The following is a 461,373-nucleotide window of genomic DNA, read 5'->3' on the forward strand; positions in this document are numbered from 1 at the left end:
AATCAACAGCTTGTGGTGGTATTTTGCCTTTCTCAAGGTTTATAATAGTAGATTTGTCGATCTTACGACCAACAAAAGGTTTTGTGTTCTCCATAATGCGAAAGTATACAATTAACCTTTAGTTAACGTGAAAAACATAGATTTCGATGTTCACAGTTGACTAACAATTGACTGTTAATAAATTACGATTTTCTGTTGATAACATAAAAAAACCGAGGAATAAAATCCTCGGTATATTTTTTTGAAGCCTAAAATACAGATTAGCCGTTGAAAACACCCATTTGGGCATATTTTTCCATACGCTGATTTACCAATTCTTTTGGTGATAACTTTTGCAATTCTTCAAAATGGGCAGAAATTTTATTTTTTACCGTATCAAAAGTTTTTTCTCTATTGGCATGCGCCCCACCTGCAGGTTCGCGAATAATTTCATCAATTAGCTTTAATTTTTTCATATCGGTAGCAGTCAATTTCAACGCTTCTGCAGCTCTTTCCTTATACTCCCAACTTCTCCATAAAATAGAAGAGCAAGACTCTGGTGAAATTACCGAATACCAAGTATTCTCTAACATTAACACCTTATCTCCAACACCAATTCCCAAAGCTCCACCAGATGCACCTTCACCGATAATAACAACTATAACTGGCACTTTTAAACGTGTCATTTCAAGTATATTTCTTGCAATGGCTTCACCTTGTCCTCTTTCTTCTGCCTCAATACCAGGGTATGCACCCGGAGTATCTACCAAACAAACCACAGGAACCTGAAATTTTTCAGCAGATTTCATTAAACGCAATGCCTTTCTATACCCTTCCGGGTTGGCCATACCAAAATTTCTGTATTGACGAGTTTTGGTATTATACCCTTTTTGCTGACCAACGAACATATAACTCTGATCACCAATTTTACCTAAACCACCGATCATGGCCTTATCATCTTTTACGGTACGGTCACCGTGCAGCTCTAAGAAGGTATCGCCACATATAGCTTTGATATAATCTAAAGTGTAAGGTCTATTTGGGTGTCTTGACAACTGTACGCGCTGCCAAGCAGTTAAGTTCTTATAAATCTCCTTTCTGGTATCAGAAAGTTTTTTTTCTATCTGCTTACAGGTCTCAGTAACATCTACATCACTTTCTTCACCAATTACCATGCACTTGTCCAATTGCTCTTCCAATTCTTTAATAGGAAGTTCAAAATCCAAATATTCCATATTTCAATAAAGTTTCTTTAGTTGCGGCTCAAAGATAAAACTTTAATACCTAAATCTTGGGTACCCTTTTTTTAATATTTGCTCTTTGTTTCAAAATACCGTTCGCAATGACGGTACTGAGTATAATTAAAGCTCCCACATAAAACATAGGTTTCATTTTTTCTTCTGAGCCAAATATAAACCATGCTAGCAAAATACCGTACACAGGTTCTAAATTTGTGGTAAGCATAACTGTATATGGGGTTAAAATCTTCATCACCTTGACCGAAGCTATGAAAGCATAGGCAGTACATACTACAGCTAAAATGGACAAATAGATCCAATCTGAAGTAGGTAAAACAACCAAGGACATATTCCAATCTCCTTTAGCAATTAAAACAATGGACAAAAATAAAACTCCTACACCCAATTCATAAAATGAAATAACAGAGGGTCTATGGTTCTGAACCAATTTACCATTGATCAAGGAAAACACTGCTGCCAAAAAAGCAGATATCAATGCTATGGTCATACCAAATACATATTGCGCCTCAACTTTAAATATTAAATAAAGCCCTACTACCACCAACAGCCCGAAAAAAATTTCGTACCCTATAATTTTACGTTTATACCAAAAGGGCTCCATTAATGCCGTAAAAAAAGCACCTGTAGACATCATGGCAAGAGCAACCGATACCGTAGAAACCTTTATTGCCAAAAAGAAAGTTACCCAATGTAATGCTACCACAACGCCACCACCCAGCAACCACCAAAATGTTTTTCTTGAAATTTTTATACTAAACTTTGCAAACAATAAATAAATCGCAATAAAAAGTGTTGCCAACCCCATTCTGATCCAAACCAATGGTAAAGAATCAATTGTAATCAACTTACCTAAAATAGCGGTAAAGCCCCAAATAAAGACAATGAAATGTAAATGCAGTAGATTTAATATTCTATCTTTTTGCATTTTGAAGTAGATAAAAAGCCAAACATCCAAATACTACATTAGGGATTATTACGGCGAGCAAAGGAGAAAAACCAGACTGCTCTGCCAAAGTCCCAAATACCTTATCAAAAAAGATAAATATAAAAGCAATTAAAATACCAAAGGCTAAATTTGCTCCCATACCACCACGTCTTTTTACAGATGAAACCGATACGGCTATTATAGTTAAAATAAAAGCAGTTAAAGGCAATGCCCATCTTTTATATTTAACCAGTACATATGTATTTATATTAGAAGCCCCTTTTCTTCTCTGATCCTTGATAAAAGTATCCAGCTCAAAAAGATTTTTTGTCTCGGCCACATAAGAAACAGGCGTAAGGTCGCCTATATCAAAAGCAAATATGGTATCTAACCTACGTTTACTTTCTATAATTGCCGTATCACCTAAAACAGTTCGTTTTTTGTACGATGTTAAGCGGTAGCTAGAATCTTTGTCTACCCAACGAATATTGGCTGCAGAAATCTTAAAATCCAGTTCATTATTCTCCTTAAAGCGCTCAAAAGTAAAGTTGTGTCCCAATTGACGTGCCGGATCAAAACTACTCACATATATAAAATCCGTTTCGTTCAACTGATTAAATATGTTGTTGGTTACCCTATCTTGTTTTCCCTTCTTTAAGTATTTGTATTTAAATTCATTGAAACCTACGCTGGCATTGGGTACAATGAACATGGTCATAAAGAACATGAGTACCGCAATCATAGAAGCCCCTATAATATAAGGTCTTAAAAACCGACCGTAAGATACCCCAGAACTTAATATGGCAACAATTTCTGTATTATTAGCAAGTTTAGAAGTAAAAAATATAACCGAAAGAAACAGGAAAATAGGGAATAATAGATTGCCTATGTAAATGGTAAAGTTCACATAGTACATAACAATTTCATCCAGCGGGGCTTCATTATCGATCATTTTACCGATCTGCTCTGCCAAATTCACCATTATACCAATGGGAATGAACAACAAAAGCATCAACGAAAAAGTTGCCAGATACCGCTTTAGAATGTATTTATCTATTATTGATAGCATTATAGCCTTTTATCCATTTGTTTTACCATCATATCTTTCCAAGTTCTAAAATCACCTGCTATGATATGTTTACGAGCTTCGCGCACCAACCACATATAAAACCCTAAGTTATGAATTGTTGCTATTTGCTTACCTAAATACTCATTGGCGGCAAACAAATGTCTTAAATATGCCTTAGAATACTCATGATCCACAAATGTAGTGCCCATTTCATCAATTGGGGAGAAGTCATCTTCCCACTTTTTGTTCTTTATGTTCATCGTACCATGCGCTGTGAACAACATTCCGTTTCTAGCGTTTCTTGTAGGCATTACACAATCGAACATATCTATACCCAAGGCAATATTCTCCAATATATTAATAGGGGTACCTACTCCCATTAGATACCTTGGTTTGTCTTCTGGTAAAATTTCACAGACTACCTCTGTCATACCATACATTTCCTCCGCTGGTTCACCAACGGACAGTCCTCCAATTGCATTACCCTCAGCGCCTGCATTTGCAATATATTCAGCAGATTGTCTTCTAAGGTCTTTATAAGTTGACCCTTGCACAATAGGAAAAAAGGTTTGCGCATAATCATATTCAAATGGAGTTTTCTCCAAATGGTTTATACATCTATCTAGCCACCTATGCGTCATGTGCATAGAACGCTTGGCATAATTATACTCACAAGGATAAGGTGTACATTCATCAAAAGCCATGATAATATCTGCACCTATCACTCGCTGAATTTCCATGACATTCTCAGGTGTAAACAAATGCATAGATCCATCTATATGCGATTTAAATTTTACGCCTTCCTCCTTTATCTTTCTATTGCCTGATAAAGAATATACTTGATACCCTCCGCTATCGGTAAGAATATTTCTATCCCAGCCCATAAATTTATGTAATCCGCCCGCTTTTTTTAAAATCTCTGTTTTAGGACGAAGAAATAAATGATAGGTGTTGCCCAAAATAATATCTGGGTTTATTTCTTCCTTCAATTCTTTTTGGTGCACACCTTTAACCGAGGCAACCGTACCCACAGGCATAAAAATTGGGGTTTCAATTACGCCATGATCAGTAACGACAGTTCCTGCCCTAGCTTTTGATTGTGTATCTGTAGTGTGTAATGTAAATTTCAAACTTTCTAATTCTAGCTGCAAATATAATGAACTGTTGGTGGTAAAAACTTAATAAAAAGCAAAGATGTTCATCAACAAATTAAATTACATTACCCTCATTTTTGCTTTAAATGAATTGAAATTGACCCAATTGAATAGCAAAACAATAAAGATATTTTACCTCCGTTCTCATGGTATAACGAGAAATGAAACTTCTGGTATTGTATTTGATACGAGTTTCACATAAAACAACAACGATATGAAAAAAACAATTTTAGCAGCTTTTTTAGCTCTTTCTGGATTTTATGGGATTGCCCAAAGCGATTCTGGATTTGGAATTAAAGGAGGATTAAATTACAGTGCGAACGGAGATTATTTTGAATCTGTTGGAGATGCAGCAAGAAACCCGGATAGAAACATAGGATACCATCTTGGTGTTTTTGGGAAAATTGGAGCATCAAAAGTATACTTGAGACCAGAATTGGTATATACCAAAACTAAATCTGATTATGATGGAGCAGATTTTGACATGAGCAAATTAGATGTTCCGGTACTTTTAGGAATTAACGTTGTAGGACCTTTACACGTTTTTGCCGGACCAGCTTTTCAGTACATCTTAGACACTGAATTTGACGGAATAACCATTGATGATGTAGAAAACGATTTTTCAGTTGGAATGAATATTGGTGCTGGGGTAAGTTTAGGAAAACTTGGAATTGATTTACGGTATGAAAGAGGGTTTAACGATAACGAAGCTTCCTTTATCAATACAAATATTACAAATGTAGGTCCAAGTAGAATAGACACCAGACCAGACCAGCTAATTTTGAGTTTGTCTTTAATGTTATAAAGAAAACAATAAATAACAAAAAACCTCTTAAGTACACTTAAGAGGTTTTTTTTATGTTTTAAATGATTTTTCTACAAATCATTATCCAGGTGATCAGGAATACCATCACCATCCGTATCTAGGAAGCCAACAAAATTACCATCGGCATCCAACTCAATTTCATCAATAGTCAATATACCATCACCGTCATCATCAACATCATTATGGTTAGCTGATCTGGCAAAAATTGACTCTAAATCAATATCTGTATTATCATCATTAAGGTTCCCATTTCCATTTAAATCCTCTAGGATCGAAGGAATACCATCACCATCTAAATCTGAATCTGGTTCATAAGAAAAGGCATCTACCTTAAAAATCAATGGTGAATATGTTGGCACGTCTGAATTTGGAGACGAATCAAAATAAGCCAATGCCGCAGGCATAAAAATAGCACCTATACCATAGCCTTCATAACTTACCGTGCCATCACCGTTTTCAATTGGACCATTTCCTGTCTGAAAATTTTTCATTCCATTACCAAAACCTTGCACAACCGAAGAAAGGTTAAAACGAATAGGTTGATTTGTAGAGGCGTCAAAAAGAGTACCATCTAGCAAAAGCCCCTCATATCTTAAAACAGAAAAATCACCAATGGTGGGTTTCCCTTCCACAACACCTTGTCTAGCTACTAACGTATACAGTGTTTGATCAATAATTTCATTATCATCTTCTCTTCCCAAGTCTTCAGAATCAACCGTAATTGTTTGTGTAATTAAATTGGGACTATCATAAATTGATCGTTTAGTGCTATTTTCACCAGCAATAGTATCAAACCTTATTTTAAAATCGAATCCTTCAGGTGGAGTCTCAAACTCATCTTCATTGTAGAAATGCGTTTTTAAAAACTCAATTATCTCGGCATCATCCTCTTCGGTAACCTCACTTAATAACCTTGGCGGTACAATTTCACCAATAGCATCATCATCATTTTTACATGACCCCAGTATTAGCAAACCAGCTATTAACAAATAAGCATTTCTCAATTTCATCAATAATTTATTTTAAACGCGCAAGATACAATTTTCCCTTATTTTTGTTTGGAAGTTAACAAAGAAATGCCGGTCATAATGCGCATAGACAAATTCTTGTGGAGTACACGCTATTTTAAAACTAGAAACATTGCCACCAATGCCTGTAAGAAAGGTCACGTAAAAATTAATGGTATTACCGCCAAACCAGGTAGGGAAGTTTATCCAATGGATGAAATTGTAGCACGAAAAAATCAAATTGACTACAAATTAACGGTACTTGACATTCCGCCCAGTCGTGTAGGTGCTAAATTGGTGAATATTTATAGAAAAGATACCACACCAAAAGAAGCCTTTGAACATAATGAGCTTTTGCAATATTCTAAAGATTATTATCGTAAAAAAGGTATTGGAAGACCTACAAAAAAAGACCGTCGTGATATTGACGACTTTTTAGACACTCCCTCAAACGAAAATAAAGAAGAAAACCAATCGCCCGATAATTCAAGTAAAGAATCTCACGATTAGCAAATACTTTTAAAAACATAACTATCTTTATTGTTTTAAGAAAAACCCATGCAACAAAATATACTTTCACATCAACAGATTCAACATAAAATTGAACGTATAGCCTATCAAATTTATGAAGCCAACGTTTATGAAGAAGAAATTATAATAGCGGGTATAGAAGGTGGCGGACTGCAGTTTGCAAAAAAAATCGTGGCAAAACTTAAGAAGATTACTGAAGCAAAAATTGTACTTTGCAAGTTGTCAATGGATAAAAAAGACCCCCTAACAAGCGGTGTACGTACCTCAATTGCCGAAGAAGAATTCGTGAATAAATCCGTTGTATTAGTAGATGATGTCCTCAATTCTGGTACAACATTGATATATGGAGTTCATCATTTTCTTAAAACACCTTTAAAACAGCTTAAAACTGCAGTCTTGGTAAATAGAAACCATAAAAAATACCCTGTAAAAGCGGATTATAAAGGAATTTCACTATCCACCTCATTACAGGAGCATGTAAACGTTCATTTTGAAACCAAAAATGATAGAGTGTATTTAGACTAATTTATTTACGATCATCTCCGCGATTTCTGTTGGGGTATTCCTATTACTTTTAATTTTATGGTGCGCTTTGTTATAAAAGAAGCTTCTTTCAAATAAGTGCATGCCAATAAACTCAGTTAACTTGTCATCTTCTAAATGAGAAATCATAGGTCTATGCTCTTTTTCCTTTACCAAACGCTCTTCAAGCTCATTTATGCCAACGTTTAAATAAAAAGAATTAGGTGTCTTACTATTTATGAACTCCATATTATTTCCAAAACAAGGCGTACCTCCACCTAAAGACAGCACAAAACTCTCATCTTTTAAAAAAACTTTATTGAGATATTCTATTTCTTTTTTTCTGAAATAAACCTCTCCTTTTTCTTTAAAAATAGATGCTATGCTCATTTTCTCACCTTCCTCTATAAAAGCATCTAAATCTAAAAAATTAACATTCAAATGGTTAGCAACGATTCTACCCACAGTGGTTTTACCACTTCCCATGTAACCTACCAAAACTATTTTCACTTCTTTCATTTGTACAAAATTGGACTAAATAATAGGGTTTTCAAAAAAAAATAAATTTATCTCTAAAATGACTTGCAAAATAAAGTTATCGACGTATATTTGCACCCGCATTGAGGGAAACAAATTTCTAAAATGACTTATTGACCTGGTAGCTCAGTTGGTAGAGCATCTCCCTTTTAAGGAGAGGGTCCTGGGTTCGAGCCCCAGCCAGGTCACAACTAAATATTAGCCTCTTCAAAAAAAAGAGGCTTTTTTATTTAAACCTTTGAGTTGATTTAATCTCTCATTGACCTAGTACGTTCTTTTTAAATTTTGACCTGGTAGCTCAGTTGGTAGAGCATCTCCCTTTTAAGGAGAGGGTCCTGGGTTCGAGCCCCAGCCAGGTCACAAAAAACCTTCCAATAGTAATTGGAAGGTTTTTTTGTTTTTAAGGATATTCTTAAAGAGTTTAGAATTGAATTTGTAATAACTACCTAGTAAAATATAAGATTGATTTACTGCTTATTTACTTACCAATTTTTGCCTCTAGTCTACGAAGTCTTTCTTCTAAATTTGATATTTTTTCTGTCTGTTCTTCTATTATAAATTGTTGCTCTTGAATGGCGCGCAACGCTACCACACTAAAACCCGAGTAATTAACTCCGAGCATACCATCATCATTACTTTTACTGACTAGCTCAGGAAATAATGGCTGTACATCTTGAGCTACAAGTCCTAAAGTTTTTGTTCTTGTATCTGACTTGTAGACATACGTTGATGGCTTAAGAAGAGAAACTTTATCTAAAACGCCTGGCAAAGGCTTAATATCCGTTTTAAGTCGTCTATCGGAACTAACAGTGTAAACCCCTGTACTTGCATTTATAAAAGCTTTTAATGTGCCTCCATAATGAAACCTTAAGCCATAACCATGAGTAATATGCCAATCTTCATTAAGACTACCATCACTAAAACTCAGACCATTTCCTACAGCTTGACCATCTTGATAAATAGTCAATCTTGCTGATGGATTACTAGTATTAATGCCTACCCTGCCATCCCCTGTAATTGTCATTCTATTTCCAGCTCCTTGATCGTTATTAAAATAAAAATTAACTTTACTATTTCGTTCACCACCAAATCCATTTTCTCCTACAGCTGCCATATGCCAAAATGCATCGCTTTCGGTATTTTTAAATTCCAATCTTGCGTAATCATTTCCTTCCTCTTCCAGTTTTAATAATGGCTTGTTTAGATTTGAATTCCCAATTAAATGTAAATTGGCCGTTGGATTAATCGTGCCAATACCTACATTACCATTAGGAATTAATGTTAACTTAGGAGAAGCACCAGTAACAAGATTAACCTTACCCGTAGTATTTCCACCACCTGTACCAAAGTCCATGTCATTATCGCCATTATAAATACCTGCATAGCCAATATAGCCATTGGAATTTTCAAAACTTAACCAATTATCAGAAGCTGAAGTTTCTAGAATTAAAGGATTAGTGGAGGTACTGGAAATGTGTAAATCTGCAATAGGGCTGGCTGTACCCAAACCTACATAACCCTCTTTTGTAATAATTAAACGATTTGTTCCATTAGTTCCTAATATAAGTGGGCCGTCTTCTTGATTGGAAATAGTTGCCGTAAATCCTAAACCTAAATCATTTACCAAGCCTACATACATACCATCATTTGAGGCATTTCCAGTATCATCTGTGGTATAAAGAGAGTTACTCTGATAACTATCCGCATGAACATGATGTATTGCATTAGGGTCTGTCAGGCCAACACCTACTTTACCACTATCAAAATAAATATCACTCTCGTTTTCAGACCACAAGGAACTTCCTCCCCCTCCACCAACTTCATCGGTACCGGCAACCCATTTATTTGTTGCTCCATCCCATTTAGCTACTTGACCATCTCCCGTACCTTCAAGTCCGCTTATATTCGTGCCATCACCTAAAAGTAATCCGCTTTCACCTGTAACATCAACATAATCATTTAAATCCACCGAGCCTGTACCATCTTCAATACTCAACACATCCCCAGTCATAACAAGAGCTTGATCATCCGTATCTACCAAACCACCAGCCGCCAATTCTGTTATTGCAGCTTGTGTGTCCGCTGCCGCAAGACCCGTTCCTGTATTGTCAAAGGGAACTTCGGATGCTTCTTGGTCATCTGTTCCTCCCGGGGGGATAATAGTAGAAAGATCTACACTAGACCCATCTGTAATTTGTAAGGTTGTACCTGATAGCGATAAATCCTGATCATCCGTATCTACCAAACCGCCAGCTGCCAGTTCAGCTATCGCCGCCTGTGTGTCCGCTGCCGCAAGACCCGTTCCCGTATTGTCAAAAAGAACTTCGGAAGCATTTTGGTCATCCGTTCCTCCCGGGGGGATAATAGTAGAAAGATCTACACTAGCACCATCTGTAATTTGAAGGGTAGTACCCGAAAGTGATAAATCTTGATCATCCGTATCAACTAATCCGTCGGCCGCCAGTTCTGCTATTGCCGCCTGTGTATCCGCTGCCGCAAGACCCGTTCCCGTATTGTCGAAGGGCACTTCGAAAGCATTTTGATCATCCGTTCCTCCTGGGGGAATTATTGAAGATAAATTTATCGTAGATCCATCTGAAATACTTAAATCAGTTCCTGAAAGACTGATATCTTGTAACTCGTTTGTGGAATCCGTATCATCATCAGCATCTCCTATTCCAGCGATAACAAGTTCATCTAAAGCATCTTGAACATTTATTGCGGTTAGCCCTGATACCAAATTATTAAACGGTACTTCTTGTGCATTTTGGGATTCTCCACCACCAACAATCCTACTATCAACATAGGTCTTCACAGCTTTTTGTGTTGGTAAAATAGTACTACTGTTATCTAATAACGTTCCATCATCAGATATTTCATTCACGGCATTACTATCGTTTAATGTAAACTCGCCAAAAACTTGTAAGTCTTCAGTAATACGCACTTCACCTATATTCTTATTCGCTATGGCATTACCGTCAACTATCCACTGATCACTACCTGAAGTTATCGCGTATGGCACCGCCATTAATTCGGTCGTGCCCAATTCTGAACCATTAAAAGAAACCGTTACAAACGAGGCTTCATCCCATGGTAAATTCTCATAATTACCACTAATGTTAATTCCACTACCAATTTGCAGACTAAAAACACCATTTATATCTGTTGAAATAAAATGACTTTCTTTATATTGAATAGGTGCGTTGGCAGCTCCAAATTTTAAAGCTATACCGATTTCAACGGATTCTTCTACCAATAATTCATTATCGGCATCTCGTACCACCCCTTGATAATTGATGTAATTTTTCTGCTGTGCATTTAGTATAAAAGAGCCACACATCATGGCAACTATTACCAGTACTGAAACGTAATTTCTTTTCATAGTTCTATTTTTTAATCAGTTTATATTCTTTGATTTCCGTTCTTTCTGCTATGTATAATCTTAATACGTAGACCCCATCGGCATGTATAGTCATGTCAATTTCATTTTCGGTAGTTCCAGTATCAAATAACTGCGATGATACTTTTTGTCCGTTTATGGCAAAGAGCTCCATACCGTCAATACTATGTTCAGGAGAAGTAACCGTAACACTTTCAATAACAGGGTTGGGGTATACCAGTATTTCTATATCATCTTCTTCAAGACTTAACGGTATAATCAAAAGACCATAACCTGTCCAAAATCCTTGATCGATAGCACCATCCCCAGCTATTAAACCAACTAAAGGTTCACCTACTGTAAACCCTAAAGAAATATCATCATTACCTAAGGTATTTCCTTGACTTGCAACCACACTTCGGTCTATAGATTGCGCAATGGAGCATATACTGTAGAACGAGCATGTAAATAGAAGTAGTTGTCTTTTCATTTTAGTTCAGTTTTAGATTAATGTTTCAAAACCGTGAAAGGTTAACATTGTTCAGAACTATTTTTATGAATACAACACAATCACCCTGATCGAAAATTAAAACACAAAAAAAGTGGATAGAAGCATTGCTTCTATCCACTTTCCATATATGAGATTTATATATTCTATTCTACAACTATAAACTCTGATCGCCTATTTAATTGGTGGCTTTCTTTGCTACAAGGCACATTGTTGCTACAGTCGTTTACCAACGCTGTCTCACCATATCCTTCATACGTAATACGGTCACTGGATATGCCTTTTTTAATTAAATAATCTGCAGTTGCCTTAGCCCTCTTTGCTGAAAGGTTTTTATTGTACACATCATTCGCACGAGAATCTGTATGTGAGCGTACCTGTACCTTAACAGATGGAAATTCATTTAAATAAACCAATACCTTATTAATACTGACACTTGCATCTTCTCGTATAAAATACTCGTCAAAGTCGAAGTAAATTGGATCTATGTTCAAGTATTTAGCAAGGTCTGTGCCCACTGGTGCAGATTTGTCAATCTGCGTTAAAATAATTTCTATATCATTGAAATCTTTACCTTTTACCGTAACTACGATTTTTTCGCCTTCTTCGTAATCTTTTTTGAAAGCCAAAATCTTATAGTTGCCTTTTGCACAATTGCCTTCAGTGGTAAACATTCCAGTACCATTGGTATTTGAACTAGATACTAATTCATTCTTACTATTGTATACCTTAATATCCGCATCTTTTAAAGGTTCACCTGTTTTTCCATCTCTAACCACCCCTGTAAGTTCTGTACTACATTGTAGATCTAAAGGTCTTGTTTCTGTAAAACTATAGATATCATCACTACCAACACCACCCTCTCTACTAGATGCAAAATATCCTTTTTTTAACATTTGGTCCATAATGAATGAAAAATCATCTTGCACACTATTTACAGGTTCCCCAACATTTAAAATATATAAAGCATCCATATCATCAATTTTGGTGGCAAATATATCTAGACCACCTAGTCCTGGATGCCCGTCAGACGCAAAATATAGTACCTCATCTTCGGTAATAAAGGGGAATGTTTCTCGACTTTCTGTATTTATTTCATTCCCTAAATTTTTGGGTGTTCCAAAAGTGCCGTCCTCGTTGATATCAACAACAAAAATATCCGATTGCCCATAAGTTCCTGGCATATCACTAGCAAAGTAAAGTTTTTTCTCATCATTGCTTAAAGTGGGGTGTGCTACCGAATAATTCTCGCTATTGAAAGGAAGTTCCATAATATCTTCCCATTCGTCATCATTTAAAGTTGCCCTATAGATCTTTAATCTACTTAGACCTTCTTTATCCCTAAGAAAATTTCCATTTTTAGAATTGTTTCTTGTAAAGTAAACAGTTGAACCATCTTTTGTAAAAGCAGTAGAACTCTCATGGGTCTTTTTATTCAATTTTTTGGACAACCTTTCAGCAACACTAAATTCACCATTCTCGGTTACTTTGGTAGTATACAAATTTGTAAATGGCTTATTATTCCATTTATGAACACTTTTTAAAATTCTACCGGTATCTCTCGCCGTAGAAAAAATTAATTGTTCTCCGAAAAAGGACGGGGCAAAATCAGCAGAAGCAGAATTCACGGGAATATTCTTTATATCATATCTTTGACTATTTTCCTTTATTTTATCTAAATAGTCTTTATTTTCCTGGAATTTAAAAGCTCTTATATCTCCTTTTTTTTGTTCTGCGAACTTTTGCATCCAAACGTGAGATAGTTCGTAGTTCCCACTTGATTTTAAGGTCTGAGCATATTTATACAAATATTCAGTATCCACATTTATCTGTGGCTCTGCAAATAATTGCTCATACCAATATGCTGAGGCATTATAATCTCCTTTTTGATAATACGCATCTCCCAAATTCTTATGAATCTCTTCTGAAGTATAACCTTCTTTTACCAATTCCTCGTAAGATTCAATGGCTTCTGCATAAGCATAACTATTAAAATCTGCTTTGGCCCTTTTTGTTTTCTTATCCTGTGCATTAAGCATACTGCCAAATGATAATGCTATGACTAGTAAACACTTTATATTATTTATTCTATACTTCATAATTAATAGGTTTAAAAGAATCTTGGTGCCAATATATTTTTATAGCGGGTTAAAAATTCAAATCTTAGAAAGATTTCAAATGACCCATCGTTAAACGATGTACTTCCCAATTCGGTAATTTCACGGTCATATGCAAGACCTAACATTAATTTTTCGTTCAACTGAAATCCTACAAGTGCACTCATGGCTGCATCCCATCTATATGCCGCACCCAAGGAGAATGTATCATTAAGTAAAACGGTTGCAGAAAGATCAGCTTGCAATGGCGCACCTTCTACAGCCTTAAAAAGTAATGCCGGTTTTAATTTTAAATCAGGATTAATATCAAAAACATAGCCTGTTATCAAATACCAATTCATTCTTTCTTGAGCTATATAAGAATTACTATTTCCACCAGAATCAAAATGCTCCGTTTCTAGAAAATTGGGTATTGAAAGTCCTGCATAAAACTGTTCCGTATGGTAATAAACTCCGGCTCCAAAGTTAGGTGAGAACTTGTTATCTATATTGGTTTGCCCAACGGCCGCATTAGATGGATCATAATTTCTTAGTCTATTAAAGTCTATGTTCAAAAAATGACCGCCCGCCTTTAACCCAAAAGATAGTTTACCTTCTTCGGATGTAGGTACGGTATAAGAAAATACCGCATCAAAATATGTATCTTGGTTTGTACCGTTTCCTATTTCATCGTTTACGATAGACAGCCCAAGTCCTACCCTATCAGAAATAGGGCTATTTATATTCAAGGTCTGCGTTGTTGGTGCACCGTCTAACCCTACCCATTGTGATCGATGTAAGGCTGCAATACTAAGAACTCCTCTTGACCCTGCATATGCCGGGTTCACAGCAACGGTATTATACATGTACTGTGTATATTGGGCATCTTGTTGCCCCCTTATCGTCCAAAAGGATGCTACAAGTAAAAATAAAGTTATAAATAGATTCTTCATAGTTAATTTATTGTTGGGGGTTCTTTCTTTTATCTGTTAATATATAAGTAACCGTTCATTGATTTAGACTGTTGGTCATTGGCGTAATCAATTATATAGTAGTATACACCAACTGGTAATTCATCATTCTTTTTCACCGTTACCCTACCATTGGAAATACCTCTAAATGCATTACCATTGTTATCATATCCGTTAGTTTCAAAAACCAGCACACCCCATCTATTATATATTCTCACTGTATTATTTGGGAATGATTCTATATTATTGATTGTAAAGACACCACCGTTAGTGTTTGGATTCACAAGGTCACTTTCAATGCTAATATCACACGCCGTACCTTGTGGTGGAGTACCGCCAATAGAGCTACACCCATCAAGTGGATCGGTACTGTCCTCTATTTCTTGGCCATCATTGATGCCATCACCATCAGTATCCTCATTTTCAGGATCAGTACCCAAAGAATTTTCTTCATCGGTAGTCAATCCATCATTATCACAATCAGAAGTTCCAATAGGGGTTCCATTTATAGAATCGCAAGCATCTAAAGGATCTGTATTATCCAAAACTTCTTGACCATCAGTAATTCCATCACCATCGGTATCGGGATTGTTTGGATCTGTACCCAAGTCTACTTCCTCACCATCGGTTAAACCATCATTATCAGTATCAGGGTTATTAGGATTGGTTCCTAATGTCACTTCCTCTTCTGTGGTCAATCCGTCATTATCACAATCACTTGTTCCCAAAGGCATACCATCAACATGGTCACAATCATTTAAAGGATCGGTATTATCAACCAAAACTTCTTCTCCATCAACAATACCATCACCATCAGAGTCAGGATTATTAGGATCTGTTCCCAAATCACTTTCCTCGTTATTGGTAAGTCCGTCATTATCAGAATCCTCAGATATGGTAACCGTACCATTACCAGAATTACCAGAAGCATCGGTAATAATTATTTCTATAACATCCTCATCAGTAAGAACAGGGAAATTACCAGATGTAGGGGTTGCCATACCCGTATCTAAACTCCATTCGCCATTAGCATCCGCAATTATGCTATAGGTTACATCCGTTAATCCATCACCATCCGTATCTAGTTCAATTTTAAGAGATTCATTGGCACTTGCATTACCTGTCAATACCGGATCAATATCGAATGTACTAAAGCTATCAGCTATTGGTGCGGTGTTATCAAGAATTACAGTTTCGGAATCAACAGCATTATTGCCCGGTATGTCAGACACTTCTGCATTTACTAAAATAGATCCATTTGTCAATGTCGAAATATCTGCATCGCTAGCAGTCCATACTCCAGATATTACAGTTGCGGTTGATGTAACTGTATTTACACCGTCACTAAAAGTAATTGTAACAATCTGATTATCTTCAACACCGGTGGTTGTACCTGTTATAACCACATCATTATCTTCAAATGCATTAACAATATCATCTATTTCTATAGGTGTATCAATATCGATTCCAATTACTACATCATGAACGATGTCTCTAGTAACCGCCACTGCAGGATTACCAGCTAGGTCACTCACATTGGCTGTAATAGTCTCATTTACATTCAAGGCCTGTGCATCTGTTGCCGGAATATCCAAGCTCCAAGTTCCTCCTGTTACGACTGCGGTGTACGACTGTCCGTTCAAGGATACTGTTACGACCTGTCCGTCTTCCGCATCCGTAGTACCGCTGATCGTCACATCGCTATCATCTTCAACCGCATTTATGATGTCATCGTTAGATACTACATCTATAGTAATGGTAGGTGCCGTAACATCATGCGTTATTTCACGTGTAGCTTGCGGTGCAGGGTTACCTGCTATATTAAATACATCAGCAGTAATGGTTTCATTTACATCCAATGCCTGGGCATCTGCTGCAGGTAGATCAAAACTCCAGGTACCTCCTGTTACAATTGCAGTGTACGACTGTCCGTTCAAGGTCATTGTAGCGATCTGCCCGTCCTCGGCATCCGTAGTACCACTGATCATTACATCGGTATCATCTTCAACCGCATTGATAATATCATCGGTAGATACCACATTTATAGTAATGGTAGGTGCCGTTACATCATGTTCAATGTCCCTTGTTGCCTGTGTGGCAGGGTTACCTGCTACATCACTTACATCTGCAGTGATCGTTTCGGTTGGATCTAAAGCCAGAGCATCAGCAGCTGGTAGATCAAAGGTCCATGTACCTCCAGTTACACTTGCTGTGTAGGTCTGTCCGTTCAACACTACTGTCACAATTTGCCCGTCCTCTGCTCCAGTGGTCGTACCATTTATAGTAACGTCACTATCATCTTCCACTGCATTGATAATATCATCGGTAGAAACCACATCTATGGTTATCGTCGGTGCAGTTATGTCATGTTCGATATCCCTAGATGCCTGAGTGGCAGGGTTACCGGCTAAATCGCTTACATCTGCAGTGATCGTTTCGGTTGGATCCAATGCCTGAGCGTCTGTTGCAGGTAGATCAAAACTCCAAGTACCGCCAATTACACTTGCTGTGTAGGTCTGACCGTTTAAGATTACAGTCACAATTTGACCGTCCTCTGCATCGGTAGTACCACTGATCATTACATCACTATCATCCTCTACCGCATTGATGATATCATCAGTAGATACCACATCTATGGTAATGATCGGTGCAATAACATCATGTTGAATTTCCCTAGTTGCCTGTGTGGCAGGGTTACCAGCAACATCAATTACGTCAGCAGTAATGATTTCCGTTGGGTCCAATGCCTGAACATCTACAACTGGTACATTCAGACTCCAAGTACCACCCGTTACCGTGGTCGTATATGTCTGTCCGTTCAAGGTTACCGTCACGGTCTGTCCGTCTTCCGCATCTGTAGTTCCGTTAATCGTTACATCACTATTCTCTTCGAATGCATTTATGATGTCATCCGTAGACACTACATTTATAGCTATTGTAGGTGGAGCCACGTCGTGCTCGATATCCCTTGTTGCCTGTGTGGCAGGGTTACCTGCTACATCGCTTACATCTGCCGTAATGGTTTCGGTTGGATCCAATGCCTGAGCATCCGCCGCAGGTAAATCAAAGCTCCAAGTACCGCTAGTCACGACAGCAGTATAGGTTTGTCCGTTCAACACTACTGTCACAATTTGCCCGTCCTCGGCTCCGGTGGTAGTACCACTAATAGTAACGTCACTATCATCTTCTACAGCATTGATAATATCATCGGTAGATACTACATCTATAGTAATTGTAGGTGCAGTTACATCATGTTCGATATCCCTAGTTGCCTGTGTGGCAGGATTACCTGCTACATCACTTACATCTGCCGTAATGGTTTCGGTTGGATCTAAAGCCTGAGCGTCTGCTACAGGTAGATCAAAACTCCAAGTACCGCCAGTTACACTTGCTGTGTATGTCTGACCGTTCAACACTATTGTAACAATTTGTCCGTCCTCGGCATCCGTAGTTCCACTAATGGTCACATCGCTATCATCTTCAGCAGCATTTATGATGTCATCTGTAGAAACCACATCTATAGCAATGGTAGGTGCAGTTACGTCATGTTCTATATCTCTAGTTGCCTGAGTGGCAGGGTTGCCCCCTACATCGTTTACATCCGCAGTGATCGTTTCGGTTGGGTCTAAAGCCTGAGCGTCTGCCGCAGGAAGATCAAAGCTCCAAGTACCGCCAGTTACACTTGCTGTGTATGTCTGACCGTTCAAGGTTACCGTCACAGTTTGCCCGTCCTCTGCATCTGTAGTACCACTGATCGTTACATCGCTATCATCTTCAACCGCATTGATGATATCATCGGTAGATACCACATCTATAGCAATGGTAGGTGCAGTTACATCATGTTCAATATCCCTAGTTGCCTGATTGGCAGGGTTGCCCGCTACATCGCTTACATCTGCAGTGATCGTTTCATTAGCTCCCAATGCCTGTGCATCTGTAGCAGGAAGATCAAAGCTCCATGCACCGCCCGAGACAACGGCTGTATAGGTTTGTCCGTTCAAAGTTACTGTTACCGTCTGGCCATCCTCGGCCCCTGTAGTTGTACCACTAATGGTTACGTCACTATCATCTTCCAATGCATTGATGATATCATCGGTAGATACCACATCTATGGTAATGGTCGGTGCAATTACATCATGCTCTATATCCCTAGTTGCCTGTGTGGCAGGGTTACCTGCTACATCGCTTACATCTGCAGTTATCGTTTCGGTTGGATCCAATGCCTGGGCATCGGCTGCAGGTAGATCAAAGCTCCAAGTACCTCCTGTAACAGTAGACGTATAGGTTTGTCCGTTCAAAATTACGGTTACTGTCTGACCATTTTCGGCACCAGTAGTCGTACCACTTATAGTCACGTCACTATCATCTTCTACAGCATTGATAATATCATCGTTAGATACTACATCTATAGTAATGGTCGGCGCTGTAACATCATGCTCGATATCCCTAGTTGCCTGTGTGGCAGGGTTACCTGCTACATCGCTTACATCTGCAGTTATCGTTTCGGCTGGATCCAATGCCTGAGCATCGGCCGCAGGTAGATCAAAGCTCCATGTTCCACTAGTTACACTTGCCGTGTATGTCTGACCGTTCAAGGTTACCGTTACGATCTGCCCATCCTCGGCACCTGTAGTAGTTCCACTGATCGTTACATCACTGTCATCCTCTACCGCATTGATAATATCATCTGCAGAAACAACATTTATAGCTATAGTTGGGGCAATGGCATCATGCTCAATATCCCTGGTCGCCTGTATGGCAGGGTTACCAGCATCGTTGCTCACATCAGCCGTTATTGTATGTGTAGTACCCAATGCTTGAATATCCGCAGCAGGCACATCTAATGTCCAAACACCACCAGTTACCGTAGTTGTATATGTTTGCCCGTTCAGCACTACAGTTACTGTCTGCCCGTCTTCAACATCTGTTGTTGTTCCGTTTATGGTAACATCATTATCATCTTCAACTGCATTTATGATGTCATCTACAGCTACAACATTAATTGTTATCGTTGGTATCGTAACATCATGTTCAATATCTCTTGTTGCCTGTGTAGCCGGATTACCCGCAACATCATTTACATCTGCCGTAATGGTTTCCGTAGGATCCAATGCCTGTGCATCTGCCGCAGGCACATCTAAAGTCCATGTTCCACTAATTACGGTAGTGGTATATGTTTCTCCGTTCAATATTACTGTAACGGTTTGCCCGTCCTCGGCAGTTGTTGTACCGTTTATTGTTACATCGGTATCATCTTCCAAAGCATTAATAACATCATCATTAGCCACTACACCAATTGTAATGGTTGGCGGCGTAACATCATGAATAATATCATGATTAGCCTGAGTTGCCGCATTACCAGCAAAATCACTTACATCTGCAGTAATGGTTTCTGTAGGATCCAGTGCTTGTGCATCAGTTGCAGGCACGTCTAAAGACCATACACCACCAGTTACCGTAGTTGTATACGTTTCTCCGTTCAATACTACTGTTACCGTTTGGCCATCCTCAGCTCCAGTAGTCGTTCCACTTATAGTAACATCACTATCATCTTCAAGAGCATTAATGATATCATCGTTAGATACCACGTCTATGGTTATTGTAGGTGCGGTATCATCATGCTCAATATCTCTTGTTGCCTGTGTTGCCGGGTTTCCTGCCAGATCACTAACATCTGCAGTGATTGTTTCCGTAGCATCTAAAGACTGTGCATCAACTGCCGGAATATCCAGCGACCACACACCACCCGTTACCGTGGTTGTATATGTTTGTCCGTTCAAGGTTACTGTTACCGTCTGACCGTCTTCAGCCCCTGTGGTTGTTCCACTAATGGTAACGTCACTATCATCTTCAACCGCATTGATAATATCATCGGTAGAAACTACATCTATTGTAATAGTCGGTGCAGTTACATCAATAGTCAGTAAAGCAACATCAGACGTTAACGGAGAACATACAAAGGTTAAATCTGTAATTATCACCCTATACTCAAATCCGTCTTGAGCTACGGTAGCTCCGGTCAAGGTTAATGTCTCCGTTGTACTACCCGTGTAAATATCTGTTCCATTTGCATCATCTATAGCTTCAAAACCTCCACCTGATTGATCATCTACCTCCCATTGATATGCCAAGGAAATTCCAGATGCCGTTACGGTAAATGTTTCTGGAGAACTGCCATTGGTTAAAACATCTTGTGGTTGTTCAGCACTTGATGCAATTGTAGGCATCTCCCCTGGTTGTTGAAAGTCGAAATCAGTATTAGTAGCACTATCCACATTATTTGGCGTAGTATATCCGTCAACCACATTGGTTCCGGTCACAACCCCATCAGTATCTACCACAAGCGCACCATCTCCTAAAACTCCGTCTGAATCATCATCTGTAAAACCTGCCTCTATAACATCATTACATAAATCTCCATCCGCATCCAACTCTAAGTAATCAGCAATACCATCTGGTGTTGCCTCAGAATCCAGCACTGTATAATTCACTGAACCACTATTTTGTTGACCACTAGCCTGAACAGAATTTGGAACACCATCCGTACCCACAGCTCCGTCTAACCTTCCACTGGTAAAGGGTTGACCACTGCCAGATTCTACCACATCATAAATACCATCATTATCAGCATCCAAATCAAAATGGTTTGGAACACCGTCACCGTCGGTATCAAAACTATCAATAATACCGTCTCCATTATCATCTACACCTAAATCAGGATCAAGATAATTGAGTACCCCATCTGCATCTGCATCTGCACTTGGATCTAAACCGGACGGACTTTCTTCCGTATCCAGTATACCATCATTATCATCATCTAAATCAACAGAATCCGCAATGCCATCCAAATCATTATCATCTATACCGTCTTCTCTGTAATCTACTTCTGAAGTGGTAATCACCGCGTTGTTCGGTAGATCAGATGCCCCATTGTCTTGATCATCATTAGAATCGAACGGTAAACCTGTAGTATCTACATCATCATATTCATCAAACAAACCATCATGATCATTATCCAAATTGTTGGACGCCGTTGTAAAACCAGCTTCTTCAGTATCCGAAAGTCCGTCGCCATCGGTATCCAAATCCAGATAATCCGGAATTCCGTCACCGTCTGTATCTACCGGGGAAACACCTTCATCCCCTGCTCCTTCATATTCGTCACCTAAACCATCGCCATCAGTATCATCATTACCATTGCCATCAGTATTTGCATTTCTTGCTACGTAACCACTTGTAGTTTGTGCTTCTACATTATCTGGAATACCATCGTTATCAGAGTCAATATCCAAATGATCTTCTATACCATCATGATCACTATCTATACCTTCATTTATAGTATATACCGGTGCAGACCCAGGACCCGATTGCGTTCCGGAAGGAGAACCGGCAGAGTTAGCAGCCGAAGTACTATTCGATGAAGTGAACAAACCGTTGATATCACAAGTTTGAAACAAAATAGAACCTAAATAATCATTTGATGAAAATCCTGGTTGTAGTTCACCCGAAAATGTTACTGTGAAATTGGTAGTTTCATAATAATTGAAATATACAGCCAATCTTGGTCCAAAATCTACACCTGACCATGTTTGTGGAGGTCCTTCAAATGTTGTGGTACCCGTTGCCAAATTCTCAGAAATATTCAACAAAGTATTACCATCAACAGCATATAAACCAGGTCTTGCAAGTGTAACGCTTTCTTCGGTATTAGCTCCATCAATATCATAAATAACACCTCCGAAACGAATAAGGTTTACCTGAAAATCCGTGCCCGTAGCCACCAACCTAATATTAAAGGTCATACTACCAACATCACCGACACCACCACCTACATCAAAACTAGGTTGCCAAGCGTCATTGCTGCCAAAACCACCATTATCAATAGAAGTTAAGGTTGCATTGTCAATATCGGTTATAGCTACAATTGCATCTAACACCCCAAGAGATGAAGTTACCACTGTAGAGAAACGATACTCTGCACCAACTGTACCCGGACCACTACCGGTAGAAGATATATAAGAACCACCTACAAAGGAACCGGGGGGAATACCACAATCATCTCCTTTGGTATCCGTAGGTTCAAAACCTAAAGACTCCACATAATCTAAAATACCATCATTGTCATTATCCTTATCTACACTATTATTAACACCGTCACCATCCGTATCTATAGGAGTCAAGTGCACATTGGCATCCCTAAAATCTACTTCACTCGTAAAAGGATCTTGATCATTAGGAAAATCATTAACATTTTGGTTGTTATTTGTTGCCCCGTTAGTATCTTCAATACCATTTGATCCCGTAATAACCAAATCAAAAGCATCATCTAGACCATCATTATCAGCATCTGTTCCTGAAGGTGTAGTATCCGCAATATTATCTCCATCTATATCATATGCTTCAACCGTATCACTAACACCATCATTATCTGAATCAGTATCCCTAAAATCCGGACTACCTTGACCATCGGAATTTTCAGGTTCATTAATGGATTGTCCAGAACCGGCTGGCGGAACTTCATAATTATCAGCTAAACCATTTCCGTCTGAATCTGTACCAGGTGATTGGTAACCAGACGTGGATTGCCATTCAATATTATCTATAATACCATCATTATCACTATCCAAATCTAAATAATCCAGATGTACATCTCCATCTGTGTTTACCGGTGAATTGGTAAAACTTCCTCCTTGATCAACATCAAATGCATCATCAATACCATCATTATCCGTATCATCACCGGAAGCTTGAACCAAACCAGCATCGGGCTGTGATTCTACTAAATCTTTTATACCATCATTATCTGAATCTATATCCAAAAAGTTTGGACCGCCTTGATTATCGCTATTCAAAGGAGTGGCAGAAACACCTGCTCCATCCGTACCACCATCTTCAGCAACATCTGGAATACCATTAGAACCATGATTACTTTCACCAGGATCTATAGACCCGTTTCCATCAAGATCTAGACTACCATTGCCTGTTTCCACAACGTCAGGTATACCATCATTGTCACTATCCAGGTCTTCATTATTAGGAATACCATCACCATCAAAATCACCAGTACCTTCTACAGCATCAAGTATACCGTCATTATCATCATCTTCATCGTTACTGTTACATATTCCGTCTCCATCAGTATCAATACCGTCATTTGCCGGATCAAAATTAGCTCCTGCAGAAAAATCATTGCTTGCCGTTGCCCCACAATCATCACAACCGTCACCATCCAAATCTTGACAAACCGAAGGATCTAATGGATCGGTGTCCGAGCCATCAAGAACCCCATCATTATCATCGTCGGTATCACCAGAATCACACAAACCATCACCATCAGTATCTACACCATCATTTGCAGGGTCAAAATTAGCACCCGCAGAAAAATCATTACTTGCGGTAGCGGAACAATCATCACAACCATCGTTATCCAAATCTTGACAAATTGATGGGTTTAATGGTGCATCATCATTAACATCTAAAACACCATCATTATCATCATCGTCATCACCAGAATCACATAAGCCATCACCATCTGTATCCATACCATCATTGGCAGGGTCAAAATTATTACCTGCAGCAAAATCATTACTTGCAGTAGCTGAACAATCATCGCAACCATCGTTGTCCAAATCTTGACAGATCGATGGGTTTAATGGTGCAGTATCTGAACCATCTGCCACACCGTCATTATCATCGTCTAAATCCGAAGAATCACAAATACCATCGCCATCAGTATCTACACCATCATTAGCAGGGTCAAAATTATTACCTGCAGCAAAATCATTACTTGCGGTAGCTGAACAATCATCGCAACCATCGCTGTCCAAATCTTGACAAATAGAAGGATCAAGAGGTGCAGTATCTGAACCATCTTCTACACCGTCATTATCATCATCAGGGTCACTAGAGTCACAAATTCCGTCACCATCAGTATCTACACCATCATTGGCAGGGTCAAAGTTTGCTCCTGCAGTAAAATCATTGTTTGCCGTTGCAGAACAATCATCACAACCATCACCGTCCAAATCTTGACAACTGCTTGGATCTAACGGTGCATTATCATCACCATCTAGAACACCATCATTGTCATCATCAGTATCACCAGAATTACAAATTCCGTCACCATCGGTATCTATACCGTCATTTGATGGATCAAAATTATTGCCCACAGAAAAATCATTACTTGCCGTTGCCGAACAATCATCACAACCGTCACCGTCCAAATCTTGACAACTACTTGGATCTAAAGGTGCATTGTCATTTACATCAAGTACGCCATCATTATCATCATCGTCATCACCAGAATCACAAATTCCATCTCCATCAGTATCGGTACCGTCATTGGCGGGATCAAAATTAGGTCCTGCAGAAAAATTGTTGTTTGCCGTGGCAGAACAATCATCACAACCATCGTTATCCAAATCTTGACAACTACTAGGATCTAATGGTGCATTATCATTTACATCAAGAACACCATCATTATCATCATCGTCATCACCAGAATCACAAGTACCATCTCCATCGGTATCGGTACCGTCATTGGCAGGATCAAAATTAGCACCTGCAGTAAAATCAGTGCTTGCCGTAGCCGAACAATCATCGCAACCATCGTTATCCAAGTCTTGACAACTACTAGGATTTAAAGGTGCATTATCAGCTCCGTCCAAAACGCCATCGTTATCATCATCATCATCACCAGAGTCACAAATTCCGTCACCATCAGTATCTATACCATCATTGGATGGATCAAAATTATTACCTACGGAAAAATCGGTATTTGATGTAGCGGAACAATCATCACAACCATCTCCGTCTGCATCTTGACAAACACTTGGGTCTAAAGGTGCATTATCAGCTCCATCTAAAACACCGTCATTGTCATCATCTGTATCACCAGTATCACAAATTCCGTCACCATCGGTATCAAGTCCATCGTTTGCAGGGTCAAAATTAGCACCTGCAGAAAAGTCAGTACTTGACGTAGCGGAACAATCATCACAACCATCGCCGTCTGCATCTTGACAACTACTTGGGTCTAAGGGCGCATTATCATTTACATCTAAAACTCCGTCATTATCATCATCAGTATCACCAGTATCACAAATTCCGTCACCATCGGTATCAAGTCCATCGTTTGCAGGGTCAAAATTAGCACCGGTAGAAAAATCGGTATTAGCCGTTGCCGAACAATCATCACAACCATCACCATCCGCATCTTGACAACTACTAGGATCTAAAGGTGCATTATCATTTACATCTAAAACTCCGTCATTATCATCATCTGTATCACCGCTATCACACAATCCGTCACCATCGGTATCCGTTCCGTCATTGACCGGATCAAAATTATTACCCGCAGAAAAATCCGTACTTGCGGTAGCGGAACAATCATCGCAGCCATCGCTGTCCAAATCTTGACAACTACTTGGATCTAACGGTGCATTATCATCACCATCTAAAACTCCGTCATTATCATCATCTGGATCACCAGCATCACATAATCCATCACCATCCGTATCCGTACCGTCATTTGCAGGATCAAAGTTAGCACCTACAGAAAAATCATTATTAGCTGTAGCAGAACAATCATCACAACCATCGTTATCCAAATCTTGACAGCTACTTGGATCAAAAGGTGCATTATCATCACCATCTAGGACACCATCGTTATCATCATCGTCATCACTAGAATCTGGCGTACCATCACCATCGGTATCCGGATCATTGGTTACCGTAATATTAACCGTTGCGGTTTCACAAACATCTGGGTCCGGATCGGTATTACAGACCTCGTAAATTACTGTCACCGTTGATCCATTCTCTGTCAATAAAGGGGTATATGCCAATTCTCCCGTAAAAGGATCTAAAATTGCTGTTCCGCCTGCAGTACCACCAACTCTGGTTATTGCAGTTGTACCTTGATTATTAGCGTCATTATTTGGCAAATAATCATCATTACTTAAAATATTAATATTTGTAGCTACACCTAAAGTGGCATTGGCACTTTCATCTTGAGCTGTTGGTGCATACGGATTTGGATCTGTGGCATCTAAATGACCATCACCATCACTATCCGTATCCAAATGATTGGGTAAACCATCATTATCCACATCGTAAGCATCTGGAACTCCATTGCCATCAGCATCGGTATAATTAGTACTCGTACCATCGCCCGTTCCACCTACATCTTGTCTAACATCTTTGAAATTTAAAATACCATCACCATCTTCATCGCCAAAAGGATCAATACCGGTATATTCATCTACATCTAAAATGGTATCATTATCATCATCCGTATCATTGTTATCCGTTGTACCATCACCATCACTATCTCTTGGGTCTCTCCAATCTCTTTCTCCACCAGCTGGGTCATCATCTGGAAAAGTATTTGGAGTTTGGTTATTGTTCGTTGCTGCATCTGGGTCATCTATTCCACCAGCATTCTGATCAAAATTATCATCAATACCATCTAAATCTGTATCATTACCTGACAATGTTATCTCCGGAATATCATCTCCATTGGTATCATATGCCTCTACCGTATCTGGTATTCCGTCATTATCACTATCTGGATCTAAAAAATCTGGAACATTATCTGATGTTACAAAAGCAGCATCCGTATTAACAGGTAGTAAGCCTTGGTTACCTGTTCCCTCATAATTATCATCTAATCCATCGCCATCGGAATCGTTACCAGACGGTGCTACATAAGAACCCGTAGCCTGAGCTTCAATATTATCTGGAATACCATCATCGTCAGAATCCAAATCTAAATGATTTGGAAAGCTATCATTATCTTGGCTGGCCTCATAAACGTCCGGTACACCATCTGAATTTGCATCTGTATAGTTGGTAACACTACCATCGGCATTTGCATTATATGTAGGAACCCCATCCCCAGAATTATCTAAAACATCTTGGTAATTGGGTAGACCGTCACCATCAGCATCTCCATTGGGATCATTACCATTAGATTCAACAATATCCAAAATTCCGTCATTATCATCATCAATATCAACATTATCAAACACACCATCACCGTCAGAATCACCAACACAAACAGAGTATAAAAATGTATTGATCTGATATTCACTTTGATTAAGATCAAATTCTTTTACAAAACCTGGATTAGCATAGATATCGAATTCAATAAAATTTACATCATTGAACTCGAACATTAAATTACTTTCAGGACCGTTTGACTCAGATTCCGTACCTGCCGACAAAAGTGTTGGCGGCGTTGTGTCTATTGCAATATTTGTGGGAATATCAGTAGCCGTAAAACGTACGGAATTACTACAGTCTGTACCCACCGCTTCATTTTCTATAGGTACATTAGGATCAGCAGGTGCCGGTGTACCATCTATATCATTTATAATTATTCTAAAATCATTTACTGGTATCAAAGTCGTCTGATCCGCTTGTAAAAAACTAATTCTTATCCTTGAAGGTGCATTTGATCCACTATCACTAGGGTTAAAATAAAAGAAATTGTCAACAGTATTATTATATCCAACTCGACCATTATTAGGTGCACCTCCAATTTTTTGAACCCTTACAAAAGCCAATGCCGGTATAGTAGGTGAAGTAGCATTAAAATAGGCATCTTCAACGGTACCACTTGAAACACCCGTTATAGATACGCTTTCAAAATTCTGTCCATTGGCATCAATTGCAAAAAACAGCACAAATGCAACCAGACAAGATTGTATGTATGCAGGGCTTTTATATTTAGAATATGTATTTGTCTTCAGCAGATTAGCACATAGACTTAAAAGTTTAATAAACAAAATATTAAATCTGTTCATTTTCGTCTGGTGTGACTTCCTCTGTCTTGTGAAGTAAGCGTGCATTAATTTCATATTCCGCGAATTCTATACTTAAAAGATTAATGTTTTTAATTTTTACATGAACAAGTGTTCATTAAAAAATTAATAGTAAAACAAAAATACCAATGGTTCTGTAAGGGGATTATTTTTTGTTGTCAAATAGCCCTTTCTGTATGTGAATCTAAGATATAATGTATTTTCCTACAAAAGGATACGGATATTAATTATTGTTTTAGTGATCGTTTCGCATGTAATAGTTAAAAAACAAATAAATTCTTACATATTTAAATGTTAAAATGAAATAAAATTATATTTACACTGTTAATTAAAAGAATAACATCTGTTAATTACTATTATAATGTTTGTACTATGATGGCGAAGAGTGTGAAAAAGGATTTATTTTTCAAGGAAACATTGAAATTGATTCATGAAAAAGGATTTAGAGCCACCACCATGAGAGATATTGCGGAACGCATGAACTTTGAGGTAGCTAATATTTATAATTATATAGACTCTAAAGATGCCCTCTTAGAAAATTATGTGATTGGGATTACCAAAGAATTTCAAACCTATATGGATAATATTATAGATTCAACTTTTTCACCAAAGGATAAGCTGAGAATGGTAATTTCCAAACACATACAGTTCACATTTGAAAAACCATACCAGCTGGCACTTATGGCAAATGAATGGAGAAATTTAAAGGAGCCTGCACTTAGTGAATATGTAGCCAAAAGATCAGACTATATTTCTAAAATTGCCTCTATTTTGGAAGACGGTGTAGAGAAAGGAGAATTTAGACCTATGAACATTGAAATTGCCACAAATAGTATAGTATCATCATTGAGATGGTCTTATAACAAGTATGTAGACAATAGCAATACAAGTATTAACCCTATTGAACTTGAAAAGCAATTTATGGATTTCATTTTTAATGGTGTAAAAGCCTCATAAACCTTCACAGATCTTTTAAAATTTTTAAATATCCAGTTTACCCTAATTTGAATGTAAATAGCATAGTTTAACCTATTGCACATTTCATTTCTGCCAAATATTGTTGACCTTTATAAAGCAAATTGAACAACAATAGTTATGACATCGGCAGAGGCAAAATTAAAGGAACGCGTAAAAGAACTAACCTGTTTATATGAGGTAACTTCTATTATCGTAAATGCAGATTATGATCAAATTGATGCATCTTTAGAAGCCATTGTTTATTGCTTAAAACGGGCATGGCAATTTGAGCAAGTAACCGAAGTTTTTCTAAAAGTTGGTGAATACACTGTACAAACAGATGACTTTAAGCCAAATATGGTCTGTTTATCTTCAAAAATAAAAGTCTTTAATAAGTTAGAAGGCGAGGTAATGGTTGGCTATCCTTCAGAAAAATATAGCATTGATGACTTTTTAATAGAGGAACAAACGTTGTTGAACAACGTTGCCTTAGATGTTGGCAATCTTATAGAACGTAAACAAATTCGTGACAGTGAAGCTCTTACAAGACGAAAAATGGAGCGAACCGATCGTTTGCACATATTAGGTGAGATTACAGCTGGCATAGCTCACGAATTAAATACCCCATTGGCCAATATACTTGGCTTTGCCGAACTTCTTACCGATAAAATGACGGATAAGCAGTCTGTAAGAGATCTTGAAAAAATCATGGACAGTGCCATTTTTAGTAGAGAAATCGTTAAAAAACTTATGTTCTTTGCTTGCGAAATGCCGCAGGAAATGAAAAGGGTTCAATTAATTCCTATTGTAACAAGCGTTATAAAATTACTAGCACCATCATTACGTGATAAAAAAATTAAACTAGTAACAACTTATGAAAATGAAGATCTGGTTTTACAGGCAGATACAGTACAATTGACCCAAGTATTGTTCAACCTAATTATGAACGCCATTTATTATTCCCCAGAAAATGGTATTATTTCAGTAAAGGTCCTAGATACAGAAAATCATATTCTTTTAAAAATTGCCGATCAAGGAGAAGGTATACCAAAAGAATTGGAAGATAAGGTTTTTGAACCCTTTTTCACTACCAAACCTATTGGTGAAGGTACTGGTTTAGGCCTTAGTGTAGTTCATGGTATAATTACGAGCCATAAAGGTACCATAGAGCATGAACAGAATACGCCTAAAGGAACTATTTTTACGGTCAACTTTCCTAAATTGTAATTATGGATTTGCGCAAAGAGAACATACTCATAGTAGATGATGATATAGATATTCTAGAGCTTTTGCAAAGGCATTTACAAGCTATGGGATACCATACTTATAAGGCGGTGTCAGTTAAAGAGGCCCTGTTTATTTTGAAGGATACTTTTATAGATCTTATTATTACTGATATTCAAATGCCAGAAATTGATGGATTACAATTACTGAAGTTTGCAAATGAACATTACCCAGAGATTCCAAAATTGGTGGTAACCGGCTACCCTTCTGTAGAAGACTCCTTAGAAGTCATAAAATCTGGTGCTACAGACTATTTGACCAAACCTTTTACCAAATCCGAACTTAAAGACGCTATAGAGAAAGCATTTGAACAAAATGCCCATAGAAAAAACAGCAAAGTTGCCACGGCCTCCCCTAACCTATATTCAGATATGGTAGGAGAATCAGTCGCTTTTAAAAAAGTGACGAATATTATAGAAAGGGTCAAAGACAACAAAGCTACCATTATAATTACCGGTGAAAGCGGAACCGGAAAAGAACTGGTTGCAAGGGCCATACATTATTCTGGTAAATTCTCAAGAGAACCTTTCATTGCAGTAAACTGTGGGGCTATTCCAGAAAACTTACAAGAAGCGGAACTGTTTGGATACATAAAAGGTGCCTTCACCGGTGCAAATGAAAATAGAAACGGATTTTTTCAAGCGGCCAAGGGCGGCACACTCTTTTTAGACGAAATAGGCACTGCTTCACTGGCAGTACAGACCAAGTTATTACGTGCCTTACAGGAAAAGGAAATTACACGGGTAGGATCTCAAAAAGTTGAAAAAGTAGATATAAGGATTATTGCCGCTACGAATGCCAATTTAAAAGATGAAATAAAAAACGGCTCATTTAGAGAAGACCTTTACTATAGGTTAACCGTTGTAGAAATCAACGTGCCACCACTTAGGGAAAGAAAATCCGATATTTCTATTTTAGCCGATAAGTTTATACGAAAATATGGCATAGAATTTAAGGACCGCCTTCTGCGTATTGCCCCTGAAGCGCTTCAAATTCTTGAAAGATATAATTGGCCCGGTAATATAAGGGAGCTTGAAAATATTATTCAACGCGCCGTAATAATGTCCGATGGTATTATTAAAGTAAAAGATTTGCCAGAAGCCTTAAAATATCAAATTGATTTTCCTGATAATGGGTTACGGCCACTTTATGAAATGGAAAAAGAATACATACAACGCGTATTGGTTCATACGAAAGGAAACAAAACCAAAGCCGCCCAAATTCTTCAAATCGATCGTAAAACTTTACGCGAAAAACTAAAATAAAACATCTCAAGGTATGCCCATGAGGCATTCATAAGGAAACAAACTTTTAAATCGAGACAAGCCTCAGAATATTATACCCTTTGGCGGTGCCAATAAATCGGGGAAATTCTACCCAATCGGGTAAATACTCCCCACTTCAGGTTTCATCAAAAATTATTTTTAAAATTATAGACTATTGATTGTTAGTAATTTACATTACATGTTTTCAAAAAATCACTTTTAGGGCATACCCTTTGCATTTTCTATTGCGAACAATAAAGCTACTACCACTAGTTTGGTAATACGTAGTACAATTAAAAATGCAGTAGATGAAATACGGTAGTCTAGTTTTGGAAGAGAGCGAATTCATCGCTATTAAAAATCATCTAGAGAATAATCTTTCTATTGAAGATTATGCGCATAAAAACGCGTTAGAACTTCTAGCTCAAAATATGGGTATTGCCATGGTTTTGAATACTGCAGATATCCCTTTTGACATAGTAACTATTAATTCAACCATAAAAGTTACTGGAGCATCGGGCGTACATCAAACTTTTACCATAGTACCACCTGAGCAAAGCAATGCTAAACACCACAAAGTTTCAGTAATCAGCAGTTTAGGTGCATCGGTAATAGGTCGCGCCGTCGGTGATAGAATTTCATTTGGGCTACCAGGTGAAATGATGTCCCTGGTCATAGAAAAAGTTATCCAACCAAACCAAGCCAACAAAATCACTCCTAAAGTTTCAACCATTTAAAAACAAATATTAATTAATTCTAAAATTATTCAGTTATGATAAAATATGCAATTGCCCTGTTATTTTCAGTAAGTATGTTAACCGCTCAAGACAACACTTCTACACAACCAGAGGTTCGTGTTGGTGATGTTTTTGAAATAGGAAAACCCGAATCGCACAAGTATAAACACATAGATTTTCCAAGAGAAAATTTTATAATCAAACGTGGTGGTATTGCCAATTATAGGCAGGCCCATGGCGAGAAAGTTGTAGTTACCTCAGTTAAGGAAAAAAAGGACGGTACTACACAAATTAAAATTAAGAGAAATGATGGTGGTCGTTTTTTTGGTAGTCATACAGTAGTAACTGCAGACTACAAAGACGCTATCAACTCAGGCGAATTACAAGTCCTTTAATTTTTTTTAGTTGGTTGATGTAATCCACTTGGCTTCTATAAATAGGTTGGCTGATTTATTAAGAAAACACCAAGTGGATTCCTATTAACGCAAAATGTACAATCATAATTTAATCTCTATAACACTTATGTTCTCAAAATTAAAAACACAGCAAAGAATGCATGCCATCTTTATTTTAGGCATCACTTTTTTGTTGGTTTTGGGTTCAAATAGATTGTACCAAAGACATTTTACTACGTTGCAAACAACGGTAAATACCGTGTATGAAGATAGGGTTAAGGTTCAAGATTTTATTTATCAGTTAAATAACATTTTCCATGAAAAAGAACTAAGACTTACAGCTCATGATTTTATTTTAAACCAAGAAGAAAATAAAAAAGTAGAAAATCTATTGAATGAAGTGGCACTTACAGAACTGACCGCTACCGAATATAATACCTTAAATACCCTGACCGACAAATTTAAAAAGCTAAGAATATTGGAAGATAAAGAGCTACAATCCAATAACGATATTCAAAGCAGCATAAGGTCAACCTCATTAAAAACTCTTTCCGAAATAGATGATAATTTAAATATACTAGCAAAAATACAATTAGAAGAAAGCAAACAACTCACTCAACTTTCCAATAAAACTTTAGACAACAATATTCTAATGTCCAAACTGGCATTTGCCCTATTAGTACTTATTGGCATTACCCTTTTGGCGTTAATTTTTTATCCTTTTAAACCTCAGACGGTTTTAGAATAACAAACAACAGTAAGAACACTTTAATACATCATAATATGAGCTCGATGAAAAATTATATGCGCAGCATATGCTCCACTTGTACGCACCATTCTTATTGTTCGATCACAAAAGATAAATATAACATTCATTCGTGCAGTGAATATGTTCATTTTATGGATTTCACCAACAAACCCATTACCGTGATATCCAATGAAATGTCTAGCAGTGAATTAAATAATGAATTAGTATTAAACTACATATAATGATAGCAAAAGTAGCTCCAAAAAAAGCACCTAAACAAGGTATGCTAGAAAATGTAATGCGACAGTTTGATAATGCCGCAGACATTATTGACCTTAATAAGAACATTAGAAAAATTCTTGAGGTTACCAACAATGAATTTGTTGTTCATTTTCCTGTACGAATGGACAATGGTGAAGTTGAGATCTTTACCGGTTACCGAGTGCAACATAACAACTCTCTTGGCCCATACAAAGGTGGGCTACGTTACCACCCAACTGTAGATATAGATGCTGCCAAGGCTTTAGCAATGTGGATGACCTGGAAAACTTCTCTAGCAGGTTTGCCCTATGGTGGAGCCAAAGGAGGAATACAGTTAGACCCCACGAAATACACAGATTCCGAATTGGAACGGATTACCAGAAGATTCACCTATGCCTTGGGCGACAATATTGGACCTGAGTTAGATATTCCTGCTCCAGACGTGAATACCAATTCGCAAACCATGGCATGGATACTTGATACCTACATGTCTACCAAATCACCGGCGGAACGCTCCACCAATATGCATGTAGTTACCGGTAAGCCAATTGGTGCAGGCGGTTCTAAAGGAAGGGATAGAGCTACGGGCTACGGTGTTTTTCTAACTATAAAATTCTGGGCAAAAAATAACAATATTGACCTAAAGGACAAAAAATTCATTGTTCAAGGTTTTGGTAACGTAGGGTACTGGGCTGCGTATTTCTTAGAAAAAGAAGGCGCTATCTTAACTGCCGTACAAGATGCATATGGCTGTATTACCAATGAAGAAGGTATAAATGTAGACCAATTGCTGGCCTATAGCCAAGGTAACAAGGGAAGTATTTTAGGTTTCTCTAAAGCAAGAACCATTGATAGCGCAGACTTTTTCTCGTTAGATTGTGATATATGTATTCCTGCCGCATTGGGCAACCAGATAACGGCAAAGAACGCCAACAAGATTAAAGCGTATTTAATTGCTGAAGGTGCAAATGGACCGACCGATGTAGACGCCGAAAATATACTACTAAAAAAAGGGATTGAAATTATACCCGATATACTTTGCAATTCTGGTGGTGTAATAGGTAGTTATTTTGAGTGGCTACAGAACCGTAATGGCGAAATATGGTCGTTAGATGAGGTTATGGAGAAATTAGAAAAGAAAATGTCAGCCTCTTTCACCACGGTTGTCGAGACCTCTAAAAAGCGAAATGTGGATATGCGTACCGCCGCATTCATCATTGCTATTGAAAGATTGGAAGAAGCTTATGTACAACGAGGTATTTTTCCTTGATATACATAGTTGATCAACAAACAATAAAAAATTTTAATACGTAATACTGCCACAACGAGCGTGGTCGAAATTATTTGAAATAAGCTAGCCAATGTTCTCGGCTGCGCTTAGAATGGCAATGGACAAGCTATTAAAATTAAATGTACAACCATAAAACACAGCATATGAAGTACGGAAATCTGGTTATAGAAAAAAAAGAATTTGTAGTACTTAAAAGATTAATGAACCTATCTGGGTATTACAAAGATGACACCTTACGTAAATCTGTTAAAAAGCTGGCATCAGAACTAGAAACTGCTATTATTTTAGACGCTAACGATATGCACGAAGATGTAATACGGTTAAATACCCTGGTCACCATAGTTTCTGATAGCGGTTGGCACAAAAAGTTTAAACTGGTAATGCCTACGGACAGCGATATTAAGAACAATAAAATCTCAATTCTTACACCAATGGGTGCAGCAGTTATGGGATATAGTGAAGGTGATACCGTTCAATGGGAATTTCCGGTCGGGGAACAAAAACTTACTATTGAAAAAGTGGAGCAAGAAAACGAACATATTAACCTGAATATGGCATTATAACTACAACAAACCATTTTATGTTGATAAACAAAATTTAAACATTATGATTGCCTAAGACAAGTATACTAATCATGTATTGAATTAAATAAAAGAATATTAACAATAACTAAAACGTACAGTATGGAAAGCAGTATATTAATACCCACAGATTTCTCAAAAAATTCATGGAATGCCATGCTTTACGCTATAAAGCTGTTTGAAGATAGAAAGTGTAGCTTTTACATATTGCATGCCTATGCCAAAGAAACATATGGTCTTGATAGTTTAAGCCTTCTTGATCCAGATGAAGCGTTCAATAAAACATCAGAAAACAATTCTAAAAAAGGTTTAAGAGAAACCATTGCCAGATTACATAGCTTAAACAAAAATACTAAGCATAGTTTCTATGCCGTATCTGAGTCTATGTCACTTTTAAGTGCAGTCAAAAACCTGAACAAGAAGATACAATTTGATTTACTTGTATTGGGAGCTAAAGGCTCGGCAAATAAAAACGAAGCAGCATATGGTCAACATACCTTGGAAATTTTAAAGAACGTAAAGGAAAATCCAATATTAATTGTTCCCGGCAATGTAGATTTCAATCAACCCAAAGAAATTGTATTGACCACTAATTTTAATACGAACATTAAAAAATCTGAAATTGAATATTTGGTTACTATTGCCAAACTAAGCAACGCAAGCATACAAGTACTTAGTTTAGAACAGCCGAGCAACCTAAGTTTTGGTCAAAAAAGGAACAAAGTAAAATTACGTAATCAGCTAAAAGACGTAGCCCATAGCTTTAACACCTTGCGCAATGTCAAAATGGCCATTGCATTAAATTGTTTTGTAGCTATAAGGCATTCAAATATGATCAGTTATGTAGACAAAAAACCGTCATTTTGGGAAAGATTTGGTTTTGGGAGACTATCATTGAACAACCTGGGCTATTATGCAGAGGTACCCGTACTGGCCATACATAGTAAATAATAAAATTACCTTAACAGTTTAACTTGTTGCTTTCACAAATAGTACCTTTGTAAGGTTGAAAGAACATGATAAATGAACGACGATTTTCATAAAATACTCTTTAATTATCTTACAGAAGCTGGACTTAGTACTACTGCCGCATCATATCTTAATTTAGCCATATTATTAATTGTTGCATTAGTGTTGGCTTGGTTCTTGGATCTTTTGATCTGGAAAGTTCTACGTTCAGTTTCACTAAGGCTAGCAAGAAAATCAAAAACCAATTTCGATAATTTTTTGGTAGCCAACAGGGTGCCCAGATATTTGGCTCATATTGTTCCGTTAAGCATATTAATAGAATTTGTACCCTTTGCCTTTATTGGCTTTGACTATGCCGCAGAAATTGTTTTAAAGTTTTTACATGTACTTTTTGTAGTGCTTGCATTATATGTAGTCAAAAGTGTTTTTACCAGTATTAATGATTATTTAAAGACCAAGCCAAGGTTTAGAGATAAACCTATGGGCAGTTACATACAGGTGTTTATGATCTTTGCCTGGATCGTAGGTATCTTCACTATTTTCGCCATTATCACCGAAATTCAAGTTTGGAAGTTCTTTACCGCACTGGGTGCCGGCTCTGCCGTTATTCTACTTATTTTCAAAGATTCTATACTTGGGTTGGTGGCTAGTATACAAGTAAGTATCAATGATATGGTGCGTATTGGCGACTGGATCAGTTTTGATAAGTTTGGTGCAGATGGCGATGTTATAGAAATATCATTGGCGACGGTAAAGGTTCAGAATTTTGATAAGACAATTACGACCATTCCTACCTATGCCTTAATATCAGATTCTTTCAAGAACTGGCGTGGTATGCAAGATTCTGGCGGAAGACGAATTAAGCGCGCATTGATCTTAAGTCAAAAAAGTATACGTTTTCTTTCTGAAACAGATTTGGAGGAATTTGAAAAAATACAATTAATTGCGCCATACCTTAAAACCAGAAACGAGCAGATCAATTCTTACAACACCTCTAACAACATCAATAAAGACCTTGCCATTAACGGTAGAAATTTGACCAATATAGGAGTGTTCAGGAAATATGTGAACGATTATTTAGAAACCCACTCTGCCATAAATAAGGGAATGACCTTAATGGTTCGTCAATTACCACCTACGCCACAAGGCATACCCTTAGAAATATATGCATTTAGCTCAGATAAACGTTGGGAAAACTATGAGTATGTTATGGCAGATATCTTTGACCATTTACTGGCCGCACTACCCTATTTTCATTTACAGGTTTATGAAATTCCCGTTTCTATTTCTGCCGTTGAAAATTAATTTTCGCTGATCCATAGCTTCGTACTTTTATCTCACCTATACTATTGATTTTCAAAGATTATAGTATCTTTCTTACCAGATTAATTATTGAAATCTCGGTGTTATAGAGTAGATTAAAAGCAATAGAGGATAAACTTAGGATGGCTGTAACTAATCAATCGTTCTTTCTTTTTCCTAAAACTTCTCAAAACAAATAATAGCTAGCAATGAATCCTAATATATTTGAACCACAACAGAATTTAAAGGAATGGGTTCAATGTTACTGGACATTGGAAAGTGCTATTGAAGACACTCCTGTAAAAAATACTATAATACCCGATGGTACAATGAAACTAATTTTTCATTACGGAGATACCTATAGACATCACCCAAATTCAAAAGAAAGTTTCATATTACCTAAGTGTTTTTTAATTGGGCAATTAACACAACCGTATATTGTAGAACCACTAGGTGTTACCGGTACTTTTGTAGTTAGATTTCAGCCAAACGGATTTTTCCCTTTTGCAGACATCAATATTAAAGAAATACAAAATACTGCAGTGCCGTTAAATGTATTGTTTGACAAGGAAGGCGAAATACTTGGAAACCAAATTCTAGAAGCCCACTCTACTGCAGAACGAATAGCGCTAATAGAAACCTTTTTACTTGCCCGATTAATAGATAAAAAAAATATTGACCATATTGTAAAATCTACTATTGAGACCATTTTAGAGGCCAATGGACAATTTTCTGTGAATGAACTTTCAAAACAAAATAACATTCATAGAAGACAGCTGGTCAGAAAATTTTCATCCACTATTGGGTTGAGTCCCAAGCAACTTTCCAAAACTATTAGAATTCAGAATACTTTAAAAAAATTATTAACTGAAGAAGTTACGAGTCTTACCGATTTGGCTTATGAAAACGAATATTTTGACCAAGCACATTTCATTAAAGATTTTAAAGAATTTACAGGGCTTACTCCTAAAGAGTTTTATGTGGATGATTTAAAAATGTCCATGATTTTTGACAACAAAAAGTAAGCTTGTCCCATTTTTACAATTTTATATTTTAAAGTAAAGGCACTTTTGTTGTGCAATAAAGCAACAAAATATAAAAGAAAATAAAATGACAAACGTAAATCCTGTAAACTGGTTTGATATCCATGTTTCAAACTTACAAAGTGCCAAAGAGTTCTATGAAACAGTTTTTAATATTAAACTTATTGATTTTCCTATTGAATTTGGCAAGCAATCTGGTTTTCCATTTGACCCAAAAGGTTTAAATATTACTGGGGCATTGGTAGAAAAAGAAGATTTTATAGCAAACAGTAACAATACTGTGGTCTATTTTGAATCCAAAGACTGTACTACTGAAGAGAATTTAGTAGGACAAGCAGGCGGAAAAATTATAAGACCAAAGATGTCTATTGGCGAATTTGGTTTTGTAGCCATTTTAATGGATAGAGATGGTAATACTATAGGGTTGCACTCCATGAAATAATTCAAAGGGCATAAAGACAAACTTTTGAAAATTAGAATAGCAGTTTCTACAATCTGCTATTCTATTAAACTTTCCTTTTTTCAAATGAATGTAAATCTCCTAAAAAACCTATTCTAAGGTCGTTTAGATAGAGCATGTATACCCATAATGATCAAACAGAAAAGAAATTTGCATAAAACACACTCATAAAAAACTAGACAGGTATCTAAAACCCAATGTTTACACTTACTTCATAAGGTGAAAATTCATATTATTACTATTTAACAATAACAGAAAAGAGATAGTTTTTCTCGTATTATCTAAACCTGTTTTTTGCTTTGAACAATCTCATTTTTTTTTATAAGATGTGCAGCTAATTGTCAAAATTTTGCTTTTCGCTAATCAATTATACTAAAAAAGATAAATGCGATTTAAAATATCAAAACAACTTAAGATCAACTCAACCATTTAACGCAAAATGAAAAGAAGAAAGTTTTTTGAAAAATCTGTAAAAGCAACTCTAGGCGCAAGTGTTATACCATTAACCGGATATTCAAACGACCCAGAAAAAGCAAATAGTACAGACCTAACATCAGAAAAGCCTTTTGGCAATACGGACCCCAATCAATGGCACCAAATGGGTACCGGCAAAAAGCCAAGACCGGACAGACGAAAAACAGAAACCTATGACGTTGCCGTTATTGGTGGCGGAGCTGCAGGCATGTGTGCCGCCATAGCTGCTGCAAGAAATGGTTCTAAAGTAGTTTTAATTCAAGACCGCCCTGTATTAGGCGGTAACTCTTCAAGCGAAATCCGTGTTCACCTCAACGGGGTAAATCATTTAAGAAACGGTTTGCCAGAACGAGAAACCGGTATCATTGAAGAAATACTATTACACAATCGCTTTCATAACCCACAAGACTCCTACCCTGTTTGGGACCATATTTTGTATGACTTTATCACCAAGGAAGAAAACCTTGATCTAAAACTGAATACCACGGCAATTAGAGCCATAATGTCAGACGACGGTAAAATTGAAGCCGCTTATTGTTGGCAATTGACCACTGAAACTGAATTTACCATAGAGGCATCTATCTTTATAGATTGCTCAGGTGATGGCTTATTGGGTGCTACCGCTGGCGCACTATACAGAACCGGTAGGGAAGCCTCTTCTGAATTTAATGAGAAATATGCGCCCAAAGAGGCAGATGGTTGGCAAATGGGCTCTACCGTGCTTTTAGGTTCAAAAGACATGGGTAGACCTATGCCTTTTGAACCGCCACATTTCACCCTTAAATATGACGCGGAAAAATCTCACAAAGGAAGACAGTTAAAACCTTTTGAATTAGGTTTTTGGTGGGTAGAGTTAGGTAGTGATGAAGATATTATTGGTGAATTCGAAGATAATAAACATAAACTTTTAGGATATGCCTACGGCGTTTGGGACTATATGAAAAACTCAGGTAAATTTCCCGAAACAGAAAACTATGCTTTAGATTGGGTTTCTTCATTACCCGGCAAAAGAGAAAGCCGCAGATTTATTGGCGATTATATTCTTAGCGAACCAGATTTATTAAAGAACAAACAATTTGAAGATGCAGTGGCATTTGGCGGTTGGTCCTTAGATGAACACAACCCTGGCGGAATTGAGAACCTTAACGAACCGCCCAGTTATTTTCACGCAGATTTTGAAGAGCCGTACCAAATACCATTTCGTTCCCTGTATTCTAAAAATGTACCTAATCTTTTATTTGCAGGTAGAAATATAAGTCAGACACATATAGCCTTATCATCTTCCCGTATAATGGCTACATGTGCGCTTGAAGGGCAAGCAATAGGTACGGCGGCTGCCTTGTGTGTAAAAAAGAAAGTTTTACCACGTAAATTGGGAAAAACATATATTGAAGAATTGCAAGAACAATTAATTAGGGACGATGCATTTATTCCAAACAAACCTGCAAATGACAGCACAGATCTGGTTAAACGAGCAGCATTGATATTTGGCTCTAGTACATCTTCTGGCGATGCAAAATTATTGAACGATGGTTGGTCAAAAGATTACAATGACAATCCACATCATTGGCAATCTGACGGACTACCGGCGCATGTTCAAATTGAATGGGATGACCGTATAAATATCTCTCAGCTTGAATTAAAATGTGATACCAATGTAAAACGAAACTTGATGCTACGCAGAGATAGTTTAGAAAATGATGTGTATACCACAAAAGTTCCTAAGGAACTATTACAATCCTTGGATATAGAAGCTCGCATGGATGGCAATTGGGTTAAAATAGGCAGTATAGATAAAAACAAAACCCGCTTGATCAAATTTAATTTTGAAACCATAGAAACCACTGCGGTACGTATTAATTTAAAAAGTACCTATGGCGCAGATCATGCCAAATTATTTGAAGTAAGATGTTATAGTTAACTTGGATATAACATATGAAGCACATCATCTATTTCGCCTTATCTTTTTGCCTTTTTCCATGGGTCAGCTTTATTTCTACAGATGAAATAAAGCATACATTACATGTTATACATAAAGGCATCAGTTTAACCGAACCGGTAGCCTGCACATTGGTGAAAATAACTAATGAAAAGGCATTACCTCATGAGTTTTACATGGATGTAGAATCTGTAGTATGTGGCGATAATCAATGTAAGATAGATGTGGTTCGCATTTATTGGGATGAATTAGGACACTTTAACAAGCTTGTGTTACCTAATGACGTTGCATTGGAAAAATCAGAAGGAAAAAGCTTCACCAATGCCGATTATAAAAAACTACATGAAATATTAAAGAATGAGAACTCTGCCCTAAAAAATGTATATAAAGATGAAATTGTAGGTACGGTGGGCAGTGAGGGCGTAGATGCAATGTCTGGTGAGACTATTTTACTAGAAAAATCGACTTATGTAAAAGGAGCGGTCTGGACCTGCTATTCCCTATGGCATTGGGCACACGGAGATGTAAAGCAGCACATTAGGGATATTACCGGAAATTCATATTCAAAAAGCGAATTGCAGTCTTTCTTACAAAAAGACAATTATCAACTATTTGCACTAGAACAATTAATCAGAAAGAAAGATTTTTCAAAGAAAACGGTCAACGCCATAATAAATGCCATTAAAACAAACCCTGAGCTATTGAGAACCAGTATGCGGTATTGGAATAGTGCTCCCGGCGATATTTATCAATACGGTGCCCAACAATTATTACCTGCTGTTAACTCTGCTAATCGTGTCTTATACCTAACCGATATTTTGCAAACTGAACAAAAATTAAACACTGCTTTTATAAATGTAACAAACCCTTTGATTGCCAAATTCAGCTATCAAGAAATTGATATATTCTTGAACATACTAAAAGAAAAAAAACTAACTACACCCAATACCATTTCTCAATTAACAGCACTTTTGAGAGCAGATGATTTTTTAATTTCCCGTAGGGTGTATTACTTTTTAAAGACACAAGAATTGTCCGCAGATGATAAATTAAAAATTGAAGACTATTATCAACAATGGAAGCATAAACTTTAAAAAAGTAATTTTAAAGGTCTGTTTAGAACAAACTAAGACACTAAATAATAACAAGTTACATTTAACTTAATATTTTCATTTAATAATTAACGTCGTTTTATATTTATAGCAAACCAGACCATTGCCTAAATATATATTCATTTTAATTGCTATTTCCCTAATTTCTTTCTCCGGATATGGACAGGATAATACTGTAATTTTAAAAGGAACGGTGTCCAATGCCAAAAACGATGTATCTAATGTACTTATCGTTAATTTAAACACCCAACAATCAACCATTACCGACTCTTTTGGCCTTTTCAGCATTGAAGTTAGATTAAAAGATTCACTGCGTATTTCTGCCGTACAATATCTTCCCAAAGAAATTATCATCAATGAATCTTACCTAAATAGCAGTTTTGTAACTATTCACCTAATTGAAAATATAATAGACCTTAAAGAAGTTACGGTTACACCCTATAATTTAACGGGCGAATTGGATCGTGATATAGATAGACTTGACATAAAGCCTACAACTACATCATACACTTTAGGATTACAAAATGCAGATTTCACCAAAATGACCCAAAGTGAAAGGTTATTGCAAGAGGCCGATAGAGGAAAATATGTAAAACTAGCAACAACGGACGAATACGGCAAAGTCTTTGAAATTCTTGGATATGCAGCATTAACCGTTGTCATAAACACCCATAAGATTGCGAACAGGGTTTCTGGCAGAACAAAGTCATTGGAAAAAATGGTGGAACGTGATGAAAAAAAGCAACTGGAAAAGGAAATCATTGATAAATTCTCAAAACAGACCATGAGTGAAAATTTTAAGATTCCCGTAAGCTATATTGACGGCTTTCTTACCTATTGCCTTTCCCAAGATGATTTTATAGCGCTAAAAAACGCAGGTAACACCATTGAAATATGGGAATACTTAAAGACTAAAAGCATTGATTATAAAACTACAGAAGAATTCGAAAATTAAATTCTGCGTTAAAAAACAATGAATTTTCTGCTAGAAAAATGCTATAGTAATCTTAAGTATCATTCTATTATTCTAAAAATACCGATAACTTTAAACAAGTTAAAATAACCAACACATTAAAAATGAATATCAATCCTTTTAAAACTATCTTACCTTTTCTAGTTTTATTTTTAGTTTATAGTTGTGGAGAAAATAAACCAAAAAACAAAACCGATGAAAGCACAACCGTTTTAACGGCGAAAGCATATACGGGCACAGCAAGCATTACCCAAGGTATTGCCACTAACCTGCTAGAAGATATTTACGAATGTGATCGTGGTAGAAAAACAGATGTTGGTGAAATTACTTCTATAGATGGAAAAAAATGGACCGTGCCAGCAGAAACCAACTACACTAATGAAAATTTTCCGTTTGCCGTAGATCTATACAACGCGTGCGAAGGAAAAAATTATAATACTGTTCAAGAAGCTATGACTTATTACAATGATTTGGATATTGTTGAAATAGATAATGATGGGGAGGTTTTTACCGCATATATCTTTGCAGACAATTATTTTGAAATGTATGTCAATGGTAAACCCGTAGGCAAGGATAAAGTTCCGTTCACGCAATTCAATTCAAGCGTTATTAAATTTAAAGTACTTAGACCATTTACCATTGCCATGAAATTGGTAGATTGGGAAGAGCACCTTGGTATTGGTTGTGAAGAAAATAGGGGAAAATCCTTTCATGCAGGTGATGGCGGTATGGTGGCTGTCATTAAAAATAAAAAAGAAGAAACAATTGCCATTACGAACAAAGACTGGAAAGCACAAACATTTTATACGGCTCCTATCATAGATTTAAATTGTACTTCTGAAGATGGCGGATATAGATATTCTAAAAACTGTGATACCAATGGCGGAAATGACGGCAGCAAATTTTACGCCTTACATTGGCAAATACCAGAAGGATGGATGCATACCAATTTCGATGACTCTGATTGGCAAGATGCATCAACATACACAAATGAGACCATTGGTGTGGACAATAAACCTTCGTATACTAATTTCACCACGCTATTTGACGACCCTAATAAGGATGCCCAATTTATTTGGACTACCAATGTCATTTTAGATAATGAAGTTCTTGTTAGACATACCGTAGAATAAACATTTTATTACTTAAAATAACCAATATCTTGCAGTTCAATATCTCATTGAGCAAAAACTATACTATGCGAAAAGAACTTAATATCCATGAATGGTCTAGAAAAGAACACTTTAATTTTTTTTCAAAATTCAGTGAACCGTTCTATGGCATTACCGCTAAAATAGATTGTTCAACTGCCTACAAAAATTCAAAAGAAAACGGATACTCCTTTTTCATGTACTATTTGCATAAATCATTAAAAGCCGCAAATAATATTACAGCATTTAAATACCGTATTGAGGGTTATAAGGTTTATGAATACGATGTAATAAATGCATCGCCCACTATTAACAGATCAAATGGAACTTTTGGATTTTCCTACCTTGATTATCATGAAGATTTTAATACTTTTTGCGAGCTGGCAGCACCTAGAATTGAAGAAGTAAAAAACTCCAAAAGTTTAATGCCAGCTTTATCAGGTGAAAATGTAATTCATTTTTCATCATTACCTTGGATAGATTTCACATCACTTTCCCATGCTAGGCATTTTGATTTTCCGGACAGCTGCCCAAAAATTAGTTTTGGTAAAATGACTACTGTAGATGGCATTCAAAAAATGCCCGTATCGGTTCATGTTCATCATGGTTTGGCAGATGGTCTACATGTTGGGCAATTCTTTGAAAAACTACAGGAATTTATGGACTTTGATGATTAATATAAAAACCTATTTCCTAAATACACTGTTTATAAACTAGAGGTCAATTTCATCATATTGACACTTAAAGAATACAACCATCGTAACTGTTCCCAAATCAGTTGTTCTTCTTGATGGTTTCTTTTGTATTTATGTGAATCGTCTGCACTTAAATTCACCTCTTCAGATTGAAATTTGGGCAGTTGTTTCTCAAACGATATTACCTCATCTAAATTTATAACTTGTTTATCCGCAGCATCAATAGATAACATTTTCAATACCGATTCTAAGTTCTCATCGATCTTAGTAATAATATTGTTTAAACGTTCAGAAGCCTCTGTAGTTGTATGGTGCTGTATATAAATACTCCATGATGCCAAAGAGGATAAGAAATTATGGTTTAGCTCTACCAATTGATAAATTTCATTTAAGTTCTTCTGCTTGGAATGCGGTTCTTGCGTCATTCTTTGAAAAGCAGAACTAAGATTGGAAGTCTCTAAAAATGCATTTTTTCGTGCCAATCTATAACTTGTAGGTACATTGCCTTTATGAATATAAAAATTTGCAATCTCAGACAGATATGTTCTATTCGCCTCCACACTTTTGACAACATCTTTACGTATCTCTTGAAAACTCCAACTAGGCCATAAAAACAAAAAACCTAGGTACGAGAGCACAGCCCCCAAAAGGGTATCTAAAATACGGTATTGTATTACGGTCATTACATCTGGTTGAAGAATACCGTAAATAAAAACAATGCTGAGCGTTACGTATATTGCCGATGCCTTATAATTCTTTTGAAGCATAGATAACGCTATTACAAAAGAGATGAGCGCCAAAATCGCATATGCATAAACATCTTGTACCAAAAAAACAATGACAGTGGCTATGAGTCCGCCAATGATAGTTCCTACAGTTCTATCTTTGGAGCGTGCTTTGGTTAAACCGTAATTAGGTCTCATTATTAAAATAATGGTCAATAAAATCCAATACGCATTTTGAAAAGAAAATAGGTTACCCAAAACAAAACCGATCATTAAGGTAATTGCCATACGCAACGAATGCCTAAAAATGGTAGATCTAAAACTTAGGTTACGCAACAAAATACGCGGACTATAATCTTGGGAAATTAAAAAGTGTTTTAAAATTTCTTTATCTATAAACTCTTCAGACGCAACATCATGATCACTTAACAACCACTTGATTCTTTTAATTTTATCGAACTGTTTTTCTTGGTACTCCAGAAAATTCTGAAACATGATAAAAGCTTCATAGGCCTGTGCATCTTTTATGCCCCCTAATTCTTGAATCTTGCTATCCAAGTCATTAAACAGAATTTTCAGTTTATTGTGCTTGGGTATTTTTGTTGGCTTATTTCCAATAACAGCAATCATCTGTAACTGTTCTGCCATTTCTGAAATAATATGTTGAAACAGTTTTGCAAACTCAGGATAACCTTGAAATTGCTCATCCATTTTTAAATAATTAACAGGGTTTGCACCAGCATTTTCCAACATTTCTATCAATTGAGCCAAAACCAAAACCCGCTTTCCATTATATACCGATATACCAGAATTCTTACGTGAAAGAATAAGTATTTCACGTAAAGTGTTGTGCTGTTCGGTTAATTCGCTCTGTAGTAAAAAAAGACTTTTTTTGAGTTTTTTCCTATTGGCTTTTTTACCTATTAATTTACCTCTCTTTTTTAATAGCTTACCGGTATTCCCAATAGTTTCATATAAAACTTCCTCGGTCTGCCCTTTTGGGTTTATCTTATACCATAAAAGGGACAGGGCCAGATACCACATACCTCCAAGACCAACCAATAAAGAGAATTCATAAATTTTTAACTGGTCTGGAGTATGCGCAAAACTGATGACCAATGCCAATAGACCGGAAAAACTAATAAGAGAAGCCCTAAATCCGTAGGCGGAAATCATGGAAATTGCAAAGCTGACCACACCTAAGATTACTACTGACAACCATGGAGAATAATGCAAGTAACCCCCTATAAAACTAACGACCATAACCAAAGCGGCAGAAAATAAAATGCCATATACCTTGTGTTTTAAACTGCCATGAACATCACTTGGGTTACACCAAAAAGCACCAAAACAAATAGCCACACCTATTTCTGAATACCCCGTAGAAATACCTATACCCAGTGGTGTAATTACGGCAATTACAGTCAATACCGACTTGGTAAAATGAGTGCTACCCAAAAATTGGAATAGCTTTTTAAATGTATCTAAAATAAAAACTTGAATCTTGCTCAACACCTATTAAATCAAGTACAAAGATAGACTATGAAAAGAAGTTTCTTTCAAAAACACCTTTAAGAAATACACATTTGGACATTGGTGATCATATTAAATATCATCACAACGATTAAGCTCATTATACAATCATGTAAGTATTATATTACTAATATTTTGAATTATCGCTTTCCAATGTAATCTTCATCTGCTATATTTAGTACTTTTAATTGACTTTGATGCTTATATAAACTTTGGAGAAAAAAACCAACACCCTCTTAATATTGGCTTTAATCGTAGGGCTAGCTTTTCATGGTTCTGCCATTTTTTTTACTCTAGAGTCTACCTACGATGCATTGATCCACCTATTTTTTGCTGACCATTATGCCAATAGCTGGTTTGATCCTTGGGAGTATAGATGGTATACCGGTTTTACAGTACAATCTTACCCACCGTTAGTACATCAATTAATTGGAATTCTCTCATACATTGGCGGACTCAAATTTGGTATGTATGCTGTGGCACTCATAGCCATTGTGCTCTTTATTACCGGTGCCTATAGGTATACCCTTCTTATGACAGGGAGCAGAAGAATTGCCGGCTACGGTGCCGTAATGGCCGTATTTTCATCAACATTTGTAGAAACCTTGCACATTTTTGGACAACTGCCAAGCGTTTCTGCATTGTCGATATTATTACATGCAATGACCGAAATTTACCTTTGGATAAAAACGGGTAAAACAAGATATTTTATAACCTCGGCCACCATGCTTGCGGTTACGGTGACCTCACATCATGTTACCCCTTTGTTCGGCATGGTATTCTTTATAGCTCCATTAATGGGTATGGCTGTTATGGATGCTGCAAGGGAAAAAGTAAACTCTTATAAAGCGCTTACCTTTAAAGTCTTTTGGGGAACCACTTTACAGCATTTTTGGCGTATAGCCAAGTTTGGCGGTACCGCAATTTTTTTACTGGTTTTCTGTATTTTCCCCTATTGGTACAACTCTAAAAGAAACCCCATTACCCAAGTTGCCATACCACATGGATCTAGGGATAACTTTCTGGAAGTAACCTCATCTGGACTAGTATTTTTTATTATTCCTTGGGGTGTATTTCTATTTATACTCCCTTATTTCTTTTACAGATATTTTAGTAAAAGATATGTGTTCTTCGGTTTGTCATTTGCCCTTTTGACCATTTTGGGAACCGGCGGTACTACGCCTATTCCGTTAATGATGTTAGGTGAAACTGCATTTAATATTCTTACCCTAGATAGATTTACTTTATGGGCTACCATTATGGCATTGCCCATATTTGCAGAATTTGCATACCGTATGGTAGAAGGAGACCTTAAGGTACTTATACAATCTAAATTTGGCGGTGTATACCATAGGGTCTTAGGCGGTCTCATTGCAGGCGGAATGCTATTCATGGTGCTCTTTACCATGACCTTGGGGTATTTTAGACCATCGCAACCCGCTAAAATTAAAATGTTGCCCATTGTCAACTTTTTGGGTGCAGATTCGCATGACTCATGGCGATATCTACCACTGGGCTTTGGTGATCAAATGGCATGGTTATCTGCCCAGAGCCGAGCCATGACGGTAGATGGCAACTACCATTCCGCAAGGCGATTGCCCGAATTGACTACAAGGGCCATTGAAAGAATTGAGAACTCTAAATTTAGAGGTGTAGAAGGTATAGGTTCTTTACAACAGTTTTTGACCGTACCCGAGAAATACAACTTAAAGTATATTTTCTCCAATGATAAGTTCTATGACCCTATTCTCTATTATTGCGGTTGGCAGCGCTTGCAACAATTAGAAAATGGAATCATGGTTTGGGAAAAACTTAATGTTGCACCCATACCCCAAATTATGCCCAAACAAGATGTACCTACAATTATGAAGATCATGTGGGGCGTAATACCGTTGACCACCGTGCTCATTGCCATATTTGTAAACATCCAAATGATATGGGTTAGACTGTTAAAATCCCGAAAGACACCGGTACATTCTTTCATGAAATTAGAATTGCCGTACAACAGATTTCCTCCTAAATTATTAACCTTTTCTCATTGGTGGGCATTGCTGATACTTATCTGCTTAGGATATGGTATGTATATATTCTACGTGAAAAATGTTGCTCAGTTGTCACCTACTAACGTAGTAGAATCCTATTATGATGCATTGGACTTTAAAGAATTCTCTACGGCACACTCTTATATTGACCCAGAAGACCATATTGATATAGCTCAGTATATGCTAGAAGTTTCGGTTACCGATGGTATACTAAGTTCTTATGCAAAACTGGATTCCTTAGGTATTGAAATTTACGATGAGACTGAAAATAGTGCAAAGGCCAAAGTAGCTACAAGATGGATTACCCCTTTGGAAAATGTCTTTAATAATGATTATCATGAACTCATAAAGCGTAAAAACAAATGGTACATTAAAGCTAAAAAGGTAGATAATGATATACCTCCAGACCAATTATTTACAGCTAACGGCACAACTTATTACAATCATGGTAGACGAAAGATCACCACACAAGAAACCTACCATGAAGATGTTCTAAAACAACCCGTATTAGAAATTTTATCTGCCAAATTGGTAAAATACAAGGGGCAATACAGTGTAATTGGAGAGCTACAAAATGTAGATAATACACCTGCAGATGTAGTAATAAAAGCAACATTGTACAATGATAATGATAAAGAACTGGCTAATTATAACGCCAAACATCAAATTAAGCATAAGCTAATGCCCAAAGAAACTACTACCTTTAAAATTAACTTTGAGGGTATAGCATGGTCATCTACAAAAGACACCTTACCCCCTACTTTTGATCCAGACCAATTTACGCCGGTCAGTTTTGAAGAACAACCTACCAAGTTTAATTTACAGTCTGCCGGTAATACCGCAAATACCGATTTATATAAACACGTTGCATTACAAGATTTAAAATATACGGATCAAGGTTTTGAGGGTGTTTTGTTCAACTCCGGTGTACAAGAAGTTACTATACCACAATTGATCATTTCTTATTATGATGAAAATAACGAGTTACTTTGGGTAGATCATAAATTTATAACAGAAGGGGTACGTATTCAACGTAAACAATTCTTTAATTACAAACCCTTGGCATTAGATAGTTTAGAAGTTATAAGTAGCAGTTTAGAAAATTGTTTTGTCAATGGGTTGCCCAATAAAGCTATTGCAGATAAAATTTTTCCGGACAGAAAATTGATTCATGGCAAACAGCAGAGCCAACCTTTTAAAGGCAAAGGTTACGATTATGTGAAATTTGAGATTAACAGTTATATAGGTAATCCAAAATAGTATGCGCAGTACAGCCTTATACATATTAGCACTTATATTACTTGGTTGTTCAGGTAAAAAAGAAGAACACCTTACTGCATTCTCGCAACCTACCGTTGAAATAGTTTCTAATGTTACTCATAGCGTTGCGGGTGATGCTATTTCATTAGTGTTCAAAGCAGAAATAGACATTGATAATTTTAAACTACACATTAAAAATGCCTTTGGCAGTGTGCTTTTGTCCCCCGAGTTATCCGAAAAAGAAAACATGGTGTTTCATATTCCTAAAAACTATTCCAGAGTTGCCGGTCCGTGTAGATGGGAACTTCTAATGGACGGACATATGATAAAAAAGGGAAAATTTGATATTGCCACGAACGCCCCAAAAGCCACTTATATAGAATCGTATTTTGGTCCTCGCAGCGTTACAGCTGGCTACAATGATTACTCTATGTTGACCGTTGCCCCCACAGACGCTTTTGACAACCCATTAGACGATGGCACTAAGGTCACCGTAAAATACCAGTTCCAGGATAATATCGATGCAGTTGAAATTGAAACTGAGAGTTTTTTCGCATTTTATAATGTTAGGTCAACCTTAAAATCAGGCAGAATATTAGTTACGGCCGAGTGTAACGGTACAACCTCTAAAGAACTTGCCACAATAGTTTACCCAAATAATGCTACTAATTTTTCCATTAGCAGTACTAGCGCACATAATTATGCAGATGGAAACCAGATCATCACTTTTACATCGGACATTATTAAAGATGAATATGGCAACATAGTAACCAATGGTACATTGGTAACCTTTGTAATAAAAACTGATCAAGATGCCTACCTGTATACTATAGGCACAACCATAAACGGAATTGCAGAAGCAAAAACATTACACCCGGATAAAGCAGCCGAGTGGGAAATACAAGCATTTGTAACCGGAGCAGCAGAAAGTAACACCACCAGCTTTACCTTTAACGCTGCCATTAAAGACTATCCTGTTCACTTTTCAAAAGGAAATAGAAATATAGATATTGGACCATTTGAAAGTTTTATGAAGCAGTTAATACCAGATGGTTTGCTAGTGCAATTAGACATCTATGATATGGATGATGTTTTTATTTCCTCTAAAAAAACCACTACCAAAAATGGTGTATGTAACATTTTTCTTGGTGAATATTTTTTAGCGGAAGGTAAATACAAACTTAAAATTAACGCTGCAGGTATAACCAAAGAATTTATAAAAAATATAGATGGCGATACAGTTGAATAAAACATTGTACAGAACAGTACTCATAATTACTTTTTTAGCTATCAACGGACTAGTTCTTTATGGTATTGGCGCTGCATGGGCATTTATGAATACGGGTGCAGATAAGACTTCCATGTTACATTTAGAAGTTCCCATGGAGGATGTCTACAAACCAAATCTTGATTGGGTCAGTTTAGACAATCCCGGTAGACCTATGGAAAAACAAGCTCTGGCAGAAATCACCAATGACTATATGAACGCATGGCACGTGAGAAACATAGCCTATAAGAAAAATGACCGATACGGAATAGAGGATTTTTATACCGATAGCGCAAGGGTAAGGCTTTATGATAATATAGACCTCAACAAAAAAAACAATCATTGGTACAAGCGCACTACACTAAACCACAACTCTGCTTTAGACTTTTATACGGCAGATGGTACCATGGTCGTTTTTAAAGATTATAACGTTGAAGAATACCAAGAAATCTATGAAGGAGAAACTTTATTGTTGACCGAAAGAGATACCACCAGCTATCAAGTAATGATGCTTTTGGAGGATGGCTTTTGGCGCATAAGACATTTAAAGGAAATTCCCTCACCGGTTGATACAATGCCTACTGAGCCAAGAAACATTGATGACCAATTAAAGAAAATCCACCAGATCAAAGGAATCAACTACTACCCTAAAGATTCGCCCTGGGATACGTTTGGCAAGAAGTTCAATGATACAATTATAGAGCAAGATTTTAAGATCATACAAAATATGGGGCTCAACACCATTCGTATATTCATACAGTATGAAGACTTTGGCAAAAATAAAGTTGATCATAAAAAACTGCAGCTGTTAAAGACACTTTTAGACAGCGCCGAAGCCTACAATTTAGACGTTCTAATCACTTTATTCGATTTCTATGGGGATTATGATGTTTCTAACTGGACTTTAACACACAGGCACGCCCAGCAAATAGTCAATGCCGTTAAAGACCACCCTGCAGTATTAGGTTGGGATATTAAAAACGAACCAGACCTGGATTTTGAATCCCGCGGACGTTTACGGGTTCTAAACTGGTTAGAGCAAATGATCGCAAATATCAAAAAATGGGACAAAAAACATCCGGTCACTATAGGTTGGTCTACCCCAGAAGCCGGTATAGAACTTGCCGACAAAGTAGATTTTGTATCCTTTCATTATTATAAGGATATCGAAGATTTCAAAACAGCTTATGACACCTTGAATTCAGCTGTGCCCAACAAACCTAAATTACTTCAAGAGTATGGGATATCATCATACAAAGGTGCGTGGAATTTTTATAGAGGTGCAGACCAAGAAGGACAAAAAGAATACTATAGTCAAATGCAACAGGTATTGAAAGAAAACGAAGTCCCATATATGTTTTGGACATTATATGATTTTGAAAAAGTACCAAGTGCCGTGGCAGGAAGCTTACCCTGGAAAACAAAAAAACAGCACTATTTTGGCTGTTTAGATACATTGGGCAATAAAAAACCTTCGTATTTTGAATTGGTGGAACAGATTAAAAAGGAGTAATTATCTATTTCATTCTACACGATCATTTTCAGGTAAATGAAAACATAAAAAAAGGGCTGGTGACTAGTCAGCCCTTATAACACTAACCATATCGATTCTAATGAACCAATTTCTTCTCCATAGTCGAAATATCAATATTAAATCCGGTTTCCTTAGACTTCTGTATCGCCTTAAAGTAATCTACATACATTTGTGTAATATCGGACATCGGTAATGAGCATGCCGCTCTATAATTTTGTTTTGCCAATTGAATTCTATAACTATCATCGGTAATGATCTTTTCAATTGCATTGGCTAAAGATGATGTATCGTGCGCATCAAAAAACTCGCCTACATAACCTTCTTCTTTTACCAAAACACTTAAATCTCCTAAATCTGGTAAAGCAACGGCATTACCATAACTACCAGCCTGGTGTAAAACACCTGAACTCCCTGTAGTAGATGTGTAAGGAAAAACGGTAACCGCACTTTCCCCAAATATTTTAGGCACGTCTTCTTCCGCTACATAACCAGTAAACCTGATCTGCGGCACGTGGCTATATTTTTGTTTCATTTCATCAAGATAACCTGGTGTATTAGGACTATCCGTTCCTGCAATTACAATTTCAATATCGGCATTGCTTCTAGCTCGGATTTCTTCAACCGCCTCTATAAGAATCTCTACTTTTTTATATGTTCCAAACTTACCAAAAGCCATAACCTGTTTTGGTCCTTCAGGAAGTTTAAAATCCGGCTCTGGCGGAGTTTCAAAAGCACCATGTGGAATTAAGGCCACATTCTTAACCTTGTATTTTTGCTCTAAGGTTGTTACATATTTACTTATGGTTACCGCAAGAATATCTGAAGCCAATACAAATTTGGTCAACGTAGTGCCAATAAAGTTGTATATACTTTGTAATAATTTATTTTTAGTAAAACCTGCATTCTCCAAATCTACTTGCTCAAGAATATTGTGTAACAATGATATGGTAGGAATTCCTTTAGATTTACAAATGAAGGGTAGCATTAACCCTAGTGCAGCAGGTATTTTTTTATCCCCGAACTTTAAAAATTGCAGATTAAAAAGAACGGCATCTGGCTTTGTTTGTGATATGGTCTTACTAATGCGAAATATGTTGTTATAGTTATTAAAACTCCAACATTCTTTAACCGTAATCTTACAACCATCACCTTCAAAATTCAAGTCTTTTGGTTCATTGGTACGATCGGTAATCAGTATCAACTCGGTTACTTCTTTTTGAAGTCTAAAGTGTTTCACTAAATAATAACCATACTCTGTTAAGGTTACTTTACTGGGCGGATATGCCGTTACAATTGCTAATTTCATTGTGGTTAATTTTAATAAACTAGGTTATATAAAGTGACATGAGGTATATGAAAACCTTGTTTTTTATTTCGTTATAATTTTTATTTCAGTTTTGTTCTTAATGATGAAAAATAATAGTTGCGCAACCAATAATATGACCATTGCTATAATCTGCATATGTACCACAGTTTCAAGTCTACCATGGTAAAGCATGATCAATGCTACTTGTGAAAAGCCCAATAAGCCCGATAATATTACCGGCGAGTATTGGTTAAGTGATAAAAAGTAATAAGCAAAAATATTAGAGACGGCAAACAACGAAGTTGCCAACGCATATTTCCAAAGTAGCGGAGCAATACTTAAATAGGCATCTCCAAACATTAAAGTGATGATCAAATTGGGCAGCAAATAACATACCGCCACAATGAATGCAGATAATGTTCCAATAAAAAATACATATTTAAAAAGTACGGGTGCCGTTGGTTCTCCATCTTTTTGTTTTTGAATTACCGTAGGCATTAACAGCATTACAAACATCCAGGCAACAAAGTACACTACCCTACCAATTAAGGCTAGTGATGAATATAGACCAGCTTGTTTATCATCAAAATAATGCTTCACCAATAAGATGTCGCTATTGTTAATAATGATTTGAGTAAGTTCATAACCAGCGGTCAAACCAATAAAAATCCATACTTGTTTTAAATCCACTGCAGGTAATCTATCTTTTGAGAAAACCTTAACTCCTTTAAAATCTGAAGGAAAAAGTCCAAATACAAAAGAAAGGGAAATACCAACTGCAATTAAAATTCCAGATTCCAAGGGTACCAATAATAGTAAGGCGAACGTTAGTAATAACCTGCTCCACATTTCTGTTTGATATGTACCCGCCAATTTTCCAAAATCATGACCACCTTGAAATCTACCCCTGTTTACGCTCATAACAAAGTATAAGGGTATGGCAACGGCAAAAATCATGAACATATAATGGTTCTGCGTATTGAACAATGCTTGCAGATGTTTTGAGAAAATTAGTACTAGAATACCGGTAAACACCCCAAAAACAAGTGCATATCTATACATGGTATTCTTAAAGGCAACCCATGTTTGATCGGTAAATAAAACTGCAAATTTGGTGGTAGCCAATTGGAAGGTCATACCTACAAAAGACAAAACCAAGAGTAATGTCACCAATAAAGCCGCATCGGCAAAAGCTTCTGGACCTAATAACCTACCTAATAGCAAATTATAAAGATAATTACCGCCATTTACCAGCAAAGCACTAACCATAAACAATTGTTTAGGGGAAATTCGCTTAAATGCTAACTTTATTGTTGACATAATGATAGGGTGGTTTAAGAGGGATTTGTGATATAGGTATTATCTGTAAACGATAGCTATTTTTGCCAATTGGCCAACAATTTTTACAGAATCTTTCATAGAAAGTTTAGAACCATCTGCATGGATCCAACGTTTTAATGGCTGCTCACAAATAAGTTTTTTAGCCTCTACCTTACCGTAATGCTTACGCATACGTATGAACATTTCAACATCAAACAACCATTTGGTAATAAACGGTTTATTAAAAAGTAATGGCACTACAGAGCGATCCATAACTTTAGCCCCACATTGGGTATCGTTAAAAGGCATTCTTAAAATAGTTCTGATAATAAGGTTGATGGTCATACTAATAACCTTACGTGCAGATTCCTTGGTAATATCTGCACCCATTCTGCTCATTCTAGAACCACTAACTATTTTGAAATTGGATTTATCCAGGGTTTCCACCAAATCATCAAAATCCCTAAAATCTGTAGATAGGTCGGCATCTAAAAAGCCTATATAGTCTAATTGCGGATCTTTGGCCATATGAAGCATTCCCAAACGTACCGCTTCTGCCTTACCGCCATTTTTCTCACAATCGTAGATACTGATATTACTCTCGTTCCCTTTTCTGAGTTCCTCTAAAACTTTTAAGGTATTATCCGTACTACCGTCATTAACAAAACAAAGGTGATAGCCAAGGTTGCTATGTGCAAAATCTTTAAACTCGGTGCCAGAAAGACGTTCTTCTTCATTATAACAAGGAATAACAACACCAACACAGTTTTTTTGCAGCATTCTACCGCCAGTAGAAATTTCAGTTTTTAGTTCAACAACCGGTGCTCCAATAAGTCTTTTAATACGTGCAGACATTTCTGACAAGCTCACTGGCTTTTTCATATAGTCATCTATGCCCAGCGTAAAGCCATCCATAATAATAGCTTCTTCCGTGTTGCCCGACATTACTAAAACAGGCGTAGCATTTCTTTCGCCCCCTTTAATATGTTTCACAACTTCTAAACCAGAAATATCTGGCATGTTTATATCAACAAGGACCAAATCTGGTTGAAAAGAGTCATACAACTCAATTCCCTTCTGGCCAGAATCAGCAGTCATCACATCATAGCCAAGTTCAGTTAGTCTTTTTTCAACAGATAAGAGTATCAACTGTTGATCATCTATGGTTAGTATTTTCATGATTTAAAAAGTAAGATTTAACCTACATATAACGCAGTATTTTTAAAAAATTGTAAGTATTTAAGAAAGTTTTAGTATTTAAAAAAAATCATACACCAGCTAAATCACTGGTTTTAAGTTGTAAGCGTTTCTTACTTAATAGTCATTTAAGTAAGAATCTAATTGATCTTGATTATTTAATTTCAACCATTGTAGTCCCTATTAATAAAAAGGAGTAGCTAACCACACTACTCCTCTTTGCACTTAACCTAACCAAAAAGTTTAAAACACTATATTCTTTTCTACCAACGGAACATCTAAGGTGAAACCTTTAGACTTGGCCACTTGTATTACCTTAAAGTATTCTATATACATTTTTGCCACTTTTGACATGGGTATAGCGCTTGCCGCTCTGTAATTAGCTTTGGCTAAATACTCGCGATAAGAATCATGGACCAATATATTTTCTATGGCATCTGCCAATGATGATACACTATTTGAATTAAAAAATTCACCCTTATACCCTTCTTCTTTAATCAACGTACTTAAATCTCCAAGCTCAGGTAAAACAACAGCTTTACCATAACTACCTGCCTGATGTAGTACACCGGAGCTACCTGTGGTAGAAGTATATGGAAATACCACAACTGCACTTTCTTCAAATATTGTAGGCACATTGCCTTCTTCTACATAACCGGTAAAGCATAATTGATCTACATGTGCATACTTCTTTTTAACGCTTTCTAAATACCCAGGAGTATTAGGGCTATCTGTACCAGCTATGACAATCTCCAAATTTTGATTAGTACGCCTTCTGATCAACTCTATGGCATCGATCATTATTTCCAACTTTTTATATGTACCAAATTTTCCAAAAGCCAATATCTTCTTTGGTCCGGCAGGTAAACTAAAATCAGGTTCTTCTGGTGTTTCAAAAGAGCCGTGAGGAATTAAGGCCACGTTTCTAGATTGATATTTGTTTTCCAGAATAGTTTGATATTTACCCATAGTTACTGCAACAACATCTGAAGTCAGCACCAGTTTTGTTAATAGATTACCTATACCGCTATAAATTTTTTGAAAAAATTTATTTGAAATAATACCTACATTATTTAAATCTACCTGCTCTATAATATTATGCATTAATGATATGGTAGGTATACCTTTCATCTTACACAATAACGGTAACATTAAGCCTAACGCTGCCGGTATTTTTTTATCTCCGAACTTTAAAAATTGGAGGTTAAAAAGTACAGCATCCGGTTTGGTAGAAGCAATGACTTTATTAACCTTAAATACATTGGTGTAGTCATTAAAATTCCAGCATTCTTTAACTGTGACTTTACATCCTTTTTCTTCAAAATTCAAATCTTTTTCACCTTTGGTCTTATCGGTAATCAGAATAATTTCTGTGACCTCTTTTTGTAATCTAAAGTGTTTTACCAAGTGATATCCATACTCGGTCAAGGTTACTTTACTAGGGGGGTATGCGGTTACAATAGCAAGTTTCATAAGGTTAAGTTTTAAAATCTATTGGGTTATTTCTGGTACAAATATCCAGTAAATACAAAGCTTTTAAGATGGATTTTAGGTGGATGAAGCTTTACTGTAGACGAACGGGAGCTATTATAGGTTAAGCAAAAACTCAGAACACAAACAACACAAAATCAATACGTTAAAAACAATCTGCAATCACTACAACAAACTAACTGAGCCATATAAGCAGGAACTAAAGAGCTATTTGCCCACTTCTAAAAGCTAAATTTCAACTAACCTTTTTTAGTATTAGATTATGGCTTACATAAAGAAGTTGTGCAACAAGAAGCGCTACCATGGCTATAACATAAACTTGAATTATAACTACCAAGCTGTTATGAAAAAATGCCAATAATATAATCTGTGAAAGACCTACCACACCCGATATTATTACGGGAAGATACTTACCCAATGATAAATAGTAATAGGTAAGCACACTAGAGATAGCAAACAATAGTGTAGCCAAAACATATTGAAATAACAATGGTGAAAAGTCAACAATATTTAAAAGAGTTTCTGAAAATGAAACGCATACCATTGCAATAATGGAACTGACCATTACAGCATACAAAGAATATTTTAAGGCTTTTGAAATGGTAATCTTAAACTTTCTATCGTTTTCGGTTACATTGGAAATCAAAATTACCGCGACTACCCAAAAAACGAAATAAACAAAATGTCCGATCAAAGCCATTGATGCATACACCTTTGCTTCTATAACACCTAAGTAGTGCTTAACTAAAAATAAATGTATATAACTGATTGTTACATGTACGAGCTCATAACATGCTATCAACACTATAAAGTTTTTAAATCTATTAAATGCCATAGCGTTATTGACACCAATAGTTGAATCTTTTGATATTATTTGGTGATACGAAAAGCCAAACAAAACCAACATCAGTACTAAGCTTATGAGCAGAAAGGGCATACCATATGCCGTACCTGTTAAAAACCTACTTAAAAATTGATTGGCAATATAATTACCCCCAATGACAAAGACAGATACGCTCGTCATTAATAATTGTTCTGGAGATAATTCTGTAAGTACTACTTTATTTGTTCCCATTATTATCCTTTTAGTGTCTGTGTAAATAATTTCATTTGACATCAAATTTCTGAACAACTGCCCTTTATTTTGTGGTAGTTTAGGTGGTTTACACATTACTGTAGACCAATGGCAATTATCTTACTTCTAGAATAATAGGAGACCTTTTAACTTTACAATATTCTTCTAAACAAATAAATCGCAATAATTACCGTTAGGTATTTGTAGTATTAATCTGACTTTTAAATGATCCGAAAAATAATATTCCTATTTCTGGTAACCACATCTGTGCTAACCGCGCAATCTGATATGACCAAAGGCTTTGGTTTACTTGAGCAAGGTAACTTTCAAGAGGCCGAACTATTTTTTGGAGAATACCTTAAAGAAGATCCTAACAATAAAACTGCAAAGCTATGTTATGGCAGGGCCGTTGGCCTAAGCGGTGAGCCTAAAAAAGCCACAAATTTGTTCTCTGAGCTATTAAAAGAATACCCGGGCGACTTTGAAATTTTAATCAATTATAATGAGTCCTTTCTATGGGCAAAAGAATATGAACAGGCCAAGCCGTTATATGCTGACTTAGTGGAAAAATTTCCTGAAAAATTTGGTGCCGTTTTGGGTTATGCAAATACGTTAAGTAACTTAAAAGAGTACAAATCAGCTTTAAGTTGGGTAGAAAAAGCTATTGCCCTTCAGCCAGAAAATGAAAGTGCCAAAATTTCCAGAAAGTATATGAGACTGGGCTATGCCAATAGTTTTGTAAACAATCAACAATATAAAAAGGGAGAACAAACGCTCAAAAAAATCTTTGAAGATTTTCCTAATGATAAAGATGTATTACTTAATCTAGCCAATCTTTATTTAATAATAAAACAAGGAGAAAAGGCTAAGAACATGTACGCACGTTACGCAACAAATCAAAAAGATTCTATTACCGCTTTAAATGGCATTGCTTTGGCAGAACATATAAATGAGAACGATAAAGAAGCTTTAAGAATCTCAAAAACTGCAACGGTTAAGGTAGATCAAATTGATGATGTTCCCTTAACAGAAAGTACTTATGACCGATATGTACAAGCTTTGATCTGGAATAGAAAATTCATGACGGCAAAGAAAAAAATAGATAGCTTAGAAGTGCATTATCAAAACAGAAATTGGATACATGCGTTGAGGGCAACCTTAGGTTTATATACCGGTGATGCAAAATCTAGCGTTAAAAGCTACGACAGGATCTTGGCCAATGACAGTGCGTCATTTGATGGTAACTTAGGTAAGGCAAATGCGCTTTTTGCATCTGACAGAATTATTCCTGCATACAAAATGGCCAATCAAACTTTAAAGTTTTATAAGAATCAAAAAGATGCTAAAGGCTTTATAGAAAAGCTGAATTTGATGCACACCCCCACCGTAGAAGAACATGCCGCCTACACTTTTGATAATGGTAACAATACCGCTTTCTTTACCAATACCACTGTAGACGTCCCTTTTTCAACCAAGTTTAAAACAACATTATCATATCTTTATAGAACTACCGAAAATACTGTAACGGTAAATAAGGCAAACTCTCATGTGGTAGTAGCCGGGCTTCATTACAAATTGTTTCCAAAGGGACTCTTAAAAGCTAATGTAGGTATCAACAACTCTAGATTTTTAGATGATTCTTACACCCAACCCGTAATTGATATAAAGTTAGACCTACAGCCGTTTAAAATGCAGAACCTAACTTTAGGATATCAACGTGAAGTGCAAAACTTTAATGCCGAACTAATTGAGCGTGAAATTATTCAGAACCATTATGGGATGAATTACAACCTTGGTACCAATGTTAATTTTGGGTGGTACACACAATTAATGCATACCCAGCAAAGCGATGAAAATGTAAGAAATCTTCTATTTACCTCATTATATTACAATGTGCTTAGAAAACCTGCTTTGAAAATGGGATTAAATTATCAATATATCACCTTTAAAGATCAGGTGCCAACTATTTATTTTAGTCCAGAAAAATACCAAGCAGTAGAAATATTTGCAGATGTTAGAGGAAAGATTTCGGAGAAAACCACCTATGCTGTTAGTGCCGCAACAGGGATACAAAAAGTAGAGGAAGACCCAAATACTAATATCTTTAGAGCAGAAGCCTCTGTTAAACATCAATTTTCAAAAAGATTTAGTTTAAGTATATATGCCAAATACAGTAATATTGCATCTGCTACAGCCGCTGGTTTTGAGTTTACAGAAATTGGCTTAAAAGCGAAATGGTTGTTTCTTAAAAAACCACTATTCCATAAAAAACTAAACTTTGACTAGTTCTCCTATATATCAAATAAATTTCGCATTTGAACATTTCATTTAAAAGCAAAATAGACATAATTGTAGGGTTCTAAAATTACTTTCCTTTTTTCCTACAAAATACATTGCCAATCCATTAAAAAATCAACATTATTTTTGAAATACGATAATAATATAGTAATAAATGTAAGAATTTTATTTACTTTAGCGTAAGATACACATACACTTCCCTAGCCAAGAATTACTAATTAAAATGAAACTCTAATTGATATTTTATGTGGAAGAGAGTTTTAAAAATGTTTTTAGGATTATACCTACCGTTGTTGGCCCTTACGCTATATGTCTTTTACGCTCAAAAAGAAAAACAGATTGCAGGATTATCTGAATACCAAAAGCGCGATGCTAAAATAAAAAAAGAGTACTTTCTTGAGCAATGTAATACATTACTTCACGATACCAAGTATTGGTCCAACTTAGCATACCCCGTTAATTTTGACCCCATGAACAAGCACACTGCATTCATGGATCGTTATATAGAACTAATAAAAGAAATTACCGATTATGACCAATTTCGTTTCATTGATTTAAACGGAAAAGAGTTTTTTAGAGCTGTAAGAAATGGTGCAGACTCCGTTACCATTGGTAATCTACAGAACAAAGAAAATCATTTATACGTAAAAGAAGGGCTGGCACTACAAAAGAATCAGCTATACCTTTCACATATTAGTCTTAACAGAGAAAATGGTGCAATTGAGAAACCACATAAACCCGTCATTAGAGCGGTAGCACCCATATTTGACACCACTGAAACTAAAATAGGCTTGGTAGTCATCAACTTTAAAATGAAAAGGGTTCTTGACCAACTTAAAAACAAAATAGCCGATACCGAACTATACCTCTTAGATGAAAGCCAACGTGTAATTAGTAGTAGCTTACACAAAGAAGACTTACCCTATGAATCTGGTAAAGTAGATGATCTTTTACCTAAAAATCTAATATCCATAGCTGTAGGTACTACCCGTGACAGTACTATAATAGAAAAAGAACACATTTGGCGCTTACAGCCCATTATACTGAATGGAACGTCCAATTCTTTTGGATCAGCAACCAATATAGCATCTGAAATAGTAACGCCTACCAATTGGTTTATGATTGTAGAAATTCCTCCAAGGCTGATAGCTGCAAATACAAAACCTTTATACGACAGCCTAATAACGTTTAATGCAATTTCAATTGTAAGTCTATTGACATTGTGTTATGTTTTTCAAAAAAAGAAATCAGAGAAAGAACTTTTTTACAAAGAGCTAGAAAGCAAAAATATATTGTTGACCAGAAATAAAAATAAATTAGAAGAAAACAATATCAAGGTCATCAAAATGAACAATAGGTTAGAAATTAGAAACAAGCAGCTAAGCGATTTTAACTATTTAATTTCCCATAACCTGCGTTCTCCTGTTACCAGTATGTCTGTTATTGTTGAAATGATACAGAAAGAAAAAAATCCAGAAATACTAAATCAATTACTACCAAAGTTAGATCAAGTTGCAAAAAGCATTACCAACTTAACCAAAGACATTAACGAATATGTGTCTATTTTGGATAATAAAGAAATTAAACAGTCAAATATTGACCTGACGGAACTTATTGAAGAAGTAAAACATGAGTTTACCGAAACGCTATTAGATGATAGCGATTTTAATGTATTGGTGAAATTAGATGCGTGGAACCATATAACCTTTTCAAAATTCTATTTGCAGAGTATTATACAAAATTTAGTTTCCAATGCCATTAAATATAAGAGAGACAATGTTGCTTCACATATTGAATTTGAATCGGCTATAGAAAATAAACATAATGTGTTATATGTACGTGATAACGGTATGGGTCTAAATCTGGAAAAACATGGTGAAAATGTATTTAAATTATATAAGAGATTTCATAGAAACATATCTGGAAAAGGTATGGGTCTCTTTTTAATAAAATCTCAATTAGAAGCTTTACATGCAACAATAACTATTGACAGTAAAGTTGGAGAAGGAACAACGTTCAAAATAAAATTTTAAAATTATGGATACAAAGCCAAACATATTACTAATAGATGATGATGAGCTTTACTTATATTTAATGGAGAAAACAATTCAACAATTATCAAAAGAATTGATTGTATCTACTTTTACAGATGGTGAACAAGCCGTTGAATACATTGCTGAATGTACCAATCAAAAACTGGAACTCCCCGAAGTGATATTTTTGGATATCAATATGCCATTTTTAGATGGTTGGGGCTTTTTAAATGAATTTAAAAAGCTAAAACCAAAAATTTTAAATGACATTAACATCTATATGGTGAGCTCATCTATGCGAGATAGCGATATAAAAAGAGCATCACATTTTGAGGAGCTAACCGGCTATGTTGTAAAACCGGTAAACAAACTACAATTAGCAGAAATATTCAAAAAGATTTACCACGAAAATTGGTAAAAACCCTATCCAGCTATCATATCTTATAGCAAGTTTAATCTGCGCATTAATTCGGGGCGGTTAGAACGGCTTATAGGTACAACGTTCTTGGCTATCAATACACTATTATCCTCAATATCAATAATTTTAGTGAAATTTATAATATAGGAACGGTGAATTTGCAAAAACAGCCTTTCAGGTAATTTTTCTTTTATTTTCTTTAATGTAGTGTGAACCCTGTAATCTTCCTTCTCTGTTTTAACGTCAATATAATCACCCTTAGCTTCAATGACTAAAATCTCGTTCAATTTTAATTTAATAAGTCTTCTATCTATATTAATATAAAGATCTTCGCCCTCTTCCTTTTCTTTACCTGGTGCTACTGTCTGCATAGGTTTATGAGCTGGAAGGCTTGAAATCTTATCAATACACTTTTCAAACCTCTCTTGGGTAATTGGTTTAACTAAATAATCAACAATACTTTCATATTCGTAGGCAGCAATAGCAAAATCGGTATCAGAGGTAGTTAATACTATTTTTGGTGGATCTTTTAAGGTCTGTACAAAGTCAACACCACTAAAGCCAGGCATGTGTATATCTAAAAATATAACATCTATAGTTTGTTGGTTTAAAAACTTAATGGCCGATATGGCATTATCAAACTCTTCAATAACATCTAAATCCGGAATCTTTGAACACAATTGTCTAACAATTGCCCTTGCCATAGCTTCGTCATCAATAATAATACAGTTCATTTATATTGTTTTAATATATTCATCAATAGTTTGGAGAACTTTTATGAATTTTGACTTACTATCTTCTTTTCCTTCTAACAATTCCATTTCATAGGCTACTGCAAGTTTGTATGAATCTTGCATTCCTAAAATATTGAACTTGTGCTTTAACTTATGTACAATTTCTGCTGTTTCCTTAAATCTAGTATTGGTTACATGACCAAAATACTCTTCTTTCTCTAATGGAAACTCTGTTTTTATAATATCTATGAACTGACCTCTAAAGGCAACATCATCACCTGCAAGTTCATCAACATAATTTAGGTTTGGTTGCTCTATCATGTATTCTTTTTTAAAGTTATAAAAAATGTGGTACCCACATTTTCTTCTGACTCTAACCAAACACTACCTTCATAAAGAACTGTAATTTTCTTAACAATTGCAAGTCCAATACCCGTAGCATTATTGGTAGTTTCTAATTTTTTAAACATTTGAAAAATTCCTTCTTGGTGATTAGTTGGAATTCCTTTTCCGTTGTCACTAACACTAAATTTCCAAAACAAATCATCTGGCTCATAACCAACTTCAATAATCCCATTTTCCAGATGTTCCGTTGCCGTAATCGCGTTTAGAAATAGGTTCATGAACAATTGTTCTAACCGCTCTCTTTCAAACTCCATCTTAGGCAAATCATTTGCATATTTGAACGTAACGTTTTCTGGAACATAGATAGTCTTCTCTATATCCCTTAAACTTTCTTCTAGGCTAAAGAGAACTCTATGCTCCTTGGTCTCACCCATTGTAGCATGGTTTAGAATACCAGTAACCAGCTTATCCATTTTTATAAGATTCTCAGATACCAATGAGCAGTTATCTTTACTGGTCTGTGAGAAATTATCTTTCTCATCTTCCATTATCCAGTTCATTAATGCACTAATATTTCTTATCGGTGATCTTAGATCATGAGAAACCATATGCGCATAATTGTTCAAAGACTCGTTCTGGTTTTCTAAATGTGCCACCAATTTATCTTTCTCCAAGGTCATATTAGACACCTTAGATGCCAAATTACTTATATATGATGCCAAGTGTTCCGCGTTGAATTCGTTCTGAATATCAAAATCAAATTCTTGTTCATCGTTTAAATTCTCTCTTAAACTTGCTATGGCCTTTTCCAATGAAACAAGAATGTTCTTTTGTTGTAATGCCTCTTTCTGTAATTTTTTATTTGCCTCAAAAAGTTCATCTGAACTAATAGTAGACGCTCTATGGAGCATAGAAAATTTATCGTCAAAATTTTCATATGACTTGCCAATGGCTTCCAAAAAGCTCTCCATTTCTGGGTGCGCTTTTAATTCGTCCGGTAGATATTTTCGTATTTGTCTTTTTAAGAGAGAATGCATTATTCACTAAATAAAGTTAGGGTCATGGTCTGGTTGTGCAATTTACAACTATCTTGACCACTAAATGGCGCCATTTCCCCATAAGAGTAAAACCCACTTATAACTGTATTATCTCCAATTACCGCTTTCACCTCTTCAATTTCCTCTTCGGTACGTTGGTCCATAACCAGTTTTCTTCCAATACAACTGATCAATAAAGCCAACTCAGGAGAACTTTTTCTATTTTCCATTGCCAACTCTGCTGCGTGAAAAGCCCCATTTGCTATATCATCTACAGATGACATCATTAATTGTACCCTGGCACCTTCTGGAATGTCACCTGCAAGGGTCATTGTATTTTCAACCTCATCTATATTTAAAATTGTACGTACCAAAGGTTCTGAATTTTCAGTGGTCTTAACACTCAACGGATATAATAATGCCGACTTTGGCAATTCTTTGGCTTTTTCACCTAAATATGTTTTATAAAGATCCAAAGCAGGTTTACCATCAAGTTCATAAAGTATATTACCTTGAGATTTTGTTATGATTCTTTCAGGACCAAAGGTTGTCCACCCTCCATAATTTGCGCTTGAAATCTCTAAAGTATCACCATAAAAACCAATAGCAACTATCTCTCCTTCTTTTGGGCTTTCATTATAAGAAGCCAAAGTTTTTTCAAAACGGTCATCATCTCCACATAAGCCTCCAGAAAGACCACAACCATTATTGTTTAAATGCTCAATGCCTTCAATTAAAGCACTGCCGTTTACACTACTACCTTCAGAAATAACGAACAAATGCTTTAAATGCTCTTTAGGAAATTGGGCAGCCAATTTCGTTCCCATTTTCTTGTCATCATGTTGATAGTCCTTTACGTTACATCTTTTCACCAAGATTTTACTCTTTTCAAACTCTATGGCCGTTAAAACTACCGTACCCTCTAAAACCTTATCATCTATGATTTCGCCTGAGGTGGTACCAAAAACAATATGTCCTTCTGGGAAAAGAGCTCTAACCTCATTAAATATATGCTCACTTTCCAACATATACCTGTTACCGAACACCAAAACCAAAGGTTCCTTTAATTGATTTGAATTTTGAAAAACAAAAGGCTCATCGCCCTTTTTTATCGCTTGAACTATTTTCATAATTTCCTTATTCGTTATGGTCTTTCTTTATTGTAAAATGAAACTGGGTACCCTCGCCTACTACACTGTCTACCCAGACTTTTCCTTGGTAACGATCAATTATTTTTTTAACGATCGATAAACCTATACCCGTTGACCTTTCATTATTACCTATAGATTGAAAGATGTCGAATATTTTCTTGTGATACTCTTCTGGAATTCCTACCCCATTATCACTGATGGTAAATTGCCAGTAATCTCCAGTATCTTCATAAAGTACTTCTACTAAACCAACTTCTCTTTCAATATGAACTACCGCATTACCAATTATATTTTGAAAAACCTGATGAACTTTAATTCGATCTGCCATTATGGTAGGCAATGATTTTGGCACTTTCAATTGAACGTGATCAGGTATATAAATAGTTTCGCCGATATCTGCTATAACACTGTTCAAGTCTACTTTAGAATTATCCAAGGCAGAGCTGTTTGCCGTAGAATACTCTAGTATGCCATGGATTAACTTATCCATAGAAGCTACTTTCTCTTGCATAAGTTCTAAATTCTGCTTACCACCTTCATCTAAAACATCTTTGTAATCATCGCTTAGCCAAGTTGCAAGAGCACTAATACTCCTAAGAGGCGATTTAAGGTCATGAGAAACAATATGTGCGTATTCTTGTAAACCTTGGTTACTGTTCTCAAGATCCTTTACCAATTTCTCTTTTTGAAGTTCTAATTCTTTTTGTTTGGTTACATCTAAAGAAATACCAATAGAACCAATTACTTCATGGTGTTTATTGTATCTCGGTGCCACACTCGCCAACCAATGCCTTTTTTCGCCACATTTGGTAACAACCTCTAATTCATAAGAATCAGATTTACCAGATTTACGTGTTTCAATTTTATCTGAGACCTTACTTTTATCATCAAAACTTACAATATTCTTGGCATCAATACCAAGCAATTCATTTTCTTCATAACCGATCATTTCACAAAAGCTCTGGTTTACCAACTGTATTACACCCTGCTTGTTGGCCTCTATTAAACCAAGGTTCATGTTGGCGATAATACTGCTATACTTTTCCCTTTCAGATTTTAAACGCTCTTCTGCTTCTAATTGTTGGGTAATATCTTCAACCATCATTACGATATAGCTGATTTCCCTATATATATTTCTTACCGCGTTGACAGATAATTTAACTTGTAATTTTTCTCCATCGCTCTTTATGAACTTCTGATGAATGGTATAATTATCAATTTCACCATTGTTCAGTTTAGTGGAGAATTCATTGGCTAGTTCTATACTTTCTTTATCCGTAAAATCCTTAACATTCATTTTCATGAAGCTATTAAGAGTATAACCTAATAAGGAGGTCATTGTATAATTAACCTTTAAAATTTTATTGGAATCTGCAAGAATAATACCTAGCGGTGAGCTATTTACAATTACATCTAATTGCCTTTTCTGTTCTGACAACAACTCCCTCACCTCCATTTCTTGGGTAATATCCCTTACAATACCTTGAGCTGCAACAGGTTGTTTTTCCTTGTTGAATACTAAGCTAGCATTGATTTCCACCCATTTTTCAACGTTGTCCTTCACCAATATTTTAGCTCTATAATTTTTAAGCTGCCCAACTTCTTTTAAACTACTAAAAGATTCTATGGTATACTCCATGTAATCTTTATGTACCATTTTCCAGAGGTTGATCTCCTCTTTATTATGATCGTAGCCCAAAAAGTTTTTTGCAGATTGATTCATGCTTACCACATTGAAGGATAAGTCCATAACAACATAAGGATCTATGATGTTAATGAATACGCCATCTAGTTCAGACGTTTTTTCGCTCAATAAATTTTCAAGCTTGGCATTAGACTCCCTTAAATGACTTGCCACTTCATAAAGCTCATTAGATTTTTCCTCTAAAATCCTTTCAGCTTGTTGACGGGCTTTCTTTTGTCTTTCAAGGGCCTTCTTTAAAAGAACAACTTCTTTACTATCCATGTTGTACTACGTCAAATTTTACTTCTGTACCATCATCTTTTAAAAGTTCGTAGGTGATATTGGCCTTACCATTAAAATGCTCAAATGCTTTTTCAATTAAGCCATGAGCCAGCCTATACAATCCTCTAGAAGAACTATAGATCATAGAAATGGAATTATCCGTTTTTTCAAGAATTTTGAATGTAGGTAATTCCGCTTCCGGATATAATTTTTTAACGTGTACATGTATATGGTCTTCTATAGAGTACAAAAGACCAATGGGAGACAAATAACTTTGTATTACCTCTGGATGAGCATTTTTTAAACTTGAGAATAAATAAAGTCCAAATGCGTATATTAAGTCACCAGCAGGTAGATCTACCTCTTCACTTAACTGTGTAACTAAAGCTACCATCTCATTAAATTCGTAGGTAGCTACAGAGGTATATATGCCTTGAGAAGGCAAATCTGCTTTTTCTATAATATTATCAACGGTCTCTAATCCAAATTCAGATTCGACCATTTCTAAAAACTCGGTAAATACAATTCCCTTCATTTCCTATTTTTAATAACGTTCCTCAAACGTAGGAAAATTAATACGAAAATGCAGGAAAATGTTGTGAAATGAGCTTTTTTGTTAGCCTTTCACTAGTTGGTTAACACTCCAGTACTCTAAAACAGCATTAAGTTTGTACTCATAATCCTCATATTTCAGTGGTTTTATAACATAACCGGCTATACCAACTTCGTAGCATTTTAATAAATCTGCTCTATTTTCTGAAGTAGTTAAAATTATGGTAGGTAAGTATCTTAGATGCTCATCTTCTTTTAAAATGGATAAGAACTCTATACCATTCATTCTTGGCATGTTCAAATCCAATAGAATGATATCTGGAAGTTTTTCTCCAGATCTTAAATACGTTAGAGCAGATTCTCCATTTTTTGCCTCAACGATTGAATGCTTTAAATTAAGTTTAGAAACAGTTCGTTTCAACTTCATTACTTCTATTAAATCGTCTTCTATTAGTAAAATATCCATTGTTGTTCATTTTGATACTACAAATGTCAGAGATAAGTCACAAATAAATTGACCAGTGTAGGTGAATGACGCTTAAGTGTCGGTGAATGGTATTTATCTAACGTTAAACTTTTTAAGCAATCATGTAAAACTACGTTGTATATCAAAGGAAGAAATGTCCATAGAAGTCTTATTACCAGACAGTAACTCGGTTATTAACTTACCAGTAGCAGGTCCCAAACTCCACCCCATCATGGCATGACCAGTACCAATTGTTAAGTTCTTAATACTTGCCGATCTGCCTATATATGGCAACCCATCTGGAGAAACTGGTCGTAGACCTGTTTTAACACTTTTAATTTCGGCCTCATTGATCTTCAGGTCAGGGTAAAAAGAACTTGCCCCATTAGCTATTGCCGCAACCCTTTCTTTCCTTATAATATTATTGTTCCCTGAAAACTCCATAGTACCCGCAAATCTTGTAAAACCGCTCATTGGTGTTACTGCCATTTTAGATTCCATTAATATGGCCGGAACAGAAATACCCGTTTCCCTAGCTACATTAATACTGTAGCCTTTACCTCCTTGTAAAGACAACTTTAAATGTAAACGCTTTGCAAGATCACCGCTCCATGAGCCTGCCGCCAATACTACCTCATCAGGTGTATAAGATTGTTTATTGGTAATAATTTCTTTTATTCTATTATCTGATGTCTTTAGATCAATAACCTCTTCTTGAGTTTTTATGATTACACCACTTTGCTTTAAATACGCCAATAGTTTAGGCATTATCTCATCTGGTGTGGTATGAGCGTCACACTCATAATGTATAGCTCCTTCTGCATCGATATTTACATGAGGCTCAATAATTCTTAATTCGTCTTTGTTTAAGTCGGTAACCTCTAAACCTTCTTGTGCCACTCTATAGGCCACCTTTTTTTCGTGAAGATAACTCTCTTCCGTTTTGTATAACATTAATAGCCCTTTTCGCTCTAACTGAAAATTGCCAAGATCACCTGAATTCTTAATATCCGTAAATAATTCCCTGCTTAATAAATTAATATCCTTAATTACCCCTATAGCCTTTTCAACCTTTGCCTCAGTAGAAGATTTATGAAAATACCATGACCATTTTAAAAAATCTACATCTAACCTAGGTTTCATATAAAAAGGGCTCGCAGAATTGAACATCATTTTAATTCCCTTTGAAATCATACCAGGGGATGCTAATGGAATAATATGACTTGGAGTTATGTAACCTGCATTTACAAATGAAGCACCAGAGCTAATATTGCCTTTATCTATTACTGTAACCTCATAACCTTCTTTGTTCAAATAGTAAGCTGTACTTAAACCAACAATGCCACCGCCAATTATTATTACATTCTTCATCTACTATTTTCTATAATTTATATGACCTGAAATCCGTGAGCATAGGGATCATCATCATCTATGGTAATGGTATTCTTTCCGTAAATTTTTGCCCAACCTTTTATGCTGGGTATAATCGCAAGCTTGCCGGCTAGGGTGGTCTCCTCTTCTACTCTACCAATAAATTGTGAGCCTATATAACTTTCATGAACAAAATCTTCACCCACATTTAATTTCCCCTTTGCATGCCATTGTGCCATTCTAGCAGAAGTACCTGTACCGCAAGGCGACCTATCTATTGCTTTATCACCGTAAAATACCGCATTTCTGGCGTTAGCCTTTTCAGAGATAGTATTTCCCGTCCATAACATATGGGTTACATTCTTTATGGTAGCATCTTCTGGGTGAATAAACATTTGGGGATATTTAACATTTATGTTTTCCCTGAGTTCTTGACTATATTGAATTAACTGGCTTGCGGAAAAATCTTGTATTCCACTAAAATTCTTTTGCGGATCCACAATAGCATAAAAATTACCCCCATAACTAACATCAAAAGTCAATTCACCCAGGTATGAAGATTCTATAGTCAAATCTGTAGCAGCTAAATATGATTTTACATTGGTCAGCTTTACCCAGTCTACTTTAGTACCATTTTGCTTGTATGTTATATGTACCAATCCTGCAGGAGTCTCCATACGGACAATACCAGGTGTTTTTGGCACAATTAGCCCTTCTTCAATACCTATAGTAATTGCCCCGATGGTCCCGTGCCCGCACATGGGTAGACAACCACTGGTTTCGATAAACAAAATACCAAAATCATTATTGGGATTACTTGGAGGGTAAAATATACTACCACTCATCATATCATGACCGCGCGGTTCATACATTAGCCCTTTTCTGATCCAATCATATTCTTTTAAAAAGTGCTGTCGCTTTTCGCTCATTGTAGCACCCACCAAATTTGGTCCGCCATGTTTTATCACCCGAACGGGGTTACCACAGGTGTGGGCATCAATACAAACAAAAGTACTACTGGCCATAATAACTAAAATCTTAAACTACATTTAGCTGAACCTAAATTTCCGTATTTGTATAAACACCTTCAACAAGACGCGTTATACCTAGGGGATTTTCATTTTTCAGTGCATCTGGCAAAAGTCTATTAGGCCAATCTTGATATGACACCGGGCGTACCCATCTTCGTATGGCAGATGTACCAACCGATGTAAAACGAGAATCTGTAGAAGCTGGGTATGGTCCGCCATGTACCATAGAAGAATTTACCTCTACACCTGTGGGTACACCATTAAACAGTATGCGACCTACTCTGCCCTTTAATGCATCTACAACTCCAGCGTTCAATTCCAGTTCTTCTTCACTGCCCAAAATTGTTCCCGTTAATTGACCTTCCAAATGGTTGATGATATCTTCCATCTCAGCGCCATCTTTACACATGACCACTATAGAGAAAGGTCCAAATACCTCTCTATGCAATTTTGTATTCGCTAAAAAATCCGAACCACTTACTTTTAAAATTAAAGGCTGACCACTATTAACCTTGACATCTTTCTTATACTCTGCAGTTATTACCACTCCATCTTGTTCAGAAAGTTCCTTTTTACCTTCCACATATTTAGCATATATATTAGGATGGAGCATGGTTGTTGGCTCCAATTTTAGAATCTCCTTAGACAAAGTATCTATGAATTCATTAAGATGTTCTCCTTGTACTCCTAAAATCAATCCCGGATTTGTACAAAACTGACCCGCACCTAAAGTAATTGACGAAGCGTATTTAGTTGCCCAAGTATCACCTTCTTGTTCTAATGCAGATGGCAGCAAAACCACTGGGTTTATACTTCCCATTTCTGCAAATACCGGTATTGGCTCATCTCTTTCGTTAGCCAATTTATAAAGTGCGGTTCCACCATGTATACTTCCGGTAAAACCTACGGCCTTTACTTTTGGGTGTTTTACCAACTGCTGGCCAACTTCAATACCACCGCTATTTAAATTAGAAAATACACCATTGGGCATACCTGTCCTCTTCGCCGCTTTAATGATCGCCGAAGAAACCAGTTCACCTGTACCAGCATGCATAGGGTGACTTTTTACGATTACGGGACATCCTGCGGCTAGAGCACTTGCCGTGTCTCCACCCGCCGTAGAAAATGCCAAAGGAAAATTACTGGCACCAAATACCACTACTGGACCCAACGGAAATAGCATTTTTCTTATGTCAGATTTTGGCAATGGCTCTCTATCTGGCTGTGCTTTTTCAATAACGGCTTCTACCCATGACCCTTGTTTAATCAAGGTTGCAAAAGCTCGCAATTGTCCCATAGTTCTGCCACGCTCGCCCACCGCTCTTCCTTGAGGCAGCCCAGACTCTCTACAATACGTGTTTATCAGCTCATCCCCTAAAGCTTCTATTTCATCTGCAATAGCTTCTAAAAACTCAGCTTTTTTTTCTCCTGAATAATCTTTAAAAACTGTATAGGCATCCGTTGCCAAAGCAACTGCTTCATTGATTTCATTAATTGTAGCCTCATAGAATGTCCATTCCGTGTTCTCATTGTTTTTAGGATCAAAAGTCTTGAACGTTTTCTCACCTTGTTTAGAAGCTTTATTCCCTATTGCATTTGTACCGCTGATCATTTTTTATTTTTATCGTGTTACCCAAAAGTAAAGAAAGTACCCGTAACAAATTTCTACATTCTGTTTACATTTCACTAAAGTTTCAGGCGCAACATATTTTAGTATGAGTTTTAAAATTTAAGCCAAGTTCTTATAATCTGGTAATGTAGGCCTTTTAGCTATACCCTGTTTTATTATAGCGGCTACTCTTTCTCTTTCTGCTCCTACTAAAGGTAACCTAGGTGCCCTAACATTTTCTGTGCCTATACCCGTAGCAACTTCTGCCATTTTAATGTTCTGTACCAATTGCGGACTTATATCCAACTCTAACAATGGCAAAAACCATCGGTAAATTTCCAATGCCTCTTTTATACGACCTGCCTTTGCCAATTCAAATACGGCACAAGTCTCGGCAGGAAATGCACAAACCAATCCGGCAACCCAACCATCGGCACCCATCAATGTGCTTTCCAACCCAAGCGTATCAACCCCGGTCAGTACATTTAACCTATCCCCAAATTTTGTCTTTATACGGGTAATATTTGAAATATCTCTTGTTGATTCTTTAACAGCCTGTATATTACTGCATACCATTAACTCGTCCAACATTTCCAATGTGACCATTATACCGTAATCTACAGGATTGTTATAGATCATAATGGGCAATTTTGTACTATTTGCCGTTTCCTTAAAATACGTTACCGTTTCATAATCATTAGCTTTATACCGCATTGGTGGCAACATCATTAATCCAGTAGCACCGCATTCTTCTGCTACCTCTGCCGCATGTTTGGCATCTTTAGTAGTTTGCTCTGCAATATTGATAATAACCGGCACCTTACCATCTACCAACTGCACGGTTTCTTTCATTAAAACCTTTTTTTCATCATACGTAAGTGTGCTTGCTTCTCCCAAAGTACCTCCAAGTATTATTCCACTCACTCCTGCCTCTAACTGAGCTTTTATATTGACCGAAAACATGTCTAGATCCAATTCATCCTTATCGGTAAATTTTGTTGTTACTGCCGGCATAACGCCTGTCCATGATATACTCATTTTATATTCTTTTGATGATACCCAAAAATAAGATGGGCTTTACCAATCAAGTGTATTCATATTACCTAAACCTGATACTATACTACCATGTAATTATTCCATATAAAATATATAATGTTAACTTAGATGCACATGAAAGTGTATCCCTTTAAAATACCAAAACCTATAAATGAACATTTAATCGTTCAAGTCGATAAAGAGCCTATTTTCTATAATAAACTTCATCAACATGAAGAAATTCAAATAAGTCATATTATAAATGGTAGTGGTAAGTTATTGGTAGGCGATAGTGTCCATCAATTTTCAAAAGGAGATATTTTCGTAATAGGCGGTAACTTACCTCACGTATTTAAAAGTGTTCTCAATGAACAAGACGCGCATATGATTACCGTGTTCTTTACTTCCCGGTCTTTTGGTGCAGATTTTTTTGAACTCCCCTATTTTAATGAGTTTAAAACCTTTTTTAGTAATGCCACTGCAGGATTTAAAGTAGAAACAAACCAAAAGAAAATTGCTCAGCAACTTGTAAAATTGAGCTCTCAAAATAAACTTAAGCGCTTTATTTTATTTTTAGAATTATTAGATGAACTAGGGCGAGCAAATAAGCAAACATTGAGTCGGTTTGTTTATTCCAAGTCATTAAGTAGTAATGAAGGTGAACGTTTACAGATTGTGTTCGATTTTGTGTTGAAGAACTTCCATCAGCCTATTTCGTTAGAGCAAATTGCTAAAATGGCCTATATGACACCAAATGCATTTTGCCGCTTTTTTAAACAACGTACTAACAAAACATTTTTTCAATACCTGATCGAGTTACGTGTAGCACATGCTTGTCAACTGCTAGGTTCAAACAAAGAATTGAACATTAATGAGGTAGCAGACCTTTCTGGCTTCAATTCCATATCTAACTTTAATAAAAAATTCAAAAAAATTAAAGGTGTTACACCAACCCATTACCAACAGTCTCATTCATTTTAAAACTATTAGCATATTAATTATGGTTAATATATTTTAAATTGAACTATAGGTTTCTATATTTGCCATCCAACAAACTTCACATTTGCCCACGTGGTGAAATTGGTAGACACGCTACCTTGAGGGGGTAGTGTTCGCAAGGACGTGCTAGTTCGAATCTAGTCGTGGGCACAAAAGGTTAGACCAAGGTCTAACCTTTTTTTATTTTGATAATTTTAACTTTTTGGTACTGCTAGGCGTTTTAATAAATTGTAGATTTGTTTAATCCTTTTTCGAAAAACATGAACAATGTAAAAAAACAATTTAGTATTAGAGACTTGGAGAACCTCTCTGGTATTAAGGCACACACCATTAGAATTTGGGAAAAAAGATATAATCTTTTATCTCCTGAACGCACAGATACTAATATTAGAACGTATAGTCTAGCAAGCTTACAGAAGTTGCTCAATGTGACGTTACTTTACAACAATGGTCACAAAATATCTAAAATTGCTAAAATTTCAGATAAAGAAATACCATATGTTGTTCGTGAAATTGTAGCAAAACATAGTCACAAAAGCCAAGCGATAAACGCATTTAAATTAGCCATGGTCAATTTTGACCAAACCATGTTTTTCAATACTTATAATGCCCTTCTAAGTGAAAATTCCTTTAGGGAAATATTCAAGGAAACCTTTGTACCTCTGTTAAACGAACTTGGTCTTTTATGGCAGACAGATACGATCAGTCCTGCTCATGAGCATTTTATGAGCAGTCTTATCAAACAAAAGATACTACTGAATATTGAAAAATTACAACACTTGGAACCAACAAAGACAGATAAGGTTTTTGTAGCTTTCTTACCAGAAAACGAAATTCATGATATTGGATTGCTCTATATTAACTATGAAATTATATTGAAAGGTTATAAGTGTATTTACTTGGGCCCCACGATACCTTTAGAAAATTTAGAAGATGTACTTAAGTATTTTGATGACATTTATTTTGTCTCATACTTTACCATTTTCCCAGAAAAGGATCGTGTAAATAAATATCTGGAAGAATTCAGCAAGTTGGTTGCGGACTATCAAAATCCAAATTTCTGGATTTTGGGCAGACAGATCAATTTTATTGACGACGCCGTTAAGCCAAATTTCTGTAGAACTTTTACCTCTATAGATAGCTTGGTCAGTAATTTATAATCTGTAGAATAATGAAAAAAAGTTGTGTAGTAATAGGTTCGGGATTTTCATCTTTATCTGCAGCTTGCTATTTAGCAAAAAATGGATGGAATGTTTCCATTTTTGAAAAAAATGAATCTGTTGGCGGTAGGGCTTCACAGTTTGTAAAAGACGGATTTACTTTTGATATGGGTCCAAGTTGGTATTGGATGCCCGATATTTTTGATAAATTTTTTGCCGATTTCAATAAACAAACCTCGGATTATTATCAACTAGACAAACTTAGTCCTGCCTATAAAATTTTCTTCAGTGACGATGTAATTACCATTGGTGATTCTATGTCTAAAATTTGTGATGAATTTGAACGAATAGAGCCGGGAAGCTCAAAAGCACTAAAAAAATTCATTGATAAAGCACAGGAAAATTATGACATTGCCATTAACAAAGTAGTTCTAAGACCAGGTCTTTCACCGTTAGAATTGGTTACTAAAGAAACTATTCTAAAAATTGATCAATTTTTTAAAACCATTAGCTCACAAGTTCGTAAGTCTTTTAAAAATCCGAAATTGGTTTCTACTTTAGAATTTCCTGTTTTGTTTCTTGGTGCAAAGCCAAGCAATACGCCTTCTTTCTACAATTTTATGAATTTTGCTGATTTTGGCTTAGGTACTTGGCATCCAAAAGGTGGTATGTACGAAGTTATAAAAGCAATGAAAAATTTGGCAGAAGAATTAGGAGTCGTTATACACACCAATGCAACGGTAGAACAAATACAAGTAACTAATGGCAAGGCCACCGGTATTATTTGTAAGGGCAAAGTTCATCACGCAGACAAAGTACTGAGCGGTGCAGATTATCAACACTCTGAAAGTTTGCTAGAAGACAAATATCAGCAGTATAGTAAGACGTACTGGGAGAAAAAGGTTTTCGCACCATCTTCTTTACTATTTTATATAGGGTTCAATACAAAATTGAAAAATGTAGAACATCACAATCTGTTTTTTGATACCGATTTTGAACTGCATGCCAAAGAAATATATGACAAACCACAATGGCCTACAAATCCTTTGTTCTATGCAAATTTCCCATCGGTAACAGATGGCAGCATGGCCCCAGAGGGTTACGAAACAGGTTTTTTTCTAGTTCCTATTGCGACTGACCTAGAAGATACCGAGGCTTTAAGAAATCAGTATTTTGATTTAATTATGGATCGTTTTGAAAAAAGAACAGGCCAAGACATTAGAAATAATATTATATTCAAGGAAACTTTCTGTGTCAATGATTTTATTGATCGGTACAATTCTTATAAAGGTAATGCCTACGGCATGGCAAATACCTTGACCCAAACGGCATTTTTAAGACCTAATCTTAGAAGTAAAAAAGTAGGTGATTTATATTTTACAGGACAACTGACTGTACCTGGACCAGGAGTACCCCCAGCCTTAATCTCCGGTAAACTAGTGTCAGAATTAATTATAAAGGATAATTAGTAATTTATGAAAGATACTTTTGACCAAGTTTCGTACCAATGTAGTAAAATCGTAACCAAACGATATAGTACCTCTTTTGCTCTCGCCACAAAGATGCTACACCCTTCTATACGCAGTCATATCTATAATATATATGGCTTTGTACGTTTTGCAGATGAAATAGTGGACACTTTTCATGACTACGATAAAGAAGTCCTATTTAATAAATTTGAGCAAGAATTGGAGGCGTCTTTACAAGACAGAATTAGTCTCAACCCAATTTTAAACTCATTTCAACATACGTACCATACATATAATATTCCCAAGCACCTTGTAGATTCTTTCATGAAAAGTATGCGTATGGATCTTTTTAAGAATGTATACCGAACAGATGCTGAATACAAAGAATATATTTATGGGTCGGCAGATGTTGTAGGTCTCATGTGCCTGCAAGTTTTTGTTAAAGGTGATGTAGAAGCTTATAACAAGTTAAAAGAATCTGCCATGGCTTTAGGTTCAGCTTTTCAAAAAGTGAATTTCTTAAGGGATGTAAAAGCCGACTTCGAAGAATTGAACAGATCCTATTTTCCTAATACCAATTTGAAGGAATTGGACGAAGCCTCTAAAAAACGCATTGTTGAAGAAATAAAAGAAGACTTTAAATTAGGATACCAAGGTATTGTAGGGCTGCCAGCTGAAGCAAAATTTGGTGTTTATACCGCTTACAAATATTATTTTAAGCTACTCAAAAAACTACAGGGCACTCCCTCTCTAGAAATAAAGAATGCACGTATTAGGGTGCCTAATTACCAGAAATTTGGACTATTGGCCCGTTCATACGTTAAATTTAAAATGAACTTAGTGTAATGGATATTGTGATTTGGATATTGATTTTTTTAGGCACTTTTCTATTTATGGAATTCATGGCGTGGTTTACCCACAAATATGTAATGCACGGATTTCTTTGGAGTTTACATAAAGATCATCATAAAAAAGATCACGACTCTTGGTTCGAGAGAAATGATCTGTTCTTTATTTTCTATGCCATTGTAAGTATGTCATTGTTTTATTCAGGCACTACAGGTTTTTGGTATGGCTACCCGTTGGGGTTTGGAATTCTGGCCTATGGTATTGCTTACTTTTTAGTGCATGACATTTTTATCCATCAACGTTTTAAGTTGTTTAGAAATGCCAATAACTGGTACAGTAGAGGTGTTAGAAGAGCACATAAAATGCATCATAAACACTTAGGCAAAGGTGATGGTGAATGTTTTGGAATGCTATTTGTTCCCTTTAAGTACTTTAAAAAGTAATTGGTTATTCCTCAATTAACTTAGTTAATAGCTTATCTATCTTATTATTATCCCAATCTGCAATTGCATTTTGATGTATTACAATAGCTCCATTTTTATCAATTAGATATGACCCGGGTGGCTTTAATAAGCCTATAGGACTAGGCTCACCAATAATTTGGTAGGTTACCGGAAATGTATAACCTTGTTCTTCCATAAATAAATCTACAGGGGCTCTTTCCTCATTCGTAATCACGTAGAATTTCATCTTGTCACCATACATATCGTACAAGTATTGCACATCTTTTAATTGTGCTTGAGAAGGCATGTGCCACGATGTCCAGAATGTTATAAATACTACTTTTCCTTTTGCCTCATCAAAATTAAAAAACTTCCAATTTTCATCTTTAAGCTTCCAGTCATAATCAGTAATCTTACCTCTTTTTTCTGGTTTAATTATGGTTGGTGAAGTGGCAAAAAACCTGTTGAGCATAATTTTGCTATAATCACCCAAGGGTGTCACAAAAAAAGAAAGCACGAATGCAATGATCAATAAGGTAAAAACCGTTTGTCTCTTCATAAAAGTAAGCTAGGGGTCAAAACTAAAAAACTCCTGAATAATATCAGGAGTTTTCCTTATAAATTTTAAAAGGTTGTATTAAGATGCGTTTTCTCTCTTAATCACATTTAAAGCTGAACCCTCTCTATACCAACCAATCTGTGCGGCATTATACGTATGGTTTACTTTAATTACATCTTTACTACCATCAGCATGCACTATTTCTACTGTTAAAGGCTTATCTGGCGCAAAATCCGCAATATCAATAAAATTGAAAGTATCGTCTTCTTGAATTAGGTCGTAATCATTTTCATTTGCAAATGTTAAGCCTAGCATACCTTGTTTTTTAAGGTTTGTTTCATGAATACGTGCAAATGATTTCACGATTACCGCAGCTACACCTAAATGACGAGGCTCCATAGCAGCGTGTTCACGTGAAGATCCTTCTCCATAGTTATGATCACCAACTACAATACTTCTTACACCTGCCGCTTTGTATGCACGTGCCGTATCTGGAACACCTCCATACTCACCGGTCAATTGATTTTTGACCATATTGGTTTTCTTTCCAAACGCGTTAACGGCACCAATTAAACAGTTGTTAGAGATATTATCTAAATGACCACGGAAACGTAGCCACGGTCCAGCCATAGATATATGATCTGTAGTACATTTCCCAAAAGCTTTGATCAACAATTTTGCACCCATTAAGCTTTCATCCTTAATAGGAGTAAACGGTTCCAATAATTGCAATCTTTCTGAATCTGAAGCTACTTTTACGGTAACACTAGATCCATCTTCTTTTGGAGCCAGATAACCAGCGTCCTCTACCTCAAAACCTTTTGGAGGAAGTTCCCAACCAGTTGGCTCATCGAACATGACCACTTCACCTTTTTCGTTGATCAACTTATCGGTCATTGGATTAAAATCCAACCTACCGGAAATAGCTATTGCAGCAGTTACCTCAGGCGATGCAACAAAGGCATGCGTGTTAGGGTTACCATCCGCTCTTTTGGCAAAGTTTCTATTAAATGAGTGTACAATACTGTTCTTAGGTGCATTTTTAGGATCGCTATAACGCGCCCACTGTCCAATACATGGTCCACAAGCGTTCGTGAAAATTTTAGCATCCAATTTCTCGAAAATTCCAAGAATACCATCTCTATCTGCCGTATATCTTACTTGCTCAGAACCAGGATTGATCCCTAATTCCGCTTTCATTTTTAATCCTTTATCAATAGCTTGTTGCGCAATTGAAGAAGCTCTAGACAAATCTTCATAAGAGGAGTTTGTACAAGAACCAATAAGCCCCCACTCCACAGCCAACGGCCATTCATTAGATGTAGCCTTTTCTGTCATATCACTACCCACTTTTGTAGAAAGATCGGGTGTAAATGGTCCATTCAATAACGGAGTCAATTCAGAAAGGTTAATTTCGATTACCTCGTCAAAATATTGTTCTGGATCAGCATACACCTCAGCATCTGCAGTTAAATGTTCTTTAACCTTATTAGCGGCATCTGCAATATCAGCTCTATCCGTAGCCCTTAAATAGCGCTCCATAGACTCATCATAGCCAAAAGTAGACGTCGTAGCACCTATTTCAGCCCCCATATTACAAATGGTACCTTTACCGGTACAGGAAAGATTTTTGGCTCCTTCACCAAAATATTCAACTATAGCACCGGTACCACCTTTTACGGTTAGTATTTCGGCAACCTTTAAAATAACATCTTTAGGAGCGGTCCAACCAGAAATATTACCGGTCAATTTTACTCCGATCAATTTTGGAAATTTAAGTTCCCAAGCCATACCCGCCATAACGTCAACAGCATCTGCTCCACCTACACCAATAGCGACCATACCTAAACCACCTGCGTTCACAGTGTGAGAATCGGTACCAATCATCATCCCTCCAGGGAAAGCATAATTTTCCAATACCACTTGGTGAATAATACCTGCACCTGGTTTCCAGAAACCTATTCCATATTTATTTGAAACAGACTCAAGAAAGTCAAAAACTTCGGCACTTGTGGAATTTGCAGATTTTAAATCTGCAGTTGCCCCACTTTTAGCCTGGATCAAGTGATCACAATGAACTGTAGTAGGTACTGCAACTTTTGGCTTCCCAGCTTGCATAAATTGCAATAACGCCATTTGTGCCGTAGCATCTTGACAAGCAATACGATCAGGAGCAAAATCTACATAGTCCTTTCCTCTGGTAAATGCTTCAGTAGGGCTACCATCCCATAAATGAGAATACAAAATCTTTTCTGAAAGAGTAAGTGGTTTTCCCACTACCTCTCTTGCTTTGTCTACACGTTCCGCCATGGAAGCATAAACCTTCTTAATCATATCTATGTCAAAAGCCATAAAATTTATTTATAAAATTGTTAATCTATCTTATCCGTACAAGATACGAAATGTACGTTGAATTTAAGAGCGCATATGAAATTAAGAATGATTATAAAAAATGGAAGAAAAAAAGCCCGAGCAAACATGCCCGGGCTTTCCATTATGCTATATACAATGTATTATCTCACCAACTGTTTTGTTGATGGCTTAAACTTCGTTAAAACAATACCGTCTACTGCTGCTTCATATTCTGCCATAGTTGGCGTTCTTCCTAAAATGGTAGATAGCACCACTACAGGGGTAGAAGACAATAAAGATTCTCCTTTTTTCTCACCAGAATCTTTTACGACCCTTCCTTGGAACAAACGAGTTGATGTTGCCATAACCGTGTCTCCTGGCTCTGCTTTTTCTTGGTTACCCATACAAAGGTTACAGCCTGGTCTTTCTAGATAAAGCATGTTTTCATACTTAGTACGTGCCAATCCTTTTGGTGCACTATCATCAAATTCAAATCCTGAATACTTTTGAAGTACTTCCCAATCACCTTCTTCTTTTAACTCGTCTACAATATTATATGTTGGTGGTGCTACAACTAATGGCGCCTGGAAGGTTACTTTGCCTTGTTGTGCCTCAATATTTTTCAACATTTGAGCCAAAATTTTCATATCGCCTTTATGCACCATACAAGACCCTACGAAACCTAGGTCCACCTTTTTGGTTCCACCATAGTAAGATAAAGGTCTAATAGTATCATGCGTATAACGCTTGGAAACATCTTCGTTATTTACATCTGGATCAGCGATCATTGGTTCAGCTATCTCATCTAAATCGATAATAACTTCTGCATGATATTTAGCATTGGCATCTGGTCTTAAAGATGGTCTAATACCGGTTTTAAGCTCAGTAATTCTGGTTTCTGCTTTTTCTACAAGTCCCTTTAAAACTTGCTTGGCGTTATCCATGCCTTTATCAATCATTATCTGAATACGGCCTTTAGCAATTTCAAGAGATTCTATCAATGTCTCATCCTCAGAGATGCAGATAGATGCCTTAGCCTTCATCTCTGCTGTCCAATCAGTAAAGGTAAACGCTTGATCAGCTGTTAAAGTACCAATATGAACCTCGATTACACGACCTTGAAATACGTTTTCACCACCAAACTGCTTTAACATTTGTTGTTGTGTCGCATGAACTACATCACGAAAATCCATGTAAGACTTCATTTGCCCTTTAAAGGTAACTTTTACCGACTCAGGAATAGGCATAGAAGCCTCACCTGTAGCCAATGCCAAAGCAACGGTACCAGAATCAGCACCAAAGGCTACACCTTTAGACATACGGGTGTGAGAATCTCCACCAATAATAATATCCCAATCACCCACGGTGATATCATTTAATACTTTATGAATTACATCCGTCATTGGAAAATACACCCCTTTTGGATCACGACCTGTAATTAAACCAAAGTCGTTCATAAACTTCATAAGCCTAGGAATGTTGGCTTTTGATTTATCATCCCAAACAGATGCCGTATGGCAACCTGATTGATATGCACCATCAACAATTGGAGAGATTACCGTGGCAGCCATCATTTCCAATTCTTGCGATGTCATTAAACCAGTGGTATCTTGAGAACCTACGATATTTACTTCTGCACGAACATATGATCCCGCATGCAAAGTAGCTCCAGAAGTACCCACTGCATTCTTATTGAATATTTTCTCTACCGCGGTCAATCCTTGTCCTTCAATAGAAACCTCTTTTGAAGGTGCATATACTTGAGGTACATCTATACCCAATACCTTACAGGCAAAAGTTTGTAGTTTCTTTCCAAAAACTACAGCATAAGAACCACCTGCTTTCATGAACTCCATTTTCTGTGGTGTAAATGCTGCGGAAATATCCTTCAACTCAACTTTACCATGATACAATTTTTTCTCTTTTGTATTTATGGTCAAGACAGTACCCGTGGCAACAGAATACATCTGTTTTAAAATTGGTTCACCGTCTTCATCAACAATAGTGTTACCATTTTCATCTTTTTGCTGTACCCAGTTTTTAAGATCTAATCCTATACCTCCGGTTACACCAACGGTTGTTAAGAAAATTGGAGCAATACCATTAGTTCCCGCAATTACCGGGGCAATATTGATAAATGGTACATATGGGCTAGAGGAAATACCGGTCCACAATGCAACATTGTTTACACCGGACATTCTTGAAGAACCAACACCCATTGTTCCTTTTTCGGCAATAAGCATTACACGCTTGTCAGGGTGCTTTTCTTTTAGTTCAAGCACCTCTTTTTGCATTTCTTTGTTATGCTCAAAAATACATTGACCATGCAATTCTCGATCAGATCTTGAATGTGCATCACCCCCTGGAGAAAGTAAATCGGTTGAAATATCACCAACACCGGCAATGTAGGTCACCACCTCTATTTCTTCTTCAATCTCCGGTAGTTTCGTAAAAAACTCGGCTTGTGCATAGCTTTCAATAATATCTTTAGCTATTTCACTTCCGTTTTTAAGTGCTTCTTCTAGACGATCTGTATCCGCCTCATATAAAAACACCTGTGTCTTTAAAACCTTTGCGGCTTGCAACGCCAATTCTTTGTTATCACCTAAAGCAACATCTAACAATACCTTAATAGACGGACCGCCTTTCATATGCGACAACTGCTCCAATGCAAAAGCCGGTGTAATTTCCTTCACGACAGACTCACCAACGACAATCTCTTTAAGAAATTCTGCCTTTACACCTGCAGCACTAGTGGTACCAGGTAACACATTATAAATAAAGAAATTTAGAGAATCTTCTCTATACTCATTATCTACATCTTTAATTTGTTCAATAATCTTGCTAAGTAAATCAGCGCCATCTATCGGCTTTGGATGAAGACCTTGACTTTTACGTTCTTCAATCTCCTTAAGGTAATCTTTATAAATGCTCATTAATAAGTGATTTGTATATTTAATTGGATATAATAGTGAAATAGCGACTTCATAATTTTCTCTGAAGATTTGTGGAAAATAAGAACACTATTACTACAAATGGACAGATTAATTGATTGTTGAATGTTTTATTCGATTAGAATATTACTTGGTCTTCTAATGGTATCAAAATCAAATGTCATCTGTTAGTTCATTTAAGTTAACGCAATTTCGTAAAATTACGTAATAAAGAACGCATTTAAAACTAAATAAGTATGATTACCTACTTTTTCTCAAATCCTTTAAAAAGTAGATAGATATCAAACATTTTTCCTATCAAAAATGTTCATATCCTTGAAAAAGTGCAGAAAAAGGTGGTATTTTTTTAAAGCAGTTTATCAATAATATCCTCTTCAGTGATACCTTCTGCCTCTGCTTTATAATTTTTAATGATACGATGGCGTAAAATTCCTTTAACAACGGCATGCACATCTTCTATATCTGGTGAGAATTTACCATGAATGGCCGCATTGGCCTTAGCTCCAAGAATAAGGTTTTGAGAGGCTCTTGGCCCTGCACCCCAATCTAAATATTGTTTTACATATTCTGATGCTGTTTCCAGATTAGGCCTTGTACTATTTACCAACTTTACAGCATATTCCACAACATTATCCGCAACAGGAATTCTACGTACCAATTCTTGAATAGCAATGATATCTTTAGCGTTAAAAAGCGCATTGATCACCTGCTTGGTGTTCGAAGTAGTATTTTTTACCACTTTAATTTCCTCTGCTATAGAAGGGTATTTTAATTCTATCGCGAACATAAAACGGTCTAGCTGTGCTTCCGGCAAAGGGTAGGTACCTTCTTGTTCAATTGGGTTTTGCGTAGCTAAAACAAAATATGGCAGTTCCAATTTATGCTGATGACCGGCAATGGTCACAGCTCTCTCTTGCATTGCCTCTAAAAGTGCTGCTTGGGTCTTTGGTGGAGTTCTGTTGATTTCATCCGCCAAAATAATATTGGAAAAAATAGGGCCTTTAAGAAATTTAAAACTTCTGTTTTGATCCAGAACCTCGCTACCAAGAATGTCACTTGGCATTAAATCTGGCGTAAATTGTATTCTTTTAAAGTCTAGTCCTAATGCTTGGGCAATGGTATTCACCATTAAAGTTTTGGCCAGCCCTGGCACTCCTATCAGCAATGAATGCCCTCCTGTGTAAATTGAAAGCAGAATTTGTTCAATAACCTCATCTTGACCAATAATGACCTTGGCTATTTCTTTTTTAAGCTCAGCATGTTTTACTACTAGGCGTTCAATTGCTGCAACGTCTGACATATATTACTTTTTTACCCAATTATTAGCGAAATCACAATCTTTGTTCTCGTCATTAACGCTGATGTAGGTATCTTTAATATGCTCGTCCATCCATTTTTTAATGGCATTGTACTTTTTCTCGGTAAGTGCCAGCTCTTGAATCTTTGTATAATCCTTTGAGAAATCCGCTACGTGCTCATCAAACCTATTGGTAATCTTTAAGATTTTATATTTAGGTGCACCTCCTCTTGGATCTTCTTCCAATACCGGATACGTTATTTCATTATCCTTTAAATTTTGAACCTGATTGTACAAGGTAGGATCCATTTTTGTAAGCTCAAACTTAGAATCGAAATTTACAGGATTACGTAAAAGTCCGCCATCAAATTTTGTTTCCTTTTCGTCAGAAAAATTCAATGCAGCTTCAGCAAATGTAAATTCCCCATCCATAATCTTTTTACGAATAGTGTCTAATTCAGCCTTAGCTTCATCCAACACATTTTGAGATATTTCTGGCTGGATCAATATATGTCTCAAATCCAATTCTTGACCTCTAATTTTTTCTATGTAAATAATATGATAGCCAAAAACCGTTTCAAAAGGCTCAGAAACTTCACCTTCTTTTAAACTAAAGGCCACATCCTTAAACTTCTTATCAAAACCGGTATCTTTTGTAATACTATAGAAACCACCTTTTGATTTAGATCCTGGATCTTGAGAATATAGAATAGCTTTTACACTAAAGCTAGCATCATTATCCTCCACATCTGCCTTAATCTGGTTTAGCTTATCAACCACCTTTTGCTTCTCTTCCTCAGAAGGCTCTGGCTCTTTGGTAATTTGTGCAATTTCTAACTCAGCGCCAAACACAGGTCGTTCATCTTCAGGAATTTTATTAAAGAATTGACGAACCTCTTCCGGTGTAATTTCAATTTCCTTAATGATATCTTGCTGCATACGCTCAGATAACATACGCAACTTATTGATCTTATAAAGCTCTTCCCTAAAACTAGCCTCGTCCGTTTTCTTGTAGTATTTCAACACCTTGTCCATAGATCCGATCTGCTGCACCAACGACTGTAATTGGCGGTCGCCAGTAGCATTTACTTCATCATCAGAGACCAGAATACTATCTTGAACGGCTTGGTTGGCATACAACCTATCTTCCATTAACTTACCTAAAAGCCCGCAGTGTGTAATATCTTCAGTGGAAGCACCTTGACTTTTAAGATCGATCAGCGTTTTTTCAATATCAGAATCCAATATTACATAGTCACCCACAACAGCGGCAATACCATCTAATTTAATTCTCTTAAAATTGTTAGATGAATCTTTTTTTACTGTAACGGCTTCCTCAGCAGCTTCCATTGCTTGGGCTTGATCTGCCTCTGCATTTGGTATTGAATCTTGCGCGATAGCAAAACCGGAAAGCAGCAATGCCCCTATGTAAATACTATTTTTTGTTTTCGAAAACTTCAAATTCATTATCCTTGATTGCTTCATCTAATAATTCAGTTTCTAGTTTGCGTAGGTAGTCCATCTTTCTACGGCTTAATAAAACTTGTTCTATGGTAGGCTTAATAAATGACAACGGAGCAATTTCATTAATATCCTTTGTCTCTACTATTTTTCCCAAATATACCCCGATTGAATCCTCTAATTCAAAAAATTGTGAATTTTTTAAGTACCTATTGGCATTCTCTGCGGTAATTGGAGGTATTTCTTCGAATATTCTTGTATTTCTAACCCAAATTGAATCGTTAAAATTCAGTTTATTGAACTGAACCCCAATAGAATCTAAATAACGTAGGTCATCTTCTTTAAATCTTTTTAAACGCTTACCAACTTCATCTTTGTCCAAAAATCCTTTCGGCAAGGCTACAAATCTAATTCTGGCAATAGGTTCCTTTAGTTTAAAATTCTCTTTGGCGCGCTCGTAAAAAGCTTGAAGTTGTTCCGATGTTATTAGTGAATCCGTTGCTTGGGCCACCAAAGCTTCTTTATACACACTAGTATAGAGCTCCGTTCTATAATCATCTACCAGAGCATTGTATTGTGCAAGTTTTTCTTCGGATAAATTTATTTTGGCCTTGGACAGCAGTAATTGTTTAGACGCCCAATTATTAATATAGTTTGTAGCGAATGATGCGCTATCTGCCTTTGACATATTTTCCGTAATCAGTGGAGCAAGGTCTTCTTTATATAAAAAGGACTCGCCTACTCTAGCAATAGCCTTTCTTTCTTCCTCTTTTTTAAACATACCTTCACATGAGGTATAGACAATAGCAATAAGACCTATACCAAGTAAAAGGTAAAACCTGCTGAACAATAATTTAGATTTCTTAGAAAACATCGAGCAAAAATAGCAATTACCCAATCGTGTGCAAGTGCTTAATGATTTACTTAACACCTTTTTTTGGGAGTTACAATATAAACAAATACCTAATAATCAATAAGCACAGCTATTTTTAAAAATTGCAATCAACCTTTAAATAGTAAACGGGCTAAGGTTTTTTCGGTAAATTTGCTTACTTATTTTATAAACCAATACAAGACATTTTTGAACCGACAAATAAAACTAATTTGGGATTTCAGAGGTCCTACGGCACTTAAGACCGCAGAGCACCATGTTAAGCACCTCAATGAATTTATAGCACTAGAAAAAACCGCACTTAACATTACCGGTTTTAACGAAATCAATGACATGTACAGCACAGCCTTCATGGTCGTTGAAGAAAACGAAATGATCAAGGTAAGAGATTTATTAAAACCGCACAGAGGTGAAGTCTACACACCTTAATCTGACACCTATTACATGAAACATTGTTTACTTTTCATTTGCTGCTTCATATTAGTTTCTTGCACCGCCGAGCAACAAAATCCAAACTTTCTTGAGACGGCCTTAGCTACAAAAGACATTAGTATTAAAAGGGTGATGGACAGTATTGAGAAATATCAGGTTCAAATTAGGTACACCCAAATTGATAGAAGAAATGACAGTGTGCTATTTACGGATTATGATTTTCAGGTAAGTGATAGTGTATACTTTTATCCGGCCAGTACGGTAAAATTTCCAACCGCGGTTTTGGCAATGGAAAAAATAAATCAGACCGACACCCTTACCATACACACCAAATATTACATAGAAGGTGATACTATTGAAAGTACCGTTGCAGATGATGTCAATGAGATATTTGCCGTCAGTGATAATTTAGCCAATAATAGATTAATAGAATTTTTAGGTTTTGAAACCATCAACCAAAGTTTAAAAAATAAAGGCATAGCTCCTGTTAGGCTCTCACATAGACTTGGTTTTCATTCAGAAGATTTAAGAACAAAACCCATCATTATTTACCTTAATGATTCTACCACCGGTATAACACAACCCATTTTAAACAAAACGCCAAAACCTTTAGCATTGTTTGAAATAGAAAAGGGAAAAGGATATTATGAAAATGATGAATATATTAACGAGCCATTTAGCTTTAAGCAAAAAAACTATTATCCCTTATCTGCTCAGCATAACCTATTAAAGCGAATTATTTTTCCAGAGAATTTTAATTTAAATGAACAATTTCATTTAAACAAAGAGCAGCGCGATCACCTGTTAAATGCTATGCACACAGTACCAAAAGAAATGGGTTATGACAAAAAAGAATATTACGATAGCTACTGTAAGTTTTTTCTTTTTGGCGACTCTAAAGATGATATACCAGAACATATCAAAATATATAACAAAGTTGGGTTTGCCTATGGAACATTAACTGATTGCGCTTACATTAAGGACACAAAAAATAATATAGATTTTCTATTGACAGCCACTATATTGGTCAATAAAGATGGTATATTCAATGATGATGTATATGAGTATGATGAAATAGGCATTCCATTTTTAGCACAATTAGGGCGCGAAATATATCAACAAGAACTACAGAGAAAAAAATAATAGAAACAAGAAGTTGACTATGCAAGATAATGCCGGTAAAACAAGAATTAACAAATACTTAAGTGAAGCGGGTTTTTGTTCACGAAGGGCTGCAGATAAACTTATAGAACAAGGTAGGGTAACCATTAACGGTCAAGTACCGGAAATGGGAACCAAAATTTCTGCTGGAGATATCGTAAAAGTAGATGGGGAACTGATCAAGGAACCCAAAGGCAAGTCAACCTATTTAGCATTCAACAAACCTGTAGGTATTGTTTGCACTACCGACACCGGTGTAGAAAAGGACAACATAATTGATTTTATAAATTACCCTAAGCGTATATTCCCAATAGGTAGATTGGACAAACCCAGTGAAGGACTTATTTTTCTAACCGATGACGGCGACATTGTAAATAAGATTTTACGTGCTCGTAACAATCACGAAAAAGAGTATTTGGTAACGGTAGACAAACCGATAACGATCGATTTTCTGAACAGAATGCGAAAAGGCATTCCTATTCTTGACCAAGTAACCAGAGAGTGTGAGGTGTATGAAGTTAGCACTTATCAATTCAGGATCATATTGACCCAAGGTCTTAATAGACAAATTAGGCGTATGTGCGAATATTTGGATTATCGGGTAAAAAAGCTAAAACGTATTAGGATCATGAATGTTCAACTAGATGTACCCGTTGGAAAGTGGAGAGATTTAACCGAAGAAGAATTAAGAGAGATCAATAGATTGGTAAGCACTTCTTCAAAAACGTTTGATGGAGAAAAATAAAGTCTGTTCCCTATAACACTCCAAAAATTCCACATCAACAAAATGAATAATGGTTAAATAATTAGCTTAATTCACTAAAAATCATTATTTTAAGTAAAAAATTTGCACCATGTCAACTTACAACTTCAATATTAAAAAGCCCCTTAGCGTTTACTATGTTTTAATTCTTTTATGCTGCTTGGGATTAGGAACGCAATCAATGGCGGCCCAAAACACTAATTTCACTGAGTATACAGGAGAAGTCTTAGACGCTGACAGCAAGAAAGCCCTGGTATTTGCCACCCTAACGGTTGACAATACCAATGTCACCACCATTACAAATTCAGAGGGTCAATTTTCTTTAAAAGTACCCAATGAATTTAAAGGAAACAGCTTAACTATTGCCTTCTTAGGTTACAAGACCAAGCAATTGAATATAGCCGATCTACAACCGGAGAAGAACAAAATCTTTATGGAAGAATTTGTTATGGCATTATCCGAAGCGCAAATAGATGCCCCTAACGATGCCGAAGCTTTAGTAAAAGAGACCTTAGATAAAAAAGGAAGCAATTACTTAGATGAAAATACGGTGATGACAGCTTTCTATAGGGAAACCATAAAAAAGAGAAGAACAAATGTAAGTCTTTCAGAAGCTGTTGTAAACGTTTACAAAACACCATACTCCTCTAATAGAACAGATGCCCTTGAATTATACAAGGCTCGTAAAAGCACTGATTATTCAAAACTTGATACCGTTGCCTTAAAATTACAAGGCGGACCGTTCAATACTTTGTTCGTGGACATGGTAAAATACCCTAAATATATATTTACCCCAGAAACATTAAACTATTATGATTTCTCTTTTGATACTTCTACGCGAGTAAACGACCAACTTATTTATGTAATAGACTTTAAGCAAAAGCCAGAAATTATAGATCCGTTATATGAAGGAAAATTATATATAGATGCTCAAAATAAAATTCTAACCAGTGCCATTTACTCTTTGAATATTACCGATAAGCGCCTTGCTTCTCAAATGTTTGTTCGCAAGAAACCAAAAAATGCAGAGGTCTGGCCAACAGAAGTATCTTACCGTGTAGATTACAGGGAAAAGAATGGAAAATGGTATTATGGTTACAGCAATGTTCTTCTTGAATTTAAAGTTAATTGGGATAAAAGACTATTCAATTCAGTATATAGTATGAGCTGTGAAATGGCCGTGACGGACTGGGAACAAAACTTGACCAACGCCATACCCAGGTCAAAGGATAGAATGAAATCTTCTATCATATTAAGTGACGAAGCACTAGGTTTTGCCGATCCAGACTTTTGGGGCGAATACAATATTATAGAACCAGAAAAATCTATTGAGTCTGCCATTAGAAAAATACAACGACAATTACGTAGAGGAAAAATAGACAACGGCGCGGCTGCCGCCCGTTAAAAGTTGTTTCAAGTGAGTTTGAAAAAAATTCCCTTTGGTTTTTCAATAAAGAAAATCAAAGGGAATTTTAATTTTATAAGCGCCAATTACATTAATTAGCCACCTCACTTATAAATTTTAATCTATACAAACGTAATTCTTCTTCCTCATACTCGCCATCAAACTCTGTCATAGCTTCTTCAAGGTTATCACTATCGGCCTCTAAGAAATAATCATGTATTTCTTCTTGTTGATCTTCGTCTAAAATCTCATCGATCCAATAGTTTAAATTCAACTTTGTTCCGCTATAGACGATCTGCTCCATTTCCTTGATCAACTCAGGTATTTCAAGTCCTTTTGCCGATGCAATATCTGATAAAGGCAATTTTCTATCAACATTCTGTATCACATACAATTTTAGAGCAGAATTTGCACCGGTACTCTTTACCACAAGATCATCTGGCCTTATAATTTCATTTTCAGAAACGTATGTATTTATAAAAGCGATAAAAGGCTTTCCATATTTTTTGGCCTTACCTTCACCTACACCATGAACATTAAGCAACTCTTCATGGGAAATAGGATATTTAAGAGCCATATCTTCTAGAGAAGGATCTTGAAAGACCACAAATGGCGGTACTCCCAATTTCTTTGCTTGACCTTTTCTAAGATCTTTTAATTGTTTTAGAAGTTTCTCATCTGCAATTCCGCCAGATTTAGCAGCTCCTACAATAGCATTATCATTCTCGGCATTGTACACATGATCTTTGGTCATCATGAAAGAAGAAGGTTTCTTTAAAAACTCCTTACCACTATCAGTTACATGAAGTACACCGTATTGCTCTATTTCTTTTCTCAAAAGTCCCGCAACCAATGTTTGGCGTATTAAGGCCATCCAATACCCCTTATCTCTATCAGAACCAATACCAAAAAATTCCTTTTCATTGGTTTTGTGAGATGATATTATTGCATTGGTCTTACCCCTTAAGGTATTTACAATTTCCTTTGATTTAAATTTTTCACTAGTTCCGGTCACCACTTTTAATAGCTTTTCTACACCATCCTTAGCCTCTTCCTTTTCTTTTGGGTTTCTGGTGTTATCATCCATATCTGCCCCTTCACCGTTAACCTCGTCGAATTCCTCACCAAAATAATGAAGCATAAACTTACGTCTAGACATTGAGGTTTCTGCATAGGCTACAACTTCTTGCAACAGCGCATTTCCTATCTCTTGTTCTGCCACCGGTTTACCGGACATAAATTTCTCAAGTTTCTCTATATCCTTATAAGAGTAATATGCCAAACAATGACCTTCGCCACCATCACGGCCTGCCCTACCCGTTTCTTGGTAATAACTCTCTATACTTTTAGGAATATCATGATGTATAACAAAACGAACATCTGGCTTGTCTATACCCATACCAAAAGCAATAGTGGCCACAACCACATCTACATCTTCCATCAAGAACATATCTTGGTATTTAGATCTAGTTTTAGCATCAAAACCGGCGTGATACGGCACGGCACTTACGCCATTTACCTGTAAAACCTGGGCCAATTCTTCTACCTTTTTTCGGCTTAAACAATATATAATACCAGATTTACCTGAATTTTGTTTTACAAAACGGATGATATCCGCCTCAATATTCTCCGTTTTGGTACGTACCTCATAAAACAAATTGGGTCTATTAAATGATGCCTTGAACAAAGTGGCTCCACCAATTCCTAAATTCTTTATGATGTCTTCCTGCACTTTAGGTGTAGCCGTTGCGGTAAGTCCTATAATAGGAATATTATCGCCCAAACGTTCAACAATAGATTTTAGGTTTCTATACTCAGGTCTAAAATCATGCCCCCATTCAGAGATACAATGCGCTTCGTCTACCGCTACAAAAGAAATAGTAACCGAGCGCAAAAACTCTACATTCTCTTCTTTTGTCAATGACTCTGGAGCAACATATAAAAGTTTGGTAACGCCGTTGGTGATATCTTGCTTTACCTGTTTTATTTCACCTTTGTTCAATGATGAGTTGAGCACATGTGCTATTCCGTTCTCAGAAGATACACCACGTATGGCATCTACTTGATTCTTCATTAAAGCAATAAGTGGAGATACAATAATTGCGGTACCTTCTTGCATTAACGCAGGTAATTGGTAGCAAAGCGATTTACCACCGCCGGTAGGCATAATTACAAACGTATTATTCTGTCTTAAAACATTTTTAATTACCTCTTCTTGAAGTCCTTTAAACTGAGAAAACCCAAAATATTTTTTTAATGAGGAATGTAAATCGATATTGTCAAATTCTTTACTGTCTGTCACATTTTACATTTAAGGGGACACTACTTACTTTAAAAATCTATAAGCGAACAAAATTAATCTTTTGCCAAGCTTGGCGTTTCTAAATTATTATGCGATAATCGGCATTTAAAATTAAGTTTGTTTAATTTTGTCATCTTAAAGATAATACATTCTTTTAGGAATACAATCCATAATTTGAATAATAGATTGATTGCAACGGACACCATTATTGGCTTAGCGAAAAAAACCATTGAAACTGAGCGTGATGCTATAGCACAACTTTCATCTCTTTTGACCGACGATTTTGCCAGTATCGTAAACTGCATTATCCAGGCAAAAGGCCGTGTTATAATCTCTGGTATTGGCAAGAGTGCCATCATTGCCACTAAAATTGTAGCTACCTTGAATTCTACAGGTACTCCCGCAATTTTTATGCATGCTGGCGACGCCATTCATGGAGATTTGGGAACCGTACAGGATAATGACGTGGTCATCTGCATTTCTAACAGTGGAAATACGCCCGAAATTAAGATGTTGGTACCGCTCATAAAAAGAGGTACAAACAAATTAATTGCAATGACCGGTAATACCGATTCTTTTTTAGCAAAGCAGGCAGACTATATCTTAAATACCCATGTAGAAAAAGAGGCTTGCCCAAATGGTTTGGCTCCTACAACAAGTACTACCGCACAATTGGTAATGGGAGATGCCTTGGCCATTGTTCTACTGGAAATTAAAGGGTTTACCAGTTCTGACTTTGCAAAATATCACCCTGGCGGATCATTGGGAAAAAGACTTTATCTAAGAGTTTCTGACCTTGTGAGCAAAAACCAAGTGCCAAGCGTACAACAAGACGAAGAGGTAAAAAAGGTTATTGTTGAAATTTCTAAAAAAATGTTAGGGGTCACTGCCGTACTTGATAGAGAAAAAGTTGTTGGTATTGTTACCGATGGCGACATAAGACGAATGCTAAATAAGCATGATAATATAAAAGGATTGACCGCCAAAGATATCATGACCACCAACCCTAAAACAATATCTGCCAATACTTTAGCCATAAAAGCATTAGAGCAAATGCAGAAAAAGGGAATCTCACAACTGTTGGCCATGGATAATGATACCTACATTGGTGTTATACATTTACATAATTTAATAAACGAAGGTATTTTATAATGAGTTCCAAAGCTACTACCTCTCCTAACGAGATGTCATTTCTAGACCATTTAGAAGAATTAAGATGGCATTTAATAAGATCAGTTTTGGCAGTTGTCATTATTGGAAGTGTTGCCTTTTTAATGAAAGATTTCATTTTTGACACGGTTATTTTCGGACCTAAAAAAATGGATTTCCCCACCTACAAATTATTTTGTGATATCGCAACATATTTTGGATTCGACTCGGCTTTTTGTGCCGATAAACTTCCATTTACCATACAAAGTAGATTAATGTCCGGGCAATTTTCCGCACATATTTGGACATCGATCTGGGCCGGTTTCATAATTGGCTTTCCCTATGTTCTTTATGAAATGTGGAAATTCATTAGTCCTGGACTTTACGAAAAAGAACGAAGAAATTCTAGAGGCTTTATTTTCATAGCATCTTTCTTATTTTTTCTAGGTGTATTGTTCGGGTATTATGTGGTATCACCATTATCCATTAACTTTTTAGGCACCTACCAAGTAAGTTCAGAGGTTACCAATGAGTTTGACCTTGCGTCTTACATATCTACCGTTAGAGCATCTGTAATTGCCTGTGGTGTTTTATTTGAACTACCTATCATTATTTTCTTTTTGACCAAAATAGGCCTGGTAACCCCAGAAATAATGAGAAAATACAGGAAAATAGCATTGGTGGTCGTATTGATCTTATCTGCCGTAATAACTCCGCCAGACGTTGCCAGCCAAATTATAGTGGCCATACCGGTATTGATCTTATATCAAGTAAGTATCTATATTTCTGCTATGGTATTGAGAAAAGAAAGAAGAAAAGCTGAAAAAGAAAAAAAAGCAAATAGAAATGTCAAATCAAATTGAAGAATTTAACGCGTATCGTTCTAAGATGAACGATAAGTTATTGGCCGATAATAATAAAATAGTAAAACGTATATTCAATTTAGACACCAATGCTTTTGCCGCTGGTGCCTTAGATGTGAAAACCAAAGAGTTATTAGGTCTTGTGGCTTCTACAGTGTTACGATGCGATGATTGTGTAAAATATCATTTAGAAAGTTCATACAACGAAGGTGTATCTAAAGAAGAGGTCATGGAAACTTTAAGTATAGCTACTTTGGTAGGCGGTACTATTGTTATACCACACTTAAGAAGAGCTTATGAATACTGGGAAGAATTAGAAAACCAAGAAGGTTAAAAAATCCCTAATTACTTTTCTAGCAGACCAATAACCAATAGATTTGAAAACATGAAGTTACGTGCCGACAATATTATGAAATCCTACAGAGGCCGTAGGGTGGTTAAAGGAATTTCCCTTGAGGTAAACCAAGGAGAGATCGTAGGGCTACTTGGACCAAACGGTGCGGGTAAAACCACATCCTTTTACATGATTGTTGGCCTTATAAAACCTAACGGCGGAAGTATCTATTTAGACGACATGGAGATTACCAAATTCCCCATGTACAAAAGAGCACAAAACGGTATTGGGTACTTGGCACAAGAAGCGTCGGTATTTAGAAAACTAAGTATAGAAAAGAACATTCTCAGCGTACTACAACTAACCAAATTAAGCAAGAAAGAGCAGCACATGAAAATGGAATCGCTCATTGAGGAATTTGGTCTGGGGCATATTCGAAAAAACCGTGGGGATTTGTTATCTGGTGGGGAGCGAAGAAGAACTGAGATTGCAAGAGCTTTGGCTACCGATCCAAAGTTTATTCTTCTTGACGAGCCTTTTGCAGGAGTAGACCCCGTGGCCGTAGAAGACATACAACGTATTGTAGCGCAACTAAAGAACAAAAACATCGGTATACTCATTACCGATCACAATGTTCAGGAAACACTTGCCATTACAGAACGTTCTTACCTAATGTTCGAAGGCGGAATTTTAAAATCCGGTATTCCAGAAGATCTAGCTGCAGATGAAATGGTACGTAAAGTATATCTAGGGCAGAATTTTGAGCTACGTAAAAAGAAGCTAGATTTTTAAAAACAAGAACTATTCCTTATACTTTTTAAGGTTATATAATCCCCAGCCAAAGAACAACAATTCTAATACTAATGCGGGAGTAAACAAAGGGGATACACCGTCAAACAATGTACTTACTATTCTACCAAATGATATTCCTCCCATAAAAAGCACATTGCAGACCGTTGCCCCATACCAAAATTTGGGATTTAAAGCACCAAATAACCAATATAGGCCAACTCCCATATAAATTCCCATTACGGCACGCAACATGTTCTTCAATTCTAAATCTACCACCTGAAAACCCAAAAGTTCTGGCATAACATAGGTAGGATAGGCGCCATACACCAAGCCTGCAATAATGACGATTACAGCTGAAAGTAAAAGATTAAGATTCTTAGAAATTACCATAAAACCGTTTACCATAAAGTTGCAAATATCTAAAAGCTGCCAATCCGCCCACAAAAGAAAATACAGCCAACATCCAAAATACATGTTGATGCCCTTTTAAACCCGGTGATGCATCTAATAAGTACCCCATTGCGGGTCCGGCAAAAATATCTGGAGTATAGCCTACCAATGAAATAATACCCACAGCGGTACCCGTTAAAACCAAAGGGATTCTACCACTTTGCATAACCGCGAAATACAATGAACGTATGGCGTAAACACCAAGCGCCACAATCATAATCGAAAATATGAACATAGCATAAGAAACATTTTCAACTACTCCTAGAGCAAAAATCAAAGAACCAAAGAAGGCTATTACAAAACCTATGAACAAAAACAAACTAGGTCTAGATCGATCTGCAACAATACCGATCAACACCCCTACTACCGGTCTTGCAAACAACAAAACAGTACCAACTTCCGCTGAGGCAACTTCATTAAGCAACATTACATCTTGAGCATACAGCGAAAAAATATCCGTAATCTTGTAGCCAACATAGGCACATAAAATAATGACCATTAACAATTGAACCGATGGCAACCGCAGCACCTCTTTAATCTGCGAAGCTGTAATACGATCAATGACAATTTCTTTTTCCTGATCTGCAGGTAATTTCATGAACAACCATACCAAAACACCCACTACGGCTACAATACCTGCAGAAGTTAAAATAACATATCTAAAAGCAAAACGGCTCTCTTCCAAACTAGCGACTTCCAAATCCGTCGTCATAAAATAAGAAAACACCACTACCCCAAGTGTACCGAACAAGGCTCCTACCAAGCCCCTACCACCATCTAAAAACCCGAATGCCCTGCCTTGAGAATTTATACCGCCCCAAACACGGGTAGCTTTTATCATGGGAGACCAAAAGAGAAATATGGTAGTAAAGCCCCAAAATCCGTAAAGAACCTGTAATGTAGCATAATTAGGAAAAGTAGCGAATACCAAACCGCCAATTGCAGTCATCCAAAGTGCAATGGCTATTAACTTTCTTGGTTGATATTTATCTGCTAACGGACCACCAAGCACATATGAGACCAACGCTACAAAACCGTATACCGAAAAGCACAAACCTAAAGAAACATTATCGAGTTCAAAAACCTTTAAAACAGTAGGTCTAAAAACACGTTGTAGCACAAACGGCAAAATAAAGACACTTTCCCCAGCCAATATCAATAATAAGAGATAGTACCAGGGTGCTTTTTCAGGTTGTTTCATTTTGCTTTTATAGGAATCCAAACTTCTTCTTCTGAGTTGGGATCGTTGTTTTTATATTTTGCTCCAAGCACTTCAAAATGTGGGCGACCATCTAATTGATATTCTGAGTTAGGAATCCATTCCCCATAAATATATTGAAAGAAAGTAGGTGCGTTTTGTGCACTGCCTGTATAATGAAATACAGCATATAAGCCAGTTTCCAATAGCAACATATTCATGCCTTCGGGAATATTATCCACTTCATCAACCTCAACACAAGCCCACTTTACAAATTCGCTACCAGCGCTAAATCGTTCAAAATAATGGCTAGGATATTGTTGCAGTGATATAAAATCTTCAGACGCCCTATGATCCACTTCCTTACTAAGTTGCCTAAACGTTTTCCAAAGTTGAGGGGTTTTATTATCCAACAAACTCATTTCAGCAGATAAGCCTATCAACTTTTTTTCTTTCAGGGTAATGATTTTAGGGGTCATATTTCTAAAGCTATGCTCCAAACTTAAGAAATTCATATAGAACGGCTATAAAACCAACTGACCTTAGGCCATTATTGTTACCGATAGTTTCAATAACACAAACATAAAGTTGAACTAACATAGATTGATCGGAATTAAAACAATTTTGAGGAAACTAATTTACCAGATGAAAAAGACGAAAAACACCAGAAGAAATTTTATTCAAAAAACCTTAATGGCTTCCGGGGGAATAATTTTAGCCCCAAACATTATAAGCTGTAGCGAAGATGACAATGTACAAGTTGAATATGACGAATCTCAATTAACTGTACAAAACTTTAGTTACGGGGTTGCCAGTTTTGACCCAAGTAATTCTGGTGTAATCATATGGACACGTTATACCACGGCAAATGTTGAAATTATCTGGGAAGTTTCTACGCAATCGGATTTTAGTAGCATATTAAGAACCGGAAAAATAACAACTGAAACCTCTAGGGACAATACTTTGGCCATTGAATTGACCGAGCTGGAAGCTGATCAAAAATTATATTATAGATTCATAAGTACTTCTAATAATTCCATTTCCGTGGTTGGTGAAACCATTACACTACCAACCGATGCTACGCAAGCCAAGTTAGCAGTTTGTTCATGTTCTAACTACCAAGCAGGTTTGTTTAATGCGTACGATGCAATGGCAAATTCCGATGCAGATATCATTGTTCATTTAGGAGACTACTTTTATGAGTATGGTGCCGGAGGATATGGCTCAACAGCAGAAAATGCATTTTTAAATCGTTCTCATGAACCAGAGGGAGAAATCATTTCATTGGATGACTACCGCACCCGATACAAACAATATAGATCGGATACATCCTTACAATTGGCGCACCAAAAAAAGCCTTTTATCTGTGTTTGGGACGATCACGAAATTGCCAATGACACCTATAAAGAAGGTGCTGAAAACCATGATGAAGCTACCGAAGGTAGTTTTGAAGTAAGAAAGCAAAATGCCTTACAAGCGTACAGCGAGTTTTTACCATTCTCAAGAATTTCTGCAGATGATAATAGCCTTATCTACAGATCTGTAAATATTGGAAATCTGGTAAATCTGGTGTTGATGGATACTCGTTTAATTGGCAGGGACAAACAATTAAGCATCACAGATTATTTTACTGCAACCGGTTTTGACGCTGTTGCATTCCAAACAGCATTATCAGACCCCAACCGCTCTATTTTAGGTACGGAACAAAGAGATTGGGTCATTTCAGAAATCGGTAACAGTTCTGCAAGATGGCAGGTACTGGGGCAACAAGTGCTTATGGGTAAAATGAACGTGCCGGCAGAATTACTTACCGCCTTTGGCTCACCCAATTTTGCCGCTATCCTTACAGAACTAGTGACCATAAAACTTAGGCATCTTAATAACGACCCAACATTGACACCGGAAGAAATAGCAAGGGTAACATCTGTTATTCCATATAACTTAGATGCTTGGGACGGCTACCCAGTAGACCGTGAAATCATATACGGAGCGTTGAACGGCAAAAAAATTGTTACACTTGCCGGCGATACCCACAACGCTTGGCAAAATACACTGATTGCCGCAGATGGTTCTGAAGTAGGCATTGAATTGGCAACTTCTTCCGTTAGCTCACCTGGTTTTGAAACTTACCTGGGTGCAACCGTCACCCCAGAATTAATAGCAGGTTTTCAAGAAGCAATGACAACCTTAATAGACAACCTAAATTATTTTGATGCTTCTAGAAGAGGATTTATGATGACCACTTTCACTACTACTGAAGTAACTTCTGAATGGATTTTTGTAGACACTCTTTTATCAACGTCCTATAGTACAGAGGTAGGTTATACGTATAGCTATTCGTAATTTAACTTTTATGGATAAAAAGCCACTTTGTTATTCATTGTGGCTTTTTTATAATACCAAAAGCCCGTGTTCCTGTAATCCCAGTATAGGTTTAGAATACCAGAACAATTCAAAATCCTCAAATTGTATTTCAAAATCTTTCTTTAATTGGGCAAAAGTAATTGGTTTATTGGTTGGACTTATTTTCTCTAAATTATCCAAAAGCCACTCACCCTGTTCTTTATCGACCGTAATTTCGTATACATCCGTGGTGGAATGGAAATATAACTGTAATTGCTCCCATGACCTACCCTTTTTCTTTTTCACCTGTTCTTGCACTAGTGGCATTTGTCCAATAAAAACAATCTTAGCGGTAGGTTTTGTTTTTAAGACCACTTCTTGCTGCAGGCAATCATAAATGTAATCGGGTGATATGGTAGACTGCGGAATATCAAAATCGAACCATTCTTGTAAGCTCATATCAAAACCGATACCGTGCATAAAATTAAAGAGCGATTTCTTTAACCCGAAGCTGAATAAACCGTGATCTATTCCGGTTTTATCCTTAAAATCTATATCGTTGTTCGCAAAACTGATATCTTTTAATTTTGGCATTACCCCATATTCTTCAGGATCTAAACCAACCGGACTGTGCGCCGTTAATGCAAATTGATGCCAAAAGCCAGATTGTATAATTCCCAACTCAAACAACTGCCTTACCATTTCTAAACTATCTACCGTTTCTTGAACGGTCTGCGTTGGATAGCCGTACATTAAATACGAATGTACCATGATATTCGCTTCCGTGAAATTTCTAGTAACCTGTGCTACTTGCGCTACCGTTACGCCTTTATCTATCAGTTTTAAAAGTCGGTCAGATGCAACTTCCAAACCACCAGAGACCGCAATACAACCCGATGCTTTTAATAAATAACATAAATCTTGGGTAAAATTCTTTTCAAAACGAATATTCGTCCACCAAGTGATAGTCAAATTTCGTTTTAACACCTCTAAGGCAAAAGCCTTCATTAACGAAGGTGGTGCCGCTTCATCAACAAAGTGAAAACCAGATTCACCAGTTTGGGCAATTAAAGTTTCTACACGATCTACAAGCATACTTGCGGCAACCGGCTCGTAGATTTTTATATAATCTAAAGAAATATCGCAAAAGGTACATTTCCCCCAATAACAACCATGAGCCATGGTAAGCTTATTCCATCGTCCATCGCTCCACAGACTATGCATTGGGTTGGCAATTTCAATGACCGAAATGTAATTCTCTAATTGCAGATCAGCATAATCTGGAGTACCCACATCTTGTTGCTTATAATCTTGCCTTAAACTATCATTCTTATAAACAACTTTACCATCCTCTAAGACAAAAGCACGCTTTAACTCCTCTTCTCCATGAACTATATATTGATGTACCAATTCTAACGGGAGTTCACCATCATCCAAGGTTATAAAATCAAAGAATTCAAACACCCGAACATCGGTAAGGCTGCGCAATTCTGTATTTGGAAATCCGCCACCCATGGCAATTTTTAAATCAGGATAATTAGCCTTTATAAATTGGGCACAACGAAAGGCGCTATATAAATTCCCTGGAAAGGGTACCGAAAAACAAACCAATTTGGGTGTGTGTTCCTCTAATTGCTTTTTTAATATATTGAGGGTTAATTCATCAATAAAGGTTGGCTTTTTATTCAAGTGATCATATAGCTCATCAAAAGAATTGGCGCTGCGCCCAAGCCTTTCTGCATATCTACTAAAGCCAAAATTGGGATCTATACATTCTACTATAAAATCTGAAAGATCCTCCAGATACAGAGTTGCCAAATGCTTGGCTTTATCTTGCATACCCATATTCCCAAATGCCCATGCCAAATCATCCAATTGTTGAAATCTAGAGGCTTTTGGCAAAAAACTATCGGTACATAACTGCCTTGCCAAAGTATCATTTTTACCTTGTAGAAATAGAATAACCGCATCTAAGGTTTTTAAATATTCATGACGAAGAGCATATATTCTTTGGGTATTCTCAGTTACAATGGCATCTGCCTCATAAGCCATTGCAAACAGCTGCCGAAATGTATTTTTATTGAAGAGTGATAAAATAACCTCAATCCCTAAATCTGACTGGTAAGAAGAAATATCCTTTGTGTTCAAAAAACCCTTTATGTATGCCGTTGCCGGATACGGAGTATTTAATTGAGTAAAGGGCGGTGTTATTAAAAGAAGGTCTTTCACTAGCGATTTTTAGAACAAGGTAGCAAAGATAATGGTTACGCTACTCATTATTCAATATCTCGCGCACCGCTTGTTGGTATGCTCTGGGTTTGCTGGCTACTTTTTACAATCCTTTGTATAGTTCGGTAATTATCTGCACGATCAGGCAAAAAGGAAAAAAACTTTTTCTCAATGCTAACTATAATAGCATCTGACGTTCTTTGTACCGTTAGAATTGAATCTGAATATCTTCGTTCTATTTGGAACTTCAGCTTAACATTTGTTTTTTCTATAATTTCTGATTCTACTAAAGGATTTTCAATTAATTCATTAAGTTGACGCCAGTTTTCTTCGCTATTTTCCAAACATAAACTATGCTTAGATTCAAGAAAATCTTCATATGAAATCTCACTATATTTTTCATAATCAAATAGTTGCCAAAAAGTTATACCAAATGCCCCAACAAACCCTACAATAATTTGAAATTCCCAGTCATTAAAATCAAACTTATCAAACCATAGCATTACTCCAAAACAAATTGGAAAAAACATTACTACTTTTAATAAAAACTTGGTGGTTTTATTTTTCATAATAAGTTATTTGCAATATCTTACAATATAAGAAAAATCTCACTCGTTATTCAATATCTCACGCACCGCTTGTTGATAAGCCCTAGGATTGTTAGCTTTTTTTATTTTTTTAAAAGCTTTATGCGGATTAGAAGTAGACAGTGCAAAATACTCCCAAAACCCCCTCATTTTCATTTTTATAGGTGTTGGTCCCGATAAAGCTTCATCATATTGCTGATATATTGTATCGTGAAATTCCGAAAAAATCTTCCAACGGTCTTTTGGGTATTCGGTGGTATTGTTCTTGATCATACTAGGTAGAAATGGGTCGGCGATCAGCCCTCTGCCCATCATAAAATGGTCTATGCTAGGAAAGCGCTCTTTCATTTCTTCAAACTTAGCTACAGTGGTAATATCTCCATTATAGTAGAGTTTGTGTTTGGTACCGTCTATACATTTCTGAAAAGCATCTAAATCTACACCGCCTTTATACAGCTGCTTTCCTATACGCGCATGAATGGCAATATTTTTTAACGGATACTTATCTAGAATTGGAAAAACATCTAAAATTTCTTCTGCGTGCTCATAGCCCATTCTCATTTTCATGGAAACCACTACATCTGTTTCTTCATGCGCACGTTTTAAAATATGGTCAATTTTCTCAGGATTACAAATGAGTCCGCTTCCCATACCTTGCTTTGTTACCATTGGATAAGGGCAACCTAAGTTCCAGTTGAGTTCCTTGTAACCTAAACTTTGAATATACTTAATCACAAATAAAAACTCATCGGCATCGCCCGTCATAACCTGCGGTATTACCTCTAGAGTAGTGTTATTATCAGGTTGTAAATCTTTCTGATACGAATTTTTTATAACCATTTTACCGTTCAGTCTAATGTATGGCGCATAAAAAGTATCTATACCTCCAAAATATTTATGAAACGCATTTCGGAATCTAAAATCGGTAAAGCCTTGTAACGGCGAAGATAGTAAGGTGACTGACATTTATAATTGGCTACTTGTTGTGCAGTTTCTTGAGTTTTGCAACAACAGATTCAGCTGCAAAAATAGCGCCTTCCATGTAGCCTGAGTGATGTTTTGAAGTTTCTGCACCAGAAATAAACAATTTATTACCATTTAGAGGTTTAGAAAATACAGCGTGACCTCCATTTTGATGTGGAAACAAATGGTCTGCCTGCATGTCCGATTTTGTAAATTCTTCATTAAACCAAGCCGTTTCATGATACGCCTCATAATGTAAAGCATCATCACCAAAAACCATTTTTAATTGCGCTTCAATTTTTTCTATACGTTGTTCTTTAGTAAAACGGGCACAACTACCCGATGCAAAACCAACCAGGGCAAATGAATTGTTTTCTACATTAGACTGATCATAAAACTCAGTCAAAGGACCAACATTACTAAATATAGTGCCCGATTTCCCCTGCGCTCTCCAAAATGGTATTTTATAGGTCAACGCTACTTTAATGGAATCTTGCATCCATGTATGTGTGTGCTCTGCAACGGCTAGCAACTCATTTGGCAATGACGGAGAAAAATCAATTTGATCAATTAAAACTGCAGGGGGCAATGTTGAAATAACGACATCGGTAACCAACGTATGAGATTTAGTTACCACTTTGGCTTTATCTTTCTCAAAAATAACCTTATCTACTTTTTCGTTCAACAAAACCGTTTCTGGCGCAAGTTTAGAGAAAATTGCATTTATTAAATCTACCGTACCATTCTTAAAACGATAACTAGGGCTATCACTAGGGACAGCAATTTCTTGAGGTGGCACATTTGAAAATGTTTGAAAATAAGATATACCGGTCATGAATTGTTCAAAATAGGGAACATTGAACTCTTCTATAACATCCAATAAATGATAATGGCCGTCATTAAACCAAGTGGCACCCATTTCAACTTTGGTTTTATTGGATTCCACGGTATGTATTCTTCCTCCAATACGACTTCTAGCTTCTAATACCTTTACATTAAAACCAAGTTCTTGTAGACGGTATGCTGTTAACAAACCAGATAATCCTGCGCCGATAATTACTATCGTTGTATTCATGCTAATAAAAAATGGAAATTAAAAGTTTATGAAATATCGGCTTGTAATGCACTTACAGTAACCAATAACTGACCAATATGTCTTTGGCTATGCTCCGCTGCATGAAACAATAAACCTATAACGGTTGTCGGTAATTTTTTTCTACCAACAGTTCTTTCTTCGGTAAGTGAATTTTCTGGAACGGTTTTAAAATACCCAATAGCCTCTTCTACTTTAGCAGAAAATTGCTCTTGCAAATAGATTACCTCTGTATTAAGATTAAAAGTCCCTTCTTGTTTCAAAAAAGTAAATTGTTCATCTGATAACGATTCACCTTTAGCGTAGGTCAACATGCGATCTAATACTCCCGTCACATGGTTCATATGAAAACCTACGGAAGCCCTACCTTCCGTTTTAGCCCATAATAATTCTTTAGGGAAATCAGCAGTATACTTTTTTAACTCTCGTTCTGATTGTAAAAGTGCATGTGCGGCAGGCTGTAACAAATCTGGCACACCTTCAATTGGTCCACTTAACCAAAACTCATATTCTTCATTCTCCATAGTTATCTTTCCTAAATGTACAGTATTAAAGTCTCTCTTGTATTACTGAACTTACTACATAGAATATAATAATTAAAGGGATGGCCATAAATTTCATGGTTACAATAAGCACCAGGCTAATAATTAAAAAGATATAACGCATGGCATTATCCTTAAAACTGGTATTCTTAAATTTTAATGCGAACAAGGGCAAATTGGCATTCAACAAATAGGCGCTTACCAATGTCAAAATTATTAAGAACCATTGATTGAGAATAATACCGTTTAACAATTCATTGTTTTGATACATTAATATAAGCGGTAACGAAAGAATTAACAAAGCATTGGCCGGAGTAGGCAAACCAATAAAGGAAGAGGTCTGGTTTTCATCAATATTGAACTTAGCCAATCTATAACCTGAAGCCATTGTAATTACAAATCCGAAAAAAGGCAATAGATGCTGTAATGTAATGGCACCACTTTCAAGAAAAAAGTGAGAACCATCTCCCCAACCACTTGTCTGCGACATTGCCAACAACTGAAACATTACAATACCCGGTACCAAACCACTTGTGATCATATCGGCTAAAGAATCTAACTGAAGGCCTAATTCACTTTTTACATCGAGAACACGTGCTGCCAATCCGTCAAAAAAATCGAAGAATATACCCAGAGCCACAAAAATTGCGGCAATTTCCAATTTATTCAAAACGGCAAAAACCGATGCCACACAACCGCAGAAAACGTTTAAAAGAGTAATAAAATTTGGAATATGTCTTTTCATAATATTTCGCCTAAGGTCAAAAAAGGGGCAAGATAGGTATGCCCCTTTAACAATATTTGCTCTAAAATAATATAATTAAATGGTGGTAAAGATTTTCAACATAAAAATACTATAGCAACAACAGTATTCTTTGTTTTCACTAAACCTAAAACCAGTTCAAATCAACACCTAAATAACTGTTTTACTTTTATTTACACCCACCCCATCAGAATAAAAACTAACTTTCACTATAACATATCACAAAATAATAGGGATATGAAAAATATTATGCACGCATAGTATTGTTTAGTTAAGATATTAAGTTTAAATTATGACCAATGTAACAATAATCAACAAAAAATAGATTTTTATAACAAGAATACATCATAACACTAACCATAAAAATATTGTCAAAAAATGAAAATTAAAAAGGTTTTAGTAGCTAACCGAAGTGAGATAGCCATACGTGTATTACGTGCCTGTACCGAGCTGAACATTAAAACGGTTGCCATTTACACTTATGAAGACCGCTATTCTCAACACCGCAACAAAGCCGATGAATCTTACCAAATTGGTGAAGATAATCAGCCATTAAAACCTTATTTGGACATTCCTCAAATTATAGCATTGGCAAAGGCTAAAAATGTAGATGCCATACACCCAGGCTACGGATTCCTTTCTGAAAACTCTGAATTTGCAAGACAATGTGCTGCCAATGACATCATCTTTATAGGTCCTGACCCAAAAGTGATGGATGCCTTGGGCGATAAGATTACTGCCAAGAAAGTAGCCGTAAAATGTAACGTTCCTATCATTGAAAGCAATAAAGAGAAATTGACTTCTTTAAAAATTGCCTTGTCAGAAGCCGCTACTATTGGCTACCCTGTTATGCTTAAGGCTGCATCTGGTGGTGGCGGTCGTGGTATGCGCATTATTAGAAAAGATGAAGATCTAGAAATGAATTTTGATTCTGCCAGAAATGAAGCTCTCAATGCATTTGGAGACGACACCATGTTTCTTGAGAAATATGTGGAAGACCCTAAACATATAGAGGTACAGATCGTAGCAGATAACCATGGAAATATTCGCCACTTACATGAACGCGATTGTTCCGTTCAACGCCGTCACCAAAAAGTGGTAGAGATCGCACCTTCCCATAACGTTAGCGAAGAAGTAAAACAAAACCTTTATAAATATGCCGTTGACATTGCCAAAGAAGTTAACTATAACAATATTGGAACCGTAGAGTTTTTGGTAGATCCCAATGACAATATCTATTTTATTGAGGTAAACCCTAGAATTCAGGTAGAACATACGGTTACAGAAATGGTAACCGGTATAGATTTGGTAAAAACACAAATTTTCGTTGCCGGCAATTATAAATTAGATAGTCAGCAAATCAAAATATACGGTCAAGAAACCATTGCCACTTATGGCTTTGCCTTACAGTGTAGATTGACCACCGAAGATCCGGGCAACAATTTTACCCCAGATTATGGTACGGTAACCACGTACCGTAGTGCCTCTGGTATGGGAATTCGTTTAGATGCCGGTAGTATTTATCAAGGATATCAAGTGAGTCCATTTTTTGATTCCATGCTGGTGAAAGTTTCCTCGCACGGCAGAACACTTGACGGTGCTACCCGTAAAATGGTTCGTGCGTTAAAAGAATTTAGAATTAGAGGCGTAGAGACCAACATACATTTCCTTCAGAATGTAATACAGCATCCTACTTTCAAAGAAGGTAAGGTAACCGTTAATTTTATACAGAACACTCCTGCCCTATTCGATATTAAACTACCACAGGATAGAACCTCAAAGGTGGTGAACTTTTTGGCGGAAGTTATTGTGAACGGTAATTCTGATGTAAAGTATATAGATGAGAACAAGGTCTTTAGAAATGCAAAGGTTCCAAAATTCAATCCGTTAGAAGCGCCTCCAAAGGGAACAAAAGATATGCTGACCGAAATGGGTCCCGAAAAATTTTGTGCTTGGTTAATGGATGAAAAGAAAATTCATTATACGGATACCACTATGCGCGATGCGCATCAATCACTATTGGCAACTAGAATGCGTACGTATGACATGTTGCGCGTTGCCGAGAGTTATGCAAAGAACCACCCAAACACCTTTAGTATGGAAGTTTGGGGCGGTGCAACTTTTGATGTTAGTATGCGATTTTTACATGAGAGTCCGTGGACACGATTACGAGAGCTACGCAAAGCTGTACCCAATATTTTATTTCAAATGCTTCTTAGAGGATCAAACGGAGTAGGTTATAAAGCATACCCAGATAATTTAATAGAAAAATTCGTAGAGAAATCTTGGGAAAACGGAGTTGATATTTTCCGAATATTCGATTCGCTCAATTGGGTAAAGGCCATGGAGCCAAGTATTAATTATGTTCGTAATAAAACCGGTGGTATTGCCGAGGCCGCATTGAGTTATACGGGTGATATTTTAGATGTCAACGAAACCAAGTACAACCTAAAATATTACACACAGCTGGCAAAAGACCTGGAAAATGCCGGTGCGCATATGATCGCCATCAAGGATATGGCGGGTCTTTTAAAACCCTATGCCGCTACAGAATTGGTAACCGCGTTAAAAGACACTGTAAACGTGCCTATTCATTTACATACCCACGATACTTCTTCATTACAGACAACAACGTACTTAAAAGCGATTGAAGCTGGCGTAGATGTGATCGATGTTGCGTTGGGCGGTCTCTCTGGATTAACATCTCAGCCCAACTTTAATTCGGTAGTTGAAATGATGAAAAATCAGCCAAGGGCTCATGAATTCGATATGCCGAAGCTGAACCAGTTTTCTAATTATTGGGAAGATACAAGAGAATTGTATTACCCGTTTGAATCTGGACTAAAATCTGGTACTGCAGAAGTATACGGTCATGAAATTCCAGGTGGTCAATACTCAAACTTACGTCCACAGGCAACAGCATTAGGATTAGGTGACAGATTTGATGAAGTAAAGAAAATGTACGCTGATGTCAATAAACTCTTTGGGAACCTAATCAAAGTAACACCTAGCTCAAAAGTTGTGGGCGACATGGCCATTTTTATGGTAACCAATGAGCTTACTACTGAAGATGTAATGACGCGGGGCGAAGAAATATCTTTCCCAGATTCTGTTATCAGTTTCTTTATGGGAGATCTAGGTCAGCCCGTTGGCGGATTCCCTAAAAAGCTTCAAAAGATTATTCTGAAAAACAAAAAGCCATACACGAACAGACCAAATGCCCATTTGGCGCCAACGGATTTTGATAAAGAATTCAAAGCCTTTAAGAAGAAGTTTCAAAAAGGTTTTACAAGAGCCATAGAAATGGAGGATTTTCTATCGTACACCCTATATCCAAAAGTGTTTGAAAAAGCACATGAGAACTACAAGCTGTATGGCAACCTAGCATTGGTACCTACAAAGCATTTCTTCTATGGTATGAAATTGCGTGAAGAAACATTGATAGAATTAGAGCCGGGCAAAACTGTAATTATTAGATTATTATCTGTAGGTATACCAAACGAGTTAGGTATGAGAACCGTGTTCTTTCAAGTAAACGGTGAAAATAGGTTCGTAGATGTTTTAGACACCTCTTTAAATCTTAAAATTGAAGAAAACGAAAAGATAGATCCGGCAAACGATGACCAAATTGGTGCGCCGTTACAAGGTTCTTTATATAAAGTATTGGTTAAAAAAGGTCAAGAAGTAAAAGAGAACGATCCCCTATTCGTTATTGAAGCTATGAAAATGGAAACTACGGTTACCGCATTTAAATCTGGCAAAGTACAATCAGTAAGCTTAAAAGAAGGCAGTATGGTGAAGCAAGATGATCTGGTCGTTACCATTTCTTAATCGCCAACTGAATATAATTAAAGTAAAAGCCACCCCATTGAGGTGGCTTTTATGCATTACAATCTTAAAACCTGTATACAGATAATTTTACAAAAAATTATAAAAAAGCAATATCTGCGAAGTCTGTTATTATTCGCATCTTTGTAAACGCTATGTACCAATAGGGTTATGTTCAAAAAAATCGTTTTATTTCTCTTTTTATGTATTGTTGCTTTTTGGGGTCAAGCTCAAGATGCCCAGTTATCGCCTTTATCTAAAATTAGCCTATTAACAGTGGGCACGGGTGAAGATTTAGCCGCTAAATTTGGACATAGTGCCATTCGTTTACAAGATCCTACTTTGGGTATAGATGAAGTATATGGTTACGGCACCTATGATTTTGAGGATCCAAATTTCTATTTAAATTTCACCCGCGGTAAATTATCCTATACCATTTCACGAATACCGTTTAAGTATTTTAAATACAGCTATCAACAAGAAAAACGTTGGGTTAAGGAGCAAGTATTAGATGTTGACCTTGAACAACGAAACGCTATTGTATCCTTCTTGGAACATAACTTGCTACCACAAAACAAAAAATACAAATATGACTTTTTGTTTGACAACTGTGCCACCAGAATACCAATGGTGTTTGAAAAAACTTTGGGCAACACATTTAAATTCGATTACAATCATCTAAAAGAACAACTAACATTTAGGGAGCTGATACGTTTAAAATTGAACCCTAATTCGTGGTCAAATTTTGGTATTGACCTAGCTTTAGGTTCTGTAATTGACAGAGCAGCGACACCTTACGAGCATTTGTTTCTTCCTATATATGTGTATGAGCAAATGAAGCATACTACCTTAAACGGTAAACCTATAGTTAAAAAAGAATCAATACTACTAGACATACCAGAGCAAGAAGATAAATCGCTATTCATTGCAACCCCTTTATTTTGGCTTTGCGTTCTTTTGGTAATCGTAGGTTATTTTACGTACCGTGATTATAAAAACCTACGCCGAAATAGATGGTTAGACTTTACATTATTTACAATTACAGGTTTAGCGGGCGTACTTATACTGTTCCTTTGGTTTGCTACAGACCACTTGGCTACCAAAGCAAATTTTAATTCACTTTGGGCATTTGCTCCTAACCTTTTTATTTCATTTATTCTTTTAAGGAAAACAGTTCCCAAGTGGGTATTTACCTACTCCGTTTTCTTGACAATACTTTTAGGCATTACCAGTATTTTATGGTTATTTAAAATTCAGGTATTCTCTATACTATTAATAATAGTTTTGTTGACATTGGCAATTCGCTATCTATATTTGATCTATTATTTTAAGACCAAGCAATTACGCAAAAAATAAAATTCAGTTACCCTTTTATGAATCTACTTACCGTTGAAAATATTTCAAAATCCTATGGCGAATTGGTGCTTTTTGACAATCTCTCATTTGGGATCAACAAAGACCAAAAAATAGCCCTAATCGCTAAAAACGGTACAGGAAAAACATCTATACTTAATATTCTTTCAGGAGCGGACACTCCAGATAGTGGTCAAGTGAACTATCGTAAATCTACCCGTGTATCTTTTCTTGCTCAGGAACCCAATATGGACCCGAACTTGACCATTGAGGAAACCATTTTTGCTTCTGACAACGAAGTTCTTGAAGTCATTAAAAATTATGAAAAGGCGCTTCAAAACCCAGAAGATGCAGATGCATACCAAAAAGCATTTGAAGCAATGGACCGTTTTGAAGCTTGGGATTTTGAAACTCAGTATAAGCAGATTCTATCAAAACTGAAGTTAGATGACCTAAGTGCCAAGGTCGATAAATTATCGGGTGGGCAAAAAAAACGATTGGCTTTGGCCAACGCCTTGATCAACAAGCCAGATCTTTTGGTTTTGGATGAACCTACCAACCACCTAGATTTAGAAATGATCGAGTGGCTAGAAGAGTTTTTTGCCAAAGAAAACATGACTTTGTTCATGGTAACACACGACCGGTACTTTTTAGAACGTGTTTGCAATGAAATCATAGAGCTCGAAAATGGAAAGTTATATCCCTACAAAGGAAACTATTCCTATTATTTAGAGAAAAAAGAGGCCCGTATAGAGCAAGAAGCGGTAGAGCATCACAAAACAGAACTCCTTTTTAAAAAGGAACTTGCATGGATGCGTAGACAACCTAAAGCACGTACAACAAAATCGAAATCCAGAATAGATGATTTTGCTGTAATTAAAGATAAAGCAAGTCAAAGAAGAAAAGACCATCAAATTCAATTAGAACTGAACATGGAGCGTATGGGAAGTAAAATTCTTGAGCTTCATAAGATTTCTAAATCTTTTCCTAACAAACCTATTTTAGATAAGTTTGAATATGTTTTCCAAAAGGGAGAGCGTATTGGTATTATAGGTAAAAACGGTACTGGCAAATCTACCTTTTTAAATATTCTAAGTGGGCGCGATCAACCAGACAGCGGTAAAGTAGTAGTAGGTGACACTATAAAGTTTGGTTACTACACCCAAAAAGGGATAAAAATAAAAGAAGGCCAAAAGGTTATAGACGTCATTCGTGAATTTGGTGACTACATACCTTTAATGAAGGGAAAACAAATTTCTGCGCAGCAGTTATTGGAACGCTTTCTGTTCGACAGGAAAAAGCAATATGATTTTGTAGATAAACTAAGTGGTGGCGAACGTAAGCGCTTGTACTTATGTACCATATTGATACAAAACCCTAATTTTCTAATTTTAGATGAGCCAACCAACGATTTGGATATTGTTACCTTGAACGTACTGGAAAGTTTCTTAATGGATTTTCAAGGCTGTTTAATGGTAGTATCTCACGATCGTTACTTTATGGATAAAATCGTAGATCATTTATTTGTATTTAGGGGCGATGCTGTCATAGAGGATTTCCCTGGCAACTATTCTGACTATCGTGCATACGAAGACAGTCAAATACAAGAAAAAAGGGAGCAGAAAGAATCACAGCCTACCAATAAGACCAATTGGAAAGAAGCCGATACAGGTACAAAAATCTCATATGCTGAACAGCAAGAATTTAAAAAGCTAGAAAGAGAGATTCAGAAATTGGAAAAATCTAAAGTAGCGCTTCAAGAAAAATTCACCGATGGATCATTGAGTGGTGATGACATTAAGAACTTATCTATTGAGTTGAACGACATTACCGATGCCATAGACAGTAAGACCGAAAGATGGTTTGAGCTTTCTGCACTAATGGAAGGCTAACCTTTGTTTTAGCAATAAAACCCACATTTATTTTATTGATTAAAATAATAGACGAATGGTAAAAACCATTCGTCTATAGTTAAATGTCGCCCAACTATGAGCGGCAAAATATGTTTGTGCTTGCCTGTACTTTAGCAGTGTAAAACAAATATTATGAAATCAATTATTCTTTTAACCGCTCTTTTTTTCACATGTTTCTTCGCTCAGGCTCAAGCTAACAATGAGAATGTTTCTTTGGAAATTGAAACTGCACAAGTAGAGATGGTTCAAACAATTGAAATCAATGATATTACCGTACCAACTATTGAAACTGAAAACACGATTGAAGTTGCAAGATTGTACAAGAATAAAAACAACAGAGTAATCAAGGCTTTGAAATTCACTACTAAATTGAACAGAGCTAAACTTTCTTAATACATCATTAATTTTCCTTTTCGCCCCAATCTTATACCTACCCCATTTCTTACCAAAACCTACTTTTTAAATACGAACTCAAGTTCAAGTCTCAAAATCAAACTCAAACTCAAACTCAAACTCAAATAAACATTCAACTGTATATCATACCTTCTATCAATAACTAGCTTTTTTAAAAACTAAAGCTATCAACACCAATACCTACGGTTATTGAGGATATTACAACACCTGATTTCCAATTGAATTTTCATCTTGTCCAAAAATAATAAACGAAGCCAATTTACCATTCGTCTATAGTTAAATGGTAACCGACGACGAGCGGCAAAATATGTTTGTGCTTGCCTGTACTTTAGCAGTGTAAAACAAATATTATGAAATCAATTATTCTTTTAACCGCTCTTTTTTTCACATGTTTCTTCGCTCAGGCTCAAGCTAACAATGAGAATGTTTCTTTGGAAATCGAAACTGCACAAATAGAGATGGTTCAAACAATTGAAATTAATGATATTACCGTACCAACTATTGAAACTGAAAACACGATTGAAGTTGCAAGATTGTACAAGAACAAAAACAACAGAGTAATCAAGGCTTTGAAATTCACTACTAAATTGAACAGAGCTAAACTTTCTTAATACATCATTAATTTTCCTTTTCGCCCCGATCTTATACCTACCCTATTTCTTACCATAACCTACTTTCAACACATATTATTCTTACCGTATAAATTATAAGTTGCATCACTATTCTTACTTTTGGCAAAATTGTAAAAGTAATACGTGTACCGCTTAATTTCTTATTTAAAGTTTCTTTGTTCTGCTACCAATCAGCATGGTGTGCATTCTCCATTTGTATATAATTATGTCACCAAATGTCTGTACAAGAAAACAAAAATCAAACTTCCCATTACACTAAAAGTATTAGTTAAAAGTGTTCACTATTTTGATTATAGAACTATTCATTTATTGAACACCAGTAAATCATCCGAAGAAAAAATAATTACGAATTGTCCAAATATATCTATTGTTGATAGCAATGCAGCTGTTGTCTTTGGCGATATAACCGATATAAATAAGCCCAATTTTAAAGTGAATGACCTTTCTAATGATACCATGCTACTTTTAGACGGAATTCATAAAAACCCACAAAATTTAAAAAAGTGGAAACAACTCAAAGAAATGGAGCATGTTCGCGTTACACTAGACCTCTTTTATTGTGGCATTGTTTTCTTTAGAAAGGAACAAGTAAAGGAACATTTTAAAATACGGATTTAAACAAGTAATTTTAAACTAAAGTAAATTTCAATGCAAAGTAATACCATATATATAGTTTTAGGAGTTGTATTTGCTATTTATATAGCCATACGTATAACTAACAAAGGCAAATCTAGCGCCCGTAAGTCAAGAAAATTTATGGGAGATTATGAGCGTAAAACCAAAAAAGAAGAATAGCTAACTAATCTTAAACCCTTTGCTTAATCTTAGCTTACAAATTAACTCATCTATACCCTAATTCCATAAACTACAAAATGAAAGTATATACTAAAACAGGTGATGACGGTACTACGGGTCTTTTTGGTGGTACTCGTGTACCAAAGCACCACATTAGAATTGACAGTTATGGTACGGTAGATGAACTAAACTCATGGCTTGGACTCATTAGAGATCAACAAATAGATGAAGTTCACCAGCAGCAACTAATAATCATACAAGAACATTTATTCACCGTAGGTGCCATTTTAGCCACTGATCCAGAAAAAGAATTGCTTAAAAACGGAGAAGAAAGATTAAAAATCACCAAAGTTGGGCACACTGAAATCAATTATTTAGAACAAGCTATTGATGAAATGGATGGGCAACTTCCACAAATGACACATTTTATTCTTCCTGGCGGCCATACAACAGTGTCATACTGTCATATAGCAAGAACCGTTTGTAGAAGAGCTGAAAGAATAGCTACATTATTATTTCAAACAGAACCATTTGATATCAATGTGCTGTCATTTTTAAATAGACTTTCTGATTATCTATTTGTATTGGCACGAAAATTGTCGTATAATCTACAGGCGAATGAAATAAAATGGATCCCAAATAAAAAGGACTAATAATTCCGTAATTTATTCGTTATCAATAAACAAATGCGAAAAAAATATTGCGATTACTTGAAATTTACACGTAATTTCTTTGCTGTCTCAATTTAAAAATTACTTTTGCAAAAAATTAAAATCAAACAATTACTATGTATTGGACATTAGAATTAGCATCTTATTTAAGTGATGCACCTTGGCCGGCAAGTAAAGATGAGTTAATAGATTACTCCATCAGAACTGGAGCCCCATTAGAAGTCGTAGAAAATTTACAATCTATGGAAGAAGAAGGTGGCGAGATATACGAATCTATAGAAGAAATTTGGCCGGACTATCCTACGGAAGAAGACTACCTCTGGAACGAGGACGAATATTAATATTCGATATCATAATTACTACTAAAAAGTCTCCTTGGAGGCTTTTTTTTTATGTAATTTTGACATGTTTTTAGGTAAATCCGTTCAAAAATCAAGACTGGAATACCTTTTGTTCTTTTATAGTGTCGAAAATATTTATCGGCTCTAAAACATTTTGAAATATATTCTTGCTTAATAACAAGTAAGAAAGTTTCAATTCTAATAGTTTAAAATATATGAGTTTCATTAATTCCATCCTAAAGGCTTTTGTAGGTGATAAATCACAGAAAGACGTAAAAGAATTACAGCCTTTAGTAGATAAGATAAAATCATTTGAATCGCAGCTTGAAAATCTTAGTCATGATGAGCTAAGGCAAAAAACCATAGAGTTCAAAAGGGCCATTCAAGATGCCATCAAAGAAAAGACAGATCAAATCAGCACTTTAGAGGAAGAGGTTAAAAACTCTACCGATATCGATAAAAATGAAGATATCTATACTGAAATAGATAAGTTAAAAGAAGAAGCTTACACTATTTCAGAAGAAACACTCAATAAAATATTACCAGAAGCCTTTGCCGTGGTTAAAGAGACCGCAAAGCGTTTTGCCAATAACGAAACCTTAAAGGTAACCGCTTCTGAATATGACAGAACCCTGTCAGGCTCCAAAGATTATGTTACTCTTGACGGCACAGATGCTATTTGGAAAAATTCATGGGATGCCGCCGGAAAAGAGGTAACCTGGGACATGGTTCATTATGATGTTCAATTAATTGGCGGTATTGCCATGCACCAAGGAAAAATTGCAGAAATGCAAACAGGTGAAGGTAAAACCTTGGTTGCAACACTACCTTTATATTTAAATGCATTAAGCGGTAACGGTGCCCACTTGGTTACCGTAAACGATTATTTGGCAAAAAGGGATAGTGCTTGGATGGCGCCCATATTTCAGTTTCACGGGTTATCGGTAGACTGTATTGATCACCACAGACCAAATTCAGATGGTAGACGTGCAGCTTATAATGCAGATATTACCTATGGAACAAATAATGAATTTGGATTTGATTACCTAAGGGATAACATGGCGCATACACCAAAAGATTTGGTACAGCGCCCACATAATTATGCCATTGTAGATGAGGTAGATTCAGTTTTGGTAGATGATGCACGTACACCACTTATTATATCTGGTCCAGTACCAGAAGGTGACCGTCATGAATTCAATGAGCTGAAACCAAAGGTAGATGAGATCGTAAGAAAACAACGTCAGCATTTAACCGGTGTTTTGGCAGAAGCTAAAAAGTTGATTGCCGAAGGTGATACCAAAGAAGGGGGCTTCCTTTTATTAAGGGTTTACCGTGGACTTCCAAAAAACAAGGCTTTAATAAAATTCTTAAGTGAAGAAGGAGTAAAACAATTACTTCAAAAAACCGAGAATTACTACATGCAAGATAACAATAGGGAAATGCCTGTTGTTGATGAAGACCTACTTTTTGTTATAGATGAAAAGAACAACCAGATAGAATTGACCGATAAAGGGGTTAATTATATTTCTGGCGAGCAGGATAAAGATTTCTTCGTAATGCCGGACATAGGTGCAGAAATAGCGAAGATTGAAAATCAAAATCTTGAAATTGAAAAAGAAGCCGAACTAAAAGAAGAGCTTTTTAAAGATTTCACCGTAAAGAGCGAGCGTATACATACCATGAGCCAATTATTAAAGGCATATACCCTATTTGAAAAAGATACGGAATACGTAGTAATGGACAACAAGGTTATGATCGTAGATGAACAGACTGGTCGTATTATGGACGGTCGTAGATATTCGGACGGATTACACCAAGCAATTGAAGCCAAGGAAAATGTAAAGATTGAAGCGCTAACACAAACCTTTGCTACCGTTACGTTACAGAACTATTTTAGAATGTACAGCAAATTATCTGGTATGACAGGTACCGCTGTAACAGAAGCTGGCGAATTCTGGGAAATCTATAAGTTGGATGTTATGGAAATACCAACAAACAGACCAATTGCCAGACAAGATAAAAATGATCTTATTTATAAGACCAAAAGAGAAAAGTATAACGCTATTATAGAAGAAGTAACCAAAATAAGTAAAGCAGGTAGACCTGTCTTGATCGGTACAACTTCTGTAGAGATATCAGAATTATTATCTAAGTTATTGAGTGTACGTAAAGTACCGCACAACGTTTTGAACGCTAAACTTCATAAAAAAGAAGCTGATGTTGTCGCCGAAGCAGGTAATGCCGGTGTGGTAACCATAGCAACGAATATGGCTGGTCGTGGTACCGATATTAAATTGTCAGATGCGGTTAAGAAAGCCGGTGGTCTAGCAATTATTGGTACGGAAAGACATGATTCTCGTCGTGTAGATAGACAGTTACGTGGTAGATCTGGTCGTCAAGGAGATCCTGGAAGTTCTCAATTCTATGTTTCTTTAGAAGACAACTTAATGCGTTTGTTCGGTTCGGACAGGGTTGCTAAAATGATGGATAAAATGGGCTTGGAAGATGGCGAAGTAATTCAGCATAGTATGATGACCAAGTCTATTGAAAGAGCTCAGAAAAAAGTTGAGGAAAATAACTTTGGTGTACGTAAACGTCTTTTGGAATATGATGATGTAATGAACGCCCAACGTGAAGTTGTTTATAAGAGACGCCGTCACGCCCTACAAGGAGAGCGATTAAAATTGGATATCGCCAATATGGTGTATGATACCTGTGAGGTGATCGTAGAGAGCAACAAGGCTGCCAACGACTATAAAAATTTAGAGTTTGAGCTGATCAAATATTTCTCTATGACAGCTCCTGTAGATGAAGCTGAATTTGGAAAATTATCTGCTCAGGAGATAACCGGAAAAATTTATAAAGCAGCATACGACCATTATAATGATAAGATGGAGCGTAATGCCGCTGCGGCTTTCCCTGTGATCAAAAAAGTTCATGAAGATAATGCCAATAATTTTGAGCGAATTGTAGTTCCATTTACAGACGGTATCAAAAGCTTAAATGTTGTCACCAATCTTCAAGATGCTTATGATAGTAACGGTAAGCAGTTGATCACAGATTTTGAAAAGAACATTTCCTTGGCTATTATAGATGATTCATGGAAAACGCACCTTCGTAAGATGGATGAGTTGAAACAATCTGTACAATTAGCCGTTCATGAGCAAAAAGATCCTTTATTGATTTATAAATTTGAAGCTTTTGAGCTTTTTAAATCTATGATCGAAAAAGTGAACAAAGAAGTGGTTTCTTTCCTTTTCAAAGGTGAATTACCTTCTGAAAATGCAAATGCTATTCAAGAAGAAAGAAACATTAGAAAAAAAGAAAACCTACAGACTACAAAAGAAGAAATACCGAATAGCGATGAGTTAGCGGCACGTAGTAGAGCTGTTAGTCAAAATCAAGGTCAACGCCCAGCAATTACCGAGACCATTACAAGAGAACAGCCAAAAATTGGCCGTAATGAGCGTGTTACCATTAAAAATGTAATGAGCGGGGAAAGTAAAACGGTAAAATTTAAACAGGCAGAGCCACTTTTGCAAAATGGATCATGGGTTTTAACCCAAGATTAATTTAAATAGAAATCAATATCTAAAAAAGGCATCCCATTATGGATGCCTTTTTTAATACCCCGGTTTAACTCACTTAAAATAAACTACATATACCTCAATCAACTTTATAATTCATTTTTTGGATTCTAAAATGAAATCAGCCATTAACAGTTTATTTCATATTTTTAACCATTATTTAGACAAAAAAAATGCGTTATTCAGAATAATATTCGTCGTTTTAACTATACTAAACACGAAAATACTAGTATAATGATAAAAACATAATTAGATTTACATTACGTAATTCGTATGTTTTCTAGTACATAAATAATATCTATGCCCGGATTTACCATTGACAAAGAACGTCTACAGGATAAAACCAAACTATTTTTAAGGGTAAATTATACCACAAGCATTATCTCCTTTCTATTTGGGGTATTATGCTATTTCTTTTTAAATATTACCCAAATCATCCCTTTTGTATTTATTGGCTTTTCAATATTGAATAGTATCAATCTACTATATTTTAGGTCTCATAAGGTTATTCTACCTACATTCAATTTTTCATCTATAATCGGGTTAATTGCGGCAGTCGTCATTACCTTATATAGCGGCGGAATTTTTAGTCCGTTTATATTCATGATACCTTTAATAGCTTTTGGAGGTTTTATATATAGTACAAGATATGGTAGAATCTATCTTAATATCATTATTATACTCATTCTTCTGGTTTTTACACAGACCATACCAGAACTGAGCATTACCCAGAATATGGTACCTGAAGCATCTAGACCTATATTTAGCTTGGTATCCATCTTATTTTCTGTTTTTATTTTAGGCAACACCTTGGGCAAAACTTTGCTAAAGACCTACAATACCATGTACAGTTCTAAAAAAGCATTGTATTTACAGGTGCATGAAAAGGAAAATCTATTAAAAGAGGTACACCATAGGGTAAAGAATAATTTACAAACCGTTTCCAGTCTTTTAAGCTTGCAATCAAGAAACATAGAAACCGGACCTATGAAAGGGCTTTTAAAAGGAACACAGAATAGGGTCATAGCCATGGCCATGGTTCATGAAATGTTGTATATGCGTAATGACATTAGCCATATTGAGTATAAATCTTATGTTCAGGAATTGGGTGAATACCTTATAAGATCTATTAAAGGCAATGACAACCATGTAGATTTAAAAATAGATATTCCAGACATTAAATTAGGAATTGATACCGCCATACCACTAGGATTATTGATCAACGAAGCTTTGACCAATGCATTAAAGTATGGTATTGAAGGGGACAAAGAAGGTATTATCAGTATAAAACTCCAACAAGATACTAACGAGAAGAGTTGTTACATTCTAGAAATTGGTGACAACGGTATTGGTTTCCCGGAAACCATTAATTATAAGACTACAAAATCTTTAGGATTAAAATTAATCCATAATCTTACCCGACAATTAAAGGGTACTATTACTAGGGATATGTCTAAGAAAGGAACCAACTACATTATTAAATTTCAAGAAATAAAGCAGCAATTATCACCTGTTGCTTAATCTTATAGGATATAAATATCAATTCCATTTTTTATTTGTAAAGTTGACATACGGTCACTGTTCTTTCTGCTGCTTTCTCTATATTTAAGGAAACTAACACAAACAACCACCCTATGTTACGTAAACAACTGCTCCTAACGGCTATATTCATATCCGTTTTGCTCACCATGCATGCACAATCTCTTGAGGGAGACGGACCGCACGATCAATTGATCATTAGAGGCGTAATGCTCATTAACGGTAACGGGGCACCACCACAAGGACCTATTGATATTGTTGTAGAGAACAACAGGATTACAAATGTAAAGGTCGTGGGATACCCTGGTGTGGCAATTGATGACGCCAAAAGACCAAAATTAAAAGCAGGTGGTAAAGAATTGGATTGTACCGACATGTATCTAATGCCTGGCTTTATTGACATGCATACCCATATTGGTGGCGATGCACAAGGTGCAGACCCTGACTATGTTTTTAAACTTTGGATGGCACATGGCGTCACTACCGTTCGTGAGGTTGCAGGTAGAGGAATAGATATTGCTTTAGATTTAAAACGTAAAAGTGAAAATAATGAAATTATTGCACCTCGTATTATTTCCTATACCGCATTTGGACAGACCAGTAAAGCATTCAATCCTTTAAACGATGTGCCAATATCAACTCCGGCACAGGCACGTGAATGGGTACGTGCAAATGCAAAAAAAGGTGCAGATGGCATTAAGTTTTTTGGTGCAGAACCAGAAATTATGGCCGCGGCATTAGATGAAAATAAAAAACTAGGATTAGGTTCTGCCTGCCATCATGCACAAATGAGCGTAGCCCGTTGGAACGTTTTACATTCTGCAAGAGCAGGATTAACCTCAATGGAGCATTGGTATGGACTACCTGAGGCACTTTTTGATGATCGTACGGTACAAGATTTTCCGTTAGATTATAATTACCAAAATGAACAAGATCGCTTTGAAAATGCCGGTAAACTATGGGCACAAGCGGCAAAACCGTATTCAGAACATTGGAACCATGTAATGAACGAACTCTTGGAGCTTGATTTTACCATGGATCCTACTTTCAATATTTATGAAGCTAGCAGAGATTTGCAACGCGCAAGAAGAGCTGAATGGCACGAAGAATATACACTACCCTCTTTATGGGAATTTTATCAGCCTAGTAAAGTCTCACATGGTTCATATTGGCATGATTGGGGCACCGAGCAAGAAGTAGCTTGGAAAAATAACTATAAACTTTGGATGACCTTTATCAATGAATACAAGAATAGAGGTGGTAGAGTTACTACCGGTTCAGATTCCGGTTTCATCTTTCAACTTTATGGATTTGCCTATATAAGAGAATTAGAATTATTGCGTGAAGCAGGTTTTCACCCATTGGAAATTATAAAATCTGCTACCTTAAATGGTGCGGAAGCATTGGGTATGGATGACAAAATAGGTTCCGTAGCCATAGGTAAGTTGGCAGATTTTGTCATTGTTGAAGAAAATCCTCTTCAAAATTTTAAAGTTTTATACGGCACAGGAGCTGTAAAACTTACCGAAGATAACGAGGTGGTTCGTGTTGGTGGTGTAAAATATACTGTAAAAGATGGAATTGTGTATGATTCCAAAGCTCTACTCGCAGATGTAAAACGCCAAGTAGATGAGGCTAAAGCTAAAAGTAACTATACTATAAAGCAGCCCGGTACTAAAAATTAAGACTTACGCTTATTCACGGGAACCTTAATAGCACGTAATTTCGTTTTGTTGTTGTTAGATAATGATATTGCCGCAACAATTATTAAAGCCGGAATTAAAAAAGTAAATAACATCATAATTAAATTCTTTAAAAGGGTGCTTCATTGCACCTTTTTATATAGGGCAAATATTATGCCAACTTACCATAAGTTTTATTGGTAATAAATGCCAATTCTTTGTTAACCCTTGCATTCTTATATCTGTACAAGCGAGCTACAGATGTTTCGTTAGAGTCAACAGTCTTTTTCTCAGCGTTAATATCATTAAGGCTATCAACCATAACAATACCCATTTCAGTAGTGTGAACTTTATCATCTGCTTGGGGTGTTTGCGCCAATGCTAATGCTCCGGCGAAAATTAAAACTAGTAAGGTAAAAAATGCTTTCATATCGTATTATTGAACAATATAAAAGTACCGTCAGCAAAGCGAACAAGCCGGTTGACCTCGCTAAACTGTAATAATTTTCGGCTAGTGAAGAGTTTTAAGGTGAATAGACAAAAAGTGTCGACGAACGGTTTTTGGTCTAAAAACAGCATACCGATAGGGTATGCATTTCATCGATCAATACTTTCAGAAAAATGGGTTAATTGGAATATAAAACCAATTTTGAAATCATAAAATTATTTTTTATTTCTTCCACGTTTACCGTAGTTTTTGTCGCCTCGGGTTTTGGGTTTAGAGTATTTCTTTTTAATAATACGCTTATAGGAACCGCCTTGATTTTCCTTCTTGTTCTTTTCAGACTTCTCATGAAAACTTGAGCCACGTTCATCTTCGTTGATATTCAATGGATTATCGCGCTCTCTATGTTTTGGTTGTTCATCAAAAGTTAACTGTGTTGCAATTTCCACATCATCGGGCAATGGTAATTGCTCAACTTGGTGAGACATTAATTCTTCAATGGCATTTTTTGCCTCTTCCTCTTGTGGTGTAAATAATAAAATAGATGTTCCTTGTTTTTCTGCCCTACCCGTTCTACCTATACGGTGCATGTAATTTTCAGGATATGTGGGAGTATCAAAATTTATAACATGAGATATCTCTTGCAGGTCTAACCCACGTGCCATAACATCAGTAGTAACCAAAATTCGATTCTTACCTTCATCGAACTGATTTATGGAACGCAGTCTATAGTTTTGGGTTTTATTGGAGTGTATAATACATATCTCTTCGCTAAAAAATTCAGACAATTCCTTAAACAGCAAATCTGCGCTTCGCTTGCTGGAAACAAACACTAAAACTTTATTATACGTTTCTTCATTTTGCAATAAGCTCACCAAAAGGTTCACCTTGGTATAAAAATTTGGTGTCGCATACCTAAATTGGGTAATATTTTCTAAAGGAGTACCACTTACAGCAACAGCAATTTTTTGAACACCTGTAAAGAAATCCGTAATAAACAGTTCAATATCATCTGTCATGGTGGCAGAGAACATAATATTCTGCCTTCTTTGCGGCAATAATTCAAAAATATTGACCAATTGAAACCTAAAGCCTAAATCTAACATAACATCGACCTCATCAATAACCAGTTTCTTAACCTGTTTTAATTGAACAGCCTTGGATAATATCAAATCATAAAGACGAGCAGGTGTGGCAACCAAAATGTCTGTCCCCAATGCCAATGCCTCTTTTTGCTTTAGCATACTTTTTCCTCCAAACACCCCTAATACTCTTGTTCCTGAATATTTTGCCAATTTTTCTACCTCTTCCACTACTTGTACTACCAACTCACGTGTAGGCACCAATACAATAATTTTTGGATGAATATCCTTTGAAAATTTTAAAGTATTTAAAATAGGAAGTAAATAGGCGAACGTTTTACCGGTACCTGTTTGTGCTATACCTACAACATCACTACCACTCATTACAATGGGAAAAGCTTTCTCTTGAATAGGAGTAGTATTTTCAAAACCTAGATCTTCAAGTGCTTTTTCTAAGTTTCTAGATATTTTTAATTCGGTAAATAACGGCATAACAATCACTTTTGTATTTCAGGTGCAAAGCTATGCTGATTAGTTGACAATTCACGTATAGTGAGTAATTTATCCGTAATTAAGTCATAAGCGGCTATGGAAAACGGAAAATAATAAAAAGGGATTTTAGATTATGCCTTTAGCATACGTCTACTTTTCCCTGTGGATAAATATAGAAGCGAACCTAAAATTGGAAGAAAAAATACAATTAGCAACCATGTAATTTTACCGTCATTCTTGAATTCATGGCGTACAATATCAACTAAGCAATACACCCAAACAAAAAGCGCTACAATTACTAAAGATTGCCAAATACCTAATGTAAATGAAAAAATTGCCGGTAAATTCATAATTGTATAATTTATAAAAGTTATGTATTCCTTAAAGTTATAGAAATTAATACCATATAAAGTACTAAATTTCAACTAGAACAGAATATCCTTACTTAATGAAATTACACACGTATCTATACCTATTTGTTTTCTTTTTATCTTTTAATGAATCTGCCGCCCAAACAAATAATGTGACATATGATGAAGCTATTAACATAGCCGTTGAAAAAGAGTATCCTGAGTACTTCTCAGCACTTTTAAAGACATTAGATGATTTTGAGCAAGAGTTAATTGTAAAAAGTGTAATTACAGATGGTATCTATAAAAATTACACCAACCTTTTAAAAGAAATAAGCAAGGATAGTACTTATGCAATAGTGAGTGATTATGCTTTGGGAGATTCTTTAAAGTCAATTGCTAAGCGCCATAATTATGAACTCGCAAAAACTTTGAAAACATTACCATTAATACATTTTAGAAATAAAGCTCAACCAAAAAGTATACTATTTAATCAACGAGCATCTGAAATTACTGCTAAAAAAGGAGGTTTTTCTCGTTCAGATTATGCATCACTTTTATTAGAGGTGTATGATGAAGAAGACTATCAACAACCAACAATACGAACGCAGCTGTTTCGATTTCTAGACCCGAATACGGATTACCTATTATATTTCTATGTTGGCAAACCCACATCAACAAATAATTAAGCCAAAACTATTATAAGGGCAATATCTTTTTGCATCATCCTTCTTTTCGCAACACTTGCAATGGCGGACTATTTAACACTCCCTTACTATTAAATAAACCGATGGCTAAGACCAACAATGTTATACCCGGCAATACCACCAAAAATGGCACCCACGACGGAATAAATGGAGTATCAAAAATAAAATAAGCCAGTAAAAAACTACTTAGTAAAGAAAGTAACACTCCCACACCACTTCCTAAAACACCTAAAAATAGGTACTCCAATGCATTAATTTTCAATATCTGTTTACTCTGTGCACCAAGGGTTCTTAACAATACACTTTCTCTAATACGTTGGTATTTACTATTACGAACCGATCCTATTAAAACAATGATACCAGTTAGAATACTGAAAAAAGCCATAAAGGTGATGACCCATGAAATTTTATCCAATATATTTTCAACCAATGTTACCACCTGTCGTAAATCTATGATGGATATATTCGGGAATTTCTTTACCAATTCCCTTTGTAAATTGGCAGATGAAGCTTTGTCCGGCGCATTGGTCGTTACCACATGAAACTGGGGAGCTTTTTCCAATACCCCGGTTGGGAAAACAATTGAAAAATTAAGCTGCATACGTGCCCAGTCTACCTGCCTAATATTACCTACAACGGTAGTCATCATTTTACCCTGTACATTGAACAACAACGTATCTCCTAATTTTACAAGGGCGTCATTGGCAACATTATCCGCTAGGGAAATAGGAATAACTTCGGTATTAGGAGGAACAGACGGCAACCACTCCCCTTCTAATAACTTTTCAGAACCGATCATAGAATCTCTATACGTAGTTCTAAATTCATGATTCAATATCCATTTATTCACCCTAGTGGTGGTGTCTAACCTAATGTCATTCACATCCCGATCCTTAATACGCTCCATGCGCATGGTAACTATAGGAATATTATCTATAACCGGTAAACCTTTTGGTGTTATCGTATTTTCAACGTCATTACGTTGTTCTGTCTGTACATCAAAAAGTATAAGGTTTGGACTTTCAGCATTTGCCTCAAAAGTTGTTTTGGCAAGTAAAAAATCTTTGGTGAAATACAAAGTGCTAATTAAGAATGTGCCAATACCAATAGCTAAAATTAAAACTACGGTCTGGTTATTTGGCCTGTACAAATTTAAAAGACTTTGGCGTGCAGCAAAGCTCCATGATTTTGGAAAGTACTTTTTAATGAGCCTCATGAAACCTATTGAGACACCTGCCAAAATAGAGAACGTTACTAATATACCAACCACAAAGCTCAAGGCAAACTCCCATCTACCCAATAACCACAAGGCAAATAAAAGCACAAAAAATACAATAGCCACCACTACCCAGATTTGATATGGACGTGATTTTTTACCTGTATCTTCTTGCACGCGCAACACTTGTAACGGAGAAACGAACCAAGTATGTACCAAAGGAGATAAAGCAAAAAGCACCGACATAGAAACGCCTAATAACAAACCAACGAATATGGCTGGGTATGAAGTTGATATTTCAACGGTAAAAGGTAAAAACTCTTGTAATATGAGTGGAAAAGTCTGTTGCAACAATAGTCCTATTGCCGTACCTATTATACCGCCCAACAAGCCCATTCCGGCAATTTGCAGTAGAAATATTAAAAATGTTTGTTTTCGCGTTGCACCTAAACACTTTAGTACCGCCACCGCTTTTAGTTTTTCTTTGATATAAATATGAACAGAACTTGCTATACCAACGCACCCTAGAAGAAGCGCTATAAACGCAACTAAGTTTAAAAACCTACCTACATTCTCATACCTACGCCCCAAACGCTCACTGGTATCTGTATGCGTATCCATATCTGCATTTTCTGCATCTAATAACGGATCCACCTTATCATTAAGTAATTCTAAATCAACTTTGTCATCCTCAAAATAGTAATTATAACCTAACCTACTACCCCGTTGCAGCAACCCACTCTCTTCCATAAAACGAAAAGGTACCACAATGGGCGGTGCGGCAGTTGCACCTATACCTGTACTGCCCGGCGCAGTAATCAAAGCGCCTAGAATAGGAAAGGTAGTGGTGCCCAATTTTACACTATCCCCAGGCTTTAGGTCAAACTGTAACATTACGGTGGCATCAACTAATGCTCCACCCTTATCTTGATAATCAAAAGCCGAAGTTTTGGGTTCCGTTTCCAATTCGCCATAAAAAGGATAATTACCTTCAATGGCCCTTACCTGAACCAATTTTGTAGATAGACTTTTAGGAAAGGCTGCCATAGACGCAAACTTCACCTCACGTGCCTTATAGCCGCCCAAAGAATCCATTAACTCCACTACCCTTTCATTTGCAGGCTGATTACTATCAATCAAGAAATCTGCTCCCATTAGGGCCTTAGACTGTAGTCCAATATTATTTTTAAGGTTATTACTAAAAGATTGTATGGAAACCACCGCGGCAATTCCTAATATTATGGATGCCATAAACAATAGCAACCTTTTACCGCTTGCCTTGCCATCTCGCCAAGCCATTTTCAACAACCAATTAAATTTTGCCTTAGATGTTCTTTGAAATTCGCTCAAGATATGGATGTAGTTTCGTTGATGACTATTTTGCCCCCTTTAAGTCGTAAGACACGTTTATTTAAATTAGCTAATTCAAGATCATGGGTTACAATGACCAGAGTGGTACCCATTTCCTTATTCAGGTCAAATAATAGTTTAATTACCTTCTCACCGGTTTCTTCATCTAAATTACCGGTAGGTTCATCTGCAAATAAAATAGATGGTTTATTTGAAAAAGCCCTGGCAAGAGCTACCCGTTGTTGCTCACCACCAGAAAGCTGTGATGGATAATGATCATGCCTACCTGCCAAACCAACTTTAGCCAAAAGATCCATAGCATCTTTACTTGCGTTTTTTTCTCCTTGTAATTCTAAAGGAACGCTCACGTTCTCCAAAGCTGTTAACGTGGGTAGTAGTTGAAAATCCTGAAATATGAAACCAACTTTTTCATTGCGCAACAAAGCTCGCTGATCTTCATTTAAAGCACTTAGGTCTTGTCCGCAAAGTTCTATTGTACCCTCATTAATTTCATCTAACCCAGCACATAAACCTAGCAAAGTTGTTTTTCCACTTCCCGACGGACCTACAATTGCAAAAGTATCCCCTTCATCAATTGAAAAGGAAATGTCATCAATAACCGTCAAATTTCTTGATCCGCTGTTATACGTTTTCTTTAGATTACGTACGTTTAATATCTTTGTCATAAATCATTTTGGTACAAGAGAGCAAAATAACAAATGATTTGGAATCTAATAAGTTAAGACTATGTTGAAAGTATTAAAGTTTCGTTATTTTTTAGTGCTACTGTTGTTCGTTGGATGCGGAGAAACTACCGAAAAAAAGCCATCTGAAACGCAAGCAGAGGTAGAAAATACGGATAAAGAGGAAGATGTTTCTACCGATGACAAAGTCATTTTGTTTTATGGAAATAGCCTTACCGCAGCTTATGGTTTGGATGTAAAGGAGGGGTTTCCCAATAGAATACAGCAAAAATTAGATTCATTAGGTTTAGACTACCAGGTCATTAACTCTGGCTTAAGTGGAGAAACCACATCCGGCGGTTTAAACAGGTTAGACTGGGTATTGAACCAGCCTGTAGACATTTTTGTTCTTGAACTAGGTGCTAACGACGGTTTGCGCGGAATACCCATTGCCGAGACCATGAACAATCTTCAAGAAATGATCGATATGGTAAAAGATAGAAATCCTGATACCAAGATTGTATTGGCGGGCATGCAGATACCACCAAATATGGGAACTGACTATGCTTCTCAATTTAAAGCTATGTATCCGGCATTAGCAGAATCTAACAATATTTACTTAATTCCGTTTTTGTTAGAAGGAGTAGCTGGCGACCCAAGCTTAAATCTAGAGGACGGAATTCATCCTACTGCTGAAGGTCAAAGAATAGTTGCAAATAATGTTTGGAAAATTTTAAAAACCATTGTACTACCTGCAAGTGTAGCAGAGGTAACCAAAGATGCTGCAGTCGAAGAATTAAATTAGGCAAAAGACATTGTTCTTACCCTTGGTTTAAAAAGTAAGGCTTGCTTAACTCTGGCATTCTTCACTTTAAAAAACCTTGCTGCTGTTTGAAAACCCTGAGTGTTTACATCAGACTTTACTGTTATATCTGCCATGGGCATAACAATAGTCTGCACTTTTGTGTTTGGTGACTTCTCTTGTGCTTGGGACTGGGTTCCCAAACAGATAACAAGGAATAAAAAAATAATAGTACGCATAATAAAGTAGGTAAATTTGGTCTATTGATAACCCACTACCCCTAAGTAAACGTATTTCCCATTCGACAAGAGGTACAGTTTTTACGATGAAAGGGCACTTATTCGATGTATCACCATTTTTTGTAGTCCTTTTTCCTACAAAATTTTAAACAGATAATCGCCAAATTTGTGCAGTTTATCGATTTAATAGGTTTTTTCTTACAATTTTTAATCTATTTCTATTCTTGTATTACAAAAATGCTACATATAAGACCATGTGAGCTTGTTTTAAAAGGAGTAAAGAATGTTCTTTTAAGAACTACCTTTTATTTTCAATAAATAATTGGGGTTTGGACAATTGAATTTATAGTGTTGTAAGTTTTCCAATGCGCAAACGCCAGGGTAATCACCTTCATTACCTTCTAAATCTTTTATTATTTGAAAATGAAGGTGAGGTGCATAATTCACATTAATATCAGGTGTTCCCAACTTTGCCAAGGTTTCACCTGCCTTAAATACTTTTCCTTTAAACAAACCGGTTAAAGATTCTATAGATAAATGACCATATAATGTATAAAAAGTAATGTGATGTAAGGTATGCTCCAATATTATGGTAGGTCCATAATCACCGACTACATTATTGTTCTTAAAACTATGCACCTTGCCATCTATGGGAGCTAAGACCTTAGTATCTGCATTGGTCCAAAAATCTATTCCCAAATGTATATTGCGCTTGGGTTTATGAGCTGCAGAGAACCCATCTTTATCCGCATAAAGATTTCGTTCTTCTAAATAACCCCCATAGGCAACAATACCATCCTTACTCTTTACCACAGTATCAATATATGATTGACAGGTAACAGGATTTGTAATGTCCACATCTAGCAACGTTTCGTTAGATTTGGATAGATCCAGAGGTATATATTTATTCATTGGTATTGTGCTATCCAATATACCTATATTATGTAAAGAATAAGAATCAAGTACCTTTTGCAGTTCGTTCATTTTTCAAAAATATGCCATCTTAGTATCTCGTTAACATATTTTAACCGTTTACCTCGTAAGTACTTTGTAAATTATGCAACAAATTGCAAAAGAAAAAGAAATATGAAATTATTACAAATCGTTTTATTGGCCGGTGCAAGCTTAATTGCTACTAGTTGCCAGTCCAAGAATAAAAAAAATACAATTTCCGAAAACACACCTGCCAAAGAGACGCAGCAGGAAGAAATGTATGAAGAGGTTAAATTGAGTCCGCAACAATTAAGTAAATACGAAACCGCCTATTTTGCAAGTGGTTGTTTTTGGTGTGTAGAGGCTATTTTTGAAAGTGTAAAAGGTGTAAAGGAAGTTGTATCTGGATACGCCGGCGGAGAACAGAAAAACCCAACGTATGAAGAAGTTGGCTATGGCAAAACGGACCATGCCGAAGCTGTCGAAGTATACTACGACCCAAAGGTAATTTCATTCACTCAATTGGTACAGGTGTTCTTTGGATCTCATGATCCCACACAGTTGAACAGACAGGGACCAGATCGTGGAAGACAATACCGCTCTATTGCCTTTTATAAAAATGAAGACGAAAAGAAAATTATTGAAAGCTACATTCAGGCCCTAGTAGACAATAAAGTATATGATAATGATCCTATAACCACAGAGGTAACACCATATACCGTTTTCTACAAAGCAGAATCGTATCACCAAGATTATGAAAAGAATAATCCTAACAATTCTTACATCAGAAATGTTTCTATACCTAGATTAAATAGGTTTAAAGCTAACTTTGGAGATTATCTAAAGGAGAATACACATTAAGAACTATGTTCACCACGAATAGATTAGCGCTCCATTAGGGGCGCTTTTTTATTTGGTAACAAACAATAAAAATCTAATACTGTAAGAGTTAACATTGTAAACAATTAGGTTCGTTTAATTTTATTTTATCTTGCCCCAGATATTGAAGTACTATTAATCTTACAATAATTAAGAGAATAGTGTGTTTAAATTATAGATTCCAAACCAGTATTATGAAATGGACTATTTATTTTTTACTTCTACTATGCATTACTTCGTGTTCTGATAGCAAAAGCAAAAAAAACACTCAAATAACTCCCGTCTCCTATATTAAAGAAGCTCCAACACTAGACGGTAGACCTATAGAGAATTATTGGAATTTGTTAGAATGGCAACCTATAGACCAAAATTGGATCGGCGGTCCTTTTGACCATGATGATTATAACGGTAAATATAAAATGGCCTGGAACGAAGACGGACTTTATATTTTACTGGAGATAGTGGATGATACCTTATTAGAGCAAACCGAAGACCCTTTAAAATTATGGTGGAATGATGATTGCGTAATTGTGTATGTTGATGAAGACAATTCAGGTGGTCAACATAGATTTAATCATAATGCATTTACCTATCATGTTGCCTTGGATGGTAATGTGGTAGACTTAGGTGTAAATGAAAAACCAACGCTTTATAATGATCATGTAATCTCTAAGCACCAAACAGAAGGTAATACCACATATTGGGAAATGCTCGTAAAGGTATACCCTAGCATATTTAATGATAAGCCTACTGTAAAACCGGTTGTTTTGAGCGAAGGAAAAAGAATAGGTTTTGCTATTGCCTATGCCGATAACGATAATAGCAAAAAACGAGAAAATTTAATAGGATCTGTCTTTGTACCTGGAGAGAATAAAAATGCAGGTTGGATTGATGCCAATGTATTTGGCACATTGGAATTATTAAAATAACTACTGTAACACTACTTCACTATAATCAGATGTAATTAGTATAGAGCGACCACTATTGTTTTTTAAGTGATACCCCTTATTTACTACTGTAGATCCATTTTTAGTTTCTACTACGTTTACATGCGAAGGCAATTTTAGCGTTGACGAATTACCTTTTACATAAATGTTAGTGGCTACTTTAGGTAACTTAACGTTAAGTTCTCCGTTTTTCACACTAATATCAAGCTCTTCCAAATCATTGCTTAGTTCAAGGATATGTATTGCTCCAAAATTGTTTTTAATAAACGCATTGTTCATCAACTTATCTATCGTTACTTCAGATGATGTTGCTTGCAATTGTAATTGTACAACCTCTGACAGTGAAATCTCCTCAGAATAGGATGTATTCAATTGGCCAACATTCCATTTTTTTACATAAACCGGTGTATAGGCAGCAGAAACGGAAGTGTCTTCACCATCAATTGTTACTGCCCAAAGGCTTGAATGCGAAAGGTTCGCATTCAAGTTTTTGGTATTCTCAGCTAATTTCACCTCACCATGACGTACATCCATTTTTATTCTGGTAGACTTTGGTAAACTGATCTTAATGGTCTTTTTAATCTTAAAATTCTTTTGTTTCCCTTCGGATGAATAATAGAATATATTTGGAGAACCTTCACCTGAATTGATCAACATTCTACGTTCTTCTTTTTCTTCTTGCATTTTTTCTCGTCTCTCTTCCATTTTTTCTCGCCTCTCTTCCATTTTCTCTTGTCTCTCTTGCAAAACTTCTTCTCTCTTTTCCATCAATTCCTCACGCCTTTGATTGTATTCCTCCATTCTTTTATCCATTGCCTCACTTTTCTCCTCCATGCGCTCAGCCCACTCTTCCAACCGCTTTTGATGTTTTTTATCAAAACTTTTCTCAAAGTTCTTTTGCCATTTTTTCATGTACTTTTCACCATCTTCTTGATATGCTTCATAATCGAATATAAAAGCTTCGGTCTGTGGTAAAGGTGGCATTTCTGGAAAAGGTGCAATTTGTGGCACACTAACTACAAATGATGCAATTTCGGGCACCTCTATGTGCATATCATTATGGTCAAAAAAGGTCTTTGAATCAAAACTTGCAAAAAAATCATTGTTTTTGGACTTTGAGGAAATTTTAACCTCTTTGCTGTTGCCCAAAATTTCAATAGGGCTGTTTTCAAAATAGTCTTTCGCTTCTTCTGTAGTAGCACCTTCCAAGGTAATGGTGGCCGTGATGGCCACCTCATCCTTGTCCCAAGTTTCAAATTCAATATCAGCATAGCTGGTATTGATATTTACCACAGCATCTTCTGCTACGATAAATCTTTCTTGAAAAGTTTTACTTTCTGCTTGCGAAAAAGAGCCGGCAGAGGTTAAAAGACCTAATGCAATGATGAGTTGCTTAGATACTAGTGTCATTGATCTGTTCATTTTTTGATAATTTTAATTCGTTCAACTTTCTTTTTAATTTCTGTAATAATTGTAAGCGTAACTGTAAATTCTCTATAAGCGCCGTAATGGTTTGATCATTAGGACCCAATTCTTTTAATTCATTATTTAAGGTTTTATATTCTAGGTTCAAATTATTTAGCTGCTCCATAAAACTATCAATAAGACCTTTGGTATCTGGAGAAACCTCTAGCTTAGCCAATTCCAAATTTATGTTCGCCACATAATAATTCTCTACTTTTTTTAAATCTGGAGATAGATCACCAAATGTGAATTCGGTTTTCTGCTTTTCCTCTTTATCATTTTGCACAACCGTTACTGTATTTTCATCATTTCCGCTTAAAAACCAGAAGCCCAATGACAAACTAACCAGTACAACAACAGATGCCGCAATGTGCAACCAACCCCATTTTGTTGTTTTATTTGATGGAATAGATTCTTCCAATTTCTTTAAAAACCGTTCTTCATGACCTGGTTTTATGGCATGTTTTTTCTTCTCCCTATCTTTTTTGAACATTTCCCTAAGATCCTGTTCCATAATTCTTTTCTTTTAATAATTCCTTTAATTGATTTTTTCCCCTTGACAATCTTGTTCTGCAAGCAGAGGATGAAATATTCAATACTTCTGCAATTTCTTGATGATCATACCCTTCAACCAAGAACATGAGTAATACGTATTTATATTTTTCTTGTAATTGATCAATAGCCAACCTTACCTCATCAATACTAATTACAGCAGATACGTTCCAATTATCATCTTCTGCAACTACCTGCATATCCTGTTCATCAATGGAGACCTTATCTTTTTTTGATTTTAAAAAGTCTATACTTTTATTTACCACTATTCTTTTTAACCAAGCGCCAAAAGTTACCTCACCTTTATATTGATGTATTTTTTGAAATGCCTTAATAAAAGATTCCTGTAAGACATCTTCAGCATCATCCGCGTTCTTTACAAAGCGGTTTGCTACCACAAACATACCGTCACAATATTTTCTATATAATTGCAACTGGGCAGCCCGGTCGTTCGCTTTACATTTCTCTACGACATTGCTTTGAAACATCGGTTAATTAGATTGGTTTTTGGTTGTTGTTATATTAAGGACGATATAAAAAATAGAATGTGGCAAAAATTTTTATTTTTACACTACACTATTAAAATTTTCCTTTGAAACAAGTTACAATTTCCAATGCCTATTTGACCCTAATGGTTTTAGATTATGGCGCAACCATTCAAAAATTACTTGTTAAAGGAGATGATGGCGAATTCACCAATGTAGTTGTAGGCTACAACCATCCAAGCAGATATAGATTAGATGATCATGTGTTAGGTGCCAGCGTTGGGCGTTACGCAGGTAGAATTTCTAATGGTGGTTTTGTAATAGACCGAGCAAGATATGACCTGTATCAAGAAGACGGTGTACACTTACATGGAGGTAAAGAAGGGTTTCATCAAAAATATTGGAACATAGAGGAAGTGGACCATAGCGATAAACCATTTGTAAAATTTACCTATAACAGCAAGCATTTAGAAGAAGGCTACCCAGGTAATTTAACCGTTAGTGTTACCTATAAACTTATGAATAATGCCTTGCAAGTCATTTATGAGGGAATGACGGATAGAAGTACGGTTATAAACCTTACCAATCATTCCTATTTTAAATTAGATAAAAATCCGTACATAGATGAGTACGAACTACAGCTCAATTGTCCTTATAGATTAGAAACACAAGAGAATTTGCTACCAACAGGAAATATTGTTCCAGTTCGTAAAACCGAGTACGATTTTCTTTTACCTAAAAAAATAGGTCTACAAAGGTTTGATACTATTTATGTGAAAGATATTGGTAATGAAAAGGTAGCAGAACTACATTCTAAAAGTTCGGGCATTACCATGAAGGTATACACCAATCAGCCAGCTTTGGTGGTCTATACTCCAGATGATTTCCCTGGTATATGTTTTGAGACACAAAACTACCCAGATGCACCAAATCAACCAGATTTTCCTAAAAGCCTCTTAAGGCCTGGTGATCTATACAACAACATTTCTATCTTTAAGTTTGATTTAGGTAAGAAAAGTTAAATTTCGTGTATAGTATTACTGGTAATAAATGAAGCTAATAAAGAGAATTTTCATTGTTATAGCCCTTATTGTGGCACTTGTTTATTTGGTAATCATACCTTACATACACCAAGAGACTAAAAAGTTTAGCCCCGCTAAAACCGCACAACTAGAATTAAAAGGCAGTTCTTTAGAGGTTGAATATTCCAGCCCGTCCAAAAAAGTACGAATTATTTTTGGAGACCTAGTACCGTTTGGTAAAGTTTGGCGAACCGGGGCAAATGAACCTACCACCTTTTCTACTAGCCAAAACATTAAAATAATTGATAAAATATTACCTGCGGGTAAATATTCATTATGGACGGTACCTAACCGGAATAGTTGGAAAGTTATATTCAATACTCAAATACCAGATTGGGGAGTAACCCGTGTAGATGGTAACCAAACCACACATGACCCACGATTTGATTATTTAACGGTTGAAGTCCCGGTAAAAACATTAGAAAATCCAGTAGAGAATTTCTCCATTGATTTTGAGCATTTGAAAGAAGGGATACAGCAGCAAGATTATTTGGACTTAGCCTGGGATACTACCAAAATCATGATTCCCATTTACAAATAGTACATTTACGTTACAATTACACAATAGAAGCCGTTGCCATGAATTTAGCCAACCTTACGACATCTGAAATTCTTGAAGGTATCTATGCAAATAATGTTGCCATAGTTAGTAAGGCTATTACTATTGTAGAAAGCACAAAGCCTCAACATCGTTTAATTGCAAATGCGATAATTAGCGGGTGTATATCAAAAAAACAAGATTCCATAAGAATTGGTATTACCGGTGTACCTGGCGCCGGTAAAAGCACATTTATTGAGCAATTTGGAGATCTGATTACCTCCACGGGTAAAAAAGTTGCCGTATTGACCATAGACCCGTCAAGCAGAAGAACCAAAGGAAGCATTCTTGGAGATAAAACACGTATGCAAGAATTGGTTAAAAATCCCAATGCGTATATAAGACCATCTGCATCTGGTTCATCATTAGGCGGTGTCACAAGAAAGACCAGGGAAAGTATCGTAATACTTGAAGCCGCTGGATACGACTGTATTTTAATAGAAACCATTGGAGTAGGACAAAGCGAAACGGCAGTTCATGACATGGTAGATTTCTTTTTATTATTAAAAATAGCTGGTGCGGGTGATGAACTACAGGGTATAAAAAGAGGAATTATTGAAATGGCCGATGCCATAGTAATTACAAAAGCCGACGGAGACAACATACAACGTGCAAAAATGGCAAAAATGGAATTTACAAGGGCGCTACATATGTTTCCACCTAAAGAAAATGGCTGGTCTCCAGAAGTATTGACCTGTTCTGCCATTGAACTTAAAGGCTTACATGAAATTTGGGAATTAATAGTTACCTATTGTAATACCATGAAAGCATCTGGTCACTTTCTAAACAACCGTAGGAGACAAAATGAAAATTGGCTCATTCAGTATTTGGAACAAGAATTATTATCAGAGTTTTATCGTCACCCAAAGACTATGGAATTACTGCCACAATTAAAAAATGAAGTCATTAACGGAAATTCATCACCCTTCTTAGCTGCAGAAAAGCTCTTAAAGGCTTTAAAATCCCATTAAATTCCCTAAATCGTTACTGGTGTTACAGTAGACCTTCTTTAGTTTAAAAAACATAACTTTGCATTGATTTCAAAAACAACCCAATGCAGCCTGTTACCACTTCTCTACTTTCGGTAGTTGTTCCTTTATACAATGAGGAAGATAATGTTACTCTTTTAACCCAAAAAATTCACGAAAGTTTGGTAGGTTATGACTATCAAATCATTTACGTTGATGATTTTTCAAAAGACAAAACCAAGAAAGTAGTAAAAGATTTAAAAGATGACAAGGTGCATCTTATAGAACTAAAGAAAAATTACGGACAAAGTTTGGCGTTGGCAGCAGGCATAGATTATGCCGAAGGAGAATATATCATTACTATGGATGGGGATTTGCAAAATGACCCTTCTGATATTCCCCAAATGCTAACCTATGCCGTAAGTGGCGAGTATGATGTTGTTACCGGTATTCGTCAAAAGAGAAAAGACTCTCTAGTTAAGAAGATACCCTCTAAAATTGCCAATTTCTTGGTTCGGCGTGTTACCAAACTAGATATCAAGGACAATGGTTGTGCCTTGAAGGTTTTTACAAGTGATATTGCCAAGGATTTAAATCTTTATGGAGAAATGCACAGGTTTATAACCCTATTGGCATTTCTTGAAGGAGGACAGATAAAGCAAGTACCCGTAAAACACCATGCACGTAATGCAGGGGTTTCTAAATATGGGTTGGAACGTGTATTTAAAGTAGTTGCAGATATGATGCTGTTACTATTTATTCGCAAATACTTTCAACGTCCAATTCACCTATTCGGTATTTCTGGTTCATTAATGATTATTATTGGTATTTTCATTAATATATATCTATTGATCGTTAAGTTCGGCTTGGGCGAAGATATCGGTACAAGACCTTTATTGACAGTAGGTATGATGTTCATTTTTGCAGGTATTCAATTGTTTACAATAGGTATTGTTATGGAATTATTGATCAGAACCTATTATGAATCTCAGAACAAAAGACCGTACCGCATTAAAAAAGTAAGCGTAGGTGGCCAAGTTAAATAAGAAAGTAACTACCGTATTAAAAGTACTGATCAGTGCCGTTTTAATCTATTTTATTTTCACTAAAATCAATGTAAGTGAAATAAAAAGTATTCTGTCCACCAGTAATTTAATTTACTTATTACTGGGCTTACTATTCTTTGTCATCTCTAAGCTTGTAGCCGCAGTAAGATTAAATCTTTACTTTCATCGCTTGCAAATTATGCTTACCCATAAGAGCAACTTTAAGCTGTATCTATTAGGTATGTTCTATAACCTATTTTTACCTGGTGGCATAGGTGGTGATGCATACAAAGGGTATATCCTAAAAAAAACATTTGAAGTTAAGACCAAAAGAATCGTAAGCGTACTTGTACTAGACCGTCTTGGAGGCTTACTACTATTATTCATCTATGCATGTTTGCTGCTTGGTTTTCTGGATAACAAACTATTAACAGGTTATCATTGGATATTCTTTACTGCCATACCATTTTCTGTTGTTATTTTTTGGCTTCTAAATAAAAAATTCTTCAATTATGTACTACCAATATTTTGGAAATCAACAGTATTATCAGCGCTGGTACAACTTGCACAATTAATAAGTATTTGGTGTATTCTTTTAGCTCTTCATATTGATATCGATCAAATATCATATCTCATAATTTTCTTGATTTCGTCTATCGTAGCGGTAGTACCATTAACCTTAGGTGGTATTGGCAGTAGAGAAGTGACCTTTTTTTACGGAGCTAAGTTCTTAGAGCTTGATCAAAATGTATCTGTAAGTGTTAGTGTTCTTTTCTTTTTAATTACCGCCTTGGTATCTTTAATTGGAGTATGGTATCACTTCAAAAAAATTAAATTGCGAGTAATAGAATCACCTAAACAACAAACAAAAGAGGTTTAGTAAATATGTAACAAGTGCATTTTACGTGTGACCTTTTTACGCGTATTAGGATTTAAGAATTTACCTTGCAAACGAGTAATTCTAAACTGATCTACAGAAAGTTGCGAATCCCAATCAAAACCTTGTTCCTGTAAGTTGGCCATTTCCTCATCATTTACGTAGACCCATATGTCTTTTTTGTTCTTCAACATTTCTGGAGACGTAATTTGAACAGGATAACGATTGTAAAAATCTAATGACCACGTATGATCCTTACCTACCTTAAAAATTCGATCTACAGGAATATCCTTTTCCGCTATAATTTTTGACATTGATGAACCTGCTTGATAGTCTAATAAATTAGGATAGAAATGCAAGTTTAAAACGGCATTCAGCAATAACGAAGCGCATACTGAAATGGTAACCAGTTTCATAAAAACACCTTCTCTTTTAAGGGCATAGTACACAATAATAATTACCGCAACCAGTAAAAAGAAATAAGCCACCATACTACGTAACTTAAACACATAGAAGCAAATTAAAGCCGAAGCAATAAAGACAATACTTAGAACAAAATATTGCCCGATCATTAAATATTTTACAGTCTTTGTATTACTAACAGTATATAGTTTATTAATGTATGCCGCGGTAATTACAGCGAATAACGGGATTGTAATATTTAAATAATGAGGTAGTTTAAACTGGGCAAAACTGATGATTATGAATATTAAGGTTATACCACCTATGGTTAAAAATTCCGACCCATTTGCATACTTAAATTTTTGACCGATAAATGTTCTTATTTTACTATAAAAGGCAACAATACCCAAAATAGTCCATGGTAGAAACACCCATAAAAATGTGTGAAAAAAGAAAAAGTAATCACTGCTATTCTTTCCAATGCCTTCACCGCTTAACCTTTCAAAACTCTGTTCCCAAAAAATAAAGAATATGCCACTTCGGTTAGCCTTACCACGAATAACTTTTTCCGGATGCAAATCGAACTGAAGATAGTAAGCATACAACATTGGAGTTATAGTCACTGCAAAAACCAATAGCGCCACTAATACCTTATAGCTTATAAAAGCCTTCCATTTCCCTGTGTAAAACAAATGACATAAGATGGGCAGACCAATAACCAATAACGCTATTTGACCTTTGGTAGAGAAGGCAATACCGGCTGCAAACGCTCCAATAATAATAGCCCTTACGCTACCTTTCTCTATATATGTAGCTAGTTGCCATATAGCTAGAATACTAAAGCCCGTTAAAACTGCATCGGTACGCACGTCAATTGCCCCAAGTACGATCGTCTGTGCAGTCATAAATATCAAAGCAGAAAGTTTACCTACATTTTTATTGTATAGTAAACTCCCTAAACCATAACAACTATAGGCTGCCAATAAGGTGGCCAATATTCCAGGAATTCTGTAAGACCACTCATGTATACCAAAGATCTTATAGGAAAGAGCTGCCAACCAGTAATGCATGTGCGGTTTATCCAAATACTCTTCCGGTCCTTTAAAAAGGCTAAAAAAATCACTTTCCTGCACCATTCTCATGGCCATTACAGAAAATTGGGCGGAATCATTTTCAAATAACGTTACAAACATACCTGCAACGTATACCAAAAAAACTAAAACAATTAAAAACCAGTACCTTAGATTAGATATCATAGGGAGAATTTGCGAAGTGCAAATATAAATAACTTTACAAACAACCAGCCGAACAAAGAGCCTATAAAAGCCCCTGTCAAAATATCCAAAGGAAAATGAACGCCAATGTATACACGGCTATACGCGACCAAAGCAGCCCACAACACCAAAAACACACCCAAATACCTTACACTTGACTTAAGAATACTACCAAAAAAAACTGCTAGAGCAAAAGAGTTAGCGGCATGAGCCGAAAAATACCCGAATTTGCCACCACAATAACTCTTTACCAGTCTCATGTAAGGAGCTATCTCCGGATCATGGCAAGGTCTTAGCCTTGCCACCCCATACTTAAAGAAGTTACCCAATTGATCAGTAACCGTAATTAAAAGGGCCACAGTAAACAAAAGCACCAAAGTCTTCTTGGTCCCATATTTCTGAAAGGAAAGAATGAGCAAAAAAAGGTAAAGTGATATAGCACTGAATTTGTTGGAAACAAACTGAAAAAAATTGTCCCAATTCTTAGTACCTAGTCCGTTGAGGTATAAAAAGAAATCTTGATCTAACTGTAAAAGCTCTTCAAGCATAGTAGTTAATCTTCGTACCTTGAAACTTCGCGATCGTAAAAAGCAGTTGCGGCCTCAATTAAATTTTCGGCTTCATCTTCCAACTCTTTTTCATCTTCCTTGGAGAATTCTTCAAGCCATTCTACCTCATCATTTTCAAGATTGATTATAAATCGAGGAAACTCGGTATGCACAACAAAAATTGCCGATGGATAATCAGTATTATCGCCCAATAAAAATTTTGGAAATTCCATAAAAATCTGGTCTATAAGTTGAATATAAACTGCTACAGATTAAAAATACGTTCTTAAGCAGCAATTAGTTTTTTAGTTAAATAATTAAATCGAAGATACAACATAATAGCTGATGCCGTAAGCCCTGTGAGCAATCCTACCCAAATTCCCGTACTTCTTAAATCAGTATGAAGACATAGATAATAACTCACCGGAAAGCCAATAATCCAATAAGATATAAATGTAATCAATGTAGGGACCTTTACATCTTGCAAACCACGTAAAGCACCTAAAACTACCACTTGTACCCCATCTGAAATTTGAAAGAAAGCAGCTACCAATAACAACTCTGCCGCAATGATCAATACTTCTGTATTATCCGCAAAATTGGTCATATCATCAATATCTAAATATAATGATGGAAACCAGTGTCTACCTATCAAGAACAATGCGGCAAATACAATTTCCAGCAAAAATGTCAATAAGAAAATAGATTGGGCAATACGTCGTAATTCTTTAAAATTAGCCAAACCCTTTTGATTACCAACCCTGATCATTGCAGTTACCCCAAGCCCCATTCCAAACATAAAGGTCATGCTGCTTAAATTAAGTGCAATTTGGTTTGCCGCTTGGGCATTTTTACCCAAAACCCCACTTAACCAAATAGCAGAGGTAAATATACCTACCTCAAAAAACATTTGTAAGGCAGATGGAAAACCTAATTCTACAATTTTTTGCATTACCGTCTTCTCCAAACTGGCAAAATTGAATTTAGTGACGTAATACTTGAACTTTTCTTTTGTTTTTAGGATGAACCATAAGTAGAGAACCATAAAGAATCTTGATACCAAAGTGCCTACGGCAGCACCAACAATTCCCATTTCTGGAAATCCAAAATTGCCAAAAATCAATAGGTAGTTCAAAACTATATTTATGACATTGGCAATAATAGTAGCATACATTGGGTATTTAGTTTGAGAAAGCCCCTCTGAAAACTGCTTAAATGCTTGGAAAATAATTAGGGGTACCAAAGAAAATGCTACTAAATTTAAATAGGGCAATGCCAACTCAACCACTTCCAATGGTTGTTTCATGGCATACATAATTGGTTTTGACAATAGAATTAAACCAAACAATGACAACCCCAAAACAGTGCATAAAACAAGACCATGTTTTAGAGCGCTTTTGGCATTTTCTTTATTACCTGCTCCATCTGCTTCAGCAACTAAAGGTGTAATTGCGGTTGAAAAACCAATACCTAATGACATGGCAATAAAAACAAAACTATTACCCAAAGATACCGCAGCCAATTCCGCTGTGCCCAATTGACCAACCATAATATTGTCTGCCAACTGTACAAAGGTGTGACCCAACATTCCTAAAATTACCGGAACAGAAAGCTTAATGTTATATCGAAATTCCTTAGTGTAGTTCTTTAACAAAACTGAATCTAATTTTTAACAAAGGTACCGCTAATTGAACAATATTTTTTTGCTTTCAGCCAGTTAAAATCATTGAATTTTACAGCACTAGTTGCTCTAATTCATCAGCATACAAGATGGTAGATAACAAATAAATTTTACAATAAGTTAAAATTAAATTAACCATTCAAAAGTTAGAATAAAATATTATAAAACACTCAAAATCATTAATTTAAATTAAAAAATTGATTAAAAATCCTACTAGGGAAATAAGTTAAAATTTGACCAATTAGCTATTCAACCAACACAAAAGATACTATTATGCATTAGCGATTCGTTATATACACCTAACACACCAATTACCATTAATTATGTCCCAAGACCCATTAATTTGGATTATAGACGATGACGATATATCTAAATATGTAATGAAACGTTATTTAAAACAATTATCTGCAAGTAGAATTGTTGACTTTCCAGATTCTTTACAGCCCTTAAAATTTATACAGGATAACGTCAATGCCATTGAAGATTTACCCGATGTAATTTTTCTTGACCTTCACATGCCTATTTTAAACGGTTTCGATTTTATTAGGGACTTTCAACAAGTAACGTCCAAAATAAATAAGAAAATTAAAATTGTCATGTTAACCTCATCTATAAACGCAGAAGATGTAGAAATAGCAAAGAGCTTTCCTGAAATCTCAAATTATTTCATAAAACCTATAAAACATAGAGATCTAGAGAAAATCATGGACGTTGAACTTAATAACTAAAAATTACTCATAGGTCTTAGCTTTATTCCAATAGATATCCATTTCCTCTAAGGTCATATCTTTCATATCCTTGCCTATTTCCTTTGCGCTATTTTCTAAATATTGAAAACGCTTAATAAATTTCTTATTGGTTCTTTCCAGCGCATTTTCTGGATTAACCCCCAAAAATCTAGCGTAATTGATCATTGAAAAAAGTACGTCACCAAATTCAGCTTCAATCTTTTCAATATCACCTTTTTGCACCTCTTCTTGAAGTTCGCCTAATTCTTCCTGTACCTTTTCAAAAACTTGTTGTGGTTCTTCCCAATCAAACCCTACTCCCGCTACCTTGTCTTGTATTCTATTTGCTTTCACTAGAGCCGGCAAACTCCTTGGAACCCCTTCCAATACACTTTTCTTACCTTCTTTTAACTTGATCTGCTCCCAATTTCTTTTTACGTCATCTTCATTTAACACCTTAACGTCTTCGTAAATGTGTGGGTGTCTATTCACCAATTTATCGCAAATGGCATTAGCTACATCAGCTATATCAAAATCATTGGTTTCAGACCCAATTTTTGAATAGAATATAATATGCAAAAGTACATCCCCCAATTCCATTTTCACCTCATTAAGGTCATTATCTAAAATGGCATCACCCAACTCGTAGGTTTCCTCTATGGTCAAATGTCTAAGGGATTGCATGGTCTGCTTTTTATCCCAAGGGCATTGCTCCCGTAATTCGTCCATGATAGTCAATAATCGATCAAGTGCCTGTAATTGTTCCTTTCTATTGTTCATGAATGTGGTTTTCACAAAAGTAAGCAACCATAGATTCTCTCGCTAAAAATCCTGTTTTGTTTTCGTACATTTAAAATCATAAGTAGTTATCATCATTTGCACTACTCATGCAACCATTACAAATGAAATTACAATTGCTAAAACAACAACTAACAACAATAGATTATCACACCTATGAAAACACGCAGAAATTTTCTTAAACGGGCAGGTCTGTTCAGTGCCGCTACCCTTTTAACGCCTCAGCTTAATTTAGCATTTCCTAAAAATTCAATATACGGCGTACAGCTTTATTCATTTAGAGAAGCCATGTTGAAAAATCCTAAAAAAGCCTTGGAAACAATTGCAAGCTTAGGTTTTAAGGAAATTGAAAGTGCAGGGTCAAATAAAGGCTATTACTATGGTTTATCACCTGTGGAAATGGGTGAAACCTGTAAAGCATTAGGCATGACACTTACCAGTGGTCATGTACATTTAGATGATAAATTTGAACGGACTATAGCACATGCAGTAGCATCTGGACAGGAATATTTGATTTGTTCGTCGTTACCTTCTAAAGGACAAACTATAGATAATTACAAAAGGGTTGCTGAAAAGTTCAATATCGCTGGTGAAGCATGTAAAAGGCAAGGTTTAAAATTTGGCTATCATAATCATGAATATGAATTTGAATCTGAAAAAGGAGAGATTCTTTATGATGTTCTTATGGATAATACCCAAAAGGATCTAGTGCATATGGAACTTGATTTGGGTTGGGTGGTTGTTGCCGGTAAAGACCCCTTACATTATTTTAAAAAATACCCGGGCAGGTTTCCGTTATGGCATTTGAAGGATATGAATATGCATGAAAAAGTAAGTACTGAATTTGGTAAAGGGGTGCTTGACATACCTTTAATGATTGAGTTAAAAGAATTATCTGGTGTTGAACATATTTACATTGAACAAGAAGAATATAGTAGCACACCTATAGAAAGCATGCAGTATAACATGAATTATTTAATGAATCTATAAGCTTAACACATGAAAACCAAGTATACCATAATCAGTTCTCTTGCCTTAGGCATTCTTGTATTCTCTTGTAAAGCCCAACATTCATCTATAATAGCAGACGATACGTTGCTAGTTAAAGTAGATAGTACATACAGTTTTACAGAGGGTCCGGCCTCAGATAAAGATGGCAATGTTTATTTTACCGATCAACCAAATGATAAAATAATTAAGTGGCATGCAAATGACAATTCGCTAAGTATATTCAAAGAACCTTCGGGTAGGGCAAACGGTCTATATTTTGACCATGACGGAAATTTATTGGCCGCTGCAGACGAGAATAATGAACTATGGAGAATTGACAGTAACGGAAATGTTGATACCCTATTAACTTCTTTTGAAGATAAAAAACTTAATGGTCCTAATGATATTTGGGTAGATTTAAAAGGTGGTATCTATTTTACCGACCCCTATTACCAAAGAGAATACTGGACAAGAACTAAGGCAGAAATTTCAGAAAAGAATGTGTATTACATATCTCCAGATGGAAAAGAGGTATCTATTATAGCTTCTGGTTTTGTTCAGCCCAATGGTATCATAGGTACTCCAGACGGTAAAACACTTTACGTTGCTGATATTGGGGATAAAAAAACATATGCTTACACCATACAACCTAATGGAACCCTAAAAGGTAAAAAACTTTTCACCAATATGGGTTCAGATGGCATGACCATTGACAATAAAGGCAATATATATCTTACAGGTGATGGTGTTACTGTTTTTAACAAGAAAGGCGAACAAATACATCATATTCCTATAAACGAAAACTGGACGGCCAATATCACTTTTGGAGGTAAGGACCAAAACATACTATTCATTACGGCAATGGGTGCTATTTACACTCTAAAAATGAATGTGAAAGGTGTTAGGTACTAGCTGAATACGGCTATTGAAACATATAAGCTGCAATAATTCTAAAAGGAGGGATTACATTTGATTATTTGCCCATAACCTAATTAAATAAATCAAACACATTGATCAGCAATTAAAGGTCTCATGTAAAAAACGCATTTACAATGATCTTATATTATCATATATTCAATAAAAGGATTTAAAAATTTATAATTCCTCGATTTTAATTATCTTAAACGACTTAAAATCCAACCAAACTATGATAACATATATTTTTGAATTTATTGGAACCGCATTACTCATTTTAATAGGAAATGGTATTGTTGCCAATTTAGTTTTAAAAGGTACCAAAGGAAGCGATTCTGGCTGGACAGGAATATCCCTAGCTTGGGGTATAGCCGTTTTTATTGGTGTTTTTGTTTCCGCAGATACCAGCGGTGCCCATTTAAACCCAGCTGTCACCATTGGTTTGGCCGTAGCCGGTAAATTTTCATGGTCATTGGCACCTGGCTATATCCTAGCTCAAATTTTAGGGGCAATGATGGGAAATTTTTTGGTATGGCTCAATTATAAAAAACAATATGAAGAAACGGAAGATACAAGTGCTATTTTAGCCACCTTTTCTACATCACCCGCCATTAGAAGTCCGTTTTGGAATATGGTTACAGAAATCATAGGTGCATTCGCCTTAGTATTCGGTGTATTTTATATTGCCGGGGGCACTATGGGAGATAGTCCTGTTTCTTTAGGTTCATTAGATGCCCTACCAGTAGCCTTATTGGTGATGGGTATAGGTTTTGGTTTAGGAGGCCCTACGGGATATGCTATAAATCCTGCACGTGATTTTGGACCAAGATTATTACATTCCATTTTGCCCATTAAAAATAAAGGAAAAAGTGATTGGGGCTATGCATGGGTACCTATTGTAGGTCCTATAATTGGCGGAGTACTAGCCGCATTACTATTCATGCTTATAGAAACATTGCAATAAAAAAGATATTATGAAGAAAATTATTTTAGTTACCTGTATTTTTATCTCCATGAATGTACTTGCACAAAAGATGGTAGATCTGCCCTTTGAAAAAAATGCCGATGTAACCTGGTCAACGGCAGAAAGAGAATACTATTCTGATATTTGGGAAAACGAAGTGGTCACCAATGTTTCCGTACCACGATTAGAGGTATTTGAAGCTGACCAACCAAACGGCACCAGTGTCATTGTTGCACCAGGTGGCGGACTTTACGGCCTAAGTATTGAAAGCGAAGGTAGACAAGTTGCAAAGTGGTTGAATAAAAAAGGTATCACCGCTTTTGTTTTAAAATATAGGTTAGTACCTACCGGTATTGATGGTATAAAAGAGATTACCGATGAAGGAGCAACCAACCCGGCTAAAATAGGTGAAAGGGTAACGCCCGTTTTACCTTTATCTATTGCGGATGGGCTTTCTGCCATTACATATGTAAGAACCAATGCAAGTAATATGAAATTGGACCCCAATAAAATTGGCTTTATGGGTTTTTCCGCTGGCGGGGCCGTTACCATGGGAGTTACATTTAATGCAACGGAAAACAACAGACCAAACTTCATAGTACCAGTTTATCCTTGGATGACAGTTTTAGGGGAATATAGTGTACCGCAAGATGCGCCGCCTATGTTGGTGATTTGTGCATCTGATGACCCTTTAGGTTTGGCAAAACCAAGTGCCGACTTATATTCCGCATGGTTAACAAATGGCAAAAATACCGCTATGCACATGTATTCTAAAGGCGGACATGGATTTGGGATGAAAACCCAAAATTTAGCATCGGATAATTGGATATCACAGGTTTACAAATGGGCACTAACTGAAAAATTCACAGAAACCATTAATAAATAAAAGTATGTCTCAACAACAACTCAACCTTAAAACCATAAAAAAAATAAGAACACTTACTGTTCTTATTTTTTTTGTTTCCTTAACCAGTTTTGGGCAAGTAGAAAATGTATTTACAAAAGAGGTAAAAGATATCACCGCCAAGTATGACAGTATTTGGGATTCCAGTAAAGAGACCATTGTATTCACAGGTAGTTCAAGCGTACGCCTATGGAGAAAATTACAAGAGGAGTTTCCCGATCATCAAATCATCAATAGTGGTTTTGGAGGATCACAAGCATCTGACCTTTTATACTTTATAGATGAACTGATATTATCTTACAACCCTAAAAAGGTATTTATATATGAAGGTGATAATGATTTGTGGGCTAAAAAAAGACCTGCTGATGTTCTTGATACTACCGCAGATATCATCCGTCGAATAAAAGCAAAAAATACCTCAACACAAGTTATATTAATATCGGCAAAACCAAGTATTAGCCGTTGGAAAATTCGAGGAAAATATAAAAGGTTAAATAGAAAAATGGAACGTTTTACCCAAGACGACCCAAATTTGTTCTATGTAGATGTATGGAAACCTATGTTGAACAAGCGAAAACTAAAAACCGATATTTTTATTGAAGACGGTTTACATATGAACCAAAAAGGTTATGATATTTGGTATGCAGCCATGAAAGATTTAGTAAACCAACCTTAATTATTCAACAAAATGAAAACCTTTTGTATTCGAAGTCTATTTTTCACAAGTTTAATGCTATTATGCCTTGCTTGTGCAGAGAAGAAGAAAGAACGAATTGCAATGCCTAGCACTGATTTATCTAAAGTTAGTCTAATACCCAAACCTTTAAAAACCATACCTACAAATTCTGCATTTGCATTAGATCAATTTACGGCAATATACACTTCTAAAAATGCAACTGGCTTTGAAGAGGTTGGTACGTTCTTAGCTACTAAATTAAAAGACAAAATTAACCTAAGTATACCCGTAAATAGTGAAGGTTCTAACACAATAGAACGTGTAATCTACATCAACCAAAGTGACAGTACCGATTTAGAAACACCAGAAGCCTACCAATTATATATTAACCAAGATTCTATCATCATAAACTCCAATACGGCAGAAGGTGCGTTTAGAGGTATACAAACACTAAGACAATTGGTGCCGCTTAAAAGTAATGACACTTTGGCTCCACAGAAAATATGGCCAGTACCATCGGGTAAAATAATTGATAACCCAAATTTTGCCTACCGAGGTTCTATGTTAGATGTTGCAAGACATTTTTTTAGTGTAGATGATGTAAAGAAATATATAGACCTATTATCATATTACAAGATAAACGTTCTTCACTTACACCTTAGTGATGACCAAGGTTGGCGTATAGAAATAAAATCTTGGCCCAAGCTTATAGAAATTGGCGGAAGCACTGAAGTTGGTGGCGAAGCAGGAGGATTTTATACTCAAGAAGATTATAAGGAAATCGTGCGTTATGCAGCGGAAAGGTATATGACCATTATACCAGAGATTGATATGCCGGGCCATACCAATGCCGCTTCGGTTTCATATCCTTTTTTAAACGGAAACGGAAAAACACCTAAACTGTACGAAGGTATGCGTGTTGGTTTTAGCACGTTTGACACAAGAAAAGATACCGTATATGCATTTATAGATGATGTAGTAGAAGAAATTGCTGCCATTACGCCTGGTCCATATTTTCATGTAGGTGGAGATGAAAGCCATGTAACTAAAAAGAAAGATTACATACACTTTATAAATAAGGTAGAAAAAATAGTTCAAAAACATGGCAAACGAATGATCGGATGGGATGAAGTTGCCATTGCAGATGTAGATTCAACCTCAATTTCACAATGGTGGGCCAGTGAGGAAAATGCCAAAAAAGCGGTTGACAAAGGCATGCAAATTATAGTGTCCCCTGCAAAGAAAGCATACTTGGATATGGAGTATGATACCCTTTCTAAATTCGGGTTGCACTGGGCAGCATATATACCGGTAGATACCGCATACATTTGGACACCAGAAGAATATGGTATTCCGTTAGAAAATATTTTAGGTGTAGAAGCGCCGCTTTGGTCAGAAACCATTAGTAATATTGATGAGCTAGAGTATTTAGCTTTTCCTAGAATTATTGGCTATTCTGAACTTAGTTGGAGTATTAAGGAAAACAGAAACTGGGAAGACTATAGAGTAAGACTGGCAGACCAAGCTCCATTTTTAGATCGTATGGACGTTAAGTACTATCCTTCTGCTCTAATTGATTGGAAGAAAAGTGAATATACCTATGAAACCATAGAAAAAGACTAAAGATTAATAGTCCATTAAAAAAGCCTTGATCGTTGTGACCAAGGCTTTTTTTATTTATTATTACAATATAAAGGTTATTTCTCCTCAGAAGCTTCTTCGCTGGCAACCTCTTCGCTTGAAAAATCGGTGATTTTATTATCTACCAATATATTGTACCATTGGATTACCTTTTTAATGTCACTAACATAAACGCGATCCTCATCGTAGTTAGGTAATACTTCAAAGAAGTATTCTTCTAATTTGATCTTCTCTTCTTTATGCCCAATAGATGTTTTACCACCATCTTCTTTTTCTTGTATTTTTTTGAATACATCTCTTAAAGGCACTTCCTCTTCAAGTGTATAAATGGCAATTTCAGACAAAACACTAACGCTGCTACGTAAGCTTACCGTAATTCTTTTTCCATCTAACAAGGACTCCGCCACAAACCCTGTTCTAGTTTGGGTAATTAATTTATATAAACCTGGTTTTCCTGCAACGGATAAAATCTTCTCTAACCCCATATACTCTTTTAAAATTTTAGTCGACAAATATTATACTTTTCTATTAATTATGATATGATTTTAACGTCCTTTTTTTAATGACGGAAATTTCATTCTATATTCAACACTGATTTTTCCTTTTGAAATATTGGCCAATCTGCCCTTAATCATTCTTTTCTTTAAAGAAGACAATTTATCAGTAAACAGTACTCCTTCAATATGATCATACTCATGTTGAATTACACGTGCCAAAAGACCACTATACGTTTCTACATGTTCTTTAAAATTTTCGTCTAAATAACTGATCTTAATAGTTTCCTTTCTGCGAACATCTTCACGAACATCCGGTATACTTAAACAACCTTCGTTAAAAGCCCATTCTTCACCAGTTTCTTCTTCAATAGTCGCATTTATGAATACGCGCTTGAATCCGTCCAATTGCTTTTGTTCTTCCGGTGTTAAATCCTCATCGCCACTAAATGGTGTTGAATCTACCAAGAATATACGTATTGGAAGCCCAATTTGAGGAGCCGCAAGACCTACGCCACTAGCATTGTACATGGTGTCCCACATGTTGGCAATCAATTCATTCAGTTTTGGATAATCTTTATCTATATCATCCGCAACTTTTCTTAGTACGGGATCACCGTAGGCAATAATGGGTAATATCATTTAAACTGTTTTTAAAAAGTCTTGTAATATAATGGTTGCACTGATCTCATCTATCAATGCTTTGTTCTTTCTTTGTTTTTTCCTTAATCCGCTATCCAACATGGTCTGAAAAGCCATTTTAGAGGTAAAGCGCTCATCATGTCTTTTAATGGCCACCTTAGGAAATTTCTCTGCCAACTTCACTAAAAAAGGAGCAATATGCACTTCAGATTCAGAAGCGGTATTATCCATTTGTTTAGGTTCGCCCACAACTATGGTATCTACATTTTCATTAGGTATATAGTCAGCTAAATATTCAAATATTTTAGGAGTAGCAATAGTAGTTAAACCAAAAGCTATCATTTTCATATCATCGGTAACTGCCAGCCCAATACGTTTTTCTCCGTAATCAATTGCAAGGATCTTTCCCAAACTAAATTTTTGGCAAAAATAAAGGATAATTTGTTATATGTGCCCTTGACCATGGGTAATTACTGTACTTCAACTTATATTTGAGAAAATTTTATGAAAATGACAGAATTAAGAGCTCAAATAGAAAAAGCATGGGAAAATAGAGACCTTTTGAAGGAGTCTGCTACCCAAGATAGTATTAGAGAGGTTGTAAATCTTTTAGATTTAGGAAAATTGAGATGTGCCGAGCCTACTGAAGATGGATGGCAGATCAATGAATGGGTCAAGAAAGCAGTAGTTATGTATTTCCCTATTCAAAAAATGGAAACTTTAGAAGCTGGTATTTTTGAGTACCATGATAAAATGCCATTAAAAAAAGGGTACAAAGAAAAAGGAATTCGTGTAGTACCAAATGCCGTTGCAAGACATGGAGCATATATTTCAGCAGGTACCATTTTAATGCCTAGCTATGTAAATATTGGCGCTTATGTTGATGAAGGAACCATGGTAGATACCTGGGCAACAGTAGGTAGCTGTGCTCAAATAGGTAAAAATGTACATCTAAGTGGCGGTGTTGGTATTGGTGGTGTTTTAGAACCTTTACAAGCTTCGCCGGTCATCATAGAAGACGGTGCCTTTATTGGTTCCCGTTGTATTGTTGTAGAAGGTGTTAGAGTTGAAAAAGAAGCCGTTTTAGGTGCAAATGTTGTTTTGACCATGAGTACTAAAATAATTGATGTTACAGGTGAAACTCCGGTAGAGACCAAAGGTGTTGTTCCTGCTCGTTCAGTAGTTATACCTGGCAGTTACACCAAAAAATTCCCTGCTGGTGAATTTCAAGTACCATGTGCATTAATTATTGGTAAGCGTAAGGAAAGCACCAATAAAAAAACATCATTGAACGATGCACTTAGAGAGTATGATGTAGCGGTTTAAATTTTAAACCAATGCCACTACTTTGTTGATAGCATGAGAAAGGTAATAACCGGAAGACACCTTCACCTTTACCTTTTCTACGTTAGAAACCATAGTAGCATAGTCTTTAGAATCAAGGTTAGCTAAAACAGTATCAAGTTCGTCTAAAGAATTTAAGGTAATACCTATTTGTTCTTTTTCAATGAATTTAGCGATAGCTGCTTTTTTCCAGACAATTACAGGTAATCCGCACAAGAGATATAAAGATGTCTTGTGCGGATTATTATATAACAAGTATTTACCAAAATCCCCTGAACATTCGGTCAAAGCATTACCGTTCCAAATTAACCCGAACGAACCGTTTATTTCATCAATTACCTGTTCCGGTGAAAAAACACCTTGATAATCGAGAATAGAATTAGTTTGCTCAGCATCAGCGGCATTGAAACCATTACCATATAATTTCAATTTATAATTTAAAGGGCTAAGGTTGTCCATACTATATAGAAACTCGCTTTTTTCCTTTCCTACCCCCCCTGCGAAGACTACATCGTAAGGAGTATTGAGCGTGGCATGCTTATTACTGGAATGAATATAATCGAACAATTCTAAGCTGACCAACTGTGCAGTACAGCCATTATCCTGAAACCACTTTTTCATAGATTCGTTATGAACTATGATAAAATCAGCTTTATTAAACTTCGCCATTTCACCATTTAAATCTTTTGACTTCCCCATTAAAAATTTTACATCATGAATGATAATAATTAGTGTACATTTTTTTAAAGCAACGACATTGGTGATATACCCAAAAAACTTACTCAATGGATATTGCATGCAAAAAACCGACTTTCTTGGCAAGCGAATTAACCCTTTTGTGATTCCGAAAAAACTAATAACCGCACCTATCGCCGAACTGCGGTAATTACTTTGTTTAAAACCTAAATTTTTAAATCCGTTTTTTTCAAGAACTATCTCGCAGTCCATTTTTGGTTTAGAAGCCGCATTCTTTGAAAATTTATAATTCCTAGAAATAAAAAAAAGATTATTTGAAGTCATGAAGGTATTAATTAAGCCATTTTTGCCATGCAATTATACCATTTTAAAATAAAGTTTTTAAGTTAAGTCTTAAACAATTGTAAATATTTTCATGTTAATAAATTTAGATTTCAAACTGTATCTTTGAGCATTAAATTTTAAAAAATGGCATCCACAAAAAAGTATGATTTCCTTATTGTAGGCGCAGGTCTATACGGGGCAGTTTTTGCCCATGAAGCAAAAAAAAGAGGTAAAACATGTTTAGTAGTAGATAAAAGGGAACATATAGGAGGTAATACATTTTGTAAAAAAATAGAAGATATCAATGTGCATGCCTACGGAGCACACATTTTCCATACCAACGACAAAAAAATTTGGGACTATGTAAACGACTTTGTGCCTTTTAATAGATATACAAATTCACCAGTTGCCAATTATAAAGGTTCATTGTTCAATTTGCCTTTTAACATGAATACTTTCCATCAGCTTTGGGGAGTAAAAACTCCTTCAGAAGCTAAAAACATAATAGAAGAGCAAAGCAAAAAACACCAAACAAAAAAACCTCAAAACTTAGAAGAGCAAGCGCTCTCATTGGTTGGTGAAGATATTTATTACAAACTGATCAAAGGGTATACAGAAAAGCAATGGGGAAGAAAAGCCACAGAATTACCTGCATTTATAATAAAACGTCTACCGGTAAGATTTACATTCGACAACAATTATTTTAATGATAGCTACCAAGGCATTCCAATAGGTGGATATAACGAACTTACTGGAGGGTTACTTGAAGGTATAGATGTACAGCTTGGCGTCAATTACTTTAAAGATAAAATTGCCCTAGATGGGATGGCACACAAAACGGTCTTTACAGGTAAAATTGATGAGTACTACGGTTATGAATTTGGCAAACTAGAATACCGAGGTTTACGTTTTGCCAATGAAGTTTTAGATATCGAAAACTTTCAAGGCAATGCAGTTATTAATTATACAGCAGTAGAAATACCATATACTAGAATTTTAGAACACAAACATTTTGAATTTGGGCAACAAAAGAAAACGGTCATAACAAAAGAATTTCCATTAGAGGCATCAACTGAATTAGAACCCTATTACCCCATTAACGACGATAAGAATAACAGTAGGTATTTAAAATATAAAAATAAGGCTTCCAAAGACTTAGTCATTTTTGGAGGTAGGCTAGCTGAATATAAATACTATGATATGCACCAGGTTATTGGAGCTGCGTTAGCAAAAACTAAAAAACTTTTTGATAATTGAACGCAACCATTCTAAAATATACCCTCTTATAAACTGAACCAAGTTATAATACTGGATTTTAAACCTGTAAGAATTTTACTTCTTGACACAATTTTTTAATTCTTTTTTTGTTATAACTTTGTTCGCTCCGATTAGAGCAAACCTATCAAATTGGATTGTATGATTACAAAAAAAGAACAACTTACCGCATTAGTAATTACGTATAATGAAATTGGTTTCATTGAAAAATGTGTAGAATCTGTTTCTTTTGCTGACGAAATTATTGTAGTTGACTCTTTTAGTACTGACGGAACCTATGAATATTTAAAGGAACACCCTAAAGTAAAAGTCATTCAAAATCCGTTCGAAAACTTTACCGCTCAAAAATCTTTTGCTTTAAAACAGGCTAAAAACGACTGGGTTTTATTTTTAGATGCTGATGAGATTGTTTCAGATGCTTTGCAAAATGAAATAGAAGAAACAATATCAAGTGGTACCGAAATTGCTGCTTTTTGGTTTTATCGACAGTTCATGTTCAAAAATGAAAAATTAAATTTCAGTGGATGGCAAACAGATAAAAACTACCGCCTTTTTAGAAAAAGTAAAGCTGTATTTTCCGATTGCAAAATTGTTCATGAAACATTGGACGTGGATGGTGATTCTGGTATTTTAAAAGAAAAACTAACACATTACTGTTATAAGAGTCACGAAGACTACAAAGGTAAAATGCTCAAATATGGTCGTTTAAAAGCTATTGAATCTTTTTACAAGGAAAAAAAATTCAGTTATATAATGATGGTCTTAAAAACTAGCTGGAAATTTTTTAACCACTATATATTAAGACTTGGTATACTTGACGGCAAAAAAGGCTTTACCATTTGTTATTTGAATTCTTTGGGCGTACTTGAACGCTATAGAGAGCTTAAAAGGTTAGAACAGAAAAATGAGCTTGCGTATTATTTGGTAATGCCATAGTGTGTCCACACACTTTTTTCCTTTTTGGTGGCATTTCTAATTCCAACATTTTTTGCAATAGACTCTGGTGTTTTGTAACCTCTTTTGTGGTCCAAATGAACACAAACAGCACTGTAACGTAATTGCTTTGATTTTATACCAAAATTGAATAACCTTTCGCCCAATTCCCTGTCTTGTCCACCGTATTGCATACGCTCATCAAAACCGTTCACATTTTCAATATCTTTCTTCCAACCAGAAGAGTTATGACCGTTCCAACTAGCGTTGGTAGGTGTTACCCAGTTAAGGATTTTTGAAATGATCCCCCGAGCCGTCAACTTATTATTCTTGAATGTCTGCGGAATTCCTTTTTCTTTTAACCACTGAATATTAAAACAACGCTGCTTTTCAACATCCTCTAAAGTAATTAATTTAGAGATATTCATTGGTAGCATGTAATATCCACCAGAAATAAAATAACCAGGTTCTTTATTTATGTAGTGAACTTGAACAAAATCTTCTCGCGGTATACAATCACCATCGGTCATGATAATATAATCTGCAGAACAAGCCGTAACCGCTTTATTAAGTATCCTAGATTTTTGAAATCCGTCATCTTCTTGCCAAACATGAACTATGGGGTAATGAACCTTTTTTGCCATTTCTTCAAGAAGAATTTTGGTAGGTTCCTTTGAGCCGTCATCGGCAATAACCACTTCAAAGTCTTTGAAAATTTGTTGCTCAAAGCCCCAAAGTACCTTCTTCAACCACTCTTCGGCATTATATGTACTTACAATGATACTTATTTTAGGAATCTCCATGCTACGTTTCAAATTACTGCAAAAATATAAAACTCTTATCTATCTTTGACCAAGAAAAGATGCTCTATTAATAATAGATCAAAATACAGCAATGTAAAATGAAGCTAAAAGAAATACCGGTATCAATTTATAACGCTGCCAAACTTTTATCAATATCTTCTAAAAGTATGGTTAACGTACAGAAAGAAGAAATTCCTGTAATTGTTTCATTAACCTCCATTCCTTCAAGGTTGCATACGCTGCACTTGACCATAAGAAGTATCCTTAATCAAGAAGTAAGGCCTACAAAAATAGTATTATGGTTACATCACTCCTTAAAGGATGAAATTCCAGAAAAATTGGTATCATTAGAGTCTGATTTGTTTTCAATTTTATATTCTGATTTAACCTGCTCACATAGAAAATTGGTTCATAGTTTAGAGCTTTACCCCAACGATATTATAATTACATGTGATGATGATATGATGTACAGAAAAAATTGGCTTCATTTATTATATCAAGAGCATAAAGCCAATTTAGACAAGGTAATAGCTAATCAAACTAGGTATATAAGTTATAGCTCAGCTGGAGAATTACTTTCTTACAAAAGTTGGATCAAGGATAAAAACACCAAGAATAATGAAGACGCAATTATTGCAATTGGTGCAGAAGGGGTACTTTACCCTCCTAACTGTTTATCAAAAGAGGTAACAAATGCCGATCTATTTTTAGAATTAGCACCAAAAGCCGACGATTTGTGGTTTAAGGCTATGGCATATTTGCAGGGAACAAAAACAATATTAGCAGCGCATAGAGCAAAAACACCAATACCTATCATTGGGTCTCAAAAACAATCTTTGAAAAAATCGAACATAGGTGGGGATAAAAACAAAACTCAATGGCAAGCTATAACACAACATTATAATATAACACCAGATAAATTTCTTTAATTATACCCTATCAAAGATGACTGAGGAAATCAACAAATGCATAGAAGTTTTAGAAAATGGCGGACTCATACTCTACCCTACCGATACCGTTTGGGGAATAGGTTGTGATGCCACCAATGAAGAAGCGGTTCAAAAAGTATTTCGATTAAAACAACGAGAAGACAGTAAAGCATTAATTTGTTTGGTCGCCAATGACGCAATGCTTGAGAAGCACATAGAAAAAGTTCCTGACCTGGCCTATGACCTTATGGACCTTTCTACAAAACCAACCACTATAATTTACGATAATCCACGTGGTATAGCCAAAAACCTAATTGCAGCGGACAATACCCTGGCCATTAGAGTAGCTTCTGACAAATTTTGCAGTTACCTAATTGGTAAGTTTAAAAAACCAATTGTATCAACATCTGCCAATATATCAGGAAACAACACTCCAAATTCTTTCCAAAATATAGATCAAGCCATTTTAAAAGGTGTAGACTATGTGGTAAATTTGCACAGAGAGAAACAGAATAGCTCCGCCTCATCAATTATTAGACTTTCTAATGACAATACGGTGAAGGTTATTCGAGAATAACAACATGCAAGAGAGCCATATAGACGCTTTAAACAACCCTATTTTCAAAACTATTTCAGAAGCTGCAGAAGAACTTTCTGTAGACTGCTATGTTATTGGTGGTTTTGTCAGAGATTATTTTTTAAAGAGATCCATTCCTAAAGATATAGATGTCGTTGCTATTGGCAGTGGCATAGCACTTGCCGAGAAAGTAGCTTCAAAATTAAAGGGAAAACCTCAAGTTTCTGTTTTTAAGAATTTTGGTACCGCCATGATCAAAAGTGATGGCATTGAGCTAGAATTTGTTGGCGCACGTAAAGAAAGTTATACCAGGGATAGCCGTAAACCAATTGTTGAAAACGGCACCTTGGAAGATGATCAAAAAAGAAGGGATTTTACTATAAATGCATTAGCACTTTCTTTAAATTCATCTAACTATGGTGAGTTATTGGACCCCTTTAACGGTATAACGGATCTTGAGAACAAAATAATCAAAACTCCTTTAGAACCAGGGGTAACCTATTCAGATGATCCCTTACGCATGATGAGGGCTATACGATTTGCAACACAATTAGATTTTCATATTGCACTACCCTCCTTACAAGCTATTACCGAAAATAAAGACCGTTTAAAAATTGTATCCAACGAGCGAATATTGGACGAGCTCAATAAAATTATGTTGTGCAAAAAACCGTCCGTAGGGTTTTCACTGCTTCATAAAACAGAACTTTTAGCTTTAATTCTACCAGAGCTTACTGCGTTACAGGGCATTGAAGAAATAGAAGGGCAAAAACATAAAGACAATTTTTGGCATACGCTAGAAGTGGTCGATAATATATCTGAAGCTACAGACAGTCTTTGGTTACGTTGGGCAGCGTTATTACATGATATTGGAAAAGCACCAACCAAAAGATTCCATAAAAAAATAGGTTGGACATTTCATGGGCACGAATTTGTGGGGTCTAAAATGGTCTATAAGCTGTTCAAAAGGTTACGCATGCCATTGAACGATAAAATGAAATATGTACAAAAGCTCGTACTTATGAGTTCTAGACCTATAGTTTTATCAGAAGATTTTGTGACAGATTCTGCCGTACGAAGGTTAATATTTGATGCAGGTGACCATGTAGAAGATTTAATGACCTTATGTGAAGCGGATATCACTACAAAGAACCCTAAAAAACAGCGAAGGTATCATCAAAATTTCAAAATTGTTCGCCAAAAGATTGAGGAAGTAGAAGCTCGCGATCATGTTAGAAATTTTCAACCACCTATTAGTGGAGAAGAAATTATGGAAACATTTTCCCTAAAACCGTCTAAAGAAATCGGGATTATCAAAGAAGCGATCAAAGAGGCTATTTTAGAAGGAGAAATTCCAAATGAATATAAAGCTGCACAAGAATTTATGTATCTTAAAGGTGCAGAACTAGGCTTACAGACTACTAAATAGAATGGATACTTTTTATGGATATTACATTTAGAAAAATTGCCAAAATATCGTTAGTCTTAGTTTACTTGGTAATTGTTGCCGGTGCAGTAGTAAGAATGACAGGCAGTGGCATGGGATGCCCAGACTGGCCCAAATGCTTTGGTTATTATATTCCACCAACAGATGTTACGGAAATTAAGTGGCAAGCAGACAGAACGTTTGAAAAAGGACAAGTGATTATTTGGAACGAAACCTTACAAGTTTCAAAAGAAACATTTACCACTACAAATTCATTTAATGAAGAAAACTGGGAAATGTATACCAAGCATGACTACGCCGAATTCAACCCTTGGCATACTTGGATCGAATATATTAATAGATTGTTTGGCGCCCTAGCTGGGTTGGCTACACTTTTGCTAGCCATTATATCATTAAAATTTTGGAAAAAGAAAAAGCGTATTCCTATATTATCATGGTTAGTGGTAGTAGGTATGGTTTTTCAAGCATGGTTAGGCGCTACGGTAGTATACTCAGTTCTAGAACCTGCCAAAATTACCATACACATGCTCATGGCATTGGTCATTGTTGCCATGCTCTTGTACATCATTTATTTGGCCAATAAAGAAAACAAAAGTATAAGGTATGACAGAACGGTACTGCATTTTAGTCTAATAGCATTAGTGTTAACCTTAGTACAAATTGGTATGGGCACACAGGTTCGTCAATTTGTAGACGAGCAAATAGATATATTTGGTTATGACGCTAAAAGTCTATGGCTACAAAATCCTGAGGTTTTATTCTATATACATCGATCTTTTTCAATCATCGTACTTTTGATCAATGTATACTTGGTTTACCGGATCACCAAACTAAACTTAGGACATTTTAAAATTTACTGGGTCTTGTTTTTATTGGCAGTAGAGGTAATTACAGGTATAGCCATGAACTATTTAGATTTTCCTTTTGCAAGTCAGCCGTTACACTTGGTATTGGCTTCAATTCTATTTGGAGTTCAATTCTACATACTTTTAGATGCATTAAAGCCTAGGAAAAACATCAAAACTTCGTAACTTTGCCCTCCCGCAAAATTTAAGGTATGATTTATAAAATTCGTGTGATTCTAGACGCCGAAGAAGATATTTTTAGAGATTTAGAAATTGAAGCTCATAACTCTTTAGAGGACTTTCATAATACTATTACCCAGGCATTTGGCTTTTTAGGCAATGAAATGGCATCTTTTTACACCTGCGATGAAGAGTGGAAACAAGACGAAGAAATTGCACTTTTTGATATGAGCGAATCTGGTTCTGACGTTCGTTTAATGAACGAAACTTTTTTAGAGGACATCATGACCGAAAACAACCCAAAGTTGATTTACGTTTATGATTTCATGAACATGTGGACCTTCTTTGTAGAACTGGCGGATATACAACCAAAAGAAGATGGTCGTGCTTACCCTAATGTACTATTCACATTTGGCGAATTACCTGAGACACCACCAGAAAAAAACTTTGAGGCAGAGAACAGTGCCTTTGATTTTGATGATACCTTTGATAATTATGATGACTTGGATTTTGATGAGAACTGGAATTAATTTACCAGTTACCAAATGAACCAAAGTCACGTATAACCATTTAATTTATAACATTTTATGATCAACCTATATGCTACCCAAATAGAAAGTATCTCTATCCACAGAGTTGGTAACAAAAATAAAAATGAAGGTATATTTCTTTCTGAAGAACCATTTAGACTTAATGACGAAACTACTGGTCTATTAAAAGAATACTTCTTTAAGCCTTTTAGGGAAAAGGAAGAAAATTATTATAAACTGGCCAATGAAGTTGATGTGGAATTCAACGAATTGTTCAAAATTGTCAGTGAAGTTTTTGAGGACCCTTCTAAAGCACATTTAAACTCTAAAAAGGTAGCTTCTTTATTATTTGAACAATCTAATCACCCGCATATTAAAAGTGGTGAGGTATACGTAGCTTACCTATCCGGTCTATTGTTGGACAATAAAAAAGTAGATGCCATAGGTATCTTTAAAAGTGAGCTCAAGCATGATTTTATTCAGTTTGAAGAAAAAGGGAGCAATTTGGATATTGTTATTCAACAGGGTATAAACATTAACAAGCTTGACAAAGGTTGTTTAATATTCAATGTTGATAAAGAAGAAGGTTACAAAGTACTTTCAGTAGATAGCAATAAATATGACACCAAATATTGGTTAGAAAATTTCTTGGGTGTAGACCCGCTTTCAGATGATAATTTCAAGACCAAAAACTATTTAAAGTTCTGTCAGAATTTTGCAAAGGACGTGGTTTTACCAGCGGAAGATAAACAACAAGAGGTTCTTTTTATGAACCGAGCGGTTAACCATTTTGCAAAAAACGATTCTTTTGAAGAGTCTTCTTTCTTAAATGAAGTAATGGAAAACCCAGAATTGATTCCTGAGTTCAAACATTACAAAACGGAAAAAGGACCTAAGTTCAGCATTGAAGATGTATCCAATTTTGACATTGCCAATAAAGCGGTATCAGATGCTCGTAAAAAAATTAAGAACGTTATTAATCTTGACACCAACATACAGATCAAAATGGATTTCATAAATCCTGAATCTGCTGAAAAATTTGTAGAAAAAGGCTGGGACGAAGAAAGACAAATGTACTATTACCTAGTGTATTTCAACAAAGAACAGAAAAGCTAGCCTTGTCTAACTTTAGTATTAAAAAAGCCATTTTTCATCACACGAAAAATGGCTTTTTTAATACTATGACTACCATAATATATACTAGCTGTTTATTTTAATATTATGCTCAATAATCTGCTTTACACTGACATCTTCATAATTTCTACGAACAAAGTTCAAAGCTAGGTCTAGCACCTCTCCCATTGTCTTACAGTTCTGAAAATCCATATCCATGGTCAATACCTCAATTTGTTCCCTTAACATGGCAATATTATCTGGTGTAGATATTTCATCGGTCTTACAAATAGCACGTAACTTCTTTATTCTATTACCAGAACTTAAAATACGCTTAGCTACCATAGAACGTTCTTCCAGTTTATATTGATCAACAGAATCATGGGTAAGCTTACTTCTAACCAATTCTACCATTTGATAGTTCTCCTTAAAGAACTGAGGTCTATACACCTTTAATTTTCCTTCAAAACACTGTTGATCAAAATCAATGGCACGTATTTTATACACTACGTGATCAAAATCATGTGTAGGCACAATGACATAATTATATGATCGCATATCTCCCAAAAGCCTAATCATACAACGCTCATTGAACTTAACAAATTCCTTCGCCAATTGCGCCTTTTCTCGTGGAGTACACTTAGGTAAATTATTCTTGATAAATTCATCTCCGGGAATACCGGCAATATGTTCTTCAATCAAGGTATCCTTATAAACCAAAAAGTTAAGGTTGTAAGGAGAAAGCATATGCTCCAATTCCAACCCATAAATACGAGATGCATCGGTCTTTTTTATATAGAAATAAGTAAAGTTATCGTTTAGAATATTTCGAATTTTTATCCGAAATGGTTTTGAATTCCCAAACGTGCAAAAATCCACCGCATCAACATTTAAATATTGATGAATATTATCACTACCATCAGATAATAAAATGGAATATACTTTCTTTAAACTATCATCTATTTCCTTTCTATCGAATTCAGAATAATATGCGCGTACCCAAAGCGTATCTTCATCATTTTTATCATAGACAACGACCGACCCTGAAAACCGTAGTAAATCGTCGTAAAATATAGGAATTTCAATTTTTCTACTGTAATGTTCCAGGTAGCCATCTAAAGCTTCGCTTACGGGGTAAGCCGGCTTTTTTTTCGACATTAATTTTTCTTCTGACATAGCACGAATTTACTAACAAAATACACAATTCATTCCAATAATTTTTTTCATGCATATAGAATTTGGCCATACATTGACATAATACGCGGTTATACAACAATTTTTTACAAAGCAGGTAAAAGGTATCGTTATTTGTTTTAAGAACTACTTGAAACCAAACTGATGATTACTCCGATTAAACACCTTTTCAAATCCTATTTATTTTTTCTGCTTGCTTTCAGTTCTTTTTTGGGAACTGCCCAGTTGAGCGACTTGCATTATTTACCACCAATGAAGCAAGGTCAAAATAATGCAGGTATTCAAAACCAGGCAATTTATTTATCTACTCCAGAAACTACGCCTTTCAACGTATACGTGTACAGAGGTACATCTAACACCATTGAAAGGACTATTACCATAGACAATCTAAACCCTGGTGTTTGGACTTTGGGTAATGGAGACAATAATATCACCCTTGTAGACAACAACAATACCGGAGTAGTATTGACCAATAGCGGGTTGCGCTTTGTATCAGCCGGTGGAGAAAAGTTTTATGTGAACTATAGAGGTAAATCTGGTTCACAGGCAGCATCGTTAACCGCCAAAGGTAGACAAGCAATGGGAACCAACTTTAAATGGGGCGGTGTTCCAAACAAAGGTACCCATTCATCAAAATCGAATACATTGGGTATTATGGCCACGGAAGATAATACAACCGTTGTATTATCCGGTTATGATCCTGGTTGTGAATTTAGGGTAGGCGGCAACAGAGCTGGTATAACTGCCAACTCGCATACTATAACATTGAACGCCAATGAATCTTTCGTGTATGAAACATATATTGGCAATACACATACACAGGCACATGAAGACGGTTGGATAGGTGCCTCTATCGTATCTACCAAAGATATTGTAATAAGTAATGGTTCTATAAACTTTGGAAGTCAAGACGGACAAAGCCATAGAGATGCCGGCATTGATCAACCTGTACCGATCAATAAACTTGGTAAGGAATATGTATTTATACGAGGAAACGGTAACACCAATGGTCTTACGGAGTTTCCTTTAGTTATTGCCACTGCAGACAACACTCATGTATACGTGAATGGAAGCACAACACCTTTAGCAACTATTGATAATGGAGAATTCTTTAAAATTCCTAGCAGTTATTACTCTTCTAATTCAGTAGGTGCTAACATGTTCGTTCAAACCTCAAAAGACGTCTATGCCTACCAATCTATGGCGGGATCTAGTAATTTATATACGCAAGGTTTAAATTTCGTTGCTCCGGTCAACTGTCTTTTACCAGATGTAATGGACAACATTCCAGATATTAGGAACATAGCAGGTACTACGGTTACAGGCGGGTTAACTATTATTGCTTCGGTTAATACAGCGGATTCTAATGTTAAGGTGTTTGAAGACGGCGTTGAAATTTCAAAACCTGCCTCTGATCCTGTTGCCGGTTCTGATGATTGGAAAACTTTTTACATCCCTAACTTAGATGGTGATATCAGTGTAACCTCAACCGGACCAATGGCTATTGGCTTTTTTGGTTATAACGGTGCACAAGGTGTTGCCGGCTATTTTTCAGGATTTGATACCGTACCAGAAGTAGTATTAAGAATTAATGGCGGTGTTGAAGGCGAGTGTTTTTCTGGTTCAAGTATATTTGAGGCGTCAGATGACAATTTTGATGCATATCAATGGTATTTTGATGGTGAGATCATACCTGGAGCTAATTCTTTTGAATATGCCGCTACTATTGCAGGTGATTACTACGTTAGAGGTACTAAAGGTCCTTGTACCTATGATTCACAAACCATTAAAATTTTCTATTGTGAACCAGACGTACTTATAGAAAAAACAGTGGACAAACCTGAAATAGTTGAAGGGGAAACCGCAACTTTTACCATTAGGGCAGAGAATTTATACTTTAATGATATCACCAACTTACAGGTTTCGGATAATATTCCCGCTGGTCTTTCATTAGTACAAGCGACAACAATAACAGGTACGTTTAATGGCAGTGTGTGGAATATTGGAACGCTGGCTCCCGGTGAAGTAGCATTTTTAACTTTAGAAGTAATTGCAGACGAAATAGACATTTTACCTTTACTGAACCTCGTCAATACAGCAACCAATACTCAAGACCAAACAGACGCAAATCTTACAAGAGATGAGCCTTCTGCACGAATTATAGTTCATAATGATTTCGATAATGACGGGGTTGTAGATAGTGTTGATTTAGATGATGACAATGATGGAATTTATGATGCTGTTGAACAAATGTGTATTATATCCAGTGAAGTTAATTTCAGTTCACCGTCCAGCACTGTTCAAGGTGGTACTGCGGTAACAGAAATTTTCTCTAACTACTCCGGTTTTTGGCGAAGTTCTACAACATCAAGAAATCCGGTTTTACCAAACTTATCACATGAATTATTGGCATTCACGTCCGGTGGAACTACTTTCTCCACAGGGGTTGCAGACGATAATCTTTTTGATACTGACGGTAATGGTTTATTAGATGGAATAGACTCCAACAATGATGGATTTTCAGATATTTCAGCTACAGAATCTAGCTGGATGGCCTTAACCCCTTCAAATAATATTTATGGCGAAGCAACATTTGAAGCGAATTTAAATGACGGGAACAACGATAATGCTTTAGGGTTGACCATTATTAACGACCCTACCACAGACCCATTAAATCCTTTATTGACTCACGGACAAAATGGGTTAGATCTTGGTTCCGGTATTGTTAATATTGGTGACACATGGACTTATGAAATAGATCCTATAGTAGCTACCAATGTTGGTGATGGCATACCAGATATATTACTGACCCAAGTGGCAGACCCAAGTGGTGTTGGTCACGTTGTTAGTCTTTATGATGCAACAGGTGCACCCTTAGGAAATGCAGTACGTGTTCAAGCTTATAGTGGCGGCGCACTTGCAAATGTAGTTGGTTCTTACAGATTGGATATTTACCATTCTAATGGTAGCATTTTTTATAATAATACCACTAGAGATTACCGCTTGGCAACTGTAGAATTATCAGAATTTGGCATACCTACCGCCAATTTAGCTGACGTTGCTTATCTAAGATTACAACTTAGTTCAAATGCAGACGTTGCCTTTTTATCCTATAATACAGCGTCCTTTTCCGGATTTTGTGCAAATCTAGATACCGATTTGGATGGCTACCCAGATCACTTAGACTTAGATAGTGATGGCGACGGTTGTAGCGATGCCAACGAATATTACAAAGATGATGCTGCCGACGGTGGTGATGGTGGTGAATATGGCACAGGAGTTCCTGCAGTAGACCCTACGGATGGTACAGTAAATGCGGCATCTTACACTCAAGTATTTGCACCGGTAATTGTTTTAGGCAATACCTCAGAATTATTAGGTGGTACTGACATCAACGGTGAAAATGTAGACTTAGGTGACACATTCAATTATGTCATACGTTTTCAGAATACCGGTGATGATGATGCTACCAATTTTACGATTAAAAATGTTTTACCGGATAACGTTAGCTTAGATGATATTAACATTGATGATGCCCCGGGAGTAACCAACAGTTACGACGAAAGCACCAGAACAATAACCTTTACCATACCGGACGGTCTGGTTCAAATTGACGACCCTGAGTATAAAATAAAGATAACGGTATCTGTTGCTGGGGACTGTTCTGAGTTTGTTGCGGCCTGTGCCTCACAACTAGAAAACCATGCCTATGCCAATTACACGGGTACATTGAACACCAATACATTTTCTGATGAAGATGGTAGTAATCCGGCAGGTGCTTGTACCACTACTTTAGAAGTTGCAGCCAACAATGTTTCAGATGCCTTGGCAAATTGTAACGTAGCCCGTACCGTTCAACTTTGTGGTGCAAGCGGCACGCTTTCCGCAGGTCTAGGTTTTGATACGTATACTTGGGCAATCGACAATAACAATAATGGTGTTATAGATTCTGGAGATACTATTTTAGTTGATGGTACATCTAACACTCTAACCGTAACTACTATAGGTAACTATATTGTTGAAAAAACAGCAACATCAGGGTGTGCAAACCATACAGAATTAATTACGGTTGAGCGTTATGGAGAAACACAGACCAACCCAATCATAAGCTATTTAAATCAAGTAAATAGTGACAGTAATCCAGATAATGACATTCAAGGTGAGACGGTAACTTGTTCTAATGACAACAGTTCCATGCCACATATCTTTCTATGTGGTGATTTGGATAGTGCATTTATACAATTGGGCATTACCGATGCTTTGAGCATTACCTGGGAAAAACTTGACGAAACAAGTTGTGACACCGCTACTTGTGGCGATGTAAGCGACAACTGTGCCAATACAGATGGAAATTGGACATGGGAAGAGGAATCCGATGAAAATAATTTTACCGTTACCGAAAGTGGTAAATATCGTGTAGTCATTGGTTATGAAGGTGGATGTTTCAGTAGGTTCTATTTCAATGCATACCAAAATACATTGGATATTCCTGAACCGGATTCATCTGATATCATCTGTGATACAGAAGGTTCTATTCGTGTAATAGACTTAGGTAGCGGTTATGGTTATCAGTTATATGACGTTGAGAACAATACTATCGCAGTACCATTCAGTGCTGGTCAAGGTCCTAATTTTGCTATCGCAACTAGCGGTACTTACAAAGTACAGATTACACAATTAAATCCTTCAACAGGTGAGCCTATTGAAAACAGTTGTGTATTTGAAACGGAAGAAATAGGTATTGCAGAAAGAATTTTTGAGACAACATTAAGTTCAACTCCATTCGATTGTACAGAAGCAGGAACAATTTCAATACAAGCATTGAACGTTTCACCAGAATATAGCTATGAGCTTTACTTCGATAACGGTAGTGGTGGAAAAGGAGATTTGGTAGCCAATAATTTACTTTCTTCTGACAACACGTATACATTTCCTGGTCTTTCAGCAGATGATTATGTTGTGGTAACTACTACAACAGATGGTTGTATTGACGAAAAAACGATAACCGTAGATGAAATTCCTGAACTGAGGCTAACAGCAACAAATCAAGATAATATTACGTGTTCTGCAGGGGTAATTAATTTAACGGCAACTGGTGGAACAACAGGTTATGAATATGCCATTTATAGTAAAGATGGTGTAGCTCCGTATGCTGATGAAACAACTATTCCAGATTCGGAATTCACCTCTAACCCAACATTCCTTTTCGGTTATGAAGGTTCGCCTTCTACCTATATTCCAAATGAAGATGGTGATTATGTTTTTGTAATTAGGGATGATAACGGATGTTATGGGTTATCCAATATCGTATCAATGGAAGATTTAGGTACCATAAGCATTTCGGCATCGAACACAGATATTACCTGTGCGGATTCAGCTACATCTGTTTTGACGATTACTGCATCTGGTGGCAATGCTCCTTATCAATACAGTTTAGATGGCGGAGCAACGTATCAGACAGAAAACTTCTTTAATAATATAGCCGCCGGAGTGTATACCATTACCGTAATGGATACTAACAGTAACCCAGGTAATGCTTGTACGGAAACCTTAAAATATGAAGTTACCCAACCGTTCATTCTTACAGCATCACCTTCTATAATAGAAGATGCTTCTTGTGATACCTCTGGGGCCGCAACACCAACCGCAGTAGTAAAAATTTTAAATGCTAGTGGTGGTCAAGCACCATATACCTACAGTTTTGATGGTGGTAGTACATTCTCCAGCGTTGATGAGCAACGTTTGGCTCCCGGCAACTATCAATTAGCCATCAAAGATGCCCTAGGTTGTGAAACACCTTTAGAAATTACGGTACCAAGCTCTGCTATAGCTCCTACGTTCACCAATGCTATTACTTATGAGTGTGATGGAGACGGCATAGTGACGATCACGCCTTCTAACACTACCGACTTTACCTATACCTATAAATTAAACGGTACTGATAATGCCCCAATAGATAACAATATTTTCAACAATGTGGCTTCTGGTACCCAAACGATAACTGTTGGGTATACCAGTACTGTTGCTCCGGAGCAAAGTACCTTATTTTTAGAGAATTTTGGTGCTGGGGTTACTACACAAATTGCAGAAATAGGACCAGGATATTGCTACGAACCACAAGATGGAACTGAAACGGATTGTAACTTAGGTCCTGCAGGAATACTTGTAAATGCGGAATATGCAGTAACGAACAGAATTACCAACCCTAACACATCTTGGAGAAGTCCTAATGACCATACGGGCATAACAGATGGCAGGTTTATGGCAATTGGCGTTAGTACGTCTGCAGGAAATAACAATGTATTATGGTCTAGAACCGGATTGGAAGCTCTTGCCGATCAAGATATCACCATATCATTCTACGCTTACAATATTTTGGTGGACAATGCCTCTGGCAACGACCCAGAAGTATTGGTAGAATTGGTAGACGGTTCTGGAAATGTTATCAGCAGTCAAGCTACAGCTGCTATTCCACAAAATAATAATGCCGATGATTGGCACTTAAGAACCGTTACATTCAATCCAGGTGCAAATACTGCAGTAGGAGTGGTTCTACGTACCAATCTTGATAGCGACAACGGTAATTTCTTGGTGCTAGATGATATCCAGGCATCTCAAACTCCGGAAATATGTGAAAAAACTGAAGACATTACAGTAATCGTAGAATCTGGCAAAACTTTTGAAGTTGCCATTTTAGGTAGCACCGATCCTACATGTAACGGTAGTGATAATGGTAGCATACGTTTTGAAGTATCTAACTTTGACCCAACTTTTGGTTACCGGTATTCTGTTGATAATGGTGCAACTTGGACAACGGAAACTACATCACCTATTACAACCCCTGCAACATTAGCAGATGGTACGTACACTGTAATGGTAGAAAAAATAGATGACAATTCATGTACCGCAACCTCAGCAACATCTGCAACGTTGACGTCGCCAAACGTTTTAACGGCAGATCTTCAACAAACTGCTGAATTTACTTGCTTTAATACTGGGGCAACTTTGCAAGCATCTGCAAATGAAGGCACACCAGGTTATGAATATCAGTTAGAATTAACAGATAATACCGTAATAAGGACCTACGCTACCTCAACACAGTTCTTGAACGTACCGGCAGGTACCTACCATGTAAGAGTAAGGGATGATAATAATTGTGAAGCAGTTTCAACGGCTACCGTAACCGTAACTCAACCGGAGACTATTGCTTTTGGTTTAACGGCAACACAATGTTATGACGGTCAAAACAATGGTACTGTTACAGCCACGGTAACCGATGGTAACGGTAGTTACTCATTTAGAATTAACGGCGGAGCATGGCAAACACCTTCTCCAATAACCGACGTTACCTATACATTCAGCAACTTATCCGAAGGTACTTATGAAGTAGAGGTAAATGATGAATATGGCTGTGTTTCAGCCATACAATCCATTACCATTGCACCTACAATTTCCCTTAGTGTAGTACCGGTAAATGCAAGTGTATGTGCCAACGGAAGCTTGACGGCAACGGCATCAGGCGGAGATAGCAATTTCATGTATGCTTTTGTTCCTTCTGGCAATACAGTTACCAATGCCGATTTCTCTACTAGTAATACTACAACAATTGCCTTGGCAGATATTGGAGCTTATGATATTTATGTAAGGGATAAAGCAAATGGTACGGATGCTTGCCAAACTATGGTAACCGAAACCATATCGGCAAATCCGGTATTGGACATTACTGCTGTAGCAACTGACCCAGAATGTCATGACGGCACAGGTAATATTGAAGTTACTATTAATGACGGATTATCTCCTTTCGATTACCGATTAGTGGATAATAGCAACGGCACACCAGACCAAGTACAAACCAATGTTGTTGGTTCTACTAAAACCTATTATAATCTTGCACCAGGTGATTACGATGTAATAATTACCGATGAAGCAGGATGTTCTGAAACGGAATCTGTAACAATCACAGCACCAGCTGAACTTACAGCAGATATTGTATTAGCCTATGCAAGTGATTGTAGCGGAGCGGATACTGATTTTGGTTTCGATTTCACCAACGTTACTACTGGTTTGCCAGGTACAATAGAATATAGTCAAGACGGCGGTAGCACATGGCAAACAGGCACTAGTTTTAGAACTGGGTTGTCTTCTGGTGATGAAGTGTTCCCGTCCATTAGAACAATTGACGGTAGCGGCAATTTAATTTGTCAAACAGATTTACCAAGAGAAATCATTCCTTACCCATTAGATGATTTAGATATTACGACTACATCCGTAGTTGAAAATTGTGATGAATTAAAAGTAAAAGTACAAGGTGGCGAAGGAGTTCCAGGATACGAATATACTTTTTCAAGTGACCCTGCAAATTTTGATGAAAGTACCGCTACGTGGTACCCAGGTGGCACTACTGCCTTAGACGGTAGTACAGTACCTGCAGGACATGGTATGTATGAGTTTACAAATTTGATACCTGGTAGAACCTATGTTTTCTATGTTAGAGATAACAATACACCAGTGACATGTATTAGACAAAGTACAGTAAATGTTAACGAAATTGCCGGAGGTCTACCAATGACCATTACTCCAGAAATTAATCCTTCTTGTAATTTATCCAACAATGGAGAAATAACATATACTATAGTTGACGAAGACGGTTTTACCGAACCAAGTATGCAATGGACATTATTTGATACTGACAATAATGTAATTGATCAAAGTGCAGGTATAGTAACCTATAGCAATACCATTACAATTACTGGTCTTTCACCAAACGAATATTATATAGAAGTAACCCAAATAGATGGTAGTGGTGTCCAACAATGTATCAGTGCCAGTGAAAATGCCATTCTAGATGAATTGGATATTATTACTGGAAACCCACAATCTATTCAAGATATTTCGTGTGAAAACCCCGGGTTGATCTTAATAGACAATGTACAAGGTGGTGGCGGCACTTATTCATACACCATTACAGGACCTTCACCTTTTACCACTATTACGGCTACAGGTGATAACCCTATTGAGATTGCAGCTGGATCACCAGCAGGCATTTATACCGTTACGGTAGAAGATCAATATGGTTGCTCTTACCCACTTAATGATGTTACCATGAGCTTTACGGCCGCGCCGACTATTGACAGCATAGATATTTCAAATTGTAGTACAAATGCATCTGTGAATATCACTGCATCAGGTTCCGGTACAATCCTATACTCCATTGATGGTGGTTCTACCTATCAAAATAATGGAGGTGTCTATAACACGGTACCAGCAGGTAGTTATAGTGTATTCATTAAAGATGCTACAGGTTGTACCGAAGACACAAATATTGTGGTACACCCTACCCTACAAGCCTCTGCAAGTTTAGATAAGCAATTAGGTTGTGGTGCAGGTTATGAAGCTGAAATAGCTATAGAAGGTATTTCTGGCTCAGGTAATTATGAGTTCGAAATTTTAGATAGTGTATCTTCAAATGTGGAAGCAAGACAAACTCTTACGGGCGGTGCCATGAACGTACCGGTAAGCGTTCCAGACAATACTACAGATACCATTTATACGGTAAATGTATATGATATAGGTACTGCATCACCAAATTGCTTTAGAACTTTTGATGTCACCATTCCTGCGGCCGTTCGCCCGGATTTTACACCAACTCCAATTGAAGTTAGTTGTGCAGGAGCTGAAGATGGAAAAATTGAAATGGTTCAAGTTAACAATGGAAATAATCCGCTTTCATATACCCTAACCCCTATGCCCGCTGGTGCATCATGGGATGCCGGCACACAATCTTTTATAAATTTACCAGGTGGTTCTTATGACGTAACCGCTACGGGACAAAATAACTGTACCACAGTAAAGACTGTTGTTGTAGACGAAAATACAGCAATAACATTTACCGCACCGGTACCTAATCAATTTGGATGTGCTACAGGAAATGATTCCGACAATGCAACTATCAGCATCAATGCAAGTTCTATTGGTGGCGGTAGTGGAACCTACAACCGCTTTGAGTTTATAGATGACGCAACTGCTACCGTATTACAAAACAGTAGTAGTTTAACCTATACCCATACAGACGCGGCAGGTGGTGATATCATTGTTCGTGTTTATGACGATGAAGGTTGTTCTGCCGAACATATTGTAACCATTGACCCGTATGACACTTTCATAGATGCTACCATTATAGTGGATAGAGATTTAGACTGTGTAAACAGCGGAGAAAACATTACTATAAATGTAAATAGCACCGTTACAAATACAACTACAAACCTAGGTAATTACGAATTTAGAATTTTACCATCCGCAACCTATCAAACAGGTGATAATACCTTTGTAAATCTTGCAATTGGCACGTACACCATAGGAATAAGGAATGTGACCACTGGTTGTGAAATTACTAGAACCCATATCGTTGAAAACCCAAATACGTTCGATATTGAAGTAAATAAACTTTCAGATGTGGTATGTTTTGGAACAGACGGGGCTATAGAAGTAACATTTACAGATGCCACGTATACCGGAGATTTCAATTGGGAGGTTTTACATGCCAATGGCACATCTACCACAAGAACGGATGATACTGGAATTTTCAACGGAACAGGAACTACAGCTACCATACCGGTTGCTGCCGGAAGTTATATATTGAGAGCATCACAAGTGGGCACTCCAGAATGTGTACAAGAAAGGTCGTTTACGATTACCTCTCCTAGCGCACCTATAACGTTAGCTACTATTGCCACTACAGATGTGGGCTGTAGCAATGATATGGGCAGTGCCAACATTACACCAAATGGTGGTAAAGGGCCGTTCAATATTGTATTAACACATGTTAGCACAAATACTAATTATACTGCCAACCAAGTAAATAGCAATTTATTTACGGGATTAAGCGACGGTCAATATACTGTAGAAGTAACCGATAGTTTAGGTTGTACAGAAACTTTCACCAATGCATTTACATTAACTCCCCCAGAACCAATAATAGCTAATATTCAAGCTGTTAAAGGTTTAGAGTGCGAGGGTGATGCAGATGGGGAAATAACAGCCGGGTTTACACCTAGGTCGGTTTCCACTAACTATAGGTATGTTCTTAACACCTATGATGGCGACGGACCGGGAGCAACCCTATTGCAAACAACAAGCACCCAGACTACTGCTACTTTCACCAATTTAAGATCAGGGTATTACAGTATTACCGTTCTAGACGATTTAAATTGTTCTGACGAAACTGCAATTGTTCAGATCGTAGAGCCTATTGAGGTTAAGGGTCAACTAGTAACTGCACAAAGAGCAACATGTTTAAACGATGCCGAATTGTTACTGACAGCTTCTGGTGGTACAGGTCCATATATGTGGAATGAAGATGGCTCATCTACATTCTATGCAATGAACGAAACCAATGGACCCAACACCCATTTATTTACAGGTGTTCAACCAGGCACTTATGTTTATTACATTCAAGATAATCTTGGTTGTGTATCCGTATTAAGCAATAGTATTACGATCAACCCGATCATACCTTTAACGGTCAACCTTGAAAACGATAACCCAACAATTAGTTGTTATGGTGATAATACCGGAGTAATCGATGCAGAGGCACAAGGCGGGTTGGGTAATTACCAATATGCTTTATTTTCGGACGCTGGTCTAACTGTAGAAGTACGCGCTAATCAATCCACTGGTTTGTTCACAAACTTGATGGCCGGTACCTACTACGTTAGAGTACAGAGCGATGATTGTGAAGTATCTTCGGCAATGATCAATATTACAGAACCAGATGAACTTTTAATTGACACCAACAATACCAATATTGTAGATGTTACTTGTAACGGAGCTAATGATGGTAGCATTACTGTCAATATGCTTGGTGGTTCGGGCTCTTATCAATATGCTATTTCACCTAACTTAGATCGCTTTAGTGATGATAATACATTCGATGAATTGGCACCTGGTGATTATACCATTATTGCTCAAGATTCTAATGGCTGTTTTGAATTGATTGAGGCAACTATCACCGAACCGGAAATTCTTGAAGTGACCATTGCCAGTACACCCGAGATTTGCGTGGGCGAAGAAGATGGTACAATTGACTTGACTATTATTGGCGGTACCGCACCTTACAGTACACGTTTGGAAAGCGAAACAGATTTTGTACAGGATAGATTGAGTTTTACAGACTTGGCAGCGGGTGATTATATCATCTTTATTGAAGACGCGCAAGGCTGCGATGAAACGATTATAGTTACTATTGATCCGGGGGTTGACTTAAGCGCAACGGTTGAACCGGTATATGGTTGTAACGGTAACTTCCCAAGTAATTATGTAAATATTGTACTTAACGACCCAAGTATAGAAAATGATGTACTGTTTGGATTAGACACCGTTGATCCTTTGGAGATGCAACTGAACCCAATGTTCAGAGAGTTGACACCAGGTAGCCACTATATCAGTATTTCCCATGCTAACGGCTGTTTAACTACTTATGAAGTGGAAATAGAAGCTTTTGAACCTCTAGAGATTAGTGTTGAAGAAAGTAATATTAACCAAATAACCGCAACTGTTACCGGAGGTAGAGAAAACTATACGTTCTATTTAGGCGATAGGGATATGGGTTCTGAAAATGTATTTTACATTACCGAAACCAATACATACGATGTAACCGTGGTAGATGAAAACGGATGCGAATCTACTGCAAGTATATTTATAGAATTCATTGATATAGAAATCCCAAATTTCTTTACACCAAATGGTGATGGAGAAAACGATATTTGGATGCCATTGAACATAGAGATATACCCTGAAATCTTTGTTTCGATCTATGATAGATACGGTAGAACCGTTTATACCTTTAAGGATAATGAAGATGGCTGGGATGGTTTTTATCAAAACAATGAATTGCCAACCGGAGACTATTGGTACATCATTAAATTAAATGGTGAAGCTGACACAAGGGAAATGGTAGGTAATTTCACCCTTTACAGATAAAAATAAAGACAGTTGTTAAGCAACTGTCTTTATTTACTTTAATATAAAACCAATTTTATACACCAAGAATTTAGTATGAATTTGTAACAAACTGTCAAGTAAGTCGTCAAGTAAGCATAATCAATCAAAAAACACTTGACGTGAGTACTATTCTATCAGTCAATCATCTTACTAAAAAATTTGGGTATCTAACTGCGGTAAAAGATCTTTCGTTCACAATTGAAAAAGGAAATGTCTACGGTATTCTAGGTCCCAACGGCAGCGGAAAATCCACAACATTGGGCATTGTTTTAAATGTTGTCAATAAATCAAGTGGAGCTTTTGCTTGGTTCGGTGGGGGCACTTCTACACATGAAGCCTTGAAAAAAGTTGGAGCTATTATTGAGCGTCCAAATTTTTACCCGTACATGACCGCTTTACAAAACTTGAAATTGGTTTGTAAAATTAAAGAAGTACCTGAAGATAAAATTGAAGAAAAGCTTGAACTTGTTGGTTTACTGGATAGAAAAAACAGCAAATTCAAAACATATTCCTTAGGGATGAAGCAACGTTTAGCCATTGCCTCTGCCCTACTGAACGATCCTGAAATCTTAATCCTGGATGAACCTACCAATGGACTAGATCCACAAGGAATTCATCAAATCAGGGAGATTATTAAGACTATCGCAGCAAAGGGTACAACTATACTATTGGCATCGCATTTATTGGACGAAGTTGAAAAAGTTTGCTCTCATGTAGTTATTTTAAGAAAAGGAGAAAAATTGTATTCTGGCAGAGTAGACAGTTTACAAGCAAGTTTTGGCTTTTTTGAACTTAAATCTTCAGATACGGACAAGCTTTTTGCCTACTTAAACAACAATGAACATTTTGGTAACATAAAAGAAGAAAATGGTCTGGTCACAGCTTTTTTAACTTCTGAGTTAGATGCCCAAACTTTAAACAAACTTCTTTTTGACAATGGCATAATTGCTTCGCACCTAGTGAAAAGAAAAGAAAGTCTAGAAGAGCAATTCTTGGCACTAACCAAAAATGTTAACGCTTAATACCCCTTGCAAATGATACGATTACTTCAAATAGAATTTATAAAATTGTGGAATAACAGGGCTAGCAAAGTGCTGATCATTTCTTACTTCGCTTTATTAACATCAATCGCTTTGGTAGCGGCAATTAAATTTGATATAGGTCCCATAAAATTTCATTTGGCAGACCAAGGGATATTCAACTTTCCCTATATATGGCATTTCAACACATTTATAACCGCGTTCTTTAAATTGTTCTTGGCTATAGTGATCGTTTCAATGATGTCTAATGAATACAGCAATAAAACGATAAAACAGAACCTAATAGACGGACTCTCAAAAAGAGAGTTTATACTTTCTAAATTTTTGACCGTAATTACATTTTCCTTAGTATCCACAATATTCGTGTTTATAGTTTCGCTCATTTTGGGATTGTTTTATTCCGATTTCAATGAATTATCTATCATTTTTACCGATTTAGAGTTTCTATTGGCATTTTTTGTTAAACTAACGGGTTTCTTTTCCTTCTGTCTTTTTTTAGGAGTATTGGTTAAACGATCCGCATTTGCTTTAGGTTTTTTAATCCTTTGGCAAGTTTTTGAAGGTATATTTAGAGGCATCTTACGTTGGAAGTTTTTTGACGGGGAAACCACAGATTCCATTATGAATTTGTTTCCACTACAATCCATGTTCAATCTCATTAAAGAACCATTTTCCAGGTTAGGCGCTGTACAATCAGTAGCTAATCAAATGGGAGAAAAATTAGCTTTGAACTATCACGTTCATTGGTACGAAGTCATCATAGTATTATTTTGGACAGCTATTTTCATTTACGGCTCATACAAAATATTAAAAAGGCGTGACCTCTAATTTAATTCATCTACCAGATGCAACACATGGTCCTATTTAACAAGGATAACCAACCATAAATTTTCATTTTATAGTATATTGTATTGTTTACAAAAATGCTATGAAAGAAATATGGGACATACGATTACCCCAGCTATTGGCTTTGCCCATACTTTTTGTAGCTTTATTTTTCACCAGTTTAAAATCAATTGCACAAGAATGTCCCTCATTGTTAAACCCTACTGATGGAGCGATCTCAGTTCCTGTTAATTCGCCTATAACTTGGGAATCTGTAACCGGTGTACCTGGATATATTATTTCACTTGGAACAACCGCTGGTGGTAATGACATTGTAAACGAAAGAAATGTAGGAACATCTACCAGCTTTAGTCCACCCACCGGGCTACCGGAGAATACCAAAATATTCGTAACCATCACATTATTCTTTTTTAACCAACCAAATATTGTTTGTGATATCCAAAGTTTTACCACGGCAGCTTTAACCGAAGTGCCAGATTGTGTACCATCTACATTGCCTTCAAACAATGCCAACAATATAAATACAAGCACCAATATTTCATGGAGCGCAGCCTCAGGTGCTTCCGGTTATATTTTATCTATTGGAACTACCTTGAACGGTAGTGAGATTCTCAACAATTTAGATATTGGCAACAATCTTTCTTATAATCCGCCCACAGACTTACCTTCAGAAGCTAATATTTTTGTAAACATAATACCTTACAATAGCATAGGAATGGCAACGGGTTGCAATACGATAATTTTTACGACAGCTGAGGCAGCTATATTACCCCAATGCACAAGTATGATCACTCCCTTTGATGGGGAAACCAATGTACCTTTAGACAAATTTCTGGAATGGAACCCAGTACCAAACGCAACGGGTTACAGAGTATCTATAGGCACATCGCCCTTTGAGACCAATATTTTGGAGAATGCCATACTATTTAAAAATTCGACCGTAATTATTGACCTAGAGCCTAATCGCACATTTTTTATTTCTATTATTCCCTTTAATGAAGCAGGTGAAGCCATTGGGTGTAGTCAAGAAACGTTCTCCACCATATTGGGTTGCGGTCCCTATTTTGATCCAATAAGCGGAGATTTAATCGTTTTAAACCCCCAGTTAACATTTCCAGATACAATTTCTATTTGCGATGGAAATGAATTAAACAGAATTACCGCAACTGATGAAGCGGATGGTTATAGATGGTACCAACTGGATGAAAGAGGAAACGAATCTCTATTATCCTCAAGCTCAGAAGTATTCATTGATACCGAAGGAAAGTATATTTATGAAGCTTATGTAATATTAGAAGATTCCCGCAGTACGTTTGAATGTTCCTCTTTTAAAATGTTTGAAGTCACCATATCAGAAGCTCCAAAAATAGAAGAAGTATCTGTTGACATAGGCGCCAACTCACTAAACTACATCATCAATACCACTACACCAGGTAATTATGAATTTGCCTTGGACAATGAAAACGGACCCTATCAAGATAGCAATAGATTCAACAACATATCACTTGAAAATCACACTGTCTATGTGCGTGATAAAGAAGGTTGTGGAACAGCGCAATGGCAGGTAGAGCAAGATTTAACCGTTAATGGTTTTCCAAAATTCTTTACTCCTAATGGAGATGGTGTTAACGATTTTTGGAGATTCATACCTCCCATAGAAACAGGAGAAAACAATTTTTCGGTGATTTTTATTTATGATAGATTCGGTTCACTTTTGGCACAATTATCACCGGACACAAAAGGTTGGAACGGTATTTTTAACGGTAGACCACTACCTGAATCTGATTATTGGTTTAAAGCGGTAACAATTTCAAATAAGGAAGTTAAGGGTCATTTTACATTGAAACGATAGATGTAACGATTCTTTTTATTGAACCCCTTTTAATCATACTTCTTTCGTAATTTTATAGCATGAAATTCAAAGTAGTATCCGAGTTCAAACCCACTGGTGACCAGCCAAATGCCATAAAAGAATTAGTAAAGGGCATAAATGAAAAGGAAAAATACCAAACTTTATTAGGTGTTACAGGGTCAGGTAAAACCTTTACAGTAGCCAACGTTATTGAAAACGTTCAGAAACCAACTCTTCTATTGGCTCACAATAAAACCTTGGCCGCACAGCTTTATTCTGAATTTAAGCAGTTTTTCCCTGATAATGCCGTGGAGTATTTTGTGTCCTATTATGATTACTACCAACCAGAAGCATATATACCCACTAGTGGTGTATATATTGAAAAGGATCTGTCTATAAACGAGGACATAGAAAAGTTACGTTTAAGCGCTACATCATCCTTATTATCTGGGAGAAGAGATGTTATCGTTATCGCATCCGTATCCTGTCTATACGGTATTGGTAATCCCATTGAATTTCAGAAAAACGTTATTTCCATTAAAAAAGATCAAGTAATAGCTAGAACTAAGTTAATGCATCAATTGGTGCAATCTCTTTACTCAAGAACTATGGCAGATTTTAAAAATGGAAACTTTAGGGTAAAAGGAGATGTAGTGGATGTTTTCCCTAGTTATGCCGATCATGCTTTTAGAATACATTTCTTTGGGGATGAGATAGAGGAAATTGAGGCGTTTGATCCGTTTAACAATACCATTATAGAAGTTTATGAAAATTTGAACATATATCCTGCTAACATGTTCGTAACCTCTAAAGATGTGTTACAGAATGCCATTCATAACATACAGGATGACCTAGTTAAGCAAATAGATTATTTCAAGGACATTGCAAAACCCTTAGAAGCTAAAAGACTTGAAGAGCGAACCAATTTTGATTTAGAAATGATTCGTGAATTGGGTTATTGTTCAGGTATTGAGAATTATTCAAGATATTTAGATGGTAGGGAACCCGGTACAAGACCCTTCTGTTTATTAGATTACTTTCCAGATGATTATTTAATGGTGATCGATGAAAGCCATGTGACCATACCACAAGTACATGCCATGTATGGTGGTGACCGTTCACGAAAAGTCAATTTAGTGGAATATGGTTTTCGCTTACCCGCCGCAATGGATAACAGACCTTTAAAATTTGAAGAATTTGAAGCATTGCAAAATCAGGTATTGTATGTGAGTGCAACTCCGGCGGATTATGAGTTGCAATTGAGTCAAGGTGTTTATGTAGAACAAGTAATTAGACCAACCGGACTTTTAGATCCTATTATAGAAGTAAGACCTAGTTTAAACCAGATCGATGATTTGGTTGAAGAGATACAGGTACGGGTAGAAAAAGACGAGCGAACTTTGGTTACTACCTTAACCAAAAGAATGGCAGAAGAATTGGCAAAATACCTAGATAGAATTAACATTAGATGTAGATATATTCATAGTGATGTTGATACTTTAGAACGTGTTGAAATCATGCAAGATTTACGAAAAGGTATCTTTGATGTACTGATTGGGGTGAATTTATTACGTGAAGGACTGGACTTACCAGAGGTATCTTTGGTCGTAATATTGGATGCCGACAAAGAAGGATTTTTAAGAAGTAACCGATCGTTAACACAGACTGTTGGTAGAGCTGCAAGAAACCTAAATGGCAAGGCGATCATGTACGCAGATAAGATAACGGAAAGCATGCAAAAAACTATTGACGAGACAGCTTATCGTAGGGAAAAACAGATCAAATACAACACCGATAATAACGTAACTCCAAAAGCATTAAATAAAAGCTTGGACAATGTGCTGTCTAAAAATTCCGTGTCTACTTATCACTTCATAAAAGAGGAGTTAAGAGCAGCCGAACCTGATATGGATTATCTAACAAAAGAGCAAATTGAAAAGTTGATCAAGGACAAAAGAAAGGCAATGGAAAAAGCTGCAAAAGAACTTGATTTTATGCAAGCAGCAAAGTTAAGAGATGAAATAAAGTCCCTACAAGACCAAGAATAACTCAGAAAAAACCTGTTTTAAGCAAAATTAAAAAAATTAACACTAACACTTTAATTAAAAGAATATAAATTACTGGAAAACAAATTTATACATAATACTTTTAGACAAGACTAAAACAGTTATTTTTGACTATGAAAGGTAAATTAGGGTCAAATTTCAACAAGTTTTCAATCTCTCTCCAGTGAGCTTAACTTCAAGAATATAAATTCTGATTTCGCCTATAACAAGACAACTTTGTCTCGTAAATCCAAGTGTTAATATTACGATTTTATGTTTAGTTTTCAAACTTTAAATTCAACCATTCTTCGCTTTCCAAAAACTAAAGATTCAACATTAAATATGTATCTAATTCCAAAAACCACTTCTTAAAAATACAGTTTAACATTCAAGCTAACCGCCTACCCTTTCAACATAAAATTTTAAAAAATATTAAGATGTTGGAAACAACATTTACAGTTTAAAAAGAGATGGTAAATTTCATGTTCAAAAAACCTTATATGAGATAATCTGTATGTTACAAAAAATAAAAACTCCAACGCATCAATCACTGAATTTGTAGCTCAAAATTTTAAATAATTTTATGAATAGAGCGTATAAAAAAGTGCTTTGATTTCTCAAAGCACTCAACTAAACAACTCAAACCAACCTAAAAAACTATTTTAATTCGATCATTCTTTTTGGCTTTGGTAAAGCCTCTTCTTTTTTAGGAAGATTGAATTTTAAAATTCCCCCTTCGTAATTTGCATCGATCTTATCGGTTGCAATTGTATCTGGTAATGTAAACGATCTTTTGAAAGATGAAATACTAAATTCTTTTCTAGTATAATTATCATTCACCTCTTCATTCTCTTTTTTAATTTCAGATGAAATGGTCAACACAGCTTCATCAATTTCAATGGTAAAATCTTCTTTACTTCTACCGGGTACAAAAAGCTCCAAATAATACTCCTTCTCGTTCTCCTTGATATTTACGGCAGGTACAGAATTTCTATTATTCTCTATACCTCCAAACCAATCTGGCTTAAATATTTCGTTCATAAAAGCTGGGAACAAAACGTCATTTCTTTTTACTAAACTCATAACTATATTTTTTTAAATTAATAGATTTTTAAATTCTCTTAGTAATAGACAAAATACATACCAACAGCAAAATACTGTCATTTTGTCTTATTTAATAATATTAATAATGACATTTTGGCATTTTTTTAAGTAAAGGAGTCTGTAATTTCTTCAAATCAGTTCAGTTTTAAATACCGTTTAAACTAGCTTTATGACATATTTTTGACTATGAACAGACTTCTGAATATTTTTAAACAAATACGCTCTAAAATTGCCTTCTACCCTTCTTTAATAGCCTTAGGCGGTCTTGCTTTGGCATTTCTGTTGATTTATTTGGAATCCATCAAAATTTCTTCCTTTCTAATTGATGTTGCTCCCTTTTTGGTTATTGATGACACAGACACCGCAAAAACGATTTTAAGTACTTTAATTGGCGGTTTAATATCTCTAACCGTTTTTAGTTTTTCCATGGTAATGGTACTGCTCAATCAAGCTTCAAGCAATTTCTCACCAAGAGTGCTACCAGGTATAATCTCTGATCAAAAACACCAAATAGTGCTTGGACTTTATATTGGCACCATTCTATACAATATTTTTATTTTGATTTCCATAGAACCCACCGAAAATGAATACCAAACACCAGGGTTCTCTGTACTTATCGGCATTATACTAACAGTTTTATGTTTAGCCGCCTTCATTTATTTTATTCACCATATTTCCCAAGCCATACAAGTAGGAAACATACTAACTGCAATTCATTCTAGAACTAAAAAAGAGTTAGCGATCATTATAGAAAATCAAGAAGATAAAAATCAAGATTTTCCAAGCACCGATCATTGGGAAAAACATAAAATTACCCAGAGAGGATACTTTTACGGAATACTTAAAGATGACCTAATAGAGCTTTGCCAAGAGAATAACTTAAAAGCAATGATTTCACTACATAAAGGGCAGTTTATAATAGATGGAACCGTAGGTTTCTTAACAGAAAAACCGGTTGAAGACGAACTAAAGAAAAAAATTGAAAAAACTTTACTGTTCAGCCATACAGAACTTATTGGTGAAAATTTTATTTATGGTTTTAGACAAATTTCAGAAATAGGCATTAAAGCCATGTCACCGGGTATTAATGATCCTGGCACCGCTTTGAATACCATAGACTACCTTTCCTCATTATTTATTGATTTGTTGCTAAAAAAAGACCATGAATTTCTAACGGACAAAAACGGTGTTAATTGGGTAAGTTTGAACTGTCCAGAATTTTCAGAAATACTATTTAATGTAATGGCTACTTATCGTCAGTACTGCAAACATGATATTACGGTCATGCGAAAATTAATGCATAAACTAAAAACGTTAAAACTACATGTAGTACATTCTGATCAATTGAAAATAATTGAGGCAGAAATTGATCAATTAAGACAAGACGCCATAACTAATATCATGAACAAGAGAGATCTTGAACAATTAGAAGCAGATTACTTCTCTTGGTCTTAGTTGTAGTGTGATTTAAAAATAGCAATCAAAATCTCAGGTGGCACAACCTTATTAGGATACTTATGCATTATGGTCAAAACTTGTTGAATTGCCCCTGGCGGCAATCCCATTTTTAAACCAATATCATAAATTTTGCTCACCTCTTCATCATCTTGCTTATCATCAACATTCATTAATAATACCAACCTATGAAACTGCAGAAGCCTATCTGATTGAGATTTGGGTATAACATGCTCCACATTCGTAGTAAAAAGCTTGTCAAACGTTTTCTTAGCAACATTCAATTGCTGCGCTACCGAAAACAAGAAATCATATTCAGATTCCTTTATTTCATTGTTCACTTTAGCGAATGAAATCATTTCTGACAATATACTAAGCTTCTCTTTCTCAGTAGGCATACGAATACTTAATAAATTATATATTAATACTATAACTCAAATTTTAGAGTAAAAGTATAAGCCTCACTCATATACCATATAACTTTATAAATAAACCTGATAATTTAAACAAAGGCACCAACTTTGTTGGCTGTTCAATTGACACTTTTCCACCCACTATCATACGAATAACAACATAAGTATATATCAGGTCACAATTTTATGATAACTTGCAGTCCTTAAATTTGCAATATGACAAATAATGATATTTTTAAAAAACTAAGAGTTGCCTTAAAATTCAGAGATGACGATATTGTTGAAATTTTACAACTAGTAGACTTTAAAATTTCTAAAAGCGAATTAGGTGCTTTCTTTAGAAAAGAAGATCACCCTAATTACATGGAGTGTGGTGATCAAGTATTACGTAATTTTTTAAATGGATTGGTTATTCATTTACGTGGCACTAAAGATAACCCTAAGATTCCTGGTGAGGTTTTACTAGGTATGGCGACCGCAACATCAAAACCCGCTACAAAGAATACCGAGAAAAGGGATTTCAAATCCAAGCAAATGAAAAAGGTAGATACCGCAATTAGCAATGTAAAATATAAAAACAAAAAAAGATCTTGACACACCTCTATATATCAAGATCTTTTTAAAGCAATACCCCTAAAGGTTATGCCTGAATACGCACAGGAATAGTGTATACTTTACCTTCCTCTACATTTGCCAAATTAACTTTTTGATAGTTTAATCTAGCTTTGACAAAACCTTCCATATTGTCAAATTCTGTTTGTACAGATAACACAACGATTTCCCCGTCTGCATTCAATGTAAATCGAACCTGGGCTGTTAAATCGTCATGCTCAACAGAAAAATCGTTTTCCGAAAGCATTTCTGAAATCTGTACAGATAATTTTTTTGTAGGGTTTTCATTTACTACATCATTAGCTAATACATTACCTGTTGCAAGTAGCATTGCAGCTACGACTACTAAACTTAATTTTCTCATGACTTTTTGTTTTTTACTTCAGATTTCCTGAAGCTTGATTAATAATTGATTGATGATGAATTACTAAAAAGACGATGGTAAAATGATAATGTTACAATTAAACCCACTTTTAACATCTCTTTAATACTAATTTCATAATTACACCCCAAAATTAGAAATTCAAACCAATGAAAAAACAAGTAATTAGAGTCTTAACTATTATTTCATTCCAATAACCTAAACTACAGATTTAGTCCTTTATTGATTACAATAAATTAAAACTGTAAAGACAATAAATATAAAAGCAGCAGTTCATCTACAAAACTTGAAACAAAAAAAAGACCATTCAAAATGAATGGTCTTTTAAAACTTATAAATAAGTTACTTTAAGCCAATACAGCTTTTACCCTATCTGCAGCTTCTTGGAATTGTACAGCAGATTCTACCGCCAACCCTGAGTTATCAATAATTTCTTTTGCCAATTCAGCATTTGTACCTTGTAATCTTACAATAATTGGCACTTGCATGGCATCACCCATATTCTTGTATGCATCTACAACACCTTGAGCTACACGATCACAACGAACGATACCACCGAATATGTTGATAAGAATTGCTTTTACATTAGGATCTTTTAAAATAATTCTAAAAGCTTCTTCCACTCTTTTAGCATCAGCAGTACCACCAACATCTAAAAAGTTAGCTGGCTCACCACCTGCCATTTTAATCAAATCCATTGTAGCCATCGCGAGACCTGCACCGTTTACCATACAACCAACATTACCGTCAAGGTCAACATAGTTTAGTCCTACTTCTCTTGCTTCTACTTCAATAGGATTCTCTTCTCTAAGATCGCGCATTTCCGCATATTGCTTTCTACGGTATAGAGCGTTATCATCAATAGAAACTTTAGCATCAACAGCCATGATCAAATCATCCGATGTCTTTAATACTGGATTGATCTCGAACATGCTAGAATCACTTTCAACATATGCCTTATATAAAGAAGCCACAAATTTTGTCATTTCCTTGAAAGCAGTACCGGACAAACCTAGGTTAAAAGCAATTTTCCTTGCTTGAAATCCTAAAAGACCCGTTGCTGGATCAATTTCCTCTGTAAATATTAAATGTGGAGTACTTTCTGCAACCTCTTCAATATCCATACCCCCTTCGGTAGAATACATAATCATATTCTTACCAGTAGCTCTATTTAATAAAACTGACATATAGAACTCGCTAGTTTCACTCTCGCCTGGGTAATAGACATCTTCAGCAATCAATACTTGATGTACTTTTTTACCTTCTGCAGAAGTTTGCGGAGTAATCAAGTTCATACCAATGATCTGGTTTGCTATCTCTTCTACCTCTTTAAGGTTTTTGGCTAATTTTACACCACCACCTTTACCACGACCACCTGCGTGTACTTGTGCTTTAATAACGTGCCATCCAGTTCCGGTTTCAGCAGTCAATTGCTTTGCAGCCTCAACAGCCTCTTTTGCATTATGGGCAACTATCCCTCTTTGGATGCGCACCCCAAAACTTGCTAATATCTCTTTTCCTTGATATTCGTGAAGGTTCATATATATGGTGAATTTTAATTGTTAAGCAAAAATAGGAAACAGTAGGTAATAATCTAAAAATAGTTGAGATTAATTGAAAGGTTACTTATATAAATGAGGCTTTAAGCTCATAATTTATTTAAAATGTGATTAAAACCCAGTATAAATTGACAACTACATCTCTATATCCTTAAAATCTAAAGGATCAAAATTCTTAAAATGACCATTTAGTTCTATTATTTTTCTTGTTCTTTCAACTTCTGACAATACCGTAATGGTAGATGTCAAATGCAAGCCTATGAAATTTAGTCGATCATTTTCAGTGGGTATTTGCAGTAATTGATACTCCTGATCAAATGACAATCCTATTTTATGCGCCAATGTAAAGCTATTGAATTCTTGCACATTAATAGGTGTATAAGGCACTTCCATAATTTCATATAACTGCTTTATACCATTTATAATGGTCTGCTTTTTTTCATCTGTGGCAACGTAATCGTATTCTATAAGTTTAACAATACCACCAGCGTAAAGTTTATCATCCATAATATTATCAAATGCCAACAACCTAAACACTTGCCTAGCCACACAAACCACGTCCATTTCACCACTTTCATAGGTATTTACAACTTCAACCAACTGCACTTCAACGCCATATTCCATCTTGTTATTAATAAAAACGGGGATACCAAATGTAATAGCCTCATCTCTACAATCATTGATCAATTGCTTATAGCGATCTTCAAAAATATGTAGTGGAACGGTTTCTCCCGGAAAAAAAATGGACTGTAATGGTAATAATGGTAGTTTCATATGGCTAAAAGTACAAAGGTCTTTACGTTGCTCCAAAAGATATAACGCCAATATAATGTTGTAAATATCACAATTTGTTATTTTTAATGTTTTTATGTTATTATTTTTGTACTTATACATCTAGAAAAGTAAATTCGCATAAAAACAGATAGTATGAGAAATGAGGATTTATTGCAGATTGCAAAAACCTATGGTGATCCGGTGTATGTTTATGACTCGGAAAAAATAGTTTCACAATTCAATAGATTGACCAAGGCATTTGGTTCAGTAAAAAAACTGAAGCTTAATTATGCCGCCAAAGCACTATCTAACATTACTATATTAAGATTAATGAACAGTCTTGGTAGTGGCTTAGATACTGTATCTATACAAGAAGTACAACTAGGATTATTAGCTGGTTTTAAACCAGAATCCATCATATTTACCCCAAATGGAGTTTCTCTAGAAGAGATAGAAGAGGCAGCAAAACTAGGTGTTAGAATAAACATTGACAACCTTTCAATTTTAGAACAGTTTGGTAGCAAACATCCAAATATTCCTGTTTGTATTAGAATTAACCCACATGTTATGGCAGGTGGTAATTCCAATATTTCTGTTGGACACATAGATTCAAAGTTCGGTATCAGTATTCATCAAATTCCGCATTTACTTCGAATAGTGGAATTAACGAAAATGAATATTAACGGTATTCACATGCATACCGGTAGTGACATTTTAGATATTGACGTATTCTTATATGCTTCTGAAATTCTATTTGAAACCGCACGAAATTTCAAAAATTTAGATTTCATTGATTTCGGTAGCGGATTTAAAGTACCTTATAAAGAAGGTGATATTGAGACCAATGTTGAAGAACTTGGTAAAAAATTAAGCAAACGCTTTAATGAATTCTGTAAAGAATACGGTAAAGATTTAACCCTTGCTTTTGAGCCTGGCAAGTTTTTGGTGAGTGAAGCAGGTGTTTTCCTTGCTAAAGTAAACGTGGTTAAACAAACTACCTCAACAGTATTTGCAAGCATAGATTCCGGTTTCAATCACTTGATCAGACCAATGCTTTATGGTGCAACACATACCATTAAAAACATATCTAACCCCAAGGGAAGAGAACGCTACTATTCTGTCGTAGGATATATTTGTGAGACAGATACTTTTGCCAGTAACAAAAGAATAAATGAAATTACTGAAGGTGATATTCTATGCTTTAAAAATGCAGGTGCATATTGCTTTACTATGGCAAGTAACTATAACTCTAGATTTAGACCACCAGAAGTTCTTTGGCACAAGGGCAAAGCAATTCTAATACGAGAAAGGGAGAATTTTGATGATTTAATTAGAAACCAAGTAGATGTAAAAGATTTGTTCGCTGTTAAAGAAACGGCAAAAGTGAAATAAAGCAATTATAAATACGTTAGCTTTGGTATAATAGTTGGACTAATCCAATAAAAAAATATGAAAGCGTCTTTTTTATATACTATGAAATCATTTTTGTTCTTAGCCCTTGCCTTTGTTGTAACCATTAGTAATGCACAAGATGTTAAATGGATTACTTGGGATGAAGCAGCCCAGCTGACCGCTACGGAAGAAAACCCAAAGAAAGTATTCATTGATGTGTACACAGATTGGTGTGGGTGGTGTAAAAAAATGGACAAAGACACCTTTCAAAACCCAGAAGTTGCTGCGTACATGCAGGAAAACTACTATATGGTAAAATTCGATGGAGAAGGAAAAGAACCTATTGAGTATAAAGGTAAGACGTACAAATTTGTACCATCTGGAAGAAAAGGATATCATGAGTTTGCCGCAGCATTAATGCAGGGTCGTCTTAGTTATCCAACAACCATTTTCTTGGATGAAGAATTGAATATGCTTTCACCAGTACCAGGATACCAGAAACCTGAGCCATTTATGGAAATAGCTCGTTATTTTGGTGATGACATATATAAAGAAAAGGATTGGAAAGTATACGCCGGCCAAGCCGGAAAGTAATTTTACTTTTGGTGTAAACAGTACACGTATTTAATCTATTTTTCAATAAAATAATTCTCAATTAGCGTTATACGTTGTTTAAAAATTGGAAAGCATTTTCCATTAAAGTATTTTCACAACAACATATAACGCTATTTCATGAGAACCCTTATTTACCTTGGTCTTGTACTATCTATACTTTGTTCATGTAAAAATGAGCAACATTCCACAACCACTCTAAAAGCTGGTGTACCTGAGGAGATGGCAATGTATAGGTCCTCTCAAATCTCAGATGTTCATTACAATTTAAGTTTTAACATTCCTGCTGAGCTAAAAGAGCCCATACCTTCTCAACTTGAATTAAATTTTAACGTAGAACAACTTCAAGAGCCGGTAATTTTAGACTTCAAAGAAGAAACCTCAAAAATAAAATCCATTTCCATAAACGGCAAAAATGCCACAATTCTTCACAAACAGGAGCACATTATACTACCCAAAGAGCATTTAATTACTGGTAAAAACACGGTTACCATTGCGTTTATAGCAGGTGAACTTTCATTAAATAGAAACGAAGATTATCTATACACCCTTCTAGTTCCAGATCGCGCTAGAACATTATTTCCATGTTTTGATCAACCCAATATTAAAGCTAGATATACCTTAAATATAACCGCGCCAAAAGATTGGCAGGTTCTATGTGGCACAAAAGAAATCAATAGCACCTCAAAGGGTGATTATATTGAGCATAAATTTGACACATCAGATCAAATGAGCACGTATTTATTTTCGTTCGTAGCAGGTAAATTTAAATCGGTGAGTAAGAAACCTGACAATATGGAAATGTCCATGTTGTATAGAGAAACCGATACCACTAAAATTCAATACAGTCTAGATTCCATTTTTGATTTACATCAGCAGTCATTATCCTTTTTAGAGGATTACACCTCATACCCTTTTCCTTTTCAAAAAATGGATTACGCGGCAATTCCAGGATTTCAATATGGAGGTATGGAGCATGTAGGAGCTATACAATATAGAGAAAGTTCATTATTCTTGGATGAAGGCGTCACAGCCAATAAAAAATTGAGCAGAGCCAAATTGATCGCCCATGAGACATCTCACATGTGGTTTGGAGATTTAGTCACAATGAACTGGTTTAATGATGTATGGATGAAAGAGGTGTTTGCAAATTTCATGTCAGATAAAATAATGAACCCCGCTTTTCCAAATATAGACCATCAGTTGGCTTTTATGATTACCCATTACCCAAATGCATATGGCGAGGATAGAACTTTAGGTACAAATCCTATTCGGCAAAAATTAGATAATCTTAATAACGCCGGCTCTCTGTACGGAAGCATCATATATAATAAAGCCCCCATAATGATGCGCCAATTAGAAACCGTATTAGGCAAAGATGCGTTTAAAGAAGGAATACAGGAGTATATAGAAACTTTTGCTTTTAAAAATGCCGAATGGGGCGAACTAATTGAAATTCTTGATAAAAAATCGTCAACAGATATTATAGCTTGGAGTTCTATTTGGGTAAATAATTCCAGTAGACCAATATTCAACGAGGAAATTACCTACGATGATAATGACAAAATAACCTCATTCACTCTGACACAAGCAGCAGAAGACAGTTCTGAACATGTATGGTCACAAGCTTTTGATATATTATTTATATATCCCGACAGCTCTAAAACCCTTAGCGTACAAATGACCGATGCCACATATCAAATAAAGGAAGCGATTGGCTTACCCAAGCCAATTTCGATTGTCTACAACTCAAATGCCGAAGGGTATGGTGTTTTCCCACTGCAAGAGAAAGATCTTGACCTTATACCTATATTAGATAATCAAGTTGCCCGTGGCTATTCCTATATTAATGTTTATGAAAACATGTTGAATGGCACAATTAATCCAAGCGCAGCTATACAACTATTTTCAAAAGGACTGAACACCGAAAAAAATGAGTTGCTCATTAATCTTATTTCCAGATATACAACTTCTGTTTTTTGGAAGTATCTTACAGAAGAACAACGTGCTTTTTACCAAGATAAAATTACTGATGATATATGGTCAAAATTACATGAAGAATTACCTGCCAGTATTAAAAAAACACTGTATTCAACCTATGTATCCATGGGTTACACCAATACATCTTTAGAAAATTTATTCAAAATATGGAGTAAAGAACTAACCATCAAAAATTTAAAGCTCAATGATGATGATTATACTGAATTAGCTATGGACCTAGCTTTATACAATCATCCAAAAAATGAGCAAATCCTTAAAACAGCAGAAGAAGCAATAACCAACAACGACAAACTTAATAGATTTAAGTTTCTACTTCCTTCTATCTCGAATAATTACGAAACAAAAAAGGAATTTTTCGAATCGCTTAAACAAGAAAAAAATAGAGCAAAAGAATCGTGGGTTACAAATGCCATGAATAACTTAAACCATCCGTTACATCAAAAGGAATCTTTACAATATTTAAGGAACAGCCTTGACCTATTGGATGAAATTCAAAAAACCGGCGATATTTTCTTTCCAAAGAGATGGCTAAGCAGTACCATTGGCAATTATACTTCTTTAGAGGCATATGAAATTTTACAAGACTATTTAGATGCCAATCCAAAGTTAAAACCTTCCTTAAAATCAAAAGTGCTGCAAGCCTCAGATGATTTAAGAAGAGTTCAACTTCTAGAAAAGAATTAGAAATTTCTAACGCCTAAATATAAAAGCAAAAAAAAGAGGTCTATATGACCTCTTTTTTTTGCTTTTATTTCTTGGAAATCCCTATCTACTATAGTTAGGACTCTCTTTAGTAATGGTTACATCATGTGGGTGGCTTTCATTAATACCACTAGCCGTAATTTTTACGAATCTACCCGTGTCTTGTAATGTTGCTATGTCTTTTGCACCACAGTACCCCATACCTGCACGTAATCCGCCAACAAATTGATGTATACTTTCATAAAGCTCTCCTTTATAAGGTACACGCCCTACAATACCTTCCGGCACCAATTTTTTAATATCGTCTTCCACATCTTGAAAGTATCGATCTTTACTACCTTGTTTCATGGCCTCAACAGAACCCATACCACGGTAAGACTTGAACTTTCTACCTTCATAGATAATGGTTTCACCCGGTGATTCTTTGGTACCTGCTAAAAGCGATCCTAGCATCACCGTATCCGCACCGGCAGCAATAGCCTTTGGAATATCACCTGTATAACGAATACCACCGTCAGCAATGACCGGAACTCCAGAACCTTTAATAGCGGCAGATACTTCTAATACCGCAGAAAATTGAGGAAAACCAACACCTGCAACTACCCTAGTAGTACAAATAGAACCTGGTCCTATACCTACCTTTACGGCATCTGCACCGGCTTCAACCAAATACTTGGCAGCCTCACCTGTTGCTATATTACCTACAATAACATCTAACTTTGGAAACTTCTTCTTTACCGCTTTCAATACTTCAACCACCCCCTTGGTATGACCGTGTGCCGTATCTATAATGACCGCATCTACACCTGCATTTACCAAAGCTTCTGCCCTATCAACAGCATCGCCAGTAACTCCTAATGCCGCAGCTACACGTAAACGACCATATTGATCTTTATTGGCGATTGGTTTTTGAGTCAACTTTGTAATATCCCTAAAAGTAATTAGCCCTAATAGGGTATTATCTTTTGATACTACAGGTAACTTTTCAATTTTATGTTGTTGCAAAATATCTTCCGCTTCGGATAAAGAGGTACCCTCATCTGCGGTAACCAAATTCTTTGAAGTCATAACCTCAGAAATTGGTCTGTCGTTATTTTTTTCGAAACGTAAATCTCTATTGGTAACAATACCCAAAAGTTTTCCATCTGCATCCACAATGGGAATACCACCTATGCTAAACTCTTTCATACTTGCCTTGGCATCTTTCACCGTAGAATCTAATGGCAAGGTAACAGGATCCAAGATCATACCACTCTCAGCTCTCTTAACCTTTCTTACCTTCATGGCTTGTTGCTCAATAGTCATATTCTTGTGCAAAACACCAATACCACCTTCTTGAGCCATGGCAATTGCCATTCTAGATTCGGTAACCGTATCCATCGCAGCAGAGATGATAGGTACATTGATCGTAATGTTTCGAGTAAATTTTGTCTGAATACTTACTTCTCTTGGAAGCACTTCAGAATAAGCAGGTACTAATAATACGTCATCGTATGTTAGACCTTCTCCTAGAATTTTGTTTTGGTGGGCTTGCATAGCAATTAAGGATTTAATTGCGTGCAAATATAGTGAATAAAGTTGGGATATCTATCTTACACAATACCTTAACAATCACTTCATATTCAGACCCTCTTTTAGTCCGATAAAAAATGGATGCCCCATGTCAATCATTAATTGAATTATAGCTTAAATTGTAAGGTTGCATAAAAGGTTCTAGGCTCTGAAGGTATGATACCCGGACCCGGATAACCAGTTGCCCTTCTGGTAAAATAACTATTGTCCAAAACATTATTTATACCGGTTTCCAACTTCCAATTTTTATAGACATATGATAGAGAAAAATCTAAAATATCATACGCCGGAATTTCCCCTTCTATACCACGTTGATTGTCGTTAACATCTTGCAAAGCATTGGTAGCATCTGTAAACTGACTTGACAAATAGGTATATTGTAAACTACCCAATATATTACCATAGCCAAAATTAAGACCGGTCTTTAAATTTACATCTGGTATAAATTCCACTTTGTTACCTTCTACATTGGTTTCTTCCGAAGACAAATACTCAGAATTGGTCAAGGCCAAATTCATGAAATAATTCAGTTTTAACTTATCACTAGCCGAAAAGAAAGTTTCTTTTACGCTCCAATTGGCAAAACTTTCCAAACCAAACATAAAAGCGGTACCAATATTACCCCTGAACCGAACTATACTACCCGTTTCTACTTCTTCTCCCAAGGCATTGGTTTGTGTATCACTTTTTAAAATCTCACCTAATCTATTATCATATAACAAGCTGAACGCACTTACGTCATAAGACAATACATTTTTATGTCTACCGCGAAAACCTATATCTGCCGTAAAGCCATCTTCATCAGAGATATTTTCATCTACTTGAAAAGAAGGGTTGACCACCCTGATATCGCTAAATGTTACCGACCTATAGTTTTGAGAAAAATTGCCGTAGAACTCAACACTAGAATTCAATTTATAAGTAGCACCCAATCCTAACAACAAGAAAGTTCTATCAAATTCCCTGTTATCTTCCACTTCCTCATTTAAGAGTGGATTACCAGCCAAATCAAGTACAATATTCTTATAACTACCAATACTTTCCGTTTTAATATGCTCTAACCTAAAACCAGGTGTTAAAGTTAATTTAGGACTTATATTAAAGATATTTTCTCCAAAAAAAGCCAAATTAGAATTGGGAAAATTAAATTGAGATTGTCTTTCATAATTGGGAAACTCATCATCTGCAAAGTTAAAATCTGCATTCGCCGCCGATGTCCCCGGACCTTGCCTTTGATCATTGTCCGTACTATAGATTTTTGACCCGATCAATAATGTAGATTCAGTATCACCTAACTTATATCTTGTTAATAATCTTGCCTCTGCACCCCAGTTTTGAAAATTATCGATCAATAATTCCCTTGGCTCCTCAGGGTCATCTGGTTGTGATACTCTGTTAGTTCGAAAACCAAGTGCACTTCTAGAAGCATCCAATCCAAAAACATTTAAACTAAAATCCGTTTTTGAAGAGAATTTATGATCTAGACGAACTGAAAATAATTTCCAATCTACATCAAACCAGTTTCTTTCCCTATTACTAAACGTTGGGTCCTCAATAAATTGAGCATCTGTAAGACCGCCAGGTTGTTTGGCTAAATAATTTAAAAAAGTGGTTTCTACAGTTACCTTGGTTTTGTCCGAAAATTGATAGCCCACATGCGCAAAATAATTTCTACTGTTATAATCTGAATTTGGTCTAAAACTATTTCCCTCCTTATAATTGAAATAGGTGTAATAACTGAACTTACCAACTGTACCACTTAAACTATTGAAAGATGTTTTTAGATTGTAAGACCCTAAAGTCTGTCTACTGGTCCACTCTATTTTCTTACTGGAATTTGGCTGCTTAAATTTAAAATTGACCAAGCCGCCAAATTGCGTTCCATACTGTAAAGAAGCTGCCCCCCTAACCACTTGAATTTCTTCTAAAGCTTCTGCAGGTGGTGTATAATAACTTTCTGGGTACCCTAAAACATCTGCACTAATATCATAGCCGTTCTGTCTTGTATTAAAATTTGCCGTTCTATTGGGATCAAGACCTCTACCTCCAATATTAAGTTGTAACCCTGCATCTCCATTATCGTATATATTTAAACCTACGACTTGACTATAAATTTGTCTGGGATTATTGGCCGCCAAATTACCCGTAATACCGTCTAATAAAACAACCTCATTTTTTTTACCGGCGTATATGGCAGTACCATCTACTTTCTTCAACTGTTTTAGGGCAAAAATTTCTTGGCGTTTTTGGGTTATTACCACCTCTGATAAGTTCTGAACCTTCAAAGGATTCATGACAGGGTTGAATTCGGTATTGCCATTGATAGTTACATCTTGTTCTATAATTTCAAACTCGTAAGCGAAAACTACAATAGTATAGGTTCCTGCCGTTAAGTTCTCTATTAAAAACGCACCTTCATTATTGGTGATTTCCAAGCGCTCTAATTCTTTGATATACATTTCGGCATCTGGAACAGGATTCCCTTCTACATCTGTTACTTGACCAGAAATAGTGAGTTGACCAAATACCGGAAATGATACTAATAATAAAAGTAAATAACTAAATTCCTTTAATTTCATCTTTAAATGGTGTTATCCAATGCTTATGTAAAAAAGACTCTTTTTGTTTTGCCAAATCTATGGTAGGATCAATAAACTCTGTACTTAACCTCCCATTGAGACTAACTTGGCAATTTACGAATACCTGCACATTCTTATGGCCATCTTTCTCAAAATGGTTTTTTAGAAAATGCGCGTATTCCAATATAAAATCTGGCTGAAATGCCATTTGTTTTTCTTGAAACGGAGTAATAAAATCAGTGTTATCTACATAAAACCACCGACCAGATTCTTGGTCCACAATTTTAAATTGGGCGTAGCCAGATTTTTCCATTAGCATAACACGCCATGAAAAACGGTAGCCTTCTTCTGTCCAAAATAATTCTCCCGGATAAAATAGATACCTAAAAGGTATGGCCAGTTGAAGCATAAAAAAAAGAACAACTACCATATGCTTCAATCTAAGCTTAAATGATGACCGTTCATTAAAAACTGTTTGATTATTGAATCTAGCACCGTTTATTTTGAATACTTTAAATAAAAGCCTCAATATCTTAAGATGGACTTTTGCATCAAAAAATATTAAAGCAGAAACGATCATAACATATGGGAACATACCAATAGGGAACAATACCCTAGTTAGTACGTGAAAAATGACCACCATTACAAATGCATATGGTCTAGTTCTCTTATATAGCAGTAAAAAAGGGATAGATAGATCGTAAATTGCGCCAGACCAGCTAAATAGAAATTGCACCCATTCTTCTCCCAAAAAACTTCCTATAAAAGGGGTATCGAACTTGGCGGGCAACCAGATTTTTAAGGGCATAGCATTCAACAACCAATCTGAATTTAATTTCGCCAGTCCGGCGTAGAAATAAACAATACCTAAGAGCAACTTAATACTATTGACTGTCCAGCTGGGAACATATTGAAAGCACTTTTTGGGATTTAAATAAGCATCTAGGGAATAGTTAGCGTTAGCTGGCAAAAATATCATTAAAAAGCTCAGAATACTAATAAAGTAATAATGGTTTAAGTATGTTGTTTTATCCATAAGCTCTATATACGTAAAGCTCAAAAAGAAAATGATAATATTTAATTTATAACGATAACCAAGAGCTACCAAAACTGCCGATAAGCCACAAATTACAAAAATAAGGTAGGTATAAACACCTAATGGTTTTACCCATTCAAACCCGTAATAAGAAAAAAAGAATTTTGGTTTAATATAAAGTTTATCGATCCAGCCATAGCTCCAAAACCTAACAATACTAAAAAGCATCATCAGACCAAATAAAATACGAAAGACCGCCAAAGGGGCGGTCTCTATTGGAGCTTTTATATATTTAGCTATTAATGATTCCATTAATCACCATCGGCATCAACAAAATCAATACTAATACTCATTGCTGAAACCATATCTACCTTTAACATAGGTACGGCCTTTTGTACTTCATCATAAGCCAATAACATGGAGGTTGGCGGATTGCTGTTCTCTATTTCAGCTCTAAACGCAGAAAGATCAAGCACCATACTTTTTGCCGTATTAAATTGATCATTGATCAACGTAGACAAATCCTCTCCATTTTTTAGCGTGTTCAATGCATCCAGATAAGATGCCAAACTTTCACCTTGAGTACTTGAATTAAAATGATTACCGTTAAAAAAGTCTTGAACAGCAGATAAACCTTCTAAAAACAATTCGTTAGAAATAGTAGCTTCATAATAAGCCTCAACATTTCTAGGTAAGGTACTACCTGAAAAAACCCCTAAAGGAATTCCCATTTTACCAGCTCTTAAATACTTCTCGTAATAAAAAATATAGTCGTTCACCATACGATCAACAGATGCCGTAGATGATGCTCCGTCATTGGCAACAAATGTATCCCTGTAACCATTTGTCCAATCAGACACCACAGTTTCTGTCAAAGACTGCATATCCATCAAAACATCTTCGGTATATTGTAGGTAAGCCTCTTTGTTATCCCCACTATAGAAAGCAAGTATATCCGCATCGGTATCACCCAAGCCGTTCAATAAGTAATCTAAAGCAGGAAATCCTTTAGCGCTTCTGTTAGAGGATAAGGACAAGTCATAACTTCCATTTACAATAAATCCATCAATCTTCTCATTATCCGTTGGATATATATTCATGTTCAATTGAAACCCTACAGATTCGGCAGGACCAATTTCAAACATCTCTACATGTTGCCAAGATTTGTATGCGTTCAACCATGATGCACGCAAAGCAATTAAATTACCTTCATTGACATCTGCTTTAAACGTATTGAACGTATTCAATAAATCATCCATATCCGCAGTAAAAGCTTGATATGAAGGGATAATAATATTATCTGCCCAATTGACCAACATAGTACTGCGCTCAAAAGAAACCTCCTCTACCGGATCAACAATTACGCTATCATCGGTTTCACTATCATTGGAACATGCCCATACTAAGGCCAGAACACAAAGAATCCCAATAATCTTTTTCATCTATTATTTTTATTTATTCTAATTAAATGCAAAAATAAAAAAAGCAATTCATTCTAAATAAGATTGAATTGCTTTTTTTATCGACTTTAAACCAAATTATTCTGCAGCCTGCTCTAAGGTAAAATTAAACTTAGCCGCAATGTCAGCAGAAATAGCATCTAATGTAGTTGCTTCCACATCCCAAAGTCCGTTTTCTCCGTCATTCATTAAATCTACAAGAAACGCATCAACTTCTTCTTTTGTAAAATAAGGTTCACTAGAATTGGTTTTTCTTGTAAACTGAAGACTGTATACAAAACCGTAACCTTCAGATAAATCATGAAAAGCCCCACCATAATCAGGTGTTTCTTGATCTAAACTATTTTTACCTTGTTGTAAATAGTAAACAGCTCTAATACCGATAACTTCAGAAAGTTTCTCCCTAATTATTTCGGCTTGTGCATCTCTAACATCATATTGCTTAGCAACAATTGCAGCCCTACCTAATTTAAATGCTTGAAAAATTTCATCGGCAATGCCCGCAAAATCGTCATCTCCTTCTACTCTCCCAATATATTTATTTAAAAAGCTATCTGCACCTAAATCATCATTAGGATTTGCGGCATCTGCATTTAAACCATACACGTAACCGTAAGCCTCATCCCACTTATGTTCCATATTGGTATAAACTTCACCTTCAACTACTACATTAGCATCATTATCAGCAACGTTATCACCTTCATCCAACACGGCAGTACTTAAGTAATTATTTACTACTTGATCAATGGTAAGCGCTCCAATCAAACCTTTATTAAAAACTTGGTTATATTCCAACCCTTGCGCATTAATGTATCTAGTAGAAGAACCGTCTGCTATTTGCCCTGCCGTACCTGCTGCTGCTGCAACTTCCCAGTTTGGGAATACCTCATCTACTTGAGCAGAGATCCAACCATCAAAATCCGCTCTGATCACAGCTTGATCGGTAGCATTAGTTGCAAAGAAATCTGCAGAGGCAGCTGTTTTACTTCTCACACTTTTATCAGATGCATTTAAATCTGCATCTTCAAAATCGTTAGCGCCTTCTTCATGGGCATACATACTTAATATTTGCTCGGAAGTTGAAGTTACATCTGTAAATGCGCTCAAAATTTCGTCACCCATTTTTAATCTCGTAGTCTGACCACCAAAGCTAACAGTACTTTCATTATCCCTTGTAAATGTATAAGAATCTGGATTATCTATTGTAGATTCAATAGGGTCACAATCACCATCAACACATTCTGACAATTCTAATCCGTCATCATCGGAACTACATGAAATAAATATTAAACTAGCAATAGACGATAACAATAATAGGTTCTTTTTCATTTCTCTTTTATTAAGACTTATTTTAAATAATGCGCAAAACTATAACATGTTTTAACATTACACAACCTTATCTATATTAAATCTAAATAAATTTAACTTTTTAATAATGTAGCCAGAAGAAATACAACAAGTAATTAGTGATATTGGGAAAAAAGCTCGGTAGCTTTGTTATATGCCGCTTCAAAAGTCATGGCATTAACGCCGGTAACAACTTTTTGAGAGGTAAAATACGATAACATTTTCTCCGTAGGCATGTTACCGGTTAAATCGTCTTTGGCCATAGGACAGCCACCAAAACCTTGGATAGCACCATCAAACCGCTTACAGCCAGATTCATATGCCGCGGCAACTTTTTCATGCCATTTTGAGGGTGTGGTATGCAAGTGCGCACCAAACTCAATATTTGGGTATTTAGGGATTAAGTTGGAAAACAAATAAGAAATAGTTTCTGGATCAGATGACCCCACGGTATCTGACAACGATAATATTTTGGCACCCATTTTCGCCAGTCTTTCGGTCCATTCACCAACTATTTCAACATTCCAAGGATCACCATAAGGGTTACCAAAACCCATGGATATGTACGTTACCACTTCCTTATTCGCCGCATCGGCAATATTAAATATCTCTTGTAACGTTTCTACAGATTGAGCAATGGTTTTATGGGTATTTCTCATTTGAAAATTCTCGGAGATAGAAAAAGGAAAGCCCAAATAATCAACTTCAGCATGGGTAACAGCGTCTTCTGCACCACGAACATTTGCCACTATGGAAAGTAACTTAGATTTGGTTTTCGACAAATCCAATTTAGACAGAACCTCTGCAGTGTCCACCATTTGCGGAATTGCCTTTGGCGAAACAAAACTCCCAAAATCCAACGTATCAAAACCACAACCTAGTAAAGATTGTAAATACCTCACCTTTTCATCGGTAGGTATAAACTTCTTAATACCCTGCATAGCATCTCTAGGGCACTCTACTATTTTGATCTTTGAATTAAACATTATGTAAAAATACGAACTCTAAATAAGTAAATCCTATTAATATTTTAATAAAACTAACCTAAAACTAAATAAATCGCAATACCCATAAAAACAATTATCTGAATCCATTTTAAAACAAACCCTGTACGCTTATTGTTGGTTAAGAAGCTAGATATTTGACCAGCCAAAATGGCTATAGCGCCAAACACAAAAGATGAAACCAAAATAAAAAGAACACCCAGTGTATAAAACTGAATTACGTTATTTAAACTATCCGAAAAGAGAAAACCTGGAAAAAAGGCAAGAAAAAAAATGGTCACTTTTGGGTTTAGAACGTTCATTATAAAACCCTGTTTGAATAATGATAGCTTACTTTTCTTTTTTTCTTCTCCCACAATAGAAATAACATCACCGCCTTTATAGACCATAAAAGCCAAGTAGACTAAGTAAGCCGCCCCAAAAAATTTAATTATTGTAAAAAGAGTGGTGCTATTCTTAATAATTGCCGATACCCCAAATGCTAACAGCGTAGCATGTACCAAACAGCCTGTCATTAAACCTGCAACAACTGCCAAACCATATTTTTTACCATTACTAATACTCTGTATCAAAACAAATATATTATCCGGTCCTGGTGATAAAGCCAAAAAAAAAGTAGCCACAGAAAAGGCCATTAAAATTTCGTAGTTCAATATAATAGTGCCTTGGTTGATATGAAAATACAAATTACCATTATTTACAGCTATTTTTAATAACTTGTTTTAAAATAAAATACTATGAAAATTAAAGTACTTCTCTTACTAGTTTGTTTTACATTGGCATTTAATACATATGCCGATACCGAAGAAAACAATATAACCAACACCATGATTAAAAATGACAGCCTTTTAAGACATGCCGTATTCTTCAAATTCAAAGAAGGCACTACCGCTGAAGAGATAAAAAAGGTAGAAGATGCTTTTAGCGCCCTACCGTCAAAAATTGAACAGATCAAAGGTTACGAATGGGGACTCAACAACAGTCCAGAGGGATTAAACAAAGGGTTTACGCATGCATTTTTCCTAACTTTCAAAAGTGAAGAAGATCGTGCTATTTATTTGCCCCACCCAGACCATAAAGCTTTTGGAGCAATACTGACCCCATATTTAGATGATGTCTTTGTACTTGATTATTGGGTAAAATAACATACAACCAAGCTAAAAAAGAAAAGCCCTTGCACACAATGTACAAGGGCTTTTCATTTTTCAAGAGTTTATTACACCCTTTCTAAAATTGCCTCGTTTATAGCTTTTACCAAAGCAGGCCCTTCATATACAAAACCAGTCCACAATTGAATTAAATCTGCACCTGCATCTAACTTTTCTATAGCGTCATCTGCTGAATGTATACCACCTACACCGATAATAGGGAATGCTTTATTGCTTTTTTCTGCAAGAAAACGAATTACCTCTGTACTTCTATCTTTCAAAGGCGCACCACTGAGTCCGCCAGCTTCTTCCGTTATTAACGCATGAGATTTTAAATTTTCCCTAGAAATGGTAGTGTTTGTTGCAATAACACCATCAATACTGGTATCACTCACAATATCAATAATATCCAGCAATTGGCTATCGGTTAAATCTGGCGCTATCTTTAATAGAATTGGTTTACGTGCAACATCTTTACGTTTACTTTGCCTAGCGTTCTCCAATTGCAATTCATTGAGCAAAGCCGTTAATGGCTCTTTATCTTGTAATTCCCGTAAACCAGGTGTATTGGGAGAGCTCACGTTAACTACGAAATAGTCTACATGGTCAAAAAGGGCATCAAAACAAATGAGATAATCCTTTATAGCCTCATTATTGGGTGTCACCTTATTTTTACCAATATTACCACCTATAAGAACTTTATGGTTTTTCTTTAAATTTTCGACCGCTTCAAAAACACCATGGTTATTAAATCCCATTCTGTTGATAATTGCTTTATCCGCTTTTAATCGAAATAATCTTTTTTTAGGATTTCCTTCTTGTGGTTTAGGAGTCAATGTACCTATTTCTACAAAGCCAAATCCAAAATCCGATAATTCATTATAAAGCACCGCATTTTTATCAAAACCTGCCGCCAACCCCACAGGGTTCTTAAATTTCAATCCAAACAGTTCACGCTCCAAACGATTGTCCTCTACCGCGAACATGGATTTTATTACGCCCGATAAGCCGATTTTAGAAAAAAACTTAATGCTTGAAAAACTAAGGTAATGAACTTTTTCTGGGTCTAACAGAAACAAAAGAGGTCTAATAAAAAGCCTGTACATGTATATATTTTAGAAGCCGCAAAAATACAAACTGTAAATGAGAAAGTTAAGTAATAGTTTATCAGTTTTTGTCAACAATGCTATCGGTATATACCATTGGAACAACTACATAAGGTGAACGGTATGCCTGTTTACACAAAGATTGGTACAATTCATATTGTTTGGAGTTGAACAATGTCAACATCCGTTTATCTATCATAGCCTGTACCCTACCCATGCTATCCATTACACTTTTATATTTATCTGCAAGCTGTCTTAATTCTGTTTCGCTACTTTGTGGATGCCTCTCTTTAACATTTTGTAATTCATTATTCAAAACATCGTTTCTATACTTTAATTCTGCACTAAAACTTACCAGTTTTTCATGTTGCATTTCGTTTAACTGAAATATTTCAGAAATAATTGAATCATTGGTAACACCAACCCCTAAAACGCAATCTGCCTGTGAATGTACCCTAGCACTTATCAAAATAATTACGGACCATATTATATACCTAAATCTTTTCATGATTACCACTATAGAATCTAACGTTTACCAATTTACAATTTATAAGCTTATTTTTGATAAAACCATTTTACAATGCAGCATATAATTGACCGTTTTATTAGCTATGTCACTATAGATACGCAAAGCGATTCTTCATCTAATACCACACCAAGCACAAAAAAACAATGGAATCTGGCAAACAAATTAGTTGATGAGCTACGTGCAATAGGATTAACCGATGTCACAATTGATGACAATGCATATATTATGGCAACCCTGCCATCTAATGTAGACCACCAGGTACCTACCATAGGTTTTATTGCGCATTTTGACACATCACCAGACTTTTCTGGCTCCAATGTAAAGCCACAGGTAATTGAAAATTATGACGGAAAGGATATTATCTTAAATAAGGAAAAAGATATTGTGCTCTCTTCATCATATTTTGATGATCTCTTACAATACATAGGGCAAACCATTATTACCACAGGTGGCACTACACTTTTAGGTGCAGATGATAAAGCAGGTATTACTGAAATAGTAACTGCAATGGAGTATTTGATAAACAATCCGGATATTAAACACGGTCCAATTAGAATAGGATTTACTCCGGATGAAGAAATAGGTAGAGGCGCACACAAATTCGATGTTGAAAAATTTGGTGCAGAATGGGCCTATACAATGGATGGAAGCCAAATTGGCGAATTGGAGTATGAAAACTTTAATGCTGCGGGTGCTAAAATTACCGTTAGTGGCAAAAGTGTGCACCCTGGCTACGCAAAAGGAAAAATGGTTAATGCCCTACTCATTGCAAATTATATTATAAGTGAATTTCCAAAACATGAAATACCACAAGAAACAGACGGCAGAGATGGCTTTTTCCATATACATCATATAAACGGTGAAATTGAGCATGCAACTGTAGAGCTTATCATTAGAGACCATGATCTAAAGCGATTTAATGAGCGTAAGCAGTTAGTGCAAGATATTGTTAAAAGGTATAACAATGAATATGATAATTGTATTGAACTAGAATTGAAGGATCAATATTTTAATATGAAAGAAAAGGTAGAGCCTGTTTTTCATATTGTAGAAACCGCGAAAAAAGCTATGGAAGATATAGGCATAAAACCTATAATTAAACCAATAAGGGGCGGTACAGATGGATCACAACTAAGTTACATGGGTTTACCATGCCCTAATATTTTTGCTGGCGGACATAACTTCCATGGAAAATATGAGTACGTACCCGTAGAAAGCATGCAAAAAGCAGTGGAAGTCATTGTGCGTATTTGCCAATTAACAGCAAATCAATAACAGTATGGACAGGCAAGAAAAAATAGATAATTTCTACAATGAAGAACATCAATATAAAACTGGTGTAGCTATTTTAAGAAAGCTTGCTTTAGCTTGTAAATTAAAAGAAACATATAAGTGGAGCTTCCCTACGTATACAACACAAGACAAAAATGTTATTGCCATTTGTAAATTTAAGTCGCATTTTGGTATATGGTTCTTTAACGGCGTGTTTTTAAAGGACTCACACAAAGTATTGGAAAATGCACAAGAAGGAAAAACCAAGGCAATGCGGCATTGGAAGTTTTCTTCAACGTCTGAAATTGACCATAACGTTGTTGCAGCTTACATTCAAGAAGCTATAGTAAATCAAAAAAAGGGACTGGCATTAAAAGTGGAAAGAAAGCCCAAAACAAAAATTGTAATTCCTACCCACCTAGCTATTGCCATTGAACATAATGATGACTTAAAGACTGCCTTTAACAAATTAACCTATTCCAAACAAAAGGATTACGCCGAATATATTGCAACTGCAAAACAAGAAAAAACGAAACTATCTAGATTAGAAAAGATAGTTCCGTTGATATTAAATGGTTTAGGCCTTAATGATAAATACCGTAGATAGTTCTTTTTATAATTTAGGTAGGTTCCAACCATTATGATAGTTAGCCTTTAAAAACTGGTTTGCTTCTTCATTTTTAAATTTACCGGCCATTGGATCCCAGTAAATTCTATTACCGGTTTTAAAGGCCACATTACCCATATGTGAAACCAAAGCGGCATCATAACCCACTTTAATTGGTGCATTTAGTTTAGCGTTATCCCTACTTTTTACCGCTTCTATAAAATTCTGGGTATGCAGATCCAACCCATTGAATTCACCTTTGGTATGTGAAACCGCTTCTAGCTTAGGAATACCATCTTTACCCCAGCCCTGAAATTCAGTTTCAGGTATTACTTCCCAGCCACCTCTATCAACAACCAGAGTACCATTATTACCTATAAATGCTATTCCATGATTTCTACCATAGTTACCACCGTCAATGCCCGTGGCATGCTCCCAAAGAATAGAGAAACCATCATATTCATATACCGTTTGTAAAGTATCTGGTGTTTCAGAGGCATCATTGGGATAAGCAAACTTACCGCCCAAGGCCATCACAGATTTTGGTGTACCGGCTTTCATACCATACAACGCATAATCCATAAGATGTACGCCCCAATCTGTCATTAAACCACCGGCATAATCCCAAAACCACCTGAAATCGAAATGAAATCTATTTTTATTAAATGCCCTATCGGGAGCCGGACCCAACCACATTTTATAATCTACCCCTTTAGGAACTGGAGCATCGGCTACTACGGGAACAGGTTTCATCCAACCTTGGTATGCCCATGCTTTTGCCAAGCGTATTTCTCCTAACGCACCAGAATGCACATATTTAATGGCATCTACAAAATGCGGTTGACTACGCTGCCATTGGCCTATTTGCACCATTCTATCCCTAGACTCCACAAAGTCCAACATAATATTGGCTTCTTCAACAGAATTAGCAATTGGCTTCTCACAATAAACATCTTTACCCGCTTGTAATGCATCTGTTAACTGTAGGCAATGCCAATGATCTGGCGTACCAATAATAACGACATCTATATCTTTATTCTCATATAACTTTCTATAATCACTATACCATTTTGGTTTTTTGATTCCCGCCTTTTCAAGATCAGCTGTTCTTTCCCTTAATACATTTTCATCTACATCACACAATGCTATGACATTAATATCACTCATTTTCAAAAAAGAGCTTAAGTCAGAGAAACCCATACCCTTACAGCCTACCAAACCAACATTGATAGTGTCGTTGGCGCCCACCTTCCTACACATCATTGATAACATCTCCATAGGGAACATAAATGATGCTCCTGTCATTACCAATCCTGCGGTGCCTTTTCTAATAAAATTTCTTCTGTTGTGTAGCATGTTGTTGTTTTAAGTGTAATTAAATATACCACATTTAGGCAAAAAAAAACACCGATGTTTCCATCGGTGTTTTTTATGTGAATTCAGAAATTATTATTTTTTTTCTGGAGCATTTAATTTATTGCTCATTTCCATGGATATGGCAGACCTATCAAATTTTAACTTTCCGGCCATTGTTTCCAAAACACAAGAGAAATCCTTATCATTTAAATCCACTACTTTTCCGTGCAGACCACTTTTGGTAATAACACGATCACCACGTTTTAACTCTGCCGAAAATTTCTTTTCATCCTTTTGTCTTTTCATTTGAGGTCTGATCATAAAAAAATATGCGACCACAAAAATCAAAATCATCGGAAGAAACTGCCCTATATCACCCATCTTTGGTATATCTGTAATTTATAATTATTTAACAGGTCCTAATGGAGCTGCTCCTTTTGGATTAACAAAAGCCTTTATTCTCAAAAGCTCAGAACCTTTTTCTGTGTTAGCCGTAACGGTAATAGTTTTAGTAACCTGGTTTTGACCAGATCCGTTAAAGTTCACTTTTAATTCACCTGATTCACCTGGAGCAATTGGCTCTTTTGGAGGATTAGGAACTGTACAACCACAACTACTTTTAGCATCTGTGATAATTAATGGAGCGTTACCTGTATTAGTAAATTTAAAAACTGTTTCCTGTGCCGCACCTTGTTCAATTGTACCAAAATCATGCTCTGATTTCTCAAAAGACATTACCGGTACCGCTTTAGCTGCTTCATCTCTTACCGCTGCTTCCGCTACATTATCTGTTTTAATTTTACTTGAAGCATTGTCTTTGCAAGAAGTAAAAGCTACCATTGATACAAGACCAACAATTAGAACTATTTTTTTCATACTATATTAGATTTATCAATTAACTGTAAAATTATAAAATATTTTTATAATAGACCCCTACCCATTTTGTTAAGCTTTCCTTCAGATTTGTATTCTTTAGTAAGCTTATCTAGTATTCCGTTTATGAAAATGCTACTTTTTGGAGTCGAGTATTCTTTGGCAATCTCCAAATACTCATTAATGGTTACTCTTTCCGGGATTGAAGGAAAATGTAACAATTCACAAATTGCCATTTTCAAAAGTATACTATCTATGCCTGCAATACGATCTTTATCCCAGTTTGGTGTTTTACCATCTATCTCTTTTTCCAATGCATCATTTTTCAACAACGTTCTAGACAATAACTGCATAGCGTAGGTCATGTCTTCATCATCCTTTAAAAGACTCGGCAAAAAGTATGAATCAGGATGAACTTGTTTTACCTTCTTCAAGTGTTTTAACAAAAACGTATTAACAATAGGAATGTCATCTACCCAAGTTAACTTATCATCTTCGAAGTAATCATAAATTTTTTCGTTGGGGGCAATGATATTTTTGAACAAGGTCAATATCAATTCTTTGTCCGCAGCATAATCGCTTTCTGGTGTAGACATGTATTCCTTATACGTTTCGCTCTCTATAATATCTTTATAAATAAGCTTAACGTACTCTTCATTAAGGTACCAATTATCTAATTTCCTATTTGAAATTTCTTCCTCAAGTGTTTTGTTCTCAAGAATTTGCACCAATAATCTGTTCTTAACAAACTTCTTAGGATTTGGAAATTCCTGCTTACCGTCACTAATATATTTTTTTGCGGAAAGAGAAATTTGTTCTGCCGCCCTTTTTTGTATTTCTACAAAAAGACTTAACCATAACAAGTAGAGCGTATAGGTATTCTCTATGCTTACTTTTAAAAACTTCTCTTGTCTCTGTAATGAATCATCTTTTGATTGAACGAGCGCATATATGCTCTGCATTACCTTAACTCTAATGTGCCTTCTTGTAAGCATTTTAAAGAACTTTTTTAATAAATTGATATTTAAAGCCGCAAAGGTAAGTATCTATTTAAAGGGTCACAACAGCAATCGTATTTATCTTAGCTTATTTATAACATATGGTTTTAGGTCAAAAAACTATCTTTGACCAAAGAAAACGATAATCTTCTTTTTTTAGCATTGTATGAAAGAACTTAAACACCTAAATAAATACTTTAAAAAATACTGGTTTAAGCTTTTTCTCGGAATAATCATAACCATTATAGCCAGGCTTTTTCAATTGATCATGCCTTCTTACGTGAACAACTCTATTACGGTAGTTGAGCAGTATATTAAAACGGAAATTGATAAATCTACCGCACAAGAACTATTAATGGAATATATTCTAATTATCGTAGGTGCTGCAATACTATCTGGTTTCTTCACTTTTTTAATGCGCCAATTGATCATTAACATTTCTAGATATATTGAGTATGATCTTAAAAACGAAATATTTGACCATTACCAAAAGCTAAGTCTCAATTTTTATAAGAAAAATAGAACAGGCGATTTAATGAACAGGATCAGTGAAGATGTTAATGAAGTACGTATGTATGCAGGTCCAGCAATTATGTATGGCATACAGACCTTAACATTGTTTGCTTGTCTGATACCGTTAATGTTTATAAAAGCACCCACTTTAGCTGCATATACACTATTGCCATTACCTTTTCTTTCGGTCCTAATTTATCAAATAAGTAAAGTAATTCATAAGCGAAGTACCATTGTACAACAATACCTTTCTACCTTATCTACCTTTACACAAGAAATTTTTTCAGGAGTTTCCGTTATAAAAGCCTACGCATTAGAGCCACAGACCAATAGTGATCTTACTAAACTTGCCATTGAAGGCAAAGAGAAAAGTGTAAGTCTTGCTAAAGTGAATGCATGGTTTTTTCCATTAATGATACTTTTAATAGGTATTAGTAACATTTTGGTCATTTATATAGGAGGTAAACAATACTTGGCCGGCGAAATTGAAGTAGGACTAATTGCTGAATTTATTTTATACGTAAATATGCTTACTTGGCCAGTGGCCATTGTTGGTTGGTTAACTTCAATAGTGCAAAGGGCAGCCGCAAGTCAAAAGAGGATAAATGAATTTCTAAACCAAGAGTCAGAAATAAAAAATAATCCTACCAACACCCTTACGATCAAAGGCAAAATTGAATTTAAAAATGCTGATTTCACATACCAAGACACCAATATTAATGCCATAAAAGACCTGTCGTTCACCATTAACGAGGGTGAAACCACAGCTATTATTGGTAAAACCGGTTCTGGTAAATCTACCATACTTGATTTGGTAGCCCGCTTATATGACACATCTTCCGGAGAGATATTAATAGACGACGAACCTATTAAAAATGTAGACCTTACCAATTTACGAGAATCTATTGGTGCCGTACCCCAAGACGCATTCCTATTTTCAGATAGCATTAAGAACAACATTAAATTTGGTAAGGAGAATGCTACAGACGAGGAAATCATTGACATAGCAAAAGATGCCGTGGTACATGAAAACATAATGGGTTTCTCTAAAAAATATGATACTATCTTAGGTGAAAGAGGTATAACATTAAGTGGCGGACAAAAACAAAGGGTTTCAATTGCCAGGGCATTAATTAAAAAACCTCAGATTTATTTATTTGATGATTGCTTGTCTGCCGTAGATACGGAAACGGAAGAAGAAATATTGAATAACCTAAAAAAAGCATCTAAGAATAGAACTACATTAATTGTAAGTCATAGAGTTTCTTCTGCCAAAAACGCGGATAAAATTTTAGTTTTAGATGACGGAAGACTTATTCAAGAGGGCACACATGATGAATTAAATTCACAAGAAGGCTATTATAAAGACCTCTACCACAAACAGCTCTCAGAGAAAGAAAGTTAGAAAATTGTTGTCGGATAGCGTTTTTTTTTTCATTTTTGATAGTATAACGACACTAAACATTAGAAATGAGCGAAAGAGATTTATCAGATCAAGAAGAAATTCACTCCAAAGTTTTACGCGCAGGTAGAAGAACTTACTTTTTCGATGTAAGAAGTACAAAGGCTGGGGATTATTATTTAACGATTACAGAAAGTAAGAAATTTACGCATGACGATGGTTCATTCCATTACAAAAAACATAAAATATATTTATACAAAGAAGACTTTGACGCTTTTAAAGAGAACGTTGAAGAGATGATGGATTTTATAATCAACGAAAAAGGATCTGAAGTAATTTCTGAAAGACACCAAAAAGATTTCAAAAAGGAAGAAATAGAAGGGCCCGTAGAAAAGACAACTACCAATACTTCTAGCTTTACAGATGTAAGTTTTGAAGATATCTAGGTAAAACAAACCTTAAAAAACAAAACGGTCCTTATGTATAAGGGCCGTTTTTAGTTTATAGTTATAAAATTCAGTTTAGCCCTTTTTTAACGAACCATAAATTCAATAATACCAAAACTACCAAAGCCGTTAACGCCACTTTAATAGAAAGTACCATAGACAACCCTACAAATAACAATAAAAGGTAAAGTGGGTATACTAACAAGATAAATGCAAACCTGAACGTACCCATAAACTCCTTCTCCGGAACCTTTGGCATTAACCATTTATGCCACATTATAATCATCGGAAAATTTAATACGTTAAAAACACTTCTTAACACCGATTTCCCTTTAGCAGTATTGGTTAAATCGCTTGAATTGGAAACTTCATTGGTATAATGCCTAATTTTATTGTTCACCTCTGTAGGATTTAAAAAGTCTACATTTTCTGTATTAAGAAGATTTACCATAGTATCATAATCTTGCTCTATTGGTATATGGGTAGTCAATTGTTTCAATTGTAAAGAAACTGCATTTTTTAAATTACGGCTGGTCATATTTAAATCATTGGCAACGTACATGCTTTTGGCAGATATTGCCTTACCATAATTGATAGCCACTTGATCAGGAAACTGATCGGCATGTTTATAATTCAATCCTACAGGAATTAGCATGATATCAACATCTGGGTATAGCTCAAAAGTTCTTATAAGTATTCTTGTGAAGCCTTTACTTAAAGGTCTCACTCTTCGTTGTAAATTATGATTTGCTTCCGGAAACAAAAGCAGTGCCTCTCCTCTACTCAAAATATCGGCACAAGAGTTGAAAATAGCATCATTGTTAGAAAGCGTATCTCTACCGTCTCGCATTCTATAAATAGGCAGCATTTGAAAATATGAGAAAATACCCTTTAATAGTTTACCCTTAAACACATCGGAACGCGTTAAAAAGTATGGTTTTCGATTACAGTCGGTAGCAATTAATAATACATCAATCAATGCACTTTGATGATTGGGCAAAAACATCACCGGCTTATCCTTAGGGATATGCTCCAACCCGTATACCACTATTTTTTTATGATATCCATATAGTCCGGTTTTAATCACGGACTTTACCATTGAATAAATAAATCCGCTCAAGCTATTGTTTCTTTAGCAACCGATTTTCTATTCCAAAAAGCGGCTAATATTAAACCTGAGACTATATGCCAAATACCCCAAAAAGCAGCAAGAAGTGCCATACCACCTAGACCGTCAAAAAAAGTAAATATCAACAAAAGTCCTAGACCAGAGTTTTGAATTCCCGTTTCTATAGTTATAGAACGTATACTATCCACAGGTAATTTAAAAAGTTTACCTATACCATAACCTGTTGTAAAAGCCAATAGATTATGGGCTAGAACTATCCAAAATACATATAGAATATAATCCATAAAAATAATCCTGTTATTATATAGCGCAATGAAAACCAGACCTATAAAAAACACCAACGAAACAATCTTTAACTTTTTTGCGATTTTCAATGCTAATTCAGGCATTTTGTAATTGATTAACATACCCAGTACAAGGGGCAAGCCCAACAATAAAAAGACCAATTTGAACATTTCTATAGATGAAATAGAAATTTCATTAATTAGACTTGAACTTGGCTCATATAACATGGACCAAAAATGAAAGTTAAGCGGAGTCATAATTATGGCAAACATAGTAGCCATAGCCGTTAAACTTACAGATAAAGCCGTATTGGCATTAGATAGATATGATATAAAATTAGAAATATTACCACCTGGGCATGCTGCCACCATAAACATACCTAAAGCTATACTGGGCAAAGGTTCTATTGCCAAGACCAACAAGAAGGTTATTGCCGGTAATACTAAAAACTGACTGATCAGCCCAGCAATTAAAGCTTTTGGCCTTAACCATAAAGGTTTAAAATCTGATACGGATATTTCTAAAGCAACACCGAACATGACCAAACCTAGAACGATGTTCATTACCCATAGTGAGCCTGAATCAAAGTTAATATGTATGTTATCTAATATATTCTCAGTCAAAAATTTAGGAAATTTTCAATCCGTTAGGTACTGTCATTTGAGGTTGCAGCAACACTACCGAACTGTTCTCTACAGCACCCAATATAAGACATTCGCTCATAAAATTAGCTATTTGCTTTTTTGGAAAGTTGACAACAGCTATGACCTGAAGCCCTACGATATCTTCCTTATCATATTTTTCGGTAATTTGAGCCGATGTTTTTTTAACCCCTATTTCAGGTCCAAAATCAATGTCTAATTTGAAAGACGGGTTTCTAGCTTCCGGAAAATCATAGACCGCCGTTACAGTTCCGGTTCGCATATCAATTTTACTGAAATCTTCCCACGAGATTGTTGTTTCCATTAAGTAAGTCTAAGTTTTTCAATTAAATCTTTGGGCACATTACCTGCATACATACCGTAAGCATCTACCAATAACCCTTTTTCACCAGTACTGGTTTCAATCACATACAATATAGTATTATCATCTGGATTACTCATACCCTCAAAACGATAAAATTTCACCACATCTAGCTCAGTAGCTTTATGAATTTTCTTTTTGCTCTTATTTTCTATACCTGCATCGCACAGATTAAAATCTTCTGTATAACCTTCAGCCTGTAAAGCTTCTATTGCAACAGATAATGATACATATGACTTTTCCATGATATTAAAATTTTAAGGATTATGAATTATATAAAGTAAATACAAGCTCCATTAATTTGTTAACTTAGTACATTAAAATTTTAGTTGGTATGGCAAGAACAGAAAGTAATATGTTGGCATTGGGAACCGTAGCGCCAGAATTTAGTTTAATGGACACGGTTAGCGAAAAAACCATGAACCTTCATGCCATGAACGGTGAAGTTGGCACTCTAATAATGTTTATTTGTAATCATTGCCCATTTGTTATCCATGTAAACCCTGAAATAGTTAAAATGGCTAAAGAGTTCCAAAGCAAGGGTATTCAATTTATTGCCATTTCTAGTAATGATGTTGAAAAATATCCAGAGGATGCGCCTCACTTTATGCGAATTAAGGCTAAAGCTGAAAATTATACCTTTCCATATCTTTATGACGAAGATCAGACAGTGGCAAAAGCTTACGATGCCGCTTGTACTCCAGATTTTTTTCTTTTTGACAATGAATTAAAATTGGTCTATAGAGGTCAGTTAGACGACTCTAGACCAGGTAATGGCTCACCACTAACCGGCATTGATTTGAGAAATGCAATGGAAAATCTCATTCACGGAAGAGAAATAAGTGCTATTCAAAAGCCAAGTATAGGCTGTAATATTAAATGGAAATAGGACAAGCTTAATCTTATACATCTATACCGTTGATGAATATCGATATAACATTTCAAGAGTTGACCCCTGCATTGCATGATATTTATATAAAAACAGGTATAACCTCTTACAATCAACACTATAGACACTTATGGCCAAATGGGGATACCACCACCTACATTGAACATAGTTTTACCAAAACAATTTTAGAAGAGGAAGACAACAATAAAAATAGCGCTCTATATTTAATAAAATCAGGTATAGATTACGTAGGTCTTTTAAAGATTACTTTTCATAAAAACATTAAAGGTTTAGAAGCTAAAGATGCGCTTTACCTAGATAAAATTTATATTCTTAAAGAATTTGCCGGTAAAGGTGTAGGTAACAAAAGCCTTAATTTTGTTGAAAGCATAGCCAAAAAGCTATCTAAAAAAGCGATCTTTTTGGAATCAATGCAGAAGGGACCTGCCTTACCATTCTATCTTAAGAATGATTTTGATATTGTTGCTGAAAGCACGGTACCCTTCAAAAATGTCATAGAGGAAGAAAAGCCAATGTTTCTTCTAAAAAAGATGATTTAATCCGCTACCACCCCATTCTGTCGGCTAAACTTTTAATATGCGCAAAGTGATGGTTACTATGCCAAGCATATTTTCCAATATTCTCCGCTACAGATACATTTACATTACCATCTGGATGAATATAGCTATTCTCCATATCTTCAGGCGTTAACCTCTTTAACAGGTACACCAACTTAGCATGAAGGGCCGTTAAATAGGAAAGAGATAAAGCAATAGGGGCAGTTCTGGCATCGATCAAATTACTCCATTCCTTTTCCTGATATACTTTGATCAAAGGTCTGTTCTCCGTTAAGGCCCATTTAAAACGTGTGTAGCTATGATGATGACTATCTGCCATATGGTGTACTACTTGACGAACTGTCCACCCCCCTTCTCGGTAGGGAGTATCCAATTGTGTTTCAGAAAAATTATCTACTAGTGCAGACAGACGTTTTGGCAAGGTTTCCAATACCTCTATCCATTTACTTAAATCTTCATTTGTGATATTCTCCGGACACTCAAAGCGCCCGATGGGGTATTTTAATTTATCAAGTTCTTCCATACCCTAAAAGTAAAAATTTTAATAGACTTTTAACCCGAAAACTTTAGCCAAGGACATTTAATCTACTAATTTTATAGGATAAATTTAAACATCTAAAAATATACCATTATGGCAACAATACGTTTAGGCGATAAAGCTCCAAATTTCACGGCAGATAGTTCTATGGGAACAATTAATTTATATGACTACCTTGGTGACAGTTGGGGTATTTTATTTTCACACCCTGCAGATTTCACCCCAGTTTGTACTACCGAATTGGGCACTGCTGCTAAATTCAAAGATGAATTCGACAAAAGGAACGTTAAAATGATCGCGCTTAGTGTTGATGGTGCTGCATCTCATGCTGAATGGATCAAGGACATTAACGAAGTACAGAACACTGTGGTGAATTTCCCAATAATTGCAGATGAGGACAAAAAAGTTTCTGATCTATATGATATGATACACCCAAATGCGGATAACAATCTTACCGTACGCTCTGTATTCATCATTGCACCGGACAAGACCGTAAAATTAACGTTGACCTACCCAGCATCAACTGGTCGTAACTTTTATGAACTTTTAAGGGTAATAGATTCATTGCAACTAACAGCGTACCACAAGGTAGCAACACCAGCAAACTGGGAACAAGGTAAAGAGGTAGTTGTAAGTCCGGCTATAAGTACTGCAGATGCAAAAGATATATTTTCAAAGGGAGTAACAGAGGTCAAACCCTATTTAAGAATGACTCCAGACCCTACTGCATAGGCATAAAAACAAGTTCATTCTCAATACATTAGACGTCAATTATTAACCTTAAGATAACCTGTAAGAATTTAAGTAGTTAAACAAAAAAAAACTATCTTCGCACTTTAATTAATATTTAATTTTTCTATTATGAGTAAAGGAACAGTAAAATTCTTCAATGATTCCAAAGGTTACGGATTTATCACTGAAGATGGTTCAAACGAAGATCATTTTGTACACATTTCTGGCTTAATCGATGAAGTTCGAGAAGGTGATGTTGTGGAATTTGAACTACAACAAGGTAAAAAAGGATTAAACGCCGTTAATGTGAAAGTAATTGACTAGGTAACGATTTAACTTTTTTATAGTATGAAACCCGAACTTATTAGTTCGGGTTTTTTTTATTCTTTTTTTTTTAGATCCTACGCAACCTTTTAGGTAAATACATATCTATTGAATAAACAAGTCTGGTTCCCCTACCTTATACATGTATTTATGACCACATTTTTGACCGTATTTTTAGTTCTGATGATTATTAACATCATTTTACTTTTAGGTAGTTTCGTTACTAGAAAAAAGTAGATTACTAGAACAAAAAAAACACCCATAATTTAAAATTATAGGTGTTTCATTATTTTTTTAAGTATTAGGTAATTAACCTACCTTCATTAACTCTACATCAAAAATCAATGTAGCATTAGGAGGTATTACCCCACCTGCACCGGCAGAACCATATGCCAAGTCTGAAGGAATAACAAATCGTGCCTTATCACCCACTTGTAATAAGGAGATACCCTCATCCCAGCCTGGTATTACCTGACCAATTCCTAATTGAAAATCAATTGGGGAATTACGCTTATAAGAAGAATCGAAAACTTGACCGTTTAAAAGTGATCCTTCATAATGTACAGACACTTTTTCTCCTTTTTCCGCTTTGGCGCCATCACCTTTCTGAATCATTTTATAACGAAGACCGGATGCCGTAGATTCAAAACCTGCAGCAACCTTATCTAGTTCAGCTTCTTGTTTTGCCTTTTCTGCTGCCAATCTTGCTTCACCAGATGCATTGAAATCTTCAAAGGCCTTTAATGCATTCCACTTTTCAGCTTCATCACCTACCCTAACAATTTCTAAAGATTCAATTACATCATTTTGAGCAATTGCATCCACTACTTCTTGCCCAGCTGCTACATGACCAAATACAGTATGCTTATTATCTAACCAAGGTGTTGGTACATGAGTAATAAAAAACTGGCTTCCATTGGTTCCAGGACCTGCATTAGCCATAGAAAGCACCCCTGGAGTGTCATGTTTTAATTCTGGATGGAACTCATCATCAAATTTATATCCTGCATCACCGGTACCGGTACCTTGAGGACAACCACCCTGAATCATAAAATCTGGAATAACCCTATGAAATTTTAAACCGTTGTAGTATGGCTCACCTTTAGCTTTAGCACTATTTTCTTTATCACCTTCTGCCAAAGCAACAAAATTACCTACGGTACCAGGTGTTTTATCATAAGTTAACTTAACTAGTATTTCGCCTTTACTTGTATTGAACTTGGCGTAAATTCCTTCTTCCATTATTGTATTTTTTAGTAAGCCGCAAAGGTAAAGAATTTTAACGGTTTGTACCTTTGACGGTCATTTTTGAAATTTACACTTTCCTTAATTTCACAAGCCCTAACCTAAAACTAAAAGCCATAAGCGTCTACCAAATAAACTAAGCTTGCCATTGTTGCCGCACCCAACTGTAGTTCTCGTCTATTTACATGTTCAAAAGTGTCGTTTTCTGCATGATGATGATCAAAATAACGTTGAGAATCAGGTCTTAGACCTGCCATTACCAGACCATCTTTTTTTAGAGGTCCTATATCTGCACCAGCAAAACCTTTTTCAAAATAATGTACAAGATAAGGTTCGAACAAATTTTTCCATTTCAAGACCTTTTCGAAATTCTCTTGAGAGCTATCAAAGGTAAAACCTCTAGGAGTAAACCCACCCGAATCACTTTCTAAAGCAAAAATGTGTTTTTCATTATTTGAGATAGCAACCTCAGCATATTTATTACCGCCTCGCAATCCGTTTTCCTCATTCATAAAAAGAACGACCCTAACAGTACGTTTTGGTTTGTATCCTGTTTTTTTGAAAAGATTTAAAACCTCCATACTTTGTACACAGCCAGCACCATCATCATGGGAACCGTCACCTAAGTCCCACGAGTCTAAATGACCGCCTACGACAATAATTTCCTCTGGCTTTTCAGAACCTTTTATTTCTGCAATTACATTATAAGATTCTACATCCTTGAACTGTTTACAATTCTGTTTGAAGTAGAAGTTAATTTCCGGATTCAATTTTAAGGAAGTACTCAACATTTCTGCCGCATTGGTACTGATAGCTGCAGCAGGAATTCTCTCTGACTCTGGCTGATCACCATAGGTCATAGACCCCGTATGCGGAAAATCATCCAACCTTAAGTTCATTGAACGTACGATAACCCCCAACGCTCCGTATTTGGATGCCTCCAATGCCCCGGCATATCTCTGATCCACACAATTGGAATACGCTGTAAACGTATTAATTTCAGTAGCGTCCATTGGTCTGTTGAAAAAAACGATTTTTCCTTCAATTTTATCCTTGCCCAAGGTCGTTAACTGCTCAACACCCTCAACTTCAATAATATTGGCTTTTATTCCCTTTGGCGGGGTTGCCACCGAGCCACCCAATGCACAAATGGCAACATTTGTAGTTATACCCGGTGTTGTTTCAAAATAAGCAAATTCTGGAGTTCCTCTAACCCATTTTGGCACCAAGACAGGTTGCAACCACACCCGATCAACACCTAAAGAATCTAACTGAGACTTTGTATAATCAACCCCTTGCTGAGCTTGCACGGACCCGGACAATCTACCCCCAATTTGGTTAGACAAATAATTTAACCACTCATAACCTTTACCTTCGGTAAGTGCTAAATCATACATTTTTTTGATCTGTACCTCATCTTTACTCTGTGATTTACCCACAGCTATAAAAGCGATCATACATATTAGAGCTAGCTTACTGCTCACTTTGTAATTGTTCTTCATAGCTGTCTAAATTAGCCATTATTTTTTCGCTCAACATAGGCTCTTTAATATCTTTGTATTTTTTTAACGATTGCAATAAAATATTTGCAACAATTACACGGGTTGCCTTTTTATTATCCGCAGGAACTGCAAACCATGGTGCGTGTTCATGTGTAGTTTTACTTATAGCCTCTTCATAGCACTTTTGGTACACAGACCACAATTTACGTTCCTTTAAGTCTCCGGGAGAAAACTTCCAATGTTTTTCCTTGATAGCAAGTCTTCTTAATAAACGCTGTCTTTGCTCTTCTTTTGAAAGATTTAGAAAAAACTTAAATATCAATGTACCGTTTTCAGCTAAATGTCTTTCAAAATCATTGATTTGCTCAAACCTTTTATCCCAAAACTTTTGATCAATGTCTTCTACGGTATGTATACCGGGAATATGTTCATTTAAAATATACTCTGGGTGTACCCTAGTGACAAGAACATTTTCATAATGGGTTCTATTGAAAACGCCAAATTTTCCCTTTGCAGGCAAGACCAAGTAATGTCTCCACAAGTAATTATGACTTAATTCCAATTCAGTAGGCACCTTAAAACTATGAACCTCTACGCCACTTACGTTAAAGTCTTTGAACACCTCACGAATAAGGCTATCTTTCCCTGCTGTATCCATACCTTGTAGACATACTAAAATACTATACTTACCATGTGCGTAAATAGTATCTTGAAACTCCCCAAGCTCTCTTCTAACTTTAGATAAGTCTTTTTTTAACTCTTTATCAGATTTACCAAAATCTTCAAATGTCTCATTTTCAGATATTTTAAAATCTTTAGTTGCTTTATATTTCTCTATATTTATATTATTCATACTGAAATATAAAATATTAAACCTACGAATACTAATAATTTAGAAAACTGTTAAAACTGTTAAAACTGATTTTACAGCTTTCCGTTTAACGTGATTGAACGGTATTGTATCGAAAATAATATTTTCAATAGGGTAAAGCATATAAATTTATGCCTGTAAGGTCCCAACTCTTACACCCAAAAACACCTACTTATGAAGAAAAATTTCATTTTTTTCTACACTATTGTTCTATTCTCCTTTCCCACATTTGCCAACAATGTGGAATGTGAGTATGCCAATTCAAACATGGGTTATGCAAAATCCCAAATAACTGCCGCCCTACAAACACAAGACATCAACCAAGCCAGATTTTACGCCTACAAGGCTTTAAACGCCTTGGAAAAATCTAAAGAACAGCTGAATATTTGCGGTTGTAAATTTGCTAAAACCAGTATGTACGAGAATATAGAAGTACTTACCCTAGCAACAAGGTCAACAACTCTAGAAGGCACTATTAGCTACTTAAATGAATCTATAGAACTGACCAATAACACTATTATGGTATTGGAATCTCACGATACGCATGACAGCGTGTATTCCAACGATGAATTATCTGTAAATACGACTACATCTACTTCAAATACCAGCATTAAAAAAACACCAGAAAAAGGTAAAAGCCTTTTTGAAACTATAGACATCTCTTTAGAGAAATACAGACTCTCACTTAACAAGGTAGTTGAAAGTGTAAATTGTAAAGAGGCTACCGCATTTGCTACTAGAATTTATGAGGAATGCGAAGCTCAATTATTAAAACCTAATATTACAGAAGGAAGTAAATATTACAATTTACGCACCAAAGAGATAACCCAAGAAGCTTTGAACAGAATTGGTAATTGCTCTGCCGCTAAATAAAAGGTTATTTACTAGCGAACAATTTTACATCATCTTCTGAAACTTGTTGACCACCAAGAATTATTAGGCGTTCAACTACATTTCTAAGTTCACGAATGTTCCCGGTCCAATCATAGGCCTTAAGTAAATCAATAGCTTTACTAGAGAAGGTTTTACCTGCCATACCTTGCTCTTCAGCTATTTTCTTAGAGAAATGTTCTATTAACAAGGGAATATCATCTCTTCTATCATTTAAACTAGGCACTTGAATCAATATCACTGCTAGTCTATGATATAGATCTTCTCTAAAATTACCCTCTTCAATCTCCTTTTTCAAGTCTTTATTCGTTGCCGCCACTACACGAACATCTACTTTTATATCCTTATCCGTACCTACACGAGAGATTTTACTTTCTTGAAGTGCCCTTAATACTTTGGCTTGAGCGGACAAACTCATATCACCAATTTCATCTAGGAAAATAGTTCCCTTATTGGCAGCCTCAAACTTACCCGCCCTATCTTTAACAGCAGATGTAAAAGCACCTTTTACATGTCCAAAAAGCTCACTTTCAATTAATTCTGAAGGTATTGCAGCACAATTAACTTCAATAAATGGTGCTGAACTCCTAGCGCTTTTCTCATGTAACCAATGAGCTACAAGCTCTTTACCCGTACCATTTGAACCTGTAATAAGAACACGCGCATCAGTAGGCGCTACTTTTTCAATGATCTCTTTTATAATGTTTATCTCATTACTTTCACCGATCATCTCATAATTCTTACTCACCTTTTTCTTTAGGTTTTTATTCTCAACGACCAAAACCTTACGATCCAAGGCATTTCTTACGGTGGTAAGCAATCTATTTAAATCCGGTGGTTTTGAGATATAGTCAAAAGCACCTAACCTCATAGTATTTACAGCAGTATCTAAATCTCCATGCCCAGAAATCATAATGAAAGGAATTTCCGGTTTTATCTTTCTAGCCGCTTCCAATACTTCTACGCCATCCATTTTTGGCATTTTAATATCGCAAAGCACCAAATCATAGTCGTTGTTCTTTATGGTTTCCAATCCTCTTAATCCGTCTTCGGCCTCCTCTACTGAATAAGAGTCGCTTTCTTCAGATAAAATTTTAACCAACACCCTTCTAATTGCCGCTTCATCTTCTATTACTAATATTTTTGACATAACTGCTTTTTAAATTCCTATTCTAATTCCTGTTCTAAAGTAAAGTCCGGCCGCATCGTTCAACGTGAAAATATCTTCTCTTTCTTCGTTTCTTAATGCACTATTTTGATAGATGGATCTACCACCTATAAAGTAGACGGACATATCTTTAGTTATTTTATACTGATAACCTAATGTCAATAATAATGCCGTTGAAGACACATCAGTAGATAAATTGTTACCAGACAATAAAATATCGTTTTGAATATTGACATAATATCCATCTAAAAATACTTCGGTTTGAAAAAAATGACCTTTCTTGGTAAAATATTTCATTCCTGATTTTGGTGCCCCCAATACATAAGACCAATTGGGGTGGAACCTTTTTTCATAATACACAAAAGGCAACGGAACGTCTATAGGAGAAGTGCCATTATATGAAATTCCTAAAACCAACATATATGGCTTTTCTACATCCTTTACGTTTTTATATGCACCAACCGTATAGTTCATGTTAAAGTCATCTTCTTGTAGTTCTTCAACAAAATTAGATGACCACCTTGGTGTTACAACACCTATTAGATTCCACTTTTCACTTAATTTATATAAATAAGCAAAATTTACATCCAACACGTGGAACTTGCTTAAATCGCCAGCATCCGGAAATAAATCATCTGGCACCTCAAAATTATATCTGTTATATTCAGCCCCCAACACTACGTAATCTTTTTTATCACGGACCGCAAAGGGAACGTTGAGCACCAATTTTATACGTGAAGTCTCTACCTCACCGCTATTTTCCGGCATCAACATATACTCTAACCTTAACACATCTGGCGTTTGAGAATAAAAGGGCTCAACAACAAACATCATTAAACACAGAATTCCCAGGCAAGCATACTTATGCTTTATCATCACTATTTGTATTTGATACATTGCTGTGTTGAAAAGGTGCCTGTTGATACAAATGAACATCTCTTTGCGGAAAAGGAATAGAAATATTATGCTTTCTGAATTCAGCATCTATTTTATACCTTACTTCACTCTTTATTTTGGGATCTGTAAAGCTATCGGTAATGTAAAAATTAACAGCAAAAACTAGCGCCGAATCACCAAAATCTTCAAAAATAACAAATGGTTTTGGGCTTTTTAATATGCTTCTTTGCCCCTTAATAACATCCAATAATATTTTGGTCACTAAATCAATATCACTACCGTAAGCTACACCAACACGTACCAACTCTCGTGTAGTTTTATGGTTTTGAGTATAGTTGTACACTATATCACTAATAAATTTGTGATTGGGAATTATGATCACCTTATCATCTCTGGTAATTGCCCTTGTGGTACGCAATTTAATTTCAAATACCTTACCGACTTTATTGTCAATTTCAATGATATCCCCAACTCTTAAAGACTTGTCTACAATGATAAAAATACCACCAATAATATCCTGAAAAATTTCTTGTAAAGCCAGTCCAAGTCCGACGAATAAAGCAGCGGATGCCGTAATTAGAATGGTAATATCTATACCTGCAGCGCTCATAGTAAAAAGAATCACAACAACGTAGACCAGATATTTAATAAACTTGAAAATACTGATAAACTTCAGCTTATCATCCATTTCCATTTTTCTGGTAAAAAATCTACGAATTGCTTGTAAAACCGTACTGGTAAGTAAAAAAGCTACCGTAAGCAGTAACAGAAGCCCTACAGTAATATGGATGGATTTTTCACCATCACCAAATTGATAGCCTAGGTCCAAGAATTTTTTAATGGTTCCCCAAACATCATCTTCTATTATTTCCTTTATTTTCTCTGTACCCTCCTGCATTATGACGAGTATTTAAGCCATTTATACAATTCTTTATAAGTAGGTTTTTTACCGTACATTAAAATTCCCACTCGGTAAATTTTTGCGGCAACCCAAACAATACCTATAAATGTACCTATTAAAATTAAAATAGATGTAATCAATTGCCATAACGGTACACCACCTTCACCTATACCCCAAGGCAAACGCATTAACATAACAATTGGCGAGGTTAACGGAAAAAGAGAGAAAGCAACGGCTATTGGTCCGTTAGGGTTACTGAAAACCGAAAAGAAGCCAACATAAATAGCTAGCATTAACGGAAGTATTACCGGGAAAATGAATTGCTGTGTATCGGTCTCATTATCTACCGCAGCGCCAATTGCTGCATATATAGAACTATAAATTAAATAACCCAGAACAAAATAAATTATAAAAAACACTAGCATTGCTATAATCGGAATCTCAAAAATTTCTTGGGCATATAACTGTACATTTTGTGTAAGGGCATCTACATCTACATTTGCCCCGTTCACCATACCTGGAGCAACACCACCACCTTTGGTTAAGCTCGCAGGATCAATATCAAAAATAGCCAAGCCAACTATCAATAATATTCCACCAGAGATAATCCAAATTCCAAATTGCGTAATACCCGCTAACGAGGTACCAATTATTTTACCCATCATTAAATGAAAAGGTTTCACTGATGAAATAATGACCTCAATTATTCTACTGGTTTTTTCCTCAATAACGCTACGCATAACAAAACCACCATATATAATAATGAACATCATAATAAGGTAACCAAACGCCCCACCTATTATGGCCTTTATCTCATTGATACCTTTTACGTTCTGTGTACCATCAAAAGTTTCAATATTGATGGAATAATCGCGATCCATTTCAGCATATTCTTTGGGAGACACACCCAACTCACGCAATCTTTCTTGCCGTAATCTGCTATTAATGGAAGATTCTAATTTATCTAATATGGTAGAGCTAGGAGCATCTTGGCTATAAAAAAAAGCTCTTTTTGCCACCTTCTCCAAACTAGATTCGTTAGGCAAATAAATTAGACCGTAAAAACCCAAACTTAATGTAGAGTCTTTGGCCTGTGCTAGTGAGATGTTGTTAAAGTTGATGTATGATGTAGCTTCTGATGTTACAAATTCATTTGCAAAATATTCGCTTTCGTTCAATACACCTATTACCTTTTTATCATTGTCATTTAATTGCGTTAAATATGCAATCAACAATATCATACCTACCATTAGAAAAGGGCTCAAAAAGGTCATAACCACAAAAGACTTATTGCGAACTTTGGCTATGTATTCTCTTTTAATAATTAGAGGTAATTTATTCATGAGCGATATTTTTGTTCTGAATAGTTTTAATAAAAATATCGTTTGCAGAAGGTATCGTCTCCTTAAACTCATTGACGTTTGCCCTTGAACCTAGAAATGATAGAATTTCCCTAGACTCATTTGAGGGTAGTTGCACCTCTAAATTCAACTGATTTTCCAGAACATCATATTGATGGTCAAGAATCTGAAATTTACTTTTCATCTCGTTCATCAACAATTCTTGATTATCCGTTTGTAAACCAATTTTAAAAATATTGTTTTTATATGCTTTTTTAATATCGGATAATTTACCGTCAAGTATTTTTTCGGATTTATGAATTAAGGCAATATGCTCACATAATTCTTCTACAGATTCCATTCTATGTGTTGAAAATATAATAGAAGTACCTTTATCCTTTAAGCTTAGGATTTGCTCTTTAATGATATTGGCGTTGATAGGGTCAAAGCCACTAAAAGGCTCGTCAAAAATCAATAATTTGGGTTCATGAAGTACCGTGACAACAAATTGAATTTTTTGGGCCATACCTTTAGAAAGCTCCTGAATCTTTTTGTTCCACCAATCACCTATCTCCAGTCTTTCAAACCAATACTTAAGCCGCTTTTTTGCCTCAGCTTTTGACAGTCCCTTTAATTGAGCTAAATACAATGCCTGCTCACCTACCTTCATGCTCTTGTACAGTCCTCGCTCTTCGGGCAGATACCCAATCTGTGCAATGTGCTCGGTTTTTAACAGCTCGCCGTCAAAATATACCTTACCCTGGTCAGGAAAAGTAATCTGATTAATAATACGTATCAATGTAGTCTTACCAGCACCATTTGGTCCCAATAAACCATAAATACTATTCTTAGGAATTTCTAGGGAAACGTTTTTTAATGCCGTATGGCTCCCAAACTGTTTGGTGACATCATTAGCTACCAAAATGTGACTCATGTACTCAATTTCTACAAAGATATTGAATTGTTTTGACCTGCTATACTCTTTATGATTCCTTTATACCAAACCAATTACAGTAGAGATAAGCATGAAACGAAGTGCCCTAAAAAGCAAAACCCACCCTTAATAAATCAAGGATGGGAAAAAAATTGCTATGAAAAAGAAAATTAATATTGGTCGCCCAATATTATCTCAAATATACGTTTTTTATTTAATAACCAAATATTTAGAAATTAAGAGAACATATCTTTCACTTTTTCAAAAAATGACTTATCAGATTTCTCCGGTCTAGGCTCAAAATTATCATTGCCTTGCATTTTTTCAAAGAACTCTTTTTGCTCTTTATTCAATTCTTTAGGTGTCCACACATTAACATGAACCAATATATCACCAGCTCCATATCCGTTTAAGCTAGTAATACCTTTACCTCGTAATCTCAATATTTTACCTGATTGTATTCCTGGCTCTAATTTAATACGAACCTTTCCACCAACTGAATCTATTTCTTTAGATGTACCTAAAACCGCATCAGAGATACTTACATAAAGATCATAATGCAAGTTATCACCTTCTCTTTTTAATGTACTATGCTCTTGTGTTTCTATAGCCACTAACAGGTCTCCCGGCACCCCGTTACCCGGAGCATCGTTACCTTTGTTAGGAACCTTCAACTGCATACCTTCTTCTACACCGGCCGGAATATTAATAGATACCGTTTCTTCCACTACCTTTAATCCCTGTGCATCGGCATCACCAGGTTTACCGTCCAAAATCTGTCCACTACCGCCACAAGTACTACAAACTGCAGCTGTTTGCATTCTACCAAGTATGGTATTTTGAATTTTGGTCACCTGACCTCTTCCATTACACGTAGAACATGTTTTGTAAGTAACACCTTCTGCCTGTACTTTTCTTTTTACTTTAACTTTCTTCTCCACACCATTGGCAACTTCTTCCAAGGTCAAAGAAACCCTAATACGGAGGTTACTTCCTTTAACCCTTCTTTGACCGCCACCGCCGCCAAATCCACCAAAGCCGCCGCCGCCAAAAGCACCACCGAAAATATCACCAAATTGGCTGAAGATATCATCCATATTCATGCCGCCACCGCCAAAACCGCCGGCACCACCTTCAAAAGCTGCATGACCAAATTGATCATAACGCGCTTTCTTATCTGCATCGCTAAGCACTTCATAAGCTTCGGCAGATTTTTTAAACTTCTCTTCGGCAGAACTGTCACCAGGATTTTTATCCGGGTGATACTGTAATGCTTTTTTACGATAAGCTTTCTTTATCTCTGCAGCAGTAGCGTTTTTACTAATGCCCAATACTTCATAATAATCTTCCTTCATTCCAATTATTTAATTTCCTACTACTACTTTTGGATGCCTAATAATACGGTCACCTAACTTAAACCCTTTTTCGATGACGTCAATAACCTTTCCTTTCATCTTTTTGTCCGGAGCAGGTATTTGAGTAATGGCCTCGTGAATCTCTGCATCAAAAACATCACCTGCATTAACTTCAACCATCTCTAAACCTTTAGCTTTCAAGGTCTCTCTAAACTTGACATTTATTAACTCTACTCCTTTGAAAACCTCTTTATCGTCAGATTTAGCCAACTCTTTCATAGCTCTATCAAAATCATCCAACACAGGTAATAATGAAACTATAACTTCTTGACCTGCCGTTTTAAAAAGCTCCATACGTTCTTTAGAAGTACGTCTTTTATAATTTTCAAATTCAGCAAATAATCTTAAAAACTTATCCTTTTCTTTTGCAAGTTCTTCACTTAGCGTCTCTTCAACAGACTTTTCTTCCTCTACATTTTCCTTTTCATCTCCTGCCTTTTGCTCTTGTGTTTCGCCCTCTAAAAGCTCATCTTCCAAGAATTCTTCGTCCAAAGTGTTTTCTTTATCACTCATAATTAATTGTAATTTAAATCGCTGTTTAAAAGCAGGCAAAAGTACTGCCAATTCTTTAAAAATGTCAAAATGTCACAAAAGAATAAAAAAAAATCCGCCAAAAGCGGATTATCTATCTAGGTAAGAAACTATTTTATTTAAGAAACAAATTGCTTTGTCACATTACTTTTATCATCTACACACTTAGTACCACTATCATATATTGCACCTAGTGCTTGACATATATTCACATAATTGAACACAAAACCTTCTTCTTCAATTTTTTTACTACTAACCCGCTGACTAGCGAATAATATATACGCCATTTTACCTAACACGGTGTACATTACAAACTTGGGCACATTTGGCATAAACAAAGGTTGATCCAAAGCCTTTGCTATTTCTTTGATCATCTTGGCATTAGTCACCGGGTTGGGTGCCACTCCGTTATATACACCCTTTAACCTATACTTTATAATATGTATAAAAATACCTGCCAAATCTGCAACATGAATCCAAGACTGCCACTGCTCTCCTGTTCCAAATGCGGAACCAACATAATATTTAACCGGTTTTGCCATTTCTGGCAATGCACCGCCATCTTTAGACAACACCAAACCAATTCTAACTTTAGCAACCGTTAGTCCAAGAGATTTAAACTCGTTCGCCTTTTTCTCCCAAAGGCTAACCACTTCTCCTAAAAAACTATCATCAACATTAGTATTATCTTCTGTATAATAATGACTTAAAGAATCTTGATAAATACCTATAGCGGATGCGGACACCAAGAATTTTACCGTATGGCCTTCACGCTCCAATAATGTTTTCCTAAGAAGTTCTAAGGTATTGACCCTACTTTCAATAATTTCTTTCCTATAACTATTTGTCCACCTTTTAGAGATACTTGACCCTGCTAAATTGATAATGGTAGAAACCCCATCTAAGCAGTTGGCATCTATTTCACCAGTAGTAGGATCCCAGAAATAGCCCTGATAGTTTTGTTTTGAAACAATTTTATTTTTTTGAGTAGTTAGGTAATTAACGGCATAACCTTTTTCATGGCATTGAGATACCAACTCGCTACCTACTAAACCCGTTGCACCTGTAATCAATACTTTCATGGAATAAAGATATTGCTTTTGATGCTCGCTGATATGCAATTTAATTTCGATTTAACATAAATGCAGAACCTATTGAATTTAAAGGCGTTAAAGTTTTACTAACACTATAAAAATTATTGTTTTTTTGCCCTTAACATTTCTCTTTTGCCAGGAGGTCCAGGTAACCTTTCTACCAAAAAACCAACTTCAAGCATGGCTCTTCTTACACTGCCTTTTGCTGCATATGTAACCAAATAACCACCACTTTTCATTGCTTTGAACATAATTTCAAAGATTTCAACCGTCCACAGTTCCGGCTGTACCCTAGCTCCAAATGCATCAAAATAAACCAAATCAAAAGCATTGCTTTTATTAATATCCTTGAAGAATTTTTGTTCCTTTGTTAGGCTGAAGTCTGCGGTTACCTCAACCAACTTTTCCCATGGAGATGTGTGCATTGTAGCAAATTCATCTTTCAAGGAATTTGCTTTCAACTGCTCTAAATAGTTTAGCTGGCCAAGTTCATCTTTAGAAACGGGATACGCCTCTACACCAGTATAATTAATCTTTAGGTTTCTTTTTTTGAATTCAATTAAAGTAATCAGTGCATTTAAACCGGTACCAAATCCAATTTCCAAAATATCTACCGTTGTATTTTCAAATAAGTCTAAGCCAGAGTGTATAAATACATGATAAGCCTCTTGAATAGCACCGTGTTTTGAATGATACTGTTCTTGCCAATCTTTTATTTGAATGGTCGTAGAACCATCAGCCGTTGTAATAATTTCCCTTTTCAATTAATTTGGAACTAATACTCCAGAAGCCTCAAAACTGTAAGTTCTTTTTGGAGATGTTATTTGTGCTATCTCTTGAGCTGTTTTACCGCCATCTTTAGCATAATGTCTTTGATCATCAACACTCATTTCCTCAACGAATGCCATACCATTCAATACCACTTCCTTTTCTAAAATATCAGCTGGCATAAAAAAACCGTAATCTTTAAAACGTACCATAGCTTGGTTTCCATCAGCTAGCTCAACGGTCATCCAACAGCCTTTAACTTTGCACACTTCTTTAACCTTGGTTTTAAATTGTAGCTGTAAAGAATCCGAAACAGGCATGGTGGCAAATTGCCTCATAACTTCATCTTTTTCACTCAATGTAGTGACAGTAAACTCTTCACCGTAAAACTTTGAAGAAGTATTTGCATCATTTTGTTGTCCAAAACATGAAAAAATGCCAAATAAAAAGACAAGTAATATGTTAAATCCTTTCATAAATCTCAAAAATGTTGATATCCCTGCAAAACTGATCAATTTTAAAGAAAAAAAGAAGTGCTACTATGGATATTTGTTTAATTTTAATCAACTAAAGTTACGTATTTCATGAGTATTGCAACGAAAGATATCATAGTAGAAAAAGTTAAAACTTCAAAAATTGACCAAGTTGATTTTGACAATTTAACCTTTGGTTCTGTATTTACTGACCATATGTTGGTCTGCACATATAAGAACGGAGCATGGGAAACACCTACAATAACTCCATACCAACCTATAACACTTGACCCTTCTTCTAAAATTTTCCATTACGGACAATCTATATTCGAAGGTATGAAAGCATATAAGGACAAAAATGACGATGTCTTTTTATTTAGACCGTTAGACAACTTTAACCGCTTAAATATTTCTGCAGAGAGAATGTGCATACCGCAGATTCCCGAAGACTATTTCATGGAAGGTTTAACTACACTGTTAAACTTGGATAAAGAATTTATACCAACAAAAGAAGGAGGTTCTTTATACATTAGACCTTTTATGTTCGCTTCTGGCAACGGATTTCATGCTTCCCCTGCAAATGAATATAAGTTTATTATTGCCTGTGCTCCTTCTGGCGCATATTTTTCAGGTAAAGTAAAAGTTCTTATCGAAGAAAAATATTCAAGATCAGCTAATGGTGGTGTTGGTTTCGCAAAAGCAGGTGGTAACTATGCAGGGCAATTTTACCCAACCCAATTGGCTATTGAAAAAGGATACAACCAGGTAATCTGGACAGATGACACCACTCACGAATATATAGAAGAGGCTGGTGCAATGAATATTTTCATTAGAATCAACGACACTTTATTGACCGCACCTACAAGTGATCGTATTTTAGATGGTATAACCAGAAAGAGTATTTTAGAAATTGCCAAAAACCAAGGTATAAAGACCGAGGTAAGAAAAATTACTGTAAAAGAAGTTGTCGAAGCAGCTAAAGACGGTTCATTAAAAGAAATGTTCGGTGCAGGTACCGCTGCAGTAATATCACCAATTGCTGGATTTGGTTTTAGAGATACAGATTATGATCTACCAGAATTAGATAATAGTTATGGTCAGCAATTAAAGAAAATCATTACTGATATCCAGTACAACAAGTCTGAGGACAAGTTTGGATGGCGCTTTAAAGTGAAAGCTTAAAAAATTAATTCATAATAAAAAGGGGGCAAATTGCCCCCCTATTTTATTTACTCAATATTTCATTAATATTAGGTTTAAAATAGTTAGGGCCTTTTAAAACCTTACCATCTTCCCGGTAAATTGGCTTACCATCTTCACCCAACTTACTCATATTACTACGCTGTATTTCATTGAACACCTCTTCAATTTTGTATTGCATGCCATGTTCTAGAATTGTACCACACAATATGTACAACATATCTCCAAGGGCGTCGGCAACTTCTACCAAATCATTATTTTGGGCAGCCTCTAAATACTCCTTATTCTCTTCGTCCATTAAATTAAAGCGCAACATATTCTTGGCTGGTCCTAAATCAGCAATCATTTCTTCAGAAACACCTAGACCAAAAGAATTATGAAATTCCTTTACTGCATTGATTTTGTTCTTCATTTTTATTTTACCGTTTTAGGTTAGCTTTGCGTAAAAATATAAAATATGTTTAGCACCGGACAAATCATTTTTGCAATCGCTTTTGCCGTGGTTTTTACGATCATAATCATTATTTCTTACAAAAAAGACCTTGATTTTCATCGTAAAAATTTCAAAGGTGTTAAATGGATCGGCATATCCTTTGCACTTTTCTTGATTTTACTACTATTTATAAAGTTTTTCCTAAAGGAATAGTTAATTTTTTTCCTACACCACAAAAATTAACGTTTTCACAACAAAACGGTCAATATCCTCGTTTAATATACCAAATACCGTAATTTTGCGTTATTCATCTATAAAGGTGTAATAAATTATGATGACATTTCTTACAATTTTTTTAGTATTAGTAGGTATTAACGTTGCCTTGGTCGTAGTTAGCTTAATAAGTGTTTCTCAAAAAACGAAAACTTCTTCTCAAAAGCTATCCAAACAACCAACTTCTGTTATTTACCCATTAGATTTACTTACAACCAGCTACAAGAAAGCCGTTTAGTTTTTACCTTTATAAGGTATGAAACAATTTATACTGGTTTTTTTAGGTGGGGGGTTCGGTAGTATATTAAGATATATTATATCTAAAAACCTTAACGCCTACTATTCAAATTTCTATTTAGGTACTTTTCTTGTCAACGTAATTGGTTGTCTAATAATAGGTATACTTATAGGACTCTCCTTAAAGAACAATTACATTTCTGAAAATCAGACTTTATTATTAGCCACCGGATTTTGCGGAGGCTTTACCACTTTCTCTACATTTGCTTTAGAAAGCAATATCCTTTTAAAAGAATCTTCTCTACTTCAAACTTCATTATATATGGGGTTAAGTGTCGTTATAGGTGTCTTAGCCATCTCATTAGGTCTTTGGGTTTGCAAAATGTTATAGAATTAACATTCACTAAGCACTATTTTATTTTTGTTCATTTTTTTAGGTATTTGCTCATTTTTTAAACAATCGTTAGATAATCACTCCTTTTTCTGACGATTATTCTACACACAGGTTAATTTCATCAATTCCATTTCTAGATATTGTCAAAATATATAACCATAAATAACATTACCCTAAAATTTAAGGGGTATATATTAAGATACTCGTAAAAATTACGCATGAACCCCTAATATTTTTAGGGTAACAATGTTTTTAACATATATTTGGCAATATCAAAAACTTATTCAAATGAAAAAAATCGAGGCAATTATTAGAAAATCAAAGTTTGACGATGTCAAAGAAGCGTTGCACAGTATTGAAGTAAATTTCTTCAGTTACTGGGATGTAACAGGTGTAGGTAATGAAAAAGAAGGTCACGTTTACCGTGGTATCTCTTACAGTACTACTGACATACAACGCAGGTACCTAACCATTGTAGTATCAGATGACTTTCTAGAAAAAACAGTTAATAAAATACTAGAGGCAGCTTACTCCGGTAATGTAGGTGACGGTAAAATATTTGTATCTGAAGTCCTTCAAGCATATAGAATAAGAACCAAAGAAGACGGTTTAGCCGGTATTAACTAAATAAAATAACTAACTAAAAAACTAAACGAAATGGACGCAGGATTATTTACAGCAAATAACGTATGGATGATGTTGGCTACCGCATTGGTATTCTTCATGCATACAGGTTTTGCCTTTTTAGAAATTGGCTTAACAAGACAAAAGAACACAATCAACATATTATTTAAGAATATCTTCATTATTACAGGTGGTTTACTTCTTTATTATGCATGGGGATTCAACTTAATGTACCCAGGCTTTGAAGACGGAGATATGGGCTTATTAAAATTTGCAGGTTTTGGTATTGATGCCCCTGAAGGCGGTATGACACCTGACTATGCAGATGGCGGCTACACATGGTGGACAGATTTTCTTTTCCAAGGAATGTTCGCAGCAACAGCGGCTACTATTGTATCTGGTGCAGTAGCAGAACGTATGAAAATTGGAGCTTTCATGATATTTACAGTAATCTATGTTGGTTTGGTATACCCTATAGTAGGTGCTTGGAAATGGGGAGGCGGATTCTTGGATTCATGGGGATTCTATGATTTTGCAGGTTCTACATTAGTACACTCAGTAGGTGGATGGGCAGCTTTAGTTGCAATATACCTTTTAGGTTCTAGAATTGGAAAATTCGGTAAAGATGGTAAGCCAAACGCTATACCGGGTCACAGCATACCAATGGCTACCGCAGGTGTATTGATATTATGGTTAGGATGGTTTGGGTTTAACGGTGGTTCAGTATTATCCGCAGATCCAGAATTGACATCTTTAGTATTGGTTACTACAAGTTTAGCTGCAGCCGCTGGTGGATTTGGAGCAATGATCACCTCTACTATTCTTTATAAGAACTTAGATTTAACTATGTTCTTGAACGGTATTCTTGGTGGATTGGTAGGTATTACCGCAGGAGCGGATTTAATGTCACCAAATGAAGCTGTAATCATAGGATTCATTGCCGGTATTATCATTGTAGGTGGTGTTGCCTTGGTAGACAAATTAAAATTAGATGACCCTGTAGGTGCTGTAGCAGTTCACTTGATCTGTGGTATCTGGGGAACATTGGTTGTAGGTATCTTCGGTAGCATGGCTAGTGGAGCTCAGTTCATGACACAACTATACGGTGTATTGATCGTAGGTGGGTTCTGTATAGTAACCTCTGGTATTATTTTAGGAGTACTTAAAGCAACTATTGGTCTTAGAGTTTCTAAAGAAGAAGAAGTTGAAGGTTTAGATCTTCATGAGCACGGAATGGATGCTTATGCTGATTTCAGAATGAACCAACACTAAAAAAATACGGAGCGTTTTGCAGAACGCTCCGTTACATAACCTTTTCAATAAATAAATTTCTCAAAATTAATTCATCCCATTAGGGATTAAATCAAAACTTATGAAAACGATTATAAATACAAAGTACGTAAAAAATATTTTCGCATCAGGTCTTATGCTTTTTGCAGCTGCAGGTGTAGTAGCTCAAGAAGAGGAAGAGAAAAAAATAAGCATTAGTGGTTCTGTAGATGCTTATTACCAAACAAATTTAAGTGCTTCTGATGCTACCCCTCAATCATTCGGTAGCTCATTTGCCAACGAATTAGGGTTTGCATTGGGTATGGCCAATATAGTTGCCGCTTACGAAGGCGAAAAGACCGGTGTAGTTGCAGATGTTGTATTTGGCCCTAGAGGTGAAGATGCTGTGGGTGGTTATAACCTAAATCAATTATATGCTTACTGGAATGTATCTGATGCTACTACATTAACAATGGGTAGATTTAATACATACTTAGGATACGAAGTAATTTCTCCGGTAGGTAACTTTAACTACAGCACATCTTACTTGTTCTCTAGCGGACCTTTTTCTCATGTAGGTTTAAAGGCTGATTTTGCTTTATCTGATGATTTCAGTTTAATGTTAGCTATTATGAACGTAACCGATACCAACAATAACTTAACTGGCGCATATTCTGCTGGAGCTCAATTGGGTTATTCAGGTCAGTACCTTAACTTCTACTACGATGGTGGTGAGGCTTTAGGTTTTGAAATTGATTATACAGGTGGTTTTGATCTTTCAGAAGATTTCTTCTTAGGGATAAATGCAGCATATGCTGATAACGATGGTGCAGGATTCTCAGGTGTAGCACTATACCCACAATACGCTACATCAGACGACTTCTCTATAGGTTTAAGAGGTGAATATTTCGCAATTGACTTAGATGACCCAGCAATAGATAACCCTAACGTATTAGGATTAACTTTAACAGGGAGCTATACAGTAGAGAACTTAACCATTAAACCAGAAATCAGATTAGATTCTTGGGGTAATGATGTTGAGCCTTACTTTGATGCAGACGGCGCAGCTTCTAAAAGCTTATCTTCTTTCTTAGTAGCAGCCGTATACTCTTTCTAAGTTGTTGATATAATTAATGGTTGATTTTATAGTTTAAGTTTTAAAACCTCGGCAATACCTGCCGAGGTTTTTTATTTTCCCATTAATGCTCAAAGGCTTTCACCCCTACTTTAATTTCTGTATCCAAATTATTGACCTTAGGCACAATTGGACAACTAAATTTTTTATTATAAGCGCAATAAGGATTATAGGCTTTATTGAAGTTCAAAATTATCTTATTGCCCTTGGGTATTCTTAAATCTAAATACCTACCACCCCCATACGTTTCTTCTCCGTTTGTATTATCTGTAAAAGGCAAAAACAAATAATCTTCATATTCCGCTTGCGTAATTAGTTCTGGCGATTGATAAATTTCCAATTCATGATCTTTTCCATTCAAGGTAAATTTAGCAATACCGTAAACCACCTCCGTTGATTCTCTACCTGTTGTTGTTGGCATTGAAAATGGTAAAGCTTCTGGCGTTCTTACAAGCTCCGCTTCTACTATGTAGTTGGTATCTGGCTCAAAGAAATCCAAAGACTCAAAATTAATTCTAAACCTATCGGGCAACGGTGAAGATTCAGGGTTTTTGAACTCAGCATTCAGCTCTTCTTGAAACAGCAAAATATCAGCTAGCTTATCTGACTTTGTTATTGATTCAATGTTAGGTTTGGCATCATGATACTTTTTTTCTTGTCCGCAAGAAACCATTACACACAAAATCAATACTGCAATACTTATTCTCATATCCATTCATTTACATTTCAAAAATACAATATATTCATTGTAAGTTTTTCACATATAATCGTACTTTAGAAATCGAAAACAATTCATATGAAACTTAAATACCTTCTTATTCTTTTACCATTTATACTAGTTAGCTGCAATCAAAAGAAAGCTAAAAAAGAAACCACAGTGGTTAAAGAAACAAGACAATTACCAAAGCTAGAACCCAGTAATTATAATGTTGCTTTTCTAATAATGAAGGGAACGTTCAATACTGAATTCACAGCCCCATTCGATATATTTCAACATACAAAATTTAGAAAAGGCATAAAGGCCATGAACACATTTACCGTAGCAAATACTTTAGAACCCATAACCACTTTTGAAGGTGTTCGCATTTTACCCGATTTTGACTACACTAAAGATGATTTACCTAAAATAGATATATTGGTAGTACCTAGTGCGGAACATTCTATGGATAGTGACTTAAAAGATGAAGTCATGATCAACTTTATTAAACAAATAGACAAGAGCGCGCTATATATGACCAGTCATTGTGACGGCGCCTTTCCCTTGGCAAAAGCTGGTATTTTAGATTCGGTAGCTTCAACAACTTTTCCCAGTGATATTGAAAATTACAAAGCCATGTTTCCTAATTTAGACATAAAGGACAATGTATTATTTGTTCATGACGGAAAATACATTACTTCTGCAGGAGGCGCAAAAAGTTTTGAAGCCGCTTTATATTTATGTGAAATACTATACGGAAAAGATATTGCCAAATCATTGGCAAAAGGTCTGGTCATAGATTGGAAATTGGAAGATGTACCTCACGTTACCGTTCAATAACATCATATCTGGCACCTTTTAAATATTTTTCAACCATTTCATTGAATTCCGGCATAATCCTGAACAATGCAGTGTGTTCCAAAGAATATAACCCGCTTTTATCCGTATAACCAGTTTTAAGCAACTCTTCCAAGTAAAATAAGGCTGTACCGTAATCTTCCATTTTTGAACTAATTGAGATTACCTCTAAGTAAGCATTATAATCTTTTGGCGAAGTAATGGTCTTTAACATGTGTAATAAATTTAGTGCTTCATAATCTACCACATCTTCAGCTTCAATAAAATCAATATTATCTGACACCAGAGCATTAATATACCCTCTTAACCTACTTGACATTTGCCGCTCATATAAATTAGAACTTTTATCCAATTTATTTAATTCTTGCATTTGATAATTCCACCACCCAAGATTTGCATAATTATAGGTGATAATATCTTCTTCCAAATAGTAGTTATAATCTTCTTTGGTAAAAGATTCCTTCAAAAAATAACTGTTTTGACTTCTATTCGCCTGTCTATAATTAGAACTTCTTCTTAAGGTTTTCTGCGTAGCTTTTAGCGTATCTAAATCTACTAATGGATTGAAAATCTTTTCCATATCTAACAATTGATATGTAGCTAAAAGAGGTTTTTGTTTGGAAATGTTGGAATTTGCCAAAGTCAAGAATCGATCATACGAAGAAGCCACCAAACTGCTATCCTTTTCCAAATGACCTTTTGCCATACTAGTAAGCGTCAACATTCTAAATGCATTAGCAATTAAGTCACCTTCTGGCAGCATACGATCTCCATCAAAGACTATTAATTCATTAGGAAACTTTAATTTATTGAGCAATTCCCTGCTATTCAACATCTCGGTAAAATTATAATCCTCCCTATTCACAAGCCCTACGAACTGAAAAGGTTGCTTTGGATTTAAAATCTCAACATTACCAACCGACGCACCTATAGAAATTACTCCATTGATATTACGTACAAATGTTGGCAAAATTGAAGCGAACATTGCACTACTACCAAAACCTGCAGTATACATACGATTTTTAGCTAAAGGGATGGTACTGATCACTGAATTGAACATTCTATTCGCAATTAAAACATTTTCAGAAATGGAAAGCGAATCACTTATATTATCTGAACTAGCCAAAACATAGCCTTCTTGCTCAGCTGCACCCAGCAACATTGAAACGGCAGCCTTGCCCTTACCCTTTAAATCCATTACAAAGGCAACTGGCCAGGCTTTATTTACCTCAAAATTTGAAGGCAAATAGAGAGAGAAGGTTTCATTGACCGAATCATTAACAACTAAATTTTCTGAAATAGCACCTCTTAAAAGCCTTAATTCTTGAGAAAATATTGCCGTAGAGGTTAAAACGAACGTAAGAAGTAGTAATTTTTTCATTATTTAATTTCTATCAAAAATCTAGCCAAAATATCTTAGAACCATTAATCACTAACTAATTTACCAATGATTACTAATTCCAAAATTAAATATCCATTAATAAATTGATAAAAGAGATTAAGATATTTATCATTTAACTTTATGCATTGGGGCATTAGAAATTACTTGAGAAAGAACAATATGAGTCCTTGTTTCACCATACTGTATTAATTGGTCGATAAACTTTTCTAGATGAAACTGATCTTTTAAAACAACTTCCATAACAATATTTTCGTTTCCGGTAATTCTGTAGCAATTAATAACCTCTTGCAAAGTAGGTACAACAGCTAAAAAAGGCTTCAATTTCCCCATAAATGCCCTTAAGGTTATAATCGCCTTTAATTGATGTCCGGTTAACGCGTGAGATACTGTAGCCTTATAACCATGTATGATACCAAGGTCCTCCATCTTCTTTACGCGCTCCGCCACTGCCGGTGCCGTGAGCCCAACCGTACGACCAATATTTGCAAATGACTCCCTTGCATTATCCTGCAATTGTTTTAGTATTTTCCAATTAAGCTCGTCTATCTTTGGATTCAAAAGAATATAGTTTTAATTATTTATTATCAAAGGTAAATTTACAAATTACATTTAAAATCGATAGAAAATAATCAAATAACTAACGTAATTTTATATAACACTAACAATACCCCACACAATGGCATATAGAAGTTTAAAACATTTGCCTATTTATAGAAAAGCACTGGAACTCTGCACCATGAGTAGAGAGATTGCGTCATATGTATCTTTCAACAAAGATTTGGTACGCCTTTATGAATCAAAGAGCTTAAGAGACATCATGGCTAATTCTATTTTGACAGATGCCATTCTCATACCTCAAAAAATTGCACAAGTTGAATATTCTAATTGCAATAATGAACGTAAAGAAACCATTTCTTACATAAATATCATTATAAGAAACATCAACTCTTACTGCATGGGATTGGAAAAACATGGAGTAAAGGAGACTGAGTACATTAATCTTTTAAGAAAAGAGATCAAAAGTTTTAGAAAATCGTACAAGGCTTGGAAAGCTGACCACCTATAATTATCCTAAAAATCTTACACAACAACGTAATATAGTTATCATATTAAGGATTATGGTCTATTTTTGACATAAAAAATACCATACAATTGAAAGCAACTATATTAGTCCATTGTCCTGATCAAGCAGGTATCATAAGTACCGTAACTGGTTTTATCCATAGCAATAAAGGCAACATCGTATACCTTGATCAGCATGTTGATAAGCCTGCCAACGTATTTTTTATGCGAACGGTTGTTGAATTCCAAAATGACTTTTCAGATTTGGAACATTTTAAAACGTTATTCCAAAATGAGTTAGCTATTAGTTACAACATGGAATGGAGTCTACATACCGATGACAAATTACCCAGGATGGCCATTTTCGTATCTAAATACAACCATTGCCTTTATGACCTATTAAGTAGATATCAATCTGGTGAGCTAGCCGTTGAGATTCCCTTTATACTCAGTAACCATAACGATTTAAGGTATATTGCAGAACAGTTTAACATACCGTTCTATCACGTACCCTTTACTAAAGCCAATAGAGTTACGGCAGAGCAGGAGCAAATTGCAATACTTGAAAAACACGATGTAGATTTTATCGTTTTAGCTAGATACATGCAAATAGTCAGTGGCAACTTAATAGACAAATACCCTAACAAAATAATTAATATACACCATTCTTTCTTACCTGCCTTTGCCGGTGCTAAACCCTATCATGCAGCATTTAAAAGAGGTGTGAAAATTATCGGTGCCACTAGTCACTACGTAACTGAAGAATTGGATGCCGGACCAATTATTGAGCAAGATGTTACTACAGTAACCCATTCTCACACAATAGAAGACTTTATCACAAAAGGTAGAGACCTTGAGAAGATTGTACTTTCTAGAGGAGTAAAATTGCATATTGCACGCAAAACAATGGTCTACAACAATAAAACGGTCATATTCTCGTAATTACTAAAGTAAAACCTATACATATTATACAATAATGATTAAAAAAATTAGTTTGGCTTTCTGCATGATGCTCGCAATTTCATGCAATGAATTACAGCAAGTAGTAAATCAATTACCTACATCTACAGACACTGCTTTGAGCAATGAAACCATAGCAAATGGTCTAAAAGAAGCTTTAGATCAAGGTATAGAAAAACAGGTAAGCAAGTTAACCGCTACTGACGGTTTTTATAAAAATGAATTGGTCAAAATTCTATTACCAGAAGACCTACAAAAGGTAGATAAAACTTTACGCGATATAGGTTTAGGCAATTTGGCAGACGAAGGCTTAAAGGTTTTGAACCGTGCTGCCGAAGATGCTGTTGCAGAAGCTACACCTATTTTCGTAAATGCTGTAAAAGACATGTCATTCGCAGACGCAAAAAATATTCTTCTTGGCGAAAACAATGCTGCTACTACTTATTTGGAAACAAAAACGAATACAGAGCTATATGCTAAATTCAATCCTGTAATCAACGAATCTTTTCAAAAAGTAGGTGCAGATAAAATTTGGAGTTCTATAATCACCAAATACAATTCAATCCCATTGACCAACAATGTAAACCCAGATTTAACAGATTATGTAACACAGGAGGCTTTATCAGGAGTTTATAAAATGATTGCTGTAGAGGAAGAAGAAATTAGAACAAAGTTCTCTTCAAGAACTACAGATGTCCTTAAAAAAGTATTTGCACTTCAAGATAAAAAATAGATTTTCAACAACTTAAACAATAACTCAAAAATATATGCGTTAAAATTAAACAAAAGAATATTAAAGCATTCATTTTCAATTTTTTGAGTTAGTTATTTTTTGAGTTAGTTAGTTAATAAAAACCGGTGGGAGCATCGGTTTTTTTATTTTAACACTTAAAGACTACATCTTAATAAATCAATGTTAAAGCACTTTAGATTGTTTTTTGACCGCCCAAATATGCAATTACCTTCTCATTAAAAAATACTGGTCGTTCCACATTTACAACATGACCACAGTCTTCAACCACCACTAATTGCGAACTTTTATGCAAAGAAACAATTTTGCGAATGCTGGGAAGAAATAAATAATCTTCTTCTCCCATGACATATAATGTAGGTATGTTGATATCTGCAGACCTAAAAAAGCGTAATAATGGATTAATTTCCGATGTTAGCTTAAACCATCTTATAAACTCTTTTTGATATAGCTTTTTTGCCTCACGAACAAAAAGCGACCTAGACTCCTTATGATTTTTATTTGGCATTATAATAAAAGCAAAGAACTTGTATAACCATAGATAAGGCACGATCGATTTAAATATGATACCAAGTTTTATCAATATTTGAGATCTAAGGTTCAATTTCATTATAGCACCGCCCATAACCATACTTTCAACCCGATCAGGATGGTTCTCCGCTAAATTCCGTATTAAAATAGTACCTAATGATATCCCTACAAAATGAGACTTTTCTATACCTTCTTGATCAATAACCTCAACAATATCGTTAGTAATAACATCAAAGGTGTACTTTTCATTAAAAACATTTTTTAAACTAGACTTAGAATTCCCATGCCCTCTTAAATCTAATAGCAATACGTTAAAGTGTTTCTTAAATTCTCGTATTTGTTTGAACCATATTGAAGAACTACCTCCTGCACCATGTACAAATGTCACCCATTCAGTAGCTGTTTTATGATGATACGTAATATAATGAAGCACAGGTTTGTATTTAAAAAAAGTTGTAATGTACAATGTATATATAGTTTTTCACAATCTGTTTAAGATTTTAAAAAATCACTTAGAACACGCTATCTTTTAAATTATCACAGGTGTATTTGTTAAAAAAAAGACATATTACCTATAAATTAGATGTACAGCTACACATACACACATCCAAAACCTGAATCTGAACGTATATTTGTAAGAAACTAAAACCAGGATTATGGAAAAGCAATATTGCAAGGTAGGGACAGTAACACCAATGGAAGCTAATACAGACATAATAAGCTTATTGGAGTATCAATATCAAATGTTTTTAGACAAAGCTTCTAACATGCAAACCAATACCCAGTTGGGAGAATTTTTTGAATCCAAAGCCCAGAAAATCAAAAAAACTTTAGAAGACCTAGTTTAGTCTTTGGAGCTCTATTTTCATAGCTTCTTGTAACTCTTTAGCTTTTTTTCTAGCAGCATCTGTAAAATCCTCCTGGTCAGATGCATAGATAATTCCGCGTGAAGAATTAATAAGTAGTCCAACATCTTTTGTCATACCATATTCACAAACATCTACTAAACTACCGCCTTGGGCACCAACTCCAGGCACCAATAAGAAGTTATTAGGTATTATTTGACGAATTTCCTTCAGATATTCAGCCTTTGTGGCACCCACAACGTACATTAAATTCTCTGCCCCTTTGTAGGTAGTAGAAACCGATAATACCTCTTTATATAGCTCTCTATCTCCAATCTTTTTAGTTTGAAAATCAAAAGCACCACCATTTGACGTTAAGGCAAGTAAGATGGTATGTTTATCCTTGAATTCCAAAAATGGTTCAACCGAATCTTTGCCCATATAAGGAGCAATTGTGATGGAATCAAAATTTAAATCTTCAAAAAATGCCTTCGCATATCTTGTAGACGTATTACCTATATCACCACGTTTAGCATCTGCAATGGTGAAAATTTCAGGATAATTCTTATTTAGATACTTTATCGTTTTTCGCAAAGCAGACCACCCCTGTACACCATAAGCTTCATAAAATGCTATGTTAGGTTTATAAGCCACACATAAATCATGTGTGGCATCAATAATTGCTTTGTTAAACTCAAAAATAGAATCTTCTTCCTCCAACAAAAAAGGTGGAATTTTCTCTAAGTCGGTATCTAAACCTATACACAAAAAGGATTGTTTTTTATGAATTTGGGCAACCAATTCCTGGGTAGTCATATTTTAAAATATCTCAGAGGCTTCCCTCAATTTTTCGGTATTTTCTACAAAACTCAATTCATCTATTATTTTTTGGATATCTCCATCTATAATATTAGACAAATCATACAAGGTTAGACCAATACGATGATCGGTAACCCTACCTTGCGGGTAATTGTAAGTTCTAATTTTTGCAGAACGGTCACCACTACTTACTTGAGAGTTTCGCTTTGCAGCATCTTCTTCTTGTTTTTTTGCCAATTCTAAATCATATAACCTAGAACGCAAAACCCTAAAAGCTTTGTCCTTATTCTTGTGCTGCGATTTTTGGTCCTGACATTGAGCCACTAAACCCGTTGGTATATGCGTTAAACGCACCGCGGAGTATGTAGTGTTTACAGATTGACCACCAGGACCTGACGAACAGAAAAAATCTATACGTACATCTTTGGGATCTATTTGTACGTCAAAATCTTCAGCTTCGGGCAAAACCATAACCGTAGCGGCACTGGTGTGCACCCTACCCTGGGTTTCTGTCTGTGGAACCCTCTGTACACGGTGAACACCGGCTTCAAACTTTAAAGTTCCGTATACATCGGTACCAGATACTTCAAACTGAATTTCCTTATAACCACCACTAGTACCTTCACTAAGATCAATTACATTTGTTTTCCAACCTCTACCCTCACAGTATTTAGTATACATTCTAAAAAGGTCACCGGCAAAGATACTAGCCTCATCACCACCAGTTCCTGCTCTGATTTCTACTACGACATCCTTAGCATCTTCAGGATCTTTTGGTATCAACATCAGTTTAATATCCTCTTCCAGCTTTGGCAGAGCCCCTTTGGCCTCTTCCATTTGCATCTTGGCCATTTCAAGCATTTCTTCATCACTACCATCGGCAATGATTTCCTCAGCTTCGGCAATATTATTGGTAAGCTCAAGATATTCTTCTCGCTTATCCATTAAGTCTTTAAGATCTTTATATTCTTTAGTAAGCTTTACATATTTATCTTGATCAGATATAATATTCGGTTGAATTATAAGGTCGGAAACCTCATCAAAACGTTGTTTTACTATGTTTAATTTTTCTATCATATGCTTACTTCACTTGTATGGCAAATTTACAATAAAATTACAGACACTTTAAAGTGATTATCGTGGGAAGAAATAATTAAAAAACGAGCACCTAGGTTTTTGAAATACTTAGTTTAGCAGAATGCCATTACTCTTGTGCATTTTATTGGCGCTATCCACAATAATAACCTCTGTATCTCCAAGTTGATTTATAAGAGCCAAACCTGCATCTAACCCCATTACAAAGATGGATGTTGCCAAGGCATCTGATAACTCCGCACTTTTTGCAAATACCGATACACTGTTGATACCCGTAGCGGGAAAACCTGTTTTAGGATCTAAAATATGGGTGTATTTTTTATTGCCCGACATGATAAAATTACCGTCACTGGCCGTTGTTGCCACAGACGACTCAAGAATTGGAATCCATGATGCAATACCACCTTTTAAATCTGGATTCATAACCCCAATCAACCATTTATCACCTGTAACTTTGGTACCCCAAGTGGTAATATCACCATTTAAATTTATAATACCGGCCTTAACATCCTTTGACACCAATAACGCCTTTGCCTTGTCTGCAGCAAACCCCTTTCCAATACCACCAAAAGAAATTTTCATTCCTTTTTTCTTTAAAAAAACAGTTTGATCCTTATTGTTCAAAACAATATTCTTATACCCTATTCTAGATTGCACCGCCTCTACGTTTGCCTTAGAAGGTAAAGACTGCATTGAACCATCTAATTTCCATACATCTTTAAGTGCAGTGAATGTTATATCAAATGCACCGTTGGTAATTTCAGAAATTTGAATAGAACGCTCTATGAGCTTGTATAGTTCCCAACTTACGTGAACTGGCTTAATACCGGCATTTCTATTAATCAAACTTGTTTCAGAGTCCTGATTCCAGGAAGAAATCAACTTCTCAATTCTTTGAACTTCGGCCAAAGCTTCCTGTATATAAATGTAACCCAACTCCTCATCTACCGAAACTACCGTAATGTCAAAATCACCGCCCATTACCTCGTAAGACTTCTTTACGGTAACGTACTTTTTATCTTGACCATACGAAATGTAGGTCAACATAACTATTAATAAGGCACTGATATACTTCACTTACTTTCTCTAGTTGGGGGTCAATTTTATCATCAAAGAATAATAAGTTAGGTTGGTGTTGTTGGTTTTAGAATTGTAATATGATCATTACTCAAAAACTCGTAAAATATCACCTTCAAGTGAAGTATTGTATATTTTTAACGCTCTTGAAGTACTGTTAGGAATTTCATTTAAAGGAGTACCGGTCTGAGAAAACTTTGATCCGTGCACATCACAGTAAAAAATACCACCTTCTTGATTTACAAATCTTACCTGATCATATTGCTCATGACTGCAGATTTGCGTAGCGGCAACAAATTCACCTTCAAGATTTCTAACTACAACAACAAGATTTTTTAAAATAAATCCGCCATTATTTGCCAATTTAGCAGCCTCGGAAGAAGTAAGATCAATAGTGAAATCTACATTGGTTGGTGGCGTAACAATATCTCCTTCAACTTCATTGTCCTTGGAACAACTGCCCAAGCAAGGAAACGTTATTGCAAATGCAGCACCCGCACCCAGAGTTCGTAAAAATTCTTTTCTTTCCATAGCAAGATAGGTTTATACAAAAAGAACGATTTATTTACATTAATCGTATGTTTTAATACACAAAGGTGCCGTACTTACTGGAAATTGTTAATTTTTTAGAATCCGATGCCTCTACCTTACCTATAATTTTAGCATTTACGCCAAAACTCTTAGATATTTCAATAATATCACCTGCGATATCTTCAGGAAGATAAATCTCTAGTCTATGACCACAATTGAAAACCTTATACATCTCTTTCCAATCTGTACCAGACTGTTCTTGAATTAATTGAAAAAGAGGTGGCACATCAAATAAGTTATCCTTGATGATATGAAGGTCATCTACAAAATGAAGAATTTTGGTCTGTGCCCCTCCACTACAATGGATCATACCATGAATTTGATCAGGGCTATATGTAGAAAGTATTTTTTTTACGATCGGTGCATATGTCCTTGTTGGCGACAACACTAATTTACCGGCATTAATTGGAGAATTCTCAACATCATCCGTTAATTTCACCTTTCCTGAATACACCAAATCTTCTGGCACCTCAGCGTCAAAGCTCTCAGGGAATTTTTCTGCCAAATAATTGGAGAACACATCATGACGTGCAGAGGTGAGTCCGTTACTTCCCATACCGCCATTATACTCTTTCTCGTATGTTGCTTGACCAAAAGATTCTAGACCTACAATAACATCGCCGGCCTTAATATTGGCATTATCGATCACCTCACTTCTTTTCAATCTAGCAGTAACCGTAGAATCTACAATAATTGTTCTTACCAAATCCCCAACATCGGCAGTTTCACCACCGGTAGAATGAATAGTGATACCAAACTCACCCAAGTCGTTTATCAACTCTTCCGTTCCATTGATTATAGCTGAAAGCACCTCACCCGGAATCTTATTTTTATTTCTGCCAATAGTAGATGAAAGCATAATGTTGTCAGTAGCCCCAACACAGATTAAATCATCTATGTTCATGATCAAGGCATCTTGCGCAATACCTTTCCAAACGGAAATATCTCCCGTTTCTTTCCAGTACATATATGCCAACGACGACTTTGTACCCGCCCCATCTGCATGCATGATCAAGCAATACTCTTTGTCTCCTGTCAAATAATCAGGAACTATTTTACAGAAAGCCTTAGGAAAAAGACCTTTATCAATATTCTTTATAGCATTGTGCACGTCTTCTTTAGAAGCTGACACGCCCCGTTGCTGATATCTTTCATTGCTAGGTGTTGACATAACTAAAATTTGAAACAAAAATAAGGGAATCATTAAAACTGCAACCTTAGTTCAGCTTAATAATTCCCCATTTTTTTTTAATAATTAAAGACTAGGCTTATTCAATGAACAACAATTCCCTATACTTGGTCAATGGCCATAAGGTATTGTCCATTAATTTTTCCAACTTATCACTATGTGATCTAATTTCAGAAAAATATGGTTTTACATCAAAGCAATATGACTTTGCCTTCTTTTTTGTGTCTTTAAGAGCATTTGCCTTCTTTCTTGCATCTGCCATGGCATCAACCATTTTCTTAATGCTTACTACATGCTCTGCAATTTCTTCTATCATGGTCAATTGCCCTTCAGTGAATTTTTTATGTGCCGCTCCATAAATTTCCTTAAGTCCAGACACATTTTTAATCAGCTTATTTTGATATTCCAATGCTGACGGCAAAATATACCCGTAAACCAATTCATTATACACCCTACCCTCTATCTGTAGGTGCATAATATAATTCTCCAGATCCACTTCTTGTCGGGCGCCCACTTCAACCTCACTCATTACATCCATAGATTCAAAAAGTGCAATACTGTCTTTTGATGTCAAGACCTCTAGAGCTTCTGGAGTATTTTTATTGTTACTTAATTTTCTTCGTTTAGCTTCGTTTTCCCATTCAACACTATAGCCATCACCGTCAAAACGAATTCGTTTGGATGTTTTTATATATTCACGTAGTACATTAAAAACAGCTTCGTCTTTTTTAAGGTTCTTCTTGTCTACTAGTGCATCTACCTCTTTCTTAAAATCTTTTAATTGCTTTGCAACAATAGTATTTAAAATGGTCATTGGCTTGGCACAATTGGTCTTGGAACCAACGCCACGCATTTCAAATTTATTACCTGTAAATGCAAAAGGTGAAGTTCTGTTTCGATCGGTATTATCCATCAATATTTCTGGAATTTTACCTACTACGTTCAGCTTAAGTTCTGTTTTTTCCTCTGGAGACAATTTTCCTTTGGATACCCCTTCAAGCTCATCTAAAACATTACTTAATTGAGTACCTACAAAAATTGAAAATATTGCTGGTGGAGCTTCGTTTGCCCCCAGCCTATGATCATTACTTGCCGAAGCTATTGAAGAACGCAAAAGTTCTTCATAAGTATCTACCGCTTTAATGGTGTTAATAAAAAAGGTCAAAAACTGTAAGTTCTTCATTGGTGTAGAACCGGGACTAAGAAGATTTACCCCGGTATTGGTCTGTAGAGACCAGTTATTATGCTTACCCGACCCATTGATCCCAGCAAATGGCTTTTCATGGAACAGCACTTTAAAATGATGTTTATCCGCAATCTTATCCATCACATCCATCAATAGAAGATTATGATCAATTGCCAAATTTGCTTCTTCAAAAACAGGAGCCAGTTCAAACTGATTTGGGGCAACTTCATTGTGCCTGGTCTTTACAGGTATACCCAATTTTGTGCATTCTTTTTCTAAATCGCTCATAAAACTCAGCACACGACTAGGTATAACCCCAAAATAATGATCATCTAATTGTTGTCCTTTTGCAGGAGTTTCGCCCACCAAAGTACGACCGGTCATCATAATATCCGGTCTAGAATGTGCAAGAGCTTTATCGATCAAAAAATATTCTTGCTCCCAACCTAAAGTTGCGTTGACCTTGGTAACGGTTTTATCAAAATATTTAGCTACTGCGGTTGCCGCTTCATCCACTGCACCCAATGCTCTTAACAATGGAGCTTTATTATCTAAAGCTTCACCCGTATACGAAACAAATATTGTAGGTATACATAAAGTAGTACCATATATGAATGCGGGCGAAGATGGATCCCAAGCCGTGTAGCCCCTAGCCTCAAATGTATTTCTTATGCCCCCACTTGGAAAACTAGATGCATCTGGTTCTTGCTGCACCAATTGACCACCACCAAACTTTTCTAAAGCCGTACCATCTGGCATAAGATCAAAGAAGGCATCATGTTTCTCAGCAGTTGAACCGGTTAAAGGCTGAAACCAGTGGGTATAATGAGTGGCTCCCATTGAAATTGCCCAACCTTTTATGGCCTCTGCGACTTGATCTGCAATTTTTCTGTCGATCTTAGAACCAGAATCCATAGCTCCTTTCAATCCTTCAAAAGCATCTTTGGTTAGGTATTGCAACATCTTTTTTTCATTGAACACGTTGACACCGAACAAGTCAGACCTTCTTCCATTTTCCTGAATAGCGATGGCATTTCTATTTTGACTTTCTTTTATTGCTGTAAATCTTGAGGACATCATACCTAAATTCATTATTAATTTCACAAAATTACGTTCTATAAATATAAATATGATAAAATACCCGACAAAAATTAGGGGTACATAGAAATAAATTTAATTTTTACAGATTTACCCCCTTAAAAATTCATACAGATTGATAAAAAACATATTTTTGTTGGTAACTTATTTTAAATTATAACGAGCACATTATGAGCAAAACAAAATTAGAATACATCTGGTTAGATGGATATTTTCCAACCCAAAACATGAGAAGCAAGACCAAAGTGGTTAATGACTTTGGTGGTAAATTAGAAGATTGCCCAATGTGGTCTTTTGATGGAAGTTCAACGCGCCAGGCCGAAGGTGGTTCTTCTGACTGTTTGCTTAAACCAGTTGCAATCTACCCTGATCCAGCAAGAAAGGACGGATACTTGGTAATGACAGAAGTACTTAATGCAGATGGTACGCCTCACGTTTCTAATGGTAGAGCTACTATTGATGATGACGATAATGATTTCTGGTTCGGATTTGAGCAAGAATATTTCATCATGGATACTGCTACTGAATTACCTTTAGGTTTCCCAAGAGGTGGTTACCCAGCTCCACAGGGAATGTACTACTGTTCAGTTGGTGGTAAAAATACACACGGTAGACATATTGTAGAGGAGCACGCAGATCTTTGTATTGCTGCTGGTCTTAACTTTGAAGGTATCAATCAAGAAGTTGCTTGTGGTCAATGGGAGTTTCAATTGTTCGCTAAAGGTGCAAAATTAGCCGGTGATGAATTATGGGTAGCACGTTACTTATTGGACAGACTTACTGAGTCTTACGGATACTATATTGAGTACCACCCAAAACCATTAGGTAAAGATATGGATTGGAACGGTTCTGGTATGCACGCAAACTTCTCTAACACTACGTTAAGAACTTGTGGAGACCAAGCAACTTACGAAAAAATATGTGAGGCATTTAGACCAGTAGTTAAAGAACATATCTCTGTATATGGTGAGTTTAACGATCAACGTTTAACAGGTTTACACGAAACTGCTGCTATTACAGATTTCAGCTTCGGTATTTCTGATAGAGGAGCTTCTATACGTATTCCTATCGCAACGGTAGAAAGCGGATGGAAAGGATGGTTAGAAGATAGAAGACCAGCATCTAATGGTGATCCATATAAAATTGCAGGTGTTATCGTTAAAACGGTAAAATCAGCTAAGGTTTAATACCAAATTAATTGTAGATTATATATTAAAAATGCCCTGAACATGTTCAGGGCATTTTTTTTTGCATTCTCCGAGTCAGAAACTATCCTATGGTAAAATATACAAAAGCAAGATATACGCCTAACAGTACCACTCCATCTCGCCAACCCAATCTTAATCCTTTAGGAATAAAAACCAAAGGAAGAACAAGAAAGGAAATACCCAACAACCAAAAAATGTCATTGGTCAATAATCCTTGATCCATAACGGAAATAGGCGTAATTATAGAAGTAATACCTAACACGGCCAAGAGGTTAAAAATATTAGAACCTATTAAATTCCCTAAGGAAATTGCTTTTTCTTTTTTGATAATAGCTATGATCGATGCCGCTAACTCAGGTATACTTGTACCTACAGAAACTATCGTAATTGCTATTACACGTTCACTAACACCGAATGCTGTAGCCATACCTACTGCTCCACTGATTAGCAGCTCAGAACCGCCCCAAAGTGCCCCACCACCTAATCCTAAGAACAAGGCTGTCTTATAGGTTGGCAACATTACATCTGGCTCGTCTTCCCCATCGATAACAGCAGGTTTTTGAAATCGTAATAAATACACCAAGAATACAAATAGGAAAATTACCATGACCACCCCTTCGTATTGCTGAAGAACTCCATCAAAATAGATAAAGAAAAAGAATAGTAAGGAAGCCAACATCATTACCGGCCAATCTGTAGTATAAAAGCTTTTGCTAACATCTATAGGTCCTAATAAAATAGTAATTGCAAGTACCAAACCTAAATTTGCGATATTAGATCCCACAACATTACCTAAGGCCAAATCAGGAAAACCATCTAAAGCTGCGTTAATACTTACAATTAGCTCAGGTGCAGAAGTTGCGAAAGACACAACCGTCATACCTATTACTATTTTCGGAATTTTTAATTTTAACGATAGATCTACCGCCGCCTTTAGCAACCAATTACCCCCAGCTATCAACAAAACTAGTCCGGCAACAATAAATAAGAAATCTTGCATGTAAAGAATTTTAACAAATATAGATAGAACATTTTTTTGGACATATGATAATTGACATCAATTGAAAACTAAAAATTTAGTTAAATAACTATTTTTATAGTTGTATAACTAAAAAAATAGTTTAATTTAGATGTATCAAAAGATAAGCAATGGAAAAACTTACAAATAAGGAAGAAGAGATCATGAAAATTCTTTGGCGCTTAAAAAAAGCTTTTGTCAAGGAAATTATGCAAGAAATAACGGAAAATAAGCCACATTATAATACCCTCTCCACTATTGTAAGAAACTTGGAAGAAAAGAAATTCGTAGGATTTACTGCCTATGGCAAAACACATCAATACCATCCTATCATAACCAAAGAAGCCTACTACAAAGCATATGTAAATGAAGACATGGTTGAATATTTTGACAATTCTTACAAGAACATTGTTTCTTTCTTTGCCAAAGAAGAAAAAATATCGGTAGACGAATTAAAAGAAATTATCAACCTTATTGAAAATGGAAAATAGATGGAAACTTTTTGTTACTATTTGCTAAAGTCCGGATTAGTACTTGGTCTCTTTTTTCTTTGCTATCAATTTTTGTTGAGCAGGGAAACCTTTTATACATTCAATAGATCTTTTCTGCTGTTAGGTTTGTTTACTTCTGTACTCTTTCCATTAATCTATATTACAAATACCATTACCCTACCCGTACAACACATAAGTGAGGCCACAAACAACATCATCTTGCCAAATGAACAAAACAATTTTATTGGCAACTCCCCATTTAATATTGCCCTAGCAATTTATGGTATAGGAGCCAGCTTATTTTTAACGAAATTCCTACTTCAAATTTATAAGCTTAGAAAGTTAATACAAAGCGGAAATAAGAAGCATATTGATAGCATTAGCCATATTGTCACAACAGATAATGTAACCCCTTTTTCCTTCTTTAAAGCTATTGTTTACAATCCTAGTTTGCACGATAAAAAGGAACTTAAAAACATTATTTCGCATGAAGAGGTCCATGCTCAACAAAAACATTCATATGATGTAGTCTTCATGGAGATTTTCTTAGCACTGCAATGGTTTAATCCTTTTGCATGGTATTATAGAATTGCAATAAAACAAAACTTAGAATTTCTAGCTGATACAGACAACAAAGAAATAAAGCTCAATAAAAAAGATTACCAATACATACTGTTGAAACAGGCTGTTGGTCAGCAAAATTTATCAATCATAAATCCATTTTTTAATTCATTAATCAAAAAGCGAATAGTCATGATCAATCAACAAAAATCAAAAAAAGTAAATGCAACCAAAAGTTTATTCATTCTACCTATGCTTGCATTATTTCTCATCAGTTTTAATACCAAAGAGGTGTATACCACCAATGAAAAAAATATTTCTGACAATACTATAGAAATACTTATAGACAAGAATACTACGGATGCTCAGCTGGTAAAAATCAAAAACGACTTGATCAAAGAAAGCTTTGATTTTTCTTATACCACGGTAAGAAATAAAAATTCAGAGATTCAAAATATATCTATAGAGATAAATGGTGGAAACAAAAACAAAGGTGAAGTCAGTAGCCGATTTAATTCAGCATCTGACAACGACACTATTGATAAAATTCATATCATTATAGATACCGATAAAAACAGCATATTTATTAGTCATGTAGATGTAGCCCATAATATTACTTCAGTTAAGAAAACTAGTAACAGTAATAATAATCAGCAAATTTCAATTTCCACATCTTCATCTGGCGAATATGATTTAAAAGTTACTGAAGAAACCGATAATGGCTTCAAGTTCATATCTGGCAATGGTAACAAAGAACCATTATTTTTTGTTGACGGAAAAAAATGGGAGTCGAAAGAGGTATCAAATTTAGACCCGAATAAAATTGCTTCAATGAATGTTATTAAAGGGCTAAGTGCTCAAGAGAAATATGGTGAAGATGGAAAAAACGGAGTTGTTGAAATTACATTGAAAAAGTAAAATCTGCGAATGCGTCTCTAATTAAAATCTAAAATCCGAAGAACTATTTACTTCGGATTTTTTTTGACACATAATGAAAGTATTCAAAATTTGAATTTTCATCTACTTTTTCGTCTACAAAATAATCTTTCGATTAAAACCGCCCCTTCATTTCTTACAATTATAAATCAAATAACACAATATGTTAACAATTTAAATATAAGATGTAGACATATTGTTTAAATTTAAAACAATTTCCATCATTTAACTTATAAATACATAGTCAATTGTATTAAAATAAGACCAATTTCTTGTTTAGGGAAATAGACTATAATATCTTGGTTGAACATTCAATAACCAACTAAATAATCGAAATCATGATAGCCTTAATTAAACTTATAATCATCTTTATTTTCAGCTTAATTATAAATATGGTATTCTTATAACCTGTAAGTTAAGATGTAAGCATAAGTGAGTTTTCTACCTTGTAGCATAATTATGTATTTTAGCATAAAACAGAAACCTTGAAAAATAAGTTCTATAAATTTATTGCCAAATTGAATAAGGCACTGCTTCCATCTTATAGTAAACAACGACTAGATTTATCTAAGGCAAGTAAGTTACAGATGGCAATCATTGGTTGGCGCTATTTTATTACCACCAAAGCACTAGATTAATATTTAAGTAAAGATTTTGCCTCATAGTCCTCTATTTTAGAAATACCTTCAAGAAAGGTTAACTCTATCAAAAAATTACACTGTACAATAGTACCTCCAAGTTTTTCTACCAATTTGCATGCAGCACTTGCCGTACCACCTGTTGCAAGAACATCATCATGAATCAATACCATATCACCTTTCTGTATACTATCCGTATGAATTTCCAGAGTATCCGTACCATATTCTAAATCATAAGTTTCACTCAAGGTTGTAGAAGGTAATTTCCCTGGTTTACGAATTGGCACAAATCCTGCATTTAATTTACTTGCTAGTATTGGACCAAAAATAAACCCTCTACTCTCCATCCCCACTACTTTGTCAATCTTTTGGCCGTTTACCAGTTGTGCCAATGCCTCTGTAGTTTTATTGAGCATTTCCGGGCTCTGTAACAGCGGAGTTATGTCCTTAAAAATGATTCCGTCTTTTGGAAAATTGGGTACATCTCTTATAAAGCTTTTAAAATCCATTTAATATTCTCTTCTTAATTTTGTGGTAAATGTAAAAAGAAATATATTTGCACCCCGTTAAGGGAAACAAATAACGGCCTCGTGGCGCAACTGAATAGCGCATCTGATTACGGCTCAGAAGGTTACAGGTTTGAATCCTGTCGAGGTCACTACAAAAAGCTCCATTCTCATGGAGCTTTTTTTTATTTTTTGTTCTTAATCCTAAGCATCAATTCTAAAAAGTAGTAATCTGCGTAGTTGATAGACACATCCATCTCATCCTTTTTAGGCCAATTACCCGTACTATGTTTTAAGATAAAAGGAGCTTCTATTTCAGATGGCAAAAGATATGCTTCACTTTTTAAAGTTTTCAACACCTTTTTTGATTATTTCAAATAAGCCTTTTCATTAGTAAAATTTGCTAGTTCTACAAATGCAGAAGCTACAATGGTTGCAGCGGAAACATCCTTAATAGTATTTGGTATACTTGGATCGTTAAAATCCCAAAATGGAATTCCGTCCTCCGATAAACTATTATGTTTTAAATAAAATTCCGCCGATTTCCTTGCCTGCTCTAAATAAACCGAATTGCCAGTATATCTATAGCACATTGTAAAGCCATAGATACCCCACGCCTGTCCCCTAGACCATGAAGAATTATCGTTATAACCTTGGTGCGTAACTTTATCTTTAGCCCTACCGGTAACGGTATCATAGACTACAACGTGAAAACTGCTATTATCTTCCCTAAAATGATTTTTTAAAGTGGAATTGGCATGCTGCACAGCAATTTTATGAAATGTGCTATCACCCGATATTTTAGTAGCCTCAAACAACAATTCTAGATTCATCATATTATCGATAATTACCGGAAACTCCCAAATATCCTTATTAAAGTCCCAAGAACGTATGCTACCTACTTTAACATTAAACCTGGTCACCAATGTTGTTGCACTTTCTATAATTACCTCTTTATACTTTTCATTACCGGTCACCACATACCCTTCTCCAAAACTGCAATATATTTTAAACCCCATATCATGGGTGCCATCATTATATTTTTCTTGTTCAATATAATCCGTTGTCTCCATTGCCTTGGATTTAAAGGCTGGCTTACCGGTTAATTTATACAATTGCCAGAGATTACCTGGGTAGAACCCACTTGTCCAGTCTTTTGAAGCTACTTTGAAAACTTTTTTGGTTTTAGGGTCATAACTTCTTGGGATGGAAATGGAATCTATAGGATAATCTAAAAATTTCTGATATCGAATTTGCAGAAGAGAATCTGCCGATATACGTAGTATACCTTCTTTTTTGTGAGGTATTTCTTTGCAAGACAACGAAGCTAAAGCAATTAAAATACAAAAGCCTTTACACCATATTTTACTTATAGCAACATATTAATTAGTACCTAGTAGCACATAAATTACTACTGTAATTATACACAACATTATTGCCATTGGTCTTGTGTATTGCCATTCTTTCATTTCTACATAATCATGATCTTCTTCTTTAAATGGTTGCCTATTAGGATAGAAATAGGAGACAATGAACATTACCAACATATTCAAGACAAATTCTATTCCCCAAATATGCACAAAATGAATATCTACTTTTAAGATAAAGGTTGTTAAAATATAGAAAGTCAAACCTATGACCAAAGCCACTTTTGCTGCTGTAGCGGAGATTTTCTTCAAAAAGAAACCTGCCAACATAATTGACGCTATTGGTATAAAGAAAATTCCATTAAGCTGCTGTAAAAGTTGGTATAATCCATCTGGAGCATTTGCTACCATTGGCGCTACTAAGATGGCAAATACCGCAAGAATGGTCGATGTCAGTTTCCCTATCCTAACCAATTTTTTATCACTGCTTTTTTTACCAAAATGTCTTTTAAAAACATCTATACTGAATATGGTTGCAGCACTATTTAACACACTATTGAAAGTACTTAATACGGCACCCATTATTATTGCAGCAAATACACCAACAAAACCAATAGGCAGTACTTTCTTTACTAACTCCGGATATATCATATCTTGATTATTGTACATAGAATCCCCAAAATAATAGAAGGCAATTACTCCAGGTAGAATTATGATAATAGGTACCAAAATCTTTAAAACACCTGTATAGAGTAATCCTTTTTGAGCTTCGACCAAATTCTTGGCGCCTAACGCACGCTGAATTATCGTTTGGTTCATGCTCCAGAAGTACAACTGATTAATGATCAAACCTGTAAAAAGTACCTCAAACGGCAGAACTGAATCTTTAACTCCAATGACATTGAATTTCTCTGGACTATGGTTAAACACCTTTGCCAAACCTAAAAACGGATTGCCATCACCAATACCTACCAGTGCTATAATTGGTATTGCCAGACCTCCAATTAACAATCCATATCCATTAATTGTATCTGAAACAGCTACCGCTTTCAACCCTCCAAATATGGCATATATGGATCCTAAAACACCAATACACACAACAGTTATCCAGAGCCCCTCTTCTTTTGATACATCCAAAACTTCAGATATATTAAAAATACTCTCAATATTAATTGCTCCCGTGTAAAGAACAATTGGTAGTAATGTAACCACAAATGATATCATTAGGAATAAAGCAACCAAAGTTCTGGTAGTACTATCAAACCTCTTCTCAAGATATTCTGGTATTGTAGTCAGTCCCATTTTTAAATACTTTGGAACAAAATAGATGGCAGCAGCAACTAAAGCCAACGCCGAAGTTACCTCCCAAGCAATAATTATAAATCCATTTTTATAAGACGATCCGTTCATACCAATTAAATGCTCGGTAGAAATATTGGTCAATAACATTGATCCGGCAATAACAACACCGGTTAAACTTCTTCCGCCGAGAAAATAACCATCTTTAGAATCTAATTTTTCTTTTCTCAGTTTATACCATGAATAAATTGCTACAAAAGCTGTAAAGGCAATAAAAGTAATAGCGGTGTACATATGAATTTGGTTAGGTTTAAAATTAAAATGGAAAGCAAAAAAAATGCTCTAGTAAAAAATGCTAGAGCATTGGCAAACTCAAATAATAATGAAATTAAAAACTCAACTTTTCAGGTAAGTACTTTGCTACCAACTCTTTGTAATAAGGCAGTAATTTTTTAGCATCGGGTGGCACAGGTGCTTTTGAATATAGATCGTAGGGATTAAATTTTTTGACCCACTCGAACATTTCAATGTCCTTTGCGGTCATTAAGTGCGTGTAATCATTTTCTCTATGTTGAGAATAAAAAGAATGGTACCTGATCATATAAAGGGCAGGTTCCGGCAAGTAATCTTTCATTATTTGATAAAGATATTCATCATGTCCCCAACTCATCTTTACATTGTCCAAGCCACAATTTGGCTCGTAGATACCGTATTTTGTATTATATTTACTATCAGTAGCATCAGGATTTGCGTTAAAAAATTCTGGATATACTATTTTATCGGAATAAGCACACCCAACAGGGAAGGTATCACCTACTACAGCCCATTGTGGTTCACCGAACAAACAAAGAATTTTTCCTAAATCATGAATAAAACCGGTAAGCACAAACCAATCTGGATGCCCATCTGCCCTTATTGCTTCAGATGTCTGTAATAAATGCTGTAGTTGGTCCAAATCTATATCTGGATCACTATCGTCTACCAATGTATTTAGAAAATCAACAGCCTCCCAAATTGACATTTCCTTCTTATTGAACTGTAAAAATTCTTTCTCCTTTTCAACTACAAAATCATAGGTTTGAAATTGATGATTTATCCTATAAAATTCTTTGACCGTATCTATTCTTTCTGAGTCTACATAATTTCTAAACTCCTCTTTTTCTTTTGTGGTTTCTTCTGGATCAGGATATCTCTCTAATAAGTTATCTTCCCAATCATCAATATTATCCATAGGATGATCTTGATTGTTGTTCAACGCTTTTTTCATAAAAGTCGATATTAAAGTTTTTGAATAAGTTGATTTGTTGTAATGATAGTACCACTATCTACATGCAATTTATCATATTAATATAATAATTAGATGGATAATACCACCATAAATATGGATTACATGCCAAACAATAAAAATATAAAAGATTCTATTTCAACAATTTACTAGGAGGGAAACCAAATTGCTTCTTAAAACACCTACTAAAATAAAGGGGATCATTGAACCCTACTAAATTGGTGACTTCAGACACATTGTATTTCTTTGATCTTAACAGCTTAGCAGATTTCTTTAATCTAATGGTTCGTATAAATTCATTAGGTGCCAAATCTGTAAGCTCTTTTATTTTTCGGTATAGTTTTGAAGAGCTCATACCTAATTCTTGACATAAAACATTAGTAGTTAAGTCAACATCATCAATATGTTCTTCAATGATATTGGTTACTTGGTCCATGAGTTCCCTATCAATTGGAGAATGGGTAAGTAAACCGACCTCACTTTCTACTTCATCAGAGAACTTTGCTTTGAGCTCTAAACGAGTTTTAATCGTATTTACAATTACAGATTTTAACAGCGATGGATCAAACGGCTTAACCAGGTATGAATCTGCACCAACATCATAGCCTTTGACTTTATCTTCATTCTCAGATAATGCCGTCAGTAAGATTACAGGTATATGACTAATAAACTCATCATTCTTTAGTTCATTGCAAAACTCTAGTCCGTCCATTATCGGCATCATTACATCTGCAACACATAACATTGGTTTTATTTTTCTACAAAGCTGCAAGCCTTCTTCACCATTCTCTGCCTCGTACACCTTATAATAGGTAGATAAGTAATCAATAAGATATTTTCTTAGCTCGGTATTATCTTCAATGACTAAAATTTTATCTTTAATATCAGTATTGGTCGTCTTTCTTTTAATAGGAACAATCGTTTCTGGTTCACTAATTTCTTTGTTAGAAATAAACTCGAACACTTCTTTTTTAGAATAACTCTCCCTATTTATAGGAATTTCAACTGTAAATGTACTACCCTCATTGGGTTTACTCTCAACAACTATGGTACCCTTATGTAATTCAACCAAAGATTTTACAAGAGAAAGACCAATACCGGAACCCGTATTATTTTCTTTACTATTTGTGGCTTGATAAAATCTTGTAAATATTTTTTCTTGACTTTTTAGTGGAATACCTATACCATCGTCACTTACTTCAATTACCAATGTATTTTCATCGTTCTCTTTAAGCTTAACGAACAAATCCACATGACCATATTTGTTGGTGAATTTGATGGCATTGGACAATAAGTTATATAAAATCTTATCAAATTTATCTCGGTCTATCCAACCAAAAAGATGTTCTACTTCGCTAATTATATTAAAATCTATTTGCTTGTTAAAAGCGAACTCTTTAAAAGAATCGAATGTATTTGTGGTGAACAATAATATGTCCGTTTTAGAAACTTTAAGCTTTAGTTCACCTGTTTGCGCTTTTCTAAAATCTAATACCTGATTGACTAAATTTAAAAGTCTACTGGCATTTTGATGAATTAAATTAAATCTACTTTTTTGATAGTCACTACTGTTCTCATTACTTTCTTCCAACAATTGTTTTGCTGGTCCTAAGATTAATGTCAACGGTGTTCTTAACTCATGAGATATATTGGTGAAGAATCTAAGTTTTTCATTGTTCAGTTTAATATCACGCTCTCTATTTACCTTTTCGGTAACCAATTCTTGCTTTAAGCGTAGCCTATTTTTCATTTCTTTTCTTATCAAATAAATTACCAAGACCAAAAATGCAAGAAATAGGATCAAAGCTTGATAGGTTAACCAAAAAGGAGGCTTTATGATAATGTTATATGAATTTACGTTACTCCAATAACCATCACTGTTGCTTGATTTTATTTTGAAAGTATATTCACCTGGAAACAGATTGGTGTATTGTACTGTTCGTGAATTGCTAGAAGTTGATATCCAGTCTTCATCAAAGCCTTCTAACATATACTCAAAGCTGTTCAGTTTTTCTTTAACGTATGAAGGTGTAGAGAATTGAAGTGAAAAATTTCTATTTTTATACTCTAAGGTTACATTCTTAATATCGTTTACATCCTTAAGCAATGGAATTTGACCATTGATTTCCACACCTGGTTCTATTACTTCATTTTGTATTTTAAACTCAGTAATTATAGGGGTTTTAGCTATTTTATTTTCACTTATAGCATGTGGAGAAAAATATATTATTCCGTTTTTACCACCTAAAAATATGTTTGAATCATCAAAATTGTAAAAACCACTAGAACTAAAAACATCTAATCTATTACCACTTTTTACATCATAAATATTATGACTCTTTAAATTAGATTTCAACCTGGCAACACTATTACTATTCATGTTGAACCAAATATCACCGTTTGTATAAGTGAGCATATCTGTTATCCACTTGTCGGCAAGCTCAGAAGGTTCATCTAACGGCACAAATTCTTTGGTATTGAAATCAAATAAATTAAGTCCTTTTCTTGTTGCCGCCCATAAGCGACCTTCATGATCTAACATAATATCACTTACATTATCATGAAGTAAACCAGCATCTGAGGTTGACGATGATGTATAATATTCAAAACTATTTTTACCTTTTAAATAATTAACTACACCTGTCTCTGTAGCAAACCAAATACTGGAATCATTCTGTTTTACAATTTCATTTATTTGGTATCCCTTTAAAAATATCTCTGTATCTGTACCGTTTTTAAGTTCTGTTGTATTCAATATCAGAGCCCCTTCTCCAAAAGACCCTACTAACAGCTGATCTTTTGCATATGTTTCAAAAGCAAAGATTGGCGATTGCTCAAAGCCGATATTGAATTCTTTTGATCTATTTTTTTTATAATCATACACCAATAACTTTCCGTTCCAAAGGCCACAGTAAAATGTTACCCCATCAATGGAATAAATGCTTGCTATATCTTTTTGGTTGTTATACAAGGGTAAAAAGGCATCTTCATTCGAGATAAAAAGTCCATTATGTCTTGTGGCAACTACAACTTTACCATCATAAGTTTTACTAAAACCTCTAATTCTTGGAACTTGATTATTAATATGTAGTGAAATATCCTTATTGCTATTAAATTGATTTTCAAACGGATCATACTTATCTAAACCATCTTCTGTACCGATCCATAACACTCCAGATGAATCAAAAAATAAGGCTGATACCAAATTATCTACCAAAGAAGTATCATCTGTCAATACTGAATAATGCCACTTATATTCACCTTTGGCAATATCTTCCAATTGATTACAAACTAATAACCCACCTAATGTACCTACCCAATATTTGCCATCATCTGCCTGTGTAACCGAAAGAAAATATGGACCCAACCCATCTCTGATCTCTGTATTTTCTATTTCCAGATTTACAAATTCATTTGACCCTTTGTTCAACTTATACAACCCTTCTCTAGTACCAATGAAGATATCTGACTTTGCATCTTCATATATAAAATTTAAATATGGATTTTTCTCTGTTGAATTTGGAATTGTAAGTGTATAAATATGTTTTTGGGAAATTTCACCCTTAGAATCTAACATTAATTTGGCTACACCGCCAGATTCGTAGCTACCGATCCAAATATTCCCATTTTTATCTTCAACAATTGCTTTTATGTAGTTGAAATTTTCAATTTGAACCTTTCTAAAAGTATTGGTCTCAACATGTAAGATATAGAGACCACTATTTTTTGTACCTACCCAAACTCTTTTAAACTTATCAACATAAACCGATCTTATTTCTCCTTCAGGAAGACTTTCACTATCGTTCCTATCAGGTAAATAGGTGTTAAACTTATGAGTATCCGTTTTGTATATTGAGAGTCCAACTCTTGTACCTATCCATAAATTATTAGAGTCCTCATCTAGAGATAAGGCCGTTATATCATCATTGTGCAGTTTAGACCCATCGTTAGAAGAGCTTAGGTAAGATTTAAACTCATAACCATCAAATCTATTTAGACCGGCAAATGTACCCAACCATAAAAATCCATGCTTATCTTGAACAATATGCCTAACAGCATTATGAGACAACCCACTGTCATCATTATAGTGCTCAAATTTTATATCTTGAGCAGTTACGCTTGTTGCTAATAAAATGATTAAGATAAATATGCTGAAAACATTTCGCATGTTTTGTTTTAAATGTTTGAGTTTGGTTAGTTATAAATGTACTAAAGCTACAAATAACAGTTTATTCTAGACCGTTAAGGCGTTTCTTTTCAATAGTCCCAGCTTTTACATCTATTATAAAATGATCTGATGGTTTGCCGTTACTACTTTTCTCGAAAATATATGACCACAACCTGTAAGCGCTATCATCAGATTGTTTTAATTGACTACATAAAAATTCGTACTGTTTTAAACGAGCTTTTCCAATATCGGCAAAGGCCAATTCATCTGCGCTTCTTAAGCGATAAAAATCATATATCATGTCAAAACCCGTCCAGGCCTTAAAATCACCTCTAGATAAATTGGCGCTATTAAAACTATTATCAAGATCATCGTTTTGAGCCATTAAAAGCTCTTCACCTGTTTTATGTATAAAAGATTCAACAAATTTTTGAGACCAATCATTTGGCAAAAAACGAAGCCTAACCAATTCCTTTAAATGCCATTGTGTAAAATCTCTATAATTCTCAGCTGTTAAAATGTCTTTATTCCAAATTTCAGTAGTCTGCGTATTTTGTAAATAATTATATTCCTCCTCGTATAAGGAAAATAGACTATTGAATTTTTCAGCTTTTTCAATAACAACGGTCTCCACTTCAAACTTGGTTTTAGAATGTATCGTTAATATCTTATAACCAGGTGCGTATGCAGCTAATGACGGAGTTTGAATATTGTATAAAGTGTTACCTTTTGTACTTGTTCTTACACCAGTATCATTAATATGCATATGACCACCAAAATGAATTTCAATACCTGCATCTGCAAATAACTCTGCCACTTCCTCTTTTGGCACTCGGTGTAGTTGCATTTTCGATTCACCAAAAAAATGTTTCATTTCATCTGAAGCATTGTCATTAAAATCAACCATGGGATAATGACTAAAAGCAATTAAAACCTTGTTCATTTTTTCAGCCTTTTCTGATACTTTTTTCACCCAATCTATTAAATGTCTTTTTTGTAAAAGCACATTATTGTACCCTGTACTTGCACTTTGAAAATCATTGACATTTTCTGATACGCCAGATAATTTATTTTTTGGAACATAAACATTGGCATCTAATGCCAATAGCCAAAGGCCTTCGATTGGCTCTACTAGATAACTTGCATCTGGGTGTTTATTAAACGCATCGATCGCATAGGTTCTATTTTCCAATGAAGACGCTTGCTCTGCCTTGTTAAACGTATAACCTTGATAAGAGTAATCTGAAAATGGAGTTTCCCAATACACGTAATCTTTTTGTGGATAAAAACCAAAAGCAGCCATTTCATTTAAAATATCTTGGTATCCCCACTTTTGAATTTCCGAGGTAATAATTGGGGTAAGCCGCCCAGCTACAGTATCCTTTATATTTTCAATTGAACTGGTAATTATCTGTTCCTTTCCCCCAATACCCAAAAAATCGGTCTTACCGGCATCGTGCGCAAAGGGTTTTACAGGATCATGATTTCCTGTTGTAGCAAAAAATAAAATATCATGCTCGTCGGTATAGCGTTGTAAAATTCTACGCAAACCCTTAACATGTACGGGTTGGCCATCATCACTAAAATCACCTGGCAATGCAACTAATTTAATTCCCCTTTTTACAATGTCATCTAGCGCTTCAATAAAGGCAAAATAATTCTCATTGAATATTCTGGTAGATTGTAATTGTGCATTCATAGTACGAATGTTTACAAAATCATCGGTTTTAGGGTTTTTAATTCCTTTGTAATCTACATCTTCAAATTGCGCATAGATATCTTGAAAATGTGCATCTGCAATAAATGCAATTTTCACTTCTTCAAATTCTTCTTCCTTTCCAGTACTACAAGAAAGCATCAAAAATAGCAAAGCAACATACAGAAATCTATATTGCTGGCTAATTCTAGATTGAATTATTTTTTGACCGTTTCTTTCGGAAAGGCATAGCTCTTTTTCCATCCTCCTAAATCTATCAACACTTGATCAATTAATACTCCAGGATCTACCATCCATATTTTCAATGTATGTTTTCCTGCCTTATTTACAATTTGTTTTACCGTTTGTATTGATGCGTTTCTAAGTACATTCTGTTTCCATTCCTCACTTCGACCTTTGGTTTCAAAATTCACAAAAACCGGTGTAGCATCATCAATAGCAATTGCACAGCGAACTCCTATTCCAGCAAATGGGGCATGGGTGGGTACCGCTTGTATATTCACATCTACCTCACCAAAATTAAATGTATAAAAATCATATTCCAAAACCGGACTATTCGCTTTTATTTCCTCTAAATCTACCAAAGGCGTTGAAGTTCTAGGCAGTGCAGTTATGACCTTATTGGTATAGCCCATACCTTCGAATAACTTCCAATTTGCCTCTTTACCTTCTTTCTTTCTTGTAAAGTTTTCGGCATGTATAGATACATAACCCTTATCCTCAACAAAACCGTTGTAGTTTTTTAATGCCTCGAATTTAGGATTGTAAGCAGATACACCAATGGTAGTAGTTTTACCTTCTGATATAAATTCAATAGCACTATTCACCTTATAACTCGGAGGAATCAACTGAAAATCGTGTCCTAGCGGAGCTTCTTTTTTATTCTCGCCTTGGGGAACTTTACTCCAATCTATACTCACCCAAATACGTTTTTCCAAATTATCAGAATTTAAGGTTCCTTTATTTTCTGACAAGCGAATCCAATCTGATTTAGGTTTTGCTTCCCAATTAACCGTACCCTTACCATTTGCAAAAACATCAATATAAAAAACACTCTTAGTATAGCTATTAAAAACAGGAAGTACATCTGCATAGCTATTAATTACCTTATCATTAACCTCCATCTGATACCCTTCTAAAGCTAAACCTAAGCTAGCATTTTCACTGTTAAGAACGGTAAATGTTGCAGGTTTTGCAAACACCGGAAGAAAACGAGGAGCCATCGTCATAATATGGTTCCATTTACCATTTTTAAGCACTGTATTGTAGTAATCGGTCTCTTCAATGATTCGATTATAAGCTTCTTTTGATAATACGCTAAAAGTATTCGCACTTTGCCTACCTTGTTTAGCTGTAAATTGGTTCTTAAAACTATACAACCACTTCTGATTTAATTTAGAAGCACCAATAACCGGGTAATACACCAATTGATAAAAAGCATCTTTTCTATACATTGGTATATTGTTATAAATCTCCTCTGTAGCTTTTATTAAACTTTTATAACGATCAATACGCTCCGTAACCTCATCGCCATAATGAAACTGTGTTAATTCTGTTTCCCCTTCTTTAGTAACCGGCTCTACCTGGCTCCACGCCATAAACTCCGGTCTTCTTATATACGCCAATCGGTTATTTTCATATAATACATTTGTAATTTCAGTTGCAGATGTTTCACCAAATTCACGCGAAGCCCAATTCTTAGTATGCTGTTTTACAGACGAACTTTCATTAAAGTCATCCATATTCCAAGCCATATCTAAAAACAATTCAATGCTATACTCATGTGGTTTTATATCACCGCAGTTTAGAATCCAAATATCACGAGATTTAAGCTCAAATGCTTTTGACATTTCTTCCCACATCAAAACCGGATTAGTAGAATTCAACCATAAATAATCATGCGGTCTACCCCAATATGATGTATGATAATATACCCCGGCACCACCCGCTCTTTTTTGCTCTTGCGGATTACTTAATTGGCGAATGTACCCGTAGTTATCATCTGTCCAAACCAAAGTGATATCCTCAGGTAATTCAAGTCCGCTTTGGTAATAGTTCAACACCTCTTTATAGGGCACAAAAGCTTGTGGAATACTTGACGGGTCTTTCTTTGTCTCCTTAGCTAAAATGGCTCGTTGGTCGGTAATTACACGCTCCAACAAATGTACTTGTGCATCGGTATCATCTTCGCCAACGATCATGGGCGAATCATGCTCACCACGCATACCCGTAGTGTAAATACCTTCTAATTTGGCTGTTTCTTTTACTCTTTTGGTGAATAGCCTTTTTATGGTTTCTGAATTGGTATCATACCTATACTCCCCCATTTCATCATGTTTCCATTCCGTATTTATATTGCTAAGCATGGGTTCCGCATGCGATGTACCAATAACAATGGCATAATCATCTGCAACAAATTTATTCTCTGGATACGAGTAAAATGGTTTAGTACTAGAATGCATGGCAGGCCAAATAGTATTTGCCCTTAATCGTAATAACAATTCAAATACTTTGGCATAAGTTTTTGGACCTATATCACCAGTTTCCGGTTCAAAATTTAAAGCTGCCCATCGTTGTAATCCCCAATCTTCATCATTAAGAAAAACACCTCTGTACTTTACAGAAGGAGATTTTGAAACTTCTTTTTCCATAGTAAGAGAAAGTGACTCTTTTTTAGTCGGAGTAACATCTGCCCACCATTCCCATGGTGATACGCCTATTTTTCTGGAGAGTTCTAATATACCATAGGCTGTTCCCCTCCTATCACTACCTACAACCACTAAAGCTTTCTTAATAGTGGATGTTGGGTTTTCAACAATCTGAATACTATACCGTTCCCATTGATTTTCAATTTCAGAAACATCAATTTCACCAGCAGCGATCATGCTATCAATCCATTTGTTGCTACCAATGGTACCGGCAATTATTGTAGTTTCAGACCTACTATCTTTAGTGGAGACAACAGGCTTTTTTCCTGTGATGTTATAAACGTCAGTTGCAAATATATTTGATGCTATAGTTACAACCTTTGCATCTTTCTTATCTATTAAAATAGAGGTAATCGCATTGTCCCCTACAAGTGTAAAATCAGAAGTAGCTTGCTCTTGTGCCGCTAATACCACCACTTGAAAGCAAATGAGCATTACAACTATCTTTTTAATTAAGTTACTTTTTCTTAATTTTCTCATACGTTCCATCTTCAAAAATCACTTTATAATCAGAATCAAATAATGTGGAAGGCTTATAATAATCAGTAGAGATTACTTGCGCTCCAGATGCCTTTGCCTTCTCAAATTTTTCATAGCTATTTGTTCTCGCTTCTTTGGTACCGGCATCTGCCCTAGTACGAACCATATACCCTTTAGAAACCAGTTCTTTTATATAAGCTAACTCTTTAATCGGATTATTGACTATTCTAAAACCAGCTTCAGGATTACCTTCTTTGCTATTCACAAAAAGGACCCTACCCCTTAGCGATTCATGACCTTGTAAATAATTCTTAATACGCTCTTCTTTTTCATCCAATACGAATAAGAATTTTCCCTGTAAACTTTTTATGCTAGGCCAACCTTTTGATAAAACAGCTTTTTCCAGAGATTCAAAATCACCCCTAACAGCATCTGGAGTTATTAATTGACTTGCAGGTAGCACACTCTTTATTTCATCATCTAGCGCATTCAATGCACTTATATCAAATGCCAAAGGTTCTCTGGTTTGTGGTACTATTTGATCTTTGGTATTGATAAGAATGATTAAAGGAGTATGATTTGGGTTGTTATCCGACCATTTTTTCAAGGCTTTTAATCCATCAGAAAATAACAAATAATGGCTTCTAAAGTCGATATCTTGAATATGAAACATTTTAAGTCCAGGCTGTATTAACTTTTCTTCCACATCAAAAGCTAAAGGTTCTTGACCAAGTGATTTTACTACCTCTAATCCTTTAGGGTTAGAAAAATGACCTCCTTCTGGATCATAAAAAACATCTAACTCTAAATTTCGCAAACCTAAGTTCAATTGTTCTTCTAAGGTAATATGGGTGTATTGCAAACTTTCCATTTTCTTTGGTTCAACTGTATGCAAGTAATCGTACAATGGTTTTTCAATCGCAATTTTATATGAGTTATGACTACCAATTACTTGAATATCGTTAAGAGATACATTGCTACTTTTACAGCTTACAAATGCGAAAATCATTAATAAAACCAGTGAAGAAATAAAGTGTTTCATTAGTTAATCTCTTTTGTTTTTTGAAGTCGTATGTCTTTAGAAGATGATCCTATCATGAATATATACTCCGCTTTTTCGAATGACCATTGCTTAGCATTTTCATCCCAATACTGCAGGTCATTTTTAGATACTTTAAATTCAATAGTTTTTGATTCTCCAATATCTAAGCTGATTCTTTCAAACCCTATCAACTTTTTAATAGGTCTGTTTACAGCTGAATTATTAACCGTATAATACAACTGCACTACCTCATCACCATTAAAAGTCCCAGTATTTTTAATTGTTGCAGATATTAAAACAGCATCAGATTCAGACTTTACTTTTAATGAATCATATTTAAATTGGGTATAACTTAATCCATATCCGAAAGGATACAATACATCTCCCTTAAAATACATATATGTTCTACCGTTAGACACCTCGTAATCATCCATATCAGGCAAATCTGAAACCGACTTATAAAAGGTAATTGGCAATCTACCTGCAGGATTATAATCTCCAAACAATACATCTGCAATGGCAGTACCACCGGCTTCACCCGGATACCATGCATCTATAATTGCAGGTACATTTTCATCCATCCAATTAATAGCCAAAGAGCTACCGGCAACCAAAACAACAATTAGATTTTTGTTCTCGGCATATATTTCTTTTAAATAATTGACCTGGTCTTCAGGCAAAGCTAACGAAGTTCTATCGCGACCTTCTTTTTCAATAGATTTATTAATACCCATGACAGCTATCACATAATCGCTTTCTTTGGCTACTTGTTTATCCTCTTTATATAAATCGTCTGTAGTTGTAGGTACTTCCCAAAGCAATTGACAAATAGCATCTCCACCGTTATCAAAATACTCAAGCTTTATAGCGTATTTTTGACCAGCCTCCATATCTAATTCTACCTGGTCTGTGGTCATACCACGGTTGTGCCATTCATCCACTACCAATTCACCATTCAACCACATACGAACCCCATCATCAGAATTCACTCCAATCTTATAGATTCCGGAAAAGTTTGGGGTTATGTAACCAGACCAACGCATAGATTTATAACGAAAACTGGTGTAAGGATCCGGCGGATTATTTACCGGATCAAAATTTACTACTTTGTCTACACGTGTTTGCGGAGTACCCTCTAAAAACTTGTTATCAAAATATTCTCCAAACAAGCCCAATTCACCAGTATGTTCATTGACCAAATTTTCAGATTCGATCAAATTTAAATTTCTAGCTGCTGTTTTCCATTTTACATAAGTGACCTCTGCTTTATCACCAACTTTATTTCTAATACCTTCTAGAGGTGAAATGGGTTTAATTACGGGAAGACCACTATAATCTCCAAAAACAACCTGATTTGCGTTAAAACCGACAACCGCAATTTTTTTAATATCATTTACATTTAAAGGCAAAATATCATTTTGATTTTTCAACAAAACCATAGATTGTCTTGATGTTTCCAATGCCAGTTCTTGGTGTTTTGTAGATCCAATTACATTTGGAGAAATTTTGGCATATGGGTTGCCGTCAACCTTATCAAATATTCCTAATTTAAAACGAGCGGTTAAAACCCTTTTTACCGCCTTATCTATATTTACCTGGGACACTAGCCCATTTTCATATGCCTTTAACAGGTGTTCAGCATAAATATCATCTCCACATTCCAAATCAAGTCCACCTTCTAAAGCTACCTTGGCAGCCTCTTCTTTTGTATTCACATATTTGTGCGATTTCTGAATATAGGTGGGTGCACCACAATCACTTACTACGTAACCCTCAAAACCCCATTCATCTCTTAAAACAGTATTTAACAGCCAACCATTTGCAGTACTAGGCACCCCATTTAAAGCATTGTACGCACTCATTATAGCTTGGGCATTTCCTTCTTGCACAGCCACTTTATAAGCAGGGAAATAATATTCACGTAAAGATTTTTCTGAAATATTGGCGTTGTAAGCAAACCTGTTTTCCTCTTGGTTATTGGCTACAAAATGCTTCGGTGTAGAAACTACCTTTAGATATTTATCATCATCGCCTTGCAAACCTTTTACAAAAGACATCCCTATTCTACTGGTTAAATATGGATCTTCTCCATAGGTTTCTGGAGTTCTACCCCAGCGTGGGTCTCTAGCCATATTAATGGTAGGAGACCAGAATGTCAATAGATCACTATACACATTCTTTTGCTCTTTACCTTGATTGTAGAAATTCCATTTACCCCTAGCCTCATCTGAAATAGCGGTTGAAACTTGATGAATTAAATTTGGATTCCATGTTGATGCCAATGCCACCGCTTGCGGAAAAACAGTAAATCGACCACCTTTTACCACACCATGTAAAGCTTCATTACCATGATAATAATTTTCTATTTCCAATCTTGGAATAGCCTCAGCAGAAGAAATCAACATAGAAATCTTTTCTTGGATTGTAAGTCTACTCATTAAATCAGCTACTCTTGTTTCTAATGGTAAGTCTTGATTTTGAAATTCCCATTGATTTTGTGAAAAACCAGCTAAGGGAATCAATATAAATATTACGAATAATGGTAGAATTTTCTTAATGGACATAAATCGTATTTTGATCATCCTTCTCAGACAGCTTTACTATTTAATAAATTCCACATTTGTCACCTTAGCCACAATAGGGTTAGGCCAAACCTTATCATTGTAAAGCCGTTGTGCTCTACTTATTGAGATTTCCAGTAAATCTTTATGTTGAACAAAATGAGATGTTGGTGTGTTTTCCGGCCAATATTCAACCACTAAATCATTCTGCCCTAAAACAGAAACAGACGTGTTTTTAGTTGCCTTCATATTTTTAAGCAGAAAATTTCTTCTAAAACCTTTAAACCAATCTTTTTGACCAGTTATAAAAACATATGCCGTATTATCATCTTTACCTTTAGTAAACCACATATCTCCATCTTTAATAATAGTTGGCACAGGTCTTACGTTTCTAATTCCTTCACTATTTACATACATCCAAAGGGCAATTTCTCTTAACCGTTCTTCTTGTTCAATTGGAATTTCGCCATTAGGCTTAGGACCAACATTCATTAAAAAATTACCCCCTTTTGCTCTTATCTCTATCAGTTTTTCAATTAATTCAGTTCCAGTTTTATAAGACTCGTTAGTAGGTTTATACTGCCACTGGGTTCCCATGGTCATACAGGTTTCCCATGGTCCGGGCATTGCCGTATTGGGTACACTCTGTTCTGGAGTTTCCATTTCTCCTCTTGTAACTACAATATTTGGGTCTAAAGAATGTACATACCGTACTATAGGTGTTGTTTTAAAAGCATCGAAAAATATTACGTCAATAGGTCCGTAGTTGCTCACCAACTCTTTAACCTGTTTTTTATCATACTCCAGCAGTTCTTCGTTTTCTGTAATCTGACTCATTCTACTATTTCTTGAAATGAGTTCTCCTTGCTTGTTTAAAAAGTTAAAATCTTCAGGAGAAAAATACACACCTACTTTTAGTCCTTGCTTACGTAATGCCGTAAAAAGCTCACCAGTTATGTCTTTACCGTAAGGAGTATTCATGATGTTAAAATCAGTGGTTTCCGTATCCCACATGCAAAATCCGTTATGGTGTTTGGTAGTAAACACGACGTATTCAGCACCAGTTATTTTAAATAACCTTGCCCATTCGTCTGCATTAAACTTATCTGGATAAAATGTTTTAGGAAGTTCATTAAAATACTGATTAACATAATCATCTGATGCCCCTACCAATGAGTGACTTATTACACTACCTAATTGGGAATCAACGCTCCAATGCACAAATATCCCAAATCCCATATCCATAAAATCTTGTTCTAAATCTACCCTATTATTTATTTGCGAATAAATTGTAGAGCAAAATAGTGCCAATAGAACTGATAGTTTGAATCTCATATTTTTATTTTATTTTATTGTATTGGTCATTTCCAAGATTAACTCGCCCCCTTTTACAATATCATCATGTCTTAAGCTATTAGCTTTTATTGATACTCCGTTAAACTCAGCATCTGATACATAAAAATTAGCATTACTATTGTTGTTCGCCTTTATGGTAAACAGGTTGCCACTATAAAAATTATTATTCAATTTAATATTGACCTCATCGAAAATAGGGCTACCTATTTGGTATTCAGGATTAGCTTCTGTACCACCGTTCATTTGAAAGAGACCGATCTTCATAAGTACCGCCAAACTGCCCATTAATCCTTGGTCCTCATCACCGTTATACCCGGTTGAAGGCGATAAACCACCAAAAACAGTTTTCGTCACTTTTCTCGACCAAAATTGGGTTAAATCTGATCTATTTAATTGACTAAAAATAAAAGCTGTTTGTATTGAGGGCTGATTACCAAAATTGATTGGAATTCTACTGTACTCTGGGTGAAGTTCCACAGCATGTGAAGTGCCAGCTGTAAAACCAAGAGTTTCTGCAGTTTTAAACTGTTCATTCAGTTTATTAATTGCAGCATCTTTCCCTCCCATTAAATTAGCCAGTCCAACCAAATCATGTGGCACAAACCACGTAGATTGTGCTCCGTTAGATTCAATAAAACCATGTTCAGCTTGGTAAGGATCATATTCAGATTTCCATGTTCCTTCAACATCTTTAGGGCGCATCCATCCAATTTTCTTATCAAATACATTTTTATAATTAGAAGATCTCGCCAGGAAATAATCATAATCTGCTTTGTTACCCATCTTTTTCGCTAATTGTGCCAACGTCCAGTCTTGGTACGCATATTCCATGGTTAAACTAGCACCGTCTTGATGGCTACCAAATTTACCTTCTGGTATAGGGTAAGGCACATAACCTTTATCTAAATAATATTTTAAGCCACCACCAATATTAGTAGTGTGCTCATAGCCGGCTTTCTCCATAATTCCACCAGCCAAATGATTTTTCTTTAAAGCTTGGTAAACGTCTTCCAGTTCATCCTTGAATATACCTTTTTGAATAGCTGTCACTAGAAAAGGAGTAGCACTCGCCCCTGTCATAACGTAAGTGTAATTACCACCTGATGGTCCACGTGGTATGAGTCCGCCATCTTTATAATACTGCATTAAGGAATTTGAAAAGTCATACATTATTTCAGGATACACCAACCCCCACAAAGTATTCAAGGTCCATTGTGCTCCCCAAAAAGAATCTGAATTATAATGATTGAATTTTGGCGAACCATCAGCATTTAAAGGCAGTTGCCCTACTTTAAATATTTCTCCTGTATTATTAGGGTAAGCACCATTTATATCATTAATAATACGCCTACCCTGTAATGCATGCCACAAATCTGTATAAAACCTTCTTTGATCCTGTTCAGAACCGCCTTTAACATTAATTCTTCCAAGTAAACCGTTCCATTCTCCTTTTGCTTCCTCTTTAACCTTCTCAAACTGCCAGTGCGGTAATTCTTTGGACATATTAAGCGCTGCATTCGCTACAGAGGTATAAGATATACCCACTTTCATTAATACATTATTTTGGTCCTTATCCAAAACAATGAGATAATTACCTGTTTTGTCATCTTTATTGACGGATACTATTTTAGCGTTTAATTTTACTTTAAAATAAACGGTTAAAGGCTTCGGTCTCCTATGCGTAGGTTCCATCGTTACTTTACCGGAAAGCTCATTAGCTGAATTCTGCTCTAAAAAACCATCTGTATTACTACTAGGGCCTAACAATGTATTAAGGTTAAAAAGTATAGCTTTATCTTCTTGGTTATCAGGATAGCTATATTGATGAAAACCTACTCTTTTAGTACTGGTCAATTGGGCGGAAATATTAAAACGATCAAGATTTACTTTATGAAAACCAGGCATAACCACCTCCTGATCATGACTGAATTTTGAATAGAAATCTTTATAAATATCCTCTTTGCTTTCCTTATTTGTAGTTACGGGCATGACCGAAATACCAGACATTTGCCATGCATGTATGTGACTGAATCCCTTTATTGTATCTGTTTTATATCTATAACCACTTCCCCAAGCACCCCCAATTTGGGTATCTGGACTCAGGTTGACCATACCAAAAGGCCTGCTTGCAGATGAAAAGTAGAACCATCTTGAATTTTCCGTATCTAAAAGAGGATACACCTTAGCCGTGTAATCAATATGCTGTTTACCATCGGTTTTAGATTTTACGGGCCGTTCTTTACATGCACCTAACATCAATATTGATATGCTCAGTAAAATAACGTTATATTTAAAATTGTAGCCAAATCTCATTCTTATCAATTTAAAGAGTCATTTTAGTAAGATTAGTTTCAATAGCATTAAGCATATCATAAGAAGGAAAACCATTATTTTGTCTTCTGTTAGCTATAGCATACCAGTTTTTCCATTTATCATCGATATCACCGGTACTTCTGCGATCTAAAATTGTATCTAGTTGTTTCTTTGCTGCTGTTAGTAAAGAAATAGCTTCTTTCAAATATTGTTTATCTTTAGTATTCTCAAATTGTTTTTTGAGTTGAGCCATTTTATGTAATGATGTTTCAAAGACAATTAAATCTGAATACAACTGCGCTGGAAGAAGCACATAGGAATGGTAAAAATTATCATTGTTACCCAATTTTTCATATCCTAATTTTGCTTCAGTAATTGCTTTCTTTAAAACTACATTGATTCTTTCAACGTTTTCTACATCACCAATTACACGATCATAATCATATGGCACAGGTGATTTACCCGGTCTTTCTATTGGGGCGTTGGATAAATAAGAAACTGCCTCCCTAATTTCCCATAAATGCTCTACATACCCCTTTCTGCCCTCTTGTGCCTCACTTAAATATTTCATTGAATTCACTGCATGTTCAGCTGCTTCTGGGCTAAAGTATTGTTCTGTCCAATCTTTATAAAAAGTATCCGCGTGAAAGTCATCTGGGCTATAACATACCTGGCTATAAGCAACCAGATTTAACAGAAACGGTCTAAAATTTTGCCCATTGACCAAACAATAATTATCAGCATCATATTTATGGAACATTTCTTTCATTACAGACTCCACCTTCTCTGGATATGGATTGTGTACCGTATGGTTTAGCCAATAACCAGCATGCATATATGTTCCAAAATCATAACCATCGGTAGTACTTGGTAAGTGCTCAAATTCGCCAAATCCATGATCAGACCAAAGCACGGTCCAATCTTTAGGAGGTCTAAAACCATTGTTCCACATTTCCATACCATCAGAATAGCAAACAAGTACCTTTTGAGACTCTGGCTTATACTCATCTACCAGTTCACCAAATGCGGCATAAACCTCGTTAAATACCTCAATTTTACTCTCCCCACAGGAACTTTCATATTTCCAATCCCATACTTGGTGGCGTGGTCTTAATATAAAAACGTCTGTTTTTGCCAACGGTGTATGCTCAAAATAATAGCGCCAAGCTTGTAACCAATCTGCTTTATATGTTTTCCAACAATCTGCTTTTTCAGCATCCATTGGATGAATTTGATACCCAAGAGCAAAATCTACCGCTATCTTCATTCCTTTCTCATGGGCATAATCTATCATTTTCTCTACATAGTCAATATCTATTTGATAGTCTGGCTTTAAGGCTTTATACTCAGGTCTAATAAAAAACTCTGGTCTACCCAACATGTCGAAAAGTTGAATAGAATTATAACGAAGACGTACCAAAGAGTTGATCATTTCAGTATAGCTCTCCCAATCGTATTTTAATAACTCGCCCCTATAGTTTGCCAATTCATCTACGTCATTCTCAAAATAAGTTAGCATTGGCACCTTTGGTGGGGCTATAGTCTTTGGTTCAAAGTTCAATAGGTCATTGATCTTTTTCTTCTGAGGTAATTTTCCCGTCCAATACTCTAAGGGATCAACACCCAAAACATCTTTTGAGAAATCATATATCGCATATTGCAAACCTTGCTCATCTGAACCTGCAATAACTATAGCTTTATTCTTATGGTAAGTATTTATAGCCCAAATGCCGCCTCCAGAACCTGGTGTTGATTTAGAAAGCTTTACTTGGCCATTAGTAACAAACTTATTTATAAAGGTATCTTGAGAAGTTCCTAAAATAAATACAAGTGTATTTTCAGGTACCGTAGAATTCGGCGTGATTATAAATACATCTTCCTCTAAAACTTTTTCTAGATCGTTTTTTAGATCACGAATCGTCGAAGTTGCAGCAGTAGTAGCATGTTCTGCCATAACTAAATATACAGCCGACGGATTTTTAAAGTTGCTGTTACAGCCTATACAACATGCTAAACAAGCAGACAGAATTAAGAAAAGCTTTAATAATCTGTTTTTTTTAATCATTCGTTTACGTCTTTCTATTTTATAGAAGTTTTGAATATCTGAATTCACTACATTTTAATATGAACAAATGAAGTGATCTTGAAACTATAAATTGAAAAAGGAATTTTGAATTGGGATAAGTAAGCTAAGCTCAGAAATAAGCGCTGTAATCATATTAACACAAGTATACTATATGGTTAAGATAATCTCACCCTCATAATAGTCATTTCCATATCATCTAAAGCATAATACAGGCAGGTACAAAACCTGCCCATATCAACTCAAGGAATGAAAACTAACTACTTATTATCTCTTAAAATTCCATAATTTTTAATAACCAGGATTTTGTTCTAAAGAACCATCTGACAATTGTAGTTCATTGGCAGGTATTGGTCTTAACAAGTGAATGCCTGCATTGAAAGTCCCATGATCCATAACATGTGGATTGTATAGCGCAATACGCTCTTCTAACTTACCGGTACGCTTTAGTACTGCCCATCTATTTTCTTCTCCTGCAAGTTCTATAGCCCTTTCATTTAAAATATCATCAATGCTTATCGATGTATATTCATTTGCAACACCAGTGGCTCTCTCTCTAACAATATTTAAATGATTAAGGGCCGATGCTGTATTACCTGCTCCCAAATAAGCTTCTGCTGCAATTAAGTGTGTGCCGGCTACCCTAAATACGAAGGTATCTCTAGCCCCATCGGTATCTTCATTAAAGTCTTGATCATCGAACTTTTTAAATATTGGAAAATTTGTTCTTTCAATATTTAAAGAATATAAATAATTAACTCCTGGTATATCATCGGGCAATCCAAATAGATACTGATCTGGTTGGTATACCCAATAACGATTTAAGCGATCTGCTAATTCATCCGCATCTAGTGCATTTTTAGGGTAATAAACTATGGTATCACCTGCAACAATATTATCTGGACCATCTGGTTCATCACTGTCGGCTATGATCGCACGGTGAATTGTAGCATCTTCCCTTGTATCGTTATCGGCGAACAAAGAATAGAAGAATGGTGTAGGCATTGCCCCAAAACCACTTACCCCATAGGGTGTTGTAGTTCTATTCACACCAGGATAATTGAATACCTGATTCATAAAAAGCGAATGCTTGTTATTACTTTTATCATCTGCCAATCCACTATTTCCATATTGTATGGCAAATAATACTTCGTCATTTTCTTGATTACCATAATCAAAAACCTCTGCAAAAGACTGGCTACGAATATCATAATCACCTATCGCCTGCTCAGCCAATGCCGCAGCTGTATCAAAATCTGCCGAAGTACCGGCCGAAGTGTATGCCCTTGTTAAATAAACCTCAGCTAAAAGGTGTTGTGCTGCGCGTTTAGAAATTCTTCCTGTACTAGGGTCATCTAACAATACGGGAATAGCCTCTTCTAAATCTGAAATAATCTGTGCATATGTTTCAGCTTCTGTAGATCTGGCATAATCTGTACGAATGGTCTGCACCTCATCTACCTCTATGACTACCCCTCCGTATTGTTGTACCAAATTAAAATACGCCAAACCTCTTAGTGCCTTAGCCTGGGCTATACCGTAATCTCTTGCCCCTAAATTTGCATCGCTCCAGTTTATTTGATTCTCATATCTGTTAATTACAATATTGGCTTTACCAACTACACTATAATTATTTGACCAAACCGCAAGGCCTTCACCTGAGTTTAAATTAAAATAGTCGTTTGTTGGACTAAAAGAGAATATTTCACTTTTACTTGTAAAGACATCAGTGCCCAAATATTGAAAAGTATACTCTTTATAAACATCTCTTAAACTGCTATACACCCCAACCACCAATTGATCGGCATTATCTTGTGTAATAAAATTCTCAGAAGTAATATCTGAGTATATCTCTTCTTCTAAATAATCATCGCAGGCATAATTCAGCGAAATCATGATAAAGAAGACAGTTATAATCTTTATATATTTTAATAGTTTCATCTTTTTATAGTTTAAAAATTAGTACGATAATTTTAATCCGAATAAAACTGTTTTGACAGAATACCCCATATTATAGGAGTTCTGTAAACCTGTTTCTGGATCCGGACCAGCAAAATCGGTAAAAGTGAACGGATTTTGAACATCAAGCGATAGACGTAACGTAGACATATTCAACTTGTCTAAAAGGTCTTGAGAAAATGAATAGGCAAGACCAATATTACCAACTCTTACAAAAGACATATCTTCATAGAACCAAGGGTAAGAAGATTCTCCATATTCTGGCGAAGGATATCTAGCATCAGGATTATTAGGTGTCCAATAATCTTGCTTTAAACTATTGAATACTGCAGCATCACCATTAAATGAAGCAAAGTTTTGATGAAACTCAGAATGTCCAAATACTCCTTGCCTTGTATTGACTTGAACGTTCAATTCAAGATTCTTATAGTTAAAGGTATTTGTCATACCTGCGATCCAATCTGGAGATTGAGAACCTATAACCCTTTTATCTTCTTGGTTAATAACTCCATCACCATTTTGATCTACATATTTATACTGCCCAGGTAATAGTCCAAAGGACTCCGCTTCCGCAGCCTCGTCTATTTGCCAAATACCATCTACCTCATAATCAAATGTTGCATCAATTGGTGCACCTACTTGCAAAACTCCATTCAGTCTAGAGTCCGAACCAACTAAGATCTGTTCTATACCATCATAAAGCTCAAGTATTTCGTTATCATTATTCGTATAATTGATGTTGGTACGCCATGTAAAGTTGTCTGTACGTACGTTTACGGTATTTAAGGTAAGTTCCACACCTCTGTTTCTTACCGAACCAAAATTACCTACGGTACCAGAATCTCCAAAACCAGTTACGAAAGACAATTGACGGGCAAGAATACTACCTTCTGTTTCTTTGTTGTAAAATTCAAAACCGAAATTAACCCTACTATTTAGAACAGAAAGATCTAATCCGAGGTTGTACTCCTTAGAAACCTCCCAAGATAAATCTGCATTTGACAGCCCCTCAACAGATTTACCAACATTAAAATCATCACCGAACAAATAACTATCCTGTGCCAAAAATGCTAATGAACTATATGGGTTTACCGTTTTGTCATTACCGGATTCACCGTAACTTAAACGTAATTTCAAATTACTTAACCAATCAACATTCTGCAAAAAAGGTTCTTCACTAGCTCTCCAAGCAAAAGCTGCGGATGGAAAAAATGCCCATTTATTACCTACCGCCAGTTTAGAAGAACCGTCATATCTACCAGTAAAAGTAAACAGGTATTTATCATTAATACTATAGTTTAAACGACCCGCAAACGAGGCTAAAGTCTCTTTTTCATAAAAACTACCATAATCTCTAGGTATCTCTGCACCTCCTTCAGTATTAAAGAACAAGTATGCATCAGTATCAAAATCACGTACCTGTATATCACTTCCCTCAGGGTTAGAATAGTACAATGAATTGATCAAGGTAGTTTTAAGGTTGTGACCTTCGGCTATATCAAAATTAAAATCAAGAATATTATCCCATGTATAAGATGTCTTAAAGTCTGTTTGATAATGAGACTGAATTCTAGATGGGTCATTTCTTGATGATTTCGTTAACAAGCCTCTATATTCCCCAAAACGTTGAGTACTAATATTTGGAGAAAATTGTGTTTTAAAATTGATCCAATCATTTGGCTTATAGTTAAAAAATACATTGGCGATAACATCTAAGGTTTTAGTATTAATTCTCCAAGCACCCTCTGCATCATAAATAGGGTTTACAAATCGCAAATCTTGATCATCTGGAAATAAAATAGGCTCTCCGTTCTCGTCATAAGGATTAACCGTTGGTGCTAGGCGCAGCGTACTTCTAAACAGTTCTCTACTACCTTCTTCTCTTTCTGAAAGAGCCAAATAAGATTTAATACCAACCGTTACCTTGTCAGATACTTTTTTAGATAAAGAAGCACTTAGATTATATCTTTCGAACTCCTCTATACCCATGACACCTTCATCATGTAAATAACCAATTGAACCGTTATAGACCAAACCATCACTACCACCGGACATACCAACGGTATGGCTAGTTTGTAAACCTGTTTTTCTAAAAAGGTCCATCCAATCAGTATACCTACCATTAGCAACATTAGATGCTTCTTCGTTAGATGATTGAATTTCAGTGGAGCGATCTACTACGATACTATTATAAGATGCAACCGTTCTATCTGTACCTTGCCAAGCTCTAGCCCTTAGAACATCATCCACAAACTCTAAATATTCAGGACCTGAGTAAAGTTCTGGAACATTAGTTGCCGATCGTAATCCAAAAGAAGAATCATAAGTAAAAACGGTTTTACCTTCAATACCACTCTTTGTTGTAATGATAACCACACCGTTAGCACCTCTAGAACCATAAATTGCTGTTGCGGAAGCATCTTTCAAAATATCCATCTGCTCGATATCAGAAGGATTCAAAACACTTATATCATCGAAAAATATACCATCGACCACAAAAAGAGGTTTAGAAGGATCATCATCTAGATTATCACTAACACCATCACGCTCATTACCTTGGTTTGCAGTAATTACGGTATTACCTCGAATCTTTATAGATAAAGGTGCTCCAGGTTTTGAATTAAGGGTTCTTACATCTACCCCGGCAATACGCCCTTGTATTGCCTGCCCTACATCCGTCTTTCTTTGCTCTGTAAGCGTTTCACTGTCTACAGAAGCTACAGCGCCCGTTAAGTCACTCTTTTTCACAGAACCATATCCAATTACTACTACCTCATCTAGCTGAGCCGTATCTTCTTCCATAGTAATTTGAATGTTAGATTGACCGGAATAAGTCACCTCTACAGGTTTATAACCTAAATAAGATACACTTAGAACATTTCCATCATCTACCGCTATACTAAAGTTGCCATCAAAATCGGTAACCGTTCCATTTGATGTTCCTTTTACTACGATAGATGCTCCAGGAATTGGCATGCCTTGGGTATCTGCCACCGTACCCGTTACGCTACTCTGCGCCAATAGTACCGATGACATACCCAATAAAAGGAATACCATTAATAGTTTTAGTTTTTTCATTTTTGTTATTGTTAAGTTAATTGACTACTAATGTATTGTTAAGACCAAGTTAACAGATGGACAAATTCATCGAAAATATGGACAATCATAAAAAAGCCCATATTTGCCGTATTATATATTTCATAAAATACACATCAAATAATTACGAAATTCACATAGTCTGTAGAGGCAAAATTTCATATTTTCAGTATTTAAAGTAAAGTTGAAATTTGCCGTTAGATGGTAAAATCCATGCTTTGTATTAAAATGTCCATCATAAAAAAACTAAAAAACAATACTTTGTAAAGCCTTTTTAAAACCAAAATGACAACAATGAAAAATTACCTGATCAACAGTAAATTATTACTCGTGGCAACCGTTACATTATTAATTAGTTGTAGCGAAACTCCTAAAGACAATGCCCCGTGGGTGGATCTTTTTGATGGAGAAACTTTAAAAGGATGGCATAAATTAGGAGGAGATGCAACCTATGCCGTTAAAGAAGGTGCCATAGTAGGAACCACAACCCACAACACTCCTAACACATTTTTAACTACCGATGAAATGTATAGCGATTTCATATTAGAATTAGACTATAAGGTAGATTCTACCATGAATTCGGGAATTCAAATTAGAAGTAATAGTATACCAACATATAGAGATGGAAGGGTACATGGATATCAAGTTGAAATAGACCCTTCTGAAAGAGCCTGGAGCGGTGGTATTTATGATGAATCAAGGCGTGGTTGGTTAAACCCTATGACCAATAATCCAGCTGCACAAAAAGCTTTTAAGCAAAACGACTGGAACCATTATAGAATTGAAGCTATAGGTGATACGATTAAAACTTGGGTAAATGACGTACCTGCCGCATATCTTATAGATGATAAAACCGCAAAAGGTTTTATATGCCTACAGGTGCATAGCATTAATAGAGATCAAAAAGCAGGAACAGATATTATTTGGAAAAATGTAAGAATTATAACCGATAGTGTTTCTAAATACTCAAGAAATTCTCCTTTAACTCCTATTATTACCAAAAATCAACTGACCATAGATGAAAAGAAAGACGGCTGGAAACTTCTCTGGGACGGAAAAACCACTGATGGTTGGAGAGGTGCCAAGTTAGAGGAATTCCCTGAAAAAGGATGGAAAATTGAAGATGGCGTTCTAAGCGTACTTTCTTCTGGTGGGGAAGAGTCTGCCGCAGGTGGTGATATTGTAACCAAAGAACTTTATGGAGATTTTGAATTGAAAGTTGATTTTAAATTAACCCCAGGAGCCAACAGTGGCATTAAATATTATGTTGACACTGAGATCAATAAAGGTGAAGGCTCTTCTATTGGCCTGGAATATCAAATATTGGATGACAACCTTCACCCCGATGCAAAAAAAGGAAACCATGAAGGCAGCAGAACTGTTAGCTCTCTTTACGATTTAATTCAAGCAGATGTAAACAAACCCATTAAACCTATAGGTGAATGGAATACAGCCTATATCATATCTAAAGACAACCATGTAGAACATTGGCTAAACGGGACCAAAGTTCTTGAATATGAAAGAAAAAGTGATGCATATAGAAAATTGGTTTCTGAAAGTAAATATGCCAAGTGGCCCAATTTCGGGGAATTGGATAAGGGTCAAATACTACTACAGGACCATGGAGATTTAGTATCGTTCAAAAATGTAAAAATCCGAGCTATAAATAATACAAAAGAATAAATACGATGAGTTCAAACAGAAGAAATTTTATTAAGAAAACAGCTTTGGGTGCAGTTGGGGCTACGATAGCCAGTGGTACCGCAAATGCGATGACAGCAAAGAGCTATTCTAAAATAATAGGTGCAAACGATAGAATTCATGTAGCTATTCAAGGTTTAGGTAGAAGGTATGGTGCCTATATACCTGCTATAGCACACAAAAAAAATAATGTTGAGCTTACCTATTTATGTGATGTAATGAAAAGTCAGCGAGACAAAGCTGCCACAGAAGTAGCCTCTAAAATTAGCAGCAAACCAAAATTGGAGAACGACATCAGAAAAATATTGGACGATAAAAATGTTGATGCCATATTTATGTCCACGCCAGATCATTGGCATGCACCAGGTGCCTGTATGGCAATGCAAGCCGGCAAACACGTTTATTTAGAAAAACCTTGTAGCCATAACCCACGCGAAGGTGAGTTGGTGGTTGCCTATCAAAAGAAATTTGATAAAGTAGTGCAAATGGGCAACCAGCAAAGATCTGCCCTAGAATCTCAAGAAATTATAAGAGATATACACAACGGTGTAATTGGTGATGTTTACAAGGCAACCGCATTCTATATTAGTGCAAGAGGTCGTGTACCCCACCAAACCAAGGCAAACCCGCCAGAAGGTTTAGATTGGGAACTTTTTCAAGGACCGGCTCCAAGAAGAGCGTACACGGACAACACTTGGGATTATAATTGGCATTGGTACGGATGGGATTATGGTACCGCAGAAATGGGCAACAATGCCACCCATGAACTTGACATTGCACGTTGGGCATTGGGTGTTACCTATCCCGAACACGTATCTGTAGATGCTGGCAAGTATCATTATAAAGATGATGGATGGGAAATGTATGACACAATGGAAGCAACTTTTAAATTCGCTGGAAACAAAACTATTAAGTGGGATGGAAATAGTAGAACCGGATATCATAAATTTGGCAACAAATATGGTAGGGGCACCATAGTTTCAGGTTCAGAAGGTACTGCATATATTGATCGCGGCGGTTATAAGTTATTTGACCAAAAAGGAAATTTCATTAAAGAAAACCTTTCTTCTGGAGAAGAAGCAGGTACTGCACTAGGTGGTGGTGGCGATATGTCAACTCTACACACTGTCAACTTCTTTGATGCCATTAGGGGAAAAGCCGAATTAACCTCTCCTATAGATGAGGGAGCTATTAGCCAAATGCTAACACATTATGCAAATATAGCTTCTAGAATAGATGATTCATTTGAAGTTGATGAAGCTACAGGTCGCATTTTTAATAGAGAAGCCATGAAATTATGGTCTAGAACATACGAACCAGGTTGGGAAATAAAAGATGTATAACCAGCATATTTTATCATAGCAATACTTATATGAAATTACCTTCTTATTAAAAAACAATGACATATAGGTAATACCCCCAGACTATTATACTAGATACTATGCTATTGACGGCATAGTATCTAGTTCTAAATATTATAAATATACATATCGTAAATACTATGAAAAAGCATATTCACATATGTCTTATACTACTTTCTATTGCAGTAACCCAAGCTCAAAATAGTAATACAAATATTGATTTAAAAACTACTATCATTCCACCTGCTAAGGTTGACAAACTAACAGGCGATAGTTATTTAATAGATTTTGGTAAAGCATTTTTTGGAACCATACAATTATATAGCAATAAACCTCAAACAGATTCATTGATCATTCATTTAGGTGAGAAATTAAACGATAAAAATGGAGTTGATAAAAATCCGGGAGCAACAATACGATATCAAAAAATTGTATTACCACAATTGACCGCCAACACCTTAATCCTTCCAAAATTAACTGCAGATAAGCGTAATACCACAGGTGCTGCCATACAGTTGCAAGATAGTATTGGTGTTGTAATGCCTTTTCGATATTGTGAAATTGAAAACCTAAAAATTCCAATTACCGAACTACAGGTTCATCAAAAAGCTTTACATCACAAATTTAACGATGAGGCTAGTGCCTTCTCATCATCCAACAAAATTCTAGATTCCATATGGGAGCTTTGTAAACACACTATAAAAGCTACAAGTTTTACAGGTTTTTATGTAGATGGTGATAGAGAGCGAATACCATATGAAGCAGATGCCTATATAAATCAATTAAGTCATTATAGTGTTGATAGCCTCTATACCATGGCAAGGAGAACTAATTCTTACTTTATTGAAAATCCTACTTGGCCTACAGAATGGTTATTACATACGGTGCCTATGTTCTACACTGATTATATGTATACGGGAGATATAGAACCCTTAAAACAACATTATAAAAACCTTAAATTAAAAACCTTAATAGAACTAGAACGTGCAGATGGCCTTATCAGTTCTTCTTCCCCAAATCTGAATGCAGCATATATTCAGAAACTAGGTTTTAAAAAGGCAGATACTAAAATAAAGGACATTATTGATTGGCCACCCGCTCAAAAAGATACAGGTTGGAAATTAGCTACCCCAGAAGGCGAAAGGGATGGTTACGAAATTGTACCGGTAAACACCGTGGTAAACGCATTCTATTATTATAATCTAAAGTTAATGGCAGAAATCGCAACTGTACTTGACAAAAAAGAGGATGCAGCTTTTTTCAAAAAGAAAGCCAAAAATGTAAAAACCACTATGAATACAAAGTTTTTTAATTCGGACAGAGGATATTATACAGATGGCGAAGGATCTACACATTCTTCCTTACATGCTAATATGATGCCTTTAGCATTTGGCATTGTACCAAAGGAACATGTTAAAACGGTTACCGAATTTATAAAAACCAGAGGCATGGCTTGCAGTGTATATGGCGCACAATATTTATTGGAAGGTTTATACTTAAGCAATGAAGCACAATATGCTTTAGACCTCATTACAGATACCAAAGGCGATAGAACATGGTGGAACATGATAGAAGTTGGCGCTACCATGACCTTAGAGGCTTGGGATGTAAAATACAAACCAAATGCTGACTGGAACCATGCTTGGGGCACGGCACCCTTGAACATAACTACACGTTACATGTGGGGCATAAAACCCAAAACAGCAGGATTTAAAATAGCCGAAATACAACCTCAACTAGCTAATTTGAAATTTTCCAATATTAAAGTACCCACCATGAACGGGGTCATTAAAGCAAGTTTCAAAAAAGACAAAAAAACACATCAATATATCATAGAAATACCTGAAAACATGTCCGCTGAATTTAAAGTTCCTCTAATTAATTTAAAAGGCAGACATAACGGGAAGAAAATTAAACCAAAACAACAAATTATCATCCTTAAGAGTGGAAACCATACGATTGACTTAAAACAATAATCAACACAAAAATGAACTTATTCAGTATAGAAAACAAAGTAATTCTAATAACCGGTGGCGGTGGAATACTTGGCGGAGAAATGGCAAGCTACCTACTTAACAACGGTGCTACCATTGTCATATTGGATTACAAAGAAGATATCGTCAATAGCGCCATAAAGCAGTTAAAAAAGATCAACAATAACGTTACCGGATTTGTTTGCAATGCCTTGGATGAAAAAAACTTAAAGGAAGTTTCTGATAAAATCATCGCCAAATTTGGAAAAATTGATATTTTAATCAACGCTGCAGGCGGCAATATGCCCGGAGCCACCATATCCGTTGACCAAACCATATTTGACGTAAATATTGATCATTTTAAGAAAGTGGTTGATCTAAACCTATTTGGCAGTATTTTACCATCATTGATTTTTGGCAAAGAAATGGTTAAGAACAATAAGGGTGTAATTATAAATATTTCTTCTATGACCGCCCAAAGTGCAATTACAAGAGTTGTTGGGTATTCCGCCTCTAAAGCAGCCATAGATAATTTCACCAAATGGCTTTCTGTAGAACTAGCAACAAAATTTGGAGAAGGTATTCGCGTAAATGCAATTGCACCAGGTTTTTTCATTGGTAACCAAAATAGAACCTTATTAGTTGATCAAGAAACCGGTAAATTTACCGAACGCGGAGAAACAATTATTAAGAACACACCCATGAAAAGATTTGGAGAAACCAATGAATTAAATGGTACTATTCACTATCTATGTGCCGAAGCATCAAAATTCGTTACCGGAATTGTTGTACCAATAGATGGAGGATTTAGCGCATTCAGCGGAGTTTAATAAAATTTAAAAAAAAATAATGGAACAAACATGGCGTTGGTACGGACCAAATGATCCAGTATCGTTATCAGATATAAAACAAGCAGGTGCAACAGGAATTGTTAGCGCATTACACCATATTCCCAACGGAGTTGTATGGTCCGTAGATGAAATAATGAAGCGAAAAAACACTATAGAAGCTGCCGGCTTAACGTGGTCGGTCGTAGAAAGTGTTCCAATTCATGAGCAAATAAAGACCCAAAAAGGAGATTATAAAACCTATTACGACAACTACAAACAAACTATTACCAATCTTGGACAATGTGGCATAGATACGGTTTGCTACAATTTTATGCCCGTTTTAGATTGGACACGTACCAATTTAGATTACGAAGTGTCAGATGGCTCTACCGCGCTTCGGTTTGAAGCTAATGCCTTTGCTGCCTTTGAATTATATCTATTAAAAAGACCCGGAGCGGAAAACACCTACACCGAGACACAAAAAAATGCTGCCAAAGCCTATTTCCAAACGCTTTCAGAAGCGGACAAAAATAAGCTTGTCAGTAATATAATAGCCGGTTTACCTGGCGCTGAAGAAGGGTACACATTAGAAGAATTCAATGAAATTTTAGCAACCTATGATGCCATAGGACCTAAAGAATTGAAGAAAAATCTATTTGAATTTTTATCTGAAATTATTCCGGTAGCCGAAGCATCGGGTATTCGTATGTGTATTCATCCAGACGACCCGCCTTTTCCTATCTTAGGTTTACCACGAGTGGTAAGTACGGAACAAGATATTGTTGATCTTTATAAAGCCGTTGATAGCCCTTATAACGGATTAACATTTTGTACAGGATCTTTTGGTGTAAGACCGGACAATGATTTACCGGGCATGGTAGACCGTTTAGGAGACCGAATTCATTTTATTCATTTACGTAGTACACAGCGCGATGCGGATGGTAATTTTCATGAAGCGAATCATTTAGAAGGTGATGTTGATATGTACTCAGTAATGAAAGCGTTGATCAATGAGCAAAATAAAAGAAAGGCCGCTGGTCGTAAAGACACTAGAATGCCCTTGCGCCCCGATCACGGCCATAAAATGTTAGACGACCTTAGAAAGAAAACCAATCCGGGATATTCCGGCATTGGTAGACTTAGAGGTTTAGCTGAATTAAGAGGTTTGGAAATGGGAATTAGAAAAAGCTTAAAATAGCTCTATTTTCTATCTAAAGCTTGTAATTCCGGTTCAGTAAACTCCATCCCCGTATATGATTTTACGTTTCGCAACTCACTAATTCGCTTGTTGCTTAAACTTCTGGATCGATCAGAAAAAGCATTGGTTACATATGATATAATATTGGCAATATCTTGATCGCTTATAGATTCATTTCTAATAAGTCCGGGCATTGCCAAATTTATATCATAACGTTCTCCATTTACATGAACAGGACCTTCTAGCCCGTGTAATATAATCAATGCCAAACGCTCTGTATTCTTAACATGCTCAGATCCCATAAGTGGTGGTGCCAAACCATCAATACCTTTACCATCTGCACCGTGACACGAGGCGCAAATTTGAAAAAACATTTTAGATCCACTAGTACGCGTATCTTCACGTATTACTTCACGAGTATAAATAGCATTCTTCTTATCAGATTTTCTATTGGTTATCGCATTTTCAAGCTTACTAAGGAAAGGGGTGTTTTTGAGGTTGTTCTTTATGACCGAATCATTATATAAAACGGTATCTACTTTTTCTAAACCACTGATTGCAGCATCCATTACAGTGGTATTCATCTCCCTTCGTTTCAAAATTTCGGTTAATAAAGGCTGAAATCGACGGTTATCAATTTTAACCCAGTGACCTAGAACATTGGCTAGGTATACATCTAAACCTAATTCATTCCTATCTAAAGCACTCTTAAAAATATGACTTGCCTGTTCAATTGACTTTTCTGAAATAAAGTCCTTTGAAATCACCAAAGCATGAGAAGCTACATCACTATTACTTTCTTCAATAACACTTACAAGAAAGTCGAAGGACAAGGCATTCCAGCCTTCTAAAACGTATAGTGCATGTAGTTGACCTAAAGGATTTTTGTTGTTCAACGCAAGGTCTTTAACATCGTCAATAACCGTTTTCAGCTCCTTAAAGATTAAAAAATGCTGGGCACGATCACGAATCCATCCATTATCACTTTGTAGCAATGAAACCAATTCACTAGCATTTAAGGTATCAAAATCCGTTAAATTATTACTAGTTGCATTATTATGGGATACCTTTAAAATCCTTCCGAAGTTAACAATGGTATCCAATTCTTTAGCTTTTGCTTTATCCCGTAGATACGGACTCATATATGCATGATGCCCAATCATACCTCTATGCATATCTACCACATACATACTACCATCGGGGCCGTTCTTTAAGCTTACCGGTCTAAACCCTTCATCTAAAGAGGTTATAAATTCCTTATTCTGCCAAACTTGTTCGGCTTTGGTAGCATCTCCCATAAAGTTTAAACGCAAACGCTTTATCAAATTTCCTTCAGGAATACATACGAAAACATTCTCGGAATAAGATTGAGTAAAGCTCCCTCCTCTATAAACCAATGGACTACAAGCTGCCGTAGCATTGACGAGTAAGCTATCTGCATTCAAAACTCCCTTTGCATACCCTCTATTTACAGACCCTGCAAAAGCAGGATACACCCTTTGATCATTAGTCAATAGTTTATCTACGCTAGCTTTAGGTGTATAATATTGGTTATCTATCAGCGTATTTGGCAACACGTAATCTCCCAATAAAATTCTAGAATTATCATTATAGTAAAGTCGGCCAAAATTATCATGGGTAATGCCCCATTGGCCTCTAAACGTCGTGGGTTCTTTTTTCCAAACACCATCAATTCTTCGATATCTAAAATTAGACTTTGCATTATATATCCAATTATCAATATTCAGTTCCAATCCGTTTGGCTGGTGCTCCGGGTTACCTTCAACCGCATAAATTGAATCAACCATAACTTTGTTTACCGGCTTATCATTTTTAATATCAACGAACCATAAATATGGAGGTTCTGCATACAGTAAACCACCATAAACGTGCGCCAAGGCACGAGGCATTACCAAACTATCCATAAATATTTTAGAATGATCTGCGACACCATCTTTATCCAAGTCTTCAAGAATAACAATACTGCCGGAAGGTTCCTCTTCACCAGACCCTTGAAGATCGTTCATATACCCAGGCATTTGCGCTACCCAAATTCTACCTTTAGCATCAAAATCTATGGCAACAGGAGCTTTGAGTAGTGGTTCTGCCGCCAAAACCTTTAAGTTAAATCCGTCCTCTACAACATATGAATCTAAAGATACTTCTGTTTCATCATAACCTGAATTACAAGAGATTAAAAGACAGAAGAAAACAAGTAAACTATAAAAAATTAATCGCATGAAAATTAATGGTAAATTAGGTAATCGATTACAAGAATAGCCAAACTTTAAAAATTGCATTTACACTCCAGAAAAGGAAGTAAAGCCACCATCCACATCAAAAATACTACCGGTTACAAAACTAGATGCATCACTAAGCAAGTAATGAACCATACCATTTAACTCAGACGCATCGCCAAATCTACCCATTGGAGTGTTTTTAATAATACTGTTACCTCTTTCGGTAAAAGAACCGTCCTCATTGGTCAATAGACGTCTATTTTGATTGCCTATAAAAAACCCGGGCGCAACGGCATTTACCCTAATTTTATCTCCATGTTTAGAAGCCAGTTCATTGGCCATCCATTTGGTGAAAATATCCACTGCACTCTTGGCCATTGAATATCCAAGAACTCTAGAAATAGTTTGTTTTGCGGCCATTGAAGAAATATTAACAATTGAGCCATAGCCCTGCTCTACCATTAATTCACTTAAAATTACAGTTGGTATAACCGTACCGAATAAATTGATATCGACAACCTTTCTAGTATCACCCATAGAAATATCCCTAATTGTTTGGTCTGGCCTTAAGGTTGCTCCCGGAATATTACCGCCAGCTAGGTTTACTAGTCCGTCAAGGTGTTTAAATTCTTCTTTTATTTTATTCTTCAACTTCACAAGTTCAGACTCGTCCATGACATCGACCTTAAAAACAAATGTACTATTTGGTACAAGCGCATTCAGCTCGTTCTGCTTACCCTTTAATTTATCTTCTGACCTTCCTAACAATAAAACTTTAGCACCATTTTCAACTAAATATTCAGCAATGGATCCACCTAAGGTTCCTGTTCCACCTGAAAGTGCATAATTTTTATCTTTTAAGGATAATAATTCGTTCATTTTATCTGTATTTGTGTAATTGAAATTAAGATTTTACTATTCATCAGTACTAGCTACAATGTATCTGCATTGTACCGCCAAGTTAAGGGAATTATCAAAAACTTCCCCTACAATTATGGCTATTATAACAATTACCATAAAATAATTCTGTCAAATTTCAAGACCTTTAAAATTAAAACTTCCCTTAATTAATTTGAAGGACATTAAAATGCTAAGAAATGATCGGTTTTATTCTTAGTTTAATGAAGAAACTACTCTAATTCTATAGAACAACTTCTTTCAAGTATGTTATATTATCAAAGTGATAAAACTTTAATGAGAAATGTAATTATCAGCGTTTAACTAGAAGATTTCAAATACAGGCATTTACCTTTGTACTGATAATTTTGAACTGTGAAGAAGGCCATTTTGTTTATGATCATTAGTACGTTTTCATTTAGTTTAATGAACTCGTTCGTAAAATACCTAAGCCATTTTCCCACCTTTGAAATTGTATTCTTCAGAACCATTGGCTCTTTAATTTTAGGAACATCATACATAATAATCAAGAAAATTCCAATATTGGGTAACAACCGTAGGTTCATGATATTTAGAGCTCTTGCGGGATTAACCGCTATGAGCTTGTTTTTTATGTCTTTGCAATACTTACCTGTTGGCACAGCAGTATCGTTAAGATATCTTGCTCCTATTTATGCCGCTATTTTTGCAGTATTATTACTTAAAGAGAAACTAAAACCTATTCAGTGGTTGTTATTTCTTTTTGCTTTTGGAGGAGTGTTAGTCCTTAAAGGTTTTGACAACACTATTAATTCAACAGGCTTACTTTTGGTTTTGGCAGCGTCCGTATTTAGTGGTCTGGTTTATGTACTTATTAGAAAAATTGGAAACAACGATCACCCAATGGTCATTGTGAATTACTTTATGTTTACAGGTACCGTAATAGGCGGGTTGTTAAGTTTAAACAATTGGATTACCCCAACCGGCATAGACTGGCTTTTATTATTAAGTTTAGGGATTTTTGGATTCTTTGGACAAGTTTTCATGACCAAAGCATTTCAAATTGCACAAACAAATTTAGTGGCACCATTAAAATATATTGAAGTTATCTTCACTATTATGGTTGGCATATTTTGGTTTGGAGATATTTATTCTATTTGGAGCCTAATAGGAATACTTATGATCATAGCTGCGCTGGTTGCAAATGTCATAGTTGGCAAAAAATAGGCAATAAAAAAAGGTACAGATTATTCACCTGTAGCTTTGGTAATGGTCAGAAATTACAATTATTTTCTAGTTGTCTCTTGTTCAGCCAAGCTATTGCTAACATCCTTAAGAGAGGATACAATTACTGTATTTACCTCGTCTTCAATTTCCTTAGCATTACTTATGTAATAAGCAGCTGATAAAAGTAATGCCAGAGCTATTAAAAGGTTAGCTATCATTTTAGAATCAAAAAAATATTCTTGCTTTTCCATTATTATCTCCTTTTAATATGTCATGAATATAAAACCAAAACTTTAAATTAACAAATATTTAAGAAATATTGAAAGCATTTAAAATGCTGTGCACAAATCATTTAGCTACTTCAAAATAAATAAAATCTCAATTTTTAACTTATAATTAACTGATTCACAAATATTTAACATGCATTTGAATCAATATTTATGTGGATAACAACAAACATTACCTACCTTTCAAATTAACTTTGTGGTATAGAAACAATTCTAATTAATTTATAAAACTAGAACAGATGAAAATTTTAAAATCTATAACATTAGCAGCTATTTTATTTGTAGCCGTTGGAGTAAATGCACAAAGCAGTAAGGACAAAAAAGTAATTAAAGATGCCGAAAATGCAAAGGAAAAATTAATGACAATGGATGTTGGCTTAGACCAGTTCTTTAACAACTCAGCAGGATATGTAGTTTTTCCTAACGTTGGAAAAGGAGGCTTCATAATCGGTGGTGCATCGGGTAATGGTGTCGTATATGAAAATGGCGAAAAAGTAGGTATGGCCGACCTAAAAAAATTAAGTGTAGGTCTACAAGCAGGCGGACAAGCCATTACGGAGGTAATCTTTTTTGAAACCGCTGAAGACTTAGCCGAGTTTAAAGAAGGAGATTTTGAGTTTTCTGCTGAAGCTTCTGCAGTTGCACTTAAATCTGGTGTTGCTGTAAATGCAAAGTATAGAGATGGTGTTGCCGTTTTTGCTTTACCAAAGGCCGGTTTAATGGCAGATGCATCTGTAGGTGGTCAAAAATTTGATTACACTCCTTTGATGCAATAATTAGTTCTCATTAAAATAACTAATAGCCACCCAATTCGGTGGCTATTTTTTTGTTTCCAATTACCCATTAGCAGTAAAACCTGGATAACAGGTCATACCCCCATCGACGAAAATGGTAGTTCCATTTATATATTCAGATTCATCCGATGCCAACCAGCTTGCTACACTTCCTATATCATCGGGCACTCCAATTTGCTTATAAGGTATTAATTTTAACATGCCATCTCTACCTTCTTGGGTACTCCATACATCCTTATTGATATCTGTTTTAATAGCACCGGGTGCAATGGAGTTACAACGTATCTTATACGGTCCGTATTCCTGACAAATAGTTTGCATTAGCATGACCAAGCCACCTTTACTTGCTGCATAATTAGCATGACCGGCCCATGGTATTACTTCATGTACAGAACTCATATGAATTAATTTCCCCAATGAATTGGAAATATCAGGTCGCATTCCCCTTCTCTTAAATTCTATTATAGCCTCTTTTGCGCAAAGAAATTGACCGGTAAGGTTTACATCTATCACTCGCTGCCAATCAGATAATGGCATTTCATGCAATGGGTGGTCTAATTGTAAACCGGCATTGGCTACACATACATCAACAGTACCAAATTTTGATATCGTTTTTTTAAACATATTCTGCACTTCATCTTCCTTGCTAACATCACATTTGACCACAATAGCATCACCACATTCAGAATTTTCACTGATCCAATGTGCTACCTCTTCAGCTTCCACTTTACTACTATGATAATTAATAACAATATTGGCTCCTTCCATTCCCATTGCTTTGGCAACCGCTTCACCAATACCATCACTAGATCCGGTGATGATACAGGTTTGCCCTACGAGTCTTTTATTTGGTTTTTGCATGTGTATTTTTTTTAGTGCTTTAAAATTAATTTTCTAAAAATCAATTCTTTATCTCTATTGCAATTATTTATAATGCACATCTATTTTAATGAAAAAAGTGCCACCTAAAATAGGTGACACTTTCTATACTAGTAAACCAAGTTGTTATTTTCCGTTGAAGAACACCATAATACCTATTACGATCAATACAATAAAAATAGAAACGATAATATCGATCCAATTATAGCTATTCTTATTTTTATTCTTTTCTTCCTCGGTTATAGTACCAAATGTTAGGTTGACTATTTGCTCTTTATCAGGCGATTTCGTTAATAGACTAACTACTACCATAAAGATTAAGCAAAATAAAAAGAACCAAGCACCAAAAGTCAAGAAATTCATATCCCCCAGATAAAATAATATCCCATCGGAATCAAAATTATCTTTAAGCAACTCTAACGCAATTCTAAAAAAGGCTACTAAAATTCCCATGATAAGGGTTGCAAAAGCTCCCGTGGCATTAATTCGCTTATAAAAAATTCCTAATAAGAATACAGCAGTAATGGGTGGTGCAATATACGATTGTACACTTTGTAAGTATTCATATAACACTCCTGATATATTTGCCATTATCGGAATCCAAATAATACCTATAATCACCACAAAAACAGTAGCTATTTGTCCTGTTCTCACCAGTTTTTTCTCTGGTGTATCAGGACGTAATTTCTTATATACATCAACTGTAAACAAGGTAGAACATGAATTAAATACCGAAGCCAAAGAACTCATTAAAGCTGCCAATAACCCTGCGGCAACAAGACCTCTAAGGCCTGATGGCAACAAATTACTCATTAACACCGGAAATGCTTCATCTGCACTCTCCCAATGTAATTCTCCTCTCATTTTCAACGTCAATGCAATAACACCTGGTATTAAAAACAAAAAAACAGGCAATAATTTTAACAATGCTCCGAATATGGTACCTCTCCTTCCTTCTTTTATGTTCTTTGCCGTTAATGTGCGCTGTACAATATATTGGTCTGTACACCAATACCATATACCGACTATAGTACTTGTAATGAACAATGAAGGCCAAGGAAAATCCGGATCGGTCGCCGGTCTCCACATATTAAAATATTCTGGTCCCAAGGTATCTACCATACTTCCCCATCCACCAACTTTATCCAACCCAATGAACGTTAATACAGCAGCGCCAACCACTAATAAAATTGCCTGTAGCGTTTCTGTATATACCACAGCCCGCATACCGCCCAAAACAGTATAAAGTCCTGTTAATATGACCGTAGCTATGGCTCCCGTCCAAAAATCTATACCCAATAATGCAGAAACTACCACACCACCTGCATAAATGGTCACCGATATTTTTGTTAGCACATATGCAACAATAGAGAAAACAGATAACACCCATCTAGATCTAGCATCAAAACGTTTCTCTAAAAATTCTGGCATAGTAAACACGCCACTCCTAGCATAAAATGGTAAAAACACCCAACCCAGCATTAATACAACCCAGGCATGTATCTCATAAATAAGCAAGGGCAATTTATTACTTGCTCCCGTGCCAGCTAAACCGACGACATGTTCTGAGCCAATGTTTGATGCGAATATTGAAGCACCTACTACAAACCAGCCAACGTTTCTGCCGGCTAAAAAGTAATCTTCCGTATTATCTTCTTTTTTCCTGATTACCCATATGGCTACACCTACAAGTAATAAAAAATAGAGTGAAATACTGATCCAATCTAAATGGTCTAATTGTTGCATGGTATGGTTTATTTAACTGTGAATTTGAAAGTGGTTTTTGTCAGGTATTTTTCTTCCGGAGTTAGTACTACAGAAGGAAAACTTGGTTGATTTGGTGCATCTGGAAAATGTTGGGTTTCAAAACAAAAGCCACTTCTTTTTGCGTAAAAACCACCGTTTGGTCTTGGTAGCTTACCAGCTAAAAAATTTCCTGTATAAAATTGCATACCTGGTTGATCCGTAATTACTTCAACACCTCTGCCCGATTCTGGGTGATATGCCTTTGCTACACGCCTATACCCTTTATCAGAATTGTTCAACACCCAGCAATGATCAAAACCACCACCTAAAGTAATTTGATCGTTGTTCATGTTTATAGCTTCACTCACCAATTTTGGTATTCTAAAATCGAACGGTGTACCATCTACAGCTGCCAACTCACCTGTAGGAATCAGCGAAGCATTCACTGGCACAAATTTGTCTGCATTGATCTCCACAACATGATCAATTATAGGTTGAGAGAAATCGCCCGATAAATTAAAATAGGAATGTTGTGTAAGGTTTACAATGGTAGTTTTATCTGTAGTTGCTTCGTATAAAACATCAAGACTGTTATCAGAATTTAGTGTGTAGGTGACCGTTGTTTTTAAATTACCGGGAAAACCCTCTTCCATATCTTTACTATAGTAACTAAGTTTTAAAGAAGCCGAGGTTTTATTTTCCTGAATATCTTCAACTTTCCAAACCACTTTATCAAAACCTACCACACCACCATGTAGACTATTTTCACCATTATTTTTTGCTAGTTGATATTCGTAATTGTTTAAGATGAATTTCCCTTTTGCAATACGATTTCCATATCTTCCAACAAGAGCTCCAAAATATGGGTTAGGTTTTTCGTACTGTTCCAAGTTTTTGAAACCTAAAACAACATTCTTAATATTTCCATCTTTATCAGGAGTTTCAACAGCTGTTATTCTTCCTCCAAAAGTTATAATGCTTACTTGAATTCCGTCCAAATTATACAGTTTGTATAACTCTACCTTCTCCTTATTTACCGTAACACCATAATTACTTTTTTTAATCCTCATTGAAATTTTATCATTTTGCCAAATCCCCTTAACATATTCCATGTTGAAATCTAAATATATTATCAAAATAGCAATAATCAACACCAAATACTTAGATATATTAATCAATTTCATAATAATATGTGACAAATATTCATAAATTAATGAAAACGAACTTCTTACAATAATTAGGGAGACTTATTTTTATTTTTTTAAATCGAACTAATTTTAAATGATTCTAAATAAAAAAATACAATCATCAGATTAACATTTTCAGGGTTTATTCCAAAATTAGTTCTCCCTGCGTTTTTCACTTGCTCCCGTAATATTATTTAGATATAAAAACCATTTACAAGGCAAATCAAAGCCTTTAAAAAACAACTAACACATTTATTAATAGCCAACTATAGAAAAAACTATAGACCTTTTCTACCAAAAACGTGGTTCAGTTCAATTGAAACTCATTAATTTAGGTTCGCAAAAAATGAATAATGGTTTTGAATAATTATCGCAAAGAGGACAAAGTACTACTTGCTATAGATTGTATAATTTTTGGATTTTATCAAGAAGAATTAAAAATTTTGCTCGTTGAACGAGACTTTAAACCAGCTAAAGGAGAATGGTCACTTATTGGTGGTTTTCTTAAAATGCAAGAAAACCTAGAAGAAGCAGCTGCCCGTGTATTAAAGAACTTAACAGGCTTGAATAATGTATATATGGAACAGGTTCATTGTTATTCTAAAATAGACCGTGATCCGGAAGAAAGAACCATTTCGGTAACCTATTTTGCCCTTATAAATATAGAACACCATTGTAAAGAATTACTGAGGCAAAATCCGATTAAATGGTTTGACATGAAAGATATACCTACATTGATTTTTGACCATAATATTATGGTTAAAGAAGCATTGACTCTTTTAAGAAATAGAATAAGTTGTAAGCCTATTGGGTTTGAACTTTTACCAGAAAAATTTACGATGCGACAGCTCCAAAAGCTTTACGAAGCTATTTTGGATACCGAACTGGATAAGCGAAACTTCATTAACAAATTCAACTCATTGGATCTATTGACAAAATTGAAAGAGAAAGATACGAGCTCCTCTAAAAAAGGTGCTTTTCTATTTGAATTTGATCAAAATAAATATCATAAAAAAGTAGAGAAAGGCTTTAGTTTTAAAATTTAAACACCCTTCTATTTTAAGACATTTTTGAGCACGGTAAGTTATTCAATCTTCGTAAATTTATCATACATTTTTCTATGAGCAAAAAAGCTACCATTTACGATATTGCAAAAGAATTGAACATTACCGCTGCAACGGTATCAAGGGCTTTGAACAATAATCCTAAAATAAGCGAAAAAACACGCAATCTTGTACTAGCTACCGCTACCAAATTAAACTACAAACAGAATAGGCTTGCATTAGCACTTAAAAGTGGTAAAAGTAAAAATGTTGGGGTCGTAGTACCTTTCATCAATAAAAATTTCTTTGCCTCTGTAATTCGCGGTATAGAAGATGAACTATATCCAAAAGGTTTTCATGTAATTATATCGCAAACCTATGAGGATAGAAACCGGGAGAAGAAAATTATACAGAACCTGTTAAATGCGCAGGTAGATGGTATATTATTATCTACATCTTTTACCGAGCAGAATAAAGATGAATTCAAGGAGACCGTTAAAAAAAGTACTCCTTTTATACTATTTGATAGGGTTTTAAGGTTCAATGAAATAAGCACTGTTACCATTGATGATTATCAAGGTGGTTTTGTTGCAACGGAGCATTTAATTGCACAAGGCTGTAAAAAAATTGCGCACTTTGACGTTGACCAAAGTATTGAACTTTACCAACATAGATTTAAGGGATATAAAGATGCACTGGCAAAACATAACATACCCTTTAGAAAGGAATATGTAATTTCCTTGCAAAGTAATATGGAGGCAGGTAAAGATGCGGCAAAAACACTTATGAATTTACCAGAACCACCAGATGCCATATTTTCATCTACAGACAACGGATTGTTAGGTGCAGTCAAATACTTACAAAGTAAATCTATTAAAATACCAGAAGATTTAAGCGTTGTAGGTTTTAGTAACGAACCCTTTACGCAATTTATGGAACCATCAATCAGCTCTGTAGATCAATCACCATTGGAAATGGGAAAAATGGCGGCAAAGGTCTTTTTAGAACAAATTGAAAATGATTCAAATGAAAAAGTTCAGAACAATGTGGTGCTGCCAGCAAAATTAATTGTTAGAAAATCGTCCAGCAAAACATAAAGATTATTGGACTATTTCTCTAGAAGTATTCTTTTTAGCTTCGACAATACCCACATAATCAATAAGACCTTCTTTAATCCTACAAATCAAATAAACTTGGTAACCATAAGCTCAATTGTGGAATATAAGTGACCAAGAACAGTGCAATGATCATTGCAATAAACAAAGGCAATAATGGTTTAAACACTTTTTCAATAGTAGTTTTAGCCACACCTACTCCAACGAACAGTACCGAGCCTACGGGCGGTGTACATAAACCTATACAAAGGTTCAAAACCATAATAATACCGAAGTGAACGGGATCAAGTCCTAACTTGGTTACCACAGGTAAAAATATCGGTGTAAAGATCAGAACGGCGGGAGTCATATCCATAAAAATTCCCACAAAGAGCAATAGTAAGTTTATGATCAAAAGAATCACAATTTTATTCTCACTTAAGCTTAATAGTCCAGAGCTTATATCTTGCGGAATATTTTCATAGGACAAAGCCCATGACATGCACATAGATGAACCTATCAATAACATTACAATTGCCGTAGTGGCAGAAGAATCCAGTAAAATCTGTGGTAGTTTAGGCAAGGTAATTTCCTTATATATAAAACCTAAAATTAAACTGTATAGCACGGCTATGGCGGAGGCTTCAGTAGCGGTAAAAATTCCCGTTACAATACCGCCAATTACTACCACAAGCATAAAAAGACTTGGCAAAGCATCTATGAATGTTTTACCTACTTGTTTAAAACTACTACGTTTACCTACCTTATATTTTTTCTTTTTTGCCCAAAAAGCTGCCACGATCATTAAAAAAAGCCCGGTCATAATTCCCGGAACGTATCCAGCTAAGAACAGGGCAGCTATAGATGCTCCCCCACTTGCCAATGAATAAACGATCAACACATTACTAGGCGGAATTATTAAACCAGTTGTAGCGGATGTAATATTGACCGCTGCGCCAAATTCTTTTGAATAGCCTTCTTTTTCCATTTCAGGTCCAAGTATACTACCCATTGCTGATGCAGAAGCCATAGCAGACCCTGCAATAGCACCCATTAACATTGCGGCTATGACATTTATTAAAGCTAAACCACCGGGAAAGGCACCAACTAAAGTTTTGGCAAAGGCGATAAGCCTATGGGCTATACCACCCTTATTCATAAGTTCGCCCGAAAGCACAAAAAACGGAATTGCCAAGAGGGCAAAACTATCAAGCCCCGTAGCCATCCGTTGAGATACCGTTGTAAATGCAGGCATGGCGGGTATACTTACCAGCATGGTCAACAATGAAGAAATAGCTATACTCCATGCTACCGGCGTACCAATGGATAGCAAACATATGAAGCTCAGTACTAATACTAAAATAGGTAAATGCTCCATCATGATTTCATATTTTTAAGGTCAGAAATTTTGTAATACATAATCAGTAATCCGCTAATGGGAATTATGATATAAACCAATGCCAGAGGTACTTGCAATGCAGGTGATTGTTGCCCCAGTACATATGAGATGTAAACCAAACGAGACCCTCCGATCACAAAAGCGAACAATACAAATAGTATTACCAGAATGGTTACAATTATCTTTAACTTTTTCTGTGTTTTCTCATTTTGCCTAAGTGGTAAAATATCAATGGCAACATGAAGATTACGACCCGACACATATGCCGCACCTAGAACGCCGATCCATATCATTAAATAACGAGCAAGCTCATCTGTAAATGAACTGGGGTTACCGGTAACATATCTTGTAAAAACTTGCCATAGTACGTTAATTACCATAACCGACATAATCAGCACCAAGGTCTTGCCTAAAACGGCGTCTATTTTATTTCGCATAGCAGACTATTTTGTTTCTTGAATTTGTTTGATAAGCGGATATATATCCTGATCATCCTTATAACCTTCATAGATATCTTTTACCTTTTCCGCAAAAAGTGATTTATCTGGTCGAATAATTTCAACACCAGCCTTTTGAACTTCGCGTAAAGCTTCCTCTTCTGCCTCTGCCCATAAAACACGCTGATATTTTACAGATTCTTTTACCGATGCACTCAACCATTTTTGCTCTTGCTCATTCAATTTATTCCATACATAAGTACCAATTAACAGAACATCTGGCAGCACCGTATGCTCATCTAATGAGTAGTACTTACAAACCTCATAATGCCTTGACAGGTAAAAACTAGGAGGATTATTCTCGGCACCATCAACAACACCTTGTTGTAAAGAAGTATAAAGTTCACCCCAAGAAATAGGAGTTGGCGATCCCCCAAGAGCCTTGACCATGTTCACTGCCGTTGCACTTTCCATTACCCGTATTTTTTCACCCACCAGATCTTCTGGTTTTTCTATTGGCTTGTTCATGGTATAGAAACTGCGACTGCCAGCATCATAATAACCCAAACCTTTTAACCAATATTGCTCCCCTTCGTTCAATAATTGCTCGCCTATAGGTCCATCAAGTACACTGAAAGAATGTCGACGATCTCTAAAGAGAAAGGGAAGACCCAATACCTTCATTTTCGGTGCAAAATTCTCCAATACCCCTACAGAAACTTTTGTCATATCTAAACTACCTATTTGCAAAAGCTCCAAACACTCTCTTTCAGTTCCTAATTGTTGACTAGGGTATATTTCAAGTTTAAGTTTACCACCGGAACGCTCCAAGAGATCTTCACCCATTTTAACCATTGCCTTATGTACCGAATGGCTAACGTCTAAACCATGACCCAGCCTTAACGTCTTTGCATCATTCTGGATGTCACAACCCAAAAAGGTGATGACCAAACTTAATAGCGATAGCAATTGTATACTTTTCATAGTATGGTTTTAAACGGTTTATAGGAACCTGAATATTAATCTTTAAAATTTGAAGTACTCTTTGGCATTATAATAACTTATATCTTGAATGATTTTACCTACCAAATCAAAATCTTGAGGCAGTTCTCCCCTCTCCATTTCTTGACCAAAAAGATTACAAACAATTCTTCTGAAATACTCATGTCTGGGATACGAAAGAAAACTACGGGAATCTGTCAACATTCCAATAAAACAACTAATTAGCCCCATATTGGATAAGGCATTTAGCTGCTTGGTCATTCCGTCTTTTTGATCCAGAAACCACCAACCAGAACCCAACTGCATTTTTCCCTTAACGGTACCATCATTATAATTACCGATCATGGTAGCCAGTACTTCATTATCTGCTGGATTAAGGTTATATAAAATGGTTTTGGTAAGCTTATCCTTAGAGTCCAATCTATTTAAAAATTTTGAAAGTGTCTCTGCCTGTGAATAGTCGCCTATAGAATCCCAACCAGTGTCAGGACCAAGAATTCTAGTCATTCTAGCATTATTATTCCGTAACGCTCCAAGATGAAATTGCTGAATCCATCCACGGGAGTGATATTGCTCACACAAAAACAACAATATAGAAGTCTGAAATTTTTCAGACTCTTCTAATGTCAACTGTATTTTAGCCCTTTTTTTCTGAAAAATATCTTCTATTTCCGCATCGGTAAAATTTCTAAAAGGCACATAGCTTAAGCCGTGATCCGATAAAGTACACCCATTAGCTTCAAAATAATCTAAACGCACGCCTAGCGCATCGCACAAAGATTTATAGGAATCAATGGACACATTACTTATTTCAGATAACTTATTAATATATTCCAGATAGTTTTCATTAGATATTACAATTGCTTTATCTGGTCTAAAAGCAGTGAACACTTTCACATTAAAACCGCTATTTTTAATTTTAACATGATGATCTAAACTATCAATTGGATCTTCTGTTGTACAAATAACCTCAACATTCATTTTGGTTATTAGATTATGACAACTGAAATCTGTTGTTTGCAGCTTTGAGGAGGCCTCATCAAAGATTTCACTAGCTGTATTCTCACTCAATAATATGTCAATATCAAAATAACGTTGCAGCTCAAGGTGAGTCCAATGATACAAGGGATTTCTTAAAGTGTAGGGAACCGTTCTGCCCCATTGGGCAAATTTCTCCTTTGCCGAGGCATCACCGGTAATATATTTTTCTTCAACACCAAAAGTTCGCATGGCACGCCATTTATAATGATCCCCATCTAACCAAATTTTGGTCAAGTTTTCAAATTGACGGTTATTGGCAATATCAATTGGTGGTAAATGACAGTGGTAATCTATGATCGGCATTTGCGAAGCATAATCATGAAATAATCTTTGTGAAAATTTATTTTCCAATAAAAAATCTTCCTTAATAAATGACTTGCTACCTACCACTGTTATATGTTTTACTTTTGGTTACATTTTCAAAAATAGAGGTTGAAAAATACACTTAATTATCCCCTATTTCTAAATGAATGTTTTCTTGGAATGCATTAATTCTATATACAACTCAATTTAATGCAATCGATTACACAAATATATCTTTTTTTAAAGATTTAGCAAATATTTTCGTTTAAAAATAAGATAAGGATTTTTTAAAGCACAACTTATTAACTGATTCTTAATTTTTGAATTAATTACCCCAAATTATTCATATTTCGTCAACTAAAAAGTGATTATAACGTGTTGGTATTTTTCTTCTTCCATAAAAATTGCATTTCAGCCCTGAAAAAAAGACGTTAAACTGACCATTTTCGTTAAATTGTTCATAAATACTATTATCTAATAGCCTCATAACTATATACAATCGACAAAGAATTGCGTAATTTGAATATTATGTTAACTTTGAAAAAAAAGCATCACATGGAGTTACTTGAAAAAGCTCAGGAATTTGAGAGTCGAAAAATGAGCAATATGTCCACTAGTGACCGAGTAGAAGCATCAAGAGAGGCAAAAGCACTTATCTTAAGCATCAACGAAGTTTATAAAGAAACTAAGGATCCTAGTTTAATGGACGTAATGAAAAGATTAACCGAGAAAAAGAAGAAGATTGAAAAAAGATTGAATGGCGTGCCATTGGTATAATTTCGATCTAAACTTATATTTTATTTATTTTTTAGATTAATCAATAAAAAGACCCCTTATAGAAATAAGGGGTCTTTTTACGTTTATTCATTTTAAACTTTCATTTTACCGAGCTAAACTTAAGTAATTTCTGCACTAAGTCCTGCTTGTAATAATTTTGAACATTGTGGTTTAAGTTCTTCATATTCTCCAGTTTTAACCGTGCATTTTCCTTTGTAATGTACAATTAAAGAACATTGCTCCGCCTGTTCAGGAGAATGTTCGCAAACTGAAATCAATGTATTTATTACATGATCAAATGTATTCACCTCATCATTAAAAAGAACGATTTCATTTTGCTGAACCGTCTCTTCTTCAAGGAGTAGTTCTTCGTAAATTTCTTCTTTTGTGCTCATATGAATCTCAATTAATACTAACTAATTTACATATTTTGCTGCAACCCAATTATTTCGTTCAAGGTTTTTTTCAAACTTTAACTCTAATTCGGTACATTTTTGCGAAATCATTTCTAAATCTTCGGTATAAAAACCACTTAATAATAAAACCCCACCTTTATTTAAACATTTCGCATAGCTAGGTAAATCGGCCAACAAAATGTTTCTATTGATGTTCGCAATGATCAAATCATACTTTTTATCCTTTAACAAAGTAACATCACCTTCATAAACCGATATAAAATCCATATTATTTCGTGCCACGTTTTCTTTAGCATTTAGATAGCACCAATTATCAATATCTATTGCATCAATATTCGTAGCGCCACGCATACCGGCCAAAATGGCTAGAACCCCTGTACCACTACCCATGTCCAAAACGGTTTTATTCTCTACATCTAACTGTAAAATATGCTGTAACATCATGTGCGTAGTTTCATGATGCCCGGTTCCAAAACTCATTTTTGGCTCAATTACAATATCATAATCTACCTGAATCTTCTCATGAAAAGGTGCTCTGATCATGCACACATCATCTACGATAATGGGCTGAAAGTTTTGCTCCCACGTAGCGTTCCAGTTTTCTTGCGCAATCTCTTTATACTGGTAAGTTATCTCAAAATTGGAATTTCCAAGAATATAAATGTCATCTAAAATATCAGAAGACCAATCTGTTTTTTGAATATATGCCAAAACATCATCCTCTTCCTCTACAAAACTTTCAAAACCGGCTTCACCCAATTCTGCAATGAGAATGTCTGAAGCCGGTTCTTTTGGTTGTACCTTAAAACGGTATTCAATGTATACGATATCGCTCATTATAGTTTAGTGAACTTAAATGGCATTTATAATCGCTATGAAATCATCTGCTACCAAAGATGCCCCGCCTATTAAGCCACCATCAACATCTGGTTTAGAGAAAATTTCTTCCGCATTACCCGGTTTTACACTACCACCATAAAGAATGGTAACATTATTTGCAATGGTTGCATCAAATGCCTCAGAAATAGTTTTACGAATAAATGCGTGCATTTCTTGCGCTTGTTCTGGAGAAGCCGTTTCACCTGTACCAATTGCCCAAACTGGCTCATAAGCCAAAACAATATTAGACCACGCAGATGGCTCTAAATTAAAAAGTACGTTTTTCAATTGGCTTTCTACCAATTTAAAATGGTTGCCTGATTTACGATCTTCTAGCTCCTCTCCAAAACAGAACATTACACGAATGCCTTTTTGTAAAGCTGTAATTACCTTTTTGGAAAGTATTGCATCACTTTCTGCAAAATAGGCTCTTCTTTCCGAGTGGCCAATTATGGCGGTATCAACACCAATATTCAATAACATATCTGCAGATATTTCACCTGTAAAAGCTCCACTTTCAGCAAAGTGCATATTCTGCGCTATAACCTCAATCTTAGAATTTTCTAAAGTACGCACGGCGCTTGCTAAATTCACATAGGTTGGTGCTACCATTACTTCTGCATTCGTATCTGGTAATTTTGCAGATAACTCAGCCAAAAGTGTTTCTGTTTCCGCCAAATTTTTGTTCATTTTCCAGTTACCTGCTACTATCTTTGCTCTCATATTTTTGTTTCTAGTTGTTCAGTTTCAGTTTATATTTATTCGAAAATCAAATTTTCTAAATCATTGTAATGTAATTTTTGCACTATGGTTCCTTTCTCCAATACTAAAACTCCCGGGTTAGATCTAACAATAGTTTTAAGTGTAGTTTCATCTGTAAAGTAAAAATCAAACGCCAGATTGTTTTCTTTTTTCAACGCATCTGTTTGATCAGGACCGGAAGCAGACATACCTATAACTTTATAACCCGCTTTTAACGCCTTATCCGTCACAGCTTTTATTTCTTTGAAAACCTCAAGATTGGACTTACGCAAATCATATGCTATGACCATTACCAATTTAGGCTCTTGCAATAATGATGCTGCAAAATCTTCTCCGTTTTGTTCTATAGTGAAATCATGAACAGGTGGTTCATACCCTGCTTGAATTTCTTTAGTTTCCACATCTATAAATTCCCCGTCTACCGTTGGGTAATCTCCGTTGGTGATATAAATTTCCTCATTGCCGTTGACATTAAACTTCCATTTATATTCAAACACCGCTTTTGGAGCATCTGCAGGAGTGTTCATACCTTCCTCTATATTCTTGCCAATTTCATAAGGTCTAAAATCAATAACCGGTAAATGGTTCAATACATAATACACATACCCTACACAAGCAATAAAAGAAACATATAGTACAGACATCAAGGTCTTAGAATTCACTAAAGGAGTTATATATTTTCTACCAACATATATAATTAAAATCAACACCAACAGTACCACATCTTTCGTAAACGATTCCCACGGAGTCAATTTAATTGCGTCGCCAAAGCAACCGCAATCAGTTACTTTATTAAAATATGCAGAATAAAATGTAAGGAACGTGAAGAAAATTATCATTGCCAATAAGGTCCACACAGTAAGTTTACGTTTATAGCCCAGAATTAGCATTACCCCAACCATTACCTCTACGATTACCACAAGTATAGAAATGGCCAATGCGAACGGAGTTAAAAAAGGAAGGTCCAATACACCTTGGCTGAAATACTCTTCTAGTTTAAATGAAAAACCAACGGGATCGTTCAGTTTTATAAATCCGCTAATGATAAAAAGTATTCCAACAAAAATTCTAACGACACCTACTAAATACTTCATTCTTAATTTTATTTTTCTGATTCTGAACCTAAATGTATTAATGCAAAGACCGCATAATTGATCATATCTTGATAATTGGCATCTATACCCTCACTAACCAATGTTTTACCCTTATTATCCTCTATTTGTTTTACGCGAAGTAATTTCTGTAAAATAAGATCTGTAAGTGAACTTACCCTCATATCTCTCCAAGCTTCTCCATAATCATGGTTCTTGTTCAACATAAGTTCTTTCGTAATTTTAATATGCTTGGCATATAACTCCACAGCCTCTTCAGTAGAAAGATCAGGCTGATCAGCTACACCTAATTCTAGCTGAATTAGTGCCATTACCGAGTAATTAATGATACCTATGAATTCTGAGCGTTCACCTTCATCAACCTTACGAACTTCATTTTCTTGAAGACTACGTATACGTTGTGCTTTTATAAAAATTTGATCCGTAAGCGAAGGCAATCTTAAAATTCTCCAAGCGCTGCCGTAATCTGACATTTTTTTCTGGTATAGATTTATACAAATCTCAATTACCTCATCGTATTCCTTTGCCGTATCTAGCATGTAATTCTATCTAATTTGTGTAAATTTCGCTTAAAAAATTGTAACCATCAAGATAGATGGTTTAAACTTGGAAAATGCCACAAATTCCTTTTAATTATTGATAATGACCATAAACTGTAACGGCAATCTTATTTCTCTTGAACGACCCAAAATAATGGGCATTTTAAATGTTACCCCAGATTCTTTTTTTGATGGCGGTAAATATAAGGATGAAGCAAGTGTACTGAACCAAGTTGATAAAATGCTAAATGAAGGCGCAACATTTATAGATGTAGGAGCTTATAGTAGCAGACCAGGTGCCAAAGAGGTTGATGAGGACACAGAATTAAAACGAATTACACCAATTGTAAGTTTAATAATCAATAAATTTCCAGATGTTATTCTTTCAATAGACACTTTTAGAAGTAATGTCGCTAAAGCATGCATTGAAAATGGTGCCGCTATAGTAAATGACATTTCCGCAGGATTACATGATAATAATATGTTGAGCACTGTAGCCAAACTAAATGTACCATACATTATGATGCACATGCGCGGTACACCCAAAAACATGCAGCAACAAACAGATTATAAGGATATTTTAAAGGAAGTACTTTTTTATTTTTCAGAAAGACTTGCTGCCGCAAAAGCATTAGGTGTTAAAGATATTATTATTGATCCAGGATTTGGTTTTGCAAAAAACCTGGAACAAAATTTTGAGCTTTTAAAACAAATGGAAGTAATGAGTATTATTGAACACCCTTTACTAGCAGGTATTAGCAGAAAATCAATGATTTACAAGACATTAGACGTAACTGCGGACCAAGCTTTAAACGGCACCACAGCATTGCACATGGCCTGCTTACAAAAGGGAGCGAAAATTCTAAGGGTGCATGATGTTAAAGAAGCTGTAGAGTGCACAAAACTATATGAACAATTAAATGCCTAAGTTTATACTGATTTCTTAATTTTACTAAAACGGACCTGATTGGATTTTTTAAATTTTATTGATTTTAAGATTACCGATGTTTTAGACATCATCTTTGTTGCCGTGCTCCTATACTACATTTATAAGCTGGTAAGAGGCTCTGTTGCCATTAATATTTTCATCGGAATTGTCATTGTTTGGGCATTTTGGAAATTGACCGAGTTGTTGGACATGCAAATGATCAGTAGCATGGTAGGTGCATTTATGCAAGTTGGACTTATTGCTTTGATCATTGTTTTTCAACAAGAGATCAGAAAGTTCTTGCTAATGATCGGGTCAACCAATTTTGCCAACAAAAGAAACTTTGTAAAACACTTTAAATTTTTAAAGCAAGAAGGGATTTCTACAGAAACCGATGTAGACGCTATAATTAAAGCTTGTGAAAAAATGGCCAGTACCAAAACCGGGGCCATTTTAGTAATAGAACGTAGCAACTCTTTAGATTTCATTAAAAGTTCTGGAGATCGTATGAATATTGAAATCAACCAACCCATTCTAGAAAGTATCTTCTATAAAAACAGCACATTGCATGATGGTGCCGCAGTCATTGTTGGTAATTATATTGTTGCAACAAGAGTAATTTTACCAGTGTCAAACGAGCGAAACATCCCCCTTCGTTTTGGATTACGACACAGAGCTGCAGTCGGTATTAGTGAAAAAACCGACGCCCTAAGTATAGTGGTCAGTGAAGAAACAGGACTAATCTCCTATATTAAAAACGGGGAATTTGTTTTGTATGATTCTATCACCCAATTAACTAATATGTTGAAACAAGATTTGGTGCAATGAATTGTAAGAACTGCCAAAACAACTTAAGAACGGATTATAGTTATTGTCCCCATTGTGGCGCTAAGGTAATTAGAAACAGACTTTCAGTAAAGAATTTATGGTATGATGCTACCGAGCGATTTTTCAACATTGACAATACCTTTCTTATAACATTTAAACACCTTTTTACTAAACCTGATGAAGTTATTGGAGGATACATTAGCGGTGTTAGAAAGAAGTACTTAAACCCTATTAGCTACCTCACCATAGCAATTACTTTTGGCGGTCTTTTTGTTTATGTCTGTACCGAGTTTTACCCTAATGCTTTAGATTTTGATTTTAAATATGAAAATTCTTCATCTTTAACTGATGCCGATAAAATGGCACAAGATTTTCAAAAGCAATGGAATACTTACTTGTTTAAATATCAAAGTCTCTTCTATATAGCTATGCTACCTTTTCTTGCTTTAATGTCAAGAGTAGTTTTTATCAATAAAAAACAATTTAACCTTAGTGAGCATTTTGTAATAAACATCTACGCATATTCACATATTTCCATAATTGTCAATACCGTTTACATGTTGGTTTTATGGAACTCCAAACTACTTTTTTACATTTCCATGGTCAATTTGGTATTTCAAATTGGGTTCTTTACTTGGGTATTTTACAAACTCTTTAATTTGACCATAAAGCAGACCTTATTGAAACTTTTATTCTTTCTTGTTTTATTCGCTACGATTTGTTTTATACTAATGTTAATTGCAATAGTATATAGCCCTTTTCACGGACACATTTCAGCAAATGACTCCTTGATCAAGCAACCTCCTCAGCTAAGAACTGAGCCTCATACAGATTACTATAATAACCACCTTTTTTAAGAAGTTCTTTATGTGTGCCTGTCTCAACGATGTTACCGGCATCCATTACAATAATTTTATCCGCTTTTTTAATGGTAGCTAATCTGTGAGCAATTACGATAGAAGTTCTCCCTTGGGTAATCTTATCCGTAGCCAATTGTATCAATTGTTCAGAATACGTATCTACGGACGATGTAGCTTCATCCAATATTAAGATACTAGGATTACTTACATATGCACGTAAAAAAGCAATTAGCTGGCGTTGACCACTAGAAAGCATGGTACCTCGTTCTTTTACATTATAGTGATAGCCACCTGGTAGGCTGGAAATAAATTCATCTACCCCAATAGCCTTGGCCGCTTTTTCTATATCATCAACAGATATACTTTCATCTTTTAAAGAAATGTTATTTGCAATGGTATCGGCAAAAAGAAACACATCTTGTAATACTACGGCAATATGAGATCTTAATGAAGATAATTTATAGTCTTGAATGTCAACACCATCAACCTTAATTGAACCTGAATTAATTTCGTAAAATCTGTTCAATAAATTAATTATCGTACTTTTTCCGGCTCCTGTAGCACCAACAATAGCTACTGTTTCTCCTGCTTTAACATCAAAGGAAATACCATGTAACACCTCTTCATCTTCCAAATATCCAAAATGAACGTTTTCAAAAGAAATATCACCACTTACCACTTCTTTCTCATAAGAACCTACATTTTGTATGTGACTATCGGTATCCAAAATTTTAAAAACCCTATTAGCCGCAACCATACCCATTTGCAAGGTGTTGAACTTGTCCGCAATTTGGCGCAATGGTCTAAACAACAAATCTATCAACATAATAAAAGCAAATAACGTACCTGCAATATCAGTTGAAATATTCGCTACATTCTGTAAGCCACCGTACCAAACAATTAACCCTACCGTTAAAGAAGAAACAATTTCAGCAATAGGGAAAAAGATAGAATTATACCATACCGTTTTCAACCAAGCTTTTTTATGCTTTTCGTTTATTTCCCTAAACTTGGCGCTTTCAATTTTCTCTCTGGTAAAAAGTTGAACGATTTTCATTCCTGTAATTCGCTCCTGCACAAAGGAATTTAAATTTGAAACCTCTGCCCTTACCTCGGTAAACGCTACTTTCATCGCTTTTTGAAACCATCTAGTAGCATATACTATAATTGGCAATAATGCAAATACGATTAATGATAACTTCCAATTAATAAACAACATGACCATTGCCGCAACGACCATTTTCAATAAATCGGCCACAATGACAAAAAAACCTTGACTAAAAATCTCTCCAATTCGTTGCATGTCTGCAACAGCCCTAGTTACCAAAACACCCAATGAGGAATTATCAAAATAGGTCATTTTAAAAGAAAGCATTTTCTTGAAAAGACTTATCCTTACATCTTTGATCACAGATTCTCCTAACCAGTTAGCGTAATAATTGAACGCCAGTTGAAAAATTACCTGACCAAGCAAAACCACCAACATAGCAACCGTTAAATACAATAGCATTTCTTTATTGCTGCCCTTAATGGCCTCATCAATAATTTTTTTTACGATCAAAGGGGTAAGAATAGCAAAACCAGACAATAATATGGCAGACAATGCAACGCCATAAAATGTAATTTTGTACGGTTTTGTATAGGCCAGTAAGCGTTTAAAAAGACGAGTGTCAAATGCTTTGCCAGAATCCTTATCCATTCTTTAAAATAGTATTGGGGTAAACAATAGAGGTCAAATATAGTCCTTTTGCAGGAACAGAAACGCCTGCCATTGTCCTATCCTTGCTTTTTAATATGGTATTAACATAGTCAGGTGAATATTTCTCCAATCCTACATTAATTAGCGTACCAACGATAGCCCTAACCATATTTCTTAAAAACCGATCTGCCGTAATGGTAAATACAAGCGTATTATTTTCTAGCTTCCATTGTGCTTCTCTTAGGTCACAGATATTGGTAAAGACATCTGTATTGGATTTAGAAAAACATTCAAAATCTTTTTTGCCCAATAATAGTTCAGCTGCATCGTTCATTAGTTGAATATCAAGATCTTTTTTTACGAAATATGCAAGGTCCGTAGAAAAAGGATCCTTGCTTTTTGTAATATGATACTCATATGTTCTGGAAGTAGCATGAAAACGTGCATGTGCATCTTCTTCTACTTCAAAAATACGGTCTACCGCAATGTCATTTGGCAAATAAGAATTAAGTCTGAACACATATTCAGGAATATCACCCAAGCTATCAACATCAAAATGGGCATACATCATTTTGGCATGAACACCAGTATCTGTACGTCCTGCACCCATTAATGCAACCGGACTGTTTAAAAGTTTGGACATCGCTTTTTCCAGCACTTCTTGCACTGTAATGGCATTTGGCTGATTTTGCCAACCGTGATACGCTTTACCGAAGTATGAAAATTGAATGAAGAATCTCAAAAGGATATACTAGTTTTGTATTTGACAAAGGTATTAAAAACCATACGTTTTAACATTCTTGGTACCCACAGTAAATAGGAAAACTTAAACGTTGGTTATTTTCATTTTTCATGGAAAGTCAATAAATATAAAATTGAGCAATAATAATGACCAAAATTCTTCTTCTTTCCGATACACATTCTTATATGGACGACGCCATATTAAAACATGCAAGATGGGCAGACGAAGTATGGCATGCAGGGGATATTGGGAACTTAAAAGTAACCGATGCACTTGCAAAACTTAAACCACTAAGAGGTGTACATGGCAATATTGACGATCATATAATTCAAAAAGAATTTCCTGAAAACAATAGATTTTTCTGTGAGGGAGTTGATGTTCTTATTACCCACATTGGAGGGTATCCACCTAAATACAATATTAGAACACGCGATATTATTAAAGAAAATCCGCCTAAACTTTTCATTTGTGGTCACTCTCACATATTAAAAGTAATGATGGACAAAAAGTTAGGGGTACTACATATGAACCCTGGGGCCTGTGGAAAACATGGGTTTCATCAAGTACGCACCATGTTACGTTTTGTTATCGATGGAGACAATATTAAAGATCTTGAAGTAATAGAGCTTGGAAAAAGGTAAAAACAGGGCGTCTCTTAACACTTACACCCTGTATTTAGCTAATTAATATTCAAATGATACGCCCAAAGAAATGGTACCACCATCGTAGACATTTTTTCTATCTACCAGAAAACCGGCATAATCAGAATATTGCGCAACCAAATTAAAATGGTCTGTAATCTTATACATTGACGTAATTCCGTAATTTGTAAATGTGGTACCCTCACCAAATAAGAAAGATCCACTTTGCACATTATTCTCAGAAGATAATCTTTCTTGAATTTTCAATTTTCCAATAAGATATAGCTTATTAAAGAACAAATGTCCTAACTCAACCCCGGCTTGAAATTGGTTACTGAATCCTTCAGTTCTAAAATTTACACTTGAAAATGCCGATGCATATGTTTTACCGTTTTTAAAACCATGGGATGCGGCCAAGGTTGTCCATATATTAAATTCACCATCAGAAACAGGTAAATTTATTTCATCAAATTGACCAAAGGCATTTGGCTCGTTAGATCTTGCAAAGTTAGTACCATCATTAGTAGGTATATCCAAAGCAACCTGTAAAGACAAAGGAAAGCTTTTAAGTAGCTTATACTTAACTCCCAATTGTATATTACCTACACCAGCAACAGTTTCTGTAGTGCTAAAACTATTTAAACGAACAATTGGCAAATCTACTATTGCCGTAAACCTATCGGAGATACCGTATTCACCGTAAAGCAAGAGTCCGCTGGTTCTAAAATCGCTTCCTTGATCAGCCAATCTACCCTCTGTTGTATAATAATTATTAGAAGAGAAATATGATGCCGAAGCTTGAAGATAGAATCCCTTTGCCCCCCTTGTCCATCCGCTTTGCGCCTGCAGACCAACAGTAAGCAAGCAAAAGCAAATACCTAAGAAGATTTTTATTTTTTCCATAATTCTGTTTTTTCAAATTATAGGCCACAACATTGAAAACCTATAAAAAAAGCCTTTGGGAGACATAGAAAAACAGAATCAGGTGTCTCTATTCCCAAAGGCAATCAATATTCTATTTTTTAGTTTAATGCTACATTTCCAAAAGGAATATTAGCCGTAGCACACCAAAGAATAATGTGTGTGTATTTAGCATCAGGCATTGCATCTAACTTTATGAACATTTCACCATTACCGGCAACGTTACCAATAAGCATTAGATCTGGGTTACCATTAGCTGGATCGGCAGTGAAAGTGTCTGAGGTAGAAAAGAAAATACCTACGGTACCAGTACCTAATTCAGTTGTAAAATCATCTCCAAAATGCACAAAATAAGAACTTTCGGTATCTACACCCAATTCAACCAAACCTTGGGTAGGCGTGCCACTTTCTGCTACCAAATTACCGCTTAATGAAACGGTTAGGTCACCAACTGGCATTGAAGAATCTACTTCAACCGTTTCTGTTTCAACCACAGTTTCCGTAACGGTTACTGTTTCTACATCATCATCTGAGCAGCTAACAAAGAATGTTGTTACGGCACTAAGTAATAATACAAGTGTAAATTTTCTGTTTTTCATAATCGTAAATTTTTAAAATTGTTTTAGTTTAAAACAGGATATTAACGACTATCGCTAACCTTGCTGTTTCTTGAGGACAAACATAAAACCACGATATCACGAAGAATTCAAGAAAAAGTAAACAGTTTATCACATATGGTTGAAATACTGCAATATTTCTGTGATATTTAAGAAAGTGGAGACATAAAAAAACCCGGTAACTACCCCGGGTTTTAACGCACTAATACTACTAAGATTACAGGCTTAACGTAAGCGATCAACAGATTTTACAAGATCTTCATCCTTTTTTATTGCCCTATTTGCAAGGACCAAAAAAATGATAGAAAATACTGGAATCAGCATCCCAATACCCTTCTCAGAAACCGAAGTTTCTCCGGATAAGTTTAGTGATCGGTAAACGAAAAATCCTAATAAAAAAACGTTCAATATCATGTTCAGCCTGTTTATTACAAACTGAGATTTTCTATTTTTAAATTGTACCATAGACCAAATAGCCAAAACGGCACTTGCGTAAAATGCGATAGAAATGAGCAATTCATTGTTTGCAAAAACTTCTGTACCATCTACATTAATCCACAGATTAAAGAAGAACGGAAGTATACCCGTAAGTATTGCAACAATTACTAAAAAAAGGCTCTGAATTCTTTGAATCATAAATCTAATATCGCTTTCTAATTGCAAAAATACAGGTCTTTTCAAAAAATATAACCATTTTATTCAAAATAATTTGTAATATTGCTACGTTATCACGTCATAACACCTACCAGTTAAGGAATAACTTTCCTTATAGATTATCCAAATAAAATTATTTACTTCTTACAATACAAACTACTTATATAATTTATTCTATTACTTAATGTTTGAGATTTCAGATTTAAAATCGAAAAAGCTACCTGAGCTTCAGGAAATTGCTAAAGGACTTAAGGTTCCTAAATTCAAAACCTTGAAAAAACTAGATTTAGTTTATCAAATTTTGGACCTACAAGCCGCCAACCCAAAAGTTGCCGCAGCTATTGCCCCCACAACCACTGAAGAGGCACCTAAGCCTACAGAAGAAAAACCGAAGCCTAAACCTAGACCTAGAGCACGTGTTGCACAAAACACCAAAAAGGATGCTAGTACAGACGCTAAACCGGCTACGGCAAAAGAGACTCCCGTAAAAAAGGAAGCTCCGCAAGAAAATGAGGTTAAAGAAGTTACTGAACAAAAAAGACCTAGACCAAGACCTAAGTCTTCAAATCAGTCAAACAATAACAATAATAAGAATTCGCAACAGAATAATAATCATAAGAAGAAACCTAACCCAAGGACTCCTCATGACAAAAGTAATTTTGACAAAGACCTTAAAAACAGGTACAAGGAGCCGGAATATGAGTTTGATTCCATAATAGCCAGTGAAGGTGTGTTGGATATCATGCAAGATGGATACGGTTTTTTACGTTCTTCCGATTATAACTACCTATCATCTCCTGATGACATCTATGTTTCTCAGTCGCAAATTCGTCTTTTTGGCCTTAAAACAGGTGATACCGTTTTAGGTAACGTAAGACCACCAAAAGAAGGTGAAAAGTATTTCCCTCTTATTAAGGTAAATAAAATTAACGGCATAGACCCTCAGATCGTACGCGATCGTGTATCATTTGAGCATTTAACTCCGTTATTCCCACAAGAAAAATTCAATTTGGCAGAACGCCAAAGTACAATATCTACCCGTATTATTGATTTGTTCTCACCTATTGGTAAAGGGCAAAGGGGTATGATCGTATCGCAACCTAAGTCTGGTAAAACCATGTTACTTAAAGATATTGCGAACGGTATTGCTGCAAACCATCCTGAAGTTTACCAAATTATTTTGCTTATCGACGAAAGACCGGAAGAGGTTACGGATATGCAACGTAATGTACGTGGTGAAGTTGTAGCATCTACTTTTGACAAAGAACCGACTGAGCACGTAAGAGTTGCTAATATTGTTTTGGAAAAAGCAAAGAGATTAGTAGAATGTGGTCATGACGTAGTAATCCTTTTAGATTCCATCACACGTTTGGCAAGAGCCTACAATACTGTTCAACCAGCTTCTGGTAAGGTATTAAGTGGTGGTGTTGATGCTAACGCATTACATAAGCCAAAAAGATTCTTTGGTGCTGCACGTAATATTGAAGGTGGTGGTTCACTGTCTATCATTGCAACAGCCTTAACTGAAACTGGGTCTAAAATGGACGAGGTTATTTTTGAGGAATTTAAAGGAACCGGTAACATGGAACTTCAATTAGATCGTAAGATTGCAAATAGAAGAATTTTCCCTGCTATTGACCTTACTTCTTCAAGCACACGTAGAGATGACATGCTACTTGATGAAAACACCCTACAACGTATGTGGATAATGCGTAAGTACCTTGCAGATATGAATCCTGTAGAAGCCATGGAGTTTATTGAGCAACGTTTTAAACAAACCAAAAACAATGAAGAGTTCTTGATGACAATGAATCAGTAATTCTTTTTAATTATAATTTTAAATCCCGATTTCATTAAGAAATCGGGATTTTTTATTTTGTAGCATACCCACTATAATAAACTACCCTAATAATAACATCAAAAATTAAAGCTGCTATTTTTTTGATATCTTTATAAAATCAGAAAGAACTATCCCCCAGTCTTTTAGCATTTTTCTTTAGTAAACACTTAAAATCTCAGAAAATGAAAAGACCATCTATCCTAATCAGTAAAATCTTATGCACCATTATCATCTCTGCTTTTATGAGCTGTAATGATCAACCCAAAGAGCAAGACCCAAAGAAACCGGAAAAACCAGTGGTATTAGCTCCTCAAGAAATAGTACCTATTTCACAGGCAAAAAATATGTATGACTCATATGAAAAAAGGCGGGTACCATTAATACAACGTTATGAAGACTCCATAAATAAAATAACTAAAAGAGATGAAGAGTTTCATGTTGGCAGATTTGTTTACTACGATTATAAAACCATCAAGCAATATTTAGAATATATTGAACAAGAAGCTGCCGATGCCGGAGTTGAAATTTCCACATTAAGACTTTACTACTCCAACTACCCAAATGAGGAATATTTCCCTCAAAGCAAAGAACCGATCAAACACCCAAGACAGAACAGCATTATGCTCTCCCCTACTTATAATGACGGTAAGCGTGATTATCTTTTTTATATAGCTCAAGGAGCAAAGGGCAAACAAGCCGTACCTATGAACAATAGCTTTGAACCAATAAATGAAGGTTATGGCAATAATAATGACCCCAATACAAAAGCATATGCTTCATTTGCACCAAAAACAAGTACACCAAAAGCTGTACCGGCAATATTACAAGGTCAAGAAAGTCTAACTTTGAATAGAGGCACAGGTGTACCGCCGCCAAAAAACCAATAAACATTTCACAGTCAAATAGCCCGTTAAACCATGTTGGAGTATATTTTAAATAATTACTACATCTGTTTCTATTTCATAGCACTGGTTTTATCCATTACCAAGTATAGGCTATACTACGATACCATCTTAAAATATTTACCCATAATATTAAGCTACGTTTTATTATCAGAAATACTAGGTGCTATCGTTAGGGATGTAGATGATATACAATTAGTTTATATACCTGAATATTATAATTACAACACTATAATTTTCAATATATTCGACATTGTATTCTATCTATATTTCTTTTATATTTTCTATCAATTAATTGAAAACAAAAGAAGTAGAATTCTCATTAAATATGGTGGTGTATTATTTTTATTGACCTGCATAGTCAATTTGTTTTTACAAGACTTTTACACCGAACCTCAGAACTATGCAATTATTGCGGGTGCAATAGTATTAATATTTGCGTGCCTAACTTATCTATACAAGATATTTACAGAAGAACAGAAATTTATACCTAGAAAAAACTTGCTATTTTGGATCAGTTTAGGATTACTTATGTTTTACATCTGTTACCCTATTTCCATGTATATATTGTCTTTTGATTATCAACTGTACACTACATACAATCTCTCTAAGTATCATTATATATCAATAGCGACAATGTACCTCTGCTTCATCATAGGTTTTCTATCAATGAGAAGACTAAGGTTACCAATGAGGCAGACAAACTAAAATTTAGCCCATAAAAAAAGCCTCCCAGTTTTGGAAGGCTTTTTAATTTCTTAAGGCAATATCTTACAAAGCGGCAACGTGCTTTGCCAACTTACTTTTTAAGTTAGCAGCTTTGTTATCATGAATAATGTTACGCTTAGCTAAACGATCGATCATACTAACAACACTTGGAAAAAGAGCCTCTGCATCTTTCTTAGATTCTTCTGCACGCAATCTCTTTATAGCATTACGTGTAGTTTTATGCTGATATCTGTTACGTAAACGAACTGCTTCGTTTCTTCTAATTCTCTTTAATGCCGACTTGTGATTTGCCATTTTATTCTCTGTTATAATTTCTTCGGATTTTCATCCATTTAATTTTGTAGTCCGTAGGGGAATCGAACCCCTGTTACCAGGATGAAAACCTGGCGTCCTAACCCCTAGACGAACGGACCATTATGTCACTGCTTTGGAAAATTATCCAAAAATTTAATTTTGTAGTCCGTAGGGGAATCGAACCCCTGTTACCAGGATGAAAACCTGGCGTCCTAACCCCTAGACGAACGGACCATACTTTGCGCAATTGCGGATGCAAAAATACAAATATTTTTCACTATCGCAACACCTGAATATAATTTTTTAAAAAAATTAATATGCTTTTGCAAATAACACCCTTTTTTGAGACGGTTTACCACTAACCATACACACACCTTCTTCACTCTTTGCATCAATAGGAATGCAACGTATAGTGGCTTTTGTCTCCTCCTTCACTAGTTCTTCCGTTTCTTTACTTCCATCCCAATGAGCAGAAATAAATCCTCCTTTTTCTTCTAAAACTTTTTTGAATTCATCATAAGAATTCACTTCGGTTATATGATTATTTCTGTAATCAAGTGCTTTCTGGTACATATTCTTTTGAATATCGTCCATTAAGAACTCGATTTTTTCAACTACATCTGCAGCATTTACCGTTTCTTTTTCCAAGGTATCTCTTCTTGCCACTTCATAAGTACCATTTTCCATATCTCTTGGTCCAATAGCCAAACGTACAGGCACCCCCCTTAATTCATATTCATTGAACTTAAACCCTGGTTTGTGCGTATCTCTATTATCAAATTTCACTGAAATACCTTTACTCCTTAGTTCTTTCACTAACGGATTAACAGTTTCCGAAATTTGGTCCAATTGATCAATTCCTTTATAAATAGGTACAATAACAACTTGTATAGGTGCTAATTTTGGAGGAATAACTAAACCATTATCATCACTATGAGTCATTACCAAAGCACCCATTAACCTTGTAGATACCCCCCATGAAGTAGCCCATACATGCTCTTTACCGCCTTCCTTGGTCGCAAATTTAACATCAAAAGCCTTAGCGAAATTCTGGCCCAAAAAGTGAGATGTACCTGCCTGTAAGGCTTTACCATCTTGCATTAAAGCCTCTATACAATATGTCTCAATTGCCCCTGCAAATCTTTCACTTTCGGTCTTAGTTCCTTTAATTACAGGCACCGCCATATGATTTTCAACAAAATCAGCATACACGTTCATCATTTGCTCTGCCTCTTCTATGGCTTCTTTTTCCGTAGCATGGGCCGTATGACCTTCTTGCCATAAAAATTCTGCCGTTCTCAAGAACAATCTTGTACGCATCTCCCAACGAACCACATTTGCCCATTGGTTAATTAATAATGGTAAATCTCTGTAGGACTGTATCCATTTTCTATAAGTATCCCATATAATAGTTTCAGAAGTAGGTCTAACAATAAGCTCCTCCTCTAGTTTAGCTTCTGGATCTACGATTATACCGCTTCCGTCTTCGGCATTCTTTAACCTATAATGTGTTACAACTGCACATTCTTTTGCAAAACCTTCTACGTGACTTGCTTCTTTACTTAAATATGATTTTGGAATAAACAATGGAAAATAGGCGTTCTCATGTCCGGTCTCCTTGAACATTTTATCCAAACCAGCTTGCATCTTCTCCCAAATACCAAAACCATATGGTTTTATGACCATACAACCTCTAACACCGGAGTTTTCGGCTAGATCGGCCTTAACTACCAATTCATTATACCACTTGGAATAATCCTCGCTTCTCTTTGTCAAATTTTTACTCATTATCTAGACTTTGGCACAAATTTTGTGATTCTTTGTATGTAATAATTGGGTAAAACTAGTTATTTTTAATATGTTCAACAATATAATTTTGATCCGATGATATATTCCTTACCCCACAACAAACTTCGCAACATTACAATGTTGGTAACCCTGGCAGTTTTTGCTGCTTCTTGCGGTACCTACCAACAATCTTCATATTATGACAATGACGGCATTTATTCAGACGACGTTGTAAGAACGGTAGAAAGAAGACCTGAACAAAGAAACTACAATCAAAATACTTCAGAAAACGATACCTATTCATCTTATTTTGGTGAAAAGGCGGATCAATATGATCAAATTTTGGATAGCGAGATCTTTACCGATGTCGATTCTTATTCAAGTAATAATTTAGACGAAGAAATTACTGAAGGTCAACTGATTGATTATTATGCCAATTCTAACGACTATGAAGGTTATGGTAGCTGGGGCAGCAACAATTCCGATGTAAGCATCTATATTCACAATAATGGATGGAACAATTGGGGCTACGGAGGATTCTACGGATGGAACGACCCATATTGGGGCTGGAACAACTGGGGTTGGAACAATTGGGGCTATGGAGGTTACTACGGTTATGGATGGAATAGACCATGGGGATGGAATAGATGGAACAATTGGGGTTATGGCGGATTCGGATTTGGCTACGCAGGTATTGGTTTCGGCTGGAACCGTCCTTTCTACGGTTATGGATACGGTTATGGTTATGGCAACGGGTATTACAATCGAAATCGTGGATTTTCCAATAGAAGCTATGCAGTTAACAACTCAAGAAGAGGCAATTACAATAGAAACACAACAAATAATAGCGGATTATCTTCTACAGCGGCTAGAGGTCGTTCTAATGTAAACACCAGAGGTAACTCACCTAGGTATAGAAGCACCACTTCCAGAGCGACAACTTCTAGAAGCTCTGCAAACACTCGTAGTTCAAGAACGTATTCTGGCAACTCTTCTACAAGAAGAACTGTTGGTGTGGACCAAAACAGAGCATACAGAACAAGCAGAAGCACTAGAGCAACACCAAGATATAGCAGTTCCTCTAGAAACTACAGCAGCAGATACAGTAGCAGCCCAAGAACATACAGTTCTAGCTCATCTAGATCAAGCAGTAGGGTTAGCGTTCCCAGAACGTCTACCTATAGAAACTCCGGTAGTAGTTCAAGAAGTTATTCTTCGGGCAGAAGCTCAGGAAGTTCTAGCAGATCTTATCGTAGTTCCGGCAGCAGTTCTAGAAGCAGTAGTTACAGTTCTGGAAGAAGCAGTACTAGTGGCAGCTCTTACAGAAGCTCTGGAAGCAGCTCTAGGAGTTCAAGCAGTGGATCCTCTTCTAGATCATCTGGTTCTTCAAGAAGCAGCAGCAGTAGAAGAAACTAAAATCTAACATTTATCAACACTTAAATATTGCTATGAAAAGATATTTGACTTTCGTAATACTAATGGCATGTGCCATTGGTAGCGCTCAAAATATAAACGAAGCCTTACGTTACGGTACAGAAAACCTACAAGGTACCGCTCGCTTTCAAGCTATGGGCGGTGCATTTGGGGCTTTAGGTGGCGACCTATCCTCCTTAAACATAAACCCTGCCGGTTCAGCGGTATTCAACAATAGCCTTTTCACCATCTCGGGGTCCAATTACAATACCAATAATGAAGCACGGTATTTTGGTGACACCAACATAACAAAAGACAATACTATTGAATTAAATCAAATTGGTGGCGCCTTTGTTTTCAGGAATACCGACTCCAATTCCGATTGGCAGAAATTTACCTTGGCTTTCAATTATGATTTGGTGAACAATTTTGATAATGAATACTATGTTTCAGGAAGTAGCACACAAGGTATAGACACGTATTTCTCCGAATATGCCCAAGGCACACCTTTTGGCTCCATTCTTGTACAAGATGGTGAATTTTTAGAGGAAGCTTATTTAGACATTGGTTCAGCACAAGGCTTTAGGGATCAACAAGCATTTTTAGGATATTATGGCGGTATTCTTGACCCAGAAACTGAAGATGACGCAAATACTAATTATGTAAGCAACACGCTTTATGATTTTGTGGAGCAAGATTTCATAAGAAGAACAACCGGGTACAATAGCAAGTTTACCATCAATGTAGCTTCACAGTACAAAGAAAACATATTTCTAGGTGCTTCATTAAACTTCCACAGTGTACTCTATACGCAGTTTGATCAATTTACCGAGAGTGGTTACGAGCCTAATTCTGAAATAACCAGAACTACTTTTGATAATTATTTAGAAACGGAGGGTAATGGTTTTTCTTTCAGTCTAGGTGCTATTGCGAAATTAAACGATAATGTACGTCTGGGCGGTAGCTACCAATCACCAACCTGGTATCGTTTAGAGGATAATACTTCTCAACGCATTAATTCCGATCTTGCGGATGCCGATATTAATTTTATCAATTTTAATATTATTAATCTTTTTGAAAGCTATACAGTTAAAACACCAAGTAAACTTACCGGTAGTTTAGCCGTAATATTTGCAAAAGATGGGCTTTTGAGTTTTGATTATGGTTACCAAGATTTCTCACAATCCGAACTCCGCCCTACCAACGACCCAAGTTTTCAGACGGTAAATTCACAAATTGCGAGTGAGTTAGGCGCTGTTTCAACCTTTAGACTTGGTGGTGAATATAGAATTCAACAAGTAAGTTTAAGGGCAGGTTATCGCTTTGAACAAAGTCCATATTCAAATGGCAATACTATAGGTGATTTAAACGCTATTTCTGGTGGTATAGGCTATAACTTCGGCGGCAGTAAGCTAGACTTTTCTCTAAGCCGTTCTCAACAAGACGTTAGCGAAAGACTTTTCAATGCAGGTATTACAACACCTGCTATGATAGATAGAGGTATTACCAATGCAACCTTAAGTTATACAATAAACTTTTAAAGGAAATGGAATTCAATAAAAAAGGGGAGCAAATTGCTCCCCTTTTTTATTTTATTGGCACCGCCTAAGGGCATAATACCCCAAGGCTTGCCTAGAATTTAAAAGTTTGTTTCCTTTAAATGCCTCATGAACCTGTCCTGAGGGTTTTACCTTTTTAGTGAAAAATGAGTTTTTCGGGTTTTGGCAACTAATAAGGCATCTTCTTGTTCACCATATTCAAAGCGAAACCAATAATCTGTAGATGGCATTTGCTGTCCATTGTAATTTCCGTCCCAAGCATCTGTTGAACCCAATTGCTTTAGAAGCTTACCATACCTATCAAAAATAAACACAACAGGGTCACTTAACGTCTCTATTCCCTCTACATTCCAGTCATCATTAATACCATCCCCATTAGGGGTGAAAAACTTTGGATACCCGACGACCAAAAATTCTAAGGGATCAGTAATACCGCAACCATTTTTATCATTAATAATAACCGTGTTAACACCAGGTGGAACATTCATAAAAACAGGACTATCTTGAAATACGCCGTCATTGATCGCATATTCATAGTCCCCATCACCCTCAACAAAAAATTCGATATTATTTTGATCTGGATCAATGGAGAGATTGGTATCCAATGTTTCTACTCTTTCCAAAATAGGTGTGCCATAGAACGTAACCAACACCCCACTATCATCGCTTACCGTTGGCGGAGAGCCCGATGCCGTTGTAATACTTGCAAAATAACGTCCTGTATTTGGGCTAACAATAACCAATTCCGCTCCAAAATCTCCTGAACCCGTTAATGTATCATCAATAATACCGTCGTCTTCATAATCTACCGTCCATTCAACGCTGGCGATATCCGCACCTGCTGGTGAATTCAACGCACTAATGGTGATAGGGTCATCACCTTCGCAAGCAACAATATCCAATCCTAAAAATTCATCCCTTAAGGTACAATCTAAGGCAGTATCTTGATCAGCACTAACAGAGCTACCTGTAAAAGTTAACATAAATGGCTCTGGGTCACCTGTAAAATTGTCTGCAAAATTATTGATCAAGATATAATAAATCTCACCTGGCAACACATCTAAATACTCATCATATGTATTTTGATTACCTGTTAACGATGCCTGACCTTCTTGACCACTATCGGGATTTACACCAAGACCGGTAAAGTTTGTATCGTTCACTTCGTAATTACAACGAATTGGCTGTGCCGTTCCATTGCTAATAGCTGCACAATCCACATCTGGTCCATAAACTGCAAAATCCCATTCTGCCGTAGGTGTAGAACCAGTTGAAGGCAACGCCTCAATATCAAAACCAACCTGACCGCCGGTACCTGCCCTAAAAACAAACCAAGATGTATTGAATTCAATATTGGCCGAAGTTAGACTTCCTTTCTCTAGACATCCTGTTTCTCTTATAACTTCCGGATCAAAATCATCTACATCACCAGAACCACCGGCTATGCCCATAATAGGTTGATCGGCACAAACAGGTATAGCCGTTCTACAATCGGCTGAATTTTGTGCGTTTACTTTGTAACAGAAAAGAAACAAACAACAAATAGAACAAATGAGTACTCTCATAAAAAGTGTAACTATTTAGTATACGTGATGTATATTATAACTACACATGACCTGCTTTAGTATCTTACAGCGAAGATTCTGGCATTTAATCGATAAAATACACTACTCACTGCCAATTATTACCTTTAACGCTTTAAAGTGAAGTGGTTATTAATATATGATGCGTTGGTATTCTCCCCTAAAGAATTGGTGTAAGAAAGTTTAAACCAGTAATCGGATTCCGGCAATAACTGCCCATTGAAAGAACCATTCCAACCACTGGAATCTTCGAATATCTGATATAACAATTTACCATAACGGTCGTAAATAGTGATCATCGGATCTTCTAATGCAGATAGACCATCTACTTTCCAAACATCGTTAACATTATCACCGTTTGGAGTAAAAAACTTAGGAAAGCCTACTACTACAATATCTCTGGTATCAGAACCACAGCCATTGGGGTCACGTACCGTTATTGTATGTTCTCCTGGAAATAAATTATTGAATACACTACTATTTTGCGGTGCTTGATCATCTACCTGATATTCAAAATCACCATTCTCTTCCAAATAAACATTTACCATGTTTGATGCATCATCCTCATATTCAATGGTAATATCGGATATAACGGGCGGACTAGAGAAAACAACGGTAACCGATCTTACGGTAATACATTGTATCAACCCTTGCGTATTGGTCACCGATAAGGTATAAACACCTGGTTCTGCCACTGTAATTAAAGAACTTGTTTGACCTGAACTCCACTCATACGTAAAACTAGCATCAGGTATACGTTGACCAATGGTGACTACCGGCTCATCTCCGCAGATATAAACCTCAGTATCAAAATCTAAAATGGGCAATTCTATTCCTTCAACCTCAAAAGACTCAGAAGCATCAAAACACATGGAATTTTCAATAGAAGTTGTTCTAACATATATAGTTTGGTAAACTTGTGTAGGCACAAACTCTTTAGAAAGCGCATTGGCACCATCAAAAGCGTCTTCAAAACTTTCATGGTAAGATACACGAAAATCTAGGGGACTTTGCCCGCCCAATGCTTCAGCATCTTTTTCGTTAAAATCAATGACCGTACCATCTAAACATGCCGTTTCATCTTCTAGTTCATGAGTTTCTGGAGAAGGGGCATATGCCACCTGTGTTTCACTTATTAAATTATTCCCTAAAGGTCTCACAACCAAAACGCGGTACATTCCAGAAACCGCCACTGATAATTCTGGATCACTCTCACCAGGTATACGTTGATAGCCTGTACCTGCATCTAAATACCATTCATAGGTTATAGCATCGGTCGTTGTAGCATCTAATACTACCGTTTCATTATCACATGCTATAATAGGCGGACCTAGCAAATTGTCTATAATATCACAGTCCAGGGCTGAATTAGGAAACTCAACAAAAATAGTCCCTGAAAACTGAATGGAAAATCCGGAATTATTATTACTAAAGTTATTGATCATTAAAAGGTATTCTTCACCCGGCTCAACTAATAACCAATCATCATACTGTATATTTTCTATGCCTGTAGGGTCTTCGCCCACCCCTATATAACTGCTATCATCAGAATTATCAAAATAGTTACATCTCACCGGATCTCCCAGTGCATTACAATCGTTAGTTCTGTATAGTGCGAAATCCCAATCTTCGTTTGAATCGAACCCAATATTAAACCCCAATTGCCCTACTTCTCCAATTTTGAAGGTATACCAAGCGGAGTTCGTTTCGATCGTACCACTACCTTGAGTAATACAACCAGAAATTGACGCACCATTATAATCATCAATTCCATAACCATTTGTACCTCCATTGACCGGAGTATTATAACAAATAGGAACCGCATTGGCGCAATCTGCCGACACTTGCGCGAAGCAAGTGAATATGCCAAAAAAACAAATTAATAAAATGGATATACCATACTTGGTCATAGGGGCCTCTTGATTTGGAAAAATAAAATTAACGAGACCTTAACGTTATGGCTAATTTATGTTGTGTAATGCCCGCATTTGGTTATAAAGTGTCACATATTGTATATCTTTGCAGCTTGTAAAAGAAAGATAAAATGAAAATTGAGGATACACTGGAAAATCAATTTGACGAAATAGGAAACGATCATATTTCTACGTCAGAAGATACTCCTTTACGTTCAGACGCTTTTGATTTGGACGATGCCGAAAAAATTGAACGTATTCGCAATAACGTACGTGAAATCATGCATACTTTGGGTTTAGATTTAAACGATGACAGTTTAAAAGGTACGCCTAATAGAGTTGCAAAAATGTATGTCAATGAAATTTTTGGTGGTTTAAACCCTAGTAGAAGACCAAAGGCATCTACTTTTGACAACAAGTATAAGTACGGTGAAATGTTGGTGGAAAAGAATATTACTTTGTACTCCACTTGTGAGCATCATTTATTACCTATTGTTGGTCGTGCTCACGTAGCCTATATTTCTAACGGTACCGTAGTTGGGCTTTCAAAAATGAATCGTATCGTTGATTACTATGCCAAGAGACCTCAAGTTCAAGAACGTTTAAATATTCAAATCGTAAGAGAATTACAAAAAGCGTTAGGTACTGAAGACGTTGCATGTGTAATTGATGCCAAGCACCTTTGTGTAAACTCAAGAGGCATACGTGACATAGACAGTAGCACGGTAACGGCTGAATATGGTGGAAAATTCAAGGAAGAATTGGTACGCCGCGAGTTTTTGAACTACCTTAATTTAGACACCCATTTTTAATAGCATACAGCTTTATGCAATTGTACGAAAGTCAAGAAATCAAAGTATACAATTCCCTTACCGGAAAAAAAGAAGTTTTTAAACCCATAAACACAGGCCATATTGGCATGTATGTTTGTGGACCTACGGTGTATAGCAATGTACACTTAGGAAACTGTAGAACTTTTATGTCCTTTGACATGATTTTCAGATACTTTAAACATCTTGGCTATAAAGTACGTTATGTGCGCAATATTACCGATGCAGGTCATTTGGTAGATGACGCTGAAGACGGTGAAGACAAAATTGCAAAAAAGGCACGGTTAGAAAAATTGGAGCCCATGGAAGTTGTACAGCGCTATACTGTAGATTTTCATAATATATTGGAAAAATTCAATTTTTTACCACCAAGTATTGAGCCTACCGCTACAGGACATATCATAGAACAAATTGAAATCATTAAGGATATTCTTGAAAAGGGATTTGCCTATGAAACCAATGGTTCTGTATATTTTGATGTTGCAAAATTTAATCAAGAACATGAGTATGGTAAATTAAGCGGGCGCAAGCTTGAAGATATGATTGCCAATACACGTGATCTTGCTGCCCAAGATGACAAACACAACCCTCAAGATTTTGCTTTGTGGAAAAAAGCGGAGCCACAGCATATTATGAGATGGCCATCACCTTGGGGAGATGGTTTCCCAGGCTGGCATTTAGAATGTACAGCCATGAGCACCAAATACTTAGGCGAAACATTTGACATTCACGGGGGCGGTATGGATTTGAAATTCCCACACCATGAATGCGAAATTGCCCAAGCTGAAGCATGCAATGGCCAAAGTCCGGTCAATTATTGGTTACATGCAAATATGTTGACCTTGAACGGTAGAAAAATGGCAAAATCTACAGGAAACAGCATTCTCCCCGGTGAAATTTTTTCTGGCGAAAATGATATTTTAAGCAAGCCCTTTTCCCCGTCCATGGTAAGGTTTTTTATGATGCAAGCGCATTATACCAGTATTTTAGATATGAGCAATGATGCGTTGTTAGCTTCTGAAAAAGGATTCAATAAACTTATGGAGGCTTTTAACTCGTTGAAATCTTTACAAACGGGCAAAACTACCGAATTTGATGTTAAAGGTTGGAAAACATCTTGCTATGCCGCCATGAACGATGATTTTAACACGCCTATTTTAATAGCAAAGCTTTTTGATGCCGTTAAGCATATTAATTTAATCAAAGAAGGCACTGAATCTATAACCGAAACAGATAAACAAGAATTAGAACAAACCTTACAAAATTTTGTTTTTGATGTTTTAGGCCTGGAGAACAAAAACAGTTCTGACGCAGATACTGAAAAACTGGGAGGTGTTGTAGAATTGTTGATCGAGTTACGCAAAGCGGCAAGGGAAAATAAAGACTTTGCTACTTCAGATAAAATACGAGATCAATTGGATGCATTAGGTATTCAACTAAAAGACGGTAAAGAAGGTACAACGTATAGCCTTTAATCTAAATATTTTGATTTTTGAAGTTTAGACTGGTATTCACCTGGTGCTAAATGCTGTCTTGTTTTAAAAACCCTATTGAAATAAGATCTACTTTCAAATCCGCAGTCAAGATATACGTCTTTTATGCTTCTTTTAGGATCTTGCAACAGACCTACCGCTAATTTTATACGCTCGTTATTGATAAACTCCACAGGAGATATCCCTAACTCTTGCTTAAAAGTCCTATAAAAGTGAGAGGGACTCATACAAGCCATCTTACTAAGGTCATCTACATTTAAAGATTTATGAACGTTATTTCTAATATAACGTATAACCTCGGTCAACCTACTTTCTTTTTTAATGGATAATGTGGTGTTACTATAAATTTTACGTTCATTGGTCTGTAAAATACGAATGATCAACTCTCTCAACATATTATCCACAAAAATATCTTTTGATGGGTGGTCTTCTGAAAACAAAAACAACAATCTCTGAATGATTTGGTATATACCCCTATCATTTACAAAATGAAAATTATAGTCCATTAATCCCCATGCCTCTTTGGTACTTTTTGGCATATTCTCATTCATGAACTGTAATACCTTATTTATCTTATCTTCTGAAATAGCCATTGCCAAACATCTTGTAGGATTTTTTGCCATAGCTTCAGGAAAATCAATACACATACTTTCGTTTGCAGGTAGAACCAAAGATTCTCCAGGTAAAAAATCAAATGCCTCATAATCTCGTAAATGCATAATCTTTTTCCCTTGGATCATACTGGCCAAAACTGGCTGTTCAAATTTTAAAAGAACACTAGCTGCTTGTTCATGGGTTTCAAAAACATGCATGGCGGCATTGTTCATTGTGTAAGATGTCTGATTCTCCACCATGGTCTCTAAACGCCTTCCTTCTAGGAAATTATCTGATAACTTAATCACAACTATTTTGATTTTATTTTAAGGAATTTACAAAAATATATACTTAAAAAAATCATAAAGTTAATAATTGATAGGATTGTTCATATTATTCGTAGAATGCGTCAGACAAAAGATATAAGTGTAAGGTACATTTAGAATATCGTATTGACTAGCTCCCAATACATACATTTCTAATATTAACTTAAATCATAAACTATGAGCACAACAGCAACTGTAGAAAAAGACGTACTTCAAAAACCCAAATTTAAAAATCAATATGAAAATTATATTGGTGGCAAATGGGTAGCCCCAAGTAAAGGAGAATACTTTGAAAATATTTCTCCGGTAGACGGTAAATCGTTTACAAAAATTCCGAGATCAACATCTGAAGATATTGAAAAGGCAATTGATGCCGCATGGGAAGCTGCACCTTCATGGAATTCATCTTCTGCGACCGAAAGAAGCAATATGCTATTAAGGATTGCCGATAAAATAGAACAAAACCTTGAGGTGTTGGCTAGAGCCGAAACTTGGGACAACGGTAAAGCCATTAGAGAAACACGCGCAGCAGATTTACCTTTGGCTGTAGACCATTTTAGATATTTTGCAGGTGTCATTAGAGCAGAAGAAGGCTCGGTCAGTGAATTGGATGCTAACACTGTGGCATTGAACGTTACTGAACCATTAGGCGTCGTTGGTCAAATTATACCTTGGAACTTCCCTCTACTAATGGCAACATGGAAACTGGCTCCGGCTTTAGCTGCAGGTAACTGTGTAGTATTAAAACCAGCAGAGCAAACACCCGTGGGAATCTTAATATTAATGGAAATTATTGAAGGAATATTACCTGACGGAGTACTTAATATCGTAAACGGATTTGGTGCTGAGGCAGGTAAACCTTTGGCATCTAGCCCTAGAATAAACAAAATAGCCTTTACCGGTGAAACAACAACAGGTCAATTAATTATGCAATACGCATCAAAAAACATTACCCCTGTTACTCTTGAACTTGGTGGAAAGTCACCGAACATTTTCTTTGAGAGTATTATGGACGCCGATGATGAATTCTTTGACAAATGTTTGGAAGGTGCCAATATGTTCGCCTTAAACCAAGGCGAAGTCTGTACTTGTCCTTCTAGAATGTTGGTACAAGAAAGTATTTACGAAAAATTCATTGAACGTGTAATTGAGCGTACTAAAGCTATTAAAATGGGGCATCCTCTAGACCCCAATACCATGATGGGCGCACAAGCATCAAACGATCAATTTGAAAAAATACTTAGCTATATCAATATAGGAAAAGAAGAAGGTTGTGAAGTTCTTACAGGAGGCGCACAAGCCTATAATGAAGGTTTGGAAGGTGGATATTACGTACAACCGACTATTTTAAAAGGAAATAACAAAATGCGCGTTTTTCAGGAAGAAATTTTTGGCCCCGTACTTTGTGTAACCACTTTCAAAGATGAAGCAGAGGCTATAGAAATTGCAAATGACACCCTATATGGATTGGGAGCTGGCGTTTGGACACGTGATACCCACCAGGCATACCAGATTTCAAGAGCCATAAAAGCCGGTAGAGTTTGGGTAAATTGCTATCACCTATATCCTGCACATGCACCATTTGGTGGATACAAAAAATCAGGTATCGGTAGGGAAAACCATAAAATGATGTTGGCACACTATCGCCAAACCAAAAACATGCTTATTTCTTACGATAAGAAAAAAATGGGATTCTTTTAAAAACGAAATACGATGAAGACAAAAAGAGTTTTGGTAACTAAAAAAGCCGCAGAAGTAATTGCACAGCTAAAAGAGAAACACGGTGAACTTATGTTCCACCAAAGTGGCGGTTGCTGTGACGGTTCCTCACCCATGTGTTTTGAAAAAGGCGATTTAATGCTGGATGACAACGATGTTTGGCTTGGCACTATTGAAGGTTGCGACTTTCATATGTCAAAAGATCAGTTTGAATATTGGAAACACACCCAGCTGACTGTTGATGTTACCCCAGGTATTGGCTCTAGTTTTTCATTGGAAATCCCGTTAGGTCTTCGATTTTTAATCAAATCTAGGTTATACTCCGAAGAAGAGGCCGAACATTTAGAACCCATAAGAATAGGAGCCTAAACAAAAACCATTTTAATTTTAGAAGTCCGGATGCAAACCATCCGGGCTTCTTATTTTATATAGTTAATCCTTTTATAGTAAATTTGGGCTATTAATTTATCATCGTGAAAATTTCCTTTAAAAAAATCCTTATTGCTCCTTTCGTATTTCTAGTCCGGTTTTACCAAGTGGTAATTTCCCCTTATACCCCAGCAACATGTAGATACTCCCCTACTTGTTCTCAATACACGTTAGAAGCATTAAAAAAACATGGTCTTTTTAAAGGAGGATGGATGGCAACAAAGCGTATTTTTAGCTGCAATCCTTGGGGTGGAAAAGGCTATGACCCAGTTCCCTAAATAAGGATCAAAATCAAAAATCGAGCTCAAGCTCAAAAAACTAATAAAATTTAAAGGTTTCGTTGGTCAAAACTTTGACTTAGTCAAATCACCAAATATTGCTATTTTCCCAGCTCTATGTTCCATTCTCTATGTTCCATTTTCTCTCATTTACATACTTAACTCTCTTTTAACTCATAACAAAACCAATTTCCCAAATCTTACGGCTAGGTAGATTTCTATTTTATTATCTTAGCCATTCAAAATTCAACACATGCATTTCTTAGGAATTACTTGGAATCCGAACGAGACACTTTTCAATATTGGTTTCATTCAAATAAAGTATTACAATCTACTTTGGATAACCGCCTTCGCCTTAGGTTGGTTTCTTATGAAAAAGATTTTTCTTAACGAGAAAAAATCGGTAGAACAATTAGATTCCCTATTCATATACACCGTTCTAAGCACTATGTTAGGGGCAAGATTAGGTCATGTGTTTTTTTATGACTGGGCATATTACTCTAATCACCTTATTGAGATTTTAATACCTGTACGTGAAAGTGATACTGGCAGTCTATTTTTTGGTTTAATAGATGGTTATGAATTTACCGGCTTTACTGGTCTAGCCAGTCATGGAGCTACACTTGGTATTATAATTGGCACCTATTTGTATACAAGAAAATATCCTGAATTTAACATGTTATGGATTTTTGACAGAATGGTAATACCTGTTGCCATTGGGGCTTTTTGCGTTCGTTTAGGTAATTTTTTCAACTCTGAGATCAACGGCAAAGTGGTAGATGAAAATTTCATTTTTGCCACAAAGTTTATTCGGGATTCAGATGACTTACACCCATCAAAAGCATTGGGTATTACCCAAGAGAAAACACTAAACGCCGCTTATGCCGCTATAGAAAACAACCCACAGTTTTCTCAATATCTAGCAGAAATTCCATACCGCCATCCAGCACAATTATATGAAGGAATAGGTTATATTTTCATTTTTATTCTGTTGTATTTTCTATATTGGAAAACAGATAAAAAGAACAAAACCGGTTATTTATTCGGGCTGTTCTTCGTATTACTTTGGACAGTTCGTTTCTTCGCTGAATTCGTTAAGAAAAGTCAAGGCGGATTTGAAGAATCGTTAGGTTTACTATCTACCGGTCAATGGTTAAGTATCCCCTTTATACTAGTAGGTTTCTATTTCATGTTCAGAAAAACAAAAACTACGTAATGTTCAGTAAAATAAATAAAGGCTTGATAGTAGTGGCTACCATAGCTACTTTAGCTTTTTCATGCAAGGAAGAATCTAAAAAGACCATAGCTACAGAAACTATTGATTTTACACATGAAGGAGATTTAACTATTTTTCTAAACTCCAGTGACACCGTTAAAACCAAATTCAATATTGAATTTGCCGAGACAGATTATGAAACCCAAACCGGACTAATGTACCGAAAAGGTATGGCAATCAATGAAGGTATGTTATTCATTTTTCCTGATGAAACAATGCATTCTTTTTACATGAAGAACACAGAGTTTCCATTAGATATCATCTATATAAAAGAAAATTTGAAAATTGCCAGTTTTCAAGAAAATGCACAACCACTAAATGAAGATGGTTTATCTTCACAAGTACCCATAAAATACGTACTAGAGGTCAATGCAGGTCTATCCCAAGAATTGGGCTTATCTATTGGTGATAGCATTAGTTTTAGCAGAAAGTAATGTCTTAATCCTGCGTTTAATTAAAAGAGAATAATGCCAGCATATGTTTTATTCAATGAAGAATCTGATCGTTTACTTTTTAAAGAAGTTAAACCATTAGATTTTGAACACTGGCTACCATTTCATGAAGAACCATTAAGCAGCCAATACTGGTCTGGACTACCAAACGACCCTAGAGTTGCCTGCGAAGAACAGTTTCAAAGAATCTTTGAGAGATATAAGGCAAACCTAGGTGGTTTAAATGCTTTATTTTTAAAAGGCACCAATACCTTGGTTGGACTCTGTGGTGTTCTATTACAACAGGTTGATGGTAAACAAGAGTTTGAAATTGGTTATTCCATTCTACCAGAATATTGGCGAAAAGGTTTCGCATTTGAGGCTGCAGAAAAGTGCAAACATATAGCATTTGAAAAAAAATGGACAAACAGTTTAATTTCAATTATACAGGTAGATAATATTCCATCGCAAAAAACGGCATTGAAAAATGGTATGTTTATAGATTTTACCACCACTTACCATAATAACACAGTTCATATTTATAGAATAAACGCAAAATGAATCATTGGGTAATATATTTAGACAACAACTCAAACAAGAAAGGTTTCATTAAAGATTTTCAACAAGGAAGAACACCTATTGAACTCCAATATTTTAAACAAAAAACAGGAAGACTTTTCTCTCATTTTACCCTAGAAAAATTAATAGACGAGGAAGATAAACATGACATTGAGATAATTAGTAGTGCCGGGCAATCGTTAAAAACCATGTCTAGTGGAGAGCAAAAAAGAGCCTTGTTACATTACTTGCTTAATGAACGGCCAGATTATATAATACTAGATAATCCTTTTGATAATTTGGACATTTCCTTTCAAGAAAATCTTAAAACCATACTTGAAAATCACTCAAAGCATATTTCCTTTATTCAACTGGCCAGTAGAAAAGAAGACACGCTTTCTTTTATCAACCATTATGGCAGTATTATAAAGAATAACTTTCAAGTTATAGAAAGTCCGCTTTCTGCCGAAATCCAAATCCCAGAAAGCTTTACAACCATCACCGTTCCACAATCGGGTATTGACTTTATTAACTTGCCTAATATGTTGATCAATTTTAAAGATGTAAGTATTTCCTATGGTGAAAAGAAAATATTAAACAGTATTAATTGGACAGTGAACAAAGGTGACTTTTGGCAACTATCAGGCACCAATGGCAGTGGTAAATCTACTATACTTTCCATGATTTTTGGTGACAACCCAAAAGCCTATGGTCAAAACATTCACCTATTTGGCAGTAAAAAAGGTAGTGGTGAAAGTGTATGGGACATCAAGAAAAAGATAGGTTATTACGCCCCTGCGATGACCGATAAGTTCAGCGGAAGACACTCAATAGAAAATATGCTTATCTCTGGTTTAAATGATTCTGTAGGCTTATATGTAAAGCCAACAGCGTTTCAGCAAAGAATAATTAAGCAATGGCTGGCACTATTAGACCTTTACGATATTAAAAATACTTTTTTCAATACTTTATCTACGGGTAAACAAAGACTGGTCATGACGGCACGCGCCATGGTAAAGCAACCTCCATTATTAATATTAGATGAACCCACAGCAGGTATGGATGATGATTCCGCTGCATTGTTAGTAGCTTTGGTCAACAAATTTGCAAAAGAGACAAACACCGCGATCATCTTTGTTTCCCATAGAAAAGAAAAAGGTCTAAAACCAAAACAAACCTTTTACCTTACTCCACATGAAACTGGTTCAACAGGTAGTATAAAATAGAAAAAGCCGTTCATTTCTGAACGGCTTTTATATTTGAGTTAGTTAAACTCTTAATTACTCTTTACCAGAAGTAATTTTCTTGCTCAACGCATCGAACATTACAGGAGTTGCAATAAATACAGAAGAGTAAGTACCTACAACAACACCTACGATCATTGCGAACATAAATCCTCTTAATGATTCTCCACCAAATATAAAGATGGCCAAAAGTACAATTAAGGTAGTCAAAGAAGTATTCAACGTTCTACTTAACGTACTGTTTATTGCATAGTTAATGTTAGAACCGCCTTTCCAGCCGCGTTCTGCCAAAGTCTCACGAATACGGTCAAATACTACCACCGTATCATTCAATGAGTAACCGATTACTGTCAAAATAGCCGCAATAAATGCTTGATCTATTTCCATGTTAAATGGCATTAGCTTTCCAAATATAGAGAACACACCTAAAACGATCAATACATCATGGAATACCGCAACAACGGCACCCAATGAGAACTGCCATCTTCTAAATCTGAATAAGATGTATAAGAACACTACTGCCAATGAACCTAAAATTGCCAAAAAGGCATTATTCTTAATATCATCTGCAATGGTAGGACCAACCTTTACAGATTGCAATATTCCTACTGCCTCATCATCAACACCTCCTAAAACAAAAGCATCTTTACTTATACCGTCTGGCAAGTATTTTTGTAAAGAAGTGTATAACTTATCTTGAATTTCAGTATCTACCTCTATTCCTTCAACATCAACTTTATAAGGAGTAGTTATTTTTACTTGGTTAGACTCTCCGTAAGTTTTCACGTTAGTTCCACTACCAAATACGGTATTTAATTCTGATGCAATTTCGGAAGGGTTAACAGGCTGCTCAAAACGAACAGTGTAAGAACGACCGCCCACAAAGTCAACACCTTGTTGTAATCCAGGACCAAAGAACAAAGAGAATAAGCCTACGGCAACCAATATTCCAGAAACAACATAAGCTATCTTTCTCTTGATCAAGAAATCGATATTGATTCCCTTGAATAGGTTTTTTGTAATTCCGGTTGAGAAATCCAAGCTTCTACCTTTTCCTCCAATATACCAATCAACCAAAAGACGGGTGATGAATATTGCGGTAAATAAAGAAGTTATAATACCGATCAATAACGTTGTTGCAAAACCTTTAATTGGTCCTGATCCAAAAACGAATAATATGATTGCAGTTAAACCTGTAGTAATGTTCGCATCTAAGATTGATGACAATGCATTACCAAAACCATCTGCAACGGCTTGACTTTTACCTTTACCTTTTGCCAATTCCTCTTTAATACGTTCAAAGATAAGTACGTTGGCATCAACAGACATACCGATCGTTAATACGATACCTGCGATACCAGGTAGAGTCAACACAGCATTCAAACTGGTTAACACACCAAATATCAACAAGATGTTCAATAACAAAGCAACATCTGCGAAAGCACCTGCTTTACCATAATATGCGATCATCCATAATAGAACAATCGCCATAGCGATCAAGAAAGACATAAAACCACTATCAATAGCTTCTTGACCTAAAGAAGGACCAACAATCTCTGACTGAATAATTTCTGCAGAAGCAGGAAGTTTACCGGCTCTAAGTACGTTAGAAATATCTTTTGTTTCGTTTACGGTAAAGTCTCCGGTAATTTCTGAACGACCACCAGAGATAGGACCAGAAGAAACACCAGGAGCAGTGTACACTTTGTTATCCAAAACAATAGCTATACCTGTTTGATTGCTATAAGCATCACCTGTTAATTTTTCCCATTCTTTAGCTCCTTTGGTATTCATGGTCATTGAAACTGCAGGCTTACTGAACTGATCAAAATCCGCTCTAGCATCACTTACAACATCACCACTAATTCTTGGCGTACCATCGCGGTTAGATTTTAATGCATATAAATCAATAACCTCGGTATCTTCTGAAGATGGTCTTTCCCATACAAACTTTGTAAACTGGATATCAGCAGGCAACAATCTTCTAATTTCTGGCATTCTAAAATAAGAACCAATAGTAGCAGTATCTTTTATAGCCGCACGAAACATTGCATTTGAACCTGGGTTAGCAGGAATCAATAACTCATACAAAGGATTCACTTGTGTTGCCAAATCCAAAGAATCTGCAGAAACATCGGACAACAAAGAATCTAACTCTGACTCTTCTTTAACTTGCTCCGGTTCTTTTACTTCAACTATTTCTTTTAGCTTTTCATTCGCTTGAATTAAGAATGTACTAAAACTGGTATTGCTTTGCTTATACGTTTCCCAAAACTCTAATTGAGCAGTACTTGATAAAAGATCTTGCGCACGAGCAATATCTCTTGCACCTGGTAACTCTACCAATATACGACCAGAATTACCTTCTCTTTGAATGTTTGGCTGTGTAACACCAAAACCATCTATACGTTCTCTTAGTACCTCAAAAGCAGAAACGATGGACTCATCTATTTTTCTACGGATAACAGATTTTGCATCACTATCAGGCATGTTAGGAGTAATTTCATTACCATCAACCAAACTTTTTGTGGCAAAGATATCTGGTGAAGCCAATTTAGTATCTCCCTTTATAGCGTCAAAAGCTTCAAAGAAAAGTTCAATATACGTATCATCGCTATTTTTAGAGGCTGCATCGGCATCTGCCAAAGCCTTGTTGAAAACAGGACTCTTTGTATTATTAGCCAATCCTTTTAGGATGTCCTTTACTGAAATTTGAAGGGTAACATTTATACCCCCTTTAAGGTCAAGACCTTTGTTCAATTCTTTCTTTTTAGCCTCATTATAATTGGTGTAGCCAAAAACGGTATTATTACCGATAGAATCAAGATAGCTTGCCGCTATCATTTCTCGCTTTGCCACGTAACCCTCTTCTGCCTCAGACACACGACTGGCCGCGAAGGTATTCGCTTCTTTTTCTACTTTGCTTGTAACAAAAGTATAGGATAGCTGGTAAATACTAACTAACCCGAATAATAAAGCAAATAGCTTTATAAGTCCCTTATTCTGCATTTTTATTTAATTTATGTTGATTATACTTATTAAGTAGTTTAAAAATCTAGGCGTATTACTTTTTCGCAAAATAATTACGTCTTATTAGATGTTGTAGTTTAGCTATTTCTGATCCAGACGGGTCCTGCCCTTACCTCTGGAATTTGATGTGAAGTATTATCTGCAACAATAGCCACCTTGCTATTGATTTTAAGAGCCAATTCTACAGTAGCATTGAACTCTAAAGTAAATTTATTAGTTAAAGGCGGTACTACCGGAATAACCTTGGAATCAAAATTATGATCTTGACCAGCAACAAGTGTGGCTTTAATTTGATATCCATTATCGGTATGCTGATGAAGATCTAAAACAACCAGATTATATTGACCGGGTAGTCCATCAGAATCATCTTCGGTTGGAATTTCATCTTCATTCGCTAAAAACCGACCTTCTTGTGAAAGAAACTTTTTAACGCTTTCAGCATCAACATCACTGTAATAACGAATACTTAATTGTGTTTCGTCATTTTCTATTACCTCAATGGTATCGACACCTAAAACCTGTAATTTTTTAGTTATTACAGCCAATATTTCATCATGGGCAGTATTTGAAGCTAATTCCACATCAGCAAATTCCAATGAAATTTGTTGATTAGAAGCTTTCTTTTGCTCTTGACATAACCCTAATAGGGCTAGAATAATAAATAAAGTACTTACGCACCATTTTGCATTCATGCGGCAAATATAAAAAGAAAAATATGCTAGGTAGTATATTTTTTACAATATATGTACCTGAAGCCTATCTTCTTAGAAAAAGAAACCCTTTGCAACAATGTCACAAAGGGTTCAAATATGATTTAGCGGTATTAACTACAGCTCTAAAAGTCCGTTAGTTTTACTTACACCAGCAGCACTTTCCTTCATTTTAGTTTTTTCAGCATCACTTAAAGGTATATCAACTACTTTCTCAATACCGTCTTTACCTAAAATTACAGGAACACCTATACAGATATCTTTAAGACCGTATTCACCATCAAGTAATGTAGAACAAGGGAACATTTTCTTCTGATCGCAAGCAATTGCTTGTACCATAGAAGAAACTGCTGCACCAGGAGCATACCAAGCGCTAGTACCTAACAACTTGGTCAATGTAGCACCACCTACTTTAGTATCATCCGCTACTTGTTGTAATCTTTCTTCTGATAAGAATTCCGAAACACGTATGCTATTTCTGGTTGCGTGAGATATTAATGGCACCATACCAGTATCACTATGACCACCAATTACCATACCGTCTATATCAGAAATAGGAGCTTCCATAGCCTCTGCTAAACGATACTTAAAACGTGCGCTGTCTAAAGCACCACCCATACCTATTATTCTGTTCTTTGGTAAACCAGTAGTTTTATGTACCAAGTACGTCATAGTATCCATAGGGTTACTTACTACGATAATGATGACATTAGGAGAATGCTCTAAAAGATTGCTAGAAACCGTTTTTACGATTCCTGCATTAATACCGATCAATTCTTCTCTGGTCATACCTGGTTTTCTTGGAATACCAGATGTAATTACCGCAACATGACTATCGGCCGTTTTAGAATAATCGTTTGTGCTACCTGTTATTTTGGTATCAAAACCGTTTAATGACGCAGTTTGCATTAAATCCATTGCTTTACCTTCCGCATAGCCTTCTTTAATGTCCAAAATAACCACTTCTGATGCAAAATCTTTAATGGCAATGTATTCTGCACAACTAGCACCTACTGCACCAGCACCAACTACTGTAACTTTCATTTATTATTATTTTATGAATTATTATATATAAAATGGAATAGCCATCTTATGTGTATTGAATTTTCACTTCAAAAATAGGTATTTATTGACGAAATATGCTACTAGCCACTTGATTTAATTAACTGAAAAAGTGATTAAAAACATCGATAAAATGCACATTTTGTTAAAAAAAATTGCGCTTTAACGAAGAAATCGTCAAATAGTGACCATACATCGAATTTTAATAATAAGCCGAAACTAGTCACGTTAAATACTATGGATCCCAAATCCACCATAAAATTAACCTACTTATGACTAAGAAGTTCCTCTCTTTGTTGGCCATATGTGCCATTGTGTTTCTTGCGAACTGTTCTCGCATTGAACAAAACACCGATCCCATCATTGGAATTTGGTCACAATCCGATTTGACCGTAACCGAAAGCTCTTCTAAACAAACTATTCGTAAAGAATGGATTTTTAATGATGTCTATCTTGGTAGATATCATGAAATTGAAGGTTCTACCATTACCTTAAAAACAGACTTTAACTGGTCTAAACAAGACGATGTTTATACGGTTGAGTATAAAGGTCTAGAAGGAAAGCCCAATAATATTATCACCATAAAATCTTCTGAAGAGAATGTTTACCTTCAAAAGAAAGATGGTGCCACCTTGGCAATAAGGGAATAAACGATTTTAACAGGGCCATGGGAAAAAGGCTGTCCGGAGGGATCTGGGCAGTCTTTTTTATTCCTATGCGTTCTCTATTTGTTGGTTGTCGGAAACAAGAGAATTCAAGTTCAAGTTTAAAAATCAAGGTATATCAAAGGCCAGATTTATCTCAAAATCAATACTATTTAGCATCTCTTAATACAACGCTAGAACAGGGATGAACCCAAAATTATCAATACTTGATTTTTAAACCTTGATATTATTTACTTCTGATTTACCTAAAACCAAAGTTTATACCTACAGTAGCAGTATTGAATTCTCCTAGATTATACTCAGCATTCAGCCTAAAGAAACCTAATTTTAGTTTCGTTCCCAAAGTACCTGTTACCCCATTTACTTTTTTTACGATCGAAAAAGGATCTTCATAAGTTTCAGATTCAAATGGTCCACTATTAACTCTGTACGTTCCTAAAACATCTGTTACCGACTTACCAGTAATATAATTTACACCTCCATAAAAATTAATGATAGGCAACTTTGTAGATACTACAGCACCAAATGCCCAACTACTGATTTCTGCCTCTATACGTTGATTTTCACCTTCTATTAACCTGGCATTACTTAAATCATAATCACCATTGATATTCGTATACCCAATAACGGCAGAAATTGCCACTGGTAAAATTTTATCCGCAGGCAACAATTTCGTAAAATCGTGTTGTATACCTAAGCCAAATAGTCCTATAGATGCATCTTCATATTCAATTTTAGGCAAAAACCTTGCTTTAATTTCAGTTCCCTTTATAACACCAACACTTGCTTGCAAATAACCCGATGGTACAAAGTCGATATTTTCACCTGCCAAGCCCGATGGCAGCTCAAATGTTTCTCTAACGGTTACCCCCAATACCTCACCTTCTACATAAACCTGAGTTCCAGAAATATCCCCTAAAGCCGTGGATACTTCTCTAGCCACACCTGGGTTTTCCACAAAATCTAAATTCTCATAATCACTGGGATCTAGGATAAAAGTTTTCTTATCCTCCTTGTTCTTAAAGCCCGTGATATTACCTATGATAGAAATTTCAAATCCGCCCAAAGGTTTTGCATCCGCAGTATTATACCACCCGGTTGACATACTGTATACCACACTTTCTGAGAGTGGTGCCATATAATCGGTCGTAAATCGTTCTGCATCTTCAACTCCGGCAGCTAGTACATTATTAAAATCTGCCTGAGCAGCAGTAGTTAAACATGTCCCTAGAAAAACACACGTAAATAAATTCTTCATGATTCAAATTTTACCTAAAACTAAAAAACCTGCGCCGTAGACGCAGGTTTTTGTTGTGTAATAGGTATTTTCTATGTGTCAATGTTTGCATAAACAGCATTCTTCTCAATAAATTCTCTTCTAGGTGGTACTTCATCACCCATAAGCATTGAGAAAACACGATCGGTTTCAGTTGCGTTGTCTATCGTTATTTGGCGCAATGTTCTGTATTCAGGATTCATGGTTGTATCCCATAATTGTTCAGCGTTCATTTCACCAAGACCCTTATATCTTTGAATACTTACACCACCACTGTAGCTATCTGCAATTTCATCGCGTTCTTTATCACTCCAAGCATATCTCTTTTTCTGACCTTTTTTAACCAGATAAAGAGGTGGAGTAGCAATATAAATATGCCCATTCTCTACCAATTCTCTCATATAACGGAAGAAGAATGTTAAGATCAAGGTTTCAATATGGCTACCGTCAACATCGGCATCACACATGATGACTACCTTATGGTATCTTAACTTTTCTAGGTTCAGTGCCTTACTATCCTCTTCTGTACCTATGGTTACACCAAGGGCAGTATACATATTCTTAATTTCCTCGTTTTCAAAAACCTTATGTTGCATGGCTTTCTCAACATTCAAAATCTTACCTCGTAGCGGTAGGATCGCTTGGAAATTACGATCACGACCCATTTTAGCGGTACCACCCGCCGAATCTCCCTCAACTAGGAATATTTCGCACTTTTCTGGGTCCTGCTCAGAGCAATCTGATAGTTTACCTGGCAAACCACCACCACTCATTACATTCTTTCGCTGAACCATTTCACGAGCTTTAGAAGCTGCATGTCTAGCCTGCGCCGCAAGAATTACTTTTTGTACAATGGTCTTTGCATCATCTGGATGCTCCTCAAGGTAATCTGTCAACATTTCAGATACTGCCTGACTAACAGCTGCGGAAACCTCACGGTTTCCTAATTTGGTTTTTGTCTGACCTTCGAATTGCGGCTCAGAAACCTTAACAGACACAATTGCCGTTAAACCTTCACGGAAATCATCACCTTGAATTTCGAATTTTAATTTATCCAACATACCAGAAGCATCGGCATATTTTTTCAGGGTAGAAGTCAAACCTCTTCTAAATCCTGATAAATGTGTACCACCTTCATGAGTATTAATGTTATTTACATACGAGTGAAGATTCTCAGTATAACTAGTATTGTAAATCATAGCAACCTCAACAGGAATATCGTTTTTCTCCCCTTCCATTGCTATAACCCCTTGTATTAAAGACTCACGGTTGCCATCTAAGAACTTAACAAATTCCTTTAATCCTTCATTGGAAAAGAATGTTTCACCAACGTATTCCCCTTTCTCGTCTTTCTGACGCTTATCGGTAATACTAATAGTAACCCCTTTATTCAAGAAAGAAAGCTCGCGCATTCTATTTGCCAAGGTTTCATAACTATATTCAATAGTTTGGGTGAATATGGTATTATCCGGATGAAAAGTAACTTCTGTACCCATATCTTCGGTCTCCCCTATTCTTTTTACTGGATATAAAGCCTTACCACGCTCATATTCTTGTTGCCAAATTACACCGTCCCTAAAAACCGTAGCGGTCAAATGATCAGAAAGAGCGTTTACACACGAAACACCAACACCGTGAAGACCACCCGATACTTTATAAGAATCTTTATCGAATTTACCACCGGCACCGATTTTGGTCATTACAACCTCAAGTGCAGAAACACCTTCCTTTTTATGTAAATCTACCGGAATACCCCTACCGTTATCCCTTGTAGTTATGGAATTATCTTCATTTATGATAACGCTAATGTTGTCACAATGACCTCCCATAGCCTCATCAATAGAGTTATCGACTACTTCATATACTAAATGGTGCAAACCACGGACCCCAACATCACCTATATACATGGATGGACGCATACGTACGTGCTCCATACCTTCCAAGGCCTGAATACTATCTGCCGAATAATTTTTCTTATTTGCTTCTTCGCTCATAAAATTAAGGTTGTTTTACTTCAAATTTTGCAATCTTACAAATATACGCAATACCCCATGAAATATAGCCTTCCTAGTAATTGGGCAATGGCAAGTTATCAACAATTATTGTGGAAAATTAGAGATTTTATCCTAAAAAACAGAGCTACCTAAAGTATCAATGTTAAGTATGGTTGTATTGAAAACATTAAATAATACAACCAAGACCTCATTTATAGATATCAAATGACCGGAACTACCTCTTAAATGTGCAAAATGCCTAAGAAATGATACACCCAATCAACAAGTCCTCTTAAAATTAACGGTAAAAAAATCAATGTTTGCGTTATTGATCATAATGGGGATTTATTAAGATTTCCTTTACATGTGGTCATTAACTTAGAGGTATAATCTTAAAAACAATATATCATGAATGAAGAACAATTTAAAGGAAAGTGGAATATAGCAAAAGGGAAACTTAAGCAAAAGTATGGTGACCTTACAGATGATGATCTAACATATGCTGAAGGTAAGTCTGATGAATTACTGGGAAGAATACAAGAAAAAACCGGTGAATCAAAAGAAAAGCTAAAGCAGATGATCAATGACATCTAAGCAATGATGAAACAATTCATAAAAAAACAAACCCGTCTAAAGAATTAGACGGGTTCTTACAATAAGTATTAATGACTAATTCAAACCCTATTGCTTAACGTATGCATCATCATGAACAAATGCAACCGCTCTACCAGACGGATCGTTCATGTTCTTGAATGCTTCATCCCATTCTAGAGCAATTTGAGTACTACAAGCTACAGAAGCTTCTTGAGGTACGCATAACGCAGCAGCGTCTGAAGGAAAATGCTCTTCAAATATGGAACGGTAATAAAATTCTTCTTTTGATGTAGGTGTCTGTAATGGAAATCTAAATTTAGCGTTCGCCAATTGCTCATCGCTCACCTCTTGGTTTACCACTTCTTTCAAAGTATCTATCCAACTATACCCAACTCCATCAGAAAATTGCTCTTTTTGTCTCCATGCAACACTTTCTGGTAACATATCTTCAAAAGCCTTTCTTACCACCCACTTCTCCATACGCTCACCGTTGATCATCTTATCTTGAGGGTTAATACGCATGGCAACATCCATAAATTCTTTATCCAAGAAAGGAACTCTACCTTCTATTCCCCATGAAGCCAAAGACTTGTTCGCCCTTAAGCAATCATACATATGCAGCTTACTTAACTTACGTACGGTTTCTTCATGAAATTCTTGTGCATTAGGCGCTTTGTGGAAATATAGATATCCACCAAACAACTCATCTGCACCCTCACCGGAAAGTACCATTTTAATACCCATAGATTTTATGACACGCGCCATTAAGTACATAGGCGTAGAAGCTCTAATGGTGGTAATATCATAAGTTTCCAAGTTATACACTACATCTTTTATAGCGTCTAAACCTTCTTGTATAGTAAATTTAATTTCATGGTGTACGGTTCCTATATGATCAGCCACCTTTTGTGCAGCAGCCAAATCTGGAGATCCCTCTAGACCTACCGAGAACGAATGTAATTGTGGATACCAAGCATCTGCAGTATCTCCACTCTCAATACGCTTTTGCGCATATTTCTTAGCTATTGCGGAAGTAACCGAAGAATCCAACCCACCAGACAATAAAACACCGTAAGGCACATCAGACATTAATTGTCTATGAACGGCAGCTTCTAAGGCTTCTTTAATTTCCTTAATACTGGTTTCGTTTTCCTTAACCGCATCATACTCCATCCAATCTCTGGAATACCATTTCTTAAGTTCACCGTCTGAACTATGCAAATAATGCCCCGGAGGAAATAACTCTATTTTAGTACATGTACCTTCTAAAGCTTTTAATTCTGATGCTACATAGAAAGTACCATTTTTATCCCATCCCATGTATAATGGAATAATCCCCATATGATCACGAGCTACAAAATATTCGTCCTTTTCCGCATCATAAATTGTGAAACCAAAAATTCCGTTCATTTCATCAATAAAATCAACACCTTTTTCTTGATAAAGCGCTAATATAACTTCACAGTCAGACTCCGTTTTAAAATCGTACTTACCTTCAAACTGCTTACGTAATTCTCTATGATTATATATTTCACCATTGGCAGCCAATATCAATTTACCATTAGGACTCAATAATGGTTGTTTTCCAGAAGCTGGATCTACAATTGCCAAACGCTCATGAGCTAAAATGGCTTTATCATCAGCATAGATACCACTCCAATCCGGACCTCTATGTCTAATCTTTTTTGACATTTCTAAAAGTTGAGGCCTAAGTACTTCAGTACTTTCCTTAACATCAAATGCACATACTATTCCACACATAATCTAATTATTATATCAATTATGATACAAATATCTAGTTATAGTTTCAATTAACAAACATATATCTCAAATATGCTTACAAATTGTAATTATAAAATTCATTTTATATTATATATGATAGGTTTTAGAAGCAATTAACGTTCTAAATATGGCGAAATGTAACTTTCCAAAATTTAACTTCTTTTTATAAATATCACTGTAAGGAACTGCTTAGTTTTATGACCTAGAAAAAAACTAAACAATTATTATGAAAAAAGTATTTACACTCGCAACATTAATGTTAGCTGTAGTGATGACCACTTCGGTATCTGCTCAAGACTTCTCAGGTATTGACAAAAGCCCAATGGATATGGCTGCTTACCCAACAGATTACAAAGTTTCTGAAAAAGCGGTTCGTATTATTTACGGTAGACCTCAATTAAAAGGTCGTTCTATGGACGAACTGGCTCCTACTGGAAAGGTATGGAGAACTGGTGCCAACGAAGCTCCGGAAATTACTTTCTACAAGGATGTCAATTTTGGAGGTAAAGATATCAAAGCTGGTACTTATTCATTGTTCACCATACCTGGTGAAGAAGAGTGGACCGTAATTTTAAATAAGAATTTAAACCAATGGGGTTCATATTTTTATGATGAATCTGCAGATGTTGCACGTGTAAAAGTACCTAATGGTTCTGATAGCGCTTCATTAGAAGAATTCTCAATTGCATTCAAAGATGCTAAAGGTGGTACATCTTTAGTAATGGGCTGGGATAAGACAAGAGTTGCAGTACCAATTACAATGTAATTTTAAAGTACACAGTATTAAAACAAAAACCTCGGTCCTAGACCGAGGTTTTTTTATGCTTCTTTATTATCTAACAATACCATCTATAAACGTTTGTTCTGCCTTTATAGTGGGAATTTCATTTAATGGTATGGTCATCATATCTTTATCATAGATAACAAAATCGGCAGATTTACCAGGTTCTATACTTCCCTTCTCTTCTTCTTCAAAATTTGAATAAGCTGCCCAAATTGTCATTCCTTTTAAAGTCTCTTCCCTTGTCAAGGCTTCTTCCATTTGAAAACCTCCTTTTGGATATCCACTAGTATCTTGTCTGGCCACGGCTGCATAAAAGGTTAAAAATGGACTAACATCCTCTACCGGAAAGTCTGTTCCCAACGCTATAGTACCTGCCTTGTTCAATAAGGTCTTAAAAGCATAAGCCCCTTTTACCCTGTCTCCCAAACGATCTTCTGCCCAATACATATCACTAGTAGCGTGTGTAGGTTGTACTGATGGAATTATTCCGCTTTCAAAAAAATCAAAATCGTTATCGGTCAATACTTGGGCATGCTCAATTTTCCAACGTCTATCCTCTTTGCCCTGTAACACTTTTTTATATGCTCTCAACACAGCAACGTTTGCAGAATCACCTATTGCATGGGTATTCATTTGGTATTCCGACCGTGCCAATTTTTCCGCCAGAGCTTCAATTTCATCTACAGGGGTTATCATAGCACCAAAATGATTGGGCAAATCACTATACTCTTCTTTTAGCGCCGCGCCCCTAGAACCCAATGCCCCATCACCATAAACCTTAACAGACCTAACGTTCAATCGGTCGGTTTTAATTGGTCCTTTGTTTATATAATAATCAACATCTTCTTTATTATTACTGACCATTGCATAGATCTTTATGGAAAGCTCACCAGCCTGCTGCAAACTATCAATAAGCTCTATGGTACTTCTATCTAAACCTGCATCGTTGACAGTAGTTAGACCGTGGTTTAAACTAATTCTTTCAGCATCTTTCAATGCCTTAATTTTATCATTTAAACTTGGTGAAGGCATAATACTATCGATCAGTTGCATAGGGTTATCAACCAAAACTCCGGTAATACCAGAATAGCCATTCTCCCATTTCTTCACAATTTCACCACCTTCCACTTTGGTACTCCAATCAATACCCGCCATGTCCAAAGCTTTTTGATTCACCAAGTAAGCATGACCATCTACACGTTCCAATGCAACAGGAATATCAGGAAAAATAGTATCTAATTCGGCTTTAGTAGGGAATTCTTTAACCTCCCAATCATTCTGATCCCAGCCTCTACCCCTCAAAAATGATTTAGGATTTGCTGCATGAAACTCCTTAACACGTTTCAATACCTCATCAAAACTCTTGGTACCTACTAAATTTACAAGCTGTTGATTAAGCCCTAACCCATAAAAGTGACAATGTGCATCAATTAATCCAGGGGTAATTGCCCTACCATCAGCATCTATCAACTGATCAGAGGTATACACATCCCTAATTTCATCTGTAGTACCCACGGCAATAAACTTACCGTCTTGAACGGCAAAAGCTTGGGCTTCTGAGAAAGAATCATCAACAGTATAGACCTTGGCATTTACAATAACCAGATCAACTTTTTCTTTCATGAGTTCGCAACCTGTTAAAATAACAAGTAGGATTGGAAGTAGTTTTTTCAAAACGATATAGTTAGTTAGCAACATTACAAAGCAAACATGAATAAGCATGCTTCAAATAATATTGAAAACTAAGTATTTTTTCCTAAAGTTCTAAATATTTATTGTCCAGGTAGTTGACGAACGCCAAAAATTTCACTGGTACCTATTGCAGAATAACTTTCTCCTACAATTTTATCATTCTCTACGACCAATACAAACGACACACGTTTTAGCCCTTCAAAATTTACATTGAAATTAATACCATTATCCTTAACCACCACATCTTGCCCTGTAAGCATACCGGTTCCAAGTTTTAAGGCAACATCATAGGAATCACCTTTTTGGGTAATAAAGAACATACCTTTCTCATAAGGTGCATCCACATTTGTCATAGTATATTTCCAAACTCCCAAAACAGAATCTGTACTTATCAAAGCTATCGTTTCTTTTGCAACAGAATTTTTATACGGATAATTTTCCGTAGTTGTAAAAGAGCACAAAACAACGCAAAGCGCTATCACTTGAACTATAAATTTAATGGTCTTCATTAATGGCTATGTTAAACTATAATTTCTAAACGTTGATTCTCATTGATTATTACACCTGTTAATTGGTCTTTAAGCACCTTACATTTCATGTTGTGCGATCCAATTATCTATCTTCTCTTCTAATAATACCAAAGGCAAACTCCCAGAATTTAATATCTGACTATGAAAATCCCTTATATTAAAATTGTCTCCTAAAGCTTTTTCTGCCTTAGTTCTCAATTGTCTGATCTTTAATTGACCCATTTTATAAGATAAGGCTTGCCCCGGTGTTGCCATATACCGTTCAATTTCAGCAATTATGCTTTCTTCAGATTCTGCCTCGTTATCCAAAGAATATTGTATGGCTTTCTCCCTACTCCAGCCTTTTGCATGAATACCGGTATCTACCACTAATCTTATAGCTCTATGCATCTCCATACTCAACATACCAAAATATTGATAAGGGTCAGTATAAATTCCCAATTCCTTGCCTAACGACTCTGCATAGAGAGCCCAACCTTCTACAAACACACCCATACTTTCAGGATGTAAAAACTCTGGAAGACTATTGTTCTCTTGCTGTAAGCTTAGTTGAAAATGGTGGCCCGGTATGGCCTCATGTAAAAACAATGCCTCATCATGAACCATATTATACGCCTTTACATCTGGAATTGGCACATAAAAAATACCTGCCCTAGAACCATCTTTTGATCCGGGCACATACTCGGCACTGGCAGATGCTTCTCTAAACGCTTCAGTTCTTCGTACATTGAAACCTGCCTTAGGGGTTAAATTAAATAAAGAATCTATACGCACGGCTATGCGGTCATTAATGGCATTAAAATTTTCTATAACCTCTTCTGGTTTAGAAAAAGGCATTAATTCTTTCCTATTTCTAAGAGAATTGAAAAAAGACTTTAAATCCCCCGTAAACCCAATCTCATTTTTAATAGCTTCCATCTCTTTGGAAATACGATCTACTTCAGACAAACCCAATTCATGAATTTCATCTGCACTCATATTCGTAGTCGTATGTAATTTAATTAAATACTTGTACGTCTCCTTACCATTTGGCAAATCTAGCAAGCCGCTAGACGTTCTACATTTAGGCAAGTACTCATTTGTTAAAAAATCATTTAATTCCACATACTTGGGTGTCAACTTCTCTTGAATGAAATCTTCATAGTTACTTTTTAGAATATCCATATCTACGTCAGATATACCATCAGGAAAATTTAAAACGGGTTTAAAGAATAAATTATCTTCTAATGGAACATCTATAAAAGAACGAACTTGCGGCAACATTTTTAATGTCAATACTTTTGGCAATACTATACCTTTGTCCATGCCTACCTTCATCTTTGCTATTGACGTATCTAAAAAAATAAGGTAATCCTCTAATCTACTGAGCCAGTTATTATAATCTTCTATGCTTTTAAAAGGCTGAACACTGGTACCACCTGCCAATTGCGCCACGTACAAATGCAACGATTGAATTTGAAAAAGGGGCATTAACTCAAAACTGGGAAGATCATAAATTGGTGAAGCCACAGTAACCATTGGATTCATGACACCTTCTAGTTTTACATTACAATCCCATTGCATTACGCGTAGACTCATGTAGTCTTCCGCACTGATCTGAGTGGAATCATACTTACCTAACTCCTCTAAGAAGTAGGTATACCGATCTTTTAAATGTAAAATATAGTCATCTGAATTGTAATTGGCGATGGTGTCATTATACTCATAATAACCAGCTTTGGTAGCCTCTATAGGATTAATTCCTTTTTTGAATTCATAAAATTCAGCAAACACCTCAGCAATTGGTCTTGCTAAATTTACTTGCTCTTTTTTTGAGGATTCTTTACATGACCCCAAAATAATAACAACAGCCAAAAACCACAGCTTACGATACATAGCATTTTAATTTGTACTGAAAAATACAAACTAATATGATCGTTTTAAAACAATAGTAATGAAATACAGTTTTGTTTTACTTTTTTGCCTTTGAAGAAACCTTCTCCTTAATTTTTACGTAAATCAATTTTTTACGCCCTTTGGAGTCTTCACGTCTTTCAATTTCAAAATGGGGGATGGAATTGATCAAAGGCGTCAATTTTTGAAATCCATAATTACGAGAATCAAAATTGGGTTGCTTTTTCTGAAGTAAACTACCAACATCACCTAAAAAAGCCCATCCGTCATCATCGGCTACATCGTCAATAGTGGTGGCAATAAAGCGTAATGCCTTTGGGGTAATTTTATCAACGGTATTTTTTTCAGTAGGGGTCTTATTGTTATCCGCAGCTTCTTCTTCGCTTCTACTTTTAAGAATTTCAATATAGATGAACTTATCGCAAGCCACAATAAATGGATTGGGTGTTTTGCGTTCACCAATTCCAAAAACCTGCATACCTGCTTCTCGCAATCTTGTTGCCAGTCTTGTAAAATCACTATCACTACTTACAATACAAAATCCGTTTACCTTACCAGAATATAAGATATCCATAGCATCGATAATCATAGCAGAATCGGTTGCATTCTTACCTTGGGTATACCCATATTGTTGAATAGGTGTTATGGCATTCTCCAACAGTACGTTTTTCCATTTTCCCAAACGCGGATTGGTCCAATCGCCATAAATACGTTTAATGGTAGGGTTGCCATATTTGGCAATTTCTTCCATCATTTCTTTTACATAGGCAGAAGGTATATTATCCCCATCTATCAGTACCGCTAAATTCAAATCCATTTGTAGTGTTTTTGTAAAGATAGATTGATTTCTACTTGAACCACAATATGTTGACCGATAAAGTTAAAAATGATTTTTTTACTGCGGATTATTAGCTTTCAAGGATCCAATAACCAGAAAGAGCAGGAATGCCAAACCCAAATAACCAACCATTTCATAAGACCCAAAGGTTGATAGACAAAGGCTAAATATACTAGGCGCCAAGGCACTTGCCAATATTAAAAAACTCATTATTTTACCGGTTATGCTCCCCAAATGTGCCCTCCCGAAAAACCTTGGCCAAGCTACGGCATTCAAAACGGCAAAGAATCCGCCCAGGATACCAAAACCGGCAATTAACATAGGTACGCCAACAGCTGTAGACAACAATAAAAACCCTAAAGAAGCCAGAAAACCACCCAATAACATTAAATACAAATACAATTTCAAAGGTAGATAATCACTTAAAAAATTGAATATAGTAGAGACGGTAACCGCTACTACAGATCCTGGCAAGAAAATAGAAATGGCATCTTCCTTGGCAAAACCTTCATGTGTAAAAATAGACACCACATGAAAGGTAAGTCCCGTAATAAAAAAGCTGTTAAAGGCAAGTGTAAGTCCGTACATCCAAAAAGCCCTTTCCTTTTTAGCTTCGGTAAGGGTAAACTGCTTTGTAACTACTTTTTGTTTTTCGTCTTCAGTTGAAAGTGACTTTGCACCATCTGGCAATAGACCATGCTTCTCTGGAGAAATTTTATAGAAAGTGTAAATAAATATGCTGAACAGTAAAAGCCCAATAGCTAAAAATTGCCAAGTACTTTCCCATCCATAACCTTCAATAAGCCCATTTACCCATAAAGGTGAAGAAGAAAACCCAAAGGAAAGTGCCACACTACTAAATGAATTGACTTTACCCCTGTTTTTATCGAACCATATCATAATTACATTTCTAGATGCCATGGTCAAAACCCCTTGACCCGCAAAACGAAGCATAAAGAACAATACGGTCATTAATACAAAGGGCACCATCCAAGTATCTACCGATAATAAATCTTTTATATAAGAACTCATTATTGCAGACCAAGAGCACAAGAATAAAGTAACACCCAAAGTTATGGCAGCAAAGAAAGCTACATAACGCGCCCCATAGGTATCAAACCAAACACCTGCCCTACCAATGACCAAGGAACTGACAATGGTACCGATCATATAGGCATTACTAAATTGATTACGGCTAAGCCCCAAGGCATCTTTCACGGGATCGGTAAAGACAGAGACACCAATAGTTTGCCCGGGTATACTACAATAAATCCCAATAGTACCTATGAAAAGAATAACGTAGCCATAAAACACAGGGCTCTTGGCTGGATCAATAAGCGGTTTTTGAAAAATATTGGCCATAGAAACTATACTGGTACAAAAGTACAGCATCGTAATCGTTCATTTTATCATTAACTTGTTGTTTTAATCCAAATTCAAATTTCATGAAGTATAGGTTTACGCTATCAATCGTTTTATTGTTTTTTATCACTTGCGGCTCATTTACAAGTTTTGCACAAGAACAGGAATATTACCAACTAAAAACATATACCATAAAGAACGATACTCAAGAAAATATGGTAGACCATTACCTAAAAAATGCCTACCTACCAGCGTTAAAAAGAATGGGAATCAACAATATTGGTGTCTTTAAGGTAATACCCGGCAAGTTTACAATAAGCAATAAAATCTACGTATTAATTCCGTTTCAATCCTTGGCGGAGTTCAATAAATTAGAAGCTATGCTTGCGGTAGATAAAACCCATTTATCCGCGGGTGATGAATATATTAATGCCGCGCACGACAACAAACCTTATGAACGCATCAGCTCAGTGTTGTTACGTGCATTTTCCGATATGCCAAAAATGAAACCCAGCACGGTAGATGGTCCACGAGCAAACCGAGTATATGAACTTAGAAGTTACGAAGGACCAACAGAAGCCATGTACCGTAGAAAGGTAGATATGTTCAACGAGGGCGGCGAAGTGAAACTTTTTGAAAATTTAGGTTTTAATGCGGTTTTTTATGCCGATGTCATTTCTGGAGATAAGATGCCCAATCTCATGTATATGACAACATTTAACAACATGAAAGAAAGAGATGCTCTTTGGAAAGATTTTGGATCGTCCGATAAATGGAAGGAAATTTCTGTGTTAGACAAATACCAAAACACTGTTAGTTACGCAGATATTCACCTATTGTACCCAACAGAATATTCAGATTATTAATTAGGATTACGAAGTACAAATTCTACACGCCGGTTGAGAAATCTACCGGCTTCCGTTTTATTGGTGGCTATTGGCATTGAACTACCCAAACCTATGGAGGATATCCTATTTATGCCTATTCCGTTTTCAGTCAAATAGCCAACGATTTCGCTTGCACGTCTTACTGACAATTTTTGGTTAAAACTATCAGAGCCAATATCATCGGTATGTCCACGTATTTCAATATGAACAGTAGAATTTTTCTTCAAATAAGAAAGCAATAGTTCCATTTCCAGTTGATGGTCTCCTCTTATCTTAGCTTTGTTAGAATTGAAATACACATCTTTAAAAACATGAATACTGTCTAACTTGTATTCTCTTAATTGAACATGATCACTTAACGGTTCTGAGTTCACATTGTGCACAGAGACCATATCTAAATAATAGTAAGAACCTTTTGTTATTTCCCTTTTGGTCTGATATTTCTGTGTGCGCCTATTGTTTTTAAAATTACCGATGACCATAAAGTTTTCGGTTCCGTTGGCTTCATAGGTGGTGGTCAATTTCACCCACTTAATTTCATCGGAATAGTATTTGGAATAGGATATTACTAGCTCTTTGGATTTCTCTCCTTTTAGTTGGGCATAATGTAAGCCAGACAAAACCTTGCTCGTAGCAACTTCAACAGGAAGCTCGGTAAAACGGATACCAAATTCCTTGACCGCAAAGTCTGATCGTTCCGCCAGGCTAACATAAAAAGAAATTGTGTAGCGTTCGCCTTTTATCAACGTAGCGCTTAATTGTGCTTCAATATACTCACGATAGTCATTGGGGGCGTACATATAAAATCCGACATAGCCTTCACCGAAATCTGCAGGTTGTTTACCATTAAAATTCTCTGGAGTACCCATGTCTATACTACAACCATTGAAATAATCCGTAGTCCCTTTAGTGGGCATTTTCCAATGTATCACATCTTTTTCCAAATTGCCCAATGCAACGGGACATTCCTTATAGTTTTCAAAACTAGGGTTCAATACCAAATTCTGACTCGCTAAAAAAAATGGTTTGCACAGCGCAAGCAAAAGCAGAAGATTTAGATATGGTCTTATAGTTAACATGCGCATTAAATAGTTTCCCTAAAATACAGAAAAGATAAAATATGGCCGTTTTGCCAAATTCTACGCATAAAAAAAGCCCTTCTCATCTCAAAGAAGGGCCTTACTAACAATAAAAACCAAACCTTACTTTAACCTTACTTTAACCTTTAATTGTTGTATAAGTAAATTGATGCAGCAGAAGCAAGATCATTACTAACCGTTGGAGCAACATTACCACTAGCATTTAAAGCATCTGAGAAGGAAAGTACCTTACCGTTTCCTATCTCTGCAATGAACACTGTTTTTGTTTTGTGGTCGTAAGCTACATCTATTGGGTTACCCATTTCGGTTAAAGAACCGGCAACTCTTGTTTGCTCGGACAAGGCCAATGAACCGCCGTCATTTATTGCTGCCAATTTAGCCGCAAAATCTTGGGTTACTTGAAAACCACCATCTGTATTGGCATCTGCAGCATCTCCTATATCCGTCATCACCAACACATCATCAGCTTCGCTATAATCTATACCGTGTGTTCTTACAATACCGTCTACCGTAATTCTTTTTGTTGGTGTAATAGCACCATCAGCGGAAAAAGCGGTCAAGAAATTGTCATACACAGCTAAATCACTTGTGTTATCTACTACAGCCAATAAGCTATTGCCCATAAAAGTAATTCCCCAAGTGTTAAAACCGGCATCAAAAGTATTCAACAAACTAAAACTAGAACCGTTATATTCATATACGTAGAACTTATTTTCCGAATTACTTGACACTACCACCTTATTACCAAAAACAGCAATTTCCCTAGGGCTGGCCAACTCCGCACTACCTGAAAAATCCGCAGCAATATTTGCAAGATCGGTTACAGCAGAAAAACTACCATAAAACTCCAACGCCAAGCCAGATCTTGAAGCCTGTATTATAGCATCATTAAAAGCATCATAATAAATACCTTCTGTAGCATCAGATCCTGTGGCAACAGTTTTAGTTAGCATACCAGAACCGTCATAAATACTTACATCACCATTGGCAGTACTCGTCGCATATAATCTTGTTGCCCTAGCGTCACTAGAATCTCCTGTGTTACCATCTGTTTCATCACTACTGAAATAAATAGATGAAGCCATTGCCAAATCTTTGTTGAAAGACGGAGACACATCGCCACCAGAACCTATAGAGGTAAATCCTAATACTTTTCCATTTCCTATTTCAGAAACATATACTGCATCGGTTTCAGAGTCGTAGGCAACATCAATAGGGTTACCCATTAAAGTTGATGAACCCGCTACTCTTACCTGCATTCCTATGGGTAATAATTCACCATCTGATAATGCATCGAATTTTGATGAGAATTCTGAAATTACATGAAAACCACCATCTGTGTTTGCATCTGTAGCATCACCAATATCGGTCAATACCATAACATCGTCCGTACCATCATAAGTAATACCGTGTGTTCTTACAATACCTTCAATAGTAACTCTTTTAGAAGGTCTTAAAATAGCCGAGTTGGCGTTAGAAAGAAAATCGTAATAAACTGCCAAGTCGCCCGTAGTATCAACAACAGCGTATAAATCATCACCTTTAAAAGTAATACCCCAAACCGGGAACGGTACTTCAACGGTATTCATCAGTGTAAATCCGCTGCCTGTATTTTCATATACAAAGAATTTGTTAGACCCATTATCGGCCACTACAAAAGAACTTCCGTTTACCGCTAATTCTCTTGGGCTTTCTAAATCTGCCGCTCCTGTGAAGGAAGAAGTAATGGCATCACCATCAATTAATGTATTAATGTCCGCAAATGCTTCTAATTGCAAATCGCTTCTAGATGCCTGATAGACCATATCGGCCGTAGCATCATAATAAATACCCTCTGCAGCCGTAGTTGTGGTCATATATGTAACCAAAGAATCTCCGGTAACGCTATATCTTGATATGTTTCCGTTTTCGTTATTGGTAACAAAAAGATCAGTTCTACGTCCTAAAACGGTCATTCCGTCTCCACAAGGTTCGCACATAGAACCACCACAATCAATACCGGTTTCATCACCGTTCATTACTCCATCATCACAGGTGGCATCTGGATTCATATCTACGATGGCGTCATCATCATCACTGCAAGAAGCAATGAAAAGGGTACCTATAAGTATTGCTAAATAAAAAATAGATTTCTTCATAATTTATATTGGGTTTAATAGTTGAATTGCCCATACTTACGAAGTGAACTATTTGAGGTTTGTTTTAGTGTGTTAAAAATATACTAAAACCGAAAACGCCTAAGTATCAGAAGCATCCGACACTTAGGCGTTGTCATTTATAAATGAATTGTTGTTAAAAGTCGAACTTATAGGTTGCGCCTCCTAAAATTTGAATTCCTTGTACCTGAAAGTTAGACCAACGTTGATAATCGTTATTTGAAAGGTTGGCTCCCTTTATAAAGAACGACCATTGATCTGTATAACGATATCCAACATGGGCGTTGGCATCAAAATACCCATCTAAAGTAATAAGGGTTGCGGGAAATTCACTTGGTTGTGCATTTTGTACTACCGTGGATGAAAAATCTTCACGCTCACCAACATAGAACAAGTTAACACCGGCATACCATTTTTTACCTATTTGATAATCCATAAACAATGAAGCCTGTAAATTTGGAAGGTTCCATGCAGGGTTGCCCGTTTCCGTATTATAATCGTAAACCTCAATATTTGCACCTGCGGTAAAATTACGGTTAACATCTACATTCAACTCCCCAAAAATACCCAAGGTCTTTATATCATCATAAAACAAACCAAATGAATTACCATAGTAATATCCTTTATCATCTGACCTAAAATCGTTTCTCGGATTTAAAGTATACAAAGGTTTATTGTTCTCGGCGGTATATGACCCTTTAACATTATAGCTTAAATTAGGTAATAACTGCCCTTTAAAACCTACATAGGCATTGTACTGGCTATCTGTTGGCGCAATGGTCAACGTTGGCGAAACAAAAGGGTTACCTTCTACAAAATCATAATACGAGTTTTGTTTTAACTCCCCTGTTACCCCACCATAAGCAATTACGGTTTCATCTAACAGCCTATATGAAGCCGTTACTGCCGGATAGATATAGAAATTACTTTCACTGTTCTCCAAGTCCATTCCGTAGACCAAATTTACTCCCAAATTCAAGGAAAGATCATCACGCAACATGGTCAAAGACGGATTTATACCTACCTGTAAATTGCCATAAGAAATACCATTATCATTGTCAGCACTACTAACACTGGCATTTTCAAATGTACCTCCAACATAATCCAACTTTACTTTAGCATTAAAGGTTTCTTCGTTCATTGGAAACTCAAATCCGGTATTGAAAATTGCCCTGTTTTCACCGGAACTTACGGCATCAAAAAATCTTCTATACTTTAAATCGGCCCTTTTAAAATAAGCATCTTCCACGTTTATGTGACCACTTACTTCGCCCATGTAATAATTTTGACGTTCATCAATACTATTAATAACCGTTTCACTGAACACACCGGGTTCAATACCGTACCAATTATACACTTGATGTTGCAACCCAATGGCCGCACCCCAATCTAAATCCCTATCTCTTTTTGCATACGATGCATCTAACCTGGTATCATAAAAGGTATCGTTAAGCTCTACACCGTTGATTCCACCACGAGAAGACAAATGGTTGAAACCAATATCAAAATTCTCATCTCTATTTATAGTTCTACTCGTATAAAATTCGCCCAGAACATTACCATACAATCCGGCGCCCAATGAAGCATATGAATTATATAATACCGGAGGAGGTAATTTTTCTACTTTAGATGCCGTTCCTTTAGAAGGCGTAAACGTAGATGCTACCGGAACGGAAAATATGCTGTAATTGATCGGTTTTTTCTGAAGAACGATAGAATCGTTCATGTTTGGTACCGATTTAATTTTAAAAGCATCTGAAACGGTTGGCGTGTAGGCTTTGGTTACCGTTACGGTTTCCGTACCCAAATCTTTCTCTTCCTCTTCTTGAGCAAAGGTAACTTGAAAGCCAAGCGTTAAAAATATAAGCGTAAATATATGTTTGTTGTACATAGGTGTTCTTTTACTGGTGTACGTGAATCTTTTAATTAGGATCTACAGATGAATTGCTCTTGGCCTCTTTTGACTTTATGATGGTCAATTCCGCTCTAGCCTCGGCAACAATTTCCGGGTATTGCGTAAAGTTGGTTATTACGCTTTCTAAGATATAGGTTGCTTGGTAGGCATCGTTTAAGGCATAATAGTTTTTAGCCATTAACACCAAACCTTTACCGCCCCATTCTTTGTACGCCGCATAATCTTTAGCCAATTTTTGAACCGCTACATTTGAATTTTCGTAAGCACCGTCTTTATGCTCAAAATAAGCATCATAATACAATGCTTCTGCAGCAGTGGCACCAGAAGCTATTTTTAAAACTTCTACATAGGCCGCTTTAGCCTTTGCCTCATCATTTGTAGCAATGGCCGATCTGGCGATCATTATATGCGCATCGCTCTTTATTCTGTCGTCAATACTTGGGGTAGACAATACCTTATCCGCGTATTCCAATGTCTTTGGATAGTTCTTTTGCTTGTAATATCCTTTCATTAAATTGGAACGCGCAAAAGTTCTGTTCTGCTGAATATTCGCCTGACTCTCCAATTTTAACAAATATGGCAATGCAATCTGGTAATCGTCTTTAGAGATATAAACTTCGCATACACGTGTTAATGCCTGCTCTGCATACTCGCTCGTGCTTCTATCCGCCACATATTTATAATACTGTAAAGCAGCTTCCTTATCTCCTTTTCCAAAATATAATTGAGCTAAACTGAAGTTGGCATCTACGGCATGTAAACCTGTTGGGAACTGCTGAATGTAATTCTTATACCCTTTAATAGCGGCATCAACATTACCCTCCAAGTTCTGTTTTTGGGCAGCGTCAAAAGTAGCATTATCCAATTCGGCATCGGTCACCTCAACAAAATCCAATCCGCGTACCCACTCGGCATACTCGTTTACCTGCCCCATATCCACATAGACCAATTTTGCCGTAGCAACCGCCTGTATAGCCTCTTGCGTTTTTGGGAAATCTCTAACCACGGTTTTAAATTTAGCCAATGCAGCCTCATTTCTGCTGGCGTTATAATTGACCAAACCTTGTCTCATTAATGCCTGTGGCACCAATGAACTAGCCCTATACTCACTGATCAAACGATCATAGGCCTCTAGACCTTTGCTCTCTTGGCCTTGGGCTACATACGTATTACCCAGTTCAAACAAAGCATCGTCCCTAAAGCTTGATCTAGGAAATTTGCTTACAAATTCCTCTAGGTTTTCAATTTTGCTAGCACCTCTGTCCACGTAACCATAGCTCATTGCTTTTTGGTAGAAGGCATAATCTTTTTCAGGTCCTGTTAAAGCCAAAGCTTTATTGTATGTTTCTATGGCAGGCCAGTATTTACTGGTCGCATAATAACTATCGCCCAAACGTAGGTAACCATCATTTAATTTTTCTACATCGGCATTTCCGTCAGACGTAAATGCGTTGAAATAGGTAATGGCCTCATTATAATTTTTCTGCTTAAAATATCCGTATGCCAAATTATAATCAACATCGGTATACATTTCCGTACTTTGTGCAGACGGGTTGTTCTTAAATGCCGTATACCCTTTTACCGCATCATCAAAACGGTTGGACAAATAATCGGATTCCGCTTTCCAATAATCGGCACGGGCCTTGAACAACATGTCTTCCGGACTGCCCAATGATTTGGAAAAATTCTCTGAAGCCGCATTATAATCGTCTTCCATAAAAAGCTCAATACCTCTATAATAAGCTACTTTTTGGTATACCGATTTACTGGCGTAGTTTTTATTCTCCTCCAACAATTGCATGGCACCTTCAAAGTTCTTTGAGGTAATGTATGAATCCACCAATAAGGTCTGCATCTCTTCTTGATGCTCATCTTTAGGATAGGTTTTCAAATAATTGGTAATTACTTGCGGTACCGGCTCATAGGCATTACCCACTTCATAACTTAAACGTGCATAATTTAAGAATGCATCTTTTTGAATTTCCGCACTGTAATCCATTTGAGATGCATTACGGAAAGCGTTCAGAGCTTCCTGCTTTTTATCCAACTTTAAATAACATTCTGCCAAATGGTAGTATGCATTTTGTGCAACACTATTGGTACCTCCAATAATTTTGTTGAATTGGGCAATGGCATTCGCATAATCACCACCTTTATAATAGGCATAGCCCAAATAGTAATAATCGGTATTGCTCCATTTGCCGCCTTTACCATTATACTCCGTAAGGTAAGGTATGGCGTTTTCATACTGCTTTAGGTTAAAGTAACTTTCCCCAATGATCTTGTTCAATTCAGATACTTCACGTCGGTCAGATTTTGGCAATTGCTTTTTTGCCAATGCAATAGCCTCTTCAAACTTACCCAGCTTAAAGTTCATATCAGCTTGGTAATAACTCAACTTTTCCTCTAATACATCTTGATCCGTAATTTGATCAAAACGCTGGTTTGCGGTTTCATAGTCATCTTGCTGATAAGAAATATAACCTAAGTAATATTTTGCCTGTGAACCGTAAACCTGAGAGGTCGTTACTTTCTCCAAATATTTTTCAGCCTCTTTTGTTTTGCGAGACGAAAATAAAGAATACCCATAATTGAAGTTGAACTTATCCATCTCTCCACGAGAAAGAGAACTTTGATCTACTTTGTTGTACCATTTTAAGGCGTACGGATATTTTCCTGTTTGAAAATAATACTCCGCCACATCGGCATAAGCAGAATTACGTTTAGTGGACGTAGGGTATTTTTCAACGAAATCTTCCATCAACCTATCGGCACCCATCTGGTTTAAGCGCACTGCCGCGTTGGCAGAATAATAGGCACTGTTGGCAGCGGTCTCCTCATCTTTTGTTGACACTTTGACCTTATCAAAAATAGTTTGTGCCGCTTGATATTGTTCGTTGTTGTATAGCGCTAGCGCGTCTTGAAATGCTTTCTGTTCATGGGTATAGATCTTTGTCTCTTGGGCCGTGCCCAAAGCTACCAAACCCAATACCATTGGAATAAAAGCGGTGAATTGTTTAAGCATAGTGTTCTGTTACTATTTAGAATTACCGTTATCACATGTGATAACGGCAAAAATTGTACCTAAGTATGTGCAATACCCATACAAAAGAAAAGAATTTGAACATGGGGACTCTAATATCTAATGGAACTTATTACTTTTATATCAACATTTGCGTTATGGAAGAGATTGTTTTAGAACTTAAAGATGCGGCTATCTTTCAAAAGGAGAGCTTGGTACTTAGTGAAGTTAGTTTAAAAATCGCTAAAGGTGAATTTGTTTACCTCATTGGTAAGACCGGTAGCGGTAAAAGTAGTTTTATGAAGACCCTGTATGGCGATTTGCCTTTGCAAAAGGGCGAAGGGCATGTGGTGGAGTTCGATCTTAAGACGCTAAAGGAAAAGGATATTCCATTTTTACGTAGAAAACTGGGTATTGTCTTTCAGGATTTTAAATTATTGCCAGACCGCAATATTAACCAGAACATGTTCTTTGTTTTGAAAGCTACCGGATGGACGGATAAAGCCGAGATGGATGCAAGGGTAGCAAACGTACTTGAAAAAGTAGGTATGAAAACCAAGGGCTTTAAATTTCCGCACGAGCTTTCTGGTGGAGAACAACAACGTATTGCCATTGCCCGTGCCTTATTGAACGACCCCGAGCTCATCATTGCCGATGAGCCAACCGGAAACCTTGATCCACAAACCAGTGTAGAGGTGATGAAGGTTTTACAGGAAATCAATAAATCCGGGAGAACCATTTTAATGGCCACCCATGATTATGCGTTGATATTAAAATTCCCTTCTAAAACTATTAAATGCGATGCCAATAAGGTTTTTGAAGTGGTACAACGAGCGGTTTAAAAAAGATTTTAATGATATACTCCCCCTTAATCTCTTAACAATAAAAATTTGAGTGACAAAATAGGGTTTATTGACGAATCAGGTGATAAAAGTATTCATTTTACAAAAGATGGTGTTTCAACATTCTTTATCGTAACCGCAATTATTTTAGATGAATATTCAGTAGATACAACTAGAGAACAATTTGTTGAAATCGCAGCAAAACATACTAGAGCACCTGAAATTAAATCTAGTGCTAAAGCCTTTAAAGATTTTGATAAAAGAATTGAATTTATAAAGGATATTTCTAAACTTAATTTTAAAATCTATAGTATCATAGTTGATAAAAGAGAAGTTTTTGAAGATAGTGGATTACAATTTAGAAACACTTTTTATAAATATGTCAATGGTTTATTAGACCGAGAGCTATATGATTATTATCCCTATTTAAAATTGATTTCAGACAATCACGGCTCTGAAAAATTCATGGATGGCTTCGTTGATTATGTTGAAAAGAACCACAATCAAACAGAATTATTTAGAGGACCAATGTTCGAATTCTGTGATAGTAAAGATGAACCACTAATACAATTAGCGGATTTTATTGCTGGTAGTTTATCTCGGTGCTATGACCCAAAAAAATTTAACCCAAGAAGTCCTGAGATTTTAAAGATTCTTGACAAGCATATTCTACATCTAAGAGAATGGCCGGAAAACCCTCGAAATAAATACTCAAATATTGAATTAGAAGACGAAAAATTCAATAAAGAACTAGTCGATTTTATATTCTTTAAAATCAAGAATTTCATTCATATAAATTCAGATAATCCAGCTATTGAAATTAAAAATCAATTAATATGCTTGAACTATTTAGTCTATAGATTTAAGAAAGACCCTCATGAATATATCTATTCAGATGAAATAATAGATAGAATAAGGGTTCGTAATATTCATATTACTAAACGAATCTTTAGTAAAGAAGTAATTGGCAATTTAAGAGAAAATAAAATATTGATAACAAGTTCTCAAAGTGGATATAAAATTCCATGTTGTCGTGGTGATATAATTCGTTTTTACAATAATTATAGTTCAAAAGTTATTCCAATGATTGAAACTTTAAAAAAGACTGATATCGTAATCAAAAGTGCAACCTCTGGAAAAATTAATTTATTAGAGGAATTAGATTTCGACTATATAAAAAGACTAACTGACATTAAAAAATAATAACATGTATTCCACAATATACATTCAAAAAATTAACAGTTATCTTAAAATCCATTTACTATTTATAAGAAAGTTATAAAATCCTCCAAAACACATGAACAACCCTGAAAAAATCCGCTTAACCCAACAACAAAAAGAAGAAAAAGACTGGTTAAAATGGGGACCCTATTTAAGTGAACGCCAATGGGGAACGGTGCGTGAAGATTATAGTGCCGGTGGCGATGCCTGGAACTATTTTCCACATGATCATGCCAGAAGTCGCGCTTTTCGTTGGGGAGAAGATGGTATTGCAGGTATTAGCGACCGCTATTGCAACATGTGTTTTAGCATAGGATTATGGAACGGAAAAGATCCCATTATAAAAGAACGCCTATTTGGGTTAACGGGTCCGCAAGGTAATCATGGCGAAGATGTAAAAGAGCTTTACTATTATTTAGAGAATACACCGTCTCACTCGTATATGAAGTACTTGTACAAGTACTCGCAGAAGGCGTATCCATACAACCAACTCATAACCGAAAACCAAAAACGAAATCGTAAAGAATTGGAATACGAACTATTGGATACCGGTATTTTTGACGACAACACCTATTTTGATGTCAGTACCGAATATGCAAAGGGAGACGAAACCGATATCCTCATAAAAATCACCATTACCAACAGAGGCAACCAAGCAGCGCCCATAACCTTACTACCACAAATGGTAATGCGAAATCACTGGACATTTAAAGAAATGTCCAGAAAGCCTGTTATTACTAAAAAAGGGACCAAAACAAATCCTTTTGTACACATAGACCACCCTTATGTGGGCAGCTACAATCTGTATTTTCAAAAAGCGGCACAGTTGTTCTTTACCGAAAATGAAACCAACAGAAAAAAGGTTTATAGCGATACAAACGACCACCCATATAAAAAAGATTTATTTAATGATGCCGTTTGCAACAATGATTTTGAATTGGCCACCAAAAATAACTCCGGGACCAAATTTGCACCGTTATACCAAGAAATTATAGGTGGCGGTGAATCTAAAACCTTTCAACTTCGTTTGACCGAAGAAACTCTGGAATCACCATTTTCAGATTTTGATGCCATTTTTAAAGCACGACAAGAAGAATGTGCCCAATTTTATGAGGAAATAGCTCCTAAAGCAACTGATGATCGAAAGGCGATTTTAAAACAAGCCTTTGCTGGTTTACTATGGACAAAGCAATACTACAATTACGAGGTTGAAAAATGGTTAGAAGGCGATTACAAGACCACCCCACCACCAGAGCAGCGTAAAAACGGAAGAAACAGCAATTGGAAAACATTGAGAAACCACGATGTACTTTCTATGCCCGATGCTTGGGAATATCCGTGGTACGCTGCGTGGGACTCTGCCTTTCACTGTGCCTCTTTTGCGTCTATAGATCCTGAATTTGCCAAAGATCAATTATTGCTGTTCACCAAAGAATGGTATATGGCTCCTAATGGTCAAATTCCCGCATACGAATGGAATTTTAGTGATGTAAATCCGCCAGTACAGGCATGGGCAACATTACAGATTTACGGCACCGATAAGTCCATTACAGGTGTACCCGATATTAAGTTCCTAAAACGCATGTTCAACAAACTTTCGTTGAACTTCAACTGGTGGGTTAATCGTCAAGACAGAAATGACAATAATGTCTTTCAAGGCGGATTTTTGGGCTTGGATAACATTGGGGTCTTTGATCGTAGCCATGGTGTGCCCGGCGGTGGATTCTTGGACCAAGTTGACGGTACCGCTTGGATGGCCCTATATAGTTTAAACATGCTAGAAATAAGTCTTCGTATTGCAGAACATGACGATACCTATGAAGACATGGCGACAAAATATTTTGGGCATTTTGTATTCATAGCAGAAGCCCTGAACAAAATGGATACCGACAAGGCTAATGTTTGGGATGATGTAGAAGGTTTCTTCTATGATAGGTTGACTTTGCCCAATGGGCAATCTACCACCATTAAAGTACGCTCTATTGCAGGTATGTTGTCCCTAGCGGCAGTACTTACCATTAAAAAAAGTGTGTTGGATAAATTCCCTAAGTTTAAGGCCAGTGTGCTTTGGTTTAAAAAGTACCGTGCAGAAAACTTAAAATATGAGGTAATACAGCAATACGAAGCAGATGGTGACCTACTGCTTTCATTGGTACCTAAGGATAGAATGCAAAAACTGGTCACCGCACTTTTAGATGAGAAAGAATTTTTAAGTGAATATGGTATACGATCATTATCTAAAGTACATGAGAAAGCCTATCAAATTCATATTGACGGCATAGAATATTCCATTGATTATGAGCCGGCGGAATCTACCGTGCCCTTGTTCGGTGGAAATTCTAACTGGCGCGGACCTATTTGGATGCCCATGAACTATCTGTTCATTCAAGCACTACGAGAATACCAATGGTATGACGGTAATGACTTCCTTTTTGAATACCCAACCGGGAGCAACAAACTCCTGAACCTTAAACAAGTGAGCGATGAGTTGAGCAAACGCCTGATCCACATGTTCGAGAAAGATGAAAAAGGCAATAGGGCAATCAACAAGAACTACGAAAAATACTACCAAGACCCTCATTTTAAGGACTTGATATTATTCTACGAATATTTTCACGGAGAAAACGGTCGTGGTCTGGGAGCATCGCATCAAACAGGTTGGACAGCCTTAGTTGCCAACCTTATTGAGCAATTGGAAGAATAACAAGATCCTTTTAAATATCCGACTCAGAGAAACCCAAACCGTGTTTTTCGGTCGGATATAAAATTCCCTTTTCCAATTTAAAAATGGAATGATAGGGATCATCGATTATATCTAAATGACCATCTAAATCGGCATACTTAATATTAGGTCTAGATAGGGCAAAATGTAAACCTGCGGCAATACCTAGTCCGCACTCATCTATACAACCCACCATAGCATCTAATTTAGCTGCCTTGGCTACGGAATTGATATGCATACCCACCCAAATACCGCCTACTTTCTGTAACTTGATATTCACCATATCTACCCGTTCATTTTGTGCCAATCTAAATGCATCGGTCAATGTTTTTAGACTTTCATCTGCCATAATAGGCACATTTACCTGATCCATTACTTCGCCCAAGCGTTCTTCAGCCTCCACTTTTGTGGGTTGCTCAAAAATTTCTACCCCAATTGCTGCAGTAGCCTTCACAAATGCAACCGATTCTTTTACAGAATAGCCCTGATTACCATCAAACCGTAATTCAACATTCGGGTACTTTTCGTGAATCATTCGCATTTTAGCAATATCCTCTTCAAGGTTAGAACCGCCTTTAACCTTTAAAATGCCAAATCCTTGCTTTACAAATTCACTAGCTTGAGCCAAGGTCTCGTCTACACCCATAATACCAATGGTAATACTGGTAGCAATTTGATTGCGATAGCCCCCTAAAAACTTGTACAAAGGCACCTCGGCTTTTTTAGACATGATATCAAATAATGCCAAATCTACCATAGCCAAAGCAGAAGACCGTTTGCCCAATACTTGTTTAAGTTCTAAAAGCAATAGCGCGTAGGTAAATGGATCCTTGCCCTTTAAATACGGTATAATAATGCTATCTATGGCATGTGCAACATCATCAGGAGTTTCATTGGTAACTACAGGGTCTGGGGCTGCGCAACCATAACCTATAATTTTACCATCGGTCTCTACTTTTAATATAAAGTTGCTGGTACGATCTATAGTCTCATAAGCGATCGTGTAAGGATCAGAGAGTTTTAAATCTAAGCGCTCAAAAGAAATGTTCGTTATTCTCATTTCAATTTTGACATCAAAATGGCAATTAAATCATCTGCGCCGTACTCCAATACATCAAAAGCCGGTAATTTAGTTTCAAGGGTAATTGCCTTGCAAACCTCTAGAATTTCGCTTTTCTCCATGCCTTCATGATTTACGGTAATGGCAATTACTTCTTTACCCGAAATCACTTGTATGGCTTTGATCTGCTCTTCTAACGAATGCATTTTATATCCTGGGAACCCATCATACTCCAAACGTTTTGGTGCATGTTGCAGAATAACATAATCCGGTCTACCTGCAGCAAGAATTTCAAATCCGCCTGGGTAAGCAGGATTCATTAAGCTCCCCTGCCCTTCTATGACAATAACATCTGGATCTTCATTCTTGTAGGCACTGACCACGGCATGTTCAATTTCACCCGATACAAAATCATTGATACAACTATCCATCACCATACTATATTTAGCGCCTTGCATCCATCCGGTTTGTCCGGTACCTATCATTTCCGCCTTTTTACCGGCATTCCTAAATGCATGTACCAAAATCCAGGCAGTAGTACGTTTACCTAGGGCAGAATCCGTTCCTAAAACCGCTAATTTTAAACAGTCTACTTTTTCGATATCTCCCGTAAAAAAGTGCAATTGATCACGATCCGGTGTTTTTCTGATATCCCTGATCTTTACATTCTTTTCTTTGGCCAATGCAACCAATGCTGCATCGTTCGTTAAAAAATCATGCAAACCACTGTCAACATTACAGCCTTGTTGCAACGCAGCTTTTATAGTGGCTTTTGCAACTTGTGGCAACCTACCACCATCTGGCGCAAGCCCTATCACCAAATAACTTGGCAAGTTGTCGCTGGCCGTTAATGCTATAATAGCAGCTTCCAGATCTTTAAAAACAGGGATTCCGTTTGGTCTGCCATCTAAAACATCACCGGCATCTCTACCGGCATATTTAGCATCTAGTACACCAACTACATCATAACGTTCGGTAAAGCGAACCAGCCCATGTGCCGTTTTACCGTTAGGCGTATTAAATGCCCCCTCACAATATACCAGTGCCTTACCGTCAATAACTTTCTTCATTTTTATATTTAATTTTTTGCAGTGAGCACCGCCACAAATCGGTCAGGCTCAAAATTCATTTTTTCGTCTAATTCTAAGAGTCCGATCAAACCCGCTGTGGATGCAGGTAAAATTCGGAACCCTTCCTTTTTATGTAAAAGAGAGGTCATCTCCTTTAGTTTTTTATCACTTATGTTAAAGGCATGCCCTTCAGATTCCTTAAGTGCATACAACGCCTCTTCCCCATCAAAACTGTGCCAATTGATCAATGGCTCATTGTATTTGGTTTCTTTTATTGCAGCAGGATTAAGATCCTTACAATGATCTAGACCTTGCAAATAGGATTCCACAATAGGGTTCTTATGCGCAGAGGATGCCGCGATCATTTTAGGAATACGCGAGGTCTTCCCTCTTTTGTAAAGATTTACAAATCCCCTATAAATACCTGCAAACAACGTTCCGTTAGAAACGGGTACCGCACAGTATTTTGGGGCGTCGCCCAAATCTTCAAAAATCTCTTGTGCGATCTGCGCATAGGCAGAAATCTGTAGCGGCGTATTGGCTCCTCCCGGGTTTGCGTCATACCAGCCATGTTCTGCCGCCAACCTTGAACTTTCCGTAACCACATCTTCATAACTACCGGGTATACGAATAATCTGGGCGCCTAGGCTTTCCATTTCTATCACTCGATCGGTATGATAACTTTCCGGTATATAAATCTTACAAGCTATACCCGCCAGGTCCGATGCCAACGCCATTGCCACACCGTAGTTACCGCAGGTAGCCAAGCTTACCACGCTAAACTCGCGACGTAGCGCATCATACAATTGTGCAAAAGCAATACGGTCTTTTTGGGTTCCAGTAGGGTTATCACCTTCGTATTTTAAATAAAGCTGACGAACATCGAACTCACGTTCTAAAGTCTTGGCACGGTGCAGACCGGTATCGCCTACTTCCAAACTTATAATATCTTCAAAGCACTCTAAGCGATCCACCAAAGATTTACGTTTATCCTTGACCATATCACTAAGCCTTCGTGCCTCTGTAGACACCTTGTTCTCAGCCGTTTTTACGCCATCTTTAAGATTCATAAGTCTGTATAAATTCCATTTTTTAAGATACAGTTATTTTATTGAAATTAGATATAAATTTTTAACCCATTTGCCCTCAAAAAAAGGGACGCATAGGTACTATTTAATCCGAAATTATTTTAAAAATTAACACCCTATTTTATGCGATATATGTCTTTATATTGATTTTACGGTGATTTTAAAAAATGCACTAATCACAAAAATTAACATATGGCCAATGAGTGCTTTACCTAATTTTGACTACATTTTTAAATAAGCGAACGTCAATGAGATCAACCCCTGTTATTTTTCTTTTTTTCCTTCTATGCTGTACCGCAGTACAAGCACAAAATGAGCTACCACTTCGTATGGACAATTCGAAGATCAAACCCCTGCAAAAATTGTTGGACAGTTCTCTGCAAACTAATTTAAGGGATGAACTGGCTTCTCACCAAGAATGGAACGATCTTATCGTGCAAAAGAAAATGGCAGTTGGACTAGTTGATCTGAGCAATCCGGAAAAGGTGAGATTTGCAAGGGTCAACGGCAACCATATGATGTATGCTGCCAGCCTGCCTAAAATTGCCATTCTATTGGCGGCCATGGATGCTATTGAAAAAGGCGAACTAAAGGAAACTGCAGAAGTAAAGAAAGATATGCGTTTAATGATCAGTAAATCTGACAATGCCGCATCTACAAGAATGATCGATCGCGTGGGGTATGAAAAATTAGAATCGGTGATGTGCGATCCCAAGTATGCCTTTTATGATGAACAAAAAGGAGGCGGTCTTTGGGTAGGCAAACGTTACGGCAGTGGTGGTGAAACCAACAGAGAGCCCTTAAAAAATCTGAGTCACGCCGCATCTGTTACCCAAGTATGTAGATATTACTATCTGTTGGCGAACGGTAAGTTGGTCAATGAAAAACGATCCAAACAAATGCTAGATATTATGGAAGATCCAGAACTGCACCATAAGTTTGTAAATACACTGGATAAGATCGCTCCCAATGCCAGGTTGTTCAGAAAATCGGGCTCTTGGCGTACCTATCATTCAGATTCCATATTGGTTTGGGGCGAAGACAGCAATAGAAGATACATTTTGGTTGCGTTGATAGATGATGCCAATGGAGAACAAATAATCAGAGATTTAGTAAAACCAATTGAAAAGGTGTTAAAAAAGCCAGTACTTTAGGTCTTGGAATACAGATGCCCATTTCTTGATGGTAGAAAGACTGATTAAAAAAATATTCGATGTACGTGAAGGCGAGTTCAAAGTATCTCTTTGGATGCTCGCCTACATTTTTTTGGTCATAGCCGTATTACTGATCATAAAACCTACGGTAAACGCTCTTTTTCTTTCTGAACTAGGTGTTGAGCAATTGCCCTTTGCCTTTTTATTGGTTGCCGTTACGGCGGTAGCCACCTCTTATTTTTACTCAAAGGCGGTTTCAAAATATCCGCTTAAAAAAGTAATTGAGATTACCCTGATCAGTTCCATTATTATCATGATCGGTTTAGGAATTCTATTGTCATTTGAGGTAGTGAGTGGCGTTCTGCTGTATTTCTTCTATATCTGGGTAGCCATTTATGCCGTTTTATCCGCCTCTCAGTTTTGGGTATTGGCAAATTTGGTGTTCAATATTCGTGAGGCTAAAAGACTGTTTGGCTTTATAGGATCGGGAGCCATTATTGGTGGAATTTTTGGTGGATACTTAACTTCTATTCTAGCCCCTATAATTGGCAATGAAAACTTAATGTTCGTAGCCGCCCTGCTTTTATTTTTTTGCATTCCCCTTCTGCGAAATATTTGGAACATCCGCGTTAAAAAAAATGGTAGTGTAAAAAAACATAAATCTGCGACCAACCTTAGTGAACCGCCTTTAAAACTCATACTAAAATCCAAACATCTCACCTATATTGCCAGCATTGTAGCCGTGAGTGTCGTAGTCGCTAAATTGGTAGATTATTTGTTCAGTGATTTTGCGTCGTCATCTTTTACGGATGCCGATGAGCTTACCGCATTTTTTGCTTTTTGGTTTTCTACGTTTAATCTACTTTCGCTGATAATTCAGCTATTTTTCACCCATAGAATTGTGGGCATTTGGGGTGTAGGGTTTTCACTCTTATTATTGCCCATTGGTATATTTGGTGGTAGTATTTTGTTTTTAATGCTTCCTGAACTTTCTGCTGTTGTAGTCATTAAAGCGATGGATGGCATATTAAAACAATCCATACACAAAAGTGCCTCTGAACTGTTGACCTTGCCCTTACCTTTTGAACTAAAAAACAAGACCAAATCATTTATTGATGTGGTGGTGGATAGTTTGGCTACAGGAATTGCCGGATGCCTTTTAATATTCGTGGTGCGTGGGCTGGACCTACCCTCTTTTTATATTGGCATTCTTATAATTGCTTTGGTATGTCTTTGGCTCTATTTTATTTATAAAGTACGTATTGAATATTACAAAACGTTTAGAAACAATTTAGAAGTACTGACCGACTCTTATAAGAAAACCAAGAAGGTCACGGACACCAAAGTATCTGTAGTTACAGGCATGCGCACCGTTTTTAAGAACGGTACCGAAGAGCAAATTCTATTTATGTTGGATAAATTGATGGAAATCAATGACAAGAGATTCGCAGATGATGTAGAGCTGCTGTTAGAGCACCCAAGTAATAAAGTGAAGTTATCGGCTATACAGAATCTATACTTTTTAAATTCTAAAAGTATGACGGCAGAGGTATCCGAATTATTGAAAATAGATGACCGTGAATTGACTATTGCCACTTTGGCCTATATTCTAAGTTTTGCCCATAAAGACAAATCGTTCATATTTGATGCGTATCTAGAACACTCAAACGAGCGTATTGCGACCGCTGCTCTATATTGCTTGGCTAGAGCGGCAAAAAACAACTATTCTTTAAAACAGCGCTACTCACTATTGGACCGTATATCCTTGGCTCTGAAAACCATAGTATCTGACCAAAAAGACCTGCCATACGTGGCATCGGTAATTGAAATATTGGGAGTTGCCAACTTGCCCATTTTTCACAACAGGTTGGTTGCATTTTTACAGCATGAAAATGAAGAAATCGTGAAAACCACCATAAAGGCTATAGGTACGGCAACCGATCCAGAAATGGTACAGCACATTATTCCCCTTTTGGCAGAAAAGGCATTTAGACCAACAGTACTGGAAGCCTTTAATGTATACGGTCAGCAAATTTTGCCTATACTGAAGAACCATGTTGCAGAGCGCCGGCAACCTTTATCCGTATTACGATTTATACCGACCGCAATGCAATCTTTCCATTCCAAGGAGGCCGTACATCAATTATTGGGCATTTTAAACCATGAAGACCTTACGGTTCGTTTAGAAGTAGTGAGGGCATTAAGTGCTATACGGGCAACGCACCCGCAATTAAAATTTAATAAGTACAAGGTGGTATCGGTCATTTTTGATGAATGCAAACTGCATCACCAAACCTTATCCGCTATGCACACGCAAATCATTATTTCATATCGAAATAGAAATAAATCCAAAAAGGAAATTGGCGATGCAGAAAGAGATGCGCGCACCAGTCTTTTAGAGCTATTGGAACGCAGACTGGATTCTGGATTAGAACGGATTTTTAAACTTTTGGGATTACGTTATCAACAAAAAGATGTAGCTATTGCCTATGAAGGTTTACTGAGCCAGAAACAAGAAGCGCAACATAATGCCATAGAATTTTTGGACAATCTTTTAACCGGCGAGCTAAAACGTAGATTGCTACCCATCATTGAGGAATCTGCCCTGGATATTTCTTCTGAAGAGGAGCTTCAAAAGATCAAACATAAAATACCAACGGAATTAGAATGTTTTAAACTTCTTTTACAGGGCAATGACCTTAAGATCAAACTTGCCGTATTGTATCTTATCGCACAACAAAAAGAACCAAGATATCTACATATAGTTGCCCAATATCTTGATGACCCGGACCCTAAAATTAAGAGTTTTGCACATATAGCCCATGAGGCCATGAACTCGGACAAATAACGCCATTACACAAAGGTAATACCTTGTTTAGCACAAATTTCCGCAACTTTCTCAAAATCCGGTGGTCCGGCAGGTAGTTCTGATAATTCTTGAAACATTATCTCTATGCCCGCAGGCAACGCCGAGGTAATCATTTTTGCCTTTTGGCTACCCACTACTTTCCATGTATGCGGTACTCCTTTTGGCGCAAATGCAATATCACCTGCTTTTAAGACCGTACTCTCTCCATCAATCGCGATTTCTACTTCGCCTTCAACAACTCTAAAAATTTCATCTTCCTTTGTATGTACATGAGGCGGAATACCTACACCGGGTTCAACGTTATCTACCCACTCAAAGATTTGATTATTGGTTTCGCTGCCCAAAAGTTTATGGGTCTGTATGTCTCCTATCACATTGAGCACCTCTCCATCGGCATCTCGTATAACCTTTGGGTCATTATAATTTAAAGTACCTACTTCATCATCTTGACTTTTACAGAAAATGAATCCTGAGCATAAAGCATAGCTAATACCTGCGCCTGATTTTTTAATAAAACTTTGTCTATCCATGATTCTATTTTTATGCCAAATTAGGGATAAACCACTGTGCCTAAAATGTGAAAATCACGGTATAAACCTTGAATTTAAGAACCAACGGACTTTCTTAATACCGAAGGCTTACTGCCTGTCTGTATTTTAAAGAAATAACTAAAATAATCTGGTGTAGAAAAACCTAACTCGTAACTAATTTCCTTTATAGTCTTGTTCGAGAATTTTAACGCATGTCTGGAACGAATCAATAATTGCTCAATTATAATGCTCTTAGAACTTACATTAAGCACTTCTTGAACGCATTCGTTCAAATACTTTGTAGAAATATTTAAGCGTGAGGCATAATAACCCACCTCATGAGAGACTTCTATATTTTGATCTACCAATTGTTTATAGGAGTATACAATGTTTGACTTGGTATGATTTTTTTCAATGATGGATTTAATGTTGCATTGACCATCACAGTATACAAAAAAGGTATTCAACAAAGAAATGAGGGCATCTTCTTTATTGTTCAAATGAGAACCCAATAGTTCATCGATCATCTCTAAAATGGCTTGGGTACGTTTTTCAATACCGGGGCTTAATTTAAATAATGGCACCGAACCCGTATTAAATAGCCTTACCTTATTGATATGTAACTTACTTAGTAAAGGGTGGCTTAATACTTCTTGAGACAATTGCAACAAGTACCCCGTATTGGAAGCTCCGTCTTTAATATGCAATTTCCAATGTACTTTTTTGTCCAAGAAGAAAATGGAGTTGGAAATATTGGCATAAAGTACACCATCTATTTCTATCCCTTTTATTTCATCTTTGATCCAGCAAACAGTATAGTCAGAAACATTTGAAGTGTGGGAAACATTTTTGACTATTTTCGATATATGTATAGTATCGGTTTTCATCAGTAAAATGTTGAATAATTAAAAAGGCTATGCAAAACACATAGCCAATACTCTAATATACAATATTTTAAATAAATAAACCTATGTATTCCGCTCCAGTTCCATAATTAGGTTTGCAATTAATGCTGTCCAGCCTGTTTGGTGAGAAGCTCCAAGACCTTTACCTGAGTCGCCATCAAAAAACTCATAGAAGAAATGTTCATTTTTAAATTGTTCATTTTTCGTAAATAATTGCTGCTCATCTTCTGAGTGGTAGACAAATTTACCGTTCTCATTGGGCTCAAATAACTTAATAAGCCTTTTAGAAATCTCATTGGCAATTTCGTTCAAGTTCAGTTTTACACCTGACCCCGTTGGAAATTCATATACATATTGATCTCCGTAATACGAATAATACTTACGTAAAGATTGAACGATCATATAATTCAAAGGCAACCAAATTGGTCCGCGCCAATTAGAATTACCCCCGAACATATTGGAACGACTTTCCCCAGATTCGTACGAAATTTGATGATGTCCGTTGTGTTGGAAAACATAGGGATGTTCTTCATGATATTTAGAAAGTGAGCGTATACCATAATCAGATAAGAATTCATTCTCATCCAATAAACGGAACAATAACTTCTCCAATCTAAACCCACGCATAATGGAGAACAGATAATTACCGTCTGAGTTGAACTCCTCAATATTGGAAATTAAAGAAGCTAGATCAGGTCTGGTCCTAACAATTTCCGCAGCCCTCACTTTAAAATGTTTAAGCTCATCGAACAAATCCTTGTGAATGATCTCTACCGCGAACATTGGTATAATACCCACTAAAGATCTCACTTTTAAACGGTCTGTTTTACCATTGGCCATTTCTACCACATCATAGTAAAAATTATCTTCGTCATCCCAAAGTGAAATATCTTTTTGACCTATATGGTGCATTGCCCAGGCTATATTTAAAAAGTGTCTAAAGAACTTGGCAACACTATCCTCATAATTAGGGTTCACTGCTGCAAGTTCTAACGACATACGCAACATGTTTAAAGTAAACATGGCCATCCAACTGGTTGCATCTGCCTGTTGCATACGTGTAATACCTTCTGGCATGTGGTTGCGATCAAATACACCAATATTATCCAGCCCTAAGAAACCGCCTTCAAAAAGGTTGGTTCCGCTTTTATCTTTTTGATTAACCCACCACGTAAAATTGACCAGTAACTTATGATATGCTTTCTCTAGAAAGTTGACATCCCCTTTGCCATTTCGCTTTTTATCCTTTTCATAAACCGTCCAAACGGCCCAAGAATGCACAGGCGGATTTACATCACTGAAATTCCATTCGTAAGCGGGAATTTGTCCGTTGGGGTGCATGTAACTCTCTTTCAGCACCAAAAGCAATTGTTCTTTGGCAAAATAAGGGTCTATTTCTACGAATGATGCCATATGAAAAGCAAGGTCCCAAGCAGCATACCAAGGATACTCCCACTTATCTGGCATTGAAATAACATGCCTATTTGTCAAATGTTCCCAGCGAGAGTTACGAGAATCCGTTCTATAAGGTTTTGGTTCTCCCGGACCACCAAAAAGCCATTTATATACATCATAGTAATAAAATTGCTTGGTCCATAATAAACCCGAAAAAGCTTTTCTGGCTATTTCTTGTTGCCCGGCCGGAAGTTCTTTCTTTAAGATATCACTATAGAAATCTTCACATTCTTTAATTCTTTTATCAAAGATAGCATCAAAACTACTCCAAGGGTCATCAAGCTTTTTCTTGCTTAGGCGTACTTTAATAGTTTTTTCTTCTCCAGATTTTAATCGAAGTTTGTGCCAAACGGCAAATTTTGATCCTTTTTTATCTGGGTTTACGGTTGGCATACCATCTACTACATGATTATTAATACCGTCTTTTACATATTTTACCTCATTGGGTACATTATAAATACGCTCGTTATTGGTCTCATTCTCACAAAATAGCTGCTCTCCCTTTTCATGATAAAAATAATAGCGCCCATTTCTAGTGCTACGCGATTGTACGGAATTATCTGAAATAGCCTTCATTTCAGGGCGCTCAAACCTACGGTTGTGCTTCCAAAAATTACGAAACCACAAATGCGGAAGTACATGGATATTTGCAGCTCTTGGTCCTCTATTTATGACGGTAACCTTCATTAAAATATCACCAACATCTTCTTTAGCGTATTCTATAAAACAGTCAAAATATGTATTGTTGGCAAATGCCTTGGTGTCTAAAATTTCAAATTCTGGTTGTTCCCTATTTCTATTTCTGTTCTTTCTAACCAGCTCTGCATACGGAAACTTTTTATGCGGATACTTATATAAATATTTGGCATATGAGTGCGTGGGTGTAGAAACTTGATGAAAATAAAGCTCCTTAACATCTTCACCATGGTTACCTTCATCATTGGTCAACCCAAAAAGGCGTTCTTTTAAAATGGCATCTTTACCGTTCCAGAAGGCAGGTGCCAAGCATAATATTTCTCTAGAATCACAGAAACCTCCAATACCTTCTTCTCCCCACCTATACGCATTACTTCTGGCTTTATCGTGACCAACAAAACTCCACGCATGCCCTTGCGGACTATAATCTTCCCTAACAGTACCCCATTGCCGTTCAGCTAAATAAGGACCCCATCTTTTCCAATTTTTATAATTATCCGCTACGGCTAACCTTTCTTCCTCGGCGTTTTTAAAATTCATAGGGTTTTTTCAATTTTACTATTCCTTGATCTAAATGATTTAGTTTAGAATTAAATAGATGAATTAAGTTCTAAAATACTATTTGTTATAACATTTGAATGATTAACGTAGACATCAAATGAATAGTATTGTTCAATTATTACAATTACAGCACTATCAATGTCAACTTACTAAAAACAACTTGAATTATCTAACAACTACATAATGAAGCATTACGGACCCATTTGATATATACAACACATTGTTATAATTATACAATTTTATGTGGTTTTATAAATGCAAATGCAGTTCCTATTTACTGAATTCAATGCTTTAATTAACTCTCCATGGCGGATTTAGCCTGTTCTCACCACCATAGAACAAAATCAGCTGGTTCCCATCCGGGTCTTTTAATCTTGCCTCTCTCCATAACCACCTCTCATCGGTAGGTTCTTTTTCAAATTGGATACCGTTCTCTTTAAGTGAGGCTACATGAGCATCTAGATCTTCACATTCAAAATAAACATAGACTCCATCTCCCTGTGGCAATGTTTCTGTTAGGTGAATGGAAAAAGTGGCATTACCATCCGGACACTCAAACCTTGCATAATTGGGAAGCGATTTTACTATTAATTTTAATCCTAGTTTTTCATAAAAAAGAATAGCATTTTCAACATTTAAGGAAGGAACGGTTACCTGATTTAAATTCATAATTGTTAAATGTCTTTATCGGCTTCTAAAATAACGCATTCAAAACAATATGACCAACCGCTTTTCAAAGGAGCAATCTACCATGCATTATTGTACGGGCAAGTAAATAATAAAAGTAGCACCTTCCCCTTTTTTACTAACGGCATGAATATAACCATTGTGTTTTTCAACTATTTTTTTACAGATAGACAAACCTATACCCGTACCCGAATATTCGTTCTTAGAATGTAGTCTTTGAAAAACCTCAAAAATATTACTAGCAAATTCAGGATCAAAACCGATACCATTATCTCGCAGGGAAATTTTATAATAATACTCGGCATTCTTTACAAAGTTTTCGGCAATGGTATCACTTCTTAATTTCTCCGATACAATATGTACTTGGGGCGCAATATCTTTATTTCTATACTTGATGGAGTTACTGATCAAATTGGTAAATAATTGTTCAATTTTGAAAGGAATACCATATAACAGCGGTAAGCCGGAATAGGAGATTTTTGTTTCTGTATCTTTTATCAATTGCGAAAGCTCTTCTTCAACTTTTTCAATTGTATCGTTTAATTCTATTTGCTCAAATTTAGAGTTGATCTTGTCTATCCGTGAATACGATAATAGGTTTTGAATGAGCTCTCTCATTCTAAATGTAGCTGCCTTAATTTTATTGAAATAAGCTGAACCTGCATTGGGTGTCTTACCCTCCTCATCATCCTCTATGCGAGAAATGAACATCTGTATTTTCCTTAATGGCTCTTGTAGATCGTGGCTAGCTACCCTATTAAAAGATTCCAATTCTTCATTACTTTGTTTGAGCTTTTCATAACTCTCAATAAGTTCCCTATCTTTTTCAATTCTACTTGTAATGTCTTGTACAATACCCACGGAAACCGGTCTATTGTCAATATCTAAATTTCTTCCTTTAAGGTCCAGATATCTAATTCCCTTATTTTTTGTGATAACCCTATAAGTGAAAACCGTTGATTTAGCGCTATCTTCAGTATTGGTCCCTAAAGATTCAAATATGGAAATATCATCTGCATGTACATACTCCTTATAGGCATCAAAAGTTACATCAAAACTATTGGGCTTAACCCCAAGTATTCTGTAGAAATTATCTGAAACCGTAGCACTACCATCATCAAGGTACCAGATAAAACTACCCACACCTGCTACATTTTCCGCTTCTTTAAAAATGGTATTCTGCAGGCTAAGGTCCTCATTTAATTTTTGCAGAACCTTTTCAGCTTCTTTGACCTTGGTAGTATCCCACGCGGTGTTGGTGATACCATTGGCAGATTTTACAATAGTATTATGAATGTATTTCGTTTGGTTCTCGAACGTGTAAACACTTTCATGTTCTTGTGTTTCTCCATTCAGGTAACAATCTTTCATTAATGAAAAAAGTCCGTTCTCATTTACCATAGGGTACTTATCTAAAAGCGAGCTACCTATAATATCTTCTTGTTCCGTACCTGTTACTTTCTCAATGGCGTCTGAGGTATATTTAAACTGAAAATCTACAATGTTCTTTTCACCATCCATAATAGGCTCAAAATGACTAATGACATTGTTAGAACTTTTATATACCCCTTTTAAAAACTCTTCAGTTTCCTGTAATTTTTTGTTCTGATTAAAAACCTGATTATTAACTTCTTGAATCTCTCCTTTTTGCTTGTAAATACTAATAAAGCCAATTAGAAAAATACCTAAAGCGGTAATAGCTACCAATAATGATGACATAGGTGTCAAAAATGATTGAGAAGTGTATTCCTCTTTACGGGCCACCATTAAATAATTCTCTTCGGATAGCATTCTCTCTTTAAGAATCTGAGATTCCTCTACAATTTTAGAGATTCTAGCAATACGCTGATACCTTTTGCTTGCCAGGTTGATCTCCACACTATCCTTAGCTTCTATACTATCAATGACAGCAATACTATCTGTAGACTCTACTGTATCTACCTCACTACTAATTTTATCGCACAATTGTTCCAAGACCTTTACACGCTCTTGTTGGGCTTGGTTATCTGAAGTTAGCTGCTTTAACCTCTCTAAAGTCTGCTCCATTTCTGAAACTACAATACCACTTAAGTTGCTACTATCCTCTTTTAAAAGAACCTTTAGTTGTAAGGATTCCAGCTCTTGAAATTTAGCCGAAAGTTCTACAATAGTACGCTGCACCTCTAATGTATGCGCAACCATATCTCCGGTTTCATGAAGTCTATTTACCTGTTTGTAACCTACGCTCACCGTATACAATAGAAGCCCAATAGCCAAAATTAACAGTACAACATATGTTTTTGCAGAAGCGATTAGGGCTTTCAACTTCATCATGGTCTCTTTTGAGAATAAGGTTGTCATTTTTAGCATCAGTTTAAAAGGGGGTATTACCGACCATTAAAATTTCAATCAATGAATATAGCTTATTTTAATACCAACATAAGGTCTTCAGTACAAAAAAATAAAAAGATTTTTTAACCGTGAAATAACAATAATTCTGATTAAGACAACAACAGATTTAATCGATTGTCTTTGGAGTAAAGATTCAACTCGTTTGCTAAGAATAAATACTTTTAAATAGAGTTTTCTTTAAATTGATAGTATCAGCTGTTACAAATTTAAAACGAAACCAAAAGAGAATTTCTTTATTTACCCATTATACCCATAAATGCATTCAAATTTTCCACTTCACCATTAATTTCATATGATTGAGCATTCTTAAACAGTATGGAGATTCCACCAATTGTGGCTCCGAAAATTCCTCCAACTAAACTTCCTAAGGCGGCTCCCTCACCTATTGTATATGCAAAAAAGTTGGCATTCGGCTTAGCATTTGCACCTACAATAACAGCTAATAGTACAGCTCCAGCTGTTGCTCCTATTAGAATATTATTTCCAGCGGAATGTTTAGTTTTAATAATATCAATGTCCTTAATAGAAATTTTTATTAATTCTTCTTTTCTGCTTAAATAAAGAAAGTTCTCCGAATATGACGAAATTTCTCCTTTACCAATCTTTTTTCCATTTAAATCGTAAACTCGAACAAAAATATTAGAGTTTTTTATTTCCGTCTGAGCACAAACATGAAAACTAATAACAAGAGCAATTACGTGAATAATATTTTTCATAATATATGCTTTTAAATTATCACTTCTACAATTAGTAAGTATTGATTAACAATAAGTTATAAATAACATACTAGTCAAGTTTTCGTAACTAATCCGGCTTACCTTTACTAAAAACAGTATTAGTTTTATACTCGTAAAATTTTCTCCATTTTACGTCCTTTTGCCAACTCATCAATTAGCTTTTCCATTTGCCTGCATCGTTTGTAGACTTCAAACTTATCCTCTATTTCTTCAATGCGATAACCACATACCACACCTTTGACCAAATGTGCTTTAGGGTGAATTTTAGCTTTTTGAAAAAACACTGCAAAAGTCACTTTTTCATCAATTAACTCCTGAATCATATTGTTATCAAAACCGGTAAGCCATTCTATTACTTGATCAAGTTCTTCTTTTGTTCGTCCGTTCTTTTCTAATCTAGCCAAATAAAGTGGGTAAATAGATGCAAAAATCATATTTCCAACCTTTTCATTTTTCGCTGCAGTAACTTTCATTCTCTTATGCAATTCATGTTACAATTATCTTTTATAATTCTGTAAAGTTTAAAGTTAATTAAATCAGCTTTGTAATAAAGTTGATTAGTTTATTTTTTAATACCCTATCTTACATGAGTGAACTTTGGAAATAGTTACTAACTAGCATTCCTGACTAATAGTTTTTTTTGCACTCATCAATTCCAATTGAAAATGCTCTGTCATGAAGAACGATTTTACTTAACATAAAATGGATTTTCAATGTCTTCATCATTACATTCCATTTTTAAAATCCAACGACCATATTTTGAGAACTCTATATAAATTACATCACCCACATTTACTCTTTTAAAATCTTTTTTCAACAGACCATATTTATCAAAATCCGGGTTCTGTTCAAATTCTATTTCATAATGATGGAAGTTATCCATATTTCTTCTTTTAAATTTTACTTTTAGTTCGGTAGAAACTTTAATTTTCGCCTCTAAATCTTTCTCAGTTGGGCTTTTATAAAAGAAACGGAAGTATGGTATAAATGAAATAACAAAAAAGAGACAAGCTAAAAATTCAATAAATCCAAAGCCTGGTTGTTTTAATAACCCTATAGCAATAACACCTAAAATTATATTAGCAATAAACCATGCCACATTAGATTTTTTGTTTTTAGAGCGAATAATTTTCAAGTCATCTTTCGTAAATGGAGCTTCGTATTTTTTAGATTGATTCAAATTTTAATGAAATGATTTGTAAAAGTTTGGCTTAAAAAAACATTAGTGAAAATTGCACTTAATTCTTTTCATTTTATATAAAATTAAAACGGACTTGTGTATGAAACGTAGCGTGCAAAAAGACACTAGCTTTTCGGATTAACACAGAGCCGAATTTTTATATTTTGTTTTTAATTTTCTCTTTTAAAAAGCCAAATTAAAAATTTGGCGGACTTTGTAAATAAGCAGAAAACTTTTGGTTTAGCACTTATTAGCTATGTTTTATATACCTTGTTACCACACGTTTTTTTCTTGCGGTGTTGATTTATATTCCTTGTTTGCACTTTTCATTATTTTTTTCTCAAATACTTTCGGAAAGTACTTCATAATTATTGTCGATTTGAGTTTGGTAAATCCGCTAACTTTTTGGTCTGATTTTTTCCATAAGCTTTTAGCATCTTTTTCAGTCAGGATTTTTTCAATTCCGTTTTTAGAGTCGATTTTTATTAATGGAAATTCAGGTTGATTTTCTCCACAAAGCGTTATTTGTTTTCCTAATTCAGTACTCATTGTTTTCATAAAATCCGTTACCTTTTTCAATTCCAATTCCGAGTGTATTTCAGAAGGATTAATATCAAACTCGATTTGGTCAATAAGAACAAAGTAGCACTTGACAACAATTCCGTCTAAATCAATTGTCGCAGATTTGGTTTCCAATTCGCCAGTTTCGTCCGCAAACATTGTTTTCACATATCCGAAGTCAATTTTGTCTGTCAAATTATCTTTATAAACACCAAAAGTCAATTTGAAGTCAGAGTTCAATAAGTCAATCACTTTTTTCCAATCCGAAATTGTTGCGTTTTGAACATAAATATCTCTTAAGGCTCCATCCTTTTCAAATATCCATTCTATGTCTTTCCAATTTATCAATGTTGCTCTTAAATGTGTGGTAACTCCTGAATATGCACAATAAAGGTTACAAATAAAAAGATACTAAAATCTTCAAAACCAATAGCTATAAGAACTGAAAAAGTACTTTGCAATTGAAAAGGAAAAGCATCATAAAAAAGCCAGTATTTTGACAATACTGGCTTTTATAGTTAGTGAGAAAATATAGTATTACTCTTCTCCTAACTCTGTTATTTTTTTCTCGTACAGTTTTTTACTTTCTACAACAGCAACGTTCAGCTCGCTCATTATTCCATCTACACGACCTTCTATACTTTTCATTTGATCATTGATATTATCAAAAGAATTAAGTGCTGCAGCTACCTCCAATGCTTTTACTACCTCAACGGCATCGCCATGCAGTAATCTTAATTTATCAATAGCTTTAGAGGTATTGGCTAGTGTACCATTATATTTTGTACGTGCTTTTTCAATTGCCCCTAACAAGGTTTTTTTACTGGTCTCATCGCTTAAACTATTGGTTTGGGTTTCCATAGCCGTAAATAAATTAGAAGCTTTTTCCTTTAAGTCTTCATATTCCTTCGTCAGGTTTTTAACCCTACGGTCAACTTTCTCCCAGTCTCCATACACTTTTGCAAATTCCTTATCTTCATTTTTAGTATCCTCTAAGGCACTCTTTAATGCATTTAAGGATTCCAGACCTTTGTTCACATTTTTATTTGCGGTTTCCTTTTTATTCTCAAACGCATTTACCTGCGATTTAAATTTATCCTTTAAACGAATTAGGTCTTCTGGACTTTTATCTTTCCAACAAGAAATTAATGAAATGGCAACGAATGCAATTAATAGTGTTCTTTTAAACATATGTATACGCTTTAGTTAATGGTGCGGCAAATATACATAATCTGTTCCCTTTTATTTATTGGCAAATACAACCCGTACCACGCCCACTGGCTAAAATTAGGGTAGTTACTACTCTTGTTCTTGACATTTTTGATTTAAAAATTTTTGATCGGTAAGATTCAAGACCATTGGGGTAATACTTGTTTTACCTTGCTTTACGGCCCACCGATCAGATTCTTTTTCCTCGGGCTCTAGGGGAGTGACCGTAAACCAAAAATGTTCTCTTCCCATTGGGTCTTTATTCGCCAATATTTTACCGTCGTATTGCCGTACAGACTGACTTGTCCATAATATTTCACCATCTGGATGCTGAGGGAAATTGATATTCAACAATTTTAATTCTTTTTCATGTACAACCTCATCCAAAGCATTCTTAGTAAAGGGTTCCAACATTTTAAAATCTGGTTCATCTTTAGCTATAGATATACTCAAAGCGATACCCCGAACGCCAAAAAGTACAGCCTGCCTAGCCGCTGAGAGCGTACCTGAATGCCATGCGGAATTACCTAAATTTGCACCAATATTAATACCGGAAAGTACAAGTTCTATACCTTCGAATAAATGCAGCCCAAGTGCCACACAATCCGCAGGGGTACCTGCTACCCTGTACGCTTCTATACCTTCAAAATGGATTGGCGATTTTTTATACGTTATGGGTTTACCCGAAGTTATGGCCTGCCCCATAGAAGACTGTTCTATATCTGGCGCCATTACGATTACCTCCCCATATTGTGAAGCAACCTTTGCAAGACTAGAGAGTCCTGGGCTATAGATACCATCGTCATTTGTTACCAATATCTTCATATTCTAGTATTTAAAATTTGTTAATTAGAATCTTTCAAAAACCTCATTTCAATTTACCAAATAATATACTTTTTACATTTCACTAACCTGAATTGCATCAACATTTCTTTTAAATGAAGCAATAACTGAACTGAACAATACGGAAATTTCTATGTAGGATAGCATCCTCTCCGCTATAGAGTTAGGTTGTATATCTCAGTTACTAATTTGACCTAAAAAATGAAAAAAGCACAATTAGTTCATAACCCATCATCAGGAGATGGTAGTCATACCAATGAGGAAGTAGTGGCCCAGGTTGAAAACAACGGTTTTAAGGCAACATATATATCTACAAAAGATGACGTCACTTGGCAAAAATTTCAATTTGGGGAAATGGAAAATATATTCATTGCCGGAGGAGATGGTACGGTCACTAAAATAATGGAAAAATTATTGAACGAAATACCCGATCAAAAAGTGCTGTTACATGTATTGCCACACGGAACTGCTAACAATATTGCCAAAACGCTTCAAGCAACAACCATCATTGAACAACATTCTATCAAAGATGAAAAAAAGACTAAAAATTTTGATTGCGGAGTAATTAAGGGCGCACCTTCAAAGTTTTTCTTTGAAAGTTTAGGTATCGGAGTTTTTCCGGCATTAATTACTCTAATGAAACAAATAAAAACATCTGATAATCCTTCAAAAAAACTGAAACGATCGTTAGATGAACTGATTGGCATTGTGCAGAATTTCGAAGCCATTGAAACTAGTATTGAGGTAGACGGATTGACATTGGAAGGTTCGTTTATTCTGATAGAGCTTATGAATATTAAATATTTAGGACCCAACTTACATTTAGCGCCCAACGCTGATCCCGGTGACGGATATTTTGAACTTGTTCTAATAACGGAAGAAAAACGTGCTGAATTTTTACATTATTTAATGGCATTATCAAATGGATCAGAGGCAAAAAGTAATATAGAAACATTTGCAAAAACCATACGAGTACAAGCATTGAAAATGAAGTGTATCTACAACAAACTTCATATTGACGATACTGTGGTAGATAACTGTAGTAACCATATACTAGAAATTAAAATACGGCAAAACTGCCTACAATTTTCAAAAATCCCTTTTGAGTAATATTAAATCGAAAATGTTTATGCGTTAGGTATAATGACAAAGCCACCATCATTATTCAGCTATAAATAGCGATTTTGCAAAAGTTTTTTATAAAAAATGGAACGATTATTCAGTTCCTTTTTCATTACGTAAATTTATAGGTCAATAGATTCATAGTTTTCTAACCATCTTGATTATCGACCGCAAAAGAGATTTTCGCATTTACCCCATATGAGGTAATGGCATCATTTTCTACTTTAACATTCACTTCCATGAAATATATAAATTGTATATTCTTTACACTTCATGAAGCTTCTATAACGACATTTACCTCTGCGTCATCAAAACTGTTTATTGATGTTGCCATAACTTCTTTTATCTAATCAATTTTCATTTTACACTTAATTTTAATTCCACAATACGTCTAACTTGTTAGACTTTTACTTACATAAACTTAAGCAGTCAAATCACTAAGGATCAATGCAAAACCTTGAATATTTACCACTTCCCTAAGCTACTGTACACTAGCCCATTATTGACTTATTAAAATACCTCTTACGCAAAAAAATATTAAAATATGCTCACCGTTAAAATCAAGTTGAAATACTGATATAAGGTATATTATCAGATTTAATACACACTACTTATACTCCGTTAAAACCTTGGCTACCTGCAATACATCTGGATAAGAAATTTCTGTTTGTTTAGCCAAAGGAAAGGGTTGTTGCCCAGGTCTATTTACAAAGGCTGCCCGCCAGCCTGCCCATTGTGCACCGGCCACATCCCAGCCATGGGCGGCAATCAACATGCACTCATTGGGTAGTATGCCCATTTTTTGGGCTCCCCAAGTATAGGTTTCCGTAAATGGTTTAAATTTGCCGGTTTCCTCAACACTCAAAAGCTCATCAAAATACTCGGTTAGCCCGGCATGTTCAAATTGCTTCTTTAATAAGGTCTTAGAAGAATTGGTAAACGCTACCAACTTATATTCTGCCGCTTTTAGCTTTGTAAGCGCCTCTTTTACTTCTGGGTGTGCAGGTAAATTACTGATAGACTCGCCTATTAACCTACGAGCATTTTCTTTTGAAATTTCAATATTATGATTTGCCGCTACCATTTGTAATGCCGCCGCTCCAATATGACCGAACGGTTCATAAGTTCCACTGGCGGAAACTACCAATGAATATTGTAGCATGGTGGTAAACCAAAGCGGTAATAAATCTTCCCTACCGCCTAATGCATTACCTACTTCTTTTTTAACTGCGCTAAGATCCAATAGGGTTTCATTTACATCAAAGAACAAGACTTTAGGACGAATACCCTTTAATGACCCATCTACTATAGTTTTATGTATTTCCCTATTATTCATTTCCATTATACCTTTTTACTAAAGATATATGAAATGATCAATGAAAGCAAGGCAATAACGGCTGCCGTCTGTTCACCATCACCTACCATTATATGCGCAAAAAATGCCAGTACAACGGCAAAGAAAAATGCGGCATACGCCCATTCTTTAATCAAGTAAAATTTTGGATTCCAAATAGCGAACAAGCCTATTAGTTTAGCCGTAGCGTACGGATAAATTAAATAGGTTGGGTAACCCAAACTTTGAAAAGCCGTTTTCACGTAATCATGATTAAAAAAATACATGCTTGCAGAAAATAGCATTACCAAGGTAAAAATACCTGTGGCTATGTAGTATATAATTTTATTTGAAATATTCATGATTCAAAAATTTATATGGTTTATTCGGAAATAAGTTCTCCCAGTATTTGCTTAAAAGTAGCAACAGGTTGAGCTCCCGTTACGGCACTTTTCATGTTAAAAACTATAGTAGGTACTGAATTTACACCCAAATTCTTCCATTCGCCCTGCTTGTTTCGGACTTCATATCTTGCCGCTTCACTATCAAGTTTTGTCAGTGCTTCATCTGCATTTAAACCAACATCCAGTAACGCTTGCTTTAAAACATCTTTATCAGATACATCTTTTCGCTCACCAAAAAACGAATTCATTAGTCGCAATTTCAGTTCGGTCTGTTTATCAAAATCTTTGGCATATTCCAATAGCACATGAGCATCAAAAGTGTTTGCCATACGCATACCTTCAAAATAGTCGAATTTGAATCCTAGTTCTTCTCCGATATCTGTCATGTTTTCACGCGATTCCTGTTGCTGTTCTAAGGTAGAACCATACTTTTCTGTAATATGTTCGGTCAGATCTTGACCTTCTGGCGGCATACCCGGATTCAGTTCAAACGGTTGCCATTCAATTTCAACTTGGTCTTTAATTCCTAGTTCTTCAATTGCTTTTTCCAAACGTTTATACCCAATGGCGCACCAAGGGCATACTACATCAGATACAATATCTATTTTCAATTTCTCTTTCATCACTTAAAATGTAATCAAATTACTAATTTGAATTTCACCTTGCACATTACTATAGTTCTTGACATCCGTAGCAAATGTTGCCGCATGCGGACCAAAAGCAGCTTGAAAAGAAGCTACATCATCAAATTTTAAATGAGCAATGGCTACGTATGGTGCAGCATCGCCCGGTGCTCTGCCACCAACACCTAAATCCAATTCCAATTCTTTCAATGCACTGCCCACTAGTTTTTGAACCATTGGCAAGTGTGTGTTCTTATAATATTCCGTGTCGAACTTTACGCCTTCGCTATTTGGATACATTACGGATACTTTTATCATGTTGTTTGTTATTTAAGTTGATAAATAAAGATAGCCAATCTTTTATGTCAAGATCAGCTACCTAATTTAATTCAGTTTTCTGCCAAAATTTGACGTATCATTTGATTGGTGAATCCCCATTCGTTATCGTACCAGGTCATCACTTTCAACAAATCGCCATCTACTACTCTGGTCATCCCCAAATCTACGGTAGACGCATGCGGATTCTTTACAATATCCGACGAAACCAAAGGCTGATCTGTAGTATCCAAAATATTCTTATACCTATCCGTAGCCGCTTCCTCTTTAAAAATAGCATTTACTTCTTCAGGGGTTACTTCACGTTCGGTAACAAAAGTTAGGTCTGACATTGACCCAACAGGAATTGGCACACGTAGGGCAACACCATCAAACTTACCGGCAAATTCCGGTAATGCCTTTGTCGTTGCAATTGCCGCACCTGTTGACGTAGGTACAATATTAGCTGCACCCGCGCGACCCATTCTCAAATTCTTCTGTGAAGGTGCATCTACAATACCTTGAGAGGCAGTATAGGCATGCACGGTAGTCATTATGGCTTTTTTAATACCCACTCTACGCCCCAAGATTTCTACAACCGGGCTAATGTTATTGGTGGTACAACTGGCACATGAGAAAATATTCGTTTCACCTGCATCCGTATTTACACCATGTACAACCGTTGGTATATCTTCACTTTTAGTTGGTGCAGATATAATTACGGATTTAGCGCCCGCTTTAATATGCTTTTTGGCATCTTCACTCTTGGTAAAAAAACCGGTACTTTCAATTACAACATCAATTTCGTGTTCTGCCCAAGGCAAATCTTCAGGATTGCGTTGTGAATTATATTGAATTTTCTTTCCGTCTATAATCAAATTGTTCTCATCATGCGAAACCTCTTTTTCATAAATTCCATAAACCGAATCATACTTTAATAAATAAGCTATATTCTCTATGGAAACAATGTCGTTTACCGCTACTAAGTCTAACTCTGGATTATCCAAAATTACTTTTAAAGAAGCGCGACCTATACGCCCCATTCCGTTTATTGCTATTTTTTTCATTTTGATGTATTTAGTTTATTAAAATTAAATAGCCCTCTGCCTTAAGACAGAAGGCTATCAACAATCAATCAACAAATGGTTTCGGGGAACTTGAAACCAAATTATTTAGACCATTCAAATTTCTTGAAAGGTTCATCTACTGGTGTATGTGCAATATGATTTGTATAGTTACTGATTACCTTTTGTGATAATCCTAGGATAATTTCCAATACTTGTTGCTCACCATAACCTGCAGCGTAAAAAGCATCAAGGTCCTCTTGTGTTACATTACCACGGTTACGCACAATGGTCAAAGTCATTGTTCTTAAGGCCTCTAATTTTGCATCGGCCAACGGTGTTTCATTACGTAATGCTTCTGTAATGGCATCATCAACTTTCATCATTTTGGCGATACCAGTATGTGCCGGTACACAGTAGTGACATGCATGCTCTACGTTTATCGTTTGCCAAACCACGGTCAATTCTTCTTCATTGAAAGAAGTTTCAGTAAATAATTGGTGTAACGTTTGGTATGCTTCCAAAATTTTTGGTGATGCCGCCAATACCCCGTGAAGACCAGGAATCATTCCAAATGACTTTTGAGAATTTTCTAATAATGGCTTACTACCTTCAGGTGCAGATTCAATGTTGTGTACTTTTAAAGTTGTCATACTCTTTCTAATTTTAATATTTATTATAGTTATGTTAAATCTAAGCAATCGCTTAGTTATTGTTCAAAAAAAATGCTACAAGTGTAAAAACGTAATTTTAATAATGCCCTTTAATTCCTCCTCACTAAATACTTTAGATGAAATGGACAAACCTAAAAGAGCGTTCATTAAATAGTCTGCTTGCGCTTCTATTTCTTTTACATCCCTTTGGTCGTCTTGTTTTAGATTCCTTACAAACAATTTTCTAATATTTAATGAAAACCGTTTTAATGCGGCCATGATTACCGGATTAGTATCTTCTTTGATTTCATTTACCGTATTGGTCACCAAGCAACCTTTAAAAATGGCTCCTTCCCTTGAGAAATCTAGAAAATCCAAAAAATAATCTTTAATACCCTCTACCCCATTAGTAGAGTTTTCCAAGATATTTGTTATGGACTTGATCTTTGCATTATACAGTTTAATGCTCTCTAGAAAAACACCCTCTTTATTCTTAAAACTGGCATAAATGGAAAACTGATTAATACCCATTTCTTTCTCCAACATACGAACGGAAGTACTTTCATAGCCATTACGCCAGAACAGACGCATAGCCTTTTCTATGACCTCAGCTTCGTTATATTGTTTTTTACGTGCCATTAATTCTAATTACATTACAAAGCTAAGCAAGTGCTTTGTTATAAAAAAATATTTAACTTTTTTAAAAAAATAATATTACAACTTAATTGAAATCTTCATAAGATAATGCAATATCCACCGTGGTAATTGTTTTAGAATTGGTGGCTGAAATAGTTTTCACGGCATATCTAAGGGGATTACTATCTTCAATATGAAAACTAACTGAACTTGATTGATTTTTATCTAACCACACCGTTCTTTCTGTGGTAGTTTTCAATGATGGATGCTTTTCAATGTCACCACCGGAAAACTGCGTAAAAATCAAAATGGATTCCTCAAAAACATCTGTAGTTGTAATTTTTAAATTTACCGGATAAAGCTGTAATGCATCAAGGTTTAGTTCTTCTGTAGCTCCTATATTTTCATCCTTTATAACCTCCCGTATACTAGTAAAAGATATATCCTCTTTTAAAGAAATATGTAAATCATAAATCATTCCCTTGCCAGAAGTCTCAAAAGTAATTTTATAATTACCCTCACTATCTGTAATGGTAGAATCTAAATACCCCTTAAAATTATAATTAGTACCTGAAAAGGTTCCTTGTCGAATACTTTCACCAATTTTTATTTTAATATTCTTAATAGGTATTTCATTTATAGTATCGTATACACGACCAAAAACTGTCGTCTCGATACCTGCTTCAAGAGATTCCTCCTCGCAACTACATAAGACCGACAATAAAACCAGCAATAATAATAGTCTTTTCACGCAGTAAATAATTAATTTAAATTCTACCCCTTTCGTATAATCTTATCAATATTACCCGCTAAATACATATGGTCACTGGCAGAGTTTTTACGAAGTACGTTTGTCATTAATACTACCATATACCTACAATTATCCGGGTGTTCAACAATGATGACCGAGTTCATGAAATTGGTAACGTTGCCCATGTATTTTCCGCATGCCTCCCCATTACTTCTATCGCATTTGTACAAAGAGCCCGACTTAAAATATACAGCGGCTTCTTTCAATGCCGGTGACTGTGCGTAGCGAATTCTACGATCGGTCATATACATTAATCGTTTCATCTCTAAGCTTGATGCTTCATCTACCACCTTACCCTGTTCCAATTGAACCAAGAATTTCATTAGACCCTGTGGTGAACCTATACTACCGCCTTTATCGCCCACATAGGTATTTGCACCTCTAGTGAAGAAACTACCCAACCGCCATTCATCTGATGTAATGCCCAATTCACGTAAAGGCAGATTAACCACATCATTACTCAAATCTGTCAGCTCTTTTTTAGGAGTTTCCTTAAAGTAAGTATCCGCCTCTTCTTGTGTCAGCTCAGGATACTTTTCACCAAATGCTGCCATTAACAGCGCCTCTCTCCATACTATACTTGCCGCACCGTTGTTACTTACAGATAGCATATGATCTGCCCATTCATATAAAGAGAACACATCGCTGGCAATTACTTGACGTTTTACCAAGGTATTCTTTTCAATATTATAGATAGGAATGGTATGTTCATCCGTTAAGCCCCAAACTCCGGCTTTAACGGATTTATTCTTTAGTAGCTCCGTTCTTTTTTCAAATGAATCTGGGTAAATTTTTTCCAACTGTGTGAATAAGCCCAATAATACAGCCAACTTACCTACAGAACCTGGCTGATAGCCTGCGGTCTCATTTCGTTCTGCGTAGCGAACATTTTCTGGGTCCGATATATCTAAAACCGTTAACGAATAACTTTTATCCAAACCACGAAACAAGGCACTGATCTCCTTCTGAAAATCTGCATCTACCTGCATTAGACCCATTGCGCTATCATTCTTTCTTGACAGCAAGTTCAATTGAATATCGTTGTACGATTTCATAGCACCGACAGGTAAAGCCGATGCATCCTTAATCTCTCCGCTCTTGATCAGCTCCAATCGTTTTAAGCGTTTAATGCCAGTGCGCTCGTAACCATCAATTGGGTAATATTTGTATGTTGTAAAGGCGGATGCACTTACAACTACGATTAACAATACTATAATTTTCTTCATACTTATATCTAAACCAACTTTTAAAAATTATTATATGTAACATCTGAATTACAAGCCATAAAAACAAGAAAACACATGGCTAACAAACAAACCAATTTCTATTCATATCATATTTTTGTACTCAGCGAAATTTCTTTTGCCGTATTAATTTTTGGGGTGATGGATTCCAGATACCCAGAACTCAACGCTTTTTTATTTTCAACAAACGGTCTTATTTGAAACAACCATAATTTGTCTTCCTTAAAACCTAATTCCACATCATAAGCACCCTCATAATCCGAATTTGTTTCTTTTGGCATTGTTTCTCTAATGGTCTTTGCCAAGGTTTTAATATCCGCCATGTTCTTTTCATTCAAAACCCTATGCTCAAAAGTGGCTATTTTTTTGCCCGTACCACCTGTGGCGGGAAGCGTATTGTATAAGGCTTCACGCGCAGGAGCCAATAAGCGATATCCGTTATCACTATAGATTGTATATGTTTCCGCTGACTGCCCATCAACAGCACCACCCGCACCTCTACTAAATGCAACGGTCAAGTCTTTATCATTACCTGAATTAATCCCCTTTGTAATCAATACGCCCGAGTAATCTACATCTACACTTGGGATCACCAAAATGGAAGGAAATACATTCTCTGGATTCAACAAATACACTTGGCGCCATTTAAAACTTCGCTCTGTATATGGCGATGCCCAAACATCTTTAATACCCTCAATAATCTTTTCTTTGTCCAACACGTTGAATAAAGTCAAGTTTAGTCCGGCACCGGTGAACTCCTTTAAATCTTCCATATTGGTATCACTACGTAAGAATACAGGAACCTTACCAAACTCAGCACCAAGAACCGATTTAAATTTAGTCTCCAATTGATTTTTAAAATCTTCTTTTAAAGGCATTTTTTTAATTGCCGTTCTTAGCGTCTCCAATTGTCTTAATTGATAATTTTCAACTTCGGGTTCAGGCATATCTGTACCTCTCATGCGCTCAGCCTCTTTAAACATACTATTTAAAAACTCCCAATACGAAGTATTTTCGCCAGGCATGGTTTGATCCATATGATCTTTAAAGATCCCGAAAGGTATTACCAACCCCTCTACCACTTGCTCTGGAAACATCTTTTTCAACTGACCAAGGTTAGCAGCTTTTGGTCCGCATAAGGCACCAGAATCACTCGCATCAACATCTCGCATGTTCAGCACATCTGTAGTACCTAATTGAATTTTCTCAACTGGCACTTCTATCTTATCGGTATTTCGTTCTTTCTTTAGGAACAGTCCGCGTTCCTGATCTGTCATTTGCGCTTCTGCTTTTAAGATCACGTTCCCTTTATTTGAAACCGCATAAAATACACGGTCACCATCATACTTCTTTAAACTCTGAAGATTCTGATCAGATAGGGCGGCATTGGGTATACCTAAATTACGCGCCAATAATTGTACGTGCGATACCATATTACCTTCAGCCACAGTGGCAATACCTGCCACAGGTTTTAGGTCTGACGGAGAGCGCTGAAAAATATAAATTTTATCTGCCGATACCTCAATATCTTCAGATGAGCCATCTACTACCACCAATTCACCAAAGGCATAACCAGGGTTCAAGCCCCTGAAGGTACTTTGATTGGTAATATCCATAACTTTATTGGTCAAAGCGGATTCTTTAGATATAAAATCGCCCAACTGCCCTACACTTTGCCCCAAATGCAAAGCAATGGAACCTCTAATTCTATCATCTATAAATGCATATGATTTAGGCTCAAAAGCCGTATACGTATTTACTACTTCTTGATAATTGGCTTTAACTGTCGCCGCGCTCCACTCCACGGCAGATCTTGCAGTTTCTAGTACTTGTGTCAATTCTGCCAAAGTCAATTTACTTTCACCAAATTTACTGAGCGTACCAGAAATCTGCTCCCACTCCCACAATTCTAAATAGCCGGCACCCACAGATGCCGTGGTCAATGCACATATTTTTTCTAACTGACCACTAACTGTATCGGGCTCCCAATTAGGCGCGTTTTGAAATAGCAACTCTTCTAACTTCAAAGAAATATCCAATAACTGCAAACGTGCCAAAGACCGCTTTTCTGTTAACAGATCTTCCCTGATATCTAAAAGTAATTGTGCCGTTTCATTCACAATATAGGACGGGTTGTCATTATCTGCCTTTGCATTTATAAAAGATTGTACTTTATCTCCCAATAAAGTCCCTTTTACCAACTTAGATGTGTTTAGCAACGCCTGAACATCAACCGGTTTAAAAAACGTATTCATCGTAGTTACCAATCCGTCTAATTTCTTAATTAAATCGGTTGTCAATGATTTTTGATGTTTCGTTTTAAAATCTACTACTTTTTGAATATCGGCTTTTTCCGGCTGACTATGGATCTTGGTTCTAAGGTCCATAAACGGTGTGTATATATCCGAGATTACCTTAGATTGGCTTCGCATTAATTGTGCAACATTATCATCACCGTTGTGGGGTATATCCTTTAAAGATTGGCGTATGAGATAAAAGTTATTGCGCAGAACTTTATCATCTGCCAAAATAGTTTTATAGAAATCGATTCCCCATGCCTCTTCGTCTTCTACCTGTACAGAGCCTCTATAGAACTGCCCTTTTTGATTGATCCAGCCATTATCTACCAATCGCAAATACTTATCCAATTGATACTGTTTTAAGCGCGAGTGGTTATGACCGGCATCCCACAGCTGATCAATATCCGTATATGCCAAAATTTGACCTAAATAAATATGATTGGTCTCACCCAAGGAGACCACTTCATCTTTATAACGGGCATGTTGCACGCCAGGACCAATATTATCCGGGCAGGGGTCTTTTGGTTGTCTAATACTACCATCCGTACAGAACCAACGAATATCTTTATACGGACCCCTTATATCCACCTTATATTTTTGAACCCATTGTTGAATATTATCAGTAGATACCCTGTCTTGCGAATAACCAAAATTAGATGCTAAAAAACACACTATGGTAACCAGCGTAAATTGTAGAGGAGATGTATAGTTTTTCAATGTATACTAATGTTTAATATAGTAAAGGTAGTACGTAATTTTTCTATTAAATAGTGTTATCCAAAAATATTTTACTTCATTATTCAAAAAATAGCGAACTGGTTTACAGCTATTTAACATTATAAAAATCTTTCATAATAAAATGATAAAATTAATCGTTATTCAACTAATTAGATTTCATTTGTATTCAGAATTTTAGACCTAAAAACAGGACTAAAATCAGGCAAAAAAATCGATAATTAACTTAACAAGAAAAAAATGAAATCACTATTAATTGTATTGTTCGTTTCCATTTCTACCTTGACCGCATACGGGCAAGACGAAAGCACTATGAACGCCACCTATGAAGGCTTCATAAATGGTACTTATGTGTTCACTGACGACGAAGGAGAGCGTGTTGAATTCAACAACGTTGCCAATGGCGTAAGTGCAAAGTACGACCTTAACAGCTCTAAGTTTGTAGGTAGACAGTTCTCTATTACTTTTACGATTGATCTAGAGATGGACGAGGATGATGAGGAAATTCAAGTAAGCACGATTACAAACTTGCTTATGCCCGAATAAAACACTTAAAGGACCTAAAAAGGTCCTTTTTTTATGCTATAAATTATAGACATCCATAAACGTAAAAAACACACTAAATAATAGCACTTCAAAGAGCCGAAACTTTTTCGTTTCTTTGTAATTCATAACAAAATATAAAATGACTTTACTTGGTATTGATGTAGGTGGTTCTGGAATTAAAGGAGCGTTAGTTAATTCTGAAACCGGAGAAATGATTTCAGAACGTTTTAGAATACCCACTCCCATACCCAGAACACCCGAGGCAATGTCAGATGTAATAGCCCAGATAGTAGCGCATTTTGACTACAAAGGCAAAGTGGGCTGTGGTTTCCCTACTATTATTAAAAACGGAATCTGTAAAGCCACAGGTAATCTAGATAAAAGTTGGTTAGGTGTTAATGTAGAAGAATTACTGGAAAAGAAAACCGGATTGGATTTTACCGTAATCAATGATGCCGATGCTGCTGGATACGCTACTATGAACTATGGTACCGGTAAAGGAGAAAAAGGTTTTGTAGTAATGATTACCATTGGTACCGGCTTAGGAAGTGGCGCATTTCTTGACGGAAGATTGATTCCTAATTTTGAGCTAGGACAAATTCCCTATAAAAAATATAGCAAAATTGAGAAATGGGCAGCGGGATCAGCCAAGGACCGTGAAGGACTCTCCTATAAAAAATGGGGCAAAAGATTCAACAAATTCTTAGAGTATGTAGAATTGATCGTATCTCCAGATTTAATAATACTTGGCGGCGGTGCCTCAAAGGACTTTAAAGAGTTCAAATCAAAAATAAAAATAGAGACCAGGGTCATACCTGCAGAATTACAGAACCACGCGGGTATTATAGGTGCCGCTGTTGCTTCACAATATAAAGCACAAAAAGTTTAGTGCTAGCAACCACATCGCAAAAAAAAATCCCAAAGGTAACTTTGGGATTTTTTATTTATTTTAATTAAGCTATATCCTTAATTCAAAATCTTAGCATCTGCCGGAGCATCAAAAAAGTCTTTTGGTAGATCATTCTCAAATGAGACATCGGTAAAATCAATTTTGGTTATATACTCACCAGGCTGATTACCTTCTACTGTCCAATACGTTTTAAATCCACCGGGCATAGTAATACCATCAACTTTTTGCTCACCAATAAATTCAGTGAATTTTTCTGGAGCATGACCACCGTCCTTAAAATATTCCGGGTAAGAAACAATGTATCTCATTACCGCAATTTTATTGCTTTCTTTATTCACGTAAAGAATATAGTAATCGTCCGGTGCATCGCCCGTGCCTGCATCAAAAGTTACTTTTACAACATTGTAGTCTTTATCTTTAAAGGTAGTAGGCTCCAATAGCTCTAAGTTCACTCCTTCGCCACTTAAAACAAACGGATGACCAACAAACCATAAGGGTGTCAACGCCCAGAATTTAGTATCATAGGCAAATGCCGTACTGTCCTTTGCCATGACCCAAGCCTTTTCACCTGTCCACCCAAATTTAGCCGAACTATCCGTAGCACTTGTATGTACCGCACGGTTGCTCCAAGTATCTACCGTTTGATAGCTATCTCTTGCCGTTTTCCCGTCTAAGGGCTGATAATTGAAACGAAAAGTTAGTGGACCATTGGTAAACCAAGTATCCAATCCGCCATGCGCTTCCATAGCATTCCATATAATTTTACCCGCCTCGGTTTCATTCAATCTATTTTTCGCTTTTTCAACTCTTGAATTTACCCATGAATCTGGGTAAGAAATAACGTTAGATTCCGCAACCACTTCTTTGGAAGCTTTATCAACTGATTTAGGAGTTTCTTTACAGGATACGATTACTGCAAAAACTGATAAAAGTGAAAATTTGTAAAGTAATTTCATAATTGTGTGCCGTTTATTTATTTCCCAGTAAAAATCATACGGCTTTATGATCTAAACTAGCGGTTTTACGTTCCTCATAATTCTCGGCAACCTTTTTATCCAATTCTTGGGGTGCTTCAAAGTTCAGGGTATTTTCCTTGAGTCGTTCTTCACCGCCAAAAATTACTTGAAGTTCTTTATTAAATAAACCTTCTAATGATCGCTCTGCTACATACTCAGGTGCATCCATTTTTCTACCTTTAAATTTCTGCATCATCTCGGTATCCGTAGCCGTTGGAAAAGCACAGGTAACCGATACTTTGAAAGGAGCCAATTCGCGCCTCATAGAATCTGAAAACTGACGAATTGCAGCTTTGGTACTACCATAAACAGCATAAAACGGCATTCCGATCAATCCTAATCCCGAAGAAATGTTTAGAATATATGCATCTTCAGATGACTTCAACAATGGAATACAGTACTTTGTCAACAACAGAACAGCGGTAAGGTTAACGGCAACTTGATCGTACAGATCTTCATCTTGTATATCCTCTAACGGACCAGCCGCAACTATACCTGCATTATTGATCAAAATATCCAGATGCCCCCATTTATCTTCTATACGGGCTGCGGCATCTCTCAATATTTCAATGTTGGCGACATCACCGGCTATTTTCATAAAGTTTACTTCAGGGTACTCCTCTGCTAATTGCTTGAGATTACTTTTATCACGAGCAATCACCGCTATATTGGTTACTCCCTCTTTTATAAGGCTTTGAACCATACATTTTCCAATTCCGCGAGTACCCCCTGTAATGAGTACATTTTTACCATTTAGTTGCATATTAATAAGTGTTTGAGTTGAGTTAAATTGCACTTTAAATTAGCTAAAAAATAGACTCTAAACGAAGAAAATTGCAGGATGAACCCATTATTAAGAAAGTAGGAAAATCTATCTTAAAATTTTGCGTTTTTCTTAATGAAATAGCTTTAATCAATTATAAAACCAATAGAAATTGATAAAATTAAATACGCACAGTTTCCCCTTAAGTATACAAATTAGAAAAGCCACCTAAATAGGTGGCTTTTACATAGTAAAGGAAAAAAGTCCTTAAGAAAAAAGAACTTTTATTTTAAGCTATTTTATTACGCTTACGCTCGTTCTCCGTTAAATAGATTTTACGTAAACGTAAAAATTTAGGAGTTACCTCAACATACTCATCTTTTTGAATATATTCTAAAGCTTCTTCCAATGAGAATTTTATAGCCGGTACGATCTTGGCTTTATCATCTGCACCTGAAGAACGTACGTTAGATAGTTTTTTAGTTTTGGTAATGTTCACGGTCATGTCATCTCCACGAGAGTTCTCACCAATTACCTGACCTTCATAAATATCTTCACCTGGATCAACAAAGAACTTACCTCTATCCTGTAATTTATCTATAGAATAAGGAATAGCCTTTCCTGTTTCCATAGAAACTAAAGAACCATTCTGTCTTTGTGGAATTTCACCTTTCATTGGTTGGTACTCTAAGAAACGGTGTGCCATAATAGCCTCACCCGCCGTAGCAGTCAACAATTGGTTACGAAGACCAATAATTCCTCTAGATGGTATAATGAACTCACATACCATACGATCGCCTTTAGCCTCCATACTGGTCATTTCACCTTTACGCATAGAAACCATTTCAACCGCTTTACCAGATACTGCTTCCGGTAAATCTATGGTCAATGCCTCAACAGGCTCACATTTTACACCATCGATCTCTTTTATAATAACTTGAGGCTGACCGATCTGTAATTCATACCCTTCACGACGCATGGTCTCAATTAAAACTGAAAGGTGTAATACACCACGACCGAATACCAAGAATTTATCCGCACTATCAGTTTCGTTTACACGTAACGCCAAGTTCTTTTCCAATTCTTTTTGAAGTCTGTCGTTGATATGACGAGAAGTAACGAACTTACCATCTTTACCAAAGAACGGACTGTCGTTAATGGTAAACAACATACTCATTGTTGGCTCATCTATAGCAATGGTCTTCAATGCCTCTGGATTTTCAAAATCAGCAACGGTATCACCAATTTCAAAACCTTCAACTCCTACCAAAGCACAAATATCACCCGTTTCAACTTCTTGTACCTTTTTACGGCCAAGACCTTCAAAAACGTACAATTCCTTTATTTTGGATTTCACAATGCTACCATCGCGCTTCACCAAAGAAATTTGCTGATTTTCTTTCAATGTACCTCTTTGCAATCTACCGATAGCGATTCTACCTGTAAATGAAGAGAAATCCAATGATGTAATCAACATTTGAGTGTTTCCTTCTTTTGGTTCAAAAGTAGGAATATGCTCAATTACCATATCTAACAATGGCTCAATGTTCTCAGTTTCATTTTGCCAGTCGGTACTCATCCAGTTGTTCTTTGCAGAACCGTATACTGTAGGGAAATCTAACTGCCATTCTTCTGCACCAAGCTCGAACATCAAATCGAAAACTTTTTCATGCACCTCTTCTGGAGTACAGTTTTCCTTATCTACCTTATTAATTACCAAGCATGGCTTTAAACCTAGATCAATTGCTTTTTGTAATACAAAACGTGTTTGTGGCATGGGACCTTCAAAAGCATCAACCAATAACAAAACACCATCGGCCATGTTCAATACACGCTCTACTTCACCACCAAAATCGGCGTGACCAGGAGTATCTATTATATTTATCTTAGTATCCTTATATACAACGGAAACGTTCTTGGATGTAATGGTAATACCACGCTCTCTTTCCAAGTCGTTATTATCCAAAATTAAATCACCTGTATTCTCGTTTTCACGAAACAAGCTACAGTGGTACATTATTTTGTCTACCAAGGTGGTCTTACCGTGGTCAACGTGCGCAATGATCGCAATATTCTTTGTAGTAGTGGACATAAGGTCTTATTTAAGCGTGCAAAGATACTTTAAATATTTATAGCTACACTTAAACTTATGTTATTTTTATCTTATTGATTTTGAGAGAGTTCCCTTATGGGTATACTACTTTTTTCTACCACCTACAATCCAACCAAGTCTAACATCTATTAAAATACCTGCATCCTTATAAAAATCATCAACAAAAATACCGGGACCAAAAGCCAAGCCCCAATAGAATCCTTTTCTGTAAGTACGCTGAATACCATATACTAAAGCACCGTTATAAAAATAATCCGAGGCGTATTCCAAATCACCAATTATTGGCGTACCCAATTGAAGTTGATTTAAAAATGCAATATAGTTACCCGAGTTGCCAGATATATTCTTTCCTTTATTTAATCTTCTATTAAAATTTATGTATTGCCTTACATCTGCTTCTACGCCAGGATATAATCCAAACCTGGTCTCCCTATCTGTACCGCCGTTAAGTGCAAATCCTAAGAACGCCTCTAAATTCAAAGTAGTTTTATCAGCAACCCCTAGTTCATAAGATATCCCTGGTGCTAAGGCATTAACTTTAAAAAGTCCGTCTTCCACATGCTTAACAGATTGTGCATTCAAATAAAAAGCGGATAATAGAATAACGGATAAAAAAATGGTTTTTTTCATAATGTAGATTGATTGGATTTTATGCGGGATGTATATCAAATACCAGACCAAATCAATCAAAAGTGGGCTTTCTGGATTTTCTTTTGGTAGCTTATTGTTAATCTTCTAACAAAGGTGTTGTTGCAGAAGTATGCGGTATAAATACAACGGCATCGAACATGCTCAAAAGCGATGCATCATAATAATCATTTTTAGTTTCCTTCGTGTACCCCAAGAGTTTGAGTTTTCCAAAAACCTCTTTTCCAGGAAGCCCTTTATTAATATCAAAAGATTCAATAAAAAAAGGTGATGCGCTAATCTTATTAAAAACCTGCTCCCATGAAGTATCTGGTTGAAATGTAATCACTTCTTTCAATAATTTATCTGAATAGTCGTGATCATCATAAATAAAATTATTCTCTATATAAGTGTAACTACCCTCTAGAGAACACAGACCAATAGAATAATAATCTTTTCCAAATTTTTCCTTAAGTTGATTCCCCATTAAACCAATTTCATTATCAATAATTACATCATTACTAATATGCGCATTGTGAGCCCAAACAATTATTTTTTCATTGTTATTCTCTGCCAGAAATGTAACTCTTTCCGCCATTATTTCATCCCGAGATTTGATTGGTTTTCCATTCTCTATTAACCAATAATTTAGAAAGCTATTCTTGGCGTTATGTATTAATTCATTTAGTCTGGCGGTTTGCAATCCGTTTTCATATAAATATTTATCAATTGAAAGTAGGGATTGATAAACACCACTCCCAATCTTGAATCTATTTCTGTCATTTTCTCCATAATACTTTTCTACAATTGACAAGTATTCTTTACTTCGTCTAGCTATTTCTATATCAGATTGTAAAGCTAGTTCGCTCCCAATCAAATCATGAATTAACCAATATGAATCATCACAACCCTTAAATTTTACCCCCATTGCTATACCTTCAAATTTTAACCAGTCTAAAAACTCCTTCATTTCTTGCGTATGGTAAATTGAAAGTAAATAACTATGAATCAACTCATTCATTGGGGTAGACTTTAGATTTTTCGACAGCACTTCAATATCGTCAAACGGACTCTCAAGAATTATGGTCTTAAAACCTTTATTTTTTATCAAAGCCTTAGTTAAAGCAGCTCGAAACTTGTAAAATTCAGCCGTTCCATGCGTGTCTTCACCTATGGACACTATTCTTTTATTCTCAACAATATTAATTAATGGAATTAAACTGGCACCTTGTGAAAAATCATCTTCAAAAGTCAAATTCATCTTGTAATTATCAAAGATAGTCACCAACTCAGGTTCAACATTTTCAAGTTGTTGAAATTGCTCAATTTCATCCATTACCTGAATATTTTGTCCATCGATTGTAACCTTAAAATCATCAAACCAAGCTGTACCTTTCCCTTGTAAAATTCCTCCAACAAAAATATTTTTCGCATTATTCATAAATGGTAATGATATAGAATACTCTTGCCAATCAGTTGTTCCTTCAATCCCCTTCTTATGACTGTTTTCAAGTTGAATCATTTGATTTAGACCATCAATACGCATGATTAAACCCGCGTAACCTTTTTTCACTTTCTCCGTTTTAATCTTTCCAGATAACTGTATACTATCTCCTTTATAAAAAGAAGGGATTTTATAAATTACACAACCAAAATCACCTCCTTTATCGGAAACAACTTTACCTACGTAATTTTCATTATCTAATTTAACCGCCTTAGAAAATTCATAGAATCCCCATTTAGCCCAACCTTCTGCATTTTTAGTTTCTTCATTGTACTTGTCAAAATTTAAATTAAACTTGTTAATACCAGATTGTGCAATACTTGAATATGAAGCACAAAGAAGCATCATTACAAAAAAACATATGGATTTCATTAATTATGTTTTAAAAATTTAGCTAGTTAAGAATGTAATATGAATGTTGTAATAATCAATCAAAAGTGGGCTTTCTAGATTTTCTTTTGGTAGCGACCCATCCAAAGGTCACATTAAGCAAAAAGCCATGACCGCTATCTAAAGTTTTTGAATCAAAATAGCCATAACCCACTTCTGCATTTACATTGAAACCTTTTCTGTTGGTTCGCTGAATACCGTATACTCCGCCATAGAATGCAAAGGCATAATCACTATTTCCGTCAGAGATATTATCTGTAAACTGTACAGGCTCCCAAAAAATACTACGCGCAGGACCTATATAATTTGCAGAATTTCCAACAATATTCTTATTGACATCTAAACGCTCTTGAAAATTATGGTAATATCTAATTCTGGTATGCCATGCATAACCCAAAGCATAGCCTTCTTGGTATCTTGCAAATGCCGGAGTAAAACTTGTAGAAGCACTTACATTTTTAAATAACCCTAGCTCGTACCTAATACCTGGTCCCAATAGATTAATGGTGAATTGATGACGCTCTAGATTGATGAGTCCGTTACCTTTTTCCGAGAAATCCCTTATTTGTGCATTTGACAAGGAAACTGATAAGAACAGTAAAACAAGTGTGATTTTTTTCATGTAGATTGATTGATGTTACAACTAAAACTACAAGATTAAAAAAAGGTAAACACTTGATTTAAAGAAATATTAAGAAAAAAGGTAAGATATTACCTACCCACACACCAACGTTTCTCACTGATGATCCAGCCAATATTTAAGTTGGCAACCGGATAGATTCCGCCCTCAAACTGCCCAGCGTAATAGCCCGCACCAACATCTACCGAAAAATTAAAACCACTATCATAACTACGCTGCAAACCTGTTACCAAACCTCCGTACCCAAAAGCACCTTTTACATTTTCATTGGCAATAGTTCTAGGACTTGGAAAAAACACCGCTGCAGCCGGTGCTATGTAATTGGCAGAGTTGCCATAAATCTGTCTTCTATTGCGTTGTCGTTTTTCAAAGTTGTAATAATATCTATACTGAGCGGCAACTGCCGGAAAAACACCCAATTCATCATAAACATCTGGCAACAATGGATCTAATGCCACTTGAATACCAGCTTTAATATCAAAAGTAGTATTGGCACCCAATGCCATTTCATACTCTAGACCGGGATTTATAAGGTTGATCTTTACTTGCCTGAGCTCACAATTTTTACCAAATTGAGCATGTATATTAGATGCAACAAACGCCAGCACTGTTAATAAAGTAAATTGTTTGATCTTCATTCAGATTTTTGATTTCGACAATCTTATCCTAATAGAACAGTAAGCTTCTTAAAATAGTATCTTTGTTTAAAAATATTCGACGAATGAACCTATCTCTTATACCCCAAATAAAACATACGGACAGTAACAACTTTTTTCTCCTCTCTGGACCCTGTGCCATTGAAGGTGAAGATATGGCATTGCGCATTGCAGAGCATATTGTGACCATTACCGATGAGCTTAAAATACCTTATGTATTTAAAGGAAGTTTTAAAAAAGCCAACCGTAGTAGGCTGGATTCGTTTACGGGCATTGGAGATGAAAAGGCTCTAAAAATTTTACGTAAGGTTTCTGAAACCTTTAAAGTCCCCACGGTTACCGATATACATACAGAACAAGATGCCGCTATGGCTGCCGAATATGTAGACGTATTGCAAATACCTGCATTTTTAGCCCGCCAGACCGATTTAGTTGTTGCCGCTGCCCAAACTGGAAAAACGGTCAACATAAAGAAAGGGCAATTTATGAGCCCGGAAAGTATGAAGCATGCCGTAAATAAAGTTACCGAAACCGGAAACGAGCAAGCTATCATCACCGATCGTGGAACCATGTTCGGTTACCAAGATATGATCGTAGATTTTAGAGGTGTACCTACCATGAAACAATTTGCTCCCGTGGTATTAGATGTAACCCATTCTTTACAACAACCCAATCAATCTTCTGGCGTAACTGGTGGTAGACCAGCTTTGATCGGCACCATGGCTCGCGCTGGTGTTGCTGCAGGAGTTGACGGACTATTCATTGAAACGCATTTTGATTGTGCCAATGCCAAGAGTGATGGTGCCAATATGTTAGACTTAGGATTAATGAAAAAGCTGTTGACAGATTTAGTGGCGTTAAGAGCTGTTGTTAATGAGTTTTAGTATTTTTTTCTATCAGTAAACATTATTAATGACCGAAGAAGATATAGTCAGAGGGTTTTGGTTTTTTAATCCAGAAAAAGAATGGCCTCCTAAAAAGGTTACAAAGCTTGATGAGTATAATGGAGGTGATAAATTAAATTTAGATATTACCCAACAGACAAATCTAAGTGCTTACCAACAAACAAAGTTAGTTGACAAATGGTGTGATACCCTACCCAAACTATCAAAAGTAAAATACCTTTGGTTTACTTCTAAAGTAAACCAAAAAACTTTTGACACAGTTTGCAAAATGCCAAATCTAGAAGGCATATGGATTAAATGGAGTAGTATAAAAACCATTGAGAGAATGGTAAAAATAAAATCATTGAAGCATTTTCATCTTGGCAGTTCTTCACAAATTGAAAGTATTACGTGTTTAGCAGATATGAATTCTTTAATAACATTAGAACTTGAGCACATTAAAAAAATCAATGAATTTGAACCGATTTCTAAATGCTTGAAACTAGAAGGTCTTGCAATTGAAGGGAGTATGTGGTCAACTCAAGAAATAAAGAATTTAAAACCGATTGAAAAGTTAAAGAACCTCAAATATTTGTCTTTAATGAATACTAAAGTTCTGGATGCTTCATTAAAACCCTTATTAAAATTAGAAGAACTAAAAAGATTTGATTCATCTTTGAACTTACCTTCTCAGGAGATTACTAGTTTAAAAAAAATAAAAACACTAGAATTCGGTAATGTCCCAGCGGAATATTTAGATGTTAAAATACAAGTTAGAAATAAACTAAAATGGATAAAATAAAACTGACATCAATTATTCTACTATTATTTTCTATAGAATGTTTTAGTCAACAAACAGGAAGTACCAGAATGACACAAACTGTAGTTACTAATGGAATTGGGATAGGTAGCGCACTTGCTATTGTAATTTCATGGGACAGAAACAAATCAATTCTGTATGCGCTATTACACGGAATCTTGGGCTGGTTTTATGTAATTTACTACATTATAGTTAGAGAAAAATAGTGAAATCTAACTATTAAATAAGGTTTATAGTACTAAACATTTACAATCAAAGTAAATCCTTTTGCTTATAAAACCCATTTTTACGAACGGAATAAGCATCTTGTAAAACATCAACTAAAATATCGTTATCTATTTCCTCTAAGGTAGTGTAACGTAATGAACGTACTACTTTTCTGTTTTCAGAAACTAGTACGTTCAAATGTTTGGTAAGGTGAGCAGAATTCCAAAAAGCAATATCTACAAACTTTTTTTTATGATTTGCATTTAAATAACAAATGGGAGATTTCCCAATGTAAAAACAAGGTATATTCCACTTAAATTTTAGTTCAACACCTGGTAAGGTTGTTTCGATCATCATTTGTAGATGCATTAAAATACCTTTGTACGGTTCCGGTTGGTTATAAATATAGTGCTCTGCTGGGTTCATATCTCTATCAATTACATTAAGATATCGCACGAATACGACTATGAATTCTAATCAAATATATAATTTTGCCACTTTATAATTTATCATGAGCTTAAAAACAACTTATTTATTTTTCTCTATTTTAATATTTGGCTATACCACAGGTTTTTCACAAGATAGTGAAGATGATAATTGGTATTTTAATAATAGTAAGACCTTGACCGAGTTGTGGGAGCTAGATGATGAACATCATCGTGGCAATTTTATCCTTACCTCCTATAAGCCTATCTACATGACATTGGCTAAATATTCCACAAACCCTAACGAGTTTCCTGTAGCCGAAAATTCAGATAAAGCCCTAGACGAACCCAATAGTTTAAATGCTGTTGAAGCAAAATTTCAAATCAGTTTAAAAACAAAGATTTTTCATAATATGCTGGGCGGGAGAATGGATCTTTGGATGGGTTACTCGCAAACTGCCTACTGGCAAATTTATAATACCGAGCGCTCAAGACCTTTTAGAGAACTGAATTATAAGCCAGAAATCATAGCCAATTTCCCAATTAAGTTTCCCATTCTCGGATTTGATGCAAAAATGGTGGGTATTTCGGTCATTCATGAATCAAACGGACAGTCGGATCCCATCTCCCGAAGCTGGAACCGTATTGCCTTGCACGCCGGTTTTGAAAAAGGCAACTGGCAGGTAATGCTAAAACCATGGTTACGTGTGGGAAGCAAAATTGACGATAACGAAAATATATCTGATTACATAGGAAGAGGTGAAACCGACGTTACCTATGATTGGGGCAGGCAACGTTTTAGAGCCATAGCCCGGCATTCACTGAATTTAGGAGATAAAAGCAGGGGAAGTCTACAGTTGAACTGGTCTTTTCCAATTCATAAAAACTTCAATGGCCATGTACAGTTTTTTGATGGATATGGAGAAACGCTTATAGATTACAATCACCGACAAACAACCCTTGGCATAGGCGTCTCTTTAATAAACTAGTAACCTAGCCAATACACAATGCCAGTTACTGAATATTGGTTTTAAATTTTTTGGGCGTAGTACCTTCTTGACGTTTAAACGCTGCAGAAAAATGGGTTGCATTCTTATAACCTATTTGCTCCGCAATTTCATAAATAGGCAAATCAGTGTTCACCAGAAGTAATTTAGCCTTTTCTATTTTTTTATTGATACTATATTCATGAACGGTTTGTCCAAAAACCCGCAAAAATTCCCGGTTCAGCAGGGTTTTATTCATACCCACTTCTTTAGACAATGTAGCCACCGAATAATTAATGGCTAAATTATCACTGATCTTTTTTTTGACACTTAAAAGTTTCTTTACCCTGTGACTATTTTGGACCGAGTTGTTCTTGTAATGTTCTTTCTTATAATTGGAAACTTGAATGGCCAACATTTCAAAAACCTTAGCCTTCAAATAAATTAGTCTTGCCGTACCTTCTAAACTCAGCGTATCAAAAGATTCAAGAATTACCATCATCTCATTAGAAATGGGTACAACCAAATTATCATCTATAAGTTCTTTTAATTTAAGATCATTGAAAAAGCCATGTTTTGTTAAGAACGCATTAGACAACCTTACTTTAATTTCCTTATAAGTTTTGTTCCCCGCAATCTTAGACGTGCCATGAAAAGATTTAATATTTGCCATGTAAGAATCACCGCTACCTAAAAAAATATCTTCACAACCTGCAACAGATATTACCCGTTCACCCTCAATTAAAAAAGTAAGCTGCACAAAATCTATAGTTAGCTGTTGTTTTAAGATAATATCTTTCTGTAACCTAAAATGCATTGCAGATATACAAACATCTTCAATTTGTATTACATCTATACGGCCTTGCCCAAATGAATCTTTTATACGGTATACCTTATGGTCAATATCATTGTTCTGCTTTACCTCAACACAATCGGCAATTTCACTATACGAGATTTTATTGGTCTCAGATAAATCTACAATCTGTACATCTGTAAAACTGCGTCTTTTTTTTATCATTTCACGTCATTTCTAATCCACAACAAGGTCATAAATTCGCTTCAAATTTATTTAGACTAATTAAAAATAACTAATATTAAATGAAGAATCTTTACACTATACTGATCTTGTTCATAGGCACATTGAGCACTTTTGCGCAGTCTGCAGGAGTCTCAGGGTCGGTAGTTGATCAAAATAATAAACCACTTTCAAATGTGAACATCACTATTTCACATACAAGCTTAGGTACTACCACAGATGCCAAAGGTAAATTTGAGATAACCGATCTGGCACCTGGCGCATACACCTTAACATTCTCCATCATGGGGCATGATACCAAACAGGTACAAGTAAACGTAGTTGCCAATAAAATAAAAGAAATACCGAATGTATCGTTACCGGAGAAAAGTGAACAATTAAATGAAGTGGTGGTAAAAGGCCATCATAACAAATACGCGGTAAAAACACCCTCTTCCTCCTTACGTCTAAAAACAGAAGTAGCTAAACTACCCCAAAACATTCAAATCATCAGTAGTGAACTATTGCAAGATCAGCAGGCTACGAGTATTATGGATGGGGTGATCAGAAACGTATCTGGTGTAACCATGTTAGAGCACTGGGGCAATTTTGCCAGGGTGAATATGAGAGGATTTAGATTACCTGCATTTAGAAACGGTTTCAACGTACAAGACTCCTGGGGTCCATTATCAGAGGATATGGCCTTTGTTGACCAGATAGAATTTGTAAAAGGTCCTGCAGGTTTTATGATGTCTGCCGGTGAACCTGGCGGATTTTATAATGTAGTAACCAAAAAACCTACGGAAAGAACTATTCGTCAAGTTTCATTGATGGCCGGTAGTTTTGACAATTACCGAGCTACTTTAGACCTTGGCGGCAAGGCAACAGAAAACGGAAAGTTATTGTACCGTTTTAATGCCATGTACCAAACAGCTGACAGCCATAGAGGCAATGAAGACGCTGAGCGTTATGGCTTTGCCCCTGCCCTAACCTACAAGCTTTCCCAAAAAACAGCTGTAACGGCAGAATTAAATGTACAACAGGCAGAAAGTTATATGGGTGCCGCTTATGTTTTTGCCCCTAATGATGATGGCTACGGTAGTTTAGATAGAGATTTTAAATTTACCGATACCAACTATCCAGCATCAGACATTCAAGAAGTAACATTCTTTGGAACCATAAAACACGACTTTAATAAAAATTGGAGCTGGGAAACAAAATTTGGTTCTTTACGCTATGATCAAGTAGGAAATTCTACTTGGGTCTGGTCTTTAGAGGAAAATGGAGATGCCGTAAGGTACATTAGCAATTGGGATGCCTTATCCGTTGGAAAATATTTTCAAAGTTATATTACCGGAGCATTCCATACAGGTGGTATAAATCACAATATACTGGGAGGATTTGACTATAGCCAAAAAGAATATTGGGCAGATTTTAATCAATTCGGCTTAACGGATGTTGATCAACCCTTTAATATTTACAACCCTGTTTACGGAAATACCGAACTTCCTATTTTTGACAAATCTACCCCGGTACAATACAGAGACAATATTTACAATTATGGGGGAATTAATCGCTCTGTATATCTGCAAGATGAAATAGGTTTCTTCAACAATAAAGCAAGATTAACCCTTGCCGGAAGATACACTCACCTGTTCACAAGAGGTAAAGATGAAACAGATTCTAAAATTACGCCGCGTATAGGTTTAAGTGTGGATATATTACCTACACTAAGCGCCTATGGTCTATATGACCGCTCTTTCATTGGTCAAAATGGCGTAAGCTTCACCGGGGAAGCATTTGATCCCGTTGATGCAAACGATATTGAAGGAGGTCTTAAAAAGAGTTTTTTCAACGGAAGGTTAAGAACATCCTTGGGTGCTTACCAGATTACCAAAGAAAACGTATTGGTCACCGATCCAGAAAATCCAAATTTCTCTATACAGTTAGGTGAAATACAATCTAAAGGTATTGAGTTTGACCTGCAGGGCGAAGTAACCCCTGAGTTGAATGTTATACTCAACTACGCTAATACCAACGTTGAAATTACAGAAGATACCGACCCAGAAAATATCGGTCAACGTGTAGCCGGTCATGCAAAACACATTACCAACGGCTGGCTTAATTATAAATTCTCTGAAGAATCCAAACTTCACGGTTTTGGTGGCTCATTGGGGTATCAATATCAAATAGACCGTTCTACCTGGTCTTGGGGAGCGGACAATGAATCTCAATTACCAGATTATTTTAGGTTAGACGGAGCCTTGTCATGGAGCAACGACAAACTTAGGGTACAGCTCAACGTGAACAACCTACTAGATGAATACCTCTATTCAGGATCTAATTACGCTGCTTATTTATACTGGCAATCAGAACCCGGTATTAATGGTAGAGTTACCGTAACCTATAATTTTTAAAGAACAGCATACAATTTTTTGTTGAGTTAGTTCAAATTGGTTATCCCCTCGGTTTTACCGGGGGTGTAGCCTTAAAAAAATAAACATGAAAAGAATATTTATTACACTTACTTTACTACTATTTTCCATATCGCCCATGTTCGCCCATTATTTATGGCTTGAAACGGACCGTACCGGCAGTCTAAACAAAGAACAAGAGGTACGTGTATACTTTGGAGAATACACTTATGGGGTTATTGAAAAAGTAAAAGGTGAAAACTACCCATCCGTTTCAAAGTTTACGTTATGGCTTATACATCCTAACGGTAAAAAAACAGCATTGAAAATTTCTTCCAAGGAAGAATATTATGTAGCCCATTTTACCCCAAATACAAATGGCACATATACCGTTGCCCTAAACAATGATGATATAGAAGTGCTAGATTATACAGAATGGGATTTCGGTATTTTTAAAACACACTATCAATCGACCGCAAAAGTTCAAGTGGGCAACCAAGCCACAGCTACTAAAACTTTAAACCAAGATGGTATCGTTGTCAAAGAACTACCCGGCACCGATAATCAAATTACACTACAAGTACTATTTAAAGGTAAACCCTTAGCTAAAAATGAATTTAAACTATATGTATCTGACCTATGGAGCAAAACCATAGAAACAGATGAAAATGGAGAAGTAAGTTTCTCTTTGCCCTGGAACACCAAATATACTATGGAAACCACTTTTGAAGAACGTATTCCCGGCACATTCAATGGTCAGGAATATGAATTTATATGGCACTGTGCCACCTATTGTATTTCAAAATAACCTCTAGCAATGATCACCGCAATTCTAATACTTTGTTTTACTGGTTTTTATTTGGGTTACGCCACAACAAAAAGACAAAAAGTGCCAGTACACTTACATATTGAAAACTGGTGTCAAAAGAAAAGTAAAGTAGCAAATTCTTTAGGTTATGTCTTGCTACTATTTGCCTGTTCCCTAACCATTTACCATTTTGGTTGGGGTTCAGGTATTTTTACTTTTTCGGTCATTTTAATGACCATTGCAAGTCTTGTAATCTTGTTACAGCCCTTACACCTAATTACTTACAAAACCTTAATACCAACTGTTCTACTCATATTCTTGATCGAATTTTCACTTCTCTGATATGCCCGCTAATTCAAAATATCTGAATCCGTCTTTCTGGCCACGTTTCTCAAAAATTACCGCAGCTCTTCTTGGCGGTTTTATAGTATCTGTACTTTTTCATTTGGCAGTTGCCAGTTGGTTTGATCATGTGACCGTAATCATAACCAGTACCTATAGCGCACTTATTCTGTGGGCAGTTTTAATGATTGTAGCGTTTTTAGCAAAAAACGGCTGGAAAATTTGGGGTATTTACCTGCTTACATCCATCATTTTGGCAATTATCATGTTTTACGGCAAAGCTTTAAATCCAATTCTATAATGAACAAAAGAACTTATAACATTCTATTTCATTTACACACTGTAAGTGGTATCGTGATCAGTGTAGCACTTTACGTTATTTTCTTCACAGGTTCATTTTCATTTTTTAGAGATGAGATTGCCAATTGGGAACGTGGGCATACCGTAGAAATTCCTGATGAAATACAGTTGAACTTTGATGAGACTTTTCAACACATGTCAACCGAGAAAAACCTGTATGGAAGGGATATTGAATTAAGGCACTATTACAACGAACAGAATATTGGGGTGAATTTAGGCAGCTCCAAAGATACTTTGCTAACCAAAGAGGATGCCGCAGGCTCATTTTATTATTTGAATACCAAAGATGCATCTACTACAGACTATGTAAGCTCATATACATTGGGGGAGTTCTTGTATAGACTGCACTTTTTTGCACAACTGCCCCACCCTTTTGGGTATTATTTATCTGGTTTTGTAGCATTCTTTTTTCTGTTTGCGCTGTTAACCGGTATTATAGTACACTGGGATAAGATCATTTCCAATTTCTACGTATTTAGACCAATGACCAAACTAAAAACCGTGTGGACAGATGCCCATACAGCTTTGGGCGTAATAGGTTTTCCTTTTCAATTCGTTTATGCCGTAACCGGAACGTTCTTTATGTTAAAAGTACTATTGGTTGCGCCTACTGTATTGGCATTATATGATGGTGATGACAAAAAGCTATATGAAGACCTAGAATATGCTCATCCGGAATTTGAATTTCAGAATACTCCACTGACCCGTCCGGTTAGTATCAACAAATACGTAAACAAAGTCAAAGATCAATGGACCAATTTTAAAGTAAACGAAGTGCATATCTTCAACTACGGTGATACGGGCATGCACGTATCGGTAAGTGGCAACTTGGATTTTAAGGACAAAATAAACGGTTATGGTTACACTATTTTTAAAGTAGCCGATGATAGTGTTCATAGTGTAAAAGACCCCACTAAAAAAATACAGTACCTAGATGCCGTTAAGGGTATATTTTATAGGTTGCATTATGGGGATTATGGGGGATATGGCTTACGCATTATCTCTTTTATACTTGGTTTAATAGGATGTTTTGTAATACTTAGCGGTGTACTTATATGGTTAACCGCTAGAAACAAAAAGAACATACCCCTTAAAAAAAGAAAGTTTAACGAAACCGTAGTACGGTATTATTTGGCGATTTGCCTAAGCCTATACCCAATAACGGCCTTATCATTTATTTTGGTACAGGTCATTAATCCTGCGGGCATGGGATTATTGTATCAATTTTATTTTATAGGATGGCTGCTAATTACCATTTTCTTTGTTTTTAAAAAAGACAATTATTTCACCAACAAAAACACCTTACTCTCGGGTAGTTTAATTGGACTGTCCATTCCTATTGTAAATGGTTTTTGCACTGGCAATTGGCTATGGGTGAGCTATACAAAAGGTTATGATCAAATTCTGTTTATCGATGTCTTTTGGATTGTAATTAGCATTACAGGTTTACTTACTCTTAGTAAAATGAATGTAAAGCAAAAGAAATCTTGAATGCATATTTAGCAAATATGTATTTCACTGCCGTCATTACACACAAATTCAGTTTACGCAAAAATCGCAATACATAGACAGAAACCTAAATTGATTTTTTCAATCTTAATTAGGAAAATATCAAAATTTTATTTTAACTTTGAATTTCAAAGTACTTTAACATGGAAACAAACAAGTATCTAAACGACATCACTGAAATTAAGAATATAATGAATCGTTCTTCTCGATTTATTTCATTGAGCGGACTCTCGGGTGTTCTAGCAGGTATCTACGCTTTAATAGGAGCTGTTTTCGCTTATATGAAATTGAAAGATTCTTCAGTTACCAATTACGAAAATTTTTCAGGTAGGACTTCATCTCTTTCAGGTTCAACTGTTATTAGTGATTTAACCTTAATAGCTATTGCGGTTCTCGTAGCCGCAGTTATAACAGGATTTATCATGACTCTGAAGAAATCTAAAAAAAGTGGTGAGAAAATTTGGGACAGCACCAGTAAGCGACTAGTATTTAATTTTGCCATTCCGTTAGTAGTAGGTGGTCTTTTCTGCTTGGTACTTATGCAACAAGGTATGGCGGGCTTAGTAGCTCCTGCAACATTGATATTTTATGGGCTAGCCTGTGTCAATGCAAGTAAGTACACTATGGGTGATGTTAGATATATGGGAATTGCTTTTATTATAATTGGCTTGATCAGTACACAGTTTATAGGTTATGGATTGTATTTTTGGGCTTTAGGATTTGGTGTTTGCCATATTCTCTACGGTTCTTTAATGTATTACAAGTACGATAGAAATTAATATTATCCTTGCACAGCTATATGAGTTTAATAGATAACATAAATAAAGCATTTGACCACCGAATACGTTTGGGCATCATGTCCATTTTAATGGTCAACGATTATGCCGACTTTAAAATGTTGAAAGAGCTATTAGGTGCAACCGACGGTAATTTAGCCAGCCATACAAAAGCACTTGAAAAAGAAGAATACATAAAGGTTGAAAAACAGTTTATAGGCAGAAAACCTAATACACGTTATTCAGCGACCAAATTAGGTAAAGCACAGTTTAAAAAACATATTAATGCTTTAGAAAAACTAATAGGTAAATAGTATATTTTTTTATCATTTTACTTTGAATTTCAAAGTACTTTATAAATACAAAATATGAGAGCAGTCACTTTAGAAAAACTATATGATTGGAGCGTTAAGCCTTATCAATACTTCAAGAAAAATGAAGCCTGGCAATACAATGCTGAAGATTTACAAAATTACCCAATCAATTCTTTAGGCTATCACATGGGCAAATTTCTAACCACTCATAGTTTTCAGTTGCAAGAAAAACTAGAGAGTCATGATGTTTTTCATGTGCTTACCAATACCGGTATTACTGTACCCGATGAAATAAGCATGCAATTCTATTTATTTGGAAATGGAAAAAGAAGCTTCTATTTGTTTACAGTAATCTGCATAGGTTCTATGCTGTATCCGGATTATTGGAGGTATTTCAAATCCAAATATACAAGCGGAAAATCTGCACTCCCCTTTCATCAATTAGATTTTCAAAAACTATTGCATCAACCCATAGAACGAATTAGATCTACATTTTTAATTCCTTAAACATATGAATATATACACAACTAAAATCATCAAACTATACCCAAGGATAAAGCTAATTATAGGCTATTATCTCCTTTTAATCCTAGTAAAAATTAAATCATTATTAATCAATTAAACTTCAAATTATGAACGTTCACATAAAATCACTCTTGTCTGCATTAGCATTTAGTTTACTATTCTACAGTAAAAGCTTTGGACTAAATTTATTCTTAATATCCATTTTGGTAGTAACCCTTGTTTCTACTCTTAAGGCTACACGCTCTGTTTCTTGGGTATATGCCCTCACCTATATACTTACTTCTATTTTTGTATTCATCAACCCCACCGGGTTTACCATATTTGTTCATTTCATGGCGTTAATGGTCTATGTGGGCAAATCTATTTCAAGCAACACATCGTTATACCTTACTTGGCTATTAGGTTTTACAAATCTCTTTATTGCTACTATTGCCAATTTCATTCAAAAGCAAAATGCAGTTGAAGAGAACACTACAAAAAAAGAGACTTCACCTAAACTGTTAAACCGTTTAAAAGGCGGTTTCTTCGCAGGGGTTCTGCTCATCTTATTTGCTGCACTATACAAAAATGCAAACCCTGTTTTTGGAAACCTCGTAAATCAGATCAATTTTAATTTTATAAGCATCCCATGGGTATTCTTCACATTTTTAGGCTATGTTATATTTCTAAATATTCTACGTCCGTTAGATGCAAAAGAACTCATTGCCACCGATCTATCACAGAAAAACGAATTAACGAGTCCGACAGAAATAGAAATTATCGGGCAAAAAAAGCAGCTAGAAAGTGAACATACTTTAGGCTCAATTATATTCATTGTCCTTAATTTTTTACTTGTATTCTTTTTAGTAACAGACGGAATCTATCTTTTTCAAAAAACAGATATTTCTAATGCTGAATACTCTGCATCTGTTCACCAAGGCGTATATGCCCTAATGTTTTCTATCGTCTTAGCGATTATATTAATTCTTTATTTCTTTAGAGGGAATCTTAATTTTTACAAGGAAAATCAGCAACTAAAAACACTCACCTATGGATGGATTTCTTTAAACATTTTACTCATCATCTTTACATCATACAAGAACTTTACCTATGTTGAAGCCTTGGGTCTTACCTATAAGCGTATTGGGGTTTTCGTTTACCTTTTACTTACCCTTACCGGATTGATAACTGCTTATATTAAAGTAGCAGAGATAAAAAGTTTTATCTATTTGGTGCGTACCAATATTGCAACCGTGTTTGCTTTTTTGATAATTAGTGCTGCCATCCCGTGGGATAGAACTATTACCCATTTCAATTTAAGCACACTTGAAAATCCTGATATTCATTACCTCATAGATTTGGGAGACACCAATAGCATTCAGTTATACAAATATGCTAAAGTGAAGAGCGTAGACTATGATATGAAAATAAGTATTCAGGAAAAATACAAAGAATACATCACCCAACAATCAGAAAAAACATGGCAAGAATATACATTAGCGCAGCTTGTTCAAAATGACTCAAAATGATAGCCTTATTTAAACATAAATGGAATCGTAGAATTATGAGAGTAGTTTCATTTTATTTTCTACTCTCAACTTTACTGCTGTGTATTGCCTTAATACCAGAAAATGAATTCACTACCGTTATAGGTATTATTCTATATCTGAGTTATATCATGGTTACCTGCATAGCAATTATCATTCTACTTGTAAATCTATTAAGGTATTCTAATGATATACAAGAACATTTTATGGCGTTCATCTTATTGATTATGAACTACCCAATAAGCATGCTATACCTATACTTCATAACCGCATAATTATTAAAACAAATGAAATTCAAATTCAACCGTATCTATTTTATATACTTTCTAGTACTATTAGGAATCGAAATATTAATTGCCGGCTTCTTAAAATCAGGATTTATTCGACACACTGTTGGCGATTTCTTAGTAGTCATACTATTATTTTGCTTTTTAAATCCTTCTTGAAAATAGAATCTATTAAATTGGGTATGGCTACCTTAATTATCGCTTATTATATCGAATTTTTACAACTTACAGATTTCTTGAATTATTTAGGACTTAAAAATAACACTTGGGCAAATCTCCTTTTTGGAAATTATTTTAGCATACAAGACTTATTGGCTTACTCTTTAGGCACTATCGCAATAGTATGGCTTAGTAAACTAAAACCTTATAAAAACGTAGAAAAATGAGTTCCAATTTCTTGCTCAAATTTTGTTGTAATGGCATTTCGGTATGCCGTTGGCGTTTGCTCACTTACTGTTATTTTATTAGCAATAACATCTACATTAAAATGGAAACATGAAAAATCTGAGCAAGCGTCCAAACTCTCAAAATTTGTAATCAAGAATTTTACGATTTTTGGTCTTAACTGATATTCCAGGTCAACACACCACCTATGTAATTTTTCATCAGCTGTATCACCTAAAATCCAATTAAATCTCATGGTACTTTAAATTATTACCACAATATAACTCTAATTTAACAATTACTTAACAACTGATTTAAAATTTAGTAAATGAAGATTACAAACTTTAATTCACTCTCAGTTAAGAAATATAATCTTTCAAATAGCTAAAACGTTCCGTAAGTTTTCCTCCTTTGGTCATTCTTGCTCTATCAAGTACTCCGTCTTTATCACCATTAAAAAATGCAGGAATAACATTTTTTATAAATGCATCACCAAAACCTTCACTAGCATCTCTAGGTAACTCACATGGCAAATTGTCCACGGCCATAACAGCAATAACATGCTCATTTTTGAAATCTGCTTCAGACTCCGTCTCTGGATCATAGCCATAAATTGGATCTGCTATCGTAGAAGGTCTAATGGTCGATGCCACGGGACCATCTATATCACAGCTTACATCTGCAACAACCCGTATCTTAAAATCTTTTTGTTTTGCATCTTCCCTAGTAAATAGATATGGAGCGCCCTGACCATAAAAATGACCGGCAATGTAGAAATCTGTAACCTTTGCAAACCTAAAAAAGTTAGACTTGTATTCTTCTGGGTGCGCAAAAAAATTGGCTTTATTACCGCGTACCCCATCTTTTCGCTTATTATACTCACCGGCGTCTATTTGACAATAAACAGGCTCGTTGAAGGTTTCTTCTAAATACTCGGTAACATTTACACGTTTCATGCCCATACCATCCAACATTTCCCTAGCTCCGTTACCAACTCTACCTCTACCAGTAAGCAATACCTTGATATTTGGTAATTCCAATTTTTTAAGCGCTTCAATTAATGCTTGTTGATCAGGTAAATCATTAGCTTTTGGTAATTGAAAAATATCGTATTTAAGTCCATATGTCCTAAAACCATTAAAAGCTCCAACAATACCGGCATATCTACCAAACGCAACAACACGTTGCTCTTGTTTATTGGTAATCACTTCATGGTCGTACAATTCTATATTCTTCTCTAAAATGGCACGGAGCAAATCTCTATTATAAGGTTGCTTTTTAATGGTGTGGGAAAAGAAAAAGTATTTTTTATTGGGAATAAGGGCATCAATAGGCACTTCTTTAACACCTAAAAGAACATCGCACTGATCCATTTCATTAGCTACTGTAATACCTAAATCACTATAAGCATTATCTTCATATGCTCTTATAGGGGAAGGTTCTACAACTATTTCTGCCTTATTATAGGTTTTTAAGACTTTTTGACATGCTTTTGGCGATAGAACCACACGCTTATCTGGCGGATTCTTACGTTCTCTAATGATTCCGAACTTCATATGGGTTTGGTATAAATATTGCACTAAATTATACAATTAGAAACACTTTAGCTTGGGTCTAAATAAAATTATAGCGGTTGCTAAAGATTTGTTAGCTTTGCTGCCCGCTATTTATTAGCGTTATGTTTTTAAAAATACATAGAACGGTATTTAGAGTAAAAAGTTCTTTTACATATTGGGGCCGACCGGTTTTGACAGCGAGACCAGTTGGAATGTAAGCATGTCGAGCGCTGGGAAACAGCTCGTTAATCTCATTTTTCACACTTTTAATTGGCGAAAATAATTACGCTCTTGCCGCTTAATCTGAATTATAGTAAGATTAGCCTCGTCCCTACAAGGTAGGGAAGCGAGATGTTCCTGAATAGCCCTTGTTGATGGCGATTCTTATAGGAGCACCAGAAAAGTCAACATAAGGGTGTTCGCTCGCTTTGGCGACACCACCAAAATCTTAAGAAGATAAGTGTGTATTAGGCGGTTTCTGGTCAGGTACACATCGAAAATTAATCAGGTCCTAAACATGTAGAAAGCATTTTAATTGCTTGTTTGGACGAGGGTTCGAATCCCTCCGGCTCCACTAAACAAAAATAAAACCACCTTTTGGGTGGTTTTATTCGTTTAAATATAGCTTATACCCTACCCCGCATTAGACTTAACATTGGAAAAATCCCCTTTCACCAATTTCTCTTTTTCTATAAATAGCATTAAATATCCACGACCGTTCCAATACAAACCAAAACCAGATTGATAACGCAAGGTTAATAATGATGTCCAATTTTCATTTTCCCTTGGATCAGCTTTTAGTGAATTATAATAAGGGTAGCCTAATAAATAACTATCGTATTTTTTATCTGTTTTCTCCAATACCTTAGTACAGACATAGTTGACTTGTCTTTTATTCAGTCCTTTAGTTTTGTATAGTTCTGGCTTAAAAGGAATATCCACTTCTTGTTTAAAAATTACATCTAATGAATACTTATCTGGAAAATTAGGATTGTCATATGGCTTTAAATCTTCAATATTTTCAAAATAGAAGACCTTCGCATAGTTATCATCTGTCCAAGCCATTGTATTTGCCTCATTGTACGCTACAAATATGCTTAACAAACCTTTCTTTGGTAGTTGGTTTTCACCCGGTGGTAGTTCACTTAGATTAAATTGTGCTATAAATTTATAATCACCAAACTTATGCTTAGGCCATTCAAAATTTCCTGGCACTAGCGGATTTCCTCCATATTTACTGAGCCCCTTTTCATCAAAGACAGTTCCTTGCTCAATTTTTATTGCAGGAAGCATAATCGACCGTAAATAATCATCCTTCTGGTCCAAATCATATTTTCCTGCTATTATAATCTCGTTAAGATCTTTAATATCCATCGTCCGCTTTTACCACTTTAAAATTTGTTCCTCTTTCCAAATGACCAACCTAAATTCTTCATAGTGTTTTCCCGTTGCAATGGTATGGTCATCTCTAAGTCCTTTATCTAGTTGTAATTTATGAAGCACACCAGATGACGATCCTACCCATAGTGTTTTTTCATCATCAGAAATGGTCATACCACTTATGGTAGACCCCAGAAAATATCTCCACATACAATTTCCTTTAGTATCAACTGCTCTAATATACCCAAAAGCATCACCCAAAATATAGTAGGTAGCTGTTGCCACACCACAATACACTCGCATTTCTTCATCTACCACGGTATACTGATCACTTTCTTCATAGGCAGGGATACTTAAATTCTCAAAATCAGTAGTGGCTACCCCAATAGTAATACCGTTATAAAAGTGGCAAGAATTGGTAATCAACTGATCATCATCTTTAGAAAAAAGGCAAAAATCCGGATAGGATGATTGCGGACCAACAGCACCTACTTCGGTACCGTTTTGGTCCAATATTCTATGATCGCTACATTGGTCACCTACAACAATGTATTTGTTATCATTGGAAAGCGTTGCATTCTCCATATCAATATATGGCTCCCATTCATCATCCTCTGGGTCAGGTAAAGGGTGAATCATTTTCTCAGTATTTTGAGTGATGATAAAAATACCTTCAGAAGTTACCATAAGTACTTTTTTACCGTCATTGAACGGAATCAATTCCGTTATCCCCAGGTTCTTTGCGGTCTCTAGCTCAAATGTTTCTATAATATTGCCTTCCCAACCTTGGGTGGTTACAATGGTATTATTCGTTACAATGGCAAATACATTATTACGTTTAGATTTACCAATGGCGCCTATAGTACTTTCTAATGCAATGACCTGGTCACCTTTTAGAAGATATGCTTGTCTTTTCTGATAAGCGGTACCCACCATGAACACAATTTTTTGATCATCTATAAAAAATAGTTGCTGTATACTTTGTGATTTCTCTTTCATGAACTGCACCATTGGAGAATGAGCAGGTGGAAAATCATTTCTAAAGGCATTAACAGTATTGTTATTATTGGCTTCTTTTAATAGTTGAAAAACAGCTTCTGCCAAGTGATCTCTTTTATCTTCGGGCTCTTTACCTTTCCAATTATCCCATCCATTGGTTTCGCCAAATTCAACCATTTTATTTACATCAGAAGCATATTTACTTCCTTTAGAATTCCATTCTTTTTTGATATCGTCAATATTCATTCCTGATTTTTTTAATTTATTAAGTATGGATCGGATCATGTTTATCTTCTAATTAAAAAGAATAGCTGTGTTGTTATTGATACTAAATTTAGCAGCATCAATTAGTGATGCGCATACTAAAATTTCAATCCAGAAATCGCCATTTTCCTGTATTATTTCATTTAACTGTTGAACATTCATAATATCATTGTTGTCATCTAATTCAATACCCAAATACTTAGTGAGACCTTTTAGTTCTTCGAGCAAGCTGTAAGATGAACCGATCATGGCACCGGGTACACGAGCTTCTTCGATATCAAAAAGCACTTCTGGCATTTTTACGGGAAGATAAAAACCCTCGGCATCTGAATGGGTCAGCAAGTGACTTTCCATATACGAATAGTGATCTTCTAAAACTGAATCTACACCAGGATCTTCATTTGGGGAAAAAGGCTTAGGCTTCCAATTCTCGTCGTCTTCATTTTCCCAAGCATGTGCTAGAAATCGTCTTAAATAGTGCAAAAAACTATTAGGAAAACCGCCAAATTGTAACGCTTCATTTTCCATCTCCTCAGGTTCATTATGCGGTTCTAAATTATTTGTAGCAAGAACAACATTGATATTTTGAAAGATTTTTTTATAAGCATTGTAGGCTTCAGGCTCACTACCTTTAAACTCTGCCAACATTCCGCTTGTAATTTCTAAACCCATAATTTTTTCTGTTATAATAGGTATCAAATGTATACATAGCATGGTTTTCATATATCCCTGAAACCAATGAATTCTTTATTTCCTAGATTTCTATTGTTACTATGTACGATTCCCTTAAAATGAAAAAAATACGCTAATTATGCGTACTTTTTTGATTATTGTTATTTACACGACCAATCAAATCCACTCGGCATCAACGCCAAGAATAATCAGTTCGTCACATATATGCTCTTTTGCATAGCATAACGTAGCTTTCTTTAAATTGGGAAAGTGTTTAATATCATCGCTACGTTCAATATCCCAAAATTCAACCGCGCCACCAGAGAAAGGGGAAAGGTTCATATAAATATCATTGCCCCCATCTTGATAAATTTCGGTAATCTCGGGTGCCAAACGTTTTGGTATGGGTAATTTTTTAAAGTATTGGGTTACTTCATCTATGGGGTCATAACCTTCTTCATCAATATCTATTTCACGATCCTTATACCAATCTGCAAACTCGTACAAATCGAATTTTGGTTTCAATAATCCCTTTATATACATCAACTCTTCTATGATGGAAAGCTTGAATCCGAAATCGGCAAACTCTATTTCCTCCTCATCAATTGGCTTAATGGTGTATTTGTCTGCCGGTATTCCTTCTCCACGAACATAAGCTTTGTGCGCACTAACTTCAATAGCTCTTACAAGTTCATTTTTTACACTGAACCACGCACTTAATCCGTTTTGCACCAAGGCACCGGAATCATCACCTTTGAATGTTTTTTCACGTTCATTTTCATGTGTTTTATAGTATTCAATAATATCTTCACCATTGAAAGTAAACGTTCCGCTGAAGATTGCTTTCGGACTGAATTTATACGTTGAAATTTCCAATTCAAACCCTAGGGAATTTACTAGTTCACCATTAGATGTATAGGCGATAATCCCTAAATCATCCCAAACAAAAAGTGTGTTATTCTTTCCTTTATGCTCTCTACATTCTGGGGTAATAATCTCCTTTAATGCTCCTATTGAAACAGGAAACTGTACTGCAACGGAATTGATTTGAAAACTATCCGAAGAAAATTCTATATTGACCATAAGCTATTTATATATTAGATTATAAAGGTTTTTGGGTACTTACAAGCTCTTTAAAAGATTTAGAAAGTAACGCTACCTCGCCACCATCATGGTAATATGCCCAAACCGTAAATTTACATTTTGGATCTAAATATAGGTAATCTCCATTCTCCTCACCTATAACAAAACCTTTAGCTACACGTGCCAATTTTACGGAATGAAAATGTGCTGAAGGCGCAGTGAACTCCATCCCCACTTCTTCTTGAACCGTGGTGTATAATTTTAAACATTCATAGTTGGCAGCTTTACCAACGCCACTCATTTCCCATCTTTTTAAAAGGGCTACTTTACCCATTAGGTTCCATGTACGTTTATCCCACCTGCTACTATTTTTCAATAAAACACCCCTAGGATTATCCCGTAGAAAATGAATATAGTCTACCGGCAAATCTCGCTTAAAACTTTCGCTCCATTCCAATTTCATAAGTGCTGGTTAATTGTTTTGAAAGGATGTTTAAAATGAACTACAAAAATGATGCTTCAACTTTAAAATTTGCTAACCGTTTTCAGTGATATTGCTGCCCAAATATGCCGAATTACAAGGTAAACGTTCTTTTCTAAAAATTAAAATCACCCTTTTCGGGGATAGCCTCCCCATTAATCTCAGGTACCTTAGCAGCACCAATAAATAGGTTGAAATGAGAAATAAGATTGCGTTTTCAGACCATGTAGAACAAATGAAATGGGAGGATTTTCATTTTGATATAATGACCGTAAACACCCTGCCACAGATAGAAGACCCTGAAGATATTGATAACAGTTTTACATTTTGCGATGCCCTATTAGATGCATTCAAAGTAGCAACGAACAAAGAAGTACTTAAACTACTTTTTATTAGTCCAGATGATATATCCAATTCCAAATTCTACGGTATCGCATATTTAGAAAGTAAAGAAGTTTTTACTGCCGAAATAGAAAGCACACCGTTGTTTAAAGAATGGTTTACTATTATAGATGAAAGAACACGTAAAAAAGAAACCAACGCTGCAAAGGTGTATTTTTTTGGCGCCAATTCTTTTAGCAGTCAGCCTATTTCCAATTTTAAGGACAACCGGGTATTTGAAAAGTCCGGTTTATTTATTTCGGACCATATCCCCAATGTATTTATCGCTGAAAAACTGGCAAAAGAAAAAGCGGATTTTATAGCGCCGTATATTCAGTTGGAAGCTAAAAGCAATTTTCAAAAAGTGGTGCAGCTATTTGTGCAATTGGTACATACCAAAGGTCTCGTAATTATTCCACCAAAGAACAATGATGTAATTTATGAGGAGTTTGAGGCTGAAGCCGGATATCCATTTCCAAATATCATCAAAGAATTTTTAACCCTACATAACGGCGTACAGAATTCAGCGATTATGGGTGCCGAGAAAATTTTTCAAGAATGGAAAGATTGGTACAGAATTTATAATGATTGGACACAAGAGGAACTGCTAGACACCTATAGTAACAACGAAGGTAAAACCCTGCTAATGTACACTACACCGTATTGGATTCCGTTTTTCGATTTGCAAAACGGAAATTTTCTGGCATTTGATTTTGCACCGGATACCAAGGGTTCAGCGGGTCAAATTATACGTTTTGGTGCCGACCAAGAAATTGGCTACATACAAGCTGATCGCTTGGATTTATTTTTAGAAAGCTTGATGGATGTTGACGGTGACATTCAAGATTATGAATGGTTCAGCAGTGAATAATTCCTGGTTAAACTACCAACTAAATCCATTTAAAACGTATTAGACATCTAGGTACATGTTAGAAATTTTTAAGAATAAAATACTCCCAAAGTTAGAAACAACACAGCTATCGGCACCCGCTGCAAAAGCTTTGTTACAGGTTTTAGAACTACAGGATTGCCAAGACACCAAGGTATTAGAGCAAGTAAAAAACAGCATAGACAATCAAAATAGTGAAGCCGTGTTTACCGAGGAACTGGCACAACAAATTTACTACCATCCAGAAGTTTATGCCAATGAAGAAGAAGGCATAGCATTCATGATCTCATGGCTGCCACTCTTGGAAAACGGATTTTATCCTGACAAAAAAAGCAGTGAAAAACTAATTGAATTTCTTTATTTCAGTCTAGGCTATCTTCAAAGCGAGGCGATTTCAGAAAAAGATCGTACACAAATTTTTAGCGTTTTAAAAGCATTGGTACAAAGCGAATCTAACGCTTCACTAACCGTTGCCCATTTTTTGATTCGGAAGGTATTTGATATCCGAGATTGTGTGAATTCAGATTTTATCATACAAAACTGCATAACGCATCAAATTTTTTTGGGAAACTATTACGTTCTTAATTCCGACAATGGTTTTACAAAATATTCATTCAGTATAGACAATGAATTTGTTCATCATTTTTTTAAAGGCGATTGGCATAAGTTCGTAAACGCTCTTCACCTAATTTTACCCGTAGGTAAAGTTTACCAACCAAATGCATTTAATATCATAACCGCTTGGTTAAGTACCGACTTAGCCGAGTTTTATCAAGAGCATACGGATCTGGTATTTGCAGCCCATACGGCGCTTAATGAGCGTTTCTTATTTATGGAAGAAGAAGGTATAACCTTGTTGAACCTGCAAACCAAAGACGGTATTTTTCCGCTAATTTCTGCATTAGGTACAAAGGAATGGGATGCTGGCGATGTGCTCCTTTTCAATAACCGAGATAAAAATATTCCACAAAATCAACTAGACCAATGCTACCTCAGATTTTTAGATTGGCTAAAAGCAGAAAGCGGAAGTAATTTTTACACCGAAGCCTTTCAAGCATTTGGCAAACATATTTTAACGGTAGAAAGCTCCACAGTTCTTCCCGTAGCATATATCTTGTTTTGGTTTGAAAAATGTAATCCAAAATCAGGTATTCCAGATCTAATTGAGCCATACAACAGCCTATTTTCAAGATTTCTAAGTACTGGTTCAACCGGTAAACTACCGGTAGTTAGGTTAGGTAATGAAGATGTTGAGCTAAAAGGAGAATATCTTATAGAAGAAATATTTCAAATTAAAAACAACCGGACTGAATGGATTTCAGACCTGGAGTCATCAAACCTATCTGATCCTCTAAATCAGTTTTTGATCCTAACCTTTTATGATGCTCGCGAAAAGCTGGCTACCCTTTTCGATTTAGACAACCAAAAAGTGCTATTCGCTTATCTTGAAAAAATGGCATATTCCGCTAAACAAGCGGATGATAAAGTTAAAAAAGAATGCCTACCCCTAGTCGTTAAAACGTTTACGGCACTATTTGCAGAAACCAATGATTTTACACTTGTCAATAAAATTTGGGCATTAAAAAATATTGATCCCAGTGTACTAGACCTTTGTAATGATTATGCACAATTACAGTATGTAAATGAAAGTCGCCCTTTGTTTTTGGGGCTTCTGCAAAGCTGGTATAATTTCTTAAGCGACTATTATTATAGTTTGGGTACCGAATCGGTTTGGATTCCGCATATGCTAAATACACAAGGTAGACGCAGTGCCGCCTACCTCAACGAACTTGATGAAGATGTCAGCCACTTTTTAAACCGGGCTTTAGAGCATCTTTTTGATTTCCATAAAAAAAGCAAACAGAAAGCTGAATCCAACCAATTATTTCAATCCATCCAAACGGATATTGAAAACTACCTAGAGGACTTTCTTAAAGAATTAATGGAACACAACCTGGCAAAAGAAACGGCAGAAAATATGTATATCTACAGTAAAGCACACTTTGCACATCGCAAAAAATTACAGGAGTCCATTCAAAAACACCATGACTACCATAAAGTAGAAGAACCAAAATCTGAGAAAGCAATTCTTGTTGAGCAGTTACAAAAGTCACAGATTAATAGTTCAGAAATGACCTTTGACCCAAAATATGCCAGTGCGGTCTTACACAACCTAGAAAATTATAAAACCGAAGGAACCTGTGACAGCAAACTCCTTGAAGTATTGGATAAGGACATAATAGAATTTAAAACTTGGTTATCGGAAACATCTGCTACTGAAGCCAAATTTATTCAAGCTCTTTACATGACCTTGCTTGATAAAAACCTAGCTCCTGAAACCCCTTTAGAAACGTACGGAAACCTGTGTAGAAACCTGTTCGTGAAATTAGCAAAAGACAGTAAAATGGCAAGCTCCTATCAAATGGGACTCGCGGCAATGGCAAATTCCGGAGCTTATCCAGAAAACTTAACAACTGCATTGTTGCAGGTGGTTAACCTCTTAAAAGCTTAAAAAATGACAGCAGAAATTACACCCAAAATTCAAGATCAGCTCAACTTATCTGCTTTGGTTTTAATGAACAATTATAAAAAAGCGGATTTAAACACTTGGTACGGATTTGATATTGAAGACCACTTGCAACTGAAAAATGTAGAGCGTATTGCCAAGCTACATGGCATACAATCTGGCGTTCATCTACGCAACAGTTTACACCGTTACGAAACTGGCGCTATGGCATCAAACCCTTTTGAAAAATTGGCATCTGAACTTCGCAATTATACCACCAACACTTATGAAACAAAGTATAATGCACAGAAAAACCCCATGACCAAGAATGTTTACAAACTAGTTTGGCGCTACCGTTTTAGCCTTAAAAATGAAAAACTGCAGGGCTATGATTTTGCGTATTACATTTTTCTCATGCGTATAGGCGGTGCCTTAGGTTTTATAAAACCCGAGGAAATAGCCATGCGTTTAGAAGACGTAAATACAAGATTAAAAAACACGTTTTCCAGTTGGGGCGAATTTCACCGCAATGTGTGTATTGGCGATGAATTTATAAGAGGAGCCGCAGAGCCGGACATCAGTAAATACCCCGGCACGGAAACCCTTTGGGAATGCTATCAAAGATTACATATTCACCAAGCGAACAGCTTTAAAGAATGGAACAAATGAGCTTAACAAGAAAAGAAGTCTTAGCACATATTGAACAAGCTTACGCCCTGTTGAACGCAAAAAAGTTTGCTGAGCTAAATCCGCTTATTACCATTATACAAGATAATTTAAATGTTTTGGGCTACACCTATCCGTCGGATAATGCTCGTTACTACCGCTTTTTTATGTTGTATATAGGTGCTTTTGAACAGGTAAATATGGAAGTCATGCATTCATATGTAGAAGCACTTGAAGAAGTGGGACAAGTTTTGGCATCAGACTATGAATACATTTGTAGTTATTACAAAGCTTGTCCCGAGTTGGTTTATGAAAAAGCTCTACAAGCGTATCCGTACAACGAAACATTGCACATACACTACGCCTTGAAATTACAGGTAGAAAAAAGGTACACGGAAGCAATTGCCATATTAAAATACGTTTTGGAATGTTACCCTGCCACAACCGAAGCACGATTCTTACTTTGGGAAATTCAATCGGCACAGTTAGAGGACCAAGTAAAATCTACTGAGGAAGCCGACTGTTACCAGCTGTTAGAATTAGCCTCTGCGACTCACAATCTTGATGTTTTAATAGGTCTTCAATTAGATACGCGTTTAGACAAGAAAACCAAATTACTCACCTTTATTCAAGTTGCAATTTGGGAGCTACGATCGGTAGAAGTCATTGAACTATGGAAGAAAGAGTGGAAAACGCTAGATCTAACCGATCTAAGTCGTTATGTACTGGCAGATTACGCCAAGGCTTTTATGATGTACGATCTTGTTCCACAAATATTAAAGGCACCGCAAAATCCAGATTTTCCAGATGCTGATTTTACCAATTTTACGGAATACAAAGCCTTTATACAGGCATTTACAAATGCAGGATGGCAACTGGTACAACATCATTATTTATTGCTTGGTAATGCCGCCTATTTTCATTCTAAAAATGGGAATGCAGTAAAAATTTGTCTAAGAAACGGATTGGCCCTCAACGATAAAAATCCGTTGTTGTTAAATCTAAAGGCAATGTTCCTTAAAAGCGAAGGCAGCTATCAAGAAGCTGGGGCTACCTACCATGAGGCGTTTAGAAACGGGCTCACCATGGATAATTATTTACAATATTTAATTGAACTGAACAACAGAATTGAAAGTTACCAAGGTGTTTTAGACACCGTAAAGCAATTTCACATAAGACATACGCCTACATTAAAATCCATGTTCTTTAAGGCAAGGGCTTTGTTTAAATTCCACCGAGATGATGAAGCATTGGCAGTACTGAACGAAGCGCTTCAAGATTTTCCGTTACACTCCCGATCCTACGCACCGTGGATGTACCACTATCGTATGATCATCAACAAAAGAAAACGGAACTATACCCAATATTTTTTAGACCAACAAGCGGAAATTAATTACTACGTTGATGGAGATGACGACTATTTTGATACTACCAACCTTGCCGTTGAAACCATTTTTGAACAGGGTGAATACGAAGAATGTTATAAATATGCCATTTACAATCACGAACAGGGGAAACTAACGGAAGAACTATATCCCATTTTTCAATGGATTTGTTTTTACGATTTTCTACTTGAGAAACCAGATGATTTGCAAGACCCAACGGAAGCAAATATCAACAAACAACCAGAAACATTTGAAGATTTCAGAAACAATGGTTTGATTTACTGGATGCTGGACGACCATACGGCTGCTGCGGAATCGTTAATGGTAGCGGCATCAAAATCGGTTAATAAAGCTATCTATCTAAAACTAGCATTAACATGTGCAAAAGAAGGCTTTAAAAATTCGCTTAGCCTCACCATTTGTGAAACCATAAGAAAAGAAGTTCCAGAAGCTCGTGAATTTAAAACAGATTATACGTACGCCCAGATTTTAAATGATGAACACCGCCATGAAGAAGCTTACAAAGCCCTATTAGATGTTTTAAAAAGTTATCCTGAACGTTCGTTTTTTGAATTCCCAAAAGATTACAATTTCCTTTTGCATATTCTAAAAAACAATGTCAAAGCCATGGAGAACATGAGTGCCTATAATAAATATATATCCATGCTTTTAAGTAGGGATACTCCTTTAGAAAATCAACTTAGGGAGCAGCAAGAATTATCGAAATTGCAAAGCGAAAAAGACCTTTTATTACAGCATAACCTTATGGAAAATTTAGTACGCTATAATTTTGAACTGTACCCAGAAGAACAAGAAGAATTAAAGGAAATGAAAATGCGCATTAAGGCTGCCCATTTCGCTTAAAGGTGGTAATTTTGCCCGTTCTTAAATGAAGCTACGCACACTACATAAAATCTTTATCGTCTTCCTATTTTTAGGGGTTTGCACGAATATTTGGTCACAAAAATCAGAAGCAAACCCGCTAATGGACTCGCTTTCATACGTTTATCAAAAAAACGTGTATTCACAACCTGTTTTAGCCAAGGAAGCTGCGCAAAAATGGTTGGAAGAAAGTGAAAAACAAGGCTTAAAAATCCATACCATTAGAGCGCATTATGCACTTGCGAATCTTGGAAATATTTCGGGCGATTATAAAACCGCGGTCAACGAAACTCAAAAAACCATTGCCCTTCTTAAAGAGCTCAATATGGAAAATGGTTTGGCGGCCAGCTATAATATTTTGGCATTGGGCTATAAAAACCTTGGCAACTACCCAAAGGCAATGGAAAGCTTTTTGGAGTGTTTACGGTATGCAGAAAAAATGGATGACACCCAGCAAGAAGCCAATGCCTACCAAAACATAGCTACCTTATATGTTTTACAAGAAGAGTATAAAAAGGCAACCGAAAATTTAGACCGTGCCGCGGACCTATATCGTGCTTTAGGTGATGATGATGGTGTTCTGGTTACTTTATTCAATTTCGCAAGTATTTTAAAAGAACAAGGTAAATATGATGAGGCTCGCGAACACTTTAAAACAGTGTTAGAGTATCGTGAAAAAGAAGGAAACAAAGCAGTAATAGCATATATCAACATGAATCTTTCCCAAATGTTGGTGAAAGAAGAAAAATATGATGAAGCCGTAATTTCTTTAAAGAAAACCTTGTCCCTTTTAAAGGAAGTTGAGTTTACGTCTGACATGGTGATCATTTTAAACGACCTTGGCTTGTGCGAAAGCAAACTAGGACATACCAAAAAAGCCATCTCCTATTTTGAGCAAGCGCTGCAAATGGGTGAAGAACAAGCTATAAAACAATATAAATCTGACATCTATAAAAACCTTTCCCAACTTTACCAAGATGAAGGCGATTATAAAAAGGCCCTGGCATTTTATGAAAAAGGGGTGAGTACATTATCACAGCAGAATTCTCTTGACAAAGAAAAATATGTTGCTGAACTACAAGAGCGGTATGAAACGCAACTAAAAGAAACCAGGATCAACCTTCTTGAAAAAGAACAAAAACTGGGCGAAGCAGAACTGCAAAAAGCAGAACTTACCGCAAAAAGACAACGCCTCATTAGAAATGTATTTATTGCCGGTTTTATCCTGGTTTTATTGTCATTGCTTATTCTGCGTCATCAATACGTTAAACGCTTAAAGGTACAGCAAGAATTAAGCTTACAGCGCGAAGAAAATGCCGATCAGAAAATCAACCAAATGATCAAAGATTATAGATTATCTGCCGTTGAACGGTATCAACAAGGTCAAGATGAAGAGCGTGCACGTTTGGCTCGTGAAATCCATGACGGTATTGGTAGTGATTTGGCAGGAATTAAAATTGCTTTTGAGCATTATGTGGAAGACCAACAAGAGAAGCCACAGACCAAGCGAATATTAACGGCAATAAATAATGCGTGTACAGATGTTCGCGGACTGTCCCATCAGTTACATCCACCGGCTTTTGCCGCACTGGGGTTTACCAATTTCTTGGGTGATTTTATTGACCAAATCTCCGCAAGTGATACTATAGATTTTCAAACCTTCTTTTACCCGGAAGAAGACATCAACAAATTGCCAGATGCCCTGCTTGCAGATGTGTACCGTGTTGTACAAGAATTGGTCAACAATATTCTAAAACATGCCGAAGCCACCAATGCGGAAGTACAACTTACCAAGCATTATGACCATTTGAACATTGTGGTCAATGATAATGGCAAAGGCTTTCAAGAACATAAAAAACAAGGAATAGGTCTACGAAATATTAAGGAGCGTCTTTCTAAAATGAAAGGTACTTTAGACATAGACAGTAGCGCCAGTAGCGGAACATCTATCACCATAGATATTCCATTAAAACAGACCATGTGAAGAAAATTAACATCATAATAGCGGACGATCACTTAATGTTTCTTGAAGGGATCAACACCATTTTAGGTGACATGCCAGAAATTGGAGAAGTCCACCTTGCCACAGAAGGAAAACAGGTGATACGGCTGTTGAACCAGTTTGACATCGGTTTGATCATCAGTGACATCAATATGCCAAAAATGGATGGTATTGAGTTGTTGACCGAGATAAAAAAGAAACACGGTACCGTAAAAATTATCATGCTGAGCATGTTAGACAATCATAGAACGGTACATAAGGTCATTCAAAAAGGTGCAGATGGTTTTGTTCCCAAATTTACAAGCAAAGAAGAACTGCAGAAAGCGGTACGTACCGTTTTAGATGGCGAACAATACTTTTCTGAAATTATTAAGCAACGCTATATGGAAAGTATTTTTGAGCGAAAAAAGTACAAGAATATTGAACTTTCTCCCAGAGAGAAAGAAGTATTGTCCCTGTTGGCAGACGAGCTGACATCGAAAGAAATATCGGAAAAACTATTTATTTCGGTTAATACCGTGGAAACCCACAGAAAGAATATCCTATTAAAAACAGGTTCAAAAACCACAACAGGAGCTGTAAAATATGCTATAGAATCTGGCTTGTTCGACTAAGACTAGAGCATTATTACATCTGAACACCCTCAGCTTCCACTTTTAATTTGATAAGGGCTAAGGTCTCATCATAGGAGATATTATCATTTTCTTGACTTAGCATTTCACCAAAATACAAATGCCCCGTTTGTATATCGTAGTACGTAATATACAGCCCCGTTAAGGGGTTTTGCCATTTCTCATTTTTATCATTGTCTATGGTTTTATCTTTTAGGTATTGCACCCAAGCAATTTTTGACAAATTGAATTTATCTAAAATGATTTTCCGATAATTATCGTCTATTTCATAATTAGGATACGAGGCATCCAAATCGGTCTGAATACGTTGTTTTATGTCCTTTTCGATGTTATCAAAATTGTTCATAGTAGCCGAAAGTATAAACATCTGCGGGTGCCATTGATTTTCAATATTCTCTAGCGGAATGTCAATAAACCCCTCAGGATGGGCTTCGGTCTTAATGAACAAAGACATGGTATACGGAATATCCAACTCCTCATAAACACTGTTCAGCCTAGCAACAAACCTTTCAATTACCTCATGTAAAGCAGCCGTTTCTATTTCCCCCGGAACAAAAATCTCAAACCTATCGTTCTCAAATTTTATTTCAGGTATATCATTTATAAAATCGGCTTTTACGTTTTGTCGTGTTTCATAGCGCTTGCGTTCTCTTTCGTAGAGGTCCGCAATTTTCAAGTTTTCTTTTCCATAGTAAGATAAGGTGTCATTCTCCAATAGCTCTTTTGGATTCACATGGCAGTAGAACTCAATTTCGGGTATTTCTTTATGAAAAATAACTACGGTAAACATATTCGGGTTCATGGTAGCGGCATTAAAGAACCTATTCAGTTCCCTAAAACCTAACTCGCCCTTGTGTTCTTTTTCTAAGTAATGTTCTAAATTCTGAGCAGCTTTATTGGTTGAAATTCCACCCATAAAACGGGAAAAATTGCCTACAAAAATGAAAAACAGCACTAACAAAACGCCTATAACAATCAATGTTTTCATACCTGAAATTTTATAAAGTGAAGTTACCGTGATTGCCTTGTAAGCACCTCACGGAATTCCGTGAGTTTTACATTTCACTTAAATGGGGTGCTTAGAAACTAACGTGCTAAAATACCTTTGAAGTATTCAAAATTACATCTAAAAAACAATCATAATGGGATTACAAGAAAAAAGAGCCGCGAAAGCAATTGAAGAACAATATGTAGGGGATTACCAAAAAGAAATCAATGAAATAGTAGGTAAAGAATTACCTATTAACATTAATTGGGACACCTTTGAAATGGATTATATAAAATTTGTACCAAGTGTATGTTTACAACGTGTTACAGATGCCTTTAAAGAAGTATGTTCAGATGATATAGGTAAAGAAGCTATTGCAGAAAGTATTAATAGCATTGAAGTATTCTGTATTGCCAATGACGGTGCAGAAGACAAAAAAGAATTGAAAATAGCAGATGGTGTATTCTCACTAACTGCATGTTGGGGAGGTCACCACAGCGGGTATTTCTCTGATTTGGTCATAAGAGAATTCTTAGAGAACAATCTTTAAGAGTATTGGTCTATAAAGACTATGTTTTTACAAAAAAAGGAAAGCCAACTTGGCTTTCCTTTTTTGTTTTCATCAATCTTATTTTAAGCTTATAAACACTTCTCTATACGATCCTGCAGTACCATTTTTGACGCCACACTCTTTAATCCCTTAGAAAAGTTTAAGCATACAGTAAGCATATTGTTTTGTAGGTTTACTGTATTTTCCTCTCCCAAGTGAAACGACAGCTCTTTTACAGCGTTTACAAATGCTTCTTTGGCTAATGCGTCCGCGGCTATTGCTGCTAATGTTTCTTGCAATAACACTATTGTTTTCTTTGCATAGTACTTTTCAAGATCTTCTGGTTTTTCTGCATAGTCATAATTAATGACAATTGCCTTACCCAACATTTTCTCGACCGATTGCTCTACATCCCTGATTTCCTTTTTAAGTTGAAGTACGGTTGGTACATCGTCTGCATTTGGCGTAAAAGGAATGTTACCATCTGAAAATTGATATAGGTAATTTTCAATATTACCTAGCGAGATGGAAGCAATGGTATGCAACTCTACATATTGTAAATCTGGTTTATGGTCATACCAATTCCCCAATAAAACAATACTTTTTTCCGTATCATAATTAATGAAGTACCCAGAGACATTACCTCTACCGGTACCAATAGACACGTTAGGCATTTGGGGTTTTTCTTTATTTCGTTCTTCGTCCGCTATTCCTTGAAGGGTTTTGAGTACCTGGGAAATTTCTAGTACAGGTAGCTGCAGCATTGTCTTAAAATCCATAGTTCTGTTTTAATTTAAGACAGTAAAGATGGAACGTATTGCGCTGAAATTAGTACCCGTTTTCAGTGATATTGCATCTTCAATAAAAGTTAATGCATATTGGTATTTCATTTTAGGTGAAGCGCTTTATTTATTCACCTAAAACGCTAATCCAAAACTTGATTAATTGCCGTCATTCTTTTTAGAAGAATAGGCACGAACAAAGCGAATTTAGCATTGAATTCTTCTTGCGATGCAGCCGTGTTTATGGTTTTCACCATACTGCCCCAACTGTTGAACAGAGCTTCTTCGGCATTTTCACCATCGGTGTCCATATTCATGGCTTTTACCAGTTTAAAATTTTCATCGTCATTGTAAAAACCGGTGGTCTTCACCTTTTCAAAAATGTTCTCAAGGATGCTTTGCGTAGCTAGAAGTTCGGTTACGCCAAGTGTTGCTTCTTGTGATGTTTTGATAGCTTCAAAAACGTCTATCATTAAATTCTGTACCTCATCATTGATACTCTCGTCTAAATATGTCAAAATCGTATGTGTTTTAGTTGTTTGTTTGTGCTCTATAATGGTTTTTTTACGCTGATATTTAAAGTAACTACCAATAGGTACCCACCAAAAATGTCATTCGAATAAAGGCAATGACACTTTCGTTGCTGAGTGCTATTGGTGCTTTTAAATCGGTTACCTCATCATCATCTATGAATACCACAAAGAGTCCGTCCTTAAAGGCAAGCAATACATTATCAATTGCTTTTTGCTCATTGGCGAGGTCCTTATTTGCCAAATCGCCAAAATCCACTTTACCGCTTTGTGCCTGATCCTGAATTTCTGCGGGACTTAAAAAACCGACCACATTGACTTCCATTCGCTTTTTGTTGAAAGCCGCCACTTGATTTTTTACGCAACCTATTAAAAGTTCCTCAAGATTCTTTGGAGTTTCCACTAAGGTGAAAGGCACTTGCTTTACCTTTTTCTTACCGAGTCTTTTTAGCTGTAATGTAATTTCCATTGATCTCTGTTTTGTTTAGCGTTAGGGATTGTCGTGAAAAGCCCACAGTGCGATAGCACGCGGACTTGCAACAAAAGCCCGACCCCACCTAAGTGGGGTAACGCCATTATTCTTGTTATTTAGCTATTTATCTGCGCCAAAATTGTTGGATCTTGTATTTTATTATCCTCTGATAGTAACTTCATTTTTGAAATGATCTCGGCAGATTTTGGGTCGTCATCCACAAAGGGTAAAAACATACGCCCCCTGTGCTGACTGTGCACTGGAATAATGGATAACGACAAGCCTTTTTTGCTTACTTGACCGCTACCTAAATGTATACTGTACTCGCCCAACGTGCCCTGTATAAATATGTGACGCTCTTTAACCGTTATATTGCTCAGCTTAAACAATTTTGCCGACTCTTCTGCCAAGGCAGCACGCATTTGCATGGTACTGTGGCTTGCTTCTGGATCTACACCACCAACATGGGCTACACTTACCACAAGATCCATATCTCTCATAATCTCACTAAAAACCACAGCCGGAATTTCTGTTAGCGGAATACGCTCATGCGTTTCAATGGAGTGAAAACAGACTTCTTCTAGCGTTGGCGCCTCTACATCTGACGGAGAATACCAGTCTGCCATAGCATACATGGTGGCAATGAAACCTCGTTTATGATATACTTTCTGTAAGCCTTCTTCCCTACTCACCGTCCAGCCGCGACCCCTTAAAAGTGCTACGGTCTGCTTGGGCTGAATTTGATGCCCTTGGTAACGCTCAGACCTATTGCTGTGCTCGCGCTCATCTTCAGTAAGTAGATACAACTCTCTAAATACTTGCTTAAAAGGCTGCACCAAACGCTCTGCAAAAAGGTGTTTCTGATACACATCCCATTCTACCGCTGTATATAAATGCGATGCGTGGGCAACGACCAACTCATCTTCTTCTTGCAATTGATGGGTTTTTCCGGAAACGTCGGTAAGGCTACCATCGGTATAGAAACCGGAGATTTCCTTATTGGGAGCGAACAGTACCAATTTGCTCAACATCACCTTCACGATAGGATGCTGCATCATTTTATGAATCTCCAAAGCGGTAAACTTATCTTCATTTACCATAGCATTTTCTAGCGATAAACGTGTTCTACTATATTGCCTTGAGAGGTAGGTTTTATTCTCTTTTAATGCGATTACCTGCTTGTCTTTTCGCAACTTGGCCGGTATGGATTTTAAAGGTATATCACCTTTTGCAACTATAATTTCGGCTTTTCCAAGATCATTGATGACCAGAGTAATTTGGGTATCATCAATAGTCAACACCGCATTTTCCATTATAGTCTGGGTTGCCTTTGCCTCCATTGCCCAACCAAAACGTACGCGATCTAGATAACCCGCATTCCTTGACAAATTATCTAGTGCAATTTCTACTGCCGCCTTTTCACTTTCTTGGCGCTGAGCCCCAAACTGCCTGCTTTCCTTTAAAAAATCTTGCAACAGGTTATAACGCTTCAACAAATCTTTTTCAGGTACGGTTTTGCTCAACGGAATCAACCCTAAGGCACGTACATAATCTTTATCTCGCTTATCTTTTATCTTCTTTAATGTCTCGGTGATTTTCACCTCGCCCAACATTACACTGGAGTATAATTTTACCAGTCTGTGCGCATTACCATCTGTAATATATTTAGCGGCATCATGCAATATTTTCCAGTTGGCTTTACCCAAACTGCCATATACTTTATTGAACCAATCTATATCAATGGCACCCAACGAAAAGTCCGATTTTGGAATATTGGAATACCTTGAGATAATGGTTTCTTTCTCGCTACTCATATAATCAGATGCGTGCGCCTGAAACCACCAAACGGCATCTTCCAGTTTTTCCAATCCTAGATATTCACCAATTACACCTGCCCACTGGGTAGCGTAGCACGCCACTTCTATTAGTCGTTTTTTGGATATTTTATGCTCGTCTGCAAGTGCTACAAAATCAGCATAACTTTCGGTTTCCTTAAATGTCGTCTTCTTTAAAATAGCGCTGAAAAGTGATTTTTTACTATTACCATAATAGCTATAACCACGCTCAAAGGTATCTTTACCCAAACGCTGCAACACTTTAAAAACATAGTCTACCCCTTCAACGGTATTAATGGAAAAAATATACTCCGTTGCCGGTGTCACCAAATCTCCCCGTTCCAGCTCAGTTTCCAACAGGTTCGTTTTTAAGGGTAAAAACACATGTTTAGGAACCAAATTTTCAGTTAGCGTACCTCTGCGAATTCTATAATTATAGCCACCATCTATAATGGTCATTAGATCATTGGAATACAATGCTTGGAAAAGTAGGTCGTCATCATTTATCAATCCTGCTTTAAAGAGCCTTAAGGTTACTTCTACATCTGGAAAATTAAGGTTGCCAGAATTTCGTTTTTCCCTGGTAATTTCCTGTATATCCGTAACCGTATTAGGATGTCCAAAATCCTGTGCCACCAAGTACATTTGAATGTCCCAGAATCTTTTTAAATCTTCATTACTTAATAAATTAATCTCGCCAACACTTAGATCACCTGCATACGATGTAATAATATTTGCCCAGTTAGCGGTTATGGAATGATGGTACCCACTTAATTGAAATTTATAATTTTGCAACCTTTTGGGAAATGAAGCCACCATGTCTTCAAAAACATCTAGCTTATAGGAAACAATGGTTTCCCTATCCGCATATACTATGAACAAGCGCCTGATTATAGTAATGTACGTTCTTATTTTGGTATAATAGTTTTCTTCGCTATTGATATTTAACCCCGTTAAATCTGGATAAAATTGTTTTATATAAGGCACCAGTTCTTCATACTGTCCAAAAGGATAACTCTTATGGTTTAAAAAACGCAATACGGCACTCATTTCAAAATCGTTCAACTTACTTTGTTCGTACCAGGCTACCCAAACATTGGACAATGGTAAATTATGTAAACGATCTTGTGCCGTGGCATGCTCATCTAGTTTTTTCATATCATGAAGCCCTCGGTTAATAAAGGTGGTGTCGTTCTCACCTTGATAGCCCTCCATCTGATATTCATACTTACCATTTTCAGCAACCAGAGCAATTAATGCATTGACAGTGGTAATTATCTTATCAATGTCAATGATATCCTTAAATTTAAAGTCTGAAGACTGAGAGGTTTTAATACCCAGCTTATCCAAGAAATTAGATTTAACCTCAAAACGAGGCTGTGGCTGGTAAAGGGCACTTAAGTTATTGTAATCTACAGTCCCAAAACCGTTACTGAAATTGTATTCATCCTTATTTTTAACGAACTTATTTAAAAGTACTTGTTCATTTTTGGAGATTTTGGGTCGCTCTTTAAATGTAGCCACCTGAGCTTCTACAAAATCTGGATATCTGTTCTCTGCATCTAAAATGGTAAGTATTTCTAAACCTGCCAATCGTTGGTCAATACTTTTTGCCGTAACCAAGTTGCCGGCACTCTGTTTAATGGTATCATTAGGTAAAGATACCAGCAGTTGTATTACGGCGGTACGCATACTTTTGTTCTTCCGTTTCAACAGATCTTCGGCAATCTCCAAATCGGTATCGTATAAATGCATTTTACGGAAAATGTTGAGTCCCGTTGCCATAACACACTCATTTCTATTGTACACAGCCTTTCTTGCCAACGTCCTGCGCCATGAGTATTGATCATAGTTTAGCTTTACTTTTTTCTCATCTGTCTTATAATGGTGAAACGCATAACTATAATGTATTGGAAAAACTTTACGAATGTAAGTCTCCCTAAATTCCGACGGCAATTCATCTAAATCGTTTGCCATAAGCTCCAGCTGCTGTTCCGTTGCCTCATGCAATAAAAACTGATAGAAATATTGAGAATTAGGGGTAAAACTCCACCAAGAGAAAATCTTGCTTTCATAAGTTTTTCCCTTATCCTCAACTGTTTTTGCGACCTCGAATAATTTGGTAAACGTATCATTATCCAACTGCATTTCCGGTAAGTTTACCGCCATCCAATGATCTAGGGCATAATCTTTACCTAATTCTTGTATAAAATATGCAACCAAAGAATCATTGGTACGATCCGTTTTACTCATAAAGTAAAGCGCTAGAATTTTCTTGTTTCTATCGGCTGAAGAATACACGATATCCAAGGCTTTGGCATTGGCTTTATCAACATCCAAAATACCTATAGCCCATAATGCCACATACACCTCAATATTATCTTTGCTCTTCAAAAGCGTATCCACTTCCTTTAAGTTAAGAATTAAAGAGTGCGCCAGTTCCAAAATACGATTGATGACCGATTTCTTAGGCGCCTCCCAGTTTAACCCAAACCAGGTATTTACCGCCCTTACAACGCTGCTGAAACGGGTAATATCATTCTCTAACACTACATTTATCATGTATTTTAAAGACTGGAGACCTGCTTCATCCATAGATTCCAGAATGGACTGTCGCAAACCTTCTTGACGTTGAGCAGCCAATAATAGTTTACCCACCATGTCCCAGTGTTTTTCATCTTCCGACAGTAATAAAGCTTTGATAATATCTTGACTTACACCACCAATTTCATCTTCACCTTGTAAAATATCGTTCAACAGCTCATTGAACATATCACCACTATTTTGCAAAACAATAGCGAAAAAAACACTGTTGCCATGTGGATAATATGTACTGTATTGAAAATGTTCTTGCAAGCTTAATCCACAAAAACCTACACGGCTATTGTATAAAAATTGACTAAAAATAGTTAGCTTATTTTGTAAAATATCTTCACTTGGTTGTGATCTAAAGGCTTTGCGATCATAGCTTCTTTGGTAAGGCATGGTATTGATAAAATCCCACATGGCAGATAAATACGGTGCTTGTACCACGCCAAATAATTGTATACCCAAACGCATACCTTCTTCGGTCAACCAAGGGTTTATGGTCAAGGGATCATCAAACTCGCTAATGAAATCGTTACTATTGTAATATTCATACTTCTCCTTCTTTATACGTCCTAGAATTTGCCCAAGCCTTCTGTAAGGTTGAGAAAATGAACGAAACTCAAAACGATCTACCTCCGGTTTTTGGTGTTGGGCTATATATTTTTGCGCTTTTTCTGCTGGAATCATATGGTTCTATTCTTTATGCTTTATATTCTGCAATGAGGATATTATGGATTGTATCTACATATTAACTTATGCTGTACAATGTTATTTTACAGTCTCCAATTAATTATGGCAAGTTAGCCGGAAAGTAACTTTTCTTTCTACCGGAATTTGGGGATTTTTCAACCTACAGGATTTTTTTAATCTTCAATATCACTGAATGCAGTGACAAAAACACCAGTGCTTTTGGAAAGCTTTGTATATCTAAAAAATTACGTGTTGTTATGCCGAATACTAACAAAACACCCCTGTTCGATTTTTTTGAGATCGATGCTTCTTTTGAAGCTATAAAAAGCTGTACAAACTACCCTGAAGATTTTTTCTATGAAATTTTTGTGATAGCAAAAACAACTGCGAACAAAGAAATTAGAACGGAATGCACCAATATTATCAAAAAACAAGCACCTGAGTACTTTCAAACGGCATTTAAGAGCCGTAAAAAGATAAGTCAAAAAGGAGGTGTGAAATCGGTTGATTCCAGATTGGTTGCGATGTTGGAATACGGATTACTTTCTGATGAATTAAATCTTTTTAAACTACACTCGTTATTATTCCAAGAACCAGAATTAGGGCTCTTCAATTTCACCAAAAACTTTTTAGACCTTTTGGTAGAACACCCAAGTATACTGAGTAGATTCAACGGAATACAAAAGCTAGAAATATCACTAAAGAATGAGGGTAATGCATATACTACCATTTTAGAAACACTACCTCATCTCACCTCTTTAGAGGCACTAGAAATACAGGCAGATTTTGAGCAATTGCCTGATGAATTAGGCAACCTTACCAACTTAAAGAAAATAAAGCTTACCATGCCATTTTTAAAGGAAGTACCTGCTTCAATAGGTAAATTAAAATCACTGGAAGAATTCACCTTTAAAGGCGATTACTCTTTTGGAGGCGATGATTACAATACTTATTTAAAAGATTTCAATTGGCTTGCTGACCTTAAATTTTTAAAAGAATTAAAGTTACAAAATGTAGGAGTGGAAGATTTGTCTAAAGTTGTATTTCCACCCACATTGAACAAGATAGATTTGTATGGTTTAGACGAGCTAACGGCGCTGCCAAAGGAAATGAAAAACCTACCAAAACTTGAGAAATTCAAAGTAGCTTCTAACCGTTTGGAAACCTTACCTACAGGATTTGAAGCAATGCCAGAGTTGCAGCTGTTTGAACTTATAGCTCCCAAAATAACAACCATTTCTGCAAATTTCTTTTTTGGTTTTGAGTCCAGACCAAATTTGATCACAAAAATTGGTAACCGCAATGTAGACATTGCCCCAATGACCGAGAAATGTAGCCAAAAAGAACTGAATTTAGACACACCCAAACTGCTAACTTATGTGTTGGACTATGCGGAGTTTTTTCCAGAATTGACAACCATCTCAATTAATTGCGAAGCTCCGGAAAAAAAGCACAAGAATACCTTGGCAGCGTTTAAAAACCTAACCAGCATTACTTATAAACTAGTACCCAACTTAGATTGGATTTTTGATGGGATAAATGAATTGGAAACAATAGAAAGTGTCACCCTATACAAAAACACTTCTTATGCTACTCCTGTAGGCGAAGCACCTAATTCGGCAATAGTACCCAAGGCACTTTCTAAAATTGAAAAACTAAAGCAATTCACCGTTCAGTTCGAGAACCATTTGGAATTAAACACAGATGCACTGCCCAAACATACAGAGCAGCTGACCATAAAAGGTTTAAAAAGGATTATTCCTGGAAAAACAAAACGCTCGGCAACTCAGGTAAATATTGAACATACGCCTGTATCAGATTTAAAAGCATTTTATGATGTGATGGATGCTCAACAGATGGACTTAGGTAAAAACAACTCATATATAGCAGGCGAATCGGGATTCGCGTTTCTTAAAAATCCGCAGAACATTAAAAAATATGAGTATACCGGTCCCGCTAACAATATTGCAGAGCTTTTAAAAGCCTGTCCGAATTTAGAATATCTGTTTGTTGAGTTCCCGGAAGATAAACCAGAATTCTACGAGGGACTTTCTGGATATAAAAACTCAAAATTAAAATCTCTACAACTCAATAATTATAAGGGAGATAGTGCTTCTTTACAATCGGTATTGGAGCAAGCCCCAAATCTTGAACATCTAGAGCTAAGGGATTGCACGGGAATTCGTGATTTTCCACAGGTAAGTCTGAACAAGTTAAAAATACTTGAACTATATAGTTGTGATGTACAAACGATGTCAGGCTTAAATGTGCCCCAAATAAGAGCGTTTAAAATAAACTTTTGTGATGATTTTGGTTCAGAAGCCTTAGAAACGATTACGCAGTGGAAAACCCTAAAATACCTTTGGCTAGAACATATATCAAAAGAAATGAAAACCTACCCAACTGCAATTGCCAATCTCACTTTAGACACTCTTTTAATTAACGGCAAATACAGCAAAAGGAAAATACCACATTGGATCGGCACTATGAAATCGCTTCGTGTTTTAGGGGTAGAAAGTTTTACACAAAACACACTACCTAAAGAATTGGCAAAACTTACCCAATTGGAAGTATTGAGTATCACCGGTTGTGATTTTCAAGAGCGGTTATCAGAGGAATTTAGACAGCTACATTTAAAAAAACTCATTTATTGGACCTCTAAATTTTCAGGTAGTAATATGAAGTTTGAACTATACGAGCCTCTTGTTGGCAAAGGTATAACCTTAAGATATTTTGATGATGATGACAAAATAAAACCATTTAAACTTGGATAAAATGAACATCTAAAGAACAATGAACAATCTCATTTTTGAGATATAAAATCACGTAATAACATTAATGAAAATTAACCTTAAAAACTATCTTATGAAGAAATGATAAATTAGATTACGATGGACAAACAAGAATTATTAGGCAAAGAATTGAGTAACCTGTATGCAATTAACAAACAGGTAAGCCATTATTTTAAAAATAGTGACCTGAGCTTTTTAGACGAACATAGACAGCAAACCGTAAATAATTACATAAATGCCAATCTTAAGAATGAGGAATTGGTCACCAAAATCTTACGCTCATTAGAGGTAAACCCAGGCAATACCGTAGATTCAATAGTAAATGAAATTACCGAGAATTTACATGAGATAAGCCTAAAAAAAACCGACAATAAGGCATTGAACGGCTTGGGTTATATGATGTCTTTTAATAGACTATTAAGCTATCATAAAGCAAATGTGGTCAACATTGATTTTATTTTGAACGAGCTAGATTTAAGCTAAAGTAATAACAGCTTACACTGCAATATTACTCATCATTAAAATATCGTTCAAATTTTTTGAAATCAACGGTTTTGAAATAAAATCGCGAACTAAATCATATTTTTTTGCCCGCTTAATTTCATGGTCTCCATAATGTGAGCTTACTATGAAAATCTGAGGTTTGTTTACCAGCGGTAATTTTGAGAATTTATCCAAGAATCCCCATCCATCCATAATAGGCATATTAAGGTCCAATAAAATGATATCGGGCATTCGTTGACCTTTGTTTAATTGGGAAGTTAAATTGGTTAAAGCTTCATCACCATCCTCATATACAAGAATGTCAGCGCTCACAAAATTATTGTGGTTCAAAAGAATTTTAGTACCATAAACACAAATTGGATCGTCATCTATAATACAAACTGTATCAATTTTCATAGCTAATAATATTCGTTAATCCCTGGGGAAATTTAGTTCTTAAAATTAACAGGATTTAACTTACAATAAAATTTTGATAGTTGCTAATAATTTCTACAATAAATTGCATAAACCACAGCATTTCAAAACTTTACCATTATTAATTATTCAATATTAAACGCTAAAATTTTGTTAAAAAACTAGAAACTAACACATTTTTTTTGAAACGATAAATAACATAAGCAAAAATTTAAAATATGATAAAAATACTTGTATCACTATGAAATACAACCATGTAACTAAAAACAATGCAATAATAACCGAAAATACATCCTGTAAAAAATTAATATTAATCTTTTAAACTACTACTGAAATGAGAAAAATTAGCATCATCCTTTTATTTAGCCTTTTTGCAATCAACGCTTTACAGGCACAAATTAATTTAGAACAAAAGACAGTGACCGTAACCGGTAGCGCCCCTTTAGAAAAAACAATTATTAAATACAGGGTTAAGGCTACCTTAAGTATGGATCAAGTCTACTATGCCGATACACGAGTGGAAAACCTAGACCAATTAAGAAAACAATATTATCAAGAATTGAAAGCATTGAACATAGACACCTCTAAATTTCAAGAAAAAGAGATGGAGTATTTTTCTTTAGGATATCAACGCGACGGTACCATTTTATACTATGAAACAGATTCTAAAGAGCTAGCCATGAAATTACTGAAAACAAACTTGTTAGGGGTTCAATTACAATTTCAAGTAAAACAAAATGTTTCACCTGATAACAATAAAGTTGCACTCAATGCCGCATTGGAAAATGCCAAGACATATGCTATGGAATTATGTAAAACAATAAACACTGATTTAGGCAACATAAACGCTATTAGCAGTAACTCTAATTATAATAACGATTGGACCAGTTATTATGCTGACTACCAAGAGCAATTAACGGTCAACGTAGTGTATAGTATGAATTAATACTTTTGTGTTTAATGTACAAATGGGCTGTTATACTGTGTGTAACAGCCTTCTTTTTATTAGATTATCAACAAAAAAAAACCAACACCAAAATTCATTGGCATTGGCTTATTTCAACTCTAATTTATTCTAAACTCGCTGTAAAAATCGCAATTAACTTTAGTTTTAATTTAAAGAAATCATCAATATTATTTTAAGTTAATCGGTTTTGCCGGCATAGTTTGTATATCTACGTCAACTTCTAAAATTTTAGCTATGGTTGGCGCAAGTTGATCGGTATAAAGTTGTCCATTAACTACTTCCCCAACAGGTTTTACATTTGGACCTAAAATAGCCAACCATGTATGTTGGGCTCCTTTTACATTGCTACCATGACTTGTCCATTTAGAATCTTCAAGAATACCAGATCCCCTACCATGGTCCGTAGTGATTATAAAATAGGTATTATCCTTATAAAAATCGTCTTGCTGTACGTATTGCCATAAATCCGCTATTAAAGCGTCAGTATTATGTAATGATTTCATGTAGAAATCAAACTTGC

The 461,373-nt window shown here is 35.9% G+C and carries 389 protein-coding genes, 6 tRNA genes, 1 other RNA gene and 1 pseudogene (2 of these 397 cut by a window edge); 178 read left to right on the top strand and 219 right to left on the bottom strand.

All coding sequences use genetic code 11. The features are described from left to right. The 5 genes from dnaB to tgt all read right to left on the bottom strand — a co-directional run. Window positions 1-94 carry the 5' end (the start) of a replicative DNA helicase gene (dnaB, locus tag I600_RS05080; protein WP_058103396.1) on the bottom strand. The gene continues 1,457 nt to the left of window position 1, outside the view, so the window shows 94 of its 1,551 coding nt (coding positions 1-94); it begins with the start codon at window positions 92-94; the stop codon falls past the left edge of the window. Between the two features lie 166 nt (window positions 95-260). Further along, a complete protein-coding gene (locus I600_RS05085) occupies window positions 261-1,214 on the bottom strand; it encodes an acetyl-CoA carboxylase carboxyltransferase subunit alpha (protein WP_058103397.1) in 954 nt (317 codons plus the stop codon). Window positions 1,215-1,263: 49 nt separating this feature from the next. Then, window positions 1,264-2,163 (bottom strand): DMT family transporter, encoded by a 900-nt coding sequence (locus tag I600_RS05090; protein ID WP_058103398.1) that lies wholly within the window; start codon window positions 2,161-2,163, stop codon window positions 1,264-1,266. After that, window positions 2,150-3,232 (bottom strand): LptF/LptG family permease, encoded by a 1,083-nt coding sequence (locus I600_RS05095; protein ID WP_058103399.1) that lies wholly within the window; start codon window positions 3,230-3,232, stop codon window positions 2,150-2,152. The genes I600_RS05090 and I600_RS05095 overlap by 14 nt, the downstream gene beginning before the upstream one ends. Continuing rightward, window positions 3,232-4,362, bottom strand: coding sequence for a tRNA guanosine(34) transglycosylase Tgt (gene tgt / locus I600_RS05100; RefSeq protein ID WP_058104283.1), 1,131 nt, complete (start codon window positions 4,360-4,362; stop codon window positions 3,232-3,234). Before tgt ends, I600_RS05095 begins: the two co-directional genes overlap by 1 nt. Before the next feature lie 238 nt (window positions 4,363-4,600). Between tgt and I600_RS05105 the strand changes: the two genes are divergently transcribed. Next, window positions 4,601-5,191: a porin family protein gene (locus tag I600_RS05105; protein WP_058103400.1), complete on the top strand. Its 591-nt coding sequence runs from the start codon at window positions 4,601-4,603 to the stop codon at window positions 5,189-5,191. A 71-nt stretch (window positions 5,192-5,262) separates the two neighbouring features. On the opposite strand, the gene I600_RS05110 is transcribed toward I600_RS05105, so the two are convergent. Then, entirely contained in the window at window positions 5,263-6,222 is a 960-nt protein-coding gene (locus I600_RS05110) for an FKBP-type peptidyl-prolyl cis-trans isomerase (protein WP_058103401.1), read from the bottom strand. 78 nt (window positions 6,223-6,300) lie between these two features. Here I600_RS05110 and I600_RS05115 point away from each other — a divergent pair, with 78 nt between their 5' ends. Next, entirely contained in the window at window positions 6,301-6,729 is a 429-nt protein-coding gene (locus I600_RS05115) for an RNA-binding S4 domain-containing protein (RefSeq protein ID WP_058103402.1), read from the top strand. A gap of 48 nt (window positions 6,730-6,777) precedes the next feature. Further along, window positions 6,778-7,275, top strand: a complete 498-nt coding sequence (locus I600_RS05120) for a phosphoribosyltransferase family protein (RefSeq protein WP_058103403.1) — start codon at window positions 6,778-6,780, stop codon at window positions 7,273-7,275. On the opposite strand, the gene I600_RS05125 is transcribed toward I600_RS05120, so the two are convergent. After that, the gene (locus I600_RS05125; protein ID WP_317038721.1) at window positions 7,267-7,791 is read right to left on the bottom strand and encodes a shikimate kinase; all 525 of its coding nucleotides are present in this window, start codon (window positions 7,789-7,791) and stop codon (window positions 7,267-7,269) included. The two genes, I600_RS05120 and I600_RS05125, sit on opposite strands and share 9 nt — an antisense overlap. A 133-nt stretch (window positions 7,792-7,924) precedes the next feature. Here I600_RS05125 and I600_RS05130 point away from each other — a divergent pair. Then, a tRNA-Lys gene (locus I600_RS05130) sits at window positions 7,925-7,997 on the top strand. 99 nt (window positions 7,998-8,096) lie between these two features. After that, window positions 8,097-8,169, top strand: a tRNA-Lys gene (locus tag I600_RS05135). Between the two features lie 118 nt (window positions 8,170-8,287). On the opposite strand, the gene I600_RS05140 is transcribed toward I600_RS05135, so the two are convergent. The 5 genes from I600_RS05140 to I600_RS05160 all read right to left on the bottom strand — a co-directional run bounded on the left by I600_RS05140 (window position 8,288) and on the right by I600_RS05160 (window position 28,571). Further along, complete coding sequence (locus tag I600_RS05140) at window positions 8,288-11,191, bottom strand: tail fiber domain-containing protein (protein WP_058103404.1); 2,904 nt, start codon at window positions 11,189-11,191, stop codon at window positions 8,288-8,290. Between the two features lie 4 nt (window positions 11,192-11,195). Then, window positions 11,196-11,678, bottom strand: coding sequence for a T9SS type A sorting domain-containing protein (locus tag I600_RS05145; protein ID WP_058103405.1), 483 nt, complete (start codon window positions 11,676-11,678; stop codon window positions 11,196-11,198). A gap of 164 nt (window positions 11,679-11,842) precedes the next feature. Next, a complete protein-coding gene (locus I600_RS05150) occupies window positions 11,843-13,795 on the bottom strand; it encodes an OmpA family protein (RefSeq protein WP_058103406.1) in 1,953 nt (650 codons plus the stop codon). An 11-nt stretch (window positions 13,796-13,806) separates the two neighbouring features. Further along, a complete protein-coding gene (locus I600_RS05155; RefSeq protein ID WP_058103407.1) occupies window positions 13,807-14,745 on the bottom strand; it encodes a PorP/SprF family type IX secretion system membrane protein in 939 nt (312 codons plus the stop codon). Window positions 14,746-14,774: 29 nt separating this feature from the next. Further along, the gene (locus I600_RS05160; RefSeq protein ID WP_058103408.1) at window positions 14,775-28,571 is read right to left on the bottom strand and encodes an Ig-like domain-containing protein; all 13,797 of its coding nucleotides are present in this window, start codon (window positions 28,569-28,571) and stop codon (window positions 14,775-14,777) included. Between the two features lie 390 nt (window positions 28,572-28,961). On the opposite strand from I600_RS05160, the gene I600_RS05165 reads away from it, so the two are divergent. From I600_RS05165 to I600_RS05245, 17 genes are all read left to right on the top strand, one after another. Continuing rightward, entirely contained in the window at window positions 28,962-29,546 is a 585-nt protein-coding gene (locus tag I600_RS05165; RefSeq protein WP_058103409.1) for a TetR/AcrR family transcriptional regulator, read from the top strand. 138 nt (window positions 29,547-29,684) lie between these two features. Then, complete coding sequence (locus I600_RS05170) at window positions 29,685-30,773, top strand: sensor histidine kinase (protein ID WP_058103410.1); 1,089 nt, start codon at window positions 29,685-29,687, stop codon at window positions 30,771-30,773. Window positions 30,774-30,775: 2 nt separating this feature from the next. Further along, entirely contained in the window at window positions 30,776-32,095 is a 1,320-nt protein-coding gene (locus I600_RS05175) for a sigma-54-dependent transcriptional regulator (protein ID WP_058103411.1), read from the top strand. A gap of 308 nt (window positions 32,096-32,403) precedes the next feature. Continuing rightward, window positions 32,404-32,832, top strand: a complete 429-nt coding sequence (locus tag I600_RS05180; RefSeq protein WP_058103412.1) for a GreA/GreB family elongation factor — start codon at window positions 32,404-32,406, stop codon at window positions 32,830-32,832. 35 nt (window positions 32,833-32,867) lie between these two features. Continuing rightward, window positions 32,868-33,227, top strand: coding sequence for a hypothetical protein (locus I600_RS05185; RefSeq protein ID WP_058103413.1), 360 nt, complete (start codon window positions 32,868-32,870; stop codon window positions 33,225-33,227). A 127-nt stretch (window positions 33,228-33,354) separates the two neighbouring features. Further along, window positions 33,355-33,975 (top strand): MCP four helix bundle domain-containing protein, encoded by a 621-nt coding sequence (locus I600_RS05190; RefSeq protein WP_058103414.1) that lies wholly within the window; start codon window positions 33,355-33,357, stop codon window positions 33,973-33,975. Window positions 33,976-34,216: 241 nt separating this feature from the next. Next, a complete protein-coding gene (locus I600_RS05195; RefSeq protein ID WP_058103415.1) occupies window positions 34,217-35,506 on the top strand; it encodes a Glu/Leu/Phe/Val family dehydrogenase in 1,290 nt (429 codons plus the stop codon). 164 nt (window positions 35,507-35,670) lie between these two features. Then, window positions 35,671-36,090 carry a GreA/GreB family elongation factor gene (locus I600_RS05200; protein WP_058104285.1) on the top strand — a complete coding sequence of 140 codons (420 nt, stop codon included), beginning with the start codon at window positions 35,671-35,673 and terminating at the stop codon, window positions 36,088-36,090. Window positions 36,091-36,210: 120 nt separating this feature from the next. Next, on the top strand, window positions 36,211-37,059 hold the full coding sequence (locus I600_RS05205; protein ID WP_058103416.1) for a universal stress protein: 849 nt from the start codon (window positions 36,211-36,213) through the stop codon (window positions 37,057-37,059). A 72-nt stretch (window positions 37,060-37,131) separates the two neighbouring features. Beyond that, window positions 37,132-38,382: a mechanosensitive ion channel family protein gene (locus I600_RS05210; RefSeq protein WP_058103417.1), complete on the top strand. Its 1,251-nt coding sequence runs from the start codon at window positions 37,132-37,134 to the stop codon at window positions 38,380-38,382. A 206-nt stretch (window positions 38,383-38,588) separates the two neighbouring features. Next, complete coding sequence (locus tag I600_RS05215; protein WP_058103418.1) at window positions 38,589-39,404, top strand: helix-turn-helix transcriptional regulator; 816 nt, start codon at window positions 38,589-38,591, stop codon at window positions 39,402-39,404. Window positions 39,405-39,489: 85 nt separating this feature from the next. Beyond that, window positions 39,490-39,864, top strand: a complete 375-nt coding sequence (locus tag I600_RS05220; protein WP_058103419.1) for a VOC family protein — start codon at window positions 39,490-39,492, stop codon at window positions 39,862-39,864. A gap of 457 nt (window positions 39,865-40,321) precedes the next feature. Further along, window positions 40,322-42,277, top strand: a complete 1,956-nt coding sequence (locus I600_RS05225; RefSeq protein WP_058103420.1) for an FAD-dependent oxidoreductase — start codon at window positions 40,322-40,324, stop codon at window positions 42,275-42,277. Window positions 42,278-42,291: 14 nt separating this feature from the next. Further along, window positions 42,292-43,389, top strand: coding sequence for a hypothetical protein (locus I600_RS05230; RefSeq protein WP_058103421.1), 1,098 nt, complete (start codon window positions 42,292-42,294; stop codon window positions 43,387-43,389). 121 nt (window positions 43,390-43,510) lie between these two features. Beyond that, window positions 43,511-44,362 carry a hypothetical protein gene (locus I600_RS05235; protein WP_058103422.1) on the top strand — a complete coding sequence of 284 codons (852 nt, stop codon included), beginning with the start codon at window positions 43,511-43,513 and terminating at the stop codon, window positions 44,360-44,362. A 122-nt stretch (window positions 44,363-44,484) separates the two neighbouring features. Continuing rightward, window positions 44,485-45,513 carry a hypothetical protein gene (locus tag I600_RS05240; RefSeq protein ID WP_058103423.1) on the top strand — a complete coding sequence of 343 codons (1,029 nt, stop codon included), beginning with the start codon at window positions 44,485-44,487 and terminating at the stop codon, window positions 45,511-45,513. 65 nt (window positions 45,514-45,578) lie between these two features. Then, window positions 45,579-46,208: a chloramphenicol acetyltransferase gene (locus I600_RS05245; RefSeq protein WP_058103424.1), complete on the top strand. Its 630-nt coding sequence runs from the start codon at window positions 45,579-45,581 to the stop codon at window positions 46,206-46,208. 29 nt (window positions 46,209-46,237) lie between these two features. Here I600_RS05245 and I600_RS05250 read toward each other — a convergent pair whose 3' ends face one another. Further along, window positions 46,238-48,466, bottom strand: coding sequence for an FUSC family protein (locus I600_RS05250; RefSeq protein WP_394364952.1), 2,229 nt, complete (start codon window positions 48,464-48,466; stop codon window positions 46,238-46,240). A gap of 230 nt (window positions 48,467-48,696) precedes the next feature. Here I600_RS05250 and I600_RS05255 point away from each other — a divergent pair, with 230 nt between their 5' ends. From I600_RS05255 to I600_RS05265, 3 genes are read left to right on the top strand one after another with little or no spacing between them, the layout of a single operon-like run. Further along, window positions 48,697-51,786 (top strand): hypothetical protein, encoded by a 3,090-nt coding sequence (locus tag I600_RS05255; RefSeq protein WP_058103425.1) that lies wholly within the window; start codon window positions 48,697-48,699, stop codon window positions 51,784-51,786. Window position 51,787: 1 nt separating this feature from the next. After that, window positions 51,788-53,035 carry a hypothetical protein gene (locus tag I600_RS05260; RefSeq protein ID WP_058103426.1) on the top strand — a complete coding sequence of 416 codons (1,248 nt, stop codon included), beginning with the start codon at window positions 51,788-51,790 and terminating at the stop codon, window positions 53,033-53,035. Further along, window positions 53,016-54,566, top strand: coding sequence for a glycoside hydrolase family 2 TIM barrel-domain containing protein (locus tag I600_RS05265; protein WP_058103427.1), 1,551 nt, complete (start codon window positions 53,016-53,018; stop codon window positions 54,564-54,566). Before I600_RS05260 ends, I600_RS05265 begins: the two co-directional genes overlap by 20 nt. 97 nt (window positions 54,567-54,663) lie before the next feature. On the opposite strand, the gene I600_RS05270 is transcribed toward I600_RS05265, so the two are convergent. The 5 genes from I600_RS05270 to I600_RS05290 all read right to left on the bottom strand — a co-directional run bounded on the left by I600_RS05270 (window position 54,664) and on the right by I600_RS05290 (window position 60,976). Next, entirely contained in the window at window positions 54,664-55,893 is a 1,230-nt protein-coding gene (locus tag I600_RS05270; RefSeq protein ID WP_058103428.1) for a glycosyltransferase, read from the bottom strand. Between the two features lie 63 nt (window positions 55,894-55,956). After that, complete coding sequence (locus tag I600_RS05275) at window positions 55,957-57,213, bottom strand: oligosaccharide flippase family protein (RefSeq protein ID WP_058103429.1); 1,257 nt, start codon at window positions 57,211-57,213, stop codon at window positions 55,957-55,959. A gap of 39 nt (window positions 57,214-57,252) precedes the next feature. Further along, window positions 57,253-58,392 carry a response regulator gene (locus I600_RS05280; protein WP_058103430.1) on the bottom strand — a complete coding sequence of 380 codons (1,140 nt, stop codon included), beginning with the start codon at window positions 58,390-58,392 and terminating at the stop codon, window positions 57,253-57,255. Between the two features lie 261 nt (window positions 58,393-58,653). Continuing rightward, window positions 58,654-59,883, bottom strand: a complete 1,230-nt coding sequence (locus I600_RS05285; RefSeq protein WP_058103431.1) for a glycosyltransferase — start codon at window positions 59,881-59,883, stop codon at window positions 58,654-58,656. A gap of 253 nt (window positions 59,884-60,136) precedes the next feature. Beyond that, a complete protein-coding gene (locus tag I600_RS05290) occupies window positions 60,137-60,976 on the bottom strand; it encodes a hypothetical protein (protein ID WP_058103432.1) in 840 nt (279 codons plus the stop codon). Between the two features lie 225 nt (window positions 60,977-61,201). On the opposite strand from I600_RS05290, the gene I600_RS05295 reads away from it, so the two are divergent. The 3 genes from I600_RS05295 to I600_RS05305 all read left to right on the top strand — a co-directional run bounded on the left by I600_RS05295 (window position 61,202) and on the right by I600_RS05305 (window position 65,725). Beyond that, the gene (locus tag I600_RS05295) at window positions 61,202-63,262 is read left to right on the top strand and encodes a tetratricopeptide repeat protein (protein ID WP_058103433.1); all 2,061 of its coding nucleotides are present in this window, start codon (window positions 61,202-61,204) and stop codon (window positions 63,260-63,262) included. Between the two features lie 257 nt (window positions 63,263-63,519). Further along, the gene (locus tag I600_RS05300; RefSeq protein WP_082642894.1) at window positions 63,520-65,307 is read left to right on the top strand and encodes a sensor histidine kinase; all 1,788 of its coding nucleotides are present in this window, start codon (window positions 63,520-63,522) and stop codon (window positions 65,305-65,307) included. A 4-nt stretch (window positions 65,308-65,311) separates the two neighbouring features. Then, window positions 65,312-65,725, top strand: coding sequence for a response regulator (locus I600_RS05305; RefSeq protein WP_058103435.1), 414 nt, complete (start codon window positions 65,312-65,314; stop codon window positions 65,723-65,725). A 23-nt stretch (window positions 65,726-65,748) separates the two neighbouring features. Here the strand turns inward: I600_RS05305 and I600_RS05310 are convergent, their stop codons facing one another. From I600_RS05310 to I600_RS05360, 11 genes are all read right to left on the bottom strand, one after another. Next, entirely contained in the window at window positions 65,749-66,459 is a 711-nt protein-coding gene (locus I600_RS05310; protein WP_058103436.1) for a LytR/AlgR family response regulator transcription factor, read from the bottom strand. After that, window positions 66,460-66,780, bottom strand: coding sequence for a hypothetical protein (locus tag I600_RS05315; RefSeq protein WP_058103437.1), 321 nt, complete (start codon window positions 66,778-66,780; stop codon window positions 66,460-66,462). Then, window positions 66,777-67,841, bottom strand: coding sequence for a sensor histidine kinase (locus I600_RS05320; RefSeq protein WP_058103438.1), 1,065 nt, complete (start codon window positions 67,839-67,841; stop codon window positions 66,777-66,779). The genes I600_RS05315 and I600_RS05320 overlap by 4 nt, the downstream gene beginning before the upstream one ends. Further along, a complete protein-coding gene (locus I600_RS05325) occupies window positions 67,841-68,971 on the bottom strand; it encodes an FIST signal transduction protein (RefSeq protein ID WP_058103439.1) in 1,131 nt (376 codons plus the stop codon). Before I600_RS05325 ends, I600_RS05320 begins: the two co-directional genes overlap by 1 nt. 7 nt (window positions 68,972-68,978) lie before the next feature. Continuing rightward, the gene (locus I600_RS05330; RefSeq protein ID WP_058103440.1) at window positions 68,979-70,958 is read right to left on the bottom strand and encodes a PAS domain-containing sensor histidine kinase; all 1,980 of its coding nucleotides are present in this window, start codon (window positions 70,956-70,958) and stop codon (window positions 68,979-68,981) included. Continuing rightward, window positions 70,951-71,493: a heme NO-binding domain-containing protein gene (locus I600_RS05335; RefSeq protein WP_058103441.1), complete on the bottom strand. Its 543-nt coding sequence runs from the start codon at window positions 71,491-71,493 to the stop codon at window positions 70,951-70,953. The genes I600_RS05330 and I600_RS05335 overlap by 8 nt, the downstream gene beginning before the upstream one ends. A gap of 81 nt (window positions 71,494-71,574) precedes the next feature. Then, a complete protein-coding gene (locus I600_RS05340) occupies window positions 71,575-71,976 on the bottom strand; it encodes a response regulator (RefSeq protein ID WP_058103442.1) in 402 nt (133 codons plus the stop codon). A gap of 120 nt (window positions 71,977-72,096) precedes the next feature. Then, the gene (locus I600_RS05345; RefSeq protein WP_058103443.1) at window positions 72,097-73,347 is read right to left on the bottom strand and encodes an NAD(P)/FAD-dependent oxidoreductase; all 1,251 of its coding nucleotides are present in this window, start codon (window positions 73,345-73,347) and stop codon (window positions 72,097-72,099) included. 17 nt (window positions 73,348-73,364) lie between these two features. Further along, on the bottom strand, window positions 73,365-74,372 hold the full coding sequence (locus I600_RS05350; protein ID WP_058103444.1) for a 4-hydroxyproline epimerase: 1,008 nt from the start codon (window positions 74,370-74,372) through the stop codon (window positions 73,365-73,367). A 34-nt stretch (window positions 74,373-74,406) separates the two neighbouring features. Further along, the gene (locus tag I600_RS05355) at window positions 74,407-75,990 is read right to left on the bottom strand and encodes an aldehyde dehydrogenase (NADP(+)) (RefSeq protein ID WP_058103445.1); all 1,584 of its coding nucleotides are present in this window, start codon (window positions 75,988-75,990) and stop codon (window positions 74,407-74,409) included. 117 nt (window positions 75,991-76,107) lie between these two features. Then, window positions 76,108-77,025 carry a dihydrodipicolinate synthase family protein gene (locus I600_RS05360; protein WP_058103446.1) on the bottom strand — a complete coding sequence of 306 codons (918 nt, stop codon included), beginning with the start codon at window positions 77,023-77,025 and terminating at the stop codon, window positions 76,108-76,110. Between the two features lie 132 nt (window positions 77,026-77,157). Here I600_RS05360 and I600_RS05365 point away from each other — a divergent pair, with 132 nt between their 5' ends. The 6 genes from I600_RS05365 (at window position 77,158) to I600_RS05390 (ending at window position 81,942) form a co-directional block, all read left to right on the top strand. Continuing rightward, window positions 77,158-78,003, top strand: a complete 846-nt coding sequence (locus I600_RS05365) for an AraC family transcriptional regulator (protein ID WP_058103447.1) — start codon at window positions 77,158-77,160, stop codon at window positions 78,001-78,003. 84 nt (window positions 78,004-78,087) lie between these two features. Continuing rightward, a tRNA-Leu gene (locus I600_RS05370) sits at window positions 78,088-78,171 on the top strand. Window positions 78,172-78,281: 110 nt separating this feature from the next. Beyond that, on the top strand, window positions 78,282-79,181 hold the full coding sequence (locus tag I600_RS05375) for a MerR family transcriptional regulator (protein ID WP_058103448.1): 900 nt from the start codon (window positions 78,282-78,284) through the stop codon (window positions 79,179-79,181). Between the two features lie 11 nt (window positions 79,182-79,192). Beyond that, a complete protein-coding gene (locus I600_RS05380; RefSeq protein ID WP_058103449.1) occupies window positions 79,193-80,650 on the top strand; it encodes a phytoene desaturase family protein in 1,458 nt (485 codons plus the stop codon). Window positions 80,651-80,656: 6 nt separating this feature from the next. Then, window positions 80,657-81,496, top strand: a complete 840-nt coding sequence (locus I600_RS05385) for a phytoene/squalene synthase family protein (RefSeq protein WP_058103450.1) — start codon at window positions 80,657-80,659, stop codon at window positions 81,494-81,496. Then, window positions 81,496-81,942: a sterol desaturase family protein gene (locus I600_RS05390; RefSeq protein ID WP_058103451.1), complete on the top strand. Its 447-nt coding sequence runs from the start codon at window positions 81,496-81,498 to the stop codon at window positions 81,940-81,942. Before I600_RS05385 ends, I600_RS05390 begins: the two co-directional genes overlap by 1 nt. Before the next feature lie 4 nt (window positions 81,943-81,946). Here the strand turns inward: I600_RS05390 and I600_RS05395 are convergent, their stop codons facing one another. The 6 genes from I600_RS05395 to I600_RS05420 all read right to left on the bottom strand — a co-directional run bounded on the left by I600_RS05395 (window position 81,947) and on the right by I600_RS05420 (window position 91,439). Continuing rightward, on the bottom strand, window positions 81,947-82,501 hold the full coding sequence (locus I600_RS05395) for a TlpA family protein disulfide reductase (RefSeq protein ID WP_058103452.1): 555 nt from the start codon (window positions 82,499-82,501) through the stop codon (window positions 81,947-81,949). 78 nt (window positions 82,502-82,579) lie between these two features. Further along, window positions 82,580-84,853 carry an aconitate hydratase gene (locus tag I600_RS05400; protein ID WP_058103453.1) on the bottom strand — a complete coding sequence of 758 codons (2,274 nt, stop codon included), beginning with the start codon at window positions 84,851-84,853 and terminating at the stop codon, window positions 82,580-82,582. Between the two features lie 161 nt (window positions 84,854-85,014). Next, complete coding sequence (locus I600_RS05405; RefSeq protein WP_058103454.1) at window positions 85,015-87,789, bottom strand: bifunctional aconitate hydratase 2/2-methylisocitrate dehydratase; 2,775 nt, start codon at window positions 87,787-87,789, stop codon at window positions 85,015-85,017. Window positions 87,790-88,153: 364 nt separating this feature from the next. Next, window positions 88,154-89,107 carry an AAA family ATPase gene (locus I600_RS05410; protein ID WP_058103455.1) on the bottom strand — a complete coding sequence of 318 codons (954 nt, stop codon included), beginning with the start codon at window positions 89,105-89,107 and terminating at the stop codon, window positions 88,154-88,156. Between the two features lie 3 nt (window positions 89,108-89,110). Further along, a complete protein-coding gene (locus tag I600_RS05415) occupies window positions 89,111-90,571 on the bottom strand; it encodes a peptidylprolyl isomerase (protein WP_058103456.1) in 1,461 nt (486 codons plus the stop codon). Continuing rightward, window positions 90,540-91,439 (bottom strand): hypothetical protein, encoded by a 900-nt coding sequence (locus I600_RS05420; protein WP_058103457.1) that lies wholly within the window; start codon window positions 91,437-91,439, stop codon window positions 90,540-90,542. The genes I600_RS05415 and I600_RS05420 overlap by 32 nt, the downstream gene beginning before the upstream one ends. Before the next feature lie 207 nt (window positions 91,440-91,646). Between I600_RS05420 and I600_RS05425 the strand changes: the two genes are divergently transcribed. The 4 genes from I600_RS05425 (at window position 91,647) to I600_RS05440 (ending at window position 95,218) form a co-directional block, all read left to right on the top strand. Continuing rightward, entirely contained in the window at window positions 91,647-91,886 is a 240-nt protein-coding gene (locus I600_RS05425; RefSeq protein WP_058104287.1) for a hypothetical protein, read from the top strand. A 15-nt stretch (window positions 91,887-91,901) separates the two neighbouring features. Continuing rightward, the gene (locus I600_RS05430) at window positions 91,902-93,032 is read left to right on the top strand and encodes a serine hydrolase (RefSeq protein WP_058103458.1); all 1,131 of its coding nucleotides are present in this window, start codon (window positions 91,902-91,904) and stop codon (window positions 93,030-93,032) included. A gap of 19 nt (window positions 93,033-93,051) precedes the next feature. After that, complete coding sequence (gene rluF / locus I600_RS05435) at window positions 93,052-93,795, top strand: 23S rRNA pseudouridine(2604) synthase RluF (RefSeq protein ID WP_058103459.1); 744 nt, start codon at window positions 93,052-93,054, stop codon at window positions 93,793-93,795. Between the two features lie 109 nt (window positions 93,796-93,904). Beyond that, entirely contained in the window at window positions 93,905-95,218 is a 1,314-nt protein-coding gene (locus I600_RS05440) for a carboxypeptidase-like regulatory domain-containing protein (RefSeq protein WP_058103460.1), read from the top strand. Window positions 95,219-95,309: 91 nt separating this feature from the next. On the opposite strand, the gene recQ is transcribed toward I600_RS05440, so the two are convergent. Then, window positions 95,310-97,520, bottom strand: a complete 2,211-nt coding sequence (gene recQ / locus I600_RS05445; protein ID WP_245188845.1) for a DNA helicase RecQ — start codon at window positions 97,518-97,520, stop codon at window positions 95,310-95,312. Window positions 97,521-97,694: 174 nt separating this feature from the next. Here recQ and I600_RS05450 point away from each other — a divergent pair, with 174 nt between their 5' ends. The 4 genes from I600_RS05450 to lptB are packed head-to-tail and all read left to right on the top strand — an operon-like array spanning window position 97,695 to window position 100,658. Continuing rightward, entirely contained in the window at window positions 97,695-98,672 is a 978-nt protein-coding gene (locus I600_RS05450; RefSeq protein WP_058103461.1) for a KpsF/GutQ family sugar-phosphate isomerase, read from the top strand. Continuing rightward, window positions 98,672-99,532 carry a twin-arginine translocase subunit TatC gene (tatC, locus tag I600_RS05455; protein ID WP_058103462.1) on the top strand — a complete coding sequence of 287 codons (861 nt, stop codon included), beginning with the start codon at window positions 98,672-98,674 and terminating at the stop codon, window positions 99,530-99,532. The genes I600_RS05450 and tatC overlap by 1 nt, the downstream gene beginning before the upstream one ends. Next, window positions 99,516-99,866 carry a carboxymuconolactone decarboxylase family protein gene (locus tag I600_RS05460; protein ID WP_058103463.1) on the top strand — a complete coding sequence of 117 codons (351 nt, stop codon included), beginning with the start codon at window positions 99,516-99,518 and terminating at the stop codon, window positions 99,864-99,866. Before tatC ends, I600_RS05460 begins: the two co-directional genes overlap by 17 nt. Window positions 99,867-99,917: 51 nt before the next feature. Beyond that, window positions 99,918-100,658 (top strand): LPS export ABC transporter ATP-binding protein, encoded by a 741-nt coding sequence (gene lptB, locus I600_RS05465; protein ID WP_058103464.1) that lies wholly within the window; start codon window positions 99,918-99,920, stop codon window positions 100,656-100,658. Between the two features lie 9 nt (window positions 100,659-100,667). Here the strand turns inward: lptB and I600_RS05470 are convergent, their stop codons facing one another. From I600_RS05470 to I600_RS05480, 3 genes are read right to left on the bottom strand one after another with little or no spacing between them, the layout of a single operon-like run. Then, window positions 100,668-101,048 (bottom strand): DUF4345 domain-containing protein, encoded by a 381-nt coding sequence (locus I600_RS05470; RefSeq protein WP_167342525.1) that lies wholly within the window; start codon window positions 101,046-101,048, stop codon window positions 100,668-100,670. Continuing rightward, complete coding sequence (locus I600_RS05475; protein ID WP_058103466.1) at window positions 101,035-102,309, bottom strand: MFS transporter; 1,275 nt, start codon at window positions 102,307-102,309, stop codon at window positions 101,035-101,037. Before I600_RS05475 ends, I600_RS05470 begins: the two co-directional genes overlap by 14 nt. Next, window positions 102,306-102,821 carry a GyrI-like domain-containing protein gene (locus I600_RS05480; protein ID WP_245188846.1) on the bottom strand — a complete coding sequence of 172 codons (516 nt, stop codon included), beginning with the start codon at window positions 102,819-102,821 and terminating at the stop codon, window positions 102,306-102,308. Before I600_RS05480 ends, I600_RS05475 begins: the two co-directional genes overlap by 4 nt. A 130-nt stretch (window positions 102,822-102,951) precedes the next feature. Here I600_RS05480 and I600_RS05485 point away from each other — a divergent pair, with 130 nt between their 5' ends. Continuing rightward, on the top strand, window positions 102,952-104,649 hold the full coding sequence (locus tag I600_RS05485) for an alkaline phosphatase D family protein (protein WP_058103467.1): 1,698 nt from the start codon (window positions 102,952-102,954) through the stop codon (window positions 104,647-104,649). 48 nt (window positions 104,650-104,697) lie between these two features. On the opposite strand, the gene I600_RS05490 is transcribed toward I600_RS05485, so the two are convergent. From I600_RS05490 to I600_RS05515, 6 genes are read right to left on the bottom strand one after another with little or no spacing between them, the layout of a single operon-like run. Further along, window positions 104,698-106,878, bottom strand: coding sequence for a B12-binding domain-containing radical SAM protein (locus tag I600_RS05490; protein WP_058103468.1), 2,181 nt, complete (start codon window positions 106,876-106,878; stop codon window positions 104,698-104,700). A 47-nt stretch (window positions 106,879-106,925) separates the two neighbouring features. Continuing rightward, the gene (locus tag I600_RS05495; RefSeq protein ID WP_058103469.1) at window positions 106,926-107,447 is read right to left on the bottom strand and encodes a hypothetical protein; all 522 of its coding nucleotides are present in this window, start codon (window positions 107,445-107,447) and stop codon (window positions 106,926-106,928) included. 39 nt (window positions 107,448-107,486) lie between these two features. Continuing rightward, window positions 107,487-108,431 carry a tRNA dihydrouridine synthase gene (locus I600_RS05500; protein WP_058103470.1) on the bottom strand — a complete coding sequence of 315 codons (945 nt, stop codon included), beginning with the start codon at window positions 108,429-108,431 and terminating at the stop codon, window positions 107,487-107,489. Window positions 108,432-108,441: 10 nt separating this feature from the next. After that, window positions 108,442-109,503, bottom strand: coding sequence for a flavin monoamine oxidase family protein (locus I600_RS05505; protein ID WP_058103471.1), 1,062 nt, complete (start codon window positions 109,501-109,503; stop codon window positions 108,442-108,444). Window positions 109,504-109,529: 26 nt separating this feature from the next. Further along, a complete protein-coding gene (locus I600_RS05510; protein ID WP_058103472.1) occupies window positions 109,530-110,045 on the bottom strand; it encodes a DinB family protein in 516 nt (171 codons plus the stop codon). A gap of 25 nt (window positions 110,046-110,070) precedes the next feature. After that, complete coding sequence (locus tag I600_RS05515; RefSeq protein WP_058103473.1) at window positions 110,071-110,808, bottom strand: CDP-alcohol phosphatidyltransferase family protein; 738 nt, start codon at window positions 110,806-110,808, stop codon at window positions 110,071-110,073. A 396-nt stretch (window positions 110,809-111,204) separates the two neighbouring features. Between I600_RS05515 and I600_RS05520 the strand changes: the two genes are divergently transcribed. From I600_RS05520 to I600_RS05570, 12 genes are all read left to right on the top strand, one after another. Beyond that, a complete protein-coding gene (locus tag I600_RS05520; RefSeq protein WP_058103474.1) occupies window positions 111,205-114,657 on the top strand; it encodes a pyruvate carboxylase in 3,453 nt (1,150 codons plus the stop codon). A 168-nt stretch (window positions 114,658-114,825) separates the two neighbouring features. Continuing rightward, window positions 114,826-116,010, top strand: a complete 1,185-nt coding sequence (locus tag I600_RS05525; RefSeq protein WP_058103475.1) for a lipoprotein N-acyltransferase Lnb domain-containing protein — start codon at window positions 114,826-114,828, stop codon at window positions 116,008-116,010. Between the two features lie 17 nt (window positions 116,011-116,027). Further along, on the top strand, window positions 116,028-117,899 hold the full coding sequence (locus I600_RS05530) for an ABC-F family ATP-binding cassette domain-containing protein (RefSeq protein WP_058103476.1): 1,872 nt from the start codon (window positions 116,028-116,030) through the stop codon (window positions 117,897-117,899). A gap of 153 nt (window positions 117,900-118,052) precedes the next feature. Then, window positions 118,053-118,313 carry a hypothetical protein gene (locus I600_RS05535; RefSeq protein ID WP_058103477.1) on the top strand — a complete coding sequence of 87 codons (261 nt, stop codon included), beginning with the start codon at window positions 118,053-118,055 and terminating at the stop codon, window positions 118,311-118,313. Window positions 118,314-118,684: 371 nt separating this feature from the next. Then, window positions 118,685-118,945, top strand: coding sequence for a hypothetical protein (locus tag I600_RS05540; protein ID WP_058103478.1), 261 nt, complete (start codon window positions 118,685-118,687; stop codon window positions 118,943-118,945). A gap of 330 nt (window positions 118,946-119,275) precedes the next feature. After that, window positions 119,276-119,584, top strand: coding sequence for a hypothetical protein (locus I600_RS19160; RefSeq protein ID WP_157490844.1), 309 nt, complete (start codon window positions 119,276-119,278; stop codon window positions 119,582-119,584). Window positions 119,585-119,614: 30 nt separating this feature from the next. After that, entirely contained in the window at window positions 119,615-119,761 is a 147-nt protein-coding gene (locus tag I600_RS19305) for a hypothetical protein (RefSeq protein WP_167342528.1), read from the top strand. Between the two features lie 77 nt (window positions 119,762-119,838). Further along, a complete protein-coding gene (locus I600_RS05550) occupies window positions 119,839-120,414 on the top strand; it encodes a cob(I)yrinic acid a,c-diamide adenosyltransferase (RefSeq protein ID WP_058103480.1) in 576 nt (191 codons plus the stop codon). 134 nt (window positions 120,415-120,548) lie between these two features. Then, complete coding sequence (locus I600_RS05555) at window positions 120,549-120,773, top strand: DUF2795 domain-containing protein (protein ID WP_027064442.1); 225 nt, start codon at window positions 120,549-120,551, stop codon at window positions 120,771-120,773. A gap of 215 nt (window positions 120,774-120,988) precedes the next feature. Next, the gene (gene secA, locus I600_RS05560) at window positions 120,989-124,348 is read left to right on the top strand and encodes a preprotein translocase subunit SecA (RefSeq protein ID WP_058103481.1); all 3,360 of its coding nucleotides are present in this window, start codon (window positions 120,989-120,991) and stop codon (window positions 124,346-124,348) included. A gap of 315 nt (window positions 124,349-124,663) precedes the next feature. Continuing rightward, window positions 124,664-125,884, top strand: coding sequence for a sensor histidine kinase (locus I600_RS05565; protein ID WP_058103482.1), 1,221 nt, complete (start codon window positions 124,664-124,666; stop codon window positions 125,882-125,884). 167 nt (window positions 125,885-126,051) lie between these two features. Further along, window positions 126,052-127,587 carry an amidohydrolase family protein gene (locus tag I600_RS05570; protein WP_245188869.1) on the top strand — a complete coding sequence of 512 codons (1,536 nt, stop codon included), beginning with the start codon at window positions 126,052-126,054 and terminating at the stop codon, window positions 127,585-127,587. A gap of 169 nt (window positions 127,588-127,756) precedes the next feature. On the opposite strand, the gene I600_RS05575 is transcribed toward I600_RS05570, so the two are convergent. From I600_RS05575 to I600_RS05585, 3 genes are all read right to left on the bottom strand, one after another. Further along, window positions 127,757-128,014, bottom strand: a complete 258-nt coding sequence (locus tag I600_RS05575; RefSeq protein ID WP_058103484.1) for a hypothetical protein — start codon at window positions 128,012-128,014, stop codon at window positions 127,757-127,759. Between the two features lie 233 nt (window positions 128,015-128,247). After that, a complete protein-coding gene (locus tag I600_RS05580) occupies window positions 128,248-129,603 on the bottom strand; it encodes a DEAD/DEAH box helicase (RefSeq protein WP_058103485.1) in 1,356 nt (451 codons plus the stop codon). A 131-nt stretch (window positions 129,604-129,734) separates the two neighbouring features. Further along, the gene (locus I600_RS05585; protein ID WP_058103486.1) at window positions 129,735-129,953 is read right to left on the bottom strand and encodes a PLDc N-terminal domain-containing protein; all 219 of its coding nucleotides are present in this window, start codon (window positions 129,951-129,953) and stop codon (window positions 129,735-129,737) included. A 98-nt stretch (window positions 129,954-130,051) separates the two neighbouring features. On the opposite strand from I600_RS05585, the gene I600_RS05590 reads away from it, so the two are divergent. After that, window positions 130,052-130,642 carry a hypothetical protein gene (locus I600_RS05590; protein ID WP_058103487.1) on the top strand — a complete coding sequence of 197 codons (591 nt, stop codon included), beginning with the start codon at window positions 130,052-130,054 and terminating at the stop codon, window positions 130,640-130,642. Window positions 130,643-130,676: 34 nt separating this feature from the next. Here I600_RS05590 and I600_RS05595 read toward each other — a convergent pair whose 3' ends face one another. Together I600_RS05595 and I600_RS05600 are read right to left on the bottom strand one after the other, a co-directional pair. Continuing rightward, window positions 130,677-133,175 (bottom strand): ABC transporter permease, encoded by a 2,499-nt coding sequence (locus tag I600_RS05595; RefSeq protein ID WP_058104290.1) that lies wholly within the window; start codon window positions 133,173-133,175, stop codon window positions 130,677-130,679. 47 nt (window positions 133,176-133,222) lie between these two features. After that, a complete protein-coding gene (locus I600_RS05600; protein ID WP_058103488.1) occupies window positions 133,223-133,912 on the bottom strand; it encodes an ABC transporter ATP-binding protein in 690 nt (229 codons plus the stop codon). A 61-nt stretch (window positions 133,913-133,973) separates the two neighbouring features. Here I600_RS05600 and I600_RS05605 point away from each other — a divergent pair, with 61 nt between their 5' ends. Beyond that, window positions 133,974-134,714 (top strand): arylesterase, encoded by a 741-nt coding sequence (locus I600_RS05605; protein ID WP_058103489.1) that lies wholly within the window; start codon window positions 133,974-133,976, stop codon window positions 134,712-134,714. Here the strand turns inward: I600_RS05605 and I600_RS05610 are convergent. Together I600_RS05610 and I600_RS05615 are read right to left on the bottom strand one after the other, a co-directional pair. Then, entirely contained in the window at window positions 134,711-134,950 is a 240-nt protein-coding gene (locus I600_RS05610) for a hypothetical protein (RefSeq protein ID WP_058103490.1), read from the bottom strand. The genes I600_RS05605 and I600_RS05610 overlap by 4 nt on opposite strands. Before the next feature lie 291 nt (window positions 134,951-135,241). Then, entirely contained in the window at window positions 135,242-135,934 is a 693-nt protein-coding gene (locus tag I600_RS05615) for a peptidoglycan DD-metalloendopeptidase family protein (RefSeq protein WP_058103491.1), read from the bottom strand. Between the two features lie 102 nt (window positions 135,935-136,036). On the opposite strand from I600_RS05615, the gene msrA reads away from it, so the two are divergent. Beyond that, entirely contained in the window at window positions 136,037-136,744 is a 708-nt protein-coding gene (gene msrA, locus I600_RS05620; protein ID WP_058103492.1) for a peptide-methionine (S)-S-oxide reductase MsrA, read from the top strand. Between the two features lie 212 nt (window positions 136,745-136,956). Next, the gene (locus tag I600_RS05625; RefSeq protein WP_058103493.1) at window positions 136,957-137,691 is read left to right on the top strand and encodes a sugar-binding protein; all 735 of its coding nucleotides are present in this window, start codon (window positions 136,957-136,959) and stop codon (window positions 137,689-137,691) included. Here I600_RS05625 and I600_RS05630 read toward each other — a convergent pair whose 3' ends face one another. From I600_RS05630 to I600_RS05640, 3 genes are read right to left on the bottom strand one after another with little or no spacing between them, the layout of a single operon-like run. Then, window positions 137,692-139,131, bottom strand: coding sequence for a hypothetical protein (locus I600_RS05630; protein ID WP_157490845.1), 1,440 nt, complete (start codon window positions 139,129-139,131; stop codon window positions 137,692-137,694). Continuing rightward, the gene (locus I600_RS05635; RefSeq protein WP_058103495.1) at window positions 139,103-139,687 is read right to left on the bottom strand and encodes a hypothetical protein; all 585 of its coding nucleotides are present in this window, start codon (window positions 139,685-139,687) and stop codon (window positions 139,103-139,105) included. The genes I600_RS05630 and I600_RS05635 overlap by 29 nt, the downstream gene beginning before the upstream one ends. Continuing rightward, window positions 139,671-140,213: an RNA polymerase sigma factor gene (locus I600_RS05640; RefSeq protein ID WP_058103496.1), complete on the bottom strand. Its 543-nt coding sequence runs from the start codon at window positions 140,211-140,213 to the stop codon at window positions 139,671-139,673. The genes I600_RS05635 and I600_RS05640 overlap by 17 nt, the downstream gene beginning before the upstream one ends. A 104-nt stretch (window positions 140,214-140,317) precedes the next feature. Here I600_RS05640 and I600_RS05645 point away from each other — a divergent pair, with 104 nt between their 5' ends. From I600_RS05645 to I600_RS05665, 5 genes are all read left to right on the top strand, one after another. Next, window positions 140,318-141,232, top strand: a complete 915-nt coding sequence (locus I600_RS05645; protein ID WP_058103497.1) for an aldose epimerase family protein — start codon at window positions 140,318-140,320, stop codon at window positions 141,230-141,232. A 28-nt stretch (window positions 141,233-141,260) separates the two neighbouring features. Beyond that, complete coding sequence (locus tag I600_RS05650) at window positions 141,261-141,833, top strand: DUF2911 domain-containing protein (protein ID WP_058103498.1); 573 nt, start codon at window positions 141,261-141,263, stop codon at window positions 141,831-141,833. A 38-nt stretch (window positions 141,834-141,871) separates the two neighbouring features. Further along, complete coding sequence (gene meaB, locus I600_RS05655) at window positions 141,872-142,861, top strand: methylmalonyl Co-A mutase-associated GTPase MeaB (protein WP_058103499.1); 990 nt, start codon at window positions 141,872-141,874, stop codon at window positions 142,859-142,861. Window positions 142,862-142,944: 83 nt separating this feature from the next. After that, window positions 142,945-143,904, top strand: coding sequence for a glycosyltransferase family 2 protein (locus I600_RS05660; RefSeq protein WP_058103500.1), 960 nt, complete (start codon window positions 142,945-142,947; stop codon window positions 143,902-143,904). Continuing rightward, window positions 143,888-144,784 carry a lysylphosphatidylglycerol synthase transmembrane domain-containing protein gene (locus I600_RS05665; RefSeq protein WP_058103501.1) on the top strand — a complete coding sequence of 299 codons (897 nt, stop codon included), beginning with the start codon at window positions 143,888-143,890 and terminating at the stop codon, window positions 144,782-144,784. Before I600_RS05660 ends, I600_RS05665 begins: the two co-directional genes overlap by 17 nt. On the opposite strand, the gene I600_RS05670 is transcribed toward I600_RS05665, so the two are convergent. Genes I600_RS05670 through I600_RS05685 form a run of 4 tightly spaced genes read right to left on the bottom strand, consistent with a single transcriptional unit; the run spans window position 144,781 to window position 148,659 of the window. After that, the gene (locus tag I600_RS05670; RefSeq protein WP_058103502.1) at window positions 144,781-146,439 is read right to left on the bottom strand and encodes an ArnT family glycosyltransferase; all 1,659 of its coding nucleotides are present in this window, start codon (window positions 146,437-146,439) and stop codon (window positions 144,781-144,783) included. The genes I600_RS05665 and I600_RS05670 overlap by 4 nt on opposite strands. Beyond that, window positions 146,436-147,005 (bottom strand): phosphatase PAP2 family protein, encoded by a 570-nt coding sequence (locus I600_RS05675; protein WP_058103503.1) that lies wholly within the window; start codon window positions 147,003-147,005, stop codon window positions 146,436-146,438. Before I600_RS05675 ends, I600_RS05670 begins: the two co-directional genes overlap by 4 nt. 5 nt (window positions 147,006-147,010) lie before the next feature. Continuing rightward, window positions 147,011-147,238, bottom strand: a complete 228-nt coding sequence (locus I600_RS05680; protein WP_058103504.1) for a hypothetical protein — start codon at window positions 147,236-147,238, stop codon at window positions 147,011-147,013. Between the two features lie 53 nt (window positions 147,239-147,291). Next, a complete protein-coding gene (locus tag I600_RS05685; RefSeq protein ID WP_058103505.1) occupies window positions 147,292-148,659 on the bottom strand; it encodes an MATE family efflux transporter in 1,368 nt (455 codons plus the stop codon). A 350-nt stretch (window positions 148,660-149,009) separates the two neighbouring features. Between I600_RS05685 and I600_RS05690 the strand changes: the two genes are divergently transcribed. Continuing rightward, entirely contained in the window at window positions 149,010-149,414 is a 405-nt protein-coding gene (locus tag I600_RS05690; RefSeq protein WP_058103506.1) for a response regulator, read from the top strand. A gap of 3 nt (window positions 149,415-149,417) precedes the next feature. Here I600_RS05690 and mazG read toward each other — a convergent pair whose 3' ends face one another. Further along, complete coding sequence (mazG, locus tag I600_RS05695; RefSeq protein WP_058103507.1) at window positions 149,418-150,194, bottom strand: nucleoside triphosphate pyrophosphohydrolase; 777 nt, start codon at window positions 150,192-150,194, stop codon at window positions 149,418-149,420. A gap of 174 nt (window positions 150,195-150,368) precedes the next feature. Here mazG and I600_RS05700 point away from each other — a divergent pair, with 174 nt between their 5' ends. From I600_RS05700 to I600_RS05725, 6 genes are all read left to right on the top strand, one after another. Beyond that, window positions 150,369-151,202: a sugar phosphate isomerase/epimerase family protein gene (locus I600_RS05700; protein ID WP_058103508.1), complete on the top strand. Its 834-nt coding sequence runs from the start codon at window positions 150,369-150,371 to the stop codon at window positions 151,200-151,202. 9 nt (window positions 151,203-151,211) lie between these two features. Next, on the top strand, window positions 151,212-152,114 hold the full coding sequence (locus I600_RS05705) for an SMP-30/gluconolactonase/LRE family protein (protein WP_058103509.1): 903 nt from the start codon (window positions 151,212-151,214) through the stop codon (window positions 152,112-152,114). A 205-nt stretch (window positions 152,115-152,319) separates the two neighbouring features. Next, on the top strand, window positions 152,320-153,081 hold the full coding sequence (locus I600_RS05710) for an MIP/aquaporin family protein (RefSeq protein ID WP_262493598.1): 762 nt from the start codon (window positions 152,320-152,322) through the stop codon (window positions 153,079-153,081). A gap of 10 nt (window positions 153,082-153,091) precedes the next feature. Beyond that, window positions 153,092-153,967, top strand: a complete 876-nt coding sequence (locus I600_RS05715; protein ID WP_058103511.1) for an alpha/beta hydrolase — start codon at window positions 153,092-153,094, stop codon at window positions 153,965-153,967. 4 nt (window positions 153,968-153,971) lie between these two features. Further along, window positions 153,972-154,661, top strand: coding sequence for an SGNH/GDSL hydrolase family protein (locus I600_RS05720; protein ID WP_058103512.1), 690 nt, complete (start codon window positions 153,972-153,974; stop codon window positions 154,659-154,661). Between the two features lie 12 nt (window positions 154,662-154,673). Further along, window positions 154,674-156,284, top strand: a complete 1,611-nt coding sequence (locus I600_RS05725; RefSeq protein WP_058103513.1) for a family 20 glycosylhydrolase — start codon at window positions 154,674-154,676, stop codon at window positions 156,282-156,284. Between the two features lie 74 nt (window positions 156,285-156,358). On the opposite strand, the gene I600_RS05730 is transcribed toward I600_RS05725, so the two are convergent. From I600_RS05730 to ruvX, 3 genes are read right to left on the bottom strand one after another with little or no spacing between them, the layout of a single operon-like run. After that, window positions 156,359-156,787, bottom strand: a complete 429-nt coding sequence (locus I600_RS05730) for a DUF5606 family protein (RefSeq protein WP_058103514.1) — start codon at window positions 156,785-156,787, stop codon at window positions 156,359-156,361. 60 nt (window positions 156,788-156,847) lie between these two features. Beyond that, the gene (def, locus tag I600_RS05735; protein ID WP_058103515.1) at window positions 156,848-157,438 is read right to left on the bottom strand and encodes a peptide deformylase; all 591 of its coding nucleotides are present in this window, start codon (window positions 157,436-157,438) and stop codon (window positions 156,848-156,850) included. Next, the gene (ruvX, locus tag I600_RS05740; RefSeq protein ID WP_058103516.1) at window positions 157,439-157,849 is read right to left on the bottom strand and encodes a Holliday junction resolvase RuvX; all 411 of its coding nucleotides are present in this window, start codon (window positions 157,847-157,849) and stop codon (window positions 157,439-157,441) included. A gap of 99 nt (window positions 157,850-157,948) precedes the next feature. On the opposite strand from ruvX, the gene I600_RS05745 reads away from it, so the two are divergent. Continuing rightward, entirely contained in the window at window positions 157,949-158,764 is an 816-nt protein-coding gene (locus tag I600_RS05745; RefSeq protein WP_058103517.1) for a 2,3,4,5-tetrahydropyridine-2,6-dicarboxylate N-succinyltransferase, read from the top strand. Window positions 158,765-158,767: 3 nt separating this feature from the next. Here the strand turns inward: I600_RS05745 and I600_RS05750 are convergent, their stop codons facing one another. Beyond that, window positions 158,768-159,730, bottom strand: a complete 963-nt coding sequence (locus I600_RS05750; RefSeq protein WP_245188847.1) for a beta-1,6-galactofuranosyltransferase — start codon at window positions 159,728-159,730, stop codon at window positions 158,768-158,770. A gap of 216 nt (window positions 159,731-159,946) precedes the next feature. On the opposite strand from I600_RS05750, the gene glf reads away from it, so the two are divergent. The 3 genes from glf (at window position 159,947) to I600_RS19600 (ending at window position 162,135) form a co-directional block, all read left to right on the top strand. Continuing rightward, window positions 159,947-161,059, top strand: a complete 1,113-nt coding sequence (glf, locus tag I600_RS05755) for a UDP-galactopyranose mutase (protein WP_058103519.1) — start codon at window positions 159,947-159,949, stop codon at window positions 161,057-161,059. A gap of 159 nt (window positions 161,060-161,218) precedes the next feature. Beyond that, window positions 161,219-162,013 carry a glycosyltransferase family 2 protein gene (locus I600_RS05760; RefSeq protein ID WP_058103520.1) on the top strand — a complete coding sequence of 265 codons (795 nt, stop codon included), beginning with the start codon at window positions 161,219-161,221 and terminating at the stop codon, window positions 162,011-162,013. Next, window positions 162,013-162,135, top strand: a complete 123-nt coding sequence (locus I600_RS19600; protein WP_394332426.1) for a hypothetical protein — start codon at window positions 162,013-162,015, stop codon at window positions 162,133-162,135. The genes I600_RS05760 and I600_RS19600 overlap by 1 nt, the downstream gene beginning before the upstream one ends. Before the next feature lie 342 nt (window positions 162,136-162,477). On the opposite strand, the pseudogene I600_RS19605 reads toward I600_RS19600, so the two are convergent. Continuing rightward, window positions 162,478-162,813: pseudogene (locus I600_RS19605) on the bottom strand (glycosyltransferase); the annotation flags it as partial. Between the two features lie 98 nt (window positions 162,814-162,911). On the opposite strand from I600_RS19605, the gene I600_RS05770 reads away from it, so the two are divergent. The 6 genes from I600_RS05770 to I600_RS05795 are packed head-to-tail and all read left to right on the top strand — an operon-like array spanning window position 162,912 to window position 168,437. After that, complete coding sequence (locus I600_RS05770) at window positions 162,912-163,742, top strand: hypothetical protein (protein WP_058103522.1); 831 nt, start codon at window positions 162,912-162,914, stop codon at window positions 163,740-163,742. Window positions 163,743-163,758: 16 nt separating this feature from the next. After that, on the top strand, window positions 163,759-164,319 hold the full coding sequence (locus tag I600_RS05775) for an L-threonylcarbamoyladenylate synthase (protein ID WP_058103523.1): 561 nt from the start codon (window positions 163,759-163,761) through the stop codon (window positions 164,317-164,319). A 4-nt stretch (window positions 164,320-164,323) separates the two neighbouring features. Further along, window positions 164,324-165,748: a CCA tRNA nucleotidyltransferase gene (locus I600_RS05780; protein WP_058103524.1), complete on the top strand. Its 1,425-nt coding sequence runs from the start codon at window positions 164,324-164,326 to the stop codon at window positions 165,746-165,748. Window positions 165,749-165,762: 14 nt separating this feature from the next. Beyond that, window positions 165,763-166,797, top strand: coding sequence for a COX15/CtaA family protein (locus I600_RS05785; RefSeq protein WP_058103525.1), 1,035 nt, complete (start codon window positions 165,763-165,765; stop codon window positions 166,795-166,797). A 26-nt stretch (window positions 166,798-166,823) separates the two neighbouring features. Then, window positions 166,824-167,321, top strand: coding sequence for an IS1096 element passenger TnpR family protein (locus tag I600_RS05790; RefSeq protein ID WP_058103526.1), 498 nt, complete (start codon window positions 166,824-166,826; stop codon window positions 167,319-167,321). Window positions 167,322-167,378: 57 nt separating this feature from the next. Next, on the top strand, window positions 167,379-168,437 hold the full coding sequence (locus I600_RS05795; RefSeq protein WP_058103527.1) for a nucleoid-associated protein: 1,059 nt from the start codon (window positions 167,379-167,381) through the stop codon (window positions 168,435-168,437). Window positions 168,438-168,521: 84 nt separating this feature from the next. Here I600_RS05795 and I600_RS05800 read toward each other — a convergent pair whose 3' ends face one another. After that, a complete protein-coding gene (locus I600_RS05800) occupies window positions 168,522-169,610 on the bottom strand; it encodes a hypothetical protein (protein ID WP_058103528.1) in 1,089 nt (362 codons plus the stop codon). 162 nt (window positions 169,611-169,772) lie between these two features. Here I600_RS05800 and I600_RS05805 point away from each other — a divergent pair, with 162 nt between their 5' ends. The 5 genes from I600_RS05805 (at window position 169,773) to uvrB (ending at window position 188,413) form a co-directional block, all read left to right on the top strand. Next, the gene (locus I600_RS05805) at window positions 169,773-182,606 is read left to right on the top strand and encodes a T9SS type B sorting domain-containing protein (RefSeq protein WP_058103529.1); all 12,834 of its coding nucleotides are present in this window, start codon (window positions 169,773-169,775) and stop codon (window positions 182,604-182,606) included. A gap of 140 nt (window positions 182,607-182,746) precedes the next feature. Then, the gene (locus tag I600_RS05810) at window positions 182,747-183,649 is read left to right on the top strand and encodes an ABC transporter ATP-binding protein (RefSeq protein ID WP_058103530.1); all 903 of its coding nucleotides are present in this window, start codon (window positions 182,747-182,749) and stop codon (window positions 183,647-183,649) included. A gap of 12 nt (window positions 183,650-183,661) precedes the next feature. After that, a complete protein-coding gene (locus I600_RS05815) occupies window positions 183,662-184,495 on the top strand; it encodes an ABC transporter permease (RefSeq protein WP_058103531.1) in 834 nt (277 codons plus the stop codon). A gap of 100 nt (window positions 184,496-184,595) precedes the next feature. Continuing rightward, window positions 184,596-186,365, top strand: a complete 1,770-nt coding sequence (locus I600_RS05820; protein WP_058103532.1) for a T9SS type B sorting domain-containing protein — start codon at window positions 184,596-184,598, stop codon at window positions 186,363-186,365. Window positions 186,366-186,424: 59 nt separating this feature from the next. Beyond that, on the top strand, window positions 186,425-188,413 hold the full coding sequence (gene uvrB, locus I600_RS05825; RefSeq protein ID WP_058103533.1) for an excinuclease ABC subunit UvrB: 1,989 nt from the start codon (window positions 186,425-186,427) through the stop codon (window positions 188,411-188,413). A gap of 654 nt (window positions 188,414-189,067) precedes the next feature. Here uvrB and I600_RS05830 read toward each other — a convergent pair. Continuing rightward, window positions 189,068-189,493, bottom strand: a complete 426-nt coding sequence (locus I600_RS05830; RefSeq protein ID WP_058103534.1) for an Hsp20/alpha crystallin family protein — start codon at window positions 189,491-189,493, stop codon at window positions 189,068-189,070. Window positions 189,494-189,700: 207 nt separating this feature from the next. Here I600_RS05830 and I600_RS05835 point away from each other — a divergent pair, with 207 nt between their 5' ends. Further along, complete coding sequence (locus I600_RS05835; protein WP_058103535.1) at window positions 189,701-190,969, top strand: DUF2254 domain-containing protein; 1,269 nt, start codon at window positions 189,701-189,703, stop codon at window positions 190,967-190,969. On the opposite strand, the gene I600_RS05840 is transcribed toward I600_RS05835, so the two are convergent. Then, a complete protein-coding gene (locus I600_RS05840) occupies window positions 190,966-191,367 on the bottom strand; it encodes a hypothetical protein (protein ID WP_058103536.1) in 402 nt (133 codons plus the stop codon). The two genes, I600_RS05835 and I600_RS05840, sit on opposite strands and share 4 nt — an antisense overlap. Window positions 191,368-191,598: 231 nt before the next feature. On the opposite strand from I600_RS05840, the gene I600_RS05845 reads away from it, so the two are divergent. Further along, on the top strand, window positions 191,599-191,976 hold the full coding sequence (locus I600_RS05845) for a DUF1456 family protein (RefSeq protein WP_058103537.1): 378 nt from the start codon (window positions 191,599-191,601) through the stop codon (window positions 191,974-191,976). Window positions 191,977-192,022: 46 nt separating this feature from the next. Here I600_RS05845 and I600_RS05850 read toward each other — a convergent pair whose 3' ends face one another. The 3 genes from I600_RS05850 to I600_RS05860 all read right to left on the bottom strand — a co-directional run bounded on the left by I600_RS05850 (window position 192,023) and on the right by I600_RS05860 (window position 194,709). Next, complete coding sequence (locus I600_RS05850) at window positions 192,023-192,358, bottom strand: hypothetical protein (protein WP_058103538.1); 336 nt, start codon at window positions 192,356-192,358, stop codon at window positions 192,023-192,025. Window positions 192,359-192,723: 365 nt separating this feature from the next. Continuing rightward, complete coding sequence (gene sucC, locus I600_RS05855) at window positions 192,724-193,917, bottom strand: ADP-forming succinate--CoA ligase subunit beta (RefSeq protein ID WP_058103539.1); 1,194 nt, start codon at window positions 193,915-193,917, stop codon at window positions 192,724-192,726. 153 nt (window positions 193,918-194,070) lie between these two features. Continuing rightward, window positions 194,071-194,709 carry an LON peptidase substrate-binding domain-containing protein gene (locus I600_RS05860; RefSeq protein WP_058104291.1) on the bottom strand — a complete coding sequence of 213 codons (639 nt, stop codon included), beginning with the start codon at window positions 194,707-194,709 and terminating at the stop codon, window positions 194,071-194,073. Window positions 194,710-194,862: 153 nt separating this feature from the next. On the opposite strand from I600_RS05860, the gene lysA reads away from it, so the two are divergent. The 3 genes from lysA to I600_RS05875 all read left to right on the top strand — a co-directional run bounded on the left by lysA (window position 194,863) and on the right by I600_RS05875 (window position 199,398). After that, window positions 194,863-196,101, top strand: a complete 1,239-nt coding sequence (gene lysA / locus I600_RS05865; protein ID WP_058103540.1) for a diaminopimelate decarboxylase — start codon at window positions 194,863-194,865, stop codon at window positions 196,099-196,101. An 81-nt stretch (window positions 196,102-196,182) separates the two neighbouring features. Then, window positions 196,183-196,695 carry a thioredoxin family protein gene (locus tag I600_RS05870; RefSeq protein WP_058104292.1) on the top strand — a complete coding sequence of 171 codons (513 nt, stop codon included), beginning with the start codon at window positions 196,183-196,185 and terminating at the stop codon, window positions 196,693-196,695. Window positions 196,696-196,833: 138 nt separating this feature from the next. Next, a complete protein-coding gene (locus I600_RS05875) occupies window positions 196,834-199,398 on the top strand; it encodes a M1 family metallopeptidase (RefSeq protein WP_058103541.1) in 2,565 nt (854 codons plus the stop codon). An 81-nt stretch (window positions 199,399-199,479) separates the two neighbouring features. On the opposite strand, the gene guaB is transcribed toward I600_RS05875, so the two are convergent. From guaB to I600_RS05910, 7 genes are all read right to left on the bottom strand, one after another. After that, the gene (gene guaB, locus I600_RS05880) at window positions 199,480-200,952 is read right to left on the bottom strand and encodes an IMP dehydrogenase (RefSeq protein WP_058103542.1); all 1,473 of its coding nucleotides are present in this window, start codon (window positions 200,950-200,952) and stop codon (window positions 199,480-199,482) included. Between the two features lie 143 nt (window positions 200,953-201,095). Continuing rightward, window positions 201,096-203,567: a TonB-dependent receptor domain-containing protein gene (locus tag I600_RS05885; RefSeq protein ID WP_058103543.1), complete on the bottom strand. Its 2,472-nt coding sequence runs from the start codon at window positions 203,565-203,567 to the stop codon at window positions 201,096-201,098. Continuing rightward, window positions 203,548-204,915 carry an HTTM domain-containing protein gene (locus I600_RS05890; protein WP_058103544.1) on the bottom strand — a complete coding sequence of 456 codons (1,368 nt, stop codon included), beginning with the start codon at window positions 204,913-204,915 and terminating at the stop codon, window positions 203,548-203,550. Before I600_RS05890 ends, I600_RS05885 begins: the two co-directional genes overlap by 20 nt. Continuing rightward, entirely contained in the window at window positions 204,915-206,045 is a 1,131-nt protein-coding gene (locus tag I600_RS05895; protein ID WP_058103545.1) for an imelysin family protein, read from the bottom strand. The genes I600_RS05890 and I600_RS05895 overlap by 1 nt, the downstream gene beginning before the upstream one ends. Window positions 206,046-206,141: 96 nt before the next feature. Then, entirely contained in the window at window positions 206,142-207,392 is a 1,251-nt protein-coding gene (locus tag I600_RS05900; RefSeq protein WP_058103546.1) for a DUF4856 domain-containing protein, read from the bottom strand. A 134-nt stretch (window positions 207,393-207,526) separates the two neighbouring features. Beyond that, window positions 207,527-208,396, bottom strand: coding sequence for a hydroxymethylglutaryl-CoA lyase (locus tag I600_RS05905; RefSeq protein WP_058103547.1), 870 nt, complete (start codon window positions 208,394-208,396; stop codon window positions 207,527-207,529). A gap of 53 nt (window positions 208,397-208,449) precedes the next feature. Then, a complete protein-coding gene (locus I600_RS05910; RefSeq protein ID WP_058103548.1) occupies window positions 208,450-209,067 on the bottom strand; it encodes a LysE family translocator in 618 nt (205 codons plus the stop codon). Window positions 209,068-209,241: 174 nt separating this feature from the next. On the opposite strand from I600_RS05910, the gene I600_RS05915 reads away from it, so the two are divergent. Then, on the top strand, window positions 209,242-209,559 hold the full coding sequence (locus tag I600_RS05915) for a Dabb family protein (protein ID WP_394364955.1): 318 nt from the start codon (window positions 209,242-209,244) through the stop codon (window positions 209,557-209,559). 71 nt (window positions 209,560-209,630) lie between these two features. On the opposite strand, the gene I600_RS05920 is transcribed toward I600_RS05915, so the two are convergent. Continuing rightward, complete coding sequence (locus I600_RS05920; RefSeq protein WP_058103550.1) at window positions 209,631-210,668, bottom strand: quinone-dependent dihydroorotate dehydrogenase; 1,038 nt, start codon at window positions 210,666-210,668, stop codon at window positions 209,631-209,633. Window positions 210,669-210,729: 61 nt separating this feature from the next. Then, entirely contained in the window at window positions 210,730-211,176 is a 447-nt protein-coding gene (locus I600_RS05925; RefSeq protein WP_058103551.1) for a hypothetical protein, read from the bottom strand. A 72-nt stretch (window positions 211,177-211,248) separates the two neighbouring features. On the opposite strand from I600_RS05925, the gene pepT reads away from it, so the two are divergent. Beyond that, window positions 211,249-212,472 carry a peptidase T gene (gene pepT / locus I600_RS05930; protein WP_058103552.1) on the top strand — a complete coding sequence of 408 codons (1,224 nt, stop codon included), beginning with the start codon at window positions 211,249-211,251 and terminating at the stop codon, window positions 212,470-212,472. Between the two features lie 4 nt (window positions 212,473-212,476). Further along, the gene (locus I600_RS05935) at window positions 212,477-213,076 is read left to right on the top strand and encodes a YdeI/OmpD-associated family protein (RefSeq protein ID WP_058103553.1); all 600 of its coding nucleotides are present in this window, start codon (window positions 212,477-212,479) and stop codon (window positions 213,074-213,076) included. 6 nt (window positions 213,077-213,082) lie between these two features. Here the strand turns inward: I600_RS05935 and I600_RS05940 are convergent, their stop codons facing one another. The 4 genes from I600_RS05940 to nusB all read right to left on the bottom strand — a co-directional run bounded on the left by I600_RS05940 (window position 213,083) and on the right by nusB (window position 216,300). Beyond that, window positions 213,083-214,432, bottom strand: a complete 1,350-nt coding sequence (locus I600_RS05940) for a Gfo/Idh/MocA family protein (protein ID WP_058103554.1) — start codon at window positions 214,430-214,432, stop codon at window positions 213,083-213,085. Window positions 214,433-214,525: 93 nt separating this feature from the next. Further along, window positions 214,526-214,813: a preprotein translocase subunit YajC gene (gene yajC / locus I600_RS05945; RefSeq protein ID WP_058103555.1), complete on the bottom strand. Its 288-nt coding sequence runs from the start codon at window positions 214,811-214,813 to the stop codon at window positions 214,526-214,528. A 24-nt stretch (window positions 214,814-214,837) separates the two neighbouring features. Beyond that, a complete protein-coding gene (locus I600_RS05950; RefSeq protein ID WP_058103556.1) occupies window positions 214,838-215,308 on the bottom strand; it encodes a DUF1573 domain-containing protein in 471 nt (156 codons plus the stop codon). Between the two features lie 44 nt (window positions 215,309-215,352). Further along, window positions 215,353-216,300 (bottom strand): transcription antitermination factor NusB, encoded by a 948-nt coding sequence (gene nusB / locus I600_RS05955; protein WP_058103557.1) that lies wholly within the window; start codon window positions 216,298-216,300, stop codon window positions 215,353-215,355. A 169-nt stretch (window positions 216,301-216,469) separates the two neighbouring features. Between nusB and I600_RS05960 the strand changes: the two genes are divergently transcribed. Next, window positions 216,470-218,221, top strand: coding sequence for an ABC transporter ATP-binding protein (locus tag I600_RS05960; RefSeq protein ID WP_058103558.1), 1,752 nt, complete (start codon window positions 216,470-216,472; stop codon window positions 218,219-218,221). 65 nt (window positions 218,222-218,286) lie between these two features. Continuing rightward, a complete protein-coding gene (locus I600_RS05965; RefSeq protein WP_058103559.1) occupies window positions 218,287-218,664 on the top strand; it encodes a PUR family DNA/RNA-binding protein in 378 nt (125 codons plus the stop codon). Window positions 218,665-218,734: 70 nt separating this feature from the next. On the opposite strand, the gene I600_RS05970 is transcribed toward I600_RS05965, so the two are convergent. The 4 genes from I600_RS05970 to I600_RS05985 all read right to left on the bottom strand — a co-directional run bounded on the left by I600_RS05970 (window position 218,735) and on the right by I600_RS05985 (window position 221,346). Beyond that, on the bottom strand, window positions 218,735-219,784 hold the full coding sequence (locus I600_RS05970) for a lysophospholipid acyltransferase family protein (RefSeq protein WP_058103560.1): 1,050 nt from the start codon (window positions 219,782-219,784) through the stop codon (window positions 218,735-218,737). Continuing rightward, window positions 219,781-220,641, bottom strand: coding sequence for a bile acid:sodium symporter family protein (locus I600_RS05975; RefSeq protein ID WP_167342531.1), 861 nt, complete (start codon window positions 220,639-220,641; stop codon window positions 219,781-219,783). Before I600_RS05975 ends, I600_RS05970 begins: the two co-directional genes overlap by 4 nt. A 64-nt stretch (window positions 220,642-220,705) precedes the next feature. Beyond that, window positions 220,706-221,044 (bottom strand): tRNA-binding protein, encoded by a 339-nt coding sequence (locus I600_RS05980; protein ID WP_058103562.1) that lies wholly within the window; start codon window positions 221,042-221,044, stop codon window positions 220,706-220,708. Next, the gene (locus I600_RS05985) at window positions 221,044-221,346 is read right to left on the bottom strand and encodes a hypothetical protein (protein WP_058103563.1); all 303 of its coding nucleotides are present in this window, start codon (window positions 221,344-221,346) and stop codon (window positions 221,044-221,046) included. The genes I600_RS05980 and I600_RS05985 overlap by 1 nt, the downstream gene beginning before the upstream one ends. Before the next feature lie 89 nt (window positions 221,347-221,435). On the opposite strand from I600_RS05985, the gene I600_RS05990 reads away from it, so the two are divergent. Beyond that, window positions 221,436-221,990 (top strand): thioredoxin family protein, encoded by a 555-nt coding sequence (locus I600_RS05990; protein ID WP_058103564.1) that lies wholly within the window; start codon window positions 221,436-221,438, stop codon window positions 221,988-221,990. Between the two features lie 32 nt (window positions 221,991-222,022). After that, window positions 222,023-222,550: a GNAT family N-acetyltransferase gene (locus tag I600_RS05995; RefSeq protein WP_058103565.1), complete on the top strand. Its 528-nt coding sequence runs from the start codon at window positions 222,023-222,025 to the stop codon at window positions 222,548-222,550. A gap of 4 nt (window positions 222,551-222,554) precedes the next feature. On the opposite strand, the gene I600_RS06000 is transcribed toward I600_RS05995, so the two are convergent. Continuing rightward, the gene (locus I600_RS06000) at window positions 222,555-223,091 is read right to left on the bottom strand and encodes a YfiT family bacillithiol transferase (protein WP_058103566.1); all 537 of its coding nucleotides are present in this window, start codon (window positions 223,089-223,091) and stop codon (window positions 222,555-222,557) included. A gap of 108 nt (window positions 223,092-223,199) precedes the next feature. On the opposite strand from I600_RS06000, the gene I600_RS06005 reads away from it, so the two are divergent. Then, window positions 223,200-223,838 (top strand): peroxiredoxin, encoded by a 639-nt coding sequence (locus tag I600_RS06005; RefSeq protein WP_058103567.1) that lies wholly within the window; start codon window positions 223,200-223,202, stop codon window positions 223,836-223,838. A 129-nt stretch (window positions 223,839-223,967) separates the two neighbouring features. Further along, complete coding sequence (locus I600_RS06010) at window positions 223,968-224,162, top strand: cold-shock protein (RefSeq protein ID WP_027064347.1); 195 nt, start codon at window positions 223,968-223,970, stop codon at window positions 224,160-224,162. A 309-nt stretch (window positions 224,163-224,471) separates the two neighbouring features. On the opposite strand, the gene I600_RS06015 is transcribed toward I600_RS06010, so the two are convergent. From I600_RS06015 to I600_RS06025, 3 genes are all read right to left on the bottom strand, one after another. Further along, a complete protein-coding gene (locus I600_RS06015) occupies window positions 224,472-225,404 on the bottom strand; it encodes a peptidylprolyl isomerase (RefSeq protein WP_058103568.1) in 933 nt (310 codons plus the stop codon). Between the two features lie 110 nt (window positions 225,405-225,514). Next, the gene (locus tag I600_RS06020; RefSeq protein ID WP_058103569.1) at window positions 225,515-226,909 is read right to left on the bottom strand and encodes a M28 family peptidase; all 1,395 of its coding nucleotides are present in this window, start codon (window positions 226,907-226,909) and stop codon (window positions 225,515-225,517) included. Further along, on the bottom strand, window positions 226,881-227,762 hold the full coding sequence (locus I600_RS06025; RefSeq protein ID WP_058103570.1) for a PPK2 family polyphosphate kinase: 882 nt from the start codon (window positions 227,760-227,762) through the stop codon (window positions 226,881-226,883). Before I600_RS06025 ends, I600_RS06020 begins: the two co-directional genes overlap by 29 nt. A gap of 192 nt (window positions 227,763-227,954) precedes the next feature. On the opposite strand from I600_RS06025, the gene I600_RS06030 reads away from it, so the two are divergent. Then, window positions 227,955-228,653 carry a hypothetical protein gene (locus I600_RS06030; RefSeq protein WP_058103571.1) on the top strand — a complete coding sequence of 233 codons (699 nt, stop codon included), beginning with the start codon at window positions 227,955-227,957 and terminating at the stop codon, window positions 228,651-228,653. Window positions 228,654-228,657: 4 nt separating this feature from the next. On the opposite strand, the gene I600_RS06035 is transcribed toward I600_RS06030, so the two are convergent. From I600_RS06035 to I600_RS06080, 10 genes are all read right to left on the bottom strand, one after another. Beyond that, on the bottom strand, window positions 228,658-229,821 hold the full coding sequence (locus I600_RS06035) for a sigma-54-dependent transcriptional regulator (RefSeq protein ID WP_058103572.1): 1,164 nt from the start codon (window positions 229,819-229,821) through the stop codon (window positions 228,658-228,660). 9 nt (window positions 229,822-229,830) lie between these two features. After that, window positions 229,831-230,715, bottom strand: a complete 885-nt coding sequence (locus I600_RS06040; protein ID WP_143751709.1) for a DUF6268 family outer membrane beta-barrel protein — start codon at window positions 230,713-230,715, stop codon at window positions 229,831-229,833. Beyond that, window positions 230,702-231,634 carry a mechanosensitive ion channel family protein gene (locus I600_RS06045; protein ID WP_058103574.1) on the bottom strand — a complete coding sequence of 311 codons (933 nt, stop codon included), beginning with the start codon at window positions 231,632-231,634 and terminating at the stop codon, window positions 230,702-230,704. Before I600_RS06045 ends, I600_RS06040 begins: the two co-directional genes overlap by 14 nt. Beyond that, window positions 231,634-232,980 (bottom strand): ABC transporter permease, encoded by a 1,347-nt coding sequence (locus I600_RS06050; protein ID WP_058103575.1) that lies wholly within the window; start codon window positions 232,978-232,980, stop codon window positions 231,634-231,636. The genes I600_RS06045 and I600_RS06050 overlap by 1 nt, the downstream gene beginning before the upstream one ends. Continuing rightward, a complete protein-coding gene (locus I600_RS06055; protein WP_058103576.1) occupies window positions 232,973-233,911 on the bottom strand; it encodes an ABC transporter ATP-binding protein in 939 nt (312 codons plus the stop codon). The genes I600_RS06050 and I600_RS06055 overlap by 8 nt, the downstream gene beginning before the upstream one ends. A gap of 236 nt (window positions 233,912-234,147) precedes the next feature. Further along, on the bottom strand, window positions 234,148-235,266 hold the full coding sequence (dnaJ, locus tag I600_RS06060; RefSeq protein WP_058103577.1) for a molecular chaperone DnaJ: 1,119 nt from the start codon (window positions 235,264-235,266) through the stop codon (window positions 234,148-234,150). 9 nt (window positions 235,267-235,275) lie between these two features. Beyond that, the gene (locus I600_RS06065) at window positions 235,276-235,839 is read right to left on the bottom strand and encodes a nucleotide exchange factor GrpE (protein ID WP_058103578.1); all 564 of its coding nucleotides are present in this window, start codon (window positions 235,837-235,839) and stop codon (window positions 235,276-235,278) included. A 137-nt stretch (window positions 235,840-235,976) separates the two neighbouring features. Further along, window positions 235,977-236,939, bottom strand: coding sequence for a TIGR01777 family oxidoreductase (locus tag I600_RS06070; RefSeq protein ID WP_058103579.1), 963 nt, complete (start codon window positions 236,937-236,939; stop codon window positions 235,977-235,979). A gap of 113 nt (window positions 236,940-237,052) precedes the next feature. Next, window positions 237,053-237,715 carry a tRNA (5-methylaminomethyl-2-thiouridine)(34)-methyltransferase MnmD gene (gene mnmD, locus I600_RS06075; protein ID WP_058103580.1) on the bottom strand — a complete coding sequence of 221 codons (663 nt, stop codon included), beginning with the start codon at window positions 237,713-237,715 and terminating at the stop codon, window positions 237,053-237,055. Beyond that, window positions 237,716-238,195 (bottom strand): DUF4920 domain-containing protein, encoded by a 480-nt coding sequence (locus I600_RS06080; protein ID WP_058103581.1) that lies wholly within the window; start codon window positions 238,193-238,195, stop codon window positions 237,716-237,718. A gap of 108 nt (window positions 238,196-238,303) precedes the next feature. On the opposite strand from I600_RS06080, the gene I600_RS06085 reads away from it, so the two are divergent. Continuing rightward, window positions 238,304-239,374 carry a branched-chain amino acid aminotransferase gene (locus I600_RS06085; protein ID WP_058103582.1) on the top strand — a complete coding sequence of 357 codons (1,071 nt, stop codon included), beginning with the start codon at window positions 238,304-238,306 and terminating at the stop codon, window positions 239,372-239,374. 43 nt (window positions 239,375-239,417) lie between these two features. Here the strand turns inward: I600_RS06085 and I600_RS06090 are convergent, their stop codons facing one another. After that, window positions 239,418-239,804, bottom strand: coding sequence for a pyrophosphohydrolase domain-containing protein (locus tag I600_RS06090; protein ID WP_058103583.1), 387 nt, complete (start codon window positions 239,802-239,804; stop codon window positions 239,418-239,420). 550 nt (window positions 239,805-240,354) lie between these two features. Between I600_RS06090 and crcB the strand changes: the two genes are divergently transcribed. The 4 genes from crcB (at window position 240,355) to I600_RS06115 (ending at window position 243,739) form a co-directional block, all read left to right on the top strand. Further along, on the top strand, window positions 240,355-240,726 hold the full coding sequence (crcB, locus tag I600_RS06100; RefSeq protein ID WP_058103585.1) for a fluoride efflux transporter CrcB: 372 nt from the start codon (window positions 240,355-240,357) through the stop codon (window positions 240,724-240,726). A gap of 291 nt (window positions 240,727-241,017) precedes the next feature. Next, a complete protein-coding gene (locus I600_RS06105) occupies window positions 241,018-241,356 on the top strand; it encodes a P-II family nitrogen regulator (RefSeq protein WP_058104293.1) in 339 nt (112 codons plus the stop codon). A 30-nt stretch (window positions 241,357-241,386) separates the two neighbouring features. After that, on the top strand, window positions 241,387-242,625 hold the full coding sequence (locus I600_RS06110) for an ammonium transporter (protein WP_058103586.1): 1,239 nt from the start codon (window positions 241,387-241,389) through the stop codon (window positions 242,623-242,625). 100 nt (window positions 242,626-242,725) lie between these two features. Further along, a complete protein-coding gene (locus tag I600_RS06115) occupies window positions 242,726-243,739 on the top strand; it encodes an outer membrane beta-barrel protein (RefSeq protein WP_058103587.1) in 1,014 nt (337 codons plus the stop codon). An 82-nt stretch (window positions 243,740-243,821) separates the two neighbouring features. On the opposite strand, the gene I600_RS06120 is transcribed toward I600_RS06115, so the two are convergent. Beyond that, entirely contained in the window at window positions 243,822-244,466 is a 645-nt protein-coding gene (locus tag I600_RS06120; RefSeq protein WP_058104294.1) for a DUF1684 domain-containing protein, read from the bottom strand. A gap of 87 nt (window positions 244,467-244,553) precedes the next feature. On the opposite strand from I600_RS06120, the gene I600_RS06125 reads away from it, so the two are divergent. After that, the gene (locus I600_RS06125; RefSeq protein ID WP_058103588.1) at window positions 244,554-245,294 is read left to right on the top strand and encodes a DJ-1/PfpI family protein; all 741 of its coding nucleotides are present in this window, start codon (window positions 244,554-244,556) and stop codon (window positions 245,292-245,294) included. Here the strand turns inward: I600_RS06125 and I600_RS06130 are convergent. Together I600_RS06130 and I600_RS06135 are read right to left on the bottom strand one after the other, a co-directional pair. Next, on the bottom strand, window positions 245,281-246,693 hold the full coding sequence (locus tag I600_RS06130) for a hypothetical protein (RefSeq protein WP_058103589.1): 1,413 nt from the start codon (window positions 246,691-246,693) through the stop codon (window positions 245,281-245,283). The two genes, I600_RS06125 and I600_RS06130, sit on opposite strands and share 14 nt — an antisense overlap. Window positions 246,694-246,822: 129 nt before the next feature. Beyond that, entirely contained in the window at window positions 246,823-247,272 is a 450-nt protein-coding gene (locus I600_RS06135; protein WP_058103590.1) for an Lrp/AsnC family transcriptional regulator, read from the bottom strand. Window positions 247,273-247,390: 118 nt separating this feature from the next. Here I600_RS06135 and I600_RS06140 point away from each other — a divergent pair, with 118 nt between their 5' ends. From I600_RS06140 to I600_RS06150, 3 genes are all read left to right on the top strand, one after another. Next, complete coding sequence (locus I600_RS06140; protein ID WP_058103591.1) at window positions 247,391-247,780, top strand: hypothetical protein; 390 nt, start codon at window positions 247,391-247,393, stop codon at window positions 247,778-247,780. An 86-nt stretch (window positions 247,781-247,866) separates the two neighbouring features. Then, window positions 247,867-248,718 (top strand): formyltetrahydrofolate deformylase, encoded by an 852-nt coding sequence (purU, locus tag I600_RS06145; RefSeq protein ID WP_058103592.1) that lies wholly within the window; start codon window positions 247,867-247,869, stop codon window positions 248,716-248,718. 34 nt (window positions 248,719-248,752) lie between these two features. Then, window positions 248,753-249,469, top strand: a complete 717-nt coding sequence (locus tag I600_RS06150) for a DUF4197 domain-containing protein (protein WP_058103593.1) — start codon at window positions 248,753-248,755, stop codon at window positions 249,467-249,469. 193 nt (window positions 249,470-249,662) lie between these two features. Here I600_RS06150 and I600_RS06155 read toward each other — a convergent pair whose 3' ends face one another. Further along, complete coding sequence (locus I600_RS06155; RefSeq protein ID WP_058104295.1) at window positions 249,663-250,451, bottom strand: alpha/beta fold hydrolase; 789 nt, start codon at window positions 250,449-250,451, stop codon at window positions 249,663-249,665. A gap of 223 nt (window positions 250,452-250,674) precedes the next feature. Here I600_RS06155 and I600_RS06160 point away from each other — a divergent pair, with 223 nt between their 5' ends. Beyond that, window positions 250,675-250,866, top strand: a complete 192-nt coding sequence (locus I600_RS06160; protein ID WP_058103594.1) for a hypothetical protein — start codon at window positions 250,675-250,677, stop codon at window positions 250,864-250,866. Here I600_RS06160 and pyrF read toward each other — a convergent pair. The 6 genes from pyrF to I600_RS06190 form a co-directional block, all read right to left on the bottom strand. Then, window positions 250,858-251,679: an orotidine-5'-phosphate decarboxylase gene (gene pyrF / locus I600_RS06165; protein ID WP_058103595.1), complete on the bottom strand. Its 822-nt coding sequence runs from the start codon at window positions 251,677-251,679 to the stop codon at window positions 250,858-250,860. The genes I600_RS06160 and pyrF overlap by 9 nt on opposite strands. A 3-nt stretch (window positions 251,680-251,682) precedes the next feature. After that, window positions 251,683-252,759 carry a peptide chain release factor 1 gene (gene prfA / locus I600_RS06170; RefSeq protein WP_058103596.1) on the bottom strand — a complete coding sequence of 359 codons (1,077 nt, stop codon included), beginning with the start codon at window positions 252,757-252,759 and terminating at the stop codon, window positions 251,683-251,685. A 108-nt stretch (window positions 252,760-252,867) separates the two neighbouring features. Then, window positions 252,868-253,824, bottom strand: coding sequence for an FAD:protein FMN transferase (locus I600_RS06175; RefSeq protein ID WP_058103597.1), 957 nt, complete (start codon window positions 253,822-253,824; stop codon window positions 252,868-252,870). Between the two features lie 117 nt (window positions 253,825-253,941). After that, entirely contained in the window at window positions 253,942-254,385 is a 444-nt protein-coding gene (locus I600_RS06180; RefSeq protein ID WP_058103598.1) for a QcrA and Rieske domain-containing protein, read from the bottom strand. A gap of 52 nt (window positions 254,386-254,437) precedes the next feature. Further along, window positions 254,438-255,616: an AIR synthase related protein gene (locus I600_RS06185; protein ID WP_058103599.1), complete on the bottom strand. Its 1,179-nt coding sequence runs from the start codon at window positions 255,614-255,616 to the stop codon at window positions 254,438-254,440. A 97-nt stretch (window positions 255,617-255,713) separates the two neighbouring features. Next, window positions 255,714-257,900, bottom strand: a complete 2,187-nt coding sequence (locus I600_RS06190) for a glutamine synthetase III family protein (RefSeq protein WP_058104296.1) — start codon at window positions 257,898-257,900, stop codon at window positions 255,714-255,716. Between the two features lie 188 nt (window positions 257,901-258,088). On the opposite strand from I600_RS06190, the gene I600_RS06195 reads away from it, so the two are divergent. Further along, window positions 258,089-259,105, top strand: coding sequence for a glutamine synthetase beta-grasp domain-containing protein (locus I600_RS06195; RefSeq protein ID WP_058103600.1), 1,017 nt, complete (start codon window positions 258,089-258,091; stop codon window positions 259,103-259,105). Window positions 259,106-259,187: 82 nt separating this feature from the next. On the opposite strand, the gene I600_RS06200 is transcribed toward I600_RS06195, so the two are convergent. Further along, window positions 259,188-260,126 carry a calcium/sodium antiporter gene (locus tag I600_RS06200; RefSeq protein WP_058103601.1) on the bottom strand — a complete coding sequence of 313 codons (939 nt, stop codon included), beginning with the start codon at window positions 260,124-260,126 and terminating at the stop codon, window positions 259,188-259,190. A 149-nt stretch (window positions 260,127-260,275) separates the two neighbouring features. On the opposite strand from I600_RS06200, the gene I600_RS06205 reads away from it, so the two are divergent. The 3 genes from I600_RS06205 (at window position 260,276) to I600_RS06215 (ending at window position 262,770) form a co-directional block, all read left to right on the top strand. Further along, complete coding sequence (locus I600_RS06205) at window positions 260,276-260,635, top strand: BlaI/MecI/CopY family transcriptional regulator (protein ID WP_058103602.1); 360 nt, start codon at window positions 260,276-260,278, stop codon at window positions 260,633-260,635. Next, window positions 260,636-262,114, top strand: a complete 1,479-nt coding sequence (locus I600_RS06210) for a M56 family metallopeptidase (protein WP_058103603.1) — start codon at window positions 260,636-260,638, stop codon at window positions 262,112-262,114. A 503-nt stretch (window positions 262,115-262,617) separates the two neighbouring features. Beyond that, window positions 262,618-262,770, top strand: a complete 153-nt coding sequence (locus tag I600_RS06215) for a hypothetical protein (RefSeq protein WP_058103604.1) — start codon at window positions 262,618-262,620, stop codon at window positions 262,768-262,770. Here I600_RS06215 and I600_RS06220 read toward each other — a convergent pair. Beyond that, on the bottom strand, window positions 262,767-263,279 hold the full coding sequence (locus I600_RS06220; protein WP_058103605.1) for an adenine phosphoribosyltransferase: 513 nt from the start codon (window positions 263,277-263,279) through the stop codon (window positions 262,767-262,769). The two genes, I600_RS06215 and I600_RS06220, sit on opposite strands and share 4 nt — an antisense overlap. Window positions 263,280-263,354: 75 nt before the next feature. Between I600_RS06220 and I600_RS06225 the strand changes: the two genes are divergently transcribed. After that, window positions 263,355-263,428, top strand: a tRNA-Arg gene (locus I600_RS06225). A gap of 33 nt (window positions 263,429-263,461) precedes the next feature. On the opposite strand, the gene I600_RS19460 is transcribed toward I600_RS06225, so the two are convergent. The 14 genes from I600_RS19460 to I600_RS06290 form a co-directional block, all read right to left on the bottom strand. Continuing rightward, a complete protein-coding gene (locus tag I600_RS19460; RefSeq protein WP_245188848.1) occupies window positions 263,462-263,632 on the bottom strand; it encodes a hypothetical protein in 171 nt (56 codons plus the stop codon). Between the two features lie 12 nt (window positions 263,633-263,644). Further along, window positions 263,645-264,598, bottom strand: coding sequence for a glycoside hydrolase family 88 protein (locus I600_RS06230; protein ID WP_245188849.1), 954 nt, complete (start codon window positions 264,596-264,598; stop codon window positions 263,645-263,647). Between the two features lie 60 nt (window positions 264,599-264,658). Further along, on the bottom strand, window positions 264,659-266,236 hold the full coding sequence (locus I600_RS06235) for a solute:sodium symporter family transporter (protein WP_058103606.1): 1,578 nt from the start codon (window positions 266,234-266,236) through the stop codon (window positions 264,659-264,661). A 94-nt stretch (window positions 266,237-266,330) separates the two neighbouring features. Beyond that, window positions 266,331-267,209 carry an inositol oxygenase family protein gene (locus I600_RS06240; RefSeq protein WP_058103607.1) on the bottom strand — a complete coding sequence of 293 codons (879 nt, stop codon included), beginning with the start codon at window positions 267,207-267,209 and terminating at the stop codon, window positions 266,331-266,333. 151 nt (window positions 267,210-267,360) lie between these two features. Then, a complete protein-coding gene (locus I600_RS06245; protein ID WP_058103608.1) occupies window positions 267,361-271,395 on the bottom strand; it encodes a hybrid sensor histidine kinase/response regulator transcription factor in 4,035 nt (1,344 codons plus the stop codon). Window positions 271,396-271,456: 61 nt separating this feature from the next. After that, on the bottom strand, window positions 271,457-273,355 hold the full coding sequence (locus I600_RS06250) for a metallophosphoesterase family protein (RefSeq protein WP_082642896.1): 1,899 nt from the start codon (window positions 273,353-273,355) through the stop codon (window positions 271,457-271,459). Then, a complete protein-coding gene (locus I600_RS06255) occupies window positions 273,310-276,300 on the bottom strand; it encodes a glycosyl hydrolase 115 family protein (protein WP_058103609.1) in 2,991 nt (996 codons plus the stop codon). Before I600_RS06255 ends, I600_RS06250 begins: the two co-directional genes overlap by 46 nt. Next, window positions 276,278-277,342, bottom strand: coding sequence for a phosphatidylinositol-specific phospholipase C1-like protein (locus I600_RS06260; protein WP_058103610.1), 1,065 nt, complete (start codon window positions 277,340-277,342; stop codon window positions 276,278-276,280). The genes I600_RS06255 and I600_RS06260 overlap by 23 nt, the downstream gene beginning before the upstream one ends. Next, a complete protein-coding gene (locus I600_RS06265) occupies window positions 277,342-279,906 on the bottom strand; it encodes a glycoside hydrolase family 3 protein (RefSeq protein ID WP_082642942.1) in 2,565 nt (854 codons plus the stop codon). The genes I600_RS06260 and I600_RS06265 overlap by 1 nt, the downstream gene beginning before the upstream one ends. Before the next feature lie 36 nt (window positions 279,907-279,942). Then, on the bottom strand, window positions 279,943-281,238 hold the full coding sequence (locus I600_RS06270) for an alpha-L-fucosidase (protein ID WP_058103611.1): 1,296 nt from the start codon (window positions 281,236-281,238) through the stop codon (window positions 279,943-279,945). Between the two features lie 9 nt (window positions 281,239-281,247). Further along, on the bottom strand, window positions 281,248-283,572 hold the full coding sequence (locus I600_RS06275) for a GH92 family glycosyl hydrolase (RefSeq protein WP_058103612.1): 2,325 nt from the start codon (window positions 283,570-283,572) through the stop codon (window positions 281,248-281,250). 10 nt (window positions 283,573-283,582) lie between these two features. Then, on the bottom strand, window positions 283,583-285,637 hold the full coding sequence (locus I600_RS06280; protein WP_157490846.1) for a glycosyl hydrolase 115 family protein: 2,055 nt from the start codon (window positions 285,635-285,637) through the stop codon (window positions 283,583-283,585). A gap of 309 nt (window positions 285,638-285,946) precedes the next feature. Beyond that, window positions 285,947-287,596: a RagB/SusD family nutrient uptake outer membrane protein gene (locus I600_RS06285; RefSeq protein ID WP_082642899.1), complete on the bottom strand. Its 1,650-nt coding sequence runs from the start codon at window positions 287,594-287,596 to the stop codon at window positions 285,947-285,949. A gap of 18 nt (window positions 287,597-287,614) precedes the next feature. Next, on the bottom strand, window positions 287,615-290,692 hold the full coding sequence (locus I600_RS06290; RefSeq protein WP_058103615.1) for a SusC/RagA family TonB-linked outer membrane protein: 3,078 nt from the start codon (window positions 290,690-290,692) through the stop codon (window positions 287,615-287,617). A 312-nt stretch (window positions 290,693-291,004) separates the two neighbouring features. Between I600_RS06290 and I600_RS06295 the strand changes: the two genes are divergently transcribed. The 5 genes from I600_RS06295 to uxuA all read left to right on the top strand — a co-directional run bounded on the left by I600_RS06295 (window position 291,005) and on the right by uxuA (window position 297,773). Then, entirely contained in the window at window positions 291,005-292,393 is a 1,389-nt protein-coding gene (locus I600_RS06295; protein ID WP_245188850.1) for a 3-keto-disaccharide hydrolase, read from the top strand. Between the two features lie 5 nt (window positions 292,394-292,398). Next, window positions 292,399-293,754, top strand: a complete 1,356-nt coding sequence (locus tag I600_RS06300; RefSeq protein ID WP_058103617.1) for a Gfo/Idh/MocA family protein — start codon at window positions 292,399-292,401, stop codon at window positions 293,752-293,754. 158 nt (window positions 293,755-293,912) lie between these two features. Then, window positions 293,913-295,748 carry an alpha-L-rhamnosidase-related protein gene (locus tag I600_RS06305; protein WP_058103618.1) on the top strand — a complete coding sequence of 612 codons (1,836 nt, stop codon included), beginning with the start codon at window positions 293,913-293,915 and terminating at the stop codon, window positions 295,746-295,748. Between the two features lie 11 nt (window positions 295,749-295,759). Further along, window positions 295,760-296,575 (top strand): SDR family oxidoreductase, encoded by an 816-nt coding sequence (locus tag I600_RS06310; RefSeq protein WP_058103619.1) that lies wholly within the window; start codon window positions 295,760-295,762, stop codon window positions 296,573-296,575. Window positions 296,576-296,594: 19 nt separating this feature from the next. After that, complete coding sequence (gene uxuA, locus I600_RS06315; RefSeq protein WP_058103620.1) at window positions 296,595-297,773, top strand: mannonate dehydratase; 1,179 nt, start codon at window positions 296,595-296,597, stop codon at window positions 297,771-297,773. Between the two features lie 2 nt (window positions 297,774-297,775). On the opposite strand, the gene I600_RS06320 is transcribed toward uxuA, so the two are convergent. Together I600_RS06320 and I600_RS06325 are read right to left on the bottom strand one after the other, a co-directional pair. Continuing rightward, a complete protein-coding gene (locus I600_RS06320) occupies window positions 297,776-300,013 on the bottom strand; it encodes a DUF7133 domain-containing protein (protein WP_058104299.1) in 2,238 nt (745 codons plus the stop codon). Window positions 300,014-300,073: 60 nt separating this feature from the next. Further along, entirely contained in the window at window positions 300,074-300,892 is an 819-nt protein-coding gene (locus I600_RS06325) for an SDR family oxidoreductase (protein ID WP_058103621.1), read from the bottom strand. Window positions 300,893-301,285: 393 nt separating this feature from the next. Here I600_RS06325 and I600_RS06330 point away from each other — a divergent pair, with 393 nt between their 5' ends. Further along, window positions 301,286-302,116, top strand: coding sequence for a DMT family transporter (locus tag I600_RS06330; protein WP_262493582.1), 831 nt, complete (start codon window positions 301,286-301,288; stop codon window positions 302,114-302,116). Between the two features lie 59 nt (window positions 302,117-302,175). Here I600_RS06330 and I600_RS06335 read toward each other — a convergent pair whose 3' ends face one another. Beyond that, a complete protein-coding gene (locus I600_RS06335; RefSeq protein WP_058103623.1) occupies window positions 302,176-302,367 on the bottom strand; it encodes a hypothetical protein in 192 nt (63 codons plus the stop codon). Between the two features lie 275 nt (window positions 302,368-302,642). On the opposite strand from I600_RS06335, the gene I600_RS06340 reads away from it, so the two are divergent. After that, entirely contained in the window at window positions 302,643-303,179 is a 537-nt protein-coding gene (locus tag I600_RS06340) for a lipid-binding SYLF domain-containing protein (RefSeq protein ID WP_058103624.1), read from the top strand. 60 nt (window positions 303,180-303,239) lie between these two features. Here I600_RS06340 and I600_RS06345 read toward each other — a convergent pair whose 3' ends face one another. The 3 genes from I600_RS06345 to I600_RS06355 form a co-directional block, all read right to left on the bottom strand. Next, window positions 303,240-304,058, bottom strand: a complete 819-nt coding sequence (locus I600_RS06345; protein ID WP_058103625.1) for an SDR family oxidoreductase — start codon at window positions 304,056-304,058, stop codon at window positions 303,240-303,242. A 144-nt stretch (window positions 304,059-304,202) separates the two neighbouring features. After that, window positions 304,203-305,822: a sodium:solute symporter gene (locus I600_RS06350; RefSeq protein ID WP_058103626.1), complete on the bottom strand. Its 1,620-nt coding sequence runs from the start codon at window positions 305,820-305,822 to the stop codon at window positions 304,203-304,205. A gap of 8 nt (window positions 305,823-305,830) precedes the next feature. Beyond that, complete coding sequence (locus I600_RS06355) at window positions 305,831-306,892, bottom strand: aldose epimerase family protein (protein ID WP_317038722.1); 1,062 nt, start codon at window positions 306,890-306,892, stop codon at window positions 305,831-305,833. A gap of 470 nt (window positions 306,893-307,362) precedes the next feature. On the opposite strand from I600_RS06355, the gene I600_RS06360 reads away from it, so the two are divergent. Together I600_RS06360 and I600_RS06365 are read left to right on the top strand one after the other, a co-directional pair. Further along, complete coding sequence (locus I600_RS06360; RefSeq protein ID WP_058103628.1) at window positions 307,363-308,055, top strand: NUDIX hydrolase; 693 nt, start codon at window positions 307,363-307,365, stop codon at window positions 308,053-308,055. A 74-nt stretch (window positions 308,056-308,129) separates the two neighbouring features. After that, window positions 308,130-309,149, top strand: a complete 1,020-nt coding sequence (locus I600_RS06365; RefSeq protein WP_058103629.1) for a LacI family DNA-binding transcriptional regulator — start codon at window positions 308,130-308,132, stop codon at window positions 309,147-309,149. A gap of 79 nt (window positions 309,150-309,228) precedes the next feature. Here I600_RS06365 and I600_RS06370 read toward each other — a convergent pair whose 3' ends face one another. Genes I600_RS06370 through uxaC form a run of 4 tightly spaced genes read right to left on the bottom strand, consistent with a single transcriptional unit; the run spans window position 309,229 to window position 313,415 of the window. Then, entirely contained in the window at window positions 309,229-310,524 is a 1,296-nt protein-coding gene (locus I600_RS06370) for a TRAP transporter large permease (protein ID WP_058104300.1), read from the bottom strand. Beyond that, entirely contained in the window at window positions 310,524-310,982 is a 459-nt protein-coding gene (locus tag I600_RS06375) for a TRAP transporter small permease (RefSeq protein WP_058103630.1), read from the bottom strand. The genes I600_RS06370 and I600_RS06375 overlap by 1 nt, the downstream gene beginning before the upstream one ends. 6 nt (window positions 310,983-310,988) lie before the next feature. After that, window positions 310,989-311,966 carry a TRAP transporter substrate-binding protein gene (locus I600_RS06380; protein WP_058103631.1) on the bottom strand — a complete coding sequence of 326 codons (978 nt, stop codon included), beginning with the start codon at window positions 311,964-311,966 and terminating at the stop codon, window positions 310,989-310,991. A 42-nt stretch (window positions 311,967-312,008) separates the two neighbouring features. After that, window positions 312,009-313,415 carry a glucuronate isomerase gene (uxaC, locus tag I600_RS06385; RefSeq protein ID WP_058103632.1) on the bottom strand — a complete coding sequence of 469 codons (1,407 nt, stop codon included), beginning with the start codon at window positions 313,413-313,415 and terminating at the stop codon, window positions 312,009-312,011. A 468-nt stretch (window positions 313,416-313,883) separates the two neighbouring features. Between uxaC and I600_RS06390 the strand changes: the two genes are divergently transcribed. Further along, window positions 313,884-314,105, top strand: a complete 222-nt coding sequence (locus tag I600_RS06390; protein WP_058104301.1) for a hypothetical protein — start codon at window positions 313,884-313,886, stop codon at window positions 314,103-314,105. 119 nt (window positions 314,106-314,224) lie between these two features. Here I600_RS06390 and I600_RS06395 read toward each other — a convergent pair whose 3' ends face one another. From I600_RS06395 to I600_RS06415, 5 genes are read right to left on the bottom strand one after another with little or no spacing between them, the layout of a single operon-like run. Continuing rightward, window positions 314,225-314,500, bottom strand: a complete 276-nt coding sequence (locus I600_RS06395; RefSeq protein ID WP_027064640.1) for an ATP-dependent Clp protease adaptor ClpS — start codon at window positions 314,498-314,500, stop codon at window positions 314,225-314,227. Window positions 314,501-314,521: 21 nt separating this feature from the next. Then, a complete protein-coding gene (gene prmA / locus I600_RS06400) occupies window positions 314,522-315,358 on the bottom strand; it encodes a 50S ribosomal protein L11 methyltransferase (RefSeq protein ID WP_058103633.1) in 837 nt (278 codons plus the stop codon). Window positions 315,359-315,373: 15 nt separating this feature from the next. After that, a complete protein-coding gene (gene tpiA / locus I600_RS06405) occupies window positions 315,374-316,123 on the bottom strand; it encodes a triose-phosphate isomerase (RefSeq protein ID WP_058103634.1) in 750 nt (249 codons plus the stop codon). Between the two features lie 35 nt (window positions 316,124-316,158). Then, window positions 316,159-317,256 carry a BT_3928 family protein gene (locus tag I600_RS06410; RefSeq protein WP_058103635.1) on the bottom strand — a complete coding sequence of 366 codons (1,098 nt, stop codon included), beginning with the start codon at window positions 317,254-317,256 and terminating at the stop codon, window positions 316,159-316,161. An 8-nt stretch (window positions 317,257-317,264) separates the two neighbouring features. Then, entirely contained in the window at window positions 317,265-317,813 is a 549-nt protein-coding gene (locus I600_RS06415) for a DUF1599 domain-containing protein (RefSeq protein ID WP_058103636.1), read from the bottom strand. Window positions 317,814-317,916: 103 nt separating this feature from the next. Between I600_RS06415 and folP the strand changes: the two genes are divergently transcribed. The 3 genes from folP to I600_RS06430 are packed head-to-tail and all read left to right on the top strand — an operon-like array spanning window position 317,917 to window position 320,426. Then, window positions 317,917-318,741 (top strand): dihydropteroate synthase, encoded by an 825-nt coding sequence (folP, locus tag I600_RS06420; protein ID WP_058103637.1) that lies wholly within the window; start codon window positions 317,917-317,919, stop codon window positions 318,739-318,741. A 39-nt stretch (window positions 318,742-318,780) separates the two neighbouring features. Then, on the top strand, window positions 318,781-319,569 hold the full coding sequence (locus tag I600_RS06425) for a diadenylate cyclase (protein ID WP_058103638.1): 789 nt from the start codon (window positions 318,781-318,783) through the stop codon (window positions 319,567-319,569). After that, window positions 319,566-320,426: a DUF3667 domain-containing protein gene (locus I600_RS06430; protein WP_058103639.1), complete on the top strand. Its 861-nt coding sequence runs from the start codon at window positions 319,566-319,568 to the stop codon at window positions 320,424-320,426. The genes I600_RS06425 and I600_RS06430 overlap by 4 nt, the downstream gene beginning before the upstream one ends. Here the strand turns inward: I600_RS06430 and I600_RS06435 are convergent. Both I600_RS06435 and truA read right to left on the bottom strand, forming a co-directional pair. Continuing rightward, window positions 320,362-322,128 (bottom strand): ABC transporter ATP-binding protein, encoded by a 1,767-nt coding sequence (locus tag I600_RS06435; RefSeq protein WP_058103640.1) that lies wholly within the window; start codon window positions 322,126-322,128, stop codon window positions 320,362-320,364. The genes I600_RS06430 and I600_RS06435 overlap by 65 nt on opposite strands. Continuing rightward, window positions 322,121-322,870: a tRNA pseudouridine(38-40) synthase TruA gene (gene truA, locus I600_RS06440; protein WP_058103641.1), complete on the bottom strand. Its 750-nt coding sequence runs from the start codon at window positions 322,868-322,870 to the stop codon at window positions 322,121-322,123. The genes I600_RS06435 and truA overlap by 8 nt, the downstream gene beginning before the upstream one ends. A 146-nt stretch (window positions 322,871-323,016) precedes the next feature. Here truA and I600_RS06445 point away from each other — a divergent pair, with 146 nt between their 5' ends. Then, window positions 323,017-323,511, top strand: coding sequence for a metallophosphoesterase family protein (locus tag I600_RS06445; RefSeq protein WP_058103642.1), 495 nt, complete (start codon window positions 323,017-323,019; stop codon window positions 323,509-323,511). A 42-nt stretch (window positions 323,512-323,553) separates the two neighbouring features. On the opposite strand, the gene I600_RS06450 is transcribed toward I600_RS06445, so the two are convergent. From I600_RS06450 to I600_RS06460, 3 genes are all read right to left on the bottom strand, one after another. Then, a complete protein-coding gene (locus I600_RS06450) occupies window positions 323,554-324,414 on the bottom strand; it encodes a hypothetical protein (protein ID WP_058103643.1) in 861 nt (286 codons plus the stop codon). Between the two features lie 119 nt (window positions 324,415-324,533). Beyond that, entirely contained in the window at window positions 324,534-325,031 is a 498-nt protein-coding gene (locus I600_RS06455) for a hypothetical protein (RefSeq protein ID WP_058103644.1), read from the bottom strand. Window positions 325,032-325,274: 243 nt separating this feature from the next. Then, window positions 325,275-325,685, bottom strand: coding sequence for a DUF4293 domain-containing protein (locus tag I600_RS06460; RefSeq protein ID WP_058104302.1), 411 nt, complete (start codon window positions 325,683-325,685; stop codon window positions 325,275-325,277). 202 nt (window positions 325,686-325,887) lie between these two features. Here I600_RS06460 and rho point away from each other — a divergent pair, with 202 nt between their 5' ends. Both rho and I600_RS06470 read left to right on the top strand, forming a co-directional pair. After that, window positions 325,888-327,522, top strand: coding sequence for a transcription termination factor Rho (gene rho / locus I600_RS06465; protein ID WP_058103645.1), 1,635 nt, complete (start codon window positions 325,888-325,890; stop codon window positions 327,520-327,522). Between the two features lie 203 nt (window positions 327,523-327,725). Next, window positions 327,726-328,430, top strand: a complete 705-nt coding sequence (locus I600_RS06470; protein WP_157490847.1) for a hypothetical protein — start codon at window positions 327,726-327,728, stop codon at window positions 328,428-328,430. 786 nt (window positions 328,431-329,216) lie between these two features. Here I600_RS06470 and rpsT read toward each other — a convergent pair. The 4 genes from rpsT to proS all read right to left on the bottom strand — a co-directional run bounded on the left by rpsT (window position 329,217) and on the right by proS (window position 331,256). Then, complete coding sequence (gene rpsT / locus I600_RS06475; protein ID WP_036152561.1) at window positions 329,217-329,468, bottom strand: 30S ribosomal protein S20; 252 nt, start codon at window positions 329,466-329,468, stop codon at window positions 329,217-329,219. Between the two features lie 47 nt (window positions 329,469-329,515). Then, window positions 329,516-329,587 (bottom strand) — tRNA-Glu (locus I600_RS06480). Window positions 329,588-329,630: 43 nt separating this feature from the next. Next, window positions 329,631-329,702 (bottom strand) — tRNA-Glu (locus I600_RS06485). Between the two features lie 78 nt (window positions 329,703-329,780). Next, window positions 329,781-331,256, bottom strand: a complete 1,476-nt coding sequence (gene proS, locus I600_RS06490) for a proline--tRNA ligase (protein WP_058103647.1) — start codon at window positions 331,254-331,256, stop codon at window positions 329,781-329,783. A gap of 96 nt (window positions 331,257-331,352) precedes the next feature. Between proS and I600_RS19165 the strand changes: the two genes are divergently transcribed. Both I600_RS19165 and I600_RS06505 read left to right on the top strand, forming a co-directional pair. Next, a complete protein-coding gene (locus I600_RS19165; RefSeq protein WP_157490848.1) occupies window positions 331,353-332,672 on the top strand; it encodes a hypothetical protein in 1,320 nt (439 codons plus the stop codon). A gap of 32 nt (window positions 332,673-332,704) precedes the next feature. After that, on the top strand, window positions 332,705-334,210 hold the full coding sequence (locus tag I600_RS06505) for an OmpP1/FadL family transporter (protein ID WP_058103650.1): 1,506 nt from the start codon (window positions 332,705-332,707) through the stop codon (window positions 334,208-334,210). Between the two features lie 146 nt (window positions 334,211-334,356). On the opposite strand, the gene I600_RS06510 is transcribed toward I600_RS06505, so the two are convergent. Further along, the gene (locus I600_RS06510) at window positions 334,357-335,793 is read right to left on the bottom strand and encodes a T9SS type B sorting domain-containing protein (protein ID WP_058103651.1); all 1,437 of its coding nucleotides are present in this window, start codon (window positions 335,791-335,793) and stop codon (window positions 334,357-334,359) included. A gap of 125 nt (window positions 335,794-335,918) precedes the next feature. Beyond that, window positions 335,919-337,721, bottom strand: a complete 1,803-nt coding sequence (locus I600_RS06515; RefSeq protein ID WP_058103652.1) for a T9SS type B sorting domain-containing protein — start codon at window positions 337,719-337,721, stop codon at window positions 335,919-335,921. Between the two features lie 134 nt (window positions 337,722-337,855). Between I600_RS06515 and folE the strand changes: the two genes are divergently transcribed. Both folE and cysS read left to right on the top strand, forming a co-directional pair. After that, window positions 337,856-338,536: a GTP cyclohydrolase I FolE gene (gene folE, locus I600_RS06520; RefSeq protein WP_058103653.1), complete on the top strand. Its 681-nt coding sequence runs from the start codon at window positions 337,856-337,858 to the stop codon at window positions 338,534-338,536. A 14-nt stretch (window positions 338,537-338,550) separates the two neighbouring features. Further along, the gene (cysS, locus tag I600_RS06525; protein ID WP_058103654.1) at window positions 338,551-340,029 is read left to right on the top strand and encodes a cysteine--tRNA ligase; all 1,479 of its coding nucleotides are present in this window, start codon (window positions 338,551-338,553) and stop codon (window positions 340,027-340,029) included. Here cysS and I600_RS06530 read toward each other — a convergent pair. After that, the gene (locus tag I600_RS06530; RefSeq protein ID WP_245188851.1) at window positions 340,026-340,949 is read right to left on the bottom strand and encodes an AraC family transcriptional regulator; all 924 of its coding nucleotides are present in this window, start codon (window positions 340,947-340,949) and stop codon (window positions 340,026-340,028) included. The genes cysS and I600_RS06530 overlap by 4 nt on opposite strands. 195 nt (window positions 340,950-341,144) lie before the next feature. Here I600_RS06530 and exaC point away from each other — a divergent pair, with 195 nt between their 5' ends. The 7 genes from exaC to I600_RS06560 all read left to right on the top strand — a co-directional run bounded on the left by exaC (window position 341,145) and on the right by I600_RS06560 (window position 346,884). Then, window positions 341,145-342,668 carry an acetaldehyde dehydrogenase ExaC gene (gene exaC, locus I600_RS06535; RefSeq protein ID WP_058103655.1) on the top strand — a complete coding sequence of 508 codons (1,524 nt, stop codon included), beginning with the start codon at window positions 341,145-341,147 and terminating at the stop codon, window positions 342,666-342,668. A gap of 12 nt (window positions 342,669-342,680) precedes the next feature. Beyond that, window positions 342,681-343,055, top strand: a complete 375-nt coding sequence (locus I600_RS06540) for a DUF779 domain-containing protein (protein WP_058103656.1) — start codon at window positions 342,681-342,683, stop codon at window positions 343,053-343,055. Between the two features lie 110 nt (window positions 343,056-343,165). Beyond that, on the top strand, window positions 343,166-343,393 hold the full coding sequence (yidD, locus tag I600_RS18930; RefSeq protein WP_082642944.1) for a membrane protein insertion efficiency factor YidD: 228 nt from the start codon (window positions 343,166-343,168) through the stop codon (window positions 343,391-343,393). Between the two features lie 253 nt (window positions 343,394-343,646). Further along, a complete protein-coding gene (lgt, locus tag I600_RS06545; RefSeq protein ID WP_058103657.1) occupies window positions 343,647-344,609 on the top strand; it encodes a prolipoprotein diacylglyceryl transferase in 963 nt (320 codons plus the stop codon). Beyond that, on the top strand, window positions 344,609-345,103 hold the full coding sequence (locus tag I600_RS06550; protein WP_058103658.1) for a DUF192 domain-containing protein: 495 nt from the start codon (window positions 344,609-344,611) through the stop codon (window positions 345,101-345,103). Before lgt ends, I600_RS06550 begins: the two co-directional genes overlap by 1 nt. Window positions 345,104-345,136: 33 nt before the next feature. Next, entirely contained in the window at window positions 345,137-345,661 is a 525-nt protein-coding gene (locus I600_RS06555; RefSeq protein WP_058103659.1) for a GNAT family N-acetyltransferase, read from the top strand. Continuing rightward, window positions 345,658-346,884, top strand: coding sequence for an ATP-binding cassette domain-containing protein (locus tag I600_RS06560; RefSeq protein ID WP_058103660.1), 1,227 nt, complete (start codon window positions 345,658-345,660; stop codon window positions 346,882-346,884). Before I600_RS06555 ends, I600_RS06560 begins: the two co-directional genes overlap by 4 nt. Before the next feature lie 54 nt (window positions 346,885-346,938). Here the strand turns inward: I600_RS06560 and secDF are convergent, their stop codons facing one another. From secDF to I600_RS06575, 3 genes are all read right to left on the bottom strand, one after another. Continuing rightward, window positions 346,939-349,911 carry a protein translocase subunit SecDF gene (secDF, locus tag I600_RS06565; RefSeq protein WP_058103661.1) on the bottom strand — a complete coding sequence of 991 codons (2,973 nt, stop codon included), beginning with the start codon at window positions 349,909-349,911 and terminating at the stop codon, window positions 346,939-346,941. Window positions 349,912-350,009: 98 nt separating this feature from the next. Beyond that, window positions 350,010-350,624 (bottom strand): hypothetical protein, encoded by a 615-nt coding sequence (locus I600_RS06570; protein WP_058103662.1) that lies wholly within the window; start codon window positions 350,622-350,624, stop codon window positions 350,010-350,012. A 135-nt stretch (window positions 350,625-350,759) separates the two neighbouring features. After that, window positions 350,760-351,686, bottom strand: a complete 927-nt coding sequence (locus tag I600_RS06575; RefSeq protein WP_058103663.1) for a malate dehydrogenase — start codon at window positions 351,684-351,686, stop codon at window positions 350,760-350,762. 290 nt (window positions 351,687-351,976) lie between these two features. Here I600_RS06575 and I600_RS06580 point away from each other — a divergent pair, with 290 nt between their 5' ends. Next, a complete protein-coding gene (locus tag I600_RS06580) occupies window positions 351,977-352,354 on the top strand; it encodes a hypothetical protein (protein ID WP_139254388.1) in 378 nt (125 codons plus the stop codon). A 256-nt stretch (window positions 352,355-352,610) separates the two neighbouring features. On the opposite strand, the gene I600_RS06585 is transcribed toward I600_RS06580, so the two are convergent. Beyond that, the gene (locus I600_RS06585; protein WP_058103665.1) at window positions 352,611-353,627 is read right to left on the bottom strand and encodes a DUF6588 family protein; all 1,017 of its coding nucleotides are present in this window, start codon (window positions 353,625-353,627) and stop codon (window positions 352,611-352,613) included. 71 nt (window positions 353,628-353,698) lie between these two features. After that, a complete protein-coding gene (gene gyrB / locus I600_RS06590; RefSeq protein ID WP_058103666.1) occupies window positions 353,699-355,639 on the bottom strand; it encodes a DNA topoisomerase (ATP-hydrolyzing) subunit B in 1,941 nt (646 codons plus the stop codon). Between the two features lie 408 nt (window positions 355,640-356,047). Here gyrB and I600_RS06595 point away from each other — a divergent pair, with 408 nt between their 5' ends. Further along, the gene (locus tag I600_RS06595; protein WP_058103667.1) at window positions 356,048-356,233 is read left to right on the top strand and encodes a CsbD family protein; all 186 of its coding nucleotides are present in this window, start codon (window positions 356,048-356,050) and stop codon (window positions 356,231-356,233) included. An 87-nt stretch (window positions 356,234-356,320) separates the two neighbouring features. Here I600_RS06595 and asnB read toward each other — a convergent pair whose 3' ends face one another. Further along, window positions 356,321-357,994: an asparagine synthase B gene (asnB, locus tag I600_RS06600; RefSeq protein ID WP_058103668.1), complete on the bottom strand. Its 1,674-nt coding sequence runs from the start codon at window positions 357,992-357,994 to the stop codon at window positions 356,321-356,323. Window positions 357,995-358,241: 247 nt separating this feature from the next. Here asnB and I600_RS06605 point away from each other — a divergent pair, with 247 nt between their 5' ends. Then, window positions 358,242-358,781, top strand: coding sequence for a DUF2911 domain-containing protein (locus tag I600_RS06605; protein WP_058103669.1), 540 nt, complete (start codon window positions 358,242-358,244; stop codon window positions 358,779-358,781). A gap of 66 nt (window positions 358,782-358,847) precedes the next feature. Here I600_RS06605 and I600_RS06610 read toward each other — a convergent pair whose 3' ends face one another. From I600_RS06610 to I600_RS06630, 5 genes are all read right to left on the bottom strand, one after another. Further along, window positions 358,848-360,422, bottom strand: a complete 1,575-nt coding sequence (locus tag I600_RS06610) for an amidohydrolase (protein ID WP_245188852.1) — start codon at window positions 360,420-360,422, stop codon at window positions 358,848-358,850. Between the two features lie 149 nt (window positions 360,423-360,571). After that, window positions 360,572-361,000 carry a hypothetical protein gene (locus I600_RS06615; protein ID WP_058103670.1) on the bottom strand — a complete coding sequence of 143 codons (429 nt, stop codon included), beginning with the start codon at window positions 360,998-361,000 and terminating at the stop codon, window positions 360,572-360,574. 78 nt (window positions 361,001-361,078) lie between these two features. Further along, window positions 361,079-362,896, bottom strand: a complete 1,818-nt coding sequence (locus I600_RS06620; RefSeq protein WP_058103671.1) for a DUF885 domain-containing protein — start codon at window positions 362,894-362,896, stop codon at window positions 361,079-361,081. Between the two features lie 76 nt (window positions 362,897-362,972). Then, window positions 362,973-363,731 carry an NYN domain-containing protein gene (locus I600_RS06625; RefSeq protein WP_058103672.1) on the bottom strand — a complete coding sequence of 253 codons (759 nt, stop codon included), beginning with the start codon at window positions 363,729-363,731 and terminating at the stop codon, window positions 362,973-362,975. A gap of 78 nt (window positions 363,732-363,809) precedes the next feature. Beyond that, window positions 363,810-365,144 (bottom strand): MFS transporter, encoded by a 1,335-nt coding sequence (locus I600_RS06630; RefSeq protein WP_245188853.1) that lies wholly within the window; start codon window positions 365,142-365,144, stop codon window positions 363,810-363,812. Between the two features lie 53 nt (window positions 365,145-365,197). Between I600_RS06630 and I600_RS06635 the strand changes: the two genes are divergently transcribed. Next, complete coding sequence (locus tag I600_RS06635; protein WP_058103674.1) at window positions 365,198-365,980, top strand: NIPSNAP family protein; 783 nt, start codon at window positions 365,198-365,200, stop codon at window positions 365,978-365,980. Here I600_RS06635 and I600_RS06640 read toward each other — a convergent pair. The 4 genes from I600_RS06640 to I600_RS06655 form a co-directional block, all read right to left on the bottom strand. Further along, complete coding sequence (locus I600_RS06640; protein WP_167342533.1) at window positions 365,977-367,080, bottom strand: OmpA family protein; 1,104 nt, start codon at window positions 367,078-367,080, stop codon at window positions 365,977-365,979. The two genes, I600_RS06635 and I600_RS06640, sit on opposite strands and share 4 nt — an antisense overlap. Before the next feature lie 146 nt (window positions 367,081-367,226). Continuing rightward, a complete protein-coding gene (locus I600_RS06645) occupies window positions 367,227-369,239 on the bottom strand; it encodes an NHL repeat-containing protein (protein ID WP_058103676.1) in 2,013 nt (670 codons plus the stop codon). A 154-nt stretch (window positions 369,240-369,393) separates the two neighbouring features. Continuing rightward, window positions 369,394-371,148 (bottom strand): TonB-dependent receptor, encoded by a 1,755-nt coding sequence (locus tag I600_RS06650; RefSeq protein WP_058103677.1) that lies wholly within the window; start codon window positions 371,146-371,148, stop codon window positions 369,394-369,396. Window positions 371,149-371,179: 31 nt separating this feature from the next. After that, window positions 371,180-374,197, bottom strand: a complete 3,018-nt coding sequence (locus I600_RS06655) for a tetratricopeptide repeat protein (RefSeq protein WP_058103678.1) — start codon at window positions 374,195-374,197, stop codon at window positions 371,180-371,182. Between the two features lie 155 nt (window positions 374,198-374,352). On the opposite strand from I600_RS06655, the gene I600_RS06660 reads away from it, so the two are divergent. The 3 genes from I600_RS06660 (at window position 374,353) to I600_RS06670 (ending at window position 378,961) form a co-directional block, all read left to right on the top strand. After that, entirely contained in the window at window positions 374,353-375,036 is a 684-nt protein-coding gene (locus tag I600_RS06660) for a cell division ATP-binding protein FtsE (RefSeq protein WP_058103679.1), read from the top strand. A 48-nt stretch (window positions 375,037-375,084) separates the two neighbouring features. Next, on the top strand, window positions 375,085-376,239 hold the full coding sequence (locus I600_RS06665) for a DUF3800 domain-containing protein (RefSeq protein WP_058103680.1): 1,155 nt from the start codon (window positions 375,085-375,087) through the stop codon (window positions 376,237-376,239). A 94-nt stretch (window positions 376,240-376,333) separates the two neighbouring features. Beyond that, entirely contained in the window at window positions 376,334-378,961 is a 2,628-nt protein-coding gene (locus I600_RS06670) for an MGH1-like glycoside hydrolase domain-containing protein (protein WP_058103681.1), read from the top strand. Between the two features lie 10 nt (window positions 378,962-378,971). Here I600_RS06670 and I600_RS06675 read toward each other — a convergent pair whose 3' ends face one another. The 3 genes from I600_RS06675 to I600_RS06685 are packed head-to-tail and all read right to left on the bottom strand — an operon-like array spanning window position 378,972 to window position 382,179. After that, window positions 378,972-380,039 (bottom strand): mandelate racemase/muconate lactonizing enzyme family protein, encoded by a 1,068-nt coding sequence (locus I600_RS06675; protein ID WP_058103682.1) that lies wholly within the window; start codon window positions 380,037-380,039, stop codon window positions 378,972-378,974. Further along, window positions 380,036-381,109, bottom strand: a complete 1,074-nt coding sequence (locus I600_RS06680) for a DUF1611 domain-containing protein (protein WP_058103683.1) — start codon at window positions 381,107-381,109, stop codon at window positions 380,036-380,038. Before I600_RS06680 ends, I600_RS06675 begins: the two co-directional genes overlap by 4 nt. A gap of 8 nt (window positions 381,110-381,117) precedes the next feature. Continuing rightward, on the bottom strand, window positions 381,118-382,179 hold the full coding sequence (locus I600_RS06685) for a pyridoxal-phosphate dependent enzyme (protein ID WP_058103684.1): 1,062 nt from the start codon (window positions 382,177-382,179) through the stop codon (window positions 381,118-381,120). Between the two features lie 266 nt (window positions 382,180-382,445). Between I600_RS06685 and I600_RS06690 the strand changes: the two genes are divergently transcribed. Beyond that, window positions 382,446-383,351 carry a serine hydrolase gene (locus tag I600_RS06690; RefSeq protein WP_058103685.1) on the top strand — a complete coding sequence of 302 codons (906 nt, stop codon included), beginning with the start codon at window positions 382,446-382,448 and terminating at the stop codon, window positions 383,349-383,351. A gap of 28 nt (window positions 383,352-383,379) precedes the next feature. After that, the gene (locus tag I600_RS06695) at window positions 383,380-386,199 is read left to right on the top strand and encodes an Npt1/Npt2 family nucleotide transporter (protein WP_058103686.1); all 2,820 of its coding nucleotides are present in this window, start codon (window positions 383,380-383,382) and stop codon (window positions 386,197-386,199) included. A 5-nt stretch (window positions 386,200-386,204) separates the two neighbouring features. On the opposite strand, the gene I600_RS06700 is transcribed toward I600_RS06695, so the two are convergent. From I600_RS06700 to surE, 11 genes are all read right to left on the bottom strand, one after another. Further along, window positions 386,205-386,750, bottom strand: a complete 546-nt coding sequence (locus I600_RS06700; protein ID WP_058103687.1) for a cupin domain-containing protein — start codon at window positions 386,748-386,750, stop codon at window positions 386,205-386,207. 74 nt (window positions 386,751-386,824) lie between these two features. Then, the gene (locus I600_RS06705) at window positions 386,825-387,637 is read right to left on the bottom strand and encodes a helix-turn-helix domain-containing protein (RefSeq protein WP_058103688.1); all 813 of its coding nucleotides are present in this window, start codon (window positions 387,635-387,637) and stop codon (window positions 386,825-386,827) included. 81 nt (window positions 387,638-387,718) lie between these two features. Then, complete coding sequence (locus I600_RS06710) at window positions 387,719-390,346, bottom strand: MGH1-like glycoside hydrolase domain-containing protein (protein WP_058103689.1); 2,628 nt, start codon at window positions 390,344-390,346, stop codon at window positions 387,719-387,721. Between the two features lie 312 nt (window positions 390,347-390,658). After that, complete coding sequence (locus I600_RS06715; protein WP_058103690.1) at window positions 390,659-391,036, bottom strand: VOC family protein; 378 nt, start codon at window positions 391,034-391,036, stop codon at window positions 390,659-390,661. A gap of 87 nt (window positions 391,037-391,123) precedes the next feature. Beyond that, window positions 391,124-393,394: an ATP-binding protein gene (locus tag I600_RS06720; RefSeq protein WP_058103691.1), complete on the bottom strand. Its 2,271-nt coding sequence runs from the start codon at window positions 393,392-393,394 to the stop codon at window positions 391,124-391,126. A 284-nt stretch (window positions 393,395-393,678) separates the two neighbouring features. Next, entirely contained in the window at window positions 393,679-394,161 is a 483-nt protein-coding gene (locus I600_RS06725; protein ID WP_058103692.1) for a glycine zipper family protein, read from the bottom strand. 125 nt (window positions 394,162-394,286) lie between these two features. Then, the gene (locus I600_RS06730) at window positions 394,287-394,655 is read right to left on the bottom strand and encodes a DUF2200 domain-containing protein (protein ID WP_058103693.1); all 369 of its coding nucleotides are present in this window, start codon (window positions 394,653-394,655) and stop codon (window positions 394,287-394,289) included. 215 nt (window positions 394,656-394,870) lie between these two features. Then, window positions 394,871-395,362, bottom strand: coding sequence for a hypothetical protein (locus tag I600_RS06735; protein WP_058103694.1), 492 nt, complete (start codon window positions 395,360-395,362; stop codon window positions 394,871-394,873). 273 nt (window positions 395,363-395,635) lie between these two features. After that, complete coding sequence (locus I600_RS06740; RefSeq protein ID WP_058103695.1) at window positions 395,636-396,271, bottom strand: hypothetical protein; 636 nt, start codon at window positions 396,269-396,271, stop codon at window positions 395,636-395,638. 189 nt (window positions 396,272-396,460) lie between these two features. Then, complete coding sequence (locus tag I600_RS06745) at window positions 396,461-397,114, bottom strand: hypothetical protein (RefSeq protein ID WP_058103696.1); 654 nt, start codon at window positions 397,112-397,114, stop codon at window positions 396,461-396,463. A gap of 108 nt (window positions 397,115-397,222) precedes the next feature. Beyond that, the gene (gene surE / locus I600_RS06750; RefSeq protein WP_058103697.1) at window positions 397,223-397,957 is read right to left on the bottom strand and encodes a 5'/3'-nucleotidase SurE; all 735 of its coding nucleotides are present in this window, start codon (window positions 397,955-397,957) and stop codon (window positions 397,223-397,225) included. 219 nt (window positions 397,958-398,176) lie between these two features. Between surE and I600_RS06755 the strand changes: the two genes are divergently transcribed. Continuing rightward, window positions 398,177-399,085 carry a diacylglycerol/lipid kinase family protein gene (locus I600_RS06755; RefSeq protein ID WP_058103698.1) on the top strand — a complete coding sequence of 303 codons (909 nt, stop codon included), beginning with the start codon at window positions 398,177-398,179 and terminating at the stop codon, window positions 399,083-399,085. A gap of 160 nt (window positions 399,086-399,245) precedes the next feature. On the opposite strand, the gene I600_RS19535 is transcribed toward I600_RS06755, so the two are convergent. From I600_RS19535 to I600_RS06805, 11 genes are all read right to left on the bottom strand, one after another. After that, window positions 399,246-399,356, bottom strand: coding sequence for a dodecin domain-containing protein (locus I600_RS19535; RefSeq protein ID WP_262493599.1), 111 nt, complete (start codon window positions 399,354-399,356; stop codon window positions 399,246-399,248). Between the two features lie 348 nt (window positions 399,357-399,704). After that, window positions 399,705-400,433 (bottom strand): haloacid dehalogenase type II, encoded by a 729-nt coding sequence (locus I600_RS06760; RefSeq protein ID WP_058104305.1) that lies wholly within the window; start codon window positions 400,431-400,433, stop codon window positions 399,705-399,707. A gap of 5 nt (window positions 400,434-400,438) precedes the next feature. Beyond that, on the bottom strand, window positions 400,439-400,792 hold the full coding sequence (locus I600_RS06765) for a DoxX family protein (RefSeq protein ID WP_082642903.1): 354 nt from the start codon (window positions 400,790-400,792) through the stop codon (window positions 400,439-400,441). Window positions 400,793-400,812: 20 nt separating this feature from the next. Continuing rightward, entirely contained in the window at window positions 400,813-401,457 is a 645-nt protein-coding gene (locus I600_RS06770; RefSeq protein WP_058103699.1) for a DsbA family oxidoreductase, read from the bottom strand. Between the two features lie 3 nt (window positions 401,458-401,460). Next, on the bottom strand, window positions 401,461-401,775 hold the full coding sequence (locus tag I600_RS06775) for an EthD family reductase (RefSeq protein ID WP_058103700.1): 315 nt from the start codon (window positions 401,773-401,775) through the stop codon (window positions 401,461-401,463). 71 nt (window positions 401,776-401,846) lie between these two features. Then, window positions 401,847-402,839 carry a type I glyceraldehyde-3-phosphate dehydrogenase gene (gap, locus tag I600_RS06780; protein WP_058103701.1) on the bottom strand — a complete coding sequence of 331 codons (993 nt, stop codon included), beginning with the start codon at window positions 402,837-402,839 and terminating at the stop codon, window positions 401,847-401,849. Between the two features lie 101 nt (window positions 402,840-402,940). Then, entirely contained in the window at window positions 402,941-403,489 is a 549-nt protein-coding gene (locus I600_RS06785) for a carboxymuconolactone decarboxylase family protein (RefSeq protein WP_058103702.1), read from the bottom strand. Window positions 403,490-403,564: 75 nt separating this feature from the next. Then, on the bottom strand, window positions 403,565-404,128 hold the full coding sequence (locus tag I600_RS06790) for a TetR/AcrR family transcriptional regulator (RefSeq protein ID WP_058103703.1): 564 nt from the start codon (window positions 404,126-404,128) through the stop codon (window positions 403,565-403,567). 82 nt (window positions 404,129-404,210) lie between these two features. After that, window positions 404,211-404,876 carry a hypothetical protein gene (locus I600_RS06795; RefSeq protein WP_157490849.1) on the bottom strand — a complete coding sequence of 222 codons (666 nt, stop codon included), beginning with the start codon at window positions 404,874-404,876 and terminating at the stop codon, window positions 404,211-404,213. A 23-nt stretch (window positions 404,877-404,899) separates the two neighbouring features. After that, the gene (locus I600_RS06800) at window positions 404,900-406,162 is read right to left on the bottom strand and encodes a serine hydrolase (protein ID WP_058103705.1); all 1,263 of its coding nucleotides are present in this window, start codon (window positions 406,160-406,162) and stop codon (window positions 404,900-404,902) included. Window positions 406,163-406,269: 107 nt separating this feature from the next. Continuing rightward, the gene (locus I600_RS06805) at window positions 406,270-408,435 is read right to left on the bottom strand and encodes a PEP/pyruvate-binding domain-containing protein (RefSeq protein WP_245188871.1); all 2,166 of its coding nucleotides are present in this window, start codon (window positions 408,433-408,435) and stop codon (window positions 406,270-406,272) included. Window positions 408,436-409,455: 1,020 nt separating this feature from the next. Here I600_RS06805 and I600_RS06810 point away from each other — a divergent pair. Both I600_RS06810 and ppgK read left to right on the top strand, forming a co-directional pair. Continuing rightward, the gene (locus I600_RS06810) at window positions 409,456-409,761 is read left to right on the top strand and encodes a hypothetical protein (protein WP_058103706.1); all 306 of its coding nucleotides are present in this window, start codon (window positions 409,456-409,458) and stop codon (window positions 409,759-409,761) included. Window positions 409,762-409,900: 139 nt separating this feature from the next. Beyond that, window positions 409,901-410,650, top strand: coding sequence for a polyphosphate--glucose phosphotransferase (gene ppgK / locus I600_RS06815; RefSeq protein WP_058103707.1), 750 nt, complete (start codon window positions 409,901-409,903; stop codon window positions 410,648-410,650). A 77-nt stretch (window positions 410,651-410,727) separates the two neighbouring features. Here the strand turns inward: ppgK and I600_RS06820 are convergent, their stop codons facing one another. The 7 genes from I600_RS06820 to I600_RS06850 all read right to left on the bottom strand — a co-directional run bounded on the left by I600_RS06820 (window position 410,728) and on the right by I600_RS06850 (window position 418,362). After that, window positions 410,728-411,627: a DUF6503 family protein gene (locus I600_RS06820; RefSeq protein WP_058103708.1), complete on the bottom strand. Its 900-nt coding sequence runs from the start codon at window positions 411,625-411,627 to the stop codon at window positions 410,728-410,730. Window positions 411,628-411,661: 34 nt separating this feature from the next. Beyond that, window positions 411,662-412,450 carry an SDR family NAD(P)-dependent oxidoreductase gene (locus tag I600_RS06825; protein WP_058103709.1) on the bottom strand — a complete coding sequence of 263 codons (789 nt, stop codon included), beginning with the start codon at window positions 412,448-412,450 and terminating at the stop codon, window positions 411,662-411,664. Window positions 412,451-412,739: 289 nt separating this feature from the next. Beyond that, window positions 412,740-414,542 carry a translational GTPase TypA gene (gene typA, locus I600_RS06830; RefSeq protein WP_058103710.1) on the bottom strand — a complete coding sequence of 601 codons (1,803 nt, stop codon included), beginning with the start codon at window positions 414,540-414,542 and terminating at the stop codon, window positions 412,740-412,742. Window positions 414,543-414,647: 105 nt separating this feature from the next. Further along, complete coding sequence (locus tag I600_RS06835) at window positions 414,648-415,193, bottom strand: hypothetical protein (RefSeq protein ID WP_058103711.1); 546 nt, start codon at window positions 415,191-415,193, stop codon at window positions 414,648-414,650. Between the two features lie 97 nt (window positions 415,194-415,290). Next, window positions 415,291-417,066: an erythromycin esterase family protein gene (locus I600_RS06840; RefSeq protein ID WP_082642904.1), complete on the bottom strand. Its 1,776-nt coding sequence runs from the start codon at window positions 417,064-417,066 to the stop codon at window positions 415,291-415,293. Window positions 417,067-417,121: 55 nt separating this feature from the next. Then, a complete protein-coding gene (locus I600_RS06845) occupies window positions 417,122-417,706 on the bottom strand; it encodes a hypothetical protein (protein WP_058103713.1) in 585 nt (194 codons plus the stop codon). An 89-nt stretch (window positions 417,707-417,795) separates the two neighbouring features. Then, window positions 417,796-418,362 carry a DUF3575 domain-containing protein gene (locus tag I600_RS06850; RefSeq protein WP_058103714.1) on the bottom strand — a complete coding sequence of 189 codons (567 nt, stop codon included), beginning with the start codon at window positions 418,360-418,362 and terminating at the stop codon, window positions 417,796-417,798. Between the two features lie 83 nt (window positions 418,363-418,445). On the opposite strand from I600_RS06850, the gene kdsA reads away from it, so the two are divergent. Both kdsA and I600_RS06860 read left to right on the top strand, forming a co-directional pair. After that, on the top strand, window positions 418,446-419,264 hold the full coding sequence (gene kdsA, locus I600_RS06855; protein WP_058103715.1) for a 3-deoxy-8-phosphooctulonate synthase: 819 nt from the start codon (window positions 418,446-418,448) through the stop codon (window positions 419,262-419,264). 28 nt (window positions 419,265-419,292) lie between these two features. Next, complete coding sequence (locus I600_RS06860; protein ID WP_058103716.1) at window positions 419,293-420,066, top strand: leucine-rich repeat domain-containing protein; 774 nt, start codon at window positions 419,293-419,295, stop codon at window positions 420,064-420,066. A 270-nt stretch (window positions 420,067-420,336) separates the two neighbouring features. Here I600_RS06860 and I600_RS06870 read toward each other — a convergent pair whose 3' ends face one another. Further along, window positions 420,337-420,717 carry a DUF1801 domain-containing protein gene (locus I600_RS06870; protein ID WP_058103718.1) on the bottom strand — a complete coding sequence of 127 codons (381 nt, stop codon included), beginning with the start codon at window positions 420,715-420,717 and terminating at the stop codon, window positions 420,337-420,339. Window positions 420,718-420,802: 85 nt separating this feature from the next. Here I600_RS06870 and I600_RS06875 point away from each other — a divergent pair, with 85 nt between their 5' ends. Then, a complete protein-coding gene (locus tag I600_RS06875) occupies window positions 420,803-421,705 on the top strand; it encodes a phospholipase A (RefSeq protein ID WP_082642905.1) in 903 nt (300 codons plus the stop codon). A gap of 25 nt (window positions 421,706-421,730) precedes the next feature. On the opposite strand, the gene I600_RS06880 is transcribed toward I600_RS06875, so the two are convergent. Then, on the bottom strand, window positions 421,731-422,720 hold the full coding sequence (locus I600_RS06880) for a helix-turn-helix domain-containing protein (RefSeq protein WP_058103719.1): 990 nt from the start codon (window positions 422,718-422,720) through the stop codon (window positions 421,731-421,733). An 80-nt stretch (window positions 422,721-422,800) separates the two neighbouring features. On the opposite strand from I600_RS06880, the gene I600_RS06885 reads away from it, so the two are divergent. From I600_RS06885 to I600_RS19610, 9 genes are all read left to right on the top strand, one after another. Then, complete coding sequence (locus tag I600_RS06885; RefSeq protein ID WP_058103720.1) at window positions 422,801-425,134, top strand: TonB-dependent receptor; 2,334 nt, start codon at window positions 422,801-422,803, stop codon at window positions 425,132-425,134. 85 nt (window positions 425,135-425,219) lie between these two features. Further along, on the top strand, window positions 425,220-425,939 hold the full coding sequence (locus I600_RS06890; protein ID WP_058103721.1) for a DUF4198 domain-containing protein: 720 nt from the start codon (window positions 425,220-425,222) through the stop codon (window positions 425,937-425,939). 343 nt (window positions 425,940-426,282) lie between these two features. After that, a complete protein-coding gene (locus I600_RS06900; RefSeq protein ID WP_058103723.1) occupies window positions 426,283-426,582 on the top strand; it encodes a hypothetical protein in 300 nt (99 codons plus the stop codon). Continuing rightward, window positions 426,582-428,132: a PepSY-associated TM helix domain-containing protein gene (locus tag I600_RS06905; RefSeq protein WP_058103724.1), complete on the top strand. Its 1,551-nt coding sequence runs from the start codon at window positions 426,582-426,584 to the stop codon at window positions 428,130-428,132. The genes I600_RS06900 and I600_RS06905 overlap by 1 nt, the downstream gene beginning before the upstream one ends. A 161-nt stretch (window positions 428,133-428,293) precedes the next feature. Then, the gene (locus tag I600_RS06910; protein WP_058103725.1) at window positions 428,294-428,929 is read left to right on the top strand and encodes a hypothetical protein; all 636 of its coding nucleotides are present in this window, start codon (window positions 428,294-428,296) and stop codon (window positions 428,927-428,929) included. A gap of 20 nt (window positions 428,930-428,949) precedes the next feature. After that, entirely contained in the window at window positions 428,950-429,240 is a 291-nt protein-coding gene (locus I600_RS06915; protein ID WP_058103726.1) for a winged helix-turn-helix domain-containing protein, read from the top strand. Window positions 429,241-429,294: 54 nt separating this feature from the next. Then, on the top strand, window positions 429,295-429,747 hold the full coding sequence (locus tag I600_RS06920; protein WP_058103727.1) for a Coq4 family protein: 453 nt from the start codon (window positions 429,295-429,297) through the stop codon (window positions 429,745-429,747). Window positions 429,748-429,872: 125 nt separating this feature from the next. Next, a complete protein-coding gene (locus I600_RS06925) occupies window positions 429,873-431,273 on the top strand; it encodes a DUF4153 domain-containing protein (protein ID WP_058103728.1) in 1,401 nt (466 codons plus the stop codon). Between the two features lie 442 nt (window positions 431,274-431,715). Continuing rightward, window positions 431,716-431,964, top strand: coding sequence for a DUF2809 domain-containing protein (locus tag I600_RS19610; RefSeq protein ID WP_394364953.1), 249 nt, complete (start codon window positions 431,716-431,718; stop codon window positions 431,962-431,964). On the opposite strand, the gene I600_RS06935 is transcribed toward I600_RS19610, so the two are convergent. Continuing rightward, on the bottom strand, window positions 431,943-432,218 hold the full coding sequence (locus tag I600_RS06935) for a hypothetical protein (protein ID WP_058103730.1): 276 nt from the start codon (window positions 432,216-432,218) through the stop codon (window positions 431,943-431,945). The genes I600_RS19610 and I600_RS06935 overlap by 22 nt on opposite strands. A 103-nt stretch (window positions 432,219-432,321) precedes the next feature. Then, window positions 432,322-433,518, bottom strand: coding sequence for an NAD(P)-dependent oxidoreductase (locus I600_RS06940; RefSeq protein ID WP_058103731.1), 1,197 nt, complete (start codon window positions 433,516-433,518; stop codon window positions 432,322-432,324). A 177-nt stretch (window positions 433,519-433,695) separates the two neighbouring features. Between I600_RS06940 and ssrA the strand changes: the two genes are divergently transcribed. Further along, window positions 433,696-434,095: a transfer-messenger RNA gene (ssrA, locus tag I600_RS18945) on the top strand. 56 nt (window positions 434,096-434,151) lie between these two features. Here the strand turns inward: ssrA and I600_RS06945 are convergent. The 5 genes from I600_RS06945 to I600_RS06965 all read right to left on the bottom strand — a co-directional run bounded on the left by I600_RS06945 (window position 434,152) and on the right by I600_RS06965 (window position 438,379). Further along, a complete protein-coding gene (locus I600_RS06945; RefSeq protein ID WP_058103732.1) occupies window positions 434,152-434,892 on the bottom strand; it encodes a DUF1963 domain-containing protein in 741 nt (246 codons plus the stop codon). Window positions 434,893-434,901: 9 nt separating this feature from the next. After that, a complete protein-coding gene (locus tag I600_RS06950; protein WP_058104309.1) occupies window positions 434,902-436,143 on the bottom strand; it encodes a hypothetical protein in 1,242 nt (413 codons plus the stop codon). Window positions 436,144-436,191: 48 nt separating this feature from the next. After that, complete coding sequence (locus tag I600_RS06955; protein ID WP_058103733.1) at window positions 436,192-436,833, bottom strand: hypothetical protein; 642 nt, start codon at window positions 436,831-436,833, stop codon at window positions 436,192-436,194. A gap of 177 nt (window positions 436,834-437,010) precedes the next feature. Then, on the bottom strand, window positions 437,011-437,916 hold the full coding sequence (locus I600_RS06960; RefSeq protein ID WP_058103734.1) for a DUF6892 domain-containing protein: 906 nt from the start codon (window positions 437,914-437,916) through the stop codon (window positions 437,011-437,013). A gap of 19 nt (window positions 437,917-437,935) precedes the next feature. Then, complete coding sequence (locus I600_RS06965) at window positions 437,936-438,379, bottom strand: SMI1/KNR4 family protein (RefSeq protein WP_058103735.1); 444 nt, start codon at window positions 438,377-438,379, stop codon at window positions 437,936-437,938. 214 nt (window positions 438,380-438,593) lie between these two features. Here I600_RS06965 and I600_RS06970 point away from each other — a divergent pair, with 214 nt between their 5' ends. The 6 genes from I600_RS06970 (at window position 438,594) to I600_RS06995 (ending at window position 447,722) form a co-directional block, all read left to right on the top strand. Continuing rightward, window positions 438,594-439,649: an SMI1/KNR4 family protein gene (locus I600_RS06970; protein ID WP_058103736.1), complete on the top strand. Its 1,056-nt coding sequence runs from the start codon at window positions 438,594-438,596 to the stop codon at window positions 439,647-439,649. 55 nt (window positions 439,650-439,704) lie between these two features. Continuing rightward, window positions 439,705-442,179 (top strand): hypothetical protein, encoded by a 2,475-nt coding sequence (locus I600_RS06975; RefSeq protein WP_058103737.1) that lies wholly within the window; start codon window positions 439,705-439,707, stop codon window positions 442,177-442,179. A 3-nt stretch (window positions 442,180-442,182) separates the two neighbouring features. Continuing rightward, complete coding sequence (locus tag I600_RS06980) at window positions 442,183-442,842, top strand: DUF1266 domain-containing protein (RefSeq protein WP_058103738.1); 660 nt, start codon at window positions 442,183-442,185, stop codon at window positions 442,840-442,842. Further along, entirely contained in the window at window positions 442,839-445,088 is a 2,250-nt protein-coding gene (locus I600_RS06985; RefSeq protein ID WP_157490850.1) for a tetratricopeptide repeat protein, read from the top strand. The genes I600_RS06980 and I600_RS06985 overlap by 4 nt, the downstream gene beginning before the upstream one ends. Before the next feature lie 121 nt (window positions 445,089-445,209). Further along, window positions 445,210-447,090 (top strand): tetratricopeptide repeat-containing sensor histidine kinase, encoded by a 1,881-nt coding sequence (locus tag I600_RS06990; RefSeq protein ID WP_245188854.1) that lies wholly within the window; start codon window positions 445,210-445,212, stop codon window positions 447,088-447,090. Next, window positions 447,087-447,722, top strand: a complete 636-nt coding sequence (locus I600_RS06995) for a response regulator transcription factor (RefSeq protein ID WP_058103741.1) — start codon at window positions 447,087-447,089, stop codon at window positions 447,720-447,722. The genes I600_RS06990 and I600_RS06995 overlap by 4 nt, the downstream gene beginning before the upstream one ends. 13 nt (window positions 447,723-447,735) lie before the next feature. Here I600_RS06995 and I600_RS07000 read toward each other — a convergent pair whose 3' ends face one another. Then, window positions 447,736-448,728 carry a hypothetical protein gene (locus tag I600_RS07000; RefSeq protein ID WP_058103742.1) on the bottom strand — a complete coding sequence of 331 codons (993 nt, stop codon included), beginning with the start codon at window positions 448,726-448,728 and terminating at the stop codon, window positions 447,736-447,738. A gap of 154 nt (window positions 448,729-448,882) precedes the next feature. Between I600_RS07000 and I600_RS07005 the strand changes: the two genes are divergently transcribed. Then, the gene (locus I600_RS07005; RefSeq protein WP_058103743.1) at window positions 448,883-449,278 is read left to right on the top strand and encodes a hypothetical protein; all 396 of its coding nucleotides are present in this window, start codon (window positions 448,883-448,885) and stop codon (window positions 449,276-449,278) included. 89 nt (window positions 449,279-449,367) lie between these two features. On the opposite strand, the gene I600_RS07010 is transcribed toward I600_RS07005, so the two are convergent. From I600_RS07010 to I600_RS07025, 4 genes are all read right to left on the bottom strand, one after another. Continuing rightward, window positions 449,368-450,057, bottom strand: coding sequence for a hypothetical protein (locus I600_RS07010; RefSeq protein ID WP_058103744.1), 690 nt, complete (start codon window positions 450,055-450,057; stop codon window positions 449,368-449,370). Window positions 450,058-450,203: 146 nt separating this feature from the next. Next, window positions 450,204-450,578 carry a hypothetical protein gene (locus I600_RS07015; RefSeq protein WP_232231178.1) on the bottom strand — a complete coding sequence of 125 codons (375 nt, stop codon included), beginning with the start codon at window positions 450,576-450,578 and terminating at the stop codon, window positions 450,204-450,206. Window positions 450,579-450,645: 67 nt separating this feature from the next. After that, window positions 450,646-451,059 (bottom strand): hypothetical protein, encoded by a 414-nt coding sequence (locus I600_RS07020; protein ID WP_082642907.1) that lies wholly within the window; start codon window positions 451,057-451,059, stop codon window positions 450,646-450,648. Window positions 451,060-451,178: 119 nt separating this feature from the next. Continuing rightward, window positions 451,179-456,173, bottom strand: coding sequence for a DUF4132 domain-containing protein (locus tag I600_RS07025; protein WP_058103746.1), 4,995 nt, complete (start codon window positions 456,171-456,173; stop codon window positions 451,179-451,181). Window positions 456,174-456,433: 260 nt separating this feature from the next. On the opposite strand from I600_RS07025, the gene I600_RS07030 reads away from it, so the two are divergent. Together I600_RS07030 and I600_RS07035 are read left to right on the top strand one after the other, a co-directional pair. Continuing rightward, window positions 456,434-458,950 (top strand): leucine-rich repeat domain-containing protein, encoded by a 2,517-nt coding sequence (locus I600_RS07030; RefSeq protein ID WP_058103747.1) that lies wholly within the window; start codon window positions 456,434-456,436, stop codon window positions 458,948-458,950. 117 nt (window positions 458,951-459,067) lie between these two features. Next, a complete protein-coding gene (locus tag I600_RS07035; RefSeq protein WP_058103748.1) occupies window positions 459,068-459,451 on the top strand; it encodes a hypothetical protein in 384 nt (127 codons plus the stop codon). 12 nt (window positions 459,452-459,463) lie between these two features. Here I600_RS07035 and I600_RS07040 read toward each other — a convergent pair whose 3' ends face one another. Then, complete coding sequence (locus I600_RS07040; protein ID WP_058103749.1) at window positions 459,464-459,868, bottom strand: response regulator; 405 nt, start codon at window positions 459,866-459,868, stop codon at window positions 459,464-459,466. 352 nt (window positions 459,869-460,220) lie between these two features. On the opposite strand from I600_RS07040, the gene I600_RS07045 reads away from it, so the two are divergent. Then, entirely contained in the window at window positions 460,221-460,832 is a 612-nt protein-coding gene (locus I600_RS07045; RefSeq protein ID WP_058103750.1) for an SIMPL domain-containing protein, read from the top strand. A gap of 188 nt (window positions 460,833-461,020) precedes the next feature. Here the strand turns inward: I600_RS07045 and I600_RS07055 are convergent, their stop codons facing one another. Next, window positions 461,021-461,373, bottom strand: partial view of an alkaline phosphatase family protein gene (locus I600_RS07055; RefSeq protein WP_245188855.1) — the end only. The gene runs 736 nt beyond the window's last position; only the last 353 of its 1,089 coding nucleotides appear in the window; the start codon falls outside the window, past its right edge — the gene reads right to left on this strand; the stop codon is at window positions 461,021-461,023.

Origin of the sequence: Maribacter dokdonensis DSW-8 (genome assembly GCF_001447995.1) — a bacterium.
GTDB classification, from domain to species: domain Bacteria; phylum Bacteroidota; class Bacteroidia; order Flavobacteriales; family Flavobacteriaceae; genus Maribacter; species Maribacter dokdonensis.

Coding starts and splice junctions, on each gene's coding strand:
- I600_RS06570 (WP_058103662.1), bottom strand. CDS start 350,624: ATGAATGCAAAATGGTGCGTAAGTACTTTATTTATTATTCTAGCCCTA.
- I600_RS06580 (WP_139254388.1), top strand. CDS start 351,977: ATGACTAAGAAGTTCCTCTCTTTGTTGGCCATATGTGCCATTGTGTTT.
- I600_RS05105 (WP_058103400.1), top strand. CDS start 4,601: ATGAAAAAAACAATTTTAGCAGCTTTTTTAGCTCTTTCTGGATTTTAT.
- I600_RS06760 (WP_058104305.1), bottom strand. CDS start 400,433: ATGAATAATAGGGAAATACATAAAACTATAGTAGATGGGTCATTAAAG.
- I600_RS06435 (WP_058103640.1), bottom strand. CDS start 322,128: ATGGATAAGGATTCTGGCAAAGCATTTGACACTCGTCTTTTTAAACGC.
- I600_RS05115 (WP_058103402.1), top strand. CDS start 6,301: ATGCGCATAGACAAATTCTTGTGGAGTACACGCTATTTTAAAACTAGA.
- I600_RS05960 (WP_058103558.1), top strand. CDS start 216,470: ATGAAAGAACTTAAACACCTAAATAAATACTTTAAAAAATACTGGTTT.
- I600_RS06235 (WP_058103606.1), bottom strand. CDS start 266,236: ATGTACACCGCTATTACTTTTATTGCCTTTACAGCTTTTGTAGCAATT.
- crcB (WP_058103585.1), top strand. CDS start 240,355: ATGAAACAATTTATACTGGTTTTTTTAGGTGGGGGGTTCGGTAGTATA.
- I600_RS05310 (WP_058103436.1), bottom strand. CDS start 66,459: ATGAACTGTATTATTATTGATGACGAAGCTATGGCAAGGGCAATTGTT.
- I600_RS05580 (WP_058103485.1), bottom strand. CDS start 129,603: ATGCCGTTATTTACCGAATTAAAAATATCTAGAAACTTAGAAAAAGCA.
- I600_RS06380 (WP_058103631.1), bottom strand. CDS start 311,966: ATGAAAAGTATACAATTGCTATCGCTATTAAGTTTGGTCATCACCTTT.
- I600_RS06920 (WP_058103727.1), top strand. CDS start 429,295: ATGAGAGCAGTCACTTTAGAAAAACTATATGATTGGAGCGTTAAGCCT.
- I600_RS06265 (WP_082642942.1), bottom strand. CDS start 279,906: ATGTCCATTAAGAAAATTCTACCATTATTCGTAATATTTATATTGATT.
- I600_RS06730 (WP_058103693.1), bottom strand. CDS start 394,655: ATGAAAGTTACTGCAGCGAAAAATGAAAAGGTTGGAAATATGATTTTT.
- msrA (WP_058103492.1), top strand. CDS start 136,037: ATGAAATTATTACAAATCGTTTTATTGGCCGGTGCAAGCTTAATTGCT.
- I600_RS05635 (WP_058103495.1), bottom strand. CDS start 139,687: ATGGAACAGGATCTTAGGGAAATGTTCAAAAAAGATAGGGAGAAGAAA.
- I600_RS05785 (WP_058103525.1), top strand. CDS start 165,763: ATGGATATTACATTTAGAAAAATTGCCAAAATATCGTTAGTCTTAGTT.
- I600_RS07040 (WP_058103749.1), bottom strand. CDS start 459,868: ATGAAAATTGATACAGTTTGTATTATAGATGACGATCCAATTTGTGTT.
- I600_RS05915 (WP_394364955.1), top strand. CDS start 209,242: ATGATTAAAAATGACAGCCTTTTAAGACATGCCGTATTCTTCAAATTC.
- I600_RS06130 (WP_058103589.1), bottom strand. CDS start 246,693: ATGAAAAAATTACTACTTCTTACGTTCGTTTTAACCTCTACGGCAATA.
- I600_RS05630 (WP_157490845.1), bottom strand. CDS start 139,131: ATGAACAGATCAATGACACTAGTATCTAAGCAACTCATCATTGCATTA.
- tatC (WP_058103462.1), top strand. CDS start 98,672: ATGAGTTCCAAAGCTACTACCTCTCCTAACGAGATGTCATTTCTAGAC.
- I600_RS05095 (WP_058103399.1), bottom strand. CDS start 3,232: ATGCTATCAATAATAGATAAATACATTCTAAAGCGGTATCTGGCAACT.
- I600_RS05505 (WP_058103471.1), bottom strand. CDS start 109,503: ATGAATACAACGATAGTAATTATCGGCGCAGGATTATCTGGTTTGTTA.
- I600_RS06205 (WP_058103602.1), top strand. CDS start 260,276: ATGGAAAAACTTACAAATAAGGAAGAAGAGATCATGAAAATTCTTTGG.
- I600_RS05430 (WP_058103458.1), top strand. CDS start 91,902: ATGAAACATTGTTTACTTTTCATTTGCTGCTTCATATTAGTTTCTTGC.
- I600_RS06700 (WP_058103687.1), bottom strand. CDS start 386,750: ATGGATAGACAAAGTTTTATTAAAAAATCAGGCGCAGGTATTAGCTAT.
- I600_RS06150 (WP_058103593.1), top strand. CDS start 248,753: ATGATTAAAAAAATTAGTTTGGCTTTCTGCATGATGCTCGCAATTTCA.
- I600_RS05265 (WP_058103427.1), top strand. CDS start 53,016: ATGGCGATACAGTTGAATAAAACATTGTACAGAACAGTACTCATAATT.
- I600_RS06365 (WP_058103629.1), top strand. CDS start 308,130: ATGAGCAAAAAAGCTACCATTTACGATATTGCAAAAGAATTGAACATT.
- I600_RS05615 (WP_058103491.1), bottom strand. CDS start 135,934: ATGAACGAACTGCAAAAGGTACTTGATTCTTATTCTTTACATAATATA.
- I600_RS05340 (WP_058103442.1), bottom strand. CDS start 71,976: ATGGATATTTTACTAATAGAAGACGATTTAATAGAAGTAATGAAGTTG.
- I600_RS05835 (WP_058103535.1), top strand. CDS start 189,701: ATGAACAGACTTCTGAATATTTTTAAACAAATACGCTCTAAAATTGCC.
- I600_RS05905 (WP_058103547.1), bottom strand. CDS start 208,396: ATGTTTAATTCAAAGATCAAAATAGTAGAGTGCCCTAGAGATGCTATG.
- I600_RS06560 (WP_058103660.1), top strand. CDS start 345,658: ATGAATCATTGGGTAATATATTTAGACAACAACTCAAACAAGAAAGGT.
- I600_RS06195 (WP_058103600.1), top strand. CDS start 258,089: ATGAGCAAAACAAAATTAGAATACATCTGGTTAGATGGATATTTTCCA.
- I600_RS05190 (WP_058103414.1), top strand. CDS start 33,355: ATGTTCTCAAAATTAAAAACACAGCAAAGAATGCATGCCATCTTTATT.
- I600_RS06640 (WP_167342533.1), bottom strand. CDS start 367,080: ATGTTAACTATAAGACCATATCTAAATCTTCTGCTTTTGCTTGCGCTG.
- I600_RS05285 (WP_058103431.1), bottom strand. CDS start 59,883: ATGAAACTTGCTATTGTAACCGCATACCCCCCTAGTAAAGTAACCTTG.
- I600_RS05275 (WP_058103429.1), bottom strand. CDS start 57,213: ATGTCAACAATAAAGTTAGCATTTAAGCGAATTTCCCCTAAACAATTG.
- I600_RS06975 (WP_058103737.1), top strand. CDS start 439,705: ATGTTAGAAATTTTTAAGAATAAAATACTCCCAAAGTTAGAAACAACA.
- I600_RS06325 (WP_058103621.1), bottom strand. CDS start 300,892: ATGAACGAATTATTATCCTTAAAAGATAAAAATTATGCACTTTCAGGT.
- I600_RS05495 (WP_058103469.1), bottom strand. CDS start 107,447: ATGAAAAATAAAACCACCAAGTTTTTATTAAAAGTAGTAATGTTTTTT.
- I600_RS06175 (WP_058103597.1), bottom strand. CDS start 253,824: ATGTTGACCTACATTTCGTATGGTCAAGATAAAAAGTACGTTACCGTA.
- I600_RS06775 (WP_058103700.1), bottom strand. CDS start 401,775: ATGATAAAAGTATCCGTAATGTATCCAAATAGCGAAGGCGTAAAGTTC.
- I600_RS06875 (WP_082642905.1), top strand. CDS start 420,803: ATGAGCTTAAAAACAACTTATTTATTTTTCTCTATTTTAATATTTGGC.
- I600_RS05900 (WP_058103546.1), bottom strand. CDS start 207,392: ATGAAAAAGAACCTATTATTGTTATCGTCTATTGCTAGTTTAATATTT.
- I600_RS05585 (WP_058103486.1), bottom strand. CDS start 129,953: ATGAATTTACCGGCAATTTTTTCATTTACATTAGGTATTTGGCAATCT.
- I600_RS05375 (WP_058103448.1), top strand. CDS start 78,282: ATGAACAATGTAAAAAAACAATTTAGTATTAGAGACTTGGAGAACCTC.
- I600_RS06515 (WP_058103652.1), bottom strand. CDS start 337,721: ATGACCAAGTATGGTATATCCATTTTATTAATTTGTTTTTTTGGCATA.
- I600_RS06765 (WP_082642903.1), bottom strand. CDS start 400,792: ATGAATATTTCAAATAAAATTATATACTACATAGCCACAGGTATTTTT.
- I600_RS06345 (WP_058103625.1), bottom strand. CDS start 304,058: ATGCAAAAACCAAATAAAAGACTCGTAGGGCAAACCTGTATCATCACC.
- I600_RS06200 (WP_058103601.1), bottom strand. CDS start 260,126: ATGCAAGATTTCTTATTTATTGTTGCCGGACTAGTTTTGTTGATAGCT.
- I600_RS06630 (WP_245188853.1), bottom strand. CDS start 365,144: ATGCTGTACTTTTGTACCAGTATAGTTTCTATGGCCAATATTTTTCAA.
- I600_RS06360 (WP_058103628.1), top strand. CDS start 307,363: ATGGTTTTGAATAATTATCGCAAAGAGGACAAAGTACTACTTGCTATA.
- I600_RS06305 (WP_058103618.1), top strand. CDS start 293,913: ATGAAAAAGCATATTCACATATGTCTTATACTACTTTCTATTGCAGTA.
- I600_RS06245 (WP_058103608.1), bottom strand. CDS start 271,395: ATGCGAAATGTTTTCAGCATATTTATCTTAATCATTTTATTAGCAACA.
- I600_RS05365 (WP_058103447.1), top strand. CDS start 77,158: ATGAAAGTGTATCCCTTTAAAATACCAAAACCTATAAATGAACATTTA.
- cysS (WP_058103654.1), top strand. CDS start 338,551: ATGCAATTGTACGAAAGTCAAGAAATCAAAGTATACAATTCCCTTACC.
- I600_RS05640 (WP_058103496.1), bottom strand. CDS start 140,213: ATGTTTCAAAGCAATGTCGTAGAGAAATGTAAAGCGAACGACCGGGCT.
- I600_RS05550 (WP_058103480.1), top strand. CDS start 119,839: ATGAAAGTATATACTAAAACAGGTGATGACGGTACTACGGGTCTTTTT.
- I600_RS06370 (WP_058104300.1), bottom strand. CDS start 310,524: ATGGAGCATTTACCTATTTTAGTATTAGTACTGAGCTTCATATGTTTG.
- I600_RS06965 (WP_058103735.1), bottom strand. CDS start 438,379: ATGAAATTGGAATGGAGCGAAAGTTTTAAGCGAGATTTGCCGGTAGAC.
- I600_RS05875 (WP_058103541.1), top strand. CDS start 196,834: ATGAGAACCCTTATTTACCTTGGTCTTGTACTATCTATACTTTGTTCA.
- I600_RS05295 (WP_058103433.1), top strand. CDS start 61,202: ATGATCCGAAAAATAATATTCCTATTTCTGGTAACCACATCTGTGCTA.
- uvrB (WP_058103533.1), top strand. CDS start 186,425: ATGAAATTCAAAGTAGTATCCGAGTTCAAACCCACTGGTGACCAGCCA.
- I600_RS05200 (WP_058104285.1), top strand. CDS start 35,671: ATGAAGTACGGAAATCTGGTTATAGAAAAAAAAGAATTTGTAGTACTT.
- I600_RS06945 (WP_058103732.1), bottom strand. CDS start 434,892: ATGGATATTAAAGATCTTAACGAGATTATAATAGCAGGAAAATATGAT.
- I600_RS06940 (WP_058103731.1), bottom strand. CDS start 433,518: ATGAAGTTCGGAATCATTAGAGAACGTAAGAATCCGCCAGATAAGCGT.
- I600_RS06990 (WP_245188854.1), top strand. CDS start 445,210: ATGGACTCGCTTTCATACGTTTATCAAAAAAACGTGTATTCACAACCT.
- I600_RS06790 (WP_058103703.1), bottom strand. CDS start 404,128: ATGGCACGTAAAAAACAATATAACGAAGCTGAGGTCATAGAAAAGGCT.
- I600_RS05950 (WP_058103556.1), bottom strand. CDS start 215,308: ATGAAAAAAATAGTTCTAATTGTTGGTCTTGTATCAATGGTAGCTTTT.
- I600_RS05205 (WP_058103416.1), top strand. CDS start 36,211: ATGGAAAGCAGTATATTAATACCCACAGATTTCTCAAAAAATTCATGG.
- I600_RS05500 (WP_058103470.1), bottom strand. CDS start 108,431: ATGTCAGTCACCTTACTATCTTCGCCGTTACAAGGCTTTACCGATTTT.
- I600_RS06240 (WP_058103607.1), bottom strand. CDS start 267,209: ATGAAAAAAGCGTTGAACAACAATCAAGATCATCCTATGGATAATATT.
- I600_RS05300 (WP_082642894.1), top strand. CDS start 63,520: ATGTGGAAGAGAGTTTTAAAAATGTTTTTAGGATTATACCTACCGTTG.
- I600_RS05520 (WP_058103474.1), top strand. CDS start 111,205: ATGAAAATTAAAAAGGTTTTAGTAGCTAACCGAAGTGAGATAGCCATA.
- I600_RS05540 (WP_058103478.1), top strand. CDS start 118,685: ATGAAATCAATTATTCTTTTAACCGCTCTTTTTTTCACATGTTTCTTC.
- I600_RS05610 (WP_058103490.1), bottom strand. CDS start 134,950: ATGCGTACTATTATTTTTTTATTCCTTGTTATCTGTTTGGGAACCCAG.
- proS (WP_058103647.1), bottom strand. CDS start 331,256: ATGAGTAAAAATTTGACAAAGAGAAGCGAGGATTATTCCAAGTGGTAT.
- I600_RS06745 (WP_058103696.1), bottom strand. CDS start 397,114: ATGTTTAAAAGAACACTATTAATTGCATTCGTTGCCATTTCATTAATT.
- I600_RS05555 (WP_027064442.1), top strand. CDS start 120,549: ATGTATTGGACATTAGAATTAGCATCTTATTTAAGTGATGCACCTTGG.
- I600_RS05795 (WP_058103527.1), top strand. CDS start 167,379: ATGATCAACCTATATGCTACCCAAATAGAAAGTATCTCTATCCACAGA.
- I600_RS06980 (WP_058103738.1), top strand. CDS start 442,183: ATGACAGCAGAAATTACACCCAAAATTCAAGATCAGCTCAACTTATCT.
- I600_RS06540 (WP_058103656.1), top strand. CDS start 342,681: ATGAAGACAAAAAGAGTTTTGGTAACTAAAAAAGCCGCAGAAGTAATT.
- I600_RS05705 (WP_058103509.1), top strand. CDS start 151,212: ATGAAAACCAAGTATACCATAATCAGTTCTCTTGCCTTAGGCATTCTT.
- I600_RS06290 (WP_058103615.1), bottom strand. CDS start 290,692: ATGAAAAAACTAAAACTATTAATGGTATTCCTTTTATTGGGTATGTCA.
- I600_RS05345 (WP_058103443.1), bottom strand. CDS start 73,347: ATGAAGAATGTAATAATAATTGGCGGTGGCATTGTTGGTTTAAGTACA.
- lptB (WP_058103464.1), top strand. CDS start 99,918: ATGAAGTTACGTGCCGACAATATTATGAAATCCTACAGAGGCCGTAGG.
- I600_RS05440 (WP_058103460.1), top strand. CDS start 93,905: ATGTCAACTTACAACTTCAATATTAAAAAGCCCCTTAGCGTTTACTAT.
- I600_RS06300 (WP_058103617.1), top strand. CDS start 292,399: ATGAGTTCAAACAGAAGAAATTTTATTAAGAAAACAGCTTTGGGTGCA.
- I600_RS05360 (WP_058103446.1), bottom strand. CDS start 77,025: ATGAGTATATCATGGACAGGCGTTATGCCGGCAGTAACAACAAAATTT.
- tpiA (WP_058103634.1), bottom strand. CDS start 316,123: ATGAGAGCAAAGATAGTAGCAGGTAACTGGAAAATGAACAAAAATTTG.
- I600_RS05185 (WP_058103413.1), top strand. CDS start 32,868: ATGATAAAATATGCAATTGCCCTGTTATTTTCAGTAAGTATGTTAACC.
- rho (WP_058103645.1), top strand. CDS start 325,888: ATGTTTGAGATTTCAGATTTAAAATCGAAAAAGCTACCTGAGCTTCAG.
- lgt (WP_058103657.1), top strand. CDS start 343,647: ATGCATTTCTTAGGAATTACTTGGAATCCGAACGAGACACTTTTCAAT.
- I600_RS06185 (WP_058103599.1), bottom strand. CDS start 255,616: ATGTCAACACCTAGCAATGAAAGATATCAGCAACGGGGCGTGTCAGCT.
- secDF (WP_058103661.1), bottom strand. CDS start 349,911: ATGCAGAATAAGGGACTTATAAAGCTATTTGCTTTATTATTCGGGTTA.
- I600_RS06000 (WP_058103566.1), bottom strand. CDS start 223,091: ATGGAAGAACTTGATAAATTAAAATACCCCATCGGGCGCTTTGAGTGT.
- I600_RS06455 (WP_058103644.1), bottom strand. CDS start 325,031: ATGAAAAACAGAAAATTTACACTTGTATTATTACTTAGTGCCGTAACA.
- I600_RS06005 (WP_058103567.1), top strand. CDS start 223,200: ATGGCAACAATACGTTTAGGCGATAAAGCTCCAAATTTCACGGCAGAT.
- meaB (WP_058103499.1), top strand. CDS start 141,872: ATGAATTTAGCCAACCTTACGACATCTGAAATTCTTGAAGGTATCTAT.
- I600_RS05975 (WP_167342531.1), bottom strand. CDS start 220,641: ATGAACATCGTTCTAGGTTTGGTCATGTTCGGTGTTGCTTTAGAAATA.
- I600_RS05750 (WP_245188847.1), bottom strand. CDS start 159,730: ATGGACTGCGAGATAGTTCTTGAAAAAAACGGATTTAAAAATTTAGGT.
- I600_RS06125 (WP_058103588.1), top strand. CDS start 244,554: ATGAAACTTAAATACCTTCTTATTCTTTTACCATTTATACTAGTTAGC.
- I600_RS05120 (WP_058103403.1), top strand. CDS start 6,778: ATGCAACAAAATATACTTTCACATCAACAGATTCAACATAAAATTGAA.
- I600_RS05350 (WP_058103444.1), bottom strand. CDS start 74,372: ATGGCCAGTAGTACTTTTGTTTGTATTGATGCCCACACCTGTGGTAAC.
- I600_RS06445 (WP_058103642.1), top strand. CDS start 323,017: ATGACCAAAATTCTTCTTCTTTCCGATACACATTCTTATATGGACGAC.
- I600_RS05355 (WP_058103445.1), bottom strand. CDS start 75,990: ATGATCAGCGGTACAAATGCAATAGGGAATAAAGCTTCTAAACAAGGT.
- exaC (WP_058103655.1), top strand. CDS start 341,145: ATGAGCACAACAGCAACTGTAGAAAAAGACGTACTTCAAAAACCCAAA.
- I600_RS05570 (WP_245188869.1), top strand. CDS start 126,052: ATGCATGCACAATCTCTTGAGGGAGACGGACCGCACGATCAATTGATC.
- rluF (WP_058103459.1), top strand. CDS start 93,052: ATGCAAGATAATGCCGGTAAAACAAGAATTAACAAATACTTAAGTGAA.
- I600_RS06270 (WP_058103611.1), bottom strand. CDS start 281,238: ATGAGATTCAAACTATCAGTTCTATTGGCACTATTTTGCTCTACAATT.
- I600_RS05715 (WP_058103511.1), top strand. CDS start 153,092: ATGAAGAAAATTATTTTAGTTACCTGTATTTTTATCTCCATGAATGTA.
- I600_RS07045 (WP_058103750.1), top strand. CDS start 460,221: ATGAGAAAAATTAGCATCATCCTTTTATTTAGCCTTTTTGCAATCAAC.
- I600_RS05140 (WP_058103404.1), bottom strand. CDS start 11,191: ATGAAAAGAAATTACGTTTCAGTACTGGTAATAGTTGCCATGATGTGT.
- I600_RS05160 (WP_058103408.1), bottom strand. CDS start 28,571: ATGAACAGATTTAATATTTTGTTTATTAAACTTTTAAGTCTATGTGCT.
- I600_RS05800 (WP_058103528.1), bottom strand. CDS start 169,610: ATGTCAGAAGAAAAATTAATGTCGAAAAAAAAGCCGGCTTACCCCGTA.
- I600_RS05565 (WP_058103482.1), top strand. CDS start 124,664: ATGCCCGGATTTACCATTGACAAAGAACGTCTACAGGATAAAACCAAA.
- I600_RS05180 (WP_058103412.1), top strand. CDS start 32,404: ATGAAATACGGTAGTCTAGTTTTGGAAGAGAGCGAATTCATCGCTATT.
- I600_RS06415 (WP_058103636.1), bottom strand. CDS start 317,813: ATGCTAGATACGGCAAAGGAATACGATGAGGTAATTGAGATTTGTATA.
- I600_RS05780 (WP_058103524.1), top strand. CDS start 164,324: ATGCAAGAGAGCCATATAGACGCTTTAAACAACCCTATTTTCAAAACT.
- I600_RS05830 (WP_058103534.1), bottom strand. CDS start 189,493: ATGAGTTTAGTAAAAAGAAATGACGTTTTGTTCCCAGCTTTTATGAAC.
- I600_RS05525 (WP_058103475.1), top strand. CDS start 114,826: ATGTTCAAAAAAATCGTTTTATTTCTCTTTTTATGTATTGTTGCTTTT.
- I600_RS06890 (WP_058103721.1), top strand. CDS start 425,220: ATGAAAAGAATATTTATTACACTTACTTTACTACTATTTTCCATATCG.
- I600_RS06805 (WP_245188871.1), bottom strand. CDS start 408,435: ATGAATACGTTTTTTAAACCGGTTGATGTTCAGGCGTTGCTAAACACA.
- I600_RS06275 (WP_058103612.1), bottom strand. CDS start 283,572: ATGAGATTTGGCTACAATTTTAAATATAACGTTATTTTACTGAGCATA.
- I600_RS05215 (WP_058103418.1), top strand. CDS start 38,589: ATGAATCCTAATATATTTGAACCACAACAGAATTTAAAGGAATGGGTT.
- I600_RS05165 (WP_058103409.1), top strand. CDS start 28,962: ATGATGGCGAAGAGTGTGAAAAAGGATTTATTTTTCAAGGAAACATTG.
- I600_RS06335 (WP_058103623.1), bottom strand. CDS start 302,367: ATGGAAAAGCAAGAATATTTTTTTGATTCTAAAATGATAGCTAACCTT.
- I600_RS06575 (WP_058103663.1), bottom strand. CDS start 351,686: ATGAAAGTTACAGTAGTTGGTGCTGGTGCAGTAGGTGCTAGTTGTGCA.
- I600_RS06220 (WP_058103605.1), bottom strand. CDS start 263,279: ATGGATTTTAAAAGCTTTATAAGAGATGTACCCAATTTTCCAAAAGAC.
- I600_RS05270 (WP_058103428.1), bottom strand. CDS start 55,893: ATGAAATTAGCAATTGTAACGGCATATCCGCCCAGTAAAGTAACCTTA.
- I600_RS06010 (WP_027064347.1), top strand. CDS start 223,968: ATGAGTAAAGGAACAGTAAAATTCTTCAATGATTCCAAAGGTTACGGA.
- I600_RS06720 (WP_058103691.1), bottom strand. CDS start 393,394: ATGACAACCTTATTCTCAAAAGAGACCATGATGAAGTTGAAAGCCCTA.
- I600_RS06375 (WP_058103630.1), bottom strand. CDS start 310,982: ATGCGAAATAAAATAGACGCCGTTTTAGGCAAGACCTTGGTGCTGATT.
- I600_RS05590 (WP_058103487.1), top strand. CDS start 130,052: ATGAAATTACACACGTATCTATACCTATTTGTTTTCTTTTTATCTTTT.
- I600_RS06090 (WP_058103583.1), bottom strand. CDS start 239,804: ATGAAGAACAAAATCAATGCAGTAAAGGAATTTCATAATTCTTTTGGT.
- gyrB (WP_058103666.1), bottom strand. CDS start 355,639: ATGAGCGAAGAAGCAAATAAGAAAAATTATTCGGCAGATAGTATTCAG.
- I600_RS05815 (WP_058103531.1), top strand. CDS start 183,662: ATGATACGATTACTTCAAATAGAATTTATAAAATTGTGGAATAACAGG.
- I600_RS06390 (WP_058104301.1), top strand. CDS start 313,884: ATGGAGTTACTTGAAAAAGCTCAGGAATTTGAGAGTCGAAAAATGAGC.
- I600_RS06055 (WP_058103576.1), bottom strand. CDS start 233,911: ATGAGTCACATTTTGGTAGCTAATGATGTCACCAAACAGTTTGGGAGC.
- I600_RS06885 (WP_058103720.1), top strand. CDS start 422,801: ATGAAGAATCTTTACACTATACTGATCTTGTTCATAGGCACATTGAGC.
- rpsT (WP_036152561.1), bottom strand. CDS start 329,468: ATGGCAAATCACAAGTCGGCATTAAAGAGAATTAGAAGAAACGAAGCA.
- I600_RS05850 (WP_058103538.1), bottom strand. CDS start 192,358: ATGAGAAAATTAAGTTTAGTAGTCGTAGCTGCAATGCTACTTGCAACA.
- I600_RS05110 (WP_058103401.1), bottom strand. CDS start 6,222: ATGAAATTGAGAAATGCTTATTTGTTAATAGCTGGTTTGCTAATACTG.
- yajC (WP_058103555.1), bottom strand. CDS start 214,813: ATGGGTGATATAGGGCAGTTTCTTCCGATGATTTTGATTTTTGTGGTC.
- I600_RS06430 (WP_058103639.1), top strand. CDS start 319,566: ATGAATTGTAAGAACTGCCAAAACAACTTAAGAACGGATTATAGTTAT.
- I600_RS06620 (WP_058103671.1), bottom strand. CDS start 362,896: ATGTATCGTAAGCTGTGGTTTTTGGCTGTTGTTATTATTTTGGGGTCA.
- I600_RS05385 (WP_058103450.1), top strand. CDS start 80,657: ATGAAAGATACTTTTGACCAAGTTTCGTACCAATGTAGTAAAATCGTA.
- I600_RS05625 (WP_058103493.1), top strand. CDS start 136,957: ATGAAATGGACTATTTATTTTTTACTTCTACTATGCATTACTTCGTGT.
- I600_RS06705 (WP_058103688.1), bottom strand. CDS start 387,637: ATGAAAACCGATACTATACATATATCGAAAATAGTCAAAAATGTTTCC.
- I600_RS06655 (WP_058103678.1), bottom strand. CDS start 374,197: ATGCTTAAACAATTCACCGCTTTTATTCCAATGGTATTGGGTTTGGTA.
- I600_RS05530 (WP_058103476.1), top strand. CDS start 116,028: ATGAATCTACTTACCGTTGAAAATATTTCAAAATCCTATGGCGAATTG.
- I600_RS06320 (WP_058104299.1), bottom strand. CDS start 300,013: ATGCGATTAATTTTTTATAGTTTACTTGTTTTCTTCTGTCTTTTAATC.
- I600_RS06960 (WP_058103734.1), bottom strand. CDS start 437,916: ATGGTCAATATAGAATTTTCTTCGGATAGTTTTCAAATCAATTCCGTT.
- I600_RS06585 (WP_058103665.1), bottom strand. CDS start 353,627: ATGAAGAATTTATTTACGTGTGTTTTTCTAGGGACATGTTTAACTACT.
- I600_RS06030 (WP_058103571.1), top strand. CDS start 227,955: ATGAAGAAAAATTTCATTTTTTTCTACACTATTGTTCTATTCTCCTTT.
- I600_RS06880 (WP_058103719.1), bottom strand. CDS start 422,720: ATGATAAAAAAAAGACGCAGTTTTACAGATGTACAGATTGTAGATTTA.
- I600_RS06670 (WP_058103681.1), top strand. CDS start 376,334: ATGAACAACCCTGAAAAAATCCGCTTAACCCAACAACAAAAAGAAGAA.
- I600_RS06110 (WP_058103586.1), top strand. CDS start 241,387: ATGGACGCAGGATTATTTACAGCAAATAACGTATGGATGATGTTGGCT.
- I600_RS05940 (WP_058103554.1), bottom strand. CDS start 214,432: ATGCTACACAACAGAAGAAATTTTATTAGAAAAGGCACCGCAGGATTG.
- I600_RS05980 (WP_058103562.1), bottom strand. CDS start 221,044: ATGGAAACAACAATCTCGTGGGAAGATTTCAGTAAAATTGATATGCGA.
- I600_RS06925 (WP_058103728.1), top strand. CDS start 429,873: ATGAACGTTCACATAAAATCACTCTTGTCTGCATTAGCATTTAGTTTA.
- I600_RS07025 (WP_058103746.1), bottom strand. CDS start 456,173: ATGATTCCAGCAGAAAAAGCGCAAAAATATATAGCCCAACACCAAAAA.
- kdsA (WP_058103715.1), top strand. CDS start 418,446: ATGAACCTATCTCTTATACCCCAAATAAAACATACGGACAGTAACAAC.
- I600_RS06910 (WP_058103725.1), top strand. CDS start 428,294: ATGGAAACAAACAAGTATCTAAACGACATCACTGAAATTAAGAATATA.
- I600_RS05230 (WP_058103421.1), top strand. CDS start 42,292: ATGAAGCACATCATCTATTTCGCCTTATCTTTTTGCCTTTTTCCATGG.
- nusB (WP_058103557.1), bottom strand. CDS start 216,300: ATGCTTACAAGAAGGCACATTAGAGTTAAGGTAATGCAGAGCATATAT.
- I600_RS06285 (WP_082642899.1), bottom strand. CDS start 287,596: ATGAAACTATTAAAATATATAAAGATTATAACTGTCTTCTTTATCATG.
- folP (WP_058103637.1), top strand. CDS start 317,917: ATGACCATAAACTGTAACGGCAATCTTATTTCTCTTGAACGACCCAAA.
- I600_RS05415 (WP_058103456.1), bottom strand. CDS start 90,571: ATGAATTTGAAGTTTTCGAAAACAAAAAATAGTATTTACATAGGGGCA.
- I600_RS06715 (WP_058103690.1), bottom strand. CDS start 391,036: ATGAATTTAAATCAGGTAACCGTTCCTTCCTTAAATGTTGAAAATGCT.
- I600_RS05600 (WP_058103488.1), bottom strand. CDS start 133,912: ATGACAAAGATATTAAACGTACGTAATCTAAAGAAAACGTATAACAGC.
- I600_RS05860 (WP_058104291.1), bottom strand. CDS start 194,709: ATGAAACTACCATTATTACCATTACAGTCCATTTTTTTTCCGGGAGAA.
- I600_RS06470 (WP_157490847.1), top strand. CDS start 327,726: ATGAAAAGACCATCTATCCTAATCAGTAAAATCTTATGCACCATTATC.
- I600_RS06020 (WP_058103569.1), bottom strand. CDS start 226,909: ATGAAGAACAATTACAAAGTGAGCAGTAAGCTAGCTCTAATATGTATG.
- guaB (WP_058103542.1), bottom strand. CDS start 200,952: ATGCAAGCCCACCAAAACAAAATTCTAGGAGAAGGTCTAACATACGAT.
- I600_RS05760 (WP_058103520.1), top strand. CDS start 161,219: ATGATTACAAAAAAAGAACAACTTACCGCATTAGTAATTACGTATAAT.
- I600_RS06410 (WP_058103635.1), bottom strand. CDS start 317,256: ATGAAGTATTTAGTAGGTGTCGTTAGAATTTTTGTTGGAATACTTTTT.
- I600_RS05510 (WP_058103472.1), bottom strand. CDS start 110,045: ATGGAGAATGAAGAATATGAGTTTTGGTTAAGTGGACCAATTGAAGGT.
- I600_RS06295 (WP_245188850.1), top strand. CDS start 291,005: ATGAAAAATTACCTGATCAACAGTAAATTATTACTCGTGGCAACCGTT.
- I600_RS05605 (WP_058103489.1), top strand. CDS start 133,974: ATGTTGAAAGTATTAAAGTTTCGTTATTTTTTAGTGCTACTGTTGTTC.
- I600_RS06610 (WP_245188852.1), bottom strand. CDS start 360,422: ATGAAAGAAAAAGTTGATCTGGTTATTGTAAATGCCAAGGTCTATACT.
- I600_RS06035 (WP_058103572.1), bottom strand. CDS start 229,821: ATGTCAAAAATATTAGTAATAGAAGATGAAGCGGCAATTAGAAGGGTG.
- mazG (WP_058103507.1), bottom strand. CDS start 150,194: ATGAACAATAGAAAGGAACAATTACAGGCACTTGATCGATTATTGACT.
- pyrF (WP_058103595.1), bottom strand. CDS start 251,679: ATGACTACCCAGGAATTGGTTGCCCAAATTCATAAAAAACAATCCTTT.
- folE (WP_058103653.1), top strand. CDS start 337,856: ATGAAAATTGAGGATACACTGGAAAATCAATTTGACGAAATAGGAAAC.
- I600_RS05670 (WP_058103502.1), bottom strand. CDS start 146,439: ATGATATCTAATCTAAGGTACTGGTTTTTAATTGTTTTAGTTTTTTTG.
- I600_RS06810 (WP_058103706.1), top strand. CDS start 409,456: ATGAAATCACTATTAATTGTATTGTTCGTTTCCATTTCTACCTTGACC.
- I600_RS07010 (WP_058103744.1), bottom strand. CDS start 450,057: ATGGATTTTAAGACAATGCTGCAGCTACCTGTACTAGAAATTTCCCAG.
- I600_RS05700 (WP_058103508.1), top strand. CDS start 150,369: ATGAAAACACGCAGAAATTTTCTTAAACGGGCAGGTCTGTTCAGTGCC.
- I600_RS05595 (WP_058104290.1), bottom strand. CDS start 133,175: ATGGCTTGGCGAGATGGCAAGGCAAGCGGTAAAAGGTTGCTATTGTTT.
- I600_RS05690 (WP_058103506.1), top strand. CDS start 149,010: ATGTCCCAAGACCCATTAATTTGGATTATAGACGATGACGATATATCT.
- I600_RS06505 (WP_058103650.1), top strand. CDS start 332,705: ATGAAAAGATATTTGACTTTCGTAATACTAATGGCATGTGCCATTGGT.
- I600_RS06340 (WP_058103624.1), top strand. CDS start 302,643: ATGAAAATTTTAAAATCTATAACATTAGCAGCTATTTTATTTGTAGCC.
- I600_RS05730 (WP_058103514.1), bottom strand. CDS start 156,787: ATGGGGTTAGAGAAGATTTTATCCGTTGCAGGAAAACCAGGTTTATAT.
- I600_RS05990 (WP_058103564.1), top strand. CDS start 221,436: ATGGCAAGAACAGAAAGTAATATGTTGGCATTGGGAACCGTAGCGCCA.
- I600_RS05895 (WP_058103545.1), bottom strand. CDS start 206,045: ATGAAAAAGATTATTGGGATTCTTTGTGTTCTGGCCTTAGTATGGGCA.
- I600_RS06460 (WP_058104302.1), bottom strand. CDS start 325,685: ATGATTCAAAGAATTCAGAGCCTTTTTTTAGTAATTGTTGCAATACTT.
- I600_RS05475 (WP_058103466.1), bottom strand. CDS start 102,309: ATGAAACAACCTGAAAAAGCACCCTGGTACTATCTCTTATTATTGATA.
- I600_RS07005 (WP_058103743.1), top strand. CDS start 448,883: ATGGGATTACAAGAAAAAAGAGCCGCGAAAGCAATTGAAGAACAATAT.
- I600_RS06650 (WP_058103677.1), bottom strand. CDS start 371,148: ATGTACAACAAACATATATTTACGCTTATATTTTTAACGCTTGGCTTT.
- I600_RS06395 (WP_027064640.1), bottom strand. CDS start 314,500: ATGAGCACAAAAGAAGAAATTTACGAAGAACTACTCCTTGAAGAAGAG.
- I600_RS05170 (WP_058103410.1), top strand. CDS start 29,685: ATGACATCGGCAGAGGCAAAATTAAAGGAACGCGTAAAAGAACTAACC.
- I600_RS05155 (WP_058103407.1), bottom strand. CDS start 14,745: ATGAAGAATCTATTTATAACTTTATTTTTACTTGTAGCATCCTTTTGG.
- I600_RS06985 (WP_157490850.1), top strand. CDS start 442,839: ATGAGCTTAACAAGAAAAGAAGTCTTAGCACATATTGAACAAGCTTAC.
- I600_RS05150 (WP_058103406.1), bottom strand. CDS start 13,795: ATGAAGTATAGAATAAATAATATAAAGTGTTTACTAGTCATAGCATTA.
- I600_RS05315 (WP_058103437.1), bottom strand. CDS start 66,780: ATGATAGAGCAACCAAACCTAAATTATGTTGATGAACTTGCAGGTGAT.
- I600_RS06050 (WP_058103575.1), bottom strand. CDS start 232,980: ATGAATAAATTACCTCTAATTATTAAAAGAGAATACATAGCCAAAGTT.
- I600_RS05680 (WP_058103504.1), bottom strand. CDS start 147,238: ATGGAATTTCCAAAATTTTTATTGGGCGATAATACTGATTATCCATCG.
- I600_RS06820 (WP_058103708.1), bottom strand. CDS start 411,627: ATGAAATTACTTTACAAATTTTCACTTTTATCAGTTTTTGCAGTAATC.
- I600_RS06770 (WP_058103699.1), bottom strand. CDS start 401,457: ATGAAAGAGAAATTGAAAATAGATATTGTATCTGATGTAGTATGCCCT.
- I600_RS05965 (WP_058103559.1), top strand. CDS start 218,287: ATGAGCGAAAGAGATTTATCAGATCAAGAAGAAATTCACTCCAAAGTT.
- I600_RS05225 (WP_058103420.1), top strand. CDS start 40,322: ATGAAAAGAAGAAAGTTTTTTGAAAAATCTGTAAAAGCAACTCTAGGC.
- I600_RS05985 (WP_058103563.1), bottom strand. CDS start 221,346: ATGGAAAAGTCATATGTATCATTATCTGTTGCAATAGAAGCTTTACAG.
- surE (WP_058103697.1), bottom strand. CDS start 397,957: ATGAAGATATTGGTAACAAATGACGATGGTATCTATAGCCCAGGACTC.
- I600_RS06725 (WP_058103692.1), bottom strand. CDS start 394,161: ATGAAAAATATTATTCACGTAATTGCTCTTGTTATTAGTTTTCATGTT.
- glf (WP_058103519.1), top strand. CDS start 159,947: ATGGCATCCACAAAAAAGTATGATTTCCTTATTGTAGGCGCAGGTCTA.
- I600_RS05870 (WP_058104292.1), top strand. CDS start 196,183: ATGAAATCATTTTTGTTCTTAGCCCTTGCCTTTGTTGTAACCATTAGT.
- I600_RS05145 (WP_058103405.1), bottom strand. CDS start 11,678: ATGAAAAGACAACTACTTCTATTTACATGCTCGTTCTACAGTATATGC.
- I600_RS05330 (WP_058103440.1), bottom strand. CDS start 70,958: ATGGATAGTAAAGAAGTTGTTCTTTTAAAGAAGGCCCTTGAAAGACAA.
- I600_RS06825 (WP_058103709.1), bottom strand. CDS start 412,450: ATGCAACTAAATGGTAAAAATGTACTCATTACAGGGGGTACTCGCGGA.
- I600_RS06160 (WP_058103594.1), top strand. CDS start 250,675: ATGGAAAAGCAATATTGCAAGGTAGGGACAGTAACACCAATGGAAGCT.
- I600_RS06555 (WP_058103659.1), top strand. CDS start 345,137: ATGCCAGCATATGTTTTATTCAATGAAGAATCTGATCGTTTACTTTTT.
- I600_RS06645 (WP_058103676.1), bottom strand. CDS start 369,239: ATGAAGAAATCTATTTTTTATTTAGCAATACTTATAGGTACCCTTTTC.
- I600_RS06120 (WP_058104294.1), bottom strand. CDS start 244,466: ATGAGAATAAGTATTGCAGTATTGATTTTGTGTGTAATGGTTTCTTGC.
- I600_RS06180 (WP_058103598.1), bottom strand. CDS start 254,385: ATGGAAAGAAAAGAATTTTTACGAACTCTGGGTGCGGGTGCTGCATTT.
- dnaJ (WP_058103577.1), bottom strand. CDS start 235,266: ATGAAGGAAGATTATTATGAAGTATTGGGCATTAGTAAAAACGCTACT.
- I600_RS06955 (WP_058103733.1), bottom strand. CDS start 436,833: ATGGGTTTAGAAATTACAAGCGGAATGTTGGCAGAGTTTAAAGGTAGT.
- uxuA (WP_058103620.1), top strand. CDS start 296,595: ATGGAACAAACATGGCGTTGGTACGGACCAAATGATCCAGTATCGTTA.
- I600_RS06080 (WP_058103581.1), bottom strand. CDS start 238,195: ATGAAAGGATTTAACATATTACTTGTCTTTTTATTTGGCATTTTTTCA.
- I600_RS05460 (WP_058103463.1), top strand. CDS start 99,516: ATGTCAAATCAAATTGAAGAATTTAACGCGTATCGTTCTAAGATGAAC.
- I600_RS06850 (WP_058103714.1), bottom strand. CDS start 418,362: ATGAAGATCAAACAATTTACTTTATTAACAGTGCTGGCGTTTGTTGCA.
- I600_RS05775 (WP_058103523.1), top strand. CDS start 163,759: ATGACTGAGGAAATCAACAAATGCATAGAAGTTTTAGAAAATGGCGGA.
- I600_RS05220 (WP_058103419.1), top strand. CDS start 39,490: ATGACAAACGTAAATCCTGTAAACTGGTTTGATATCCATGTTTCAAAC.
- I600_RS06250 (WP_082642896.1), bottom strand. CDS start 273,355: ATGGAAAAAGAGCTATGCCTTTCCGAAAGAAACGGTCAAAAAATAATT.
- I600_RS06015 (WP_058103568.1), bottom strand. CDS start 225,404: ATGGAAGAAGGAATTTACGCCAAGTTCAATACAAGTAAAGGCGAAATA.
- I600_RS19165 (WP_157490848.1), top strand. CDS start 331,353: ATGATATATTCCTTACCCCACAACAAACTTCGCAACATTACAATGTTG.
- I600_RS06355 (WP_317038722.1), bottom strand. CDS start 306,892: ATGAGGATTAAAAAAAGTAATTATGGTGTTACGGTAAATAAGGAGAAG.
- I600_RS06085 (WP_058103582.1), top strand. CDS start 238,304: ATGAGTATTGCAACGAAAGATATCATAGTAGAAAAAGTTAAAACTTCA.
- I600_RS06785 (WP_058103702.1), bottom strand. CDS start 403,489: ATGACAACTTTAAAAGTACACAACATTGAATCTGCACCTGAAGGTAGT.
- I600_RS06255 (WP_058103609.1), bottom strand. CDS start 276,300: ATGAGAAAATTAAGAAAAAGTAACTTAATTAAAAAGATAGTTGTAATG.
- I600_RS05410 (WP_058103455.1), bottom strand. CDS start 89,107: ATGTCAGACGTTGCAGCAATTGAACGCCTAGTAGTAAAACATGCTGAG.
- I600_RS06710 (WP_058103689.1), bottom strand. CDS start 390,346: ATGAATTTTAAAAACGCCGAGGAAGAAAGGTTAGCCGTAGCGGATAAT.
- I600_RS05320 (WP_058103438.1), bottom strand. CDS start 67,841: ATGCATTCTCTCTTAAAAAGACAAATACGAAAATATCTACCGGACGAA.
- def (WP_058103515.1), bottom strand. CDS start 157,438: ATGATATTACCCATTATTGCCTACGGTGATCCCGTACTAAGAAAAGTT.
- I600_RS06280 (WP_157490846.1), bottom strand. CDS start 285,637: ATGATTAAAAAAAACAGATTATTAAAGCTTTTCTTAATTCTGTCTGCT.
- I600_RS06350 (WP_058103626.1), bottom strand. CDS start 305,822: ATGCAACAATTAGACCATTTAGATTGGATCAGTATTTCACTCTATTTT.
- I600_RS05675 (WP_058103503.1), bottom strand. CDS start 147,005: ATGCTTGAAGAGCTTTTACAGTTAGATCAAGATTTCTTTTTATACCTC.
- I600_RS05725 (WP_058103513.1), top strand. CDS start 154,674: ATGAAAACCTTTTGTATTCGAAGTCTATTTTTCACAAGTTTAATGCTA.
- I600_RS06915 (WP_058103726.1), top strand. CDS start 428,950: ATGAGTTTAATAGATAACATAAATAAAGCATTTGACCACCGAATACGT.
- I600_RS05240 (WP_058103423.1), top strand. CDS start 44,485: ATGAATATCAATCCTTTTAAAACTATCTTACCTTTTCTAGTTTTATTT.
- I600_RS06695 (WP_058103686.1), top strand. CDS start 383,380: ATGGTAGAAAGACTGATTAAAAAAATATTCGATGTACGTGAAGGCGAG.
- I600_RS06310 (WP_058103619.1), top strand. CDS start 295,760: ATGAACTTATTCAGTATAGAAAACAAAGTAATTCTAATAACCGGTGGC.
- I600_RS06065 (WP_058103578.1), bottom strand. CDS start 235,839: ATGAGTGATAAAGAAAACACTTTGGACGAAGAATTCTTGGAAGATGAG.
- I600_RS06685 (WP_058103684.1), bottom strand. CDS start 382,179: ATGAATCTTAAAGATGGCGTAAAAACGGCTGAGAACAAGGTGTCTACA.
- I600_RS05790 (WP_058103526.1), top strand. CDS start 166,824: ATGATTTATAAAATTCGTGTGATTCTAGACGCCGAAGAAGATATTTTT.
- I600_RS05090 (WP_058103398.1), bottom strand. CDS start 2,163: ATGCAAAAAGATAGAATATTAAATCTACTGCATTTACATTTCATTGTC.
- I600_RS05470 (WP_167342525.1), bottom strand. CDS start 101,048: ATGGTAATTTCTAAGAATCTTAATCTTTTACTTTCAGCTGTAATCGTC.
- I600_RS06260 (WP_058103610.1), bottom strand. CDS start 277,342: ATGAAACACTTTATTTCTTCACTGGTTTTATTAATGATTTTCGCATTT.
- I600_RS05575 (WP_058103484.1), bottom strand. CDS start 128,014: ATGAAAGCATTTTTTACCTTACTAGTTTTAATTTTCGCCGGAGCATTA.
- I600_RS06190 (WP_058104296.1), bottom strand. CDS start 257,900: ATGATGTCCTCAAGATTTACAGCAATAAAAGAAAGTCAAAATAGAAAT.
- I600_RS05325 (WP_058103439.1), bottom strand. CDS start 68,971: ATGAAAATAGTTCAAGCGATAAAAAAGGGCGATGAGCCTTTTGTTTTT.
- I600_RS05770 (WP_058103522.1), top strand. CDS start 162,912: ATGAAGCTAAAAGAAATACCGGTATCAATTTATAACGCTGCCAAACTT.
- I600_RS06040 (WP_143751709.1), bottom strand. CDS start 230,715: ATGATAAAGCATAAGTATGCTTGCCTGGGAATTCTGTGTTTAATGATG.
- I600_RS05920 (WP_058103550.1), bottom strand. CDS start 210,668: ATGTACAGGCTTTTTATTAGACCTCTTTTGTTTCTGTTAGACCCAGAA.
- I600_RS05245 (WP_058103424.1), top strand. CDS start 45,579: ATGCGAAAAGAACTTAATATCCATGAATGGTCTAGAAAAGAACACTTT.
- I600_RS05660 (WP_058103500.1), top strand. CDS start 142,945: ATGCAGCCTGTTACCACTTCTCTACTTTCGGTAGTTGTTCCTTTATAC.
- I600_RS05420 (WP_058103457.1), bottom strand. CDS start 91,439: ATGTTTTCTAAGAAATCTAAATTATTGTTCAGCAGGTTTTACCTTTTA.
- I600_RS07030 (WP_058103747.1), top strand. CDS start 456,434: ATGCCGAATACTAACAAAACACCCCTGTTCGATTTTTTTGAGATCGAT.
- I600_RS06115 (WP_058103587.1), top strand. CDS start 242,726: ATGAAAACGATTATAAATACAAAGTACGTAAAAAATATTTTCGCATCA.
- I600_RS05845 (WP_058103537.1), top strand. CDS start 191,599: ATGACAAATAATGATATTTTTAAAAAACTAAGAGTTGCCTTAAAATTC.
- I600_RS06660 (WP_058103679.1), top strand. CDS start 374,353: ATGGAAGAGATTGTTTTAGAACTTAAAGATGCGGCTATCTTTCAAAAG.
- pepT (WP_058103552.1), top strand. CDS start 211,249: ATGCAGCATATAATTGACCGTTTTATTAGCTATGTCACTATAGATACG.
- prmA (WP_058103633.1), bottom strand. CDS start 315,358: ATGAGCGATATCGTATACATTGAATACCGTTTTAAGGTACAACCAAAA.
- I600_RS05390 (WP_058103451.1), top strand. CDS start 81,496: ATGGATATTGTGATTTGGATATTGATTTTTTTAGGCACTTTTCTATTT.
- I600_RS05515 (WP_058103473.1), bottom strand. CDS start 110,808: ATGAAAAGACATATTCCAAATTTTATTACTCTTTTAAACGTTTTCTGC.
- I600_RS05535 (WP_058103477.1), top strand. CDS start 118,053: ATGAAATCAATTATTCTTTTAACCGCTCTTTTTTTCACATGTTTCTTC.
- I600_RS06680 (WP_058103683.1), bottom strand. CDS start 381,109: ATGAAGAAAGTTATTGACGGTAAGGCACTGGTATATTGTGAGGGGGCA.
- I600_RS05885 (WP_058103543.1), bottom strand. CDS start 203,567: ATGAAATTAAAGGAATTTAGTTATTTACTTTTATTATTAGTATCATTT.
- I600_RS06970 (WP_058103736.1), top strand. CDS start 438,594: ATGAGAAATAAGATTGCGTTTTCAGACCATGTAGAACAAATGAAATGG.
- I600_RS06510 (WP_058103651.1), bottom strand. CDS start 335,793: ATGAGAGTACTCATTTGTTCTATTTGTTGTTTGTTTCTTTTCTGTTAC.
- I600_RS05210 (WP_058103417.1), top strand. CDS start 37,132: ATGAACGACGATTTTCATAAAATACTCTTTAATTATCTTACAGAAGCT.
- I600_RS07035 (WP_058103748.1), top strand. CDS start 459,068: ATGGACAAACAAGAATTATTAGGCAAAGAATTGAGTAACCTGTATGCA.
- I600_RS05840 (WP_058103536.1), bottom strand. CDS start 191,367: ATGCCTACTGAGAAAGAGAAGCTTAGTATATTGTCAGAAATGATTTCA.
- I600_RS05195 (WP_058103415.1), top strand. CDS start 34,217: ATGATAGCAAAAGTAGCTCCAAAAAAAGCACCTAAACAAGGTATGCTA.
- I600_RS05485 (WP_058103467.1), top strand. CDS start 102,952: ATGAAAAAGACGAAAAACACCAGAAGAAATTTTATTCAAAAAACCTTA.
- I600_RS05745 (WP_058103517.1), top strand. CDS start 157,949: ATGACAGAATTAAGAGCTCAAATAGAAAAAGCATGGGAAAATAGAGAC.
- I600_RS07000 (WP_058103742.1), bottom strand. CDS start 448,728: ATGAAAACATTGATTGTTATAGGCGTTTTGTTAGTGCTGTTTTTCATT.
- I600_RS05995 (WP_058103565.1), top strand. CDS start 222,023: ATGAATATCGATATAACATTTCAAGAGTTGACCCCTGCATTGCATGAT.
- sucC (WP_058103539.1), bottom strand. CDS start 193,917: ATGAACCTTCACGAATATCAAGGAAAAGAGATATTAGCAAGTTTTGGG.
- I600_RS05925 (WP_058103551.1), bottom strand. CDS start 211,176: ATGAAAAGATTTAGGTATATAATATGGTCCGTAATTATTTTGATAAGT.
- I600_RS06675 (WP_058103682.1), bottom strand. CDS start 380,039: ATGAGAATAACGAACATTTCTTTTGAGCGCTTAGATTTAAAACTCTCT.
- I600_RS05280 (WP_058103430.1), bottom strand. CDS start 58,392: ATGAAAATACTAACCATAGATGATCAACAGTTGATACTCTTATCTGTT.
- I600_RS05480 (WP_245188846.1), bottom strand. CDS start 102,821: ATGAATTTCTTAAGTTTGGAGCATAGCTTTAGAAATATGACCCCTAAA.
- ppgK (WP_058103707.1), top strand. CDS start 409,901: ATGACTTTACTTGGTATTGATGTAGGTGGTTCTGGAATTAAAGGAGCG.
- prfA (WP_058103596.1), bottom strand. CDS start 252,759: ATGATAGAAAAATTAAACATAGTAAAACAACGTTTTGATGAGGTTTCC.
- I600_RS06845 (WP_058103713.1), bottom strand. CDS start 417,706: ATGAAAAAAATCACACTTGTTTTACTGTTCTTATCAGTTTCCTTGTCA.
- I600_RS05400 (WP_058103453.1), bottom strand. CDS start 84,853: ATGGCTTTTGACATAGATATGATTAAGAAGGTTTATGCTTCCATGGCG.
- I600_RS06210 (WP_058103603.1), top strand. CDS start 260,636: ATGGAAACTTTTTGTTACTATTTGCTAAAGTCCGGATTAGTACTTGGT.
- I600_RS06105 (WP_058104293.1), top strand. CDS start 241,018: ATGAAAAAAATCGAGGCAATTATTAGAAAATCAAAGTTTGACGATGTC.
- I600_RS06140 (WP_058103591.1), top strand. CDS start 247,391: ATGGCATATAGAAGTTTAAAACATTTGCCTATTTATAGAAAAGCACTG.
- I600_RS06045 (WP_058103574.1), bottom strand. CDS start 231,634: ATGCAGGAGGGTACAGAGAAAATAAAGGAAATAATAGAAGATGATGTT.
- I600_RS06840 (WP_082642904.1), bottom strand. CDS start 417,066: ATGAAATCCATATGTTTTTTTGTAATGATGCTTCTTTGTGCTTCATAT.
- I600_RS06605 (WP_058103669.1), top strand. CDS start 358,242: ATGAAAAAAGTATTTACACTCGCAACATTAATGTTAGCTGTAGTGATG.
- I600_RS05890 (WP_058103544.1), bottom strand. CDS start 204,915: ATGGAATCATTAATAGCTAAATATATAAAAGCTCCAATAGAGACCGCC.
- I600_RS07020 (WP_082642907.1), bottom strand. CDS start 451,059: ATGGAAATTACATTACAGCTAAAAAGACTCGGTAAGAAAAAGGTAAAG.
- I600_RS06905 (WP_058103724.1), top strand. CDS start 426,582: ATGAACAAAAGAACTTATAACATTCTATTTCATTTACACACTGTAAGT.
- I600_RS06690 (WP_058103685.1), top strand. CDS start 382,446: ATGAGATCAACCCCTGTTATTTTTCTTTTTTTCCTTCTATGCTGTACC.
- I600_RS06935 (WP_058103730.1), bottom strand. CDS start 432,218: ATGAGATTTAATTGGATTTTAGGTGATACAGCTGATGAAAAATTACAT.
- I600_RS06800 (WP_058103705.1), bottom strand. CDS start 406,162: ATGAAGAAAATTATAGTATTGTTAATCGTAGTTGTAAGTGCATCCGCC.
- asnB (WP_058103668.1), bottom strand. CDS start 357,994: ATGTGTGGAATAGTATGTGCATTTGATGTTAAGGAAAGTACTGAAGTA.
- I600_RS06900 (WP_058103723.1), top strand. CDS start 426,283: ATGCCCGCTAATTCAAAATATCTGAATCCGTCTTTCTGGCCACGTTTC.
- lysA (WP_058103540.1), top strand. CDS start 194,863: ATGAGAAATGAGGATTTATTGCAGATTGCAAAAACCTATGGTGATCCG.
- I600_RS06025 (WP_058103570.1), bottom strand. CDS start 227,762: ATGAATAATATAAATATAGAGAAATATAAAGCAACTAAAGATTTTAAA.
- I600_RS05805 (WP_058103529.1), top strand. CDS start 169,773: ATGATTACTCCGATTAAACACCTTTTCAAATCCTATTTATTTTTTCTG.
- I600_RS05405 (WP_058103454.1), bottom strand. CDS start 87,789: ATGAGCATTTATAAAGATTACCTTAAGGAGATTGAAGAACGTAAAAGT.
- typA (WP_058103710.1), bottom strand. CDS start 414,542: ATGTCCACTACTACAAAGAATATTGCGATCATTGCGCACGTTGACCAC.
- I600_RS06950 (WP_058104309.1), bottom strand. CDS start 436,143: ATGAATATTGACGATATCAAAAAAGAATGGAATTCTAAAGGAAGTAAA.
- I600_RS06550 (WP_058103658.1), top strand. CDS start 344,609: ATGTTCAGTAAAATAAATAAAGGCTTGATAGTAGTGGCTACCATAGCT.
- I600_RS06625 (WP_058103672.1), bottom strand. CDS start 363,731: ATGGATTTGAATTTAGCGGTACTGATAGATGGGGATAATATACCTTCT.
- I600_RS05085 (WP_058103397.1), bottom strand. CDS start 1,214: ATGGAATATTTGGATTTTGAACTTCCTATTAAAGAATTGGAAGAGCAA.
- I600_RS06595 (WP_058103667.1), top strand. CDS start 356,048: ATGAATGAAGAACAATTTAAAGGAAAGTGGAATATAGCAAAAGGGAAA.
- I600_RS06070 (WP_058103579.1), bottom strand. CDS start 236,939: ATGAAAGTATTGATTACAGGTGCAACGGGTTTAGTAGGTAGCGAGTTG.
- I600_RS05260 (WP_058103426.1), top strand. CDS start 51,788: ATGCGCAGTACAGCCTTATACATATTAGCACTTATATTACTTGGTTGT.
- I600_RS06635 (WP_058103674.1), top strand. CDS start 365,198: ATGAAGTATAGGTTTACGCTATCAATCGTTTTATTGTTTTTTATCACT.
- I600_RS06835 (WP_058103711.1), bottom strand. CDS start 415,193: ATGAAAAAAACCATTTTTTTATCCGTTATTCTATTATCCGCTTTTTAT.
- I600_RS06615 (WP_058103670.1), bottom strand. CDS start 361,000: ATGAAGACCATTAAATTTATAGTTCAAGTGATAGCGCTTTGCGTTGTT.
- I600_RS06755 (WP_058103698.1), top strand. CDS start 398,177: ATGAAAAAAGCACAATTAGTTCATAACCCATCATCAGGAGATGGTAGT.
- I600_RS05820 (WP_058103532.1), top strand. CDS start 184,596: ATGAAAGAAATATGGGACATACGATTACCCCAGCTATTGGCTTTGCCC.
- I600_RS05125 (WP_317038721.1), bottom strand. CDS start 7,791: ATGAAAGAAGTGAAAATAGTTTTGGTAGGTTACATGGGAAGTGGTAAA.
- I600_RS05305 (WP_058103435.1), top strand. CDS start 65,312: ATGGATACAAAGCCAAACATATTACTAATAGATGATGATGAGCTTTAC.
- I600_RS06860 (WP_058103716.1), top strand. CDS start 419,293: ATGACCGAAGAAGATATAGTCAGAGGGTTTTGGTTTTTTAATCCAGAA.
- I600_RS05290 (WP_058103432.1), bottom strand. CDS start 60,976: ATGGGAACAAATAAAGTAGTACTTACAGAATTATCTCCAGAACAATTA.
- I600_RS05720 (WP_058103512.1), top strand. CDS start 153,972: ATGTCTCAACAACAACTCAACCTTAAAACCATAAAAAAAATAAGAACA.
- I600_RS05650 (WP_058103498.1), top strand. CDS start 141,261: ATGAAGCTAATAAAGAGAATTTTCATTGTTATAGCCCTTATTGTGGCA.
- I600_RS05175 (WP_058103411.1), top strand. CDS start 30,776: ATGGATTTGCGCAAAGAGAACATACTCATAGTAGATGATGATATAGAT.
- gap (WP_058103701.1), bottom strand. CDS start 402,839: ATGAAAAAAATAGCAATAAACGGAATGGGGCGTATAGGTCGCGCTTCT.
- I600_RS06870 (WP_058103718.1), bottom strand. CDS start 420,717: ATGAACCCAGCAGAGCACTATATTTATAACCAACCGGAACCGTACAAA.
- I600_RS05935 (WP_058103553.1), top strand. CDS start 212,477: ATGGACAGGCAAGAAAAAATAGATAATTTCTACAATGAAGAACATCAA.
- I600_RS19305 (WP_167342528.1), top strand. CDS start 119,615: ATGCAAAGTAATACCATATATATAGTTTTAGGAGTTGTATTTGCTATT.
- secA (WP_058103481.1), top strand. CDS start 120,989: ATGAGTTTCATTAATTCCATCCTAAAGGCTTTTGTAGGTGATAAATCA.
- I600_RS05380 (WP_058103449.1), top strand. CDS start 79,193: ATGAAAAAAAGTTGTGTAGTAATAGGTTCGGGATTTTCATCTTTATCT.
- I600_RS05395 (WP_058103452.1), bottom strand. CDS start 82,501: ATGAAGAGACAAACGGTTTTTACCTTATTGATCATTGCATTCGTGCTT.
- I600_RS05335 (WP_058103441.1), bottom strand. CDS start 71,493: ATGAAGGGAATTGTATTTACCGAGTTTTTAGAAATGGTCGAATCTGAA.
- I600_RS06450 (WP_058103643.1), bottom strand. CDS start 324,414: ATGGAAAAAATAAAAATCTTCTTAGGTATTTGCTTTTGCTTGCTTACT.